Source organism: Mycobacterium sp. IDUB_36 (genome assembly GCF_055419225.1).
On sequence record NZ_JBVAXH010000002.1, the window covers coordinates 399,532 to 860,904 of the forward strand.

At 66.5% G+C, this 461,373-nt stretch carries 392 protein-coding genes, 5 tRNA genes, 1 other RNA gene, 3 pseudogenes and 4 riboswitches (1 of these 405 only partly in view); of the genes and pseudogenes, 171 read left to right on the top strand and 230 right to left on the bottom strand.

Annotated features, from left to right (window positions below; translation table 11 throughout):
* From ACZYW1_RS20260 to ACZYW1_RS20270, 3 genes are all read right to left on the bottom strand, one after another.
* On the bottom strand, positions 1-720 hold the 5' portion of the coding sequence (locus ACZYW1_RS20260; protein WP_463788813.1) for an ArsA family ATPase. It extends 534 nt beyond the left edge of the window; 720 of the gene's 1,254 nt are visible here — the first part of the coding sequence; its start codon is at positions 718-720; its stop codon lies beyond the left edge, outside the window.
* Positions 713-1,150 carry an SRPBCC family protein gene (locus tag ACZYW1_RS20265; protein WP_463788256.1) on the bottom strand — a complete coding sequence of 146 codons (438 nt, stop codon included), beginning with the start codon at positions 1,148-1,150 and terminating at the stop codon, positions 713-715. The genes ACZYW1_RS20260 and ACZYW1_RS20265 overlap by 8 nt, the downstream gene beginning before the upstream one ends.
* A 111-nt stretch (positions 1,151-1,261) precedes the next feature.
* On the bottom strand, positions 1,262-1,660 hold the full coding sequence (locus tag ACZYW1_RS20270; RefSeq protein ID WP_463788257.1) for a polyketide cyclase / dehydrase and lipid transport: 399 nt from the start codon (positions 1,658-1,660) through the stop codon (positions 1,262-1,264).
* A 145-nt stretch (positions 1,661-1,805) separates the two neighbouring features.
* Here ACZYW1_RS20270 and ACZYW1_RS20275 point away from each other — a divergent pair, with 145 nt between their 5' ends.
* Positions 1,806-3,608: an AMP-dependent synthetase/ligase gene (locus ACZYW1_RS20275; RefSeq protein WP_463788258.1), complete on the top strand. Its 1,803-nt coding sequence runs from the start codon at positions 1,806-1,808 to the stop codon at positions 3,606-3,608.
* Here the strand turns inward: ACZYW1_RS20275 and ACZYW1_RS20280 are convergent.
* From ACZYW1_RS20280 to ACZYW1_RS20295, 4 genes are all read right to left on the bottom strand, one after another.
* Complete coding sequence (locus ACZYW1_RS20280; protein ID WP_463788259.1) at positions 3,605-4,741, bottom strand: glycosyltransferase family 4 protein; 1,137 nt, start codon at positions 4,739-4,741, stop codon at positions 3,605-3,607. The genes ACZYW1_RS20275 and ACZYW1_RS20280 overlap by 4 nt on opposite strands.
* 21 nt (positions 4,742-4,762) lie before the next feature.
* The gene (locus ACZYW1_RS20285; RefSeq protein ID WP_463788260.1) at positions 4,763-5,569 is read right to left on the bottom strand and encodes a hypothetical protein; all 807 of its coding nucleotides are present in this window, start codon (positions 5,567-5,569) and stop codon (positions 4,763-4,765) included.
* A 40-nt stretch (positions 5,570-5,609) separates the two neighbouring features.
* Complete coding sequence (gene ripC, locus ACZYW1_RS20290; RefSeq protein ID WP_463788261.1) at positions 5,610-6,713, bottom strand: peptidoglycan hydrolase RipC; 1,104 nt, start codon at positions 6,711-6,713, stop codon at positions 5,610-5,612.
* A 130-nt stretch (positions 6,714-6,843) separates the two neighbouring features.
* Complete coding sequence (locus ACZYW1_RS20295; protein WP_463788262.1) at positions 6,844-7,095, bottom strand: hypothetical protein; 252 nt, start codon at positions 7,093-7,095, stop codon at positions 6,844-6,846.
* Between the two features lie 164 nt (positions 7,096-7,259).
* Between ACZYW1_RS20295 and ACZYW1_RS20300 the strand changes: the two are divergent.
* A pseudogene (locus ACZYW1_RS20300) lies at positions 7,260-9,077 on the top strand (DEDD exonuclease domain-containing protein); the annotation flags it as partial.
* On the opposite strand, the gene trpD reads toward ACZYW1_RS20300, so the two are convergent.
* A complete protein-coding gene (gene trpD, locus ACZYW1_RS20305) occupies positions 9,015-10,103 on the bottom strand; it encodes an anthranilate phosphoribosyltransferase (protein ID WP_463788263.1) in 1,089 nt (362 codons plus the stop codon). The pseudogene ACZYW1_RS20300 and the gene trpD sit on opposite strands and share 63 nt — an antisense overlap.
* A 132-nt stretch (positions 10,104-10,235) precedes the next feature.
* On the opposite strand from trpD, the gene ctaE reads away from it, so the two are divergent.
* The 4 genes from ctaE to qcrB are packed head-to-tail and all read left to right on the top strand — an operon-like array spanning position 10,236 to position 14,615.
* Entirely contained in the window at positions 10,236-10,847 is a 612-nt protein-coding gene (gene ctaE, locus ACZYW1_RS20310) for an aa3-type cytochrome oxidase subunit III (protein ID WP_292991123.1), read from the top strand.
* 5 nt (positions 10,848-10,852) lie between these two features.
* Positions 10,853-11,710 (top strand): cytochrome bc1 complex diheme cytochrome c subunit, encoded by an 858-nt coding sequence (qcrC, locus tag ACZYW1_RS20315; protein WP_463788814.1) that lies wholly within the window; start codon positions 10,853-10,855, stop codon positions 11,708-11,710.
* Positions 11,689-12,879 carry a cytochrome bc1 complex Rieske iron-sulfur subunit gene (qcrA, locus tag ACZYW1_RS20320; RefSeq protein ID WP_463788264.1) on the top strand — a complete coding sequence of 397 codons (1,191 nt, stop codon included), beginning with the start codon at positions 11,689-11,691 and terminating at the stop codon, positions 12,877-12,879. The genes qcrC and qcrA overlap by 22 nt, the downstream gene beginning before the upstream one ends.
* Positions 12,876-14,615, top strand: a complete 1,740-nt coding sequence (qcrB, locus tag ACZYW1_RS20325; RefSeq protein WP_463788265.1) for a cytochrome bc1 complex cytochrome b subunit — start codon at positions 12,876-12,878, stop codon at positions 14,613-14,615. Before qcrA ends, qcrB begins: the two co-directional genes overlap by 4 nt.
* 81 nt (positions 14,616-14,696) lie before the next feature.
* Here the strand turns inward: qcrB and ACZYW1_RS20330 are convergent, their stop codons facing one another.
* The 4 genes from ACZYW1_RS20330 to ctaC all read right to left on the bottom strand — a co-directional run bounded on the left by ACZYW1_RS20330 (position 14,697) and on the right by ctaC (position 17,913).
* Positions 14,697-15,323, bottom strand: a complete 627-nt coding sequence (locus tag ACZYW1_RS20330) for a DUF2561 family protein (RefSeq protein WP_463788266.1) — start codon at positions 15,321-15,323, stop codon at positions 14,697-14,699.
* The gene (locus ACZYW1_RS20335; protein WP_463788267.1) at positions 15,323-16,222 is read right to left on the bottom strand and encodes an MmpS family transport accessory protein; all 900 of its coding nucleotides are present in this window, start codon (positions 16,220-16,222) and stop codon (positions 15,323-15,325) included. Before ACZYW1_RS20335 ends, ACZYW1_RS20330 begins: the two co-directional genes overlap by 1 nt.
* Before the next feature lie 186 nt (positions 16,223-16,408).
* Positions 16,409-16,828, bottom strand: coding sequence for a cytochrome c oxidase subunit 4 (locus ACZYW1_RS20340; RefSeq protein ID WP_292991134.1), 420 nt, complete (start codon positions 16,826-16,828; stop codon positions 16,409-16,411).
* An 8-nt stretch (positions 16,829-16,836) separates the two neighbouring features.
* On the bottom strand, positions 16,837-17,913 hold the full coding sequence (gene ctaC / locus ACZYW1_RS20345) for an aa3-type cytochrome oxidase subunit II (RefSeq protein ID WP_463788268.1): 1,077 nt from the start codon (positions 17,911-17,913) through the stop codon (positions 16,837-16,839).
* Between the two features lie 214 nt (positions 17,914-18,127).
* On the opposite strand from ctaC, the gene asnB reads away from it, so the two are divergent.
* Positions 18,128-20,077: an asparagine synthase (glutamine-hydrolyzing) gene (gene asnB, locus ACZYW1_RS20350; protein ID WP_463788269.1), complete on the top strand. Its 1,950-nt coding sequence runs from the start codon at positions 18,128-18,130 to the stop codon at positions 20,075-20,077.
* On the opposite strand, the gene ACZYW1_RS20355 is transcribed toward asnB, so the two are convergent.
* A complete protein-coding gene (locus tag ACZYW1_RS20355; RefSeq protein ID WP_463788270.1) occupies positions 20,074-21,051 on the bottom strand; it encodes a carbohydrate kinase family protein in 978 nt (325 codons plus the stop codon). The two genes, asnB and ACZYW1_RS20355, sit on opposite strands and share 4 nt — an antisense overlap.
* 163 nt (positions 21,052-21,214) lie before the next feature.
* Between ACZYW1_RS20355 and ACZYW1_RS20360 the strand changes: the two genes are divergently transcribed.
* Positions 21,215-21,850, top strand: a complete 636-nt coding sequence (locus ACZYW1_RS20360; protein WP_463788271.1) for an Rv0361 family membrane protein — start codon at positions 21,215-21,217, stop codon at positions 21,848-21,850.
* 17 nt (positions 21,851-21,867) lie between these two features.
* Here ACZYW1_RS20360 and ACZYW1_RS20365 read toward each other — a convergent pair whose 3' ends face one another.
* Together ACZYW1_RS20365 and ACZYW1_RS20370 are read right to left on the bottom strand one after the other, a co-directional pair.
* Complete coding sequence (locus ACZYW1_RS20365) at positions 21,868-22,227, bottom strand: HesB/IscA family protein (protein WP_463788272.1); 360 nt, start codon at positions 22,225-22,227, stop codon at positions 21,868-21,870.
* A 61-nt stretch (positions 22,228-22,288) separates the two neighbouring features.
* Entirely contained in the window at positions 22,289-23,395 is a 1,107-nt protein-coding gene (locus tag ACZYW1_RS20370) for a glycerate kinase family protein (RefSeq protein WP_463788273.1), read from the bottom strand.
* 138 nt (positions 23,396-23,533) lie between these two features.
* On the opposite strand from ACZYW1_RS20370, the gene ACZYW1_RS20375 reads away from it, so the two are divergent.
* From ACZYW1_RS20375 to ACZYW1_RS20390, 4 genes are all read left to right on the top strand, one after another.
* Positions 23,534-24,139 carry a DUF3043 domain-containing protein gene (locus tag ACZYW1_RS20375; RefSeq protein ID WP_463788815.1) on the top strand — a complete coding sequence of 202 codons (606 nt, stop codon included), beginning with the start codon at positions 23,534-23,536 and terminating at the stop codon, positions 24,137-24,139.
* A gap of 79 nt (positions 24,140-24,218) precedes the next feature.
* The gene (locus tag ACZYW1_RS20380; protein WP_463788275.1) at positions 24,219-24,755 is read left to right on the top strand and encodes a bifunctional adenosylcobinamide kinase/adenosylcobinamide-phosphate guanylyltransferase; all 537 of its coding nucleotides are present in this window, start codon (positions 24,219-24,221) and stop codon (positions 24,753-24,755) included.
* The gene (cobT, locus tag ACZYW1_RS20385; RefSeq protein ID WP_463788276.1) at positions 24,752-25,804 is read left to right on the top strand and encodes a nicotinate-nucleotide--dimethylbenzimidazole phosphoribosyltransferase; all 1,053 of its coding nucleotides are present in this window, start codon (positions 24,752-24,754) and stop codon (positions 25,802-25,804) included. The genes ACZYW1_RS20380 and cobT overlap by 4 nt, the downstream gene beginning before the upstream one ends.
* Positions 25,801-26,529 carry an adenosylcobinamide-GDP ribazoletransferase gene (locus ACZYW1_RS20390; RefSeq protein WP_463788277.1) on the top strand — a complete coding sequence of 243 codons (729 nt, stop codon included), beginning with the start codon at positions 25,801-25,803 and terminating at the stop codon, positions 26,527-26,529. Before cobT ends, ACZYW1_RS20390 begins: the two co-directional genes overlap by 4 nt.
* 1 nt (position 26,530) lies before the next feature.
* Here ACZYW1_RS20390 and ACZYW1_RS20395 read toward each other — a convergent pair whose 3' ends face one another.
* Positions 26,531-27,637: a branched-chain amino acid aminotransferase gene (locus ACZYW1_RS20395; protein WP_463788278.1), complete on the bottom strand. Its 1,107-nt coding sequence runs from the start codon at positions 27,635-27,637 to the stop codon at positions 26,531-26,533.
* A gap of 87 nt (positions 27,638-27,724) precedes the next feature.
* Positions 27,725-28,819, bottom strand: coding sequence for a glycine cleavage system aminomethyltransferase GcvT (gene gcvT / locus ACZYW1_RS20400; protein WP_463788279.1), 1,095 nt, complete (start codon positions 28,817-28,819; stop codon positions 27,725-27,727).
* A gap of 98 nt (positions 28,820-28,917) precedes the next feature.
* Between gcvT and ACZYW1_RS20405 the strand changes: the two genes are divergently transcribed.
* A complete protein-coding gene (locus ACZYW1_RS20405; RefSeq protein ID WP_463788280.1) occupies positions 28,918-30,015 on the top strand; it encodes an adenylate/guanylate cyclase domain-containing protein in 1,098 nt (365 codons plus the stop codon).
* Here the strand turns inward: ACZYW1_RS20405 and ACZYW1_RS20410 are convergent.
* The gene (locus tag ACZYW1_RS20410) at positions 29,988-30,881 is read right to left on the bottom strand and encodes a hypothetical protein (RefSeq protein WP_463788281.1); all 894 of its coding nucleotides are present in this window, start codon (positions 30,879-30,881) and stop codon (positions 29,988-29,990) included. The two genes, ACZYW1_RS20405 and ACZYW1_RS20410, sit on opposite strands and share 28 nt — an antisense overlap.
* 89 nt (positions 30,882-30,970) lie before the next feature.
* Here ACZYW1_RS20410 and ACZYW1_RS20415 point away from each other — a divergent pair, with 89 nt between their 5' ends.
* On the top strand, positions 30,971-32,527 hold the full coding sequence (locus ACZYW1_RS20415) for a leucyl aminopeptidase (RefSeq protein WP_463788282.1): 1,557 nt from the start codon (positions 30,971-30,973) through the stop codon (positions 32,525-32,527).
* Here the strand turns inward: ACZYW1_RS20415 and ACZYW1_RS20420 are convergent.
* On the bottom strand, positions 32,524-33,264 hold the full coding sequence (locus tag ACZYW1_RS20420) for a hypothetical protein (RefSeq protein ID WP_463788283.1): 741 nt from the start codon (positions 33,262-33,264) through the stop codon (positions 32,524-32,526). The genes ACZYW1_RS20415 and ACZYW1_RS20420 overlap by 4 nt on opposite strands.
* A gap of 27 nt (positions 33,265-33,291) precedes the next feature.
* A complete protein-coding gene (locus tag ACZYW1_RS20425) occupies positions 33,292-33,660 on the bottom strand; it encodes a hypothetical protein (protein ID WP_463788284.1) in 369 nt (122 codons plus the stop codon).
* A 382-nt stretch (positions 33,661-34,042) separates the two neighbouring features.
* Between ACZYW1_RS20425 and sucB the strand changes: the two genes are divergently transcribed.
* From sucB to ACZYW1_RS20450, 5 genes are read left to right on the top strand one after another with little or no spacing between them, the layout of a single operon-like run.
* The gene (sucB, locus tag ACZYW1_RS20430; RefSeq protein WP_463788285.1) at positions 34,043-35,860 is read left to right on the top strand and encodes a 2-oxoglutarate dehydrogenase, E2 component, dihydrolipoamide succinyltransferase; all 1,818 of its coding nucleotides are present in this window, start codon (positions 34,043-34,045) and stop codon (positions 35,858-35,860) included.
* 13 nt (positions 35,861-35,873) lie between these two features.
* Positions 35,874-36,782 (top strand): TIGR01777 family oxidoreductase, encoded by a 909-nt coding sequence (locus tag ACZYW1_RS20435; RefSeq protein ID WP_463788286.1) that lies wholly within the window; start codon positions 35,874-35,876, stop codon positions 36,780-36,782.
* Positions 36,783-36,826: 44 nt separating this feature from the next.
* Entirely contained in the window at positions 36,827-37,546 is a 720-nt protein-coding gene (lipB, locus tag ACZYW1_RS20440; protein ID WP_463788287.1) for a lipoyl(octanoyl) transferase LipB, read from the top strand.
* Between the two features lie 29 nt (positions 37,547-37,575).
* A complete protein-coding gene (lipA, locus tag ACZYW1_RS20445; protein WP_463788288.1) occupies positions 37,576-38,523 on the top strand; it encodes a lipoyl synthase in 948 nt (315 codons plus the stop codon).
* Between the two features lie 28 nt (positions 38,524-38,551).
* Positions 38,552-39,304, top strand: a complete 753-nt coding sequence (locus ACZYW1_RS20450; protein WP_463788289.1) for a DUF4191 domain-containing protein — start codon at positions 38,552-38,554, stop codon at positions 39,302-39,304.
* Between the two features lie 2 nt (positions 39,305-39,306).
* On the opposite strand, the gene ACZYW1_RS20455 is transcribed toward ACZYW1_RS20450, so the two are convergent.
* Entirely contained in the window at positions 39,307-39,759 is a 453-nt protein-coding gene (locus ACZYW1_RS20455) for an RDD family protein (protein ID WP_463788290.1), read from the bottom strand.
* A 195-nt stretch (positions 39,760-39,954) separates the two neighbouring features.
* Between ACZYW1_RS20455 and glnA (ACZYW1_RS20460) the strand changes: the two genes are divergently transcribed.
* Positions 39,955-41,391, top strand: a complete 1,437-nt coding sequence (glnA, locus tag ACZYW1_RS20460; RefSeq protein ID WP_463788291.1) for a type I glutamate--ammonia ligase — start codon at positions 39,955-39,957, stop codon at positions 41,389-41,391.
* Between the two features lie 80 nt (positions 41,392-41,471).
* On the opposite strand, the gene ACZYW1_RS20465 is transcribed toward glnA (ACZYW1_RS20460), so the two are convergent.
* Complete coding sequence (locus ACZYW1_RS20465; protein ID WP_463788292.1) at positions 41,472-42,404, bottom strand: quinone oxidoreductase family protein; 933 nt, start codon at positions 42,402-42,404, stop codon at positions 41,472-41,474.
* Positions 42,405-42,561: 157 nt separating this feature from the next.
* Between ACZYW1_RS20465 and ACZYW1_RS20470 the strand changes: the two genes are divergently transcribed.
* The 3 genes from ACZYW1_RS20470 (at position 42,562) to ACZYW1_RS20480 (ending at position 44,893) form a co-directional block, all read left to right on the top strand.
* Positions 42,562-42,918, top strand: coding sequence for a MarR family winged helix-turn-helix transcriptional regulator (locus ACZYW1_RS20470; protein WP_463788293.1), 357 nt, complete (start codon positions 42,562-42,564; stop codon positions 42,916-42,918).
* A gap of 90 nt (positions 42,919-43,008) precedes the next feature.
* Positions 43,009-44,463 (top strand): aldehyde dehydrogenase family protein, encoded by a 1,455-nt coding sequence (locus tag ACZYW1_RS20475; RefSeq protein WP_463788294.1) that lies wholly within the window; start codon positions 43,009-43,011, stop codon positions 44,461-44,463.
* A gap of 16 nt (positions 44,464-44,479) precedes the next feature.
* Positions 44,480-44,893, top strand: a complete 414-nt coding sequence (locus ACZYW1_RS20480; protein ID WP_463788295.1) for a DoxX family protein — start codon at positions 44,480-44,482, stop codon at positions 44,891-44,893.
* Between the two features lie 3 nt (positions 44,894-44,896).
* On the opposite strand, the gene ACZYW1_RS20485 is transcribed toward ACZYW1_RS20480, so the two are convergent.
* The 8 genes from ACZYW1_RS20485 to ACZYW1_RS20520 form a co-directional block, all read right to left on the bottom strand.
* The gene (locus ACZYW1_RS20485) at positions 44,897-46,012 is read right to left on the bottom strand and encodes an epoxide hydrolase family protein (RefSeq protein WP_463788816.1); all 1,116 of its coding nucleotides are present in this window, start codon (positions 46,010-46,012) and stop codon (positions 44,897-44,899) included.
* Between the two features lie 33 nt (positions 46,013-46,045).
* Positions 46,046-46,906 carry a TIGR03619 family F420-dependent LLM class oxidoreductase gene (locus ACZYW1_RS20490; protein WP_463788296.1) on the bottom strand — a complete coding sequence of 287 codons (861 nt, stop codon included), beginning with the start codon at positions 46,904-46,906 and terminating at the stop codon, positions 46,046-46,048.
* Positions 46,903-47,514: a PaaI family thioesterase gene (locus ACZYW1_RS20495; RefSeq protein ID WP_463788817.1), complete on the bottom strand. Its 612-nt coding sequence runs from the start codon at positions 47,512-47,514 to the stop codon at positions 46,903-46,905. Before ACZYW1_RS20495 ends, ACZYW1_RS20490 begins: the two co-directional genes overlap by 4 nt.
* 124 nt (positions 47,515-47,638) lie before the next feature.
* On the bottom strand, positions 47,639-50,611 hold the full coding sequence (locus ACZYW1_RS20500) for a bifunctional [glutamine synthetase] adenylyltransferase/[glutamine synthetase]-adenylyl-L-tyrosine phosphorylase (RefSeq protein ID WP_463788297.1): 2,973 nt from the start codon (positions 50,609-50,611) through the stop codon (positions 47,639-47,641).
* Between the two features lie 59 nt (positions 50,612-50,670).
* A complete protein-coding gene (gene glnA / locus ACZYW1_RS20505; RefSeq protein WP_463788298.1) occupies positions 50,671-52,008 on the bottom strand; it encodes a type I glutamate--ammonia ligase in 1,338 nt (445 codons plus the stop codon).
* Positions 52,009-52,056: 48 nt separating this feature from the next.
* Positions 52,057-53,610, bottom strand: a complete 1,554-nt coding sequence (locus ACZYW1_RS20510) for an alpha/beta hydrolase (protein ID WP_463788299.1) — start codon at positions 53,608-53,610, stop codon at positions 52,057-52,059.
* Between the two features lie 119 nt (positions 53,611-53,729).
* Positions 53,730-55,295 carry an alpha/beta hydrolase gene (locus tag ACZYW1_RS20515; RefSeq protein ID WP_463788300.1) on the bottom strand — a complete coding sequence of 522 codons (1,566 nt, stop codon included), beginning with the start codon at positions 55,293-55,295 and terminating at the stop codon, positions 53,730-53,732.
* 49 nt (positions 55,296-55,344) lie between these two features.
* A complete protein-coding gene (locus ACZYW1_RS20520; protein ID WP_463788301.1) occupies positions 55,345-56,736 on the bottom strand; it encodes a WS/DGAT/MGAT family O-acyltransferase in 1,392 nt (463 codons plus the stop codon).
* A 183-nt stretch (positions 56,737-56,919) separates the two neighbouring features.
* Here ACZYW1_RS20520 and panB point away from each other — a divergent pair, with 183 nt between their 5' ends.
* The 4 genes from panB to ACZYW1_RS20540 all read left to right on the top strand — a co-directional run bounded on the left by panB (position 56,920) and on the right by ACZYW1_RS20540 (position 61,928).
* Positions 56,920-57,765 carry a 3-methyl-2-oxobutanoate hydroxymethyltransferase gene (panB, locus tag ACZYW1_RS20525; protein ID WP_463788302.1) on the top strand — a complete coding sequence of 282 codons (846 nt, stop codon included), beginning with the start codon at positions 56,920-56,922 and terminating at the stop codon, positions 57,763-57,765.
* Positions 57,766-57,808: 43 nt separating this feature from the next.
* Positions 57,809-59,269 carry a CYTH and CHAD domain-containing protein gene (locus ACZYW1_RS20530; RefSeq protein WP_463788303.1) on the top strand — a complete coding sequence of 487 codons (1,461 nt, stop codon included), beginning with the start codon at positions 57,809-57,811 and terminating at the stop codon, positions 59,267-59,269.
* Positions 59,270-60,093: 824 nt separating this feature from the next.
* The gene (locus ACZYW1_RS20535; RefSeq protein WP_463788304.1) at positions 60,094-60,447 is read left to right on the top strand and encodes a hypothetical protein; all 354 of its coding nucleotides are present in this window, start codon (positions 60,094-60,096) and stop codon (positions 60,445-60,447) included.
* Positions 60,448-60,482: 35 nt separating this feature from the next.
* Complete coding sequence (locus ACZYW1_RS20540) at positions 60,483-61,928, top strand: EcsC family protein (RefSeq protein WP_463788305.1); 1,446 nt, start codon at positions 60,483-60,485, stop codon at positions 61,926-61,928.
* Between the two features lie 410 nt (positions 61,929-62,338).
* On the opposite strand, the gene ACZYW1_RS20545 is transcribed toward ACZYW1_RS20540, so the two are convergent.
* The gene (locus tag ACZYW1_RS20545; protein ID WP_463788306.1) at positions 62,339-63,019 is read right to left on the bottom strand and encodes a hypothetical protein; all 681 of its coding nucleotides are present in this window, start codon (positions 63,017-63,019) and stop codon (positions 62,339-62,341) included.
* 361 nt (positions 63,020-63,380) lie between these two features.
* Here ACZYW1_RS20545 and ACZYW1_RS20550 point away from each other — a divergent pair, with 361 nt between their 5' ends.
* Complete coding sequence (locus ACZYW1_RS20550) at positions 63,381-63,815, top strand: hypothetical protein (protein ID WP_463788307.1); 435 nt, start codon at positions 63,381-63,383, stop codon at positions 63,813-63,815.
* A gap of 20 nt (positions 63,816-63,835) precedes the next feature.
* Here ACZYW1_RS20550 and ACZYW1_RS20555 read toward each other — a convergent pair whose 3' ends face one another.
* Complete coding sequence (locus tag ACZYW1_RS20555) at positions 63,836-64,033, bottom strand: hypothetical protein (RefSeq protein ID WP_463788308.1); 198 nt, start codon at positions 64,031-64,033, stop codon at positions 63,836-63,838.
* A gap of 19 nt (positions 64,034-64,052) precedes the next feature.
* Here ACZYW1_RS20555 and ACZYW1_RS20560 point away from each other — a divergent pair, with 19 nt between their 5' ends.
* The 3 genes from ACZYW1_RS20560 to ACZYW1_RS20570 all read left to right on the top strand — a co-directional run bounded on the left by ACZYW1_RS20560 (position 64,053) and on the right by ACZYW1_RS20570 (position 66,758).
* Positions 64,053-65,150 (top strand): DUF2971 domain-containing protein, encoded by a 1,098-nt coding sequence (locus ACZYW1_RS20560; protein ID WP_463788309.1) that lies wholly within the window; start codon positions 64,053-64,055, stop codon positions 65,148-65,150.
* A gap of 510 nt (positions 65,151-65,660) precedes the next feature.
* Positions 65,661-66,170 carry a hypothetical protein gene (locus tag ACZYW1_RS20565; RefSeq protein WP_463788310.1) on the top strand — a complete coding sequence of 170 codons (510 nt, stop codon included), beginning with the start codon at positions 65,661-65,663 and terminating at the stop codon, positions 66,168-66,170.
* 180 nt (positions 66,171-66,350) lie between these two features.
* Positions 66,351-66,758 (top strand): hypothetical protein, encoded by a 408-nt coding sequence (locus ACZYW1_RS20570; RefSeq protein ID WP_463788311.1) that lies wholly within the window; start codon positions 66,351-66,353, stop codon positions 66,756-66,758.
* A 738-nt stretch (positions 66,759-67,496) separates the two neighbouring features.
* Here the strand turns inward: ACZYW1_RS20570 and ACZYW1_RS20575 are convergent.
* Together ACZYW1_RS20575 and ACZYW1_RS20580 are read right to left on the bottom strand one after the other, a co-directional pair.
* Positions 67,497-68,129 carry an 8-oxoguanine DNA glycosylase OGG fold protein gene (locus ACZYW1_RS20575; protein ID WP_463788313.1) on the bottom strand — a complete coding sequence of 211 codons (633 nt, stop codon included), beginning with the start codon at positions 68,127-68,129 and terminating at the stop codon, positions 67,497-67,499.
* A 1,341-nt stretch (positions 68,130-69,470) separates the two neighbouring features.
* On the bottom strand, positions 69,471-69,788 hold the full coding sequence (locus ACZYW1_RS20580) for a hypothetical protein (protein WP_463788314.1): 318 nt from the start codon (positions 69,786-69,788) through the stop codon (positions 69,471-69,473).
* Positions 69,789-69,862: 74 nt separating this feature from the next.
* Here ACZYW1_RS20580 and ACZYW1_RS20585 point away from each other — a divergent pair, with 74 nt between their 5' ends.
* Positions 69,863-70,978, top strand: coding sequence for a hypothetical protein (locus ACZYW1_RS20585; RefSeq protein ID WP_463788315.1), 1,116 nt, complete (start codon positions 69,863-69,865; stop codon positions 70,976-70,978).
* 255 nt (positions 70,979-71,233) lie between these two features.
* Here the strand turns inward: ACZYW1_RS20585 and ACZYW1_RS20590 are convergent, their stop codons facing one another.
* The 3 genes from ACZYW1_RS20590 to ACZYW1_RS20600 all read right to left on the bottom strand — a co-directional run bounded on the left by ACZYW1_RS20590 (position 71,234) and on the right by ACZYW1_RS20600 (position 73,461).
* Positions 71,234-71,758 carry a hypothetical protein gene (locus ACZYW1_RS20590; RefSeq protein WP_463788316.1) on the bottom strand — a complete coding sequence of 175 codons (525 nt, stop codon included), beginning with the start codon at positions 71,756-71,758 and terminating at the stop codon, positions 71,234-71,236.
* Positions 71,759-71,978: 220 nt separating this feature from the next.
* Positions 71,979-72,500: a DUF4189 domain-containing protein gene (locus ACZYW1_RS20595; RefSeq protein ID WP_463788317.1), complete on the bottom strand. Its 522-nt coding sequence runs from the start codon at positions 72,498-72,500 to the stop codon at positions 71,979-71,981.
* A gap of 544 nt (positions 72,501-73,044) precedes the next feature.
* A complete protein-coding gene (locus tag ACZYW1_RS20600; protein WP_463788318.1) occupies positions 73,045-73,461 on the bottom strand; it encodes a hypothetical protein in 417 nt (138 codons plus the stop codon).
* A gap of 30 nt (positions 73,462-73,491) precedes the next feature.
* A riboswitch (SAM riboswitch) is annotated at positions 73,492-73,602 on the bottom strand.
* A 194-nt stretch (positions 73,603-73,796) separates the two neighbouring features.
* Here ACZYW1_RS20600 and ACZYW1_RS20605 point away from each other — a divergent pair.
* Positions 73,797-73,967, top strand: a complete 171-nt coding sequence (locus ACZYW1_RS20605; protein WP_463788319.1) for a hypothetical protein — start codon at positions 73,797-73,799, stop codon at positions 73,965-73,967.
* Between the two features lie 9 nt (positions 73,968-73,976).
* Here the strand turns inward: ACZYW1_RS20605 and ACZYW1_RS20610 are convergent, their stop codons facing one another.
* Together ACZYW1_RS20610 and ACZYW1_RS20615 are read right to left on the bottom strand one after the other, a co-directional pair.
* A complete protein-coding gene (locus ACZYW1_RS20610; protein WP_463788320.1) occupies positions 73,977-75,227 on the bottom strand; it encodes a restriction endonuclease in 1,251 nt (416 codons plus the stop codon).
* A 77-nt stretch (positions 75,228-75,304) separates the two neighbouring features.
* Entirely contained in the window at positions 75,305-76,384 is a 1,080-nt protein-coding gene (locus ACZYW1_RS20615) for a DNA cytosine methyltransferase (RefSeq protein ID WP_463788321.1), read from the bottom strand.
* Positions 76,385-77,313: 929 nt separating this feature from the next.
* On the opposite strand from ACZYW1_RS20615, the gene ACZYW1_RS20620 reads away from it, so the two are divergent.
* The 6 genes from ACZYW1_RS20620 (at position 77,314) to ACZYW1_RS20645 (ending at position 85,762) form a co-directional block, all read left to right on the top strand.
* A complete protein-coding gene (locus ACZYW1_RS20620) occupies positions 77,314-77,742 on the top strand; it encodes a DUF6308 family protein (protein ID WP_463788322.1) in 429 nt (142 codons plus the stop codon).
* Positions 77,743-78,283: 541 nt separating this feature from the next.
* A riboswitch (SAM riboswitch) is annotated at positions 78,284-78,403 on the bottom strand.
* Between the two features lie 95 nt (positions 78,404-78,498).
* Positions 78,499-79,272 carry a hypothetical protein gene (locus ACZYW1_RS20625; protein ID WP_463788323.1) on the top strand — a complete coding sequence of 258 codons (774 nt, stop codon included), beginning with the start codon at positions 78,499-78,501 and terminating at the stop codon, positions 79,270-79,272.
* A gap of 575 nt (positions 79,273-79,847) precedes the next feature.
* Complete coding sequence (locus ACZYW1_RS20630) at positions 79,848-80,033, top strand: zf-HC2 domain-containing protein (RefSeq protein WP_463788818.1); 186 nt, start codon at positions 79,848-79,850, stop codon at positions 80,031-80,033.
* Positions 80,034-80,308: 275 nt separating this feature from the next.
* On the top strand, positions 80,309-81,823 hold the full coding sequence (locus tag ACZYW1_RS20635) for an ATP-binding protein (RefSeq protein ID WP_463788324.1): 1,515 nt from the start codon (positions 80,309-80,311) through the stop codon (positions 81,821-81,823).
* 1 nt (position 81,824) lies between these two features.
* Positions 81,825-82,802 (top strand): PD-(D/E)XK motif protein, encoded by a 978-nt coding sequence (locus ACZYW1_RS20640; protein ID WP_463788325.1) that lies wholly within the window; start codon positions 81,825-81,827, stop codon positions 82,800-82,802.
* On the top strand, positions 82,799-85,762 hold the full coding sequence (locus ACZYW1_RS20645) for a Z1 domain-containing protein (protein ID WP_463788326.1): 2,964 nt from the start codon (positions 82,799-82,801) through the stop codon (positions 85,760-85,762). Before ACZYW1_RS20640 ends, ACZYW1_RS20645 begins: the two co-directional genes overlap by 4 nt.
* 423 nt (positions 85,763-86,185) lie before the next feature.
* Here ACZYW1_RS20645 and ACZYW1_RS20650 read toward each other — a convergent pair whose 3' ends face one another.
* Complete coding sequence (locus ACZYW1_RS20650) at positions 86,186-87,460, bottom strand: DEAD/DEAH box helicase family protein (protein WP_463788327.1); 1,275 nt, start codon at positions 87,458-87,460, stop codon at positions 86,186-86,188.
* Between the two features lie 259 nt (positions 87,461-87,719).
* Positions 87,720-88,388 (bottom strand): NUDIX hydrolase, encoded by a 669-nt coding sequence (locus tag ACZYW1_RS20655; RefSeq protein ID WP_463788328.1) that lies wholly within the window; start codon positions 88,386-88,388, stop codon positions 87,720-87,722.
* 187 nt (positions 88,389-88,575) lie between these two features.
* On the opposite strand from ACZYW1_RS20655, the gene ACZYW1_RS20660 reads away from it, so the two are divergent.
* The 3 genes from ACZYW1_RS20660 to ACZYW1_RS20670 all read left to right on the top strand — a co-directional run bounded on the left by ACZYW1_RS20660 (position 88,576) and on the right by ACZYW1_RS20670 (position 91,625).
* Complete coding sequence (locus ACZYW1_RS20660; protein WP_463788329.1) at positions 88,576-90,018, top strand: ADP-ribosylglycohydrolase family protein; 1,443 nt, start codon at positions 88,576-88,578, stop codon at positions 90,016-90,018.
* A 58-nt stretch (positions 90,019-90,076) separates the two neighbouring features.
* Positions 90,077-90,811, top strand: coding sequence for an ankyrin repeat domain-containing protein (locus tag ACZYW1_RS20665; RefSeq protein ID WP_463788330.1), 735 nt, complete (start codon positions 90,077-90,079; stop codon positions 90,809-90,811).
* Positions 90,812-91,109: 298 nt separating this feature from the next.
* Positions 91,110-91,625: a hypothetical protein gene (locus ACZYW1_RS20670; protein WP_463788331.1), complete on the top strand. Its 516-nt coding sequence runs from the start codon at positions 91,110-91,112 to the stop codon at positions 91,623-91,625.
* Between the two features lie 137 nt (positions 91,626-91,762).
* Here ACZYW1_RS20670 and recD read toward each other — a convergent pair whose 3' ends face one another.
* The 4 genes from recD to ACZYW1_RS20690 form a co-directional block, all read right to left on the bottom strand.
* Positions 91,763-93,592, bottom strand: a complete 1,830-nt coding sequence (recD, locus tag ACZYW1_RS20675) for an exodeoxyribonuclease V subunit alpha (RefSeq protein ID WP_463788332.1) — start codon at positions 93,590-93,592, stop codon at positions 91,763-91,765.
* Positions 93,589-96,867: a UvrD-helicase domain-containing protein gene (locus ACZYW1_RS20680; RefSeq protein ID WP_463788333.1), complete on the bottom strand. Its 3,279-nt coding sequence runs from the start codon at positions 96,865-96,867 to the stop codon at positions 93,589-93,591. The genes recD and ACZYW1_RS20680 overlap by 4 nt, the downstream gene beginning before the upstream one ends.
* On the bottom strand, positions 96,864-100,175 hold the full coding sequence (recC, locus tag ACZYW1_RS20685; RefSeq protein ID WP_463788334.1) for an exodeoxyribonuclease V subunit gamma: 3,312 nt from the start codon (positions 100,173-100,175) through the stop codon (positions 96,864-96,866). The genes ACZYW1_RS20680 and recC overlap by 4 nt, the downstream gene beginning before the upstream one ends.
* Before the next feature lie 126 nt (positions 100,176-100,301).
* Positions 100,302-100,502, bottom strand: coding sequence for a hypothetical protein (locus ACZYW1_RS20690; protein WP_463788335.1), 201 nt, complete (start codon positions 100,500-100,502; stop codon positions 100,302-100,304).
* A 125-nt stretch (positions 100,503-100,627) separates the two neighbouring features.
* Here ACZYW1_RS20690 and ACZYW1_RS20695 point away from each other — a divergent pair, with 125 nt between their 5' ends.
* From ACZYW1_RS20695 to ACZYW1_RS20715, 5 genes are all read left to right on the top strand, one after another.
* Complete coding sequence (locus tag ACZYW1_RS20695) at positions 100,628-103,345, top strand: AAA family ATPase (protein ID WP_463788336.1); 2,718 nt, start codon at positions 100,628-100,630, stop codon at positions 103,343-103,345.
* A complete protein-coding gene (locus ACZYW1_RS20700) occupies positions 103,342-104,565 on the top strand; it encodes a hypothetical protein (RefSeq protein ID WP_463788337.1) in 1,224 nt (407 codons plus the stop codon). The genes ACZYW1_RS20695 and ACZYW1_RS20700 overlap by 4 nt, the downstream gene beginning before the upstream one ends.
* 102 nt (positions 104,566-104,667) lie before the next feature.
* Entirely contained in the window at positions 104,668-107,124 is a 2,457-nt protein-coding gene (locus ACZYW1_RS20705) for an AAA family ATPase (RefSeq protein WP_463788338.1), read from the top strand.
* Positions 107,121-107,471 (top strand): hypothetical protein, encoded by a 351-nt coding sequence (locus ACZYW1_RS20710; protein WP_463788339.1) that lies wholly within the window; start codon positions 107,121-107,123, stop codon positions 107,469-107,471. Before ACZYW1_RS20705 ends, ACZYW1_RS20710 begins: the two co-directional genes overlap by 4 nt.
* Before the next feature lie 46 nt (positions 107,472-107,517).
* Positions 107,518-108,252 (top strand): hypothetical protein, encoded by a 735-nt coding sequence (locus tag ACZYW1_RS20715; protein ID WP_463788340.1) that lies wholly within the window; start codon positions 107,518-107,520, stop codon positions 108,250-108,252.
* A gap of 76 nt (positions 108,253-108,328) precedes the next feature.
* On the opposite strand, the gene ACZYW1_RS20720 is transcribed toward ACZYW1_RS20715, so the two are convergent.
* Positions 108,329-108,742: a hypothetical protein gene (locus tag ACZYW1_RS20720; protein ID WP_463788341.1), complete on the bottom strand. Its 414-nt coding sequence runs from the start codon at positions 108,740-108,742 to the stop codon at positions 108,329-108,331.
* A gap of 874 nt (positions 108,743-109,616) precedes the next feature.
* Between ACZYW1_RS20720 and ACZYW1_RS20725 the strand changes: the two genes are divergently transcribed.
* Together ACZYW1_RS20725 and ACZYW1_RS20730 are read left to right on the top strand one after the other, a co-directional pair.
* Positions 109,617-110,516 carry a hypothetical protein gene (locus tag ACZYW1_RS20725; RefSeq protein ID WP_463788342.1) on the top strand — a complete coding sequence of 300 codons (900 nt, stop codon included), beginning with the start codon at positions 109,617-109,619 and terminating at the stop codon, positions 110,514-110,516.
* Positions 110,513-112,333 carry a sacsin N-terminal ATP-binding-like domain-containing protein gene (locus tag ACZYW1_RS20730; protein WP_463788343.1) on the top strand — a complete coding sequence of 607 codons (1,821 nt, stop codon included), beginning with the start codon at positions 110,513-110,515 and terminating at the stop codon, positions 112,331-112,333. Before ACZYW1_RS20725 ends, ACZYW1_RS20730 begins: the two co-directional genes overlap by 4 nt.
* Before the next feature lie 410 nt (positions 112,334-112,743).
* Here ACZYW1_RS20730 and ACZYW1_RS20735 read toward each other — a convergent pair whose 3' ends face one another.
* Entirely contained in the window at positions 112,744-114,027 is a 1,284-nt protein-coding gene (locus ACZYW1_RS20735; protein ID WP_463788344.1) for an AAA family ATPase, read from the bottom strand.
* A 555-nt stretch (positions 114,028-114,582) separates the two neighbouring features.
* On the opposite strand from ACZYW1_RS20735, the gene ACZYW1_RS20740 reads away from it, so the two are divergent.
* Complete coding sequence (locus ACZYW1_RS20740) at positions 114,583-115,347, top strand: hypothetical protein (RefSeq protein WP_463788345.1); 765 nt, start codon at positions 114,583-114,585, stop codon at positions 115,345-115,347.
* Positions 115,344-116,525: a tyrosine-type recombinase/integrase gene (locus ACZYW1_RS20745; protein ID WP_463788346.1), complete on the top strand. Its 1,182-nt coding sequence runs from the start codon at positions 115,344-115,346 to the stop codon at positions 116,523-116,525. Before ACZYW1_RS20740 ends, ACZYW1_RS20745 begins: the two co-directional genes overlap by 4 nt.
* A gap of 23 nt (positions 116,526-116,548) precedes the next feature.
* On the opposite strand, the gene rnpB is transcribed toward ACZYW1_RS20745, so the two are convergent.
* An RNA gene (gene rnpB / locus ACZYW1_RS20750) (RNase P RNA component class A) lies at positions 116,549-116,937 on the bottom strand.
* A 113-nt stretch (positions 116,938-117,050) separates the two neighbouring features.
* Between rnpB and ACZYW1_RS20755 the strand changes: the two genes are divergently transcribed.
* On the top strand, positions 117,051-117,767 hold the full coding sequence (locus ACZYW1_RS20755; protein WP_463788347.1) for a 2OG-Fe(II) oxygenase: 717 nt from the start codon (positions 117,051-117,053) through the stop codon (positions 117,765-117,767).
* Here ACZYW1_RS20755 and ACZYW1_RS20760 read toward each other — a convergent pair.
* From ACZYW1_RS20760 to cobC, 6 genes are all read right to left on the bottom strand, one after another.
* Positions 117,764-118,531 (bottom strand): STAS domain-containing protein, encoded by a 768-nt coding sequence (locus ACZYW1_RS20760; RefSeq protein ID WP_463788348.1) that lies wholly within the window; start codon positions 118,529-118,531, stop codon positions 117,764-117,766. The two genes, ACZYW1_RS20755 and ACZYW1_RS20760, sit on opposite strands and share 4 nt — an antisense overlap.
* A 70-nt stretch (positions 118,532-118,601) precedes the next feature.
* A complete protein-coding gene (locus ACZYW1_RS20765; protein WP_463788349.1) occupies positions 118,602-119,507 on the bottom strand; it encodes a DMT family transporter in 906 nt (301 codons plus the stop codon).
* 30 nt (positions 119,508-119,537) lie between these two features.
* Positions 119,538-120,638, bottom strand: a complete 1,101-nt coding sequence (locus tag ACZYW1_RS20770; protein WP_463788350.1) for a bifunctional RNase H/acid phosphatase — start codon at positions 120,636-120,638, stop codon at positions 119,538-119,540.
* Entirely contained in the window at positions 120,635-121,369 is a 735-nt protein-coding gene (locus tag ACZYW1_RS20775) for a zinc ribbon domain-containing protein (protein ID WP_463788351.1), read from the bottom strand. The genes ACZYW1_RS20770 and ACZYW1_RS20775 overlap by 4 nt, the downstream gene beginning before the upstream one ends.
* Positions 121,366-122,505: a Nif3-like dinuclear metal center hexameric protein gene (locus ACZYW1_RS20780; protein ID WP_463788352.1), complete on the bottom strand. Its 1,140-nt coding sequence runs from the start codon at positions 122,503-122,505 to the stop codon at positions 121,366-121,368. The genes ACZYW1_RS20775 and ACZYW1_RS20780 overlap by 4 nt, the downstream gene beginning before the upstream one ends.
* Complete coding sequence (gene cobC / locus ACZYW1_RS20785; protein WP_463788354.1) at positions 122,502-123,548, bottom strand: Rv2231c family pyridoxal phosphate-dependent protein CobC; 1,047 nt, start codon at positions 123,546-123,548, stop codon at positions 122,502-122,504. The genes ACZYW1_RS20780 and cobC overlap by 4 nt, the downstream gene beginning before the upstream one ends.
* Before the next feature lie 84 nt (positions 123,549-123,632).
* On the opposite strand from cobC, the gene ACZYW1_RS20790 reads away from it, so the two are divergent.
* The 3 genes from ACZYW1_RS20790 to ACZYW1_RS20800 are packed head-to-tail and all read left to right on the top strand — an operon-like array spanning position 123,633 to position 125,594.
* Complete coding sequence (locus ACZYW1_RS20790; RefSeq protein WP_463788355.1) at positions 123,633-124,286, top strand: HAD-IA family hydrolase; 654 nt, start codon at positions 123,633-123,635, stop codon at positions 124,284-124,286.
* Positions 124,279-124,770, top strand: coding sequence for a low molecular weight protein-tyrosine-phosphatase (locus ACZYW1_RS20795; protein ID WP_463788356.1), 492 nt, complete (start codon positions 124,279-124,281; stop codon positions 124,768-124,770). The genes ACZYW1_RS20790 and ACZYW1_RS20795 overlap by 8 nt, the downstream gene beginning before the upstream one ends.
* Positions 124,770-125,594, top strand: a complete 825-nt coding sequence (locus ACZYW1_RS20800) for an SURF1 family cytochrome oxidase biogenesis protein (RefSeq protein ID WP_463788357.1) — start codon at positions 124,770-124,772, stop codon at positions 125,592-125,594. Before ACZYW1_RS20795 ends, ACZYW1_RS20800 begins: the two co-directional genes overlap by 1 nt.
* Here ACZYW1_RS20800 and ACZYW1_RS20805 read toward each other — a convergent pair.
* Positions 125,566-126,525, bottom strand: a complete 960-nt coding sequence (locus ACZYW1_RS20805) for a cobalamin biosynthesis protein (RefSeq protein ID WP_463788358.1) — start codon at positions 126,523-126,525, stop codon at positions 125,566-125,568. The genes ACZYW1_RS20800 and ACZYW1_RS20805 overlap by 29 nt on opposite strands.
* 64 nt (positions 126,526-126,589) lie before the next feature.
* Between ACZYW1_RS20805 and ACZYW1_RS20810 the strand changes: the two genes are divergently transcribed.
* Entirely contained in the window at positions 126,590-127,405 is an 816-nt protein-coding gene (locus tag ACZYW1_RS20810; protein WP_463788359.1) for an oxygenase MpaB family protein, read from the top strand.
* Between the two features lie 3 nt (positions 127,406-127,408).
* Here the strand turns inward: ACZYW1_RS20810 and ACZYW1_RS20815 are convergent, their stop codons facing one another.
* Positions 127,409-127,558 (bottom strand): hypothetical protein, encoded by a 150-nt coding sequence (locus ACZYW1_RS20815; protein ID WP_463788360.1) that lies wholly within the window; start codon positions 127,556-127,558, stop codon positions 127,409-127,411.
* A gap of 114 nt (positions 127,559-127,672) precedes the next feature.
* Between ACZYW1_RS20815 and ACZYW1_RS20820 the strand changes: the two genes are divergently transcribed.
* On the top strand, positions 127,673-128,074 hold the full coding sequence (locus ACZYW1_RS20820) for a VOC family protein (RefSeq protein WP_463788361.1): 402 nt from the start codon (positions 127,673-127,675) through the stop codon (positions 128,072-128,074).
* Position 128,075: 1 nt separating this feature from the next.
* Positions 128,076-129,080, top strand: a complete 1,005-nt coding sequence (locus tag ACZYW1_RS20825) for a zinc-binding dehydrogenase (RefSeq protein WP_463788362.1) — start codon at positions 128,076-128,078, stop codon at positions 129,078-129,080.
* Between the two features lie 24 nt (positions 129,081-129,104).
* On the opposite strand, the gene ACZYW1_RS20830 is transcribed toward ACZYW1_RS20825, so the two are convergent.
* Entirely contained in the window at positions 129,105-129,896 is a 792-nt protein-coding gene (locus tag ACZYW1_RS20830) for a bestrophin-like domain (protein WP_463788363.1), read from the bottom strand.
* 130 nt (positions 129,897-130,026) lie between these two features.
* Positions 130,027-130,314, bottom strand: a complete 288-nt coding sequence (locus tag ACZYW1_RS20835; protein WP_463788364.1) for a hypothetical protein — start codon at positions 130,312-130,314, stop codon at positions 130,027-130,029.
* A gap of 113 nt (positions 130,315-130,427) precedes the next feature.
* Between ACZYW1_RS20835 and ACZYW1_RS20840 the strand changes: the two genes are divergently transcribed.
* Positions 130,428-130,823 (top strand): lipocalin-like domain-containing protein, encoded by a 396-nt coding sequence (locus tag ACZYW1_RS20840; protein ID WP_463788365.1) that lies wholly within the window; start codon positions 130,428-130,430, stop codon positions 130,821-130,823.
* On the opposite strand, the gene ACZYW1_RS20845 is transcribed toward ACZYW1_RS20840, so the two are convergent.
* The 5 genes from ACZYW1_RS20845 to ACZYW1_RS20865 form a co-directional block, all read right to left on the bottom strand.
* On the bottom strand, positions 130,820-131,620 hold the full coding sequence (locus ACZYW1_RS20845; RefSeq protein WP_463788366.1) for a thioesterase family protein: 801 nt from the start codon (positions 131,618-131,620) through the stop codon (positions 130,820-130,822). The two genes, ACZYW1_RS20840 and ACZYW1_RS20845, sit on opposite strands and share 4 nt — an antisense overlap.
* 19 nt (positions 131,621-131,639) lie before the next feature.
* Positions 131,640-131,714: transfer RNA gene (locus ACZYW1_RS20850), tRNA-Val, on the bottom strand.
* 55 nt (positions 131,715-131,769) lie between these two features.
* Positions 131,770-132,231, bottom strand: coding sequence for a peroxiredoxin (locus tag ACZYW1_RS20855; protein WP_463788367.1), 462 nt, complete (start codon positions 132,229-132,231; stop codon positions 131,770-131,772).
* Positions 132,231-132,656: a DUF3052 domain-containing protein gene (locus ACZYW1_RS20860; RefSeq protein ID WP_463788368.1), complete on the bottom strand. Its 426-nt coding sequence runs from the start codon at positions 132,654-132,656 to the stop codon at positions 132,231-132,233. Before ACZYW1_RS20860 ends, ACZYW1_RS20855 begins: the two co-directional genes overlap by 1 nt.
* A 95-nt stretch (positions 132,657-132,751) precedes the next feature.
* Complete coding sequence (locus tag ACZYW1_RS20865) at positions 132,752-133,324, bottom strand: hypothetical protein (RefSeq protein ID WP_463788369.1); 573 nt, start codon at positions 133,322-133,324, stop codon at positions 132,752-132,754.
* 220 nt (positions 133,325-133,544) lie between these two features.
* Between ACZYW1_RS20865 and aceE the strand changes: the two genes are divergently transcribed.
* The 7 genes from aceE (at position 133,545) to ACZYW1_RS20900 (ending at position 143,202) form a co-directional block, all read left to right on the top strand.
* On the top strand, positions 133,545-136,337 hold the full coding sequence (aceE, locus tag ACZYW1_RS20870; RefSeq protein ID WP_463788370.1) for a pyruvate dehydrogenase (acetyl-transferring), homodimeric type: 2,793 nt from the start codon (positions 133,545-133,547) through the stop codon (positions 136,335-136,337).
* Between the two features lie 97 nt (positions 136,338-136,434).
* Positions 136,435-137,733: a PucR family transcriptional regulator gene (locus ACZYW1_RS20875; protein ID WP_463788371.1), complete on the top strand. Its 1,299-nt coding sequence runs from the start codon at positions 136,435-136,437 to the stop codon at positions 137,731-137,733.
* A 128-nt stretch (positions 137,734-137,861) separates the two neighbouring features.
* Positions 137,862-138,770, top strand: a complete 909-nt coding sequence (locus ACZYW1_RS20880) for an ACP S-malonyltransferase (RefSeq protein WP_463788372.1) — start codon at positions 137,862-137,864, stop codon at positions 138,768-138,770.
* An 81-nt stretch (positions 138,771-138,851) separates the two neighbouring features.
* Positions 138,852-139,160 carry a meromycolate extension acyl carrier protein AcpM gene (gene acpM / locus ACZYW1_RS20885; protein ID WP_292991251.1) on the top strand — a complete coding sequence of 103 codons (309 nt, stop codon included), beginning with the start codon at positions 138,852-138,854 and terminating at the stop codon, positions 139,158-139,160.
* Positions 139,157-140,407, top strand: a complete 1,251-nt coding sequence (gene kasA, locus ACZYW1_RS20890; RefSeq protein WP_463788373.1) for a 3-oxoacyl-ACP synthase KasA — start codon at positions 139,157-139,159, stop codon at positions 140,405-140,407. Before acpM ends, kasA begins: the two co-directional genes overlap by 4 nt.
* 64 nt (positions 140,408-140,471) lie before the next feature.
* The gene (kasB, locus tag ACZYW1_RS20895; protein ID WP_463788374.1) at positions 140,472-141,740 is read left to right on the top strand and encodes a 3-oxoacyl-ACP synthase KasB; all 1,269 of its coding nucleotides are present in this window, start codon (positions 140,472-140,474) and stop codon (positions 141,738-141,740) included.
* Between the two features lie 40 nt (positions 141,741-141,780).
* Positions 141,781-143,202, top strand: a complete 1,422-nt coding sequence (locus ACZYW1_RS20900) for an acyl-CoA carboxylase subunit beta (RefSeq protein ID WP_463788375.1) — start codon at positions 141,781-141,783, stop codon at positions 143,200-143,202.
* 68 nt (positions 143,203-143,270) lie between these two features.
* Here the strand turns inward: ACZYW1_RS20900 and ACZYW1_RS20905 are convergent, their stop codons facing one another.
* Positions 143,271-144,797: a glycerol-3-phosphate dehydrogenase/oxidase gene (locus tag ACZYW1_RS20905; RefSeq protein ID WP_463788376.1), complete on the bottom strand. Its 1,527-nt coding sequence runs from the start codon at positions 144,795-144,797 to the stop codon at positions 143,271-143,273.
* Complete coding sequence (locus tag ACZYW1_RS20910) at positions 144,797-145,360, bottom strand: TetR/AcrR family transcriptional regulator (RefSeq protein WP_463788377.1); 564 nt, start codon at positions 145,358-145,360, stop codon at positions 144,797-144,799. Before ACZYW1_RS20910 ends, ACZYW1_RS20905 begins: the two co-directional genes overlap by 1 nt.
* Positions 145,361-145,401: 41 nt before the next feature.
* Here ACZYW1_RS20910 and ACZYW1_RS20915 point away from each other — a divergent pair, with 41 nt between their 5' ends.
* Both ACZYW1_RS20915 and ACZYW1_RS20920 read left to right on the top strand, forming a co-directional pair.
* The gene (locus tag ACZYW1_RS20915; RefSeq protein ID WP_463788819.1) at positions 145,402-146,982 is read left to right on the top strand and encodes an FAD-binding oxidoreductase; all 1,581 of its coding nucleotides are present in this window, start codon (positions 145,402-145,404) and stop codon (positions 146,980-146,982) included.
* Positions 146,983-146,992: 10 nt separating this feature from the next.
* Positions 146,993-147,916: a diacylglycerol kinase gene (locus ACZYW1_RS20920; RefSeq protein ID WP_463788378.1), complete on the top strand. Its 924-nt coding sequence runs from the start codon at positions 146,993-146,995 to the stop codon at positions 147,914-147,916.
* Here the strand turns inward: ACZYW1_RS20920 and ACZYW1_RS20925 are convergent.
* Both ACZYW1_RS20925 and ACZYW1_RS20930 read right to left on the bottom strand, forming a co-directional pair.
* A complete protein-coding gene (locus ACZYW1_RS20925; protein ID WP_463788379.1) occupies positions 147,897-148,409 on the bottom strand; it encodes a DUF3145 domain-containing protein in 513 nt (170 codons plus the stop codon). The genes ACZYW1_RS20920 and ACZYW1_RS20925 overlap by 20 nt on opposite strands.
* Before the next feature lie 120 nt (positions 148,410-148,529).
* On the bottom strand, positions 148,530-149,363 hold the full coding sequence (locus tag ACZYW1_RS20930; protein WP_463788380.1) for a serine hydrolase domain-containing protein: 834 nt from the start codon (positions 149,361-149,363) through the stop codon (positions 148,530-148,532).
* Positions 149,364-149,415: 52 nt separating this feature from the next.
* Here ACZYW1_RS20930 and ACZYW1_RS20935 point away from each other — a divergent pair, with 52 nt between their 5' ends.
* Together ACZYW1_RS20935 and ACZYW1_RS20940 are read left to right on the top strand one after the other, a co-directional pair.
* A complete protein-coding gene (locus ACZYW1_RS20935) occupies positions 149,416-150,510 on the top strand; it encodes an S-(hydroxymethyl)mycothiol dehydrogenase (RefSeq protein ID WP_463788381.1) in 1,095 nt (364 codons plus the stop codon).
* Positions 150,510-151,133, top strand: coding sequence for an MBL fold metallo-hydrolase (locus tag ACZYW1_RS20940; RefSeq protein WP_463788382.1), 624 nt, complete (start codon positions 150,510-150,512; stop codon positions 151,131-151,133). Before ACZYW1_RS20935 ends, ACZYW1_RS20940 begins: the two co-directional genes overlap by 1 nt.
* Here the strand turns inward: ACZYW1_RS20940 and ACZYW1_RS20945 are convergent.
* Entirely contained in the window at positions 151,130-151,846 is a 717-nt protein-coding gene (locus ACZYW1_RS20945; RefSeq protein ID WP_463788383.1) for an SHOCT domain-containing protein, read from the bottom strand. The genes ACZYW1_RS20940 and ACZYW1_RS20945 overlap by 4 nt on opposite strands.
* 105 nt (positions 151,847-151,951) lie before the next feature.
* Here ACZYW1_RS20945 and ACZYW1_RS20950 point away from each other — a divergent pair, with 105 nt between their 5' ends.
* On the top strand, positions 151,952-152,320 hold the full coding sequence (locus tag ACZYW1_RS20950; RefSeq protein ID WP_463788384.1) for a hypothetical protein: 369 nt from the start codon (positions 151,952-151,954) through the stop codon (positions 152,318-152,320).
* Here ACZYW1_RS20950 and ACZYW1_RS20955 read toward each other — a convergent pair.
* The 4 genes from ACZYW1_RS20955 to ACZYW1_RS20970 all read right to left on the bottom strand — a co-directional run bounded on the left by ACZYW1_RS20955 (position 152,317) and on the right by ACZYW1_RS20970 (position 156,775).
* Positions 152,317-154,023 carry an Hsp70 family protein gene (locus ACZYW1_RS20955; protein WP_463788385.1) on the bottom strand — a complete coding sequence of 569 codons (1,707 nt, stop codon included), beginning with the start codon at positions 154,021-154,023 and terminating at the stop codon, positions 152,317-152,319. The two genes, ACZYW1_RS20950 and ACZYW1_RS20955, sit on opposite strands and share 4 nt — an antisense overlap.
* A 67-nt stretch (positions 154,024-154,090) precedes the next feature.
* The gene (locus tag ACZYW1_RS20960) at positions 154,091-155,164 is read right to left on the bottom strand and encodes an NAD(P)H-dependent amine dehydrogenase family protein (protein ID WP_463788386.1); all 1,074 of its coding nucleotides are present in this window, start codon (positions 155,162-155,164) and stop codon (positions 154,091-154,093) included.
* Positions 155,165-155,198: 34 nt separating this feature from the next.
* Positions 155,199-155,756, bottom strand: a complete 558-nt coding sequence (locus tag ACZYW1_RS20965) for a cytochrome b (protein ID WP_463788387.1) — start codon at positions 155,754-155,756, stop codon at positions 155,199-155,201.
* Positions 155,753-156,775, bottom strand: coding sequence for a catalase family peroxidase (locus ACZYW1_RS20970; RefSeq protein WP_463788388.1), 1,023 nt, complete (start codon positions 156,773-156,775; stop codon positions 155,753-155,755). Before ACZYW1_RS20970 ends, ACZYW1_RS20965 begins: the two co-directional genes overlap by 4 nt.
* Before the next feature lie 131 nt (positions 156,776-156,906).
* On the opposite strand from ACZYW1_RS20970, the gene ACZYW1_RS20975 reads away from it, so the two are divergent.
* The 3 genes from ACZYW1_RS20975 to ACZYW1_RS20985 all read left to right on the top strand — a co-directional run bounded on the left by ACZYW1_RS20975 (position 156,907) and on the right by ACZYW1_RS20985 (position 160,371).
* Positions 156,907-157,248 (top strand): MmpS family transport accessory protein, encoded by a 342-nt coding sequence (locus tag ACZYW1_RS20975; RefSeq protein ID WP_463788389.1) that lies wholly within the window; start codon positions 156,907-156,909, stop codon positions 157,246-157,248.
* 147 nt (positions 157,249-157,395) lie between these two features.
* Complete coding sequence (locus tag ACZYW1_RS20980; protein ID WP_463788390.1) at positions 157,396-158,679, top strand: cytochrome P450; 1,284 nt, start codon at positions 157,396-157,398, stop codon at positions 158,677-158,679.
* A 99-nt stretch (positions 158,680-158,778) separates the two neighbouring features.
* Positions 158,779-160,371, top strand: a complete 1,593-nt coding sequence (locus tag ACZYW1_RS20985) for a Na+/H+ antiporter (RefSeq protein WP_463788391.1) — start codon at positions 158,779-158,781, stop codon at positions 160,369-160,371.
* 9 nt (positions 160,372-160,380) lie between these two features.
* On the opposite strand, the gene ACZYW1_RS20990 is transcribed toward ACZYW1_RS20985, so the two are convergent.
* Positions 160,381-161,064: a sensor domain-containing protein gene (locus ACZYW1_RS20990; RefSeq protein ID WP_463788392.1), complete on the bottom strand. Its 684-nt coding sequence runs from the start codon at positions 161,062-161,064 to the stop codon at positions 160,381-160,383.
* Positions 161,065-161,308: 244 nt separating this feature from the next.
* Between ACZYW1_RS20990 and ACZYW1_RS20995 the strand changes: the two genes are divergently transcribed.
* Positions 161,309-161,821: a nitroreductase family deazaflavin-dependent oxidoreductase gene (locus tag ACZYW1_RS20995; protein ID WP_463788393.1), complete on the top strand. Its 513-nt coding sequence runs from the start codon at positions 161,309-161,311 to the stop codon at positions 161,819-161,821.
* A gap of 99 nt (positions 161,822-161,920) precedes the next feature.
* Positions 161,921-163,066, top strand: coding sequence for a glycosyltransferase (locus tag ACZYW1_RS21000; protein WP_463788394.1), 1,146 nt, complete (start codon positions 161,921-161,923; stop codon positions 163,064-163,066).
* Between the two features lie 12 nt (positions 163,067-163,078).
* On the opposite strand, the gene ACZYW1_RS21005 is transcribed toward ACZYW1_RS21000, so the two are convergent.
* Entirely contained in the window at positions 163,079-163,474 is a 396-nt protein-coding gene (locus ACZYW1_RS21005) for a hypothetical protein (RefSeq protein ID WP_463788395.1), read from the bottom strand.
* 83 nt (positions 163,475-163,557) lie between these two features.
* Entirely contained in the window at positions 163,558-164,319 is a 762-nt protein-coding gene (locus ACZYW1_RS21010; protein WP_463788820.1) for an SDR family oxidoreductase, read from the bottom strand.
* Positions 164,320-164,543: 224 nt separating this feature from the next.
* Between ACZYW1_RS21010 and ACZYW1_RS21015 the strand changes: the two genes are divergently transcribed.
* Entirely contained in the window at positions 164,544-164,744 is a 201-nt protein-coding gene (locus ACZYW1_RS21015) for a hypothetical protein (RefSeq protein WP_463788396.1), read from the top strand.
* Positions 164,745-164,778: 34 nt separating this feature from the next.
* Positions 164,779-165,750, top strand: coding sequence for an aldo/keto reductase (locus ACZYW1_RS21020; protein WP_463788397.1), 972 nt, complete (start codon positions 164,779-164,781; stop codon positions 165,748-165,750).
* Here the strand turns inward: ACZYW1_RS21020 and ACZYW1_RS21025 are convergent.
* The 4 genes from ACZYW1_RS21025 to ACZYW1_RS21040 all read right to left on the bottom strand — a co-directional run bounded on the left by ACZYW1_RS21025 (position 165,747) and on the right by ACZYW1_RS21040 (position 171,193).
* Positions 165,747-166,604, bottom strand: a complete 858-nt coding sequence (locus tag ACZYW1_RS21025; RefSeq protein ID WP_463788398.1) for a transglutaminase-like domain-containing protein — start codon at positions 166,602-166,604, stop codon at positions 165,747-165,749. The two genes, ACZYW1_RS21020 and ACZYW1_RS21025, sit on opposite strands and share 4 nt — an antisense overlap.
* Before the next feature lie 161 nt (positions 166,605-166,765).
* Entirely contained in the window at positions 166,766-168,943 is a 2,178-nt protein-coding gene (locus ACZYW1_RS21030; protein ID WP_463788821.1) for a glutamine synthetase III family protein, read from the bottom strand.
* A gap of 138 nt (positions 168,944-169,081) precedes the next feature.
* Positions 169,082-170,161, bottom strand: a complete 1,080-nt coding sequence (locus tag ACZYW1_RS21035) for an NAD(P)H-dependent amine dehydrogenase family protein (protein WP_463788399.1) — start codon at positions 170,159-170,161, stop codon at positions 169,082-169,084.
* Positions 170,162-170,167: 6 nt separating this feature from the next.
* Positions 170,168-171,193, bottom strand: a complete 1,026-nt coding sequence (locus ACZYW1_RS21040) for a Rieske 2Fe-2S domain-containing protein (protein ID WP_463788400.1) — start codon at positions 171,191-171,193, stop codon at positions 170,168-170,170.
* A 143-nt stretch (positions 171,194-171,336) separates the two neighbouring features.
* On the opposite strand from ACZYW1_RS21040, the gene ACZYW1_RS21045 reads away from it, so the two are divergent.
* A complete protein-coding gene (locus ACZYW1_RS21045; protein WP_463788822.1) occupies positions 171,337-171,912 on the top strand; it encodes a TetR/AcrR family transcriptional regulator in 576 nt (191 codons plus the stop codon).
* Here the strand turns inward: ACZYW1_RS21045 and ACZYW1_RS21050 are convergent.
* Positions 171,905-172,687 (bottom strand): glucose 1-dehydrogenase, encoded by a 783-nt coding sequence (locus tag ACZYW1_RS21050; protein WP_463788401.1) that lies wholly within the window; start codon positions 172,685-172,687, stop codon positions 171,905-171,907. The two genes, ACZYW1_RS21045 and ACZYW1_RS21050, sit on opposite strands and share 8 nt — an antisense overlap.
* A gap of 107 nt (positions 172,688-172,794) precedes the next feature.
* Here ACZYW1_RS21050 and ACZYW1_RS21055 point away from each other — a divergent pair, with 107 nt between their 5' ends.
* Positions 172,795-173,574, top strand: a complete 780-nt coding sequence (locus ACZYW1_RS21055) for a PE-PPE domain-containing protein (RefSeq protein ID WP_463788402.1) — start codon at positions 172,795-172,797, stop codon at positions 173,572-173,574.
* A gap of 43 nt (positions 173,575-173,617) precedes the next feature.
* Here the strand turns inward: ACZYW1_RS21055 and ACZYW1_RS21060 are convergent, their stop codons facing one another.
* Entirely contained in the window at positions 173,618-175,060 is a 1,443-nt protein-coding gene (locus ACZYW1_RS21060; protein WP_463788404.1) for a catalase, read from the bottom strand.
* Positions 175,061-175,202: 142 nt separating this feature from the next.
* Positions 175,203-176,087, bottom strand: a complete 885-nt coding sequence (locus ACZYW1_RS21065; protein ID WP_463788405.1) for an alpha/beta fold hydrolase — start codon at positions 176,085-176,087, stop codon at positions 175,203-175,205.
* A gap of 103 nt (positions 176,088-176,190) precedes the next feature.
* Between ACZYW1_RS21065 and ACZYW1_RS21070 the strand changes: the two genes are divergently transcribed.
* From ACZYW1_RS21070 to ACZYW1_RS21100, 7 genes are all read left to right on the top strand, one after another.
* The gene (locus tag ACZYW1_RS21070) at positions 176,191-176,748 is read left to right on the top strand and encodes a TetR/AcrR family transcriptional regulator (RefSeq protein WP_463788406.1); all 558 of its coding nucleotides are present in this window, start codon (positions 176,191-176,193) and stop codon (positions 176,746-176,748) included.
* Positions 176,749-176,819: 71 nt separating this feature from the next.
* On the top strand, positions 176,820-177,629 hold the full coding sequence (locus tag ACZYW1_RS21075) for a DNA-formamidopyrimidine glycosylase family protein (protein WP_463788407.1): 810 nt from the start codon (positions 176,820-176,822) through the stop codon (positions 177,627-177,629).
* Between the two features lie 90 nt (positions 177,630-177,719).
* Entirely contained in the window at positions 177,720-178,421 is a 702-nt protein-coding gene (locus ACZYW1_RS21080; protein ID WP_463788408.1) for a sensor domain-containing protein, read from the top strand.
* Positions 178,422-178,615: 194 nt separating this feature from the next.
* On the top strand, positions 178,616-179,065 hold the full coding sequence (locus ACZYW1_RS21085) for a DUF6319 family protein (RefSeq protein WP_463788409.1): 450 nt from the start codon (positions 178,616-178,618) through the stop codon (positions 179,063-179,065).
* 184 nt (positions 179,066-179,249) lie between these two features.
* A complete protein-coding gene (locus ACZYW1_RS21090) occupies positions 179,250-179,678 on the top strand; it encodes a MarR family winged helix-turn-helix transcriptional regulator (RefSeq protein ID WP_463788823.1) in 429 nt (142 codons plus the stop codon).
* 31 nt (positions 179,679-179,709) lie between these two features.
* Entirely contained in the window at positions 179,710-180,069 is a 360-nt protein-coding gene (locus ACZYW1_RS21095; RefSeq protein WP_463788410.1) for a nuclear transport factor 2 family protein, read from the top strand.
* Positions 180,070-180,133: 64 nt separating this feature from the next.
* On the top strand, positions 180,134-180,874 hold the full coding sequence (locus ACZYW1_RS21100) for an SDR family NAD(P)-dependent oxidoreductase (RefSeq protein WP_463788411.1): 741 nt from the start codon (positions 180,134-180,136) through the stop codon (positions 180,872-180,874).
* 117 nt (positions 180,875-180,991) lie between these two features.
* Here ACZYW1_RS21100 and ACZYW1_RS21105 read toward each other — a convergent pair whose 3' ends face one another.
* On the bottom strand, positions 180,992-182,506 hold the full coding sequence (locus tag ACZYW1_RS21105) for an adenylate/guanylate cyclase domain-containing protein (protein ID WP_463788412.1): 1,515 nt from the start codon (positions 182,504-182,506) through the stop codon (positions 180,992-180,994).
* Between the two features lie 154 nt (positions 182,507-182,660).
* Here ACZYW1_RS21105 and ACZYW1_RS21110 point away from each other — a divergent pair, with 154 nt between their 5' ends.
* A complete protein-coding gene (locus ACZYW1_RS21110) occupies positions 182,661-183,785 on the top strand; it encodes a glycoside hydrolase 5 family protein (protein WP_463788413.1) in 1,125 nt (374 codons plus the stop codon).
* Between the two features lie 64 nt (positions 183,786-183,849).
* Here the strand turns inward: ACZYW1_RS21110 and ACZYW1_RS21115 are convergent.
* From ACZYW1_RS21115 to ACZYW1_RS21135, 5 genes are all read right to left on the bottom strand, one after another.
* Positions 183,850-183,923 (bottom strand) — tRNA-Ile (locus ACZYW1_RS21115).
* Between the two features lie 25 nt (positions 183,924-183,948).
* Entirely contained in the window at positions 183,949-184,776 is an 828-nt protein-coding gene (locus ACZYW1_RS21120) for a carboxymuconolactone decarboxylase family protein (protein ID WP_463788414.1), read from the bottom strand.
* Between the two features lie 41 nt (positions 184,777-184,817).
* Positions 184,818-185,708, bottom strand: coding sequence for a PE-PPE domain-containing protein (locus ACZYW1_RS21125; protein WP_463788415.1), 891 nt, complete (start codon positions 185,706-185,708; stop codon positions 184,818-184,820).
* 85 nt (positions 185,709-185,793) lie between these two features.
* Entirely contained in the window at positions 185,794-187,167 is a 1,374-nt protein-coding gene (locus ACZYW1_RS21130; protein ID WP_463788416.1) for a metallopeptidase TldD-related protein, read from the bottom strand.
* The gene (locus ACZYW1_RS21135; protein ID WP_463788417.1) at positions 187,164-188,681 is read right to left on the bottom strand and encodes a TldD/PmbA family protein; all 1,518 of its coding nucleotides are present in this window, start codon (positions 188,679-188,681) and stop codon (positions 187,164-187,166) included. Before ACZYW1_RS21135 ends, ACZYW1_RS21130 begins: the two co-directional genes overlap by 4 nt.
* Before the next feature lie 33 nt (positions 188,682-188,714).
* On the opposite strand from ACZYW1_RS21135, the gene ACZYW1_RS21140 reads away from it, so the two are divergent.
* From ACZYW1_RS21140 to ACZYW1_RS21150, 3 genes are read left to right on the top strand one after another with little or no spacing between them, the layout of a single operon-like run.
* The gene (locus tag ACZYW1_RS21140) at positions 188,715-189,593 is read left to right on the top strand and encodes a carbohydrate ABC transporter permease (RefSeq protein WP_463788418.1); all 879 of its coding nucleotides are present in this window, start codon (positions 188,715-188,717) and stop codon (positions 189,591-189,593) included.
* On the top strand, positions 189,580-190,404 hold the full coding sequence (locus tag ACZYW1_RS21145) for a carbohydrate ABC transporter permease (protein ID WP_463788419.1): 825 nt from the start codon (positions 189,580-189,582) through the stop codon (positions 190,402-190,404). The genes ACZYW1_RS21140 and ACZYW1_RS21145 overlap by 14 nt, the downstream gene beginning before the upstream one ends.
* The gene (locus ACZYW1_RS21150; protein ID WP_463788420.1) at positions 190,401-191,738 is read left to right on the top strand and encodes an ABC transporter substrate-binding protein; all 1,338 of its coding nucleotides are present in this window, start codon (positions 190,401-190,403) and stop codon (positions 191,736-191,738) included. The genes ACZYW1_RS21145 and ACZYW1_RS21150 overlap by 4 nt, the downstream gene beginning before the upstream one ends.
* Before the next feature lie 4 nt (positions 191,739-191,742).
* Here ACZYW1_RS21150 and ACZYW1_RS21155 read toward each other — a convergent pair whose 3' ends face one another.
* Positions 191,743-192,537 (bottom strand): CbiQ family ECF transporter T component, encoded by a 795-nt coding sequence (locus tag ACZYW1_RS21155; RefSeq protein ID WP_463788824.1) that lies wholly within the window; start codon positions 192,535-192,537, stop codon positions 191,743-191,745.
* A gap of 47 nt (positions 192,538-192,584) precedes the next feature.
* Positions 192,585-194,672: an ATP-binding cassette domain-containing protein gene (locus ACZYW1_RS21160; RefSeq protein WP_463788421.1), complete on the bottom strand. Its 2,088-nt coding sequence runs from the start codon at positions 194,670-194,672 to the stop codon at positions 192,585-192,587.
* Between the two features lie 126 nt (positions 194,673-194,798).
* On the opposite strand from ACZYW1_RS21160, the gene ACZYW1_RS21165 reads away from it, so the two are divergent.
* Together ACZYW1_RS21165 and ACZYW1_RS21170 are read left to right on the top strand one after the other, a co-directional pair.
* Positions 194,799-195,287 carry a MarR family winged helix-turn-helix transcriptional regulator gene (locus ACZYW1_RS21165; RefSeq protein WP_463788422.1) on the top strand — a complete coding sequence of 163 codons (489 nt, stop codon included), beginning with the start codon at positions 194,799-194,801 and terminating at the stop codon, positions 195,285-195,287.
* 100 nt (positions 195,288-195,387) lie between these two features.
* The gene (locus ACZYW1_RS21170) at positions 195,388-197,958 is read left to right on the top strand and encodes an ATP-binding cassette domain-containing protein (protein ID WP_463788423.1); all 2,571 of its coding nucleotides are present in this window, start codon (positions 195,388-195,390) and stop codon (positions 197,956-197,958) included.
* Here the strand turns inward: ACZYW1_RS21170 and ACZYW1_RS21175 are convergent.
* Both ACZYW1_RS21175 and ACZYW1_RS21180 read right to left on the bottom strand, forming a co-directional pair.
* Positions 197,951-198,697, bottom strand: coding sequence for a ParA family protein (locus ACZYW1_RS21175; protein ID WP_463788424.1), 747 nt, complete (start codon positions 198,695-198,697; stop codon positions 197,951-197,953). The two genes, ACZYW1_RS21170 and ACZYW1_RS21175, sit on opposite strands and share 8 nt — an antisense overlap.
* Positions 198,694-200,196 (bottom strand): CHAD domain-containing protein, encoded by a 1,503-nt coding sequence (locus ACZYW1_RS21180; protein ID WP_463788425.1) that lies wholly within the window; start codon positions 200,194-200,196, stop codon positions 198,694-198,696. Before ACZYW1_RS21180 ends, ACZYW1_RS21175 begins: the two co-directional genes overlap by 4 nt.
* 123 nt (positions 200,197-200,319) lie before the next feature.
* Here ACZYW1_RS21180 and ACZYW1_RS21185 point away from each other — a divergent pair, with 123 nt between their 5' ends.
* The 3 genes and pseudogenes from ACZYW1_RS21185 to ACZYW1_RS21195 all read left to right on the top strand — a co-directional run.
* A complete protein-coding gene (locus ACZYW1_RS21185) occupies positions 200,320-202,296 on the top strand; it encodes an acyl-CoA dehydrogenase family protein (RefSeq protein ID WP_463788426.1) in 1,977 nt (658 codons plus the stop codon).
* Between the two features lie 81 nt (positions 202,297-202,377).
* Positions 202,378-202,962, top strand: coding sequence for a rhodanese-like domain-containing protein (locus tag ACZYW1_RS21190; protein WP_463788427.1), 585 nt, complete (start codon positions 202,378-202,380; stop codon positions 202,960-202,962).
* An 81-nt stretch (positions 202,963-203,043) separates the two neighbouring features.
* Positions 203,044-203,178, top strand: a pseudogene (locus tag ACZYW1_RS21195) (hypothetical protein); the annotation flags it as partial.
* Positions 203,179-203,182: 4 nt separating this feature from the next.
* On the opposite strand, the gene ACZYW1_RS21200 reads toward ACZYW1_RS21195, so the two are convergent.
* The 15 genes from ACZYW1_RS21200 to ACZYW1_RS21270 all read right to left on the bottom strand — a co-directional run bounded on the left by ACZYW1_RS21200 (position 203,183) and on the right by ACZYW1_RS21270 (position 219,023).
* Positions 203,183-203,521 carry a DUF732 domain-containing protein gene (locus ACZYW1_RS21200; protein WP_463788429.1) on the bottom strand — a complete coding sequence of 113 codons (339 nt, stop codon included), beginning with the start codon at positions 203,519-203,521 and terminating at the stop codon, positions 203,183-203,185.
* Positions 203,522-203,529: 8 nt separating this feature from the next.
* Positions 203,530-204,042 (bottom strand): CAP domain-containing protein, encoded by a 513-nt coding sequence (locus ACZYW1_RS21205; RefSeq protein ID WP_463788430.1) that lies wholly within the window; start codon positions 204,040-204,042, stop codon positions 203,530-203,532.
* 20 nt (positions 204,043-204,062) lie between these two features.
* Complete coding sequence (locus tag ACZYW1_RS21210) at positions 204,063-204,965, bottom strand: alpha/beta hydrolase-fold protein (protein WP_463788431.1); 903 nt, start codon at positions 204,963-204,965, stop codon at positions 204,063-204,065.
* A 22-nt stretch (positions 204,966-204,987) separates the two neighbouring features.
* Positions 204,988-205,626, bottom strand: a complete 639-nt coding sequence (locus ACZYW1_RS21215; RefSeq protein ID WP_463788432.1) for a hypothetical protein — start codon at positions 205,624-205,626, stop codon at positions 204,988-204,990.
* 41 nt (positions 205,627-205,667) lie between these two features.
* A complete protein-coding gene (locus tag ACZYW1_RS21220) occupies positions 205,668-206,330 on the bottom strand; it encodes a hypothetical protein (protein WP_463788433.1) in 663 nt (220 codons plus the stop codon).
* The gene (locus ACZYW1_RS21225; protein ID WP_463788434.1) at positions 206,288-207,796 is read right to left on the bottom strand and encodes an MCE family protein; all 1,509 of its coding nucleotides are present in this window, start codon (positions 207,794-207,796) and stop codon (positions 206,288-206,290) included. The genes ACZYW1_RS21220 and ACZYW1_RS21225 overlap by 43 nt, the downstream gene beginning before the upstream one ends.
* A gap of 1 nt (position 207,797) precedes the next feature.
* Complete coding sequence (locus ACZYW1_RS21230) at positions 207,798-208,922, bottom strand: MCE family protein (RefSeq protein ID WP_463788435.1); 1,125 nt, start codon at positions 208,920-208,922, stop codon at positions 207,798-207,800.
* Positions 208,919-210,313 (bottom strand): MCE family protein, encoded by a 1,395-nt coding sequence (locus ACZYW1_RS21235; protein WP_463788436.1) that lies wholly within the window; start codon positions 210,311-210,313, stop codon positions 208,919-208,921. The genes ACZYW1_RS21230 and ACZYW1_RS21235 overlap by 4 nt, the downstream gene beginning before the upstream one ends.
* Positions 210,313-211,686 carry an MCE family protein gene (locus tag ACZYW1_RS21240; RefSeq protein WP_463788437.1) on the bottom strand — a complete coding sequence of 458 codons (1,374 nt, stop codon included), beginning with the start codon at positions 211,684-211,686 and terminating at the stop codon, positions 210,313-210,315. Before ACZYW1_RS21240 ends, ACZYW1_RS21235 begins: the two co-directional genes overlap by 1 nt.
* Positions 211,683-212,711: an MCE family protein gene (locus tag ACZYW1_RS21245; RefSeq protein WP_463788438.1), complete on the bottom strand. Its 1,029-nt coding sequence runs from the start codon at positions 212,709-212,711 to the stop codon at positions 211,683-211,685. The genes ACZYW1_RS21240 and ACZYW1_RS21245 overlap by 4 nt, the downstream gene beginning before the upstream one ends.
* Before the next feature lie 32 nt (positions 212,712-212,743).
* Positions 212,744-214,096, bottom strand: a complete 1,353-nt coding sequence (locus tag ACZYW1_RS21250; RefSeq protein WP_463788439.1) for an MCE family protein — start codon at positions 214,094-214,096, stop codon at positions 212,744-212,746.
* Between the two features lie 4 nt (positions 214,097-214,100).
* Positions 214,101-214,925 (bottom strand): ABC transporter permease, encoded by an 825-nt coding sequence (locus ACZYW1_RS21255; RefSeq protein WP_463788825.1) that lies wholly within the window; start codon positions 214,923-214,925, stop codon positions 214,101-214,103.
* Between the two features lie 26 nt (positions 214,926-214,951).
* On the bottom strand, positions 214,952-215,662 hold the full coding sequence (locus ACZYW1_RS21260) for an MlaE family ABC transporter permease (RefSeq protein ID WP_292990226.1): 711 nt from the start codon (positions 215,660-215,662) through the stop codon (positions 214,952-214,954).
* A 570-nt stretch (positions 215,663-216,232) separates the two neighbouring features.
* Positions 216,233-218,113 carry a family 2A encapsulin nanocompartment cargo protein cysteine desulfurase gene (locus ACZYW1_RS21265; protein ID WP_463788440.1) on the bottom strand — a complete coding sequence of 627 codons (1,881 nt, stop codon included), beginning with the start codon at positions 218,111-218,113 and terminating at the stop codon, positions 216,233-216,235.
* The gene (locus ACZYW1_RS21270) at positions 218,100-219,023 is read right to left on the bottom strand and encodes a family 2A encapsulin nanocompartment shell protein (protein ID WP_463788441.1); all 924 of its coding nucleotides are present in this window, start codon (positions 219,021-219,023) and stop codon (positions 218,100-218,102) included. The genes ACZYW1_RS21265 and ACZYW1_RS21270 overlap by 14 nt, the downstream gene beginning before the upstream one ends.
* 380 nt (positions 219,024-219,403) lie before the next feature.
* Here ACZYW1_RS21270 and ACZYW1_RS21275 point away from each other — a divergent pair, with 380 nt between their 5' ends.
* Genes ACZYW1_RS21275 through cysE form a run of 3 tightly spaced genes read left to right on the top strand, consistent with a single transcriptional unit; the run spans position 219,404 to position 222,307 of the window.
* Positions 219,404-220,666 carry a thioester domain-containing protein gene (locus ACZYW1_RS21275; protein ID WP_463788442.1) on the top strand — a complete coding sequence of 421 codons (1,263 nt, stop codon included), beginning with the start codon at positions 219,404-219,406 and terminating at the stop codon, positions 220,664-220,666.
* 25 nt (positions 220,667-220,691) lie between these two features.
* Positions 220,692-221,624 (top strand): cysteine synthase A, encoded by a 933-nt coding sequence (gene cysK, locus ACZYW1_RS21280; protein WP_463788443.1) that lies wholly within the window; start codon positions 220,692-220,694, stop codon positions 221,622-221,624.
* A gap of 2 nt (positions 221,625-221,626) precedes the next feature.
* Positions 221,627-222,307, top strand: coding sequence for a serine O-acetyltransferase (gene cysE / locus ACZYW1_RS21285; protein WP_463788444.1), 681 nt, complete (start codon positions 221,627-221,629; stop codon positions 222,305-222,307).
* Here the strand turns inward: cysE and ACZYW1_RS21290 are convergent.
* On the bottom strand, positions 222,300-223,679 hold the full coding sequence (locus ACZYW1_RS21290) for a rhodanese-like domain-containing protein (protein ID WP_463788445.1): 1,380 nt from the start codon (positions 223,677-223,679) through the stop codon (positions 222,300-222,302). The two genes, cysE and ACZYW1_RS21290, sit on opposite strands and share 8 nt — an antisense overlap.
* 196 nt (positions 223,680-223,875) lie before the next feature.
* Here ACZYW1_RS21290 and ACZYW1_RS21295 point away from each other — a divergent pair, with 196 nt between their 5' ends.
* From ACZYW1_RS21295 to ACZYW1_RS21340, 10 genes are all read left to right on the top strand, one after another.
* Positions 223,876-224,271 carry a DUF732 domain-containing protein gene (locus ACZYW1_RS21295; protein ID WP_463788446.1) on the top strand — a complete coding sequence of 132 codons (396 nt, stop codon included), beginning with the start codon at positions 223,876-223,878 and terminating at the stop codon, positions 224,269-224,271.
* Between the two features lie 195 nt (positions 224,272-224,466).
* Entirely contained in the window at positions 224,467-225,654 is a 1,188-nt protein-coding gene (locus ACZYW1_RS21300) for a tyrosine-type recombinase/integrase (protein WP_463788826.1), read from the top strand.
* A 182-nt stretch (positions 225,655-225,836) separates the two neighbouring features.
* On the top strand, positions 225,837-226,073 hold the full coding sequence (locus ACZYW1_RS21305; RefSeq protein ID WP_463788447.1) for a DNA-binding protein: 237 nt from the start codon (positions 225,837-225,839) through the stop codon (positions 226,071-226,073).
* 182 nt (positions 226,074-226,255) lie between these two features.
* Positions 226,256-226,420, top strand: coding sequence for a helix-turn-helix transcriptional regulator (locus ACZYW1_RS21310; RefSeq protein ID WP_463788827.1), 165 nt, complete (start codon positions 226,256-226,258; stop codon positions 226,418-226,420).
* Entirely contained in the window at positions 226,417-228,075 is a 1,659-nt protein-coding gene (locus tag ACZYW1_RS21315; protein WP_463788448.1) for an AAA family ATPase, read from the top strand. Before ACZYW1_RS21310 ends, ACZYW1_RS21315 begins: the two co-directional genes overlap by 4 nt.
* A 645-nt stretch (positions 228,076-228,720) precedes the next feature.
* On the top strand, positions 228,721-229,182 hold the full coding sequence (locus tag ACZYW1_RS21320; RefSeq protein WP_463788449.1) for a hypothetical protein: 462 nt from the start codon (positions 228,721-228,723) through the stop codon (positions 229,180-229,182).
* The gene (locus ACZYW1_RS21325; protein WP_463788450.1) at positions 229,179-229,709 is read left to right on the top strand and encodes a flagellar hook-length control protein; all 531 of its coding nucleotides are present in this window, start codon (positions 229,179-229,181) and stop codon (positions 229,707-229,709) included. Before ACZYW1_RS21320 ends, ACZYW1_RS21325 begins: the two co-directional genes overlap by 4 nt.
* Positions 229,710-229,858: 149 nt before the next feature.
* Positions 229,859-233,863, top strand: coding sequence for a DEAD/DEAH box helicase (locus ACZYW1_RS21330; protein ID WP_463788451.1), 4,005 nt, complete (start codon positions 229,859-229,861; stop codon positions 233,861-233,863).
* A gap of 211 nt (positions 233,864-234,074) precedes the next feature.
* Positions 234,075-234,635 (top strand): recombinase family protein, encoded by a 561-nt coding sequence (locus ACZYW1_RS21335; protein WP_463788828.1) that lies wholly within the window; start codon positions 234,075-234,077, stop codon positions 234,633-234,635.
* A gap of 94 nt (positions 234,636-234,729) precedes the next feature.
* A complete protein-coding gene (locus ACZYW1_RS21340; RefSeq protein ID WP_463788452.1) occupies positions 234,730-235,131 on the top strand; it encodes a YybH family protein in 402 nt (133 codons plus the stop codon).
* A gap of 76 nt (positions 235,132-235,207) precedes the next feature.
* Here ACZYW1_RS21340 and ACZYW1_RS21345 read toward each other — a convergent pair.
* Together ACZYW1_RS21345 and ACZYW1_RS21350 are read right to left on the bottom strand one after the other, a co-directional pair.
* Positions 235,208-235,306: pseudogene (locus ACZYW1_RS21345) on the bottom strand (Rv2640c family ArsR-like transcriptional regulator); the annotation flags it as partial.
* A complete protein-coding gene (locus tag ACZYW1_RS21350; protein WP_463788854.1) occupies positions 235,260-235,634 on the bottom strand; it encodes a hypothetical protein in 375 nt (124 codons plus the stop codon). The pseudogene ACZYW1_RS21345 and the gene ACZYW1_RS21350, both read right to left, overlap by 47 nt.
* Before the next feature lie 76 nt (positions 235,635-235,710).
* Between ACZYW1_RS21350 and ACZYW1_RS21355 the strand changes: the two genes are divergently transcribed.
* From ACZYW1_RS21355 to ACZYW1_RS21375, 5 genes are all read left to right on the top strand, one after another.
* Positions 235,711-236,265, top strand: a complete 555-nt coding sequence (locus ACZYW1_RS21355) for a hypothetical protein (protein WP_463788453.1) — start codon at positions 235,711-235,713, stop codon at positions 236,263-236,265.
* 20 nt (positions 236,266-236,285) lie between these two features.
* Positions 236,286-237,611, top strand: coding sequence for a Dyp-type peroxidase (locus tag ACZYW1_RS21360; protein ID WP_463788829.1), 1,326 nt, complete (start codon positions 236,286-236,288; stop codon positions 237,609-237,611).
* A 9-nt stretch (positions 237,612-237,620) separates the two neighbouring features.
* Positions 237,621-238,637, top strand: coding sequence for a hypothetical protein (locus ACZYW1_RS21365; RefSeq protein ID WP_463788454.1), 1,017 nt, complete (start codon positions 237,621-237,623; stop codon positions 238,635-238,637).
* Positions 238,638-238,674: 37 nt separating this feature from the next.
* On the top strand, positions 238,675-239,130 hold the full coding sequence (locus ACZYW1_RS21370; RefSeq protein WP_463788455.1) for a hypothetical protein: 456 nt from the start codon (positions 238,675-238,677) through the stop codon (positions 239,128-239,130).
* Between the two features lie 1,605 nt (positions 239,131-240,735).
* Entirely contained in the window at positions 240,736-242,355 is a 1,620-nt protein-coding gene (locus tag ACZYW1_RS21375; protein WP_463788456.1) for a terminase large subunit domain-containing protein, read from the top strand.
* A gap of 29 nt (positions 242,356-242,384) precedes the next feature.
* Here ACZYW1_RS21375 and ACZYW1_RS21380 read toward each other — a convergent pair whose 3' ends face one another.
* The 3 genes from ACZYW1_RS21380 to ACZYW1_RS21390 all read right to left on the bottom strand — a co-directional run bounded on the left by ACZYW1_RS21380 (position 242,385) and on the right by ACZYW1_RS21390 (position 245,238).
* Positions 242,385-243,593 (bottom strand): hypothetical protein, encoded by a 1,209-nt coding sequence (locus ACZYW1_RS21380; protein WP_463788457.1) that lies wholly within the window; start codon positions 243,591-243,593, stop codon positions 242,385-242,387.
* A gap of 199 nt (positions 243,594-243,792) precedes the next feature.
* On the bottom strand, positions 243,793-244,947 hold the full coding sequence (locus ACZYW1_RS21385; protein ID WP_463788458.1) for a hypothetical protein: 1,155 nt from the start codon (positions 244,945-244,947) through the stop codon (positions 243,793-243,795).
* A gap of 215 nt (positions 244,948-245,162) precedes the next feature.
* Positions 245,163-245,238 (bottom strand) — tRNA-Asn (locus ACZYW1_RS21390).
* A 160-nt stretch (positions 245,239-245,398) separates the two neighbouring features.
* On the opposite strand from ACZYW1_RS21390, the gene ACZYW1_RS21395 reads away from it, so the two are divergent.
* A complete protein-coding gene (locus tag ACZYW1_RS21395; protein WP_463788830.1) occupies positions 245,399-245,650 on the top strand; it encodes a hypothetical protein in 252 nt (83 codons plus the stop codon).
* On the opposite strand, the gene dnaG is transcribed toward ACZYW1_RS21395, so the two are convergent.
* The 3 genes from dnaG to ACZYW1_RS21410 are packed head-to-tail and all read right to left on the bottom strand — an operon-like array spanning position 245,647 to position 249,422.
* Positions 245,647-247,548, bottom strand: coding sequence for a DNA primase (gene dnaG / locus ACZYW1_RS21400; protein WP_463788459.1), 1,902 nt, complete (start codon positions 247,546-247,548; stop codon positions 245,647-245,649). The two genes, ACZYW1_RS21395 and dnaG, sit on opposite strands and share 4 nt — an antisense overlap.
* A 39-nt stretch (positions 247,549-247,587) precedes the next feature.
* Entirely contained in the window at positions 247,588-248,145 is a 558-nt protein-coding gene (locus tag ACZYW1_RS21405; protein ID WP_463788460.1) for a superoxide dismutase family protein, read from the bottom strand.
* 23 nt (positions 248,146-248,168) lie between these two features.
* A complete protein-coding gene (locus ACZYW1_RS21410; RefSeq protein WP_463788461.1) occupies positions 248,169-249,422 on the bottom strand; it encodes a deoxyguanosinetriphosphate triphosphohydrolase in 1,254 nt (417 codons plus the stop codon).
* A 69-nt stretch (positions 249,423-249,491) separates the two neighbouring features.
* On the opposite strand from ACZYW1_RS21410, the gene ACZYW1_RS21415 reads away from it, so the two are divergent.
* Complete coding sequence (locus ACZYW1_RS21415; protein WP_463788462.1) at positions 249,492-251,486, top strand: TPM domain-containing protein; 1,995 nt, start codon at positions 249,492-249,494, stop codon at positions 251,484-251,486.
* 157 nt (positions 251,487-251,643) lie between these two features.
* On the opposite strand, the gene ACZYW1_RS21420 is transcribed toward ACZYW1_RS21415, so the two are convergent.
* Positions 251,644-253,071 carry a glycine--tRNA ligase gene (locus ACZYW1_RS21420; RefSeq protein ID WP_463788463.1) on the bottom strand — a complete coding sequence of 476 codons (1,428 nt, stop codon included), beginning with the start codon at positions 253,069-253,071 and terminating at the stop codon, positions 251,644-251,646.
* 61 nt (positions 253,072-253,132) lie between these two features.
* On the opposite strand from ACZYW1_RS21420, the gene ACZYW1_RS21425 reads away from it, so the two are divergent.
* Both ACZYW1_RS21425 and ACZYW1_RS21430 read left to right on the top strand, forming a co-directional pair.
* Positions 253,133-253,507, top strand: coding sequence for an ArsR/SmtB family transcription factor (locus ACZYW1_RS21425; protein ID WP_463788464.1), 375 nt, complete (start codon positions 253,133-253,135; stop codon positions 253,505-253,507).
* Complete coding sequence (locus tag ACZYW1_RS21430; RefSeq protein WP_463788465.1) at positions 253,504-253,902, top strand: Fur family transcriptional regulator; 399 nt, start codon at positions 253,504-253,506, stop codon at positions 253,900-253,902. The genes ACZYW1_RS21425 and ACZYW1_RS21430 overlap by 4 nt, the downstream gene beginning before the upstream one ends.
* On the opposite strand, the gene ACZYW1_RS21435 is transcribed toward ACZYW1_RS21430, so the two are convergent.
* The 3 genes from ACZYW1_RS21435 to recO are packed head-to-tail and all read right to left on the bottom strand — an operon-like array spanning position 253,899 to position 256,001.
* The gene (locus ACZYW1_RS21435; RefSeq protein ID WP_463788466.1) at positions 253,899-254,288 is read right to left on the bottom strand and encodes a hypothetical protein; all 390 of its coding nucleotides are present in this window, start codon (positions 254,286-254,288) and stop codon (positions 253,899-253,901) included. The two genes, ACZYW1_RS21430 and ACZYW1_RS21435, sit on opposite strands and share 4 nt — an antisense overlap.
* Complete coding sequence (locus tag ACZYW1_RS21440; RefSeq protein WP_463788467.1) at positions 254,288-255,202, bottom strand: decaprenyl diphosphate synthase; 915 nt, start codon at positions 255,200-255,202, stop codon at positions 254,288-254,290. The genes ACZYW1_RS21435 and ACZYW1_RS21440 overlap by 1 nt, the downstream gene beginning before the upstream one ends.
* Positions 255,162-256,001 carry a DNA repair protein RecO gene (recO, locus tag ACZYW1_RS21445; protein ID WP_463788468.1) on the bottom strand — a complete coding sequence of 280 codons (840 nt, stop codon included), beginning with the start codon at positions 255,999-256,001 and terminating at the stop codon, positions 255,162-255,164. Before recO ends, ACZYW1_RS21440 begins: the two co-directional genes overlap by 41 nt.
* Positions 256,002-256,064: 63 nt before the next feature.
* On the opposite strand from recO, the gene ACZYW1_RS21450 reads away from it, so the two are divergent.
* On the top strand, positions 256,065-257,504 hold the full coding sequence (locus ACZYW1_RS21450) for an amidase (protein WP_463788469.1): 1,440 nt from the start codon (positions 256,065-256,067) through the stop codon (positions 257,502-257,504).
* Positions 257,505-257,509: 5 nt separating this feature from the next.
* Here ACZYW1_RS21450 and era read toward each other — a convergent pair whose 3' ends face one another.
* From era to hrcA, 7 genes are all read right to left on the bottom strand, one after another.
* On the bottom strand, positions 257,510-258,409 hold the full coding sequence (era, locus tag ACZYW1_RS21455; protein ID WP_463788470.1) for a GTPase Era: 900 nt from the start codon (positions 258,407-258,409) through the stop codon (positions 257,510-257,512).
* A complete protein-coding gene (locus tag ACZYW1_RS21460; protein ID WP_463788471.1) occupies positions 258,406-259,689 on the bottom strand; it encodes a hemolysin family protein in 1,284 nt (427 codons plus the stop codon). Before ACZYW1_RS21460 ends, era begins: the two co-directional genes overlap by 4 nt.
* On the bottom strand, positions 259,686-260,219 hold the full coding sequence (gene ybeY / locus ACZYW1_RS21465; protein ID WP_463788472.1) for an rRNA maturation RNase YbeY: 534 nt from the start codon (positions 260,217-260,219) through the stop codon (positions 259,686-259,688). Before ybeY ends, ACZYW1_RS21460 begins: the two co-directional genes overlap by 4 nt.
* A 4-nt stretch (positions 260,220-260,223) precedes the next feature.
* Positions 260,224-261,258, bottom strand: a complete 1,035-nt coding sequence (locus tag ACZYW1_RS21470; protein ID WP_463788473.1) for a PhoH family protein — start codon at positions 261,256-261,258, stop codon at positions 260,224-260,226.
* A gap of 85 nt (positions 261,259-261,343) precedes the next feature.
* Positions 261,344-262,102 (bottom strand): 16S rRNA (uracil(1498)-N(3))-methyltransferase, encoded by a 759-nt coding sequence (locus ACZYW1_RS21475; protein ID WP_463788474.1) that lies wholly within the window; start codon positions 262,100-262,102, stop codon positions 261,344-261,346.
* Entirely contained in the window at positions 262,103-263,248 is a 1,146-nt protein-coding gene (gene dnaJ / locus ACZYW1_RS21480; protein ID WP_463788475.1) for a molecular chaperone DnaJ, read from the bottom strand. It abuts the gene before it with no gap.
* An 89-nt stretch (positions 263,249-263,337) separates the two neighbouring features.
* Complete coding sequence (hrcA, locus tag ACZYW1_RS21485; RefSeq protein WP_463788476.1) at positions 263,338-264,381, bottom strand: heat-inducible transcriptional repressor HrcA; 1,044 nt, start codon at positions 264,379-264,381, stop codon at positions 263,338-263,340.
* 105 nt (positions 264,382-264,486) lie between these two features.
* Here hrcA and ACZYW1_RS21490 point away from each other — a divergent pair, with 105 nt between their 5' ends.
* Complete coding sequence (locus ACZYW1_RS21490) at positions 264,487-264,807, top strand: type II toxin-antitoxin system VapB family antitoxin (RefSeq protein WP_463788477.1); 321 nt, start codon at positions 264,487-264,489, stop codon at positions 264,805-264,807.
* A gap of 3 nt (positions 264,808-264,810) precedes the next feature.
* On the opposite strand, the gene ACZYW1_RS21495 is transcribed toward ACZYW1_RS21490, so the two are convergent.
* From ACZYW1_RS21495 to ACZYW1_RS21545, 11 genes are all read right to left on the bottom strand, one after another.
* Positions 264,811-265,323, bottom strand: coding sequence for an MTB12 family secreted protein (locus ACZYW1_RS21495; protein WP_463788478.1), 513 nt, complete (start codon positions 265,321-265,323; stop codon positions 264,811-264,813).
* Between the two features lie 124 nt (positions 265,324-265,447).
* The gene (locus ACZYW1_RS21500; protein WP_463788479.1) at positions 265,448-267,187 is read right to left on the bottom strand and encodes an ABC transporter ATP-binding protein; all 1,740 of its coding nucleotides are present in this window, start codon (positions 267,185-267,187) and stop codon (positions 265,448-265,450) included.
* The gene (locus ACZYW1_RS21505) at positions 267,184-269,796 is read right to left on the bottom strand and encodes an ABC transporter ATP-binding protein/permease (RefSeq protein WP_463788480.1); all 2,613 of its coding nucleotides are present in this window, start codon (positions 269,794-269,796) and stop codon (positions 267,184-267,186) included. Before ACZYW1_RS21505 ends, ACZYW1_RS21500 begins: the two co-directional genes overlap by 4 nt.
* On the bottom strand, positions 269,796-270,008 hold the full coding sequence (locus ACZYW1_RS21510) for an MbtH family protein (RefSeq protein ID WP_463788481.1): 213 nt from the start codon (positions 270,006-270,008) through the stop codon (positions 269,796-269,798). Before ACZYW1_RS21510 ends, ACZYW1_RS21505 begins: the two co-directional genes overlap by 1 nt.
* On the bottom strand, positions 269,986-271,290 hold the full coding sequence (gene mbtG, locus ACZYW1_RS21515) for an NADPH-dependent L-lysine N(6)-monooxygenase MbtG (protein ID WP_463788482.1): 1,305 nt from the start codon (positions 271,288-271,290) through the stop codon (positions 269,986-269,988). The genes ACZYW1_RS21510 and mbtG overlap by 23 nt, the downstream gene beginning before the upstream one ends.
* Before the next feature lie 19 nt (positions 271,291-271,309).
* Positions 271,310-275,878: an amino acid adenylation domain-containing protein gene (locus ACZYW1_RS21520; RefSeq protein ID WP_463788483.1), complete on the bottom strand. Its 4,569-nt coding sequence runs from the start codon at positions 275,876-275,878 to the stop codon at positions 271,310-271,312.
* Positions 275,875-282,417, bottom strand: a complete 6,543-nt coding sequence (locus tag ACZYW1_RS21525) for an amino acid adenylation domain-containing protein (protein WP_463788484.1) — start codon at positions 282,415-282,417, stop codon at positions 275,875-275,877. The genes ACZYW1_RS21520 and ACZYW1_RS21525 overlap by 4 nt, the downstream gene beginning before the upstream one ends.
* Positions 282,414-285,422, bottom strand: a complete 3,009-nt coding sequence (gene mbtD / locus ACZYW1_RS21530; RefSeq protein ID WP_463788485.1) for a mycobactin polyketide synthase MbtD — start codon at positions 285,420-285,422, stop codon at positions 282,414-282,416. The genes ACZYW1_RS21525 and mbtD overlap by 4 nt, the downstream gene beginning before the upstream one ends.
* Entirely contained in the window at positions 285,422-286,732 is a 1,311-nt protein-coding gene (locus ACZYW1_RS21535) for a beta-ketoacyl [acyl carrier protein] synthase domain-containing protein (protein ID WP_463788486.1), read from the bottom strand. Before ACZYW1_RS21535 ends, mbtD begins: the two co-directional genes overlap by 1 nt.
* Entirely contained in the window at positions 286,725-287,492 is a 768-nt protein-coding gene (locus ACZYW1_RS21540) for a thioesterase II family protein (protein ID WP_463788487.1), read from the bottom strand. The genes ACZYW1_RS21535 and ACZYW1_RS21540 overlap by 8 nt, the downstream gene beginning before the upstream one ends.
* Positions 287,489-290,992: a non-ribosomal peptide synthetase gene (locus ACZYW1_RS21545; RefSeq protein WP_463788488.1), complete on the bottom strand. Its 3,504-nt coding sequence runs from the start codon at positions 290,990-290,992 to the stop codon at positions 287,489-287,491. The genes ACZYW1_RS21540 and ACZYW1_RS21545 overlap by 4 nt, the downstream gene beginning before the upstream one ends.
* Before the next feature lie 327 nt (positions 290,993-291,319).
* Between ACZYW1_RS21545 and ACZYW1_RS21550 the strand changes: the two genes are divergently transcribed.
* The 3 genes from ACZYW1_RS21550 to ACZYW1_RS21560 all read left to right on the top strand — a co-directional run bounded on the left by ACZYW1_RS21550 (position 291,320) and on the right by ACZYW1_RS21560 (position 294,308).
* Positions 291,320-292,348: a hypothetical protein gene (locus ACZYW1_RS21550; RefSeq protein WP_463788489.1), complete on the top strand. Its 1,029-nt coding sequence runs from the start codon at positions 291,320-291,322 to the stop codon at positions 292,346-292,348.
* Positions 292,349-292,436: 88 nt separating this feature from the next.
* Positions 292,437-294,056 carry a (2,3-dihydroxybenzoyl)adenylate synthase gene (locus tag ACZYW1_RS21555; RefSeq protein WP_463788490.1) on the top strand — a complete coding sequence of 540 codons (1,620 nt, stop codon included), beginning with the start codon at positions 292,437-292,439 and terminating at the stop codon, positions 294,054-294,056.
* A gap of 66 nt (positions 294,057-294,122) precedes the next feature.
* Positions 294,123-294,308, top strand: a complete 186-nt coding sequence (locus tag ACZYW1_RS21560; RefSeq protein WP_463788491.1) for a hypothetical protein — start codon at positions 294,123-294,125, stop codon at positions 294,306-294,308.
* Positions 294,309-294,317: 9 nt separating this feature from the next.
* Here the strand turns inward: ACZYW1_RS21560 and ACZYW1_RS21565 are convergent, their stop codons facing one another.
* Genes ACZYW1_RS21565 through ACZYW1_RS21580 form a run of 4 tightly spaced genes read right to left on the bottom strand, consistent with a single transcriptional unit; the run spans position 294,318 to position 297,900 of the window.
* Positions 294,318-295,235 (bottom strand): LLM class F420-dependent oxidoreductase, encoded by a 918-nt coding sequence (locus ACZYW1_RS21565; protein WP_463788492.1) that lies wholly within the window; start codon positions 295,233-295,235, stop codon positions 294,318-294,320.
* A 24-nt stretch (positions 295,236-295,259) separates the two neighbouring features.
* On the bottom strand, positions 295,260-295,997 hold the full coding sequence (locus ACZYW1_RS21570; RefSeq protein ID WP_463788493.1) for an SDR family NAD(P)-dependent oxidoreductase: 738 nt from the start codon (positions 295,995-295,997) through the stop codon (positions 295,260-295,262).
* A complete protein-coding gene (locus ACZYW1_RS21575) occupies positions 295,994-296,434 on the bottom strand; it encodes a VOC family protein (protein WP_463788494.1) in 441 nt (146 codons plus the stop codon). The genes ACZYW1_RS21570 and ACZYW1_RS21575 overlap by 4 nt, the downstream gene beginning before the upstream one ends.
* Positions 296,431-297,900 (bottom strand): flavin-containing monooxygenase, encoded by a 1,470-nt coding sequence (locus ACZYW1_RS21580; RefSeq protein ID WP_463788495.1) that lies wholly within the window; start codon positions 297,898-297,900, stop codon positions 296,431-296,433. The genes ACZYW1_RS21575 and ACZYW1_RS21580 overlap by 4 nt, the downstream gene beginning before the upstream one ends.
* Positions 297,901-297,975: 75 nt before the next feature.
* Between ACZYW1_RS21580 and ACZYW1_RS21585 the strand changes: the two genes are divergently transcribed.
* Positions 297,976-298,593, top strand: coding sequence for a cysteine hydrolase family protein (locus tag ACZYW1_RS21585; protein ID WP_463788496.1), 618 nt, complete (start codon positions 297,976-297,978; stop codon positions 298,591-298,593).
* On the opposite strand, the gene ACZYW1_RS21590 is transcribed toward ACZYW1_RS21585, so the two are convergent.
* The 5 genes from ACZYW1_RS21590 to ACZYW1_RS21610 form a co-directional block, all read right to left on the bottom strand.
* The gene (locus tag ACZYW1_RS21590; RefSeq protein WP_463788497.1) at positions 298,580-299,659 is read right to left on the bottom strand and encodes a hypothetical protein; all 1,080 of its coding nucleotides are present in this window, start codon (positions 299,657-299,659) and stop codon (positions 298,580-298,582) included. The two genes, ACZYW1_RS21585 and ACZYW1_RS21590, sit on opposite strands and share 14 nt — an antisense overlap.
* The gene (locus ACZYW1_RS21595) at positions 299,656-300,504 is read right to left on the bottom strand and encodes an ABC transporter permease (protein ID WP_463788498.1); all 849 of its coding nucleotides are present in this window, start codon (positions 300,502-300,504) and stop codon (positions 299,656-299,658) included. Before ACZYW1_RS21595 ends, ACZYW1_RS21590 begins: the two co-directional genes overlap by 4 nt.
* The gene (locus tag ACZYW1_RS21600; protein WP_463788499.1) at positions 300,494-301,270 is read right to left on the bottom strand and encodes an ABC transporter ATP-binding protein; all 777 of its coding nucleotides are present in this window, start codon (positions 301,268-301,270) and stop codon (positions 300,494-300,496) included. Before ACZYW1_RS21600 ends, ACZYW1_RS21595 begins: the two co-directional genes overlap by 11 nt.
* Positions 301,267-302,286 carry an ABC transporter substrate-binding protein gene (locus ACZYW1_RS21605; RefSeq protein ID WP_463788500.1) on the bottom strand — a complete coding sequence of 340 codons (1,020 nt, stop codon included), beginning with the start codon at positions 302,284-302,286 and terminating at the stop codon, positions 301,267-301,269. The genes ACZYW1_RS21600 and ACZYW1_RS21605 overlap by 4 nt, the downstream gene beginning before the upstream one ends.
* A 156-nt stretch (positions 302,287-302,442) precedes the next feature.
* Positions 302,443-304,773: a PHP domain-containing protein gene (locus ACZYW1_RS21610; protein ID WP_463788501.1), complete on the bottom strand. Its 2,331-nt coding sequence runs from the start codon at positions 304,771-304,773 to the stop codon at positions 302,443-302,445.
* 76 nt (positions 304,774-304,849) lie between these two features.
* On the opposite strand from ACZYW1_RS21610, the gene ACZYW1_RS21615 reads away from it, so the two are divergent.
* The 6 genes from ACZYW1_RS21615 to ACZYW1_RS21640 all read left to right on the top strand — a co-directional run bounded on the left by ACZYW1_RS21615 (position 304,850) and on the right by ACZYW1_RS21640 (position 311,029).
* Positions 304,850-305,761, top strand: a complete 912-nt coding sequence (locus tag ACZYW1_RS21615; protein ID WP_463788502.1) for a LysR family transcriptional regulator — start codon at positions 304,850-304,852, stop codon at positions 305,759-305,761.
* 69 nt (positions 305,762-305,830) lie between these two features.
* Entirely contained in the window at positions 305,831-306,814 is a 984-nt protein-coding gene (locus ACZYW1_RS21620) for an alpha/beta hydrolase (RefSeq protein WP_463788503.1), read from the top strand.
* Between the two features lie 2 nt (positions 306,815-306,816).
* Positions 306,817-307,662 carry an SDR family NAD(P)-dependent oxidoreductase gene (locus ACZYW1_RS21625; protein ID WP_463788504.1) on the top strand — a complete coding sequence of 282 codons (846 nt, stop codon included), beginning with the start codon at positions 306,817-306,819 and terminating at the stop codon, positions 307,660-307,662.
* A 31-nt stretch (positions 307,663-307,693) separates the two neighbouring features.
* The gene (locus tag ACZYW1_RS21630) at positions 307,694-308,614 is read left to right on the top strand and encodes a ferritin-like domain-containing protein (RefSeq protein ID WP_463788505.1); all 921 of its coding nucleotides are present in this window, start codon (positions 307,694-307,696) and stop codon (positions 308,612-308,614) included.
* A complete protein-coding gene (locus ACZYW1_RS21635; RefSeq protein WP_463788506.1) occupies positions 308,611-310,110 on the top strand; it encodes a flavin-containing monooxygenase in 1,500 nt (499 codons plus the stop codon). Before ACZYW1_RS21630 ends, ACZYW1_RS21635 begins: the two co-directional genes overlap by 4 nt.
* Before the next feature lie 4 nt (positions 310,111-310,114).
* Complete coding sequence (locus ACZYW1_RS21640; protein ID WP_463788507.1) at positions 310,115-311,029, top strand: MerR family transcriptional regulator; 915 nt, start codon at positions 310,115-310,117, stop codon at positions 311,027-311,029.
* Here ACZYW1_RS21640 and ACZYW1_RS21645 read toward each other — a convergent pair.
* Positions 311,026-312,384 (bottom strand): salicylate synthase, encoded by a 1,359-nt coding sequence (locus ACZYW1_RS21645; RefSeq protein WP_463788508.1) that lies wholly within the window; start codon positions 312,382-312,384, stop codon positions 311,026-311,028. The two genes, ACZYW1_RS21640 and ACZYW1_RS21645, sit on opposite strands and share 4 nt — an antisense overlap.
* Before the next feature lie 238 nt (positions 312,385-312,622).
* Here ACZYW1_RS21645 and ACZYW1_RS21650 point away from each other — a divergent pair, with 238 nt between their 5' ends.
* Positions 312,623-312,838, top strand: a complete 216-nt coding sequence (locus tag ACZYW1_RS21650; protein WP_292990090.1) for a hypothetical protein — start codon at positions 312,623-312,625, stop codon at positions 312,836-312,838.
* 7 nt (positions 312,839-312,845) lie between these two features.
* On the opposite strand, the gene ACZYW1_RS21655 is transcribed toward ACZYW1_RS21650, so the two are convergent.
* Positions 312,846-313,940: a methyltransferase gene (locus ACZYW1_RS21655; RefSeq protein WP_463788509.1), complete on the bottom strand. Its 1,095-nt coding sequence runs from the start codon at positions 313,938-313,940 to the stop codon at positions 312,846-312,848.
* A 63-nt stretch (positions 313,941-314,003) separates the two neighbouring features.
* Between ACZYW1_RS21655 and ACZYW1_RS21660 the strand changes: the two genes are divergently transcribed.
* Entirely contained in the window at positions 314,004-315,278 is a 1,275-nt protein-coding gene (locus tag ACZYW1_RS21660) for an HNH endonuclease (RefSeq protein ID WP_463788510.1), read from the top strand.
* Between the two features lies 1 nt (position 315,279).
* Here ACZYW1_RS21660 and hemW read toward each other — a convergent pair whose 3' ends face one another.
* The gene (hemW, locus tag ACZYW1_RS21665) at positions 315,280-316,452 is read right to left on the bottom strand and encodes a radical SAM family heme chaperone HemW (protein ID WP_463788511.1); all 1,173 of its coding nucleotides are present in this window, start codon (positions 316,450-316,452) and stop codon (positions 315,280-315,282) included.
* Positions 316,453-316,589: 137 nt separating this feature from the next.
* On the opposite strand from hemW, the gene ACZYW1_RS21670 reads away from it, so the two are divergent.
* The 5 genes from ACZYW1_RS21670 (at position 316,590) to ACZYW1_RS21690 (ending at position 320,616) form a co-directional block, all read left to right on the top strand.
* Positions 316,590-316,685: an Ms4527A family Cys-rich leader peptide gene (locus tag ACZYW1_RS21670; protein WP_463788512.1), complete on the top strand. Its 96-nt coding sequence runs from the start codon at positions 316,590-316,592 to the stop codon at positions 316,683-316,685.
* A 114-nt stretch (positions 316,686-316,799) separates the two neighbouring features.
* Positions 316,800-318,461: a nitrite/sulfite reductase gene (locus tag ACZYW1_RS21675; RefSeq protein WP_463788513.1), complete on the top strand. Its 1,662-nt coding sequence runs from the start codon at positions 316,800-316,802 to the stop codon at positions 318,459-318,461.
* A 49-nt stretch (positions 318,462-318,510) separates the two neighbouring features.
* Entirely contained in the window at positions 318,511-319,242 is a 732-nt protein-coding gene (locus ACZYW1_RS21680) for a phosphoadenylyl-sulfate reductase (RefSeq protein ID WP_463788514.1), read from the top strand.
* Positions 319,239-319,937: a sirohydrochlorin chelatase gene (locus ACZYW1_RS21685; protein ID WP_463788515.1), complete on the top strand. Its 699-nt coding sequence runs from the start codon at positions 319,239-319,241 to the stop codon at positions 319,935-319,937. The genes ACZYW1_RS21680 and ACZYW1_RS21685 overlap by 4 nt, the downstream gene beginning before the upstream one ends.
* A gap of 70 nt (positions 319,938-320,007) precedes the next feature.
* On the top strand, positions 320,008-320,616 hold the full coding sequence (locus tag ACZYW1_RS21690) for a DUF4190 domain-containing protein (protein WP_463788516.1): 609 nt from the start codon (positions 320,008-320,010) through the stop codon (positions 320,614-320,616).
* On the opposite strand, the gene ACZYW1_RS21695 is transcribed toward ACZYW1_RS21690, so the two are convergent.
* The 6 genes from ACZYW1_RS21695 to ACZYW1_RS21720 form a co-directional block, all read right to left on the bottom strand.
* Positions 320,597-321,664, bottom strand: coding sequence for a sulfate/molybdate ABC transporter ATP-binding protein (locus tag ACZYW1_RS21695; protein ID WP_463788517.1), 1,068 nt, complete (start codon positions 321,662-321,664; stop codon positions 320,597-320,599). The two genes, ACZYW1_RS21690 and ACZYW1_RS21695, sit on opposite strands and share 20 nt — an antisense overlap.
* Positions 321,665-321,682: 18 nt before the next feature.
* Complete coding sequence (gene cysW, locus ACZYW1_RS21700; protein WP_463788518.1) at positions 321,683-322,501, bottom strand: sulfate ABC transporter permease subunit CysW; 819 nt, start codon at positions 322,499-322,501, stop codon at positions 321,683-321,685.
* Entirely contained in the window at positions 322,501-323,361 is an 861-nt protein-coding gene (gene cysT / locus ACZYW1_RS21705; protein WP_463788519.1) for a sulfate ABC transporter permease subunit CysT, read from the bottom strand. The genes cysW and cysT overlap by 1 nt, the downstream gene beginning before the upstream one ends.
* Positions 323,358-324,425, bottom strand: coding sequence for a sulfate ABC transporter substrate-binding protein (locus ACZYW1_RS21710; RefSeq protein WP_463788520.1), 1,068 nt, complete (start codon positions 324,423-324,425; stop codon positions 323,358-323,360). The genes cysT and ACZYW1_RS21710 overlap by 4 nt, the downstream gene beginning before the upstream one ends.
* A gap of 53 nt (positions 324,426-324,478) precedes the next feature.
* On the bottom strand, positions 324,479-324,571 hold the full coding sequence (locus tag ACZYW1_RS21715) for an Ms4533A family Cys-rich leader peptide (protein WP_363114511.1): 93 nt from the start codon (positions 324,569-324,571) through the stop codon (positions 324,479-324,481).
* 143 nt (positions 324,572-324,714) lie between these two features.
* Positions 324,715-324,909 carry a hypothetical protein gene (locus ACZYW1_RS21720; RefSeq protein WP_463788521.1) on the bottom strand — a complete coding sequence of 65 codons (195 nt, stop codon included), beginning with the start codon at positions 324,907-324,909 and terminating at the stop codon, positions 324,715-324,717.
* A 20-nt stretch (positions 324,910-324,929) separates the two neighbouring features.
* A riboswitch (cobalamin riboswitch) is annotated at positions 324,930-325,052 on the top strand.
* 29 nt (positions 325,053-325,081) lie between these two features.
* Between ACZYW1_RS21720 and cobN the strand changes: the two genes are divergently transcribed.
* Genes cobN through ACZYW1_RS21735 form a run of 3 tightly spaced genes read left to right on the top strand, consistent with a single transcriptional unit; the run spans position 325,082 to position 330,157 of the window.
* Positions 325,082-328,675, top strand: coding sequence for a cobaltochelatase subunit CobN (cobN, locus tag ACZYW1_RS21725; RefSeq protein WP_463788522.1), 3,594 nt, complete (start codon positions 325,082-325,084; stop codon positions 328,673-328,675).
* Positions 328,668-329,426, top strand: coding sequence for a precorrin-6A synthase (deacetylating) (cobF, locus tag ACZYW1_RS21730; protein WP_463788523.1), 759 nt, complete (start codon positions 328,668-328,670; stop codon positions 329,424-329,426). The genes cobN and cobF overlap by 8 nt, the downstream gene beginning before the upstream one ends.
* Complete coding sequence (locus ACZYW1_RS21735; protein WP_463788831.1) at positions 329,426-330,157, top strand: cobalt-precorrin-6A reductase; 732 nt, start codon at positions 329,426-329,428, stop codon at positions 330,155-330,157. Before cobF ends, ACZYW1_RS21735 begins: the two co-directional genes overlap by 1 nt.
* On the opposite strand, the gene ACZYW1_RS21740 is transcribed toward ACZYW1_RS21735, so the two are convergent.
* Genes ACZYW1_RS21740 through ACZYW1_RS21750 form a run of 3 tightly spaced genes read right to left on the bottom strand, consistent with a single transcriptional unit; the run spans position 330,146 to position 334,088 of the window.
* Positions 330,146-331,498 (bottom strand): cobyrinate a,c-diamide synthase, encoded by a 1,353-nt coding sequence (locus ACZYW1_RS21740; RefSeq protein WP_463788524.1) that lies wholly within the window; start codon positions 331,496-331,498, stop codon positions 330,146-330,148. The two genes, ACZYW1_RS21735 and ACZYW1_RS21740, sit on opposite strands and share 12 nt — an antisense overlap.
* Positions 331,492-332,106 carry a cob(I)yrinic acid a,c-diamide adenosyltransferase gene (gene cobO / locus ACZYW1_RS21745; protein ID WP_463788525.1) on the bottom strand — a complete coding sequence of 205 codons (615 nt, stop codon included), beginning with the start codon at positions 332,104-332,106 and terminating at the stop codon, positions 331,492-331,494. The genes ACZYW1_RS21740 and cobO overlap by 7 nt, the downstream gene beginning before the upstream one ends.
* Positions 332,106-334,088: a VWA domain-containing protein gene (locus ACZYW1_RS21750; protein WP_463788526.1), complete on the bottom strand. Its 1,983-nt coding sequence runs from the start codon at positions 334,086-334,088 to the stop codon at positions 332,106-332,108. Before ACZYW1_RS21750 ends, cobO begins: the two co-directional genes overlap by 1 nt.
* Positions 334,089-334,097: 9 nt before the next feature.
* A riboswitch (cobalamin riboswitch) is annotated at positions 334,098-334,267 on the bottom strand.
* A 10-nt stretch (positions 334,268-334,277) separates the two neighbouring features.
* Here ACZYW1_RS21750 and cbiE point away from each other — a divergent pair.
* On the top strand, positions 334,278-335,492 hold the full coding sequence (gene cbiE, locus ACZYW1_RS21755; protein WP_463788527.1) for a precorrin-6y C5,15-methyltransferase (decarboxylating) subunit CbiE: 1,215 nt from the start codon (positions 334,278-334,280) through the stop codon (positions 335,490-335,492).
* Between the two features lie 2 nt (positions 335,493-335,494).
* Here cbiE and cobM read toward each other — a convergent pair whose 3' ends face one another.
* The 9 genes from cobM to ACZYW1_RS21800 form a co-directional block, all read right to left on the bottom strand.
* Complete coding sequence (gene cobM, locus ACZYW1_RS21760) at positions 335,495-336,268, bottom strand: precorrin-4 C(11)-methyltransferase (protein ID WP_463788528.1); 774 nt, start codon at positions 336,266-336,268, stop codon at positions 335,495-335,497.
* Entirely contained in the window at positions 336,256-337,773 is a 1,518-nt protein-coding gene (cobJ, locus tag ACZYW1_RS21765; RefSeq protein WP_463788529.1) for a precorrin-3B C(17)-methyltransferase, read from the bottom strand. The genes cobM and cobJ overlap by 13 nt, the downstream gene beginning before the upstream one ends.
* On the bottom strand, positions 337,770-338,435 hold the full coding sequence (locus ACZYW1_RS21770; RefSeq protein WP_463788530.1) for a precorrin-8X methylmutase: 666 nt from the start codon (positions 338,433-338,435) through the stop codon (positions 337,770-337,772). The genes cobJ and ACZYW1_RS21770 overlap by 4 nt, the downstream gene beginning before the upstream one ends.
* Complete coding sequence (locus ACZYW1_RS21775) at positions 338,432-339,277, bottom strand: nitrite reductase (RefSeq protein ID WP_463788531.1); 846 nt, start codon at positions 339,275-339,277, stop codon at positions 338,432-338,434. Before ACZYW1_RS21775 ends, ACZYW1_RS21770 begins: the two co-directional genes overlap by 4 nt.
* Positions 339,278-339,333: 56 nt before the next feature.
* Positions 339,334-340,092, bottom strand: coding sequence for a sensor domain-containing protein (locus tag ACZYW1_RS21780; protein ID WP_463788532.1), 759 nt, complete (start codon positions 340,090-340,092; stop codon positions 339,334-339,336).
* 2 nt (positions 340,093-340,094) lie between these two features.
* On the bottom strand, positions 340,095-341,945 hold the full coding sequence (gene lepA, locus ACZYW1_RS21785; protein ID WP_463788832.1) for a translation elongation factor 4: 1,851 nt from the start codon (positions 341,943-341,945) through the stop codon (positions 340,095-340,097).
* A gap of 129 nt (positions 341,946-342,074) precedes the next feature.
* Positions 342,075-343,166: a hypothetical protein gene (locus ACZYW1_RS21790; RefSeq protein WP_463788533.1), complete on the bottom strand. Its 1,092-nt coding sequence runs from the start codon at positions 343,164-343,166 to the stop codon at positions 342,075-342,077.
* Positions 343,167-343,504: 338 nt separating this feature from the next.
* Positions 343,505-344,500, bottom strand: coding sequence for a hypothetical protein (locus tag ACZYW1_RS21795; RefSeq protein ID WP_463788534.1), 996 nt, complete (start codon positions 344,498-344,500; stop codon positions 343,505-343,507).
* A 349-nt stretch (positions 344,501-344,849) separates the two neighbouring features.
* Positions 344,850-346,439, bottom strand: a complete 1,590-nt coding sequence (locus ACZYW1_RS21800) for an autotransporter outer membrane beta-barrel domain-containing protein (protein ID WP_463788535.1) — start codon at positions 346,437-346,439, stop codon at positions 344,850-344,852.
* A 464-nt stretch (positions 346,440-346,903) separates the two neighbouring features.
* Between ACZYW1_RS21800 and ACZYW1_RS21805 the strand changes: the two genes are divergently transcribed.
* On the top strand, positions 346,904-347,482 hold the full coding sequence (locus ACZYW1_RS21805; RefSeq protein WP_463788536.1) for a type II toxin-antitoxin system PemK/MazF family toxin: 579 nt from the start codon (positions 346,904-346,906) through the stop codon (positions 347,480-347,482).
* Between the two features lies 1 nt (position 347,483).
* Here ACZYW1_RS21805 and ACZYW1_RS21810 read toward each other — a convergent pair whose 3' ends face one another.
* From ACZYW1_RS21810 to ACZYW1_RS21825, 4 genes are all read right to left on the bottom strand, one after another.
* Entirely contained in the window at positions 347,484-347,912 is a 429-nt protein-coding gene (locus ACZYW1_RS21810; RefSeq protein WP_463788537.1) for a CBS domain-containing protein, read from the bottom strand.
* A 131-nt stretch (positions 347,913-348,043) separates the two neighbouring features.
* Entirely contained in the window at positions 348,044-348,883 is an 840-nt protein-coding gene (locus ACZYW1_RS21815) for a transglutaminase family protein (RefSeq protein WP_463788538.1), read from the bottom strand.
* On the bottom strand, positions 348,883-349,863 hold the full coding sequence (locus tag ACZYW1_RS21820; RefSeq protein ID WP_463788539.1) for an alpha-E domain-containing protein: 981 nt from the start codon (positions 349,861-349,863) through the stop codon (positions 348,883-348,885). The genes ACZYW1_RS21815 and ACZYW1_RS21820 overlap by 1 nt, the downstream gene beginning before the upstream one ends.
* Positions 349,863-351,440 carry a circularly permuted type 2 ATP-grasp protein gene (locus ACZYW1_RS21825; protein ID WP_463788833.1) on the bottom strand — a complete coding sequence of 526 codons (1,578 nt, stop codon included), beginning with the start codon at positions 351,438-351,440 and terminating at the stop codon, positions 349,863-349,865. Before ACZYW1_RS21825 ends, ACZYW1_RS21820 begins: the two co-directional genes overlap by 1 nt.
* A gap of 294 nt (positions 351,441-351,734) precedes the next feature.
* Here ACZYW1_RS21825 and rpsT point away from each other — a divergent pair, with 294 nt between their 5' ends.
* A complete protein-coding gene (rpsT, locus tag ACZYW1_RS21830) occupies positions 351,735-352,001 on the top strand; it encodes a 30S ribosomal protein S20 (protein ID WP_463788540.1) in 267 nt (88 codons plus the stop codon).
* 4 nt (positions 352,002-352,005) lie between these two features.
* Here rpsT and holA read toward each other — a convergent pair whose 3' ends face one another.
* Genes holA through ACZYW1_RS21845 form a run of 3 tightly spaced genes read right to left on the bottom strand, consistent with a single transcriptional unit; the run spans position 352,006 to position 355,376 of the window.
* A complete protein-coding gene (holA, locus tag ACZYW1_RS21835) occupies positions 352,006-352,968 on the bottom strand; it encodes a DNA polymerase III subunit delta (protein WP_463788541.1) in 963 nt (320 codons plus the stop codon).
* 12 nt (positions 352,969-352,980) lie between these two features.
* A complete protein-coding gene (locus ACZYW1_RS21840) occupies positions 352,981-354,495 on the bottom strand; it encodes a ComEC/Rec2 family competence protein (protein ID WP_463788834.1) in 1,515 nt (504 codons plus the stop codon).
* A gap of 50 nt (positions 354,496-354,545) precedes the next feature.
* The gene (locus ACZYW1_RS21845) at positions 354,546-355,376 is read right to left on the bottom strand and encodes a helix-hairpin-helix domain-containing protein (protein WP_463788542.1); all 831 of its coding nucleotides are present in this window, start codon (positions 355,374-355,376) and stop codon (positions 354,546-354,548) included.
* A 179-nt stretch (positions 355,377-355,555) separates the two neighbouring features.
* Here ACZYW1_RS21845 and ACZYW1_RS21850 point away from each other — a divergent pair, with 179 nt between their 5' ends.
* Genes ACZYW1_RS21850 through ACZYW1_RS21860 form a run of 3 tightly spaced genes read left to right on the top strand, consistent with a single transcriptional unit; the run spans position 355,556 to position 358,270 of the window.
* Positions 355,556-356,716, top strand: coding sequence for an acyl-CoA dehydrogenase family protein (locus ACZYW1_RS21850; protein WP_463788543.1), 1,161 nt, complete (start codon positions 355,556-355,558; stop codon positions 356,714-356,716).
* 13 nt (positions 356,717-356,729) lie between these two features.
* Positions 356,730-357,839, top strand: coding sequence for an acyl-CoA dehydrogenase family protein (locus ACZYW1_RS21855; RefSeq protein WP_463788544.1), 1,110 nt, complete (start codon positions 356,730-356,732; stop codon positions 357,837-357,839).
* Positions 357,840-357,847: 8 nt separating this feature from the next.
* Entirely contained in the window at positions 357,848-358,270 is a 423-nt protein-coding gene (locus ACZYW1_RS21860; protein ID WP_463788545.1) for a PPOX class F420-dependent oxidoreductase, read from the top strand.
* Between the two features lie 12 nt (positions 358,271-358,282).
* On the opposite strand, the gene ACZYW1_RS21865 is transcribed toward ACZYW1_RS21860, so the two are convergent.
* Entirely contained in the window at positions 358,283-369,430 is an 11,148-nt protein-coding gene (locus ACZYW1_RS21865; RefSeq protein WP_463788546.1) for a type I polyketide synthase, read from the bottom strand.
* Positions 369,431-369,769: 339 nt separating this feature from the next.
* On the opposite strand from ACZYW1_RS21865, the gene ACZYW1_RS21870 reads away from it, so the two are divergent.
* The 5 genes from ACZYW1_RS21870 to ACZYW1_RS21890 all read left to right on the top strand — a co-directional run bounded on the left by ACZYW1_RS21870 (position 369,770) and on the right by ACZYW1_RS21890 (position 377,959).
* The gene (locus tag ACZYW1_RS21870) at positions 369,770-371,191 is read left to right on the top strand and encodes a condensation domain-containing protein (RefSeq protein WP_463788547.1); all 1,422 of its coding nucleotides are present in this window, start codon (positions 369,770-369,772) and stop codon (positions 371,189-371,191) included.
* A gap of 100 nt (positions 371,192-371,291) precedes the next feature.
* Positions 371,292-374,291 (top strand): MMPL/RND family transporter, encoded by a 3,000-nt coding sequence (locus ACZYW1_RS21875; RefSeq protein WP_463788548.1) that lies wholly within the window; start codon positions 371,292-371,294, stop codon positions 374,289-374,291.
* 57 nt (positions 374,292-374,348) lie between these two features.
* Positions 374,349-375,491 (top strand): PE-PPE domain-containing protein, encoded by a 1,143-nt coding sequence (locus tag ACZYW1_RS21880; RefSeq protein ID WP_463788550.1) that lies wholly within the window; start codon positions 374,349-374,351, stop codon positions 375,489-375,491.
* 46 nt (positions 375,492-375,537) lie between these two features.
* Positions 375,538-377,274: an AMP-binding protein gene (locus tag ACZYW1_RS21885; RefSeq protein WP_463788551.1), complete on the top strand. Its 1,737-nt coding sequence runs from the start codon at positions 375,538-375,540 to the stop codon at positions 377,272-377,274.
* Between the two features lie 34 nt (positions 377,275-377,308).
* On the top strand, positions 377,309-377,959 hold the full coding sequence (locus ACZYW1_RS21890) for a GAP family protein (RefSeq protein ID WP_463788552.1): 651 nt from the start codon (positions 377,309-377,311) through the stop codon (positions 377,957-377,959).
* 41 nt (positions 377,960-378,000) lie between these two features.
* Here ACZYW1_RS21890 and ACZYW1_RS21895 read toward each other — a convergent pair whose 3' ends face one another.
* On the bottom strand, positions 378,001-379,116 hold the full coding sequence (locus tag ACZYW1_RS21895) for a transcriptional regulator (RefSeq protein WP_463788553.1): 1,116 nt from the start codon (positions 379,114-379,116) through the stop codon (positions 378,001-378,003).
* A 479-nt stretch (positions 379,117-379,595) separates the two neighbouring features.
* On the opposite strand from ACZYW1_RS21895, the gene ACZYW1_RS21900 reads away from it, so the two are divergent.
* From ACZYW1_RS21900 to ACZYW1_RS21915, 4 genes are all read left to right on the top strand, one after another.
* The gene (locus tag ACZYW1_RS21900; RefSeq protein ID WP_463788554.1) at positions 379,596-380,657 is read left to right on the top strand and encodes an NAD(P)H-dependent amine dehydrogenase family protein; all 1,062 of its coding nucleotides are present in this window, start codon (positions 379,596-379,598) and stop codon (positions 380,655-380,657) included.
* 127 nt (positions 380,658-380,784) lie between these two features.
* Entirely contained in the window at positions 380,785-381,099 is a 315-nt protein-coding gene (locus ACZYW1_RS21905; protein WP_463788555.1) for a DUF732 domain-containing protein, read from the top strand.
* Positions 381,100-381,322: 223 nt separating this feature from the next.
* Positions 381,323-384,100 carry a helix-turn-helix transcriptional regulator gene (locus ACZYW1_RS21910; RefSeq protein WP_463788556.1) on the top strand — a complete coding sequence of 926 codons (2,778 nt, stop codon included), beginning with the start codon at positions 381,323-381,325 and terminating at the stop codon, positions 384,098-384,100.
* Between the two features lie 47 nt (positions 384,101-384,147).
* Positions 384,148-384,453, top strand: coding sequence for a hypothetical protein (locus tag ACZYW1_RS21915; protein ID WP_463788557.1), 306 nt, complete (start codon positions 384,148-384,150; stop codon positions 384,451-384,453).
* Between the two features lie 54 nt (positions 384,454-384,507).
* On the opposite strand, the gene ACZYW1_RS21920 is transcribed toward ACZYW1_RS21915, so the two are convergent.
* Positions 384,508-385,404 carry a hypothetical protein gene (locus ACZYW1_RS21920; RefSeq protein WP_463788558.1) on the bottom strand — a complete coding sequence of 299 codons (897 nt, stop codon included), beginning with the start codon at positions 385,402-385,404 and terminating at the stop codon, positions 384,508-384,510.
* 494 nt (positions 385,405-385,898) lie between these two features.
* Between ACZYW1_RS21920 and ACZYW1_RS21925 the strand changes: the two genes are divergently transcribed.
* Positions 385,899-386,333: an MmpS family transport accessory protein gene (locus tag ACZYW1_RS21925; RefSeq protein ID WP_463788835.1), complete on the top strand. Its 435-nt coding sequence runs from the start codon at positions 385,899-385,901 to the stop codon at positions 386,331-386,333.
* Positions 386,330-389,236 (top strand): MMPL/RND family transporter, encoded by a 2,907-nt coding sequence (locus ACZYW1_RS21930; RefSeq protein ID WP_463788559.1) that lies wholly within the window; start codon positions 386,330-386,332, stop codon positions 389,234-389,236. The genes ACZYW1_RS21925 and ACZYW1_RS21930 overlap by 4 nt, the downstream gene beginning before the upstream one ends.
* Here ACZYW1_RS21930 and ACZYW1_RS21935 read toward each other — a convergent pair.
* The 11 genes from ACZYW1_RS21935 to ACZYW1_RS21985 form a co-directional block, all read right to left on the bottom strand.
* Positions 389,233-390,090 (bottom strand): DegV family protein, encoded by an 858-nt coding sequence (locus ACZYW1_RS21935; RefSeq protein ID WP_463788561.1) that lies wholly within the window; start codon positions 390,088-390,090, stop codon positions 389,233-389,235. The genes ACZYW1_RS21930 and ACZYW1_RS21935 overlap by 4 nt on opposite strands.
* The gene (octT, locus tag ACZYW1_RS21940) at positions 390,071-390,856 is read right to left on the bottom strand and encodes a diglucosylglycerate octanoyltransferase (protein ID WP_463788562.1); all 786 of its coding nucleotides are present in this window, start codon (positions 390,854-390,856) and stop codon (positions 390,071-390,073) included. Before octT ends, ACZYW1_RS21935 begins: the two co-directional genes overlap by 20 nt.
* Complete coding sequence (gpgP, locus tag ACZYW1_RS21945) at positions 390,846-391,520, bottom strand: glucosyl-3-phosphoglycerate phosphatase (RefSeq protein ID WP_463788563.1); 675 nt, start codon at positions 391,518-391,520, stop codon at positions 390,846-390,848. Before gpgP ends, octT begins: the two co-directional genes overlap by 11 nt.
* Positions 391,517-391,876, bottom strand: a complete 360-nt coding sequence (gene rsfS, locus ACZYW1_RS21950; RefSeq protein WP_292989974.1) for a ribosome silencing factor — start codon at positions 391,874-391,876, stop codon at positions 391,517-391,519. The genes gpgP and rsfS overlap by 4 nt, the downstream gene beginning before the upstream one ends.
* A complete protein-coding gene (gene nadD / locus ACZYW1_RS21955; RefSeq protein ID WP_463788836.1) occupies positions 391,873-392,487 on the bottom strand; it encodes a nicotinate-nucleotide adenylyltransferase in 615 nt (204 codons plus the stop codon). Before nadD ends, rsfS begins: the two co-directional genes overlap by 4 nt.
* A 203-nt stretch (positions 392,488-392,690) precedes the next feature.
* A complete protein-coding gene (locus tag ACZYW1_RS21960; RefSeq protein WP_463788564.1) occupies positions 392,691-393,710 on the bottom strand; it encodes a PE-PPE domain-containing protein in 1,020 nt (339 codons plus the stop codon).
* Positions 393,711-393,866: 156 nt separating this feature from the next.
* Positions 393,867-395,309 (bottom strand): vWA domain-containing protein, encoded by a 1,443-nt coding sequence (locus tag ACZYW1_RS21965; protein ID WP_463788565.1) that lies wholly within the window; start codon positions 395,307-395,309, stop codon positions 393,867-393,869.
* Between the two features lie 9 nt (positions 395,310-395,318).
* Entirely contained in the window at positions 395,319-396,194 is an 876-nt protein-coding gene (locus ACZYW1_RS21970) for an AAA family ATPase (RefSeq protein ID WP_463788566.1), read from the bottom strand.
* Positions 396,195-396,217: 23 nt separating this feature from the next.
* Positions 396,218-397,465 (bottom strand): glutamate-5-semialdehyde dehydrogenase, encoded by a 1,248-nt coding sequence (locus ACZYW1_RS21975; RefSeq protein ID WP_463788567.1) that lies wholly within the window; start codon positions 397,463-397,465, stop codon positions 396,218-396,220.
* Between the two features lie 21 nt (positions 397,466-397,486).
* Positions 397,487-398,890 (bottom strand): mechanosensitive ion channel domain-containing protein, encoded by a 1,404-nt coding sequence (locus ACZYW1_RS21980; protein ID WP_463788568.1) that lies wholly within the window; start codon positions 398,888-398,890, stop codon positions 397,487-397,489.
* Complete coding sequence (locus tag ACZYW1_RS21985) at positions 398,887-401,067, bottom strand: adenylate/guanylate cyclase domain-containing protein (protein WP_463788569.1); 2,181 nt, start codon at positions 401,065-401,067, stop codon at positions 398,887-398,889. Before ACZYW1_RS21985 ends, ACZYW1_RS21980 begins: the two co-directional genes overlap by 4 nt.
* A 141-nt stretch (positions 401,068-401,208) precedes the next feature.
* On the opposite strand from ACZYW1_RS21985, the gene ACZYW1_RS21990 reads away from it, so the two are divergent.
* Positions 401,209-402,069 (top strand): PfkB family carbohydrate kinase, encoded by an 861-nt coding sequence (locus ACZYW1_RS21990; RefSeq protein ID WP_463788570.1) that lies wholly within the window; start codon positions 401,209-401,211, stop codon positions 402,067-402,069.
* Here the strand turns inward: ACZYW1_RS21990 and ACZYW1_RS21995 are convergent.
* Genes ACZYW1_RS21995 through ACZYW1_RS22010 form a run of 4 tightly spaced genes read right to left on the bottom strand, consistent with a single transcriptional unit; the run spans position 402,066 to position 405,539 of the window.
* The gene (locus ACZYW1_RS21995) at positions 402,066-402,728 is read right to left on the bottom strand and encodes a TIGR04282 family arsenosugar biosynthesis glycosyltransferase (RefSeq protein WP_463788571.1); all 663 of its coding nucleotides are present in this window, start codon (positions 402,726-402,728) and stop codon (positions 402,066-402,068) included. The genes ACZYW1_RS21990 and ACZYW1_RS21995 overlap by 4 nt on opposite strands.
* Positions 402,725-403,399 carry a glycosyltransferase family 2 protein gene (locus tag ACZYW1_RS22000; protein WP_463788572.1) on the bottom strand — a complete coding sequence of 225 codons (675 nt, stop codon included), beginning with the start codon at positions 403,397-403,399 and terminating at the stop codon, positions 402,725-402,727. The genes ACZYW1_RS21995 and ACZYW1_RS22000 overlap by 4 nt, the downstream gene beginning before the upstream one ends.
* Before the next feature lie 12 nt (positions 403,400-403,411).
* Complete coding sequence (locus ACZYW1_RS22005) at positions 403,412-404,440, bottom strand: NAD-dependent epimerase/dehydratase family protein (protein WP_463788573.1); 1,029 nt, start codon at positions 404,438-404,440, stop codon at positions 403,412-403,414.
* A gap of 49 nt (positions 404,441-404,489) precedes the next feature.
* Complete coding sequence (locus ACZYW1_RS22010) at positions 404,490-405,539, bottom strand: NHL repeat-containing protein (protein ID WP_463788574.1); 1,050 nt, start codon at positions 405,537-405,539, stop codon at positions 404,490-404,492.
* Between the two features lie 293 nt (positions 405,540-405,832).
* Here ACZYW1_RS22010 and ACZYW1_RS22015 point away from each other — a divergent pair, with 293 nt between their 5' ends.
* From ACZYW1_RS22015 to ACZYW1_RS22030, 4 genes are all read left to right on the top strand, one after another.
* On the top strand, positions 405,833-406,528 hold the full coding sequence (locus ACZYW1_RS22015) for a methyltransferase domain-containing protein (protein ID WP_463788575.1): 696 nt from the start codon (positions 405,833-405,835) through the stop codon (positions 406,526-406,528).
* Positions 406,529-406,634: 106 nt separating this feature from the next.
* On the top strand, positions 406,635-407,867 hold the full coding sequence (locus ACZYW1_RS22020; protein WP_463788576.1) for a molybdopterin-dependent oxidoreductase: 1,233 nt from the start codon (positions 406,635-406,637) through the stop codon (positions 407,865-407,867).
* Position 407,868: 1 nt separating this feature from the next.
* Positions 407,869-408,423 (top strand): hypothetical protein, encoded by a 555-nt coding sequence (locus ACZYW1_RS22025; RefSeq protein ID WP_463788837.1) that lies wholly within the window; start codon positions 407,869-407,871, stop codon positions 408,421-408,423.
* Positions 408,424-408,477: 54 nt separating this feature from the next.
* The gene (locus ACZYW1_RS22030) at positions 408,478-409,833 is read left to right on the top strand and encodes a hypothetical protein (RefSeq protein ID WP_463788838.1); all 1,356 of its coding nucleotides are present in this window, start codon (positions 408,478-408,480) and stop codon (positions 409,831-409,833) included.
* A gap of 12 nt (positions 409,834-409,845) precedes the next feature.
* Here the strand turns inward: ACZYW1_RS22030 and ACZYW1_RS22035 are convergent, their stop codons facing one another.
* Genes ACZYW1_RS22035 through ACZYW1_RS22045 form a run of 3 tightly spaced genes read right to left on the bottom strand, consistent with a single transcriptional unit; the run spans position 409,846 to position 414,383 of the window.
* Entirely contained in the window at positions 409,846-411,888 is a 2,043-nt protein-coding gene (locus ACZYW1_RS22035; RefSeq protein WP_463788577.1) for an NAD(+) synthase, read from the bottom strand.
* A 49-nt stretch (positions 411,889-411,937) separates the two neighbouring features.
* A complete protein-coding gene (locus ACZYW1_RS22040) occupies positions 411,938-413,125 on the bottom strand; it encodes a PPE family protein (protein ID WP_463788578.1) in 1,188 nt (395 codons plus the stop codon).
* A 49-nt stretch (positions 413,126-413,174) separates the two neighbouring features.
* Complete coding sequence (locus ACZYW1_RS22045; RefSeq protein ID WP_463788579.1) at positions 413,175-414,383, bottom strand: PPE family protein; 1,209 nt, start codon at positions 414,381-414,383, stop codon at positions 413,175-413,177.
* 386 nt (positions 414,384-414,769) lie between these two features.
* Between ACZYW1_RS22045 and ACZYW1_RS22050 the strand changes: the two genes are divergently transcribed.
* Complete coding sequence (locus ACZYW1_RS22050; protein WP_463788580.1) at positions 414,770-415,618, top strand: NAD-dependent protein deacetylase; 849 nt, start codon at positions 414,770-414,772, stop codon at positions 415,616-415,618.
* On the opposite strand, the gene ACZYW1_RS22055 is transcribed toward ACZYW1_RS22050, so the two are convergent.
* Positions 415,615-416,874 carry a cytochrome P450 gene (locus ACZYW1_RS22055; RefSeq protein ID WP_463788581.1) on the bottom strand — a complete coding sequence of 420 codons (1,260 nt, stop codon included), beginning with the start codon at positions 416,872-416,874 and terminating at the stop codon, positions 415,615-415,617. The genes ACZYW1_RS22050 and ACZYW1_RS22055 overlap by 4 nt on opposite strands.
* A gap of 100 nt (positions 416,875-416,974) precedes the next feature.
* On the opposite strand from ACZYW1_RS22055, the gene ACZYW1_RS22060 reads away from it, so the two are divergent.
* Entirely contained in the window at positions 416,975-417,613 is a 639-nt protein-coding gene (locus tag ACZYW1_RS22060; protein WP_463788582.1) for a TetR/AcrR family transcriptional regulator, read from the top strand.
* On the opposite strand, the gene proB is transcribed toward ACZYW1_RS22060, so the two are convergent.
* From proB to ACZYW1_RS22170, 22 genes are all read right to left on the bottom strand, one after another.
* A complete protein-coding gene (gene proB, locus ACZYW1_RS22065) occupies positions 417,610-418,716 on the bottom strand; it encodes a glutamate 5-kinase (protein ID WP_463788583.1) in 1,107 nt (368 codons plus the stop codon). The two genes, ACZYW1_RS22060 and proB, sit on opposite strands and share 4 nt — an antisense overlap.
* The gene (gene obgE / locus ACZYW1_RS22070; RefSeq protein ID WP_463788584.1) at positions 418,709-420,190 is read right to left on the bottom strand and encodes a GTPase ObgE; all 1,482 of its coding nucleotides are present in this window, start codon (positions 420,188-420,190) and stop codon (positions 418,709-418,711) included. Before obgE ends, proB begins: the two co-directional genes overlap by 8 nt.
* Before the next feature lie 57 nt (positions 420,191-420,247).
* Positions 420,248-420,514, bottom strand: coding sequence for a 50S ribosomal protein L27 (rpmA, locus tag ACZYW1_RS22075; protein WP_463788585.1), 267 nt, complete (start codon positions 420,512-420,514; stop codon positions 420,248-420,250).
* 12 nt (positions 420,515-420,526) lie between these two features.
* Positions 420,527-420,838 carry a 50S ribosomal protein L21 gene (rplU, locus tag ACZYW1_RS22080; RefSeq protein ID WP_463788586.1) on the bottom strand — a complete coding sequence of 104 codons (312 nt, stop codon included), beginning with the start codon at positions 420,836-420,838 and terminating at the stop codon, positions 420,527-420,529.
* A gap of 178 nt (positions 420,839-421,016) precedes the next feature.
* The gene (gene rne, locus ACZYW1_RS22085) at positions 421,017-423,815 is read right to left on the bottom strand and encodes a ribonuclease E (RefSeq protein WP_463788587.1); all 2,799 of its coding nucleotides are present in this window, start codon (positions 423,813-423,815) and stop codon (positions 421,017-421,019) included.
* Between the two features lie 300 nt (positions 423,816-424,115).
* Positions 424,116-424,532 carry a nucleoside-diphosphate kinase gene (gene ndk / locus ACZYW1_RS22090; RefSeq protein ID WP_463788588.1) on the bottom strand — a complete coding sequence of 139 codons (417 nt, stop codon included), beginning with the start codon at positions 424,530-424,532 and terminating at the stop codon, positions 424,116-424,118.
* Positions 424,533-424,550: 18 nt separating this feature from the next.
* Entirely contained in the window at positions 424,551-424,964 is a 414-nt protein-coding gene (locus ACZYW1_RS22095; RefSeq protein WP_463788589.1) for a DUF4233 domain-containing protein, read from the bottom strand.
* The gene (folC, locus tag ACZYW1_RS22100; RefSeq protein ID WP_463788590.1) at positions 424,961-426,400 is read right to left on the bottom strand and encodes a bifunctional tetrahydrofolate synthase/dihydrofolate synthase; all 1,440 of its coding nucleotides are present in this window, start codon (positions 426,398-426,400) and stop codon (positions 424,961-424,963) included. The genes ACZYW1_RS22095 and folC overlap by 4 nt, the downstream gene beginning before the upstream one ends.
* On the bottom strand, positions 426,397-429,063 hold the full coding sequence (locus ACZYW1_RS22105) for a valine--tRNA ligase (protein ID WP_463788591.1): 2,667 nt from the start codon (positions 429,061-429,063) through the stop codon (positions 426,397-426,399). The genes folC and ACZYW1_RS22105 overlap by 4 nt, the downstream gene beginning before the upstream one ends.
* 72 nt (positions 429,064-429,135) lie before the next feature.
* Positions 429,136-429,711: a DUF937 domain-containing protein gene (locus tag ACZYW1_RS22110; protein WP_463788592.1), complete on the bottom strand. Its 576-nt coding sequence runs from the start codon at positions 429,709-429,711 to the stop codon at positions 429,136-429,138.
* A 101-nt stretch (positions 429,712-429,812) separates the two neighbouring features.
* Positions 429,813-431,072 carry a saccharopine dehydrogenase family protein gene (locus ACZYW1_RS22115; RefSeq protein ID WP_463788593.1) on the bottom strand — a complete coding sequence of 420 codons (1,260 nt, stop codon included), beginning with the start codon at positions 431,070-431,072 and terminating at the stop codon, positions 429,813-429,815.
* Positions 431,069-433,063, bottom strand: coding sequence for a S9 family peptidase (locus tag ACZYW1_RS22120; protein WP_463788594.1), 1,995 nt, complete (start codon positions 433,061-433,063; stop codon positions 431,069-431,071). Before ACZYW1_RS22120 ends, ACZYW1_RS22115 begins: the two co-directional genes overlap by 4 nt.
* Positions 433,064-433,150: 87 nt before the next feature.
* Positions 433,151-433,777 carry a transglycosylase family protein gene (locus ACZYW1_RS22125; protein WP_463788595.1) on the bottom strand — a complete coding sequence of 209 codons (627 nt, stop codon included), beginning with the start codon at positions 433,775-433,777 and terminating at the stop codon, positions 433,151-433,153.
* Between the two features lie 772 nt (positions 433,778-434,549).
* Complete coding sequence (gene mobA / locus ACZYW1_RS22130; protein ID WP_463788596.1) at positions 434,550-435,110, bottom strand: molybdenum cofactor guanylyltransferase; 561 nt, start codon at positions 435,108-435,110, stop codon at positions 434,550-434,552.
* A 1-nt stretch (position 435,111) separates the two neighbouring features.
* Positions 435,112-436,191, bottom strand: coding sequence for a 2-oxoacid:ferredoxin oxidoreductase subunit beta (locus ACZYW1_RS22135; protein ID WP_463788597.1), 1,080 nt, complete (start codon positions 436,189-436,191; stop codon positions 435,112-435,114).
* Positions 436,192-436,195: 4 nt separating this feature from the next.
* Positions 436,196-438,136, bottom strand: a complete 1,941-nt coding sequence (locus tag ACZYW1_RS22140) for a 2-oxoacid:acceptor oxidoreductase subunit alpha (protein WP_463788598.1) — start codon at positions 438,134-438,136, stop codon at positions 436,196-436,198.
* A 326-nt stretch (positions 438,137-438,462) separates the two neighbouring features.
* Positions 438,463-439,701, bottom strand: a complete 1,239-nt coding sequence (locus ACZYW1_RS22145) for an MFS transporter (protein WP_463788599.1) — start codon at positions 439,699-439,701, stop codon at positions 438,463-438,465.
* A 24-nt stretch (positions 439,702-439,725) separates the two neighbouring features.
* Positions 439,726-441,009, bottom strand: a complete 1,284-nt coding sequence (gene clpX / locus ACZYW1_RS22150) for an ATP-dependent Clp protease ATP-binding subunit ClpX (protein ID WP_463788600.1) — start codon at positions 441,007-441,009, stop codon at positions 439,726-439,728.
* Positions 441,010-441,340: 331 nt separating this feature from the next.
* Complete coding sequence (locus ACZYW1_RS22155; protein ID WP_463788601.1) at positions 441,341-441,976, bottom strand: ATP-dependent Clp protease proteolytic subunit; 636 nt, start codon at positions 441,974-441,976, stop codon at positions 441,341-441,343.
* Entirely contained in the window at positions 441,973-442,578 is a 606-nt protein-coding gene (locus ACZYW1_RS22160; protein WP_463788602.1) for an ATP-dependent Clp protease proteolytic subunit, read from the bottom strand. Before ACZYW1_RS22160 ends, ACZYW1_RS22155 begins: the two co-directional genes overlap by 4 nt.
* A gap of 95 nt (positions 442,579-442,673) precedes the next feature.
* Complete coding sequence (tig, locus tag ACZYW1_RS22165) at positions 442,674-444,080, bottom strand: trigger factor (RefSeq protein WP_463788603.1); 1,407 nt, start codon at positions 444,078-444,080, stop codon at positions 442,674-442,676.
* 66 nt (positions 444,081-444,146) lie between these two features.
* Positions 444,147-444,220 (bottom strand) — tRNA-Pro (locus ACZYW1_RS22170).
* 129 nt (positions 444,221-444,349) lie between these two features.
* On the opposite strand from ACZYW1_RS22170, the gene ACZYW1_RS22175 reads away from it, so the two are divergent.
* Positions 444,350-444,423 (top strand) — tRNA-Gly (locus ACZYW1_RS22175).
* A 55-nt stretch (positions 444,424-444,478) separates the two neighbouring features.
* Here the strand turns inward: ACZYW1_RS22175 and ACZYW1_RS22180 are convergent.
* Positions 444,479-445,861, bottom strand: a complete 1,383-nt coding sequence (locus ACZYW1_RS22180; protein WP_463788604.1) for a PPE family protein, SVP subgroup — start codon at positions 445,859-445,861, stop codon at positions 444,479-444,481.
* Positions 445,862-445,901: 40 nt separating this feature from the next.
* A complete protein-coding gene (locus ACZYW1_RS22185; protein WP_463788605.1) occupies positions 445,902-447,266 on the bottom strand; it encodes a PPE family protein, SVP subgroup in 1,365 nt (454 codons plus the stop codon).
* 730 nt (positions 447,267-447,996) lie between these two features.
* On the opposite strand from ACZYW1_RS22185, the gene ACZYW1_RS22190 reads away from it, so the two are divergent.
* Complete coding sequence (locus ACZYW1_RS22190; RefSeq protein ID WP_463788606.1) at positions 447,997-448,590, top strand: hypothetical protein; 594 nt, start codon at positions 447,997-447,999, stop codon at positions 448,588-448,590.
* Positions 448,591-448,807: 217 nt separating this feature from the next.
* Positions 448,808-449,983 carry a serine hydrolase domain-containing protein gene (locus ACZYW1_RS22195; RefSeq protein ID WP_463788839.1) on the top strand — a complete coding sequence of 392 codons (1,176 nt, stop codon included), beginning with the start codon at positions 448,808-448,810 and terminating at the stop codon, positions 449,981-449,983.
* A 34-nt stretch (positions 449,984-450,017) separates the two neighbouring features.
* On the opposite strand, the gene ACZYW1_RS22200 is transcribed toward ACZYW1_RS22195, so the two are convergent.
* From ACZYW1_RS22200 to ACZYW1_RS22210, 3 genes are read right to left on the bottom strand one after another with little or no spacing between them, the layout of a single operon-like run.
* Positions 450,018-450,830 (bottom strand): Fpg/Nei family DNA glycosylase, encoded by an 813-nt coding sequence (locus ACZYW1_RS22200; protein WP_463788607.1) that lies wholly within the window; start codon positions 450,828-450,830, stop codon positions 450,018-450,020.
* A gap of 6 nt (positions 450,831-450,836) precedes the next feature.
* On the bottom strand, positions 450,837-451,319 hold the full coding sequence (locus ACZYW1_RS22205; RefSeq protein ID WP_463788608.1) for a ribose-5-phosphate isomerase: 483 nt from the start codon (positions 451,317-451,319) through the stop codon (positions 450,837-450,839).
* 29 nt (positions 451,320-451,348) lie between these two features.
* Positions 451,349-451,960, bottom strand: coding sequence for a mycothiol-dependent nitroreductase Rv2466c family protein (locus tag ACZYW1_RS22210; protein WP_463788609.1), 612 nt, complete (start codon positions 451,958-451,960; stop codon positions 451,349-451,351).
* A gap of 268 nt (positions 451,961-452,228) precedes the next feature.
* Between ACZYW1_RS22210 and pepN the strand changes: the two genes are divergently transcribed.
* The gene (gene pepN, locus ACZYW1_RS22215; protein ID WP_463788610.1) at positions 452,229-454,811 is read left to right on the top strand and encodes an aminopeptidase N; all 2,583 of its coding nucleotides are present in this window, start codon (positions 452,229-452,231) and stop codon (positions 454,809-454,811) included.
* A gap of 9 nt (positions 454,812-454,820) precedes the next feature.
* On the opposite strand, the gene ACZYW1_RS22220 is transcribed toward pepN, so the two are convergent.
* The 3 genes from ACZYW1_RS22220 to ACZYW1_RS22230 form a co-directional block, all read right to left on the bottom strand.
* Positions 454,821-455,288 carry a DUF5130 domain-containing protein gene (locus tag ACZYW1_RS22220; RefSeq protein ID WP_463788611.1) on the bottom strand — a complete coding sequence of 156 codons (468 nt, stop codon included), beginning with the start codon at positions 455,286-455,288 and terminating at the stop codon, positions 454,821-454,823.
* Positions 455,275-455,499, bottom strand: a complete 225-nt coding sequence (gene ctaJ / locus ACZYW1_RS22225) for an aa3-type cytochrome oxidase subunit CtaJ (RefSeq protein WP_463788840.1) — start codon at positions 455,497-455,499, stop codon at positions 455,275-455,277. The genes ACZYW1_RS22220 and ctaJ overlap by 14 nt, the downstream gene beginning before the upstream one ends.
* A 64-nt stretch (positions 455,500-455,563) precedes the next feature.
* Entirely contained in the window at positions 455,564-456,220 is a 657-nt protein-coding gene (locus ACZYW1_RS22230) for an HNH endonuclease (protein ID WP_463788612.1), read from the bottom strand.
* 151 nt (positions 456,221-456,371) lie between these two features.
* On the opposite strand from ACZYW1_RS22230, the gene ACZYW1_RS22235 reads away from it, so the two are divergent.
* The 3 genes from ACZYW1_RS22235 to ACZYW1_RS22245 are packed head-to-tail and all read left to right on the top strand — an operon-like array spanning position 456,372 to position 459,441.
* A complete protein-coding gene (locus ACZYW1_RS22235) occupies positions 456,372-456,776 on the top strand; it encodes a globin (RefSeq protein ID WP_463788841.1) in 405 nt (134 codons plus the stop codon).
* Positions 456,776-458,371, top strand: a complete 1,596-nt coding sequence (locus tag ACZYW1_RS22240; RefSeq protein WP_463788613.1) for a glycoside hydrolase family 13 protein — start codon at positions 456,776-456,778, stop codon at positions 458,369-458,371. The genes ACZYW1_RS22235 and ACZYW1_RS22240 overlap by 1 nt, the downstream gene beginning before the upstream one ends.
* A 32-nt stretch (positions 458,372-458,403) precedes the next feature.
* A complete protein-coding gene (locus tag ACZYW1_RS22245; RefSeq protein ID WP_463788614.1) occupies positions 458,404-459,441 on the top strand; it encodes an FAD/NAD(P)-binding protein in 1,038 nt (345 codons plus the stop codon).
* Positions 459,442-459,463: 22 nt separating this feature from the next.
* Here the strand turns inward: ACZYW1_RS22245 and ACZYW1_RS22250 are convergent, their stop codons facing one another.
* Genes ACZYW1_RS22250 through ACZYW1_RS22260 form a run of 3 tightly spaced genes read right to left on the bottom strand, consistent with a single transcriptional unit; the run spans position 459,464 to position 461,353 of the window.
* On the bottom strand, positions 459,464-460,219 hold the full coding sequence (locus tag ACZYW1_RS22250; RefSeq protein ID WP_463788615.1) for an LLM class F420-dependent oxidoreductase: 756 nt from the start codon (positions 460,217-460,219) through the stop codon (positions 459,464-459,466).
* 49 nt (positions 460,220-460,268) lie between these two features.
* Entirely contained in the window at positions 460,269-460,940 is a 672-nt protein-coding gene (locus ACZYW1_RS22255; protein WP_463788842.1) for a DUF8185 domain-containing protein, read from the bottom strand.
* Complete coding sequence (locus tag ACZYW1_RS22260; RefSeq protein ID WP_463788616.1) at positions 460,937-461,353, bottom strand: acyl-CoA thioesterase; 417 nt, start codon at positions 461,351-461,353, stop codon at positions 460,937-460,939. Before ACZYW1_RS22260 ends, ACZYW1_RS22255 begins: the two co-directional genes overlap by 4 nt.
* Between the last annotated feature and the right edge of the window lie 20 nt (positions 461,354-461,373).

A 461,373-nucleotide genomic window follows, 5' to 3' on the forward strand; every position in this document is an offset into this window, starting at 1 on the left:
GGCCAGCGAACCGAGGGTCCGCAGCGCTTCGGCCGCCACCACGCGCTCGGCCGTCAGCACCAGATGTGCGCCCACTCGCGTCCCGTCGGTCAGCAGCGCGCTGAGCTTCTCGACGTGGGAGCTGATGCGCTCCAACAGTTCCACCACCGCGATGGAACGCGGATCGTCGGAGCCGGCCGACAACCTGCGGTGACGTGGCCACGCGCGCTCGACGTACAGCGCGAAGGTGGCGGGCAGCGTCAACATCCGCAGCGCGTCTGCGGTCGATGCGCAATCCACCACCAGGTGGTCCCACTGCCCGCAGCCGGCGAGCTCGCCCACCTCGGACAGACCGAGCACTTCCTGAACGCCCGGCAGTGCCGAAAGTTCCTCGGGCGCAATATCTTCCAGTTCGGACTCGGGAAAGCGACCGCCCAACGTCTCGGCGACGGCGTGCCATCGGGTCTCGAGCAGCGCCAAAGTGTCCAGCGCCAGTGTGTCGAGTGAGCCGGTCTCGAGATCGGCCATCACCCGCACCGTGTCGCGATTGCCGTTCGGCGTGACCGTCACACCGAGCACGTCGCCCAGCGAGTGCGCCTGGTCGGTGGAGACCAGCAGCACACGCTGGCCCGCGCGCGCTTCATGCACGGCCGTTGCAGCCGCCAAGGTGGACTTTCCTACCCCACCCTTGCCGACGAAAAGACTGATGCGGGCGAGGGCGGGCGCTGCCGACTCACTCAGCCTCTACTCGTTTCTTCAGATCCTTCAGTGCGGTGTCGGTCAACCTGCGTTCGGCCTTGCGCTTGAGCAAACCGATCATGGGAATCGCCAGATCGACCGTGAGTTCGTAGGTCACTTCGGTGCCGGAACCCTTGGGCGCCAACCGATATACGCCGTCGAGGGACTTCAGCAGTGAGCTGGACACCAGCGACCAGCTGACCGACTTGCGGTCTTTGGGCCACTTGTAGGACAACACCAGGGTGTCTTTGAGCACGCTGGTGTCGAGCACCAGCCGGGCCACCTTAGGGTTGCCGGCCGGGTCGGATTCCAGGACGTCGGCCTCTTTGTATTCCGACACCCAGGTGGGATAAGAGCTGATGTCGGCGATCACGTCCATGACCGTGCCCGGGTCCGCGTCGATATAAATCGTCTGGGCCGTCTTTTCCGCCACCTGGTCGCTTCCTTCTCCGCGCTGCGCGGGTTGAGCACTCCTGCCCGCCGGTATCCACATGGTCAGCGGCCGTAGCCTGCGCCCACTGCAGAAACGGTACTCCCGACGGACTCAGGGCTGGCCGAGCACCGGAGAAACCCCGACCGGGCGGGAGCTCTCCAGCGTCGTCTTCACTTCGAAAGCCATTTTCTTGCCCGCGACCCGGCGGCGATGCGTCAGTTTCGCGAAGTTCTGCTTGGCCAGCCGCGCGGGCGCCATTCCGTTCGGCTCGGCGTGCAGAAAATAGTGCAACAACGCACCACCCAGCATCGGTTCGAGCCAGATCTCCATGGTACCGGTCAGCGGGCCGGCCACTTTCCACCGAACACCCTGCGGGCCGCGGTCTTCGGTGACCTCCAGCCGCAGGTCGGGCCACCATCGCCGCCAGTTGGAGGGATCACCCACGGCCGCACCGATGCGCGCCGGATCAGCGGCGACATAGGTCTCGTCGGCAATCTGAACGCTGTGCACGGGCACTAGCTTCACATACGGCTGTCCCGGCCCCGTATCACCGTCGGGAAACGTCCGGTCCGCCGCGGGCACCCGGTGAGCCGCGCGGTCGGACTAGGCTGGCTGTCGCTTATTCGCAGGAAATCACTGAAGCGAGGTCAGACGAGTGCGCGAATTGACTGTCCCCGCCGACTTCACGGTCGGCGAGCACGACAACATCGTCTCGACGGTGTTCGAGCACGAGCGCGACGACCCCGACGCGGTGATCTATCAGCGACTGGTCGACGGAACCTGGACCGACGTGACGTGCGCGCAGGCCGCCGCCCAAATCCGTTCGACGGCACTGGGTTTGATCGCGGAAGGGGTCCGGCCCGGCGACCGGGTGGCGATCTTCTCGGCCACCCGCTACGAGTGGGCGATCCTCGATCAGGCGATCCTCGCGGCCGGAGCGGTCACCGTCCCGATCTACGAGACCTCGTCGGCCGAGCAGGTGCGCTGGGTCCTCAGCGACTCGGCGGCCGTCGTCGCATTCGCCGAGACCGATGCCCACGCGACGATCATCTCCGAATTGGCCGGCGAGCTGCCCGAACTGCGGCGGGTGCTGCACATCGACGGAGCGGGCCCGAAGGCACTCGAGCAACTCGAGCAGCAGGGCGCTGGGGTCGACCCGGCCGAGCTCACCGCCCGCGTCGAGGCGCTGCGCAGCAGCGATCCGGCGACCTTGATCTACACCTCGGGTACCACCGGCCGCCCGAAGGGTTGCCAGCTGACGCACGCGAACCTGGTCTACGAGACGCGCGGCACCAAGGAGGTGCTGCCGACGCTGCTGAAGAAGGGTGAGCGGCTGCTGATCTTCTTGCCGCTGGCGCATGTGCTCGCCCGGGCGTTGACGCTGTGCGCCTTCCACAACAAGGTCATCGTCGGATTCACCAGTGACATCAAGAATCTCGTGCCGATGTTCGGGGTGTTCAAGCCGACGGTCGTGGTGTCGGTGCCCCGGGTGTTCGAAAAGGTATACAACACCGCCGCGCAGAACGCCGCCAGCGACGGCAAGGGCCGGATCTTCGAGATCGCCGCGCAGACCGCGGTCGACTGGAGCGAAGCGTCCGACCGCGGCGGCCCGGGTCTGCTGCTGCGGGCCAAGCACGCGCTGTTCGACAGGCTGGTGTACCACAAGCTGCGGGCCGCTCTGGGCGGCGACTGCCGTGCATCGGTGTCCGGGGGTGCACCGCTGGGCGCCCGGCTGGGCCACTTCTACCGCGGCGTCGGCCTGACGGTGTACGAGGGCTACGGGCTGACCGAGACCAGCGCCGCGATCACGGTGAACCAGGTGGGCGCCTGCAGAATCGGCACGGTCGGAAAGTTGGTGCCGGGCAACAGCTTACGGATTGCCGACGACGGCGAACTGTTGCTGCGCGGTGGCGTGGTGTTCCACGGCTACTGGCACAACGACCAGGCCACCGCCGAGTCCTTCGAGGACGGCTGGTTCAAGACCGGCGATCTGGGCGCGGTCGACGAAGACGGGTATCTGAAGATCACCGGCCGCAAGAAGGAGATCATCGTCACCGCGGGCGGGAAGAACGTCGCCCCAGCCGTTTTGGAGGATCAGCTGCGAGCCAACCCGTTGATCAGCCAGGCGATGGTGGTCGGTGACGCCAAGCCGTTCGTCGGGGCGTTGATCACGATCGACCCCGAGGCGATCGAGGGCTGGAAGCAGCGCAACGGCAAGGCCGCCGGCGCGTCGGTGGGCGATCTGGCCGACGACCCCGACCTGCTGGCCGAGGTGGACGCGGCGGTCAAGCAGGCCAATCTGTCTGTGTCGCATGCGGAGTCGATCCGCAAATTCCGCATCCTGCCGGTCGACTTCACCGAGGACACCGGGGAGCTGACGCCCACGATGAAGGTCAAGCGCAAGGTCGTCGCCGAGAAATTCGCCGGCGACATCGAGGCGATCTACGCCAAGGACTAGCCGCGGATCAATTCGGAAAGTCGTCCGGCCAGGTCATCCCAGCGCCACTGAGTGGTGATCCACTGCCGGCCGGCGGCGCCCATCGCGGCGGCGCGAGCCGGGTCGGCCAGTAGTCCGCCGACCGCGTCGGCGATCTGCTCGACCGACCGGCCGTCCACCACGAGCCCAGTCTTGTTGTGCTGCACCGTTTCCGGAGCCCCGCCGGAGGACCCGGCGACGACCGGGACGCCGGTGGCCGACGCCTCCAGGAAGACGATGCCGAGGCCCTCGACGTCCAGCCCGGCGCCGCGGGTGCGGCACGGCATGGCGAACACGTCCGCCATCGCGTGGTAGGCGGGCAACTCGGCGGACGGAACGCCGCCGGTGAACGTGATGTGCTCGGCGACACCCGCTTGCTCAGCCAGCCCGCGCAGCGTGTCGGAGTAGGGGCCGCCGCCCGCGATGACCAGCGCCGCGCCGTCGACCCGCCGCCGGATGGCGGGCAGTGCCTTGATCAGCATGTCCTGCCCCTTGCGCGGCACCAGACGCGACAGGCACACCACGGTCGGCCGCTCGCCGAGGCCGTGGCGGGCCCGCAGCTCGGCGCGACTGGCCGGGTCCGGCCGGAACCGCTCGGTGTCGACGCCGGGCGGCAGATGCTCCAGGGCGGCTTTGGGTCCGAAGGCCGACGCGAACCGCCCGCGGGTGTAGCGGCTGACGTAGGTGACGACGTCACTGTCGTCGCCGATGCGGCGCAGCACCGACCGGGCACCCGGCAGCATCGACCACCCCACCTCGTGGCCGTGCGTGCTGGCCAGCACCCGCTTCGCGCCGGCGTGACGGGCCCGCGCCGCCAGCAGCCCCAGTGGCGCCGCGGCGCCGAACCAGACGGTGTCGATGTCGTGCTCGCCGATCAGCCGCCGCATCCGGGCGTCCACACCGGGCACCGGCAGCATCAGCGTTCCCGGATGGCGCACCACCTGATAGCCGGCGGTCCGGGCATCGAAGGTGTCGGCGTCCTTCCACTGCGGCGCATACACGGTCAGCGTGTGCTCCCCCGCGGCGGCGAGCCGGGACACCAAGTCGACCAGATACGACTGGATACCGCCGCGCCGCGGCGGAAAGTCGTTGGTTACCAGCAGGACCCGGGACACCTAGGAAGGCTAGCTTGGCGGTCAGCGGGTGGGCTGACGGGCCAACCACTGCCGCCAGTCCGCGAGCAATGCCGCATCGTCGGTGCCGAGCACCTGTCGGACGGCAACCGGCAGGGCGGGGTGCCGATCGCCGCAGGCGGCGGCGTAGAACGCGCGTAGCGTCGGCGCGCCACGGGTGTCGGCGACGTAGAGCGCGAACACCCAGGCCCGGTCGTAGGCCTGTGACCGCTGCGGACCCGGATCGTCGAGATCAGCGTCGGAGGGCAGCGCCGTCGGCGGCCCGATGTCGGGCAGCGGGCGCTGCGGTCGTGCGACATAGTCGGCCACGCCCTCGGTCAGCCATCGCGGCGCGTCCAGCGCGGTGCCGGCGCGGGCGGCATAGTGAAAAAGCTCGTGGGTCAACACAATTCGCAATGCGCCCGGACTCATGTCCGCCGCCCCGGGCGCGAAGACGATGCGCTGGCCGAGCGCGGTCCGGCGGGCCGGATCGACCTGGTCGGCGACGGCGATCGCCGCGATATCTGCCCACTGCGCCGCCGGTCCCCCGCCCGCCCTCGCCTCGAACTGCTGCGGCGAGCCGGTGGCCACCACGTCGATGTCGTGGGGCCAGTCGGTGCCCCAGAATGCCTCCACGGCTTCGATGGCCGGGCCGATGTCCTCGGCGATCCGGGACAACAGGGTTTGTCCGCGCTGACCGCCGAGGTTGGTCGTTCGCAACGCCCGATCGCCGATCTCGAGACGCGGCGAACTTGCAGGTAGCGCCTGGGTCGGCGGCGTGAGCCGAGTATTCACGGCCGGCCGCGCCGCGATCAGCGCGGCGAAAGCCAACTCGGCGAGCAGAACGCAGGCCAGTAGCCCGCGCCGGCCGTCAGTAGCGCCGGGCGTCGTAGATCGGGCCGGAGGAGTTCATCGGCACCACCCGTACCGGCACACCGTAGGTGGACGAGTGGATCATCATGCCGTCGCCGATGTAGAGGCCGGCGTGCGAGGCGTCGGAATAGAAGGTCAGCACGTCGCCGGGCTGCAGGTCGGACAGCGAGACCGGCTGTCCACCGTGCGCCATCGCCTGGCTGGAGTGCGGCAACGCGATACCGGCCTGCTGGAATGCCCACATCACCAGGCCCGAACAGTCGAATCCGCCTGGCGCGGCGCCACCCCACGAGTAGGGGTCGCCGACCCGCGTCAATGCAGCCTGCACCGCGATCGCACCCTGGCCGCTACCTGGACCGGCGGGACCTGCACCGGGCTGTCCACCGCCCGGCGGCAGTGCGTCCGGAGCGGGTGCCGCTGCGGGCGGGGGCGGCGGACCCGGAGCGGCCAGCGCGGTGCGCTCGTGCGGGTTGAGTGCGAGGTATTGCGACTTGACGATGCCGATCTGGAGCTGCAGCCGGCTCTGCTTGGACTGCAGGTCGGCCCGCACCGAGGCGGCTTGCTCGGCCGCGGTCTTGGCGTCGGCGGCTGACTTCGCGGACTCCGCCTCGGCCTTGGCGGCCTCTTCACGGGTGGCGCGGTAGGTCGCCATCTGCGTCAGCATCGCCGTGGAGATGACACGCGAGACCGCGAGTTTGCCGATCAGCTGCTGCGGCGACTCGGCGGTCATGATGGCGTTCATACCGTCGGTACGACCGCCCATGTACATCGCGGCGGCAAACTTGTCGACACCGGCCTGAAAGGTAGCCAACCGGGCTTTCGCGGCGTCCGCCGCGGCGATGGCATCGGTGTGCTTCTTGTCAGCGGCCCGCTGCGCGGCCAGCTTGTTGTTGAGGTCCAGCTGTGCGCTGTGCATCGCCTCGGTGGTCTGTTCGGCTTGCCGCGACAGCTCGCTGAGCTTTGCCGTTGCATCGTTGGCCGGATCGGCCAGCACACCGCTGGCTGCCACTCCGGAGAGAGCGACGAATCCGGCTAGCGCTGCGGTAGCCAAGCGCCGAGCGACCCGCAAAGAAACGCGGTCACCATTTAGCCTTTTTCGCAAAAGCTTGCATCCTTAAAACGCGTCGGCACAGAGCCTGATCTGCTTTAGGTCTCAGATAGGTTACGAAACGCCTCCGGGCTTGTCCAACTGTGAGTTATTAAGAAAACAACAAAATTTCAGGCTAACGGCGTTAGGCAACGCCGGGCTGCCGGCGATGGACGGGTACCAACCGAAGCCGTGGCGCCATGCCCGCATCGGCAAGCACTTCGAGGGCGGCGCGCTCGTCCCCCAGCAAAGTTTCCGGTACCCCGAGTATCACGCTGACGACGCAATCCCGACACCCCGGACCGCGAACCGCGCAGTCCTCACAGTCGATGACCACGGGTTCCGTCGGGTCGGGCGGAGCTATCGCCGCCTTGTCAGGCTCGCTGCTGAGCGCCATGAGGCTGCCCCTTCCGTCGTGTCGGTTGGCTACTGATTCGTGACGCTAACCGCGGGCACCGACAAGTTTTCTGCGCGCGCCGACCACCGGGCGCAGCAACACCGGGGGCGACGCGCCGCGGCAGAGTCGGTGTCCTGTCGGTGCGGGTGGTTAACGTCGCCGCCATGGGCGCGCCCGTTGCCGAGCAGCTGAGCCTCCCCGACCTGGACGGGGCTACCGAAACATCGCTGCGTGAAACAACTTTCGTGGTCGTCGACCTCGAGACCACCGGCGGCCGGATGAACGGCCGCGACGGCAAGACCGCCGACGCGATCACCGAGATCGGCGCGGTGAAGGTCCGTGGCGGCGTGGTGCTGGGTGAGTTCGCCACCCTGGTCGACCCGCAGCGCAGCATCCCGCCGCAGATCGTCCAACTGACCGGCATCACCACGGCGATGGTGTGCGACGCACCGGCCATCGCCGCGGTGCTGCCGATGTTCCTGGAGTTCGCCCGCGGTGCGGTGCTGGTCGCCCACAACGCCCGCTTCGACATGGGGTTTCTGCGGGCGGCCGCCGATCAGTGCGGAATCCGCTGGGCGCGGCCACAGACGCTGTGCACGGTCCAGTTGGCCCGCCGGGTGCTCAGCCGGGAGGAGGCGCCCAGCGTCCGACTGGCCGAACTGGCCCGGTTGTTCGCCGTCGCCAACCGGCCCACCCACCGGGCCCTCGACGACGCCCGGGCCACCGTCGAGGTATTGCACGCTTTGATCGAGCGCGTCGGCAATCAAGGTATCCACAGCTACGCCGAGCTGCGGACCTATCTTCCGAATGTGCCACCGGCACAACGCCGGAAACGCGTACTCGCCGAGGGGTTGCCGCGCCGGCCCGGCATCTACCTGTTCCACGGACCGTCCGACGAAGTGCTCTACGTCGGAACCGCAATAAACCTGCGGCGCAGGGTGAGTCAGTATTTCAACGGCTCAGATCAGCGCACCCGGATGAAAGAGATGGTTGCGCTGGCCACCCGGGTCGAACACATCGAGTGCGCCCACGCGCTCGAGGCCGGCGTGCGGGAGCTGCGGATGTTGAGCGCGCACGCGCCGCCGTACAACCGCCGGTCCAAGTTCCCGCAACGCTGGTGGTGGCTGGTGCTCAGCGACGAGGCGTTCCCGCGGTTGTCGGTGGTGCGCACACCGCGTCATGACCGGGCGGTCGGCCCGTTCCGCCTCCGCGCCGACGCCGCCGACGCCGCCGACCTGCTGGCCCGCTTCACCGGAGTACGCACCTGCACCAAGCGGCTGGGCCGAACGGCGACCCACGGGCCGGCCTGCCCGCAGCGCGAGGTGTCGCCCTGCCCGGCCCAGCGTGACGCCACGGCGGCGGACTACCGGCCCGCGGCAGAGCGTGCCGTCGCGTTGATCGACGGTCTGGACAACTCCGCGCTCGCGGCGGCCGCCGACCGGATCTCCGAGCTGGCCGGACGTCAGCGCTACGAGACCGCGGCCCGGCTGCGCGACCACACCGTCGAGGCCGCCGACGTGCTGTGGCGTGGACAGCGCCTGCGTTCGCTGGCCGCGCTTCCCGAGCTGGTGGCGGCCGCACCGGACGGCGACGGCGGTTGGCAGCTCGCCGTCATCCGGCACGGTCAGCTCGCGGCGGCCGGCTGCGCCCGTCGCGGCGTTCCACCGATGCCCGTCGTCGAGGCGATCGAGGCCGGTGCTCAGGTGGTCCTGCCCCAGCCCGCCCCACTGGGCGGCGCATTGGTCGAGGAGACAGCCCTGATCGTGCGCTGGCTCGCCGCCCCGGGCGTCCGGATCGTCAGCACCAGCGGGGAGCAGGGTTGGTGCTCGCCGGTGCGGTCGGCGGGCCCGTGGGCGGAGTGGGCCGCGGCGGCGCGTTCGGCGCGGGTGGCGGCCGAACAGGCCGTCACCCGTCGCGACTCAGAGCTGCTGACTGAACCGCACCCAACGCGCGAGCAGGTGTTCGGCCGCGCCGCTGTCGATCGCCTCAGCGGCGCGTCGCAGCCCGTCTTCCCACGCCGGCAGCCACTCGGCGCGGCTGGATAGCCCGGCGTGGGCGACGATCGCGCCCGCTGCGTTCAGCACGACAGCGTCGCGGACCGGGCCGTTGGTGCCGGCCAGCACCGAGCGGGCCTCCTCGGCATTGGCGGCCGCGTCGCCGCCGAGTAGCTCCGCGAGGTCGGCGCGGGCGAATCCGAACCCGGCGGGGTCGAAGGTGAGCTTGTCCACCGTCCCGGCCTGCACCCGCCAGATCGTGCTGGTCGTGGTGGTCGTCAGCTCGTCGAGCCCGTCGTCGCCGTGCACCACCAGCACGCTGGACCTGCGCGCGGCGAAGACCCCGGCCAGCACCTCGGCCAGGTCGGCGAACGCGCAGCCGATCAACCCGGCCCGCGGTTGCCCCGGATTGGTCAGCGGCCCAAGCAGATTGAAGACAGTCGGCACGCCGATCTCGCGCCGCACCGCCGATGCATGCCGGTAGGACGGATGGAACTGGGGTGCAAAGCAGAACCCGATCCCCACTTCGACGACGCTGCGCACGACGTCGTCGGGGTCCAGGTCGATACGTACGCCGAGCGCTTCCAGCGTGTCCGCTCCGCCGGCCAGCGACGAGGCCGCGCGGTTGCCGTGTTTGACCACGGGGACGCCGCTGGCAGCCACCACGATCGCCGCCATGGTGGACAGGTTGACCGTGCTGACCCCGTCGCCTCCGGTGCCGACCACGTCGACGGTGTCGGTTCCGATCTTGTCGGTGGGCAACCGGCGGCCGTGCCGCAGCATCACGTCGGCCAACTCGCCCACTTCGGCGGACGTCGGCGACTTCATCTTGATCGCGACGGCGAACGCGGCGAGCTGCGCCGGCGTCGCGGCGCCGGTCATGATCTGCTCCATGGCCCAGCCGGCCTGCCCACGCGGCAGGTCCCGGCCCTCGGTCAGTGATTCCAGGACTCGCGGCCACGACAGCGACCCCTCCGAGGGCTGCTCAGCGGGCCCGGACAATGAGGTCACCACGCCGTAGATGGTCCCATGATGTGCCTGTCGCGACGGCGGACAGGGGTGCAGCCGGACGCGCGTGTGAAGATCACACACCGAATTGCCGCCCCGGGTAGAGCTCGACAACTACAAAGCGTCATACTTGCGGATGTGACGAGTGCGGTTGGGACCTCGGGTACAGCAATCACGGCGCGAGTGCATTCGCTGAACCGCCCGAACATGGTCAGTGTCGGCACCATTGTGTGGCTTTCCAGCGAGTTGATGTTCTTTGCTGGACTGTTCGCGTTCTACTTCACTGCGCGGGCGCAGGCGGCAGGCGACTGGCCGCCGCATCCGACCGAGTTGAACCTCTACCAAGCGGTGCCGGTGACGCTGGTGCTCATCGCGTCGTCGTTCACCTGCCAGATGGGTGTGTTCGCGGCCGAGCGCGGTGACGTGTTCGGGCTGCGCCGCTGGTATCTGCTCACTTTCGGGATGGGGCTGTTCTTCGTCCTGGGCCAGGCCTACGAGTACTTCCACCTGGTGAGCCACGGAACCACCATCCCCGGCAGCGCCTACGGCAGCGTGTTCTACCTGGCCACCGGATTCCACGGACTGCACGTCATCGGCGGTCTGATCGCCTTCATCTTCCTGTTGGCGCGCACCACGATGAGCAAGTTCACGCCTGCGCAGGCCACCGCGTCGATCGTCGTCTCGTACTACTGGCACTTCGTCGACATCGTCTGGATCGCGCTGTTCGCCACGATCTATTTCATCCGATGACCAGCATGCTCAAGAACAGGAGTGCTCGGTTGAAGAAACTGGCGTTGAACCGATCGCTGAGCGACCGGGCGCGCCGTCGCCTGCGTCGCCGGTTGTCGGCCGGACTGCTGCTGGTGCTGGCCCTGGTGGTCGCCGGCGGCCTGGCCGCCGTTTTGACCCCCAGCCCGCAGGTGGCGGTGGCCGACGAATCGTCCTCGGCGCTGTTGCGAACGGGCAAGCAGCTTTTCGACACCTCGTGCGTGACGTGCCACGGCGCCAACCTGCAGGGCGTCCCGGACCGTGGGCCCAGCCTGATCGGTGTGGGCGAGGCCGCGGTCTACTTCCAGGTGGGCTCCGGCCGGATGCCCGCGATGCGCGGCGAGGCCCAGGCGATGCGTAAGGACCCCATCTTCGACGAGGCACAGGTCGACGCGCTGGGCGCCTATGTGCAGGCCAATGGCGGCGGGCCGATCGTGGAGCGCAATGCCGACGGCAGCATCGAGATGAAGTCGCTGCGCGGCGACGACCTCGGCCGCGGTGGCGACCTGTTCCGGCTGAACTGCGCGTCGTGCCACAACTTCACCGGCAAGGGCGGCGCGCTGTCCTCGGGTAAGTTCGCCCCCGACCTGCAGCCGGCCAACGAGCAGCAGATTCTCGCCGCGATGCGCACCGGGCCGCAGAACATGCCCAAGTTCTCCGACCGTCAGCTGTCGTTCGACGCCAAGAAGGACATCATCGCGTACGTGAAGAACGCGACCACGGAACGCAGTCAGGGCGGCAACGGTCTGGGCGGCTTCGGCCCCGCGCCCGAGGGCATGGTGGCGTGGATCGTCGGAATGGTCGCGTGCATCGGCGCGGCACTGTGGATTGGGGCGCGATCGTGACAGACGACAGCGGACGGCCCACCGAGGCTGAACTCAACGCGATGTCGCGCGAGGAGCTCGTCGAACTCGGCGGCCGCCTCGACGGCGTGACGACCGTCTTCAAAGAACCGCGCTGGCCGGTCGAGGGCACCAAAGCCGAAAAGCGCGCCGAGCGTTCGGTGGCCGTCTGGCTGCTGCTGGGCGGTTTGCTGGGCCTGGCGCTGCTGCTGGTGTTCCTGTTCTGGCCGTGGGAGTACCAGCCTGAGGGCGCGTCGGGCAACCTGGCGTACTCACTTGCCACCCCGCTCTACGGGTTGACGTTCGGTGGATCCGTTCTGTGCATCGCGATCGGCACGGTGCTCTATCAGAAAAAGTTCATCCCGGAAGAGATTTCGATCCAGGACCGCCACTACGGCGAAGCCGGATCCGACGAGATCGACCGCAAGACCGCCGCGGCGAACCTCGACGACGCGTTCCAGGGTTCGACCCTGCGTCGCCGCAAACTGATCGGCCTGTCGCTCGGTGCGAGCCTCGGCGCGTTCGGGCTCGGGACGCTGGTGGCGTTTGCCGGCGGCCTGATCAAGAATCCCTGGAAGCCGGTCGTGGACACCGCCGATGGCAAGAAGGCCGTGCTGTGGACCTCCGGCTGGACGCCGCGGTTCCACGGCGAGACCATCTTCCTGGCGCGGGCCACCGGTGAGGGCAAGAGCGCGCCGTTCACCAAGATGCGCCCCGAGGACCTGGACGCCGGCGGCATGGAGACGGTCTTCCCGTGGCGGGAGTCCGACGGCGACGGCACCACGGTGGAATCGCACGAGAAGCTGTCCCTGATCTTGTCCGCCGTCCGCAACCCGGTGATGCTGATCCGCATCAAATCCACCGACCTGCAGAAGGTGGTCAAGCGCAAAGGCCAGGAAAGCTTCAACTTCGGTGAGCTCTTCGCCTACACGAAGGTGTGTTCGCACCTGGGCTGCCCCGCGTCCCTGTACGAGCAGCAGGACTACCGCATCCTCTGCCCGTGCCACCAGTCACAGTTCGACGCCTTGCACTACGCGAAGCCGATTTTCGGCCCGGCTGCGCGCGCTTTGGCCCAACTACCCATAACAATCGACGCCGATGGGTATCTAGTTGCCAACGGTGACTTCATCGAGCCCGTCGGACCGGCATTTTGGGAGCGCACAACGATATGAGTCCAAAACTGAGTCCCCCCAAGATCGGCGACGTATTGGCCGGCCAAGGCAACGCCGTCGACTCGCGTTATCACCTCTCGGCCGCAACGCGCCGCCAGCTGAACAAGGTCTTCCCGACGCACTGGTCGTTCCTGCTCGGCGAGGTCGCGATGTACAGCTTCATCGTGCTGTTGCTGACCGGTGTGTACCTGACGCTGTTCTTCGACCCGTCCATGCAGGAAGTCACCTACAACGGCGTCTACCAACCGTTGCGTGGTGTGGAGATGTCCAAGGCGTTCGCGTCAGCGCTCGACATCAGCTTCGAGGTGCGCGGCGGGTTGTTCGTCCGCCAGGTCCACCACTGGGCGGCACTGCTGTTCGCCGCGTCGATCATGGTGCACCTGGCCCGCGTCTTCTTCACCGGCGCGTTCCGCCGGCCCCGTGAGGCCAACTGGGTGATCGGGTCGCTGCTGCTGATCCTGGCCATGTTCGAGGGGTACTTCGGCTACTCGCTGCCCGACGACCTGCTGTCCGGCATCGGCCTGCGCGCCGCACTGTCCTCGATCACCTTGGGAATGCCGGTGGTCGGCACCTGGCTGCACTGGGCGCTGTTCGGCGGTGACTTCCCCTGTGGTGGCGCCGGAAACGACTGCACCGCAGCCGGTTACATCGTCCCGCGGATGTACGGTCTGCACATCCTGCTGCTGCCGGGCATCATCCTGGCGTTGATCGGAGCCCACCTCGCGTTCGTCTGGTTCCAGAAGCACACCCAATTCCCCGGGCCCGGTCGCACCGAGAACAACGTCGTCGGCGTCCGCGTGATGCCGGTGTTCGCCGTCAAGTCCGGTGCGTTCTTCGCACTGACCACCGGCATCCTCGGCCTGATGGGTGGTCTGCTGCAGATCAACCCGATCTGGAATCTTGGTCCCTACAAGCCATCTCAGGTCTCGGCGGGCTCGCAGCCGGACTTCTACATGATGTGGCCCGACGGCCTGGCCCGACTCTGGCCGGCCTGGGAGTTCTACTTCTTCCACCACACCATCCCCGCGACGGTGGCGGTCGGGACTCTGATGCTGGGAATCTTCGCCCTGCTGATCGTGTATCCGTTCCTGGAGAAGCGGTTCAGCGGCGACACCGCGCACCACAATCTGCTGCAACGCCCCCGCGACGTGCCGGTACGGACGTCGATCGGCGCCATGGCGATCGCGTTCTACATGGTGCTGACGTATTCGTCGATCAACGACATCATCGCCTACAAGTTCCACATCTCGCTGAATGCGACCACCTGGATGGGACGCATCGGCATGGTGGTGCTGCCGCCGTTGATCTACTTCATCACCTACCGGTGGTGTGTCGCATTGCAGCGCAGTGACCGTGCCGTGCTCGAGCACGGCGTCGAGACGGGCATCATCAAGCGGCTGCCCCACGGCGCCTACATCGAGCTGCATCAGCCGCTGGGACCCGTCGACGAGCACGGCCACCCTCTGCCGCTCGAATACCAGGGCGCTCCGGTGCCGGTGAAGATGAACAAGCTCGGCTCGGCCGGCTCCCCCGGCTCCGGCAGTTTCCTCTACGCCGACCCGCCGTCGGAGGCCGCCGCGCTCTCGGAGGCCCACCACGCCTCCGAGTCCCGTGCCCTCACCGCGCTGCGCGAGCACCAGGGCGACAGCAACGGCAACGGGTCGAGCAATGGCAACGGGTCGAGTAACGGCAACGGGTCGAGTAACGGCCACGGCGCCACGAACGGCCACCACTAGAACGTCACGCACAGAGCCCGGCTTCGGCAACGAAGCCGGGCTCTTCTGCGTTGACGACCGACCGGCTCGATCCCGCGTCGGTCAGCGCGTGAGCTTGCCGCGCAATTGCCGTACCTGCTGCCAGGGCACCAGCGGCATGACGAGCGTGATGGCGCCGGCGATCGCGTATCCGGTCCAGGAGACGCCGTCGTGGCCGATCGCCATCGCATAGGTGGCAGCGGCCACCGCAAGCAGGGCGCCGCCCATGGCGCCCATCAGCGCGGCTGTGCCACGCAGCCAGAACCGGTCCACCTCCGGGCCGGCCAGCGCCGGGCGTCGGGCGCTGACCCGCTCGGGACCAGCCTCGGCTACTCCGGCCGGCTGCCCGGCCCTGATCGACCGAGCGCTGACAGTTCGCGCCGGCGAGCCCGCCGACCGAGCCACCGGAGCGTCCTTGGTGATCCGGCGGGCGCGCAGCAGCATCGGGATGGCGGCCAGGATGATCAGCGCGGAAATGATGATGATCGCGTACAGCACCGACGAGGCGTGCGGGTTGCCCTTGGCGGCGTGGAAGCCACGGCCCAGATCCATCAGCGCGACGAGCGCCGCCACACTCATCCCGACCAGGGCCAGCCAGACGGCAGCGCATGATCCGACCAGCACCCGGTCCGAGGTGACCGCGGTGAGCTTGCCGCCGCCACCCCAGGCTGGCGAGTTCTTGTCGGGCATCAGCAGTTGACCTGTGGCTGGTTGTTCTCGTTGGCCGACAGCACCGTTCCGTCGCTGGCCGTGACCTTGCAGTTGAGCTTGCTCAGCCGCAACAGGCTGGACGCCTCGATCGACCCGACGTCGGATGCCGAAATCGGTGTGAGGGTAATGGTCCACGGAATGTAGACGTTAGACAGCGTCCGTCGCATCCCTGACTGATCGGTGTAGGTGATCGTGATCTGATCGAACGGAGCCTTGGTGCCGGTCACCGAGTAGGTGTACTGCTTGGGCCCGGCCGGAGCAGGCGCCGGGGCAGGCGCGGGTGCGGGTGCGGGTGCCGGCTCAGGAGCCGGCGCAGGGGGCGGCACGGACTCCGGGGACGATGCCGGCGGTGGTGGCTGTTGCTCACTCGACTGCGGTGGAGGGGCCGGTGGCGCGGACTCCTTGGACGTCGGCGGCGCCGGACGCTCCTTGGACGACGGGAAGGTGTCCTGGATCGGCGGTGTCGATATGGGCGCACTGCTGGGGGCGGCGGTGTTGGTGTTGTCGGACCGTGTGAACAGCAACGACACCGATACGACGAGGGCTATCGCCGCGACGATCGCGGCGACGCCGACAATCCACGGCCACCGCGCGGTCTTCTCGTCTTCGTCGTGCGGCGCCGGCTCGTCGTAGTGGTCGTAGTCGTAGAGGTCGAGGTTGGCGGGCACATAGGGCCCACTGCTGATGTGCTCGGACTCCGGAGCCGAGTAGGCGCGCGAGTAGACATCGGTCTGGCCGGTCTGGATATCGGCGTCGGGCTCCCCCGCGCCGCCTCCGAGATCACTGTCGGCACCGTCGAATTCGCCGCCGCTGCGGGCGGTCTCGACGCCGGGTTCCAGTTCTTCGGACTCCGGTCCTGGTGGATTCGGCCCGCTCATGATCGTCTGTCCTGTTCGACTACTTCATCGGCGTACGCAGCACCGCGACGGTGTTGTGGGGTGCGCGCTCCGATGTTGCCCAAATGTGCCTCGGAAAACCCTACCCAACCGGATCTCGCACGACAGTCCGGGCGACCGGGTCTCGGATGAACTGACGCCCGGATTGTGACCTTCACCGACGCCGGGTCAGTGCTTCTCCGGGCCCACGTAGTACTCGAAGACCAGTCCGGCGGCCGAGCTGAGGATGAACACCACGCCGGCCCCGATCAACCACGGAAGCCACAGTGCGATTCCGACCGCCGCCACCGAGCCGGACAGCGCGATCAGAATCGGCCACCAGCTGTGCGGGCTGAAGAAGCCCAGTTCGCCTGCGCCGTCGCTGATCTCAGCACCCTCGTAGTCCTCGGGGCGGGTGTCGAGCCGACGGGCGACGAAGCGGAAGAAGGTGGCGATGATCAGCGCCAGGCCACTGGTCAGCGCCAGCGCCGTGGTGCCGGCCCACTCGATGCCGCCGGTGGCGAACAGGCTGGTCAGCACGCCGTAAAGCACCGTGCAGAAGACGAAGAACGCCGCGATGAACTCGAACAACCTGGCTTCGATGTGCATGGTTATCCCTACTTGCTCGCCTGCGGCGCCATCTCGCCGCGGCGGGTGTCGAACGGATGAGTGGTGACCGCGACCGGGTCCTGCGCGATGGCCTGCAACGCCTGGGCGTTGGTCTTGCCCGCGCTCCGCTGCTGCAGATAGGCCTTGAAGTCGTTGGGCTGAACCACCCGGACCTCGAAGTTCATCATCGAGTGGTAGGTGCCGCACATTTCGGTGCAACGACCGACGAAGGCACCGGTCCGGTCGATCTTGGCCACCTGGAAGCGGTTGACCGAGTGGTTGGCCGCCGGGTCCGGCATCACGTCACGCTTGAACAGGAACTCCGGCACCCAGAAGCCGTGGATCACGTCGGCCGAGGCCAGGGTGAATTCGATTCGCTTACCGGCGGGCAGTACCAGTACCGGGATCTCGGTGCTGGTGCCGATGGTCTCGACCTTGTCGAAGTTGAGGTAGGTGCGGTCCTCGGTGTTGAGTCCGCGCACCGGGCCCACCAGCTCTTCGCCGTGCTTGTCCTTGCCTTCGGGCTTGGACACCATCGCGGCCTTCTTCGCCGCGTCGGCGCCGTCGTACTTGAGCGTGCCGTCCTTGAACTGCACCTTCTGGTAGCCGAACTTCCAGTTCCACTGGAACGAGGTGACGTCGATGACGACCTCGGGGTCGGCCTCCAGGTGCAGCATTTTCTCCTGCACCACCACGGTGAAGTAGAACAGCACCGAGATGATCAGGAACGGCGTCACGGTCAGCACGAGCTCGAGCGGCATGTTGTAGCCGAACTGACGGGGCAGCTCGGTGTCGGTGGCCTTCTTGCGGTGGAACACCGACGACCAGAACATCAGCGCGAAGACGACGGCGCCGACCACCAGAGCGGCGATCACCGAACCGATCCACAGCTGGCGGTTCCAGGCACCTTCCTCGGTGATCCCGGTCGGCCAACCCAGGCCTAGCGCCTGCGACCAACTGCAGCCACTCAGACTCATCGCCAACACACCGAGCATGCCGATGACAGCGGGCCGGCGGAGCCGGCGCACAGCTGAAGTACGGCTCTTCAACAAGCCCTGCGAACAGCCTGGCCTGCGAGATGTCACGGTCGCGCCTCCCTGATTCACAAGCTGAACCGACCTCGCATCCCCACTCAGAGGACTGTCGGCTGACTCGCACGTCGAATACTACGCAGCGTAGACCACCCCCGCAGCGGACCCGTGTGCAGGCCCGCCGCTTTTTGCGCTGCCGGATCGCGTCGCCGTCAACGGCCGCCGCCTCGCCGTGATCGGCCGTCGCCTTGCGGCATACTGAGCGACGATGTGTGGACTGCTGGCCTTTGTGGCTGCCCCGGCCGGCGCCGACCGCTCCGACGACGGACGGGCCGCCGCCGAGGCCATCGCGCAGGCATCGCATCTGATGCGCCACCGCGGACCCGACGAGCCGGGAACGTGGGCCGGCCCCGGGGGCACCGTCGTGTTCGGCTTCAACCGGCTGTCCATCATCGACATCGCCCACTCGCATCAGCCGCTGCGCTGGGGGCCGGCGGACAGCCCCGACCGTTACGAGTTGGTGTTCAACGGCGAGATCTACAACTACCTGGAGTTGCGCGCCGAACTCGCCGAGCAGCACGGCGCGGTGTTCAGTACCGACGGCGACGGCGAGGCGATCGTCGCGGCCTTCCACTACTGGGGCCCGGACGCGCTGCTGCGGCTGCGGGGCATGTTCGCATTCGCCATCTGGGACACCTCGACCGACGAATTGTTCTGCGCCCGAGACCCTTTCGGAATCAAGCCGCTCTTCATGGCGACCGGCACCGGGGGCACCGCGGTGGCCAGCGAGAAGAAGTGTCTGTTGGACCTCGCGGAGCTGGTGGGGTTCGACACCGCGATCGACGAGCGCGCCGTGCAGCACTACACGGTGCTGCAGTACGTCCCCGAGCCCGAGACGTTGCATCGCGGCGTGCGCCGTCTGGAATCGGGCTGCTACGCCCGCATCAGTCCCGGCCAGCAGCCGTTGACCACCCGTTACTTCGTGCCGCGGTTCCAATCGGTGCCGCTGTCGCGCGGCACCGAGCAGGACCGCTACGACGAGATCACCGCGGTCCTGGAGGACTCAGTGGCCAAGCACATGCGGGCCGACGTCACGGTCGGGGCGTTTCTGTCCGGGGGTATCGACTCCACGGCGATCGCGGCGCTGGCCATCCGGCACAATCCGCGGCTGATCACCTTCACCACCGGCTTCGAGCGGGAGGGCTTCTCGGAGGTCGACGTCGCGGTGGCGTCGGCCGAGGCCATCGGAGCCCGGCACATCGCGAAAGTGGTCGCCCCCGAGGAGTTCGTCGAGGCCTTGCCCGAAATCGTCTGGTATCTGGACGAACCCGTGGCCGACCCGGCGCTGGTCCCGCTGTTCTTCGTCGCCCGTGAAGCGCGCAAGCACGTCAAGGTGGTGCTCTCCGGCGAGGGCGCCGACGAGCTGTTCGGCGGCTACACAATCTATCGGGAACCGTTGTCGCTCAAGCCTTTCGATTACCTACCCCGGTCACTGAGGCGTTCGATGGGCAAGGTGTCCAAACCGCTCCCGGAAGGCATGCGCGGCAAGAGCCTGCTGCACCGCGGATCGCTGACGCTCGAAGAGCGGTACTACGGCAACGCGCGCAGCTTCTCCGACGCGCAACTGCGCGACGTGCTGACGGCATTCCGTCCGGAATGGACCCACATCGACGTCACAGCACCGGTGTACGCCGAGTCCGGCGAGTGGGACCCGGTCGCGCGGATGCAGCACATCGACCTGTTCACCTGGTTGCGCGGCGACATCCTGGTCAAAGCCGACAAGATGACGATGGCCAACTCGCTGGAACTGCGAGTGCCGTTCCTCGATCCTGAGGTGTTCGCCGTCGCGTCCAAGCTCCCGGTGGAAGCCAAGATCACCCGCACCACCACCAAGTACGCTCTGCGCCGCGCACTGGAGTCGGTGGTCCCGGCCCATGTGCTCAACCGGCCGAAACTTGGCTTCCCGGTGCCGATTCGGCATTGGCTACGGGCCGGACCGCTGCTGGAATGGGCACACGAGACGGTGAACGCGTCGGCCACCGACTACTTGATCGACCGGGCTGCCGTGCTACGGATGCTCGACGAACACCGTTGCGGCACAGCAGATCACAGTCGCCGACTATGGACGGTGCTGATCTTCATGCTGTGGCACGCGATCTTCGTCGAGCACCGGGTGGTACCGCGGATCAGCGAACCGCAGTACCCCGTCGAGCTCTAGCGCAGGATCGCGGCGATCTCCGCGGCGGCCTCGTCGCCGTAGGCGCCGGCCAGGCGGGTCTTGGCGGCCGCGGCGTCCCAGGTCCACTCCTGGGTGCCGGTCGACTCCAGCACCAGCACCGCGACCAGCGAGCCCAGCTGCGCCGAGCGCTCCAGGCTCAGGCCGGCGCTGCGACCGGTAAGGAAGCCGGCCCGGAAAACGTCGCCGCCGCCGGTCGGGTCGACCGGGTTGGCGTCGGGGATGACGTCGACGTGCAGCGTGCCGCCGTCCTTGTCGACGATGTCGACGCCCTTGGCGCCCAGCGTGGTGACTCGCAGGCCGACCTTCTTCGCCACGTCGGCCTCGGTCCAGCCGGTCTTGGACTGCAGCAGTTCCCACTCGTAGTCATTGGTGAACAGGTATTCCGCGCCGTCGACGAGCTTGTCGATCTCCTCGCCGGACAGCCGGGGCAGCTGCTGCGACGGGTCGGCGGCGAACGGCAGGCCGAGCGTGCGGCACTCCTCGGTGTGCACCACCATCGCCTCGGGGTCGTTGGCCCCGATGATCACCAGGTCCGGTTTGCCGAGCGAGGACACCAGGTCGGCGAGCTTGATGTTGCGGGCCTCCGACATGGCGCCCGGGTAGAACGAGGCGATCTGAGCCAGGTCCTCGTCGGTGGTGCAGACAAAACGCGCAGTGTGAGCGGATTTCGAGATCAGCACATGGTCGGTGTTGACGCCGTGCGACTGCAGCCACTTGCCGTAGTCCCCGGTGAAGTCCTCACCGGCAGCCCCGACCAGGGCCACGTCACCGCCGAGTACGCCGATCGCGAAGGCGATGTTGCCGGCGACGCCACCGCGGTGGATCACCAGGTCGTCGACCAGGAAGCTCAGCGACACCTTCTCCAGGTGCTCGGCCAGCAGGTGCTCGGAGAACCGGCCCGGGAACCGCATCAAATTGTCAGTGGCAATAGAACCGGTTACCGCGATCGTCACGAAATCCCACCCCTTCAAGTCCAAAGTTCGGCTAGCTAAGGGTACCTGGGGCTATGGTCGCCTCTGCACCGCGGGCTGAGGGCCGCTAGCCTCCGTGACAGAACCTCGCGGTGGTCTGACCCGTTCCAGGCCCTGCGGACTTGCTATCCGAGGAGACGCAGTTATGCCCGGTCCGTACTCGTCGGACCATGGCATGGGCGCTGACGGACCGCCGGTCGCCGACACTCCTCCCAGCCAACCCATCCCCGCGCCGACGGGGTTCGCACCGCCACCGGGTTACCCGGCTGCGCCGCCGCCGCTGCCCTACCCGAAGCCCCGTCGTCGGCGGCTGCTGGTCGGCAGCGCGGTCGCATTGCTTGTGGTTGCCGCAGCGGCCGCGGCGATCGTGTTTGCCTCGCACCACACTCCGGCCCCGACGGCCGGCGCGTTCTCCGACCAGACGGCCACGGCTGCGATCCAGGGCTACCTGGACGCCCTCCAGCAACGCGACTCCGAGACGATCTCGCGGCATGCGCTGTGCGGCATCTACGACGCCGTGCGCGACCGCCGATCCGACCAGGCGGTGGCCAAACTGAGCAGCGACGCGTTCCGCAAGCAGTTCTCCGATGCGCGGGTGACGTCGATCGACAAGATCGTCTACTGGTCGAACTATCAGGCCCAGGTGCTGTTCAGCATGCAGGTTCAGCCGGCCACCGGCAGCGGGGCACACAGTGAGGTGCAGGGCGTCGCGCAATTACTCAGCCAGCACAACCAGATTCTGGTGTGCTCGTATGTGTTGCGGACCGCCGGTTTGTACTGAGACGCGCTAGGTGCGCGTCAGTTGAAGGAGTCGCCGCAGGCGCACGACCCGGTGGCGTTCGGGTTGTCGATGGTGAAACCCTGCTTCTCGATGGTGTCGACGAAGTCGATCGAGGCGCCCTGGATGTAGGGCGCACTCATCCGGTCCACGGTGAGCTTGACGCCACCGAAGTCGGAGGTGAGGTCGCCGTCGAGGGTGCGGTCGTCGAAGAACAGGTTGTAGCGCAGACCGGCGCATCCGCCGGGCTGGACGGCGATGCGCAGCGACAGGTCGTCGCGGCCCTCTTGGTCAAGCAGCGATTTGGCCTTGGCTGCCGCGGCATCGGTCAAGATCGCGCCGTGGGTGGTGGCGGTTGCTGACTCGTCCTGAACAGTCATTGCTTCTCCCTGTAAGTACTGGTCTCTGGGTGGGCTCGCGGTAGCGAGTTGGCCCACCTCCTCAAAGGTACCTTGTCGCGCCGCTATTCCCGAGTCGTGCCGCGACCTCGGAGGCCAGTCCGATCAGCTGATTGGCGGCGTCAGCCAGGGCCAGCCGCACCGAACCGGCGTGATCGGAAACCGAGGCCGCCCCCAGAACGCCGGCGGACTGGAACGTCGCCTCGTCCAGCATGACCTGACCGGCCAGCACCACCACCGGCACCTGCGCGGACCGTGCCGCTGCGGCGAGCGCGCCGACCACCTTCCCGCGCAGCGACTGCTCGTCGAACTTGCCCTCCCCGGTGATCACGAGGTCGGCCGCGGCGAGGTCGCTGACCAGGCCGGTCCGCTCGGCGATGATCGCCGCGCCCGACTCGCTCCGGCCACCGAGGGCCAGCATCGCCGCACCGAGCCCGCCGGCGGCGCCGGCGCCCGATTCCGCGCTGACCGGCCGCTCCGCCGCGGCGTCGAGCTCGACGGCCCACTGTTCGAGGCGGTCCTCGAGTACGGACACGGTGGCCGGATCGGCACCCTTCTGCGGTCCGAACACCCGGGCCGCGCCCCACGGCCCCAGCAGCGGGTGCTCGACGTCACACGCCGCTGTCAGCTCGACTCCGGCCAGTCGAGCCCGGGCCGCCGGGAGGCCACCGAGCTCCTCGACCAGCCCTCGGCCACCGTCGGTGCAGGCCGAGCCGCCCAGTCCGACCACGATGCGGGCGGCACCCGCGTCCAGCGCCGCGGCAATGAGCTGACCGACTCCGCGGCTGTGCGCCGCGAGCGCGGTCCGCGGTGTCGGCGGCCCGCCCAGTAACGCCAGGCCGCAGACCTGCGCACATTCCAGGTAGGCGGTTCGTGACGGGGCATCCCAGACCCACACCGCAGTCACGTCGTCGTCCAACGGGCCGTGTGCGCGGGCGTGTCGGCGTTCTCCCACACGGCCGGCCACGACGTCGGCAAACCCCGGGCCGCCGTCGGACTGCGGCGCGACGACGATGTGGTCACCGGGGCGCACCCGGTTCCAGCCCGCCGCGATGGCGGCGGCCGCCTGCACCGCGGTCAGCGATTCGCCGAAACTGTCCGGGGCGATGAGCAGCCGCAGGGCCGGCGCGGGGTGTGCCGGCCCACTCATCCCAGCAACAGTAGGGCCGGTCGACGACTTCGCCGCGAACCCGGCCGTTTTCCAGACGATCAGCCGCGAAGTAATCTGGCGGTCGTGAAACTGCTGGGCCGGAAGAACAATGACGAACCGGGCGACGCGTCGCCGAAGGTGGTTGCCGTCGAGGTACCCGACTCCCGGACACCGCAGACCACCGCGCCCAAGGGCCGGCCCACGCCACGGCGTGACGCCGGACGCCGGGGCCCGGTCGCGCCGGCACCGATGACCTCCTCGGAGGCGCGGGCCCGCCGGAAATCGATGGCCGGACCCAAGCTCAGCCGCGAGGAGCGCAAACTGCAGAGCGCTGCGCGCCGCGCTCAGACGAACGAGCGGCGCGAGCGCATGATGGACGGCGACGAGCGGTATCTGCTGTCACGCGACCAGGGACCGGTGCGACGCTACGTCCGCGACATCGTCGACGCCCGCCGCAACGTGCTCGGGTTGTTCATGCCGTCGGCGCTGGGGTTGATGTTCTTCATGTTCGCCGTCCCCCAGCTCCAGTTCTACGTGTCACCGGCGATGCTGCTGCTGATGGCGGTCATGGCGCTCGATGGACTGCTCCTGGGCCGCAAAGTCGCCCGGCGGGTGGACGAGAAGTTCCCTGAAGACACCGAAAGTCGTTTGAAACTGGCGCTTTACGCGACCAGCAGAGCGTCCCAGTTGCGCCGGATGCGGGCGCCGCGACCTCAAGTCAAGCACGGCGCCAGTGTCGATTAGGCCGCGCCGGGCAACGCCCTGCTACGGCGACCCGGTCTGCCCGGCTACGCCGCGATCGCCTCAGGGCAACTGATCCACGGTGCGGACGCTGGTGCTCGGCGGAGTCAAGTCGGGAAAGTCGCGCTGGGCGGAAGCGGCCATCGCCGAGTCCGTGCAGACCGATCAGCAGGTGCGCTACCTGGCGACCGGAAACGCCACCGACTCCGATCCGGCGTGGCGGCGCCGGGTCGACGAGCACCGCGACCGCCGGCCACGGCATTGGTCCACCGTCGAAACCGACGACGTGGCACAACAATTGCGGCGATCACCGACTACACCCACACTGGTCGACGACATCGGCGGCTGGTTGACGGCCGCCCTGGATCGGCGCCGGGCCTGGGAAGGCGGCTCCATCTCGGCTGACCTCGACGAGCTGGTGACCTCGGTCGCCGGGTTCCGGGCCACGCTGGTGCTGGTCAGCCCCGAGGTCGGGCTGACAGTCCACGCCGCCACCGCGTCCGCCCGCCGGTTCATCGACGAGACGGGTGCGCTCAACCAGCGGCTCGCCGTGCTGTGCGACCGGGTGGTGCTGGTGGTGGCCGGCCAGCCGATCGCCATCAAGGCGCCTGGGGCATGACGATTTTCGCGCCGGTCACGCCACCTGACACCACAGCCGCGGCCGCCGCCCGGGCCCGTCAGGACGCCCTGGCCAAACCACGCGGCGCGCTCGGCCGCCTGGAGGATTTGTCGGTCTGGGTATCGTCCTGCCAAGGGCATTGTCCACCAAGCCAATTCGAGCGCGCCCGGATCGTGGTGTTCGCCGGCGACCATGGAATCGCACGGTCCGGGGTGTCGGCCTATCCCCCAGAGGTCACCGCTCAGATGGTCGCCGCCATCGACGCCGGCGGCGCGGCGATCAACGTGCTGGCCGGCATCGCCGGGGCCACCGTGCGCGTCGTCGACCTCGCCGTGGACGCCGAGCCGTTGTCGCCGGAGATCGGCGCCCATAAGGTTCGGCGCAGCAGCGGCGACATCGCCGTCGAGGACGCGCTCACCGAGCAGGAGGCCCGCGCCGCGATCGACGCCGGCCGGCAGATCGCCGACCAGGAAGTCGACGCTGGCGCCGACCTGCTGATCGCCGGCGACATGGGCATCGGAAACACCACTGCGGCAACGGTTCTGGTTGCGGCGCTGACGGGCGTCGAGCCGGTTGCCGCGGTCGGCTACGGGACCGGGATCGACGACGCGGGGTGGGTCCGCAAGACCGCCGCGGTCCGCGACGCGTTGTTCCGCGCCGAGCACGTACTCGCCAGCCCGGTGGCTACCCTGCAGTGTTGCGGTGGAGCCGATTTGGCGGGCATCGCCGGCTTCTGTGCGCAGGCCGCGGTGCGGCGTACCCCGGTATTGCTCGACGGCATGGTCGTGACGGCCGCCGCGCTGATCGCCGAGCAACTCGCGCCGGGCGCCCGACTGTGGTGGCAGGCCGGCCACAAGTCGACCGAGCCCGCGCACGCGCTCGCACTGGCCCGCCTCGGCCTGGATCCGATTGTCGACCTCAAGATGCGGCTGGGCGAGGGCAGCGGTGCCGCGGTGGCTCTGCCGGTGCTGCGGGCCGCGGTGGCGACGCTGGCATCGATGGCGACCTTCACCGAGGCCAACGTGACCGACCGCCCGACGCCGTCGTGATCGGTTCGCTGACAGCGGCTTTCGCATTCGAGACGGTGATCCCGGTGCCCGGGCGCCGACCGTTCGGGCGCGGAGCCATGGCCGCCCTGCCGGTGGTCGGGGTCGCGCTCGGAGCGCTGGCCGCCGCGGTCACCTGGGTGGGCTGGTGGGCTTTCGGTCCGGTCAGTCCGCTGTCCGGATTGCTCGGCGTGGCCGCTGTCCTGCTGCTGACCCGCGGGTTGCACATCGACGGGGTGGCCGACACCGCCGACGGGCTGGGCTGCTACGGGTCGCCCGAGCGCGCCCGTGAGGTGATGCGTGACGGGTCGACCGGGCCGTTCGGTGTGGCCGCCGTGGTGGTGGCGATTGCCGTTCAGGCACTGGCGTTTTCGGCTCTGACGGCGGCCGGGATCGTGGTGGCCGTCGGCGCCGGCCGGGTGGCGGCTGTGCTGGCCTGTCGACGGGGGTTACCGGCCGCCCCCGGAAGTGCGTTGGGCGCAGTCGTCGTCGGCAGTCAACCGCTGCCGGTGGTCGCGGCCTGGGTCGCCGTGTTGCTGACGGCGTCGGTGGCATTGGGCCACCGGCTGTGGCAGGGGCCGGTCGCCGTGCTGGTCGCGTTGGCGGTGTCCGTGCTGCTGGTGCGCCACTGTGTGCGTCGCTTCGGTGGCGTCAGCGGCGACGTGCTCGGTGCCGCAATCGAATTGACGACGACGGTCGCCGCGGTCCTGCTGGCGGTCCGGGCCTGAGTCAGCCCAGCCGTGACATCCAGCCGTGGGTGTCGGCGAAGGTGCCGCGCTGAATCCCGGTGAGCGTGTCGCGCAGCGCCATCGTCACCTCGCCCGATTCGCCGTCGCCGATCGTGAATTCGTCCTCGCCGTACTTCACCTGCGCCACCGGCGTGATGACCGCGGCGGTGCCGCAGGCGAACACTTCGGTGATCTCGCCGTCGGCAGCCTTTTTCTGCCACTCCTCCATGTCGATCTTGCGCTCTTCGATCGCGAACCCCGCATCAGTGGCCAACTGCAGCAACGAGTCTCGTGTGATGCCCGGAAGAAGTGAGCCGGAAAGCTCCGGTGTGACCAGGCGGGCCGACCCGCCGCTGCCGAACACGAAGAACAGGTTCATTCCGCCCATCTCCTCGATGTAGCGGCGCTCGACGGCGTCCAGCCAGACCACCTGCTCGCAGCCCTTCTCCGCGGCCTCGGCCTGGGCGACCAGCGAGGCGGCGTAGTTGCCGCCGAACTTCGCCGCGCCGGTGCCACCCGGGCTGGCCCGCACGTAATCCGCTGACACCCACACCGTCACCGGCTTGATGCCGTTCTTGAAGTACGCCCCCGCCGGTGAACCGATCACCATGTAGCGATACTGCTTTGCCGGGCGGACGCCCAAACCGGGCTCGGTGGCGAACACGAACGGCCGCAGGTACAGCGACTCCTCGCCACCGGCCGGCGGCACCCACTCGTTGTCCACGGCGATCAGTTGCCGCAGCGACTCCAGGAACAATTCGTCCGGCAGCTCGGGAATCGCGATCCGGTGCGCCGAGGTCCGCAGCCGCGCCGCGTTGGCGTCCGCGCGAAACGACACGATCGACCCGTCCGCCCAGCGGTAGGCCTTCAGACCCTCGAAGATCTCCTGCGCGTAGTGCAGGACGATCGCCGAGGGGTCCAACTCGATCGGCCCGTACGCCGTCACCCGCGCGTCGTGCCAGCCCCGGTCCTCGGTGTAGTCGATCGAGACCATGTGATCGGTGTGGTACTTGCCGAACCCCGGGTCGGCGAGGATCGCGTGCCGCTCCTCCTCGGTGGCCGGAGCGGCGGCCGGAGACACCGTGAACTCGAGGACTCCGCTGCTCATCGGCGCCGCTCCTGCGGGCCGTTCCGGATCGCACGGCCCTGTCGATCGTCGTCGGCGCTGGTCATCAGGTGATTGTATAGCCGGGCGCTAGCGAGTTTTCGCGTCGACGAAGGGCGGCTTCACGACCTCGCACTCGATGCCGCGGCCGCGGACGTCGACCGTGACGTGCTGTCCGTCCTCGATCCCGGCATCGACGTCGACGAGCGCCAGCGCGATACCGATCTTCAGCGTCGGGGAGAACGTGCCGGATGTGGTGACGCCGACGACCGCGTCGCCGTCGAGGACATTCAGATCGGGCCGCAGCACACCGCGACCGACCGCGCGCAGGCCGCGCAGCAGCCGTGGCGGCCCGGCTTCCTTCTCGGCCAGCAGCGCGTCCCGGCCGAAGAAGGCGTCCTTCTTCCAGCCGATCGCCCAGCCGCAGCGGGCTTGCAGCGGCGAGATGTCCGCCGAAAGTTCGTGACCGTGCAGCGGATAACCCATCTCGGTACGCAGCGTGTCACGCGCCCCGAGACCGGCCAACTGCCCGCCGGCCTTCTGCACGGCGGCCAGCAACGCGTCGAAGACCACCCCGGCGGAGTCCCAGGGCGGCAGCAGCTCGTAGCCGTGCTCACCGGTGTAGCCGGTGCGGCACACCCGCACCGGCACGCCCTCCAGGCTCGCGTCGGCGTAGCCCATGTAGTCCATCGCGGTGGGCAGCCCCAGGCTTTCGAGCACGTCCGTCGAGCGGGGCCCCTGCACGGCCAGCACGGCGAATGAGCGGTGCTCGTCGGTGATGGTCAGCTCCGCGGGGGCAGCGCTCTGCAACGCGGCGACGACGGCCGCGGTGTTGGCCGCGTTGGGCACCAGAAAAATTTCGTCGGCGTCGACGTAGTACGCGATCAGGTCATCGATGACGCCGCCGGATTCGTTGCAGCACAACGTGTATTGCGCCTTGCCCGGCTGGATGCGATTCAGGTCGTTGGTCAGCGCGGCGTTGACGAACGCGGCGGCGCCGGGACCTTTGATCAACGCCTTGCCCAGGTGGCTGACGTCGAACAGCCCGACGGCATCGCGGGTGGCGGTGTGTTCGGCCACGGTGCCGGCGTAGGAGACCGGCATCAGCCATCCACCGAATTCGGCGAAACTTGCACCGTGTTCGCGGTGACGCTCGGCCAGTGGTCCGTGCAACAGATCGCTCACGAGATTTCACCCTAATGCGAGCCATCTCGGGCTGCCCGCCTCCTCCCCCCTCCGCCAAGCGGAGGGCATCGTCGCCGGGCGGGTGGCACACTGGGCCGGTGGTCGATTCGCTGGACTTCGAGGCCATCGAGGCCGCTGGAATCGCCGAGCCACGCGAGCGGGCCGGCCTGCTCGAATACCTGGCCGGCCTGGGCTACTCGGTGGACGAGATGGCCGCGGCCGAGCGCAACGGGCGCCTGTTCGGGCTGGCCGGTGACATGTTGCTGCGGTCTGGTCCGCCGGCCTACACGTTGCGTAGCGCCGCGCAGGCGATCGGCGTCAGCGTGCAGGACGTCGAGTACGGCTGGTCCATGCTCGGCCTGACCGTGGCCGACGCGGACGCACCGATCTTGAGCCAGGCCGACGTCGACGGCCTCGCGACCTGGGTCGCGATGCGCGGCGAGATGGGTGACGACGCCGCCGACGGGTTCCTGCGGGTGCTCGGCGCGTCCGTCGCCCGGCTCGCCGAGGCCGCGTCGTCGATGATCCGAACGAGCACCCCGCAGATGTGGCTCGGCTACACCGGCGACGAGCGGGCCACCGCGCAGGCTTACCATCAGGCCGCCGCGTTCATCCCCCGCATCGGGGCGATGATCGACGCGATCCACCGCCACCATCTCGTCAGCACCCGAACCTTCATCGAAGGGATGGCCCGCGGCCCGACGGCCGGTTTGGAATGCGGTGTCGGGTTTGCCGACCTTTCCGGCTTCACCGCGCTGACGCAGGCGCTCACACCCGCCGAATTGTCGGCTCTTCTCAACGAATTCGGCGCCACGGTCAGCGACATCGTGCACGCGGACGGTGGCCGGATCGTGAAGTTCATCGGCGACGCGGTGATGTGGGTCAGCGCGGAGCCGGAACGGCTGGCGCGAGCGGCACTGGACCTCGTCGACCACCCGCGCGCCCGCGAAGAGGGTCTGCAGGTTCGCGCCGGGCTCGGCTTCGGCGAAGTCCTGACGCTGAGCGGCGACTACTTCGGCAACGCGGTCAACTTGGCGGCGCGCCTCGTGGCCGCCGCGGAGCCCGGCCAGATCCTCATCACCGAAGACGTCTACAAACGCATTCCAGACTGGCCGGTGGTGGAGCAGGAGCCGTTGCAGCTCAAGGGTTTCGACGCGCCCGTCGTTGCCTACGAGCTGGGCCGCTCGGCGGGCTGAGGCTCCACGTAGGCGACCTCGACTCCGGTCTGCAACGACAGTGCCGAGCTCTGGGTCACCAGCAGGGCCGCGAAAATCCCCACCCACAGCCAGGCTTGGGCGGGCGCGAGATGGGCGGACGGGTTCCGCACCGGCAGCACCGTCAAGGCGCACACCACGTCCCCGACCACCACCGCGACGGTGACATACGGCAGAGCGGTCCGGAACTTCTGCACGCGCGCGCTCGACCCCGCCGCCGAGCCTCGTCGGGCACGTCCGATCCACCAGATCGTCGCGCACACCACCAGCACCGTCAGCGCGATCGGCAACCCGAGGTTGTTGGCGTCACTCCACAACGGCTCCAGGGGCTCCCGGGTCTTCTTGTCGGCCAACGCCAGCGCCAGATCCGACAGCGCCGCCTCGATGAAGAACACCGCGATCGGCGGAACCAGCACCGCGACAATGAAAACGCAGTGTCTGGCGAGCGTCTCCGCCGAACCCGACACGAATTGCACGACGGCGTACAGCAGCATGTAGACCGACGCGACAAAAGAAATGGCGCCCAGCAGTTCCGCCGACGACGCCCGGCCGCCGGTGAGCGAGCAGCCGTTCTCACCGGCCAGCAAGCTGTACTGAATCGCCGACAGAAACAGTCCGAGGAAGGCACTCATCAGCGCGACGCCGGTCAACGACTCGTGCTCGACCTCGGCGGCTCCGCGCGGTTTGCCATCGCCCCGGCGCCGATAACCGCGGTCGAGCACCAGGTTGATGACCACGAACGCGAACCCGGCCAGCACCCCGGCCAGCTGCGCGTAGTTGCGCGCCACAATCGATATGTCAAAGCCGGTCCACAGCACGCAGGAGTCGGCCATCTGTCCCGTCGGCATCGCCGAAATGGTAGTCGCACCAACGCCTTGAGCAGGGATGAAACACGGGCGGCGGGCGGCCGAATACGACGGTCGTTAGGGTTGCAATGGTGAGCACCCAACCCGGTTACCTTGCCCCCGCTGTCTCCGTCGCCGCCTCGCTACCGCGCCGCGGCGCAAAGTCGGCGGTGCTGGTCATACCGGTGGTGTCGTCGGGCCCGGAGGACGTCAACAACGAACCCGGCGCCGCGGTCGCCGCTGCGGATCCCTTCCTGCCGAAAGACGCGGTCGCCGAAATCGTGGACGGGCTGCGGGCGCTCAACGCCACCGGCGCCGCCGAACAGGTGCACCGTCTGGTGGTGAAGTCGTTGCCGGTCGCGAGCGTGCTCACGGTCGGGCTCGGCAAGCAGCGCGACGAGTTCCCGGCGGAGCTGATCCGGCGGGCGGCGGGATCGGCGGCGCGGGCGCTGGGCGGCGCCGAAGCCGCGATCACCACGCTGGGCGCACTGCCGGGTGACGGTGTCCTGGAGGCGGCGGTCGAAGGGCTGGTCCTGGGCGGCTACCGCTTCACCACCTTCCGCACCGACAAGACCGCACCGAAAGACCCGGGCCTGCGCAGCATCACGGCGCTGTCCACCGACAAGGCCGCCAAGGCTCAGGCCGTTCATGGCGCTGCCGTCGCCACCGCCGTTGCCACCGCGCGCGACTTCGTCAACACCCCGCCCAGCCACCTCTTCCCGGCCGAATTCGCCAGCCGGGCAAAGGCTTTGGGCGAGTCCGTCGGACTCGAGGTGGAGATCCTCGACGACAAAGCGCTGCAGAAGAACGGTTACGGCGGCATTGTCGGCGTCGGACAGGGGTCGTCGCGGCTGCCACGTCTGGTGCGGCTGTCGCACCGCGGGTCACGGCTGGCCAAAAAGCCCAAGCAGGCCAAGCGGGTCGCGCTGGTCGGCAAGGGCGTCACCTTCGACACCGGCGGCATCTCGATCAAGCCGGCCGCCTCGATGCATCACATGACGTCCGACATGGGCGGGGCCGCGGCGGTGGTCGCCACCGTGACGCTGGCCGCGCAACTGAATCTCCCGATCGACGTGATCGCCACCGTGCCGATGGCCGAGAACATGCCGTCGTCGACCGCGCAGCGTCCGGGTGACGTGCTGACCCAGTACGGCGGTACAACCGTCGAGGTGCTCAACACCGACGCCGAAGGCCGGCTGATCCTTGCCGATGCGATCGTCCGGGCCTGCGAGGACGATCCCGACTATCTGATCGAGACGTCAACACTCACCGGCGCGCAGACAGTCGCGCTCGGCGCGCGCACGCCCGGCGTGATGGGCAGCAACGAGTTCCGCGACCGGGTGGCCGCGATCTCCCAGCGGATCGGCGAGAACGGCTGGCCGATGCCACTGCCCGACGAATTGAAAGACGACCTGAAGTCGACGGTGGCCGACCTGGCCAACATCAGCGGCCAGCGGTTCGCCGGAATGCTGGTGGCCGGTGTGTTCCTGCGGGAGTTCGTCGCCGATGGCGTCGACTGGGCGCACATCGACGTGGCCGCGCCTGCCTACAACTCCGGCAGCCCGTGGGGTTACACGCCCAAGGGTGGTACGGGTGTGCCGACCCGAACGATGTTCGCGGTGCTGGAAGACATCGCGGCGAACGGCTAGCCGCCGACGGCCGGCTTGCTGAACCAGCGGACTTTCTGCTGCCAGGAGTAGGCCGAGACGACCGCGAAACCGGCACCGCAGCCGCAGGCGAAGAACCAGACCAACGCCGCGTCCATCGGGCCTTGGATGGCCGGCACCAGCGCGGTGATGATGCGCACCGAGCAGGCGGCCATGCCGCTGCCGCAGGCAAGCAGGTAGAGCGTGGCGATGTTGGTCGACCGCGGGTCTTTACGCAGAACCAGCATGGCGCGGAAGCCGAAGCCGAGCAGGTAGACGAGGGTGCCGCACAACAGGATCCAGTAGACGCTCAACCAGAAGTCGGTCGGCAGGGCGAAGAAGTCGCGGGCGTAGGTCTTGCTGCCGCGGCTGAGCGTGAATGTGGCCAACAGCAGCGGAATGCACAGCGTGGCAGGGCGTTCCACGTACTGCTTGAACGACCTCTGCAGCAGATGGTCGTCGGTGATTCGGCCGAGCGCGTTGTAGACGATCGCCGACGCCGCGACGATGTAGCAGTCGTGGCCGAGATAATTCTGCAGATTCCACACACCGGTGAGGTCGTGCAAGCCGACGCCCAGGGTGTTGGCGGCCAACGGCGACATCAGCAGGACGGCGGCCCCTTGCAGAGCGATGTTCGCCGTCGCCGCTACCTCCCAGCGGCAGTGCCAGGTGACCCTGCGGATCCACAGGCTCCAGCCGATGCACGCCAGGGTGATGAAGATGAGAGCGGTGAGTGCCACAGCAATACCTCGTACGAGATTGGAGACTTACAGCGGAGGCGCGTCGGAGCGGGGGCGCCACTCGGCGATCTTGGTCGGCTGCTGGAGCGTCTTGACGCTCCCGCCGCCCGAGACCGCGTGCATCTGTGTGCTGCCGCGGATCTCCTCGGCCAACGCGGTGACCTCGTCGGGCTCGATGAACCGGTAGCGGGTCAACAGCTCGGCGCGGTTGATGCCGAGGTTGGCCGCCGCGACCCGCAGATTATCGGCCGTGATCAAGGTGCCCTTGTCCAACTGGTCGTAATAAGTGGACCGCGGCAGTTCCATCGCAGTCCAGATCTCTTCTCTGCTCAGGGAGCGTCCTGCCAGATAGGAGAGCACGGTGGCCAATTCTTTGCCGCTGTCATCGGGATACACGCGAAACAAGATATCCAAGTTTTCGGCTTTAAGGAATGCCAAACGCGTTAAAAGCCGGTAATTTCGGGCGCCCGTCAGGGCATCTGTCCGTTTGGTAGGTGATTAAGTCCAATAAGTTGGACATCGCGCAGAGCAATTCGCGCGTGAATTATCGAACAAAACCTTCGAATGAGATGTGGCTCACAATGCGCTCACCGCGACATTTCGTCGCTGACGGCCACCGCCGAATACCGGTGCCACCAGCGTGCCCTGGTTGTGTGTCGGCGTCGCCGCAGTGACAGGATGGTTTCGATAATCACGGGTGCAGCTTGGGTACACCGCGCTGTGGTAAGCCGGAAGTCGACCCGCGCCCACCGACCGATCTATCGAGGAGTCGACGTCCATGGCCTTCTCAGTGCAGATGCCGGCACTCGGTGAGAGCGTGACCGAGGGAACCGTAACCCGCTGGCTGAAGCAAGAAGGCGACACCGTCGAGCGCGACGAGCCGCTGCTGGAAGTCTCCACCGACAAGGTCGACACCGAGATCCCTTCGCCCGCAGCGGGAGTGCTGACCAAGATCGTCGCCCACGAGGACGACACCGTCGAGGTCGGCGGCGAACTGGCCGTGATCGGCGACGCGTCGGAAGGCTCGCCGAGCGGCGAGCAACCCGCCGAACAGCCTGCGGCGCAACCGGAACCGCAGCCAGAGCCCGAGCCCGAGCCACAGGCCGCCGCCGAGGCCGCGCCTCAGACCGACGCCCAGCCGCCCGCCCCGGCCGCTGACGACCAGAGCGGGGGCGGCGACTCCCAGCCGGTGTTGATGCCCGAACTCGGTGAGTCCGTCACCGAGGGCACCGTGACCCGCTGGCTGAAGAAGGTCGGCGACACCGTCGATGTCGACGAGCCGCTGGTCGAGGTGTCCACCGACAAAGTCGACACCGAGATCCCGTCGCCGGTGGCGGGCACGCTGATCAGCATCACCGCCGAAGAGGACGTCACGGTCGAGGTCGGCGGCGAGCTGGCCCGCATCGGCTCCGGCGCCGCCGCAGCCCCCGCACCGGAAGCGGCCGCCCCGGCGCCGCAAGCCGCACCGCCCGCACCCGCGCCCCAAGCCGCACCCGAGCCACCGCCCGCACCGGCTCCGGCTCCCGAACCACCGCCCGCACCGGCTGCGCCCGCGCCCGCCGCGAAGCCCGCCGCCGAGCCGGCACCACAACCGGCCGCCGAGCCCGCACCGCAACCGTCCGGCGACGGCGCCGGCACTCCGTACGTCACTCCCCTGGTGCGAAAGCTGGCCACCGAGAACAACATCGACCTCGGCTCGCTGACCGGAACCGGTGTCGGCGGACGCATCCGTAAGCAGGATGTGCTGGCCGCCGCGGAGCAGAACAAAGCCCAGACCGCCAAGGCTCCGGAAGCCGCACCACCCACACCGCCCGCCGCCGCCCCGGCGACTGCCCGGCCCAGCGCTCCGGCCGCCCCGGCGGCACTGGCGCATCTGCGCGGAACCACGCAGAAGGCCAGCCGGATCCGGCAGATCACCGCCAAGAAGACGCGGGAGTCGCTGCAGCAGACCGCGCAGCTCACCCAAACTCACGAAGTCGACATGACCCGCATCGTCGCGCTGCGCAACCGGGCGAAGAACGCGTTCGCGGAGCGCGAAGGGGTCAACCTGACCTTCCTTCCCTTCATCGCCCGCGCCGCGATCGACGCGCTCAAGGCGCATCCGAACATCAACGCCAGCTACAACGAGGACTCCAAGGAGATCACCTACTACGACGCCGAGCATCTCGGCTTCGCCGTGGACACCGAGCAGGGTCTGCTCTCCCCCGTCGTGCACAACGCGGGCGACCTGTCGCTTGCCGGTCTGGCTCGCGCCGTCGCCGACATCGCCGCACGCGCCCGCTCCGGCGATCTGCGACCCGACGAGCTGTCCGGCGGCACCTTCACCATCACCAACATCGGTAGTCAGGGCGCATTGTTCGACACGCCCATCCTGGTGCCACCGCAGGCCGCGATGCTCGGCACCGGCGCGATCGTCAAGCGGCCCCGCGTGGTGGTCGACGAGACCGGCAACGAGTCGATCGGCGTCCGGTCGATCTGCTACCTGCCGCTGACCTACGACCATCGCTTGATCGACGGTGCCGACGCCGGGCGCTTCCTCACCACCATCAGGCACCGCCTCGAAGAAGGCGCGTTCGAGGCCGACCTGGGTCTCTAGGGAGGCTTGACCCGTGGCCGTCACCGTCGCGATCGCCGGTTCCTCCGGCCTGATCGGCTCGGCTCTGGTCGCTGCCCTGCGCGCCGCCGACCACCAGGTGTTGCGCATCGTGCGGCGGACGCCGGCCAACGCCGGCGAACTGCACTGGGATCCCGAAAGCGGTGAACTCGACGCCGGCGTGCTGACCGGCGTCGACGCCGTGGTGAACATGTGCGGCATCAACGTCGGCAGCCGCCGCTGGTCCGGGGCGTTCAAACAGACCCTGCGCGACAGCCGGATCACCCCGACCGAAGTGTTGTCCACCGCCGTCGCCGATGCCGGTGTCGGCGTGTTCGTCAACGCCAGCGCCGTCGGTTACTACGGCGACACCAAAGACCACATTGTCGACGAAACAGGCTCGGCGGGAACAGGTTTCCTGGCCCAACTCTGCACGGACTGGGAGGCGGTCACCGCACCGGCCCGGGATGCCGGCGCACGGGTGGTGCTGGCCCGCACCGGTGTCGTGCTCGCCGCGGCGGGCGGCGCGTTGCGCCGGCTTCGGCCGCTGTTCTCGGTCGGCCTGGGCGCCCGGCTGGGCAGCGGACGGCAGTACATGTCGTGGATCAGCCTGGAGGACACCGTCCGGGCACTGCAGTTGGCGATCTCGGATGAACGGATCTCCGGACCGGTGAACCTCACCGGCCCGGCACCGGTCACCAACGCAGAGTTCACCGCAGCGCTGGGCCGTACGGTCGGCCGGGCCACTCCGCTGATGGTGCCGGGCTTCGCGGTGCGCGCCGCGCTCGGCGAGTTCGCCGACGAGGCGTTGCTGAGCGGTCAGCGGGCCATCCCGGGTGTCCTCGAAGCGGTCGGCTTCGAGTTCCACCACAACACCGTCGGCGAGGCGCTGCGCCATGCCACCGCCTCCCGCGACATCGGCTAGCGCCTGTCAGGGTGCGGCCAGGTTCGAGTTGTAGCGTCGACGGGGTGAGTTCGATCCGCTCCAGCGACGCCGCCATCGACATCCGGCAGATGCCGAGAGTCGACTACCGGACCGCCTGGGACGTGCAGCAGGAGTTGGCCGGCGCCCGGGCCGACGGCGGCGCCGACACCCTGCTGTTGCTCGAACACGACTCGGTCTACACCGCGGGACGCCGCACCACCGCCGAGGAACGCCCGACCGATGGCACCCCGGTCGTCGACACCGACCGTGGCGGCAAGATCACCTGGCACGGGCCGGGCCAACTGGTCGGCTACCCGATCATCGGGCTGGCCGAGCCGCTCGACGTGGTCAACTACGTGCGGCGGATCGAGGAAGCGCTGATCAAGGTGTGTACCGACATCGGCCTTCAGGTCGAGCGCGTCGACGGGCGTTCCGGAGTGTGGGTGCCGTCCGGCGGCGGGCGACCGGCACGCAAGGTCGCGGCGATCGGCGTGCGGGTGGCGCGAGCGACCACGCTGCACGGCTTCGCACTCAACTGTGACTGCGACCTCGAGGCGTTCACCTCGATCGTCCCGTGCGGCATCCGCGACGCCGGCGTGACGTCGATCTCCGCCGAACTGGGCCACCGGGTCGGCGTCGAGGACGTCCGGAACTCGGTCGCCGACGCGGTCTGCGACGCCCTCGACGGACGGCTGGCGGTCCGGTTGGCTTCCGGTCCGGCTCCCGCGGCCGCCGCTGCGCAGGCCTCGTCGCCGAACAGGTGAGCGCGCCGCCGCCCGCGTAGAATCTGCTTATGACCGTTACCCCCGAAGGTCGCAAACTGCTGCGCCTCGAAGTGCGTAACGCGGAAACCCCGATCGAACGCAAACCGCCGTGGATCAAGACGCGGCTGCGAATGGGGCCGGAGTACACCGAACTGAAAAAGCTGGTCCGCCGCGAGGGCCTGCACACGGTGTGCGAGGAGGCCGGTTGCCCCAACATCTACGAGTGCTGGGAAGACCGCGAGGCGACATTCCTGATCGGCGGTGAGGTATGCAGCCGTCGCTGCGACTTCTGCCAGATCGACACCGGCAAGCCCGCCCCGCTGGACCGCGACGAACCGCGCCGGGTCGCCGAGAGCGTGCAGGCGATGGGTCTGCGCTACTCCACGGTCACCGGGGTGGCCCGCGACGACCTGCCTGACGGCGGCGCGTGGCTGTACGCCGAGACCGTGCGGGCCATCAAGCAGCTCAACCCGTCCACCGGCGTGGAGTTGTTGATCCCCGACTTCAACGGCGACGCCGTGCAGCTGCGCGAGGTGTTCGAAGCCCGCCCAGAAGTGTTGGCGCACAACGTGGAGACCGTGCCGCGCATCTTCAAACGAATCCGTCCGGCGTTCACGTATCAGCGCAGCCTCGACGTGCTGACCGCGGCGCGCGATTTCGGGCTGGTCACCAAGAGCAACCTCATCCTGGGCATGGGCGAGACGCCCGACGAGGTGCGCGCCGCGCTGGCCGACCTGCATGCCGCCGGCTGCGACATCGTCACCATCACCCAGTACCTGCGCCCCACGACGCGGCATCATCCGGTCGACCGCTGGGTCCATCCCGACGAATTCGTCTCCTACGAGCAGTACGCCGATCAACTCGGGTTCGCCGGGGTACTGGCCGGTCCGTTGGTGCGTTCGTCGTACCGGGCGGGGCGGCTCTACCAGCAGGCCAATCAGCGCCGGCAGCAGACGCCCACCGCGCAGCCAAGCTGAGGCGGGCTTTTCAGTATTCTTGGCGATTATGGCCAAGACACGTACCGCCAAGCCGAGCAAGGCCGCCCGAGCAGAGGCGAAAGCCGCCCGCAAGGCCGCCAGTAAAGAACGCCGTAGCCAGCTCTGGCAGGCATTCAACATCCAGCGCCAAGAGGACAAGCGGCTGCTGCCCTACATGATCGGCGCGTTCGTGCTGATCGTCGCCGTCGCCGTAGCGTTCGGCGTGTGGTCGGGCGGATTCGCGATGATCTCGGTGCCACTGTTCGGTGTCGTGTTGGGCGCGCTGGTGGCATTCATCATCTTCGGTCGCCGCGCGCAGAAGTCGGTGTACGGCAAGGCCGAGGGTCAGGCCGGAGCCGCCGCGTGGGCGCTGGACAACCTGCGGGGTAAGTGGCGCGTCACCCCCGGAGTGGCCGCGACCGGGCACCTCGACGCCGTCCACCGGGTACTCGGCCGGCCGGGCGTGATCCTGGTCGGCGAGGGCTCGGCCGGACGCGTCAAACCCTTACTGGCCCAGGAGAAGAAGCGCACCGCCCGACTTGTCGGCGACGTGCCGATCTACGACATCATCGTCGGCAACGGCGACGGCGAGGTTCCGCTGTCCAAGCTGGAGCGGCACCTCACCAAGCTGCCGACCAACATCACCGTCAAGCAGATGGACGCACTGGAGTCGCGGCTGGCCGCGTTGGGCTCACGGGCCGGCACCGCCGCGATGCCCAAGGGCCCGATGCCGGCGGGCGCCAAAGTGCGCGGCGTACAGCGGTCTGTCCGCCGGCGGTAGCTCTAGCGCCGGACGACGGCTGTTCCGGTGACCCGGTCCTGAATACCGCGTCCGTCGGAGTCGACGAACAACGCCGGTACGACGAGCGCGATCAACGCGCCGCGCGCGCCGGCCCGGCCCAGCCCGACCAGTTGACGTTGGTCGATCGACGCGACTCGTAGCCCCAGCGCGAATTGACCTGGGGTGAACTGGAACAACCGCACGGCAACAATTCCGAGCAACAGCCATATCACCAGCACTGCCGTCGAGAGCGCCTGCAGTGGGATCACCCCCAGCCGCATAACGAGCGCGGCCAGGCCGTAGGCAAGCAGCCAGTCCAGGATCAACGCCCCCAACCGGCGACCCATGCCGACCAGAGAGCCCGGGCCGTGCTCGGGCAGACCGAGCGGCTGTCCCGGATAGCCCTGCGACGGCCCCGCACCGCCGGATTGCGGGGGCTGGTTGCTGCCGGTCATCACCCCACAATAGGGTCACATCTGGCCAGACTCCGGGGCGCGGCGGTCGCATCACGTAACACGGATGTAACACGGGGTTTGACGCAGGCAACATTGCGTCCATAGCGTCTGACCGGGCAGTCCGTTACATCTGCGTAACGGGAGGCTCATCAACGACCACAGTGTTCGAAGCTCGCAGCAAAGGAGAGCGCTTCGGTGTCTGAAAAATCGGCCGACGACATCATCAAACTGGCCAAGGACGAGCACGTCGAATTTGTCGACGTACGGTTCTGTGACCTGCCAGGCATCATGCAGCACTTCACAATTCCGATCTCGTTCTTCGACGAGAGCGTGTTCGAGGAAGGCCTCGCATTCGACGGCTCCTCGATTCGTGGATTCCAGTCCATCCACGAGTCCGACATGCTGCTCCTGCCCGATACCGGCACGGCACACATCGACCTGTTCACCCAGGCCAAGACGCTGAACCTGAACTTCTTCGTGCACGACCCGTTCACCCTCGAGCCGTACTCGCGCGACCCGCGCAACGTCGCCCGCAAGGCGGAGAACTACCTGAAGAGCACGGGTATCGCGGACACCGCCTACTTCGGCGCCGAGGCCGAGTTCTACATCTTCGACTCGGTCAGCTTCGACTCGAAGATCAACGGCACGTTCTACGAGGTCGACGCGATCTCCGGCGTCTGGAACACCGGCGCGGCGACCGAGCTCGACGGCAGCCCGAACCGCGGTTACAAGGTGCGCCAGAAGGGTGGCTACTTTCCCGTCGCTCCGGTCGACCATTACGTCGACCTGCGCGCCAAGATGCTGCAGAACCTGATCACGGCGGGCTTCAGCCTGGAGAAGGGCCACCACGAGGTCGGCACCGGCGGCCAGGCCGAGATCAACTACAAGTTCAACACGCTGCTGCACGCGGCCGACGACATGCAGCTGTACAAGTACATCGTCAAGCAGACCGCGTGGCAGGCGGGCAAGACCGTCACGTTCATGCCGAAGCCGCTGTTCGGTGACAACGGCTCGGGTATGCACACCCACCAGTCGCTGTGGAAAGACGGCAATCCGTTGATGTACGACGAGACCGGTTACGCCGGGCTGTCCGACACCGCACGCCACTACATCGGCGGCCTGCTGCACCACGCGCCGTCGCTGCTGGCGTTCACCAACCCGACGGTGAACTCCTACAAGCGTCTGGTCCCCGGGTTCGAGGCTCCGATCAACCTGGTTTACAGCCAGCGCAACCGCTCGGCGGCCGTGCGTATCCCGATCACCGGTACCAACCCGAAGGCCAAGCGCCTCGAGTTCCGCGCACCGGACAGCTCGGGCAACCCGTACCTGGCGTTCGCGGCGATGCTGATGGCCGGCCTGGACGGCATCAAGAACAAGATCGAACCGCAGACACCGGTCGACAAAGACCTCTACGAGTTGCCGCCGGAGGAAGCTGCAAACATCCCGCAGGCTCCCACCCAGCTGTCGGCCGTGATCGACCGCTTGGAGGACGACCACGAATACCTCACCGAGGGAGGCGTTTTCACGCCCGACTTGATAGAGACGTGGATCAGCTACAAGCGCGAGAACGAGATCCTGCCGGTGCAGATCCGTCCCCACCCGTACGAGTTCGCGCTCTACTACGACGTGTAACCGACGACTACGAAAAACGCGGGCGCTCACACGAGCGTCCGCGTTTTTCGTTTGGGCGCGGATTCCCGGCACCGTAGTATTTACGGAATGAAAACCAGTCGATGGGTTGAACTAGCCGGCTGAGTCCAAGCGGCTGCGACGTCGCTCAACGGGACCGTCTGCGTGCGAATTTCGAAAGCCCCCGTCGCCACGGACCTGGCGATCTCGGGAACTTCTCGGCGGAAATCGCGACCATCCACTGAGCCGATGCCGCTGCCGACGATTTGGATGCGGGCGGATCGCAATGCCGCAGAGGAGATCTCGGCGTCGGCGCCGGCCATGGCGCCGATCTGGATCCAGCTGAGACCTCTGCTGCGGTCGCGACGATGACTGAGCAGGTCGGTCATTCCCCGGGCGCTGGGCCGACCCCAGATGTAATCGATGACTACGTCGACGTGGCTGGCCCGTTCGAGTTGGTCCAGCGTGAGCACGCGGTCCGCACCCAGCGCAAGGAGTTCGTCAAGCCGTTGCGGGTTTCGGCCGGCGGCGATGACCTCGGCGGCACCGAACTGTTTGGCAACCTGAATGGCCATCCGTCCAGCGCTTCCGGTGGCCCCCAAGATCAACACACTCGATCCGCGGGTGAAGTGGATACGGTGCCGCAGCGCGACCCACGAGGACATCACCGCGTTGGTCGCCGCGGCCACCGCCACCGGATCAACACCGGTCGGCAGCGGCACGCTGCGATCGTTCTCGACGATGGTGCGCTGAGCCATCGTGCCCAGCGTGGTGTCGTCCAACAGGGCGTAGTAAAGCGAGCCCTCGGCATCGCGGACTACTGCATCGACGCCCGGCACGAACGGAAGTTCACCGGTGCTGGTGTAGTGCGATCCGTTCGCCTGCGAACGCACGCGCGGGTGCAGTGCGGCGGCGACGACGTCGGCAACGAACTCGCCGGCCCGGGCCGGCACCGGGTCGGGGAAGTCCTCGTAGTGCGGCGCCTCATCGAATCTCTTGACAACTGCGGCTTTCACGACCGACCTCCTTTTATTTTAGATGGTAATACGATCTAAAATAGATCGCAATACGATACTTATCTGCTAGGCTTCTGCCGTGCCGTCGAGAGCGAGCGACCAAGTCAGTCAGCTGGATGAGCTCCGAGACGCGTTGGTGCAAACGTCTTTTGCGTTGATGGCCGTTCTCACCGAAGTCGCCGCTGAACACGACCTCTCACTCACTCAGCTACGGGTATTGGGCATCCTGCGCGATCGTCAGCCCACCTTGGCCGACCTCTCGTCCTTCACGGGCCTGGAGCGCTCCACGATCAGCGGCCTCATCGACCGAGCGACCCAGCGGGGCCTGGTCACCAAGACCACGGATCCCGAAGACGGTCGCGCGGTACGGGTAACACTGACCGAGGCGGCCCGTCGTCTGGTGCCGGAGCTCACCGCCGCGATCAGCGCTCGAATCCGGCCGCTGACCGACCCGTTGACCACCGCCGAGCAGCAGCGACTCACCGCTCTGCTCGCAAAATCGCTCGAGTCGTGAGTCCGTCGTTGGACTCGACCTCGACCGGGTAACATCCCTCTTGCTAAGCAGGTGCTCAGCATTCGATGTGCACGGCATGGAAGGGATCAGATGGCGCTGCAGACAGTTTTGGACGACATCCGTAAGCGACCCGGCTCGGGTGACGTCATCGCCGTCATCAACCCCGCGACCGAAGAGACCATTACCGAATTCACCGACTGCGGCGAAGCGGCGGTCAACGAGGCCGTCGCGCGGGCGAAGGCGGCCTTCGAGTCCGGCGTCTGGTCCCAGCTGCCCGGCCGCGAGCGGGCCAAGGTGCTGTGGAAGATCGCCGACCTGATCGACGAGCACGCCGACGAGTTCGCCCAGCTCGACTCGCTGAACACCGGGATGCCGCTGCTGCAGGCCACCCTGCAGATGTCGACGTGTGCGGAGTTCTTCCGCTACTACGCGGGCTGGTGTTCGAAGATCAACGGCGTCGCCTACGACGTGCGGACCGACGGCATCGCGACCGATGCCTACGTCAACATGCACGCCTACACCCTGAAAGAGCCCTACGGGGTGGTCGGCCTGATCTTCCCGTGGAACGGCCCGATCTTCAACGCCAGCGCCAAGCTCGCCCCTGCGCTGGCGGCCGGCTGTAGCCTGCTCGTCAAACCGGCTGAGGAGACCCCACTTTCGGCTCTGCTGCTGGACCGGTTGATTCATCAGGCCGGTGTTCCCGAGGGCGTCGTCAATCTGCTGACCGGCTACGGCCACACCGCGGGTGCCGCGATCACCGCGCACCCGGACGTGGAGAAGGTCGCCTTCACCGGCTCGACGGAGGTCGGCAAGGAGATCGTGCGGGCCTCAGCCGACAACCTCAAGAAGGTCACCCTCGAACTCGGTGGCAAGTCGCCGGTGCTGATCTTCGACGACGCCGACATGGACAAGACCATCCTGATGGCGTCGCTGGGAATCTTCGTGCACTCCGGCCAGGGCTGTGTGTGCGGGTCGCGGATCTTTGCCCAGCGCGGCGTGTATGACCGTGTCGTGGAGGGCATCTCGATGATGGCCAACACGTTCAAGCTGGGCGGCCCCAGCGAGGAGGGCTGCGTCAGCGGCCCGCTGATCAGCCAGAAGCAGCTGACCCGCGTCATGGGATTCATCGACGAAGGCAAGACCGAGGGCGTCGAGGTGGTCACCGGTGGCCACCGCCTGGACCGCAAGGGCTACTTCGTCCACCCGACCGTCCTGACCAACGTCGACACCTCGATGCGGCTCTACCGGCAGGAGATCTTCGGCCCCGTGGTCAGCATCCTGCCGTTCGACGACGAGGACGAGGCCATCGCGCTGGCCAACGACACCACCTACGGGCTGGCGGCCACCGCCTACACCGAGAACCTCGGCCGGGCGCACCGGCTGGTCAGGCGCATGCAGGCCGGCAGCGTGCAGGTCAACTGCCAGTTGGTCTTTGACCATGACGTGCCGTTCGGCGGTCACAAGCAGTCCGGTTGGGGCCATGAGTTCGGCAAAGAGGGCATCGACATGTACATGAAGACGAAGTCGGTCTGGATGCAGCTTTAGGAAGTATCGTCTGCGCATGGCGCAAAATCTCGAGGCCCGGCTGAACTCCTACCTGCCGATCGCCTTGTCCGTATTTCGAGTGATCTTCGGACTGTTGTTCCTCTGCCACGGCTTGTCCGGGGTGCTCGGCTGGCCGGCGGCGGGTCACGTTGCGTCCGTTGGCGAGTGGCCCGCCTTCTACGCCGCTTGGATCGAGCTCATCACCGGCGTGCTGATCACGCTCGGGCTGTTCACCCGGCCCGCGGCGTTCCTGGCATCCGGGGAGATGGCGTTCGCTTACTTCAGCGTCCACTTCCCGGACGGCTTCTTCCCGATCAACAACCACGGCGAGGAGTCGGTGATGTACTGCTTCGCGTTCCTGCTGCTGGTGTTCGCCGGTGGTGGCCCCTACGCTCTCGAGGCCCGGCGGCGAGGCCGGTTGCGGGGCTGAGGTTTAACGCAGCGTCGCGAAGAAAGCACGGACGTCGTCGACGAACAACTCCGGCTGCTCGAAGGCGGCGAAGTGTCCGCCGCGAGGCATCGTCGTCCAGCGGGTGATGTTGTACGCCGCCTCGCACCAGGCTCGCGGCGTACGCAGGATCTCCTTCGGGAATGACGCCACACCGGTGGGCAGTTCGACCCGGCCGTCGCTGACGAACCGGTTGAAGCTCTCCCAGTACAGTCGGGCCGACGACGCGCCACTTCCGGTGACCCAGTACATCATCACGTTGTCGAGCAATTCGTCACGGCTGAACACTTTTTCGGGATGCCCGTCGCAGTCCGCCCACGCCCAGAACTTCTCGACGACCCACGCCAGCTGGCCCACCGGCGAGTCCACCAGCCCGTAACCCAGCGTCTGCGGCCGGGTGGATTGCTGCTTGGAGTAGCCGGTGCCCCACTTGCGGTGTTCGACGTACGCCGCGAGCGCCTTCTGGTCGTCTTCGGAGTATTCGTCCGACCCGGCTGCGGGTTTCGCGATCGGCATGTTCAGGTGGATGCCCGCACACCGGCCACCGTTGCGGCCGATCTGCGTGGTGACCGCCGCACCCCAATCGCCGCCCTGGGCGCCGTAGCGGTCGTAGCCGAGCCGTTCGACCAGTTTCTCCCACGTCGCCGCGATCTTTTCCACGCCCCAACCGGTCCCGGTCGGCTTGCCGGAGAACCCGTATCCGGGCAGCGACGGGCAGATCACGTGAAAAGCGTCCTCGGCGCGGCCCGACGGCGGATCGACCAGCGGCTGGATCACCTTGTGGAACTCCACCACCGAACCCGGCCAGCCGTGCGTCAGCACCAGCGGTAGCGCGTTGTCGTGCGGCGACCGTTGATGGATGAAATGAAGGTCCAGGCCGTCGATTTCGGTGATGTACTGGTCGAACTCGTTCAAAGCGGCTTCGCGTGAGCGCCAGTCGTAGCCGTCGGCCCAATAGGCGGCCAGCTCACGGGTGTAGGCGAGCGGGATGCCCTGCGTCCAGTCGTCGACGGTCTCGGACTCCGGCCAACGGGTGCGCGCCAGGCGCTCGTGCAAGTCGTCGAGAACGGCGGCGGGGACGTCGATGCGATACGGCCTGATTTCCGACATAGCCTTCATCATGCAGGCCGACGTTCAGACGTCGAGGGCGAGGTCCTTGCGGAACCTCTTCATGCCGTCGATCTTCTGCCCCAGCGTGGCGTCCGGCCCGGAGTAGAACATCCACGGCATGGTCAGGATCCCACTGATGCCGGCGTCTTCCGCGCGCTGGTAGTGCTCGGTCGTGAAGGCGTCGGTCAGCGGCGTCAGAATGGTGAAATCATCCATCCCCAAGCTCTTTTCGGCCCGCAACTCGCGGATTCTGTTCGCGGCCCCGATCGCCTGCCCGGTGTCGATCAGGTCGCCGATCCAGCCGTCGTATCGCGCCGCGCGGCGTAGCGCGATGTCGCTGAGCCCGCCGACGTAGATCGGTATCGGCGGCGGTGTGGGCTGCATTTCCAGCCGGGGCGTCTGATAGAACTCGCCGTCGAATTCCGTCCAGTCCGGCGACCACAGAGTCCGCATCAGTTCGAGCATCTCGTCGGTGCGTCTGCCCCGCTTGGCAAAGGGCTGCTCCATCAGGTCGAACTCTTCTTCACACCAGCCGACGCCGATGCCCAGTTCGACCCGTCCGTCGGCCAAATATGCCGCGGTGCCAATGGATTTGGCCGCCGAATACGCGTTGCGCATCGCCGGGATGTAGACGGTGGTGACGAATCGCAGCTGAGTGGTGACCTGAGCGAGCGCGCCGACCAGCACCCACGGGTCGGGCCACTCGGTGAACGGCTGCCAGCGCCGCCGGCCGTCTTTGGTGTAGGGGTACGGGGTGTTCAGCGTCTCGAGGTTGACGATGTGATCGGGGATCGCCATCCCGTCGTAGCCGAGATCATCGGCCACCTTCGCGATCTCGACGATCTCCTTGGTGTCCAGAAACGCGCTGCTGACGTAGAACTTCATTCGACGGCCCGCGCCCACGCCGGCGTGATGAAGATCCCCTCAGCCTCTACAGTTACTCCTTCGGAATCCGAAAGCTTCCCGGAGACAAAGGTTTTGACGCCTTCGCTGCGCTCGACCGCAGCGTCGGCGCGCAGTCTGCCCAGTGGAGTTCCGCGGACGAAGCGCAGCGTGAGGGTGCCGGTGAACAGCGGTTTGGTCAGACCCGCGCTGGCGGCCTCGCCGAGCACGTGGTCGAGCACCAGCGCGCACACCCCGCCGTGCACCCAGCCGGGCGGTCCTTCGTAGGCAGAGCTGAGGGTGAACTCGCTCCAGCAGGACGACGCGTCGTCGCCACGCTGGACGGTCAGCGGCGGCGCGATCGCGTTGCGCAGACCGATGACCGCGTTGCCCCACACCACCGGGCGTCCCCCGACGGCGTACCGCACCACCCGCGCCTCGTCGCGCTGTCTGCTGCGCAATACCTCAGTGGCCGACCGGATCGTGGTCCGGGCTGACTCGATGGCGTCCGGCTCGACTTCGGTGCTCAGCACGGCCTGGATCAGGTCGCGGACGTCGTCGGTCAGCGGGCTGTAGAGGGCAGCGAGCCGGTCGTGTTCGTCGGCGCTCATCACCTGATAAGGGACCTTCGCGTCCAACCCCGCCTCCTGGCGTCAGTGGCGGGCCTCCGTCGGCATCCGACCGTTACGTCCTTACTAACACCGTGGCATCCGACGCCCCGCTACCGGGGCGTGCTCACTCGTCAAAAACCTTGTGCACGACAGCTTTTGCACGCCGGGTGATGCGAAGGTAGTTGTCCAGGAATTCGCCGCCGTCGCCGTTCTTGGCCCAGCCGGCGGCCACCGCGACGGTGTTGAGCAGGCGCCCGGGACCAGGCAGCTGGTCGGTGGGCTTGCCGCGAACCAGCACCAGCGCGTTGCGGGCCCGCGTCGCGGTCAGCCAGGCGTCGCGCAGCAGGTCGGCGTCCTCGGTGCTGATCAGTCCGGCCTCGGCGGCGACGTCCAGGCTCGCCAGCGTCGAGGTGTTGTGCAGCGCCTGAATCTCACTGGCGTAGCGCAATTGCAGCAGTTGCACGGTCCACTCGATGTCGGCCAGTCCGCCGCGTCCCAGCTTGGTGTGCGTCTTCGGGTCGGCGCCGCGCGGCAGCCGCTCGGAGTCCACCCGCGCCTTCATCCGCCGGATTTCGAGGACAGTCTCGTCGGACACCCCGCCGGCGGGGTAGCGGGTGGTGTCGGCCATGTGCAGGAACCGTCGTCCCAGCTCCGCGTCACCGGCAACCGCGTCGGCCCGCAGCAGAGCCTGGATCTCCCACGGCTGCGCCCACTGCTCGTAATAGGCCGCGTAGGACGCCAGCGTGCGGACCAGCGGCCCGCTGCGGCCCTCGGGCCGCAGATTGGCGTCGACCTCCAGCGGAGGGTCGGCGCTCGGCGTTCCCAGCAGCGCGCGGATCTGCTCGGCCACGGTCACCGACCACTTCACCGCGTTCGAGTCCTGCACACCGTCGGCCGGCTCGCAGACGAACAACACGTCGGCGTCGGATCCGTAGCCGAGTTCGCGGCCGCCGAGCCGGCCCATCCCGATGACTGCGATCGCGGCGGGCGCCTCGCCACCCTCGGGCAGGTTGGCCCGGATCACGGCATTGAGGGCGGCCTGCAGCACCGCGACCCACACCGCGGTCAGCGCCGCGCACACGTCGGTGACGTCGAGCATGCCGAGCAGGTCGGCCGACGCGATGCGGGCCAACTCACGGCGGCGCAGCGAGCGGGCGATCGCGATCGCGCGCACCGGATCGCTCTGCCGGCCGGCCGAAGCCACCAACGCACCGGCGACTGCGTCGGGATCGACGTCGAGCAGCTTGGGCCCGGACGGCCCGTCGCTGTAGTTCTGCACCACCTCCGGCGCGCGCATCAGCAACTCCGGAACGTAGGCCGAGGTGCCCAGCACATGCATCAATCTCTTTGCCACCGAAGGCTTGTCACGCAACGTGGAGAGATACCAGCGCTGGCTGACCATCACCTCGCTGAGCCGGCGGTAGGCCAGCAGCCCGCCGTCGGGGTCGGGGGTGTCGGAAAGCCAGTCCAGCAGGCGGGGCAGCAGCACCGACTGCACCCGGCCCCGACGACCGCTTTGATTGATCAACGCGGACAGATGGGTCAGCGCGCTCTGCGGCGCCTCGTAGCCGAGTGCGGCCAGCTGGCGCTCGGCGGCGGCCGGCGTCATGCCCTGCGAGAACTCCAGCCCCTCCGGCGCAAGGGATTCCAGCAGCGGCTGGTAGAACAACTTCGCGTGCAACTTCGACACCCGCATGTGGTGTCGCTTGAGCTCGTCGCGCAACACCCCGAGCCGGTCGCGGCTGCCGTCAGGCCGCACATGGGCCGCCCGCGCCAGCCAGCGCAGCGCCTCGTCGTCGTCCTGCGGCGGCAGCATGTGCGTGCGCTTGAGCCGCTGCAACTGCAACCGGTGTTCGAGCAGCCGGAGGAATTCGTAGGAGGCGGTCAAGTTCGCCGAGTCGTCGCGACCGACGTAGCCGCCGGCCCCCAGCGCGGCCAGCGCATCGACCGTCGACGCCACATGCAGCGACTCGTCGGTGCGGCCGTGCACGAGTTGCAGCAGCTGCACCGCGAACTCGACGTCACGCAGCCCGCCACTGCCGAGTTTGAGCTCGCGTGCGCGGACGTCGGCGGGCACCAACTGCTCGACCCGCCGGCGCATCGCTTGGACTTCCCGCACGAAATCCTCACGCTCGCAGGCATTCCACACCATCGGCATGAGTGAGTCGATGTACTGCTTACCCAGCTCGGCGTCACCGGCGGCCGGGCGCGCCTTGAGCAGCGCCTGGAACTCCCAGGTCTTGGCCCACTGTTGGTAGTAGGCGATGTGCGAGTCGAGGGTGCGGACCAGCTCACCGTGGCGACCTTCTGGGCGCAGCCCGGCATCGACCTGGAAGAAGGCGTCCGAGGCCAGCCGCATCAGCTCTCCGGCGATGCGCGCCGACACCGGATCGGCCGACTCGGCGACGAAGATGACGTCGACGTCGCTGACGTAATTCAGTTCGCGCGCACCGCATTTGCCCATCGCGATAATCGCCAGCCGCGGTGGCGGCTCGTCACCGCAGACAGTGGCCTCGGCGACCGAGAGCGCCGCGCCCAGCGCGGCGTCGGCGAGGTCGGCCAGGTGCGCGCCCACCTCGCGGAACTCCAGCACCGGCTCGTTCTCCACGATCGGTGCCAGGTCCATCGCCGCCAGCATCAGCAACCGGTTGCGGTACAACGCGCGCAGCCGCCACACCACCGACCCGGCGGCGGTGGGGGGCTCGGCCACACACTCGGCGAAATCGGCCCGCAGCTTCTCCAGCGACGGCAGGCGGACGTTGCCCTGCAACAGATGCCACGCCTGCGGGTTGGCCACCAGATGATCGCCCAATGCCAGCGACGATCCGAGCACACCGAACAACCGTCCGCGCAGACAACGATCGGCCAGCAGCGCCTCGTTGAGCTCGCCCCATTGGTCGCCCAGCGCCTCGGCCAGTCGGACCGTTGTGGACAGCGCTGCGTCGGCGTCCGGCGCCCGCGACAGCGACCACAGCACCTCGACGCGTTCTTCGGTGTTCCAGCCCAGCTGAGCCAGGTTGGCGCTGGCGCGGCCGTCGACCAACCCGAGGCGGCCGAGGCCGGGCACTTTCGACCGTGCCGTCACTGGTTGGTTCACGTCCTCGACGGTAGCGCAGATGGCATTGGATCTGGATGCGTCCTAATCACCGCCATCGGCTAGAGCGAGATGTACGTCTTCAGCTCGTAGGGCGTCACGTGGCGGCGGTAGTTCGCCCACTCCGTGCGCTTGTTGCGCAGGAAGAAGTCGAAGACGTGCTCCCCCAGCGCTTCTGCGACCAACTCCGAACCCTCCATCGCCCGCAGCGCCTCGTCGAGGCTGGACGGCAGTTCCCGGTAGCCCATGGCGCGGCGCTCGGTGGGGGTGAGATCCCAGACGTTGTCCTCGGCCTGCGGGCCCAGCACGTAACCCTTCTCGACTCCGCGCAACCCGGCCGCGAGCAGCACGGCGAACGCCAGATACGGGTTGCAGGCGGAGTCGGGGCTGCGCACCTCGATGCGCCGCGACGAGGTCTTGTGCGGGCTGTACATCGGGATGCGGACCAGCGCCGAGCGGTTGGCCGCGCCCCAGGAGGCCGCGGTGGGGGCCTCGCCGCCGAGCACCAGCCGCTTGTAGGAGTTGACCCACTGGTTGGTGACGGCACTGATTTCGCTGGCGTGCTCGAGTATCCCGGCGATGAACGCCTTGGCGACGTCGGAGAGTTGCAGCGGGTCGTCGGGGCTGTGGAACGCGTTGACCTCACCCTCGAACAGGCTCATGTGGGTGTGCATCGCCGAGCCGGGGTATTGGCCGAATGGCTTGGGCATGAAGGTCGCCCGCGAACCCTCGTTCAGCGCGACCTCCTTGATGAGGTAGCGGAAGGTCATCACGTTGTCGGCCATCGAGAGCGCGTCGGCGAAGCGCAGATCGATCTCCTGCTGACCGGGGGCGCCTTCGTGGTGGCTGAATTCCACCGAGATGCCCATGGATTCGAGCGCATCGATGGCGTGCCGGCGGAAGTTCGACGCGGTGTGCACCGCCTGGTCGAAGTAACCGGCGTTGTCGGCGGGAACCGGCACCGACCCGTCCTCGGGGCCCGATTCCAGGAGAAAGAATTCGATTTCGGGATGCACGTAGCAGGAGAAGCCCAGATCGTTGGCTTTGCCCAGCTGACGGCGCAGGACGTGGCGGGGGTCGGCCCACGACGGCGAGCCGTCGGGCATCTTGATGTCGCAGAACATCCGGGCTGAATGGTGGTGGCCCGTCCGGGTTGTCCAGGGCAGCACCTGGAATGTCGACGGGTCGGGGTGCGCCACCGTGTCGCTTTCGGAGACGCGGGCGAAACCTTCGATCGACGACCCGTCGAAGCCGATGCCTTCTTCGAACGCGCCCTCAAGCTCCGCAGGCGCGATCGCAACCGACTTCAGGAAACCGAGCACGTCGGTAAACCACAACCGGACGAATCGGATGTCCCGTTCTTCCAGCGTGCGGAGCACGAATTCCTTTTGTCGATCCATACCGAGAACAGTATGCATTCAGCGTTAACTTTGTGTTACCAGCGCTGGCTAGCACCGTAAGTTTCCGGGCGCAGTGCCGTCGACCAGGTAGCGGGTCACCGCCGAGTCGACGCACTCGTTTCCGTTGAACGTCACGGTGTGTTGGGTGCCTTCGAAGGTGATCAGGTTGGCGCCGAGCTGGCGGGCCAGATCGACGCCGGCCTGGTACGGCGTGGCCGGATCGTGCGTAGTGGACACGACGACGGTTTTGCCCGGCCCGGCCGGGGCCGCCGCGTGCGGCGATGATGTCGGCGGCACCGGCCACAACGCGCACAGGTCGCGCGGCGCGTGACCGGTGAACTGGCCGTACGACGAGAAGGGTGCGACTTGGCGGATCCGCCGATCGGCGTCGGCCCAGGCGGCCGGGTCGGTCGGCTCGGGCGCGTCGACGCAGCGGATCGCGTTGAACGCGTCCTGCGAGCTGTTGTAGTGGCCCTTGTCGTCGCGCCCGTAGTACTCGTCGGCCAACGTCAGCAGATCACCTGGATCGGCGCCGCGTCGCAGACCGAGCAGCCCGCTGGTCAGGTACTTCCAGAACTGGGGGGTGTACAGCGCGTTGATCGTGCCGGTGATGGCGTCGGCGTAGCCGAGGCTGCGCCGATCCGAGGTCATCGCGGGCTTGGTCACCAACGGGTCGATCAGCTGGTGATAGCGCGCGACCCACTGGTTCGGGTCGGTGCCCAGCGGGCAGTCGGTCGAGCGGGCGCAGTCCGCGGCGTAGTCGTTGAACGCGGTCTGGAAACCAGCTTGCTGGTTGATCAGTTCGTCGATCGGGCCGATGGTCGGGTCGATGGCGCCGTCGAGCACCATCGCCCGGACGTGGTCGCCGAAGCGCTCGATGTAAGCGGTTCCGAGCTCGGTGCCGTAGCTGTAGCCCAGGTAATTGATCTGGTCGTCGCCGAGTGCCTGGCGCACCGCATCCATGTCACGCGCGGTGGACGCGGTTCCGACGTTCGCCAGGAATGCCGTCCCGTTGCGGGCGACGCACCGCTGCGCGATCTGCCGGTAGATCTGCTCGATGTGGGCCACACCCTGCGGGCTGTAGTCGACCATCGGTTCGCGACGGAAGGCGTCGAAGTCGGCGTCGGTCTGGCAGCGCACGCCCGGCGTCGAGTGGCCGACGCCGCGCGGGTCGAAGCCGACCAGGTCGAAGCGGCGGCTCACCTCGGAGTCTGCGAGCGCGGGCCCCATGGCGGCCACCATGTCGACCGCTGAGGCACCCGGCCCGCCGGGGTTGACCAGCAGCGCGCCGATCCGGGGACCGGTAGCCGGAATCCTGATCACCGCGATCTGCACTTGTGCGCCGGTCGGATTCGCATAGTCGACGGGCACCTCGACGACGCCGCATTGCGCGGTCGGGATGTCACCGGGGGCTTTGACGACCTGGCTGCAACTCCCCCAGTTCAATTGCGGCACCGAGGACGGCTGCGGCGCGGCCGGGCTGGGCGTCGGGCCCGCGCCGTAGCCGGGCGTGGCGCCGGACAGCGGTGTTGCGACGACGGCGGCCGATGCGGCGAGCAGGAGGGAGAGCAGCGCAGAACTCATCGGTCTCATGCGCCACATGGTGGTCAATCGTGGCATGCGTCGGCCACGGGCCGTGTTCCCATTGGTCACACCTTGGTCTCGTTATCGAGCGCGCCGTCGTGAAACTCCGTATCCGAAGCCGACCGCGGGCGGCGGCGCTAGCACTTAGCCCCCTTGGACGGCACAGTACCGCTGAGGAGGTAGGCGGTCGCATAATCGTCGATGCAGCTGTTCCCCTGGAACACCACCGTGTGCTGGGTGCCGTCGAAAGTGAGCAACCCGCCCTCGAGTTGCTTCGAGAGGTCGACGCCGGCCTGATACGGCGTCGCCGGGTCGTGGGTGGTGGAGACCACCAGCGTGGGCGTCAGGTTGGACACCGAAATGGAATGCGGCTTGCTCGTCGGTGGCACCGGCCAGAACGCGCACGTCCCCAGCGGGGCGTTGCCGGTGAACTTGCCGTAGTTCATGAACGGGGCGACCTCGCGCGAACGGCGGTCCTCGTCGATGACCCTGGCGCGGTCTTTGACCGGCGGCTGGTCCACGCAGTTCACCGCGACGCGGGCGTCGGTGGAGTTGTTGTAGTGGCCGCGCTTGTCGCGACGCATGTAGAGGTCGGCCAACTCGAGCATCACGTCGCCCCGACCGCGCGACAGCTCGGTCAGCCCGCTGGTCAGGTGGTGCCAGAACGTCGGCGAGTACAGCGCCATGATCGTGCCGATGATGGAATCGCTGTAGCTCAGCCCGCGGGGGTCTTTGGTGCGGGCCGGTTTGCTGCGCATCGGGTTGCTCTTGTCGACCAGCGGATAGACCAGATCGTGATAGACGTCAACGGCTTTGGCCGGGTCGGTGCCCAGCGGGCAGGTGGGCGACTTGGCGCAATCTTTCGCGTAGTCGTTGAAGGCGTCCTGGAAACCCTTGGCCTGCCTGAGGTCCGACTCGACGGGATCGGCGTTGGGGTCGATGGCGCCGTCGAGGATCATCGCCCTGATGTTCTTCGGGAACGCCTCGGCATACGCGGCGCCCATCCGGGTGCCGTAGGAGTAGCCCAGAAACGTCAGCTTGCTGTCGCCCAACGCTTCCCGGATGACGTCCAGATCCTTTGCGACGTTGTCGGTTCCGACGTTCGCCAAAAACTTCTTGCCCATCTTGGCGACGCAGCGGTCGATGTACTCCTTGGTCTCCTGCTCGATGTGCGCGATGCCCGCCGGGCTGTAGTCGACCTGGGTCTCGGTGCGCAGCCGGTCGTTGTCGGCGTCGGAGTTGCACCAGATCGCCGGCCGCGACGACGCCACCCCGCGCGGGTCGAAGCCGACCAGGTCGAAGCGTTCCCGGATCTGCGGCGGCAACGACTGCACCAGCCCGACCGCCGCCTCGATGCCGGACTCCCCCGGACCACCGGGGTTGATGACCAGCGAGCCGATCTTGTCCCGGGTCGCCGGGAAGCGGACCAGCCCGAGTGTCGTCGCGTCGCCGTTGCGGTGGCGGTAGTCGACGGGCACCGCGAGCTTGCCGCACTGCACGCCGCCGGGCAGCTTCGCCGGCAGACCGCCGCCTCCCGCGAGCCGGCACGGTCCCCACTCCACCGGTTGTCCGACCTTGGGGCCGTACATGACCGCACGCCCCTTGACGACCTGCGTGCAGCTGGACGCCGTCACCGCGACAACGGCGATCGCGGTCCAGAGCAGCATCGTGCGCGCGAACTTGCCGCGGCGAGGGGTCCCCATGGCACACATGCTGCCATGCGCGGATGTGACGCCCCGGTCACTGGGGCGTCTACTGCGTCGCGAGCAGCAGTTCTTCCATGCCGACCGCGAAATCGTCGGCCAGCTCCCACAGGTCAGGCAGCAGCTCCGGGCAGGCGATGATTCCGACGTCGAGTTTGCCGGTCAGCGACATCACGGTGATATTGAGGCCGGAGCCCTGGAAGATCGGCCCCAGCGGATACATCGCCTTGACCTCACCGCCCAGGAAGTACAGCGGCACCTGGGGCCCGGGCACGTTGGACACCACCAGGTTGTGCACCGGGATCCGCTTGGTGAGGCTGGTCCGCGCGTAGGCCCGCATCGCCACGCCGAAGACCGCGGGTGCGGCGAACTGCGACCAGTCCTGTAGCAGCGTGGCCTTGATCGCCGAACTATGTTGCTTGGCAACCGAGTTCGCATCAGCGATGGCTTTGATCCGCTCGACCGGGTCGGCGATGTGTGTCTGCAGGCTGGCGAACATGCCCGAAACCTGGTTGCGGCCCGGCCGATCCGACTTGCCGTGCACGGACACCGGCACCATCGCCACCAGCGACGAGTCGGGAAGTTCGCCGCGGTCCATCAGGAACTGGCGCAGCACACCGGAGACCAACGCCATCACCACGTCATTGACCTTGACGTCGAAATGGTCCTTGACCTTCTTGATGTCCCCGAGGTCGAGCTGCGCGAAGGCGATATTGCGGTTGGCGGTGATGCTGTCGTTGAACGCGGTCTGCGGCGCCGCGAACGGCGGTGCCATCGTCTGGCCGCTGCGGGCCCGCAATACCGTCTTGACCACCGTCGATGCGGTGTCGGTCAGCGCGTTGGCGAAGCGCATCGGCCGGGCCGCGAATTTCAGCGCACCCGTCACCGCAATCTCGAGGTCGTTGGCGCCACCGACGCCGTCGACCGGGTCCGGTGCGGGCGCGTCCGCCTCGGTGCTGCACAGCTGCGACATCAGGTTGGCGCCCGTGACGCCGTCCACCGCCGCGTGGTGCACCTTGGTCATCACCGCCAGCCGGCCGCCCTCCTGGGCGTCGGTGCCCGCCACCCCTTCGATGACCCACATCTCCCAGAGCGGACGGGTGCGGTCCAATGGCAGCGAGGCGATGTGACCGCAGATCTCGGCCAGCTCGTTGCGCCCACCCGGTGGCGGCAAGCCGATCCGGTGCAGATGCCGGGCGACGTCGAAGTTGTCGTCGTCCACCCACACCGGGTGGTCCAGGTTGAACACGCTGTCGGCCAGCTTCTCCCGGAACTGCGGCATCGCCTTGACCCGTAACGCCAACTCGTCGCGCAGCCGGTCGAAGGTGTAACCCCCGGGCATCGTCGAGGTGTCGACCTCCAGGATCGAGCAGACATGCAACGGCTGCGAAGGCGTTTCGAGGTACAGGAAGCTGGCGTCGAGTCCGCTGAGGCGCTGCATGCGCCGATGGTATGTCCGCTGCTGAGGGGCGGCACCGGAATCGCGCGATGGGCAGCGGTGTGAGGAAGTCCACTGGGCCGGCTGTCCACCCGCTGGGTCCGAAGTGGCACACTGGTCGGGTCAGACGAACCCGGGGACCCCGATGGGCCTCGAGGATCGAACCGACCACCACTAGGGACAATGATGTCTGAACAGACTGTTTATGGCGCCCACTCTTCCTCGAACACCGCTCCGCGGACCAAGACCCGCATTCACCATCTGCAGAAGATGAAAGCCGAAGGCCACAAGTGGGCCATGCTCACGGCCTACGACTACTCCACCGCCCGCGTCTTCGATGACGCCGGCATTCCGGTGCTGCTGGTCGGCGACTCAGCGGCCAACGTCGTCTACGGCTACGACACGACCGTGCCCGTATCGGTCGACGAACTCATTCCCCTGGTCCGCGGGGTCGTCCGCGGGGCGCCGCACGCGCTGGTCGTCGCGGACCTGCCGTTCGGCAGCTACGAAGCCGGCCCCGCCGCCGCGCTGGATGCCGCGATCCGCTTCATGAAGGAAGCCGGCGCGCACGCGGTCAAGCTGGAGGGCGGCGAGCGGGTCGCCCCGCAGATCGCCGCGCTGTCCGCGGCCGGTATTCCGGTGATGGCCCACATCGGCTTCACCCCGCAGAGCGTCAACTCGCTGGGCGGTTTCCGGGTACAGGGCCGCGGCGACGCCGCCGAGCAGACCATTCACGACGCGATCGCGGTCGCCGAGGCCGGTGCCTTCGCCGTCGTCATGGAGATGGTGCCGGCCGAGCTGGCCACTCAGATCACCGGCAAGCTGACCATCCCCACCGTCGGCATCGGCGCGGGCCGCAACTGCGACGCCCAGGTCCTGGTGTGGCAGGACATGGCCGGACTCACCAACGGCAAGACGGCCAAATTCGTCAAGCGGTTCGGCGATGTCGGCGGCGAATTGCACCGCGCGGCAGCGCAATACGCCAACGAGGTAGCGTCCGGAGAGTTTCCCGACGACGAGCACAGCTTCTGACCCGCTGGTTTGGCGGACGCCGTCGCGTGGCACATTGACGGCAATGTCTGCCGACGGCGCGTCCCGCCACCTCGAAGTCGAGCGCAAGTACGACGTCGACGCGTCGGCGCGGCCGCCCTCGTTCGACGGGATCGCCGCAGTCAGCCGGGTGTCCCGCTCGGAGACCCAGACGCTGGACGCCGTCTACTTCGACACGGCCGGGCGCGATCTGGCGTCCAACCGGATCACGCTGCGCCGCCGCACCGGCGGTCTCGACGCGGGCTGGCACCTGAAACTGCCGGCGGACGCCGGAGCCCGGACCGAGGTACGGATGCCTCTGGACGGCGACGAACCACCGGGCGCGCTCCTCGACGTCGTGCTGGCGGTCGTACGGGATCGCCCGGTGCAGCCGGTGGCCCGGATCAGCACCATCCGTCAGGTGCACCTGCTGCACGGCGCCGATGACGCCGTCATCGCCGAATTCTGCGACGACCGGGTCACCGCCGGGCGCGGACCCGACGGTGAACTCGCCCAGCAGCGTTGGCGCGAATGGGAAGTCGAACTCGTCGGCGACGGGTCGGACACCGATCTGCTGGAGCGGGTGGGTGAGCTTCTGTTCGACGTCGGCGCGAAACCGGCCGGTCACGGCTCCAAGCTCGCGCGCGTGCTGGACAAGGCGGTGGCGAAGCCGCCGGCCGATCCCCTGCACCGGGCGTTGGGGGAACAGATCGGCGAGTTGCTGGTGTGGGACCGCGCGGTACGCGCGGATGCCGACGACGCCGTCCACCAGATGCGGGTGACGGCCCGCAAGATCCGCAGCCTGCTGCAGGCGTCGCCGGAGTCGTTCGCGCTCGCCAAGGATGCGCCGGTGATCGACGAGCTGCGCGAGTTGGGCAACGTGCTGGGGGTCGCCCGCGACGCCGAGGTGCTGGCCGACCGCTACCGCGATGCCCTCGGCGACCTGCCGCCCGAGCTGGTCCGCGGGCCGATCCGCGACCGGCTGGTCGGCGGCGCGGAACAGCGCTACCGCACCGGCCTGCGACATGCGTTGGCCGCCATGCGCTTACCGCGCTATTTCCGACTGCTCGACGCGCTCGACGCGCTGGTTGCGCAGCCTCCGTCGGCCCGCCGGAAGTCGGCGCCGGCGACCGTTGCCGGCGCGGGTAGAAAAGTCCGCAAGGCGGCGAAAGCGGCCCGGCGGGCGCATGGCGCCGCCGACCGTGACGACGCCATCCACCGAATTCGCAAGCGGGCCAAGCGCCTTCGCTACACGGCGGATGCCACCGGCGCCGACAAGGTGTCCGCGCAGGCCAAGAAGCTGCAGTCGTTGCTCGGGGATCACCAGGACAGCGTGGTCAGCCGCGAGCATCTCCGCGAGCAGTCGGACGCCGCGCACGCCGCCGGCGAGGACACCTTCACCTATGGGCTGCTCTATCAGCGCGAGGCCGACGCCGCGGTCGACAGCCGGCGGCTGAAGCCGAGGCTGAGCAAGCTCCTCAAAGCGGTGGGCAAGCTGTCGAGCTGACGGGGCGGACGAGTTGGCCTGTAAGCCGGATTCTGTTTGCTGGGCGTTTGCGGGGTCAAGCTGCGCTGACATTGTTGCAGAGCCGCAGCTCAAAGCGTTGGGACTGTTGACTGTTCGAAGCTGCGCCTAATTTTGCTGCGTACTAACTGCGTACTGCCGCATCACCCAGCAGGCCGCCAGGCCGCCTTCCCTGGGCCGACGCCAGGGGTCGCTGCCGCCGCGTGATCTGACGGTGCGGTGCTGGGGCGTTCATCAGTGGAATGAGAGTCGTCACCGAAGAGGACGGTCCCCCATTGCCACGGAGTCGCAAGTTGAATAGTCCACCCCGGAAGCCGCCGTCCTCACGGCCTGCCGCGTTCCCAGCGCCGACAGACCTGACCGCCTCGACGGGGCGACCTGGCACCGCCATGTCAGTCACATCCGGATAACCGAGTCATGAGGGAAGCAACAGCATCAACAGACCAGACCGACGGCCGGAAAAGTTAAGCGAGGCGATCAGGCGCACCACCGAGCAACGCTGGAACGACGACGACTACACCGCAGACGGCCCAAGTGGTGAATGCTGGGATCACGACGACCATCACCCACACGACGACTGACAACAGGGAGAAACCCCGGCTTGAACGGAAGGTTGGGTCGTGTGATGTTGCGCTCCAACAACCACTTTCATGGTTAGCGCCACGGCGTGGGGCTAACCCCTACGTGGGTTTCGCGGTGGCGGATGATTAGGTACTGGAATCAGCATAATCCCCTAATCGGCCGGCGCAGGCCATGTTCTACTGACGCCCACACCCCCACCGCGGTCACAGTCGAAGGACCACACCATGGGATACGGACGCCCCTACAACCCCCGCACTGACAAACTCAGCTGGAGCCGAGAAAACTGGCTGCACCGACCCTCACAAACCGTCGTCGGCGACAGCGATCCCCGCACACCACGAACCGTCGACCAAGCAAAAAAACAGCACCACACCTGGCTGCTCATCGGCAGCCAAGCCCACACTCCGTTGGGCTATTACCGCCGCGACATGGACATGACCACCGCCACACACACCCAACCCACCTACACCGCCACCTGGCACCCCAACAACGGCCCCACCTGCACACTCACCCGCACCGCCGGCAACGACGCCTACTACACCTGCGTCCATCACCACCAAGCCCAATTCGACACCTAAACCCACCACCAGGCCGCCGTAAGTAGCCTCGTGGCATGACAGGTGACGATCATCCCGCGATGTCGGACTACGAGCGAAAGGCATGGCAGGCACTCACCGCTCAACCGGAAAGCACGCAAGAAGACAGTCGTTACCACGATCTCGTCAAACGGGGTCGGACGCGCGTCCGCGAGGCCACCAGCAGGGTCACGACCACAGTGCGCCGCATCCCGGGAACCGAGCAGGCCTTCGACGCCGTCGACGTCGTGATTCGTAAAGCTGTAGAAGGCCTCCACACGGTGTTCGTCGAGCGCGGACTGCACTCGGTCAGCCCGCTGACGGTCTATCAAGCTTTCGCTGCCGAAGGCGTCGCGGTCACCTCCTACGAAGGCATCCGCGCACTGGACCTGAAGGTCTGCGACAGAACCGTTCCTCGACGCAAAGAGCGGTACATCGGGCTGGCAGCGGTTGAAGGAGCGGCCACCTCACTGGCCGTGACTGGAGCCACCGTCTCGTCCACGGTGACCGGCGGAATCACCGTCGGTGTCGCGCTAGCAGCAGTGACCGTTGATGTCACCGCAGTACTTACCGGCATGGGCCGGATCGTTGCCTTGGTGGCCGCCCACTACGGATACGACGTCCGAGAACCTGAAGAACAGGTATTTGCCTCCGGCGTGCTGGCCTATTCCACAGCAGGCAGCGCCGCTGAGAAAGCGACCGCACTGGCAGCGCTGTCCCGCCTGACCCAGGACATGATGCGCCGAGCAACATGGAGACAACTCCAGCAACACCAAATCGTCTCAATCATCCAAAAAGTGGTGTCATCGCTGGGATTCAAACTGACCCATCGCAAACTCGCCCAAGCCGTGCCGATCGCTGGAACCGTCCTCAACAGCGGCCTCAACGCACACATCACCTACCGGACTTTCGACCGGACACAACGCGCCTACCGGCTTCGCTTCCTCACCGAGAAATACAATCTCGACCCCCGGGCCTGGACACCAAACTTTATCGATGCCGAGGTTACCGACATACCCCGCGTCGACGAACTACTCGAAGAACAACTGCAACCCGATCCCGGCGAGGAGCCAAAAACCGAACAGCGTTCGGCACCCGGCGTCGGCGAAGAAACGACGACCGACCCCGACCACCAGGCCCACAACGACTCCCCTGAACCCGCTACCAATATCCTTCTACACCAGGAACTTTCGGACTGTCCTAGCGGGAACGAGCATAGGCTCACCGTCTGGGGGACCTACACACCGGCCGACGGACTCACCATCGAGGGATCCGATTCCACCGACTGGCCATGCACCGACCTCACCTACACCTATCACGTCGCACCAGAACACATCACGCAACTGCGATCCGCACTAGGCGCCGCCGGCAACGACGACCTACTCGAACTCGTCAAACACCGCATGCCTTCACTCGGAGTCAACGACTGGCTCGACAACCACGGCGTCACGTACACCGGATCAGAAACACAACACCCCAACTAACGCCATCATTCAACTCGCAGCTCAAGGCATGTTTTCGCGCTGATCCGGACCCTGAACCGGCCTACGCCATCAGGCATGCGAAAGCGGTGTGCGAGTACCTGGCGAGCCATGGTGGCCTTGGTGTGAATGCCGACGACTACGTTGCGCGCACCACGGAGGCGTGGCGGTGCTGTTGCGGCGCAACACTTTGCGAGTCTCAGCCGGGCCCGCTCTGCCGACTCCGCGACCGCGGCTCAGTCTCGATGTACGAGGACGAACAACGCCGAGTTACGGATGCTTGACAAGTAGTTTGGCCAGCGTCCAAGCGACCGCGCGGACTACGAGATGGCAGATTCACAGGCGCCGCACGACGCGGGACCCGCCTCCGGTTTGAGTTCCCTAGCAGGACGGCTTGGAATTTGACCCGCAGGTCAGCGTTTCCTCAGCCCCGGCAGCCCGCCTCTGAGGAACTGCACGCTTTTGGTTGTTCTGGTTAGCCGTCCCGTAGTCGGCACGTTCGCCGCCTCCAGTCCAGTCGGGTCGGGCCGCTCTACGGCGAACCTGGGCCTCTTCCCCTTGTTCTTCCCCTTCTTCGCCATTGATGACTTTTGCTTAAGGTCCTGCTTTTGCCTGCGCTTGCGCTTCGGGTCCTTGCTGTGCAGTTCACTTAGTGCCTTGGCTGCCAGACGAGACAGGTCATTCGTTGAAATCCCGTACAACTCTGTGTACTTGGTATAGAACTCGTCGATCTTGGTGGTTGGATTCTCAGCCGTGTAGGCGTCGCGGTATGCCGCGCGGATTTTGGCCGCGTCCTCATCTGTAAGCCCCTTATTCTTCGGGACTCGGGTTTTTGGCGGCCGCCGCGGTCGGACCTTGCGTTTTGCTGGCAAGGCACCTTTGGCCTGGTGTCGTTTCCGGATCGCTTCGTACAGTTCGCGGTTGCGGTCCCGGTCAACGTCGACTATCTCGCGTAATGTATCGCGCGAAACCCCGTACAACGCTTCGAATTTCAGCCAAAAGTCGCTGATTGCGGCCCCGCAGTCCTCGGCCGCGTAGGCTTCGCGATAGCCCTTGCGGACGCGGGCCGCTTGGGCAACGGTAAGACGTTCCATCACGCAACCCTCGCTCCCCTAACCTAGCCGGCATGAATCGCTGGCAGCATATCGACGGACTGCGGCGGATATCGGCGATTGCAGACACCAAACTGCCCGCGGCGCGGCGGCGGAACATTCAATTCTGGAGCCAGCGGATAGCGTCGCTGCGAAACTTGAGTCATGCCTGAACGGAGGGAGCATACGCAGCACTAGCGGGCCAACTCTGACACTTCTACGCGGATAGCTGTCGAGATTTCGCGGCAGTGCCCAAGCCCTTGAGTGACTAATCATCGCGTATGCCAGAAGATTCGGGATCGACATGTTAGAGACCTATAGAGCGGCTAAGACTGCCTGTTACACATTACAACTGGGGGTTTCAATGAGCCTTGATTCACACCGTTTTGGTCGTACTGAGGAAGACTGGGATGATCTGCTGTCCGAAGCGACCGACTTCCTCAAGGAGCAGGCCCGATTAGGCCGCCTCACCTCTTACAGCGAGGTCAATTGGGCGATCGCCCGCCGTTCGCGCCTACAGGTCTTCGACTTCGCACTGGATCGGGACCGAGATGCGATGGGTGCAATCCTAGGCGATATCTCGAAAAAGAACCTAAGCGATTGTGGCGCAATGCTTTCCGCGATTGTCGTCTACATCGACCGCAACGATGCCGGCGGCGGCTTTTACAAGCTTGCACAATATCTTGGACTGCTCCCTACGGACGCGACAGCTGACCAGAAGTTAGCCTTCTGGACCACACAGGTCAGTAAGGTCCATGCGCGTTACGCACGGCCTCGCCGGCGTCGCCCCGAATCGTAGCCTGTCATCCACGCCGGATGTCAGACCTCTTCGTCGAGCACTGCTCTGAACTCCGGGGGCAGAACTACGTTGTCAGGCTTGTCGGCGAAAAGTGGGGCGATCTGGTCGACGCGCCGAGCCAGGCTGCGGTGACCGCGTAGAGAAGCGACCAGACCGCGCAGCGTGCGCCGGTATCCGAGCAGTACCGCGGATGCCGCCATTCCGGCCGGCAGGACCACCAACCACTACGCACCGTTCATGGCTCCCATCATCGCACCGAGCACCGGCCTGGCGCGGCTCATTCCTAGCACTGAGCGGCACGCTGGCGTGCGATCACTGGGTACCGCGTGTCGTGGCAACAATCTGTCCGGTGACCGTGGCAGCGTCGAAGCCGTGACCGATGAACCATTGGTGACCGATGCCCTGTTCCACTACACCGACGTTGGCGGCCTGAAGGGAATTCTTGAGAGTCGCAAGCTGTGGGCAACCCACGTCGGTTATCTCAACGACTCGCAAGAGTGGCACTTGGGAATGAGGCTGATCAAGCAACAGGTCGACCTAATTCCCCCACCCGAGCAGACCAGCGGTATCGGCCAACCTCTCACCCCCCTTGGGTCGGCCATGCTCCGTTCGAACTTCGACATGCTGTGGACCGAAGTTCCGAAAGTTGCAGGACCGTACGTCACCTGCCTATCGGCGGTCGGGAATCAATTGAGCCAGTGGCGCGGCTATGCCGCAGGTGGCGGCGGTTACTCGCTCCACTTCGATGCGAAACTACTGAAAGAGCAATTAGATTCGTGGGAATCCGGCATAGCGCTTGCTCGCGAGCACGTCTACACCTTGCCAATCCGGAAACGCGAGCTACACCGGGTTATCTACTACGTGAAGGAGCCTGACAAACCCGTCGAGATCGATGCGCTTCCAATGATTGACGCGCGAGTTAAGGTATTAGCCAACACATTTGAAACTTTCACGAAGAACATGGTTGATGATCTGTTTCTCCGACAGACCCCGCCGCCGCCTGATCTCGACATCAGAATCCAGCGGGCGCTCGGACCCGATATGGCGTACCTCTTGAATCTGGCGACGCGCATTAAGGACGACGGCTTTGACGAGGAACAGGAATACCGAATCATAACCTTCGGCGAACCAACCCTGTTCCACCCGAACGCAACTGGATTGATTCCGCGAATTGCGATGGATTTCAAACCAGCGTGCCTACTCGGTATCACGGTCGGACCAGGACAGCACATGGACAAACGTGAGTCGTCGGTGCGGATTTACCTGAAGCACCTAGGGGAAGATTTCGACCACGTCGAGGTTTCGCAATCAGATATTCCATTCACTGGCCTGTGAACGCTGTTGCAGCCCCAACGTGAGTCATATGACTCACCTAAAAATAGTCAAGTGCGGCAGCGAGTCTCAGTTGGGGGTAGACCGAGACTCACTGCCACCTCCCTCGTGCCTGCTGCGTTGACACGAAGCGAAGCGCCATCGCACCAAGCTCTAATCCGCCGTGGCGTAACACTGCATCCGTTCCGAGATTCACAGCGAGCTGCCTCACTATTGGCAGCCGCAGCGCGTGACTCGCGTCCGCGACCAGGCAGGCCGCCGACGAGAGCCACCGCCGGCGGCCTGAGCTGGGCACCGCCTGGTGGCTGAGATCAAGCTCCCAGAACCGGCAGCCACCGCCTCGACTGGTGCCTCATGGTGGCGCTCGCCATCTCTACTGATGATTTCTTCTAACCGCACCATCGCGGAAACCGCCCTCGGCCAAACCACGGTCGGAAGCGGTTTTCTGTGCGAATCGCGACGGTTCTGCGGAGCCGGCAGATGTGTCGGATCAAAGAGATAGCCTGCCCAACTATGACCGGAAATGAGGCAATTCGGGACATTTGGCGAGCCATCAGCCAACAGGTCTCGTCTGACCAGCCAAGCTACGTAGCGCATGCCTTGAATGCACTTACCGAGGGGTTGCCAGATGTGCTCTTCGCTCACGCACCCGACGGTGACAAGCTTCGCACGCTGTACTGGATCGAAGGGTCGACGTTCGGCAAGCTCAACGTCGGCGACTCCGATCAAGGGCACCCCGGCGTACCGTTCACAGACGGATGGGTGCGCCCACTGTCCGAACTATCACGCGTTGATCTCCGCGTAGTTGTAGTGCCCGACCGCGCAGTCCCAAGTGAGGTCGAAATCTATTACGACGCAACGTTCATCTGGCAAGACGGGCAGACATCGGAACGACTCGACGGCACGTTCTCTGGCAACCACTACGCGCGGAAAGCCGCCAACTCTTTGATAGAGACCGCCCTAGACTACGTCCGTTCTGAAAAGGTTGCGCAAGGGGTGTCGAGCAGCGAAAGAGGGTCATAGGTCCGCGTGGTCCCGCGACGCCCGCTCGTAAAGCGACTTTAACGTCCACGCACCAATAAGCGCTGCCGCGCACCATATTTGAGAACTGCAGAATCCAGCTGAAGCTGCGCGGGCCTCACGAGGACTGCTTAGAGTCGGCATCGCAGTGCTGCTGAGCAAGAAGGAAGATTGCGACACGCCATGAGCCGAACGCACCCGACCCACGCGCTGTTCGCGGTCGGCGCAATCGCGATGTCTTTCTACATGGCGGCAGTCGCGGACGCGGACCCCGACCCACACATTCCCAAGGGCGGATCGCTGTTGCGCCAAGGCGGACTAGGCAACGTGGCGGTGATCCCGTATTGCGACGGTGAACACTTCCCGGACAGCTCCTTCTGGCACCAGACCGCGGCCAGCCCGTTCGGGGTTGGCGGTCCGGCATCTGTGCCGTGGAATCCCCCGTTCTCGTCAAGCCGTGAGCGGACGCCCATCCATCACCAAATGACGACTTCGGCGCTGTTGTTCTCTCCCCCAACACACCGTGTCGCGACCCGTTGGGAACCGTCGTTGAAGTGCGCCCGGTATCCGGCGGTGCACCCCATCTCGTAACGCTCGCCTGTCACCGGCGAGTAGGCCACGATATCGGCTCCGTCATCGGCGGCATAGAACGCGCGTCGCTCGTTCTCGGCGAACAGCAAGTGGTATGACCACCAACAACACCCCCGCGACCGTCACCGCATATGACGAACGTCTGCGATTCCGATTCAGCCGGTGCCGGAGGCGGCGCCGCAGCAACCGTCTTCGTCTCAGTCACCGTGGAGGCCGCAGCCAGCTCCGGGGCCGACTCGGCTACGGAGGCCGAAGAAACCGCGGCGGAGGGTGTTCTGGCTCCCGTGCCGCCGGTGTAGTGGCGCTCCGCCCGTGAAACACGGACAGCAGCAAGCCAATCAGCCCAGCGACGGATACCGCAGTCAACGCGACGCACACCCGTAGCCACATCGTTGTCCGTTGCCGCATATCCAGATAGGGCACTGTGTTGTCGGCCCAGTTGTCGAGCGACCATGCGCGGGCGTGCTCGGTCGGGCTTTCAGAGGATGCCAGTTCCGTTTCGTCTCCGCTCATCGCGGCAGCACCCCCTATTCCTCAACTCAACGGTGAGTCGTGTTCGCGCGCCCGGCATGGCGTTCGGCCAAATACAACTGTTCGGCGCACCGCAATCAGGTCCGGCGGCACGGCGGTGCCCGGGTCGGCCAGCACCGCGGCCTGCACCGGCTGCGGCAGTGCGGCGAACTAGTCGAGGTCGTCGCTCATCGGCCGAAGGTAGCACCGGTGTCTGACAGCTGCTGGTTAGCCGATTTCCCGACCGTGATTGAAGTACGCCATTTCCACTGCGTCGGGTCGGACGCCTTGCGCGCTCGCGATTGCGTTCGCGTGTTCGAGCCAGCGGTTATAAGTGGAGGACTCCCACGGCCCGGTACGCGAAATATCCCAGCCATCCACGTCTTTCAATGCAACTGCGACAAATTGGTCGAGAATAAGGGCCCTCCCCGACTGGTCACCGTCCGCGCCGGCAGCGTATAGAAATTTCGTGAAGAACGAGGGTCCGAGATGCTTGAGATTGTTCGGTTGACCACGGAGCATCGAGTAGTACGCGTCCACGATGTTGCCGCGACTGAGTTCGTCAGCGACCGCCTGCAGGCAATCAGTAATCCGGGCGGCATCGTTGTCACGGAACACGCGTGCACGACGACCCACAAGAAACGCCGAACCCCCGGTACCCCACACGTAGCAGGCGACAAGGGTTTGAGGTAGACCATCGACCGTGAGCAGGTCGCGTCGCTTGACCCTGTGATACCCGCGCTCCAGGGGCGGGAGTTCGTCTAAGAACCTGCCCCAACCGTCTGGCACTCGGGGTGTCCACCAGATTGGGCGAAATCGGAAGCCGTGTTCAAGCACTGTGTCGTCGTCGGGGAACTCCACTCGCTCAACGCTACTGGCCCCACCGGCAAATTTAACCTCAGAGCCTTATTTCGCCGAACAAGGTGCGACCGTGTGCCGCCGAGGGCTAAATTCGATCCGCCACGGATATGTCATCTGCGATGATCTGCGGGGCGGCTACAGCCGAGGGTGGGTGACCGCTCGCGCCGCCGGATTGCCCGGCCTCTCCAACCTCGGAGCGGGGGCGCTACCACCGCTTCCGCGGCAACTGCTCGTCAATACCGCCTGGGTCGCCTTTGCCCCGAACTTTCCCACACAGAGTGAAAACACCATTGGAGGAGTAGACAGGTCGTTGCTTGCGGTGCTCTGCTTTCAATCCCATCGATAGCCTTGCAGCGCAACAGTACTGACGGGCCCGCCTTTGTGTCATTCCGCGAGCGTATTTACACGGCCGCACAGCTAAGCGTAGTCACAATCGCCGACCACGCGGCCTGCAGCTTGGTGTGACCCTGATGCGGCTATAGCGTCCTACTTGAAGTAGCCCTGGTGCCAGAGGTCGTAACAGGTCTGGCTGGCCGCCAACCTGCTGGCTCGGCTTTGTCTATGACAATCAGTTGATTCGCCAGCGCGTCAGCGTGATTGGGGTCCAGCCCGTGAGGGCGCTCCAGTTCCCTGAATCGCCTGCTTGAGGCCGTCGAAGAAAGCTTGAGGCTGGTTCAGGAGCGCCTGGACAAGCATGTTCGGTGTTGGGGTCAGCGTGAGCGACCCAGCTGGTCCGAATAGGGCGGCAGTGCCCCGTCAACAGCGCGGTGTCAAAGGCCTTCATAATCGTTCTGTCCTTCAGTAACAGCGCTGCAACCGGCTACCAAGATCGCCGGCCGGCCAGAGTTTCAACGCTGACTTTGCCATCGATGCACGGACCACGAAGTCGGAGCCAATTATTGCGTGCCGTCACGTTTTTCCTTCCCACCCTAGACACCGCCAGCATCATCCCGAGCCCGCCGATGATTGTGGAGGCGAGCAGCACCCCGGTCCTCACCGCACTACGCAGTCAGCGCCAACTCTGAGATTGAGGCAGTCAACCCCCATCGCGCCGTCCATGGCCTGATCGGTCACATACATGGTGGTACCCAAGTGATGCGCAGTGGGCTGGGTCGGGATGAAATAGAGGAGCCAGCCCTGGGCCGGCCAACAAGCTTGCGCCCAGTACCCGAATTCATGGCCTCATTGCGGACACGGTTGTTTAAAATCTGATGCACGCAGGCGGGAAGGGGTTGGTTTGGTCCGTAGCCATCGGCGCTGCTGGGATCGAAGGTCGGCGGCGGATCGTACTGCCACGAACCGCCGTGGCATTCAGTGACTTGCGCCGGACATTGACATCCGTTATGCCAGAGTCAGGATTTCTCGTTTGGGGGTGGTGACGATGGCGAACAGCGGACGACCATGTGTTGACCTGGAGGCCCTGGCGTCGTCGGAGGCGCACGTCACCGGACGGGGTGAAGGCCTGGCGACGACCCACCTCTCGTCGGACAACCAGCTCACGGCAGCGCAGTCATGCTGGGTGGGCAATTCGGCGCTGGCATTAGGCGCGAAGACGGCGAAGTGGTTGGAGACCTCGCGCGGGCTGGTGATAAGCGTCGGGACCACGCGACAGATCTCAACCACGATGGCCATAGTTTTGCCGAGATGAAGCGCGACCACGTCGAGAAGCTACAGGGGCTGCACCCTGCCCCTGAGGGCCTCACCGGTTCGGTCTGACCCTGATGGTGTTGACGGTGGCCGACATTGAGCGGTGGAGCGCCGGGGCGGTGCGCGATGTATTCCATGTCGCCACTGCCCGAGGCAATGCCACCCTGGACGCCTCCCGTCAGCTCAGCACGCTCGCCGTCTTCGACACCTGGGAAGGCGCGACGGCAGAAGCCAGAAAGCACACCAACGCATCGATCCGCCAAGACCTCGATGCGCACGGCAACGAGTCCCTGGCCGTAGCCCGGGCGGCAGGCAAGGCTGCCAACGACATCGAGCATGTGCAGTCCGAACTACGGACGCTGCGCGCCGACGCCACCGCGTTGCACATGACGATTGACGCGGTAAGCAACAAGATCGTTCCAGCGGAGAAGATGCCGCCGATGGAAGCAGAAATTGCGGAGATGCAGCTGCAACCACGCCTGGACAAGATCCTGACCGAAGCTAATGCAGTCGACGCCGAGCTGGCCGCCGCCATCAATATGGCTGACGGTGACACACCAATTCCTGCTGGCCCCAGGGCGCAATTCGACCCTCGGAATCCATTCGTCGACGATCCACGGTTTGGCCACTGGGTCAACGTCACGCCACCGCCGTATACCGGCGAGACCCCACCGGCACCGTGGACAGGTCACAAATCGCTGGAAGGGTATCCCGGCAAAGGCCCGGGCGGGCCCTCGGGCTTCTATGTTCCGGGCGGCAAAACCTGGGCCGACGACAGCGCCGCGCCGATGGCCTTCCTCACTGAGCAATACCGCTTCCGCATTTCGGGCGAGGATTACACCGGCTACACGCGCATGGTGGGGGGCCGGCAACAGCAGTGGGTGCAGTACACCTACGACGCCCAGCGGTACACGCAGGTCAATCTTGGGGCGCAGGCATGGGCGTCGAAAGGGTCCAACGAGACTACCGGCGAATTGGGCGGTGTAGCGACCGGCGGGCTCGGAGGGATAACGCCGCCACCGAAGATAGAAGCGTGGCAGCCGATCTCGCTGCCGCAAGTTGCATCATTGTCGGGTACCAACCCGGCAGCCACGTTCTACATACCTGACGGGTGCGGCGGCCAATTCACGTTCAGCGGCGGCGTCCCGGTAGGTGGGATGGCACCTCCGCCAACCATTCCGAGCATGATCGCCGGCTCGTAAGCGGCGGCCGCGCTTCTCGATAGTTACCCGTCATTCTCGGTGTCCCAGTGCACCCAGTCCGGGAGCGGAGTTCGTGGCATCGCGCCGTGCGCTGAGGCTTCGTTGCTTGGTTGACCGCGATGCTCTTTCCACCTCGGGTCCTCTCTGTTAGCCCGACTTCGGCGGATACCACGGATCACGATGGTTGCTGCTCCTCCGATGACGAACACCAACAAGGCGAGCTTTGCTACGGCCACCGCGATAGTGATCAGCATGTCAGCGCTGCGGGGCCTGAGTCAGCTGCAGATGCGGACACGCCTTTTTCAGGGCGGTCGTCGCGCTGTACACCAGGGTGGTTGCGCGCATGCTGTCATTGTCCACGGCGGGCGCTGGTGAGGGTGATGGCGAATTAACGGATAGGGTAGCGGCGGCGCGCTGTCCTTTCGCCGTCAAGGCGGTGCCTTCGGCCCAATTGTCCAGTTGGGTCTTGAAGTCGGGAGCTAAGACCGTTACCTGCGCAGCCCGGATATCGTTGGCCATAGCGGATTCCGCGTCGGCGACGGCTAGAAGATCGCTCGTCTCCCCGGCACCGCTTTGCAATGCGGCAACTGACTGCTCCATCTTATTCCATTTCGGCCCGAGCTGTTCTACGACGCCGCAGTCATCGTGGGAGGCGGCGCGTTGGTTGACCCGGGTTGTCCAGACCGTGGCGGCGGCGGCAGCGATGACCAGCGCGACAATTCCAACCCACAGCAACATCCGACGTCGGCGGCCGCTGACTGGAGACTCACCGTCTGCCATGTATGCGAACTTACCTCGCGTCGACGCCTCCCGTAAGCGACGGGCGCAAGAATCGTCAGGCGGGTCACGAGGTGTCGGCAAGCATCGGAGGCCGCCCCTAAAACTGGGTGCCGTTGCTACCCACTAATCCTGGTGTCCGTCTGCGCGACAGCGCAACTCGTCAAATCGTGGAAAGGCCTCTCGTCGCTGCTCCTGGACGAATCAACGAAAGCTCCGGGTCTTAGCAGCGGGTAACCATGATTCGTCCCCCCGGTCGATCGGCCAAGGCCGCGCTTTCCGCAGCCGCGCGCGTCGTACGAGTAGCACCGCTCCAGCCCTTGTCATTGCGCGCCGCTGACACACAGCCCTGCCCGGAAGCAATCACGTGACAGACCGCAGCGCCCGTGCGTTGACAGTCATCGGCGGCGGCATTATCGGCGGCCGCCTTCGACGGATAATTATCCGACGCTCCCCATCTAGTCCCGTTATGTTCCACAGAAATTGCGGACCATGTGGTGTCCGCGCGGGCCGCCGGTTGATCTGTAGATACATTGACAGCCGCAACCACGATGGCCATGACCACAACTTGGATGATTTTATGCATAACCTGCCTAAACGTCAGTACCTTGCGAAGAATTCTCTTTGCTGAGAGCGTCGCAGCGAACTTTAAGGCGCTCACAGGTGTCTGGCAAGCGTTCGGCAGCAGATCTACAGGTTGCTGGTTCAATGGTTGCGGACAACACCGACACGGCCCCAGTCCCATCGACCTCGGTCAGGCTGACTTTCCGGTGCGGCGCAAGCGAGCGCGTGCAAACTTGATGCCTTCGAAGCGGGCCTGCGTCCCTCATACGATGGAGCACCATCGATCGACACCGTCTCCTGGCATGGCGACTGGTACACCATGGTGGGGGCAGCGGATGCCCAGCCCAGCGCTAACGCCCCCAGCCAGGCGTCTCTGGTAGCACTCGGAGAGCAATTTGCCTAATTGTGCTCCGCATCGGCCCCCAGATCATGGCGAGAGATCCCGTGACCGGTCCGCCGACGTTGAAGGCCGACTCACCGTGCTTTTCAGCTAATCTTCCCGGCAACCGGACGCCGTTTCCAATCGTGATGGGTGGTAATAGCTGAACTGGGGGCCGTCGACGAAAAGGCGTACGTGACTCGCGTCGGTCAGTTCATAGCCGAGGGCGGGTGAAGGTACTGAAATGCCTTGCGCGCGATGACGCCTAGCTGGCGGGGTCGCTCGGGCTGGGGTTCGCCGATCCAGCCCTTCTCTGCGGCCTTTTTGCGGGCCTCTACGTCGTCACTCACCTTTCAGCGTGCTCCGCATCGAGGTCGGTCGAAATCCAAAGGCAGCTGAGGCACACCTTCACCGTCCGCCACCGGACCGGTGAGGCGTGGTGGGTCACCACCGCAGTCACATGGGATTCTTCGCGGCCACCACGGGGACCCCTGGCGATCCACTCGTGGCGGGCCCGCTGCCTCTCGCCGAAGAGACCCATGGACATCTCGGCTGTCTTAAATTTGGCCAGCCAAAAAGCTCCCGCATCAGGATCGGCGGTTTTGGGGTACAAGACTCTCCAGTAATGGCGGTACGGCTCGTCATCAAGTCGCCATACGGCAGGCCAGTAGGCCCCGGAGTCATGTCCGAGTTCCTCCGCCTGATCGTTTTTCTCGGCGTCGTCGGGCTGTTGGATGCTTTGGGACGCTTGATGTTCAGTCATTGGCGGTCCTCGTTTAGGCCCCGGCACATTGGGGCGCTCTTGCCAGGCACCGGCTGGTGTCGGCCACTTCGTCACCCGGACCACCCACGAGCGTGGGGTTGGTGTGCGCCGAGCCGGGGCTTAGTGGCGCATCTCGTGAAGCGATTGAATTCTATCGGGAACCTATCGTTCAGTCGACAATCACCAGTTCGGCTTGCTGACGCTCGTCGGCGGACCATCCAATAACTGAAGTCCTTGCAACACTGAGATTCCAGCAACGTGATGACATGCGGCGATTTAGAGGTGGGTGACACCCGAAAGCAACTGTTCGAAGCAGGTTTCGAAATCTTAAACGGATGGCGGAACGCCTCGGCGGACCGGTGCCGAGGGGCAGCGAAGAATGGATATGCCTTCGCACCGACGGCTCGTCGCGAAAGCGCTGGGAAGCGAGAAAGGCTGCCCTTCAGCGGGCCGCGGCGTTGGGTCTCAGCGACTACGACGAGCCGTCACTCTTCGATGACGTGTAGTCGCCGCGCTCACATCGAGAGTATTTCTTCCGGCCGGCGCGGGCTGATCAGTGACTCATAGTTGGCTACCGTCTCGATAAGGAACGCGTCTAGTTCCCCGCCGTGGCTCTCCATCGCCATCCGTCGCACAGAGTCGGCGAGGAGGCCACCGTCGATGAGGATGATCGGGTACTGATCGTCCAGCATCTCTTTCTGCGCGGGCGTTGTATACCAGCCTGTCGTGACGTAGACGCCGATCCATCCACGCCGAAGTCGCGCAACGACTCTCGCGAGTTGTTCGGCGCTGATCCCGGTTAACGGTTGAACGCACTTAGCCTGTCCCAGTACGACCAGCGATGTCATCGCACGTTCAGTTCCGACGTCGAGCCGGCCAACGAAATCGGTTCCACCATCGCCGCTTCCTCGGGTAATCCATCCCTGCTGAAACTGGCCTGCGCCGCCTCCCAGCACCTCTGCAGCGACTTTTAGCGCGAGCACCTCGAATGAATGTTTCTTCCCGTCGAAGTGTCTGTAGATCTTCTGAAGCGTCTTGTCTTCTGCGGGACCACCCGGCTTCTGGCCCGCCCGCGGCACCACTCGCGAACTAAGGACACGCTGGCGGATGTCCGGCAGCGCGGGCGACCCACCAGACACCCAGTCTCTCCATGCTTTTGGCGCGTATCGCAGTGTGTTTGGTGATGCCAAGCCCGGGTCACGCCGATCATCGATCCAGCGCCAATCGACAACCTCACTCTCGGTTGCTATCTGAAGCAGGGCAAGGTCAAACACGTAGTTCGGGAAGGTCATTCCACTCGTCGGGTCGCGCTGCACGACCGTTTCGATCCGCTTGACCACAGCCACTCCGCAGAACTCGACGTGCCCTTTCGGCTTGCCGCGGTAGGTGACGCTCCGAAACACCATGATGGGCGGGGCAATCGCGCGCTGCGCGCGTGTCGTTGCCTGGTGAAGAAGCGCCGCCGCGTGAAGTGGGCCGTTGCCGAGTGTGCTTCCCACTCGACCGATCGAAGACACCTTATGGTCGCCGAAATACCGGACATGACCGTGATCGAGATCGAAGGTGTCGTGCCATGGAGTATCCTCGCCGCCGGCCTTCCAGGGGCTGGAGCGCACCGCAATGACGGGGCGCCTCTTCCCGTCAGCCGCCGTCACCTCGCCGGGGTAGTTGATGCCACGTTCGAGTTGAAGCCTGGTCCCGTTTGTCGCTACGGTCGTGAAGTAGAAATTCGGCAAGCCATCGACGACAGCATCCGTATCGGGCACACCCCGTGGATATCGGAGGATCGACGACACGCGCATGGGACGCGAAGGCATCGGCCCTTGCGATACTTCCGGATCTGTCACCGGAGATACTGGCGCACGTGGCGAGCCACTGCTGAGGCCAGTCCAACGGGCACCGCGTTGCCGATCTGCTTTGCGATGTCGATCTTCGAGCCGCACCAAAGATAGTTCTCTGGGAAATCCTGTAGGAGTGCGGCTTCCAAGTGTGTGATGGGTCGGTTTACCCGACGGGACGGCTTGGCGCGATCCCATTGCGGGTGAAGGTACTGGCCCTTCTCCGGCTTGAAGAACTCCGTGCGGATTGTCAATGACGGTGCATCCCAACGCATGCGGCCCATCACATCGTTTGTGCCGGTCGGCTTGTTGCGCCAGCAGTCGGGCAGCAGCTCGTCGGGAAGGTCGAACCGGCCACCGCCCGGCGGGATGCAGTCGTACCTTCGCATCGATTGTTCGCGCGGCGTACGCCCGACATGGAGGTCGAGCCACTTGAATGGGCCGGGCAGATCCTCCCCGAAAAAGGCCGTCCGCGCTTCCGGAAGGAATGTGGTGGAGGGCTTCTCGGGCAGGCGCGCGATCCGATCCCGAACCGTGGCCCACGGCTGGCGGGCAAGTCGGCCGTGGGTCGGTTCCAGCAGGTCGATGCGACCGATCCGAGATCCGATGACGATCGTCCGGGTTCGTCGTTGGGCTACGCCGAAGTCAGCGGCGTTGAGATGTCCGAAGCTCAACTCGTACTTCGAGAGGCTGCCGTCTTCGACTTCTGCCCTCAGCAACTCGAACTCGCTGGTCTGCATGAAGCGAGCCACGTTCTCGATAACGAAGACCTGAGGGCAGGCGTGCCGGACGACCCGCAGATACTCACGCCAGAGCGAGTTACGAGGGTCATTGACGTCCTTCGATCCCAGGTTGGAGAAGCCTTGGCAGGGAGGTCCCCCGATGACGACATCTACCTTCGGGATGCTCTTGGAGTCGACCGACGCGATGTCCCGCCACCACATGTGGTCCTCGCCGAAGTTCGCGGCGTAGGTCGCGGCAGCGCTCAGGTCCCACTCAACCGCCATGGCGGGCTCGAAGCCAGCACCGACGAAACCGGTTGTCATACCGCCGCAGCCTGCGAACAGGTCGATCAGGGTCGGCATACGAAGATGGTAGTGCCGCGGTCGGACACGTCGTGTGATCGCCATGCCGGAGATCACGCCGTGGTGTCGCCTTCAACATCCGGCCGGCGAGTAGAAAGCGACCGACTGCCCGTTTGGGGTCTATTCGGTACGGTGCAATGGTGCGACTAGTCCTAATGGGCAGCATTCACCGACCTCGACAGCAACACCGTCGAGATCTACCGCGGCCCAGCCAACTCCGCGGCATGGAACGAATACAGACGTAAATACATCGTGATCAGACTGCTTGGACTCGACATTCCGCCCACCGATCCATCGAGCGGGCGTAGCCGCTGTCGGCCCGCTGCCCCGTCGCCGCGAATCCCGTGAAAGCATTCTCAGACATGACGAAAGAGTCGCCTTCAGCCGAAGATCGGACCGCGGAAAACGCGATCGGGGACGATGCCAACGCCCGGGCAGCCTACGCCGCGATCGCGGCCCGCTCCTTGAGTCACAACAGCCTCCAATGGCAGACCCCGTCCCTCGCGCTCGCCGCCGAGGCCTTTCTCCTCCAAATCGCGCTTGGACACGACTCAACGGGGCCAGCACGCCTAGTGGCATCAGCCCTGAACGTGATGCTTTCTCTGCTATGCATTCAACTGATGGTCAAGCACCGCTTGACTCAGATCGACGACCGTCAGACCTTGATCCGACTCGAGAAGCGATTGGGGTTGCCGCCCTACCACCAGAAACCCGTCGTCTTAAACGCTCCGTGGTGGGAGAGACGGGTACGCACGAGTAGCACAAAGATTTGGGCTGCCGGATTCGGAACACTAGGCACCGTCGCGCTCGGCATCTTTTTCGTAACCCTTCACAGGTTCCTCTGCTAGTGCGGTCGGCCTTGAAGCATGGACACTTAGCAGCTCCGCGCGCGAATTCGCGCCATCGCCGCCCCGCCTGCTTAACAGCTGGTGGTCGCGTTCTTTGACCCGAACAACACTTTCGACGCCGGCACATTCGACACGCTCCCTAGCAATCCTCGTGACGCATTCTCGACCAGCGACCTGCTCGCGCTCGCGATGCTCGACGTAGCGCCGAGACCACTAGCCGTTCGCGCACTCCTCAAGTCCGACTTCTCCAAGCACCTCACCGCTGTAAGAGACGACCTGGATCTGTGGGCGGCCACAGACGAAGACCTGAAACCCGCATACCGCCTGTGGGACGAGTTGATCGCTTTGCCTGACGTCGGCCCGACGAGGGCGAGCAAGCTGCTGGCCCGTAAGCGACCCCGGCTGATTCCCATCATTGACTCGGTAGTCAGAACGAGCTACGGGCTGACGAGTCAAGACAATTCGTGGATTGCACTGCGTGGGGCATTGCAAAAGCGACACTTGCGGTAGGAGATCGACGCAATACGACCCGAGCACTTGTCGTCGAAGATTACGACATTGCGACTACTGGATGTAGCTGCATGGATGCGCGGCAGCCGCTCGAAGGCTGCCGAGAGAGAGCGTCGAAAATTGCGCCTTTGACTCTTCCATGCCCAGCATCGACTGGGGTGCCGAATGTGCTATACAGCGAATGATTTAGCGTAAGAACCGATTTCACTAAATCGATACACTCGACTCAACTATCAAGCTCGGGATGTTCTTCGTTCAGATCCCAGGAAATCCACAAACAACTCAGGCACACGTTGACCGTTGAGGATCGCACTGGTGACGCGTGATGGGTGATGACCGCCGTCTGTTGGGCGACCGCACGGCCGCGTCTGGGGCCACGCGCGATCCACTCGTGTCGCAGCCGTTGTCTCTCGCCGAATAATCCCGTGCACATTTCTGCGGTCTTCCACTTGGCATACGAGTGTGCCGTGGATTTCGGGTCCCCGCACTGGGGGTACAGAACGCGCCAAAGTGCCGATACGGCTCGTGATACATCTCAAATGCTCCCGCCTTGACCTAAACCGTTCGGCTAAAGGTCCCGGCCTTCTCCGAAAAGCACCGTGCCGGGCAGCGGGGTTGCCGTTCGCTCACGTTCGGAGGCGTGCGAGCGAATCTCTGGGCCTTGATTCCACGGTACCTGCCCGTGACGACAGTACGGCTGTTAGTTTCGGTCGCCGGGAGCTTCAGCGCATTGTTTTCCTGGAGAGTGAGGCGACGGTGGTATATGTCTCGCCTGCACAAAGCTTTAGTGTGCGCTGCGCGACGGTCTGGGAACGCATCACCACCCAAGGCGGCCTCGACGCCACGCTTCAATCGCGCGCCGCACTCGAACTCGAACGCCGTCTCCAGCACTGGCGAGGCGACTACCTTCCCCGCCCCACGCGGTTCAAGAACAAAGTACCGGTTGACCGCGGTTCTCACTGCGTCGTCCCGGCCGATCCTATTGAGCTGGTCATCGTTCGAGCAGTCGCGATGACCAGCGGTGCAGCACAGTTCGGCGTCTCCCCCAACGGCGCGATCTTCACCGCACATGGTGACGGCTGGACGATCCGGGGTCCACGAGTGGACGTCACACGCTTGTCATGGCTGCTCGATGAAGCAGCCGACATCCTCCAAACAATGCGACACGGCCGAGGGGGACGCTTCTACGAGCGCGGCGGAAAATTCTTCCTAGCCGATGGCAGAACAATCATTCTCGAAGTCTTCGATCAACCCCTTGCCTCACCCGATGAACCGACAACACGTACGGAAACCAGCCAATCGTGGTGGCAACACATCATTTCCACCGTGACGGCGCTGTGGAACGACTCTCCGCCTATTGAACCGGGCGGGACGGCGGGCGGAGCGCGACTGGATGAGGCGATTCGGCTGGCGAACCAGGCGCCGGTGCGACGCAGACCGGCCAAGTACTTCCCCCCGCAAGATGTCTGCCCTGTCCATCACATCGAAATTCCCCGAAACGGCCAATGCGATGAATGTTCCGCAGATTAAGCCGACCGTCAGAACGGGCTCACGCCCTGCCGCTGTGACGCACGTCGACTTCATCTTTTCTCGGCATCCGCGCTGCCCGCAGTGCGGCGGTTGCACTCCAGAATCGCCTCGTTCGGAATCACGATGGGACCGATTGAAGGACCGTGGATCGCGTCGATGGGATGCACGGTCACCGAACCGCGCCTCCGATGGCTCTGTGGCGACTGAAATACGAGTGGTAAGTCTCTGGGCAAGCGGATGCCAGACCGGGTCGTTCTGATAGTCAGTGTCGGCGGTGTCATCCGATCGTATGAATTTGCCCGGCAGGCGCATGGCGCTGCCGCAACAGCGATCAGTCGACCAGTGCTCCCTCACCACTCGGGGAGCGACGCGGCCATTTCGCCTTAATTCCCCGAATTTTGCACCCAATGGCGGGCTTCAACGCTGTGACCTTTCACGATTTTTGTTCACTCACCGCGAGCGGGATCCGCCGCGCACGCGTCTCGCCGACCGGACCAAACAACATCAGCACTACGCCGAGTACGTCCTCCGCGGACTCGCATCGTCAAACCGACCATGCGCGATGCCGTTTCACCATGAGCGAGCTGACAACGTATCTCGACGGCGAATGTTGCGACCGAACCAGCGCAGCGCTTCGCGAGCATATATCCATCTGTACGGGTGGCCGAGAACAGTGCGAACTCGAATCGCGAATCAAACGATTGCTCGCGACGAAGGCAGGCGGTAAAGCCGCTCCTGCATGGCTGCGTTTTCTTCTGTGAGCACCGCGCTCACCGTCAGCCGCATACTCAGCGCCCGCGGACGCGGACAGACGCGATCGCGACGGGCTACCGTTCTTCGCGGCGGCAAGATTCTCGTCTAGCTCACCGGAAACGGTCAAAGTTTCGCGCCATGTCTGCTCCGCTGCCGCTATGTTGGCACGGTAGTCGCAGGGTTGCTCGTCGTGGGTCGAGGCACGATCGATTAGGTTGCGCACTCGCGACCGCAGGAGTTCCGATCTTTGCGATGGTGGACAGAAATGAGGTCAGCGATTTAAATGGACGGGTTGCAAGCGACGCCGATCGAAGCGGTTCGCCGAATTCACGTGCCCCCTGATCCCGGCATTCTCAAAGCACTGGGCATGAACCAAAGCTTCGAATCCGCTGTCGCCGACCTCATCGACAACAGTCTGGACGCCGAGGCGAGCTGCGTGCTCGTCCGATTCGTTCTCAGGCGTGGACGCGCCGAGCAGTTGCAGATCATCGACAACGGCAAGGGGATGAACGAGGCAGGGATCGATGCCGCGATGACCCTGGGTAAGCCCAAGGCTCACGGCAAGGTCAGTTACGGCTACTACGGCATGGGCCTGAAGTCCGCGTCTTTCGGGCAGGCATCCACATTGACGGTGATGTCGCGGAGCACCCGTGCCGGCGCCGAAGCGCGACGTATGCATCGGGAGAGGCCGGGCGCCGACTTTGACGTCGACGTGCTCAACTCCGACGCAGCGGACGAGCATCTCGACGAACTGCTGGCACTGGTCAGGTCGGTCAAACGAGGAACCGTCGTGCAGTGGGACAAGGTCAAGGATTTCCCCCGCTCGCGAGATACGTCTCAAAACGGCGCCTACTTAGACAGACGGATCACCGACCTGCACCGACACCTCGGTATGATCTACCATCGACTAATCGAGCGTAGCGAGGTCGAAATCACCATCGACACCTACGACATCGGCGAAAATGCCGAAGGCATAACCACTTTGGTTGAACCAGTCAATCCGTTCGGCTACCAAAGATCCGGAGATCCCAACTATCCCAAAGACCTGATCGCCGATTTGGGCGATCAGCGGGTGATGCTGCATTGCTGCATCTGGCCCGCGAAATCCCAGGCCCCGCAATACCGTCTCTACGGCCGACCAGTCGAGAGTTTCCAGGGGTTCTATCTATATCGCAAAGATCGCCTGCTCAAGGCGGGCGGCTGGGGCGGAGTCATCCAGGAGAATAAGGCCTACAAGCTTGCGCGCATCGCAGTGGACATCGATGACCATCTCAACGTCTTCAAGATGAGCGTCGAGAAGTCCGGCGTGGAATTCTCATCCAAACTCGTCCATGCGATCGAGAACGCCGATGACGGCGAAGAATTCACACTCCACCAGTACCTGGACGCTGCTGCCGCAACGGTCAAAAAGGGCAATGCCTGGCAACCGCAGCGGACCAAATTACTGCCACCCGGCCCAGGCATCGACCCTGACGTCAAAAAGGCCATCACCTACGGGACTCCGATCCTTGAAGGCAAGGACCCCGTTGCGGTCAAGTGGGGGAAAGTCGCCGGCGATACTTTCGTAAAAATCGATCGCAAACGAAACGCCTTGTTGCTCAACGACAAGTACAGGAAATCACTCCTGCACGGAGATGGCGGAAGGTTCAACGACGCACCCCTGGTGAAAGCCCTAATGTTCCTCCTTTACGAGGACATCCTGCGCGGCCAAGCGATGGGACCGAGAGATAAACAGAACAGCCAATTTTGGGGAGATGTGCTGACCGCCGCTGCACAAGCCGAGAAGAAATATCAGTAGAGTGCCTGACATCCCTGAGCGGCACATACCGTACGCGACTATCGAAGCCTACGCACTCGAAGGCAACAACGGAAGCTTCCAGATCAGTGGAAACCCGTTGGGCCGCATACAGATATCACCATCACTCCACCAAATAACCTTGCTCGTCCAGGTCATCGATAACACGCCAGGGCCCGACCTGAACGCAATGGCCAACCTGGACTACAACCTCGAAGACCTGTCTGGAAAGATGTGGCACCGACTCGATGTGGCTTATACCGATAACCTCAGCGAGGTCTACTCCCTACTATGCGCAATCCTCGACCGCGTGCAAATCAACAGCGAGAGTTTCGCCCATGCCGTTGGTCAGGTACTAAGCGGGTTGAACGAGATTCTCGCCGGCCGCGGCGAGCTGTCGCTCGAAAAACAGATCGGGCTATTCGGCGAGCTAGTAGTGCTACTCTCACTGGCTCGCCACTCCGACGCCCAAGAAGCCGTGCAGGCATGGCGCGGGCCCGGCCGTGAAGAGCATGACTTCGGTTTGGCCACAGAAGATTTGGAAGTGAAGACCACAGCCTCTGAGAAGAGGTCACACTGGATCAGCGGGCTGAGCCAACTCGCACCCACGCCAGACCGCGACCTGTACGTCGTGTCGATACAGCTCACCGCCCCAGGCGCAGGACCAGGGTCGAGCCTTATCGAACTCGTCGCGGCAGCCTACGCCCTGCCGCACGCACCGACGTCGCAACTCACCACCGCGCTGGAAGACGCTGGCTACCACAGTTGGCATGAGGACCTCTACGAAACCCGATGGCGATTGCGAACCAAGCCAGAATTCTTTCTCGTCGATGACGAATTCCCAGCGATGACAACTAAACACCTACTCGGCGGCGTCCCCAATCTCGAACGGATCGACGATGTCCGCTACCGAATCAGCCTCGATGGGCTGAACCCGAGCCACGCCCTATTCGCCATCAATCTTCCAGGATTAACACAATGACAGCCGACTGGCTACGCCTCGCATTCCTACAGATCATCACCGGGATCAGCGGCGGACCCCCGAAAAACCTTGTTACTCGGGCACAAGCCGACGCTGTCGATCACGACACGCAAGTCACAGCCGATGACCTGACAGAGCTAATCATGCAAGCATCGCCGTCAGACCCCTTCCTCACAGCATTAGGAATGGAGGTGCACAAGTGGGACGCAAAGCCCCTGCCCGTCGACTGGGCCGACGGCACCGAACCTTCGACGATCGCTCGACGCGATGTGATCTGCAAAAGGCTCGGTCTAAATGACGCTGGTGCCGCCGCACTGCTCGGGCAAAGATCGATCTACGTCGACCCCACGATCGTGATCACTGGCGAATGGGAGAAGTGGTACACGCCAGAGCGTGCCGCCACCAACACCTTCTACTGGAAGCATTACTCGCGATATCTGTTAAAGGTGCGCAAGTGGCCGGAGAACAACGTCACGTCACTTGACCTGGCCACAACCAAAGTCGTTGAACGCCTTGCAGATCCCACATGGATCGAGGCTCACCAATCGAAGGGCCTGGTAGTCGGCTACGTGCAAAGCGGTAAGACCGCCAACTTCACCGGCGTGATCGCGAAGGCGATCGACGCCGGTTACCGACTTATCATCGTAATGACCGGCACCATCGAAATGCTGCGCAGCCAAACCCAACGCCGCATCGACATGGAGTTGGTGGGAAAAAAGAACATCGTGGGCGATCGCACGCCTGAAGAGGCTGTCGCTCAAAATGTCGATTATCACGACGACCCCGACTGGACGGACCGCTTCCAAGACTTCGGCGGAGACGCAGTCCATCCCGGCATCAGACGACTAACCCATCACAAAATCGACTACCAGGACGAGTTCACCCACCTCAGTTTCGAGCGCGCCCACCACAACAAACCCCTGTATGACCCGGAGAACATCGCGAATTCCGATGCGCGCCTGGTCATCACGAAGAAAAACGCGAAAGTTCTCGCGAAACTGGTTGACAACGTCAAAGCCAACAAAAAAGCCTTCGCCGAAGTTCCCGTATTAATCATCGACGATGAGTCAGATCAGGCCTCTGTCAACACGATTGATCCCGACAAGAAGAAGCCAGGAGATCCTGAGCGGCGAGCCATCAATCAACACATCGCAGATCTGCTCGACCTGATGCCGCGAGCCCAGTATGTGGGTTACACCGCCACACCGTTTGCCAACGTGTTCGTCGATCCTCGCGACCCGCTCGGCATTTATCCAAAGGACTTTTTGATTAGCTTGCCCAGGCCGGATGGGTATATGGGAGTAGAGGCCTTCCACGACCTCGAGCCAGTTGATAAGCCCCTTACGGCCGCGAACAGCAACTTCAACGCTTTCGTCCGTGACCTCTGCGCGTCTGAGGCCGCACCTGATGCGAAGAAACGGCGTGCAGAACTTCAAAGGGCGCTGGACATGTTCGTGCTGACCGGCGCGTGCAAGCTCTACCGCGCGACTCAGCCAGGGATCGACGAATTCAAGCACCACACCATGCTCGTGCACGAGTCAGTAAAGAACGATGACCAGAGGGAGCTCGCCCGCACTGTTCGAAAGGTTTGGGCCGAGTCCGGTTTCACGTTGCCAGCTGGCTTGAAGCGGCTGCGGGATCTCTATGACAACGACGTGCTTCGCGTGTCGCAGGCTCGTCGCGAGGAGAATGCCCCTGAGCTGCCCGATTTCGAGACTGTCAAGAAGTTCATCGGCCAGGCCGTCAGCCGCATCACCGAGCACGACAACAATCCCGTGCTTATCGTCAACAGCGACCAGAGCATTCGACAGCAGCAACAGCAACTGGATTTCGACCGCAACCGCACTTGGCGGGTTCTCGTCGGAGGCGCGAAGCTTAGCCGCGGCTTCACGGTGGAAGGCCTTACGGTCACGTACTTTCGGCGGACAGTCAAATTGGCCGACGCGCTAACCCAGATGGGCCGGTGGTTCGGCTTCAGGCAAGGGTACCGCGATCTCGTGCGCCTCTACATCGACCGGAAAGCGAAGTTCAGTGCGACACAACGAGTTGACCTCTATAAGGCGTTCGAGGCCGTCGCACTCGACGAGGGAGCCTTCCGAAAGCAGCTTGAGATGTACGCAGATTGGGACGGCGACAAGCCGCGCGTACTTCCCTCTCAAATACCGCCCCTGGTATCACAACACCTGCCATGGCTGAAACCAACATCGAATCACAAGATGTTCAACGCGGTGCTCGATGAGCAGAGCGACTCCGTGCTGAGCCCGTCCGGCTACCCATTCGTACTGAAGGACCAGCAATCCAATCTCGATTTGTGGCGCCCGCTGATAAGTCAGTGTGACAACTACACAGGGTTTCCCGCCGGCGGCCAGAAGGAATTGCGTGCTTACACAGGGGTATTGAACGCGAAACTCGTCGTCGATGTCATCGATCAGATGCACTGGATGTACAACTACCAGTCGCGCTGGGTCCGACCAAGATTGGCCTACTTCAGGCGTTTGCTCGCAATGACACCATCGCCGCTAGACGAGCTACTTCTGGTGCTCCCCCAGCCCGGCATTCAGGAAGTCGAGCTCACAAACATCGGGTCGCGCAAGCTGGTCAACCGCGACCGCAGGAAACGGGGTAGCGATCCGATCAAGATTTTTGGCGAGATCACCGACCCCAAGCATCGTCAGTTTATCGACCCGTTGCTCGCACCAACAGCGCTGGCTGGCCATCCTCTCGAGGATTTCTGGTCACCGACCCGGGGGGTCGGGCTCGTCTATCTGGTCAAGGAGCAAGATCCTCAATTCGAACCCAACGCATCTCCTGATCCGCCTGCAGGCGGATCACCCGAACGCGGCCTAATTCTTGCTTTCGCTCTGTATCTGCCCAGGAGTGCCGCGATACAAACAGGCATCCTGACGTTCCATGTCCAGGTACCGGAACTCTCGGATGCAGCAACGGTCGACACCCCATAAGCAGTTGCAGGGCAACCAGTTTCCTGATGAGCGTGATCGCGGCAAGGAGTCCCTCAATAGACCGGTGGCGTCTGCCGAGTATTGCGTCAGCTCGTTCGCCACCGCTCTAATCGCATGATCTTCATCTCAATTTCGGCCAAGTCGGACAGGCGCCGTGACGAACTCAACTTCGTCTCGGCGGCGTGCAGATGTGCTGCCTTTTGACCTCACTCGCGGCACATGGCGGGGTGAGGTCAGAGTTCAGCGCTGTGGTATCTCGAACGGCTCGGAGGGACAGGAGATTTCGGTGCCTGCTCCTTTTCGCCGCAGTCGTGTCGGCTAGACAATTGAATGTCCCTCGGCGATAGGACGGCGCGCCGCGGCCACGCCACCCGAATGGCGAGGCGGCCCGCTCGATGTCGCAAGCCGACGCTCGTTAACGAGCTACGCCCCGGCCAAATCAAGAAGCTTTCGCAACCGCCCCATCTCGTCGCGATCAGCCCGGTAGGCCCCCCACGTGTCGTATCGATCGATGTCGGCAAGATCGGACTCCAGTTTGACGGCGCGTCGGCGTGCGTCGGAGACCGACCATCGCCGGCTCGAGTCGTCCCAGAATCGCCAGGGGTCGCGGAACACTCCCCCGGGTTGGTGATCAATACGATCGAGAGTCGTCGCGATGTCAGCCTGATCGATCGGCCGGTAGTGGGTGCCTGTGGAGGCGCTCCGCGCCCAGTCTGTGCAGCCGTGGCTGGCGGCGATCCAGCCAGCGCTGTGGCCCCAGTAGCGCTGTCCGTGATGGTCTGGGCCATCGGCAGCAGAGACGCGGATGGCACTATGGCCGTCGGCGAAGTATTGCCAGCGCATAGCTGTTTCGTTGTCCTCAGACGCCCCCTTTCGGTTTTCATTGTCGCGCGTTACTTGGTTTGCGGTGTCACTTTGCTGGTCTGCCGCGCGTTCGATCGCCGTGAATATGTCATCAGTCTGCTCGCGGGTGAGGGTGCCGGTGTCTTCGGCCACGCTGATCCATATCAAGTCGTCCGCGTCGGGTACTTGCTCGGCACGGCGGTACACCTCGCCCCAGTCGGCGGGTGTGACCGTCTTGGCGGGGCGGTCGCGCCAGCGCGCGACCAGTTCATCTCTCAATGCTTGAAAGTCGTTGCCCTGCTGATGATATCGATCGATCGACGATCGGATCGTATCCTCGGCTTTCGGTGGGACGTAGTTGTCATCGGCTCCGCGATCTGCTCCGAAGAGCACCCAGAGCACATTGCACTTCTGCGGATACGCCTTCTGGGCCAGTCTTTCAGCGAGTTGCCATGCTTCTTCGTGAACCAGCGCGCTCGCCTCCATCGGAGACAGACCGTCGATGTGCGGGATCATTCCGCGTACGGCCATCTTCTCTGTGATCCGAAACGCGTCGATCACAAGGTACTGCTCGGGGTTGATGTCGGAGGCGGGGTCAGCCAGTAGCGCGGTCTTGGCGCCGCTGTCGTTGCCGCCCATAAAGAACGCTTCGCCCTCCCGGGGCACATAGGGCATCTGTTCATCCCAGAGGTCGTGGAGTAGTTGTCGGTGCTGGGCGCGGCGATCGGCTGGCCAGCGGATCCATCCGCGGTCGACGCGGCCGCACAGCGTTCGAGAGTCGACGTCTTGCAGGCGGAGATCGTTCATCCGCTGCTCGACCATCTCGCGGTGGCGACGCCATTCCTCGTCATCCATCTGCGTACCCTTCCAGAATTATCGTCTCACAACCACTTACGCGGCGATATTGTGAAGCTGGGGTCGTCGGAGGTTCTATGGCGTAAATCCTGCGGCCGCCGCGCACGGCAGCTGCTGGTCCTGATGTGCAGTCAACCATCGTTGCGCACGGCACTGGTCCCGGTTTCGCGATCCTGTCTGTTGGGATTCCTTTGCCGCACGTCAACGTCGGTAGACAAGCGGGTCGGACCCGGTATCGATTGCCGGGGGGTGTCCGCGTCTAGCCCTGCGCGTCGGTCGTTCGCCGGCGAAACAGCTCTGCAGGTCGGCCTCTGGCCGCGCCGAGGGCTGTGCCGGTCGCGAGTAGCTGTGGCTCCATGGCGCGCCGGAAAGCATCGCGCTGCAGGGGTTTTCCGGCTACGGCTTCGTGCGCGAGTCGCAGCTGACGCAGGGTGAATTCGTCGCCGAGCAGCCGGTCGGGGTCGGGGGCGGCGTGGTAGCGGGAGCGCAGGTGCTCAACCGCGCGCTCGACGATATGGGTGTGGTCGTACGTGAGGCGCCCGGGCCTTGACACCGGCATCAGCCTGGTGATCTCGGCGAAACGGGTTGTCAGTCGTTCGGGTTGGACGATGTCGACGTGGGCGACCGAGAGTACCCAACCGCGGTCGTCGCGCTGGGGGTCGTCGAAGACGTGGAGTTGGCGGGGGTGCAAGCCGTTGATGTTGGTTTTGTCCGTCAGCGAACGCTCGACGGCGGTGGCCAGCGTTTCTCCTTCGTGCAGGAAGGTTCCCGGCAGCGCCCAGCCGCGGCCGGTGGGTCGCCGTACCTGCAGAACCACCAGGCCGAGGTCGTCGTCGAGGGACAGCACCGCGGTGTCGACGGCAACCGAGGGGCGCACGAAGTCGGCGAGGGCACGTCCGTGATCGTCGCGCCAAGCGCGCTGATTCATCTGCTGTCCTGACTGTGGCTGGATATCTTTTGCGCAATCCTACGCAATACGGGTACTCGAGCTGGCCGAGCGGCGCGTCTCCGGGCAGCTGCGGACAATGATTCGTGCCTTTTGTCGGACCGCCGACGTATCCTGAACTCAATTAGCGCGAAAACGCGCAAACTGTCCTCGAGAGAAGGTGGTCACTATGGGTTCTTACTACGATCGTGTCGAAGGGGTCCTACTCGCCGGTGCGGCGGGCGACGCTTTGGGCGCACCTTATGAGTTCGGCCCGCCCCGCGGACCCGAACTTGAAGTCGCCATGGTCGGCGGCGGGATCTGGGAGCGCGGCGAATGGACCGATGACACGGCCATGGCTGTCGCGATCGCCGAAATCGCTGCCACCGGTGCCGATCTGCGCGATGCGGCGGCCCAGGACGCCGTCGTGACCCGCTGGCGCGCGTGGTCGCTTGACGCGAAGGACGTCGGCATCCAGACCGGATCGGTGTTGCGCGCCGCTACACGCCGGGGTGAGATCACCGCCGAAACGGCCCGAGCCGAATCCGCCAAACTGCATGAGCGATCGGGCCGCACCGCCGGTAACGGCTCGCTGATGCGGACCGCGCCGGTGGCCTTGGCCTGTCTCGACGATGAGCACGCGATGGTGGCGGCGGCCCGCGCGATCAGCGAGCTCACCCACTACGACCCCGAGGCCGCCGACGCATGCGTGTTGTGGTGCTGCGCCATCCGGCACGCGGTGCTGACCGGTCGGCTCGACGTGCGAATCGGTTTGCACCACATCGCACCTGGCCGCCGTGAGCTGTGGTCAGCACGGGTGAGGGAGGCTGAGTCCGCGCGGCCGGCGGACTTCCCCAACAACGGTTGGGTGGTTGCAGCGTTGCAGGCCGCGTGGTCGGCGATCGCCACCACACCGGTGCCCGACGACGATCCCGCCGCGGGAGTGTTCGCCGCCGACCATCTGCGGCTGGCGCTGGACGCGGCGGTGCGGTGCGGCAACGACACGGACACCGTCGCCGCGATCGCCGGCGCGCTGCTCGGCGCGGCCTACGGGGCGTCGGCGGTGCCGCTGCAGTGGCGCATCCTGCTGCACGGCTGGCCCGGCATCAACGCGCACGATCTGACATCACTGGCATCGGTGATCGAGCGAAAAGGCGCACCCGACGGGTTCGATTTCGGCTATCCCGGCTCCCCCATCGAGACATTCGCCTACCACCCCTATGACCGCGCGGTCCTGCTGGGCGGCATCGGGGTCCTGCGCCGGTTACCTTTCCGAGTGGACGCGGTTGTGTCGCTGTGCCGACTGGCCGACACCGACATCCGTCACGACATGCCGCACGCCGAGGTGCGGTTGATCGACCGGCCCGAACGCGACGAGAACCCGCATCTGGAGTACGTGCTCGACGACACTGTGCGATTGATCGAGGCGTTACGCGCGCAGGGCCGTACCGTGCTGGTGCACTGCGTCGCCGCCTATAGCCGCACCCCCACGGTGGCAGCGCTTTACGGGGCGCGGCTGCGCGGCGTCACCACAGCGCAGGCGTTGGACGACGTGGAGGCGGCTCTACCGGGCGCGCACCCCAATCCCGCATTTCGTGTGGCGCTGGGCCATCTCAGTCCCCCGGCGTCGTGAATCTTCGATGCACATCCCCGATCTCATCAACCATCAATGTCTACGCAAGGAGAACGTTATGACCGATATTCCCGACCGTGAGCCCTTCGTGTGGCGCGGCATTCTCGACCCAACGGTGGTCCGCGACGATGTCGTCGCGGCCAGCCACCGACTGGCTGACGCCGCCAAGGCAGGTGACTGGTCAACGGTTTTCGACATTCTCGACGATTCCGACGGGATGGTCGACATCAACTGGTGGCGACCCGGTGGACCGGCCTGGTTCACCCCGCTGCATCAGGCGGCCTGGCACGGCGCGCCCCTCGATGTCGCCGCCGAACTGATCCGGCGCGGAGCCCTGCGCTCGCTGCGCACCGCGAAGGGCTTGACCGCCCACGACATCCGCTACGAGCGTGATCTCACCGCGAAAGGCCCGGACAACGTTGTCGCACAGCAGAAAAAATCGTTGGTGTTGCGCGAGCGCTACCTGAAGCCGCCGCCGTGTCCGCTGGCACCGGCGACGGTCCAGGCCTTGGACCGTTATCTGGCGCAGGTGATCGACGGGCGCATCCGGGGCGTGCTCTATGAGGGCGGTGGCCCGCAGCAGGTACTGCGCTATCCGCCGGTGGAGATCCTGCACGAGCTGCCCGGGCAACGCTTGTGGTTCCCGGTGCCGGGTATGTACGGCGGCTTCGATATCACGCTCAACGACGATTTCCTGAGCGTGAAAAGTTGGTGTCGCATCGTGGGCGTTTCGGGACAGCAACATTTGATCACCACCGAGGGTGTGATCCTGGTGGAGGAGGGCTTTCGTTGAGCGTTCTGGATCAGGTGTGGTCCGTCGCGATGTGAAAGGTGGACCGTCTCCGTTTGCCGGTAGGCCCGGCGCAGCCCGCGCGTTGTCGCGGCGCTGTCACGAAATTCCCGGTGCCGGAACGTGAATCTTTCCACCGGGATGCGTATCTCGGTGGCGCGTCGGGTCGGTTGCCGGCACCGGCCGGGGGGCTCGTAGCGCCCGCGGTGACCGGGCCAACGATCCGAATTTCAGATTTGTTGTCGGTGCTCGCCGCTATTCTCGGTGAGCCCTAGAAGGTCTGGTGATGCGAGGAGATGCTGTGAACGACGCACTGCGCCCCCGATTGGAGGCGGCCATCACCGGTTATCTGCAGATCCTCGCCGACCACGGCTTCATCCTGGACGCCGAGTGCGATGACTTCATCCGGGAACCGGTGCACGGCGTCTACGCGCTGCTGTTTTATGCGATGGAAACCATTGATCCGGACTTTGCGCGGGTGGAGCGACTGCAAAGTACGTTGGGTCCGGGCGAGGACCTGGATCGATTGGAGACCCAGCTGGTCGACTTCATCACTGTCTTGGATGCGTTGTGCACCGATTACCAGCAGTGGACCGGGGTGGATCCGATCCAGGAGATGAGTGATCCCACCGGTGGCCGCGTCGCGGTGGCACTGATGGGTGCAGAGATCGCGGTCGAACGGCTCGCCGCCGACGGCGAGGCCTGTCGTGACGGGTCGTCGGAACAGGCACGTGCGGCGCTGGAATGGCTGCGTGCCGAAGGAACTTCGGCGGCCATCGAGCGGCATCGTCGGTCCCGACTCGCGGCGCGCTCGTAACGCTGCACCCCGCCGCGTCACAACAGACTCGGATTACGGACTAGTTGCCGCGTTAGGTGCGGCGACGAGAAATCCTTTGTGGCGACAGCGGCACCTGGGTCCGCGCGGCCGATCAGCACCTGTGTTTGTCGTGCAGGTTAGTGCAGTGTTCTGCGTAGGCCGGATGCCCGCTGTACCTGCCGCTCGACGGCCGCGGTGATGACCTCGGGTGTGGCGACGACGCGAACCTGCTGTTGTGCGCGGGTGATCGCGGTGTAAAGTAATTCTCTTGTCAGCAGCGGTGATTCACGATCGGGAAGGATCACCGAGACGCCCGCGTATTGGCTGCCTTGGCTGCGGTGGATGGTGGTGGCGTAGGCGGTTTGCACGTCGGCCAGCACGCTGGGTTCGACGATCAGCGGCGGGCCGCCTCGTTCGATGACCGCGGCCAGGACGCCGTCGCGTTCGATGACCACGCCGATGTCGCCGTTGAAGACGTTGAGGTCGTAGTCGTTGGCGGTGACCAGAAGTGGCTGACCGGGGTAGAAGTCGTCGAAGAAGCGCTGCCCGCCGGTGATCCAGTCTCGGGCTTGGCGCGCCCACCGTTCGCGATCGGCGCGGTGCGCGCAGAGCACTCGGTGGCGGCCCAGTGCGGCCAGTGCGGCGTCGGCGTCGCCGCGGCGGGCCGCGGCGACCATGTCGGTTCCGGCAGCGACGATTTCGTGGTGGATCGTCGCCGTGTCGTCGGGGGTCACCAAGGTGACCGCACCGCCAGCTGCCAGCAGATTGAGGGCGGTGTCGACTTCGCCGTCGCGTACTGCGTCGGCGAGTTCGGAGATCTCGGAATCGAAGCGTCGCCCGCGGGACAGGTGCGCGACGCCTCGCCGCAACGCCGCCCGCTCGGCGTCGTTGAGTGGGGACTCCTCGCCGCGGGCCGCGTTGTCCAGATCGGGGGCCGAGATCTGCTGCAGCATCGTGTTTTCCGGGCGTTCGGTAGGCTGGTTGACCAGGTCGGCCAGCACGGCGCCGGCGTCGGCCGAGGTGAGCTGGTCTGGGTCGCCGATCAGGATCAACCGGGCGTGGGTGGGCAGTGCGTCCATCAGGTGAGCCATCAGCGTCAACGACACCATCGAGGTCTCATCGACGACCACCAGGTCATAGGGCAGCGGGTTGGCGGCGTGGAATCGGAAGGCGCCGCCGCGGCGCGCACCCAGCAGGCGGTGCAGGGTGGCCGCGGCCGGTGGATGACTCAGGCCCAGCGCCGCGGCCTGGGCGCCAACCGCCTCGGTCAGCGTCGCGGCGGCTTTGCCGGTCGGGGCGCACAGTGCCACGCGCAGCCCGGGTCCGTGTAACCGGTTCAGCAGGGCCAAGATCCGTGCCACGGTGTAGGTTTTGCCGGTGCCGGGCCCGCCAGTCACGATGGTGGTCCATTCGGTGGCCGCCAGCGCGGCGGCCAGCCGCTGGCGGTCGGGTGCCGCGGTCGGTGCCCCGGTGTCGGTGACGAACAGCTCGTTGAGCAACACACTCACCTGGCTGGGGTCGACTTGGGGGCGGGTGTGGTCGCGGCCGGCCAGCCAGTCCCGGATCAGGGTCTCTTGGCGGAAGTAGCGCTGCAAGTACAGCAGCGCGCCACCGTCGCTGTCGCGCAGGGTCAGTGGGCGCAGCGGGCCCCGGGTCGAGCCGATCACCAGGGGGCTGGCGCGTAGCGCGGACAGTATCGCGGTCGCACTGGGCCAGGGCAGTTCGGCTGCGGCCGGGTCCGCGGCGGCGATGTCGGCGATGAGTTCGTCATAGTCGTTAAATGCCAGGCACACCGAGCCCTGGCGCAGGGCTCGCACGGTCAGCGCGGCGGCCAGCAGCACCCGTTCGTCGTTGTCTGCGCCCAGGCGGCACAGCGCCGCTGCGGTGTGGATGTCGGCCGGGGTGAACACGCCGGCGGCGTGATAGGCGTGAAGCTCGGGCCGCGAGCTGACGAGCGGCGCGCTCATGGCTGGGCCATCATGTTCGACAGGGCGACGATTAACGCCGGGGGTGGTGACCAGTTGAATACCCCGCAGCCCGGGGGTGTGCGGGGGCCGATCATGGCGCGCACGAAGAGATATAGCACCCCGCCCAGGTGTGTCTCGGGGGTATAGCCGGGTTGGCGCCAGCGCAGGTAGCGGTGCAGCGCAACCGAATAAAGCAGGGCTTGCAGCGGATAGTGCTTGCGGATCATCTCTGCGGCCATGGCGTCGCGGTCGAGTTGTGAGGCGTCGATATCGCCGGTGAACAGTTGGTTGGTTTTGTAGTCGACCACGACATAGCGTGGGCCGTCGATGCGCAGCACGGCGTCCAGGCTTCCGGTCAGGTAGCCGCGCAACTCGGCGTCGGGAAGGGTGCGTAGCGCCGGCGGGTAGCCGTGGAGCGGGTCGTCGTGGGGCAGGTGACGCTCGAGCAGCTCGGCGATGGTGCTCACCGAGGCGGCGGGGCCGCTGTCGGTGGCGCCGGCCAGGGGGAGCTCGAAGGTGACTTCGGTGAGGCGGTCGCGGGGGTGGATGGCGGCCAGTGTGCCGGCCGGGGTCGGAGTGTGCAGTACCGCGGTGAGCGCGGTGCTCAAGGTGGCGGGGTCGACGTCGCTGAACAGCCGCCCCACCCACGTGCGGCATTGGTGGGTGACCTCGGCGGACAGATCGGCGGCGGCGGTGTCGACGTGCTCGAGCACCGTGTGCACCAGGGTGCCGAATGCCGCCCCTGCGGTCAGACCGTTCATCAGCGACGGGGTGGCGGCGGGGGCGCCGCTGCGGATGTCGTCGGCGGGTTTGTCGGTAGGTTCGTCGGTGGTGCCGGGGTCCTCGGTCTCGCTCGACGGATTTGATAGCGCCGGGTGCGCCGTTTTGCTCAGCGCGGTGAACGAGGTCCGTTTCCAGCTATCGATTAGGACCCGACGAAAGCGTGCGACCGCGAGTTCGTGGTGAGCGTGTGGTGGCGGGGTGTGGTGGGCGTGGGCGGATTGGGCGCCTACAGCTTCGGCGTCGATCAGGTTGCCGCCCTCGTGTGCCCACGCCGAGAGTTGCTCGGTGGCATCACTATCGGTGGGCACCGCGGGGTCGGGATGAGGTTCGGGCTCGCCTGGGGTGCGCCCGAACAACAGTCGGTGCAGCGGCGAGCCGGGTGTGGTGGTGGCCGGTGCCCAACACAGCACCAACCGGCACTGTGCGCGGGTCGCGGCCACGTAGAGCAGCCGCAGTTCCTCGCCGGCCGCTTCGCGCTCCGATTGTGTTTGGTGGGCGGCGAATTCGTCTCCGTCGCGGCCGCCGACGTCGAGGATCCGTTGGCCGTCGATGTGCAGCAGCAGGGTTTCGGGTTTGTCGAATTTGGTGCGGTCCCAGCCGTAGGGGACGTAGACGATCGGGAATTGCAGCCCTTTGGCGGAGTGGACGGTCACGATCCGGGTGGCGGCGGCTTCGCGGTCCAAGAGTCGACTGCGATCACCGGCGTCGGCTGCGGTGTCGCGTTCGATGCGCGCGGCCAGCCAGCGACCCAGCTCGCCGACGCCGAGATGCTCAGTGGTGGCGGCACGATCAAGCAGAGCAACCAGGTGCCGCAGGTCGGTCAGGGATCGTTCCCCACCCTGCGCCGCGACCAGTCTGGCGGCCAGATCAGTTTGTGAGCAGAGGGTTTCAAACATCGACGCCGGCCCGGCGGTGGCGCAGATCTGCGCCCAGCGGCGCATCCGCGCGCTCAGTGCGGCCAGCACGGCGTCGGGGTCGGCGGCGAGCTCCGCGGCGCTGTGTCCGATCAGCGGGGTCAACGCCGCCAGCCGCAGTCGGGTGGCGCGGCGGGGTTGTTCGAGGGCCGCCAACAGCCGCTGCCAGTCGTGCGCTTCGGAAGTGGCGAACACGCTGGCGCCGCCGGTGACGACACAGGGCACCCCGGCGGCGGTCAGCGCATCGCGCACCAGCGTTCCCTGATCGGCGGTGCGCACCAGGACCGCGATATCGCTGGGTTGCACGGTGCGCCAATGGTTGTCGTCGCAGAACTGCTCCCCGGAGCCCAAAGTAGCGACGATGTCGTCGGCGACGTCCTGGGCGATCCGCGGGCGCGCCACGCCCACCCGCAACGGCTTGCCCGGGGTGGCTCCGGTGTGGTCTAGATAGCGCAGCCGCAGCGGCGCTCGAGCCGATCCGCGCAGCCGGCTGTGCTGGTGGGCGGCTTGCACCGGGAGGACCGTGATCACCGAATCCCCCAGTGCCGCACCGCCATACAGGTGTTGCAGGGCGGTGAGTAGCCCGGCGTCGCTGCGCCGGTTGGTGTCCAGTCGGCGGGTTTCATCGGCGGCCGACACCGCGGTCAGGTACGTTGTGACATCGGCGCCGCGAAACGCATAGATCGCCTGTTTGGGGTCACCGACGAGCACGAGGGGTCCGGCGCCGTGGAAGCTGCGCTGCAGAATCTCCCATTGCACGGGATCGGTGTCTTGGAATTCATCGACGAGCACCACGCGATAGCGGTCGCGGATGCGTTGGGTGGCCAGAGGCCCGAATGTCGGATCCCCGAGTGCGTCGCACAGCAGTCCCAGCAGGTCGTTAAAGTCGCGGCGGCGAGTGGCACGTTTGCGGCGGGTCAGCTCGGCGCGCACCGCGGCGGCGAAGCGGACCCGTTGTGCGACCGCGGATCGTGGGTCGGTGTCGGTGTCGGTGGGGGCAAGCGCGGCGAACGGGATATTGGTGACGGCGGTGGCGATCCGCCCGGCTGCTTGCCGACTCAAGGGTGCCGCGGATTCCGCACAGTACTGGGCGGTATAGACATCGTCGGTGACCTCGCCGAGAAGGGCTGCGGTGTTTTCCAATAACCGCGCCTGGGGTTGGTAGTCGCCGGCCATGCCGATGCCGTCGAGCATCCGCTCACAGAACGCGTGGGTGGTCACAATGCTGGCGGCGTCGAAATTCGATAGCGCCTGAACCAGCCTGGTGCGCCGCGCCGCCACCTCGGCGTCGGTGCCGATGGCCAACTGAGCGATCACCACATCTTCGCTGTCGCGGGCGGTGGCCGGGTGGGCCAAGGCGGCCGCGCAGGCGACGAAGCGCTCGCGGGCGCGTTCGCGGAGCTCCTGCGTGGCGGCGCGGCTGAAGGTCACCAGCATCAGCTGGTCGAGATTGGTGATGTCCTCGGCGACGTAACGCACCGCCAAACCGACGATGGCGTAGGTCTTTCCGGTGCCGGCGCTGGCGTCGATCACCATCGTGGATGTCGGCAGGGCGGCCCTCAGATCAAAAGTGGTCATCGCATCCGCGTCACGCTTTCCTGGGCCAGCAGTGGTTCCCACACTCGCAGGGCGAGTTGGGCGAACCAGGTCGGCTCGTCGTCATACCAGTGGTGTCCGGGCGGGCCGGGCTGGTCCCACACCGCGGTGAAGGGGGCGTTGGGCCCGTAGATGCAGACCAGTGCCGGGTCGGTGTTCTCGTCGGTGTTGTTGTAGGAACCTCCTGGCACGCACCAGGTGTCGGCCGCAGCTGGGTAGCCGTGGTCCGGTGGGGTGCGCAGCCGCCGCTCGGCGTAGACGAACGAGCTTTCGGTTGCCATCGGCAGCGGGTAGCGCAGCCCGGCGGCGCGCAGCTCGAGCAGCTGGGTCAGCAGCGCGTCGGGGTGCTCGGGGATGGTCAGCACCGAGCGCCGCACCGCGGGTTCGTTGCCGCCGATGCGGCCCAGCGTCACCGCCTCGTGCACGGGGTATCCGGCGGCGGCGAGCGCCAGCAGCCGCACCCAGGCGGTGAGTCGGTGCTCGACTTTGAGCCGGGAGTACGACAGGCTGACCAGTCGCGGCCCACAGACGGCTGAGATGGTACCCGTGAGTCGCACCGACCCGATATCCAGTGAAATCCGTTGTGTCTGAGGCGCCTCGGCACCGAGGATGCCAGCTGCGCTGTGGACAACGACGGCGGCTCCGGCGTCGATGTCGGCCATGGTGGCGGCCCCGAGTGGGCCGGGCGCTAGGGTGCCGCGGCGCTGTTCGGCGGCGCTGAATCGGGTCGCTGCCTGTCCGTCGGCATGGGTCAACGTCCATCCCAGCAGCCGGTCGCCGATTTTCCATTTCTCCAGATCATTCAGGGCCAGCGGGAGGGCGTCGTGCAGGTCTTTGTCGGCCTGCCACACGCTGATGTCGAGGCGTTGACGCAGAAAAGCTTTCGCCGGATGCACCACGAACGCGATCAAGTCCTCGAGGCTCACCTCGCTGGTGGGCGGCGCTGGCAGCGGCCCGGGCAGAAACGGGGGACGCAACCGCAGCGCGTGCGTCATCTCGAGGGCAGCGGTGAAGTTGTGACGGTCGTAGCTAAAAGGTTGTGGAGCAACAAAGTTCGACGGGTCGTGCGGTTGCAGAGGCTGGCGGTCTACGACGGTGGCGCCCTCCTCGACGGTGGCGGTGACGGTGTCGATGATGTCGGCCAGTGGCGCCACCGGTGGTAGCCGTACGCCGGTGACGGGGTCGGCGCCGCTGAAGCAGATCAGCATGCGGTCACTGGCCGACATTAGTGCATCGAGCAGGAGCTGGCGGTCTTCACTTCGCGGGTCTCGTTCTCCCACAAATGGATTCGTACCGAGGATGTCGTCGCCGTTGATGTGTGTGACCCGCGGGAAGTGACCGTCGTCGAGGCCGATCACCGCCACTATCCGGTGCGGTACGAACCGCATCGGCACCAGGGTGGCGACGGTGAGATCCCCGGTGCGAAACGACGCCCGGCTCGGTCGCGGGGCCACTACCGCGGCGAGCACGTCGCGCAGCTCAGTCAACGCGATGTCACACTCGCCAGCGCCGGTGAGGGCCTCGGTGATGCGGCGTGCAGCTTGGGTGCGCTGCCACACGTGGGTGTCGGCGCAGGCGGTCAGGGTGTCCAGCGCGTCGTGCAGGACGTGCTGCCAGCGTTGCGGGCTGTGCGGGCCGGCCAGCGCGCTGAGCGCGGCATCGAGGCGTTCGAGGAATTCGGCGAAGCGACCGGCGAGTGCGACATCGGCGCTGTCGACGCCTGCCAGCGGGAGCGCATCGCCGAGCCAGTCGAGCTCGGATCCATCGGCGGCGATTCCCAGCAGCAGCCGGTCGAGGGCCGCGGCGAAGGTGTTCTGGGTGATGTGTCCGAGCCCGACCTGGCGGCGCTCGCGTTGCCACAACCCCCATCGCGCGCCGCCGTCAACGATCCACTGGCGCAACATATCCTGGTCGGCGTCGCTGAAAGCGAACCGGCGTGCGATCGGGTCGGTGGCGATCAGGTCGGCGATCTCGCTGGCAGTGACCCGGCCGTCGGCCAGCGCCAGCAAGGTGGTGATGGTGTCGAGCAGCGGGTTGAGCTGGGTCAGGCCCCGATCGGCCATCCGCACTCGAATTTGGTGGCCGGGGTGATCGGCGTCGGGGGCGGCGAAGGCGGCGGTGATCAGCGGCGCGAAGGTCTCCACATCGGGGCACAGCACGATCATGTCGCGCGGCTGCAAGGTGTCGTCGTCGGCGAGCATGTGCAGTAGCTCTTCACGCAGCACCTCCACCTGGCGAATCGGGCCGTGGCAGGCGTGGATCTGCACGCTGCGATCGGCGGCGCGGCGCGGGCTGTCACCGGGTGCGCGGTTATGGGCGATGTCGAGTTGTATACGGGCTAGCACGGTGTCGGGCGAGTCGGTGTCGGCGAGATGGTGGTGGTCGACGAACTCCGGCGGCAGGCGGTGTTGGAGTTCGCGTATGTCTCGGGATAGGTTGGCCAGCAGGGGATTCGACAGTTGCATTGCGGTGGTGTCGTCGGCCCGGCGTGCGGGCGGGGAGATCTCGGCCAGGCGGTCCCACATCGTCGGGCTGGGGTGGGTCAGCCACAGGTGCAGATCGCGGCGCGCGGCCAGCGCGTCGAGCACGTCGAGTTGGCTCCGGCTGAGCCGGGTCGGTCCGAACAGCGACAGCCGGTCGGGCAGCTGCGCTAATTGCGGCTCATCGCGCAGTCGGGTGCACGCCTGCGATAGGCGCTCGGCCGGGCTGGGCACCTGGAGGTGGGCGCGCAGCCGCCGCCACAGCGCCGGCTGCCAGCGCAGATCGGCAGCTAATTCGTCTCCGGCGCCGTCGGTGTCGCGTTCGCGCGCCCAATCGAGCAGCATCGCGGGGCGGTTGTCGTCGTAGGACGAGTAGAGCTGTGCCAACAGCGCGGCGGTGGCGTAGCGGCGTCCGGCACGATGCTCGGGCATGGCGCCGTCGAGGCCGAGATGGTGGGCCAGTACCGCGGTCCAGGGTTCGGCGATGCTGGCGTCGATCACCTCGAGCAGATTCCACACCAGTCGCGGGCCGATCCAGGGGTCTTGTTCAAGGGTGAGGTCGGCTGCGCGGGCCAACACCTCAGCGACTAGGCGGGCGGGGCGGGGGTAGTCGATGTTGGCGGCCACCCCGTCACGGGCCCCGGCCGCGCCCAGAGTCAGCGCCAGCTGCTGTGACACCCACCGTTCCACCCCGGGAGATGGGACGGCGATGACCTCTGCGGCCAGCGGATCGTCCGGGACGGCCGACAGCACCTCGCACAGCGGGTCGATCAGCCAGTCCGCGCGCTGGGCGCGGTGCACGGTCAGCATCGGCGCCCACCTCCCTGCCGGCCGCTGTGATGGTGGATGCGGAATGACGGTGTCGGGCGGGCTGCGGTCGTCCCTAGGGGGGCGACGTCGCCGGCTGTTCCTGGTTGCGGGGTTTTCGGCACGCTGCTACAGGTCGTCAGACTCGTCGTCGATGGTGGTGATGGTGCCGGTCTGCAACGACTCGATCAGGTAATCGTCGAAGTTGAAGACACCGTCGCGCCACGTCTCGGGGGGCAGGTCGGCGACTTGTTCTTCGGTCGCGGCTTGGAGTTCGTCGCGGGTATAAGTCTGTCCTGCGTCCAGGTATTTCGTGGTGTCCTCGCCCACCCGATTCACCCTCCCTTGTTTCGAACTGTGTCGCCGCCGACCGATTCTGCCGCAGATCGCCGTATGGGGTCCTCCGATTCGCAAGGCCGTGCCGGCAGAAGGTGACCTGCGATACGTTCGGACACGTGATCGACGGCACTGAGGCGATGTCGCAGCATCCTCGCGATTGGCGGCGCAGTTCGGTCTCACGCGATGGCGTGCTCGCCGCGATTGACCTGCTCAAAGGGGGCGATCGCGAGAAAGCCCTGAAAGAACACGGCTTTCGGGAAGCTTTGGACTACGTCGTCGTGTATGACGGTCAGACTTATCCGTCGAAAGCGCTGTACGGCATCGCCTACAGCATCGAGCATCCCGACGAGGTTCCTCTGCGCCTGCGCGGGCTCTCCGGCGGTGACGAGGTGGTGCGTCGGCTAAGCGACCTGGGCTTCGAGGTGCGCAGCACCAAATCGGGCGCGGAAGCGACCACTCTGAGCACGGGGGGCCGCGTCTGGCTCGTGCGTGAGGGCAGGGACGGCGAGCACGAGCAGCTCGCACTCGAGCAGGGCGTGACCGCGATCGGTTGGAGCGAGATCGGTCCGCTCGACGACCTCGACAAAGACACACTGAGCGCAAAGATCGCCGAGAGCCGAGATGAGCATCGCCCGCAAAGCTTGATTCTGCAGACCGCGCAGTTATTGAAGTTTCGCGACGACGTCCATCAGGGCGACCTCATCGTCCTTCCACTAAAAACCAACCCCGGACATGTCGCCGTCGGGAAAGTCACCGGCAACTACGCGTTTCGCACCGACGGCGCGTTCGCACAGGCACATACCAAAAACACCAGAGCCGTGGACTGGCTAGCTCCAGCGTTGGCCTACGAACGGTTCGATCCCGACCTGCGCGAGGCGTTCACCCAACGCAGCACAGTCAGCGAGATCACTAAACCCAATGCCGCACAGCGCATCATCGACGTCCTGGGCGGTGCCGACGCCTCGGCGATCCACTTGGTCTTGAAGTGGAGCTTCGATCTGCGCTCAGACACCATCGAGCGCCATCGGGAAGTGGTCGGCGAGCGCGGCTCGGTGTGGTGGGGGCGGCGCAGCAAAGATGCCGGCGCCACCGGCTTGGGTGCGGACTGGATCGCCAAAATGCGCAACCAGCTTTCCGCCGGCAGCGAGACCCATGTGTTTCTGCACAGCGCCAAAGGCGGAACCTGGCGGACCCGGTTATCGGCCATCACCACCGACGCACACGACGTCGACCAGACCTTGGTTCCCGCCTATTACAACCCGGCCGATCACCACACCCTCTGGGTCGAACTTCACGACTTCGAACAGATTGAGCCACAAGAGATCACCGAGGGCTACGTGTTGGCCCGCACCGGGGATCCCGTGACCCTCGGTGGTCTGAACAACCAGGGGCCGATGATCGTGCGCGCCCAAAGCGGCACCTCTGAAGGCCGGTTCTTCATCTTGAACCAGAGCGAAACCTCGACCTACTCCAACGTCGAGGGTCAGGAGTATCACTGGACGTCGGAATCCAGCGGGGCACCCAAGCTGTTGACCAACTCCCCGGGCGCCAAAGTGGTGTTCTACCGGCCCGGAACAGCATCGGACAACACCTCGAAAAGCTACTTCGCCAGCGGTCGGATCACTACCATCGCCGAGACGGCGCCGGGTGAATACAACGCAGCCATCGACGATTTCACCGTCTTCGAGCACCCGGTCCCCTTCAGCGACGGGCCGCCCCGCAACCCGCAGCGATCGATACAACAAATCCCCCGACAACAATACGAAAGACTCGTCAAAAGCGGAGGCCGCACCAGCGCACGCGAGCTGACATTGGAAGACATCCGCGATGCCGCGGTCAGCGCGAATCTGACTCTGCACCAGGACATCTACGCGCAGCTACTGTCGGCTTTGACCAGCGGCAAACACGTGATCTTAACCGGGCCGCCCGGCACCGCCAAAACGACGCTGGCCCAGGCCGTCGCCACAGCAGCCCGCGACGCCGGTCTCTGCGATGGATACACCCCCACCACCGCGACCGCGGACTGGACGACCTACGACACCATCGGCGGACTGCGCCCCACCGGACGCGACACCCTGGAGTTCACCGAAGGCCAGTTCCTGCAAGCCATCCGCAACAACCACTGGCTGCTCATCGACGAACTCAACCGATCGCACTTCGACCGCGCGTTCGGCCAACTGTTCACCGTGCTGTCCGGGCAGCCGGTCACCCTTCCCCACAGCCGTCCGCAGGCCAACGGCGCACCACTGGTTCTGCTGCCCGAAGGCACCGAAAACCCCACTCCTGGGGGGGATGTCCTCGAAATCCCGCAGCCCTGGCGCATCATCGCCACGATGAATGTCTTCGACAAAACACTGCTGTTCGAGATGTCGTTCGCCTTGATGCGACGCTTTGCGTTCATCGAGGTCGCCTCCCCCAGCCAGGAGGTCTTTGAGGCGTTGATCGACCAAGCGGTGGCCGCCGAACCGGCCCCGGCCGAACTGGCCAAAAAGCTGCTGGCGGTGCGCGCGATCAAAGATCTCGGCCCGGCGGTCTTCATGGATCTCGCGAGATTTCTTCGCCAGCGGCTGACCATCGCCGACGCCGATCCAGGCCAAGTGCTCTTCGAGGCGTTCTACAGCTACCTGCTGCCGCAGTTCGAAGGCATCGACGCAGCCCACGGTGAGGATCTCTATCAATGCCTCAAACCCCTGATGGGCAGCGCAGCCCGAACTACAAAATTGAAGAGCACCCTCAATACCGTTCTGGGGCTGCAACTTCACGAACCGCCCCCCGCCGCACAACCCGACGACTACGACGATTACGACGACGGGGCCGAGCCCCCAGCGTCATGAAATCAAAGCCCTTCCAACGCGCCGAGATCATCTCTGCACTTCGCCGCGACATCTGGCGCTACATCAGCCACGCCTCCCGCACAGAAGACGACATCCTGCTGTGGGCGGGCACCCTGATGCAGATGTCACCGGCAGAGCTGCGCTATCTGGCCCAACTTCATTTCATCCTCAGCGATCCCGTCGGCCGACTGCTCGAGCAGATGCCCACCCTCATCCGCCGACTGACCACCACCTCGACCGTCGACACCGAGACCAGCAGCCACCGCATCCGAGGCGCGATCCGATGGGGCGACACCTACGCACAACGCGCGGCCACCGGCGTGCCGCACGCGTTCGTCACCGCACCCACCCACCGCGCCTTCGAAACGCCGGAAAATCAGCTGCTGGCCTTCGCGCTGCACGCCATCGCCGAATTCGGCCACCGCACCGGCTGGCAGCGCAGTACCGACAACGGCGAAGCAGCCGTTGTGCGCCAGCGCATTACCGATGCCACCCGTTGGCGTCAGGCCCGCGCACTGACCGATATACCCACTCATCCGCCCAGCCCGACCACCATCAGCCGGGTCCGCGCGGGCCGCAACCGCACGCGCTACCGCGCAGCCCTCGACGTCGTCGAGCTCTACGAGCGCTACATCGCCCGACTCGACGCCACCGCCATCCGAGACGCCGTGGAGCAGCGCGCCCTGATCACCCGCCGTGACCCCGTCCTGCTCGAACTGTATTGCGTGTTCGACACCATGCGTGCCCTACGGCGACTCGGCTGGAAAACCCCACCCCCCAATCTGATTGGCCCCGCACTGGGATCAGCCGTCATATTCCGCGGCACCAAAGACGGCGCCAGCCTGCAGCTGCGATATCAACGCACCCCGGCCGAGCTGTCGGCCGGCTCGCTGTATCGCGCCATCCAAGCGCACCACGGGTTCGCCCACACCGGCGGCCTGATCCCCGACTTGGTCCTCTCGGTCACCGAAGACGGCCTCCGCCGCTGGCTGCTCATCGAAGTCAAAGGCCTGGAACGAAAGGTGGAATCATCGGCGCGCGCAGCCGCGCTCGACCTGCTCGGCTATCGCCGAGCGTTCAGCCCGGTGCTGGACAAGCAGAGCGCTACCTACGGTCTGGGCTACGTGTGGGGCAGCGAGCTGATACCGGCCACCGGATCCGACGTCACGCTGTGTACACCCGACACCTTGACCGATGCCCTCGATGCACTCCTGCCATGACCACAGGATCATCGTGAACCACGCCGCTGAACACCGCCCGGCCGATCCCTTCGTGCCGTCACAAGTTAAGCAGTACAACACTTTTGGGGAAGGATCTAGACGATGGACGGTGCAGGACTGGGAAGTTCCGTCGAGGCCGAAGTGTGGGACCTCTTCGATGCCGACACTACTGTCACCGACGAGACCGTCTACCTCGTCGCCGCCGCCCTGCACGGTGACGCCGAGCTGGCCGGGCAGCTGGGCGATGACGCCCCCGCACCACTGCGGCCCAACAGCGAGACACCCGACGGCCCGGCCCCGCTGCACGCCTTCATCCGGTCGATCACCGTGCAGGGATTCCGCGGGATCGGGCCCCGCGCGGTCCTCGAGCTCAACCCCTTCTGCGGGATCACCGTGGTCAGCGGACGCAACGGCTCCGGGAAATCCAGCTTCGCCGAAGCGCTCGAATATGCACTCACCGGGGCCAGCTACCGCTGGCTGAAAAAGAAAGGCCAGCACTGGGAAGCATCATGGCGCAACCTGCACGCCGGCGACCCCGCGAGCATCGAAGTCGACTTCGCTATGGAACCCGACTTCGACCGCGGCGGAACCAACGCCGCCCTTGGCGTGACATGGGCGCCCGGGGCAGACGTGAGCAGTGCCGAACGATGGTCGCAGATCACAGGACAACGCCGCGGACCCGCCGACGCGCTGGGCTGGAAACAAGCACTCATCACCCACCGACCACTAATGTCTTACGACGAACTCGGCGGTCTGCTCGAAGAAGGCCCGTCCGCGCTCTATGACGCGTTGAACCGCTTGCTCGGCCTCGACGAGATCGCCGACGCCGACAACCGCCTCAAAGAGGCCGAACGACACCTCAGCAGCCCCCGAAAAACTTCTAACGACACCCGCATTCAGCTGCGCCGCACACTCGACGGTATCGCCGACGCGCGCGCCGCCCAGGTCAAGAAGCTGACCGCCAAAGCGCCCTATGACCTTGCCGCGATCACCACCACCACGCTCGGCACCAACACCGCCCAAGCCGGAGTCGTAACCCGGCTGCGCGCCATCGCCACACTCGAGGTTGGCGACCCCGCGCAAGCGGCCGCACTCGCCGAAGACCTGCGCACCGCGATCGACGCCCACGCCGACATCGCCGGATCAGCCGAGGACGCCATCGCCGCACAAGCCGCTCTACTACGCGACGCCCTGGAATTGCACACCCATTTCGGCGATGGCCCCTGCCCGGTGTGCCAGAGCGCAACCCTGGACACCGCGTGGCGGGGCGCCGCCCAGACGCGCCTCGAACAGGCCGAAGCGCAAGCCGCCCGCCACCACGCGATCACGTTGCAACTCAAGCAAACACGCGCCGCAGCCGAACGATTCGCCCGCGCGCTGCCCACCGTGGCGCCGATCGACGGCGTCTCGTTAAAAGCGCTGCCCGCCTTCGAGGCCGCACGCACCCAAGCCGTCGCCATCCCCGCCAGCCTCGCCGACCTCCCGGCGCACCTGCAGGCGACGGCGACCTCGATCGCCGCGGCCGCCGACACCCTGCGTGCCGAGGCCACGCAACGCGCCGACGAACTCGAAGACGCCTGGGCACCCACTGCGGCCGCAATCTCTGCATGGGTCGAAGCGGAGACCATTGCACGCACCAACGACGACCGGCTCCGCAAGGTGCAGAAGGCCCTGAAATGGTTGCGCACCAACGCCATCACACTGCGGGAACGACGCATGGCCCCGATGGTGGACCAGGCCCGCGCCATCTGGAGCTGCATGCGCCACGAAAGCAATGTCGACCTCGGCGGCATCACGCTGGAGGGGGCCGCGACCCGCCGCCGGGCCGTCGTCGAGGGCACCGTCGACGGTGTACCCGCCGGGGCGCTGGGCGTGATGAGCCAAGGCGAGCTGCATGCCCTGGCGTTGGCGTTGTTCATCCCGCGGGCCACCACCCCGGCCAGTCCGTTTCGATTCCTGGTACTCGATGACCCGATCCAGGCGATGGATCCCGCCAAGATCGGCGGGTTCCTCGATGTCCTCATCGAATTGGCCAAAACCCGTCAGGTGGTGGTGTTCTCCCATGACGACCGGCTGCCCGCCGCGATTCGTGCGCGCTCGGTGCCCGCACAGCTGCTCGACGTCACCCGCGAGGAGGGCTCGATCGTCGTGGTCAAACCAAACGACCTGCCGGCCGATCGCTACATCGCCGATGCCAAAGCTGTCATCCTCGATGAGAACCTCGACGACCTCGTCAAACGCAAGGCAACACCGGGACTGTTCCGGATGGCCGTCGAATCCGCTGCCCACCAACGATTCTTCACCGATCGCGCCCGTGCTGGCACCTCCTACTACGACTCCGACGCGCAGTGGGAAGACGCCAAAACCACCCAACAACGTGTGGCGCTGGCAGTCATCGGAGCCGCCACCGTTGACCTCACGGCGTGGAAAAGCCGTCGCCAACATAGGTTTCCGATCATGGCGATCTGCGCCTCCGGTGTCCACCGCGGTGCCACCCTGGACCGCACCACCCTGGGAGACCTTGCCAAGACCGTGCACGACATCATGGAGGACCGGTGACCGGCGATGCCGAAACCCTCCTGGCGCGCGCCCGCGAACTGCTCGACGTCCCGGGGCACGCTGCCGCCGGCAACTCCGCGCGACTAGCGGCGTTTCTTGCGCGACAAGCGGTTGAAGACCTGATCGACGCACGCTGTGCCACGCTGTGCGGAGCCTCCGTCGTCGGCGCGAGCGCCAAAGCCAAACTCGCCCTACTCAAGTCACTCGACACCTCCGCGGCTGCGGCCGCCTTAATCAGCGCATGGCATCAGCTCACCGGCTTTTGCCACCAGCACGCTTACCAATTGTCGCCGACTGTCGCCGAGGTTCGCGCCGAATGCTGCAAAATCGAAGAGGCTTGTCTATAGCTGTCGTCGGCCATGAAGTCGTCGGCGGGATGAAGCCAACTAGGGTATGGCTGTGCGTTGGTATGCCCGTCCTGACGGTGACAGACATGAGCTAGACGTCGCACCCGAGTTAGCCTCCTGGTACAGCGCCAGTCACCCCAGCCAGTTGCGCCTACAGCCGTTCCTTAACGGCGCCGAGACCCTGTTGGCTGGATTCCGTATTGATGGTCCCTGGGCTCTACGACTCGATGTCGGTCGCCCAGCCGGTGAGAACCTCTTGCGCGGGGGCGATCTCGACAATTACCTGCAGCCGCTCGCCGAGCGCATCGACGACACCGGCTTGATGTCGGTGTGGTGCACCAAGCAACATTGCGCGAAATCGTATGTAAGACTTGAAGAGGCCCTAGAGGTCCCGCCGCCTACGTGCGATGTCGTTGTCGCCAGGCCGACGGCTTCCTACGACACACCTGCTTATAAAGAGCAAGTCAAGGCCGCTGTAGCTGGCAAGCCGGAGCTGCCGCCCGGACCCCTCAGGCTTCAGCTCGCCTTTCACGTCGGGCCGCGAGCCGTTAGGAACTGGCTCAACCTGTGGAAACCCACTATCGATGCGCTTGAGCCACTTTTGGGACGCGACCCGGCCGAGGCGCGCACGTGGCACATCCTTGATGACAGAATCACCGAGCTCGGGCTCCACCTGTCGATCAACCCGGCCTTCCGCTACGAGGTCGAGATCGGCGTCATCGCGAGTACTGAGTCCTCGGCGGATCCGGGCCGTCCTGAACTCGATGCTCGCGGGTATTAGTAAGGCGGAAAGCGGACTCTCGACCGACTGAACCCAGAATGGTATTTGGCTAAGTCATGTTGGCCTCTGCCACTCTTCAAAGCCCGGCACGCGCTGCGCGCAGCCTGGCAAGCTCATCCATGTCGGGCTCGACCTCCACCACCCCATTCGAGGTCCCAGCAGCCAACGCCGCCTGCTGGGCCAACCCATAGACCTGGGCCTGCTGACCTAATAACTTGCGGCACAACTCCGCTGAACGGTAATTGCCCTCCAACGCGGGACTCCAATGCGCTTGAAACAGCTGCTCACTGCGCTCCTGCCAAACAGCGAACGCCTCATCCGTCAACAGGTCACGCCGATCCGTGGTGGACCCCAGAGTCGCCGCGACGATGTTGGCGACGCTGCGGTGGGACCGCAGCCCCACAGCCTTCGCAATGGTCCGGTGGCTAGCACCGCCCAGGAACAACTCGAGCACATGGGCGTTACGCCGCTCCCGCTCAGCAGCCTTCATGGTGGGCATTTTCCCTGAGCCCACCGACACAACGCTGAGTCCGGTATTGCCGCATGTCACCGGTGTCGGAAACCGTGCTGCAGCAACGATGCCGCCAGAGGTCAATCGGGCAATTTGTTCGGGGGGAGATATACCTAGCGGGTAGGGAGTGTTTCTGCCGTGCGGTTCACGCGGGCACCCCTACCCCCTGGTGATGCGTTGGTTGACCGTGGGTGGAGTACACCGCGGTGCCGTGACCGTGGTGTAGTTAGTGGTGCTCGGCGCGCTGGTGGCGCCACGTTGGGTGTAGTCACCGACAACTACGTCCGATCCGGCCTCGCGCGATGGCCGGCGCGCTCCCCGCTTTTCGTTGGCCGCGGCGGCGAGTGCATCACCCACAGAGCCCGGCAGTCACGTATCAAGCCGGCGTCAAAACGCGCTGAGTCAGCGCAGCCGGTGCCGGGCGCGCTGGTAAACGGACTGCGGCACACCTACGCACCGATCTTGCCGCGTCCGATGTCAGCGTTTACACCTTTATGAAGCTCCATGGGCACGAGTCAATGACCACCTCCCAGCGCTACGTCACGGCCGCAGGAACCGAAAGAAGCGCGGCGGTAGCGCAAAGTCCTTTGTATGCGCTCATTGCGCATCGACCGACTCTTCGAGACCCGGAAGATTCAGGAGCGTCAGCCCCGCGACCGCCCGCTCTGTAGCCCGTCGACCCGGCGGCAACAAGACCGGGGAGCGAGGCAAGAGCACGACGGGCAGCCTGAAGGCATCAGTCGACCTTTAGGCGCTTTCGTCACCAGATCTAGCGCGTTCCGACAATTGTCGCGAGTGGGCGATAGAGTCGCGGAGCTTCGCCGGTTTCTCACCCCGCATCGAAAGGCATTGGATGGGCAGCAAGAGGGCTGAGGTCATCGAGATTGGTGTCGACGAACTGGCACTGTCGCTCGTGGGATGGCAGGTCGAAGATGCTCAGGCGCGTCTCGTCACCGAATCTCATGACAGCACTGACCACCAGCAGCAGGTGGCTTTCTCGGGAACCTTTCGCTTTCTTTCGGAGGATTGGACCGACCGGTTCAAGCGCAGTGATGGCGACAGATTTGCCGCGGAGGTATTCCTCACTCTGAACCGGACCGATGCCCCCGCACCCGCCGGTAACTACCAATGGGTCGTCCTCCAGAAGATCCAAAAGGCTCAGAAGGGCCTCATCCGCGTTGCTGCCAAGAGCGACACCTGGACGTGCCGGGCGCCATTCACCGCGGCCGACATCGATCTCCGCCTCACGGCACACGACCTGGCCGATGTCTCGGGTGTGTATATCAACTCGAAGCTCAACCTTCCCGGTCCGACGAGAGCGCTCGACATCGCGGTGGTAGACGAGGTTAGCGTCGCAGGACCGCGTGCGAGGGTCACCGCCGCCCATGCCTACGTGACGAGCGACGAAGCGACTCTCACCATGCACACCGAAGGCACCTTCGAATTCGGAAGCGCGGAAGATCTGCTCCGGGTGTACGTCGAGCAATGCGAATGGGCAGACCGCGGATCCACATTGCAGGAAGCGGCGCCCTTCGAGGTGGCGGCGCCGGATGTCAAATTCGAGATCGAGGACGAGACCGGGTTCCTGCTCCACCATCGAACCTGCAGGTTCTACGGGCGGATCCCAGTCAACGATCAGGGGGCAGCCCCCAGTCGCCAGCCGCGGTGGGTCGCACGAGATGTCATCAAAATTAGCAACCTGCCCGGCGATCCGCACCGGGTTGTTGCGCGCCTAATCGACGGCGACTGGTGAACGAGCTCACCGAGCACCTGGCTGCGTTGCAGGTACAGCTGATCGACGAACACACGCAGGCCCCAGGACTGTTCGGGGAGATCGCCCGGATGGAAGACCTCTTGGCTGACACCTATCGCAACCGTGTGCCGTACGAGCTGCTGCAGAACTCGGACGACGCCGAATCAACGGTCGTCACCATCACCGCGCTGCCCGACGGGACCTGGTGCTGGTCGAACAATGGAAGACCGCTGAGCTCAGCAGATGCGGAAGCGCTCTGCAGAAGCGCCAGCTCGACCAAGCGCCGAGGTGATTCCATTGGGTATCGCGGCATCGGATTCAAGTCCCTCGCCGCAATCGCTTCCCGAATCGACATCAGGTCCTCGGACGTGGCCTTCGCCTTCGATCGAACGGTCGCTGCCCAGTTGCTGGGCGAGCAGTCACCGTCGGCGGTCCCATTAATCCGGATCCCGTGCGCGATTCGCACTGCTGAGCGGATCGATGGGGCGAGTTTCACGATCAGCGGACACGACGGCGGTGAGGTTCCGCTGGACGCGATCGACCCCATAAGCCTGCTGTTCCTGCGCCACGTCGAACGCGTCGGCATTGCTAGCGCAGAACGCGTCGACACGGTCAGCGTGAACCGCGAGGATTCGCGAGTGACTCTTCACAATCAGGCTGGCCCCGCGACCTTCGGGCTGCTGAAGCTAGGGGCTGCGACGATCGCCGTACCGCTTGATGCACGTGCCCAGTCACTCACCGGGCTTCGCGGCCGCCTAGCGTGTGGCCTGCCGCTAGACGATGAACTGGGACTGCCCGTCGCGATATCGGGAGACTTGCTGACCGATCCGTCGCGTACGCACGCCGTCGTCGGGGATGAATCTACTCAGCGGGTGCTCGCAGACGCCGCGTCAGCTATCGCATACGAGTTGACCGTGCCAGAGGCGCCGTTTTTCCAGCGGCTCTGGGAACTTGTCCTGGAGGGCGAAGACCTTCGCTCGCTATTGGTGTCGTCGCGTCCCACCACGGGCACCGCACTACTCACTGAGCTCCAACGAGTGATGAAGTCCGAGCCAAAGCCCTTCGCCTACTCACCATTGCCCTTGACTGCGGACGACGTCTCTCGCATCTTTCCCTTAGGTGCACCGGTGGCGCTGTACACGAAGCAGAACCAGCCGGGCGCCCGCGCCCTGAAAGCCGTTTTGGGGCTAGATACCCTTGATGTAAAGCAACTCGCCAACGAACCCGTGGTTGGGCAGCTGTCCGAGGATCTGGTCGCGCACCTGGGCGCGCACCTCAGCGAGATGGCCCGAAGCTACGGCCGGCAGCTGACCTCCGCTGAGCAACGGGTCGTTGACCGGGGGCTGGCCGCATCGCCGCCCCCACGGACGGTAATAGCCGAGCCCGCAGCACATGATGCGCGCCGAGGCGAGATTCTCGAGGCGGCGGAGCCTCTGGCCGCCGTTGTTTCCCGTTGGCGCACAGCTGAAGTCGCCACGATGGAATACCTCAACAGCCGCGGCTGGCGCCTCGAAGACGTCAGCGGACAGAACGTCGGCTACGACCTCTCCGGGAGTAATCCGTCCGGAGCGCCTGTGCGAATTGAGGTCAAGAAGGTCGACCACCCAGACGCGCGGTTTGCCATGACCAACAACGAGATGTCGCTAATGCTCGCTTCGCCAGGCGGCTACCTGCTTGCGATTCTCGTTGGGGACGGCCGCTACGTCAGGCTCATGGTGGTGGACCCCAGTGACGATGGCCTGCCTAAGGAGCGGGTCTGCCGTAGATGGGACTGGGAGTTTACCGACTGGGCACGCTTCGCAACGGTTATCGACTGACTAAGCGGCCGGACCAACGTCCGGCTGCACGCTCCGTCTCGAACACGCTGCAGGTATCGAGTAAAGGCCTACGTGCCGATCGCGGACCGCGGATCGCTCGGGTCAGGCAGCCGTTGCGCTTCTGCGCCCTCCCAGTACTGCTGGCCCTCGGTACCGATTCGGAAACACTCGTGTTGTGATTTCGAGCAGTTCGCCCGCCAATCCGTCTGGCGCTTCCTCGAGCCGTTGGCGAATTGCGGCGAACTGGCGAATAGGACCAGTTAACGAGCAACACCACCCGCGCTGCGTGACTGCTGCGGACTGCTGCGCGCAGCACCCGCCGCAGTCGCGTGAGTGGAGTGCGGCGAGTGCTGCGCCCCCTATAGGGCGCAGCACTCGCCGCAGCACTGCCGCAGCGCTCAAAACCGGGCTCACGGCCGGTTCGCCGCCGCGGCACTTGAAACGGCTTGGTAACCCTGTGCCCCACCCTTGCCGGCAACTTCGGCCAAGCGCTTTTCGGTAACCAGGTCGTCCACGGCATCGCGCGCCGCGCCTTCCGTGAACTGCTGGCCCGCTTTCCGCATCTGTGCGTACAGCTCGCGCAGCGACCTCACGGTGCGGTTGGGTTGGGCGGCAATAACCTCCCACACGGCTACCGTCAACTGGTCCTCGGGTCCGTCTGGGTCAGGTTCAACGGCGGGCCTGGGCGCGTACAGCATCAACGAGAACGGGTCGAACGGATCGCTGTCGTCACCCACCAGCGTGCCCATGTAGGTCTTGCCGTGCACCTTGGTGGCCCTGCCCTTACCGCGCAGGTGGCCCGGACGGTCCTTAGTCACATAGACATCGGACACCCCTCGCAGTCCGCGCCCGAACGGGCTGCGGTTCTCCAGCGCGATGCGCGCACCGTCCAACGCGTTGCCTTTATGCACCGACCCATAGGCGTCACGGCGGCTGCTGTCACGCGACATGGGCATGTGGTCACAGGCAATGGTTGCGGCCCCCTCCCGCAGGAACGGAGTCACCAGGCGTCGCCGAAAGCTAGACGCACCATCGACTGCCACCGCGTCGGACCCGTGCAGTGACATTGCTTCATTGACGCCATCGTGAACAACCAGGTCCGGTGGCAGCTTCAACAGCTCCCGGATCAGGTCTTTGGTTGAGGCCTGCAGTGGCGCGACGAACCGAAACAGCGGAGGTAGCAACAGGTCATCGGACACACCGAGTAGCCGTAGCCGCTCAATCGTGCTTTCCGGGTTGCTTTCCTCGTAATGGATGTAGATCACGCGGCGGCCACGCGCCAGCTCGGCCGCAACACATGCCAGCGCCAACCACGTCTTGCCGCATTCCGTTTCACCCACCAGGGCATGTTCTCGCCCCTGGTAGATCAGCTGCATTCCATCGGATCGGGCAACACCAGCTGACGGTGGCTGTGGTGGCTCCACCTCCCCGCGCAAGTACGGCCCAAGGTCCATGGGTTCCCAGCTGTTCGGCTCGTCATCGCTGGCCTTGGTTTGGGAAGTTTGGTTGTCGTCCGGTCGTGTCCAGTCGGACGGCCCGTTGTCCAGGTCCGCCGGCGGCTCTGGTGGGTCCAGCCCTGGCTCGGGGACTGCATACAACGGCAGGTTGCCGTTCCTGCTGCCGTTCCTGCGCGCTTCTGCTCTGGCGCATTCTTCCGCGAGGCGGCTGTCTTTGGCCGCTAAATCATCGGTCATGAGATGGAGGCCCCCACGGGTCGCGTCTGCCAAACTTCAGCGGCGGCAACCGATATGAGGCTTCACGGCGCCGCCGCAGCTGAGCAGCAATCGATTCGTGACACACCTGGCTGTTACTGTCTGCTTCATCAGCTTCTTGGTGGTTGCTGATGGCGTTGGTTGAGGGTCGATCCTGGTGGTTTGGGGTTCGGCACACTTCCTTTCCGGGCGGCTCGGTGCGGGTGATCATGCACTTGCCTCGGCGTACTCATGGGCTTCGGCGGTCATGCTGAGGTCCGCTCTTGCTCGGCGATCCACGCTAACGCAGTTGACCGCTTCCACACTCGGCGGCGACCGAGCTTGAATGACGGTGGTCCGGAGCCGATATGTGCCCAATAGCGCCAAGTCGACGCCGGCGTGCCCGTCATCTGCTCGAGTTGCGGGGCTGACAGATATTCGGCAGCCGCAAGGGCAGCCTTCCCGTCGGCCTCCCACTGCTCGCGTTCCGCCTCTGCGATTCCTTCTACGAACGGTTTTGCTCTGTTTGTCGTCATGATTGACACAGTGCAGAGTTAAGTGCACAGTTACAACATCGCACCGACGTACGGCGATGGAGGTTTCGGGTTGGCTGGGAAGTATCACCACATCGGTGACGGACCCAGAACAATCAGGACGGGCGACGGCCGCATGCGGTTCGTGGTCTCTGGCGACTATATGGCGTTCGGCATAGACGGGGCACCCTTGTTCGGCACCGACGGCGGTGCGCCGGGCTGGATCGCCGAGCGATTCCCCGACGCGACAAGGACGCCGTTGGCTGACGGCGAGTGGAGTCCGTCGGTGAGGCTCTTACCGGCGTGGGTTGAGTTTGAACTCGACGGGCGCAATGAGCCAGACTTTCATTGCCGGATTGAGCTACGCGACGGCGTCCCTCGGCTTGTCGAATTAGGTTACCGCGCAAGAGAAAACCAAACCGAGATACGCCAAAAGCACCTTCGTGCAACCGAGATCGCAGAGATCGCGAACACTGTGTATAGGCAGTGGATTGTCGAGATCCGTGACGTGTGGCGCGACAAGCCCGGAATCGCTATCCCGGCGATCGAGGAAGATCAGCATCGAATTGTCCGCAGTCTCGTGTACGACCTTCGCGCGGGTCGGCGTCAAGTCAACAGCGAGTTGCTGCGCCAGGTCGCCGAGGTCTACCGCGCCAATTTTGACAAGGCGCCGGCTGAGGCGGTCGCGCGGACATTCGGGGTCAAGCCACGGATGGCGCACGAGTACGTGCGACGAGCACGTGAGCGCGGTTTCTTGCCTCCCACCACTCAGGGAAAGAAGAAGATATGAGCGGCAAACGTAACCGTCGGGCCGGCGTAACGGACCTGTGGACCAAGACGGTCCGTGACTCAGACGGCACCACCCGCACAGCGCCCAGCGCCCGGCATGGCGTCGGACTGCGTTGGCGAGCAACATATGTCGACAACAGCAGCCGCGAGCACTCCAAGTCATTCGGCCGCAAAACCGACGCCCAGAGCTGGCTCAATGAAGTCACGGCCTCGGTCGTCACCGGCCAGTACGTCGACCCGAAAGCCGGTCAGGTCACGTTCCGCGACTACGCCGAACGCTGGCGGCAGATGCAGGTCCAGCGGCCCAGCAGCCGCGCACACATCGAGACGATGTTGCGCCGACACACCTACCCGACGCTGGGCGACCGCCAACTCACCTCGATCTTGCCCAGCGACATACAGGCCTGGGTCAAGGGGCTGGTGTTGGCCCCGGCCACGGTCGGCGTGGTCCACGGGATCGCGTCCACCATCTTCAAGTCCGCGATCCGGGACCGGCGGCTTGCTGCAAACCCTTGCGACGGTACGAAATTGCCGAAGGTGCAGCGTCCGCAGATTGTGCCGCTGACGACAGAGCAGGTGGAGGCCGTCCGCGGCGAGCTACCCGTAGAGCTACAGGCGCTTATCACACTGGCGGCGGGAACCGGTATGCGGCAGGGAGAATGCTTTGGCCTCACCGTGGATCGGGTGAGGTTCCTTGAGCGTGCGATCACCGTAGACCGGCAGCTGGTGACCGTCGCCGGCCAAGCACCCACGTTTGGGCCACCGAAGACTCGCGCCAGCCACCGGACGATCCCGCTCCCCCAGGTCGTGGCCGACGCTCTGGCCGCGCACCTGGCGGCGTTCCCCGCCGAGCCGGACGGCCTGGTGTTCACCCAGTCAGGCAAGCCGATCACCCGCTCCACGTTTGGATATAGATGGCGTGCGGCGGTCAAGGAGGCCAAGCTGCCGCACGGGACCGGATTCCACGCGCTGCGCCACTACTACGCGAGTTTGCTGATCCGTCACGGCGAGAGCGTCAAGACGGTCCAGGCGCGGCTAGGCCACGCAAGCGCGGTCGAGACCCTGGACACATACAGCCACCTCTGGCCAGACAGCGACGACCGGACCCGCGATGCCATCGACTCGGTGCTGGGATCTACTGCGTACCGGCTGCGTACTGGCCAGCCTGTGACCAGCTGAACACGCTGCTCAAAGGGCAGGGGCGGGCGAGTTGGCCTGTAAGCCGGATTCTGTTCCGCGTCAATGACACGGCGGCGACCATCCATCTGGACACACCGTTGCCGGGTGCCTCGAGCGGTCTACCCGCAGGCTCGGGCGAGCAGCCCTCAGGCACCTGCGCAGCCACACCGTAGTGCGGCCTTCTTGACCTTGCTCCGGGTGGGGTTTGCCTAGCCACTCCGGTCACCCGGAATGCTGGTGCGCTCTTACCGCACCGTTTCACCCTTACCACCGCGTAGGTGGCGGTCTGTTTTCTGTGGCACTTTCCCGCGAGTCACCTCGGATTGCCGTTAGCAATCACCCTGCTCTGTGAAGTCCGGACTTTCCTCGACCAGGTGCTGTGAGCCCCAGCCGCGGCCGCCCGGCCAACTCGTCCGCGCTAACACCGTACTCGCTGCGGAATTCGCAGGCCAACGGCTTTCGCCGGCCCTCACATCCCGGGTGTCCCTATCGTCTACAGGTTGAGGGAGAAGGAGGACGCAGCTGATGCCGACGGATCGATGGTCGAAGCGCGTCGACAGTGGCGACTGGGACGCGATCACCGCATCCGTCGACGACTTCGGCGGAGCGTTGCTGCCGCGGTTGCTGACCGTCGCCGAGGCGCGACGAATCCGATCCCTGTTCGGCTCCGACGCGTTGTTCCGGTCCACCGTCGACATGGCTCCGCGCCGCTACGGCTCCGGTCGATACCGCTACTTCCACTCCCCGTACCCGGAGCCGATCGAGCAGCTCAAGCAGGCGCTGTATCCGCGACTGCTGCCGATCGCGCGGGACTGGTGGGGCAAGCTGGGCCGCGAGGCGCCGTGGCCCGACACCCTCGACGAGTGGCTGGAGATGTGTCACACCGCCGGCCAGACCCGTTCGACGGCGCTGATGCTGCGATACCAGACCGGCGACTGGAACGCGCTTCATCGAGACCTCTACGGCGACTTGGTGTTTCCGCTGCAGGTGGTGATCGACCTGAGCGATCCGGACACCGAGTTCACCGGCGGGGAATTCATGCTGGTCGAGCAGCGGGCCCGGGCCCAGTCACGCGGCACCGCAACACACTTGCCGCAGGGCCACGGCTACCTGTTCACCACCCGGGACCGGCCGGTGCGCTCAGCGCGGGGCTGGTCGGCCGCGGCCGTGCGGCACGGCCTGTCCGTCGTCCGGTCCGGCGAGCGCTACGCGCTCGGGCTGATCTTCCACGACGCCGCCTAGAGCGCCGACTGGCGCGAGCGACCGCTGCTTTCGGCGACGGTGTCTGCGGGACCGATGCGCGCCCACACCGTCTTGCCACGGGGCGCCGGCGTGTTGCCCCAGCGTCCACAGAGCGACGAGACGATGTCCAGACCACCCGGGCAGCTGCCGACCGGGCGTTCCCGTCGGACCGCTGCGGCGCGGCTGGAATCGGAGACCGCGACGACGACCTCGTCGGCGGTGCCTTCGAGCCGAAGGTCGAATCCGCCGCCGGCGTGGCTCAACGCATTCTCGGCGAAAACCGTTGTCACCGTGCTGGCGACCGGAATCTTGTCGCGCATCGACCAGGCCACCAGGTGCTCGTGGACGGAGATCAGGGCGGCGTTCACGCTGGAGGGGTGCGCGTCGAACGACTCGCGGGCGCGGTGGCGATAGCGGCGCGTACCGTCTCCGATCGCGGCGGCCGCCGCAGCGACATCGACGTAGACGGGGACACGGCCCGCGATCGACAGATCGGCGAGTCGGGTGCGCACGGCAGGGTCACCGGCCACCAGGGCAATCGGTACCTCGGGCCATTGCTTGACGTACCAACGGGCGCTGGCGAACACCGCCCAGGCGCCGTCATCGCCGCCGTCCAGTCCGTTGATGTCGACGATCACCGGCGCGGCGGCCTCGACGGCAACCTCGATCACCGCGTCCCGGACCTGCTGACAGGTCCGGTCATTCAGCGTTCCGGCCAGGCGCAGAACGACGACGCCGCGGCGTACCTCTGTCGTACTTCTCAACATCATCCTTCGTCACTTTCTTGACGCAAAGGAGGACTTCGGGGCCCCAGCGTACCCACGGCATGTGGTTTTACTCGGGCATTTCTGGCGGGATAGACGTGTCGGCTGCCCCACCGGAAGTAGCCGAGTCTCGGCCGAGTGCGATCGTCGACGCGGTCATCGCGGCGACCGCGACCGCCAGGACCGCGGCGCCGGCACCCCGCACCGCCAGGTGCTCGCCCAGGATCACCACACCCAACAACACCGCCACCACGGGCTCGCCGACCAGCATGATCGGCACCGATGCCTGCAGTGCGCCGGCATGAAACGCCGACTGCTGCAAGACAGTTACCGTCACGGCGAGCGCCACCAACAGATACGGGGCGGGCACCGTGAGCAACCCGTGCCAACCGTGCACGGCGAGCCGGTGCGTGCTGACCTTCGTCAACACCGCGACCATGCCCAGCAGCACGGCGACCGCGCTGGCCAACAAGGTGGCCCGCCGCCGCCCGGCCGCGCGGCGGGCGGCCAGCACGCAGACGAGCACCACCGGCACCGAGGTGCCGAGCGCAACGCTCCACGCCGGCACCGGCGACCGATAGTGGCCCTCGCGGGGCTGCCCGACCAGGACAAAGATCGTGAGCGCCGCCGTCAGCAGCAGCGCCCAGCCCCAATCACGCAGCCGCACGTGTTGATTGGAGAACCGCGCGCTCAGCGGCAACACGAACAGCAGGGACGACACCAGGAGTGGTTGCACCAGCAGCAGCGACCCGTGGGCCAGGGCGAGCGCCTGGAACACGTAACCGCCGATCGCGCCGACGGTTCCCAACCACCACGCCGGCTGCCGCACCCACGACGTGACGATCGGGCCCCCGACCGCTTCGGCGTCGGCTCCCGTCTGGATGGCCCGTTGCCGGACGACGATCCCGACGGCGGCGAAAAGCGCTGCCAGCAATGCGGATACGATGGCCAGGGCGTGCGACTCTAACCACTCCACGATGGGCCCACTACCCGGACGACGGCGATCTCAACCCAGATACCCGGTCTGGTTGACCAGCCGAACCGACGATGCGCCGTCGGGGTAGAACTCGGCGATGCTCAACGACGCGAGGTCCAGATGCAGCCGATAGAGGATGCCCGGCCCGGCGTCCAGCGCTGCGCGCAGCAGCATCTTGATCGGCGTCACGTGCGACACCAGCAACACCGTGCTGCCGCCGTGTTCGCCGACGATGCGGTCCCGCGCGGCCATGACCCGTCGGTTGACGTCGTCGAAGCTCTCGCCGTCGGGGGGCTCGGTGGTGGTGTCGCGCAACCACCGTCGATGCAGCTCGGGATCACGCTCGGCCGCCTCGGAAAACGTCAGACCATCCCACTGGCCGAAATCGGTTTCGACCAGATCGTCATCGACCGCCACGTCCAGGCCCAACCGTTTGGCGGCCGCCGCCGCGGTGTCCTGGCAGCGCTGCAGGGGTGAGCTGACCACCGCCGCGATTCCGCCGCGCGACCCGAGGTAGGCGGCGGCCGCCTCGGCCTGCTGCCGGCCCAATGCTGTCAGCGGCGGGTTGCCGCGGCCCGAATAGCGGCGCTGCACCGACAATTCGGTCTGGCCGTGGCGCAGCAACAGCAGCCGGGTGGCAGACCCGGTCGCACCGGTCCACCCGGGCGGAGAGGCCGTCCCACCGGCGGTGGCGGTCGTCGGGGTTGCCTTCGAGGCCGACGGGATTTCGGCCGCGGCGTCCATCGCCTCGTTCGCCAGCCGATCGGCGTGCGCGTTCTCGGCCCGCGGAATCCACTGGTAGGTAATCCGATCGAATGCCGAGGCCAGTTCGCGAGCCTGGGCGTGCAACTCGGCCAGGTCGGGATGCTTGACCTTCCAGCGACCGGACATCTGCTCGACCACCAGCTTGGAGTCCATCGCCACCGCGACCTCGCTGGCGTGCAGCTTTGCGGCTTCTTCCAAACCCGCCAGCAGGCCCCGGTATTCGGCGACGTTGTTGGTGGCCACCCCGATCGCCTGCTTGCTCTCGGCCAGCACCACGGACCGGTCTGCGCTCCACACCACCGACCCGTAACCGGCCGGCCCGGGGTTGCCCCGCGATCCCCCGTCGGCCTCGACAACAACCTTCACCGGTTGATGCCCTTGATCCGCAACAGAATTGCGCTGCATTCGGGGCAGCGCAGCACCTCGTCGTCGGCGGCCGCCGAGATCCGGGCCAGCTCGCCGCGGTCGATCTCGATGCGGCACGCCCCGCAGCGCCCGCCCTGCAGCAGCCCCGCCCCGGGGCCACCGCCGGAGCGTTGCCGCTCGTACAGCGCCAGCAGGTCCGGAGCCAGTTCGGCGGTGATCTCCTCGCGCCGCGACAGGTGCACTCGACGATGGTGATCGATGTCGGCGATGGTGGTGTCCAAAGCCTGCTGCGTTGCGGCCAGCTCGCTCTTCAGACCGTCGATGACGGCCACCTCGGCGTCGCGCTGATTCTGCAGCTGCTCGCGGTGTTCCATCACTTCGATCAGGGAGTCCTCCAGGCTGGATTGGCGGCGCTCCAATGTCTCCAGCTCGTGCTGCAGTTCCGACAGTTGCTTGGAATCGGCCACAGTCTGCAGCAGTGACCGGTCCCGGTCCTCGCGCTGGCGTACCCCGTCGATTTCCGCCTCGAAGCGCGAGACCTGAGTATCCAAGTCTTCCAACGCAATCTGCAGTGCACCCAACCGATCATTGGCGGCGATCTGCTCGGTGTGAATCCGCTCGATGTCGGCGCGCTCGGGTAGGTGACCGGCGCGGTGGTCCATCTTGGCCAGTTCCGCGTCGAGCTCTACGACCTCGAACAGCGAGCGCTGCTGTGCTACTTCGGCTTTCATGCGTCCTTTCGCCCGTCGGCGTGGTCGACGTTCCAGGGGTCGGTGCGGATCTGGCAGGTTTCCACCGAGAGCGCGGCGCCGAACGCCGACCGCAGCACGTCGGCAGCCTGTTCGCACCAGGGGAATTCGCTGGCCCAGTGCGCGACGTCGATCAGCGCGACATCGGAGGCACGGCGGTGCTCGTCGGCGGGGTGGTGACGCAGATCCGCCGTCACATAGGCCTGCACGTCGGCGGCCGCTGCAGCATCCAGCAGCGAATCACCGGCTCCGCCGCACACCGCCACGCGCGAGACGGTCGCCTCCGGATCGCCCGCCGCACGTACTCCCCACGAGGTCTGCGGCAGGCCCCTTTTGACCCGGGCGACGAATGCGCTCAAGGGTTCCGGTCGCGCCAGCGCGCCGACCCGGCCGAGCCCGGCGCCGCTGGGTAACGGCTCGAGTGCGACGACGTCGAAGGCCGGCTCCTCGTACGGGTGTGCCGTCCGCATCGCCGCCAGTACCTGTGGCCGCACCCCGGTGGATGCAACGAACTCGACCCGGTCCTCGATCACTCGTTCCACTGCGCCGACACTGCCGATCGCCGGTTGCGCGCCGGCCTCTGGCAGGAACTGGCCGGTGCCGGTCACGCTCCAGTCGCAGTGCGAGTAGTCGCCGATGCGTCCGGCGCCGGCCGCAAAGACCGCTGACCGCAACGCATCCGCGTTTTCCGGTGGTACGAAAACGACCCACTTGTCCAGGTGCCGGGTCGGTGGTGCGGGCTCCAAGACCCCGTCGACGGTCAACCCGAGCGCGTGCGCCAGCGCGTCGGAGACGCCCGGTGACGCCGAGTCGGCATTGGTGTGCGCGGTGAACAGCGAACGCCCAGAACGGATCAGCCGGTGGATCAGAGCCCCCTTGGCGGTGTCGGCGGCCACCGTGTCGACCCCGCGCAACAGCAACGGGTGGTGTGCCAGCAACAGACCCCCGTCTGGAACGGCGTCCACCACCGCGGCGGTCGCGTCCACCGCGATGGTGACCGAGCTCAGTGCGTCGTCGGGATCACCGCAGACCAGGCCGACCGAATCCCACGACTGCGCCAGCCCGGGCGGATAGGCCGCGTCGAGCGCCTCGATAACCGTGCCCAACCGAACCGTCATCGACCCACCCCACTCTCGGCGATCGCGGCCACCAGTTCCGGCCACTCCGGTCGCACCGCGGCGCGCAGATACTCCCCGTCCAGGCCGACGAAGGTGTCACATCGGCGCACGGCAATTCCCTTGCTGTGCAGGTGCTTTCGGAGCAGTGCCGCGTCGTCGACGGCGAACAGCACAAACGGTGCGTCGCCGTCGACGGTGTCGACCCCGGCCGATCGCAGGCCGGCCACCATCTCGGCGCGCATCGCCGCCAGCACCCGGGCGCCGGCTTCGGCTTCGGCGATCGCCGCCGGCGCGCAGCACGCGGCGACGGCGGTCAGCTGCAATGTGCCGACCGGCCAGTGCGGACGGGTGGCGGTCAGCCGGGCCAGCACCTCCGGCGCGCCCAGCGCGTAACCCACCCGCAGCCCGGCCAGCGACCACGTCTTGGTCAGGCTCCGCAGCACCACGACGTCGGGCAGGCGCATGGCGGCCAGCGATTCCGGCTCGCCGGGTACGGCGTCGGCGAACGCCTCGTCCACCACCACGATGCGACCGGGCCGCCGCAGCGCCAGGATCTGCTCGCGGCGGTGCAGAACCGCGGTCGGGTTGGTCGGGTTGCCGACCACCACGAGGTCCGTCGCGTCGGGCACCCGGACGCCGTCCAGCCGGAACGGCGGAGCCAGCACCACGTGCCGCACCGGCACCCCGGCCGCCAGCAGGGCCGCGTCCGGTTCGGTGAACGACGGAGCGATCAACGCGGCCAGTGCGGGCCGCAGGTTCGGCAGCAGCGCGAATCCCTCGGCGGCGCCGGCGAGTAACGCGACCTCGTCGACGGCACGCCCGTGCCGGGCTGCGACGGCCTCACGCGCCACCCGCTCGTCACCCGCGCTCGGGTATCGCCCCAGGTCGCCGAGCCGAGCCGCCAACCGATCGGTGAGCCAGCCGGGCGGTTGGGAGTGGCGGACGTTGACCGCGAAGTCGAGCAGGCCGGGTTCGGCGGCCTGGTCGCCGTGATAGCGCGCCGCCGCGAGCGGAATCGACGCGCTCGAATCCAGACTCGCCACATCTGAAACAGTAACGACCGCGCCGCGCAGCCGGGTATCGGGACACGATCGCCGCTGCGCGCCGGCATCGAGGACAATGGCCACGTGACAGGCGCGGCCCCGGCGGCTTTGGTGATCTTCGATCTCGACGGCACGCTCACCGACTCCGCGGACGGCATCGTCTCCAGCTTCCGCCACGCGCTCGGTGAGATCGGGGCCGATGTCCCCGAGGGCGACCTGGCCAGCAAGATCGTCGGGCCGCCGATGCACCACACCTTCGAGGCCATGGGGCTGGGCGGGCAGGCGGCCGCCGCCATCGCCGCGTACCGCGCCGACTACATCACCCGTGGCTGGGCCATCAACAGCCTCTTCGACGGGATCGCACCGCTGTTGGCCGATCTGCGCGCCGCCGGGGTGCGCCTCGCGGTCGCCACCTCCAAGGCCGAGCCCACCGCCCAGCGCATCCTGGAACACTTCGGCCTCGACGGGCACTTCGACGTGATCGCCGGCGCCAGCGTCGACGGCACCCGAGCCGCCAAGGCCGATGTGTTGGCGCACGCGCTGGCGCAACTGCAACCGCTGCCCGAACGCGTTTTCATGGTCGGCGACCGTCGCCATGATGTCGAGGGCGCGGCCGTCCACGGTATCGACGCGGTGGTGGTCGGCTGGGGTTACGGCCGGGCCGACTTCGCCGACGCCCCCAGCGGCGCAGTCCATGTCGAGACGGTCGACGAACTGCGGAGGGCCTTGGGTGTCTGAACAGCTGCACGTCACGTTCGTCTGCACCGGCAACATCTGCCGGTCGCCGATGGCGGAGAAGATGTTCGCCCATCAGATCGGCGAACGCGGCCTGGCCGACGCGGTGCGGGTCAGCAGCGCCGGAACGGCCGGCTGGCACATCGGCAGCCCCGCCGACGAGCGGGCCAATCGGGTGCTGCGCGCGCACGGTTACCCGACCGACCACAGCGCCGCGCAGGTGGACGTCGAACACATCAACGCCGACCTGGTGATCGCGTTGGCCCGCAACCACGTTCCGCTGCTGCAGCAGGTGGGTGTCGACCCCGACCGGATCCGGATGCTGCGGTCGTTCGATCCACGCTCTGGCGCTTATGTACTCGACGTCGATGACCCCTACTACGGCGACAACCGTGATTTCGAGATCACCTTCGCCTCGATCGAAGCAGCGCTGCCCGGGCTGCACACCTGGGTCGACGAACAGCTGGCCCCGGACGGCAACGGCTGATGCGCCGTCTGACCTTTCTGCTGCGGCCGGGCTGGATAGCGCTGGCCGTGGTGGTGATCGCGTTCACCTACCTGTGCTTCAGCGTGCTGGCACCCTGGCAACTCGGGAAGAACACCAAGACGTCGCGGGCGAACGACCAGATCCAGCATTCCCTGACGACCGACCCGGTTCCATTGACAACAATCCTGCCGCAACAGGATTCGACCGCGGTCGACAGTGAGTGGCGCCGGGTGACGGCGATCGGACACTACCTGGCGGACAAGCAGGTGGTGGCCCGGCTGCGGGTCGCCGAGGGCGATCAGGCGATGGAGGTGCTGCTGCCGTTCGTCGTCGACGGCGGGCCCACCGTGTTGGTCGACCGCGGTTATGTTCGGCCATTACCCGGTTCACGGGTACCGCCGGTCGCCACACCACCGCGCGGGACGGTGAGCATCACGGCTCGCCTGCGCGACTCCGAGGGTCCGCTGGCGGACAAGAAGTCCTTTGTCAGTGACGGTGTGCGACAAGTGTATTCGATTGACACCAGCGAGATCGCCACGCTGACCGACACCCCGCTGGCCGGGCCTTACCTGCAACTCGTCGACGGCCAACCCGGCGGGCTCGGCGTCGTCGCCCTGCCCCACCTGGACTCGGGACCGTTCCTGTCCTACGGCATCCAGTGGATCACGTTCGGCGTGATCGCACCGATTCTGCTGGGCTACTTCGTCTATGCCGAAGTCCAGGCCCGCCGCGCCGACAAGGTGCGCGCCGCGGAGGCCACCGAGAAGCCGGCACCGCAAACCGTCGAGGACAAACTCACCGACCGTTACGGCCGGCGACGCTGAGACCGACGCAGGCAGCGATCAACGCGGCGGTCTGCACCGCACGCGAAAGCCGTACGGCGCGATCCACATCGACGACCGTCGGGGCCCGACCCGAACCGAGAGCGGGCCGAATCTGAAGCTGGTAGTGATACTGGGTGGGCCCACCGAGTCGCACGCCCAGCGCTCCGGCGAAGGCGGCCTCGACCGCGCCGGCGTTCGGGCTGGGATGGCGCCCCGCGTCGCGGCGCCACGCCGTGACCGCACCCCGGGGCGAACCGCCGACCACCGGCGCGCACACCACCGTCAGTGCTGCCGTCGCACGCGCGGCGACGTAGTTGGCCGCGTCGTCCAATCGTGCTGCCGCCCAACCGAACCGGGTATAGCGCGGCGAGCGGTGGCCGATCATCGCATCCAGGGTGTTGACCGCCCGGTACCCCAGCACCCCGGGCACTCCGGCGGCGGCGGCCCACAGCAGCGGCGCCACCTGCGCGTCCGAGGTGTTCTCGGCCACCGACTCGACCGTCGCCCGCGCCAAGCCCGCGGCGTCCAGCGTCGCCGGATCCCGCCCGCACAGAGACGGCAGCAACCGGCGGGCGCCGTCGAGGTCCTCATGGCGGAGCAAGGTGCCCATCGCCGATCCGACGCGCGCCAACGAGGTTCCGCCCAGCGCCACCCAGGTCGCCACCGCGGTGGCTGCGACGGCTCCGGCGCCGCCGGCCCGGCCGAGTAACCGTTGCAGCGCGGCGCCGGAAAGAACCACCCCGGCGATCAGCGTGGCGGCGTGAGCGGCGCCGACGAACCTGTTGTCGCGATAGGTGAGCCGCTCCAGTGAGCCTGCCGCAGCACCGAATCCCGCTACCGGGTGACCCACCCGCGGGTCGGCCAGGACGACGTCGGCCAGATACCCCGACAGCACGCCCAAGAGCCGGTGACGCTGCGTGGTGCCAAACACTCCGGCAGCGTCTCACAACGTGGTCTACTCGGCTGATGCAGCCTCGCGGCGAGGAACACCACCGATGAAGCGAACCGTCACCCGGGTTGCTGACCTGCTCAACCCTGCTGCGGCACTGCTGCCGGCCGCGAATGTGATCATGCAACTGTCGCTGCCCGGGGTCGGCTACGGCGTCCTGGAGAGCCCGGTCGACAGCGGCAACGTCTACAAGCATCCGTTCAAGCGGGCCCGAACCACCGGAACCTACCTGGCCGTCGCGACCATCGGGACCGACTCTGATCGTGCGCTGATCCGCGCCGCCGTCGACACGGCGCACCGCCAGGTGCGCTCGAGCGCATCAAGCCCGGTGTCCTACAACGCATTCGACCCCGTGCTGCAGCTGTGGGTGGCGGCCTGCCTCTACCGTTACTTCGTCGACCAGCACGAGTTCCTGTACGGGCCGCTCGACGAGCAGGCCGCGGACGCGGTGTGTCAGGACGCCAAAAAGTTGGGCACCACGTTGCAGGTGCGCGAATCGATGTGGCCGCCGGACCGGGTGGCCTTCGAGGACTACTGGAAACGGTCGCTGGAGGACCTGAGCATTGAACCCCCGGTTCGTGAGCACCTGCGCGGGGTCGCGGCGATGGCATTTCTGCCCTGGCCGCTCCGCGCGCCCGCCGGACCGTTCAACCTCTTCGCGACGACGGGCTTTCTGCCTCCGGAATTCCGCGACATGATGCGGTTCGGGTGGTCAGAATCCCAGCAGCGGCGATTCGAGTGGTTGTTGGCGGCGCTACGGCTGGCCGACCGGGTGATTCCACATCAGGCGTGGATAGTCGGCTACCGGCTCTACCTGTGCGACATGCGCGTGCGTGCCCGCTTGGGTTGGCGGGTGGTGTGAGCCCTAGATTGCGATGGTGAGCGCCACCATGCCGATGACACCCACGATGGCCAGCCAGAACCACGGCTGCGACCAGATGGGTCCGGTGTTGGCGTCAAAATCCTTGGGCAGAACGTCCGAGTTGGTGCGGTCGGGAGTCAGCTGCGAAGTCATGTACCAAGCATGACTAATTAGGCAGACGAAGTAAATGTGGCGCTCGCCACTTCGGGATTTACGGTGAGACGTACGTCACACCCCATGCGCAGCTTCGAGAGATTGGAGAGCACGATGGCGTTTCCGGCCCTCAACCACGTCGCACTGACCGTCCGCGACATGGCCGTCAGCGGTCCCTGGTACCGCCGCCTGTTCGACGCGGATCCGGTGATCGACGAACGTACGGCGGCCGGATTCCGGCACCAGGTGTGGATCCTCGACGGCGGCACGTTGCTCGGTCTCCATCAACACGAACATCCGGCGCCCGACGGACGCTTCAGCGAATTCCGTCTCGGACTCGACCACGTCGGTTTCGGCTGCGCCAGCCGGGCCGAACTCGAGACCTGGATGGAACGACTCGGCGAACTCCGCATCCAGCACGGTGGAATCGTCGACGCCCCCTACGGCTCCGGTTTGAGCTTCCGCGATCCCGACGGCATCGCGTTGGAGTTCTTCGCACCTCCGGGGAGTGAGTGAGGTGCGCGCGGTCGTCATCACCAAGCACGGTCCCCCGTCGGTGCTCCAGGTGCAGGACCGACCGGATCCGCCGCCGCCTGCTGCCGGTCAGGTGCAGATCGCGGTGCGCGCATCGGGCGTGAACTTCGCCGACCACCTGGCGCGGGTCGGCCTGTATCCCGATGCGCCCAAGCTGCCGTGCGTCGTCGGCTACGAGGTCGCCGGGACCATCGAGGCGGTCGGTGACGGCGTCGACGCGACCCGGGTGGGCCAGCGGGTGCTGGCCGGGACACGCTTCGGCGGATACGCCGAGATCGTCAACGCCGATGCCAATGACACTGTCCCGCTGCCGGATCCGATGAGTTTCGAACAGGGCGCCGCGGTCCCGGTCAACTACGCCACCGCGTGGGCGGCGCTGCTCGGCTACGGCTCGCTGCGCGCCGGCGAGCAGGTGCTGGTGCACGCCGCGGCCGGCGGGGTCGGCATCGCCGCGATCCAGCTGGCCAAGGCGTCCGGCGCGATCGTGCACGGCACGGCGTCGCCCGGCAAGCACACTCGGCTCCTCGCCCTGGGCGTCGACAAGGCCATCGACTATCGGCGAGACGGCTGGTGGAACGGCCTCGGTCCCTACGACATGGTGCTCGACGGACTCGGCGGTACCTCGCTGAAGCGGTCCTTCGGGCTGCTGCGCCCGGGCGGACGGCTTGTCGCGTACGGCCTTTCGGCGCTGCAGCAGGGCGAGAAGCGCTCGCTGCTGCGCGCGGCGCCGCAGGCGCTGGCGATGTTGCGTGGGCTCAGCCTGATCTCACAGATCAGCGACTCCAAGACCGTCGTCGGCATCAACATGCTGCGGCTGTGGGACGACCGCGGCACGCTGGAACCCTGGATCGGACCGCTGTCGGCGGCGCTGTCCGACGGCACCGCGTCGCCGGTCGTCCATGCCGCGGTGCCGTTCGCCGATGCGCCTGAGGCACACCGCATCCTGGCCGCGCGGGAGAACGTCGGCAAGGTCGTGTTGGTGCCCTGACGCTGTTCCCGGGCCCGCCGGATCTCACGGAACAGGTTGGGACAGCACAGCGACGACCTGTTGCAGTGGGTCCGAGGTCGTCGACACCTCACCCTCGTACGGCTGCGCCAACTGAAGGATCAGGAAGAGGTTGGTGGCGATGATGACGGCGACGATCGCCACCATCGGGTAGTGCAGGATCGGCTTTTCGACGCCGTAGATGATCGCGATGCCGAGGACCATCGTGCTGGTCAGGAAGATCACGGCCCAGAGCGACCACGGCACTCCGGCGTCCTCGCGGGCGGTGAGCAGTCGCACGGTGCGGGCCTGGCTGATCTTGTCGAGGTTGGAGAACGACGTCGAGAGCAGGGTCTTCTGGGCGTCGGTCGTGGCCGCTATCCCGTCGTAGGCTTTGCCGAGGCGCGCCAGGGCGGCGTCGGCATCCGTCGAATGCCCGCTCTCGGCGTGTGGCCACTCGGCAATCGCGGCACGTTCGTACGTCAGCAGACTCTGCCGGATGCGGTCTCGATCGGGCGCTTCGAATATGACGGCGTCTCTTGCCATTTGGACCGCCGCAGCACCTTCGGCGCGTGCGTAGCCGTCTGCGGCGTTGTTCTGACCCCACAGCGAGTTGACCACGAATCCAATGAAGAACGCGTAGAAGAACCCGATGAAGCCGTACATGAACTTGGTTCCCTCGTTGTGCGCGTCACCGGTGAGCGCCGGGAAGCGCCGACGGACGTAGCGCTGAATCGACGCCGCCCCGCCCGCGATGACCACGATCAGCCCGATAAGCAATGCCGCGGAGGGGATCTGGCTCACTATCCATGAACTCATGAGCAGCACTCCCTAGACGGTTCGGCGGCCACGCGAATGTGCGCCGTTCGACCTTAGGTCGTGCCGACCAGGCGGCGCAGCTCATCCGTTGGTACTGCCGAATGGCCGGAAAACCAGCCGGTGCCACGCCCTAGCCAGAACCGAGGCGCTGGGCCACCCGGGCCAGCGCCTCGTCGATGATCTCGACTTTCTCCCCGCGCCGCTCATTGGCCGGCTGTGCTGCGCCGCGCGAACCTTCGGCCGCTACCCGGACCGCGCCTTGGCGCCGCAACAGGCTGAAGTTCTTCTCGCGCGCGGTCCGGAGCCGGTGCTGCAAATCCCCGAGCTGTTTGTCGTCCATGCGGTCGAGAGCGTCGGGATGGCTCTCGTCGATCAACGAACGTTCCTGCGGGGTCAGATTCACGTGGTTGTTGCTCACCGTAGATTCATAACCCGCGCCGGGCACGCCGGCCCGGGCGCACGCTGAACCGTCACGAAGGGGCCATCTCGGGTTCACGTCGCCCGACGCCGTGACGCTCGCCGATGGGAAGGATGGACCTCGTGACGCTACGAGAGGCGGTGCTCGGCGCCTGGGAATTGGTGTCGTTCGTCGCCCGCAACACGGCCACCGGCGAGGACCGTCATCCCCTCGGCACAGCGCCGCGCGGCCTGATTCTCTACACCGCCGACGGTCACATGTCGGCTCAGCTCGCCGCCTCGGACATGAGCGGCTACATCGCCTACGGTGGACGCTTCTCGGTCGACGAGGAAACCTCGACGCTGCATCACGACGTCACCATCTCGATGATGCCGGACCTGTTGACGCAGCCGCAGTTTCGCTCCGCCGAGGTGGACGGAGACACCCTCACCCTGTCGGCGACCAGGACCGACGACGCCGGCGTGACCACGCACAGTCGGCTGCGGTGGCAGCGGCCGTCGCGCCGTTAGTCGCTCGCCCCGAGGAAGTGCGGGTTGGCCGCGGCCGTCGTCACGCCGGTACCGATCGGCCCGCGGGAGTCGAACAGGCTGGCGCTGCCCGTCGCGATTCCGGCATCGCTGTAATGCGTCAACGCCGCCAGACCGATGAACGGGCCGTCGGGCAGCCGGCACAGCGTCATCGTGTAGTCGGCGTTGATGAATCCCAGTCCCGCCTCGGAAAAGCCGGTCATCGAAGCCGTCACGTCGACCGCCATCGCCGCGCACACGAAGGGCGTCGGTTCCTCGTCGTCGACCAATGCGTGGATGTGCCGGATCCAGGCGAAGCGCGGGCCCATCCACTGCCAGGGATTGGCGCTGTCGTCCGCCTCGCGACCGTACGGTGTGATGAAAAGTGGTGCCGCATCATCGAACTCGGCGGGTTCCATAGGCATCGGCGGCATGGCGATCGCCGTCGTCCACGGGAGCGCCGCGGGCTGCGCGCTACGGCGGAGGAACAGCGTCGAAGCCCGCGCGACCACCTCGCCGTGCTGGGTCATGGTCGCGTCGACCGACTGGTTCCGCCGACCGGTCCGCAGCACCTGCGCTCGGACCTCGACGGGCTCGGCGGCCACGCGGCGCAGGATGTCGACGGTCAAGCGGGCGGGCACCAAGTCCGCATCGGCCCGCTGGGCCTCCACACTTCGGGCCAGCAGTCCGCCCACCACATGCCCGCCCAGGGTCGGGCCCCACCCGCCGTGGGCGACCGGGTTGGGGACGAAGGAATCGCCGTCGGAGGTGAAGAAGGGGGTCGGCGCAAGAGACGGCATTGCGACTTCTCCTCGCAGTTGGTGGGCGCGGACGGTATCGAACCGCCGACCGCTGGTGTGTAAAACCAGAGCTCTACCACTGAGCTACGCGCCCGTGCCGGGCAAAGATACCGTTCTGACCACTCGGCGCCCAAACCGCCGGAAAACGCTCAGGCGTTCAGCGCCGCCAGCGCGTCTACCCACAGCCGCTGGTCACGGGCCTCACCGGGCTGCTTCATCTCGGCGAACCGGACCGTGCCAGACCGGTCGATGACGAAGGTGCCGCGATTGGACACGCCGGCATCGTCGTTGAAGACGCCGTAGGCCTGACTGACGGCCCCGTGTGGCCAGAAATCCGACAGCACCGGGAACAGGAAGCCACTCTGGTTGGCCCACACCTTGTGGGTGGGCGCCGGACCGACCGAGATCGCCAGCACGGCGCGGGCGTCGTTCTCGAAATCGGGCAGACGATCGCGAATCTGGTCGAGTTCACCTTGGCAGATGCCGGTGAAGGCCAGCGGAAAAAAGACCAGCAGCACGTCCCTGGCGCCGCGAAAGTCGCTGAGCGTGACCGGCTGTCGGTTCTGGTCGGGCAGGGTGAAGTCCGGCGCGGAGCTACCGGCCGCCAGCATCAGCGACGTCCGGCCGCTCGCGACTTCGGTTGCACCAGACGGCTCGCGGCCCAGTCGCCGAGGTTCACCGACGAGGTCGGCACCAGACCGGCGGTGGGCGCCGACTCCGCGATCTCGGCGGGCTGCACATGGCCGGGCTTACCGGTCTTGGGTGTGAGCACCCAGATCACACCGTCGTCGGCCAGCGACGTGATCGCGTCCATCAGGGTGTCCACCAGGTCGCCGTCGACGTCGCGCCACCACAGCAAGACGACGTCGACGATCTCGTCGGTGTCCTCGTCGAGCAACTCGCCGCCGCAGGCATCTTCGACGTCGGCACGGATGTCGTCGTCGACGTCCTCGTCCCAACCCCACTCCTGGACAGCCTGCCCTGGTTGGATGCCTAGTTTGCCGGCAAAGCTCGGGGCGTCATCCGCGGCCACCACCGTGCGACCTCCTTGTCAGTGTCGAGCGAGCGTCAAAGTACGCCGCGCGATGCGATTTATCGTCGCATAGCACGAAGCGTTGCACATCAGTCGAGTCAAAGGGACGCCCGGCAACGCTTCACTGCTTCGGTCTTGGCGTCGTTGAGGCGATTGACCCGCTGATTGAATTGGTCGGTCCCGAAATGCGAGCGGATCGCGTTGGCGACGTCGCGGGCGGCGTCGTTGTAGGAGTTGAGCGCCTCGCGAAGCTGCTGGGACAGCGGGCCGTTGCTGTCGCCCTCGACGGTGTCGGCGCTGCGCGTCAGTGCGTCGATCGCGGGCTGCTCGGCGCCGGAGGTGTCGCCGCCGCGGTTGTAGGCCGCGACGAAGTCGTTGACCCGGTCGACGGCCTCTTTGCTACTGGTGACGAAGCCTTCGCAGACCTTGACGACGGCCTGGGTGGTCAGCGACTGCTGATGCCGCGACTCCTTGATGCTCGAGGTGACCGCCGAGGCCGAGACCGACGCGGACACCGACGCCCGGTACGCCGGGGCAATCGCGACGTCAGCGCCCGGGGAGCCGTCCGTGACGGTGGTGCACCCGACGACGGCGATCAGGACCGCCGCGACGCATCCCGCCGCCCGCGCAGCAGCGGGCCATCCGGGCCAGCCGAGCCATCCGATCCGCACAGGTTCTGACGTTACCGGGTGGCGTCGACGGGCGTCGTCCGCCGCCGCCATCGTGGCCTTCGGTACCCGCGTGGCCAGGCACTGCGCGGCGCGCCACCGGGTGCGGCACGATAGGAGCATCCCCCACAGGGGCCGCAGCACCGAGACACAACCGAAGACGTCAATCCGCGACGGCTCGATCAGCCACAAGCCGGTCAGCCGCCTACAAAGGAGTAGTGCGTTGACCACCGAGTTCGTCCGCCACGATCTGGCGAAAAATCCAACCGGCACAAGCGAACCCGATCGCGTCCGGGTGATCCGCGAGGGCGTCGCGTCCTATCTGCCCGACATCGACCCCGAAGAGACCGGCGAGTGGCTGGAATCCTTCGACGAGCTCTTGGAGCGCCAGGGTCCGGCACGAGCGCGCTACCTGATGCTGCGACTGCTGGAGCGGGCCGGCGAGCAGCGGGTGGCGCTGCCCTCGCTGACGTCGACCGATTACGTCAACACGATCCCGACCGAGCTGGAACCCTGGTTCCCGGGCGACGAGGACGTCGAGCGGCGCTTCCGGGCCTGGATCCGGTGGAACGCCGCGATCATGGTGCACCGCGCCCAGCGTCCGGGAGTCGGTGTGGGCGGCCACATTTCGACGTACGCGTCGTCGGCGGCGCTCTACGAGGTCGGGTTCAACCACTTCTTCCGGGGCAAGGCCCACCCCGGCGGCGGTGACCAGGTCTTCATCCAGGGTCACGCCTCCCCCGGCATCTACGCCCGGGCGTTTCTCGAGGGCCGGCTCAGCGCCGACCAGCTCGACGGCTTCCGGCAGGAACACAGCCATCCCGGCGGCGGCCTGCCGTCCTACCCGCACCCGCGGCTGATGCCCGACTTCTGGGAATTCCCGACGGTGTCGATGGGCCTGGGCCCGATGAACGCCATCTACCAGGCCCGGTTCAACCACTACCTGCATGACCGCGGCATCAAGGACACCTCCGACCAGCACGTGTGGGCGTTCCTCGGCGACGGCGAGATGGACGAGCCGGAGAGCCGTGGGTTGATCCAGGTGGCCGCCAACGAGGCCCTGGACAACCTGACGTTCGTGATCAACTGCAACCTGCAGCGCCTCGACGGGCCGGTGCGCGGCAACGGCAAGATCATCCAGGAGCTGGAGTCGTTCTTCCGCGGCGCCGGCTGGAACGTCATCAAGGTGGTGTGGGGCCGCGAGTGGGATGCGCTGCTGCACGCCGACCGCGACGGCGCGCTGGTGAACCTGATGAACACCACGCCCGACGGCGACTACCAGACCTACAAGGCCAACGACGGCGCTTACGTCCGCGACCACTTCTTCGGCCGCGACCCGCGCACCAAGGCTCTCGTCGAACCGATGTCCGACGCCGAGATCTGGAACCTCAAACGCGGCGGCCATGACTACCGCAAGGTCTACGCCGCCTACCGGGCCGCCGTCGACCACCACGGCCAGCCGACGGTGATCCTGGCCAAGACCATCAAGGGCTACTCGCTGGGCGCCCACTTCCAGGGCCGCAACGCCACCCATCAGATGAAAAAGCTTGCGCTGCAAGACCTCAAGGACTTTCGCGACGCGATTCGCATCCCGATCAGCGACGAGCAACTCGAGCAGGACCCCTACCTGCCGCCGTACTACCACCCCGGCGCCGAAGCCCCGGAGATCCGCTACCTGCTCGAGCGCAGGCACGCGCTGGGCGGTTTCGTGCCCGAGCGTCGCATCAAGACCAAGAGACTGCGGCTGCCCGGCTGCGAGATCTACGCACCGCTGAAGAAGGGTTCGGGGCACCAGGAAGTCGCGACCACCATGGCGACGGTCCGGACATTCAAAGAACTGTTGCGCGACAAGGAGATCGGACCGCGCATCGTCCCGATCATCCCCGACGAGGCTCGCACGTTCGGGATGGACTCGTGGTTCCCGTCGCTGAAGATCTACAACCGCAACGGGCAGCTGTACACGGCCGTCGACGCCGAACTCATGCTGGCCTACAAGGAAAGTGAACGAGGCCAGATCCTGCACGAGGGCATCAACGAAGCCGGATCGGTCGCGTCGTTCACCGCCGCGGGCACGTCGTATTCGACGCACAACGAGCCGATGATCCCGATCTACATCTTCTACTCGATGTTCGGTTTCCAGCGCACCGGCGACGGGCTGTGGGCGGCAGCCGACCAGATGACCCGCGGATTCCTGTTGGGCGCCACCGCGGGTCGCACCACCCTGACCGGCGAAGGCCTGCAGCACGCCGACGGGCAGTCACTGCTGCTGGCCGCCACCAACCCCGCGGTGCTGTCCTACGACCCGGCGTTCGCCTTCGAGATCGCGCACATCATCGAGGGCGGGCTGGCCCGGATGTACGGCGAGAACGCCGACAACGTCTTCTACTACCTGACCATCTACAACGAGCCCTACGTGCAGCCGCCGGAGCCGGAGCACTTCGACCCCGACGGGGTGCTGCGTGGCATCTACCGGTACCAACCGGCCGCCGAGAGCCGCACCAACGCCGCCAACATCTTGGCGTCCGGCGTCGCGATGCCCGCGGCGCTGCATGCCGCCGAGATGCTGGCCGCCGACTGGGATGTGGCCGCCGACGTGTGGTCGGTGACCAGTTGGAGTGAGCTCAATCGCGACGGCGTCGCGATCCAGAAGGAGCGGCTGCGGCACCCTGACCGGCCTGCCGGCGAGGCATACGTGACCCGGGCGCTGGCCAAGGCGAGCGGGCCGTTCATCGCCGTGTCGGACTGGATGCGCGCGGTTCCCGAGCAGATCAGGCCGTGGGTCCCGGGCACCTACGTCACGCTGGGCACCGACGGCTTCGGCTTCTCCGACACCAGGCCCGCCGCCCGCCGCTACTTCAACACCGATGCCGAGTCCCAGGTCGTCGCGGTGCTGGAGGCGCTGGCCCGCGATGGCGAGATCGATCCATCGGTGCCGGTCGCGGCCGCGCGGCAGTACCGGATCGATGACGTCCAGGCGGCCCCGGCGCAGACGTCGGACCCAGGGCCGGGGGCCTGAGACTCCCGTCGCCGAGCAGGCGGCGAGCCACGGTCTCGTGACGCCGATCCCAGCGCGTTTGGCAGAACCATCCATAAAACGGGGGTAGCTTTTAGGAATGCCCGACAAGCAGTTCCCCACCCCCCGGACGACGCTGGACCTGCTGGACACCGTCCCGGACTCGCTGCTGCGCCGGTTGAAGCAGTATTCCGGCCGGTTTTCCACCGAAGCAGTCACCGCGATGCAGGACCGGCTGCCGTTCTTCGCCGAGCTCGAAGCCTCGCAGCGGGCCAGCCTGTCGCTGGTCGTGCAGACCGCCGTGGCGAACTTCGTCGAGTGGATGACCGACCCGAGCAGCAACGTCAACTACACCGCCCGGGCCTTCGAGCTGATGCCGCAGGACCTGACCCAGCGGATGCCGTTGCGGCATTCGGTGGACATGATCCGGGTGACCCTGGAGTTCTTCGAAGAGGTCGCGCCGCTGCTGGCCCGGTCTGACGAGCAACTGACCGCGTTGACGGTCGGGATCCTCAAGTACAGCCGAGACCTCGCCTTCAGCGCCGCCACCGCCTACGCCGATGCGGCCGAGGCGCGCGGGAACTGGGACAGCCGGATGGAGGCCACCGTGGTCGACGCGGTGGTGCGCGGTGACACCGGCCCGGAGCTGCTGTCCCGGGCCGCAACGCTGAACTGGGACACCACCGCTCCGGCGACCGTAGTGGTGGGGACGCCGGCACCGGGCCGGGAAAACCGTGCCAGCCAGGACGTTCGGGACATCGCGGCCCGTCATGGCCGCGCCGCGCTCACCGACGTGCACGGCACCTATCTGGTCGCGATCGTCTCCGGCCAGCTGACACCGACCGAGAAGGTATTCGGCGCTCTGCTGGACGCCTTCTCCGACGGACCGGTGGTGATCGGGCCGACAGCGCCGATGTTGACGGCGGCTTACCACAGCGCCAGTGAGGCCATCTCCGGCATGAACGCGGTGACCGGCTGGCGTGGTGCGCCGCGGCCCGTGCTGGCGCGCGAACTGCTGCCTGAGCGGGCGCTGATGGGTGACGCGGCGGCCGTCGCGGCGTTGCACACCGACGTGATGCGGCCGCTCGCCGACGCGGGTCCGACGCTGACCGAGACCCTGGACGCCTACCTGGACTGCGGCGGCGCGATCGAGGCCTGCGCCCGCAAGTTGTTCGTTCATCCAAACACCGTGCGGTACCGCCTCCGCCGGATCGCCGACTTCACCGGCCGCGATCCGACCCTGCCGCGCGACGCGTATGTGCTCCGGGTGGCCGCGACGGTCGGCCAGCTCGCCTACCAGGCGCAGCAGTCCAGCGCCTCCAGCAACATCGTGACGCCCATCACGCGGGTGATCGAGAAGGACCTGGTTGCGCCGTCGAGCAGCGCCGACGTCGGCTGACAGATTGCGGCTAGATATCGAACACGTCGCATCACGGGCGTTTTTGTCGGGTCTCCACAAAAACATAAGACAAGGTTCATAATCCTTTACACGGCACAAAGTCCGCTTCACAGTGTTCCCTTAATAACGTGATTGCGTTGCTCGCGCCCGGACAAGGGTCGCAGACCGAGGGGATGCTGTCGCCGTGGCTGGAACTGCCCGGCGCCGCGGACCGTCTCTCGTCGTGGTCGACGGCCAGCGGCCTCGATCTGGCCCGGCTGGGCACCACCGCCTCGACGGAGGAAATCACCAACACCGCGATCGCGCAGCCGCTGATCGTCGCGGCGACGCTGCTCGCCCACCAGGAGCTGACCAGCCGCGGGCTGCTGGCTGACAAGGACTTCGTGGTGGCCGGCCACTCGGTCGGCGAGATCGCCGCCTATGCGATCGCCGGGGTGCTCTCCGCGGACGATGCCGTCGCGCTGGCCGCCACCCGCGGCGCCGAGATGGCCAAGGCCTGCGCCAACGAGCCCACCGGGATGTCGGCGGTGCTCGGCGGCGACGAAACCGCTGTGCTCGCCCGCCTCGAACAACTCGACCTGGTCGCGGCCAACCGCAACGCCGCCGGCCAGATCGTGGCCGCCGGCCGACTGAGCGCGCTGGACAAGCTCGCCGAAGACCCGCCGGAGAAGGCCCGGGTCCGCGCACTCGGCGTGGCCGGCGCGTTCCACACCGAGTTCATGGCCTCGGCGCTCGAGGGCTACGCCGAAGCGGCGCAGTCCGTTGCGACCGCCGAGCCGACGGCCGTACTGCTGTCCAACCGCGACGGCCAGCCGGTGAGCTCGGCCGCCGACGCGATGGAAAAGCTTGTCGCGCAACTGACCCGGCCGGTGCGCTGGGATCTGTGCTCCGAGACGTTGCGCCAGCGCAACGTGACGGCGATTGTCGAGTTCCCACCGGCGGGGGCTCTGTCCGGCATCGCCAAACGTGAACTACGCGGGACACCGACACACGCCGTCAAAACCCCCGCAGACCTGGACGGTTTGGCAGAACTCTAAGCCTCCCGATCTGTTCGTTTCTACAACCGCACGAATCACGTAAATCAGCAGTACACAACACATTACGAAGGGAATCACAACGTGTCCGTCAGCCAGGAAGAAATCATCGCCGGTATCGCCGAGATCATCGAAGAGGTCACCGGTATCGAGCCCTCGGAGATCACCCCGGAGAAGTCGTTCGTCGACGACCTGGACATCGACTCGCTGTCGATGGTGGAGATCGCCGTGCAGACCGAAGACAAGTACGGCGTGAAGATCCCCGACGAGGACCTCGCCGGTCTGCGCACCGTCGGCGACGTCGTGAACTACATCCAGAAGCTGGAAGAAGAGAACCCCGAAGCCGCCCAGGCCCTGCGCGCCAAGTTCGAGACCGAGGCTGAGAGCAAGTGACCAAACCTTCCACTGCTAACGGCGGTTACCCCAATGTTGTGGTAACCGCCGTCGAGGCGACGACGTCGATCGCGCCGGACATCGAAGGCACGTGGAAGGGTTTGTTGGCCGGGGAATCCGGCATCCGCGTGCTCGAGGACGAGTTCGTCACGAAATGGGATCTGCCGGTGCGGATCGGCGGCCACCTCAAAGAGGCCGTCGACGACCACATGGGGCGGCTGGACCTGCGACGGATGTCGTATGTCCAGCGCCTTGCCAAGCACCTCAGCGCGCAGCTGTGGGAGTCGGCCGGTAGCCCCGAAGTCGATCCCGACCGGTTCGCGGTCGTGGTCGGCACCGGTCTGGGTGGCGCGGAGAAGATCGTCGAGACCTACGACCTGATGAACGAGGGCGGGCCCCGCAAGGTGTCCCCGCTCGCCGTGCAGATGATCATGCCCAACGGCGCTGCGGCGGTCGTCGGTCTCCAGCTCGGCGCCCGCGCCGGGGTGGTGACCCCGGTGTCGGCCTGTTCGTCGGGCTCGGAGGCCATCGCCCACGCATGGCGGCAGATCGTCATGGGCGACGCGGATTTCGCGGTCTGCGGTGGTGTCGAGGGCAACATCGAGGCACTCCCGATCGCGGCCTTCTCGATGATGCGTGCGATGTCGACCAAGAACGACGATCCCGAGGGAGCGTCGCGTCCGTTCGACAAGAACCGCGACGGGTTCGTCTTCGGCGAAGCCGGCGCGATGATGATCATCGAAACCGAAGAGCACGCCAAGGCCCGCGGCGCCAAGCCGCTGGCCCGGTTGATGGGTGCGGGCATCACGTCGGACGCGTTCCACATGGTGGCCCCGGCCGCCGACGGGGTGCGCGCCGGACGCGCGATGGCACGTTCGTTGGAGTTGGCGGGCCTGTCCCCCAAGGACGTCGACCACATCAACGCGCACGCGACAGCCACACCGATCGGTGACACCGCCGAGGCCAACGCCATCCGGGTCGCCGGTTGCCCGGAAGCCGCGGTCTACGCACCCAAGGGGGCGCTGGGTCACTCCATCGGTGCCGTGGGTGCGCTGGAGTCGATTCTCACCGTGCTTGCACTGCGCGACGGAGTCATTCCGCCGACACTTAACTACACGACGCCCGACCCCGAGATCGACCTCGACGTCGTCGCGGGCGAGCCCCGTTACGGCGAGTACCAATACGCCATCAACAACTCGTTCGGATTCGGCGGACACAATGTCGCCTTGGCGTTCGGACGGTACTGAGCACGACGTCTGGCGACGGTGCCGGACCAGTGCACCAGCAGGGAAGGATGCGTAGGTAGCTCGCATGACATCATCGTCGACTTTGACTACCGGGAACGGTTTCCCCAACGTGGTCGTCACCGGGTTCGCCATGACGACTGCGCTCGCATCTGACGCGGAGACCACCTGGAAAATGCTGCTGGACGGGCAGAGTGGGATTCGCAAGCTCGACGACCCGTTCGTGGAGCAGTTCGACCTGCCGGTCCGCATCGGCGGGCACCTCGTCGAAGAATTCGAGAGCCAGCTGGGCCGCGTCGAACAACGCCGGATGGGTTACCTGCAGAGGATGGCCACCGTCCTCAACCGGCGGTTGTGGGAAAACGCCGGTTCGCCGGAGGTCGACACCGACCGGTTGATGGTGTCCATCGGCACCGGGATGGGCTCGAGCGAAGAGTTGATTTTCGGGTACGACAAGATGCGCGAACACGGTATGCGGGGTGTCAACCCGCTGGGCGTGCAGATGTACATGCCCAACGGCGCGTCCGCGGCCGTGGGTCTGCAGCGCGAGGCAAAAGCAGGGGTGATGACCCCGGTATCGGCCTGCGCGTCCGGGTCGGAGGGCATCGCCCGCGCTTGGCAACAGATCGTGCTCGGTGAGGCCGACATCGCGATCTGCGGTGGCGTCGAGACCAAGATCGAGGCGGTGCCGATCGCCTCTTTCGCGGCGATGCGCATCGTGCTGTCGAAGAACAACGACGACCCCGCCGGCGCCTGCCGCCCGTTCGACAAGGACCGCAGCGGCTTCGTGTTCGGCGAGGCCGGCGCGCTGATGATCATCGAGACCGAAGAGCACGCCAAGGCCCGCGGTGCCAGCATCTTGGCCCGCCTGATGGGCGCTAGCGTCACCTCAGACGGCTTCCACATGGTCGCGCCGGACCCCAACGGCGAACGCGCCGGACACGCCATCACCCGGTCGATTCAACTGGCCGGGCTCCAACCGAGCGATATCGACCACGTCAACGCCCACGCCACCGGCACCTCGGTGGGCGACGTGGCCGAGGGCAAGGCCATCAACCGGGCGCTGGGCGCGGGCGGCGGCAACGCGGCGGTGTACGCGCCCAAGGGTGCACTCGGCCACTCGGTCGGCGCCGTCGGTGCCGTGGAGTCGATCCTGACCGTGCAGGCCCTGCGCGACCAGGTCATCCCGCCGACCCTGAACCTGGAGAACCTCGACCCGGAGATCGATCTCGATGTGGTTGCGGGCGAGCCACGAAGCGGCGACTTCAAGTATGCCGTCAACAATTCGTTCGGCTTCGGCGGACACAATGTGGCGTTGACCTTTGGCCGCTACTGATCCCGGATCCGCGAACGGCAACGAGACGAGGAGACCTGCGATGACGACCCTGGCCCCTGAGGCAATCGACGAGTCGCTCGACCCGCGCGACCCGTTGCTGCGGCTGCGCAGGTTCTTCGACGACGGCAGCCTCCAGCTGCTGCACGAGCGTGACCGGTCCGGCGTGCTCGCCGCGGGCGGCACCGTCAACGGCGTGCGCACCATCGCATTCGCCACCGACGGCACCGTGATGGGCGGCGCGATGGGGCTCGAGGGCTGCACGCACATCGTCAACGCCTACGACACCGCGATCGAGGAGCAGAGCCCGATCGTCGGCATCTGGCACTCCGGCGGAGCGCGTCTCGCCGAGGGCGTAAAAGCCCTGCACGCAGTCGGATTGGTGTTCGAAGCGATGATTCGCGCGTCCGGCTACGTCCCGCAGATCTCGGTCGTGGTCGGCTTCGCCGCCGGCGGGGCCGCCTACGGACCGGCACTGACCGATGTCGTGATCATGGCGCCTGAGGGCCGGGTGTTCGTCACCGGACCCGACGTCGTCCGCAGCGTCACCGGTGAAGACGTCGACATGGCTTCGCTCGGCGGTCCGGACACCCACCACAAGAAGTCCGGTGTGTGCCACATCGTCGCCGACGACGAGGCCGACGCCTACAAGCGCGGTCGCCGGCTGGTCGGATTGTTCTGCCAGCAGGGGCATTTCGACCGCAGCAAGGCCGAAGCCAACGAGACCGACCTGCACGCGCTGCTGCCGGAGTCGCCGCGACGCGCGTACGACGTGCACCCGCTCGTCACCTCGCTGCTCGACGGCGACGCGCCCTTCGAGGAGTTCCAGGCCAAGTGGGCGCCGTCGATGGTGGTCGGCCTGGGCCGGTTGTCCGGACGCTCGGTCGGCGTGCTGGCCAACAACCCGCTCCGGTTGGGTGGCTGCCTGAACTCCGAAAGTGCCGAGAAGGCAGCGCGTTTCGTGCGGCTGTGCGATGCGTTCGGCATCCCGCTGATCGTGATCGTCGACGTGCCGGGCTACCTGCCGGGTGTCGATCAGGAATGGGGTGGCGTCGTTCGGCGTGGCGCCAAGCTGCTGCACGCGTTCGGTGAGGCCACCGTTCCGCGCGTCACGCTGGTCACCCGAAAGATCTATGGCGGGGCCTACATTGCGATGAACTCGCGCTCACTGGGTGCCACCAAGGTGTTCGCCTGGCCGGATGCCGAAGTCGCCGTGATGGGCGCCAAGGCTGCCGTCGGCATCCTGCACAAGAAGAAGCTGGCCGCCGCCGCCGAGCACGAGCGCGACGCGCTGCACGAGGAACTGGCCGCCGAGCACGAGCGGATCGCCGGTGGTGTGGACAACGCTATCGAGATCGGCGTGGTCGACGAGAAGATCGACCCCGCCCACACCCGCAGCCGGATCACCGAGGCGCTGGCCCAGGCACCGGCCCGGCGCGGACGGCACAAGAACATCCCGCTGTAATCGTCGGCTGAGGTAGCCGCGCGAGCGGAACGCCACGGTGAATTTTCTCGTGGATTCACGCCGTGGCGTTACGCTTGCAGCATTTCTTCGGCCGCGCTGACGACACGCTCGCGATCCGCGGCCACCAATCCGATCCGGGTGCGGCGATCGACGATGTCGTCGACGGTCAACGCGCCCTCGTGAGTGACGGCGTACTCGAATTCGGCTCGTGTCACATCGATGTCGTCGCCCACCGGATCGGCGGGCCGCTCGCAGGTCGCCGTGGCCATCACGTTCGCGGCCTCGGCTCCGTACCGCAGGACCAGCGACTCGGGCAGCCCGGCCATCGGCGCGGTCGCGGATCCGGGATTTCGCGAAGCGCCCACCAATGGTAGGTCTCGGGTCCGGCACTCGGTCGCCTCGAGATTGCGCGATTCGATGGCGCGGTCGAGCACATCTTGGGCCATGTGCCGGTATTCGGTGAGCTTGCCGCCGATCACGCTGAGCACGCCGGAGGCCGACTCGACGACGGCGTGGTCACGTGACACGTCGGCGGTGTGACCGGCGCCCGTGTCGATCAACGGCCGCAGACCGGCGTAAGACCCGATGATGTCGTCGTTGGTCAGCGTGATGTCCAGCGCGGTGTTCACCACGTCGAGCAGAAAGCTGACCTCCCCCGAGGTCGGTTGCGGCACATCGGGAATGGGCCCGGGCGACTCCTCGTCGGTCAGCCCGAGGTAGATCCGTCCGAGTTGTTCAGGCATCGCGAAGACGAACCGGTTGAGCTCACCGGGTATCGGAATGGTGAGCGCGGCGGTGGGATTTCCGAAGGTCGCGGCGTCGAAGACGAGGTGGGTGCCGCGACTCGGCCGCAGCTTCAGCGCCGCATCCACCTCTCCCGCCCACACACCGGTGGCATTGATGACGGCGCGCGCGGCGATGTCGAACGATTCGCCGGTCCGTTCATCGGTCAGGTGCACCGACGAGCCGGTGGCCTGAGATGCCGTGACGTAAGTCAAGATTCGAGCGCCGAACTGTGCCGCGGTTCGTGCGACGGCGGTCACCAGCCGGGCGTCGTCGATCAGCTGACCGTCGTAGGCCAGCAGGCCGCCGTCCAACCCGTCGCGCCGCACCGCCGGCGCCAGGTCGATGGCGCGCCGAGCCGAAACGCGTTGTGAGCCGGGTAGAACGGATCCGGGCGTGCCGGCGGACCTGCGCAGCACATCACCGGCCAGGAACCCGACGCGGACCAGCGCCCGGTTAGCCCGACTCATCGACGGCAGCAGAGGCACCAGCTGCGGCATCGCCCGGACCAGGTGAGGAGCGTTGCGGGTCATCAGAATTCCGCGTTCGACCGCGCTGCGCCGGGCGATGCCGACATTGCCGGTGGCCAGGTAGCGCAAGCCGCCGTGTACCAGCTTGGAACTCCATCGACTGGTCCCGAAGGCGAGGTCGTGCTTTTCCACCAGGGTCACCCGCAGGCCGCGCGACGCCGCGTCCAGCGCGATGCCGACGCCGGTGATCCCGCCGCCGATCACGACGACGTCGGTGGGAGCACCGTCGGCCAGCGCGGACAGGTCGGCGTTGCGCCGCGCGGCGTTCAAGGCAGTCGACATCAGGCCAGGTATCCATTCAGCGAGTGGGCGAGTTCTTCGGCCAGCGCGTCGGCATCCAGGATCGGCTCGACGATCTGCGCCGACTGGATGGTGGACTGGGTGATCAGCAGCACCATCGCGGCCATTCGGCGCGGATCACCCGCGCGCACACCGCCGTCGTATTGCGCCGTCCGCAGATCTTTGGCCAGTGCGTCGATCAGCATGTGCTGGCTGCTGCCCAGCCGTTGCGCGATGTAGACCAACGCCAACTCCGAGCGCAGCACCGCCATCACGAGGTGGTCGCCGCGTAATCGTTCGGCCACCCCGACCACCCGCTCTACGATCGCCGCACGTCCGCGGCCCCGCACCGGAACTTCGGCGACCGCCTCGGTGATGTGGCTGGTCAGCAACGCGGCCAGCACCGAGCGGGTGTCTGGCCACCGGCGGTACACCGTAGGGCGACTCACCCCGGCGCGGCGGGCGATCTCGGCCAGCGTCACACGCTCGACGCCGAAGTCGACGACGCAGCTGGCAGCGGACGCAAGGATGCGATCATCCACCGACTCATTACTGATTGACAGCATGTGTAATACTGTAACGCATGTCAGCCGACTTGCTACCCCCGATGAAGTGGAATGCCTGGGGCGATCCCGGCCACGCCAAACCGCTGTCGGACGGAATCCGCACCCTGTTGGCCCAGGCGCTGGGCGTGACCGGGTCCTCCGAGGACGAGCTCGACGTCGACCAGGTGCGGCTGCGGCCGTCGGCGTTGACGCCGGGGGACCACGAGGCGCTGGCGGCGATCGTCGGCGCGGATCACTGCCGCGTCGGCAATCGGGACCGCCTGCTGCGCGCGGGTGGAAAGTCGACGCTGGACTTGTTGCGGCGCAAGGACTCCGGTGTTCAAGACGCTCCCGATGCGGTTCTGCTGCCTGGCTCTGAGGACGAGGTCGCCGCAATCCTGCGGTATTGCTCGCAGCACGGCATTGCAGTGGTCCCGTTCGGCGGCGGAACCAGTGTGGTCGGCGGACTCGACCCGATCCGCGGTGATTTCGCCGCGGCATTGTCGCTGGATCTGCGCCGCTTCGACCAACTGGTGTCCTTCGACGAGGTATCCGGCGAGGCGGAGTTCGGCGCCGGAGTCACCGGGCCGCAGGCCGAGAAACTGCTTGATGCACATGGCTTTTCGCTGGGGCATTTCCCGCAGAGTTTCGAATTCGCCAGCCTCGGCGGCTTCGCTGCGACCCGCTCCTCAGGACAGGACTCGGCGGGCTACGGCCGATTCGACGACATGATCCGCGGGTTGCGGGTGATCACGCCCGCCGGGGTGCTCGATCTCGGACGCGCTCCGCAGTCGGCGGCAGGCCCGGATCTGCGTCAACTGGTCATCGGCTCGGAAGGCGTGTTCGGCGTCATCACCCGGGTGCGGGTGGCCGTCCACCCGGCGCCGCAGGCCACCCGCTACGAAGCCTGGTCGTTTCCCGACTTCGCCACCGGCACAGCGGCTTTGCGCTCGGTCACGCAGACCGGCGCCGGCCCCACGGTGATCCGGCTGTCCGACGAGGCTGAGACCGGGGTCAACCTGGCCACCACCGAAACCATCGGCGACACAAAGGTCACCGGCGGTTGCCTGGCGATCACCGTCTTCGAGGGCACCGAGGCGCACGCCGACAGCCGGCACGCCGAAACCCGCGCCCTGATGGCCGCCGAAGGTGGCACCTCGCTCGGCGAGGAGCCCGCCAAGGCCTGGGAGCGTGGCCGGTTCGGCGCGCCCTATCTGCGCGACGCCCTGCTGGCCAACAGCGCACTCTGCGAGACCCTCGAGACAGCCACCGATTGGTCCAACGTGCCCACTCTGAAAGCCGCTGTCACCGAGGCGCTGACGACTGCGCTGGCCGAAACCGGCACGCCCGCACTGGTGCTGTGCCACATTTCGCATGTGTATGCCACCGGCGCCTCGCTGTACTTCACCGTTGTCGCCGGGCAACGCGGCAACCCGATCGATCAGTGGCGGGCGGCCAAGGCAGCCGCGAGCAATGCGATCGTGGCGGCCGGCGCGACCATCACCCACCATCACGCTGTCGGCGCCGACCACCGCCCGTGGATGGCCGACGAGGTCGGCGACCTCGGTGTCCAGGTGTTACGTGCGGTCAAGGCGACACTCGACCCGGCGGGAATCCTCAATCCGGGCAAGCTGATCCCGTGAGTAGCCCAGCGTGACGGGCCGCCAGATCGGTCGAGTGACGGTACTGACCAATCCGGCATCCGGCCACGGCAACGCGCCGCACGCCGCCGAGAAGGCCGTCGCACGACTGCAACAGCGGGGTGTCGACGTGGTGGCCATCGTCGGCAGCGACGCCGACCACGCTCGCCGCCTGTTGCACACCGCGGTCGACGACGGGCCCGACGCAGTGGTGGTCGTCGGCGGCGACGGGGTGATCGCCGACGCGCTGCAAGTGCTTGCGCACACCGACATTCCGCTGGGCATCGTCCCGGCCGGCACCGGCAACGACCATGCCCGCGAATTCGGCCTGCCGACAAAGGATCCGGTGGCCGCCGCGGACATCGTCGCCGACGGCTGGACCGAAACCACCGACCTGGGCAAGATTCGAGACCGCGGCGGTCACACCAAGTATTTCGGCACCGTGGCCGCGGCCGGGTTCGATTCGCTGGTCACCGATCGGGCCAACCGGATGCGGTGGCCGCGTGGCCGGATGCGCTACAACCTCGCCATGCTTGCCGAGTTGTCGCAGTTGCGGTTGCTGCCTTTCCGGCTGGTCCTCGACGGCCGCGATGAGATCAACACCGACCTGACGCTGGCCGCGTTCGGCAACACCCGCAGCTACGGCGGCGGAATGCTGGTGTGCCCCAACGCCGATCCGACCGACGGGCTACTCGACATCACCATGGTCAATTCCGCTTCGCGGACCAGGCTGATCCGCCTCTTCCCCACCGTCTACAAGGGCACCCATGTCGATCTGGACGAGGTGACCACCGCGCGGGTGACCACCGTGGACGTCGAGTCACCGGGCATCAATGCTTATGCCGACGGTGATTTCGCGTGTGCGCTGCCGGCTCAGATCGCCGCGGATCCGGGCGCGCTGCAGGTCTTGCGGCGGCCTAGCCGACCCCACGGTTGAGCCACGACACTTCTGCGCCGTCGCCGCCGTCGCGGTAGGCCTCGAGCGCCTCGTCCCATGCGGTGCCGAGCGCCGAATCCAGCTCGGCGGCGAGTGCGTCGGCGCCGGCCGCCATCATCGTGCGCAACCGCATCTCGCCGATCATCACGTCGCCGTTGGCACTCATCGGCCCGTTCCACAGACCCAGCTGCGGGGTGTGGCAATACCGGTGCCCGTCGACACCGGCGCTCGGGTCCTCGGTGATCTCGAATCGCAGCACCGACCAGGATCGAAGGGCACTGGCCAACCGGGCGCCGGTGCCTACCGGCCCGACCCAATTGGTGACCGCGCGCAATTGTCCCGGCATCGCGGGTTGCGCCGTCCACTTGAGGTTGGCCTTGGATCCCAGAGTCGACGACAACGCCCACTCGACATGCGGACATACCGCGGCGGGCGAGGCGTGGACGTACACCACACCGGTGGTCACGTCGGCGAACTGGTTCGACGCACGCATCTTGTTGCTCCTTCGGCTCCACGAGGGACGTCTTCCCCAACGACCTGGTGTTTCCGAACGAGCGTTATAACAATTGATGTGCCTTGCGTGTCTATTGTGCCTTGTGAGGCCTGTGTTGCGCTAGTCCGAGTTGTAGGTGCTCAGCACACTGTCAGAAATGGCCGGCCACAGCGGCAGCGCCCAATCGCCGAAATCGCGGTCGGTGAGCACCACCAGGGCCAGCCCTGCTGCGGGATCTGCCCAGATCAGGGTGCCTGATTGGCCGAAGTGACCGTAACTTCCCGGCGAGTTGTGGGCACCCGTCCAATGCGGTGATTTCGAGTCACGGATCTCGAAGCCGAGTCCCCAATCGTTGGGTCGCTGCACCCCGTAACCGGGCAGGACGCCGCCGAGACCGGGAAACTGCACGCTGGTCGCCTGGGCGTGCATGTCCGGTGACACGGTGGTCGGTGACAGCAGGTCGGCGGCGAAGGCCGCGAGATCGGCGACCGTCGACGTCGCGCCGTAGCCAGCGGTCGGTGCGCCGCCGGGCAGCCGGGTCGCGGTCATTCCCAGCGGTTGCAGCACAGCCTCGTCGAGGTAGCGGCCGAACTCGATACCCGACGCATGCTGGACGGTCTCGGCCAGCACCGCGAAGCCATAGTTCGAGTAGATCCGGCGGGCGCCGGGCCGGGCGAGTGTCTTGTCGTCGAGCATCGCCAGCCCGGACGCGTGGGCCAGCAGGTGCCGCACAGTCGATCCGGGTGGCCCGGCCGCGGTGTCCAACTCCACCGCGCCCTCTTCGACGGCGACCTGCACGGCGCGCGCAACCAGCGGCTTGGTCACCGATGCGAGTACGAATTCCCGCGCGGTGTCGCCGTAGGTGGCCAGCACTGCCGACCGACCGATCACCGCGGCGGCCGCGTTCGACACCGGCCAGTCGTCGAGTGCGTGGAGTGCGGGAAGTCCGGCCATCGCGCAGAGCCTAGCCCGATGCGGCCACCGACCAAGCGATAGGTTGAAGCCCATGAGCCAGACAGTGCGTGGAGTGATCTCACGGAAAAAAGGCGAGCCGGTTGAAGTGGTCGACATCGTCATCCCCGACCCTGGCCCGGGCGAGGTCGTCGTCGACATCACCGCGTGCGGGGTGTGCCACACCGACCTGACCTATCGCGAGGGCGGCATCAACGACGAGTTCCCGTTCCTGCTGGGCCATGAGGCCGCGGGCACCGTCGAAGCGATCGGGGACGGCGTAACCGCGGTCGAGCCAGGCGATTTCGTGGTGCTGAACTGGCGTGCGGTGTGCGGCCAGTGCCGGGCCTGCAAGCGCGGGCGCCCACACCTGTGCTTCGACACCTTCAATGCCGAGCAGAAGATGACGCTCACCGACGGCACCGAACTAACCCCGGCACTGGGTATCGGCGCGTTCGCCGACAAGACACTGGTGGCCGCCGGACAGTGCACCAAGGTCAACCCCGACGCCGATCCTGCCGTCGTGGGACTGCTGGGGTGCGGCGTGATGGCCGGCCTCGGTGCGGCGATCAACACCGCAGCGCTCACCCGCGACGACACCGTGGCGGTGATCGGCTGCGGCGGCGTCGGTGATGCGGCGATCGCCGGCGCGGCGCTGGTCGGTGCGCGGCGGATCATTGCGATCGACACCGACGACTCCAAGCTGGAGTGGGCCCGCGAATTCGGCGCCACCGACACGGTCAACAGTGCCGACCTCGCCGAAGACGATCTCGTCGAGGCCGTCCAAGATCTCACCGACGGATTCGGCGCCAACGTGGTCATCGACGCGGTGGGACGGCCGGAAACCTGGAAGCAGGCGTTCTACGCTCGCGACCTGGCCGGAACCGTTGTGCTGGTGGGAGTTCCGACACCCGACATGAAACTCGAGATGCCGCTGATCGATTTCTTCTCCCACGGCGGCTCATTGAAGTCGTCGTGGTACGGCGACTGCCTGCCCGAACGCGACTTCCCCACCCTGGTCGATCTCTATCTGCAAGGCCGACTTCCGCTGGAGAAATTCGTCTCCGAACGCATCGGCCTCGACGACGTCGAGGAGGCCTTCCACAAGATGCACGGCGGCAAGGTGCTGCGCTCGGTGGTGATCCTGTAATGGGCAGCATCGAACGCATCGTCACCCACGGCACCTTCGAACTCGACGGCGGCAGTTGGGAAGTCGACAACAACATCTGGCTGGTCGGCGACGACTCCGACGTGGTGGTGTTCGACGCCGCACACACTGCCCAGCCGATCCTCGACGCGGTCCGCGGCCGCAACGTGGTCGCGGTGGTCTGCACCCACGGCCACAACGATCATGTGACCGTCGCACCCGAGCTCGGTGAGGCACTCGATGCGCCGGTACTGCTGCATCCCGCCGACGACGTGTTGTGGCAGATGACGCATCCGGACAAGAGCTTTCGCACAGTGTCCGACGAGGAGAAGCTGACCGTCGCCGGACTCGAGCTGCACGCGCTGCACACACCGGGACACTCACCCGGATCGGTCTGCTGGTACGCCCCCGAGTTGAGCGCGGTGTTCAGCGGTGACACGCTGTTCTCCGGCGGGCCCGGCGCCACCGGGCGGTCGTTCTCCGACTTCCCGACGATCCTGCAATCGATCTCCGGCCGGCTGGGCAGCCTTCCCGGTGACACCGTCGTCTACACCGGCCACGGTGACACCACCAGCATCGGCGACGAGATCGTGCACTACGACGAATGGGTCGCCCGCGGCCACTAGCCGTCGAGTACCCGGCGTTTTTCGGCCTGGAATTCCTTCTCCGTCAGAGCCCCCGAATCGCGCAGCGCGGCAAGCGTTTTCAGCTGCTCGATCTTCACTCCCTGGTCGGAGTGGACGACGACGGGCCCGTCGACAGCCGGCGCTGTCACCTGCCAGGGCGTCGGGTCCGCCCGTCTGGCGCGGGACAGCCACACCGAGGAGCTGACGGTGCCGGCGAGGCCGACGACGAACAACCCGGCGGCGATACCCAGCCACGCGCCGTCGGAGTCGCTGTCGTAGCCGAAAGCCATCCGCGGATTGATGTATCCGTTGATGTCCCCGCTGGTGGTGATGATGTAGTCGCCGTCGACCGGGATCTGCACCATCCAGACCCGGCGGTGAATATCGTTGTTGACCGAGGTTGATCCGCCGACGTTCTCGGTGACTTTCGGATCGGCGACGCCCGCGGGCGGGTCGACGTCCAGGATGAGATGGGGCACCGGCAGCCCGCCGCCGGACGAACTGCCGAGCGTCACCGTATGGAAGCTGACGGTGGCCTCACCCGCGGGCAGATGCACCTTGCCGGTGCCCGGGATCGGCACCTCGCCGTAAGCGTTGTATTTGTCCAGGACGAATGCGCCCAGGACGAGGGTCGCAATGAATCCGACGCCCGATGCGATCATCAGCGCGATGCCGGCGGCGAGCGACACCTTGGCGACCCTCCTGCTGCTCACCCACGCAGCCTGGCAGAGCCCGATGCCACCTCGCGCAGTTTGGGCAGCGCCGCATCGGGTAGTCGTCGCGAAGCGCCAAAGGGTCGCAACGAGGGACGGAGAGTCATGAGCGCGGAAAAAACAGATCAGGAATCCAGCGACGACCAAGACCAGAAATCGGCCGACGACCACGATCAGACATCGGGCGACGATCAGCAGGAAGCCCCCGACCCCGACGATTTGAGCGACGAGGGCAAGAAGCAGGTCGAGGAGATGCAGGAGGCCTACAACGACGACCGTGAGACCGCGGTGCTACCCGGCACCGACGGCACGATCACCGGCGTGGCGGTCAACGAATGGCTCGACGACGACGGAAACCCCAAGTTCGGCCAAGACGAGAACAAAGACGAAAACAAGGACGCCGATAAGGACGCTGACGGGGCCTCCGACAGCGACAGCAAGGCCGAAACCGACGAGAAGCAGGACGCCGGCTAGCGCCCTCCCCCTGGTCCGGGCTCCGGAAACAGCCGGTCGCCGGGACGCCTGGGGAATCGAGGGCGATCCGGCCGCTCCGGCCCCTGTGACGGGGTGGTGGTCGTCGTTGTGGTCGTTGTTGTCGTCGCGGTCGAACTCTCGGTTGTCGTCGTCGGCGGTTGGCTCGACGTGGACGTACTGGTGTCGGGCTGCGAAGGCGGCGGTGCGACGGACGTCGGCCCTTCGGTGGCGGTGCTCTCCGACGGTGACTGCACCGATGAAGCGGGTGTCGTGCTCACGCTCGGCGACGGAGTCGACGGGGTTGTGCTGGTGGAATGGCGCAGCGTGATCATTACCCCGGCCCCGATGGCAAGCACGGCCAGCGCGGTGCCGATGGCCACCACCAGCGGACGTCGGTACCACGGGTCGGGGCTGGCGTCGTAAACATCGGGGGCCTCGGCCGGTTCCGGCCTTATTCGTGCGCGTAGCGATGCCCGTCCGCCGTCGCGAGGTTCGTCATCGTATTCGCCGGGACGAATCGGCATGATCCCGGAATCGTCGTCGGCCTCCGACCAGGCCAACGCCGGCGCGGCCGCGGGCTCCACCGGCAGCTCGGAAATCATCGTCGCGTCGCTGACCGATCCCAGAGCTGTCGGCGCCAGCGAGGTGGACTCGTCGCTCGCGCCGTGCGCCGCGCGTAGTGCCGCGCCCACGGCGGCGGTCAGGTGCGGCCGCGGTGCGGATATCACCAGCGCACCCGACTGTTCCGACAGCGTTCTGGTCACCAGCGGAATGCTGGCGCCACCGCCCACCGATGCCACCGCGGCCAGGTCGCCCAAGCCAATTCCGTTGCGCTCCAACACCTCATGGAAGAAACCGACGAATCCGTCCAACGGCTGGCGGATGGTGTCCTCGAGTTCGTCTCGGGTCAGCCGAATCTCGCCGTGATAGCCCGGCACCTCAGCGTTCAACTCGGCGTCATTCGCCGACGAGAGTCGTTCTTTGGCGTACCGGCACGCGCTCCGCAATTGCTGCAGCGAGCCGATCGCCGAGGTGGCCGATGTGTCGAATGAGCCTGCGGCCGAGAGATCGTCGACGACGTGGGTCAGCAGGGCCTGGTCCAGCCGGTCCCCGGAGAACTCGGTGTACCGGACGGCCGGCGCGATGGCCTGGTAGCCGTCCGCGGCATCCAGGAGGCTCAGCGTGGTGCCGGAACCACCGAAGTCGCACACCGCGACAATCCCGGAGCTGGGGATTCCCGGGTTGGCGTGCAGCGCGAACAATGCGGCCGCGGAATCGGGCATCAGTACGAGTCGGCCGCGTGACCACTCCGATACCCGGCTCAACGCCACCCGCACCGCGTTCACCGTGGCCGCGTCCCAGTGCGCGGGATGGGTGACAGCGACGGCGTCCGGCACTTCGCGTCCGTCGGTCGCGGTGTACGCCAGCGCGCGCAGGGCGTCGGCGATCAACGTCTCGCTGCGATGGGTGGTGTTGTCGGCGGCGGCGATTCCGGCCGGGTCGCCCACCCGGTCGACGAAGTCGGTGATGACCAGGCCGGGCTCGTTGAGCTTCGGATTCTCCGAGGGCACCCCGACCTCGGGCGGACGCTGCCGATAGAGGGTGAGTACCGGTTTTCGGGTCACCGCCCGGTCAGCGGTGACCGCCGCCAGGTTGGTGGCCCCCACCGAAAGGCCTAGTGCCGAACGTTCACCGTCAGCCATGTCGTCTCTTTGCGCGCATCAGCACCAACTTATCGGCTATTCCGGGCCGAGTCGGCAGCCGCGTCGTTCAGCGGATGGTGCCGACACCCGCAATCAGCGGCAGATCCAGGGCCGTGACCCACCCCGGCGGGAGGTCGTTGACAGCCGGAACCGCGTTGAGTGCCCGCATCCCGGTGGCCAGGCAGCCGGCCGCGGCCGCGTCTCGGCCAGATCCGTCGGTGAACCGGAACGCGGTTTCCTGCGAGATGCTGGGGGTGCCGTCGATGTCGACGCGATAGACATCGTCCTTGGTGCCTGCCGGCCAGTCCGGCGCCGCGTCGAGCCCGATGCGGTTGACGTGTTCGAGCTGAATCCGGGTCTGGCCCTGGTACACACCATTGATGGTGAACCGCACCGCGGCCACGTGACCCGCAGGGATGACGCCTTTGGCGGTCTTGCGCTCGTTGGGGGTCACCCATTTGTCCCAGGTCGTGGTGATCTCGTCGAGCATGATGCCGGCGGCGTGGGCGATCATCGGGACGGTGCCGCCCCACGCGAAGATCAGCACCTCCCGGTTCTCCAGCATGGGGCGGAAGTCGGGCTCGCGACCGATGCCCATCTCGACTTCGTAGTCGCCCTCGTAGTTGGTGTAGTCGAGCAACTCGGACGCCCGGACCGTCCGGACCTCCGAACACAGACCCATCAGCGTCATCGGGAACAGGTCGTTGGCGAACCCCGGGTCGATGCCGGTGGTGAAGCACGACGACTCGCCGAGCTCGCACGCCTCGGTGATCGGCTGGATCCAGTTCGGCGGGTTGAGATGCATCGTCGGCCACACCCAGGGCGTCATGGACGTCGAGACGACGTCGATGCCCGCCCGAAGGAACCGGGTCATCACTGCGATGTTGGTGTCGGCGTGCGCGGCGGTCGGGCCGTAATGCACCAGGGCGTCGGGCTTCAGCGCGATCAGCGCGTCGATGTCGTCGGTGGCGGTCACGCCGATCGGCCCGGCGAGGCCGCAGATCTCGCCGACGTCGTGGCCGACTTTCTTCGGGTTGCTGACACCGACACCGACGAGGTCGAACTCCGGGTGTTTGACGATTTCGGCGATCACCATCTTGCCGACGAAGCCGGTACCCCACACCACCACGCGCTTAGCCATCCGTCACCTTTCGATCGACGAGCCCCGGTTCACCCTAGGCGCGGCTGCGGTCGGCCTTCCTCCGAAACCGGAAAGTCATTCGCTCGAGCAGTCGGTCGCGCACCGTGAGCGTGTGCAGCAGCACTGCGGAGATGTGCGCGGCGATCACCGCTGTCAGCGTGTAAGCGATCAGCGAATGCGCTTGTCGCAGAATCCAATAGAGCTGCGCATCGAACGGCGCGATCCTGGGCAGGTACAGCGCCCCGAAGACGGCGACCGGTCCCCCGGCTGCCGAGATCATCGCCCGACCGACCAGTGGCTGCAGCAACAGCAACGCGTACAGCAGCTTCTCGGAAAGCCCCACGAGTCTGCCCTCCAACGCCCCGATCGTCGGTGGCCAGGCCGGCGGGTGATGGGTCACCCGATTGACCACCCGCACGACCATGACCACCAGGATCAGCACGCCCAGCGTCTTGTGCACCAGGATCAGCTGGGCGCGCGAGCCCACCGAGTTCACCATCACGAAACCGATGAACAGTGCGGCGAACACCAGAGCCGCGGTCAGCCAATGCAGGACCCTGCTCAGTCGAGTGAATTGGTTGGGTTCGGTCATATCGTGTTCTCCCCGGTTCGGCGGCGGTAGGAGGCGGCGTACACCGCGGACCGTGCGCTCAGCAGCGGATCGTCGGACGCCTCGATGCCCGGCGGCAGCACCAGCGGATCGAAATTGATGTCGCGGGCGTTGCCCCTGGCTTCGGGGTGGACGGAGTCGAGCGTCAGCACTCCGGCGTCGACCGTGCGTCGGTCGGCGGGCCACGCGACGGTCGCGTCGTGAGTCGGATCGTCGGGCCCGCCGAGTGTGAGGATCAAACGCCAGCGCAGCGGCCCGGAGCGCAGTTGACGGGTCAGCGGATCGAACCACCCGTCCGGCCCGGACGCCGGCGGCAGAGCGGATTGCAGCGGGTCCAGCGACCAGCGGACCGGAACCCGCGTGCCGGACTCGTTCACGAGGTAGAAGGCGTTCAGCCCGTTGAAGACGCTGTCGGCGAAGCCGACGGTCGGGGGATGCTGGCGAACAATTGCCATGGCCCGCACGGTTTCCGGGTGATCCGCGAGGAACGTCGACATCGCCTGGGGGTCGGGCTTGCCGGTACCGGGTACCGTGGCCGAGGCGATCAGCCGGTCGTAGAAACCCTGCGGCGAATTGTCCAGAAAGACAGGCATGTTGATGGTCGCGATCCGCCACTGCCGGCTGCCCGGAAAACCAAAGGCCAGCCCGAGGCCGCGGACCGCAGTGCCGGTGTCGGCGATGTGTGGATTGCCGCCGGCGAGCGAGAACCGACCGACCACCGGCGTCCGCCCCGGCGCGAAGACCGCCGCGACCGACAGCGCGCCGGCGTTGCCGTTGCTGTCGAACCACCCGGTCACGGTCACGCCCTTCGCGTGGTTCTTGCGGAAACCGGGTTGGCGGCCGAAGACCTTCGCGAATCCGTCCAGGAAGGTCTGCGGACTCAACCGCACCGGCCCCAGCCGGTTGTTCGCGGCCAGCAACGCGGCGAGGTCGAGTGCCAGGAAGGCGCCCACCGCCGCGGCGCCGCGCAGTACGTCACGCCGCGCGGGTGATTCGGCCATCGCATAGCTCCTCTCAGTTGCTTCACGACGATTCTTGGGCATCGGTTCGACCGCGGCACATCGGAACTCGATTTGAGAAAAGAACCCCGAAAACCGACCCATCCGGTCGGCGTGAATGACACGATCCCGGGATGACCAGCAAGGCGTTCTTTGTCGCGGCCCTGACCGCGTTCGGGGCCACGGTGGGCGTCGGGGCACCGGCGCAGGCCGACCCGCCGACCAAGGTGACCTACGAGTTGAGCGGCAGCGCTCCGATCGCCGACTACGTCTCCTACGAGGTCGAGAGCCGCCAGACGCAGCAGGCCCACGTGCCGCTGCCGTGGAAGACGGAGTTCACCGTCGTCGGCAGCAGGGTGTTCGTGATCAGCGCGCAGGGCCCCGGCTCGATCACCTGCACGATCCGCGTCGACGGCAAGGTGGTCAACCAGGCGACCGCCAACGGGGCGCCCGCCCGCACTGTCTGCACGACCTGACCGGCGTCACCGGCACACACCCGACGCAGGTGCGGGAGTAGCTGCGCGGCAAACGAATTCGCTCGTACTCATCGGATCGGATCCCGAATCGATCGCAACCGGTTTAAGCTCGCGCCTACAGCCCACTCAACGACGAGGACGGCCGAGATGAGTCTGGCGATCCGGAAGAACGGCGCAGCGCCGCCCGACCTTGCCCTGGCCGATGTCCACCTCGGCGATTGGCACTTCTGGGCGCTCGACGACGATCAGCGCGACGCCGCATTCGCCACGCTTCGCCGGGAAGCCCCGATCTCGTTCTGGCCGGAGCCGGTCCAGGAAGGGTTTCAGCAGGGGGCCGGGCACTGGGCGCTGACCGAGCTCGACGACGTCTTCTTCGCCAGCCGGCACCCCGAGATCTTCAGCTCCAGCCCCAACATCACGATCAACGACCAAACGCCGGAAGTCTCCGAGTACTTCGGCTCGATGATCGTGCTCGACGATCCGCGACACCAGCGTCTGCGCTCGATCGTCAGCAGGGCGTTCACCCCGAAAGTGGTGTCGCGCATCGAGACCTCGGTGCGTGAGCGGGCCCGCCGGCTGGTTGCCGACCTGATCGCCAACCATCCCGACGGCAACGGCGAGGCCGTCACCGAACTCGCCGGACCGCTGCCGCTGCAGGTCATCTGCGACATGATGGGCGTCCCCGAGGAGGACCATCAGAAAATCTTCCACTGGACCAACGTCATCCTCGGTTTCGGCGACCCCGATCTGACCACCGAGTTCGATGACTTCCTGCACGTCTCGATGGACATCGGCGCCTACGCCACCGCGCTGGCCGAGGACCGCCGGGTCAACCACCACGACGACCTGACCACCAGCCTGGTCGAAGCCGAGGTCGACGGCGAGCGGCTGACGTCGGCTGAGGTGGCGTCCTTCTTCATCCTGTTGGCGGTGGCCGGCAACGAGACCACCCGCAACGCGATCAGCCACGGACTGGTCGCGCTGACCCGCTATCCCGAGCAGCGCCAGAGGTGGTGGTCCGACTTCGACGCGCTGTCGCACACGGCCGTCGAGGAGATCGTGCGATGGGCCTCGCCGGTGGTGTACATGCGGCGCACGCTCACGCGCGATTTCGAGATGCACGGGACGACGATGGCCGCCGGTGACAAGGCCACGCTGTGGTACTGCTCGGCCAACCGCGACGAGTCGAAGTTCGCCGACCCGTGGACGTTCGACGTGACGCGGGACCCGAATCCGCATGTCGGCTTCGGCGGTGGCGGCGCACATTTCTGTCTGGGTGCCAACCTGGCCCGCCGCGAAATCAGGGTGATGTTCGAGGAGCTGCGGCGCCAGATCCCGGACGTCGTAGCGACCGAGGAGCCGGCGCGCTTGCTGTCACCGTTCATTCACGGCATCAAGACGCTGCCGATCGCATGGACGCCGCCGCGCTGAGCCGGCTCGTCGCGTACGGCGATTGAATGTGGTTGGCGCACCGCCTGATCACGCACCCGGCTCCGACGCCGCATGCACATGGGCGAATACCATGTCCTGATGTTCGGGCTCGTCGTCATCGTGACGCTCTTCGCCACCGTGATCGTCGGCACGGTGCTGGGCCGGCGCTACCGGGTGGGCCCTCCGCTGTTGCTGATCGGCCTCGGCGCGCTGTTGGGCCTGATGCCGCGGTTCGGCCACGTTCGGCTCGACGGCGAAATCGTCCTTCTGCTCTTCCTGCCTGCGATTTTGTACTGGGAAAGCCTGAACACGAGCTTTCGGGAGATACGCGCGAACATGCGCGTCATCGTCCTGCTCAGCGTCGGTCTGGTGATCGCCAACGCGATCGCGGTGGCATGGACCGCGCGCGCTTTCGGGATGGAGTCGCATGCCGCCTCGGTCCTCGGCGCGGTGCTCTCCCCGACTGACGCCGCCGCCGTCGCCGGTCTGGCCAAGCGGCTGCCGCGCCGCACGCTGACGGTGCTGAAAGCCGAGAGCACCATCAACGACGGTACGGCGCTCGTCTTGTTCGGCGTCGCCGTGTCGGTCGCGGTGGGTGGCGCGCCGGTCGGTCCGCTGGACCTGACCGTGCGCTTCATTGTGTCCTATCTCGGCGGGATCGCGGCCGGCCTGTTCGTCGGTGGCGTGGTGACGCTGGCCCGGCAGCGTCTCGATGCGCCGCAGGAGGAGGCGGCACTGAGCCTGTTGACGCCGTTCGCCGCATTCCTGCTCGCCAACGAATTCGACTGCAGTGGTGTCGTCGCCGTGCTGGTGTCTGCGCTGGTGCTGGCGTACGTCTCCCCGCGGGTCATCCGGGCGCGCTCGCGACTGGTCAGCTTCGCGTTCTGGGACATCGTGACGTTCCTGATCAACGGCTCGCTCTGGGTGTTCGTCGGAGTGCAGCTACCCAGTGCGGTGCGCGGTGTCTCGCGCATCGACGGCGGCGTTGATCGAGCCGTCGTGATGGCCGCGGCGGTAACGCTGGTCGTCGTCGCCACCCGGATCGTCTGGGGCGAAGCCACGACGCTGTTCATCCGGACGGTGGATCGCCGTCAGGTGCAACGCGAGCGCCGGATCGACTGGCGACAACGGGTGGTGTCCGGCTGGGCGGGTTTCCGCGGCGCGGTTTCCCTCGCCGCCGCCCTGGCCGTCCCGCTGACCACCCACAGCGGCGCGCCGTTCCCCGACCGCAACCTGATCATCTTCGTGGTGTCGTTCGTGATCCTGACCACCGTGCTGGTCCAGGGCAGCACGTTGCCTGCAATCGTGCGCTGGGCCAAAATTCCCGAAGACGTTGCCCACGCCGAAGAGCTGCGGCTCGCGCGGTGCGCCGGAGCGCAGGCCGCGCTCGACGCGCTGCCGCTGGTCGCCCAGGAGTTCGGGGTCAGCGACGCGCTGCAGGACCGCCTGCACGCCGAATTCGAACAGCACGCCGCGCTGGTCAGGGCCAGCGACGACGGCTCGACGCGGGATGATGCCGAAGCAAAAAGCGACCTGATCCGTCAGGTGCGCCTGGGCGTCCTCGAACACAAACGTCGTGCCATCACCGAGCTTCGCGACCAGCGCCGCATCGACGACATCGTCCTGCTCGAACTGCAGGCCTCGATGGACCTCGAAGAAGCGCGACTGCTGGGACCGTCCGGCCCGGACTAGCCAGAGCCGTTACCGCGAACCGACTTTCGCCACGATCTGATTGGCGATGTCGACGGCCGAGCCTGCCGGGTTCGCACTGCAGGTGTTGACGTCGACCACGACGTTGTTCCTGACCGCCAACGCCCGGCCGCAGGCCCACCCGCCGGTTTTGGCTTCTTGCTGCGTGGACGTCGCGCTCAGCACGTCGTTGTCGTCCGAGATCGGTCCGACGTCCCACTGCGTCCGGGTCTGGGTGTGGGTGTAGTGCCGGCAGGACGGCCACCGCAGCGCCGAACCGACGAAGAACACCTGGGCCTGTTTGACGGTCGGGAACAGCACCACCGCCTGCTCGGCGTAGTGGGTGAAGCTGTCGCCGTCGTTGAGCTCCACATCGCGCACACCGGTGAATCCGCTGGTGGCGTATACCTGGGTCTGCGCCGAGCCGTCGATGGCCAGGCACTCGGCGGGCTGCATCGTGGTGCTGTCGTCGGACATCGCGTCGTGCCGGCGGATCACCGCCATCCCCGTCGCACCCATCAGCGGGTTGACCTGGGCAGGGGCCAGCAGCAACGACTCGAGTTCGCGCTCGACCACCGGCCGCGGGATCAGCGACGTGATCGTCGTCGAGGTTTGGCTGGCGTGCTCACTGCCACCGCACCCGGCGACGAGCACCCCGACACCGGCCACACCGACCGTGGCCGCCAAATGGCGCATCTGCTCTGTTCCCATCCCCTCGTAGCCCCGACCTGCCCCGCGGTATGACACTTGGTGGGCGTTGCCGGTCAGAACCCGCGCGACAACTCTACCGTGCGTTGTGGCCAGTGATTCCAGGGAAATTGGCCATTTTTGAGCTCCACTCAATGAATCCAAATACCCCCTGAACGATTTGCGGAATCCCCGATCGGCGCCCGATCGCAAAAGGCAGACGGCCACGGCGCGAACTGAGTACGGTCGACCGATGGCATTACGCCGCGAAAGCCCCTACCGCGGGCGCCGGTTGCGGCTACACGAGGTGGCGCTCGAGCGCGCCCTGATGAGCCCGGTGGGCTATCAATTCATAGCTCACCTCGCACCGCGGATCGACAAGGTCCTGATCCCCCGGACCAACGGCCGCCTGAGTTCGGCCGGGATCGACCGCGTGGGACTGGTCACGACGACCGGTGCGAAATCCGGTCTGCCGCGAACTCAGCCGCTGGTGCTGATCGAGGACGGCGGCGGACTTCTCGCGATCGGGTCGAACTACGGTCGGCCCTCGCACCCGTCCTGGAGCACCAACCTGAAGGCGCACCCCGAGTGCACGGTCGAATTCAAATCGTCGCCCGCGCAATACCGAGCGGAGTTGCTCACCGGCGCCGACCGTGCGTCGGCGTGGGCCACGGCGACGGACTTCTACGCCGGTTACGAGCGTTACAGCGCCAGGTGCGCTCCCCGGGAGATCAGGATCTTCCGGCTTCTCCCCGCCGCAGTCTGAGCGCGCGTCGACGTGCGACCTGCGGTGTTCACGGCGTGTTCAGCGAAAAGTCGGTGTCAGATCGTTGACCGCACACGAGGGCCGGTTGTGCTGGGAGCCATGCGTGTCGTTCAGGTCGCCAACTTCTACGGGCCTCGTTCCGGCGGTCTGCGTACGGCCGTCGATCGGCTGGGCGCGGAGTACTGCGCCGCCGGCCACGACGTCGTCCTGGTCGTTCCGGGCCGCGACGCCGGACACACGCTGCTGCCCACCGGTGTCGAGCGGATCACCGTGCCCGCCAAGCTGATTCCACTCACCGGGGGGTACCGGGCCGTCCTGCCCGGACCGGTGCGCACGCTGCTCGAGTCGCTGCGGCCGGATACCTTGGAGGTGTCTGATCGGCTCACGCTGAGATCCCTGGGGCGGTGGGGCCGCGAACACCACGCCACGACGGTGATGATCTCTCACGAACGTCTGGATCGGCTTGCCGGACAACTGCTTCCGCGTCGCGCCGCACGCCGATTCGCCGACTTCGCCAACCGGCGCACGGCTGCCGATTACGACACCGTCGTGTGCACGACCGGATTTGCCCGCGAGGAGTTCGACCGCATCGGCGCGAAGAACACCGTCACCATTCCACTCGGAGTCGATCTCGAAACCTTCCACCCGTCGCGCCGCTCGGCGCTGTTGCGGCAACGTTGGGCCGCCCCCGGCGAGATCCTGCTGGTGCACTGCGGCCGGCTGTCGGTGGAGAAGCGGGCCGACCGCAGCATCGACGCGGTGGCCGCACTCCGCGACGCCGGTGTCGCGGCGCGCCTGGTCGTCGTGGGTGACGGACCGCTGCGGGCACGGCTACAGCGTCAAGCCGCCCGGCTGCCGGTCGATTTCACCGGTTTCGTCTCCGACCGGCACAGTGTCGCCGAGTTGCTGGCGACAGCCGATGTCGCGCTCGCGCCCGGGCCGCACGAGACGTTCGGTCTGGCCGCCCTGGAGTCGTTGGCGTGCGGCACGCCGGCGGTGGTGTCCCGCACCTCGGCGTTGGGCGAGATCATCACCGCCGACAGCGGCGCTCTGGCGGACAACAACCCGTCGGCCATCGCCGACGCGGTCAGCGCCGTGGTCAGCCGCCCCGAGGGGCATCGTCGTGCGTGCGCGCGTCAGCGCGCCGAGATGTTCACCTGGAAACGAGCCGCGGTCGGCATGCTGAGCACGCTCGGTGCGCCCGTGATGGACGACGGTCCCGGCGGTTCGCAGCACACCGCCTGAGGGCCGCCGCCCCTAGACGGCGGGGCCGACCTGGCCGGTCAGCGGGTTGACCTGGACGGTCATCGGCCCGCCGGGCGCCTGTTTGCCCTGCGCCGCCGCACGCTGCTGCGCCGCCTGGGCGAGGGCGTTGACCACCGGGTTGTTCTTCGCCAGCTCGCGGCGATCCTCTTCGGACAGCTCGTAGAAAGACCACAGGCCCCAGGCGGATGGGCGGACGTAGACCGTCACCTTCTGGTGCCGGCGCTTGTTGGCCGTCAGTACCGCGGGCACCGCCACCACCCGGTCCAGAGTCGCCGAGCTGACCAGCTCCTGGGCGATCTTGTCCACGTCCACCCCATCCTGGAGTTCGTAGACCAACGACTGGTGGGGCGTGTGGTGTGGGCCTTGGAGGGCCATGTACCACGCCATCCGCGTCTCCTTCGCTTGTGATTGTCAGCGCAACTGTAGAGGACGCGCGATGGCAGCAGTGCCGATTGGCATTGCGGCTTGGGCTAATTGGTGTCCGGGAAGGCCACCTGCGCCGCCGGCGCACCGCGCGCGACCACCACCGGCATCGACGTCGAGGAGTTCGTCTGCAGGATCGTCTGCACCACCTCGATGAGGTCTTCGACGGGCATCAACTTGCCCGGCATGCAGCCACCCGACACCCACAACGGATACGCCTTCATCGCCAAGTCCATGTCCCAGCCGGCGTTCATTCCGGTCGCGGCGTCACCCTCGCCGCCGGCGCACTCCCCAACGATGAGCGAGGTGAATCCGACGTCCGGGTGTTCGGCCCGCCACGCTTCGACGAGTCGCTCCAGCGCAGCCTTGCTGACGCCGTAGGCGCCGAGCCCGGGCCACGGCGGCCCGAAGCTGCCGGCGTCTGAGGAGAGGTACACCGCCTTGCCCGCCGAGGCGGTCAGGTGCGGGATCGCCGCCGCGGTAGCCAGCGACGCCCCGATGACGTTGGTGTCGAAAATGCGGCGCCAGGTGTCGGCGCCGGTGTCGACCATGCGGACGAGGGGGCTGATCGCCGGCGTGTAGATGAGGTTGTCGATGCCGCCCATCGACTCGGCCGCCTGGTCGAACGCCGATCGACAGGATTGCTCGTCGGTGACGTCGCACTCGATCGCAATCGCGCCCGAGCCCGCCTCCTCGGCGGCCGTTTCGATGCGCGCCCGACGCCGCGCCAGCAGGGCGATCTGCCCGCCGCGCTGCGCCAGTCCGATACCGATGCAACGCCCGAGCCCACTTGACGCCCCGACAACCACCGTCCGTGACATTTTTGCCCTCTCTTGTAACGTGCCCGCTGCAGCCACAGCGTATCGACCGGCGCCCGACCGTTGTGCATTCGTGCCCGATTCGAGGCCGAGCCATGGCCGTCCGGATAGTTGGACGCGCGTAGAGTGTGAGTTTAGACACGTTCAGGTAGGGCTAAGTAACACTCAATCACTAGCGTGGCGCCTGGCGCGCACGCGGAAGTTGGGGCAGCGACATGACCACTTTGACGGTTTCCGAAATCACCAAGGACGAACGCGACTACGACAGCTGGCTTGCCACGTTGTCGCAGGCGTCGGAGCGCCTCGACGACCTGCAGACCGTGGTCGACGAGTTGCGCGAATTGTGCGCGCACGACGAGGTCGTCCGCAGCAGCGACGTCATGGCCGTATTGCAGAAGCACCACGCCGTCGCCTGAGCGCTCGCCGCCCGCGGTCCGTACCGTGAGGTAGATGAAATACCTTGACGTCGACGGAGTCGGCAAAGTCAGCCGGATCGGGCTGGGCACTTGGCAGTTCGGGTCCCGTGAGTGGGGCTACGGCGACGGCTACGCTTCCGGGCCCGCAGGCGATATCGTCCGTCGCGCAAGGGCTTTGGGTGTCACGTTCTTCGACACCGCCGAGGTGTACGGGCTCGGGAAAAGCGAGCGGATCCTCGGCGAGGCACTCGGCGACGAGCGCGATCAGGTCGCGGTGGCCAGCAAGATCTTCCCGGTCGCACCTTTCCCCGCGGTGGTGAAGCAGCGCGAGCGCGCCAGCGCTCGTCGACTGCAGTTGGAACGCATCCCGCTGTATCAGATCCATCAGCCCAACCCGGTGGTCCCCGACTCGGTGATCATGCCGGGCATGCGCGATCTGCTGGACAGTGGTGCCATCGGCGCGGCAGGTGTCTCGAACTATTCGCTGTCCCGGTGGAAGCAGGCCGACGCCGCGCTAGGTCGCCCGGTGATCAGCAACCAGGTGCATTTCTCCTTGGCTCACCCGCAGGCACTCGAAGGTCTGGTGCCGTTCGCTGAGCAGCAGAACCGCGTCGTGATCGCCTACAGCCCGCTGGCGCAGGGACTGTTGGGCGGCAAGTACGGCGTCGACAACCGTCCCGGCGGAGTGCGCGCGGCCAACCGGCTGTTCGGCACCGAGAACCTGCGCCGCATCGAGCCGCTCCTGCAAACCCTGCGCGAGGTCGCCGACGAGGTCGATGCCAAGCCGGCACAGGTCGCACTGGCCTGGTTGATCAATCTGCCCGGCGTGGTCGCGATCCCGGGGGCATCGAGCGTCGAGCAGCTCGAATTCAACGTCGCCGCAGCCGAAATCGAGCTCGGTGCAGACGCCAACGCGGCGTTGACCGATGCGGCCCGAAACTTCCGGCCGGTGTCCGCGAAGCGCTTTCTCGCCGACAAGATTCGCGAACGACTCGGCTTCGGCTAGCCGAGGCTCACCAGGTGGTCGATCGAATCGATCGGCAGTTCGCCGTCCACGTACGCCGTCACCATCATGCTGCTCAAGTTGATCGAGCCCGAGTGGTTGTCCAGGAACGCGGTGTCGGCGGCGTCGCGCCCGGTCGCGATGCGCACCATCGACTGTCGCGGTGCCAGGCAGGTCGCGTCGACCACCCGCCACTCGCCTTCGACCAATGCCTCGGCCACGGCGTGGAAGTCCATCGGATCACATCCCGGCGCGTACACCGCCACCAGGCGGGCCGGCACGTTCACCGCCCGCAGCAAGGCGATGACGAGGTGGGCGTAATCGCGGCAGACTCCCGCGCCGGCAAGCAGCGTGTCGGCTGCCCCGTCGATCGGATCGCTTGATCCCGGTACGTAATCCAGCCGAGCACCCACCCAGGCCGCTACCTTTTCCAGCAGCGTCGCCGAGTCGGTGTACTGGCCGAACTCGGTGGCGGCGAAGCCGTAGAACTTGTCGGCCTCGGCGTACCGGCTCGGCCGCAGATAGGTGATCACGTCGATGTCGCGAACCGGGACGGGCGCCGCTTCGCCGGACACCGTCGCTTGGTACGACAGTGTGACTGTGCCCTCGCTGACGTCGATCGCATGGATCCGGGTGTCGTGCGGCCCGATGATCTCGCGGGGCTGAAGTTGCTTGCCGTTGAACGTGATGACGAGCTGTTCACGGACATCGAGCCCGGGCAGCCGGGCGACGGCCACCTGGAATTCCAGGGTCGTGGGAGCAGTGACCTCGACGTCGATCTGCGCACCGACTTCACGGTTGGCGACGGTCGTCGCCGTCGAGTCACCGCTGTCGTTGTGGTCCTGCCATGAGGGCATGGTTGTTCCGCCCTTTCTTTGTCGCAACATGGGCGCGCCGAGACAAGGGGTTGCCGTCGACCGATGTCCCGCGAACTGCTTCGCAATACGCCATCGGCTGCGGACTCAACCAGGGCACAGACTTCGAGTCCAGAGTATAGGGCGACCCGATTCTGACTGCCTCAGAGGATGTACAGCATTTCCTGGTAGGTGGGCAGCGGCCACAGGTCGTCGGCCACAACGGCTTCCAGCGCGTCGGCAGCGGTGCGGATCGCCGCCATCGCGGGCAGCAGCTGATCCTGAGCGTGCTTGGCCTCGTCCAGTGCTGATTCCGCCGAGTGGTCACCCAGCGCCGCCTTCAGCGTCGACAGGCCGACCTCCAGTTCACTGATCGGTCCCGTCACCGCCTCGAGAGCAGCGGTGCTCGGCTCGATGCCGACTGCCTTCAACGCCGCGACGTTCTGCGCGAGCTCGGTCTGGTAGCGGATCGCGGCGGGCAGGATGACCGTGGAGCCCATCTCCAACACCAGCTTGGCCTCCACGCCGACGGTCAGCGCGTACTGCTCCAGTCGGACCTCGTAGCGGCTGTGCAACTCGCGGTCGTTGAACACGCCGTATTTCTCGAACAGCTCAACGGCTTCCGGCTTGATCAATTCGGGAATGGCATCCAGGGTGGTCTTGAGATTCGGCAGTCCCCGCTCGGCCGCTTCGATCTGCCAGTTGTCGGAGTAACCGTCTCCGTTGAACACCACCGCTCCGTGCTCGGTGATGACTTCGGTGAGCAATGTCTGCACAGCGGCGTCGAAGTCCGTGCCGTCGGCAACAGCCTTCTCCAGCTCGGTGGCGAGGTAGTCCAGCGAGTCGGCCATGATCGTGTTCAGCACGATCAGCGGCACCGCAACCGTCTGACCGGAGCCAGGCGCGCGGAATTCAAACCTGTTGCCGGTGAACGCAAACGGGCTGGTGCGGTTGCGGTCGCCCGGGTCGGTCGGCAGCGGGGGCAGGGTGTCGACACCAATGATCATGGTGCCCTTGCCCTTTGACGACGTCGCCGCGCCCTTCGCGATCTGCTCGAAGACGTCGGCGAGTTGTTCACCGAGGAAGATCGAGATGATCGCGGGCGGTGCCTCGTTGGCGCCGAGCCGGTGGTCGTTGGTGGCCGAGGCGACAGATACGCGGAGCAGTCCGGCGAACTTGTGGACGGCCCGGATCACCGCCGCGCAGAACACCAGGAACTGCGCGTTCTCATGCGGGGTGTCGCCGGGCACCAGCAGCGAGCCGAGCTCGGAGTTGCCCAACGAGAAGTTGACGTGCTTACCCGACCCGTTGACACCGGCGAACGGCTTCTCGTGGAAGAGGCACTCCATACCGTGCTTCTTGGCGATGTTCTTGAACACCGTCATCAGCAGCTGCTGGTGGTCGGAGGCGATGTTGGCTCGCTCGAACATCGGCGCGATCTCGAACTGACCCGGCGCGACCTCGTTGTGCCGGGTCTTGGCCGGGATGCCGAGCTTGAACAGCTCGCGCTCGGTGTCCATCATGAAGCCCAGCACCCGCTCGGGCACGGCGCCGAAGTAGTGGTCGTCGAACTCCTGGCCCTTGGGCGGCTTGGCGCCGAACAGGGTGCGGCCGGCGTTGACCAGGTCCGGGCGAGCCAGGAAGAAGTGCCGGTCGACCAGGAAGTACTCCTGCTCGGGTCCGCAGAACGACACGACGTGGTTGAGCTCCTTGTGCCCGAACATCTTCAGGATGCGCTCGGCGTGCACGCCCATCGCCTGCTGGCTGCGCAGCAACGGCGTCTTGTAGTCCAGCGCCTCACCGGTCATCGAGACGAAAACCGTTGGGATGCACAGAGTATTGCCGTTCGGGTTCTCCAAGATGTACGCCGGGCTGGTGGCGTCCCAGCCGGTGTAACCGCGCGCCTCGAAGGTGCTGCGCAGCCCGCCGGACGGGAAGCTCGATGCGTCGGGCTCACCCTGGATCAAGGTCTTGCCGGCGAACTCGGCGAGCGTGGTGCCGTCGCCCACCGGATCGAGGAAGCTGTCGTGCTTTTCGGCGGTGAATCCGGTCATCGGGTAGAAGACGTGCGCGTAGTGGGTGGCACCCTTCTCCAACGCCCAGTCCTTCATGGCCACCGCGACCGCGTCGGCCACCGCGGGGTCGAGCTTGGCGCCCTTGTCGATGGTCGCGATCACGGACTTGTAGGTGGCCTTGGGCAGCCGTGCCTGCATCTCCGCCTTGGTGAAGACGTTCGCCCCGAAGATCTCACCGGGCTCCTCACCCGGGTCGAAGCTGATCGCAGGAGGCACGTACGCCTCGACATTGGTAATTGCCTGCAGGCGCACAGCATTGCCGCTCAATTGATTCCCTATCGCCACGTGTGTCAGCTTTCTGTGCGGCTGACATTAGGGACGGTTGGTTCCGGGAATGTTACGTCGCTGTCAAACTCTCGTGCCGGCAACGACGTTCCGGGTCCGCGGCGCGCGGGCGCCGAGGGCCTACCGGGTGAACCGGCCGGCGAACCCGCGTAGCGGCAGGTCAGCGCTGGTCATCAGGCCTGGCGGGGCGGCAACCACACCCGCGATAGCGGCCAGTGCGGGCATCCCGGTGACCGTCATCCCGATGGACGCGAAGTTTGCCGGATCGGACAGATCGACGCCGGGCTTGGGAAAGATCATGTGCTTGTTGTAAACACACGGGTCACCCATGATCTGGGTGATGTAGCACCCCTTGATGTGCCAACTCGGGTCGGTGTGCGGGGTCATCTGCCATTCCAGGTGTGTCTCGACGCGGGGCACGCCGTCGACCATGCCCTGGTACTTGATGTAGTTGCCGCCGAGTGACCCCTTGGGCAAGGTGTACCAGCCGAGATCGACGTCTTTGGTGCAGGCACCCAGCTCGTAACTGAACTTGACTTCGTCGAGAGTCAGGTCGAAGCAGTCCGCCATCATCAGCACACTGTCGGCGAACACCCGCGTGTATTTCTCTAGCTTGGACGGGATTTCGGGGTCGTCGACGGGCAGCCCGTAGCCGACCTCGATCCAGGTGTCCTTGGAATGGTGACACGACACGTCCACCGACTCGATGGTGGTGACATTCTCGATCTCGGCGACGTCAGCCGAACACACCACTCCCAGAATCTGATTCAGTCCGGGATTCATGCCGGTGCCGTAGAACGTCGCGCCGCCCTTCTCGCACGCCTCGGCCAGCAGCGCGCTGACCGGTTTGCCGGAGGGATGCGGATGATTGGTATCGCGGTGCCAGCCGGTGATCCAGTCGGCGGTGGTGACGATGTTGATGCCCGCCTCGAGGACGCGGACGTAGAGGTCCTCGTCGGGAAACACGCCGTGAAAGGTCAGCACGTCCGGCTTGGCGGCGATGATCTCGTCGATGCTGCCGGTGGCTATCACTCCATTCGGCGCGACGCCGGCCAGCTCGCCGCTGTCCTTGCCGACTTTGTCCGGCGAATAACAGTGCACACCAACAAGTTCGAGATCCGGCCGCACAGCGATCCGTCTGATCATCTCCGAACCGACGTTGCCGGTGGCTACCTGGAACACGCGCAGCGGAGCAGTCATTCGGGTTCAGCCTTTCTGGGATGCGGCGTAGACCTCGGCGGCGCTGCCACCGACGCCGTCGGGATAGAACTGTTTGGCCCAGCCACGGATCGCCGTGAAGCCCTCGTACTCGGCGGTCGCCAAGGCCGGCGGATCTGAATAGCGTTGATGCCGCCAGATTTCGACGTCCTGCTCGAACTGCCGGATCACTTCCTGACCGAACTCGCGGGCCCTGGTTTCGGCGCGCTCGGATGTCTTTCCGGGGGTTCTCCCGATGTGGACCATGAACCGGATGTCGGAGGTGGAGTCGTCGACCGGGGTGATCGCCGAGATTGTGCGGTTGTCGATCATGCCGTAGCTCTTGGTCACCGCGATGCCCAATCCGCCGTTGATGGCTTCCACCCGGCTCTCGACGTCCTCGATCTTCTGGTTGTCGTCGCCTTCGAAGGTGATGGTGAAGTCGACGAACGACACTGGTTGGGCGAAGTCGTGGCGGGTGAACACCGGCACGATCGGGGTCTTGTGCACGTATTTGAAATGCGCGAAGTCCACCCCGTTTTCGAGCACGTACTGCGGATGCATCTCCAGGCGCTGCCGGTAGAGCCGCTGCTGCGGGTAATAGTCTCCCGCGTCGCTGCCGTCCTTGAAATCGGCGAAGATGTCCGGCGCATCGAAGTAGGGCTCGCGGCCCGCGACGTCGTGCCAGATGTACACCGACTCGTTGCGTTCGACCACCGGATAGGTCTTGATGCGCCGGCCGCGGTTGGGCCGGTCCTGATAGGGAATGCGGGCGTTGCGGCCCAACTGATTCCACTGCCAACCGTGAAACGGACACTGCAGGACTTCGCCCACCACCGTTCCGCCGAAGCCCAAGTGCGCGCCGAGGTGTTCGCAGTAGGCGTTCATCACGGTGAGCGCGCCCGATTCGGCCCGCCAGGCGACCATCTCCTGGCCGAAGTAGGTCATCTTGTGGACGTCGCCTATTTCGATCTCGTCGGACCAGGCAACCTGAAACCAGCCGGTTGGCTTCATCGACAGTGGCGGTTTGGCCATGTCAGGAGACTATAACCACTCTCCCCAAGAATTCATAGTGGGTACTATGAAAATCTTTTGCAGCGGCTACTATCCAAGGCATGGCTCCGGCGGACGTGCAGCAGCGGCGCAGTAACAAGCGCGGCCTGGCAACCCGCGAAACGATGCTGGACGCGGCGGTTCGATCGCTGGCCTCCGGCGATCCAGGTGCCGTCTCGGCCAGTCGTATCGCCAAGGAGAGCGGCGCCACCTGGGGTGCGGTGCAGTATCAGTTCGGCGACGTCGACGGGTTCTGGGCCGCGGTCCTGCATCGCACCGCCGAGCGGCGGGACGCGACGATGTCGGCGTTCACCAGCGCCGAGCCCGAGGCCCCGCTGCGCGAACGAGTCGCCGCGATCATCGACACGCTGTATCACGGCCTGGCGTCCGATGATTCGCGCGCGATCGAGAATCTGCGAGCCGCGCTGCCTCGTGAGCCCGACGAGCTGGAGCGGCTCTTCCCGCGTACCGCAGCCGAATTGTTCTCGTGGGGCAAGAGCTGGCAGGAAACCTGTCAGCGGGCGTTTGCGGATCTCGGCGTCGACCCACAGCGCGTCCGCGAGGTCGCGGCGCTGATTCCGGGTGCGATGCGCGGCCTGGTGTCCGAACGGCAGCTCGGCTCCTACGCCGATCTCGACGAGGCCCGCCGCGGGTTGACCAATGCGCTGGCGACCTATTTGGAGCAGTCGCGCCCTAGGTGACCCAGGCTGGTTGCTGCTCGGTGTCGACGGCGGCGAAGTCTTTGTGCCCCAGGCCTGCTGTACACCCGCCGTCGACGACGAATTCCGACCCCGTCGAATAGCTCGACTCGTCGCTGGCCAAATAGACCACCAGGCTGGACACCTCTCTTGGCTCGGCGGCCCGGCCGAGCGCGGTCTGGAAGATGTCCTCGGGCACCCATTCGGTCATCGGCGTCTTGATCAGCCCTGGATGAATCGAGTTGACCCGAATTCCACTGGGCCCCAACTCTAATGCGGTGGACTTGGTCAGCCCCCGCACGGCGAACTTGGTGGCGGTGTAGCCGTGGCAGGCGATGGTGCCGGCCATGCCTTCGATGGACGAGATGTTGATGATCGAACCGCGCGCCGCCGCTTTCATCGTCGGGACGACCGCCTGGATGCCGAGGAAGACTCCGGTCAGGTTGATGTCGATGATGCGCTGCCACTCCGAGAGCTCGTAGTCTTCGATCATGCCCACGTTGATGATGCCGGCGTTGTTCACCAAAATGTCGACGCCGCCGAAGTCGTCGACCGCCGTGGCGATCACACGCTGCCAGTCGTCGGGTCGAGTGACGTCGAGGTGAACGTAACGCGCCGCGGCGCCAACGTCTTTGGCGACCGCTTCGCCCTCGGCGTCGAGGATGTCACCGAGCACCACCTTGGCGCCCTCGTCGACCAGGGCGCGGACGTGGGATGCGCCCATCCCGCGCGCACCACCACTGACGACGGCGACCTTGCCCGCCAACCGAGCTGCCATGAATCCTCCTACGTCGGGTCCGAGTCCCTTCGTGTTACCACGCTCGCCGGGCGGCAAAGGTATTTTGCCCTCACAGTGGTCATTTTTCTCGGGGCAGGTCGAGACCGGTGCGGGGCTTAGTCACGCGCCTGGCGGCGCTTGCGAGTGTCCTGGCGACGGCGATGGCCGGCGTCGCCGTCGCCCACGCCGACGGCATGACGTACACGGTCGAACCGTTCGATTACGACTCGATCGGTGCCCTGAAGATGTCGGTCACGCAGAAGCAGTTGGGCGGCGGCATGTGCCCGTGCGCCAAGGTGCCTTACCCCGCCGACGGTCTCCACAATGATGCGGGCGTCTCGGCGCTGGCCGGAACCGCCCTCCATTCCGGTGACACCGTCATGGGCTTCAGCCTTGGCGCACAGGTCATCTCGCTCTATCTGGCGCAGAACACGCCGCCGCCCGGTGTGCGGTTCGTGTTGCTGGGGGACACCTTTGCGCGCAACGACGAGTTGGTGGCCAAGGGTGAGGGCATTCCGGCGAACATCGCCAACCCGGTCACACTGGTCGCGCGTCAATACGACGGCTGGAGCGACTCGCCGACCCTCAAAGACTCCCCCAACTTCGCACTGGCAACGCAGAACGCCCAAATGGGAGCGGCCACCATTCACGACTACGTCAAAGCACATCTGAACGATTCCGCCAACGTCGTGACGAAACGCGGCAACATCACCGCGATCCTCATCCCGACGCAACACCTGCCGCTCAACCGGATGAAGCGAATGCTCGGATCCGATCCGGCCGCCGACGAACTCGACGCCCAACAGCGCCCACTGATCGACAGTGCCTACGACCGCCCGAGTCCGACTCCGGAACAACTGGCTGCAGCCACCAGCCAACAGCGCTGACCTCGCGACGGTCGCCGGCGGTCGGCCGGCGCCATCCGCCGGGCTAACCCGCCCGGAACTCTTCCTCGACCTTTTTGCCGAGGTCGGCATCCACATTGCTCCAGTATTCGAACGCGCGCGACAGCACCGGCTCTTTGACGCCCTTGGACAGGTGACCGACGATGTTGTGCACCAACCGGTCTCGGGCTTCGTCGTCGAGAACCTCTCGCACCAGTATTCCCGCCTGACCCCAGTCGTCATCCTCTGGGCGCAAAGTGTATGCGGCACGGATCATTTCGCCATCGGCCTGCCAGCGCACTTCGGCGGCGCGGGCCGGATCCGCATGAGGACCCCCATAGGAGTTCGGCGCATACACCGGATCGGTGACGTTCTTGATCCGCATCGCGCCGTCTTTGGAGTAGCTGTTGACCTCGACCTGCGGCGAATTCACCGGGATCTGTTTGTAGTTGGTGCCCAGCCGGGCACGGTGTGCGTCGGCGTAGGAGAAGCCGCGGGCCAGCAGCATCTTGTCCGGGCTGAGACCGGTGCCCGGCACGATGTTGTTCGGCTCGAAGGCGGCCTGCTCGATCTCGGTGTGGTAGTCGGTCACGTTGCGGTCCAACGTCAGCTTGCCGACGTCGATCAGCGGATAGTCGCTGTGCGGCCACACCTTGGTCAGGTCAAAGGGGTTGTACCGATAGGTCTTGGCCTCTTCGAACGGCATGATCTGCATTTTCAGCGACCAGCTCGGGAAGTTGCCGCCCTCGATTGCATCGTAGAGATCGCGTTGGTGGTAATCGCCGTCTTCTCCTGCGAGCTGGTCCCCCTGCTCCTGGGTCAGGAAGTCGATGCCCTGATCGCTGATGAAGTGGTACTTCACCCAGAAGATCTCGTCGGCGGCGTTGATCCAGCTGTAGGTGTGGCTGGAGTAGCCGTTCATCTGTCGCCAGCTCTTCGGGATACCGCGGTCCCCCATCAACCAGGTCACCTGGTGTGCGGACTCCGGTGTCAGAGTCCAGAAGTCCCACTGCATGTTGTTGTCACGCAAATTCGTTGCCTGCATCCGCTTTTGGGAGCGGATGAAATGCTGGAATTTCATCGGGTCGCGCATGAAGAACACCGGCGTGTTGTTGCCGACCATGTCGAAGTTGCCTTCTGACGTGTAGAACTTCAGCGAGAACCCGCGCGGGTCACGCCAGGTGTCTGGGCTGCCGCGCTCACCGGCGACGCTGGAAAACCGGATGAGAGTGTCGGTCTTGGTGCCGGGCTGGAACACCGCGGCCCGGGTGAACTTGCTGACGTCGTGGGTCACCTCGAAATGTCCGAACGCGCCACCGCCTTTGGCGTGCGGTTGCCGCTCGGGGATGCGCTCCCGGTTGAACTGGGCCATCTGCTCGATCAAGTAGTGATCCTGCAGCAGGATCGGTCCGTCGGGGCCGACCGACAGCGACTGCTTGTCACTGGGCGCGGGTGCGCCCCCGTCGGTGGTCGTATAACGCTCTGTCATGTTTCGTCCCTCCTACTCAGGACCACGTCGAGGGGTAGGGCTGATCGACGAGTCGCGTGGACGAGTACCCAAAAGGATGGAGAAGTAATGACGTGCGCGACAGCAGGTGCACGCCGGCGAAGCGCGACCACCGCAAGTGCGATCAGCCGAGTTTCCGCGCGAGAAAGTCGTGAATCAGCGGAAAGACTTCTTCAGGCCGGTCTTCGAGCAGAAAGTGTCCGCTCTCGAAGAGGTGGAACTCGGTGTCCGGCAGATCGCGCTTGTACGGATGAGCACCCTCGGCGGGAAAGATCACGTCGTTGGCGCCCCAGACGACCAGCGTGGGCGGTTGCTTCTCGCGGAACCATTGCTGCACCGCCGGATAGAGCGCGGGATTGGTGCCGTAGTCCAGGAAGTAGTCGAGTTGGATCTCGTCGTTGCCCGGCCGGTCCAGCAACGTCTGATCGATGACCCAGTTGTCGGGGGCGATACGGGACCGATTGGCCATGCCGTCGGTGTATTGGAACTTCGTCAAATCCGCGGTGACGAGGTGGCGCAGTGCGTCCCGATTCTGCGAGCTCTGATCAGCCCAATACTTTTTGATCGGCGCCCAGAATTCGTTGTCCAGGCCCTCGTCGTAGGCATTTCCGTTCTGCACGATCAGGGCTGTGATCGCGTCGGGGTTGGCCAGCGCGAGCCGCCAGGCAATCGGGGCTCCGTAGTCAAAGACGTTGACGGCATACGTGACGACGTCGAGTTTCGTCAGCAATTTCTGCACGAGTTCAGCGGCCGCATCGAAGGTGTAGGAGAACTCGGTGTGATCGGGGGCAGAGCTCTGCCCGAAGCCGGGGAGGTCCGGAGCGATGACGTGGAAGCGATCGGCCAGATACGGGATCAGATTTCGGAACATGTGCGACGACGTCGGAAATCCGTGCAACAGCAGCACGATCGGAGCGTCGACCGGCCCGGCCTCGCGATAGAACACCTCGAATCCGTCGATGTCTTCGACCTTGTAGTGCACAACGGGGACGGCTGGCGGGTTGGTCACGATGGTTCTCCTGGTTTGGCGGCTCCGAGTGACTTGAACATACCTACCTCAAGGTAGGTTGGCAACCCTTGAGGTAGGTATGGTCGCTGGTAATCTGTCTCAGGTGGACAGCAGGCAGAAGATCGTCGACTCAGCGAAGCGGATGTTCTGGCATCACGGGTATTCGACGACCAGTCCGCGACAAGTGATGGCCGACTCTGGGGTGAGCCAGGGCAGCTTCTACCACCACTTCCCCACCAAGCCTGAGCTCGGCCGTGAAGTAGTCGAGGCGAATGGCCGCGAGGTGCTGGATTCGGTGCAAGCCGCCATGGCCGATCAGGCGACCGGACGGGACCGATTGGCCGCCTTCCTGCAATCGGCGAACGCGGCGCTCGACGGTTGCCGGGTCGGTGGATTCGCTTACGACGCAGGTATTTTGGCGGAGGCAGACCTTCGAGAGAGCCTCGGATCCGTTTTCACGAAGTTGGAAGCGATGGTCGAGGAGGCGGTTCAGACCGGTCAGCGAGACGGGTCTTTACCGCCTCGGTTGGACCCCAGGAAGACGGCGGCCGCCCTGGTCGCCGTCGTCGAAGGTGCGTTCGTCACTGCGCGAGCGACCGGACAGCAGAGCGCCGCGGATGACGCGACGAGCGGCGCGCTCGCATTGCTCTCCGCGACCTAGGGTCCGCGTGCGGCTCGTGAAAAAGACCACGCCTCCAGCTCTTACGCCTGTCGTCGTGGACGATGGAAGGCATGCCCGAAGGTGACACCGTGTATGCGTTGGCTCGTCGCCTCAGGAAGGCGCTCGATGGTCGTGTCCTGACACTCGGTGAGCTTCGGGTTCCCGCGCACGCGACGGCGGACCTCGCCGGTCGGACCGTGCTCGAGCACGTCACGCACGGGAAGCACCTTTTGACAAGGTTTTCGGATGACTTGACGTTGCACACCCATCTGCTCATGTCGGGCTCCTGGACCGTCTCCGACGCCGGGCGCTGGCTACCGAGAAACCTGATGCCCGACGTCCGCGTGGTGCTGCGCACCGAAGGCCCGGCAGCCTACGGCGTCAGCATTCCGGTGGTCGAACTGCTGCGCACCCAGGACGAAACCGATGCCGTCGGGTACCTGGGCCCTGACCCGCTGCGAGACGACTGGGACCTGACCGAGGCCGGCCGGCGGCTGACCGATGATCCAGACCGAACGCTGGTGGCCGCACTCTTGGATCAGCGCTGCGTGGCGGGATTCGGCAATCTGTGGGTCAACGAGCTGTGCTTTCTGCGGGGCCTCAACCCGTGGACACCGGTCGGTTCGGTCGACGTGACCGCGTTGCTCGAACTCGGGGCGCGAGCCCTGCGGCATTCGGCCACCGTGCCGGGCGCGATGCAGGTGACCACCGGAAACAAACGCAAAGGCGAGCAGCATTGGGTGTCCGGACGGGCGAATCGGCCGTGTTTGCGTTGCGGCACAACGGTTCAGGTGGTGGCCGAAGTATCCAATGATCCGGAACGTCGGCGCACCTGGTGGTGTCCGACCTGTCAGCCGGGTCCGGACGGCCCGCCGGAGTGACCCAAGGTCAGCCGACGCATTTCTTTCCGTACCGGCGGCGTGCTCATCGGGCTGACGGCGGCCTGGCAAGGATCGAACTACCATGCGGGGATGCGCCGTCCACTGCTGTTCGCTGCGATCGCGCTGGTTGGTCTGCTGGGCGGCTGCACCAACTCCGTCTCGGGCCGACCGGCGAGGCCGGTCGATGTGGTGGAACGCGCACTGCCCACAGCGGGCGAGATCGCGCGAATCCTCGGGTCGCCGGTTGAGGCGGACACCGCGCCACAGGTGGGCGGGCTGGATAGTTTGCGTGACGCCAAAGACACTGTGACACCGCACGAATGCATCGGCATCACCCACGCCGGTTACCGGCAGTCGTATGAGGGCGCGACTGTCCGCGACACCGGCCGACGGTTGTGGGTCACGCCGTACCGCAGCACAGCACACCTCAGTGCGGCCGTTGCGATCGTCGAGCTCGATTCGGCTCAGAATGCCCGGGCTTGGTACGCGAAGAGCGTCAAGCAGTGGCACAAGTGTCAGGGCATGACCGTGACCGAGCGCATCGCGAGACTGTCCTTCATTCAAACCATCGATCGGGTAACCGATTCGAACGCGACGCTGGCCGCGAAGATCGGCCTGAGCACGGATGCCCAACTGATTTCGCCGGGCATGAATTGGCGCGCACTGACCGCGACCTCTCGCTACCTCGTCGACGTCGAGGTGTTCCGGATCGGCAAAGACTCCGGATCCGCGGACCCCGATCCGACGGCGATCGCGCGCCTCGTCGTCGACAAGATCGCGGATCTGCGCTAGAGGGAGAGTAACGAGTATCTTCGAACGCGCTGCGGCACAACCACATTCGTCGCCGAGGCGTTGGGCATCCGGGGCGCAGATCGTCGACCGCGACCGGCGGAGCGCTTGCCCGTCAGTCGAACGTATGTTCTAATCACTTCGGCCACACCAGCCCGATCACCGCGGGCGATATCAGGAGGGGAGCGCCACCTACGATGACCGTCAACACTCTGACCGCAGACGCACCATACGCCGACCCCGAAACCCGCGACGCGTGGGTTCCTCCGACCGAGGATGCCTCACGTGCTACCGGGCCGGCACCGGGCGCCGGTGTCACTGCCGAGCCGGCGGAGCAGACGCCGCGGAAAATCTCCACCAAGAAGACGGGCGGAAAGAAGGCCAAGACTCTCGAGCTGACCCTCACCGTCACCGGCACCGCCGACGGCGAGTGGCGCGCGGAACTCAAGCAGGGCACCAGTTATCTGGCCAGAAACCTCGTTGTCGCAGCGGCCGCGGTCTCCCGGGCGGCAAAGGAACTCCACGAGGACCTTTCCGTCCCGATCGACGAGGTCATCGAAGAGGCGCGCTCCCAACAGGCCGCCAAGGTGGCCGCTCTCGAAGCCGAATTAGACGCCGCCCGTAAGGCCCTCGCCGACCTGGACTGAGCGACGCGTTAGTTGCACAGACGCAGGTTTTGGATTCACGCATGCTGCGATAGCGCCGCGCCGTTGCCACCATTTCCCGGATGCGGCGCTGAGGGTTCATACTCACTCCGTGCCGAGACAACGTGACACATCACCCAAGCAGAGATGGCTGTCGCCCAAGCAGCAACGCGCCTGGGTCGCTTATATGCGAGTGCAGTTGCGGTTGAACTACGAGATCAACCGCCAGCTCCAGGCCGATTCAGGACTGTCACTGGCCGACTACGACGTGCTCGTAGCGCTCAGCGGCCTTCGGGACCAGGGCATGCGGGTCAGCGATTTGGCCGCACAGATCGGCTGGGAACGCAGCCGGCTGTCACATCAACTGCGGCGCATGGACAAACGCGGCCTGACCGAGCGCCGGCCGGGCACCGACGACGGCCGCACCGCCAACGTGTTGCTCACTCCGCGCGGCCAACAGTCGATCGACGAGGCCGCGCCCGGTCACGTCGAACTGGTGCGCAACCTGTTCTTCGATCCCCTGCCCGACAACCTACTCGGCCCGTTCACCGCCGCGCTCGAACACATCCACGTCAGCCTCAACCACAACAGCACGCTCCCGCCCTCGCCGGCGTAGTATTTAGGTGATAAATCACCTAAGGAGTGCAATGAGCGACGTGATCCAACGCCTCATGGAGGCCAACCTGCTCGCCGTGTTCGACGAGCGCGACCCCCAGCGTCGCGCCGAGAGTATCTCCACGACCTACGCACCCGACGTGCAGTGGATCGACGACGAGGGCATCGCCGTCGGCCACGACGAATTGAACGCCAAAGCCGCTGAACTCCAAGAAAAGCTGCCAGGATTACATTTTGCGAAGGCCGGGCCGGTGCGGCGGACCCGCGGCCTGGGCTTCCTGGCGTGGGAGGTTCGCACTCCGGACGACGTCGCCGTCGCATCCGGCTTCGACGTCGCCGAGATCGCCGATGACCGCATCGTCAAGATGTGGACAGTACTCACACCGGAATAGGTGACACCTCACCTATGTTGCAGCACCCGGATCGCACGCTCGACACTTGGAACGGAGACTGATCATGGGACAGCTCGACGGCAAGACAGCACTGGTCACCGGCGGAACCTCAGGCATCGGGCTGGCCACCGCGAAGCGACTCGTCGATGAAGGCGCATACGTGTTCATCACCGGACGCGATCGCAATCGACTCGACGAGGCCGTCACGACAACCGGGGCCCACGGCGTCCAGAGCGATATCAGCAAGCCGGAAGAACTCGACCGCCTGGCTGCCGAAATCGCCGAGCACAGAACGGGACTAGACGTGGTCTTCGCGAATGCCGGCGGAGGCGATTTCGCCACCCTCGCCGACGTCACTCCACAGCACTACCGCGACAACTTCGATCGCAACGTCGCCGGCACGGTCTTCACCGTGCAGAAAACGCTGCCGCTGCTCAACGAGGGCGCGTCGATCATCCTGGCCGGCTCCACCGCCGCCTCCGAAGGTGTGCCGTCCTTCGGCCTGTACGCGGCCTCCAAAGCGGCCATCCGCTCGCTCGGCCGAACCTGGGCCGCGGAGTTGGCCGACCGCAACATCCGGGTCAACACCATCGTTCCCGGACCGATCGAAACTCCCGGACTCACCGGCCTGGCACCGGCCGACCAACAGCAGGAGCTTCTGGACGGCATGGCCGCCCAGGTTCCGATGAAGCGCGTCGGGCGTCCCGAAGAAATCGCCGCCGCCGTCTTGTTCCTGGCCTCCGATCAGAGCAGTTTCATGACCGGTGCTGAGCTTGCCGTCGATGGCGGACAGATCCAGGTCTGATCCGTCACCGGTGAGCAGCCCTATCAGTGCCGAGACCAGATACGCCCCGTGCTGGATTGCCAATGGAAATCGTGCACCGTCCTGCACCCGTTTCGTCATCAAGTGCTAGACGAGGCGTCACGTCGTAGTTGCCGGGTCGATGCTGAATACCTGCACATGAGCCGACTTTCCCTTCAGGGCATGGGATCCCCGGTCGGTGAGTCCGGACGGTCGCGCGGCCAAAGCGTCGACGGTGTGCTGGGTAACCAGGATTGCGTCACCGGTGGTTTTTGTGAGCTGCTCGACACGGGCTGCGACATTGACGGTGTCGCCGATCAAAGTGAACTCGAGTTTGCCTGCGCCACCGATGGTTCCGGCGATCACCATACCGGTGTTGATCCCGGTGCCGATCCGAAGTTCCCCATCGAATCGTTCGTCGACGAGGCGGTGGATCGCGACCGCAGAACGCACCGCGGCCGCGGCGTGATTCGTAAGGTCGTTGGGTGCGCCGAAGACTGCCAGCGCGCCGTCGCCGAGGAATTTGTTGACATGCCCGCCGGCATCCACGACGGCAGGCACGACGATCTCGAACAGGGCGTTGAGTCGGGCGACGGTGTCTTCGGCGCTGTTGGCCTCGGCGAACGGGGTGAAGTCGCGGATGTCGACGAACATCACGCTCACTTCACGGCGCTCGCCGGTGAAGATGTCGTCACCCTGCTCGAGTAGCCGCGCTGCCAGGGCGGGGTCGACGTAGGTGCCGAATGCGACCTGAAGTCGTTGTCGCTCAGCCAATCCCGCCTGCATCCGGTTGAACGACGCCGACAGCGCGCCGAGGTCGTCATCCTGTACCACCGGCAGGCGCTGGCTGTAGTCGCCGGCGACAACTCGTTCAGTCCCTTCGGCGAGGTCGCGAACGGGTCGCAGGGACGGCGCGAACGCAACGCCGACCGTTAACGGCACCCCGTAGCCAAGCGTCACCGCAGCGCCGATCACGGCTGCGAGCACGGGCATTTCCCTGGCCCGGTCGAATACCGCGGCCAGCATCGCGCCCGCGACGGCATACGTGAACGCGACCGCCAGGATGGACATGTTCGACCACGTGGCGAAGCTCGGGCGCGAGCGGGGTAACGAATCGCCGATGGCTGTGTCACCGGCGATCGCGACTCGGGCCGGCCGCATCGATGCTTCCACGATGCTGTGCACCCCGATCAAAGGAACGCCGGCTACGAATGCGGCGCCCAAGATCGAGTACTGAATCAACCGCGACCCGGGAGCCCCGGCGATTGCACCAACAATGGCGAAGGTTGCGGCGGCCCACACGGCGCTAACCGTCACAGCGCGAAGCAGCGCTCCCCGGACCCAGGTGTACGTGGCGGCCATCGCGCTCGTCGGATCGATCCCGCCGCCTGCCGCCCACCGTTCGACAACACGCGCACGCCCCATGCCTGGCAGCACCACCATGCATCCCACCATCGGAAGGGTGACGAGGGTGAACGCGACCGCCTCGACGTAGTGGCTTGACCGCTCGAACGCGACGACGAGAGCCACTGGCAGCAGGTAGATCGGCGCCGATGCGAGAAAAACGACCGCGCACATCGCCCACGAGTATCTCGACCCATGCCGGTCCCACGCCCATTGCCAAATACGATCCATGCCTGAGACTAGGCGCTTTGCTCACGTTTGATCAGCGCTTATGTACCCCGGGTCTTGGAGGATTGACGGAAAGCGCAGCCCGGATCGCACCGCGATAAGGACGTCTGCCCGAGTTTCTCGTCTCGTACCTCACTCGGCGAACTATCGTCACTGCGTGAGGCGTCGAACGGTTCTGAGGCTCCCCGTGCTGCTGGCGGCGGGAGCGACGCTGACCCCAGTCCCCCGCGCTGCCGCCGACCAAAGCCCCTGGTCGCCTGATCGGGCCAACCGCTGGTATCAGGCGCAAGGGTGGCGCGTCGGCGTCAACTACATCACCTCGAACGCCATCAACCAGCTCGAGATGTTTCAGGCCGACACTTTCGACCCCCGGCGCATCGATACCGAGCTCGGTTGGGCCCAGTCCCACGGACTCAACACTGTGCGGGTATTCCTCCACGATCAACTCTGGGCCCAAGACCATCGAGGTTTCCAAAGCCGTCTCGCGCAGTTTGTCGGCATTGCGGCCCGCCACCGGATCAAACCACTTTTTGTCTTCTTCGACTCTTGTTGGGATCCATTTCCCAAACTGGGGCGCCAGCGTGCTCCGAAGCCCGGGGTCCACAACTCTGGTTGGGTGCAAAGCCCCGGCGCCAAACACCTCGACGACCTCGACTACCGTCGCACTCTGCTCGACTACGTCACGGGCGTGCTGACCCAATTCCGCACGGACGACCGGGTTTTGGGTTGGGACATCTGGAATGAGCCCGACAACCCCGCCGACGTGTATCGCAAGGTCGAAAGGAAAGACAAGCTGGAGCGCGTCGCCGACCTGCTCTCGCTGGCGTTCGGGTGGGCGCGTTCGGTCGATCCGAGTCAACCGTTGACAAGCGCCGTGTGGGACGGTGTATGGGGAGATCCCTTGAGGCGTAGCGAAATCGCCGACATCCAACTGAACAACTCCGACGTGATCACCTTCCACTGCTACGACAAGCCGGCAGGCTTCGAAGCCCGGATCGCCGAACTGACCCCAATCGGACGGCCGATCATCTGCACCGAATATCTGGCGCGGTCCCTGGGCAGTACCGTCGACGGGGTGCTGCCAGTTGCGAAGCGGCACAACGTTGGTGCGATCAATTGGGGACTGGTCGCTGGAAAGACGCAAACCTACTTACCGTGGGACTCCTGGGATCACCCCTATAAAACAGCTCCGAAGCTGTGGTTTGCCGACCTACTCCAACCCGATGGACGGCCGTACCGCGACACCGAGATTCAAACGATCAGCAAGTTGAGCCGGCTCTGACGCCGCCAACGTTCTGGTCGCAGCCTTGCACAGCTGGCTCATCACCCGACGTCATACGCACCGGTAGGGCGGGCGGGGCTCGAACCCGCGACCAACGGATTATGAGTCCGCGGCTCTAACCAACTGAGCTACCGCCCCTGGATCACGTAGAGACTAACGGACCTCAGCTGAACACCGTCTGACCGTCGACATCAAGCAGGTAGCGCTCGGTTCCGTGTTCGACCCGCGGCGCGTCACCGGCCAGCGCCACCGCCACCTTGTTGCTGGCGTTGCGCATCACGTCGAGCGTCAGCTCGACCGCCTCGGCGTCGGAGAAATGCGCCCGCACGCCGTCGGCGATACCGGCCCCGATCGACGCCGGCGACCAGATCAGCGCGTCGACGTAACGCAGAGCCGCCTTGTGCCGGTCGCTCAACTGGCTCGACGCCTCGAAGTGCTCGATGTCGTCGTAGAGCGTCTCCGACCCACCGGCATCCAGTGCCGTCGTCTCCCGCAGCGACTTACACAGCCGACAATTGTGTTGGGTCGCGCCGCGCAGGCGCACCACCTCGGCCGTCACTGCGTCGAGCTCGCGCAGCCGGGCGACCGTCGGCAGGAAGGTGTTGAACACCAGATCGGACGGATCGGTGGCGTGATCCCACGTCAACGGCCCGGCGACCCAGCCGAGGTACTCAGTACCGACGCCCAATGCCTCCAGGCCGGCCCGCACCCGTGGCACGAAGTCCGCGATGTACATCTGCACCACCGCGCTGAAAGTGCTGTCGCCCAGCACTTTCCACAGCGCGGAGCGCTGTTCGCCGCTGATCGTCGACACGTCGGTGCTGAACTGCTCGGCGAAGTCGGCGACCACATCGTCAGCAGGTGGGTCCGCCTCACTCGGAAGCGCCGGCAGGCCGAGCGTGTGCGCGCACACCTCGCGGACCACAGCGGTCAGCCGTCCGTCACCGGGAGACAGGGCTACCAGTCGGGTCAGATCGTCGCGCTCCACCACACGCCGATTATGTCGCGTGGCTCAGCGGTGACAGGGGGAATTCACGGGACCGTGATGCCGAAACTTCCCAGTGTGACGTCCCACAACGATTGGAAAAGGTTCACCGGATCCGCAAGGGAGAAGTAGGTCGTCGCGCCGTCCATGACACCACCTCCGTCGATGGCGGCCAGGATCTCCGACTCGGCCAGGCCGCCCAGGTAGACACCGTGCTGGAAGAATCCGACAAAGTCCTGCCACAGGGCACCGAACGGGTCGGCCGCGAAGTCCGCCGGCGTGGCCGTGTCGGCAAAGTAATCGTTGGCCACGGTGAACACGTCGGTGGGATACAAGTCGTTAGGCGTCGTGACGTCGTTCAGGTTCGACCATCCGAACAGCTCGTTGATGGCGTGTCCAAACGGGGTGGCACCCCAGGTATCCAGAAGGCCGGTCGGACCCGACGGCGGGTTGGCGGCGGGATCGCCGAGCAGGACAAAACGGAGATCCTGAAGCGGGATGTGGTCGGCGGCGAGTTGCTGCTGCGCTACGGAAGCGATGATTGCCGATTGGCTGTAGCCGAACACCGTGAGCGGGTTGGCCTCTGAGAAGGCGCCGGCGCTGTAATCGGCTTCGATGGTTTGTACCAGCTTGTCGACACCGGTGGCCACCGACGGACCAAAGTCGAGCGTCTCCGGCGTGATCAACGGAAACACCGTTCCGGTATCGGAGAAGCCAAGCGGCTGAAGGTATTCAGTGACCGCGCCGGGGATGTATCCCGGGAAGAAAGTCGGATCAGGAATTCCCGTGGGCCCCATGATGATCGCAAGAGTTGAACCGTCGAGGAAGCCTGCGCCGGGAGCGATATCGGCGCGAGCTTCGAACGTCGAATTCCATGCACACGCCGCCGCGACGGCCAAGCCGATGGTGATGGCGCGCGAAAAGCGACACTTCGACATTGGGACCCCCCGGTCGGATATATGACCTTCGTAACCTACCCAGGTTTCGCGTCGAACAAATGCAAATTAGGCACAAAAAGTTAAGCTATGTCGCCTGGCTCACCGACGACATGTGGAAGTCGGGGATCCGCAGTGCGGGCATCGCCGCGCGGGTGACCCAGTCGCCCCATTCACGCGGCAGCGTCTGCTCACTCACGCCGGCCTGGGTGGCCCGCCGGAGCAGATCCAGCGGACTCTCGTTGAACCGGAAGTTGTTGACCGCGCCGGTCACCTCGCCGTCTTCGATCAGGTAGACGCCGTCGCGGGTGAGTCCGGTGAGCAGCATCGTGGTGGGGTCGACCTCGCGCATGTACCACAGTGTGCTCAGCAGCAGCCCGCGCTCGGTCTGGGCGATCATGTCGGCGAGCTCGGTGCCGTCGCCGGTCATCAGGATGTTCTCCGCGGCGACGGCGACCGGGGCGCCGAACTCGTCAGCCGCGGCCCGCGAGTAAGCCAGCGCGTTGATCACCCCGTCCCGGATCCAGTCGACCCGGCCGATGTTCAGCCCGTTGTCGAAGACCGACAACGTCTCCGACGAACTCGTCGCCGTCACAAATGGGGCGCAGCTCAAACCGGGCGCCGCCGGATCCGAATACAACGTCAGCGGCAGGTCGGTCAGCTTCTCCCCCACCCGCGTCCCACCGTCGTTGGCGGCCAGCGCATTACGGCCTTCCTGCGCACCGCGGCCGGTCATCGACCAGCCGAGGTAGACCATCATGTCCGCGACCGCCGACGGCGGCAGGATGGTCTCGTAACGACCGGCCGGCAACTCGACGCGCCGCGCGGCCCACCCCAGCCGCAATGACAGCTCCTCGAGCAGCGAATCTGTGGACACCCCAACAAAATCCGGACTCCCGACGCCCGCCCACGCGCTCGCACCGTCGCGCTTGGCGTTGATCTCGACCGACCCCGCCGGCTGGGTGTAACGCCGCCGCAGACCGGTCGACGTCGCGAGAAACGTCGTCTCGACAGAATGCTGCGCGAACCCGTAGAGCTGGTCGGCCCCGCGGAACGCGCGCGCCAACGGGTCTGCGATGCCGGCGAACACCTCAGGACCCGTCGACGCGATCGCAGCATCCCAGTCCTCCGGCGCGGTGTTGCCACTCAGCAGCGGCGCGGCGTCCCGGGCCTCGGGCGCGGCGGCGGCGACCGCCTGCGACTCGGCCACCAACTCCTCGATCGCCGACACCTCGACCTCGGCTGTGGTCACCGAGCCCACCCGGGCCGTATCACCTGAGCGCGCAATCGAAATGACCGTCGTCTGCCGCGCCGTCGAGGCCCCGTTGGTGGTCATCGAGTTGTTGGCCCAGCGCAGCGAGGCTGCGGAGCGCTCGTTGACCAGCACGATGGTGTCGGCGGCGCCGCCCAACCGAGACGCCGTCTGGAGGGCGATGTCGATCACCTGCTGCGGGTTGATCACAGGCCGCCCTCCGTCCGCGTGTTGAGCACGTTGACCCCGCGGAACACCGCCGACGGACAGCCATGACTGACCGCCGCCACCTGACCGGGCTGAGCCTTGCCGCAGTTGAACGCTCCCCCGAGCCGCCATGTCGACGGGCCGCCGACGGCTTCCATCGAGTTCCAGAAGTCGGTCGTGGTGGCCTGATAGGCGACGTCACGCAACTGACCATCGAGGCGGCCGTCCCGGATCCGGTAGAACCGCTGGCCGGTGAACTGAAAGTTGTAGCGCTGCATATCGATTGACCATGATCGGTCGCCGACGACGTAGATGCCGTCGTCCACCCGCGCGATCAGGTCGTCGGTGCTGAGGTCCCGCTCCCCGGGTTGCAGCGACACGTTGGCCATCCGCTGGATCGGTACGTGATGCGGGGAATCGGCGTACGAGCAGCCGTTGGACCGGCCCTGACCCAGCCGCGGCGCGAAGACCCGGTCGAGTTGGTAGCCGACGAAAATCCCGTCGCGCACCAGATCCCAACTCTGCGCCGCCACCCCCTCGTCGTCGTAACCGATGCTGGCCAAACCGAATTCGACGGTGCGATCGGCGGTCACGTTCATGATCGGCGAACCGTAGCGCAGCGTCCCGAGCTTGTCCGGGGTGGCGAACGACGTGCCGGCGTAGGCGGCCTCGTAGCCGATGGCGCGGTCGTATTCGGTGGCGTGACCGATGGATTCGTGAATCGTCAGCCACAGGTTGGTCGGGTCGATCACCAGATCAGTCGGCCCGGGGGTGACGCTGGGCGCCTTGACCTTCTCGGCCAGCTGCGTCGGCAGCTGTGCGAGCTCCTCGGCCCAGTTCCACACGTCGTTGCCGGCGAGGAACTCCCAGCCGCGGCCCATCGGGGGCGCCAAGGTGCGCATCGATTCGAAGCCACCGCCGCCCGCGTCGACGGTGACCGCCTCGAACCGGGGTTGCACCCGCACCCGCTGCTGGGTGATCGACGAGCCGGCGGTATCGGCGTAGAAGGTCTGCTCCTTCACCGACATCAGGCTGGCCGAGACGTGGTCGACCCCGTCGGCCGACAGCAGCCGGCCCGAGTATTCGTCCAGCACACCGATCTTGTCGGCGAGCGGCACGGTGAACGGATCGATCCGATAGCTCGACACCCAGGTCGCATCGGCGTACACCGGCTCAGACGCCAATTCGACCCGGTCGGTGTTCAGCGCGGCCAAGGTCCGGGCCACCTGCACCGCCCGTCGCGCCGTCGCCGCGGCGACCTCGGGCGACAGCTCGGCGTGCGAGGCGAAACCCCAGGTGCCGTCGACCACCACGCGCACGGCCAAGCCGATGTCGCGGTGGAGCACCGCGGTCTCCAGTTCGCCATCGCGCAGTTGGACGACCTCGTTGACCAGCCGGTGAATTCGCAGGTCGGCGTGGCCGGCGCCGGCTGCGGTGGCGGCGGACAGCGCCGCGTCGGCCAGTTCGTGGCGCGGCAGGCTGAGGAAGTCGGCATCGATCACCCGGTTCGGTGTCACGACTCCACCGTATCGAGACGCTTTAATACCCCTATGGACACCGGTGTGGCGGCGCGTCGATCGACCGCACTCGGCTACGCCCTGCTCGCGCCCAGCCTGTTCGGGGTCGTCGTGTTCCTGCTGCTGCCGATCCTGGTGGTGATCTGGCTGAGCCTGCACCGGTGGGATCTGCTCGGGCCGATCGAGTATGTCGGAGGCCAGAATTGGCGTTCGGTGCTCACCGACCGAACGTTCGGCAACTCGCTGCTCGTGACATGCGCCTTCGTGGCGATCGTGGTGCCGATCCAGACCGTGCTCGGGCTGGCCGTCGGCGCGCTGCTGGCCCGTGACCTGCCGGGCAGTGGGGTGTTCCGGACGCTGTTCGTGCTGCCGTGGATCTGCGTCCCGCTGGCGATCGCGGTGTTGTGGCGCTGGATTCTGGCACCGACCAACGGCGCGGTCAGCACAGTGCTGGGGCATCGCATCGAATGGCTCACCGACCCAGGGCTGGCGCTACCGGTGGTGTCGGCGGTCGTGGTGTGGAGCAATGTCGGCTATGTCGCGCTGTTCTTTCTGGCCGGCATCCTGGCCATCCCCGAGGAGATCCACTCCGCGGCGCGCACCGACGGCGCGACGTCGTGGCAGCGGTTCAGGCGCATCACGCTGCCGATGCTGCGGCCGACGACGTTTTTCGTCCTGGTCACCGGAGTCATCAGTGCGGCACAGGTTTTCGACACCGTCTACGCGTTGACCGGGGGTGGACCGCAGGACCGCACCGATCTGGTCGCACATCGTATCTACGCCGAGGCGTTCGGAGCGGCCTCCATCGGCCGGGCTTCGGTGATGGCGGTGGTGTTGTTCGTCATCCTGGTCGGCATCACCGTGTTCCAGCACCTCTACCTCGGTCGGCGGGTCAACTATGACCTCACCTAGAAGGCCTGCGGCTGTTCTGGTTTACGCCGGCCTGCTGACCGGCGCGGTGATCACGGTGGCGCCATTCGCGTTGGGCCTGCTGACCTCGTTCACCTCGGCCCACCAATTCGCGACGGGCACGCCGCTGTCGCTGCCGCGGCCACCCACGCTGTCGAATTACGCCGACCTCGGCGGCGCCGGTTTCGGCCGGGCGCTCGCGGTGACAACCTTGATGACCGCGGTGATCCTGCTCGGCCAGGTCAGCTCGTCGGTGCTGGCCGCCTACGCCTTCGCGCGGCTGCGCTTCCCGGGCCGCGACGCGCTGTTCTGGGTCTATTTGGCGACGTTGATGGTGCCGGGCAGTGTGACCGTGGTGCCGCTGTATCTGATGATGGCGCAACTCGGCATGCGGAATACGTTCTGGGCGTTGGTACTACCGTTCGTCTTCGGTTCGCCGTACGCGATTTTCCTGCTGCGCCAGTACTTCCGCGCGATACCCGACGACCTGGTCAACGCCGCGTACCTCGACGGCGCCAACACCCTCGACGTGATCGTGCACGTGGTGATCCCATCGAGCCGGCCGGTGCTGGTGACGCTGATGTTGATCACCGTGGTGTCGCAGTGGCACCACTTCATGTGGCCACTGGTGATCACCAGCGGCACCAAGTGGCAGGTGCTGACGGTGGCCACGTCGGCGTTGCAGTCGCGCTACAACTCGCAGTGGACCCTGGTGATGGCCGCGACCGCGGTGGCGATCGTGCCACTGCTGGTGCTGTTCGTGATCTTCCAGCGGCACATCGTCCGCTCGATCGTCGTAACGGGGCTGAAGTGAGGCGGCCTCGCTTCTCCACGCTGTTCGCGCTGGGCTTCGTCACGCTGGCGGCGCTGTTGGCCGTTGCCGCGGTGGTCCTGGACGTCTCGGCGCGGCCGGTCGGTGGCAGGACGGTGGTCACTGTCCGACTCTGGGACGATCAGGTCGCCGCGGCGTATCGAAAGTCGTTCGCGGCGTTCAGTCGAACGCATCCTGATATCGAGGTGAGGACCAACGTCGTCTCCTACTCGACGTACTTCACCACGCTGCGCACCGACGTCGCCGGGGGAAGCGCCGACGACATCTTCTGGGTCTCCAACGCCTACCTCGCCGGCTACGCCGACAGCGGTCGACTCCTCGACATCGGCGAGACACTCGGCCCGCAGGCCGCTACCGCGTGGGAGCCATCGGTCGTACAACAGTTCACCCGTGGTGAAAAGCTCTGGGCGGTGCCGCAACTCACCGATGCGGGTATCGCCGTGTACTACAACGCGGACCTGCTGGCCGCCGCGGGGGTCGACGTCGCCGACCTGGCGACGCTGCACTGGAGCCCGTCGGGCGACGACACGTTGCGACCACTGCTGAGACGGCTCACCGTCGACGCGGACGGGCACACCGCGGCCACACCGGGTTTCGAACCCGGGCGGGTGCGGCAGTGGGCCTACAACGCAGCGAACGACGCGCAGGGGATCTACCTGAACTACATCGGCTCGGCGGGCGGTGTCTACCAGTCCGGCGACCGCTTCGCCTTCGACAATCCCGCCGCGGTGCAGGCATTCGGCTATCTCGTCGACTTGATCAACGGCGACCACGTCGCACCGCCTGCCTCGGAGACCAACGACAACGGGGACTTCTCCCGCAACCAGTTCCTGGCCGGCACGATGGCGCTTTTCCAGTCCGGCACCTACAACCTGGCCCCGATCGCCGCCCAGGCCAACTTCCACTGGGGCGTGGCGCTGCTGCCCGCCGGCCCGCAAGGTCGGGTCAGCGTCACCAATGGCATTGCTGCGGCGGGCAATTCCGCATCGGCTCACCCGGACGCGGTGCGCCAGGTACTGAGCTGGCTGGGCAGCGCCGAGGGCAACGCCTACATCGGTCGCCAGGGCAGCGCGATTCCCGCGGTCACCGCCGCGCAGCGCGGGTATTTCGACTACTGGCTCAGCAAAGGCATCGACGTCCGGCCGTTCTTCACCGTCCTCGACGGTCCACGCATCGCCGCGCCCGGCGGCGCCGGGTTCGCCGCCGGAAATCAGGTGATCAAACCCTATTTCGACGAGATGTTCCTGGGCCGCGGCGATATCGCGGCAACCCTGCACCGTGCTCAGGACGCCGCCAACGCGGCGGCGACCCGCTAGCAGATCAGCGCGGCCCGGGCGGGACGTCGAACCAGATCGCCGCGGCACACACCACGACCGTCAACGACATCGCGATCCAGTCGGCCGATTTCGGCCGGGCCGGCATCGCCGAGATCATGCCGATGCCACCCCGGGCGGTAATCGCGTCACCCATCTCGTCGGCCCGCCGCAATGTCACCGTCAGCGCCGCGGTGAGCAGGTCGACGAGTTCCGCCGCCAGCCGTCGGCGGCGCCCACGGCGACTGGTCGCGACCCGCTTGGGCCGCAGACTGCGTGCGGCATAGAGCACCCGGAACTCATCGATGAGCATCGGGAATGCCCGCAACGCCAGCGCGATGGTGACCGCCCACTCGTCGACCGGGATCCGCACCCACCGCAGCGGTCGGCACAACGAGGCCACCGCAGGGGCTATTTCGGCGACATTGGTGGTCCACGACACCATCGCACCGAGCCCCAGCAGGACGATCGACAACGCCGTGATCCGCAGGAAGTTCAACAACCCGCCGAGCCCGATCGGTGTTCCGGCCAACTCGACCACCGGAGCGCCGCCGGCGAACGCGGCCGATATACCGCCCAGTGCCAGCAGGATCCACAGCCAGCGCGGAATGGTGGGCAGAGCGCCGCGCGGAATGTGCGCGAGCTTGGCGGCGGTCAGTACCAGCGCCGCGACCAGTCCGATCGCGATCCATCCCGGGAAGAACGTCAGCAGTACCGAGATGGCAGCCACGGCAAGTAGTTTGGTGCCGGCCCACAGGTCGTGCACCGCGGAGGTGCCGGGCACTGGACGCAGCAGAACCATCGAACGCGACGGCCGGCGTTCGGCTGGTTCCTTCGATGTCGGGGTGGTCACGAGAGTCCCCCCGCGGTGGTCGAGACCGCGTGCAGCACGCCGTCGCGAAGGTCCACGGTGCGGGGGCACAGATCCTCCAGGCCGACGAAGTCGTGCGAGATGACCACCACGGTCAAGCCCTGCTCGCGGCGCAGATCTTCGATCAATCGCACCAAGCCGCTTTGCGTTTCGGCATCCAAGCCGGCTAACGGCTCGTCGAGAATGAGCGCGCGCGGCGAACGGGCCAGCAGACCGGCCAACACCACCCGGCGCATCTGACCGCCGCTGAGTTGGTCGATGCGCCGTGTGCTCAGCTCGCTGTCCAGGCCCACCACGGCCAGCGCATTGTCGATGCGGTCCCGGTCCTTCGGCGAAAACCCGGCCGCCGAAGCCACTTCCCGATCGACCCGGCTGCGCATCAGCTGCAATCTGGCCGCCTGGAAGGACAGCGCCACCGCGCCGACCTGCTCGTGGGTCGGCCGGCCGTCGAGCAGGCAGTCGCCGATGGTCGGCACCGTCAGCCCAGCCAGAATCCAGGCCAGCGTCGACTTTCCCGATCCATTGCCGCCGTGGATCAGCAACCCGTCGCCGTGGTGGACGGTGAAGCTGACGTCGCGCAGGGCAGTCTTGGCCCACGGTGTGCCGCTGTTGTATTCGTGGCTGACGCCGGAGACTTCGAGGATCGCCGGACCGGACTCGTGCCCCATCGGCGGCGTCGTCGTCACCGGCGCGGCGATCGACTCGACCATGCTGGTGTTGTCCCCGGACTCGCTGAGATTGATTGTACTGTCGGCGATTTCAGCCTCGGTGCTGTAGTGGGTGATGTGCACCAGCGCCGTGCTGTGCTGCCCTTTCAGGCCGGACAGCACGCCCAGCAGGCTGTCGCGGCCCTCCTGGTCGACCATGCTGGTTACCTCGTCGGCGATGAGCAACGCCGGCTCGCGTGCCAGCGCGGCCGCGACCGCCAGCCGCTGCAGCTCACCGCCGGACAGACTGCCGGTGTCGCGTTCAGCGTGCTGTTCCAGGCCGACTTCGCTGAGCAGCCGGGCCACATCGGTCTTGGTGCCCGGCGGCAGGCCCCACACCACGTCGTCGGCGACCCGGGTGCCCAGCACCTGACTTTCCGGGTGCTGCATGACCACCGCGGTGCCGCCCATCCGGCCCAACCCGACCGACCCGGGACGTTCGATGGTGCCCGAGGTCGGTTCGCGGCCGGCCAACACCAGCATCAGCGTGGTTTTGCCGGAGCCGTTGGCGCCGGTGATGGCCAGATGTTCGCCGGCGTCGACCTGCAGGTCGACCGGCCGCAGCGCGTCATGGGAGGTGTTGGGATAGCGGAAACGAACCTGGTTCAGCCGCACCGGGACTGGGCCCACGGGTGCAGTCTCGAGTGAGGCGTCCAGCTTGTGCACGTCGGGAATGCCGCGCATCCGGTCCAGCACCCGCGACAACGCCCACCACCCGATCAGCGACACCACCATCAGCGAGACGACACCGTTGGCGAAGATCAGCAGCTGCCAGTAGCGCAGCGCGTGGGCGATGAACCACTGGAGGCCGTGAGCGCCGGCCTGGAATCCATTCCCGATCGGGGTGCTCAGCGGAAACGGGTGCTCGACGGCGAAATGGCCGATGGCGGTCAGAACGGCCGCGATCCCGTCGATGTTGGCGGTGACAGTGTCGAAGATCAGGGTTCGTAGTCGGCTGAGCAGCATCAGCGCGCCGACCGCGAACACGTTGAACACCGCACCGGCGATGAGCGAGACGACGAGCACCGTCCCGGTGCCACGCCCCCGGCGTTTGATGACACCGGTCAGCCCGCCGACGTAGGCGCTGTTGCCGACCGTCAGGAGTCCACCGAGACCGGCGATCAGGAAGGCGATCACCCCGGCGGCGACCGTGGCCGCGACCAACACCCGGAATCGGTACCGATAGGCCAGCAGCCCCATCGGAACAGTGCCGAGCAATGACAGCGCCCCGGCGAAGGGGACGACGATCGAAATGATCGCGGTGGCCGCACACAGCGCGGCCATCACCGCGGACTGCGCGAGCTCGCCGGGACGCAGCGAACGTGGCGAAGTCCCGGCCGCACGGCGGGTCGCGTTCATTTCACCAATTCTGCCAGCACCCACGGGGTGTACCCGTAGGCAAACCAAGGGGATTCGATTCGAGTTAACACGACTGAAATTGCACGGTTCGCGCCCTAGATAGCCTAGCTATGCAACTATAGACGCATGACTCCATCCGCTACCACCGAGCGCGACGCCGCCAAGGAGGCTGTCGCCGGCCTGGGCGCGGATCTGCTCGCCGTCGTCGCGCGGCTCAACCGCTATGCCACCCAGCGGATCCAGATGCAGTTGCCGGCCGCCCAGGCGCGCCTGCTGTCGACGATCGACGCCCACGGCGAAGCGCGCATCTGCGACCTGGCCGCAGTCGACCACTGCTCGCAGCCGACGATGACGACCCAGGTCCGACGGCTCGAAGACGCCGGTCTGGTGACCCGAGCCGTCGACCCCGGTGACGCCCGGGCCGTCCGGATCAAGATCACGGCGGCGGGTATGCAGACCCTCAACCGGGTCCGGGCCGATCGCGCCAGCGCGATCGAGCCTCAACTCGCCGGGCTCAACACCGCCGACCGGCAGATCCTCGAGGAAGCGGTGACCGTGCTGCGACGCCTTCTCGACGAGTCGGCAACCGTTCCGCGGCCCGGCGCATCCCGCTAGTCATCCCCTTGCGCCGAGTCTGTCCAGCGCGGACGGCCTACGGCCGATTCCCGCCGCACAGCAATGACTGGATAATGGACCCTGGATTCAACTATTTCGGGTGACCAAGGGGGCGGATGTGTCGACGGCGACGTTCGGCCCGCCGCTGATCGTCTGGCTCGGCCCGCACAGATACGTCTTCCCACCTGTCCGCGACATCACCGTCGGTGTCGACACCGGGGCGGACGTCCGTCTGGAAGGGCTGCGCGAATCCGCCGCGGCGCCGCGGGTGGTGCTGCACTTCAACGGCGGACAGTGGATCGCCGTCGACCGCAGCGAAGCCGGGATGTACGTCGACGGGGTCCGGATGTCGACGGTCTTCATCCATCACGGTCGGGCCATCACGCTCGGCGACCCGCAGCACGGCCCACGGTTGGTCTTCGAACTCAGCGCCCCGCCCGCACCGCCGCCACCGCCGCGGGTCCCGCCGCCTCCGGTGCGCCGGCCGCCCGCACCCCCACCGCCGCCGCGGCCTGTTGCGCGATTCCAGCCGCCGGTTCCGCCGCCCGCGCCCGTTCCGCCGCCGCCGCGCGTCGCACCGCCGCCACCACCACCGCCACCCCCGCGCCAATGGGTCGCGCCACCACCCCCGTCGCCGCCGCCCCGGTTGCAGCCGCCTCCGCCGCCACCGCAGCCGCGAGTGCCGTCACCTCCGCCGCAGTCGCTGCCGCCGTTTCCAGTGCCGCCACCGGCGGTGCCGCAGCAGAGTCCCCCGACCGCTGCGGCGCAATTTCCGCCACCGGCACCCAAGCAGACGGTCAGTGCCCGGCTCACGAGTGCGATTCACAAGCTCAAGCCACGCCGCACCGAAGCCGGGCCGCACGAGGCCGTCCCGACCGCTGAGGTAAACCAGCCCAGCCAAACCCGGACCGAAGCGGCGGTGCCGACCGAAGCCCGGTCAGACGCAACGCCGCCGGTCGACGTCCAACCCGACTCTCCGGCACCGACGACCATCACCGGTCCGCTGGAGGCCCGCCGGGTGCGGCTGAGCGTCGACGGCGAGCAGGCACTGGCCGACCTGTCCTTCACCGCGTCCCCGGGCACGATCACGTCGGTCATCGGCCTCTCCGAAGCCAGCACGTCCGCTCTGGTCGATGTGCTGGCCGGCACGGTGCAGCCCAGCGCGGGAGAAGTCGATTTCGACGGCCACGACGTGGCGGCCGACGACGTGCGGCCGCATGTGGGCGTGGTGCCGCGCCATGATCTGCTCCGGCCGCAGTTGACCGTCGAGCAGGCGCTGAACTTTGCCGTCGAATTGCGGCTGGCACCAGGCACTTCCAAAGACCAGCGCCGACAGGCCGTTCATACGGTGCTGGAGAAGCTGGAACTCGGCCCGCTGCGCACCGCACGGGCGGGCACCCTGACCGCTGTGCAGCGCAAGCGCGCGTCGCTGGCGATGGAGTTGCTGACCGACCCGTCACTGGTCGTTTTGGATGAGCCGACCGCCGGACTCGAACCCGAAGCGGCACAGCAGATCACCACATCGCTGCGGCGTCTCGCCGACGAGGGACGTGTCATCCTCGTGGCGACGACGGCGCCGACCGGACTCGACGTATGCGATCAGGTGGTGGTGCTGACCCCGACCGGCATCCCGGTGTTCGCCGGTGCACCTGCGGAGATCGGGCCACAGCTGGGCACCACCGACTGGGACGCCATCGTGACGCGGGCCCGAACGGACCCCTACGGCGCCCACGACGAATACCTCGCCCGCCAGCAGGTGCCGCCGCCGCCGGAGCCACCGCCACCGTCGGAGAGCCCGACCGCTCCCGCGTTGCAGCGAAATCTGTTGCAGCAGATCGCGGTTTCCACCCGCCGCCAAGCCTGGCTGATGGTCGCCGATCAGCGGTACTTGGTGTTTCTCGCCATCCTCCCGATGGTGTTCGGGGCGATCTCGTTGTTGATCCCCGGCAGCGCCGGCCTGGGCCCGGCAAGTCGCTACGGCAACAATCCCGACCAGGCCGTCGCCATTCTGACCGTGCTCACCCTCGGAGCCGTGGTCATGGGCACGGCCCTGGGCATCCGCGACCTGTTCGGCGAGCAGCGCATCTTCCGCCGCGAACAGGCACACGGCCTCTCCGCATCTGCCTTTCTGACCGCCAAGCTGATCGTCTTCAGCGCCGTCGCCGTCGTTCAGACCGCGACGATCACCGCCGTCGCCACCGTCGGCCACAAGCCACCCGCCCGAGGCGGGGTCCTGCTCGGCCACAACACCCTCGCGGCCAGCACCGAACTGTTCCTCGCGCTGGCCGCCACCGCCATCGTGTCGGCGATGGTCGCGCTCGCGTCGTCCTCTCTGGCACGGCACTTCGAGCAGATTCTGTTGACCGCCGTGCTGATCGTCTTGGCCTCGTTGGTGTTCGCCGGGGCGTTGTTCCCGATCTCCGGACGATTCCCGTTGGAGCAGATCGCCGCCCTGGTGCCGTCCCGGTGGGGTTTCGCCGCCGCCGCGTCCACCGTCGACGTGCACGCGGTCAATCCCCTTGCCGAGGCCGACGACTCGTGGAAACACTCGTCCGGACAATGGCTTCTGGACATGGGCCTGTTGATCGGATTCGGTGTCATCGCCACCGCTGCGCTGCGCTGGCGGCTACGACGGCCGTCGCGCCGGCATCACCAGGAGCCGATCACCTGAGTTCGTCGCGCCCGATCTCCGTCCACAGGGCGCGGTAGCAGTGCGACGCCGCGCTGTGCGGCGCGGACGCGGTCACCGGTGCACGATGCTCGGCCATCTGCTCGATGATCGACAGTGCCGGGATGGTCGTGGTCAAGATCCCGGCTCGCTCGGTCGACAAGCGCTGCACCAGCTCGCAGTGCAGGCGCTTGCGCTTGTCCACCATCGAGAAGAAGGCGCGCACCCGCGGCCGCCGTCCTTCGAAATCACCGACGAAATCCGTCAATTGATCGAATGTGCGAACCGACAACGTGGCCGGGATCATCGGGACCAACAGAGTGTCGACCGCGTGTAGCACGTTCTCCGAGAGCAACGAGATGCTCGGCGGGCAGTCCAGGAAGACGGCGTCGTACTGACTTTCCAACGGCTGCAACAGTTCTCGAATCCGGCGCGTCGGCCGCTTCATGTCGTCGAGCTGCACGTCCAGATTCCGGTAACGGAAGTCTGCGGGCACCAGATCCAGTCCGTCGAAATCGGTGGCCTTGATCGCGTCGTCCAGCGACCGCGACCCCTCGACCAGCGCCCGGCCACCGCCTTTGACCTTGGGCCGCACCCGGAACATGTACGTCGCCGCGCCCTGCGGGTCGAGATCCCACAGCAGCACGTTGAGTCCGTCCAGCGCCGCCAGATGCGCCAGGTTCACCGCGGCCGACGTCTTGCCGACGCCGCCCTTGATGTTGTAGGTGGCATAGACCTTCATCGGCGCACCAACGCCTTGACGCGGGCCCGATTCTCGTCGGACAGGAAGGGTTGCAGCCGCCCGGCCAATGCGGCCCGCGCACCGAGCTGATGCGCGTCGAGCTGCGCGGCCATCTCCCCCATCGCCAACAGCGTCTTGGGTGGCGCGGCGCCCTGTTCCATCATCGCGGCGGCGAACTCGTGCACGGCTTCGCGCTGCACCTCGCCGTCCTGGAAGTCACCGAGGGTGTCCTGCAGCGACTTGAGCTCCTTGAGCAGAGCCCGGTGGGGTGCGCTCTCGCACACCGGCTTGAATACCTCCAGCAGGTAACGCAACTCCTTGCACCGCTTGCGCAGCGCGTGGACGTCGTCGCTGGGCGAGTCCTCGGTGATTCGCATCCCGCGCCGTGCGGCGTTGCGGTAGGCCCGGGTGAGTCGCTGATGTGCCAGCGCCGCTACCGTCGGGCCGGCCTCGGCGTCGGCGCTCGTCTCCGCCAGCTCGGCGCGCCAGTCGCCGAGCAGGTTGTGAAAACGTTTGGAGCGCAGGCCGCGCACCAGACGACGCCGTTCCGCAGCGCGATGCGAGACCAGAAAAGACCGGAACGGTTCGAGATCGCCGGGGTCGGCGGAGGTGAGCCGGGCCGTCATCGAATCGAGCTCGAACAGGTAGACGTCCAGGTCGCGGACCGGGGTGGTCAGATCGCCGAGCCACTTGAAATCAGGCGTGTAACGCTCGGCCAGCTGATCGGGCAGCACGTCGCCGACCAGCTTGAGAATCGACCGGGTGCGACGGATCGCGACTCGCAGGTCGTGCAGGAATTCGATGTCGATCGAGGCGATGGTTCCCGGCACGTTCTCCTCGATCACCGCCGCGAACCCGTCCAGGATCCCCGTGATAGCCACGGCTGCAGAGGTTTTCGGCCGCAGCGGCGTTACCGGGCCGGACCCGTTGGTGGGCCCGCGGGCCGCGTCGGTCAGCGCGAGGTCATATGGCGTGGTCGAGACGGCACTGAATCCGTCGATCTTCGCCAGCAGCCGCGCGATGCGATCACCGTCGGCGTCGTAGCCACGCAGCGGCTGGATGCGCAGCTGGCTGGTGCCGTCGTGGACGCTTTCGGTGAGCAACCGCGCCACCGTTTTCTGGTCGGCGTCGAGCACCCGACTTTCCTGGGACGCCGCGCGCACCGTGACGACGGGCACCAACGCCCGCGGGGAGATCAGGGGTGCCAGGGCGTCACGGACCGGCCCGGCCGGCAGCTCGTGCGCCTGCGCCGGCCACTTGGCGGCCCGCGGTGCCTGCAGCCGGACACCGTCGGGAAGGTGCAGTACCAGCGGACCGTCGTCGGCGTAGTGCAGCGAGATCCCGGCCGAGTGCAGCCGCCAGTCGAACGTGTCCAGCCAGGTGCGTGACACCGTCGTGTGCGCGCCGGCAGCCACGGTGAACCTCGGATGCAAGGCAGCGGCAACGGTGTCGACGTCGACGGCGCCCTCCTTGCTGAATGCGCGGGGTTTCCCGCTCATGGCTCACCTCTCTGGGGAACGCGCGACCGCGACTGCGCGACGAACTATAAACACCGATGGTTAACGGAGCGGCCAGTTCGGTGCAGATCCCGGCGTCTCGATTCTCATCGGTTACCGTCGGGTATGACCACCATTGCGGAACATTTGCGCAACTCTCTCGACGGACGCTTTCGTGACGTGAAGAACCAGATGCGTGAGCGGCTCTCCGAAGACCTCTTCCGTCCGCACTACACACCGAACACGGTGATCGCCCGCACCAAGGTGGCCGAGCAGATGAGCATCATGGCCGCCTCGGGTGAGGCCGACGACGGCTTCCGCAAAGAACACGGTGGCAACGGCAACGTCGGCGCCGCGGTGACGATGATCGAGATGCTGGCGATGTCGGATCTGTCGCTGATGGTCAAGGCGGGTGTGCAGTGGGGCCTGTTCGGCGGGGCCGTGGAGAACCTGGGCACCGAACGCCACCACGAGGCGTACGTGAAGAAAATCATCAGCCTCGAGCTGCCCGGCTGTTTCGCGATGACCGAGACCGGCCACGGCAGCGACGTCCAGGCACTGGAGACGACGGCGACCTACGACGCCGAGACCGAAGAGTTCGTCATCCACTCCGAAACCCCGAGCGCGCGCAAGGACTACATCGGCGGCGCAGCCCAAACCGCCGTTATCGCCGCGGTTTTCGCGCAACTCATCACCACCGAGAACGGTGAGCAGGTCAACCACGGCGTGCACTGCGTGCTGGTGCCGATCCGCGACGCCGAGGGCAACGACCTGCCGGGCGTGACGACGTCGGACTGTCAGTACAAGGGCGGCCTCCCCGGCGTCGACAACGGTCGGATCGTGTTCGACCACGTCCGGGTGCCGAGGGTGAACCTGCTCAACAAATACGGCGACGTCGAACCCGACGGTACGTACACCTCCCCGATCGAGAACCCCAACCGGCGGTTCTTCACCATGATCGGGACCCTGATCCGCGGACGGGTCACCGTCGGGGGTAGCGCCGGCGCCGCGGCCCGGGTAGCGCTGGACATCGCGACGCGATATGCCTTGCAGCGCAAGCAGTTCAGCGCACCCGACGACGACGGCGAGGTGCTGATCATGGACTACCTGGTGCATCAGCGCCGGCTGTTCCCGCTGATCGCCAAGTCCTACGCCCTGCAATTCGCGCAGAACGAACTGGTCTCCAAATGCCACGATCTGCAAACCGCCGACTCCCCCGACGCCGAGGAGCAACGGGAACTCGAGTCGCGGGCCGCGGGCCTGAAGGCGGCCAACACCTGGCATGCGTCCACCGCCATCCAGGAGTCCCGCGAGGCGTGCGGCGGCGCCGGGTACATGGCCGACAACCGGTTGATCGCCCTGCGCGCGGACACCGACGTGTTCACCACCTTCGAAGGTGACAACCACGTGCTGACCCAGTTGGTCGCCAAGGAGTTGCTCACCGCCTACGCCGACGACATCAAGGGCATGAGCCCGGTGGAGTGGGTGCGGTTCGCCGCCAACTTCGCCGGCGAGCGGGTGTTGAAGCGCACTGCGGCCGAGACGATCATCCAGACCGTCATCGACTCCCGGCAGGACAACGAGGAAGAGGGCAGCCTGTTCAACCGGGGCACCCAGGTCAAGATGTTCGAGGACCGCGAGGAGTACATCATCGCCTCGGTGGCGCGCCGGCTGCAGGCCAAGTCGAAGGAGATGTCGGCGTTCGACGCGTTCAACTCGGTGCAGGATCACGTGCTGCACGCCGCGCGGGCGCACATCGACCGCGTGGTGCTGGAGGCTTTCGTCGCCGGGATCGACGCCTGCGAGAACGACGAGGCGCGTGAGGTTCTCGAGCTGGTCTGCGACCTCTACGCGCTGACGGTGATCGAGGATGACAAGGCCTGGTACGTCGAGCACCGGTTCCTGTCGACCGAGCGCGCCAAAGCGGTCACCCGCGGCATCAACGACCGGTGCCGACTGCTGCGCCCGCACGCGGAACTTCTCGTCGACGGGTTCGGCATCCCCGAGTCGCTGCGCTACGCGGACATGCTGCACCCGGAGCAGCCGACCGCGGCTGAGTCGGACGAGACCGGCGCCTCGGATTCGGCCCTGCTCCAGGCCTGAGCCGCGCGCGGGGGGTCCGAGACAAAACTCACCGCGAGCGAAACCTTCTTTCCAGCCGGCCCGCGGGGTATGCGTTCGCGCATGACCACTGCCATCACCTCGAATGAACTGCGTGAACGGATCGCCTCGGACGCACCGCCACGGATCCTCGACGTGCGGACACCTGCGGAGTTCGAGACCTCTCACATCGACGGCTCCCTCAACGTGCCGCTGGATGTGCTGAACGAACACGGCCCCAAGGTCGCCGAACGGCTCGACCAAAGCGACGACATCGTGCTGGTGTGCCGCTCCGGCCAGCGTGCGACCCAGGCGCAGCAGCTTCTGCAGCGCGCGGGCATCGACGGCGGCAGCGTCCTGGAAAACGGGATCAGCGACTGGGAAGGCCAAGGGTATGAGGTCAACCGCGGCGTTCAGCGGTGGGATCTGGAGCGCCAGGTCCGCTTGGTTGCCGGATCCATCGTGCTGTCCTCGGTGCTGGGCAGCATCGCGATTCCCCGGCTCAAGTGGCTGGCCGCGGGGATCGGTGGCGGCCTGACGTATGCCGCCGTCTCCAACACCTGCGCGATGGGAACCGCGCTGTCGAAGTTGCCGTACAACCGTGGCGCGTCGACGGACACCGAGACGGTTCTGTCACAGCTCGCGTCCGGTCCCGACGGCAATCGATAAAATCACCGCAAATTTTGACCAGACCTCCAGGTAACCGGCGTCGAACGACATTCGGCGCCCCAGCGCGATAGGCTCGAGAACATGAATCCGAACCCGGACTACGACGCCAGCGACGAGCTCGAATACGGCATTGCATCGTTCGCGTGGCTGCTGCGGGGCAACTACCCGCCGCCGTCGTACGGTCCCGATCTGGGCAACGCCAGCACCGGCAACTGATTCGCTACGGCGGCGGGACGTAACCGCCCGCCGTGTTGCGTAACTGCCATACCTGCGCGGGGCAGTAGATGTTCACCGCGTTCGAGATCAGGTAATTGGCCGAGTATTCGTCGTTGGGCAGCACATCGCGTTTCACGTCGCCGATGATCTGGCCGTAGCCGGCCCCGCCGGTGATCTTGTCGCAGATTCCGTGGGCATAGGCGATCGCCTCGGTGGTGTTGGCGAAGTTGTACTGCTTGCGGACCGTCGTGTCGTAGATGAACTCGATGTCAGGCGCTGGAACGGCGTGCGCGGGTGGTGCCGGCAACGCACCGGCAGCGACGACCAAGCAGGCCAGCAGCATCGCGCGCCTCATTGGTCAGGCTGCCCGTAGACGGCGACCAGCACGCTGCGGTCGAAGCTGTTCTCCGACCACACCCCGATCTGGGTGTTGGCGCAATTCGACATGATCGCCATGTAATCGGGCCGGTAGTACCAGTTCCCGATCACGTCGAGGTCGTTGATCGCCAGCGAATTGTTGATCGCCACCGTTTCGGCCACCCGGCCGTGGTAGCCCGCGTCCCGGGCCCGGTCGGCCACCGACGACCCGTCGGATCCGACGTCGGCATCGAGACCTCGATTGTTGAGCACGTCGACGGTGTGGCGCTGCGCGGCGGCCTCCAGCTGCGGATTCTTCTTCAGTTTGGTGGTGCAGCCGTGCTGGAACTTGATCGTGTCGACGTTGGTCACGATGCCGTTGTTGAGCCGGTCGTTGTTACCGGGCACTCCGGGAGCGCCCGACGCAACGGCGGCCGGAGCGACGAGCCCGAGCGCCAACGGTATCGAGATGACCCGTGCGAGTTCACGAATGCGCTTGTCAGTCATGGCATCTCATTTCTCAGGTGTTAGCGAATGTTCGCCGCGAGATCACCGGACATGGCGCTCAGTTGCCGGCTCCAGGTCGGCCAGTCATTGCCGCCACCACGACCCAGATCGAAGTGCGCGTTGGTGCCGCCGACGTCCCGGAAATGCGAGTAGAACGTTGCGTTGGTGCCCTGGGCGATGTCGGCGTTGCCGGCCATCGCACCCTGGTCGGTCGGGGCGCCGCTGCCGGGGCTGTAGACCCACAGCCGAGTGTTGTTGTCCACCAACTGCTGAACGTTCTGATTCGGCGAATGCCACTTCCAGCGACCCAGCTGGGGCGCGCCCCACATGGCACCGCTGTCGGCGCCGCCTTGCAGAAGGCAATTCCTGATCGCCCCGTCCACCGCGGTCCGTTCGGGGGCAAGATATCCCGACAGCGATCCGGCATAACGGAACCGGTCGGGGTGGAAGGTGGCCAGCGCCGCGGCCGCGTACCCGCCTTGCGAGACACCGACAACGCCGTGCCCACCGGGCGCCAGACCCTTGTTGGCGGCCAGCCAGTCCGGCAGCTCGGTGGACAGGAACGTCTCCCACTGCTTGCTGCCGTCCTGCTCCCAGTTGGTGTACATGCTGTACGCCCCACCGGCCGGCGCGACCACCGAAATGCCTTTACCGGCAAGCGTGTTGAATCCGTTGCCCGCGGTCGCCCAGTTGCTCACGTCCGGACCGGCGTTGAACCCGTCGAGCAGATATGCCGCGTGCGGTCCCCCGGCCAGGAACTGCACCGGGATATCGCGGCCCATCGACGCCGACGGCACCCGCAGGGTCTCGAAGCCGGCCGCTCTCGTCACACAGGTCGACCCCGAAACCACCGTCGCCGCACACCATCCGACAACCAGCGTGACCACCGACAGCCGCCGGAGCGTCCTTGCCAAACGTGTCATCTTCGCCTCACCTGTCCCTCGGTCACACCGGGTCGAACTGTGAAATCAGCCAGCGGCCATGGACTTTGTCCAGCGTGACGCGAACGCTCGACGTACTCTGCGTCGGCGCATCGTTGCCAATCGTGGTGGTCTGATCGACGAAAACCAGTACCACAGCGTGCTTTCCGGTCGCCGACACCGACGCCGCGGTGGGCACCGTGGCCACCGCCGTGATGTGCTGCTGCTTGGCTCCCGGCGCCACGACATCGGAGACCAGCTGGGTGTACTGCTGCCGGAACGGTTCCGCGAGCCGGTCGGACGCGGCCTTCAATTCCTGGTCCACCGTCTCCGGCTTGTACGACAGGATCGCGATCGTACTTTCCGACGCGGCCTGCACCGATTGCTCCACCGCCAAGCGTGATTCGCGGGCAGCATGATCAAGCCACGTCAGGTAACCGGCGCCCGCTCCGATCAGCACCGCCAACGCGGGAAGCAGCACCGTCAACAGACGACTCCAGGAGAACTCGCGGTTCCGCGGCGCGGATTCCTTCTCCTCGACGTCCTCGGCTGCGTCGTCACCGTCGGCCGAGTCCGCCTCGGCGCCGTCCTCGACGGCGTCAGCCTTGTCGTCGCGCTCTTCCACCGACGGGTCGTCACCGGATGGATCCACGGCGTCAGACATCGCGGACTCCTCCTCCCGTGCCGTCACAGCGGTTCGGCCGCTCACGGCACGAACTCGACTTTCGACACCTTGGCACTATCCCCGGTCCTGTCGACCGTCAACCGCATCCGCCACCGACGAGGTTCCTGGTCCGGCGGCGCTCCGGCCATCGACGTCTTCACCGCCACCGCCACCAACACCTGAGCCTGGTCGGCTGTAGCGGACACTATCCCCGCCTCGGCGATACTGCCCTCGGTTTTCGACTGGACCTTCTTCACGACTTCGATGAACGGCTTGGACCGGTTCTGGTACTCCTCATGGAACGCGCCGGTCACCGAATCCAGCACGCGCTTGATGTCGGCGTCGACCTCCGCGTGGTCGATCGTGGTGAGGTTGATCGCGGTCTGCCGTGCGACCTGCACGAACAGAGCGCGTCGCTCCTGGGTCTGCTGGTCGCCGTAGTACCGGTATCCCAACCAGCCGGCCAGCCCGCCCAGCGTGACAACCGCGGCCAGACTCACCGCTATCAGACCGCGGGTGCCCGAAAGCGCCTGACGGATCGACCTTTTCGGCTTCGCCTCGACATCCTCGTCGAGTTCGGAGCCCTTGACGTCCTCGGCGGCTGCCGCGTCCTCGGCGTCCGGCTCTTCGGCGGTGGCCTCGGCATCGACCTCGACGTCGGTTACGGATTCGGTTTCTTCGGCGGCACCATCATGCTTTGCCATGTCTTGCCTTTCATTCCGGCGGCCAAGTCGGAATCGCTGAAGTGACGACCGTCCGGCCCGACGTAATTCCCGGTCAGGGGATCGTAGGGAATCGCGATCACCGGTTTCGGCGCCGCTGGGTCAACGGGCGGGTGCCAGTGCTCGCCCGGCGAATATGGCGCCCCGCCCTTCGGGTACTGCGGCACACCCTGGCCGCTCAACGTCGCGTTCGGATCGCCCTTCCAGAACAAGCCGTCGTTCAGCGGGACGTACTGCTCGTCGCTCTCGCACATCTCGACCGTGGGTGCGCGCTTGCCGGGCTTCGTCTCGCACGGCACGTTGCGAACGCCGCGGACGTTCATGTCGGAGTTCTGCGGGATGCGGCAGTACAACTCGCCGTTGGTGCGGTCGGGATAGTCCTCGCGGACCGGGATGCGCTGCTGTTGCACCGGCAAGAAACCGGCGTTGCACGGTGGCGGCGAGTTGAGATTCAGGTTGAAGTCGAGATAGATGCCCTTGTAGTCCATTTTCGCGACCCGGTCCGGCACGATGATCGACGACATCACCGCTGTCCCCTGCGGGAACATCACCAACAGCTGTTCGAGGTCGTTGCGGTAGTTCACCGTGATGGTGCCCAGACTGACCAGATTCGACAACAGCACCGGCAACGTCGGTGCCAGCCGGTCGAATAGCGCGGTGCCCTCGTCGAGTGCCGGTCCGGCGGTGTTGAGCAAGTCCGCGAGCCTGCTGTCCTGTTCCTTCACCTGACTGGTGATGGCATTCACTCGCCGCGCCCACGTCGCGATCGAATCCGAGGTTCGCACTTGCGAACTGGCTACCGGCGGGAACTCGTCGATCAGGCGGGAGAACGAGTCGGTGGTCTTGCCGGCGTCGATCGCCAAGGTGGTGCCGCCGTCGATGAGACGGGACAATTCCGGCCCGAGACCCGCGACCGCTTTGGACGCTTCTTCGACGACGGTGTGCAAGTTGTCCTGCGGGATCGCGACGAGCGCCTTATTGGTGATGTCCAGCAGCTTGCCGATGTCGACCGGAACCTGTGTTCTGCCCACCGCGATCACGTCGCCGTCGCGCAGTTTCGGGCCGGTGTCCTGCACTGTCCCGGACTGCGGGGTCAGCTCCAGGAACTGCTCCCCGACCGCCGAGCGGCTGTGCACCGCGGCGGTCAGGTCACGGGGAATCGCGATGTCGGACTTCAGCGAGAGAACGGCCTGGACCCCGGTCTGGGTGACGTCGACCGACTTGACTATCCCGATCTCGCTGCCGCGGTAGTTCACCACCGATGTCGGGTACAAACCGCCCGATGCGGGCAGGTCCACCTTCACCGTGTACCGGCCGACCCCAAGCAGCGCAGGCACTTTGATGAAGCCGAAGGCCATCACGCCGATCGACAGAACCGTCACCGACGCCAAGATCGCCAGCTGGGTCCACACCCCGCGAGACAGCCGCAGCTTGCTCGAACTCGCCATCTCAGTAGCCTCCCCAGTGATACGGCGCGATCAACGGATTGACCGCCGTATACGGGCTCGGCATCTGGCCGATGGTTCGCCCCCACTGCATCTCGAGTTCGGTGAGGTTTCCCTCCCACCGTGACCCCGTGAAGAAGCCGCTGTCCAGGCGGCTCAACGTCAGGTCGACGACCAGCGAGATGTTGGCGAAGTCACCCCTGAACCAGTTCGGCACAGTGCTTTTCACCCACGGCAGGGTGGACAGGAAGTCCAGTCCCCGGGTGAGCGCGGGCCCGGCGTTGGCCAGTTCACGCAGGGCGGGTGCCAGATTGCGGAAGTTGTCGACGAGCGATTTCTTCGACTGTTGGATCGTGGAGGCGGCTACGGCGCTGAATTGGCCGACCCTGTCGATGGCGTCCACCAACAGCTTCCGGGTGTCGGACAGCACACCCAGCGCCTGCGGGATCGTCGTGAGCGCCTTGTCGACCGTCGCGTCTTTGTCCGCCACTTGACCGGCCAGTTCGTTGACATTCTCGATAGCCGTGATGATGTCGTCGGTCTGCTTCTTGGTCTCGGTGACGAAAACGTCCAGCTGGGTCAGCAGGCTGCGCATCTCCTGCTCCCGACCGGTCAACGCCGTCGCGAAAGTCCTTGTGAGCTCTTGAATGTGACCGAGCCCGCCCCCGTTGAGCAGGATCGCCACCGAAGCCAGGGTCTGCTCGGTGGTCGGGTAGGTCGCCGCCTTGGACAGCGGAATCACCGAGCCGTTCTTCAGCTGACCCCTCGGCGCCTCGTTGCTGGGCGGCGCCAGCTCGATGTGCATCGACCCGAGGAGGCTGGTCTGGCCGACCTTGGCCGTGCTGTTCTCGGGCAGATGGACACTGCCGTCGATCCGCATGGTCACCAGCGCGTGCCAGTCCTGGACTTCGATCTTGGTGACGTTGCCGATGTTGACGTCGGCGACCCGCACCCGGGTGTTCGGCTGGATGACAACCACATCCGGCAGCTGAGCCTGAATGGTGTACGAGCCTTTGCCCTTACCCGCGGTTCCCGGCAGGGGCAGCGAGTTAAGCCCCCGCCAACCGCCACAGCCCGACAGCGCCAGCATCGACGAGATCGCCAGCGCCGCAATCACGATGCGCCTCATGGCGTACCTCCAGGTGGTGCCGGGACCATGAGCCCCGTCAGCCCCGCGTGCGGGTCGGTGGACCGGACCGCGACCGGTGGAGGTGGCACCGCGCCGCCCGGCAACGCTTGCGGCGACACCGGCGGTGGCGCGTCGGGGGCCGGTCCGGCCGGCGCTCCCGGCGGCGGGATGTGCGGGTTGAGCTTGTCCTCGCTGTAGGTGATCTCGTTGGGACGCGCCGCAGCGCCCACAAACGGGTTGAGGCCGATCGGCAGGAAGTTGTACTGGCGGTTCTTGATGATCGGCGAGAGGTACTGCTCGCACAGCCGCGCCGACTGCTTCGCGCCCACCCGGCCGTCGGATTCGATGGAGCCGCAGATGGATTGGACGGTGTCGGCGAAGTTCGACAGCGCCAGAATGCCGGTCACCGCGCTCTGCGCCGGCTGGTAGATGTTCAGGAAGTTCTGGAACACGTTCGGCGCGACGTGCAGCGTCTGCTTGATGTCGCGGCGGCTGTCGTTCAACGCCGTGGTGATCTCGTTGAGGTGGTCGAACGTGGTGCCGATGGCCTCGCGGTTCTCGGCGACGAAGGGACGCAGGTCGTTGACGGCGGCGTCCAGTCCGGCGATGGCTTGGCCCCACTCGTTGGGGGTGTTGGACATCACCGTGGTGATCGTGGCCAGGTTCTTGTTGAACGATGCCAACAGCTCACTGCTCGACGTCAGCGCCGAAACGAACACCTCCAGGTTGCGCAGCGTGCTGAAGATGTCCGTGCTGTGGTCGCCGAGCGCCGAAACCGCTTGGGAGAGCTTGATGACGGTGTCGCGCGCGGTGTCACCTTCGCCGCGCAGGTTCGCGGCAGAGGTGTTGACGAACTGACCGAGCGCGCTGGTACCACCCTCGGTCGTCGGCTGCAGCGAGTCGGTCAGCTTCTCCAACTGCTTACGCAGGTCGTCCCATTCGACGGGGACCGCGGTGCGCTCCTGCGGAATGGTCGCACCGTCAGCCAGTTTCGGGCCACCGGAGTAGACCGGGACGAGTTGGATGGCGCGCGAGGTGACCAGTGACGGGGACAGGATCGCCGCCTTGACGTCGGCCGGCACCGCGTACTGCGACTCGACGGTGAACGTCACCTTCGCCGCGTTGGGCTGCGGTTCGATCTTCTCGATGGTCCCGACGGCGACGCCCAGAATGCGGATCTCGTCACCGGTGTAGACACCGTTGGTGTTCGGGAAGTAGGCGATGTAGGTGTTGCGGGTCACCTGCTTCCACCACGGGGTGACCATCATGCTGATCCCGACGGCCAGGATCAACAGCAGGCTGATTCCCGTTCCGATCTTGGTGACCCGTCGATGGTTCTCGACCCAGGCAGCGCCTTTGTCAAGGCGTGCACGGACTTTCGCGAAGGCCATCAGCGACCCCCGTTCGACGGCACTTCATTGGGCGCCGGCTGGTAGACCGGCGTCTGCTTGGGCGGCGGCTGCAGATCGGCCGGCGGACCGGGTGGCGGGCCTCCCGGCGGCGGCGCCGGAATCGGCGGCCGGTACGGGTAGCAACCGGGCGCTCCCGGCCTGCCGGGCACACTGCACGGTTGATCGCCGGGGTTGCCGGTGATGGCGTCCGGGATATTCCGTCGCGGCTCGCCGCCCTGCCCGGTGCGCGGGTACGGCAACGGCAGCAACGGCAGGCCGGGTTGGCCGGTGCCCGGATCGACGAGTTGGGACGGCAGCAGCACATTGGGATCGAGACCCAGATCGGAGAAGGCCGCGTCGGTGAAGGGCTGCGCGAATTGCCCCAGCGTCAGGTTCGGTAGCGAAGCCTTGAAGAAGGGCCCCGACCCCAGCACTTCACCGAAGGACATCGCGTACTTCGGAATCAGGTACAGGGTGCGCTGCAATTCCTTCTTGCGGTCGTCCAGAATCCCCAGCACGCTGTTGAGCTTGTCGAGCGCGGGCTTGAGCTGCGTGCGGTTGTCGCCGATGACGGCGGAGATCTCTCGCGACGCGGCCCCGACATTGGTCATCAGCGCGTCCACCGCATTGCGCTGCGTCAACAGCTCGGCCAGCAACGCATTGGCGTTGGTGATCAGGCCGGCGATCTGATCGCTGCGTTTACCGAGGACCCCGACGACCTTGTTCGCGTTGGTCAGCAGGCTGCGCAGTTTCGCGTCACGGTTGTCCAGCGTGCTGGAGAACTGCGCCACGGCCTCCAGTGCGGCCTTGAGATCCGGCGGGGTGTCTTTGAAGGTGTTGGCCAACGTGGTCAGCGCCGAGGAGAGCTTCGCGGTGTCCAAGGCGCTGACGGTGCTGGTCAAGTCGCCCAAGGCATCTGGCAGGTCATAGGGCGAGCGGGTGCGCTCGACCGGGATGGCGCCCTCGAGTTTGCCGTCACCGCGCGGGGTGATCTCGAGCATCTTCGTGCCCAGCACGGTCTCGGTCTTGATCGAGGCTTCGGTGCGGTTGCCCAGCGCGACGTCGTCGTCGACGGTGAAACTGACCAGCACCTTGGTCCCGTCGAGCTTGACGCTGGACACCCGGCCTACCGACATTCCCGACACCCGCACGTCACTGTCCGGCTTGATACCGCCGGCTTCACTGAAATACGCGGAATAGCCGGACTTTCCGGTGAGGAATGGGATCTTCTCGTAGGAGAAGACGGCGGCGACCAGGGCGACGACGATGCCGATGCCGACCAGACCGACGGTGACCCGGTTGCGGTCGGCGAGCGGCTTGATGTTGCGCCGCTTGTCGTTGAGGGCTGCGAGGCGTTCTTTGATCGAGGTCATTTTTTCGGTAAGCACCGCCCGGTTACCTGGCTCACCAGCTTGACGAATGTGGGTTGTCCGTTGCGGCCGTTGAGCTTGATGATCACGTCGCAGATGTAGAAGCCGAAGTAGTCACCGTAGAGACCCTGCCGGGACAGCACCTGGTACACCTCGGGAAGAGTCCGGACCAGGTCGTCGAAGTAGCTGTGGTCGGACTCGATCTGCCCTGACACCCGATCCGTCTGCACCACAGTGTCTTTGATGGGTTGGCGCGCCTGGGTCAGCAGATCGGCGACCGAACCGGTCGCGGCGTTGATGTAGGCCACATCCTTGGTGATGTCGGTCTTGCGCTCGGAGAGCGCCCCGACGAGCTGGGACAACTTGTCCAGGCCATCCGAGAACTGCTTGTCGCGTGTGCCGAACGTATGCAGCACGACGTTCAGGTTGCTGATCACGTCACCGATCAGCTTGTCCCGGTTGGCCAATGTGGTTGTCAGCGCGCTGGTTTCGCCGAGCACCGACGAAATGGTTGCACCCTCGCCCTGGAACACCCGCAGCAACTGGCCGGACAGCGCGTTCACCTGGTCGGGGTCCAGCGCCCGGAACAGCGGCCGGAAACCACCGATCAGCGCGTCGACGTCGAGCGCGGGCGAGGTCCGCGCCAACGGAATCGTGGCTTTCTCCGGTAGTCGCCGAGGCGGGCCGGGCCCGTCCTCGAGCGCGAGATACCGGTCGCCGATCAGGTTTTCGTAACGCACCGACGCTTTGGTGCCCTCGGTGAGCCGCAATCCCCTGTCGATGGCGAAGTCGACGTGGACCGTGCCGTCCTTCTCCAGCTTGAGGTCGCTGACCTTGCCGACCTCGACACCGGCGATACGGACGAAGTTGCCGCCCTTCAGCCCGGAGACGTTCGAGAAGACCGCGCTGTAGGACGTGCGGGAGTCGAACCGGAACTGCCCGAACACCGTCACCAGAATGAAGACGAAGGCAAGCGAGACAACGGTGAACGCCACCACGCGCGCGATCGCGCCGGCGTCGGTTCTCATTGCAGCTCCTTACTTTTCGTATTCACGGACACTCAGGGGGCCGGCGGTGGACCGGGCGGGAGCGGCGGCGTCGCGGCCCCGGCATAGTCAGGTGCACCGTACGGCGGCTGTCCCGGATAGGCCGGCGGCAGGCCCGGCGCCGGCCCGCCGGGGTAACGGATCAGCGGCGGCTGAGGCGTTCCCTTGGTGACCGGCAGGTAGTTGACGTAACCGGGGAAGCCGATGCCGGTGTTGGGCCGGACGTCCAGCCCGGTCCCGAATCCGGTGTCGGTCACCAGGTACTTGACCGGGAAGTTCGCGCTCGCGTCGGGCAGCGATCCACAGCTGGGCCTGCCCCCGGGGCCCCCCTTGGCCTGCACGCGTGGCAGGTTGTCGGGATAGCGGTAGGGGTCATCACCGAACAGCAGTCCACCGTCGATGTTGAGCGATTTGCCGTTGCCGCCCATGGCCGCTCGGCCGCCGTTCTCCAAGTACCAGACCGCGCCCTCGAACGTGCATTTGTAGGTCGGCGAGTACTTGTTCAGCAACTCGAAGGTCGGCGCGATCAGGTTGATCGAACTGACCAGGTTCTGCTCGTTGCGCCCGATCGTGTTGATCCCGGCGTTGGAGAAGCCGATCGCGTCGAGCAGTACGTCGTTGAGCGCCTTCTTGTTCTTGGTGATCGTGACGCTGGTCGTCGAGAAGGAATCGAGGGTCGACAAGATGTCCTGCGCTGCAACGGAATAGGCCGCAGCGGTCTTGCCGAACAGCTGCCAGTCCTTCCGGATGGTCGCCTGCTTCGGGTTCACCGCGACCAGGAATTGATTGCCGCCACTGATGGCCTGACCGATGCGTTCACCTTTGCCGCGGAAGCCTTCGGCCAACGCCGACAGCACGCCGTTCAGCTTCGCCGGATCGATCGCGTGGACGATCGACTCCAGGTTTTCGAAGACGGTGTTCACCTCGACGGTCACATTGCGGCTGTGCAGCACAGCGCCGCTGGCCAGGTCGCGGTGGCTGGGTCCAGAATCCGGGACGATGAGGTCGACGTACTTGGCCCCGAACGCGGTGCTGGACTTGATCTCCGCCTCGACATTGCTCGGCAGGTAACGGAATTCGTCGGGATAGATCTTCAGTTTGAGCTTCGAGAGGTTCGTACCCGCCGGATCGGCGTAGGACTCGACCTTGGACACCTCACCGATCTGGACCCCGCGCAGCTTGACCTTCGCGTCGTCTTCCATGACCAAACCGGCACGGTCGGAAATGACGGTCAGCGGCACTGTCGTCTTGAGCGTTCCTTCGAACGCCAGCCCGGTCAGCGTGCTGACCGCGAGGATCACCGCGACCAGCAGCGGTGCCCACCAGATAGGGTCGATCCCCCGGCGCCGCCGGGTGTGCTGGCTCATCCGGTCACCCCGACAGGTGGAAGTTGCCGGACTGCCCGTACACCGACAGTGTGATGGTCAAGAGAATGAAAACCCCCGCTGTGATCGACGAACGCACGGCACGCCCCACCGCCTCGCCGACTCCCGCCGGCCCGCCCGTCGCGTTGTAGCCGTAGTAGGTGTGGATCGCCATCACCGCGGCCGCCATCGTCAGCGCCTCGGTGAACGACCAGAGCAGGTCGGTCGGATGCAGGAACGACGAGAAGTAATGGTCGTAGACGCCGCGCGACTGCCCGTAGACGATCGTCGTGCCGAACCGGGTCGCCAGGAAACCCATCAGCATCGCGAGGGTGTAGATCGGGATGACGGCCACCACCCCGGCGACGATGCGGGTGGACGCCAGATACGTGATCGGCCGGATGGCCATCGCCTCCAGCGCGTCGATTTCCTCGTTGATGCGCATGGCCCCGAGCTGCGCGGTCGCGCCGGCACCGATGGTGGCGGCCAGCGCCACGCCCGCGGTGGCCGGGACGATGAACCGGACATTGAGGAATGCCCCCAAAAAACCTGTGAGGGCTTCGATTCCGACGTTGGACAGGGTGTTGTAGCCCTGGACAGCGATCAGCGCGCCGGTGGTCAGCGTCAGGAATCCGACGATGACAACGGTGCCGCCGATGACCGCGAGCGCTCCGGTCCCCATCCCCAGGACCGCGATCAGTCGCAGGACCTCGCCCGGATAGCGGCGGACGGCGTCGACGGTGTAACCGAGTGAGCTGCCGATGAATGCCGTCTGCTCACCCAGGGTCCGGACAGCGCCGACCACTCCGTTCAGGAAGTCCCGGCCCGGTATGTACCTCTCGTCCTCGTCAGTGCTGGTCACGGTGACACCTTCACACCGAAAGCGGTGGCCAGGATGTTGATCAGGAACAGCGCCATGAACGCGAACACCACGGTCTCGTTCACCGCGTTGCCCACCCCGGTTGCGCCACCACCGACGGACAGCCCTTTGTAGCAGGCGATCAGACCCGCCGAGAGACCGAAGAGCAGTGCCTTGACCAACGACACGATCACCTGCGGGAGGCCGGTCAGGATGGTCATACCGAAAATGAACGCTCCCGGCGTGACGTGCTGGACGTAGACCACGAAGAAATAACTACCAGTGAGCCCGACCACCGCGACCGCCGAATACAACAACAGCGCAACGAATGTCGCGGCGATCACCCGCGGTACCACCAGGGCTTGGATCGGGTTGATGCCGATCACTTTCATCGCGTCGATCTCTTCGCGGATCGTCCGCGCGCCCAGATCCGCGCATATCGCGGTGGCACCCGCGCCGGACACCACGATCGCGGTGACGACCGGTCCGACCTGGGTGATCGACGCCAGCGCAGCGCCGGCGCCGGACAGGTCGCCGGCGCCCACTTCGATCAGGACGATGTTGAGCGTGAAGACGATCAGGACGGTGTACGGCACCGACAGCACGAGCGTCGGCACGATCGAGACCCTCGCGACGAACCAGATCTGGTCGATCAGTTCCCGCAGAGCGAAAGGCCGGCGGAAGGCTGCGGAGAACGTCTCTCCGGACATGACGACGAAATCGCCGATCGCCGTCGCCGGCTTAGACCAATCGACCCGCGACAGGGCCGATCCCCCCGAGTTCTGCGACACCCCGCTTACCCGATCCGCCGTCGGTGTGACAAAGGCCACGAGAGAGTTTGCCCGACGCACCCCTGCCGGCGCCCTGGCCGCTTCGTCCAGCTGACCGGAATACAGCTGTTGAGCAGCAGTGATTCGCGATCGTCAAGGATTGGACTTGCCGTGATTGCGGTGTTCATCGAGTTTGCTCGCTTTGCCGACTCTCGATGCAACTCATCGCGCTCCTCTGGCTACGGGTTGTTTTCGGTCACCCGACTGTCAGTGGGTGCGCGCGCGTGCAGACGCACGACATCAATGCCGTGGGCCGATTGCACGCATAGACCACGACGGAAACTTACGGACTTACGCGCGCGGGCGGGAGGTTTGGAATCAATCAGAGAAAATATGAGACCGGGGGGCTCGAAAGCCGCGCGCATCGCGCTGACCTGGTCAATTGACCGCACAACGCCGACGGGCCCGGCACTCGGTTACACACCGTGTGCCGGGCCCGAAGGAACAGATTCAGCCGACGTTCGTCCCACCCTCGGCGATGCGCCGCACCGCCCGCAGGAAGACGTCGATCTCCTCGTGGGTGTTGTAGAAGGAGAACGACGGCCGCACCGTCGCCTCCAACCCCAACCGCCGCAGGGCCGGCTGTGCGCAGTGATGCCCCGCGCGGACTGCGATCCCCTCGGCATTCAGGGCCTTGCCGACCTCGAGTGGCTCGTGGCCGGCCAGCACGAACGACAGCACGCTGGCCTTCTCTTCGGCGGTGCCGACCAGGCGAACCCCGGGGATGTCCGCCAACCGCGGCGTCGCGTACTCGAGCAGGGTCTGCTCGTACGCTGCGATGCGTTCGATGCCCAACCGCTGCACGTAGCGCAACGCCTCGGTGAGCCCGACCGCGTCGGCGATGTTGCCGGTGCCGGCTTCGAACTTGATCGGCGGCCCCTGATACAGCGACCGTTCCAGGGTGACGTCGGCGATCATGTGGCCGCCGCCCTGCCACGGCGGTGTCTCGGTCAGGGCTTCCTCGGTCCCGTAGAGCGCGCCGATTCCGGTGGGCCCGTAGATCTTGTGGCCCGAGAACACGTAGAAGTCAGCACCGAGGGCGGCGACGTCGGTCGGGATGTGCTGGATCGACTGTGCGCCGTCGATCAGCACCCGAGCGCCGTAACGGTGACCGAGTTCGACGATCTTGTCGACCGGCACCACCGTCCCCAGCGCATTCGAGACCTGGCTGGCCGCAACCAGTTTGGTTCGCGGACCGAGCAGCTGCTCGAACTCGCTCAGAAGCAGATTGCCCGCGTCGTCGATCGGAGCGACCTTCAGGATCGCGCCGGTCTTCTGCGAAATCAACTGCCAGGGAACGATGTTCGCGTGGTGTTCCAGATGGGTGATGACGATCTCGTCACCCGGCTGCAGGTGCTTGCCGCCCCACGCGTGCGCCACCAGGTTGATCGCCTCGGTGGTACCTCGGGTGAACACGATGTTGTCCGAGCTCGGCGCGCCGATGAATTCGGCGACGGTGTCCCGCGCCTCCTCGTAGGCGTCGGTGGCCCGAGCCGCCAACTCGTGCGCGGCGCGGTGGATGTTGGAGTTCTCGTGTGAGTAGAACTTCACCAGCCGGTCGATCACCACCTGCGGCTTCTGCGTGGTGGCCGCGTTGTCGAACCAGATCAGCGGCTTTCCGTTGATGACCTCCTTGAGAATCGGGAAGTCCTCCCGTACCGCGTTGACGTCGAAGATCTCGTGATCGTCGGTCAGTTGCGGCACCGGATCGTTGGCCGTGAGGAAGTGGTAGTCCCCCTCGTTACCGGCCGGCGCATCCGGAGCGGTCCGCACCGTGTCGCTCCACGCCAGGTCGGGAACCGATGGCGCACCCGTCGGCCATGACGGCGCCGAGCCGCGTGGCGCGACCGGAACCGCCGGCACTCCGCCGGCCAGCACCCCCGGCACCGTCGGGACGATGCCATGGGTCGGAACCGCGAAGGCGCTGAGGTCGCTCGGCACGAACGGGTCCGCGACACCGCCGGAGGTGGCCGCATAGGACGGCCCCGCCGTCGCATCCGGCACGTTGCCCCGCGGAGCCACCGGAACCGCCTGGGGCGGCGGCTCCGGTTCCGGGGAAGTTGGCGCGGGAAGGTAGACGTCGGAGACACCGAGCAACGGAACCGGCACCGGGTGCTGATCCGCGGCACCGAATGCCGTCTGGCCTGCCGAGGCAGCCGTCGTGGTGTCGGGCGCATTGCCCCGGGGAGCGACCGGCGCCGACTGCGGCGGACTGTCGAAACCGGGCCGGATGCTGGCCGCGTAAAGCTGGCTGGCCAGCGCCGAGAGTTCCGCAGAGCTCAGCGGCAAGTCGCTTTCGGCGTCGACAGCTCGGTGCTCACTTGTACTCATGGAATCGGTCCACGGCAACGCCATCGAGAACGGCGAGCGCGTCGTCGGTGAGCACGGCCAGAGAGTTGTACAGCGTCACCAGGTAGCGGGCGATCGCCGACTCGTTGATGCCGGTGAACCGGACCGACAGGCCCGGTGCCTGCTCGCCGACCAGGCCGGGCTGGAACAGCCCCACCACACCCTGACGCTCTTCGCCGGTGCGTACCAGGATGATCTTGGTCTTGCTCTTCTCCACCGGCACCTTGTCCGACGGGATGATCGGGATGCCGCGCCAGGTGATGAACTGCGCGCCGAACAGGCTCACGACCACCGGCGGCACGCCGCGACGCGTTGCTTCGCGACCGAACGCGGCGACGCCGAGCGGGTGGGTCAGGAAGAAGCTGGGCGTCTTCCACACCTTGGTGATCAGCGCGTCGAGGTCGTCCGGGGTGGGCGGACCGGTCAGGGTCTGAAGGGTCTGCTCGGGCGTTGCCTGGGCGAGCAGTCCGTAATCCGGGCTGTTGACCAGCTCGGCCTCCTGGCGCTCCTTGATCGTTTCGATGGTCAGGCGCAGCTGCTGGGTGACCTGGTCGTGCGGGCTGGAGTAGAGGTCGGAGACCCGGGTGTGGACGTCCAGCAGGGTGGCGATGGTGCGCAAGGTGTACTCGCGCGGCGCGGTCTCGTAATCGACGAACGTCTCGGGCAGCGGACCCTCGGCACCCGCTCCGTCCTCGGCGTGGATCGCGACCCGCTCCGGGTTGACCACGCGGTTGACGCGGTAGATACCCGCCTCCACCGGCACCCAACTGAGCAGGTGCAACAACCAGCGCGGAGTGATGGTGGAGAGTTGGGGAACAGTCTTGGTCGCGTTCGCTAGCTGCCTGGCTCCGAGGTCGCCAAGTGCCTGTGACTCGTTTTGAGCCGAGGTCATCGTGTTCCTTCCGTCGTCGAGTGCTGATCGGGGTCGAGCCGTGCTGGCCAGCCGATCATGGGAGGGCTCCGCGCCGAACCCCGGCAAGTGTAAAACTCACCATGATTTTTTTCCCGGCGGGGGTGCGGGTCCGGCGGTCTCAAAGCCCGCGTCAAATCATGCCTTATAGTGGCGCTATGCAACACGTTGTACAGCCGCGCCTCGCCCCCTCGCGCTGCCTCGACGTGATCTGTTGTTGCTGTTGTTGTCGTTGATTTCCTGACGCCCTTCTGACGCTGTAGAAATCTTCGCGCTTCCCCGCCTCAGGGCGACTATCCCCGCATGGCCGGTGGAGTCGAATTGCGCACCGCAACAAAGTCTTTCAGGAAGCTCAAGCAACAATGACCATTCTGTTCTCCAGCAACGGCACGACCGCACCGGTGGCTACCGACACCCGGGTGTCGGTTCGTCCGGCCACCGAACTGTCACGGATGACCCGCTATCGCGGCGGCACTTATTCGCACACGGTGGAGAAAGTCTTTTTCACCGACGGCAGCGCGGCGCGCACCGATCTGATCCGGATCAACCCGAACGTGCCGGCCTACTCGCTGGATTTCACGGGCGTGTCGCCGAGCCACCCGTCGCGCTATCAGCCGGGTACGTGGTCGGAGCTCCCCCAGCTGCGTGCGTCGGGCAACGAGGCCGGGGTCGACTGGATCCTGCGTAACTCCTACCCGCTGCTGTCCGCCGCGGAGCTGAGCCGGCGGGTGAGAGCGGCGGGCTACCCGATCGGCACGGGCAACATCCGCGAGCACGAGGCGATTGCCGCCACGCAGGCCGCGATCTGGTATCTGACGAACGGCCTGGCCCTGGAAACCCGGCCGCTGAACGTGCCGATCGCGGTGCATCGCAGCCGGGGGGCGATCACCACCTTCGAGTTCGACGGCGAGCCCCAGCTGGGCGGCTACGCGGTGTGGTCGCGTTCCAGCGCCGAGCTACGGCTGCAGAAATCATCGAATGGGCTTGTCTGGCACGATGTTTCGGGATCGCTACTGACCACGGGCCACGACGCGGGCCGCTATCAGCGCACGCTGGGTGTGGGTAGCACGCTGTCGGCAAGCAGTCACGGCCGGGGCGGGCGGGGGTATCGCTTCTACCGGCTGATCGCCACGGCCGAGACCGGCTCGCCGCGGATCGAGCACGTCAGCTTCTGGCTGACCGGCGCCCCGCACTACCGCAACTCCGACAGGGTCGTGCACCTGTACAACTATCTGCTCGGCGGCGCGGCGGCGGTTCCGGCAACTCAGAAGGGTGTCGCCGCGCCCACGCTCATCGATACCGATGCCGTCGTCGATTCCGAACTGGTCGGCCCCTTCCGGGTGACGGCACCGCTGACCGTCGCCGCCACCGACGGGCACCACCTTGTCGACGCGGATGGTTTTCCACTGGCTTCGGTACGGCCGGGAACTGATTTCTACCTTCGCCGCACACCGGGCTCGACCACCGCGACGTTGACCGCAAAACCTCAGGCCGAGCTGCACGGACAGGTGCTGACCGGGATCGCCCTGGACCCCGCCGCCCGACGGTTGACCCCGGTCGCGCTGGCCATCCCCACCGAGACAGCCATAGAGTTCGAACTAAGCTGGGAGGCCGACGAACTTTGATCCGCGACCGTGGGAGCGAATCTAAATGAGCATTGCCGAAGACGTCACACAACTGGTCGGAAACACGCCGCTGGTGCGGCTGCGCCGGGTGACGGAGGGCGTCGGGGCCGACGTGGTCGCGAAGCTGGAGTACTTCAATCCCGGCGGCAGCGTCAAGGACCGTATCGGGGTCGCGATGCTCGATGCCGCCGAGGAGGCGGGATTGCTCAAGCCCGACACCATCATCCTCGAGCCGACCAGTGGGAACACCGGTATCGCGCTGGCGATGGTGGCGGCCGCCCGGGGTTACAAGCTCGTACTGACCATGCCCGACACCATGAGCAACGAGCGACGAGTGTTGTTGCGCGCCTACGGCGCCGAGCTCGTGCTGACTCCCGGTAAAGAGGGCATGCCGGGCGCGATCGCCAAGGCCGAGGAACTGGCCAAGAGCGACCAGCGCTACTTCGTCCCCCAGCAGTTCGAGAACCCGGCCAACCCGGCCGTCCACCGCGCCACCACCGCCGAAGAGGTGTGGAAGCAAACCGACGGCAACGTCGACATCTTCATCGCCGGGGTCGGCACCGGCGGCACCATCACCGGCGTCGGCCAGGTGCTGAAGGACCGCAAGCCGGACATCAAAATCATCGCCGTCGAGCCGTCTGCATCGCCCGTGCTGTCGGGTGGACAGAAGGGCCCGCACCCGATCCAGGGCATCGGCGCCGGTTTCGTCCCGCCGGTCTATGACGAAGACGTGGTCGACGAGGTCATCACCGTCGGCAACGACGACGCGCTCGAGCTGGCCCGCCGACTCGCCACCGAAGAAGGTCTGCTGGTCGGAATCTCTTCGGGCGCTGCGGTTGTCGCGGCGCTCGAGGTCGCTCGCCGGCCCGAGAACAAGGGCAAGCAGATAGTCGTGGTCCTTCCCTCGTCCGGTGAACGGTATCTGAGCACGGTGCTGTTCTCCGATCTGGCGGACTAGCCATGCTCGCCGCGTTTCGGGGCGACATCAAGGCGGCCAAAGACCGTGATCCCGCCGTGCCCAGCACGTTGCAAGTGGTGTTCGCCTACCCCGGCGTGCACGCCATCTGGGGACACCGCGTGAGCCACTGGCTGTGGCAGCGCGGCGCGAAGGTGACCGCTCGCACGCTCGGCGAGATCACCCGCATCCTGACCGGAGTCGACATCCACCCCGGCGCGATCATCGGAACCGGAGTTTTCATCGACCACGCGACCGGCGTGGTGATCGGCGAGACCGCCGAAGTGGGCGACGACGTCACGATCTACCACGGTGTGACGCTCGGCGGAACGGGCTCAGAGACCGGCAAACGCCATCCCACCATCGGAGACCGCGTGATCATCGGCGCGGGCGCGAAGATCCTGGGCGCCATCAAGATCGGCGACGACAGCCGGATCGGGGCCAATTCCGTTGTCGTGAAAGAAGTTCCGAACAGCGCTGTCGTCGTCGGCGTGCCCGGGCAGGCGATCAGCCATCATGGCTCGAGCGGCAGCGACGCTTTGGTTCCCGACCTGGTCGGGATCAGTCTGCAGTCCCTGCTCAGTAGGGTGGCCAAGCTCGAGGAGCAGGGACACACGCCGCAGACCGGAAGGGTCATCCGCCCGCCCGAGGCCGGCGTGTGGCACGGCGAGGACTTCTCTATCTGACGGCCAGCCCGGCGTCATCCCAGGCTTGGTAGCCGCCCCGCAGGTCGCCGACGCTGTGGAAGCCCGCCGCCCGGAGCAGGCTGGCGGCGATCAGTGAGCGATACCCGCTGGCGCAGTAGGTGACCACCGGCGCGGTGGGATCGAGCTGTTCCAGTGAGTCGGTGAGCGTCGGCAGCGGGATCTCCTGCGCCCCGGGAATGATCCCGTCCTCGGTCTCGCCCGGATTGCGTACGTCGACCACCTGCAGACCGGGTTCGTCGTTCAGCAGCTCGGCCAACTGCGCGGCGTCGAAGCGCGCGGCGGTCTCCACCAGGTGCGGCGACCGAGCGAAAACGCTTGCCAGGTCGTCCAATTGGCCGATGACCCGATCGAAGCCGACCCGGGCGAGGCGAATCCTGGACTCCTGCGCGAGCGAGGTGTCGCCCACCAGGACGATATCGCGGTCGGGCGGAAAGACCTGACCGGCGCCCTCGGCGAAGCGACCGTCCAACCCGATGTTGACCGCACCGGTCACGTGGCCGCGGGTGTACTCGGCCGCATCGCGGGTGTCCAGCAGAACCGCGCCGGCCGCGGCGTGCCGTTGCACCTCGTCGAGAGTCAGCGAGGGTGGGGTGTTGTCATCGAGCAGCGGACGCTGTTCGCGGTTGCGCACCGAGTCGTACTCGAAGTAGCGCGGCTGCGGTGACTGCCCCTCGGTGATCGAGGCAACGAACTCGTCGACATCGGAGAACTGCAGCGCGTAGTTGTCGCGCCGCTGGTCGCCGATCGTGGAGCTGGTCTCGCTGGACATCTGCTTGCCGCACGCCGACCCGGCTCCGTGTGCCGGAAAGACGCGGGTGGCGTCGGGCAACTTCAGCAGTTTGTCGTACAGCGAGTCATAGAGCGACCGCGCCAGTTCCTCCGACGACAGCCCTTCACCGGAGAGCAGATCCGGTCGCCCCACGTCACCGACGAACAGCGTGTCACCGGTGAGCACGCCGTAGGGCACGTCATCGTTGGGGTGTTCGTAGACCACCACCGAGATCGATTCCGGCGTATGACCCGGTGTCGCGATGATCTCCAAGGTGACCTCGCCCAGCGAGATCCGCTGCCCGTCTTTGAGCGGATCGACCGGAAACTCGAGTTCGGCGTCCTCGCTGTAACTGATCTGCGCGCCGGTGGCGGCGGCGAGTTCCAGATGACCGGTCAGGAAGTCGGCGTGGATGTGAGTTTCGATGACCCGCTCGATCTGCAGGCCGTTCTCGGCGGCCTCGGTCAGATAGACCCCGATGTCCCGGCGCGGGTCGACGACCACGGCACGTCCGGTGCTCTCATCCCCGATCAGATACGAGCCTTGCGACAGGCAGTCCAGGTAGTGCTGCGTGAAGATCATGGTTACAAGCTTCCCGTTGCTGCCGGTCACCAGCAATTTGGAATCAAGGTGAATTCAACAAATGCCTGCTCAGAGGCAATAGATGCGGTGCGGTCAGGCTGATTCCATCGGACGCGCGACGCCTCTCGGGCCATCCGCACCCGTCTGCTGGATCACCCGACAGGACAACGGTGTCCGTTTAGCAGAGAATGAATCGATGCGATCGCTTCTCGTTCTGGCCAGCGCCGCCGTCGCCATCGGACTCGCCGCGCCCGCGGTCGCCGACCCGGGCGACTCGTCCAACACCACGGTCCCGCCGGACCCTGCTGCCGATGCGCGATTCGTCGACTCGCTCTCCAAAGCGGGCATGACCTTTCGGGACGGCTCGGCTGCCGTCGCCGCCGGCCGACTGGCCTGCGACCTGATGAATTCAGGGACGTCCGAGCAGGACGTCGTCAGCAAGCTGAGCATGCTCAACCCGGGCTTGAATTCCGGTGGAGCGATGAAGTTCGCCGCGCTGGCGTCGAGTGCCTACTGTCCGGATTACCTGACCAGGTCGAGCGCGCAGGACAAGTCGAAAAGCCAGGGACCGTTCGGCGGCATGGGCCGCTAGGAATACTGGCTCCCCCGGGTGGACTCGAACCACCTGGACCACACCATTCGCGCATCGCCGCTATCAGCCACTATGGCGCTAAAATCGCAGCTAAGCGGCAATAAATCCACCCGGTGCCTGTGAGGTTCTGTTAGCTTCTGTTGGGTTGGTTATAGCCCGCTTATAGCCCGGAACTAGCCCACAGAGAGGCCGATGATGGCCCAAATTCTCAAGCCAAAGACCACCTTGCCCCGCACCCGTCGATCCTTTGGGCGACTCCGCCAGCGTGGCTCGGGGCGGTGGCAGGCGTCCTACATTCATCGCGGTGAGTTGCACTACGCCCCGGCGACGTTTCCAACCAAGGACTCCGGGGTGTCGTGGCTTCTGGGTGAACAAGACTTGATCGACCTCGACCGCCGCCAGCCCGGGGCGTGGACGCCGCCGGTTGAACGGGCAGCCAAGGCGGCGGCCAAGAGGCTGACCTTGCGCGAGTACGCAAAGGGGTGGCGCGCGCAGCGGCCTCTAGCCCCGGCTACGCAACGCAGCTACGAGCAGTCGCTGCGGGTGTCGATCCTGCCGGTACTCGGCGACATGGCGCTCTCCGAGATCACACCCGAGGACGTGCGGGTTTGGTTCGCCGGTCTGGATAGTGATTACCGGACCCGCAATGCGCGGGCCTACGGCGTGCTGACGGCGATCTTCAACACCGCCGTGGACGATGACCTACTCACCCGCAGCCCCGCTCGGATCAAAGGCGGCACCGGCGTAAAGCGCACCAAACGTGAGGTGGTGCTGCTGCAACCGGCACAGTTGGCCACCTTGGCCGACGAGATGCCCGAGCAACTACGGCTAACGGTTCTCCTGGCCGGGTGGTGCGGGTTGCGGCGCGGCGAGCTGTTTGCGCTGACGCGGGCCGACGTGGCGGCTGACGGTTCTACGGTCAAGATCAACAAGGCAGTCGACACCTATGGCACTCACGGCAAGGTCGGCCCAACCAAGACCGACGAGTCCAACCGGACGGTGACCGTCCCGACGCACATTCGCCCGGCGGTGGTGACACACCTGGCAAAGCACGTCGCTAAGCTCAAGTCCGCGTTGTTGTTTGTCGATCCTGAGCGCGGAGGACACATCACCGAGGGCCGCTACCGCCCGCAATTCTTCGCCGCGCGTGAAGCGATTAATCAGCCCGAGCTGCATTTTCACGATCTTCGCCATTTCGGCGGCACGATGGCCGCGTACACCGGGGCTACCCTGCGCGAAATACAGGCCCGGTTGGGTCACACGACGGTCAGCGCAGCGATGCGGTATCAGGCCGTGGCCAAAATCCGCGAGGACGAAATGGCCGCCAGGTTGTCGGCACTCGCCATGCCGGCGGTCTTGGGCGACGCGCCGAAGGCTGGATGAAACCGTCACGCCTGCAACAGTTCTGTTGTCGACATGCCAGAACATACCGCAACCCTACGTCCCATTAGCTAAACTAGCCGCTAGGTCATAGCCCCAGACCTCTTCCCGCTCACGCTCACGCTCCCGCTCTCACGCTCCCGCACCTGCACCTGGGGAAGCACCACACCGGAGAGCGAAATCCAGTGAGCACCAAAGTCGACCCCACCGCTGAGTGGGAGTCCCTGCAAGACGCCGCCGCCCGCACCGGGTTCTCGGTATTCACCTTCCGTGAGAAGGTCGCCAGCGGCGAGCTCCGCGCCTACCGCATCAGCGATAGGCCCGGCGCAGCGATTCGCGTTCGTGTCGCCGACGTGAACGCGCTTATGCGGCCGGTCATACCGACCGAGGTCTACGCCGATCGCTCTGGCGGTGCCGCGTGAGCGCGCTCAACCTGCCACGAAACCCGCACGCGCACAACGCCTCCTAGTTCGCTGTTATCACTCCAGCGTGAGGCGGCGCGTGCAGCCCTACCACGTACCTTGCGACCTTCCTGGATAACCCGAGAGGAACAGCCATGACCGCCAAAGCTGAGGCTTCGGTCGAATCAAACGTGGCCGCGCCGATGATCGGTGTCAACGCTGCGACCTTGAAGGCGTGGAGGCGCAGGGGAATCGGGCCGCCCTACGTGCGATTTGGCAACCGCGTGCGCTACCGCGTATGCGACGTCGAAGCGTGGTTGGCAGCTCACACCGTCACGCCCGAACCGTCAGCAGCGCAACGCGATTGACCTTAGAGACGGCGACGCCGCCCGGTACTTGGCCTCGACCGAGCGGCATCTCCCAGAACCAACCACCAGACCTGACAGGAAAAGCAGTGACTCACGAACAGAATAACCCCCAGGCGGGCAGCCGTGCCGCGTCGGCGGACGCCAACGGGCAGCACCCCGCGCGGGATCCGAAAGGCCGCACGCCGGACGATCCCAAGTACAACCCGTTCGACACCCCCGAGGTCCGCGAGAAGCACCGGAAGCGGCAGGAGGCCGAAAAGACGACGCAGGCTGTCACCGAGGAACGTCTCAAGAGGTTCGGGTCTCGCCGGTACGCCCTGGCCATTCTCGACGAGCGCAAGGAGCAGTGGGCGCGCAAGATCGCCGCCAGTATCGACCGCTCGAACGCCGGGCGTGATCCGACGAAGGACATGCCGGACTTTATCTTCAGCGGCGATAAGGCCGTGAACGCTGGCGCGACCGACGCGCAGCTTGCCGCGCTGACGGAGCTGACGCCCGACCAGATCGCGGCCTTGAAGATCGAGGCGTCCGCCACATTAGAGGCGACCAGGATGCGGGTGCGGGAGCGCGGTCGTCAGATCGCCGCCGCTGCCGAGGTCGCCGGGTACGCGAACCTCACTACACGGGTGGACCTAGCGACCTATACGCCGCCCGACGATCCGTGGACGGTGGACGGCCTGATTCCGTTGGGCAAGAGCATGGGCCTGTTCTCGGAGCGTAAGGCGGGCAAGACCACCACCATCGTGGACCTGGTGGGTTCGCTGGTGACCGGCGGGAAGTTCCTCGGCAGACTCGCCACCCGCCTGCCTGCCGACGCGGACGTGGTGCTCCTGGACACGGAAATGGGAGCCGACATGATGCAGTACGAGTTCTCGACGGCAGGGGTGAGCGATCCGGCTCTGCTGCGCCGGATCAACTACCACGACCTGTTCGGACGCAGCGCGATGCTGGACGTGCGCGACGCCGCCACGCGAGCCTACTGGCGGGATCAGATCAGGCCGGGGTCGTTCATCATGCTCGATTGCCTTTACACCGTGTTCTCCGCGCTGGGTGTCGATGAGAGTTCATCGCAGGTAGCCGACGTCATCGAAGGCTTCAAGGCCCTGGCGGTCGAGTGCGCCGCCGCCGGGCTCGTGATCGTTCATCACCTCGGCAAAGACCCCGACAAGGGTGCGCGTGGGCACAGCTCGATCGAGGGCAGCGTGGACACGCTGGCGACCATCCGGTTGGAAGGCCCGCCCGCCGCCGATACGCCGCGCACGTTCGAGGCGTTCGGTCGGCGCGGCGTGAACGTGCCCACGGCGCGACTGGTACGCGGTGAGGACTACCGGCTCACGCTGAGCGCCAGCGCCCCCAGCGCCGACCGTGCCAAGGCGGCTGACCGTAAGGACGACGACGTCGTTTGGAAGCTGATCAACGATCACCCCGGTAAGTCGGTCAGGGCGTTGGAAGACCTGCCGACCGAGACGCGCCACAACGTCTCGCGGAGCCGGTTGCGTCGGTCGGTGAGCCGGCTGGCGGGTTGGGGCTATGTCGTCAACAAGGGCACCGACACGCGCCCCGAGTGGCACTCCGCCAACCGCGACGGCGACCCGTTCGGTGACCTTCAGGCGCACGCCGCTGAGTGCGCCGACAGCGCCGACGGCACCGATTAGCGCCTGGCGCACTGTGAACAAAAGCCCAGGTCAAGCGTGCCTGGCTGACCCCGCGCACTGACTATAAAAGCCCAGGTCAGCGAATGGTTGCGCCGCCCGTAAACCGGCGCGGTCAAAAACACGTCTTGACCAGCATAAACGCCCGCTACCCCGCCGACGTCAGGATTGAACGCGCCGAACTGCGCCGGTGACTGACCGGCGCAGTAATAACCGCAGTTCAGAGTGTATTTCTACTGTTAACTGCGCCGAAGTGCGCCGGTTCACCGACAGGAACCGCGCCGACCGCGCCGGGTCCTTAAGGGACCGGCGCGGTCGGCCGGGGCCGTGGGCGCGTTAGGTCCAACTGTCATTTGAAAGTTAGCTGTGCGAGGGTCGGCAATTACGGGTCGGAGGCTGTGTCACGGGTCGGTCGTGTGAGCGGTGTCTACGGGCTGTGTCATCCAACGCACAGCCCACCCGACCCTGGCAGCTGACAGGGACTGAGGCTGTGGAGGCTGCGATCAAACTAGGCCCGCCACAACGACATTCCCGACCTCTGTCGGTGTTGTGACCCGTCGGTATCCGCCCGAACCCGCGCCCGGCCGACGTCCGCAGTGCCGGACGTTTTGCAGCCGTGTCAGGTAAGCATCAGGTATGCCGCACGTCATGCCGCTCGCTGAGAGCCGAGCACGCGCCGAGAACGTCGCCTACCTTCGCGCTGTCGTCGGGCTGTCATGGAGCAAGATCCGCGATCAGGTCGGCTTCCAGTCGATCGGAGCAGCGCAGCAGGCGTACAAGGCGCATCGCAGGCGTTACCCGCCTCCCAGCGGTGAGGTCGTGCTGGCCGAGCTGCTGGACCGGCAGCAGTACCGCAACCAGCAGGGCACGCTCGCGATGGCGAAAGCGCAAGCCGCCGGAGACTTCTCGGGTGTCGCGTCGCTGATCCGCGCACTGGAAGCCAACGATGCCGACTTAGCGAAGTGGTTCGGGATCGGCGCGGAGACGACCGTGAACCTCAACGTCAATACCTCGGCGTCGCAGATCATCGCCGACACCCGCGAGCGATTGCGGGCGGTGGTCGACGCCGAGGTAGTCGATATGCCGACAGATAAGGAGATCGAGCAGTGAGCGCAACAACCAAACGCGACGCGGTGGACGCGGCAATGTCAGTGGCCGAGGACGTGGCTGAGGGCAAGATCGACCCGGGAGCGTTGGACCAGGCCGTCGCCGACGAGTGCCGCGAACTCTTCGGCACGGTCGTCGGCGACGGCGATCCGTTGTGGCCGTTGCACATCGATGTCGCGCGCCAGGTGCTCGCCGACGGTGGCCTATCGGCCGACGAATTGTCTGAATGGCTGGCCGTGGCACGCTCGCGGGCCGGAGAGCCCGTCAGCAATCCGCAGCCGGCAATCGACTCGTCGGCCGGTGCGGCGCCCGCGAGCGGGCCACTCGAATTCGAAAGCGATCTCTCAGAGCCTGAATACGACAACAGGTCGGAACTGGCGCTTCAAGTTGCTTCGGCGGCTGATACCGAATGCCGCTCCGGTGATGCCAAATCCACGATGGTCGAGCTTCCCGACGGCCGCCGCATCCCATCGCGACTAATTGCGGCGCGTGGCCGTGGCCTGCCCGACCGTGGCTACGGACCGATGTAGCGCCGCACGGGTGCTCCGCACTTGCCTGCCGGCCAAAAGCGAGGCAAAAGCGCAACTATTGGTTTCGGTTCCTCACTGGCACAGGGCCCGACAACATGTGCAGGCGAAGTTCCCGAATGCGTCGGCCGCAATATTTAGACTCCACCCCCATGGGGGACTTCGACACACTCTTCGCCCGTCTCGAGCCTGACCCGAGGATTCGAGGCAAACAGTTCGAGCATGTCTGTAAGTGGTTTCTGACCAACGACCCGATGTACAAAACCACGCTGCGGAAGGTGTGGCTTTGGAAGGAGTGGACGGGTCGCTGGGGCATTGACGCGGGCATCGACTTGGTTGCAGAAGACCGCGACGGACGGCTCTGGGCGATCCAGTGCAAGGCGTACAAACCGGAGAGTTCCATCACCAAAGCCGATGTTGACACCTTCCTGTCGGAGTCGTCGCGGGCGTTGTTCTCCTACCGACTTCTGATCGCCACAACGGACAAGCGACACCACGTCGCGCGTCGCACGATGGACGACCAGGAGAAGAAAGTAGGTTTCGTCGGCCTGAGCGACCTTCTCACCGCCGAGGTGGACTGGAGCAGCAATCCACTCGACATGCGTCCGTCCCTACCGAGGAAGCCCGCCACGCCGAGAAAGCACCAGCGCGAGGCGATCCGCGATGTGGTCAAGGAGTTTACGAAGTCGGATCGCGGTCAGCTCATCATGGCTTGTGGAACAGGGAAGACGCTGACTTCTCTGTTTATCAAGGAGAAGCTGGACGCCCAGCGCGTCTTGGTGCTCGTCCCATCCCTGTCCTTATTGAAGCAGACCACGCAGGTCTGGCGGGTCAACGCCACGGCGACATTCGACGCGCTGCCCGTCTGTTCCGACGAGACGGCAGGAAGGACTGAGGAGGACGCGGCGGTTGCCCACACCAGCGAGCTGGGAGTTCCGGTTACCACCGAACCTGTAGAAATAGCCGCCTTTCTCCGGCGGCCGGGTCCGCTTGTGGTGTTCTGTACCTACCAGTCCTCCCCGCAGATCGCCGCCACGTTCGCTCTCGGGCGGGTGCCCGCGTTCGACCTAATGGTCGCCGATGAGGCGCACAGGGTCGCTGGAATCGCATCGTCCGAGTTCTCAACGGTTCTCGATGGGAACGCGATCAAGGCACAACGGCGGCTATTCATGACAGCGACCCCACGCTACTTCACAGGTCGAGTGCTGAAGGCGGCGCAGGACGCCGACCTAGAAGTGGCGTCAATGAACGACGAAGCCAAGTTCGGCAAGGTCTTTCACCGCCTGACCTTCAGCGAAGCAATCAAAAATAACCTGCTGACCGACTACCGCGTCGCCGTGGTCGGCGTGGACAACGCGACGTACAAGGAGTGGGCGGAGAGGGGGGAGCTTGTCACTCTCGACGGGAAGAAGAAAACAGACGCCCGAACCCTAGCGGGACAGGTCGGTCTCGCGAAGGCGATCCGGAAGTACGACCTCCACCGAACCATCAGTTTTCACTCCCGCGTCGACCGTGCCCGCGAGTTCGCCGCCGAGATGCCAAATGTCATCGCGTGGATGCCAGCACGGCAGCGCCCGAGCGGTGAGCTGTGGGCGCGGCACGCCTCGGGTGAGATGTCCGCCGGTGCGCGGCATGTGTTGCTCCAGCACCTGGGCCGCCTTGAGGACGGCGAGCGAGGCCTGTTGACCAACGCAAGGTGCCTGGCGGAAGGAGTGGACGTACCGACTCTCGACGGGGTGGCGTTCATCGACCCGCGTTCCTCGGAGGTCGACATCGTCCAGGCGGTCGGGCGCGCAATCCGCAAGTCCGACGCTAAGAACGTAGGGACCATCGTCATCCCGGTGTTGATCGACACCGAAACCGATCCAGCAGAAGCTCTCAAAAGCTCGGTGTTCAAACCAGTTTGGGATGTGATCCAGGCTCTCCGCGCCCACGACGAGGAACTCGGCAAGCAGCTCGACACGCTGCGGCGGAGTATGGGCAAGCGGGGTGGTCGGGTGCGGCTACCTGAAAAGATCCACCTCGACCTGCCGACAAAAGTAGGCACGGACTTCGCTGATGCCTTCGACGTTCGTCTAGTCGAACAGACGACCCCTCCGTGGGAGTTCTGGTACGGGTTGCTGGAGAAGTATGTCGCGGAGAACGGCACATCTCGGGTCCCGCAGAGCCGCGTCTTTGACGGATTCAAGTTGGGTCAATGGGTAAGCATTCAACGCTACACGTGGGAATCCCTCAGCGATGACCGGAAACAACGACTCCAGCAGCTGCCAGGTTGGACACTCGATACCCGCGCCGAGCAGTGGGAGGAGGGTTTCCGCCATCTTCACAACTACGTGGCGGAGCAGGGTGGCGCGCAGGTCCGCGACGACTATGTTGCCCAGGACGGATACAACCTGGGCAAGTGGGTCGGAAAGCAAAGGACGAAGTGGAAGTCCCTCACACACGAACAAAGAGAGCGCCTTCAAGCACTGCCAGGTTGGACACTCGATGCACGTGTAGCTCTATGGGAGAACGGATTTCGTCTACTCGCGAAATACGCCCAGGAACACGGAAACGCTAACCCACCGCGAGATGACGTCTTCGAGGGTGTGCAGTTGGAGTCTTGGGTACGGAGGCAGCGGAGAACCTGGGACTCGTTGAGCCACGACCGTCAGCGACGGCTCCAGCAGCTTCCAGGTTGGACATTGGATGTCCTTGCTGACAAATGGGAAACGGGATTCCGCCGGCTTTTGGAGTATGTCCAGGAGCACGGCGACGCTAAGGTTCCACAGTCCTACATCGTCGGAGGATACGCACTGGGTAAATGGGTCGGTGTACAACGGCGGACCTGGCAAAAGCTCACTGACGAACGCCGCCAACGACTTCAGCAGCTCCCAGGTTGGACACTAAACGCCCGCGCTGCCTGGTGGGAAGAAGGGTTCGGTCACCTTCAGCGGTATGTCGAGGAACACGGGAACGCCAGGGTTTCTCAGAGCTGTGTGGTCGACGGGTTCAGCCTCGGCTCGTGGGTGGCCAACCAGAAGAGTAAGTGGAACACCCTCAGCGACGAGAGGCGTCAGCGACTGCAAACCCTGCCTGGCTGGACGCTGGATGCCAAAGCGGCTTTCTGGGAAGAGGGTTTTCACCACCTCCAGACGTACGCCGAGCAGAACGGAGATACGAAGGTGCCGCAGAGGTACATCGTCGGCGCGTTCAAGCTCGGGGTGTGGGTTGCCAACCAGAGGGCTAATTGGTCATCACTGGACGAAGAACGGAAGCAGCGCCTGCAACAACTTCCGGGCTGGACTGACAACACGCGAACCGCCCTGTGGGAGGAGGGATTCGACCACCTTCTGAGGTATATGAAGGAGAACGGCGACGCGTTGGTCCCCAGCGACTGCGTCTTTGACGGATACCGGCTAGGTCAATGGGTCGCTGTCCAGCGGAGCAATTGGCGAGCAATTAGTGACGGGCGGCGGCAGCGACTGTCACAACTTCCAGGATGGTCGGTGTCAGCTCGCGCCGCTTGGTGGGAGAAAGGGTTCCGTCGCCTCGAGGACTACGTCAGGGAAAGCGGTCACGCCTGCCCACCGCAGTCATACTGCGATGCCGACGGCTATCGCCTGGGTGCCTGGGTCGCCAAACAGAGGCAGACCAACGCAAAGGGGACACTCGCCTCTGACCTCCGCGCAAGGCTCCAAAAGCTACCAGGGTGGGAGTGGACTCCGAACGACACCCGATGGGACGACAGCTTCCGTCGACTACAGAAGTACGTCAAAGAAGAAGGGCACGCTCGCCCACCGCAGGCATACGAAGATGCCGACGGCTATCGGCTCGGAACCTGGGTCGCCCTCCAGAGGCAGCTCGAAGCGAAGGGCACACTCAGCCCCGACCTTCGAGATCGCCTCCAGACGTTGCCCGGGTGGGAGTGGACGCCTAAGGCTGCCTTGTGGGAGGACGCCTTTCGCCGACTTCAGGAATACGTCAGGACGAACGGAAACGCCTTCCCAACCCAAAGCTACGTGCACGACGACGGCTACTTGTTGGGTACCTGGGTCAGCCAGCAGAGGCAGAAAAATGCCCAAGGGTTACTCAGTCCCGACCGACGTGAACGGCTGTCGACGCTTCCTGGCTGGCAGTGGACACCGCCCCGTGGCGCGGCGGCCCGGCGAAACTAATCCCGTTTTTGCATCGCCATCGGTTGGCGTGGTGTCTTAAAACTTTAGTTTCGAGACGGCGCGAACAACATGTTGCAGCGCACAACATGACCCAGGTCGCGAGTCTTGAAAGTTGTCTCGTATCGAAATAGCGATGCGCTGACTTTTGAGATAGGTTAAGGGCGTGAACGCCGCCAACGTAAATGCATCCACGCCCGCGCCGACTGGCGTACTGCTCGGCTACGCCCGCGTTAGCACGGGCCACCAGTCGCTCGACGCACAGGCTGACGCGCTCACTACCGCCGGGGTGGATACCGCCCGCATCTACTCTGACAAGCTGACTGGCACATCGACCCGCGAGCAGCGGCCCGGCCTGGCCGCTGTGCTCGACTACGCACGACCAGGCGACACCATCGTTGTCATCGGCATTGATCGTTTGGGCCGCAACGCCGCCGAGGTCATGACCACGATTCGCGACCTCGGCGAGCGTGGCATCGTTCTGCGGTCGCTGCGTGAGGGCATTGACACGTCGAACGCGACCGGCCGCATGGTCGCCGGGGTGCTGGCGTCGCTGGCCGAGCTTGAGCTTGAGCTAGGTCGTGAGCGCCGGGCGGCATCGCGTGCCGCGCGCAAGGCCCGCGACATGCCGATCGGCAGGCCCAAGAAACTTGACGCCAGCAAGGCCGCGCTCGCGCGCCGGATGCGCGATAGCGGCGAGCCGGTGCCACTGATCGCTGATCAGCTCAATGTCAGCCGGGCGACGCTGTATCGATATCTGGCGGAGGCCGAGTGACCGGCCAGGCGCACCGACCAACCAACCTCGAACGTGGCCTGCCCATCTGCCGGGCGACTAGGGTACGAGTGCGCCCCCGAGAGCGGAGTCCAACGTGCCTGACTCAGACGATCCGATGGCCGCGGTGCTGCGGTATGTCGAGGCGTTCAACAACGGCGACTCGACCGCGATGAAAGCCGCGTGCGCTGACCCCATGCAGATCCTGGATGGGATGTCGCCCCATGTCTGGCAAGGGCCGACAGCCGCTCAAGACTGGTGGAGAGACGTGCTCGCAGAGGGTGAGCACTTAGGGGCTTCGCGATACCAGATTGCGCTTGGCGAGCCAAAGCACGTCGATGTCGCCGGTGACTACGCCTATGTCGTCGCTCCGGGAACGATGACGTTCGATCTTCGCGGTCAACAGGTCACCCAAAATGGCTCGGTGTACACGGTCGCGCTTCGTAAGGTCGGCGCGGGCTGGCGCCTCACGGCCTGGGCGTGGTCAAAAGGGGGTTGACCTCAAGGTCCTACGGCTGAGCGCAACAACAGAGCAGCCCGGCGACTTCTCCTCCCTTCTCGGGAGTGCGCTCCGCGGGGTCGGCGAGGGCTTGGAGCCGCATTGTCACGTCGAGCGCCGACGCATCGTTAGCTGGTCCAGCGGCGACGGGTGCACAGCAGATCGGCTTCGACATGTCGATCACTGGCCGATTCCGGCAACCTGATTACGACTGAGACACCTTGCGCCACCGACAATCTCGCCTTTGTCGGGGTAGTCACTTTGACGGCTTTAAATCGGAGTTCTAAGTCGACCACGGTCGGGTCGGAGTGTTCACCGGCGGTCACGTCGCGTGGCAACATCAGCATGTGGATCACGATGGCGTTCCCCGTCTGGGTGTTGAGGTCAGCGGCTTGCTGTTGGCCCGCGCAGGGTTGTTCGAGGAACTGAGAACTGACGGGGATAGACCGACGGAGCCTGCCCGAGGAACACCGAAGCAACGCGGTCGCGCGGTCGAATGGCACCGACGAAATGGTCCAAGGGGCGTGACTGGGGCGTAGGGTTCGCACGGATAGCACAGACGGAAGTCCGAGGATGCCGATGAGCGTTCATGACTGGAGTAAGCCGGCGGCGATCGCCATTCCCGGAGAGGGATACTTCGAGCTCGAACGAGGCAGGTACGGTCCCGTCTATCCGAGAACTCCCGCCTGTTATGGCTTTTCGATCATTGCGAAGGTCAAGGAGGGGCGCGAAGAGGCTGTCCGCGCGTACGGCAAGCAGATCGAGGAAGCGATTGCCGGGAGTCCCGACGTGCTCGCGCCGCTGCGGCTGCACTACTTGCGGTGGGTATTGTTCGACGTCGGTTCGGGGCTACATTTTCAGTACCAGGGCATCTTCGACACCGATTTCGACAAGTACACCGAGGATGCGGTGGCGCTGTTCAGCGCGACGGGGATCACCACGGTGTTCACCAATCTCGAGGGATTCCCGGAGGACTGGAAAGAGAATCCGGACGCCTTCGTGAAGTTCGTTCGCGAGCACCAGTGCCCTAGTTTCCTGGAGTACGGGGAGTACCCCTACGTCACCGCCGACGAGATCAAGAAGGCTTTGCGGCTCAAGGCGGCGTTCTCCGACATGCTCGACCAGATGCAGTGACCGCACCGGGCGGCGCGCTCATGCTCGAGTTCGACGATATCCAGCACCTCCTGCTGACCCGTACACCCGCGATCACCGGGCGCTACGAGTTCCTGACGTTCGGGAACCCCGCGGGGGCCCGGGCGTGGCTGTCCGAGTTGATCCCCGTGGTCGAATCCGCCGCGGCGGCGCAAGCTTCGATGGACAGCACCAAGCGGTGGGTCACGCTGGCGTTCACCTGGAACGGCTTACGCGCGCTAGGGGTACCCGAAGAATCGCTGGCGACTTTCCCGGAGGCGTTCCGGCAGGGCATGGCGGCCCGCGCCGACATCTTGGGCGATACCGGGGCCGCCCATCCGAACCACTGGGTGGGCGGACTGGCGAGCGCCGACCTGCACGCGGTCGCGATTCTGTTCGCTCGCGACGACGCCGAGCACACGCGTGCGACCGGGGTGCACGACGAGCTGGTGGCCCGCTGCGACGGTGTGCGACGGTTGTCGTTTCTGGACCTGAATGCGACGCCGCCGTTCAATTACGCGCACGATCACTTCGGATTCCGGGACCGCTTGTCGCAGCCGGTGATCGAGGGATCTGGAGACGAGCCCACGCCGGGGTCGGGTGCGCCGCTCAAGCCGGGCGAGTTCATCCTCGGCTATCCCGACGAGAATGGGCCAGTCGCGGATCTGCCGCAGCCGAAAGTGTTGTCCCGCAATGGAACCTACATGGCCTACCGGCGGCTGCAGGAGCACGTCGGGCTGTTCCGCGACTACATCCGGGAACAAGCACAGACACCGGACGACGAGGAGCTGCTCGCGGCGAAGTTCATGGGACGCTGGCGCAGCGGCGCGCCACTGGTCCTGGCACCGGACAAGGACGATCCGGAATTGGGCGCGGACCCGATGCGCAACAACGACTTCAACTACAAGGAGATGGATCCGTTCGGGTATGCGTGCCCGCTCGGATCGCACGCGCGACGCCTCAACCCGCGCGACACCGCGCACAACATGAACCGGCACAGGATAATTCGTCGCGGCGCTACCTACGGTCCCGCCCTGCCCGAGGGCGCACCCGACGACGGAGTCGACCGCGGTATCGCCGCATTCATCATCGGCGCCAGCTTGACCAGACAGTTCGAGTTCGCACAGAACGTCTGGATCAACGACCGCGCCTTCCACGAACTCGGCAACGAGCATGATCCGATAGCCGGAAGCCAAGACGGCACACTGGAATTCAAGATCCCCAAGCGGCCGATCCGCAAAATTTTTAAAGGGTTGCCCGCGTTCACCACCCTGACGGGTGGAGCGTACTTCTTCCTGCCCGGGATCAACGCCATGCGATACCTCGCGGCGCTCGACGGATCACGTTAAGGATCCACCATGGGCGCACTTTCCACTGCACGCACCTACAACCAAACGCATGTCCCACGCAAGCACACCCCAGGTCAGCGGCGCATCAGCATCTACTGGACCTGGAGCTACCCGTGGGAAGCCCAGCGCGACCCGGCGGAGATGTACAACCGCTTCTCCACCATGACCGAAGTCCGTAACGCGGTGTGGCCGAGCTACGAGGCACCGGAATACCAAGAGGCGCAATTCCTCCAGGGCATCGCCGGCACCCTGGAACTTTTCCACCGCTCGGCGCTGGCCTTCCAGGAAGTGGCCGGCGAGGCCACCGGCCACCCGGTCGCGGTGTTCCAGCGCATCGACCAGGCCGGCTACAAGCTTCCGATCGACGAAAGGATCCTCGCCGACACCGACACCCTGATGGTGTTCGGGCTTGACCACCTCCTATCCGAGCAAGAAGCCGCACCGGAGGAGATCAGCGCAATCCGGGAATGGCTGCGGCGCGACGGCACCTGCTTGGTGTTGGCGCCGCACCATGACGTCGGCTTCGCCGAGGACTTCGCCCAGCGCAAGGTCGAATACGACCATCACGGCGACCCCTTGGTGCCGCGCCAGCAGCGGTTCAGTCAATACACCCGCTCGCTGATGAAAGCCCTCGATGTTCCGGTGCACAACAGGTGGGGCCTGCGCCCCGCCGTGGTTGAGGGAACGAAGGAGATCGCACCCCTGACCGCGGTCCGCGACCTGGACGCAGCCAGACTGCTGGACAACGTCACCACGTTCAACTTCCATCCGCACCTGCCGCACTACGAACTCACCGCTCCGGAGGGCGACTCTCTGCGGGTGCTGGGTCGTCAACGGATCGATCCCAACAGGCCGCATCCCTTCACCGCCGCGGGCAACACCGAATTCAACGCGCTGATCTGGATGCCGCCGTGCGACTGGCGTGCGGGCGACATCGTCCTCGTCGACTCCACGAACTTCACCACGCTTTTCGGCGGCACCGACAGCCTCAAGAATTTCTGGCACAACCTCGCCACCATGAAGTGATGTTCCAGCAAGAACGGTAGGGGTCACAATGCCCGGTATGGCAGCGATGGCGATGGGCGCAGCCCCCGTCCTCGGTGGTGCGCTGCTCGGTGCTGCTGTGGGGCAATTCAGGGGTCCCGATATGCGAGCGGGGATTAAACAAGACCTGGAGCTGCTCGAGCAGATACCTGAGACGGAGGCGGTGCGGCGAGAGGCGCTGCGGCGCAGCATCAACGAGCGCATCGACGAATTGATCGTGGCGGAGGATAAGGCACGCCGGCTGCGCGCCACCGCCAGTTCCTATGAAGGAAATTGGCGCGACATCGTCCTTTTTGCCTGCGCGGTGCTCTTCTCGATTGTCTGGTGGTCTGTCAACCACGACCGGGACAGCTGGCTGCCCGTGTTCATCACCACCATTGCGGCGTCGGTCGTGGCGGCAGGCTACGCAGTCCAGGGTATCCGCCGAAGCGCGCGCAGGGTGCGTCGTCGCGCCGGTCGTGGTCAGCAGGCGTAAGCGGCGTCCGCCCGGTCGCACGCGCGTGGCAACACAGATTGCGGGCATCGTCGGTGGCTTCGCGCCACGCGGCTCGGCTGGCCCGTCGGGCAACCGGGGTATGCATCGACTGGGGGCGCCGCCACGTGCCAACTGCGGCACGCTCGCCTGGCCGGGCCCGCGACGCGCACCGGCGCATTACCGGACGGCCGAAAGCCGACGCATGAGTGACTGCACCGAATCCCTACCTTCCGCGCAAGTTTCACCGCCGACCAGATCGACACGATCTACAACGACCTGTGGTCGGGGGGGTTCGTCCTGCATTGCACGATCATTAAGGACGGGGAGGTTGTGGTTCCCACGGTCGACCCGTTGCGCGAGATTAGCGACGTGCTGCACTACATCTGCGACGGGCTGTTCGAACTCGACGAGCCGACGCGCGTCCGCGCCGGTGAGCCCCTTCGCAGGGCCACGCTTTCACATCCCGGTACCCCGAGTTGAGCATTCGTTCATTCAGCAAGCTGGATCAAACGGACCACATTGGGCGAAAGGACGGAGCAGAATCCGAATGCGTAGGGGGCCCAAACTTGGAGTACAAGAGTCGCATGAAAAGAATGAAGAAAGTCATAACGTGCGCTTCATTGGTATTTTTCGGCTTCTGTGCGTCAATAGTTCTTCCGGCTGGATCGGCTCACGCCGACCTCTGCCCGTATCCCGGCGTTGGATCCGGTGGCGGGGCATTATTCGGGCAAGGTGGCTTCTGCGACTACCCGACCGAGATCAACGGCTCGCATATGCATTGTGAGGCAGGTGGTTTCGGCGTCAACGGCATTCTCGGGGCCGCTAACGGCGGCGGTAGCTTCGCATTCGGTGGCGCAGGTATCGGCGCTCTTAGTTGTACGTGGCGCTGTCCAGACGGCGTTACATCACCGGCACCCAACCCGCCAGGCTTGTGGAGGGAATACATGGTGGTGATGAACTCTACTAACTTCTGCAAGGATCACATGAATCCCAACGGATTCACCAGCGATCCCGTTCTAGCCACCGAGGGACTACCGCCAGATGAGCGACCACCGGAAGCACCGGAAATACCGGGACGACCGATCCCCAAACCGGGACCACCAGCACCCGCTATGCAAGTAACACCGGGGATACCGGGAGCGTTAACACCAGGGATACCGAATCCGTAATGGACCGGCAAGCTGCGTGGATTGTCGGTTATGGACTGTGTGCCGGTTTATTCTCGCGCGCTCACCTTGGCCATACCGCCCGGCGTGGACCCCGGCAGTGTGCCGAGTGCTGCGCGGGCCGGTTCTGGGCTGTCTTTGATGGCGGCAACTAACCCCCAGCAAACACCCGTTTCCACTTCAGCGAGCGTTGCACCCCAGCCAGATAACGTCCGATTCATGAATTCGACTATTGCCCCCAACGCAACTGCCACGAGGGTTCCAGCGCCAACGTGTGCGGACCGCCTGTGCGAGGTCGCTGGCCGCGATCGCGCCGTTGCTGCCCGGCTGCGCGAACAGGCGGCGCAGCTGCTGAAGCTAGCCGACGGGTTGGAGACAAATGCGTCGATCGCCGTCGCCACTGCAGCGGCGACGCTTACCGAGTGACCTTGAGTGATTAATGACCGATGCGGTGTTCGGCCCGTCTGACCGCACGGTGCCGCCCGACTTGGCTCGACCACTGCAACACGACCCGGTGCAGACCCTCGTCGCGGCTCGGGCCGGGCGGGCTGTGCGTGCGAGTCGGCGGCCCAAGACACCGGCCGAGTTGGCGGCGCGCATCGTTCCCGGCTACCGAGTCACCCCGACCATCGCGCTCATCTCCGACGCGCTGGCCGATGCGGTGGCTAAGCCCGATCAGCGGGTGATCATCTCCACCCCGCCGCGTACCGGCAAGTCGGTGCTGGCGTCGCAGGTTTGCGTTCTGTTCGCGCTGGCTGACAACCCTGACGCGCGAGTAATCCTGGCGTCGTATGCCGACTCCCTAGCGCAGGAGCATTCGCACGCCGCGCGTGCTCTGATTGCTGAGCACACCGACCTGCTGGGCTTCGGGCTGCGTGCTGACAAGGCGGCCGTGGGCCGGTGGCGGGTCGGCGGCGGTCATGACGGCGGTCTGCTCGCAGCCGGAATCCTCTCCGGTATCACGGGTTTCGGTGCCGACCTACTGCTGATCGACGACCCAATCAAGAACGCTCAAGAGGCCGACTCTGCCGCGCACCGCCGCCGGGTGCTCTATGAGTTCCGATCGACACTGATGACTCGGCTACACCCTGGCGGCAGCGTCGTCGTCATCGGCACCCGCTGGCATGAGGCCGACCTGATCGGCACGCTGCTGGCCGAAGAACCGGATCGGTGGCGGCACATCAACATTCCCGCAATCGCTGAGGCCGGCATCCCTGATGCGCTGGGCCGTGAGCCAGGAGTCGCGATGACCAGTGCCCTCGGTCGCACAGCTGAGCAGTTCGATGACCTACGCCGCTCGGTTGGCTCGCGGTCGTGGTACGCGCTCTTTCAAGGCGTGCCCGCAGCGCCCGAAGGCGGACTCATCAAACGCCAATGGCTCGATGACTGGCGGTTGCCCGCTGCCCCACAGCGCCCGCTGCTGACCGTCGTCGGCGTTGACCCGGCCGACTCCGGCGAGGGTGACGCCTGCGGCCTCGTCGCGGCGTCGATGACGGCCGACGGCGTGGTGGCGATGATCGCCGACCAGAGCGCACCCATGACGAGCGACCAGTGGGCGCGGGCTGCAGTCGAATTGGCGAACGACGTCGGCGCGAGCGAGATCGCCGTCGAAGGCTTCGCCGCACGTGAGACCTACGTCCGCGTCGTCAACGACGCCCTCAGGCGCTATCGCATCGACCGGCCCGTGCGCGTGGCGAGCTGGCCGCCGAGGGGGTCGGGACGTGGTGGCGGCGACGCGCTAGCCCGGTCGTCGGCGCTGCTGCAAGGGCTTGAGGTTGGCACCTGCCGGCTCGCCGGCCACTTTCCGGCCTTCGAAGAGACTGCGGTGACCTGGCAGGCGGGTCAGCGCCAGCCCGACGCCCTGGCCGCACTCGTCGTCGCCCATGACGTGCTGGTGCACGCGGCTGGACGGCAGTGGTCGTTCGCCTCGCCGTTGGACCTCGAGCAGCGCCTAGCCGAGCGGCGGTCGGCTGAGTCGGGCCTAGCGCGGAAGGTCACCGATCGTCCCGCTATCGCGTCGCTGACCGGACACGTTTCTCGCCGGACAGGATCGCGATAGGAGACCCACGCACGGCCCGAATTCGTGGGTCACAGTGGCGGGCGGCGATTCGCATTCCTCGCCGCAATCGCCCGTCGCGCGGCCGCAAGTTCACATTCTTCGAACTCGTCGTTCGCATATTCGATCGCCTCGGCCACTAGCCCGCTGACGCGCACCTCCATTTCGGCCGGACACCGAAGTGTATGTGTCTCAGTTCGTCCGTCGGCGCGTCCAGTCGTGAAGCGAAAACCGTTCTCGAGAACGCTTTTTCGAAAATGGTCTTTCCAGAAGGGAGGTCCAGCCGGTGCGTACGTCACCGTTACCTCTAGCTCACCGGGAGTGTCGTCGCTCTTCGTGGCGAAAGGCTCTCCGACGAGCTCAATCCGTCTCCACATAACAACGGTCGGTATCTGGAGGACCTCGAGGAATTCCTCGTCTGATTCGGGCGGTGGGACGTTCGCCGTGAACGGACCGCCCGCCCGCCACGCTTCAACCGTCGACAAACGCCTGATCTGCTGCCGAGGCTGAAACCTGTCGGCCTCCCTGACGGGGATGGCCTCAGTCGTGTAGATCGGCTCGATCCCGCCGCCCAGTTGTTGACGCCATCGCCGACCGCCTGCGTCTGTGTACTCGACGGCGAATTTGACCTCTCGCCAGTTGGCGGTGTGCACAGTGACGAGTGTGAACCAAGCCTCGTGGGCAGTGGGATTCCGGTACGGCATCAACAATTCCGCAGTGGGGATGAATTCATGCAGTCTGTTCTGAGACTCAACTAGATCGGGGGTCCGACGTTCGTACCCGCCACTCGGGCCATAGGGCGAATCCACGAAGGGGACCGATACGTCGAAAAACACATCCTTGCTGCGGTTCTCGATCCGGAAAGTCGCCAGAGACTCAATGCCACCCGGCATGTCGATTTTGTAAATAACCAGCAGTCGGGCCTGTGCCATGTCGTTGTTTTCCCTGATGCGGGCGGCCTCCTGACGGTCCGTGCGAGCCTGCCCACTCGCGACCAAGATGGTGAACGCTGCGATGAGGAAAGCCGCCGCCGTGCCCAGCCCACCCGCCCACGTGCCCCACGCTGAGAACCAGTTGGCTGTGATGTCATTGGGCGAGAAGCGCGCCTTGCACACGGTCAACACGATGAACAGGGAGAGGAACAGCAGCGCAGCGAGGCACGTGCCCCAGAGCACCGCCGAGAACTGTCGTTCCTCGGGAAGCTTCCCCTTGTTGGAGTTGCGTTTTGCGGGATGTGCCACCTGCACAGAATGTCAGCAAGCGCCGACGACAAACGAACGCGTATACGGCGTGTCCTAGCGGCGTCCTAGCACTCTCGAACACGCGCCAATACGCACTAGACGGAGCCACAAAGCGACCCTGAGTGCGACCTGCACGGATCCGACCGCAGTAGACAGCGCGTTACCGCCGGCACATACGGTTTCGCACTGGCAGTGGGGGTCAGGGGTTCGAATCCCCTTCGCTGGGCGCGATGGCGGGGTGACCGATCAAGCTGGTCCGGGGAGATTCGATGTAGCGGAGGATCGCCCATTCCGCGAACCACGACGCTAACATCCGTCGTTGGCCTGCCAAGCCGGAAAATGACATGCCCTCGTAGGCCATGGCGAGACCCTCGTGGACAGGCTCGGACCGGAAGTTGTACAGCCTGCCAACCAACTTGCGCCGCAGCGTCCGCGGCAACTTGGTTCCGCGAAGGATGTTGAATGCCTGCTCAAAGTTGCCGTGTTGCACCATCTCGTCGAGGAAATCAGGCATCAACTCGTCGAAGAACTCGATGAATCGCGCCGTCAGACGCTCTGTCTTCCACGGTTGAAACGGGTTGGTCAGGCACTCTGCGGCAACGACAAACAGGATCATCGCGACTTGCTCGCGCTGCTGACGAAGAGCCGAATCGAAAGTCAGTAATGCACCCCGGAAGCGGTCCCAACTTTGCCTGTCCTCGACAGCCAAATGGAGCCTATCGAGAGCTATGCCGTGCCGCGCTAACGTTCCAAGGTTGTCGTCCGCGTCGCGGGTATCTAGTTCTGAGAGCATCTCGGGTTGGGTGGCCTGGACAGGCCAAACGGTAGGCGGCAGGTTCACCGGGCGGCCGAGCGCGAAGGTGCAAATCGCTGCGACAACCTCGGCGATAGCGTGCGCAGCGGGACTGGTGAACGGACCGTGGATCGGGCCCGGGATCGCGACATAGACATCCACTATGGGCGCCGGAAGATTTAGGGCCATCAGTTGCTCAGGCATCCCGCCCTCTGGCACATCTTCGCTGAAGTTGAGCAGAACACCCAAGCCGAGACGCCGCCAACCCAGGATGCGGGTCGCCAGGTGCAATCTCTCCTGTATTCGTGACTGCAACATCGGGTCTGCAAGCCCGAACGGTTCACCTACGAGCCGACACTGATACCAGACGCGACCACCGAAATCGTCTTCAGATTTCAATTCGCGGGAAGCGAGCTCGCCGCTTCGCTCAACGAGCTTGTCGATGTCGTCCTGGCGGCCAGGGTCGCTTGCGACGGCGGTGATCCACGGGGCGGAGTCCAACGGCGTCACAGTGATGTTGAAATTGACGCCATCTTGCGGGCCAATGATGAGCGGGTTCATGGACAGACTCATCTGCGAAACGTCGTATCCGGCCTCGCCTGCAAGGCGAAGCAGCCACGATGCGGTTAACGATTGGCGCTGATCAACGCGGAGCTGCGCGGGCTCTGGGATCGGAGCGCCTGCCGGTGACATCTGTAAACCCTCAATTCATATGCCGCCGCATGAGGGATAGTAGCCCGGATATAGCCCGACCACCTACGAAATACGCTCTGAACTGGCTCCCCCGGGTGGACTCGAACCACCAACCCTCCGGTTAACAGCCGAATGCTCTGCCAATTGAGCTACAGGGGACTGCTTGGTGCCCGCGAGCACAACGGCGCGGACCGAGTGATGACTTTAGCGTACCGGCGCACCCGTGCCCAACCAGACCGATCGCCCGCCGGGGGGCGCCTGCCCGCCGCGATGGGGCAGGATGGTTGTGAACCCATCGAAGTTCGAAGAAGGGACCGTGTTGATCCGCTACGTCGTCGCGCTGGGACTGGGCTATGTGTTGGGTACCAAGGCCGGTCGGCGTCGCTACGAGCAGATCGTCGGCACCTACCGGGCCGTGACCAGTAGCCCCGCCGCCAAATCGGTGATCGACGGGGGCCGCCGCAAAATCGCGAACCGGGTGTCACCCGACGACGGGCGGCTGGTGACGTTGACCGAGATCGACGACAAGACCAGCGTGATCGAGCGGCACGCCCCCAACAACGGGCGCTAAGCGGTGAGGTCGTCGCCGCTGGCCTGTTCGAGCAGACTGCGGCGATAGGCCTCCATCGCCACCAGATCGCCGAACAGCGCGTGATATTCGTCGCTGTGGTCCACCGGTGACATGCGCTGCAGCTTGGACTTCACCTCCGCGATCTGCCGGCCGACCCACACCTCCTGCAGTCGGGCCAGCACCCCGGCGATGTAGCGCGGAAGCTTCTCGTCGTCCTCGATCCGGATGGCCTCGACACCGAGTTCGTTGATCAGTCCGGCGGCTGCGGGCGACAGCGCCTTCTGGCGCACCGCGTCGAGCCACTCGGATCCCCCGACACCCGTCGCGGCACCGCCGGCCGCGTCGATCGCCGTGCACACCGCGGCGTAACCGGGATGGGTGAAGCTCTCGACGGTGAGCGCGTCGAACACCGGCCCGGCCAGGGCGGGATACTGCAGCGCCGATTTCAGCGCCTCGCGCTGCGGCCACAGGGTCGGATCGGTGGGGTTGGGACGGGGAACGACGGGCTTGTCCCCGCCGTCGGTGTTGGGACGACGAAGTTTGTTGCGCCCTTGCGCGGTCGGGTTTTTCGCCTCCTGGCGCACCCGGCCGATGACCTGCGCGACGTCGGGCCAGCCGACCCAGCCGGCCAGTTGGCGGGCGTACTCGTCGCGCAGGGTCGGGTCTTTGATCTGAGCGACGATCGGCACACACAGGCGCAGCGCGGACACCCGGCCCTCGGCGTTGTCGAGGTCGATGTCGTTGAGCGTGGTGCGAATCGCGAACTCGAACAGCGGGGTTCGCCGGGCCACCAGATCGCGCAATGCGCCGTCGCCGGAGGCGAGCCGCAGATCGCAGGGGTCCATGCCGTCGGCCGCGACTGCGACGAACGACTGACCGGCCAGCTGCTGCTCGCCGGAGAAAGCCTTGAGCGCCGCGGCCCGGCCCGCCGCGTCACCGTCGAACACGTAGATCAGCTCGCCGCGAAAGAAGTTGTCGTCCATCATGAGTCGGCGCAGCATCGACAGGTGTTCCTCGCCGAACGCGGTCCCGCAGGACGCCACCGCGGTGGTGACACCGGCCAGATGCATCGCCATCACGTCGGTGTAGCCCTCGACGACGACAGCCTGGTGCCCCTTGGCGATGTTCCGCTTGGCCAGGTCGAGACCGAACAACACCGACGACTTCTTGTACAGCAACGTCTCCGGCGTGTTGACGTACTTGGCTTCCATCGGGTCGTCGTCGAACAACCGCCGCGCACCGAACCCGATCACCTCTCCGGCCGAGGACCGGATCGGCCACAGCAACCGGCGGTGGAACCGGTCCATCGGGCCGCGGCGGCCCTCCCGCGACAGGCCGGCCGCCTCGAGCTCCTTGAACTCGAATCCCTTGCGCAACAGATGCTTTGTCAGCGTGTCCCACCCCGACGGGGCAAAGCCGCAGCCGAAATGATGGGCGACGTCACCGTCGAAATTGCGTTCGGTCAGATACTTGCGGGCCGGCTGGGCCTCCGGTGTCTCCAGCGCCGCCGCGTAGAACACCTGGGCCTCGGCGTTGGCGGCGATGAGCCGGCTGCGACTCCCCCGGTCGCGCTGCACGTTGGTGGCGGCGCCGCCGGTATAGGTGATGGTGTGGCCGACCCGATCGGCCAGCACCTCGACCGCCTCGACGAAGCTGACGTGCTCGATCTTGCGGACGAAGTCATAGACGTCGCCGCCTTCGCCGCAGCCAAAGCAGTGGAACAGACCGTGATTGGGCCGAACATGGAACGACGGCGACTTCTCGTCGTGGAAGGGGCAGAGGCCCTTCATCGAGTCCGCGCCGGCCCGGCGCAGTTGGACGTAGTCGCCGACCACATCCTCGATGCGAACGCGTTCACGGATGGCGGTGACATCGCGATCAGAGATGCGGCCGGCCATCGGGCCAGTGTAGGGCCAGCCCGAAACGGCCCCGCCGGTTTAGCCGGTACCGATGACGCCGCAGGCCAATCGCTTCTCGGCGTCGGGAGCGTGCTCGGCGCCGTGTAGCAGGATCGCCGTCTTGCTACCGGCCAGCAGATCATCTCGGGTGAACGCGTCGGTGGTGGTGACCAGGTAGGCCGCGCCGTCCTGCCGTACCTCCAGTGGGTCGAGATCGCCACTCATCGGCTCGCCGGTGTGCCCGGGCGCCTGAAAGTGCATGCCGGCCGACAGGAAGTCACCCGACTTGCCCGGCTCCATCGGGTCGACCGAGTTCGGCTCGCATTTGCCGACGCCGTGGATGTGCATCTTGTGAAAGCCCGGCGCCAGGATGTGGTCCGCCGTGGTCTTCACGGTGACGGTCGCATACCCGCCGCTGAATTCGAATGTCGCGGTGGCCACCGCACGGCCGTCGGCGGCGTGCAGTTGCGCGGTGAGGGTTTGGCCGCTCGGCGCAGGGGTGCTCGACGAGGTCGCGGTGGACGCGTCCTGGTGCGGGCTACACCCGCTCAACGTGGCGACGGACAGTGCGGCGACGAGAAGGGAGGACTTGACCATGGGCTCCGACAGTAGTCGGGGGCTCACGCCTGGGTGGCGGCGATCCGTTCGAGGCGTCCCTCGGTGCAGGACGCGATCTGGTCGACGATCACCCGCAGCCGCGCGCTGTCGTCGGTGGCGGCGTGGAAGGCCGGCACGAAGATCGGGTCGAGGCTGCTGGGCGCCCCGGCAAGCAGGGCCTGGGCCACCCGGTGAATGCTCTCCCGTTGCCGCTTCTGGATTTCCTGGTGCCGCGGGTCGGACATGATGAATTGCAGCGCAAGCGTTTTGAGCAAGGCGACCTCGGCGCGCACCACCTCCGGAACCGACAGCACGGCCTGATAGCGGGCCAGCGGCCCGGGGCCGGCGTCGGCGCGGGTCGCCGCGATCGCCGCGGACGCGAACCGCCCCACCAACTCACTTGTCATGCGCTTGAGTGACACCGCGGCCGCCAGCGTCGCGTCGTACTTGCCGACCGCGGCGACCGCCGGCAGGGTCGCCAGCCGATGTGCGGCCGCGATCAGATCGTCGGCACGAACTCCGGCGAAGTCCCGCTCGCCGAGCGTGGCCAGTGCGGCTGCTTCGTCGTCGTCGGCGAGGACCCGGAGATCGATCCGGCCGGAGACGACGCCGTCCTCGACGTCGTGCACCGAGTAGGCGACATCGTCGGCCCAGTCCATCACCTGGGCCTCCAGGCAGGGCTGACCCGAGGGCGCGCCGTCGCGCATCCAGCCCGCGGCGGCGCGGTCGACGTCATAGAAGCCGAACTTGCGCCGATGCGGTTCACGCGCCCAGGGATATTTGGTGACGGCGTCCAGCGCCGCTCGGGTCAAATTGAGCCCGACGCTGTGTCCTTGTCCGTCAAGAACTTTGGGCTCCAGCTTGGTCAGGATGCGGAAGTTCTGCGCGTTCCCCTCGAAACCGCCGTGCGCGGCCGCGACCTCGTCGAGCGCCTGCTCGCCGTTGTGCCCGTAGGGCGGATGCCCGATGTCGTGGGCCAGGCCGGCCATGTCGACCAGGTCGGGATCGCAGCCCAGCCCGATCGCCATCCCCCGCCCGATCTGAGCGACCTCCAGCGAGTGCGTCAACCGGGTGCGTGGGGTGTCTCCCTCCCGCGGGCCGACGACCTGGGTCTTGTCCGCCAGCCGGCGCAGTGCCGCGCAGTGCAGAACCCTGGCGCGGTCGCGGGCGAAATCGGTGCGACGCTGACCCTCGGTACCCGGCAGGCCGGCGGTCTTGGGAGCCTCCGGCACCACCCGCTGGCGGTCGAGATCGTCGTAGGGGTCTTGCGGCGTCATCGACGCACAGTCTGCCAGTGAGATCGATCGCGCTGGGAGCCGAATCCCCACGGGGCTAGATTGGCGGACATGAGCACCCTCCGCCGCTTGGTCGCCGTGTTCATGGCGATGCTGATCACCGCGCTCACCATCGCGCCCTCGGCCACCGCCCAGCCACCCTTCCGACTGTCCGGTTACATCACCGACACCGTCGGGGCCCTGAGCCCGGATGGCCGCTCCGCCGTCGAATCCGCCAGCGGAAAGTTGTACTCCGACCGTCGTATTCAGCTGTGGGTGGTGTACGTCGACACCTTCTTCGGGCGGTCGGCGGTCGACTGGGCGGACAGCACCCGAAGCGTGAGCGACCTCGGCGACTTCGACGCGGTTCTGGCCGTGGCGACCGTTGACCACTCCTACGCGTTCCGGATTCCGAACCGGGTGAAGACGATCGACGCGGGCCAGGTCGACGAGCTGCGGCGCAACCAGATCGAGCCCGCGCTGCGCCGTGGCGACTGGAGCGGGGCCGCGGTCGCGGCGGCCAACGGCCTGGACCGCGACCAGAAGTCGGGAAGCTCGGCACCGCTGCTGATCGGCCTGGGCGTCATCCTGGTCGCGGTGGCGGCGTTGTACGTGGTCACCCGCTGGCGCCGTCGTCGACGCCGGACCGCCGAATTGGCCGCGGCCAAGCGGGTCGACGCCACCGACCCCGACGCGCTGGCGAGCCTGTCGCTGGGCGCACTCGACGACCTGTCCCGGTGGAAGGTGGTCGACGTCGACAACGCGGTGCGCACCAGCGCCAACGAGCTGGCACTGACGATCGAGGAGTTCGGCGAGCAGCGGACCCAGCCGTTCACCCGCGCGGTCGACGCCGCCAAAGCGGCGTTGGCCCAGGCATTCAGCGTGCGCCAGCAACTCGACGACGCGATCCCCGAGACCCGGCAACGCCGGCGCGAACTGCTGACCGAGGTGATCGTGGCCGCCGCGCGCGCCGATCGCGAGCTGGAGTCGCAACGGGAGGACTTCGAGGAGATGCGCGACCTGGTGGTCAACGCGCCGTCGCGGCTGGACGCGCTCACCCAGCAGGTCGTCGACCTCACCGCGCGGCTCGACCCGGCCGACCAGCGGATGACCGAGCTGCACAACGAATTCGACGCCGCCGCGCTGGCCTCGGTGGCCACCAACGTCACGACCGCCAGGGATCGCCTGACGTTCGCCGAACAGAATCTAGGCCACGCCCGCGAGAAAGCGGCCAAGCCGGTCAGCGGTGAGCAGAGTGCCCTCGTCGACGCCGTGCGTGCCGCGGAATCATCGCTGGGACAAGCACGTTCACTGCTCGACGCGGTCGACAGCGCCGCCAACGACATCCGGCACGCCGTCGCGGCGCTGCCGTCGCTGACCGCCGACGTCACGTCCGGCATCGAACACGCCGACACCACCCTGCGGAGCGCGCAGAAGACCAAAACCCCGCACCTGCGCGAGCTGTCCGGGGCCCGCGACGCCGCCGCCCGGGCTCTCGACGCCGCCCGCACCAGCGGCTCCGGGGACCCTCTCGCGTCGTTCACCGCACTGACCAAGGCCGACGCCGACCTGAATCGGCTGCTGGCCACGGTTGCCGAGGAGCAGGCGACCGCGCAGCGGCTCGGCCGAACCCTGGAGCAGACGCTGTTCACCGCGCAGTCGCGGGTGCACGCGGTCTCGGAGTACATCGACAACCGGCGGGGCAGCATCGGGCCCGAAGCGCGGACTCGACTCTCGGAGGCGAGTCGGGAGATCGACGCCGCACACGACACCGAGTCCGCCGATCTGAACGTAGCGATCGCCCACGCCAACAAGGCGGCATCGCTGGCCGCCCAAGCGCAATCGCTGGCCGAGACCGACGTGCAATCCGCGCAGCAGGCCTACACGTCGCGCTACGGCGGCGGCGACCACACCGGTGCGGTGCTCGGCGGCATCATCATCGGCGACATGCTCGGCGGCGGCGGTTTCGGTGGCGGTGGCTTCGGTGGCGGCGGCTGGGGCCCGACGTCATTCGGCGGTTCGGGCTCGTCCGACGGCGGCTTCATGGGCGGCGGCGGGCGGTTCTGAGCCGGGCCACTGCCCTGAGCATGGTGGACGCGGCAGCTCACCACGCCCTAGTGAGCCGCCGCGTCGACTTACCGATGATATTAAACGGGTGACCAATAGGGTAGGGGTTTGCGAAATTTAGTCCGCCCCGGTTCGGCCCGGGTTCCGGGCCGAGGATTTAGCAGCCTCGCAACCGCGAACTGAGATAGTCGAGCACCCCGTCGATCGCCACCCGCTCCTGCGTCATCGCATCGCGTTCGCGGATCGTGACGGCATGGTCGTCGAGGGAGTCGAAGTCCAGCGTCACGCAGTAGGGCGTACCGATCTCGTCCTGGCGCCGGTAGCGGCGACCGATCGCGCCGGCGTCGTCGAAGTCGACGTTCCAGCACGTGCGCAATTCGGCGGCCAGGTCGCGGGCCTTCGGGCTCAGGTCGGCATGCCGCGACAGCGGCAGCACCGCGGCCTTCACCGGCGCCAGCCGCGGGTCGAGCCGCAACACGGTTCGTTTGTCCACCCCGCCTTTGGCATTCGGCGCTTCGTCCTCGTGATACGCGTCGATCAGGAAGGCCATGAACGAGCGGGTGAGCCCGGCCGCCGGCTCGATCACGTACGGCGTGTAGCGGGTGTCGTTGGCCTGGTCGTAGTACGACAGGTCGACGCCAGAATGCTTTGAGTGCGTGGACAAGTCGAAGTCGGTGCGGTTCGCGATGCCTTCGAGCTCACCCCACGGGTTGCCGGAGAAGCCGAACTTGTACTCGATGTCGACGGTGCGGTCGGAGTAGTGCGAGAGCTTTTCGGGCGCGTGCTCGTAGAGCCGCAGATTCTCCGGGTTGATGCCGAGATCGACGTACCACTGCTGACGGGTGTCGATCCAGTACTGATGCCATTCCTTGGCGGTCGACGGCTCGACGAAGAACTCCATCTCCATCTGCTCGAACTCACGGGTGCGGAAGATGAAGTTGCCGGGCGTGATCTCGTTGCGAAAGCTCTTGCCGATCTGGCCGATGCCGAACGGCGGCTTGCGCCGCGACGTGGTGACCACGTTGGCGAAGTTCACGAAGATGCCCTGCGCGGTCTCGGGCCGCAGGTAGTGCAACCCCTCCTCGGTCTCGATCGGACCGAGGTAGGTCTTGAGCATCATGTTGAAGTCGCGCGGCTCGGTCCACTGGCCCTTGGTACCGCAGTCCGGGCAGACGATCTCGCTCATCGGCACCGAGTCCGGATCGCCACCCTTCTTCAGGGCGTAAGCCTCCTGCATGTGGTCCTGGCGGTGCCGCTTGTGGCAGTTCAGGCACTCCACCAGCGGGTCGTTGAACACCTCGACATGGCCCGAGGCCACCCACACCGCGCGCGGCAGGATGATCGACGAGTCCAGGCCCACGACGTCGTCGCGGCCGGTGACGACCGAGCGCCACCACTGCCGCTTGACGTTCTCCTTGAGTTCCACGCCCAGCGGACCGTAGTCCCACGCCGATTTGGTGCCGCCGTAGATCTCACCGGCGGGATAGACCAGGCCACGCCGTTTGGCGAGGTTGACGACGGTGTCGATGACGGACGCCACGAGGTGCGGTCTCCTGAATGTCGTTGTGCATGGACGATCCGTCATCGTAGCGATCCCCGCCGCGCTCTTTGACATGCGTGGTTATGCATGTGACAGTGGAGGCAGCATGCCTCTCTCATCCCCCACCGCAGCTGACGGCGACGAACTGGTCAGCGAGCACCAGCACAGCGACGCCGCGGAACTGCCGTCGCCGCCACCGCGGGACATCCTCGACGCCGCCGGCGAGCTGTTGCGCGCGCTGGCCGCGCCGGTGCGGATCGCGATCGTGCTTCAGCTGAACGTGTCCCAGCGTTGCGTGCACGAGTTGGTCGACGCACTCGGCGTCCCGCAGCCGCTGGTGAGCCAGCACCTGAAGATCCTCAAGGCCGCGGGCGTGGTCGCCGGGGAGCGGTCCGGACGCGAGGTGCTCTACCGACTGGCCGACCACCACCTGGCGCACATCGTGGTCGACGCCGTCGCGCACGCCGGGGAGGACAAATGACCACCGGCACCGGGGCCGGCGTCCGCGCCACGCGACAGCGAGCCGCGATCGCGGAGCTGCTCGACACCCTCGACGAGTTCCGCTCGGCCCAGGAATTGCACGACGAACTACGCCAGCGTGGCGAGAACATCGGGCTGACCACCGTCTACCGGACCCTGCAGTCGATGGCCTCAGCGGGCCTGCTCGACACGCTGCGCAACGACACCGGCGAGTCGGTCTATCGCCGTTGTTCCGATCACCACCACCACCACTTGGTGTGCCGCAACTGCGGATCCACCGTCGAGGTGGGCGATCACGAGGTCGAAGCGTGGGCCGCCGAAGTCGCCACCAAGCACGGTTTCTCCGACGTCAGTCACACCATCGAGATCTACGGCACCTGCTCGGACTGCGGCTAACCCGTCAGTGCGCGGCGTATTTCGGCGCCTTTGTCGAGCACCATCAGGACGAGCGTACGTAGCGCATCGTCGTTGAGGCCGTTTCCGGGAAAGTTGTAGCGCAGCACCACATCCGCGGCCTTGCCCGGCTTCTCCGCCAGCGTCACCGATCCCAGCAGCGTAGTACGCGACTGGTCGGCGACGACGTCGCGAATCTTCTTGCGCAGCGCCAGATCCCACGCCACCATCTGGGTCAACGAGACCAGGTCGAGGTCTTCGTTGATCGGCACCACCCGCAACGAGGCGATGGTGCCGCCGTGATGCACGGTCAGCGCGCCGTCCGGTTCGGCATCGGTCGGCAGCACCTCGGAGAGCACGGCGAGCAGCCGTTCCGGCAGAGACGCCATCACGCCGTCCCGAATCGTCGATGCCGCAACGCATACTCCTCGCAGGCCGCCCACAAGTTGCGGCGATCGTAATCGGGCCAGAGCGTGTCCTGGAAGATGTACTCCGCGTAGGCGGCTTGCCACAGCATGAAGTTGCTGGTCCGCTGCTCCCCCGACGTGCGCAACAGCAGATCGACGTCGGGGATGTCCGGGCGGTGCAGGTGCCGGGCGATGGTCGCCTCGTTGACCCGGTCCGGGTTCAGCCTGCCCGCTGCCGCCTCACGCGCGATATCCCTTGCCGCTTCGGCGATTTCGGTGCGGCCACCGTAGTTGACGCAGTAGTTGACCGTGATCACGTCGTTCTTCAGGGTCAGTTCCTCGGCGACCGCCAGCTCGTTGATGACGCTGCGCCACAACCTCGGCCGCGAGCCCACCCACCGGATCTTGACGCCCATTTCGTTGAGGTTCACCCGGCGCCGTCGCACCACGTCGCGGTTGAAGCCCATCAGGAAGCGGACCTCGTCGGCCGAACGCTTCCAGTTCTCGGTGGAGAAGGCATACAGGCTGAGCCACTTGATGCCCATTTCGATTGCCCCGCAGACGATGTCGATGACGACGGCCTCGCCCATCTTGTGGCCTTCCACCCGGGGCAGACCGCGCTGGGTGGCCCAGCGGCCGTTGCCGTCCATCACGATCGCGACGTGATTGGGTAACTGCTCCAGGGGTATCGCCGGGGCCGACGCTTTGGAGATGTGCTGCGGCGGCCGGAGCGGCCCACCGTCGGGCGCGGGCGGCAACTCCGGAAAGACCACCGGCCACGTCGAGGTGTCCGGGAACACCGGGTAGTCATCGGGGGCCGGGGCGAGCTGGGGGAAGTCGGACTTCCGCTTGCGCTCAGCCCTCCGCTCTGAGCGGCTCACCCGGCTCGTCTCCATGCGCCACATCCTGCCTGACCAGAGCGACCCGGCGGTCGAGCAGGCTCTGATCGATCACCTCGACGCGCCGGATCCGCTCGACCAGCGGCAGGGTGCGCAACTGCCGCTCCAGATGCCACTGCAGGTGAGCGGCCACCAATCCGCTGACGTGGCTGCGAGCTGATTGTGGTGCGCCCTCGGTGGCCTCCCAGTCGCCGTCGCGCAGGGCGGCCATCAGGTCCAGCACGCCCAGCGGCGGTGTCGTCGCGCCGGGTGGGCGGCAGAAGCCGCACACGCTGCCGCCCGCGGCGACGTGAAATGCCCGGTGCGGGCCGGGCGTGGCGCAACGCGCGCATTCGGTCAGCGCCGGGGCCCACCCGGCAATGCCCATGGCCCGCAGCAGATACGCGTCCAACACCAACTCGCGGGGCCGGCTGCCGTCGGCGACCGCGCGCAGCGCGCTGACCGTGAGCCGGTGCAGCTCCGGCGCCGGTGCCCGCTCCTCGCCGGCGAGTCGCTCGGCGGTTTCCAGCATCGCGCACGCGCTGGTGTAGCGGCCGTAGTCGCTGACGATGTCGGTGGCGAACGCGTCGAGTGAGACCACCTGCGTGACGATGTCGAGGTTGCGGCCCGGATGCAGCTGGACGTCGATGTGCGCGAACGGCTCCAATCGCGCGCCGAACTTGCTGCGGGTACGGCGAACACCCTTGGCCACCGCGCGAACCAGCCCGTGGTCGCGGGTGAGCAAAGTGACGATCCGGTCGGCTTCGCCGAGCTTGTGCTGGCGCAGCACGACCGCCCGGTCCCGGTACAGCCGCATAGGTATCAGTTTGGCACCAGGTTGCGACGGGGCCCCGGACGCGCGCCGATAATGTCGGTACCGATGAGTAACTCCGCCGATCGCCGTTTCCCCACGCTGACCGACCAGCTGTATCAGCTGGCCAGTGGTGAGGTCACCTCCGACGAGCTGGTCCGTCGCTCTCTGCACGCCATCGAGTCCAGCCAGCCGACGCTGAACGCGTTCCGCGTGGTGCTCACCGAGTCGGCGCTGGCCGCCGCCGCCAGGGCCGATCGGCGCCGCGCCGACGGTGACCAGGCGCCGCTGCTCGGTGTGCCGATCGCGGTCAAGGACGACGTCGACGTCGCCGGCCAGCCGACCTACTTCGGCACGTCCGGCCACGTCCAGCCGGCCACCCAGGACGCCGAGGTGGTGCGCCGGCTGAAGGCCGCCGGCGCGGTGATCGTCGGCAAGACCAACACCTGCGAACTGGGCCAGTGGCCGTTCACCAGCGGCCCCGCATTCGGCCACACCCGCAACCCGTGGTCGCGCCGGCACACTCCGGGCGGTTCATCCGGCGGCAGCGCGGCCGCGGTGTCCGCCGGGCTGGTCACCGCGGCGATCGGCTCCGACGGGGCGGGCAGCGTGCGCATTCCCGCGGCGTGGACCCATCTGGTCGGCATCAAGCCTCAGCGTGGCCGCATCTCGACGTGGCCGCTGCGCGAGGCGTTCAACGGGATCACCGTCAACGGGGTGCTGGCCCGCACGGTCGCCGACGCGGCGCTGGTGCTCGACGCGGCGTCCGGCAACGTCGACGGCGATCTGCACAAGCCGCCGCCGGTGACGGTCTCCGATCACGTCGGCATCGCGCCCGGCTCGCTGCGCATCGCGTTGTCGACCCGGTTCCCGTTCACCGCTTTTCCGGCCCGCCTAAATCCCGAGATCGAGGCGGCGCTGGAATCGGTGGGCGATCAGCTCCGGCTACTCGGCCACACCGTGGTCGACGGAAACCCCGACTACGGGCTGCGGCTGTCGTGGAACTTCCTGTCGCGGTCCACATCCGGACTGCTGGATTGGGCCGAGCGATTGGGCGACGGTGTCGAATTCGATCGCCGGACGCTGTCCAACATGCGGATGGGCCGGCTTCTCTCGCAGCAGATCCTGCGCGCCGCCCGGGCCGGCGAGGCCGCCAACCAGCGGCGGGTGGGCTCGATTTTCCGCATCGTCGACGTGGTGCTGGCACCGACGACCGCGCTGCCGCCCCCGCTCGCCGAGTCCTTCGACAAGCTGGGCGGACTGGGCACCGACCGCGCGATGATCGCGGCCTGCCCGGTGACCTGGCCGTGGAATGTGCTGGGGTGGCCGTCGATCAACGTGCCGGCCGGTTTCACGTCCGAGGGCCTGCCGATCGGTGTGCAGCTGATGGGGCCGGCCAACAGCGAGCCGTTGCTGGTGTCGCTGGCGGCCGAACTGGAGGCGCTGGGCGGCTGGGCGGCCAAACAGCCGACGGTCTGGTGGGACGCCGAGACCGAGGCGGTGCGGTAGCCGCGTCAGAAGCCCAGTCGACCAAGCTGTTTCGGGTCGCGCTGCCAGTTCTTGGCCACCTTGACCCGCAGCTCGAGGTAGACCTTGGTGCCCAGCAGCTTCTCGATCTGACCGCGCGCGACCGTGCCCACTTCACGCAACCTCGCCCCGCCCTTGCCGATCACGATGCCCTTCTGGCTGTCACGCTCGACGTAGAGCAGCGCATGCACGTCGATCAGGTCGTCGCGGCCGTCGCGCGGATTGATCTCGTCGATCACCACCGCCAACGAGTGCGGCAGTTCGTCGCGGACACCTTCGAGTGCGGCCTCCCGGATGAACTCGGCCATCAGGACTTCTTCGGGCTCGTCGGTCAGCTCACCGTCGGGGTAGTACGGCGGACCGGGCGGCAACGCGGCAGCCAGCACACCGATCAACAGGTCGACCTGTTCACCGGTGGTCGCCGACACCGGAACGACCTCGGCGTCGGGGCCCACCAATTCGCTGACCGCGAACAGTTGCGCGGCCAGCTTGTCCTTGGACACCCGGTCGATCTTGGTGACGATGGCCACCAAAGTCGTTCGGGGAGCGGTGGATCGGACCTGCTCGACGATCCACCTGTCCCCCGGACCGATCGCCTCGTCCGCTGGGATGCAGAGACCGATCGCGTCGACCTCGCTGTAGGTGTCGCGAACCAGATCGTTGAGCCGCTTGCCGAGCAGGGTGCGCGGTCGATGCAGACCCGGCGTGTCGACCAGGATGATCTGGAAGTCGTCGCGGTGCACGATGCCCCGGATGGTGTGCCGGGTGGTCTGCGGGCGGTTCGACGTGATCGCGACCTTCGAGCCGACCAGCGCATTGGTCAGCGTCGACTTGCCGGTGTTGGGCCGGCCGATGAAACAGACGAAACCGGAACGGAATTCGGTCATCGGACACCGTTGGTGTCGACGCGGCGGAGCAGAACGGTACCGATCCGGACCCGGCCGCGGTGGTCGGGCCCACCCTCGGCGTGCAGCAGCAGGCCGTGCGACTCCACCTCGGAACCCGGCAGCGGCACCCGTCCCAGCTCCAGAGCCAGCAGGCCACCGACGGTGTCCACGTCGAGATCCTCCTCGAACTCCAGCCCGTACAGTTCACCGACGTCTTCGATCGGCAACCGGGCCGACACCCGGAACTGGTTGTCGCCCAACTCTTCTACAGGAGCCACCTCGGCGGCGTCGTACTCGTCGGCGATCTCGCCCACGATCTCCTCGAGCACATCCTCGATGGTCACCAGGCCCGCGATCGCGCCGTATTCGTCCACCAGCAATGTCATGTGGTTGCGGTCGCGCTGCATCTCCCGCAGCAACTGATCGAGCGGCTTGGAGTCCGGGACGAACACCGCCGGGCGCATCACCTCCGTCACGGCGGTCTCGCGTCCGCTCGCCGACGAGTAATACGCTTGCTGCACACAGTCTTTCAGGTACACCACGCCGACGATGTCGTCGACGTTCTCGCCGATCACCGGAATGCGGGAGTGCCCACTGCGGACCGCCACGGACGTCGCCTCGGCGGCGGACTTGTCGTGCTCGATCCAGATCATCTCGGTGCGCGGCACCATCACCTCACGGGCCGGCGTATCGCCGAGTTCGAACACCGACTCGATCATCCGGCGCTCGTCGGCGGCGACCACGCCGCGTTGCTGCGCGAGGTCCACGACTTCGCGCAACTCGATCTCCGAGGAGAACGGACCGTTGCGGAAGCCGCGACCGGGCGTCAACATGTTTCCCAACACCACCAGCACCCGGCTGATCGGGGTCAGCAGAACCGAAATCGCCTGCAGCGGAAGGGCGGAAACCAGAGCGATGGAGTAGGCGTTCTGGCGTCCCAGCGTCCTGGGCCCGACACCGATGACGACGAAGCTGACCACCACCATCACCACCGCGGCGATGAACAGACCCCAGTCGCGGCTCACCTGTCGATAGCAGAACTGCGCCAGCAGCACGGTCGCGCTGATCTCGCAGACGATCCGCAGCAGCACCACCAGGTTGATGTAACGGGGCCGGTCGGTCATCACCCCGGCCAGTCGGACCGCGCCCGGCCGCTCGTCGCGGACCATCTCCTGCACCCGCGCCATCGACACCGTGCTGATCGCCGCGTCGATGGCCGCGAACACGCTACCCAGAGAGATCAGCAGGATCGCGCCGAACAGCGAAGCGAAACTGTTCAATGGTCGAAATACCTTGATTTGTCCAGCAATCGCTGGTCTCGCTCGTGCTGGCGTTGCTGGCGGTAGAACTCGACCTGGTCGGCGACCCACTCCTCCAACAAGCGGCGCTGCAGGCCGAACATCTCTTTTTCTTCGTCCGGCTCGCCGTGGTCGTAGCCGAGCAGATGCAGCACGCCGTGAATGGTCAACAGCGCCAACTCATGTCCCAGCGAATGACCGGCCGTCGCGGCCTGTTCGGCGGCGAACTCGGGACACAATACGATGTCGCCGAGCATGGCCGGGCCGGGTTCCGGCGCATCGGGGCGCCCGCCGGGTTCGAGCTCGTCCATCGGAAAGCTCATCACATCGGTTGGCCCGGGCAAGTCCATCCAGCGCATGTGCAGGTCGGCCATCGCCGCGGTGTCCAGCAGCACCATCGACAGCTCGGCGGCCGGATTGACGTCCATCTGGGCGATGACAAACTTTGCGACGCTGATCAATTCGGATTCGGAGACGTCGATCCCGGATTCGTTGGCGACCTCGATCGTCATACAGTCACCGGCGACCCGTGCCGCGACGCCCGGCGCGGTTCATCGTCAGCCCGGGCTGTTCGTGTCGGGCATAGGCGTCCACGATTTCGGAGACCAGCCGGTGGCGCACCACGTCGGCGCTGGTGAGCTCCGAGATGTGGATGTCGTCGATCCCATCCAGGATGTCGACGGCCGCCCGCAGCCCCGACCGGTGGTTGCCGGGTAGATCGATCTGCGTGACATCGCCGGTGACAACGACTTTGGAACCGAACCCCAGGCGGGTGAGGAACATCTTCATCTGCTCGGCGGTGGTGTTCTGCGCCTCGTCGAGAATGATGAACGCGTCGTTGAGGGTTCTACCCCGCATGTAAGCCAGCGGCGCGACCTCGATCACGCCCGACGACATCAGCTTCGGGATGAGCTCGGGGTCCATCATGTCGTGCAGCGCATCGTAGAGCGGACGCAGATAGGGATCGATCTTCTCACTCAGCGTGCCGGGCAGAAAGCCAAGGCGCTCACCGGCTTCCACCGCCGGGCGGGTCAAGATGATCCGGCCGACCTGCTTGGTCTGCAGTGCGTTGACCGCCTTGGCCATGGCCAGGTAGGTCTTGCCGGTGCCGGCCGGTCCGATCCCGAACACGATGGTGTGGTTGTCGATCGCGTCGACGTAGCGTTTCTGGTTGAGCGTCTTGGGCCGGATCGTCTTACCGCGACGCGACAGAATGTCCAGCGTGAGCACTTCGGCCGGCGACTCGTTGCCGGTACCCACGATCATCGCGACGCTGCGCCGCACGCCGTCCGGGGTGAGCGCCTGGCCACCCGCGACGATCGCGATCAGTTCGGAGAGCACCCGTTCGGCGAGCGCGACGTCGGCCGGCTGACCGGACAGCGTCACAGCGTTGCCGCGGACATGTAGGTCGGCGGTCAGAAGTCGTTCGAGGGCGCGCAGGTTCTCGTCGGCGGAGCCAAGCAGGCCCATGACGAGGTCGGGCGGAACATCGATACTGCTGCGAACCGACGATGCGGACGGACCAGCAGTGTTGGTCTCGCGGGGCGACACGATGGGTTCTTAAGCCTGCTTTCTGTGGTCTGTCCAGCGGGTTAGCGACTCGAGTCTACCGCCGGTGGGTTGGCCAAACCACTGGTTAGCCGTCGTCGCCCAGCGACCATCGCGACGTCAGCGCACCCAGCGCGCCCAGCGCCACGGCGGCCGCGGTCGACGTGCGCAACACCGTCGGGCCCAGCCGCACGGCGCGTGCACCCGCGGCGACGAGCGCGGCCAGCTCGTCAGGTGCGATGCCGCCCTCGGGGCCGACCAGCAGCATCACCGACGTCGCCTGCGCCAGGCTCACCGCCGTCAGCGGCGCCTCGGCCGATTCGTGCAACGCCAGCACGACGCCGCCGGACGCCGTCGTCTCGCCGACCCGGGTGGCCAGGGCGGCGGTCGACAGCACACCGTCGACGGTCGGAATGTAGGCGCGGCGCGACTGCTGGGCAGCCGCGCGGGCGACCGCCCGCCAGCGCCGAAGCCCCTTCTCGGCGCGGGCCCCGTCCCAGCGGGCCACGCACCGCGCCGCCTGCCAGGCCAGCAGCGCGTCGGTGCCGGCCTCGGTGGCCAGCTCGACGGCCAGCTCGGAACGCTCGGATTTGGGCAGCGCCTGGACCACCGTGACCGGCGGGAGTGCCGGCGCGACCTGACTGCGCTCGATCACCCGGGCCCGCAGACCGTCGCGGGTCGCCTCTTCGACGGTGCAGCGGGCCACCCCGCCGGCGCCGTCGCCGAGAATCAGTTCCTCGCCGACCCGGATGCGCCGCACGGTGGCGGCGTGGAACCCCTCGTCGCCGTCGAGGACAACCGGCTCACCGCTGCCGGGCAGCGCGTCGACGTAGAACAGGCCGGGCAATTAGCGCCCGGTGAAGGTTTCGCGCAGCCGGCTGAACAGTCCGCCACCGTTGCTGGCGGCGGTGTGCGTCGAGCGGACCTCGGTGACATCGCGGCTGCGCCGGCTCTTGAACTCGCGCAGCAGGTCCGCGTCTTGATGGTCGAGCCGCTCCGGGACCACCACGTCGACGTGGACGTGCAGGTCGCCGCGCACACCCGAGCGCAGATGCGGCATGCCGTGGCCACGCCGCGTCGTCACCGAGCCGGGCTGGGTTCCGGCTGGGATGGTGATCTCGGTCAGGCCGTCGATGATCGCGTCGACGGTCACCGTGGTGCCCAGGGCCGCATCGACCATCGGCACCGAGATCGTGCAGTGCAGGTCGTCGCCGTCACGCACGAAGATGTCATGCGGCTGCTCGTGGATCTCGACGTACAGGTCGCCGGCCGGTCCCCCGCCGGGCCCCACTTCGCCCTGCGCCGCCAGGCGAACCCGCATGCCGTCACCCACGCCGGCGGGGATCTTCACCGCGATCTCCCGGCGGGCCTGCACCCGTCCGTCGCCACCGCACTGATGGCAGGGGTCGGGAATGACCTCCCCGACGCCGCGGCAGGTGGGGCACGGTCGGGCCGTCATGACCTGGCCGAGCAGGGAACGCTGGACGGTCTGCACCTCGCCGCGGCCGCCACAGGTGTCGCAGGACACCGGCTTCGAGTCGCCGTTGGTGCCTTTGCCCTGGCAGCGATCGCACAGCACCGCGGTGTCGACGGTGACCTGCTTGCTGACGCCGGTGGCGCATTCGGTCAGGTCGAGCCGCATCCGCAGCAGCGAGTCCGAACCCGGCCGAACCCGTCCGACCGGACCCCGCGACGTCGTGCCGCCGCCGAAGAATGCCTCGAAAACGTCACCCAGACCGCCGAACCCGCCGAATCCGCCGCCACCCGCCGCGGCATTCTCCAGCGGATCGCCGCCCAGGTCGACGATGCGTCGCTTCTCGGGGTCGGACAGCACCTCGTAGGCGACGCTGATCTCCTTGAACTTCGCCTGCGCGGCCTCGTCGGGGTTGACGTCGGGATGCAGTTCGCGCGCCAGCTTTCGATACGCCCGCTTGAGCTCCGAGTCGCTGGCGTTCTTGCCCACGCCGAGCAGACCGTAATAGTCGCGTGCCACGCTCCGACCTTCCTGAAGTTTCCTGGGTTCTCAGACCCAGATCGACCGCGAGAAAACGGTCATTACTGAATTGTGCCTGGAATGCCGGCTCATCGTGTGCCCAGCACTTCGCCGATGTAGAGAGCAACCGCAGCGACACTAGCCATAGTTCCCGGATAGTCCATCCGGGTGGGCCCCAGTACGCCCATGCCGCCGTAGACGGTGTCCAGGGTGCCGTAGGTGGTGGACACCACCGACGTGCCCATCATCTGCTCGGCCTCGGTCTCGTGTCCGATGCGGACTGTGACTTTGCCGGCCTCCTGCTGCGCGGCCAGCAGCTTGAGGACGACGACCTGTTCCTCGAGTGCCTCCAGGATCGAACGCAACGACCCGCCGAAGTCGGCGGTGTTGCGGGTCAGGTTGGCGGTGCCGCCCAACAGCAACCGCTCCTCGGTGTGCTCGACCAAGGACTCGAGCAGCACGGTAGCCGAGCGGCCCACCGCGTCGCTGAGGCTCTTCGACTGGCCTCCGCGACCGTCGAGCTGGGCGGCCAGGTCGGCGACAGCCACCGATGCCGCCGAGAGTTTCTGGCCGTCCAGTGCTTGGCCGAGTATCTCCCGCAGCTGCGAGAGCTGGTGTTCGTCGATGACGTCGCCGAGTTCGACGACGCGCTGGTCCACCCGTCCGGTGTCGGTGATCACCACCATCAGCAGCCGGGCCGGGGTCAGCGCGATCACCTCCAGGTGCCGCACTCTCGACGTCGACAGCGTCGGGTACTGCACGACCGCGACCTGCCGAGTCAGCTGGGCCAACAGCCGCACGGCGCGGCGCAGCACGTCGTCGAGGTCGACCCCGGACTCCAGGAAGCTCTGGATGGCCCGCCGCTCGGCGATCGACATCGGTTTGACGTCGTCGAGGCGGTCGACGAATTCGCGGTAGCCCTTCTCCGTGGGCACCCGCCCGGAGCTGGTGTGTGGCTGGGTGATGTAACCCTCGGCCTCCAGCACGGCCATGTCGTTGCGCACCGTCGCCGAGGACACCCCGAGGTTGTGCCGATCGACGAGCGACTTCGAACCGATCGGTTCCTTGGTGGCTACGAAGTCGGCGACGATCGCGCGCAGCACCTGGAATCGGCGCTCATCGGCACTTCCCATCGGCGATCGTTCCTCCTAACCTCCGACCAGTTTACGGGGATCACCAGCAAGTACCCTGTGCTGCATGGCCGCATCGGAGAGCATCACACCGAAAACGAGCCTCAGGTGATCTTCAAGGGCGTGCGCGACGGCAAGCCGTACCCCGACCACGGCCTGTCCTACCGGGACTGGTCGCGGATTCCGCCACGGCAGATCCGGCTCGACGAACTGGTCACCACCACCACGGTGCTGGCCCTGGATCGCCTGCTCTCAGAGGACTCGACCTTCTACGGCGATCTCTTCCCGCACGCGGTGAAGTGGAAGGGCGTGTGCTACCTCGAGGAAGGCGTGCACCACGCGGTGCGTTCGGCGTTGCGGAACCGCACCGTGCTGCACGCGCGGCTGCTCGACCTGGACGCCGTCACCCAGCGCCCCGACCAGGCCTAGGGCTTAGTCGTTGGTGATGGCCGTTGCGGCCTGCACCAGGGCCAGCGCAGCGTCGTGCTGCAGCACCCAGGTACCACCCTGGTCGATGAACACAAGGTTCTTCTCGACCGGGCCGGCGAACCTGGGACCGGTGATGGCGACGTCGGCCTTCACCGTGTTGGGCGCCACCGACTCGATGTTGCTGACCGCGAACTGCTCCGGAAAGTTGCCGTGCCGGTAGGCCTGGCGTAGGTCGTGGTCGGCGACGTGACCCTCGTTGGGCGGGATTCCGTTTTCGACCAGTCCGACCTTCGTCTCATAACCCACGCCGGGGTCGGTGACCCGATTGCACAGGTCCGACAGCTGCTGCGGGCTGGGCAGCGCCTGCTGGCCGGGCGGGTCGAGTGGCACGTCGAACACGACGGGCGCGACCTGCGGCGCCGGGGCGCCAGCTACGGCCAGCGACGTCGCACCCGCTGTGGCGGCTCCCACGGCGGCGACGGCGGCCACCCCGGTGGCGAACATTTTCAGAGTCATCGTTGTCCCTTCGATTTGGACCTGAGCATCAGTGTCATTCTGCTGCTCACCGCGCGACCGGCGGCGAGCGGGCCTGCCTGGCGTGTCGGATAGCCCGATATCGGTCGTCAAAACCACCGCCCGATCAGCCGGCGTGGATGCGCCATTCGGCGGCGTCGCGTTGCTGGCGCCAGAAATCGTCGAAACGTCCACCGGCGGTGAGCAACTCGTCGACGGTGCCGTCTTCGACGATGGTGCCCGCGTCGAGGAAAAGCACCCGGTCGGCATGTCGGATGCTGGCCAGCCGGTGGGCGACGATCACCCGGGTCCGCGGTTGCGGATCCGCGGTCAACGCATCGACGACCGCGGCCTCGTTCTCGGTGTCCAGCGCGCTGGTGGCCTCGTCGACCAGCAGAATCGGCGCCGGCTTCAGCAGGGCGCGCGCGATGCTGACGCGTTGCCGTTCCCCGCCGGACAACGCCGAGCCGGCTTCGCCGACGACCGTCTCGGCGCCGGCCGGCAGCCTGCCGGTCAGTTCGTCCACCCGGGCCAGCGCGACCGCGCGGCTGAACTGCGCGTCGGTGGCGGCCGGGTCCCCTGCCGAGATGTTCTCGCGGATGGTGCCGTGGAACAGGTAGGGATGCTGGAACACCACGCTGCTCGCCGCGCGACGGGCTTCCGCGTCGAGGGTCGCGACGTCGACGCCGTCGATCAGGACGCGGCCACGGACGGGTTGATACAGGCCGGCGATCAGCGCCAGCACCGTGCTCTTCCCGGAGCCCGACGGCCCGACGATCGCCGTGGTGGTCCCCGGTCGCAACGCGAAACTCACCCCGTCGAGCACCGGCGTGCTCGCGCCGTCGTAGCCGAACGCGACGTCCTCGAACTCGATGAGCGGCGCATCGTGGTACCCACGGCGAGTTTCCGGGCCGGCCGCGATCACCGGTGCACCGAGCACCGAGCGGATGCGGTCCAGGGTGGCGCGGGTGCTCTCCAGCGCCGGGCCGAGTTCGCTGATCGACGTGAACGGCTCCAGGTAACGGGCGATCACCACGATCAGCGCGATCGCCTCGGGAACCGAAAGCTGGTGCGTGATGGTCAAAACGGTGGTCGCGCCGGCGAACAGGATCAGCGCGAGCTGGCTGGCCAGGCTGAACAGCAGCTGACCCGGAACCTGCATGGTGAGCAGGCGCATCATCGCACCGTGTTGCGCGGACAGCGCATCGCCGACCATGCTGCGGGCCGGCTCGACGCGCCGGGCGGCGCGCAATGCCTGCTGGGTCCGGGCGAATTCGATGATCCGCTCGGTCAGTGACGTATTCGCTTCGGCGGCAGCCTGATCCGCGCGACGGGCCAGTCGGGCCGACGCCCACAGCGCCCCCAGCAGCAGCGGCACACCCCCCATCGCCGCGGCCGCGAGCTGCCAGGACACCGGCAACAACGCCACCGCGATCGCGGCCGGCAGCAGCACCGCCGTGACCAACGGGGTGAGCAGGTTCACCGCGAGACCGACCAGCTCGGGTCCGGTCGCCGCGATCGCCTGCCGGGCCGTGGCGGTGTGCTCCGCACTGAACCATTCCAGCCGCACATCCGGCAGCTGGTCCGCGACGTCGTGCTGGGTGTGGTCGAGCACCGCGAAGCCCAGGTCGAAACCGATTCGCGCAGTGGCGGTGTCGATGGCCCACCCAGCCGCCGTCGCCGCGGTCAGCCAGCCCAGCCAGACCAGTGCGTGCTGCGGGGTGCTGCTGAACAACGCACCCACCAACGGGACCAGCAGGACGGTGCCGACCGCCCGCACGATCACCGAAATCATGGCCAGCAGGGCGTAGACCGCGACCTTGCCGCGACGCTCCGCCGGGACCAGGCCGATCCAGGTGCGGATCATCGGGTGGCCTCCTGGGTGCTGGTGGCGGTCACCGGGTCGCGCCGGCCGCTGTCCCACAACCGTCGGTAGCGGCCGTCCGCGGCGAGCAGGTCGTCATGCGTGCCCTGCTCGGCGATCCGGCCGTGATCGAGCACGACAATCTGGTCGGCACCGACAATCGTGTGCAGCCGGTGCGCGATCACCAGTACCGTGCGCTCTCGCGTCAAGCGGTTCAGCGCCTGCTGCACAAGGTATTCCGACTCGGGATCGGCAAACGCGGTGGCCTCGTCGAGGATGAGGACGCCGGTGTCGGCGAGAATCGCACGGGCGATCGTCAGCCGCTGCCGCTCACCTCCGGACAGTCCGCTCGCCGCACCGAGCATGGTGTCGTAGCCGTTCGGCAGTCGGACGATGCGGTCGTGGATCTGCGCGTCCCGGGCCGCCGCCTCGACCTGCGCGCGGGTGGCGTCGGGCACGGCGAGCGCGATGTTGTCGGCGACGGTGCCGTGGACCAGCTGGGTTTCCTGCAGCACGAACCCGACCCGGGTGTACAGCTCGTCGGCGGTCAGCGTCCGGATGTCCTGCCCGGCAACGGTGATCGCGCCGTGCTGCACGTCGTAGAAGCGGGCCAGCAGTGCCGCCAGGGTCGACTTGCCGGACCCGCTCGGGCCCACCAGCGCCGTGACCGTACCGGGCCGCAGCGTCAGCGACACGTCGTGGATCACCGGGACACCGGGCCGGTAACCGAAGGTGACGTGGTCGAACACCACCGTGGCCGAGGCGTCGCCGGCCGCGTCGCGGGATTCGTCGTGCACCGAGAGCTCGGGCTCGTCCAGGGTGATCTGCAGACGGCGGGCGGCCAGCAGGCCGGCGCGGATACCGCCGAGGCCGTAGGCGATGTTGAGCAGCCGGGCGCCGAACGTGGTACCCAGCAACAGGAACGGCAGTAGATCGACCGGGTTCATCCCGTCGAAGACGACCAGCAGGGTGCCGGTGCCGACGATCAGCCACAGGAAGGTCGTAGGTCGGGTGACCAGGTCCATGGTGGTCTTCTTGCCGGCCAGCGGGCGCTGCCAGTCGGTGAGGAAGCCGACGTATTCGTCGAGCCGGCGCCGGAAGCTCGACGCGGCGGCTCCACCGAACACCCGGATCACCGGTTGGCCTTCCAGATACGCGCCGGCCTCGCCGCTCATCCGCTCGGCCCAGCGTTGCGACTGCGGAATGCGCGGCCCGGACTGGATCGTCATGGACGACGTCAGGATCAGGTAGAACAGCACCGGGATCAGCAGCACCAGCGCCACCCGCCAGTCGACGACGAACAGGTAGACCAGCACCGCGAGCGGCGCGACCACCGCCGCGACGGCGTCCGGAATCGCGTGGGTGACCAGATAATGCAATGACAGCGTGTCGTCGGCGACCAGTTGTTTGATCGAGCCGGAACCGCGAGCTGTGAACCAGCCCAACGGCAATCGTGACAGTTTGCTCAGCAACCGCGAGCGCAGATCGCTGGAGAACCGCGCATCGACGACGTGCAGCCACAGCGTCAGCGCGGCACCCAGCAGGGTGCCGAACCCGAGCAGCGCGACGGCCGCGAAGCCGACCTCACGCAGTCGCGCGGAGTCGGCGCCGGCGGCCAGCAGCCGGGCCAGTTCGACCAACAGCAGAAACGGGGCCAGCTGCACCAGCGTGGTGATCGCCTGCAGCACACCAGAGGCGATCAGCGCGGTGCGCAGCGGCGCGAGCAATCGGCCCGCGGCCTGCGCCCGCCAGCTTCCTTGCGCGGCCGGGGCGGTCGTCGGCTCCTGCTGCACCACAACGGTTTCCGGGGCGCCGGTCACCGGTTCGCTGCTCAGCGCGACGGTGGCCACGTCGGCCGGCTCGTCGCCTCGGCGGGTGCCCATCGCCCGGCCCGCACTCCAGTAGGCCTGGGCGTGGATGACAGATTTGGGGAAACCGAAGTCGTCGCGCAGCCGGGTCCGGACATGCTTGAGCGTGGTGGCCTCCGGTGTCGCCCAGGCGTACCAGTCCGACCAGTCCCGGTGTTCGAGCGCGGCGGCAAGCGACTTCTCGTCGCGCCGGGCGACCCAGTGCAGCCGCAACCGCGGATGCTGCGCGACCGGGATCTGCCGGTCGTTGTCGTCGTGCTGCTCCAGGTACACCTCGACCGGCACGTCGTCCGGGACGATGCCGATGATCCCGTTGATTCCGGGGATCGACGCGGCGTCACCGATCAACAGGTAGCCGGCCGGGTGCTCGTCGGGTGTGTCGAAACGCGACGAGCCCATCAGCGACATCACCGCGATGGTCGCGCCGGACTCGACCGTGCGGGCCCACGATGACGCCGGGCCGGCCGGATCGTGCAGCACGACGTCGACGGCGAAACGGCCGGCGGCCGGGTCGGCTTCGGAGATCGTGTAGGCGCGCTGGAATTCGGTGGTCGACCCGTCGGGATCGGGGAACCAGAACCTCAGCCATGCCGCGGGTTCGGCGGCGGCGTCCTGGAACACGGTGGGCGATTCCATCCGGATCCGGATGAAATGCGGTGCGATATGCACCGTTTCGAGAACCGTCGCGGTGTGGTCACGGGCGCCGAAGCCCCGCAGCATCGCCCCCTGTATGCCGCGAGCCATCAGCGATCCATCGCCTCGCGGAGGCTACGGGGCCGCATGTCGGTCCAGTTCTCCTCGACGTAGGCCAGGCATTCCGCGCGCCCGGACGCACCGAAAACCTGGCGCCAGCCGGCCGGGACGTCGGCGAAGGTCGGCCACAGGCTGTGCTGGTCTTCGTCGTTGACGAGGACTACGAAGGTGCCGTTCTCGTCATCGAAGGGATTGGTGCTCATCGTCTCTCCTGGTCGAGGCTCTGTTGGCGGGGCACAGGGCGCCGGCGCCCAGATCGGCGCCCAGCACCCGATCGGACAGCAGCCCCAGACAACTGAGGTTGGGAAAACCGGGTCCCTGGTTGAGCCCGGCGAGGTTGGGCAGGAACAGCTTCGGTGCCACGTCGCTGACGGCGAGGTCGTAGCCGATGGACTCCTGGACGCGATCTCCGGTCAACGGGCCGCCCAGGCCCAGCTCCAGCAGATCGAGCGCATCCTGGCTGAACAGCGAGGTGAACCACAGCGCGTCGGCACCCGATCCGTCGATGACGAGGTCGAATCCGTGGACGGTTTCCAGGTTTTCGCTGCCGCGATTGGTGGACAGCGTCAGACGGATCTGCTCGTCGCGGCCGACCGCATGGGCCACCCGCCCGCGCAGGTGACGGATACGGTCGTCTGCCAGCAACGCGTCCTGGACATTGGACGAGAACACCCCGCGGTCGGTGCGGGCGATCGCGTCCCGGCGCTCGCCCACCGTCAGCGCCGTCCAGTCACTGGGATCGGAGAACAGCGCGTTCTCGAAGAAGCTCTCCCCGCGGGTGAACAGCGTTACCTGGGGCGAGATCACGGTGATCGTCGAAACCCGGTGCCGGAAAAGCTCGTTCAGCATCGCCGCCGCGGTCTCGCCACCGCCGATGACCGCGACGCGCTCGGCGTCGATCCGCTCGTGCTGACCGGCGCGGTGCCAGAACTGTGCGATCGACAGCACCCGGGGATTGCCGGGCAGCAGCGAGCGCTCGGCCTGGCCCGGCCCGGTGATCATCAAACCGTCTGCGTAGACGGTGGTTTCGTCGGTGTGCAGCGCCCACCGGTCACCGTCGACCGCGAGTCGGTCGACCTCGCCGTAGACCACGTTCATGTTGATCTCGTCGGCCACCCAGCGCAGGTACTGGCTCCACCGCCGGTGGGTCGGCGCCGGCCGGCCGCGGTCGATCCACTGGGCGAACTGGCTGGTGGCGATCAGGTACGCCTGCCAGCTGTGCCGGGTCATCCGCTCGTCGAGCTCGCCGTTGCGGCGTGGCACCAGCGAGGAGCGGTAGGGGAAACCGACGTCTTTCTCGGGGCTGGTTCCGAGCCGCTGGGCGCCGTCGGTCCAGCCGCCGCTGGCCTGCCAGTTGGCGCCCACCCCGGTCCGCTCGAGGGCCACCACGTTCGGTGCGTCGACACCCATCTCGCGCAGCACGTGCGCCTTGGCAGCGACAGCCACTGCCTTCACACCCGCGCCGAGCACTGCAAGCGTGGTCATGACACCACCGCCTTCCGCCTCATAAAGCATCTCCGAGAGCCGCGATCGCGTCCCGCCATAGTGCGCCCACCTCTGCGGCTTCCTGCTCGGTGGTGAGCAGTTCGCTGTAAATCCAATTGGTCAAGAGCTCGGGGCCCGCGGGAGTTGCCTGCACCACGGCAATCACGTCGAACGTATACCGCAGCGGCAATTCCGGTTCGGTGGCCAGCGGTACCGCCAGCGTCAACTCGGGGTCCGACACCAGGGTCCACGCGTTGCCGTGATCGAACCTCGGCGTCATGTCCAGGCGACCGAGGTAGTTGAACTCGACTTGCGGCTGGCGGGCGGCGACCAGAGCCGGATCCTGACGCGTGTAGCGCAGCAGCCCGTAGTCCAGGCCGCCGTTCGGCACCGCCGTCACATGGTCGACCACCTCGCGCAGCAGTTCTACGGCCACAGCGGGATCGGCGCGGGCGGTCTCGATGGTCGCGCGGTCCGGCCTGGCGCCGAACCGGACCGGGAACACGTTGGTGAACCAACCCACCGTGGCCGAGGTGTCCACCACGTCGTGGCCGGGGTCCGCGCCGTCGAACAGTGCGTCTTCTCGGCCGTGGCCTTCCAGCGCGATGAGGATGCCGTCGTCGGTCGGGTCGCCGCGGCGCGCCCGCCAGGAGTTCAGCGTCAACGTCAATGCGGCCAAGAGGAATTCGCGAACACCGATGCCCGACCCCGCGGAGGCGATCTTGTCCAGCATCACCTGGGTCTCCGCAACGCCGCTTCGGGTCTCGCTGGTCCGCAAGGACGCCCAGGTGTCCCGAGTCGGGTCTGGCAACCGCGACCCGAGTGCCGGGTCGGGTCCAACCAGCTGCTCCAGCCAATAGTCCCGCTGGCCCGACACTTCCGATGTGCGCGAGCGGTCCTCGAGCAACTGCGACCAGTCGCGGTACGCGGTGTACTCCGGCGTCAACGCGACCTCGCCGCCGCCGTCCAGCGCCGTCCAGGCTTCTGCCAATGCCGCCAACAGCACGTACCACGACACGGCGTCGGTGGCCAGATGGTGCACGACCAGCAACAGACAACTGGCCCCGTCGTCCGCGGCGTCACACCACAACGCTTGAACCATCACGCCCGCAGAGGGATTCACTTTGTCGATCACCACGGTGGCGTGCGCGGCCAACGTACCAGCGGGCGAGCCCGGAACACGGGTGAGGATGTCGCCGGCACGAACCGCGCCCGGCGGACGGGTGGTGAGTCGGTAACCGTCGCCCTCCACCTCCAGCACGCCGCGCAGCATGTCGTGCCGATCCAGCACCGCCTGCAGAGTCGCCTCCAAGCGCCCGGGCGCGACGTCGCGGGGCAACGCGACGACAACAGCCTGGCTGAAGCGCCGGAAGTCTCCGTGCTCGTACAGCCACGACACGATCGGCACCGGCGAGATGGCCTCGGTCGAATGCGGTTTGGACGGCGCCTGCCGCGACAACTCGGCACCGGAGTCGATCAAGGCCGCAAGTTCGCGGAGCGATCCCGCCTCCAGAATGAGCCTCGGTCGCAACGGAATTCCGCGGGATCGGGCCGCGTGGACGACGGACAGCGCCACGATGCTGTCCACCCCGAGCTCGAAGAAGTCGGCGTCGAGGTTGACGTGCTCGACGCGCAGGATCTCGGTGAGGACGGCGGCAAGGGTCGATTCGGTGGGCGTTTCCGGTGCGGAGCGGTCCGACTCGGTAGGTTCGGAATCCATTGCGGCCAATGCGGTTTCATCTAGCTTGCCGTTGGCGGTCAACGGGATCCGGTCGACGACGACGATGCGCTGCGGGACCATGTACCGCGGCAGCCGCTGCACCAGGGCGCGGCGCAGCTCGTTGACCGTCGGGGTCCGGCCCGCCGACTCGTCGGCCACCACATAGCCGAACAGCCGCGGGACACCGTGCCGTTGGCGCACCACCACACCGGCTTGGCGGACGCCGGGTTGAGATTCCAGTGCGACGGCGATCTCACCGGGCTCCACCCGGTGACCGCGAATCTTCACCTGGGCGTCGGCGCGTCCCACATAGCGCAGCGAGCCGTCGGGTTGGCGGCGCACCAGGTCACCGGTGCGGTACATGCGCTCGCCGCTGACGAACGGATCGGCGATGAAGCGCTGCACGGTCTCCGGAGCGCGGCCCAGGTATCCGCGGGCCAGTTGCGCTCCGCCGAGGTACAGCTCCCCCGCCACCCCGGGAGGCACCCTGCGCAACCCGGAGTCCAGCACGTAGCCGCGGGTGTGGCCGGTCGGGCGCCCGATCGACGGCTCGTCGTGTTCGTCGATGGCGGCCACCACTGCCTCGACGGTCGTCTCGGTGGGGCCGTAGCAGTTGAACGCGGTCATCCCGGTGCGGTCGCACTGACTGCGGATGAACGCCCACGAGCCGGCGCCGAGCGCTTCACCGCCGAGGGCGAGCACCGCCAGCGGCACCCGCGTCAGCAGTCCGGCCGAGCGCAGCTGGGCGAACATCGACGGGGTGGTGTCGATCATGTCGACACCGTGATCGGCGATCGCGGCGACCAACGCCTCGGCGTCGGTCTGGGTGCGTTCGTCGACGAGATGCACCACGTGCCCGTCGAGCAGCGCGACCAGCGGTTGCCAGGCCGCGTCGAAAGCGAAGGACCAGGCGTGGGCGATGCGCAGCGGACGGCCCAGCCGCGCGGCCGCCGGCCGTAACACGTGATCCAGGTGGTCGTCAGCGTAGGCGCCCACCGCCGCGTGAGTTCCGATCACGCCCTTGGGTTCACCGGTTGTCCCCGAGGTGAAGACCACGTAGGCGGCGCGCTCGGCCTCGACGTCGACGGGTGAGAAGTCGCCGGGACCGTCGTCCGGGAAGTCCTCGTCGACGACGATGCCGGCGCCGCTCTGACGCAGGATCGAATTCACCCGTTCCGCAGGCATTCCCGGCTCCAACGGCACATACGTCGCACCGGCTTTGAGTGTCGCGAGGATCGCGACGATGTAGCGCGGATCGCGGGGAAGCTTGATCGCCACCGGGGTTTCGGGGCCGGCTCCCCGCGCTGCGAGCGCACCGGCGAGCCGGTTGGCCGCGGCATCGAGCTCGCCATAGCTCAGCACTCCGTCGGCCCAGGTGACGGCCGGACTGTCGGGCGTCCGGGCAGCGACCGCGGCGAACCTGCGGTGAATACCGTCGGCGGTGGCGGGTTCCGCCGCGCCGGCACCGAGCGCAACCGCTTCGTCGGCCAGCAGCACGCTGACCTCGCCCAGCGGGCGGTCCCAGTGCTGCAGCAAGCGCTCCGCAGTGGACAGCAGCCGTTGGCCCAGTGTCGTTGCGGCGGTGTCACCGATCGCGCCGTCGAGCACTTCGACCATCAGGACCAGGCCCTCATCGGTCATGTGCGCGGCGAGCACGATCGGGAAATGGGTGAGGCTCTCCACGGCCGCGGGCCGGAAGGTCACGCCGGTGCCGGCCAGTTGATCGCCGGCGGCCATGGCACCGATCGGGAAATTCTCGTAGACCAGCAGTGAGTCGTACATCTCGCCGACGCCACCGATCGCCCGCAGCTGCGCATGCCCCAGATAGCTGTGCTCGCGCAGGATCGCCGAATCACGTTGCACGACAAGGCACTGCCGGCCGACCGGGACCGAGTCGTCGAGGCGCACCCGCAGCGGGACGGTGTTGATGAACAGGCCCACCATCGTCTCGACGCCGGCCAGCTCGGCGGGCCTGCCGGACACCGTGACCCCGAACACGACGTCGTCGCGATCGGTCAGGCGTGCCACGATGGTCGCCCACGACATCTGAAGCAGGGTGTTCAGCGTGATGCCGCGGGATCGCGCACCGGCGACCAGCCGCTCGGTGGCCTCCCCGTCCCATTGCAGTTCGGTACTCTGCGGCAGGCGCGTGGAGGTGTGGGCGGCGTCCTCACCGCCGAACGCGGCCGCCAGCAGCGTCGGGCCGGCCAGCCCGTCGAGATGCTCGCGCCAGATGTCCTGGCTGACTTCCTGATCGCGGCCGGCGAGCCAGCCGATGTAATCGCGGTAGGGCCGCGGTGCGACCGGCAACGCATCGAGGCTGCCGCCGGACTGGTACAGGATCATCATCTCGGCGACGAAGACCGGCAGCGACCAGCCGTCGATCACGATGTGATGGGCGGTGATCACCAAACGCCAATGCGCATCCGGCAGTTCGATGAGCAGGAACCGGAGCGCAGGCAGTCGCTCCAGATCGAAGGGACGTCGCCGCTCGTCGAGCTCGATCGCAGCGATGTCCGCCTCGGTTGCGGTGACATCCCGCCACGGCAGCTCCACCCGCGACGGCACGATCTGCACCGGCCGCGGAATGCCGCGGCTGAAGAAGCTGGCCCGCAGGTTGGGATGCCGGATCAACATCGCGGCCGCGCAGTCGCGGAGCAACTCGACGTCGAGGGAGCCGGAGATGTCGGCGGCCATCCCGATCACGTAGGGGTCGTCGACCGGCTGCCCGTCATCCGGGTCCCCCAGCTCGGAAAGCATGGTCAGCGAATAGAGGCCCTCCTGAAGAGGACTCAGCGCCATCACGTCCTCGATGTCGGGCGGTGCGGCTTCGCGTTCACCGGTCTCGGTTGCGCCGGTGGCTGTCATGGCGTGCCGTCTCGCGACTTGGACCACAGCTGCGTCACCGCGGCCAGGTCGGTCTCCGACAATCCCGAGGCGGTCATCGGCTCGAACCGGGCCGTACCGGAATCGGCGTCGCCGGCTGACCCATCGGCTCCGATCGCGCCGAGCGCATCCACCGCCGCAGCGAGCTGCTCGACGGTCGGATTCTCGAACACCATCCGCGGGTTGACGGCCAATCCGACCGCCCTTGCCCGCGAGGCCAATTGGACCGAGAGAATGCTGTCGCCACCGAGCGCGAAGAAGTCGTCGAACCGTCCGACCTCGGAGGTGGAGAGCAGCTCGGCGAACACCGCGGCCAGGGCGTGTTCGGTCGTGGTGCGGGTCGGCTCGGTGATTCCGCTGGTGCTGACCGCCGGACGCGGCAGGCCCGGCCGATTCAGCTTGCCCGACTCCGTCTTCGGCAGCGCGTCGAGCACGGTCAGCGACGACGGCATCATGTATCCGGGCAGGGTGGTGCCGATCGAGGCCCGCACCGCGGCGGCGAAGGCGGCCTTTTCCGCGTCATCGACGGGGTGTTGCGGCACAACGTATCCGGCGAGGCTGGTGCCGTCGTGCACCTCCCAGGTTCGGGCGGCGGCGGCGGCAACTCCGTCGGCGGCGGCCAGCGCCGCCTCGACTTCGGCGAGCTCCACCCGGAACCCGCGCACCTGCACCTGGTGATCGGCGCGGCCGGCGAACTCGAGCCGGCCGTCCTCGGTCCAGCGGGCCAGATCACCGCTGCGATACAACCGGCTGCCGGGTTCGGTCGCGAACGGGTCGGCGATGAACCGCGTCGACGTCAGCGCGGACCGCTTCCAGTAGCCGCGGGCCAGTTGGTCACCGCCGTAGTACAACTCACCCACCACGCCGACCGGCACCGGCCGCAGGCCATCGTCGAGCAGGTAGGCCTGCGCCCCGGCAACGGGTGAGCCCACCAACGGGCTGGGCAGAGCGAGCGGGCCACGGGACACGGCGCCGGAGGTCTCGGTCGAACCGATGTTGTTCAACAGCTCCGGGCCGGCGTCGGCGCAGACCGACGTCAGTCGCTGCAGCAGCGACGCGCTCACCGGCTCGCCACCGCAGACCAGCCGGGCCAGCGATCGCACCGCATCCGGGGAACTGTCCACCAGCGCGGACACCAGGCTGGGCACAGCGGTGATCTGGGCGACCGACTCGCGGGCCATCAGCGCGCCGAGCGCTTCGGCGTCGCGGTGCTCGACGTCGTCGGCCAGGATCATGGTGGCGCCCGCGGCCAGCCCGGCCAGCAATTCCATCCCGCCCTCGAGGAACGTCATCGACGCCTGCGACAACCGGATGTCGTCGCCATGCGGCGGGTAGTGGCGCAACTGCCAATCCAGCCGGGCCGCCATGGCGCGCTGAGTACCCAAGGCGCCTTTCGGTTTTCCGGTCGAGCCGGACGTGAACACCAGATACATCGCATCGTCGGGATGCGGCGGGCGCGGCGCGGCCGCCACGAGAGCCGGCCAGTCGACCGCGGCCCGCACCTCCGCGTCGTCGAGCAGCAGGACCGACGCCCCGGAATCGGCCGGCATGGTGTCGAGCGCCTCGACCGTCGCGATCACAACAGGTGGGCGCACGTCGTCGAGCATCAACTGCTTGCGGGCCGACGGGTAACCGGGATCGATCGGGAAGTACGCCGCGCCGGCTTTGACGATGGCCACCAGCGCCACCACCATGTCGATGCCGCGCCGAACCGACAGCCCGACGAAGTCCCCGGGGCGAACCCCGCGCTGGGCGAGCAGCGCCGCCAGGTTATCCGAACGGCGGTGCAGCGCAGCATAATCCAGGTCTTGACCGGCGCAACGCACCGCAACCCGATCCCCGTCACCCGGCCGGCCGGCCGCGAGCAGCTCCGTGACCGTCCGCGGCCGGTCGGCGGGCGGTTGGTCACCGCGGCTCCACTGCGTCAGGATGCGCTGCTGCTCGTGGTGGTCGGCCAGCACCACGTCGCGCAGACCCTGGTCGATGTCGTCGGCGAACTCGGCGACCACCCGGGTCAGCCAACCGGCCAGCCGCTCGATGGTGTGCCGTTGGTAGAGCTCGGTGCGGAAGATCAGGTTGCCGTTGTAGCCCACGTCGCCGGAGCCGTCGGTGCCGAAGAAGTTGACGCTCAGGTCGGCATGCGCCATGTCGAACACCGGGTCCAGTGACGTGCACACGGTGTCCTGCCCGCCGTCGGGCGCCGTCTCGATCACCCGGGTGGCCGGCAGGTGGTCGCGGACGTGGACGATGACCTGGAACAGCGGATTGCGGGACAGCGATCGCACCGGGCTGACGCTGTCGACCACCCGGTCGAACGGCAGGTCCTGGTGTGCATAGGCGGCCAGCGCGGTCTCCCGCGCCCGGACCAGCACGTCGCGCAGGGTGGGGTTGCCACGTAAGTCGTTGCGCAGCACCAGAATATTGACGAAGAACCCGATCAGCTGATCGAGCTCGGCCTCGGTGCGCCCGGCGACCGGTGTGCCGAGCGGGATGTCGATGCCGCTGCCCGCCTTGTGCAACACCACCGCGACGGCGGCTTGCAGCGCCATGAATTCCGTGACGCCCAGTTCGCGGCACCGGTCGGCGAGCTTGGCGCGGGTGGCCGCGTCGATGCTGAACGTCACCGACTCTCCGTCGCCACTGGGTAGCGGCGGGCGCGGGAAGTCGGGCCGCAGACCACTGTCCTCCGGGAGGCCGGCCAGCTGGCTCGTCCAGTAGTCCCGTTGTTCGGCGGCGACCGCGGTCTCCTGACCGCCCGGCTCACCCAGGAAATCACGTTGCCAGGCAGCGTAATCGGCGTACTGGATACGCAGCGGGGCCCACGACGGGGACTCGCCGTCGCGGCGGGCGCGGTACGCGGTCATCACGTCGGCGAAGAGCACCCCGGCCGACCAGTGGTCGGACGCGATGTGATGCACCACCAGCGACAAGACGTGCTCGCCGCCGTTGTCGAGTACGGCGACCCGGATCGGCCATTCCCGGTCCAGCTCGAAGCAGTGCCGGCGTTCGACCTCCAGCTGTTCCTGAAGCCACAGTTCGCCGCTGCCGGTCGCGCGGCGCACCGGCGGGTCGGCCACCTGACCGACGACCTGATACGGGACACCGTCGTCGTCAACGTATGTGGTGCGCAGGATTTCGTGACGAGCGACCACGTCGCCCACCGCGGCGATCAGCGCGTCGATGTCCCACGGCCCGGTCAGTCGCGCGGCGAACGGAATGTTGTTCACCGGGCTCGGACCGTCGACGCGGAAGGCGAACCAGCTCCGCAGTTGGGATGCCGACAGCGGCAGTGGTTCGTCGTGGACGGTGGCTATCAGCTTGGGCCGCGTCTGTCCGCGCGCACCGGATCGCAGATCGTCGATCCGTTCCGCCAGCGACCCGACGGTGCCCAGTTCGAAGATGTCGCGGATGCCGAGCTCGACCCCGCACTCCGAGCGGATGGCGGTCACCAGTTTGGTCGCCACCAGCGAGTGTCCACCCAGGTCGAAGAATGAATCGTCGACACCGACCTTGTCGTGGCCGAGCAGTTCGGAGAACAGTGCGGCGACCCGTCTTTCGGTGACGGTCGACGGATCCCGGTATTGCGCCTTGGCGATGATCTCCGGTTCCGGCAACGCGGTCCGGTCGATCTTTCCGTGCGCGGTGATCGGGATCTCGTCGATCACCACGTAGGCCGCCGGGGTCATGTATTCGGGGAGTGCCGCGGCCACCCGGGCCCGGATCCGCTCGAGGTCCACGCTGTCGCGCTCGCTGCCGTCGACCGGAGTCACGTAGCCCACCAAGCTCTTCCCCAGTCCGGGCAGATCGCTCGCCAGCACGACGGCCTGGCCGACGCTGGGGTCGACCGAGATCGCCGCACCGACTTCACCGAGCTCGATGCGGAATCCGCGGATCTTGACCTGCTCGTCGGCGCGGCCGACGAACTCGATGTCGCCGTCGGCGTTGCGGCGGGCCAGATCGCCCGACCGGTAGAGCCGGGCGCCGGCGATGAACGGGTCGGCGACGAAGCGTTCGGCGGTCAGACCGGGTCGACGATGGTAGCCACGTGCCACATGCGTTCCGCCGATGTAGATCTCGCCGATCACACCGACCGGCACCGGCTGCAGCGCGTCGTCGAGCAGGTGGATCTGGGTGTTGATCTTCGGGCGTCCGATCGGCACCACGCGGGTGCCCTGGGTACCTTCCACCGGGTAGCTGGTGGCGTTGACGATCGTCTCGGTGGGGCCGTAGAAGTTGTAGAGCAGCGCGTCGAAGGTGGCATGGAATTTGTCGGCGATCTCGCCGGGCAGCGGTTCACCACCGATCGGCACCCGGCGCAGCGTGCGCCACTGGTTGACGCCCGGCAGTGAGAGAAAGAGCCCGAGCAAGGACGGGACGAAGTGCATCGAGGTGATGCCTTCACGGCGCAGTAGTTCGGTCAGGTATCCGATGTCGCGAAGACCGTCCGGCCGCGGAATGACCAGTCGTGCACCACAGATCAGCGTTCCGAAGATCTCGCCGATCGACACGTCGAAGCTCGGCGAGGCGACCTGCAGCAGACGGTCGGTTTCGTCGACCGAATATTCATCGCCGAACCAGACGAAGTATTCGGCGATCGGCGCGTGCGGCACCGGGACACCCTTGGGCAGTCCGGTCGAGCCGGAGGTATAGATCAGGTATGCGGTGTTGGTGGGGCCGAGCGGCCGGATCAGCGCGCTCGGCTCGGTGGCCGGATAGTCTTCCAGCCCGGTGACCGCTTCGCGCAGAACCAGTTTCGCCTGGGCGTCGTCGAGGATGAAGGCCAGCCGGTCGTCCGGATAGGTCGGGTCGACGGGTAGGTAGACTCCCCCGGCCTTGAGAACGCCCAGTGCTGTGATGACCAGTTCCGGTGACTTGTCCAGTAGCACCGCCACCCGGTCCTCAGTGCCGATGCCCTGCTCGATGAGCCAGTGCGCCAGCCGATTCGCCTCGTCGTCGATCTCGCGGTAGCTGTACTGCCGCCCTTCGTAAACGACAGCGACGGCATCCGGGGTCAGGGCGGCCCGCCGCGCGACCATCTCCGGCAGCGTGCTGGCCGGAGTGCTGAAGTCTTCCCCGGACGAGACGGCGCGGAGCCACTCCTCGTCGGCCTCGCTCATCAGTCCGCACGCCGAGAGCGCGGTATCCGGTTGCGCCAGAGCATGATCCAGCAGGACGCCGTAGTGACGCAGCAGCTGGTCCACCAGTGGGCGGTCGAGTACTTCGACCAGATATTCGGCTTCGACGATTGCGCCGCGGCCCGAGCCGTCGAGTTCGACCATCACGCTCAGCGGCAACTGGCTGAAATGGCCCCGCAGATCGGCGCGTTCACACCGGACGCCGGGCGGGCTGAAGCCGCCACCGTCGGGCTCGCGCAATCCGAAGCTGACCCGCGTCATTCGCTCGGCCCCGTGCCGGCGGTCCGGGTTGGAGGCACGCACCAGCCATTCCAGGTCGACCCGCGAATGCGCCAGCGCGCCGACCGCGTTGTCTCTGGTCTGGGCGAGCAGTTCCCGGAACGTCTGACGCGGCTCGGGGCGCATCCGCATCACCAGGGTGTTGCCGAAGTAGCCGATCGCATTCTCGGTTCCGGCGCCACGGTTGAGCACCGGTGTCGCCACCAGAAAGTCCGAGGCGTGGGTGTAACGGTGTACCAGCGCGCCGAACGCGGCCATCAACACCATGTAGGGGGTCGCGCCGATTTCCCGGGCCAGCGCGGACGCACGCTCGACCGTGTCGGCCGACAGCTGCACGGTGGCGCGCTGAGCCCGCAAAGTACTGGGTACCACCGAGCCGTTGGGACCCGGAAGTTCCAGCGGCTCAGGCAGATCCGTCATCAGCGAGCGCCAGTAGGCCAGGTCCTCCTCGCTGCTGCGGACCGCGTCCGCCGTGACCCGCACCGCGGGTGCTGTCGCGGCGAAGTCGTCCTCGGTGTACGCGCGCATCAGGTCGGTGAAGAACGGCGCCCACGAGCCGTCGTCCCAGGCGATGTGGTGGGCGGTGAACAGCAGCATCAGCTCGCCGGCCCCGACCCGCACGGCCTCGATGCGTAGCGGCGACTCCTGCGTCAGGTCGAACGGCTGCCGAAACTGCCGTTGGGCAAGCACTTCCAGCCTCAGCCGGCGAGCCTGCTCCGCGAGGCCGGACAGATCGTGCTCGGCCCAACTCGGCCGCAGATCGTCGCTGACCACCGGATGCGGATCGCCGTCGCCGTCGGTCTGGTACGTCGTGCGCAGCACCGGGTGACGCACCGCCACCGCGTCGACCGCCCGGTGCAACCGGGCGAGGTCGACATCGCCGGTGACGCGGTAGGACACGCAGATGTTGAGCAGCGCACCGTCCGGGTCGACCGACTGCACGAACCACATCCGGCGCTGGCCGTCGGACATCTCCGAGCCCGGTCCGCCATCCTCGGCGACGTCGGTGTCGGCTGCGGGTCGCGCGAGGCCACGCTCAGCGATCCTGCGCCGCAACAATTCCAGACGTTGGGCGTCCAGTGTGTCCAGACCGGTGGTGTCAGTCACGCGCGAGTTCCAGCCTTCCCCGTGTCCCGGCCGTCAGGTGCGGCGGCACCCAGGACGTCGATCAGTTCGTTGACGGTGATCCCGCCGAGCATCCGCGCCACCGGCGCCGAATGGCCGACCGCCCGGCGCAGCCGGCGCCGCAGGTCGAGTGCCAGCAGCGAGTCCAACCCGAGGTCGATCAGCGACGCGGTCGCGTCGATCGACACTGAGTTGCCCAGATGCAGCGTCGCGGCGAGTTCGGCGCACACCACATCGACCAGCGGCCGGGTGTCGTCGTCGCGGTGCCGCTCGGTGTTCTCGACGTCCGCCGACAGATGGAAACTCATCGGAATCCCCTGGCTTTCGAAGAAGACCCGTAGCCGGTCGAAGTCCGCGTCGAAGATCAGCGGGTCGTCGCTGAATCGGCCGAGGCTGGCGGTCACCGCCGCCTCGGGGCGCATCGCGGTGAGTCCCGAGCGCTCGGTGCGGGCGATCTCGGCCGCCGCGACCACGCCGGCGTCTTGCCACAGACCCCAGCGAATAGCCGTGCAATCCAATCCGGTCGAGCGCAGTTGCGCCGCCAGCACGTCCAGAATGCGATTCGACGCCGAGTAGGCGGCGTGGCCGTGGCCGCCCCAGACACCGAATACCGACGAGCACGCCAATATGCGGCACTCCGGTTGCAGGGGCCACCCGTCGGCCATCGTGGCCAGGCCCACGACCTTCGCGGCGCACACGGCGGCGACGTCCGCCCCGGTGAGTTCGGCCCGCCGGGCCGCCGAGGCGATTCCGGCGGTGTGGATCAGCAACGACGCGCCGGCCCCGGCGTATCGGCCCGCCACCCCGGCGACCGCGGTCGCGTCGGTGATGTCGCACAACGGAGCATGCACCTCGACGTGATGGCGCCCGATCAACTGTTCGATCACGTCGGGCGCTACCCCGTTGCGGCTCAACAGAATCACCCGCTGCGCGCCACGCTCGATGCAGTACTGCGCGTACCGCAGGCCGATGGCGCCACTTCCACCGGTGATCACCACGTTTTCCAGGGCGGCCGCATCGAGCTGCCGCGCGGTGACCTGCTCGCGGTGCTCGCGCAGGGTACGGGTGTACCGCCGTGGCCCGGCGTCGTCGCCGTGCGGGCGCAGTGCCATCACACCGGCGTCGTCGAGCAACACGTCGAGAGCGGCCGCTGCGACCGTCTCGTCGATTTCGCCGGCCGGCAGGTCGAGACTCCCGAACGCCTGGTCACCGAATTCGAAGCCGGCACTACGGTGCATCGCGGCCAACGCCGCCTGGGCGGGACGGGTGGCGGCATCACCGGGCGCGACCCGTTCACCACCCGCCGTGAGCAGCCACACCGCGCGGCAGCGTGAGCCGATGACCGCGTCGTAGTCCGGCAGGCCGACATCGTCGCGACCGGCGATCTGCGCAATCGCTTCGGTCACGTCCAGCGCGTCGAGCGGAGGCGCCACCACCGCAACGATTTCCGCTTCGTGCGGTGACACCACGTCGTAACCGCGGTGCGATGACGCGGCAGCGGTCAACACCTGCGCCACCGCGGTGTCGCCGACGATCGCGATACCGCATCGCGTCGCGGCGGCGGGCGTCGGCACGTCCACGTGCTGCCAATCCTCGACGGCGACGGTCAAGGGTGCGCCGGTCTCGGCGACGCGGGTGCTCACCGGATCCGGTGCCGCCCAGAGGTGTACCGACCGCATCGGGGCATTGGGGAACCCGCGCAGCGGTGACACCGCCGCAGTGGGCAGGGCGTCGGCCCACGGATAGTGCGGATCGGCGACGGCCGCGGCGGCGATGTTGGCCGACAACACCTCGACGATCGACTGGTCGCGGTGCCCCGATCCGAGGATCAGCGCCGAGTCGTCGCCGACCAGGTCGTTGAGCGGGTACAGCAGCGACGGATGCGCGGACATCTCGATGAAGGCATCGGCGCCGCATTTCTGGGCGGCGACCACGGCGCGGTCGAATCTGACCGTGCTGCAGAGACTTTCGTACCAGTACCGGGAGAAGTCGACATCGCCGCCGACTTCGGCGCCGACCGCCGAGCCGATGAAGGCCATCGGTCCGTCACGGAAAGCCGACCGCGGCTGCAGCGCGGCCAATTCGGCACCCAGCGGCCGCAGCGCGCTGGTGTGGCCCGGGTAGTCGACGACGAGTTTCTGGGCGAACACACCGCTCGTCTGCGCGAGCTCGGACACCGCGACGACCGCGTCGTGGTCACCCGACACCACCGTCGCCGAAGGGCCGTTGACCGCCGAGATCTCCAGCCAGCCCGGCGTTGCGTCGATCATGGCCTGCGCGTCGTCGAGGCTGAGGCCGAGCACCACCATGGCGTAGTGCCCGGTCAGTCGGCCGACCACGGTGGCACGCGCACCGACCAGGGTGACGGCATCGCTCAACGAAATCTTCTCGGCCACATACGCCGCCGCCACCTCACCGAGGCTGTGCCCGACGGTGATGGCCGGCAGCATGCCGCAGAACCGCCACTGCGCGGCCAGCCCGACCGCATGGGTGAACTGTGCCCCCTGGATCTCGACCCGCGTCCAATCCTGGTGGCGATCGCCTTGGAGATACGGCAGCGGTGACGGGAACCCGGCCGCGACGAAGGCGTCCGCGCATCGGTGGGCCTCGGCGCGATAGGCCACGAGTTGGCGGTAGGCGTCCGAGCCCATCGACTGCCATTGATTGCCCTGGCCCGGGAACACGAACGCCACGGACGGCGTCACGCTTTTCGACGATCGCGCGACCAGAGGATGCTCTTCGTCGTGGGCCAGCGCGGACAGCGCCGCCACCAGCTCGCCGCGGTCGGCGGCCCGGATCACGGCGCGGTGCCGTCGGATCCGGCGCAGGCGCAGCACGGTGGACGCAACATCGACGGTCGGATCACGATCGTCGCCGAGCCGGTCGAGATGATCGAGGATCGCCCACGCGTCCCGGCCGATCAACTCCTGGTGGTGCGCCGAGAGCACCACCGGAACGCGGCCGTCGGGCAAGGGTTGCGCAAGCATCACGCGACCTCGGGAAGCGAGACGATGAGGTGGGCGTTGGTGCCGGCGATACCGAAAGCCGAGGTGGCTGCCACCCGGTGGCCGTCGACGGCCGGCCACGGCGTCAGCGTGGTGGCGAGCCGCAAACCCTGCTTCTCCCAGTCGATTTCGGGACTCGCCTCGGCCACGTGCAGGGTTGCCGGTATCGCGCCGCGTTCGGCCGAGACCAAGATCTTGGCCAGCCCGAGTGCGCCGCTGGCGGCCAGGGCGTGACCCAGATTCGACTTCACCGACCCCAGCAGGGCCCCGCGCTCAGTGTCGCCGTAGGTCTGCGCCAGCGACTGCAGCTCGGTGCGGTCGCCGAGCCGGGTGCCGGTACCGTGCCCCTCGATCATGCCGACCTCGTCGGGACGGATCCCGGCCTCCGCAATCGCGCGACGGAACAGGCTGACCTGCGCCGTGCCGCTGGGAGCGCTGAGGCCCGCGCTCCGGCCGTCGTGATTGATGGCGCTGCCGAGAATCTCGGCGACGATGTGCCGACCGTCGCGCAGCGCCGCCGACTTTCGCTGCAGCACAAAGACCGCCGCTCCTTCCGCCCAGACCGTCCCGCTGGCCTGTGCGCTGTAGGCGCGGCAGTGGCCGTCGTCCGACAGGGCGTGTTGTTTGGAGAATTCGACGAAGAAGCCGGGCGACCCCAGCACATTGACACCCCCGGCCAAAGCCAGGTCGCAGTCGCCGTTCTGCACGGCGCGCACCGCCGCGTGGAACGCCACCAGCGCCGAGGCGCAGGACGAGTCGATCGTGACCGCCGGCCCCGTCGACCCCAGCGTGTAGGCGATCCGCCCGGAGATCACGCTGAGCGCCGTACCCGCCAGCAAATGACCGCTGTACTCCGAGAATTCGGCCATCTGTGGCCCGTACCCGGTGGCGGACGCGCCGAGGTAGCAGCCCATCTCGTGGCCGGCCATGTCGTCGGGATTGATGCCGCTGTTCTCCAGGGCCCGCCAGGACACCCGCAGCGCGATTCGTTGCTGAGGATCCATCGCGACAGCCTCGCGCGGCGAGATCCCGAAGAACTCCGGATCGAACATCGTTGCACCACTGAGGAATCCACCACGATCATGGATTTCCTTGAACCCACTGCGCCGGGAGCCGGCGAACAGTTCACGAACCGACCAGCCACGATCGACCGGGAACGGTGTCAAGGCCTCACGGCCCTGGGACAGCAATTCCCAGAACCCGTCGGCGGTGTCGATTCCACCGGGCGCTTCCAGTGCCATACCGACCACGACAACCGGATCATGGTCGAGCGCGCGCTCGCGGTCAGTCATCGGCATTCACTCGCGCAGCGATGTCGTCGAGGTGGTCGTCGAGGTAGAAATGCCCGCCGTCGTACCAGTCGAGATCGAAGGCGCCGGCGGTATGCCGTTCCCAGAGTTGGAGTTCGGCGGCGTCAACGCGAAGGTCGTTGTGTGCTCCCAGCGCGGAGATGTCGGCCGATATTTGGATGTCAGCGCCGCAGGAGTAGCGGTTGATCGCCGCGTAATCGGCACGCATCGCCGCGATCAACAGTTCGGCGAATTCTGGGTCGGCGAGCAACTCGGCGTCGGTCCCGCCGAATTCGGTCATGTCGACCAGCAGGTCGTCGTGACTGGTCGGCAGTTCGGGCTTGGCTTCGACGGCGCACGGCGCCGGGGCCGCCGAAGCCCACAGCTTGTGCACCGCTGCGCCACGGGATTCCGCGATCCTGGCGAATTCGAAGGCCACGACGGCGCCCATGCTGTGACCGAAGAGTCGCAGCGGTGCCACCTGACGCCAGGGGCCGGCCACGAAGAGACTGCGGGCCAGCGCCTGCACCGTCTCGGCCGCCGGCTCGCTGAGCCGTTCGGCGCGTTGCGGGTATTGGACGATGTAGGTGTCACCGCCGCCGGCCGCCAATGCCGCCGCGAGCTTGCGGTAACCCGTCGCGGCGCCACCCGCATGCGGGAACACCACGGTGGCACCGCGCGCCGCCGGGTTCTGTCCGGGCACCCGCTTGATCCAGGACGGGAAGTCTTTCTTCTGTACCGAAGTCAAGTTGTCGAAGATCATTGCGCCACTTCGTTTCCGGCGATAGCCGCCACCACGTGACCGGCGTCCATGCCGACGACTTCCAGGTAGATCTCGGCGACCTGTTCGAGCCGGCCGGGGTCGGATTCGCGGCGGACCAGCAAATCGGCCAGCGCGGACACCGTTCGGGTGGCGAAGATGTCGGCGACGATGATGTCGGGGGTGTCCAGCCACGCCCGGATGCGGGCAACACTCTGGGTGGCCAGCACAGAGTCACCACCGAGGGCGAAGAAGTCGTCGTCCACGCCGACCACGTCGGCGCTGAGCACATCGCCGAAAATCGCCGCGACCGCGGACTCCACCGGTGTCGACGGCGCTCGGCGGTCGGGCGTCGCCGAACCTTCCCTGGCTGCCGCCAGCTGACCGGCGACGGCACGACGGTCGATCTTGCCGCCGAGCGTGTAGGGAACGCGTTCCACGAACGACAGCTGACGCGGAATCATGTGCGTAGGAACGAGATCGGACATCGCCGCACGAATTGTGTCGGGCGCGAGCGCCGGGTTGTCGGCATGGATGGCGGCGGCCAGCACCTCGCCGTCACCCACGGCGGGCAGCACGGCGGCCACCGCTGTCGCGACGCCCGGTATCTGCCGCAACGCCGCCTCCACTTCACCGATCTCGACCCGATAGCCGCTGATCTTGATGCGGTGGTCGGCGCGCCCGACGAACTCCACGACGCCGTCCGGCCAGTAGCGAGCCAGATCGCCGGTCCGGTACCAGGTTCGGCCGTCATGCTCGACGAAACGCTCGGCGGTGAGATCCGGGCGCCCGCGGTATCCCCGTGCAATGCCCCGGCCCGAGATCCACAGTTCACCGGCCACCCAGTCGGGGCAGTCGCTACCCCGGTCGTTCACCACCCGGCAGACGTTGTTGGCCAGCGGTGTGCCGAACGGCAGCGCCGTCAGCTCCGGCGACAGTTCGTCCAGCTCGCCAACCTCGAAAATGGTGTTGTGCGTTGCGGTTTCGGTCGCGCCGCCCAACCCGGCGAACCGGAGCCCGGGCGCATCGGCGCGCAACCGGCGGACGACCTCGGGTCGTACCCAGTCGCCACCGGTCGGCACCACCCGCACCGACGACAGTCGTCCCGCACCGACCTCGGTCAGCATCTCCAGCCAGCCGGGCATGAAGTGCAGCACGGTCACCTGGTGGGCCTCGATGAGTCCGGCCCACGCGTCGGGATCGCGGCGCTGCGCTTCGTCCACCACGACGATCGAACCACCGGTACGCAACGTGACGAAGATGTCCATCACCGAGATGTCGCCTTCGAGCGTCGACAGCGCCAGGCAACGATCCGCGGGTCCGATCTCGAAATGCTGCCCGATGAATTCGACGGTGTTCATCGAGGCGTCGTGCGTCACCTCGACGCCTTTGGGCTCACCGGTCGAACCGGAGGTGAACAGCACATAGGCAAGCGCCGCGGGATCGACCGGCACGGAGGTGAACTGCGGGTCGGCTGTCGCCGCGCTGAGGACGTCCGCGATGGTCAACGCGGGCACCGGCAGTGAAACCGGGCGTCCACCGCACACCAGCGCCAGCTTGACCTCACCCGCGGACAGGATCCGTTCGGCGCGATCACGGGGCTGATCGACGCTGATCGGCAGGTAGACACCACCGGCCGCGAGGATCGCCAACAGGGCCGGGATTTGTTCGGCGGTCTTGGGCCCGACAATGGCCACCGTGTCGCCGGTTCCGATCCCGTTGTCGCGCAACGCCGCCGCCAGGAGCAATGCCTGACGCCGCAGCTGGCCGTAGGTCAGGTCACCGGAGCCGGACAGGACGGCGAGTGCGTCCGGCCGGCTTTCGGCACGTCGAAAGAAGCCGTCGTGCAACGCCTCCCCACTGGGGGTGGCGCGACGGCTATTGACTGTGTCGCGCACCGCGCGCTGATCCGGCGGCAACGCCGGCGGGTCCTGCTGCGTCCACGCGTCGCAGGAGACGGCCATCCGCCGCAGCTCGTCGATGTGGTGGGCGAACATCGCGTCGATCACGCCCGCCGGGAAAACGTCCTCTCGCACATCCCAATTCACCATGACACCGCCGTCGAACTCGGTGACCTGAGCGTCGAGCGAAACCTGCGGCCCCTGCGAGATGATCCAGCTGGGCGTGCCGAACGCGTCGGTGACATCGCCGGCGAACAACTCGCCGAGTCCCAGCGCACTGGTGAACACGACCGGGGCGAGCACCGGAGTCCCGCGGTGGCGGGCCAGATCCCGAAGTACCGACAGCCCCGGGTAATTCGCGTGTGCGGCGGCGGTTCGCATGGCGTCTTGCACGGCGTGTGCCCGCGATGCGGCGTCGGTGGTGCCGGTCAGGTCGACGTCGAGCAGCAGCGAGGAGGTGAAATCGCCGACCAGCTTGTCGACGTCGGGGTGCAGCGCCTCCCGTCCGAACAGCGGGACGTTCAGCAGGAACCGCGAGGTACTCGACCAGCACGCCAGGGTGTGCGAGAAGGCCGCGGCGAACATCATCGCGGGCGTCACTCCACGGGAGCGGGCGTGCGCGAAGAGTTGGTCGCGGGTTTCGGGATTCAGCCATTGCCAACGTCGGGTGCTGTTGCGCGATAACAGTGTTCGGTTCGTGGCGGGCAGCGCGGGCGGGTCCGGGAATTCCGGTAGACGTTGCGACCACCAGTCCCGATCGGCGTCGTGGTCCGGGCGGGGCTGCGCCTCGCGTCGCACGATCTCCTGGCGGTACTCCTGGTAGGTGAAACCCAGCTCCGGCAGCTGCCGACCCTGATACAGGGTGGCCAAATCGGTCATCAGGGTGCGGTAACTCATCGCATCGGCAGCCTGCATGTCCAGATCGACATGGAGCCGAGACCGCCCGCCCGCCAGCACCGACAGCGTCAGCTCGAACACCTGTCCGTCGAGCTGCTGGTGCGACTTGGCCTCCCGGATGCCGCGCAGCCGCTCGGCGGCATCGTCTTCGCGGAGGCCACCGAAATCGTGAACGGTGACGGGAAACGCGGCGGGCGGCTCGATTCGTTGCGTTCCGTCGGACAGAAATCGAACCCGCAACATCGGATGCCGCGCCGCCAGCGCGGCCGCTGCCCGGCGCAGACGGTCGGGATCGATTGTCCCACCGTCGAATTCGACGTAGAGGTGGCCGGCCACACCGCCGAGCGGCTGACTGTCGTGGCGTCCCACCCACATGGCGTGCTGCATGGGCGCCAGCGGGAAGGCGCCGTCAGAGGTGACCGTCTGCGCTGCCGGCGCATCGGGTTCCACCGCATCCGGGCCGTCCCCGACGAGCAGCGACCACGCCTCGATGGTCGGATCGGCGGACAGCGCGGCGAAGTCCACATCGATACCTCGACGGCGCCACTTACCCGCGAGCGACATCATCCGGATGGAGTCCAGACCCTGGCTGATCAGGTTGCCACCGGGGTCGACGTCATCGACGCTGACGCCGAGCAATTCGGCCACCTCAGCACGCACGTCACTTGGGCTACCTGCAACGGAAGCCCCGACCCCGCCAGTCATGACTCAACCCTCCTACTGGTTAGTTGAGGCTAGCCTAAATTGCTGGTCACTTTAGTGGTCGGGGTACCTACGACGCTACCGCCCTCAGATTGCGCTAAGGATCTCCGGATGCCGGGGGCACGGATGGCAGCCACTCAACGTCGAACCGTCGGGGTTTCGCATCGGAGGATCGCATCAGAGCAGCATCTATGTGACAAACATGTGTGTTGATTAGGCATTTAACAATTAGGTTAGGTTTACCTATTGTGGCTCAGAAAATTCTTAGGTAGCGTGCCGTTCCGCCTGTTCAAGGCGTTGAAATCACTGCTGTCGATCTGAGGAGATGCCGTGCATCCAGCTGTCCTGTCCCCCTCCCACCCGGCTCGGCGGAGCGTGCTCGTGATCGCCGGTCTGGCAGTCGCGGGCGCGGGCCTGTTCGCGACGAACACTCCCCTGGTCGCCGGACCGCTGCCCGCACACCGAGACGTGAAACTCGTCTCCGGCGAGGTGGACTGGACGACCTTCCTGGCCAACGTGGGCGACAACCTCGGGACGCTGCAAGACGAAGGTGCCGCCTCGAGCGCGGCGCTCTCCGAGGCGCTCGGAAACGTGTCAGACCACTTCAGCACCCAGATCGGCACGGCGCTGACGGGCTTCGAGACGGGTATCAACAACGCCCTCTTCGGCGGTTGGTACGGCGGCGACGACGGCTACGTCTTCGGGCTGTTCGGCGGAGAGCCGGTGCTCGGCGGCCCCGACGCCGTCGCGCCCACCGGCAGCCTGCTCGCGACGCTCGCCGACGATCTGCAAGACGGCAAGCTGCAGCTGCTGTACAGCGACTTCAACGCCTACTCCCTGGAACTGCTGGACCACACGCTGAAGCCGTTGCTGGCACCGCTGCTCGACGAAACCACCAAGGGCGTCACGACGTTGTCGATTCCGGTCGAGCTGTCGCAGGTTCAAACGAATCTGCTCGAGTCGTTCGGCAGCTACAACGAGCTCAAGGGGCTTGCCGAGACCGTGCTGTCCCCGGAGATCAGCGGCTTCTTCGCGCTCAGCGGCGACCTGCAGAACATCGGCACCGAACTCGCCGATCCCGATACCGCGACGCAGGGGCTGGCCGACCTGAACAATCTCGGGTCCGACGTGCTCAATGCCATCGTCAACGGCTACGACGCCGGCACCAACCCGTTCAACGGAGCGGCCGAGCTGTTCCCGGGTCTGCTCAACGCGGGCAGCTTCCTCGACGAGCTATACACGACCTGGACCACCCAGTTCATCGATGCGTTCGGCACACTGGCAGCGGAATCGGCGACGACCGGCACCGCCGAGGCCGTGACGGCAACGCTGCCCGACCTGTTCGGAGGGTTGTTCTAGCCTCGAGGCGAGCATGCGCCAGGGCGGGACGGACGCGCGTCGTCCCTCCCGCCCTGTGCATTCAGATCACCGCAATCGGAGGCAAGCGATGGCTTCGTCCCACCTGGACGGCTTTGTGCCGTTTCCGCCCGACCGAGCGGCGCGCTACCGGGCCGCGGGGTATTGGAGCGGCAGACCGGTCGACTCGCTGCTGTCCGAGGCGGCGCACCGCCGGCCCACCCACGCGGCCGTGGTGGACGCCGACGGAGCGAACCGGCTCACGTTCGCCGAGCTCGACGAGCGTGCCAGTCGTGCCGCCGCGGGGCTGGCCACGCTGGGTATCGCTGCCGGCGACCGGGTGTTGCTGCAATTCCCCAACAGTTGCCAGTTCGCGGTGGCGTTGTTCGGATTGCTCCGCGCGGGCGCGATCCCGGTGATGTGCCTGACCGGACACCGGGCGGCCGAGTTGGGACATTTCGCCGCGGTCAGCGAAGCAACAGCACTGTTGATCCCGGACACCGCAAGCGGTTTCGACTACCGTCCGATGGCCCAGCAACTGACGCAGGACCATCCCGGGTTGCGTCATGTCATCGTCGACGGCGACCCGGGTCCGTTCACCGCCTGGACACAAATCGGTACCGGTGACACCGAAAGGCCGGTCCATCAACCAGATCCGGCGACCCCCGCGCTGCTGTTGGTGTCCGGCGGTACCACCGGCACCCCCAAGCTGATCCCACGCACCCACAACGACTACGTCTACAACGCCACCGCCAGCGCCGAACTCTGCAAGCTCACCGCCGATGACGTCTACCTGGCGGCTTTGCCTGCCGCACACAACTTTCCGCTGGCCTGCCCCGGCCTTCTCGGCGCCATCACGGCCGGCGCGACCACGGTGTTCCTCACCAACCCGAGCCCGGAGTCGGCGTTCGGTGCGATCGCCCGGCATGGCGTCACCGTCACCGCGTTGGTGCCGGCGCTGGCCAACCTGTGGGCGCAGGCCACCGAATGGGAGCCGGAGGCGCCAACCACGTTGCGGCTGTTGCAGGTTGGCGGCGCCAAGCTGGAAGCCGTTGATGCGCAACGGGTCCGCGATACGCTGACACCGGGCCTGCAGCAGGTCTTCGGCATGGCCGAGGGACTGCTGAACTACACCCGACCCGGCGACCCCCCCGAAGTCGTCGACAACACCCAGGGCCGGCCGCTGTGCTCGGACGACGAAATACGCGTCGTCGACGACGCCGGCCTACCCGTTACCGCCGGTACCGAAGGCGAATTGCTGGTCCGGGGGCCGTACACCTTCAACGGGTATTTCCGCGCCGAGGAGGCCAATGCGACCTCCTTCGACCCCGAGGGCTTCTACCGCAGCGGCGACCTGGTCCGCCTGCACGACAACGGAAACTTAGAGGTCACCGGCCGGGTGAAAGACGTCATCCATCGCGGCGGCGAGACTGTTCCGGCGGCAGATCTGGAGGAACATCTGCGCAGTCATCCGGCGATCTCGGCAGCCGCGGCGGTCCCACTGCCGGACTCGTATCTGGGTGAAAAGATCTGCGCGGCAGTTGTTTTCTCGGGAAAACCGGTGACTTTGGCCGAGTTGAACGCCTATCTCGACCAGCGCGGCGTGGCCCGGCATGCGAGGCCGGACGTACTGAATGCGTTGGTCGCCTTGCCCACCACACCGGTCGGGAAGGTCGACAAGAAGGCCATTGCGCGGCAATTACAGTCTTAGAATTCGCCGGCGAATTCACCGAGTTCGGACAGAGATCCTTTATCTTTGAGCACTACCGTCAGAGACATGAAAACACAGGTTGACAGCAGTTCGTCGGCGGCTAACGGCCGCATCGAGACGAAGCGGTCAGTCGTGTCGCTCGCCTTCTCTGTGCTGGCCACAGGCGCGGCGCTCTTCGGAGCGGGCGCGGCGATGGCCTCGCCGTCCAGCATGGTTCCCGGGGACGCGCTGCTCGCGTTCCACGTCAAGTAATTCGGCTGCTTACAGCGCAGCAGCCAGCCTCCACAGCGCTTCGCGGTCTGCCGAGTCGGCTCGCTCCAGCGGGCTGAGCGTCAACTCGGTGGCACCTGCATCGAGATACGAATTCAAGCGCCGTACAACAGTGTTCTCCGGTCCGATCGCAGCCAATTCGGTGATGCTGTCGACACCCTCCCGAGCAATCACGTTGCGGTACGACGGTATTGCCTCATAAAAGCCGAGCTGCTCGGCAGCCGCTGCGCGGGCACCTTCGACATCGTCTGACACCAGTACCGGCACGGCGGTGATCACCTGGGGTGTCGGACGCCCGACGTCCGCTGCGGCTTTGTTGATGGTCGGCACGATGAATTCTCCGGTGGTCCGCGGACCCGCCAAATAGGGAATGGTCCCGTCCGCCAACTCGCCGGTGACCCGCAACGCCTTCGGGCCCATGGCCGCGACGTAGACCGGAAGCGGAGTGCCGCCCGCGACCTGCACCGGCCAGGTCGGGCTGGCGCTGATTTCGCTGCCGTGAAAGTCGACGCTTGCGGTGTCGAACACCGAACGCAGGATCGTCAGATGCTCGCGAAGTCGGGTGATGACGTTGGTCCATTCGCTGCCGAAAGCCGGACGTTCGACGATGCGCGCGCCCAGTCCGAGCCCGAGACTGAAGTTGCCGTGGGTGGCGGCCTGCGCTGTCTGCGCCAGCTGGGCGACGATCAGGGGGTGTCGCGGGTTGATCGGGACCACCGAGGTTCCGACCCCCAACCCCGGTACAGCAGCGCCGACGACCGCCGCCAACGAGATCGCGTCATAGCTGAGCTGCTGCGCCAGCCACACCTTCGTGACACCGAGCTCGTGAGCCCGTCTGGCTTGGTCGAGGACATCGTCGACGAGATTGGCGGCACCGGGGCGCGGGATCAGCAGTACTCCAGCAGGCATGCTGCGCCCAACGCCCTCTCGCGGTCAGCTATTCCTGTGCTTGGCGCGCAGCCGCTGCACCTGCCCGTAGGTGTCGATCGGACTCTGCAACGCCAAGCCGCCGTCGGCCAGCACGGTTTGCCCTGTCACCCAACTCATCTCGAGCACCGCGACGACCGTCTCGGCGACGTCATCGGCCTCACCGACCCGGCCGAGAGCGGTCCGTTCGCTCAGCGCATCCAGCCAGCCGGGAAGTTGTTCGGCCCCGGCCAGCATCGGTGTCCGGGTGACGCCCGGCCCCACTGCGTTGACCCTGATGGCGTGCGGCCCCCATTCGCTGGCCGCCACCCGTACCAGCATGTCGACCCCGGCTTTGGACACGCAGTACGCACCCATGTCGCGGTCGGCCACGGTGCCGCTGATACTCGACACCGCGACGATGGATCCGCCACCGCCGTTGTCGATCATCGCCTGGGCCACCGCCCGCATGGTCAGCCAGGTTCCGGTGAGGTTGACGTCGATGACCCGCCTCCACTCGTCGGGATCCTGCGCCAGCAGCAAGCCGGATGCGCCCATGCCCGCGCAGGCGATCAGCCGATCCGGTGCTCCGGCCGTCGTCAGCGTGTGCTCCAGTGCCGCAGCCACCTGGCTGGGATCGCTGATGTCGCAGTCGATGTCGCCGCCGCGCAGATCCCAGGTGACAACGTGATGTCCGGCTTTGCGCAGCCGGTCAGCGGCGGCCTGACCGATGCCCGACGCCCCGCCGGTCACGATCGCACTCATCGCGCCGGGCCGATCAACTCGACGCGGACCCCGTCCGGCGCTACCACCACGGCCATCTCCACCTGCTTTCCCTTCGGCGCCGGGACCTCGATCCGCCTGACTCCCTCGGTGAATCCGAGCTCTGCCAGTCGGTCCAGCGCCGGTCCGACGTCACGGTTCAACGAGACCAGGAAGAACCCGGGCGCCGGCCCCGCAATCGGTTCGGGCGCCGGCGCGGACTCTTCGAAGGTGACCAGTTCGACCAGACCGCCGTCCAGCGCCGCCGGGTCGCCGAGGAAGATCGAGCGCAGCGTGTCGTTCTTCGCATCGAAAAGGGTGGGCCAATCGCCACGGAACGCATGGTCGAAAATGATCTCGAGCCCCAGCCCATCGCGCCAGAAGCGCAGTGCGCGTTCGACATCGGTGGTCACGATGGCCGTATGGTGGATACCGTTCATGCGCTCTCCCCCGGTGTAGAAGTATCGAAGACGTCCAGGGTCACCGCGGCGAGACGCTGCGCGAACATGGCCCCGCTGTACGGGTACTGAGTCACCATCTTGCCGCTGGGATGACGAAAGTAGTTGCTGCAGTTGGCCGCCCAGACTGTGGTGTCGAGCGCAGTCTGGATCTCGGCGTTGAACTCGTCGTGCGGCCCACGCTTGACGTCCACCGCCGCAATATCCTCCCGGCCCATCGTGTCGAGCAACCGGCGCACGAATTCGGCCTGCGCCTCGAGGATGTAGATCATCGACGTGATCCCGTTGGTGTTCGGTCCGTACAGGGTGAACAGGTTCGGGTAGCCGGGCACCACGGTGCCCAAATATGCCTCGGCGCCGTCGGACCATTCGTCGTGGAGTCGTCGACCGCCACGGCCGTACACCTCGAGACTGCTCAGGTAATCCGCCGCCTTGAAGCCGGTTCCGAAGATCACCGTGTCGACGAGATGCTCGACACCGTCCGCGGTGCGCAGACCCCGTTCGGTGAACGCCACGATGGGCGAGGTCTCCAAGGCGACGTTCGGCAGTGCGAACACCGGAAACCACGTCTTGGACTGCAGCGGTCGCTTACACCCAACGGGGTAGTCGGGCAACAACTTCGACCGCAATGCCGGGTCCTGCACCTTCTTCATCAGGTAGCCGTAGGACATGTCGGTCAGCATCTTGGTCATGTCGGACTCGAGGTCGAAGTCGGCCGCCTCGTACTGCTGGAAGGCGGCGTCGCGAACCTTGAGCGCCTCAGCCGGATCGCTCGCGAACAACGCCTGCTGATCCGGGGTGAACGGATCGTCGAACCGGGGCGCCACCCAGATCGGCGTGCGCTGGAACACGGTGAGATGCTCGGTCTGCGCGGCGATCGCCGGAACGTACTGCACCGCGCTGGCTCCGGTACCGATCGACGCAACCCGTTCCCCTGCGGTCGATTTCGAGTGATCCCACCGAGAAGAATGAAACACCCTGCCGCCGTAAGACTCCCGGCCCGGGATGGCAGGGATGTTGGGTATGTCGAGCATGCCGACGGCGCTGACGACGATGTCAACCTCGTGCCGCTCCCCCTGTTCGGTGTCGATCGTCCACCGGGCGTCGGCATCCGACCACCGCAATGACGTGACGGTGGCCTCGGGCCGCAGATGCCTGGCGAGTCCGTGGTCGTGGGCGACCTTTTCCAGGTAGGCCAGGATCTCGGGCTGGTTCGCGTAGGTCTTGCTCCAGTACGGGTTGAGCGCGAACGAAAACGAGTAGAAGTGCGACGGCACATCGCAGGCCGCGCCCGGATAGGTGTTGTTGCGCCAGGTTCCGCCGAACCCGTCGCCGCGCTCGAAGATGGTGAAGTCGTAGCCGCCCCGCGCCAATTGAATGCCCATCGCGATGCCGCCGGGACCGGCGCCGATGACGCCGACCCGTAGCTTCCTCGCCGACGCGACCATACTGAGCAATGTTACATACGCACCCCGATATGTAAACAGTGGTGCTCTGGGCGGCGGTGGAGCAGAGTCGAATGGGTGACATACCGCAGCGGCACCACCGGTCTCATCGTCATCGATCCGTACAACGACTTCATCTCCGAGGGCGGCAAGGTGTGGGACCGCTTGAAAGGGATCGCTGAGGCCAACGGATGCGTTCAGCACATGAGCCAGGTGCTGGAGGCGGCCCGAGCGGCCGACATTCAGGTCTTCTACGCCCTCCATCATCGATACCGGCCCGGTGACTACGAGAACTGGAGATCCATCGCGCCGATTCAGAAAGCGGCGTGGGACCGCAAGACCTTCGAGGAGGGAACGTGGGGCGGTCGGCTGCGCAGCGAGTTCGAACCCGGGCCACGGGACGTTGTCGCGCAGGAGCATTGGTGCTCAAGCGGTTTCGCGAACACCGATTTGGATGTCTTGCTGAAGAGGCACGGAATCCACCAGCTCATCATGATCGGGCTGATCGCACACACCTGCCTGGAGGCGACCGTTCGCTTCGGCGCGGAGCTGGGCTACGAGGTCACCGTCGTCAAAGACGCGACGGCCAGCTATTCCGAGGCCGAAATGCATGCGGCACTCGAAATCAACATTCCGAACTACGCGACTGCCGTCGTCTCCACCGACGAAATCCTGGCCGACATCAGGTCCAGCTGAAGGGTCGATTCAGCGTCAGCGTCTGCTCGGACTTCTCATACCAGCCCTGCGGCGCGAACTGGCTGGTGTGCAGATAGCACTGCACCCGCACCCGGGTGCTGCCCGGCTCGAACGTCAGCAGCCGACTGATCGGGAGTGTGGTGATCGGCATGTGGTGGCGACTCAGCGAGGCGACATTGAGAAACCATGTCCCCCAACGCTGTTCGATGTGAGTCTTGCCCCCGAAGGAGTCTTCCGGATGGGTGTGCGTATGGCCGGCGAGCCACAGGGCCACCCGCCCGGGCCGCGCGGCGAGGAACGATTCGAACGCGGCCGAGTCCGGTTTACTGTCCACCCAGTACAGGTATGAGGCGCCGTTCGGGGTGCCCTGCTCGAACGGCCGGTGATAGTGCTCGGACAATTCGCCGCTGGCAGAACGCCGGACACCTTCCCATTCCCCCGAGGCGACGGTGGTGTCCTTCAGCACGTAGTGGTGCACCGACACGATGACCGCATCGGGATTGTCGTCGACCATCGACGCCCACCAGTCGAACGTCTCACCGCTGACCACGCCGCCGGGATTCCCGCCGAGCGTGCCCCGGCCGACGTGCTGGCTGGGTTCGTTGCGGTCGCTCATCATCAGGAACAGCAGATTGCCCACCCGGAAGCTGTACCGCTCCCAGCTGCCCTGCACCCGATAGGGACGGGCGGCCGCGTCGACACCGGAGAACTCGGTGTGCTCGCCGAAGGGATCGACCCATTTCTGCCACCACCACGCCTCGGATTCGTCGAGACCGCTGCGGTCGTGGTTGCCGCAGACACTGTAAATGTCCTCGCGACGGTGGCTGCGCAGTGCGGCCAATTGGCGCACCACCTCCTCGCCCTCGGCGTCGTCCGGCACGCTGTGGTGCGCGCCCGACATGTCACCGACGTCGACCGCGATGTCCCATGCGAAAGGGGGCCCTCCCTCGGTCCCACCGACCTCCGATTGCGAAATCGCCTCGGCCAGGCTGCTTCTGCCGTACTCCTTGTCGGTACCGACGTGAGCGTCTCCGAACGCCCACAACCGCAACGGCCGGGGTGTCACGATTCGTCGGCCCCGAGCAGGCCACGCCGACGGCGAATCACGTTGTCCAGCAGGGTGAACAGTCCGTCGATGACGATCCCGAGCGCCAAGATGACGATCATGATCGCGATCGCGGACGGCATGTCGGAGAGGTTCTGCGCGTTTTCCAGCAGCACGCCGATGGACGCCGTGTTGGCCACGATCACGACCAACTCGCCGGACATCAGGCTCCGCCAGGCAAACGCCCAGCCCTGTTTCAGACCGGTCACGAAAACGGGCAGCGAAGCCGGCAGGATCAGATGCCGGTACAGCGCGAAACCCCTGAGCCCCATCATCTTCGCCGCGCGGCGCAGCAACACCGGAATGTGGTCGCTGCCGGCAATCACCGCCACGGCAATCGCCGGTGCCGTACCGATCACGATGACGAACAAGATGGCCGATGTGGTGAGCCCGAAGAAAATGATCGCAAAGGGAAACCACGCGATCGCCGGCATCGTCTGCATACCGGTGATGATCGGTCCGAACATCGCCCGCACGATCCTGCTGCGCGAGATGGCAATTCCCACTGCGACGCCGATCGCCACCGCCAGGCCGAACCCGTAGACAGCCCGGCCCATGGTGGTCGCGATGGCCTGCCACAACACCGGCTGGTGAGCTTGTGTCCAGAGGCTGGCCAGCGTCGCCGCCGGGCTGGGCAGGACGAAAGACGGCTTCCACCCGGTCAGGTACACGATCTGCCACAGCGCGAGCACCACGAGCAATCCCACCCCCGGGGCCCACAGCGACCGCGCTCGTCGCCGCACCGCCGACTCGCCGGGCCGGCGTGACTGCTCCGCGGCCGTGCCCGTCACCTCGCTAAGCACCATCGGAAACTCCCTGGAGGCCGGCGGTGATTGCCGCTGTCACAGCGGTGAACTGCGAGCTCTCCGTGCGTCGTGGTCGTGGCAGATCGACGGTGTGTTCGGCGACGATCCGGCCCGGGCGGTCGCTGAGCACGATCACCCGATCACCGAGTCGCACCGCTTCACCGACGTTGTGCGTCACGAAGAGAACCGTCAAACCCGTTTCAGCCACGATGCGTTCGAGTTCACCGTGCAGCAGATTGCGGGTGATCGCGTCGAGCGCGCCGAACGGTTCGTCCATCAACAGCACGTCGGCGTCCTGCGCCAGAGCCCGCGCCAGGGCGACCCGCTGCCGCATTCCGCCCGAAAGCTGGTGGGGCCGAGCGGTGGCGAAGCTCGCGAGGCCCACCATGTTCAGCAGTTCGGCCACCCGGATGCGTCGCTGGGCCTTCGGGGTCTTGCGGGCCCGCAGTGCCAGCTCGACGTTGGCGGCCGCCGTCAGCCAGGGAAACAGAGCCGGCTCCTGGAACATGAACGCCACCTGTTGATCTGGGGTACGGACCTCGCCCGCGGTGGGCTGGTCCAGTCCGGCGACCAGCGACAGCAGCGAGCTCTTGCCGCAACCCGACGGCCCGACGAAACAGACGAATTCGCCCTTCGCCACGGCGATCGACACGTCGGTCAGCGCCGCGACGGCCGCGCCGCCGCGACCGTAGGACTTCGATACCGAGTCGAGTGTGACAACGCCGTCCGCCAACACTTTCCGATCGGTGGTCGTCGCCGGGCTCACGAGTTGACCTGAGGACGACCGGTCGACTTGAGCACGCGGTTGAGCGGCTCGAGGTCGAACAGGCCCTTCAACTCGATCGGGTCCAGCAAACCGACCGACACCGACTTCCGGGCCAGGTCGTCGAGCGAGGCGGCATCGGGATCGTTGGTGAATGTCGTCTCCCGGAACGAGGCATCGAGCACATCGGCGTCGAGGCCCTTACCCACGTTCTTGGTCAGTGCATTGTTCGCCGATTGCTGCGCCGCAACGGGGTTGGAGTGGATCAGCTCGTCGGCTTCGACCTGACCGCGCAGCAATGCCGCCACCGCCTCCGGATGTGCGGCCAGGAATTCCTGGCGCACCACCAGGATGGTGATCGTCCCGAGGTCTGGCCACAGCCGGACACCACCGTCCTTGACCATCTGCACGTCGTAGGGAGCGGACTCCACCGCGCCGGCGATCTGGTTGGCGGTGAACTCCTGCAGGATGGCCGATTCCGGCTTGGTGGGTTTGACGAAGACGTCACCGCCGCCCTGCGGGTTGGTGTGTAAACCGTGGTCTTTCAACCAACTTCGCAGCAAGACATCGTGATTGCCACCCAGCGCCGGGTCGGCCACGGTCTTACCGCGAAGATCCTGCGCGGACGTGATCTCGGGCTTGACGACGAACGACGTTCCGCCTTTGGCCGATCCGGAGATGATCTTGATCGCCGTCCCGCCGGATTTCTGCCACGCATTGAACGCCGGGTTGGGCCCGACGTAGGCGGCGTCGATCTTGCCGGACAGCAGTGCGGTCGCCTCGGCGGTTCCCTGCCCGAAGGGCTGGGCGTCCAGCGTTGTCCCCGGACCGAGATTTTTGGCGAACAGACCTCTGTCGATACCGACCAGCGCCGAGGCGTGCGTGATCCGGGTCAGATAGCCGAGTCGCAGGGTGAGGTGGGCGTCGCGACCGGTCGACGCGGAGTGCCCGCAACCGGTCAGCGTGGCGGCGACGAGCGCGACCGCCAGCACCGAGCGAGCGAAAGGACGAGGCGCCATGGTTCTCCTTGAGGCGAGAGGGATGATCGGTCTGCGGCCGTTCGCCGTGCTCGTGAGACGCGGCGAGACCATCCGGTCAGCGACAGGAGGCTGAGGTGACGCGATGCAGGTCGACGTGCAGACGCCGGGTCAGGTAGCAGGCCCTGTAGCCCAGCATTATTCGACCCGGCCGCGATTGAGGAAAAGCGGACTGGTCCATACCTGATGCCCGTCGAATTGGCGTGCGCGCAGGTAGACCGCACTGTCGGTGGCTGGCAGGTCGATCGCCAGCTTTCCGTTCACGGTGATGGGAAGGGCGGCCGGTTCGGCGATGCGCTCTGCCCGCAGGGTCAGGTTGAGTCCGCCGACGACGACCTCCCGCGCACCGGTGGCCAGCAGTTCGGCGCCGGTGACCGCCAATTCGGCGCGTAAGCCGTCCTCGTCCACTCCGGTGTCGATCCGCAGCCGGGCGCCGGCCAGATCGGCGAGCCGGACGATGACGCCGATGTCGCTGCCGAATGTCTGGGTGCGCCAGCTGACGCCGTCCCGGTCGGGGACGATCATCTGCTCGGGATGCGTTGCCGCCCAATGTGTGACGTCGTCGACAGAACTACCGTCGATGCTGAGCCGTCCCGTCCAGGTCGCCCAGCGGTAGCGGTCCTTGTGCCGGGCACCGCCCCACCGGATGCGCACCAACGAATCGGACAGCCCGGTCTCGGCGTGCAGGTCTCGGCGATACACGAGTCCTGCGGCATCCCAGACCTGGAGTTCTTCCCACCCCGCCGTGCCGTAGAGCGCGTAGTCGGCCGCCAGTTCGTCCGCGGTGCAGTCGATCTCGTCACCCATCCAGTGCTTGCCGCTCCGCAGCAGCGCCACGGCGCGCGCACCGGTGGTCGCCCAGGTCCGTCTGGCCCGCAGCGAAGTGCCGACGTCCTCACGGGTGAGTTCGGCCGCCAGCACGCCGGTGAGTCCGCCGTTGCCGCCGAAGATGTTGGCGCCCGGCGCACCGCCGCCCGGTCGGCCGCGATGCTCGTCGCTGGCAGCGCTGGCACCCAGGCGCAACCCGCGCGCCATGGCGTCCTCGAAGAACCACGGGCTGGTGCCCCACGCCGAGTGCACCTCGATCAATCGTTCCAATTGCGGGTGATGCCAGTCCAGAATCGCCCGCCGTCCGCCGACGTGCGGAATCAGCAGATACGAGTCCGGGTCTTTGTCGTAGGCGGCGTAGAGCTGGGTGATCGGCCACGTCTGCGGCACCGGCGATGACGAGGCCATGCCAGCGTGCCATTCCAGCGATCGTGCCAAAGTGGTGTCTTCGCCCAGGAATACGACGTTGTGGTCGCCCCCGACACCGGCCGTGCCGCACCATTCGACACCCGGGTAGCAGACCAGCCGTCCGGGGTTGTTGACGTCGCGGCAGGCGGCGACCACATCGGCCCAGACGTCGTCGGTGATCTGAAAGTCGTTGGCGGTATAGCCGATCACGTCGAGTGCGCCGACGTCGCGACCGTAGGCCAGGTTCCACGGGGTGTCCTGGGTGCCGACGGTGTCGTTGGAGTGCACGTGCAGGTCCGCGAAAAGCGCCCGCGGCGAGGGAAAGTCGTCGATCCGGTCCAGGTAGCACGTCGCTTCGCCGACGGTGTCGGCTGCGGTCCGGGCGACGACGTCGACGCGATGCGAATCGGCCGGGACCGTCAGCGTGACGGCGGCCCATCCCTCGGTCGGGAATTCCGCTGAAGCAACGGTCTTTTCGTCCACCCGTGCCGAGGCGGCCGCGGTGATGTCGCGGCAGGCGTTGCCCCAGCGGTCCTGCAGGTGCAGCCGCAGATCGGCCGTGTCGGAATCCGACCGCACCACTCGCGGACCGTGTACCGCAAGGTGTGCCGGCGGGCCCGGGACGATCGCGAGCACCGAGCGCGCGGCGCGGGCCATTCGCGATGTCCCCAGCGGATCGACGAAGAGATGGAACTCGAACTCGTCCTCGACGAAAGTCTGAACCCGGGTACCCGGGCCGCCGAAACCGCGATCCCCGAGCCTGATTTCGATCACATCGCCGGGTCGCAGATACCCGTCGACGACGTGCATCACCAACGCCTTCTGGAACGGACGTTCGCCGCCCTTGACGTCATAGCGAATCTTGAGCTGCCGAGCCGTCGCCGCCGACTCCTCGGATGCGCGGCCACTCAACGAACGACTGAGCAGGCGCGCCGACGCGAAGTCCCGTCCCTGCGGATCCTCGGTTTGAAGATCCCAGTCCGAGTAAAACCGGAAACACAGCTTGAGCCACCCGCTGTCGGCGATCCCGGACTGGCCGACGGTATAGGTGAAGACCAATTCCTGCGTGGATCCCGCGACGACAGTCGAGGTCGGGCAGCTGAGCTCCCCCAGGAACGGCAGGGCCGTCAGCTCGGCGGTGACGGCCTCACGCACTGTCAGGTCGGAGCAGTCGTTGGTGTCCGGGCCGGCGGCGGCGCGTGCCGAGATGCGGGCCGGCAGCGAGGTGGACATTGCACAATTCTGGCGTCGAACCACTCCTCAGTCCAACGCATAGATATGATGCGATTAATCACTGAGAGTGAAAGAAATGAACCTTCAGCAGTTGCGTTACGCGGTGGCCCTGGCTGACACCCAGAGCTTCACAAAAGCCGCGGCCGCCCAATACGTGGTGCAGTCGGCGCTCAGCCAGCAACTACGCAAACTCGAAGATGAGCTGGGCGTTCGTCTCTTCGAGCGCACCACCCGAAAGGTCACCCCGACGCCGGCCGGTGAGACGCTGCTGCCTCTGATGCGGCAGGTGCTGGCCGGTATCGACCAGATCGAATCCGGCGCGCAGGCGATCAGCGGCACCATCGCCGGCCGGCTCACCGTCGGAATGATGGAGGTTCCGTCGGAAAGCCTCGACGTCGCGGCGCTGATGGCCACCTTCCACACCCGCTATCCCGAGGTCAGCGTGACGCTGCGCAGTGGCGGCAGCGACCTCTTGATCGGCGCGGTTCGCGATCGCAAGCTCGATGTCGCGATCGTCGGGTCGAACCTCCCGCCCACCGCCGGCCGGCTGACCTTCACCGGGTTGTTCATCGAGCCACTGGTAGCAGTGCTGCCCGCCGGCCACCCGCTGGCCGCCGCCGATGATGTACGCCTCGACCAGTTGGCGCGCCTTCCGTTCATCGACTTTCCAACGGGGTACGGCTTGCGTCACGAGACCGACCGCGGGTTCGCCGACGTGCACCGGCGGGTGGCGTTCGAGGTGACTCGCGTCGACGAGGTAATCCATTTCGTCAGAAGGGATCTCGGCGTCGCCCTGCTACCGGAGTCGGTCGCCGTCTCGCGCGTCGGTGACGATCCGACACTCGTGCTGCGCCCGGTGGCCGGCGCAGATCTGCATCGTCAGGTCAATCTCGTCGCACCGGGCGAGGCGCAGCGTTCCGCGGCGTCACAGGCCTTCATCGGCTGCGTCCTCGACCACGTCGAGGCGGTCGGGGCGGCCCCCAGATAACCGCACAGACGACACGCCGCGACAACGTTGCCATTGACGAATGTCACCATTTTGTGTTGACTCTCTCGCATGACGGAGTCAATGCCGACTCGCGGATCGCTGCGATCACGTTCCGCGGCTCTGGTGAGCATGGCGACATTGCGGCAGCTCAGCGCGGTACTTCCGCCCGAACAGGCCTGGGGCTTGTGGGCGTCCCGACGCATCGTCGCCGGCGTCATGGATGCCTTCGGACCTTCACTGGCCGGGACGCGCATCGAGCACATCGACGTGCACCACGATGGGCGTCGCGTCGTCGGTGAGTGGGTGCGCGCGCCCGGCGTCTCAACGAGCCGGGGCGCCATCTACTTCGTCCACGGCAGCGGCTTCGCGCTGTGTTCGCCGAGAACCCACCGTCGACTGACGGCGTGGCTGTCCCGATTGACCGGGCTGCCGGTGTTCACCGTCGACTACCGGCTGGCACCGCGCCACCGCTTCCCCGCCGCAGCCGAGGACGTGCGGGCGGGGTGGGATTGGCTCACCGCCCAGGTCCCCGCGGAACGCGTTGTGATCGCCGGCGATTCGGCCGGCGGCCACCTGTCGGTGGATCTGCTGCTGCAGCCCGAGGTGGCCGCGCACGGCCCAGCCGGACTGGTGCTGTTCTCCCCGCTGATCGACCTCACCCTCGAACTTGCCCGTGCGCGTGAGGTTTTGCGGCGCGACCCGGCGATCCGGGCCACCGACGCCGCCCGGTTGGTCCGGTTGTACAGCAACGGAATCGATCCCAACCATCCGCGACTACGACTCGACGTCGCGGCTGGTCCGCCGATGCCGCCTACGCTCATTCAGGCCGGCGGCGCCGAATTCCTGCTGGCCGACTCCCGACATCTGGCCGCCGACATCCGCACCGCCGGTGGTCGTTGCACACTCCAGGTCTGGCCTGACCAGGTCCACGTGTTCCAGGCGCTTCCCCGGCTGACACCCGAAGCCGCCAAGGCCATGGCGCACGTCGCCTCGTTCGTCGAGAACGCCCTGCACGAGCACGACATCGAGAACGTCACGGGAAAGGCCGGCTGAGCATGATCGGACCGTTCGGCAGATCGCCCAAGGTGAGCCACCACGCGCGTGCGGTGGTGACCGGCGCGGGCAGTGGGATCGGCGCGGCGTTCGCCGTCGAATTGGCCAAACGCGGCGGTCGTGTCGTCTGCAGTGACATCGACGAGGTCGCGGCAAAGCGAACCGTCACCTCGATCATCGACCGCGGCGGTGAGGCGATCGCAATCGCCTGCGACGTCACCCAATTCGACGCCGTCCAGGATCTGGCCACGCAGTCCCAGTCGTGGTTCGGCGCCGCACCCACTTTGGTGATCAACAACGCCGGCGTCGGCTCAGGTGGCGCCCCGGTCGGCGAACTGCCGCTGGAAGACTGGCATTGGGCGCTCGGCATCAACCTGTGGGGACCCATCCACGGCTCGCACGTCTTCGCTCCCATTCTGCGGACTGGCGAGCCGGATGTGCCACGCGGCATCATCAACGTCGCCTCTGCCGCGGCCTTCGGTGCGGCACCCGGGATGGCCGCCTACAACGTCAGCAAGGCCGGGGTGCTGATGCTGTCGGAGACCATGGCGGCCGAATTGTCCGGCACCGGAGTCAAAGTCACTGTGTTGTGCCCCACCTTCGTCAAGACCAATATCGTCGAATCCGGCCGCATCTCCACCGGCGCGACTCGGCTGGCGAACCAGGTCATGCGATTGACCGGATTGACCGCGGAGAAGGTCGCGAAGACCTGCCTGGACGCTCACGACCGGGGCGATCTCTACTGCATGCCGCAGTTCGAGGCCAAGATCGGCTGGAACATCAAGCGATTGGCGCCCGGTACCTACACGCGCGTGGCCGGCCTGCTGGGCCGCATCTCTGGGCTCTGACCAAGACCGATTCAACGAAGGAGTGGCACTGATGGCTATCGACATGGACGTGATGTTGGCCAAAATCAAAGACCGCCAGTGGGCGCTGGCCGACATCGACTGGGACGCACCGGGTGCCGAGATGATCACCGACGAGCAGCGACCGCAGCTCAAGGCGTTCATGGCCGACCTGTGCTGGATCGAGAACATCGGCGCCCGGGGCTTCGCGGCGCTAGCGAAGAAGGCGCCGACGCCGACCATCGGTGAGATCTACCGTTACTTCCACGCCGAGGAGCAGCGGCACGCCAACGCCGAGCTGGCCCTGATGAAGCGCTGGGGCATGCTCGAGGACGGCGAGGTCCCCGAGCCGAACGTGAACATCCGGCTGGCCATCGACTGGCTGGACCGCTGGGCCGACGACATGCCGCTGTCCCTGCTGGGCACGGTGATCCCGATGCTCGAAGTCGCACTGGACGGCGCCCTGCTGAAATTCCTCCTCGACGAGGTGCACGACCCGGTCTGTCACAAGGTGTTCGAGAAGATCAACAACGACGAGTCGCGGCACCTGGTGGTCGATTTCGAAGTCCTCGACATGATCGGGCACGCGAAGATCCGGCGGCTGCTGATCGACTTCGTCGGCCGCAACGCCACTCCGGGTCTGATCATCGGCGCGGTGATGGGTGCACCGCTGATCAACCGGATCGCCAACGAGATCACCGCAATGGGCATGGAGCCCGAGCGGCTCTACAAGGCCGTGAAGCGCTTCAAAGAACTCGGCGACCGCGGCGAAAAGACAAGCCGGGTACCGACGTATCGGTTCCTGCGGCGCTATGCCGGGATGGTCACGAACCCGAACCACCCCTACCACCTGCTGGCCAACTCGATGGTCTGGTTGTCCGACCGCTATCCGCGGCCACTGCTGCCGTCGGTGCCGACCTGGGTCCGGGAAGTCACTCACGAGCCGGCGGCATGACCATGGCCAAGACGCACACCTACGCAACCCTGATCGTCGGAGCCGGATTCACCGGTCTCGGAGCAGCCATCAGGCTGGCCCAATCCGGCGTCGACGACGTCGTCATCCTCGAGCGCGGCGACCGGGTCGGCGGAACCTGGCGCGACACCGGCTATCCCGGTGCCAGCTGCGACATCCCGTCGCTGCTGTACTCGTTCTCGTTCGTCAAGAACCCGACCTGGTCGCGCACCTACTCACCCGCCGACGAGATCTGCGACCACATCGAAGACATGGCCGACCGGTTCGACGTCCGCCGCCACATCCAGTTCGGCCAGGAAGTGACGGGGTTGTCCTTCGACGAGAACGCGGGCGTCTGGACCGCAACCACGGCCGGCCGCAAGCGTTTTCGTGCCCGCACGGTGGTCCTGGCGTCGGGGCCGCTGCCCGATTCCAGCTTCCCCGACATCCGCGGCCTGGACACCTACCAGGGCCACAAGATCCACAGCGCCCGGTGGGACAAGGACTACGACTTCACCGGGAAGCGGGTCGGCGTGATCGGCACCGGCGCCAGCGCCGTCCAGATCATTCCCGAACTGGTCAAGCAGGCCGAATTCGTCAAGGTGTTCCAGCGCACCCCCGGTTGGGTGCTACCCCGCCTGGACTTCGCGACGCCGCCGGCCGTCCAATCGGTGTTCGCCAAGGTGCCGGCCGTGCAACAGCTTGCACGCCAAGCCTTGTACTGGGGCCACGAGGCGAGCGCGACCGCGTTGGTGTGGAACACGCCGCTGACATCGGTGGTGGCCCGGCTCGGCAAGATGCACCTGCGCAGCCAAGTCAAAGACCCCTGGCTGCGTCGCCAGCTGACGCCCGACTTCACCCCGGGCTGCAAGCGGATGCTGGTGTCGAGCGACTACTACCCGGCCCTGCAACGCGACAACTGCAAGCTGATCGACTGGCCCATCGCGACGTTGAGCCCGGTGGGCATGCGCACCAGCGACGGCATCGAGCACCACCTGGACTGCATCGTGTTCGCTACCGGTTACGACGTGCACCTGACCGGTCCGCCCTTCCCGGTCACCGGCCTGGGCGGTCGCTCGCTGAGCGCCGAATGGGCCGACGGCGCACAGGCTTACAAGAGCGCCAGCGCACACGGATACCCGAATCTGTTCTTCATGACCGGCCCGAACTCGGGGCCCGGGCACAACTCGCTGCTGGTCTACATCGAGGGCCAGCTTGACTACGCGGTGCGTGGCATCACCACGATTCTGGACAGCGACCTGCGCTACCTCGACGTCCGGCAGGAGGTGCAGCAGCGCTACAACCAACGCATCCAGAAGCGGCTCACCAAGACGACCTGGATGTCAGGGTGCAGTAGTTGGTACCTGACCAAGGACGGTCGCAACGTCTCGATGTACCCGGGATTCGCGACCCAGTATCTTCGACAGATGCGCGATTTCCACTACGCCGACTACGAAGCGGTCGAACATGCCGCCGTCCGCGTGAGCTCGTCTGCCTGAATCGATGTCGCCCGACCGACCGCACCGCACGGAAACCGGCACCATCGCCGGCGTCCTGGCGAACCTGCGGCGCGCGCCCAAGCGCGTGCGGCGCCAGTCGCGGGAGGTCGTCGAGAACGCGGTCTCGCAATTGTTCGACGCCGCCGTCCGCTACCCCCACGGGGCGTTGGGCTCGGGTGAATACCGGATCGAGGATCTGGCCCGGCTGGCTGGCACCACCACCCGCAACATCCGGGTCTACCGCGACCGAGGTCTGCTGCCGCCACCGCTGCGAGTCGGACGGATTGCGCTGTTCAACGACACCCACCTGACCCGGCTGCGACTGATCACCTCGATGCTCGACCGGGGTTACAACATCGCCCACGTCCGGGAAATGCTCAGCGCGTGGGAGGAGGGCAAAGACCTCGGCGACGTGCTCGGCCTCGAGACCGCCATCGTCGGCACCTGGACCAGCGAGAAATCCCAGAGCATGCCGGTGGCCGAGGCACAGCGACTCATCAACGACCCCAAGGCTTTCGACCGCCTGGTCGATCTGCACGTGATCCACGTCGACGACGGGCAAGCTACCATCACCCGGCCGAAACTGATCGAGGCGTTCAACGAGGTGCGCGGCTACGGAATGAGCATGGACACGCTCGTCGACCTGCACGAGAACATCACCCCGCTGATCGACCAGATCAGCGAAATGCTGGTGCGCGCCGGAGCCGAACACGTCGCCGACCGGATCAAACCCGGGGAGGCGCTGCCCGCCGACACCGAAATCGCCGAGCTGATAACGATGTTGGTGCGCTTTCGCACCCAGGCCGTGTCGTCGGTGACCGCGACCTTGGCATCGTCGATCGAGACGACCATCGAGTCGTTGGTCAGTAAGATCCTGGCCGAATACCTCGAACGTTCACCCGAAGCCGACGCCGGCTAAGACGTTTCGCGTCGCGCGACCAGGTACGGCGCCAGCGTCGTCAGCTTCTCGCAGGTCTCTTCGAACTCCCGGTCGGGATCGGACGCGGCGATGATTCCCGCGCCGGCGCGCAGCCAGGTACGCCCGTCGCGCTCGTAGACGGTACGTAACGTCAACGCCGCATCGAGTGCCCCGTCGGCGGAAAAGCGAACTACCGCACCGGAATACAACTCACGGGGGCTTTCGTCGAGCCGGAGGATGGCATCCACGCTGGGCGCCTTCGGAATCCCCGAGGCGGTGACTGCCGGAAACAACGTCTCCAACGCATCCATCCGGTCCTTGGACGCGTCGAGCCGCCCGGTGACCGTCGAGCCGAGATGCTGCACGCTCCCGCGCTCCCGCACCGTCATGAAGTCGACGACGGCGGAGCTGCCGGGCTCGGAAACCTCGTCGATCTCCTGCACCGAGCTGCGTACCGACATCGCATGCTCGACAATCTCTTTGGTGTTGGACTCGAGGTCCTCGCGGGCGGCACGGTCGTTCGCGGCGCCGCGACCCAGCGCGCGGGTGCCGGCCAGCGGCTCGGTCACCACCACGCCGTCGTCGTGCACCGCTGCCACCAATTCCGGGCTGTAGCCGAGCGCGCGAAAACCCCCGAGGTGCAGGAGAAATGAACGCGCCGGGGTGTTGTGCCTGCGCCCCACCCGGTAGGTGGCCGGGAAGTCCAGTGCGAAAGGCACATCGACGCATCGGGACAGAATCACTTTGTGGTAGTCACCGGCAACGATCTCGCCGATCGCGGTGGCGACGCGAGCCCGGTAGTTCGAGTCGTCGGCCGAGACGTCCACTCCGGAGGGCGTCGGCGCGGGTGGCACGCCGGCGCTGAGTATCCGGCTCACCGCCGCGATGTGATGATCGTCGGCATCGAACACTGTGACCGCGTCGGCGACGACGACGCGGGTGCGCGGCCAAAACACCCGCGCGAGTGGGGTCTTCGGCGCCAAGCGCTCCTGCAGTCCGAAGCGGTACGCGCCGAATTCGAAGGCGATCCAGCCGAACGCCTCGCCGGTTTCCAGCAGCAATCGATCGACGGCCTCACCCAGCACCGGTCCTGGACGGCCCGACCAGGTCTGCCGTTGCGTGACGCCATCCTGGATGATGCGGAGCTCGTCGCGGTCCAGCTCGACGACCGCGAGCGCGCCCAGGGCCAGCACCCATTCGCCGTCGTGCTCGTAGAGCAGGTATTCCTCGCCGCCGGCTTCGGCCAAGACGGCCACGAGCTCGGCAGCCAGATCCGCGGGCGCGACGCCGGTCGGCAGCGGAAACGACAATGACGCGGCACCTGCCGGACTGGTTTCGACGCCAACTTGGGTCACGATTAGTAAATTTAGCCTAACCTATTAACGGACGGGTAACTCCCGTCCGTCGCGGGCCACCAGCAACCGCTTATGCGCTGCTCGATCAGCCTTTTCCGCAGTGTGGCGCTAATCACCGACACCCTTGTCACGTCGCGTTTGCGCCCCGTTCACACCCCGGCTCCACAATGAGCCCAGCCCTGCGGTGGTCCGGGCCCGAGGCTCGTGTGACGCCGCGCTCCGACGAGAGGACAGCACTGTGTTCGTGATCCGACTGCTCGACGGCGAAGAGATCCGCGCGTCCGAGAACGACAAGCTGACCGTCAACGAGAACACCGGCGTGCTCACCGTCCATCGGGTGGACGGCTTCGAGGAAGTCACCACCCACTACTCGCCGTCGGCGTGGGCCTCGGTGACGCATCGCGTCAAGGAGCCGGTCGTGCGGCGGCCGCTGGCCGGGGCCAACAACAGGTAGCGACGCCTTACGCCGGCACGGCCTCGATGACGCAGAGCGGCCCTGCCGTCTGCACCACGCGTTGCAGCCGAAAACCGGCCCGCCGCAACAGGTCGGTCCACTGCCCGAGGCCGCGTTCCAACGCGCCCGCCAGCACCAGCATCTCCAAATCGACGTAGTGGCCCAGGAATTCACGGTCATGGTCGGGTACGACCATCTCCAGCAGCAGCAATTTCGCGCCCGGCGGGGCCGCGGCTTTGATGGTGCCGAGAATGGCGATGGCTTTGTCGTCGGCCCAGTCGTGGATGACGTTCTTCAGCACATAGGCGTCGGCGGATGGCACGCTCTCGAAGAATGACCCACCGGTCACCGCGACCCGATCGGCGACACCGTGCGCGGACAACACGGGCGGAGCTCCCTCGACCGCCTCGGGAAGATCGAACAGAATGCCGCGGGCATCGGGCGCAGCATTCAGTATCGCCGACAGCAGCAGGCCGTGCCCACCTCCGATATCGGCAATGACCTCGAATGTGCGGAAGTCGTACGCCGCGATCACGGCGGCCTCCAACACCGACGACGTCGAAGTCATCGCGTTGTTGAAGATCTCCGCGAACTCGGGGTCTTCGGGAAGGTACTCGAAGAACTCCTTGCCGAACACTTTCGGCGGGTTCGGCTCGCCGGTGCGCACCGCATCGGCCAACAGCGTCCAGTTGGCCCGGTGCTGCGGAGATCCGTAGAAGAGGGCGGCCGCCCGCATCGAGGTCGGCGAATCGGTCCGCAAGGTGTCGGCCGCCGCATTGAGCTCGAAACGCCCGTCGCGACGCCGGCGAAACACGCCACGGCTGACGAGTAGGCGCATCAGCCGCGCCAGGCTGTCGGGATCGGCCCCAACGCGATGCGCCAGTTCCTCCTTGGCCAACGGCCCGCAAGCGAGCGCATCGGCGATGCCGAGTTGCGCGGCCGCCGAGACGGCCTGCGACAGGAAAGCTCCGAAGATGATGTCCAGGACTGTGATCGGCGGAGGCGCCAGCCGCTGGTACAGCCGTCCCACGTGATGACGGACCCGTTCGATCGCACGGGCCACCCGGACCGGTGGCAGCTTCGGGGTTGGGGTCGGTGGCATCGTTCTCCTTCCAGCGATGCCCTATTGATCTACCTGTCGGTGACTCCCGCTACAATCGAATGTATGTTCGATGAACTCGAGGACGTCGATCCCGCGGCCGGGGAGTCGGCGTTGCTGGACCGCATCGCCGAGCTGGAACGGGTGAAGTCCGCCGCGGCCGCCGGCCAGGCTCGCGCGGCGGCCGCTCTCGATGCCGCCCGTCGGGCCGCGGAAGCCGCGGCTGGCATGCCGGCCGCCCGACGCGGTCGCGGAGTCGGCAGTGAGATCGCTCTGGCGCGTCGCGACTCACCGGCCAGAGGCGGTCGGCACCTGGGCTTTGCCAAGGCGCTGGTGTACGAGATGCCGCACACTCTGGCAGCACTGGCGACGGGTGTCTTGACGGAATGGCGGGCCACTCTCATCGTGCGGGAAAGTGCGTGCCTGGACGTCGAGGACAGGCGAAAACTCGATGCCGAATTATGCTCCGATCCAACCACTTTGGACGGTCTGGGCGATGCGCGGATCGCTGGCGCGGCAAAGTCCATCGCCTACCGACTCGATCCGCACGCGGTTGTCGACCGGGCCGCCAGAGCCGAAACCGAACGCACGGTGACCATTCGGCCCGCTCCCGACACGATGACGTATCTGACGGCGTTGTTGCCTGTCGCTCAGGGTGTCTCGGTGTACGCGGCACTGCGTCGCGTGGCAGACACCACGTCGGGCAACCGATCGCGCGGGCAGCTCATGGCCGACACTCTGGTCGAGAGGGTCACCGGCCGCAGCGCCGCGACGCCGACGCCGATCGCCGTGAACGTGGTCCTCACGGACAGCACACTTCTCGGCGACGACACGACCCCGGCGAATGTCACTGGCTACGGGCCGATTCCGGCCGACGTCGCTCGTGGACTGGTGTCCGGCGCCGCCACCGATCCGCGGTCAGTTGCGACGCTGCGACGGCTGTACGCCCATCCCCGCTCCGGCGCTCTGGTCGCAATGGAGTCGCGGGCCCGGACTTTTCCTAACGGTCTCGCTACCTTCATCGGTTTGCGTGACGAGCGGTGTCGCACGCCGTACTGCGACGCACCGATCCGGCATCGCGACCATGCGACGCCACACTCCCGCGGTGGGCTGACAACGGTGGCCAACGGACTGGGACTCTGCGAACGCTGCAACTACGTCAAGGAAGCCGCCGGCTGGTCTGTCAGCACGCACCTCGACGAAACCGGCAGGCACACCGCCGAATACATCACTCCGACCGGTGGGCGCCACCGATCGACAGCGCCGCCGCGCGCCCCGACAGTCGCGGTCAGCGAACTCGAAGTCAGGGTCGGTATCGCGCTGGTCCAGCACGCCGCCTAGCTCACTCCAACAGGCTGCGGACCACACCATCGGCCAGCAGCCTGCCTCGACCGGTGAGCACCAGTCGCTCGCCCTCGCGAGTCAGCAGGCCATCTGCGATCGCCGTGCCGGCGCGCTCCCGCTCGGCCTCGTCCAGCAGGGCCATGGGCAGACCCTGCCGTAACCTGATTCGCAGCAACACGTCCTCGGTGTGCCGGGTGGCCGGGTCCAGTTGCTCGAAGCCCGCGACCGGCAGCGTCGATGCCTCCAGCAGCTCGGCATACGCGTTGGGATGCTTGACATTCCACCATCGGGTATCGCCGACAAAGCTGTGTGCGCCCGGGCCCGCGCCCCACCACTGTCCGCCATCCCAGTAGCCCAGATTGTGTCGGCACTGTCCGCCGGGGCGGCTCCAGTTGGACACCTCGTACCAGTCCAGGCCCGCCTGCGACAGTCGGCTGTCCAGCAACTCGTAGCGGTGTGCGAGCACGTCGTCGTCCGGTGCTGCCAATTCGCCGCTGCGGACTCGGCGCGCCATCGCAGTGCCGTCTTCGACTACGAGGGCGTAGGCGGACACGTGGTCGACACCGGTCTCGATCGCCGTCTCGACCGACCACAGCAGGTCGTCGTCGGACTCCCCCGGTGTGCCGTAGATGAGGTCGAGGCTGACGTGCTCGAAGCCCTCGGCGAGCGCCTCGCGAGCCGCCGCCGCAGAACGGTTGGGCGTGTGGATCCGGTCCAGGACGCCCAGGACATGCGGGGCCACCGACTGCATGCCCAGCGACACCCGGGTGCAGCCCGCCTCGCGGGCGGCGGCGAAGAAATCCGGCCACGCGGATTCGGGATTGGCCTCGGTGGTCACCTCGGCGTCGTCGGCCAACTCGAAGCTGTCGTGCACCGCCCGCAGCAGGGCGGCCAGCCGTTCACCTCCGAGCAGCGAGGGGGTGCCGCCGCCGATGAAGACCGTCTGCACGGTCGGTCCGCCGAGCCTGGCCGCGGCCAACTCGAGCTCGGCCGCGACATTCTGCAGCCACGCGTCGGGGTTCACGCCGCCCAGCTCGGCCGGCGTATAGGTGTTGAAGTCGCAGTAGCCGCAGCGGGTGAAGCAGAACGGCACGTGCACGTAGATGCCGAAGGGCGCGTCGGGGCTGACCTGCACGTCGGGCAGGGCGGCCGGCGCCGAGGATGCCGTCACGTCAGCTCAATATTCCGCAGTGCGCGCTCTACCACCACAGCAGGGCTCACCTGCACCGCGTCTCCGGGTTTGGCTCACGGTGAGCGAAAGTCCCCCCTGGTAGCAGAGTCAGGCGATATTCGTGGCACAATGGTCAGGTGACCATCGCCCACCACAGCCAAGTTCGTATCCCGTTGGTGGCGCGTCGTCATATCGATTTCAAGCGTGTTTGCAGCTGTCGCTGTCCGGCTTGATGTCGTAGACCCCGCCTACCTGCACCTTCAGCTGGCTTCCGGATCTGCGCCGCCGGGACAGCCTCCGGTGGTTGCGCGCCCCACGCCGGCTGCTCCACTAGAGGAGATTGCCGAATGACGTCACCCCGCCCCACGAAGAGCCAAGGCCAGTGGGCGCTCGGTGAGCGCGAACCGCTCAATCCCAACGAGCAGTTCAAGCAGGATGATGACGCGCTCAACGTGCGCGACCGCATCCTCAACCACTACTCCACCGCGGGCTTCGACAGCATCGAGAAGAACGACCTGCGTGGTCGGATGCGGTGGGCCGGCCTCTACACCCAGCGCGAGCAGGGGTACGACGGCAGCTACACCGGCGACGAGAACATCGACCTGCTCGAGGCCAAGTACTTCATGATGCGAGTGCGTTGCGACGGCGGCGCGATCAGCACCGCGGCACTGCGCACCCTCGGTGAGATCTCGATCGAGTTCGCCCGGGACACCGCGGACATCTCGGACCGGGAAAACGTTCAGTACCACTGGATCCGGATCGAGGACGTTCCGCAGATCTGGGAACGGCTGGCTACGGTGGGGCTGCAGACCACCGAGGCGTGCGGCGACTGCCCGCGCGTCGTGCTCGGTTCGCCGCTGGCCGGTCTGTCCGTCGACGAGGTTCTCGATCCCACGCCGGCTGTCGAGGAGATCGTCCGGCGCTACGTCGGCAACCCGGATTTCTCGAACCTGCCGCGCAAGTACAAGACGGCGATCTCGGGATTGCAGGATGTCGCCCACGAGATCAACGACATCGCTTTCATCGGCGTGAACCATCCCGAACACGGTCCCGGTTTGGACCTGTGGGTCGGCGGCGGCTTGTCCACGAATCCGATGCTGGCGCAACGAGTTGGCGCGTGGGTGCCGCTCGACGAGGTCCCCGAGGTTTGGGAGGCCGTCACCTCGCTGTTCCGCGACTACGGTTACCGCCGGCTGCGGGCCAAGGCCCGGCTCAAGTTCCTGGTCAAGGACTGGGGCATCGAGAAGTTTCGCGAGGTGCTCGAAACCGAGTACCTCCAGCGCAAACTCATCGACGGCCCGGCTCCTGAGCCGCTCACCCGCCCGATCGATCACGTCGGCGTGCAGAAACTGAAGAACGGCCTCAACGCCGTCGGGGTTGCGCCGATCGCGGGCCGGGTGTCGGGCACCATCCTGGCTGCCGTCGCCGACCTCGCCGAGCAGGCGGGGTCGCAGAAGGTCAGCTTCACCCCGTACCAGAAGTTGATCATCCTCGACGTCGCCGACGACAAACTCGACGCGTTGACCGCCGGCCTGGATGCACTGGGCCTGCAGTCGAGGCCGTCGCATTGGCGTCGAAACCTGATGGCCTGCACCGGAATCGAATATTGCAAGCTGTCGTTCGCCGAAACCCGGGTGCGTTCGCAGACGCTGGTGCCCGAGCTGGAGAGCCGGCTCGAGGACCTCAACACTCAGCTGGACGTCCCGGTCACGGTGAACATCAACGGCTGCCCCAACTCGTGTGCCCGTATCCAGGTGGCCGACATCGGGTTCAAGGGTCAGATGGTCGACGACGGCGACGGGAATTCCGTAGAGGGATTCCAGGTTCACCTGGGAGGCAGCCTTGGGCTCGACAGTGGATTCGGGCGAAAGCTGCGTCAGCACAAGGTCACCAGCGACGAGCTCGGGGACTACATCGATCGGGTAGTGCGCAACTTCGTGAAGCAGCGAGACGGCGACGAGCGTTTCGCGAACTGGGCACTGCGTGCCGAGGAGGCGGATCTGCGATGAACCGCGCCGGCGACGATGCAGAGCGAAGCGATGAGAAGGAGCGGCGCCGATGAGTGGGCTGACAGAGGCCGAACTGCGCGAGCTGGCCGACAAGGGCGCCGCGGAACTCGAGGGTGCCAGCGCCAACGACCTGCTGCGCTGGACTGACGAGAACTTCGGCGGTGTCGGAGGGCCGCGGTCCTCGGCGACGTGCAACTACGTGGTGGCCTCCAACATGCAGGACGCCGTACTGGTCGACCTGGCTGCCAAGGTCCGCCCGGGAGTGCCAGTGCTGTTCCTGGACACCGGATATCACTTCGTGGAGACCATCGGCACCCGGGACGCGGTCGAGGCCGTCTACGACGTGCGGGTGCTCAACGTGACGCCCGAACAGACGGTCGCCGAGCAGGACGCGTTGCTGGGCAAGGATCTGTTCGCCAGCACGCCCAGCGAATGCTGCCGGCTCCGTAAGGTGGCGCCGCTGTCCAAGGCGCTGCGCGGATACTCGGCGTGGGTCACCGGTCTGCGGCGGGTCGAAGCGCCGACGCGCGCCAAGGCACCGGTGGTCAGCTTCGACGAGGCGTTCGGCCTGGTGAAGATCAACCCGTTGGCCACCTGGTCCGACGAAGAGATGCAGACCTACATCGACGAAAACGATGTACTGGTCAATCCTCTTGTCTACGAGGGATATCCGTCGATCGGCTGCGCACCGTGCACGGCCAAACCGGTCGAAGGCGCCGACCCGCGCAGCGGCCGCTGGCAAGGCCTGTCGAAGACGGAATGCGGGCTGCACGCGTCGTGACGTCACTCGTCCTCGCGGCGCACGGAAGTCGAGATCCGCGGTCGGCCGCCAATGCCCGCGCCGTGGCCAATCAGATCCGATTCATGCGTCCCGGCCTTCGGGTCCGCGTCGCGTTCTGCGATCTGAACTCGCCGCGCATACCGGATGTGCTGACCCCGGACTCGGTGGTGACACCGTTTCTGCTGGCCGACGCGCACCACGCACAGGTCGACATTCCGCATCAGATCGCGAGCTCCGGCGTCCCGGCGCGGCAAGCCGCGGTACTCGGTGAAGACGACCGGCTGGTGGCGGTCATGCGGCAGCGCTTGGCCGAATCGGGTGTCGGCGTGCATGACCCGGAACGTGGCGTGATCGTGGTCGCGATCGGCTCCACGCACGCCGCGGCCAACGCCCGCACCGAGCAGGTCGCCGACAAGCTGAGCGCGGGATCGCAGTGGGCCGCTACAACGATGGCGTTCGCCACCGGTGGCGGGCAGTCGCCCGCCGAGGCCGTGCTCCAGCTGCGCCGGCGGGGCGCGCGGAGCCTGGTCATTGTGCCCTGGTTTCTGGCACCCGGCCTGTTGACCGATCGCGTCGCGAAATACGCCGCCGCGGAGTCTATTCCGATGGCGGCGCCGCTCGGCGCCCATCGCTTGGTCGCCGAGACGGTGCTGGACCGATTCGACACCGCGATAGCGCGGCGCGTTGCGGCCTAGCCGAACACGCTCGCCAAGGGTTGCGATTCCGTTGATGCAGCCTTAACGGAGGGTTACGGTAGCCCTCATCATGACATCGCCAGCAGCATCAGAACCCGAGAAACTCGGCCCGCCCAGTCCCGAGCGCCCCGTCAACCGGTGGGCGATCGCGACGTTCGCACTCGGCTTGGTCAGCCTCGTCCCGCTGAGCCTGTTCTCCGGGGTCGTCGCGCTGGTCAAGACCCGGGATGGCAAGGAGTCCGGACGAGGCCTCGCGGTTGCCGGCCTGATGATCTGCGTGCTGTGGGCGGCGGTGTGGGCCTACAGCCTCTGGCCGAAGAATGGTCTGATCACCGGAACGCTGCAGTCCGATCGGGTCGGCATGTGCTTCCGCGGCGACGTCAATTCACCGGTCAGTTGCGACAAGCCGCACACTGACGAGGTTTTCGCGATGCTGCGGCTGTCGCGCTTTCCGGACAGCGACGCCGAACAGCGAGAGATCGACAACCGATGTAAGACCGAGCTGCCCAAATATTCGCCGATCGCCAGCCGCGACCCGGGCATCCAGGTGGACGCGTGGTCGCCGGGTGCGGAGTGGAAGCAACTCGACACCCACGCGGCCGGCTGTGTCGCCCATTCCAGTCACGACCGGGCCCAGTCGATCAAGCTCGGACCAGCATTCAGCTGGAACTCACCCTGAGCCCCTCCGCGTCGGCATCGACGTCATCGCCGCCCGGCACCGTCGTCGCCGGCAGAGTAGGCACCCGGGTCGCACGGACATAGACCGTGTCGCCTTGCTTCAAGCCGAGAGCTTCGGCGTCACCGCGGGTGATCTGGGCAATGAACGGCCGGCCGGTGGCGGCGTTGGTGAGTTCGACACGAACCTCGAAACCCAGCACGACGACCCGGTCGATGGTGGCCCGGATCACGCCGGTGGCCTCGGCGGATCCGTCGCCGGCCGCGATCGCCATATCGGGGTTGCGACCCACCCGGATGTCATGCGGGCGAACAAGAGTCCCGTTCAGCGACGAGACCGCACCCAGGAACGACATCACGAACGGGTTGGCCGGGGTGTCGTAGACCTCGCTCGGCGATCCCACCTGTTCGATGCGCCCGTCTTTGAGCACCGCAATCCGATCCGCGACGTCCAGCGCCTCGGCCTGGTCGTGGGTGACCAGCACGGTCGTGACGTGCACCTCGTCGTGCAACCGGCGCAGCCAGGCCCGTAGATCGTCGCGGACTTTGGCGTCGAGGGCGCCGAACGGTTCGTCGAGCAGCAGCACCTGCGGGTCGACCGCCAGCGCCCGCGCCAATGCCATCCGCTGGCGCTGCCCGCCGGAAAGTTGGCTGGGGTAACGGGTTTGGAAGCCGCTGAGGCCCACCACCCCCAGCAGATGGTCGACCTTCTCGGCGATCTCGGCTTTGGGCTTGCGCCGGATCTTGAGGCCGAAGCCGACGTTGTCGCGCACGGTCAGGTGCTTGAACGCCGCGTAATGCTGGAATACGAAGCCGATGCCACGACGTTGCGGCGCGACGGTGGTGACATCGCGGCCGTTGATCGTGATCGTCCCGGTGTCGGGTTGGTCGAGCCCGGCGATGGCGCGCAAGAGAGTTGACTTGCCCGATCCGCTGGGGCCCAGCAATGCCGTCAAAGACCCGGTGGGAACGTCGAAGTCGACGTTGTCCAATGCGATGAAGTCGCCGTAGCGCTTGTTGGCGCCGCGTACGGTGATGGCGTTCTCAGTCATTGCGCCGGTCCTCCCCTGTCATGCCTGCTTGGCTGCCCGGTTGCGGCGAGCATCCAGAATCACCTGAACGATCAGAACCAGAACCGACACCGCCATCAGCAGCGTCGAAAGTGCGTATGCGCCGTACTCGGCGCCGCGGTTGTAGCGGTCGGACACCAGCAGCGTCAGGGTCTGCGACTGCCCCGGGAGATTGGACGACACGATGATGACCGCGCCGTACTCGCCGAGGGTGCGGGCGATGGTCAACACGACGCCGTAGGTCAATCCCCAGCGAATCGACGGCAGGGTGATCCGCCAAAACGTCTGCCACCAATTCGAACCCAGCGTTGCGGCCGCCTGCTCCTGATCGGTGCCAATCTCGTACAGCACCGGCTCGACCTCGCGCACCACGAAGGGCAGCGTTGCGAAAATGCTGGCCAGCACGATGCCCGGCAAACCGAAGATGATCTTGAAGCCGAAGTCCTTCTCGACGAACCCGAGTAGCCCGGCCGATCCCCACAGCACAATCAACGCGACACCGACCACCACCGGCGACACCGCGAAGGGCAGATCGATGATCGCCTGCAGCACACCCTTGCCGCGAAAACGGTTGCGCGCCAACATCAGCGCGGTCGGGATACCGAAGACCACGTTGAGCGGCACCACGATCGCCACCACCAGCACCGACAAGTTCAGCGCGGAGATCGCCGCCGGAGTGCTGACCCAGTCGATGAATTGACCGATGCCGGGCTGGAACGTCCGCCACAGGATCAACCCCACCGGGACGACAAGCAGGACCGAGACATAAGCCAGGGCCAGAAACCGAAGCAGATAACGAACCGCCGGAGAGAGCGTCATCAGGCCAGCTCCTCCCGCTTGGCGGCGCGCGATCCCACCGTGCGCAGCACGAAGAGCACGACGAACGAAATGGCGAGCAGGACAATCGAGATGGCCGCGGCGCCGGTGCGGTCATCGTTCTCGATCAAGGTGCGGATCCACTGCGAGGACACCTCGGTCTTGCCCGGCACCGCGCCACCGATCAGCACCACGGAGCCGAATTCGCCGATCGCCCGCGCGAACGTCAGGCCCGCACCCGTCAACAACACCGGTGTCAGCGAGGGCAACACCACGGTGGTGAAGATCGTTGCGTTGTTGGCCCCCAACGACGCCGCCGCTTCCTCGGTCTCGTGATCGATCTCGAGCAGAACCGGCTGCACGGCCCGCACCACAAAGGGCAGCGTGACGAACGCCAGCGCCACGCCCACACCCCACGCGGTGTGCTGCAAGTGCAGACCGACCGGAGAATGCTTGCCGTAGAGGGCCAGCATGACCAGGCTGGCCACGATGGTGGGCAGGGCGAACGGCAGGTCGATCAGAACGTCGACCAACCGCTTACCCGGGAAGTCGTCGCGGACCAGCACCCAGGCGATCAACAACCCGAACACCATGTTGAGCACGGTCACGCCCGCCGAGATGGTCAACGTCACGCGGAACGACTCGATTGCCGCGTTCGAGGTGATCGCGAGCCAGAACGCGTCCCAGCCGCCACCGATCGACTGCCACAGGATTGCCGCCAGCGGCAACAGCACGATGACCGACAGCCACACCACCGACACGCCCACCCGCAGCGATGTGCCGTTGTTGATCAACTTGTTGCGGCCCAGGGGTTTACCGCCACCGGTGCCGCCGGACAATTCCCGGGTGATCGCCGTCGTCATCCGGTCGCCTGCGTGTAGATCTTGGTGATGCTGCCCGACTTCTTGTCGAACAGCTGCGAGTCGACAGTGGGCCAGCCGCCGAGATCGGCCAGCGTCCACAATTTCTGCGGCGCCGGGAACTGATCACGGACCTGCGCGGCGACCGCCGGGTCGACCGGGCGGAATCCGGCTGCCGCCCAGACCTTTTGGGCCGCCGCGGTGTACTGGAAGTTCTTGAAGGCGACGGCGGCGTTCAGATGGGGGCTGCTGGTCACCACGGCCACCGGGTTCTCGATCTTGATGGTCTGCGGCGGGTTGACGTGGATGATCGGCTTTCCCTGTCGCTCGGTGGCCAATGCCTCGTTTTCGTAGCTGATCAGAACGTCGCCACTGCCCTGGACGAACACGTCGGTGGCTTCGCGTCCGGACCCGGGCCGGAGTTTGACGTGCTGACCGACGAGTTTGCGGATGTAGTCCAGGCCGGCCTGCGGGTCGCGGCCACCGTTGCTCTTGACCACATACGGCGCGAGCAGATTCCACTTCGCCGAACCCGAGCTCAACGGACTCGGCGTGACGACGTCGACGTCGGGCCGGAGCAGGTCGTCCCAATCCTTGATGTTCTTCGGGTTGCCGGGCCGCACCACCAGGGTCACGACCGATCCGAACGGGATCCCCTTGGTGGCGTCGGAGTCCCAGTCCTTGGCGACCTTGCCGGCTTTGACCAGCCGGGTGACGTCCGGCTCGACCGAGAAGTTGACGATGTCGGCGGGCTTGCCGTCGACGACGCCGCGCGACTGGTCCCCCGATGCGCCGTAGGAGGCGATCACCTGGATGCCCTTGCCCTCCGGCGATGCGTTGAACGCCGGGATCACCTTGCTCCAACCGGGCTCGGGAACCGAGTAGGCGACCAGCGTGATGCTGGTGTTCGCACCGCTCGGTCCTCCCCCTCCGACGACATCGCTGGCGCCGCCGTGGCATCCGGCGATCAGGCCCGCGGCGAGGCTCAACGCGACAACGTGGCGCCACCCGACGGGTTTCTTGTCGTCGTCGAACAATGGTCGACCTTTCGGAAGTGAACCTGACATCTGACGGATCCCAGTGCGAAGGAAAGCGAGTTTCGGCGCGCGTGGGCAGAAGGTCAGCGACAACAATGCACGTCAGCGACGGCGCAATTTCCCACGGCAATAAGCGCCAAGATGTGGCACTCGGTACTGCCGGAGACTGCGTGCATGGGCGAAGCGTAACAGAATCTTTTCGGCCCGCAGCTCAAGCCCGGTGCAGGTCAGCGGGTCAACAGCCAGGCGACGATGACCAGCACGATCAGCGCGACCAGCACCAGCGTGACCCGCGATCGCGGCATTCCGGTATTTCCGCTCATCCGGCATCTTCGTCGCTGTGCCGGATCCCGCGCATCACCCGAAGACCGCGGCCCAGCGCGCCGTCGAGGGCTGCCGCGATCACGTAGGCCAGCACCAGCACGACCGGCATGACCACGATCGTCTGGAAGACAAACCCCAGGCCAGAAAGCCACAGCTCGACGCCGTCCCACCAGTTCAGGATCGCGTTCATCGCGCTCACCCTACTAAGCTGATTCCCGCACGTCTCGTGGCAACAGGAATCCGGTGAAAGCCCGGGGCGGTTCCGCCACTGTGAGGGCCTCGGCGTCCAGCCGGCGGTCCGAGCCAGACACTGGTCACGGGGCGCTCCATCACACGGGGCGAGAACCCCGGGGAGGACCTGAGTGAACACCGTCGATACGTCGACCCACCGCATCGCGTTGCTGTCCACATCGGACACCGACCTGCTCTCGGCGCGCGCGTCACTGGCGCCGTACCGCCTGGGCAACCCGGCGCGCCAACCCGTCGAGGACGCACTCGACGGCGTCGACCTGGTCGTGCTCCGGGTGCTCGGCTCGTCGGCGGAGGTCGCCGCGGAGATCAGCACACTGCGGGCCACCGGGCTGCCGCTGATCGTGCTCGGCGGCGAACGAACACCCAGTGCCGAGCTGATGGAATGCTCGACGGTGCCGATCGGGCTTGCGGCGCAAGCACACTCGTATCTCGCCGAGGGTGGGCCGGCGAATCTCGCTCAGCTGCATGCCTTTCTGTGCGACACGGTGCTGCTGACCGGTCAGGGCTTCGACGAGCCGGTGGTGATCCCCGAGTGGGGTTACGCCTCCCGGCCCGCCGACGTGGACGCACCGGCCCGGATCGGGGTGCTGTACTACCGGGCACATGAGGTCAGCGGCAACTCGGGTTTCGCGCACGCCCTGGCCGACGCCGTCGACGCGACCGGCAGTGCGGTCGGCGTTCCGATCTTCGCGTCCTCGTTGCGCAGCGCACCCGACGAATTGTTCGACGCGCTCGGCTCATTGGATGCCGTGGTGGTCAGCATGCTGGCGGCCGGGGGGTCGAAGGCGGCTGCCGCCGGCGCGGGTGAAGACGATGCTTCGTGGGACATCGAGCGAATCGCCGCGATGAACATTCCCGTGCTGCAAGGGCTTTGCCTGACATCCTCACGCGAGGAGTGGGAGTCCAACGACGACGGCGTCACCCCCCTCGACTCCGCGACGCAGATCGCGATTCCCGAGTTCGACGGCCGCATCATCACCGCGCCGTACTCCTTCAAAGAGGTCGACGACGACGGTCTGCCCCACTACGTCGCCGACCCCGAACGCTGCGCGCGGGTGGCCGCGATCGCGGTCAACCATGCGCTGCTGCGCCACATCCCCAACGCCGACAAGAAGCTCGCGCTGGTGCTCTCGGCCTACCCCACCAAGCATTCCCGCGTCGGCAACGCCGTCGGTCTCGACACCCCGGCGTCCGCGGTACGGCTGTTGCACCGGCTGGCCCGGGAGGGCTACCAGGTCGGCGACGGGTTCGGCGTACTCGGCATCGAGGACGAGACCAAGGCCGGCGACATCCTGATGCACACGCTGATCGACGCCGGCGGCCAGGACGAGCAATGGCTCACCACCGCGCAGGTCGCCGGCGCGCAAGTGACGGTGACACCGGCGCAATACGCCGAGTGGACCGCGGACCTGCCCGCCGAACTGCGCGACGCGATAGCGCAGGCGTGGGGCCCGGCGCCGGGGCGATTATTCGTCAACGACGACGGCGATCTGGTGATCGCGGCGTTGCGGTCGGGCAACGTCGTGCTGATGATCCAGCCGCCGCGCGGATTCGGGGAGAACCCGGTGGCGATCTACCACGACCCGGACCTGTCGGTCACCCACCACTATCTCGCGGCCTACCGCTGGCTGGAGCACGGTTTCGGCGCCCACGCGGTGGTGCACCTCGGCAAGCACGGCTCGATGGAGTGGCTGCCGGGCAAGAACGCCGCGCTGTCGGCGGCCTGCGCCACCGATGCCGTGCTGGGAAACCTGCCGCTGATCTACCCGTTCCTGGTCAACGATCCCGGCGAGGGGGCGCAGGCGAAACGGCGTGCCCACGCGACGATCGTCGACCACCTGATTCCCCCGATGGCCCGCGCCGAGAGTTACGGCGACATCGCACGCCTCGAACAGCTTCTCGACGAATACGGCAACATCGCGGCGATGGACCCGGCCAAGTTGCCGGCGATCCGCGGTGAGATCTGGAACCTGATGAGGGCCGCGGAGATGCACCGTGACCTCGGCCTCGACGACCGGCCGGACGACGAGGAATTCGACGACTTCCTGTTGCACGTCGACGGCTGGCTGTGCGAGATCAAAGACGCTCAAATCCGCGACGGCCTACACGTGCTGGGCGAGGCGCCCGCCGGAACGGCCCGGGTCAACCTGGTGCTGGCGATCCTGCGTGCCGCCCAGGTGTGGGGCGGTCAGGATCACGCCGTCCCGGGATTGCGCACCGCTCTCGGGCTGAAGGACGGCGCCGAAGTCAGGGCCGTCGACGACATCGAAGGCCAGGCGCGCGCATTGGTCGAGGCGATGGAGGCCGCCGGTTGGGACGCCGCAGCCGTCGACGCCCTGCACGAGGCGCCGGACGTTCGTGCGTCGCTGCGCTTCGCCGCCACCGAGGTGGTACCGCGATTGTCCGGTACGGCGGGTGAGCTCGACGCTGTGATGCAAGCCCTGTCAGGCGGTTTCGTGCGGCCCGGCCCATCGGGTTCGCCGCTGCGCGGGCTGGTCAACGTGTTGCCCACCGGACGCAACTTCTACACCGTCGACCCCCGGGCGGTGCCGTCGCGGCTCGCGTGGCAGACCGGGCAGGCGATGGCCGAGTCGCTGCTGCGGCGCTACCTCGACGACACCGGCTCCTACCCCGGGTCGGTCGGGTTGTCGGTGTGGGGCACCAGCGCCATGCGCACATCCGGTGACGACATCGCCGAAGTGCTTGCCCTGCTGGGCGTTCGGCCCGAGTGGGACGAGGCGTCACGGCGGGTGAGCCGGCTCGAAGTGATTCCGCTCGAGGAGCTCGGACGCCCACGCATCGACGTGACGATCCGCATCTCGGGATTCTTCCGCGATGCCTTCCCGCACGTGGTGACGATGCTCGACGACGCGGTGCGGATGGTGGCGCTGCTCGACGAGCCGGACGACGACAACTACGTGGCCGCCCACGCGCGCGCCGATCTCGCCGACCACGGCAACGAGCGACGCGCGACCACAAGGGTTTTCGGCTCCAAACCGGGATCCTACGGTGCGGGCATCCTGCAGGTCGTCGAAGCGGGCACCTGGCGCGACGACAAAGACCTGGCCGAGGTCTACACCGCGTGGGGTGGATTCGCCTACGGTCGCGGACTGGACGGCGTCTCGGCGGCGGACGACATGCGCACCAACTACGCGCGAATCAAGGTGGCGGCCAAGAACATCGACACCCGCGAGCACGATATCGCCGACAGCGACGACTATTTCCAGTACCACGGCGGCATGATCGCGACCGTGCGCGCGCTGACCGGGTCAGATCCCAAGGCCTACGTCGGCGATTCGACCACGCCCGACGCGGTGCGCACCCGAACGCTGGGTGAGGAGACTGCGCGGGTGTTCCGCGCTCGGGTGGTCAACCCGCGCTGGATCTCGGCGATGCGCCGGCACGGCTACAAGGGCGCTTTCGAACTCGCCGCCACCGTCGACTACCTGTTCGGCTTCGACGCCACCGCGGGCGTCGTCCACGACTGGATGTACGAAAAGCTGGCGCAGTCTTACGTTCTGGACCCGGAGACCCGCGAGTTCCTCGACCGGTCCAACCCGTGGGCGCTGCACGGGATGGTCGAGCGTCTGCAGGAAGCCGCCGACCGCGGGCTGTGGGCCGATCCGTCGCCGGCGACGCTGGCCGCGCTGCGGCAGGCTTACCTGGAGGTGGAAGGCGACATCGAGGGCCGCGCCGGTGCCTGACCCGATCCGGGTCCGCATCCTCGGGGTCGGGATGGGCCCCCAGCACGTCACGCCGGAAGTGGCGGACGCGTTGCGCTCGGTCGACTACGTGCTGGCCGCTTTCAAGGGCCCCGATGACGAGCTGCTGGCACTGCGTTGGGACATCGTCGACACCTTCACCGACGGCTCCGTCGATGTGGTGGCGGTCCATGATCCGGAACGGGACCGGTCGACCGGCCTCACCGGCGAGGGCTATCAGCGCGCGGTGGCGGACTGGCACGACGCCAGGGCTGCCGCCTACGCCGATGTGCTGCGCGAGCGGGGTGGCAGCGCGGCATTCCTGGTGCTGGGTGATCCGTCGCTGTACGACTCGACGATCCGCGTGCTCGAGAAGATCCAGAAGCTGGGCGTGACAATTGAATTCGACGTGCTGCCCGGAATCAGCGCTCCGCAGCTGCTGGCCGCCCGCCATCGGATCGTCTTGCACGAGGTCGGCCGCTCGGTTCACGTCACCACCGGTCGCCTGCTCCAGGAGGCCGTCGCCGCCGGGCAGGACAACATCGTCGCGATGCTCAACCCCCCTCCTGAACGGCTCGACCTGACCGGGCTGGACGACTGGTCGGTGTGGTGGGCGGCCAATCTCGGGGCACCCGGCGAGCGGCTGGTCTGCGGGCGACTCGGCGATGTCGCGGGGCAGATCGCCGAGGCGCGGTCGCAGGCTCGCGCCGACACTGGGTGGGTGATGGACATCTACCTGTTGCGGCGACGCTGATGGCGCGGCGGGTGCTGCTGCTGGGCGGGACGTCGGAAGCCCGCGCGCTCGCCGCACGTCTGGTCGCCGACGGGCTGGACGTGACGAGTTCGCTGGCCGGCCGGGTCGCACGTCCTCGACTGCCCGAGGGTGCGGTGCGGATCGGCGGGTTCGGTGGCGTCGACGGGCTGCGAAAAGCGTTGCGGGGCTTCGACATCGTGGTCGACGCGACGCATCCGTTCTCGGCGACGATCTCCGCCAACGCGGTTCGGGCCTGCGCGGACGAGACGGTTCCCCTACTGCGGCTGCAGCGTCCCGGCTGGGGCGATCGTACGACACCGTCCTGGCACTGGGTGAGCTCACACGGCGAAGCGGCCGCCGAGGCGGCACGGCTGGGCGGCAGGCCATTGCTGACAGTCGGCCGTCAGCAGCTGCCGGAGTTCGTCCGGCCACTCGGCGAGTCGGCGGTGCTGGCGCGCGTCGTCGACGACCCGGAATTCACGTTGCCTCCGCAGTGGCGGTTCATTCGCGATCGCGGGCCCTATGCACTGGCCGGCGAGCTGACGTTGTTGCGTGAACACCGCGCAGATGTGTTGGTCACCAAGGACTCCGGTGGCGAGTACACCTGGCCGAAGATGCAGGCCGCCGGCGAGCTGGGCATCCCTGTTGTGGTGGTGCGGCGTCCCGCGGTACCAGACGGTGTGCCCGTGGTGTCCGACGTCGACGACGCCGTCGACTGGCTACGCCGATAACCCGTGGACGGCGTTCGCGAAGCGTTGCGCCATGCCCGGGTGGCCGGCCCAATGCGTGTGCAGATAGGCGGCGTGCAGCGAGGCGGTGGCGAACCCCTCGCGGGTCCCGTCGAGATCCCACGCCGGCTCGCCACCGAGGGCAGTCGTTGTGGTGCGGTGGAATTCGTGACCGGTGACCTCGGTGCCCTTGGCGGTCAGCAGGGAATCTGACGGGCTGATCGCGGTCCGATAACCGAGGGTGAGCCGCGACGTCATCGCCGCATCGGCGGGTACCGCACCGACCATAGGTGTGCCGTCCAGCGATCGGCACAGGTAGAGCAACCCGGCGCATTCGGCGGCCGTCGGAACGCTTGCGGCGATAGCGGTACGTAATTCGGTTGTCAGGCAACGGTTCTCGGCGAGGTCGGCAGCATGGACCTCGGGAAAGCCGCCGCCGAGGTAGATGCCGGCCGTCCCGGGCGGCAACGACGCGTCGACCAACGGGTCGAATTCGACGACATCGCATCCGGCTGCGCGCAGCAGCTCCTCGGTCTCGGCGTAGCGGAAGGTGAAGGCGCGGCCGCCGGCGATCGCGACGACCGGCCGGGCTGCACTCGGCGCCTGCACTTCGTGCGCCGGATCCCACGCCGTGCCGGTCAACGCTTCGGCACGGCGGGCCAGTCGCAGGATCGCATCGATATCGACATGGGCCGCAACCACTTCCGCCATTCGCCTGACAGTGAGCTCGGATCCGGGGCGCTCGGCCGCGGGCACCAGGCCGAGGTGGCGCGACGGTGTCTCGATGCCCGCATCGCGTGGGATGACACCGAGCACCGGAATCCCGGTCGGCTGCAGGGCTTCGCGGACCTCGTCGGAGTGCCGAACGCTGCCCGCCTTGTTCAGGATCACTCCCCCGATCCGCACCGACGGATCGAAGGCCGCCAGCCCGGCAATGACGGCGGCGTGCGTTCGTGAGGCGTGCGAGATGTCGACCACCAGCACCACCGGTGTCGTCGTCAGCGCGGCGACGTGTGCGGTCGAGGCGTGCCCGCCGGTGCCCAACCGGCCGTCGAAAAGCCCCATCACGCCCTCGATCACCGCGACATCGGCCGAGCGGGCACCATGCAGCAGCAGCGGAACGATGCGGTGTTCGCCGACCAGAAACGGGTCCAGATTGCGGCCCGGCCGCCCGGTGGCCAGGGCGTGATAACCGGGGTCGATGAAGTCGGGACCGACCTTGTGACCGGAGACCGCCATCCTCTGCGCAGCGAGAGCGGCCATCAAACCGGTTGCCACGGTGGTCTTTCCGTGCCCCGATCCGGGCGCGGCGACGACGATGCGGGCAAGCTCGACGGCTACCACTCGATACCCCGCTGGCCCTTCTGACCGGCGTCCATCGGGTGCTTCACTTTGGTCATCTCGGTGACCAGGTCGGCGATGTCGGTCAGCCGCTGGTGTGCGGCGCGGCCGGTGATCACGACGTGTTGACGCCCGGGCCTCGTGGCGAGCGTGTCGACCACGTCGTCGATGTCAACCCAACCCCAGGTGATCGGGTAGGTGAACTCGTCGAGCACATACAGGTCGTGGGTCTCGGCGGCCAGGCGCCGTTTGATCTCGGCCCAGCCCTCCGCGGCCTCCTGCGCATGGTCGAGCTCGGTGCCCGCCTTGCGGCTCCACGACCAACCCGACCCCATCTTGTGCCATTCGACCGGCCCGCCCTCACCCGTTTCGGTGTGCAGCGCGCCCAACCGCTCGAGCACGGTCTGCTCACCGATGCGCCATTTGGCCGATTTGACGAACTGGAACACCCCGATGCGGAAGCCCTGGTTCCATCCGCGCAGCGCCAATCCGAAGGCGGCCGTAGACTTTCCCTTGCCTTCGCCGGTGTGCACCAGCAGCAGCGGCCGGTTGCGGCGCTGCCGGGTAGTCAGTTGGTCATTGGGCACGATCGAGACCTGGCCCTGCGGCATCAGGCCGCCCCGGGTGTGGTGGCGCCGCGGACGATGTCGGCCAGCGCCTGGGCGTTCACCTGAGCCAGCGGCACGTGCTCGGCATTGAGGTGCTCGGCGAGGGTGACTGCCAAACCCATTCGCATCCGGCCGCTTTCACAGTCGACGACGATGCTGTCGATGCCGTCGTGCAGCAGCACAGCCGCAGCCTGATGAGCCCGGGCAACGGGATCGGGGCCCGCGGTCGCCCTGCCGTCGGTCACGATGACGAGCAACGGCCGTCGACTCGGATCTCGCAACCGCTCACGCCGGACCACCTCGGCGGCCTTCATCAGCCCTTCCGCGAGCGGCGTCCGCCCGCCGGCCGGTAAGTCGTCCAGTCGCTTGGCCGCGATGTCGATCGATCCGGTTGGTGGCAGGGCGATCTCGGCCGCGCGGTCGCGGAAGGTGATGACCCCCACCCGGTCGCGGCGTCGGTAGGCGTCGAGCAGCAGCGACAGGATTGCGGTCTTGACCTGCTGCATGCGTTCGCGTGCCGCCATCGATCCCGAGGTGTCGACGACGAACACCACCAGGTTCGCTTCCCGTCCCTCGCGGACCGCCCGACGAAGATCGGTGGGCCGGAGCAGCAGGCGGCCGGTGCTGCGCCCGCGAGCGACCTGATGTGGCGCGGCGGCGCGGACGGTCTCGACGAGGTGGATGCCCGCATCCGACAGCGGGCTGGCCCCGGTCCGTCGGCCCGTCGTCGTCCGCGCGCGGCTGCGACGGCCGGCGTGCCCGTCTCCCACGCCGCGGACTGTGAAGAGTTTTGTCCGATAGGGCTCTCCGGCACCGACCGGCGGTGCGGATGCCGGATTCTGCTGTCCGCCGCCCGAATTGGGCGGTGCGGTGTCGGGAGCGTCCTGGCCACCGCCGGGGTCGTCGGGGTCGAGGTCAGGGTCGGGCTCGGGCGCCTGATCGGTTTCGGGCGGCAAGAGCTCGTCGAGTTGGTCGTCGTCGAGCCCGGGAGCGTCGAACGGGTTGCGCCGACGACGATGTGGCAGCGCGAGTTTGGCGGCCGCGCGCAGATCGTCGATGTTGGGATGGTCGCGGTCGTGCCACGCGGCGTGGGCCGCGGCGGTCCGGGCCATGACGATGTCGGCCCGCATTCCGTCGACACCGGCCGCGGCGCAGACTTCGGCGATTCTGAGCAGTGCGGCGTCGGTGAGCTGGATTCGACCCAGCAGCGACTGGGCGTGCTGGATCCGATTGACAAGCCGCTCTTCGGCGTTCGCGTACCTCGCGCGAAACGCCTCCGGGTCGGCGTCGAACTGCAGCCGCCGGCGCACCACCTCGGCCCGCTGCACCGGGTCTTTCGGCGCGGCGACCTCGACCGTGAGACCGAAGCGGTCGAGCAATTGCGGACGCAGTTCGCCCTCTTCGGGATTCATCGTCCCGACCAGGACGAACTTCGCGGCGTGGGTGACCGAGATGCCGTCGCGTTCCACGGTGACGGTGCCCATTGCGGCCGCGTCGAGCAGGAGATCGACCAGGTGGTCGTGCAGCAGATTGACTTCGTCGACGTAGAGGATTCCGCGGTGCGCCTTGGCCAGCAGCCCGGGTTCGAAATGCACCGCGCCGTCGCTCAGCGCCTGCTTGAGGTCGATCGATCCCGCGACGCGATCCTCGGTGGCACCGACCGGGAGTTCGACCAGTCGCACGGGTCGGGTTTCGACCAGCGCTCCGGGGCCGAAGGTCCCGTCCGGAGAGGCCGGGTCCGGGTCCGCCGGGTCGGTAGAAAATCGGTCGCCGGCGACCACGTCGATCGGCGGCAGCACCCGGGTGAGGGCGCGCACCAGCGTCGATTTCGCGGTGCCTTTTTCGCCGCGCACCAGCACGCCACCGATGCCCGGATCGATGACGCTGAGCACCAGCGCGAGTGCCATGTCGTCGAGCCCACCGGGCGCGTCGGGATCGCCACCGACCACGGCGGGGAACGGGTACAGCTGATCAGTTCTGGTCATGGTGAGGCTCCGCTCGTTTCATGCGAGGCCGGCAGTCGGACTGACCGCTCGTGCGCCCATGGACCGGGCGGCGCGACGGATCACCGTAGCGGGCCTGTGCCGGAATCTCACCGGCTTCCCTCGTTCCCCCACGAAACCATTACGCCTGTTCGCAGGGTGCCTCGCGGGCCTTACGCTAGCATCGCCGCCGTGCCGACCTCCGACCTGCGGGTAACTGTCATCGGCGTCGGCGCCGACGGTTGGGACGGGCTGTCGCCGCTCGCGCGGGCCACCATCGCGGCAGCGGAAATCGTGCTCGGTGGCCCGCGTCAGCTGGCGCTGCTGCCCGCCGTCGACGGCCGGGTCCATCAGCCCTGGCCGTCCCCGCTGAGCGCTGCGCTGCCAGACCTGTTGACGCAGTACGCGGGCCGCCGGGTGGTCGCGTTGGCCTCCGGCGACCCGATGCTGAGCGGAATCGGCACCACGCTCGTCGACATCCTGGGCACCGACCGGGTCACCGTCATCCCGCATCTGTCGTCGGTGACCATCGCCCGGGCCCGGCTCGGCTGGTCCGCCGAATCCACCGCGGTGGTCAGCGTCGTCGGCCGCGACGTCCACGCCGCCCTGCGGGAGCTCGCTCCCGGTCGCCGGGTCTTGGTGCTGTCCTCTGACGAGAAAACCCCGGCGGCTCTTGCCGATCTGCTCGCCGCGCGCGGGTACGGGGCGAGCCGCTTCGTCGTGCTGGGTGGCCTCGGCAGCGACCAGGAGACGATTCGGGAGTCGACGGCCGGAGAGTTCGACGGTCAGGCACCACGGCTGAATATCATTGCGTTGCAATTGAATGGTCCGCTGCTCGCCGGGTGGGCAAGCGGCCTGCCGGACGAATTGTTCGAACACGACGGCCAACTCACCAAGCGGGATCTGCGGGCTGCCGCGCTCGCCCGCCTGCTGCCGGCGCCCGGTCAGCTGCTCTGGGACGTCGGCGCCGGTGCCGGTTCGGTGGGCATCGAGTGGATGCGCGCACACCCGAGCTGCCGGGCCGTTGCCGTGGAGGCGGACTCCGTTCGCGCCGAACGGATCGGCCGCAATGCCCGCTCGCTGGGTGTACCCGCTCTGCAGGTGGTCCACGGGTCCGCCCCAGAGTCGTTGAGCGACTTGGCCGCTCCCGATGCGGTCTTCGTCGGCGGCGGCGCGAGCCGACCCGGGGTGTTGGCGCGCTGTCTGGACGCACTGTCGGCCGGCGGCCGGATCGTGGTGCACGGCGTGACGGTGGAGACCGAAGCCGTCCTGGCCGCCGCGTACTCCGAGCACGGCGGTGAGCTCACCCGAATCCACGTCGAGCACGCTGCGCCGGTCGGGTCGTTCACCGGCTTCGCGCCGGCCCGCGCGGTGACGCAGTGGGCGTTCACCAGGCCGGCCGGCTGAGGTCACCGAAAAGCCGATCGGTCGCGCTGCGGGTCGTAGAGGTGGCTCTCCCCCGCCCGCGGATCGGTGCGCTCGCCGAGTGCGTCACCCACCAGGATCACCGCTGCTTGGCGAAGATCCGCCGCCTCGACCTGCTCGGCGATGTCGGAGATCGTCCCGCGGAGAACGACCTCCTCCGGCTGCGACGCCCGGTAGACCACCACGACCGGGCAGTCCGGGCCGTGTGTCGGCCGCAGATCGTCCATCAATCCCCGGATCGAGGTGATGGCCAGATGCAGCACGAGAGTCGCACGGGTCGCGGCGAACGCGGCCAGCGACTCGGTCTCGGGCATCGCGGTGGAGCGCGCCTGGACGCGGGTCAACACAACGGATTGCGCGACGAGCGGGACGGTGAGTTCGCGACCGACCCGCGCCGCGGCCGCGGCGTAAGCCGGCACCCCCGGCGTGATGGCCCACGGCACGCCGGCCGCGTCGAGCCGCCGAGCCTGCTCCGACACGGCGCTGTACAGCGAAGGGTCACCCGACACCAGTCGCACGACTCGTCGGCCGGCGCCGTGCGCCTCGACCATCGCGGCGACGATCTCGTCCAGGTCCAGCTTCTGAGTGTCGATCAATTCAGCTGTCGTAGAACAGGTTTGCAGCACACCGGGATCCAGATAGCTGCCTGGATAGAGCACGGTGTCGGCCGCTGCCAGCAACCGGGTAGCCCGCACAGTCAGCAGGTCGGCGGCACCCGGTCCGGCGCCGACGAACTGGACGGCGGTCACCGCACCCACCGCGGCGTCCACACCCGGCCGGAGGCAGTGGTCCGAGTGCTCGATGCGCCCACCAGGACAAGGCTTTTCATGTCGATGGTGTCGGCGTCGAGGTCGCCGAGCGTGGTCACGGTCAACGATTCCCCGGTCCGGCCGACGTCACGACCGACCACGACGACCGTTTCGGGGCGACGGTGTTCGAGCAGAATGTCCCGGGCCAGCTTGATCTGGTCGGGGCGAGACCGCGAAGCCGGGTTGTAGATCGCCACTACCAGGTCGGCGTCGGCGACCGCGCGCAACCTCTTCTCGATCACCGGCCACGGCTTGAGCCGGTCCGACAGGCTCATCACCGCGAAGTCCGCGCCCAGCGGCGCTCCGGCCAGCGCGGCGACGGCGTTGACGGCCGACACCGCGGGCAGGACCCGGATGGGAACCTCGGCGAACCGCTCGTCGTCGGCTGCCTCGAACACGGCCGACGCCATGCCGAACACGCCTGCGTCGCCGCCGGAGACGACGGCAACGGACTCACCGCTCAGGGCCAGGTCGAGCGCGAAGCGGGCGCGGTCGACCTCGACGGTATTGCCGGATGCGTGCCGCTGCAGACCTTCTCGCTGCGGCACTCGCGCCACGTACGGCGCGTACCCGACGACGTGCCGCACATCGGACAGCGCCGTCGCCGCCTCGGGCGTCAGCCAGTCGTCCGGTCCGGGGCCGAGCCCGACCACCAGGAGTTCGGCGATACCTGCGGCACTGGAAACCGTTGCCGGACTGGGCTCTTCGGCCATCACACGGGATCGCGGCCCATTGATCGAATCACCGTTGACCACGATCAGCGACAGGTACGGCACACTCGATTCGTCGACCTCGGCCACCGGCATCCAACGCTGCTGAGGGTGACTGGCGCGCTCGACGTACATCGCGTGTTCAAGACGCCCGGCGGCGGCGAGCGCCCGGCGGACCGCCGGAAAGGTGCGGCCGAGTTTCATGATGATCGCGCCGTCGGTGTCGGCCAGGCGCCGGGCAAGCTCCGGCTCGGGCAGGGTCCCGGGCAGGACGGTCAGCACATCGGTCTGCCGGACCAGGGGCCAGGCGACCGCTGCCGTCGCCGCGGCGAAGGCCGGAATTCCCGGTATGACTTCGGTGGCAAAACGGGCGCTGAGCCGGTCGTGCATGTACATGAAGGAGCCGTAGAACAGCGGATCCCCTTCGGCGAGAAGGGCGACCGTGCGCCCGGCCTCCAGATGCGCGGCCAGCCGGGCCGCCGACTCCTCGTAGAACTCGGCCAGCGCTCCGGCGTACCCGCCGGGATGGTCGGTTGTTCCAGTGGTCAGCGGGTAGCGCAGTTCTTCTTCGATCGCATCCGTAGGAATGAGATCCGCGGCGATGGTCCGCGCGTAGGACTGTTTGTTGACGCCGGCGTGGTAGGCGATGACGTCGGATTCGCCGATGATTCGCGCCGCTTTGCGGGTGATCAGCTCGGGATCGCCTGGACCAAGTCCGATTCCGTAGAAGCGCGCCAACGTCATTCGGCCTCCGAGGCCAGCGCGTTGATGGCCGACGAGGTGATCGCCGAGCCGCCGCGCCGTCCGCGCACCGTCACGAACGGGATGTCGATGCCGTGGTCGCGTGACAATGCGGCAAGGGCCGACTTGGATTCCGCGGCCCCGATGAATCCGACCGGACAGCCCACGATGGCCGCAGGCCGAGGCCCACCGTCGATCAGCATCTCCAGCAGGTGGAACAGCGCGGTCGGTGCGTTGCCGATGGCGACGACCGCACCGGCCAGGAGGGGTTCCCACATCGACACGGCGGCGGCGGTACGGGTGGTGTTCCACTTCTTCGCCAGTTCCGGCACACCGGGCTCGTTCAAGAAGCAGTGCACCTCGTTGTGCGCGGGCAGCCGGCCGGCCGTGATGCCGGTCGCGACCATCCGTGCATCGCAGAGGATCGGGGCTCCCGTTTGCAGCGCGGAACGCGCGGCCGACACCAGTGACGGGTGAATCACCAAGTCGTCGACCAGGTTCGGCTGACCGGTGCCGTGGATCATTCGGACGGCGAGTTTCTCGGCGTCGGCTGGGACCCGGGACAGGTCGGCTTCGCGGCGGATGGTGGCGAACGAGTCCACGTAGATGGCGGGGCCGTCGGCGATGTAGTCGTAGCGCCGGGTCGGCTTGCGGCTCTGGGTCACCCAGTCACCTCGTGCGCGTTCGGGACGAGGATGCCGCGCCACGGCGTGACGATGACATCCGCGCTGTCCGTTGCCTGTTCGAGCAGTGACTGCACACTCTGGGGTGTGAGCGCACCGTCCGCGACGGCTGCATGGTTGCCGCCCGGCACAACGCCGTACGGCAGGGGCGGCGCTGGAGCCGGGATGCGCGGGTCGGCGGCGACCGGCGGTCGCAGCGGCCGACTGAGCTCGCGAATGTGCCACGGCGCGTCGGCGCCGGTACCTCGTGCCGTAAAGAACTGCGACGCCAAATCGGCCAACCCGTCGGCGATCTCGTCGAGGGCCACCACGTCACCCCACTGGTTGCCGATGCGCAACTGGGCCGCGCCGTCACCGAGCGCTACGCATCCCAGGTCGGTGCCGTGCTTGCCGGCTCCGGTCAACCGATACAGCAGATCGCCGCGGCCGTCGTCGAGGGTGAACAGAAACCGCCCGGGTAGCAGAGCGAGGTTCGGGTCGGCACACAGCAGCGTGTCGAGTCGTTCGATCGTCGGGCGTAAATCGGCGAGGCCGCCGGCCAGGCCTGTCTGCGGTGAGGCGAGCACATTGCGTACGAGTTCATGTGTGCGCGTGGGGATCAGCCCAGTCGATTCGAGCGCCGTCGTGGCGTCAGCCGTGAGTTGTAGCCCGTCGGCGGTGAAGCCGCGCAGTTGCAGGTTGGCGCGGCGAGTGAGGTAGATGCGACCGTCGCCGTGGCGTCGGCTCACTTCCGCCAGCCGTCGCAGGGCCGCCGTGGGCAGCAAGCCGCCCATCAGTCGGATCCGGACCAGCAGCCCGTCCTCGGCCTGCCACGGTCGCCACACACCGGGACACATGTCTGTCCGAGTGCGGGTGTGGGTCCTCATCAACATGTTCCGGGTCAGCTCAGCTCGCTGACCTTCTCCATCATCGCGTGGGCGACATCGACCGCACTGGTGTCCGGTTTGGCTGATCCCGGGTCCGAGGGCCGTCGCTCGCCGAAGAAGACGATTTCGACCTCGACGATGCAGTTCAGTCGGACGCCGACGGCGCGCGCCTGCGGGGTGGGCGTCAGCGCCGGCATATTGGGAAGCGTGGATGTTGCGGTATTGGTCACTGCGACAACGGAATCCATGGTGTGGACGTCACCGATCACAGTCGTGGTGTTGATCGGTCCGGCGTCTTCGGTCGTGGTCTGACCTTGGCATCGTTGCCATTGCTCGGGGAACTTGGCGAACAACGCCTGCGCCTGCTCGGCGGACGGCAGTGCGACCACGCCCTCCATCACACTGATCACCTGGGCGGGGTCGCCGTTGTTCCACCACGACACCGATGCCACATCCTCGACGTCGGCGGAGCCGTACACGCTCTTCTGCAACATCGCCGCGACGGCCAGGCAGTCGGCCGATTCCGGAGACGCATCTCGCTGGTCGAGCACGTCCGCGCCACCGAATTTCGCGGGTTGACGAGCAACGAAGGGTTGGCCGAGCATCCGCGACAGCACCTTGCCGTTGCGCAGAACGCGTTCGACGACCCTGCCGGACAACGGCTTTGGTTTGAGGTTCGGCGCCGGCTTCGCCGTGCCGGCAACGACAGGACCGCAGCCGACTACGACAGCGGCAATCACCGCACATACCGTCACCAACCGGAGGCCGCGCATGGCTACTTCTTGCTGCCTTTGTCGCCCGCGGCGTCCGTGGACAGCGCGGCGACGAACGCTTCCTGCGGCACCTCGACCCGGCCGATGGTCTTCATCCGCTTCTTGCCTTCTTTTTGCTTCTCGAGCAGTTTGCGCTTACGGGTGATGTCACCGCCGTAGCACTTGGACAGCACGTCCTTGCGGATGGCGCGAATGTTCTCGCGGGCAATGATTTTGGATCCGATGGCCGCCTGCACCGGCACCTCGAACTGCTGACGCGGGATGAGCTCCTTCAGCCGGACGGTCATCCTGTTGCCGTAGGCCGCGGCGCCGTCCTTGTGCACGATCGCGCTGAACGCATCGACGGCCTCGCCCTGCAACAGGATGTCAACCTTGACCAGCGCCGCCTCCTGTTCGCCGGACTCTTCGTAGTCGAGGCTGGCGTAGCCGCGGGTGCGTGACTTCAGCGAGTCGAAGAAGTCGAAGATGATCTCCCCCATCGGCATCGTGTAGCGCAGCTCGACGCGTTCGGGCGACAGGTAGTCCATGCCGCCGAGTTCACCGCGCCGAGATTGGCAGAGCTCCATGATGGTGCCGATGAATTCACTGGGCGTGATGATCGTGGTCTTGGTGATGGGTTCGTAGACGGCACGGACCTTGCCTTCCGGCCAGTCCGACGGGTTGGTGACGACGAGTTCGGAATTGTCTTCCTTGACAACGCGATACACGACGTTCGGCGACGTCGAGATGAGGTCGAGGTTGAACTCCCGCTCCAAGCGCTCACGGGTGATTTCCATGTGCAGCAGTCCGAGGAAGCCGCAGCGGAAGCCAAAACCCAGCGCCACCGACGTCTCCGGCTCGTAGGTCAGCGCGGCATCGTTGAGTTGCAGCCGCTCGAGCGCGTCACGCAGATCGGGATAGTCGGACCCGTCGACCGGATACAAGCCGGAGTACACCATCGGCCGGGGTTCGCGGTATCCGGTGAGCGGTTCGGTGGCACCGTGTTTCGCCGTGGTGACGGTGTCGCCGACTTTGGATTGGCGAACATCTTTCACTCCGGTGATCAGGTAGCCGACCTCCCCGACGCCGAGGCCGACGGAGGCCTTTGGTTCTGGCGAGACGATGCCGACTTCCAGGAGCTCGTGGGTGGAACCGGTGGACATCATCGTGACCTTCTGGCGCGGAGTGATTTTGCCGTCCACGACGCGGACGTAGGTGACCACGCCCCGGTAGATGTCGTAGACGGAGTCGAAAATCATTGCGCGAGTGGGAGCGTCGGCGTCACCGGTCGGCGGCGGAACCTCGCGCACCACGTGGTTGAGAAGGTCGGCGACACCTTCGCCGGTCTTACCGGACACCCGCAGTACGTCGTCGGGTTCGCAACCGATGATGTGGGCGATCTCGGCGGCGTAGCGCTCCGGGTCGGCGGCGGGCAGGTCGATCTTGTTGAGCACCGGAATGATGTGCAGATCGCGATCCAGCGCCAGGTAGAGGTTGGCCAGCGTCTGAGCCTCGATGCCCTGGGCGGCGTCGACCAGCAGCACGGCACCCTCGCAGGCCTCCAGCGCGCGGGACACCTCGTAGGTGAAGTCGACGTGGCCGGGGGTATCGATCAGGTGCAGGACAAATTGCTCGCCGTCGACCTCCCACGGCAGCCGGACGTTTTGCGCCTTGATGGTGATGCCACGCTCACGCTCGATGTCCATCCGGTCGAGGTATTGGGCGCGCATCGAGCGCTCGTCGACGACGCCGGTGAGCTGCAGCATCCGGTCCGCCAGCGTGGACTTGCCATGGTCGATGTGGGCGATGATGCAGAAGTTCCGAATCTGCGCCGGCGCAGTGAACGTTTGGTCGGCGAAACTGCTGATGGGAATCTCCTGGTGAAGCCGGGCTTAGGCGCTACCAGCGTATCGAGGTATAGGCACCGCAGCACAATCGTGGTCCGGTGGCCCACAACGAAACCCCCGGAGTTGCCTCCGGGGGTTCGTTGTGGAGCGGACTTATTACATGGCGCCCAACAGTGCACTCGGGTCGAAGTAACCCAGCAGATCGTTGAAGCCATTGGTCAGGAAGTCCGTAATGGCACTGAAGACCGTGGCATCTTCGCCGCCGATGGCGTCGAGGATGGAGGCCTCTGCACCGAACAGGAAGTCGCCGTAGTTGGCCTCGGGCACCAGCTCACCGCCGCTGAGCAGTGCGTACAGCCCGACGTTGTAGGCGTCGGAGAACTGCGTGAGCGCACCGTTCAGCACGTGGTACGAACCGATGACGGCGTCGTCCGTCACGCTGCCCGGGTTCAATCCGAAGATCAGCGTGTTGAAGATTTCGGAGGAGTCAGCGGTGGGGATCGTGTCGAACGGGAGGTCACCCATGCCAGGTATGACGTTCTCGGATACGCCGGTGAGGTCGGCGGCCAAGTTGAAGATTCCGTTCAGACCCTGGACCTGCGAGTTGAGCAGGTCGCTGAAGTCGATCTCGCCGGCAGCCGCTGCACCGCCGACCTCTTCCACAGGGACCGGGATCTGCAGGAACGACAGATTTGTCTGGAAGTAGCCGGACAGGTCGCCGATCCCGAAGTTGTAGAAGTACACGGCCGCGTCATCGCTGGCCAACGCATTGGCGACGTTGGTGGCAGAGCCGAGGAAGATGTCGGCTGGGGCCACTTCATTCGGGTTGAAGAGCTGGAACAGCGACGCGTTGGACGCGTCGGCGAACTGAATCAGCGCGCCATTGAACACGTTGTACGCGCCCGAATCCATTGAAATTCCGGCCGCGATCGGATTGACGCCGTACAAGAAGTTCTCGAAGGCAGTGACGTCGCTCGCCTGCGACGGGTCCACGAGGTAAGGCGCATACTGAGTGATTCCCGCGTCCGTGAGACCCAAAAATCCACCGGGTTGAACTTCGAAGGCGCTGTTGGGGACACCTGTGAGTAAACCGCCGAACTGGAAAACCGAGTTCAGGCCAGCGATCTGGCTGGCGTTGATTGCGTCGAAGTCGATGAGATCGCCCGGGGCCGCGGAGGCCAGCGGGGCGAATGCGATGGCGGCACCGGTTGCGAGACCGGCGACCGTGGAAATCTGGCGAACTTTCATGGTGTTCCCCTCTCGGATTTACCACCGGCGGTTCGGGCGGACCGCCGGAGGTCCCCTCCCACCCAGGCTTGTGGAGCCCTGACCCCATGGCGGAAACCTGAGAGCAACCTAACAATTTCCCCAGGATTTTAGAAGGTTATTCACAGAAATATATCAGACTCCTATGCGGCGCCAGGAACTCTCGAAAGAATCACCAATTGTGCTCTGACATTTTTCACGACTGATTCACACATGACTGGGGCCCGATTGGGCGTGGCATGCGGTCGTTCAACAACCCCTCGGGCGCAAAGAAGCCCCCGGGTGGGATCCCGGGGGCTCCTTTGATGACGTGGCTTCGCTTACATTCCCATCGCCGGCAGGAAATAGCCCGCCAGGTCCTGGAAGCCGAGCTGCAGGAAACCGGAGATGGCTTCGGCGACGGTGCCGTTCAACAGATCGAAGTGCGTTCCGATCAAGTCGGCATCCGGGAGGATGTCGCCGGCATTCAGCAATGAGTACAGCCCGACGTTCGTGGCGTTGAAGAACTCGCCCACCGCGCCGTTGAGCACGTCGTACGATCCTGGATCGCCGCTCGCGCCGGCGGCTCCGAAGATCAGGGATTCGAACGAGTCGCTCACCTTGGTCGGATCGATGGTGTCGAAGCCCACGCCGAAAACACTGTCCCCATGAGGCGCGATGTCGCCGAAATCACCAGCGAGGCGACCGTCGAATTCGAACATCTGGTTCAGGTTGGCAATCTCACTACTGATGAACGGAGAGATGTCGCCGGGGCCGGCAGCCGTCGGCGTGAAGTCGCCTTCGAACCCCTTCAGGTCGCCGAGGCCGAAGTTGAAGAAGTACTGAGCGGCACTCGAAACGGTGGCATCTGGACCGCTGATCGCGTTTCCGATCGTGGTCGTCGAGCCGATGTAGTCGTTGACGTTGGTGTCCAGTTCACCGCCATTGGCAGCGGCAAAGGCATAGACGTTGTACGCGTCGTAAAACTGGGTCAACGCGCCGTTGTATTCGCTGAACGGACCCGAGCCACCGATTCCCGCCACGATCGGGTTGGTCCCGTAGAGAAGGGTTTCGAAATTTGTGACCTGACCGAACGTGGTCGCGTGAGGTATCACCGATGCCGCAATCGAGTCGTACACGCCAGTGGCACCTTTGGTGAGGTCAGCGGTGTTGCCAGTGAGCGCGGCGTAGAACTCGAACAGCTGGTTCTGCGCTCCGATCTCCGTGTTGAGTGTGCTGGTAACCGTGTCGCCGAGGTCCGCCTGCGCGAGCGGCGCAAATGCGAGCGCGGCTCCAGTCGCAAGACCAGCCGCTGCAGCAATTTTGCGAATGTGCATTTTATTTCCCCTTCAAGATTCCGCCGGCGGTTCGGGCGTACCGCCGGAGGTCCCCCAACACAGGCTGCCGAGGCCTGACCCCGCTGTGGAAACCTGAGACGAAGATAACAATTTTGTATGCGTTTCGAAAGAGTTTCGCTGAGAAAATTTCAGGTTGTCATCTGATTCTCGTGGGCGCCCGTGATGTGCCAGACCGGTGGACCTCCCAGCTGGGCGGAGGCGTCGCAACCCGGCTCTGCGAAAGTCACGCCGCGGTCCGGACAACGCGGCAGCACGCATGTCAGGACGGTGCCGCGGGCAGAACGAACCCCGAAGTCGCCTCCGGGGGTTCGTTCTAGAGCGGGTTTAGTCAGAGGCCGCCCAGCACTGCGCTCGGGTCGAAGTAACCGAGCAGGTCCTGAACGCCGAGCTGCAGGAAGTCGCTGATCGCTGACGTGGCACCACCAGTCAGGAAGTCCGCGTGCAGTCCGAAGATGTCAGCGGGGTCGAACGTTCCCGTTGGGTCCAGCAGCGAGAACAGCCCGACGTTGAAGGCGTTCGAGAACTCAGTCAAGGCGCCGTTGAACACGTCGTAGGAGCCCGGGATGCCGTCGGTGACGTTGTCGGGGTTCAATCCGAAGACCAGGGTGTTGAAGGTCTCGTTCGTGTTCGTCGCCAGGATGGTGTCGAACGGGAACGGGCCTTCACCCGTGATGATCTTGTCTGGGTCAATTCCGGCGGCCCCGATATCCAGGGAGAAAGTGCTGTTCAGCGCGTTGATTTCACTGGCCAGTGTGGCGCTGAACAAGCCGCCCAGCAGGTTGCCGGGGTCGTTGAATCCACCACCGGGAAGGTCGGCGACCGCGCCGGCAGGAAGTGCCGCCGAATGGGCGTTACCGAACAACGAGATGATGTCATACAGGTTGTTTCCACCCGTGGCGCTCGCGTTTCCATGGGTGAGCAGCACCTCGGCGAGGTCGCTGTTGCCAGACGTCGTGGCTGAGGAGCCGGCATTCGCGCTGTCGGCCGTGGCACCGAACGGGTCCGACACAATTCCGATGTTGCCGTTCCCGAGGTGATCTGCGTTGCCGCCGACGTCTGCGGTGCTATTGGCAGGGCCGTAGACGGACGCGTAGTTGTAGTTGCCGAAGGTGGCTGAGACGCCGGAGCCACTGGTCGTGAAATTGGTGTCTGCGGTGGCAGAGTTGTAGTTGCCGAAGCCCGAGAACGCGCCTTCGTTGGTGCCGGTCTCGGTGCCGTTGGTGAAGGCGGAGTTGCCGGTGCCGCCGACCGCGGCGGAACCGTCACCGAAACCTTTGATGTCACCGGAGGTGTAGGCGGTGTTACCGCTGCCGGCGACGTGGTTGTAGCCGATCAGTCCGCTGTCGCCGGCGAAGGAACCCGAGTTCCCGCCGTTGAGCGCTTCCGTGCTCGTGCCGCCGTTGCCGATGAATTGGGCGGTGTTGTTGGAGCTTGCGACCGCGGCGTCGGTGTTGCCGATCAGGCTGCCGCCGCCCGCGTAGGCACCGTCCGGCGCGCCCGCGTAGGTCGAGGGGTCGGCGTTGTTGCCGATGTCGGTGGCTGAGTTGAAGTTGAAACCAGTGGCACCGGCAGTCTTTGATCCGGCGTCGGCCAGCGCGTAGGTGCCGATAGCCGATGCCGAGTTTCCGAAGCCGCCCGCGGCGTAGGCGCTCGCGTGGTCGCCGTAGGCGAGCGCGAAACCATACTGTCCAGCGACCGTCGTTGCGCTGGCGTCGCCGCTCGACAGCAAGCTGATGCCATCGAACGAAATGGCCAGGTTCAGTGCCGGGGTGTCGGCGGCGGGCAAGCCGGCCAGGATGCCGTCGATACCGGGCCAAAAGCTACTCGCGGCAGCGCTGTCCGCCGCACTGACTGGCGCGAACGCCACAGCCGCGCCGCAGGCGAGGCCTGCCGCTGCGGCGATTTTGCGGATGTACATCTGAATGACCTTTCACGGGCGTTCCGACGACTCGGGAGTAAACCGTCGGAGGGTCCCCCAGTACTCGCGGCCCGAAGCCGCAACCCCACTGCCGGAAACCTGAGAGGAAGATAACAACTTTGTATGAGTTTCAACAGTCTTTGAACTATTTTTCTCCGGAACCTGCCGTTCATCTCATGTGCCGCCACAACGAGCGTCTTATAGCCTCTTGAACTGCGGAGACAGGTGTGTGCCGGTGGCCGATTCTTGGCCTCAACGCGATCTGAGACCCGTGAATTGGACGGTCTGCGCTGGGCTACTCGCAGCTCTAACCTGAGAAAAAGATGATTGGCGTTGGACTGGTCGGCGGTGTCGGCTCATAGCGCGCGGATGGCCCCAGTGCATGCTCGTTGCGGGCTGGACCGTTGCCGTGGCGAGTCAGGCGTGCGCCGCGTCGTCCGGCCGTTCCGGCCTAAACTGCATAGATGCCGTCGCAATGGAGAACGTTTCAACGGCTAGCCGAGAATTTGGTGTTCAGTGAAGCGCCAAAACTGGTCCGGCAGCTTCAGAAATCGCCCACTGTGCGGCGCAGCATCAAGCTCGGCCTGGAGGTCCTCGCAGGCTCGGTGGCCGAACCGCCGGCCGAGATCACTGCCGGCCGGCCGGTGACGAAAAGGAGTGCGCCCACCGCACATCGGGCCCGCAGGATCGTCTACTCCCCCGACCTGGATGGCCGCGCAGACCCGGGTGAAGTCGTCTGGACCTGGGTCACTTACGAGGAAGACCCGACCCGTGGCAAGGACCGCCCGGTGCTGGTCGTCGGCCGCGATCACGCGACGCTGCTCGGCCTGATCATGTCGAGCCAGGAGCGGCACGCGACCGACCGCTCGTGGGTGGGCATCGGCAGCGGCAGCTGGGACGGCGAAGGCAGGCCCAGCTGGGTGCGCCTCGACCGGGTGCTCGATGTGCCCGAGGAGAGCATCAGGCGCGAAGGTGCGATCGTCGAACGCCCGATTTTCGATCGGGTCGCCGCGCGGCTGCGCCGCGATTACTCGTGGAGCTGAGCTAGCCCTGGGTGATGTAGGACTGCAGCTGCTCGTGCTCGCTTTCCAGCTCTTGCATCCGCGTCTTCACCACGTCGCCGATGCTGACGATGCCGATCAGCTTCCCATCCTCGAGCACCGGCACATGCCGTACCCGGTTCTCGGTCATCAGCAGCGTGAGGCTGTCGACCGTGTCTTCCTTGGTACAGGTCGAGACGACGGCCGTCATGATGTTCTCCACCGACCGCGACAGCACCGATGCGCCGTGGCTGTGTAGCTGCCGCACCACGTCACGCTCGGAGACAATGCCTTTGACGTCGTCGGCGGCGGCCACCACCATGGCGCCGATGTTGTGCTCGGCGAGACCTGCGAGCAATTCCGCGACCGTGGCATCGGGGTTGATCGTCACCACCGCGCCGCCTTTGCCGCGCAACACATCTGCTATCCGCATCGAGCCTCCCGTCAAGTGTGATCAGCTTCACACCCAGGCTACGGCGCAAACGGCCGACTCGTAAGTAGCTGGCGAAATTCGGGCAAACAGCCAGGTCACCCGCGCGCCGTCGGGACGACGGAACACAGGAGCTATGCCAATCGGGTGATTTCGACGACGACGTCCAGATCAGTGGCGCCCTGTCCGGAGTAAATACCCTTCAGCGGCGACACGTCCGCATAGTCACGTCCGGTGCCGACGGTGATGTACTGCTCGTTGATCTCGCTGTTGATGGTGGGATCGTGATCCCACCATCCTCCCGTCCACGCCTGCAGCCAGGCGTGGCTCTGCCCGTCGACGGTTTCGCCGAGCGCCGCATCGGCATCCGGATGGTAGTAACCCGAGACGTAGCGGGCGGGAATCCCCATGCTGCGCACCAGCATCAGCGACAAGTGAACGAAATCCTGGCAGACGCCCTTGCCCTCACGCAGCGCGTCCAGGCCGGACGAGTGCACGCTCGTCGTGCCCTTCACGTAGTCCAATTCGTTGCGCACCCACTCGGACGCGGCAAGCACGGCGTCGGCGGGACCGTGCTCTTTGGCGATCTTCTTGCCTACGGCCGCAATGCGTTTGCTTGCCGGGGCGTGATCGGTGGGGGTGAGGACCTCGTCGTAACGGTCGATGACAGTCTCGTGGGTCAGATCCGACCAGGTGAGCTCCTCGGCCACCGGGTCGGGTTTCTCGGTCTCGACCACCGACGCGGACGTCACGGTCAATTCCGTGTGCGGCGCATGCAGGTCGAACGCGGTGACCGCGGTGCCCCAGTAGTCGATGTACCGGTACGACCTGGTCGCGGGAACGGTCTCGACCCTGTTGAGGACGACGTTCTGTCGCGAGTCCGACCTCGGCGTCAGCCGCGCTTCGTTGAAGGAAGCGGTCGCCGGCGACGGGTACGCATAACCGGTCGCGTGCAACACGCGCTGACGCCACATCAGTTCTTCCCCTGCTTCGTCGTTGCTGGATCGCGGTAACCGGCGTCGGTCCAGGCAACCCACGGCACAGCGTGAAAGTACTGCACTGCCAACGCTTCTCCGACGTCGGAACACGATTTCTGAAGCCCGGCCAGACGTGTCTCGAGCGATTCGAGCAGTACCCCCGGCCGGACGAACTCGAGTTCACTACGGGCTCTGCCGAGCAATCGCTGCGCTTCGGAGATGGCGCCGATGCTGCCATTCGCGTTGCGCATCAATTCGTCGAGATTGTGCTCGGCCATCTTCAGCGAATAGAAAATCGACCGTGGGAAGCGCCGGTCGAGCAGAATGAACTCGACGACCCGATTGGCGTCCAGCACACCACGATAGGTGCGTAGATAGGTGTCGTGGGCGCCCGCGGAACGCAATACGGTCACCCACGCGGGCGACGCCGCGCTGTCGCCGACTCGGGAGAGCAACATGCGCACGGTCATGTCCACGCGCTCGATCGCGCGGCCGAGCGTCAGGAATCGGTACCCGTCGTCGCGGGACAGCGTCGAATCGGCCAACCCGGCGAACATCGCCGCGCGGCCTTCGATGAACGACAGAAACTCATGCGGCCCAAGACGTTTGGCGGCGCGCTCACGTTCGCCCAGCGCGTTGTAGGTGGTGTTGAGGCATTCCCAGACTTCAGTGGACGTCACCTCGCGGGCAGACCGGGCGTTCTCCCGAGCCGCCGTAATGGCGTCGACGATGGAGCTCCCACCGCCGAGTGTGTTGCGCCGAAATGCGACCACGTCGGTCAGCGACCACATGTCCAGCTGATCGTCCGGCTCCTCGATTCCCAACACCTGCAACAACACTCGCGAGGCGTGGTCGGAATCCACGCTGGAATCCTCCAGCAGCTGGTGCACCGTGACGTCGAGAATCCGGGCGGTGTCGTCGGCGCGTTCGACGTAGCGACCGATCCAGTACAGCGCTTCCGCGTTGCGCGCGAGCATCAGCGAATCACCGCCTGACGTTGTTGTTGCTGTTGGGTGAGTTGCGGTTTCGGCCCGGCTTTGTTCTGCGACTGTCGCTGTTTCTGCCTGGACGACGACGCCTTCTCGGTCTGGGCCTCGTCGTCGTCGGTGGCCGGGCTGGGAAGTGCCTTGACCACCTCGGCAGCGCCGAGTTCGCGTTCGGCGGCCGACGTCCGGGAGGCCAGCACCCAGGTGTCCTTGGAACCGCCACCCTGGCTGGAGTTGACCACCCGGGAACCCTCGACCAGCGCCACCCGGGTCAAACCGCCGGGCAGTGCCCAGATTTCGTGACCGTCGTTGACGATGAACGGCCGCAGGTCGACGTAGCGCGGAGTCAGCGTGTCGCCGATCTGCGTCGGCACCGTCGACAATTGCATCATCGGCTGAGCGATCCAACCCCGCGGGTCGTCGCGGATGCTCTTGCTGATCGCGTTGAGTTCCTTGGTGGAGGCTTCCGGACCGAAGACGATGCCGTAGCCGCCCGAGCCCTCGACAGGCTTGATCACCAGTTCGGCGACCCGGTCGAGTACCTCTTGACGCTCGTCGTCCAACCAACACCGGTAGGTGTCCACGTTGGCCAGTAGCGGCTTCTCGCCGAGGTAGTACTCGATGATCGTCGGCAGATAGGTGTAGACGAGTTTGTCGTCGCCGACCCCGTTGCCGATGGCACTGGAGATGACCACGTTGCCGGCCCGGGCGGCGTTGAGCAGTCCGGCGACGCCCAATACCGAGTCGGGCCGGAACTGCATCGGGTCCAGATAGATGTCATCGATGCGGCGGTAGATGACGTCGACCTGACGCTCACCCTCGGTGGTGCGCATGTAGACCTGGTTGTCGCGACAGAACAGATCGCGACCCTCGACCAGTTCGACGCCCATCTGGCGGGCCAGCAGCGAGTGCTCGAAATAGGCCGAGTTGTAGACACCCGGTGTCAGCACCACGACCGTCGGGTCGGCCTCGTTGGTGGCCGCCGAGTTGCGCAGCGCGCGAAGCAGGTGCGAGGCGTAGTCGTCGACGGCCCGCACCCGGTGGCTGGCGAACAAGTTCGGAAAGACCCGCGCCATCGTCCGCCGGTTCTCCATCACGTACGAGACCCCCGACGGCGAGCGCAGGTTGTCCTCGAGAACCCGCCAGATGCCCTTCTCGTCTTTGATCAGATCGATACCCGCGACGTGGATCCGCACGCCGTTCGGCGGCATGATGCCGACCGCCTGGCGGTGGAAGTGCTCGCAGGAGGTGATGAGACGCCGGGGGATCACACCGTCGCGCAGGATCTCCTGGTCGCCGTAGATGTCGTCGAGGTAAGCCTCGAGAGCTTTGACGCGCTGCACCAGGCCGCGTTCGAGCTTCGACCACTCGGCGGCCGAGATGACGCGGGGCACCTGGTCGAGCGGAAACGGACGCTCCTGACCGGACAACGAGAACGTGATGCCCTGGTCGACGAAGGCCCGGCTCAGCGCCTCGGCGCGGTCGTCGAGATCGTCAGCACTGGACGGCGCCAGCTCCTTGTAGATGCCCTTGTACGGGCCGCGGACATTGCCCTGCCCGTCGAACATCTCATCGAAGGCCTCTGAATAGCCGTTCGTGGCGTTATAGCCGTCGAAAATCTGCTCGAACGATTGCGACTGCTGCTGCGACTTACTCGGCTGCTGCCGCTTGGACTCGGCGGAAACGGTTCGGTTGGCCACGCTGCCATGCTGCATCAGATCTTCACGCTCCGCAGGGCCAGGTCCTTGACTTTGGGAGAATGCATCCGGGACTGATACCCTGAGCAGTCGCCGCTTAAGCGTCACCACGCTCCGGCAGACCCGTGACAGAACCAGCCGCTGATATTTGAAGAGGAATTACGCGTGGCCAACATCAAGTCGCAGCAAAAGCGCAACCGCACCAACGAGCGCGCCCGACTGCGCAACAAGTCGGTGAAGTCGTCGCTTCGCACGGCTGTCCGCGCATTCCGCGAAGCCGCCGAGGCCGGCGAGAAGGACAAGGCGACCGAGTTGCTGGTGTCGACGAGCCGCAAGCTGGACAAGGCTGCGAGCAAGGGCGTCATCCACAAGAACCAGGCGGCCAACAAGAAGTCGGCACTGGCCCAAGCACTGAACAAGCTCGCTCAGTAGAGCGTCAGTCCGCGACCAACTCCGCGACTTTTCGCACCGCTGCTTCCAACGCGTAATCCGCGTCCGCCGCTGCCCCTTTGACGTCGGCGTTCAAGGCCGCCACCAGCCGCATCGCGTCAGCCACCTGATCGCGGGACCAGCGCCGCGCCTGCTTCTGCGCCTTCTGCACTCGCCAGGGCGGCATCCCCAGCTCCGACGCCAACCGATAGGGATCGCCCGACAGCGACCCGACCCGGCCGATGCTGTGGACGGCTTCGGCGAGCGCATCGGCGAGGACGACGTGTGGCTCACCGCGCAGCATCGCCCAGCGCAGCGACTCGACCGCGCCCTCGACGTCACCCATCACCGCTTTGTCGGCGATGTCGAACCCCTTCACCTCGGCCTTGCCGTGGTGATAGCGCCGCACCGCGGCCACGTCGACGCTGCCACCGGTGTCGGCGACCAATTGCGAGCAGGCCGAAGCCAATTCGCGCACATCGGAGCCGACCGCATCGAGTAGTGCCGTGAGCGTGTCGTCGTCGACCTTGACTTTCAGCGCGCGGAATTCTTTGCGGACGAAGTCGAATCGCTCCCCGGCCTTGGTGATTCGCGCGCAGAGGAGGGTTTCTGCACCCAGCTTCTGCAGCTGCGAGGCCAACGCCTTGGCGCGGCCGCCGCCTGAATGCACGACGACCAATTCGGTGCCCGCCGGCACATCGGCGGCAGCCTTGGCGATCAGCTCCGCAGCCTCTTTGCCGGCCTCACCGGCGGACTCCAACACCACGACGCGCTCGTCGGCGAACAGCGATGGGCTCAGCAGTTCGGCGAGTTCGTAGACCCCGACATCGCCGGCCCGCACCCGGTCGACGGGCACGTCGTCGGTGCCGGCACGCTTGCGTGCCGTTCGCAGCACCTGCGCGACGGCGCGCTCGACCAGCAGCGCCTCGTCACCCAGGACGAGATGCACTGCCGACTCCTGCTGGCTCACGGGTCGATCGTGTCATGTTCGGCCGACATGTCCCCCGGCCCCCGCCAGCAGACCGGACAGCGACCATGCCAGCAGCACGCACCCCGCCACCGCTATGCCGGCCCGAAACCAGGTCCACCGCCACAGCAGTACGGTGAGCAGTCCCCCGGCCCCGACCGTCAACACTCCGGAAAGTCCCGACGGCACAGGGACACTCGCGCCAGGCACATTCGCGGCCCAGTGCGCGATCCGTAACAGCCACCACACCTCGGGCCCGGTGAACCGGATCAGCAACTGGGCCGCGGTAGGCCAGAACAGGCACAGCGCCGCTGCCGCGCTGCCCAGCACCGTGATCGGGGCGACCAGGGCCGCCACCGCGAGATTGGCCGCGGCGGACACCACGCTGAATCGGCCGGAGATGCCGGCGATCAGCGGAGCCGTCACCAACTGCGCCGCGCAGGCCACGCAGACGGCGTCCGCGACCGGCTTGGGCCAACCCGAGGCCACCAGCCGTCGCGACCAGACCGGCGCGATCACCACGAGCGCTGCCGTCGCCACCACCGACAGGGCCAGCCCTACATCCACTGCCAACTGCGGCGTGACCACCAGCAACACCAGTACGGTCGCCGCGAGCGCAGGGATCGCCTGGCGGCGGCGCGACGACAGCACACCGACCAACGCGATCGCACCCATCACCGCCGCCCGCAGCACACTGGCCGAGGGCTGCACCACGATGACGAACAGCACCAGCGCGAGGCCGGCCAGCCCGACCGCGGCCCGCGGGCCGACCAGTCGCGCCGAGAACAGCACCGCGCCGCAGACGATCGTCACGTTGGCCCCGGACACCGCGGTCAGATGGGTCAGACCCGCCGTGCGGAACTCTCGACCGGTCACCGGGGTGACCGTCGACATATCGCCGAGCACCAGCGCGGGCAGCATCGCCGCCTGGTCCGGGGGCAGCACGCGGTCGGCGGAGGCCGCAAATCCGGCACGGACCGCGTACGCGGCACGGTTCAACGGCCCGGCGCGGCCCATCGTCGGGGCGCCGATCGCGGTGATGACGGCGACGCTGAGGTCTCGGCGAGTGGGCGCGCCTATCCGCCCGCGAAACCGCATGGGCCGGCCGGTCATCACCGAGCCGAAGTCGCGCGCCTGCGCGAAAACGACTGTGCGCCCTGACATCTGGACCTGATCGAACTGCCGCAGGCTGGCCCGGAACAACAACCGACCCTGACCTACCGACATCGCGCTTTCCGTCGGTGTGACCGTCACCTCGCCACTGATGCCGAACGCGGCCGCGATCGGGTGATGCGCGACGGCGTTGGCACGCAGTGCAATCGCGAATCCGAAGCCCGCGCCGACCACTCCGGCGGCGACCATCCCAGCGCCGATGGCCCGCACCCGGCGACGTCGGGGTCCGAAACGCCAAAGCAGCGCTCCGAACGCGCCGGCCGCCAGGCAGAGCGACCCGAGGACAGCGCCGATCGGCCAGATGATCCCGGTGGCGGTGACGACCCAACCGGTCAGCGCCGCCGGCACCAGACGCACATCCACCGGCGTGACCGCCGGATCGGCGATCGCCGGCTGCGTCACCGGCGTCAGACACGAACCAGCGGGCGCAGCTTCTCCAACCGCCCCGGGCCGATACCGTCCACCTCACCCAATTGGTCGACGCTGGTGAACTTTCCGTGCGCCTGGCGCCAGGCCACGATCGCCTTCGCCATCACCGGCCCCACGCCGGGCAGGGTGTCCAGTTGCTCGGCGGTCGCGGTGTTGAGGTTGATCACCTGTGCCGGCCCACCTTTGGCGGGGCTGGACGCCGAACTGGTCGGACCGGGAGTGGCCGAGCCCGGACTCACCGAACTCCCCAGGACAGTGGGCTGACCTTTGACCGGGGCGATGCCGACCACGATCTGCTCGCCGTCGTCGACCTGACGGGCCATGTTGAGCCCGATCGTGTCGGCACCGTCTGTGGTGCCCCCTGCTGCCTTCAGCGCATCGGCGATCCGCGCCCCCGGCGCCAACGTGACCAGCCCCGGGGTGTGCACCAGGCCGACCACGCTGACCACGACCGGCTGGTTCGGGTGCGCGGCCGGGCTCGGGCTTCGGCTCGCCGTGGCCGCCATGTCGACGGGCGGCAGCTTGGCCGATGCCACCGGTGCACGATCTTCACGCATCAGGGTGAAGATGGTGACGAGGACGGCCACTGCCGCGACCGCAGCCAGCGCGATGGCGCCGGCGCGGCCGGGATCGGCGCGGACCTTGGCCAGCCAGCCGTCGTCTGCACTGTCCGGGACCCATCGCGGCAGCAGCGATTTCGGGTCACTGTCGGCGTCGTCACCCTCGGAATCGGATTCGGACAGCGCCTCGGCGCTCGGCTGGGCGCCGAGCCGCCGGTGCAGTCGTTCGGCAGGCAGTTCTGTTCGCATGAGCCGACGGTAGGGCCGCCCACCACCACCGCGGTGTGCCCGGAACACCCGGCACCGGTCCGTTGTGGATCGACGTGTGAGTGTGCATGAACGATTCAGCGTCGAGCCGCCTGACTGGTTGGTTGGGCAGCCGGATAACGTGCAATACAGGTACGACCGATCCAGCAGAGGAGACTGCCGTGCAACTGGCGCTCACGAAGGACGAAACAGCCTTCCGCGACGAGCTACGCGAGATTTTCAGGACGAAGATCCCGGCGGAGATCCGCGAGCGCACCCGCTCGGGTGAGGGGCTCGACCGCGACGACATCGCAACCAGTCACAAGATCCTCAACGAGCACGGGCTGGCGGTACCGAGTTGGCCGGTCGAATGGGGCGGCAAAGACTGGACCCCGGCCCAGCACCAGATCTGGCTCGACGAGCTGCAGCTGGCGTCGGTGCCGGAGCCGTTGAACTTCAACGCGAAGATGGTCGGCCCCGTCATCGCCGAGTTCGGCTCGCAAGAGATCAAGGAACGTTTCCTGCCGCCGACCGCCGCCCTGGACATCTGGTGGTGTCAGGGGTTCTCCGAGCCCGAAGCCGGCTCCGACCTGGCATCGCTGCGTACCACCGCGCTGCGTGACGGCGACAGCTATGTGGTCAATGGGCAGAAGACGTGGACCACGCTAGGCCAGTACGCCGACTGGATCTTCTGCCTGGTGCGCACCGACCCGCAGGCACCCAAGAAGCAAGCCGGAATCTCGTTCCTGCTCATAGATTTGGACACACCCGGCATCACGATGCGTCCGATCAAGTTGATCGACGGCAGCGTCGAGGTCAACGAGGTCTTCTTCGAAGACGTCCGGGTGCCCGCGGATCAGCTTGTCGGAGAAGAGAACCAGGGCTGGAGCTACGCGAAGTTCCTGCTGGGCAACGAGCGCACCGGCATCGCGCAGATCGGTCGCACCAAGGTCAAGCTGGCAGACGTCAAGAAGCGTGCCGCCGAGAACGGCCTACTCGACGATCCGCTGTTTGCGGCCCGCGTCGCCGAAGCCGAAAACGACTTGCTGGCACTGGAACTCACTCAGATGCGAGTCGCCTCCGGCTCCAAGGAGGGCAAGCCGAACCCGGCGTCGTCGGTGCTGAAGCTGCGAGGCAGCCAGTTGCAGCAGATCGCCACCGAGCTGCTCGTCGAGGTCGCAGGTCCCGACTCGCTGCCGTTCGAGGCCGGTAGCGACATCGCCTCGCCGTCCTGGGCGCAGGGCAGCGCACCGCACTACCTGAACTACCGCAAGACGTCGATCTACGGCGGCAGCAACGAAGTTCAGCGGACCATCATCGCGTCGACCATCCTCGGCTTGTAAGGCAGGAACTGACATGGACTTTCAACTGAGCGAAGAACAGACGCTGCTCCGCGACACCACCCGTGAACTGCTGTCGCGGAGCTACGACGTCGAGAGCCGCCTCAAAGCCGTCGACTCCGAGCTGGGCTGGAGCCGGGAGGTGTGGAAGCAACTGGCCGAAACCGGCATCCTCGGACTGGGATTCGACCCCGAGGAGGCCGGTCAGCTCGAGGTGATCACCGTGCTCACCGAGATCGGTCGGCGGCTCGCGCCCGAGCCGGTGGTGCACGCCGCGCTCGGACCCGGCGCGATCATCGCCGAGATCGGCAACGACGCCCAGCAGGAACTGCTTGGTGAGGTCGCCGAAGGAGAGCGGCTGCTGGCATTCGCACACCTGGAGCCCGGCGCCCGTGGAACCTCGCACGACACGGTCGCGACAACCGCTGTCCAGCAGGGTGATTCATGGGTTCTGTCCGGCCACAAGAACCCGGTACTCGCCGGTGACTCGGCCGACACACTGCTCGTCAGCGCGAAGCTGCCCGACGGCGGAGTGGGCCTGTTCCTGGTCGACGGTGATGCCGTCACCCGCCACCCGTACCGCACCTTCGACGGTCAGCGCGGCGCGCAGATCGACCTCGACAACGCCGCCGGCGAACCGCTCGGCGATGCCGTCGACGCTTCCGAGGCGATCAGCAACGGAGTCGTGCGCATCCAGTCCGCGCTGTGCGCTGAGGCGGTCGGTGCGATGGAAGAGGCTCTGCGGCTCACGACCGATTACCTCAAGCAGCGCAAGCAATTCGGCGTCACGCTGAACACCTTCCAGACGCTGACCCAACGCGCCGCCGACATGTACGTGTCGCTGGAGTTGGCGCGCAGCATGAACCTCTACGCCGGCCTGTCGGTCGCCAACGGGAACTTCGATCCGGTGATCGCCGCACGCGCCAAACTGCAGATCGGTCGATCGGGACGCCACATCAGCCAGGAGGCGATCCAACTGCACGGTGGCATCGGGATGACCAACGAGTACCCGGTCGGCCACTACGCGGCGCGACTGACGGCGATCGACCACACCCTGGGGTCGTCGCGGGACCATCTGCACGCATTGATCGACCAGGTCAACGAGTACGAAGTCGTCACGCTGTAAGCGTCGAAATGGCTGACCTCACACCGGAAGTGGTGGAGTTCCTCTCGGCAGGGACTCGCACCGGGATGCTGGGGTTCCTGGCGTCGGACGGTCGGCCACTGGTGGCTCCGGTGTGGTTCATCGTCGACAACGGACAGCTCGTGTTCAACACCGGCGCCGAGACCGCGAAAGGCCGTGCGCTGAGCCGAGATCCACGCGTCGTGATCTGCGTGGACGACCCGCATCCGCCGTTCTCGTTCGTGCAGGTGCAAGGCATCGCCACCACCTACGACGGCGCCGGGGACCTGCTCGACATCGCGACGCGCATCGGTGGCCGCTACATGGGCAGCGACCGCGCCGAGGAATTCGGGCGACGCAACGCGGTACCGGGCGAACTGGTGGTGCGGGTTCAGCCGACGAAGGTCAACGCGATGTTCCGCGTCGCCGACTGAACCCGCTCACCGTCAACTCTGCTCGGCGGCCGGCTCCGACTCCACGCTCGGCTCGGCAGATCCCGAACCGTTCGACGAGCCGTTCGATGTCGCAGCCGCCTCGGTCTGACCCTCGGCGGGTTCGGATTGCGCCTCGGACTCAGGCTCCGCGGCCGCCTCGGCCGGCGCCTCTTCGGAGGCCGGTTCGCCGTCCGCATCCGGCATCTGCGCCGCGAGGTACTCGCCCAGCCCGCCGATTGTCGGGTAGTCGAACACCGCGGTGGCGTTGATGGTGAATTTGCCACCGAACTGGCTGTGCAACCGGTTTCGGAGTTCCACCGCCATCAGCGAGTCGGTGCCCAGGTCCAAGAACCGGCTCGTCGCCGCGGGCGGCTGAGCCAGCCGCAGGAAGCCCTGCACCTCGCGCTGCAGGAATTCGGTGATGAACGTCGCCCGCTCGGACACCGGGAGCTCCTGCAGCTGCTTGAGCAGTTCGCTGTCGACGACCTCGGCCATCTCACTCGGCAGCACCAGATCCAGGATCGGCGGCCGCGAGCTGCCCATCACCTTCGCCGCCCGCGCCCAGTTGGCCTTCAGCACCGTCGCCTGCCCGGTGCCGTTGGCCACCACTTCGGCAAGGGCGCCGAGGGCACCCGAGGCGTCCAGCGGAAGCAGACCCTGCGCACTGATGTTGGAGCTGGCGGCTTCCGACGACGCCATGCCCGCCCCGCCCCAGGGACCGAAGTTGATTCCCGTTGCCGGCAAGCCGTGCGACTTGCGATCCGCGATCAGACCATCGAGCAGCGCGTTGGCCGTCGAGTAGTTGGCCTGTCCCGGCGGGCCCAGCAGGCTCGACACCGACGACGACACGATGAAGAAGTCCAGCTTGTCGTCCCTGGTCAATCTGTCCAGATAGAACGCGCCGAACGCCTTGGGCGCCAACGTGGTCCGGAACCGGTCCAGATCCTGCTGACCGAGCAGGGCGTCGTCGAGGACACCGGCCAGATGGGCGACACCCGCGAGTGGCGGCAGCTCACCTCGGATGCGCTCCAGCAACTTCTCGACATCCGACTCTTGGCCGACGTCGGCCGAGAAGGTGTGGATGCGGGTTTTGTAGCGGTCGGTGATCTCTTCGATCGTCTTCTGCGCCTGTGCATCCGGCTCACGCCGACTGGTCAGCACGATGTCGCCGGCTCCGCGCTGCGCCAGGTACGACGCGGTGCTGAGACCGATGGCACCGAGTCCACCGGTGACCAGATAGGTTCGATCCGGCCGCGGTGCGAGCGGAGTCGGCATCTGGCACACGATCTTTCCGATGTGCCGTGCCTGCTGCATGCGGCGGAACGCCGTCCTGGCCTCCGTCAACGGATAGACCTCGGCGGGCAGTGGCGTCCACTCCCCCTTGGCCAAGCCGTCGGACACCTCGGTGAGCAGGTCGCGGATACGGTCCGGCTCGGTGAACATCACCGTGTCCAACGCGACGATCTCGTAGGCGATGTCGGGTCGGGCCTCGGCCATCTGCTCGGGAGTCCAGATGTCGCGCTTGGCGATCTCGGCGAACCGGCCGTTCTTGGCGGTGGCCCGCACGGTCGCCTCGATGAACCCTTCGCTGGTGAGGCTGTTGAGCACCACATCGACGCCGGCACCGTCGGTGTCCGCGAGAATCTGGTCGGCGAAATCGGTTGTGCGCGAGTCATACACATGCTTGACACCGAGCTTGCGCAGCGTAGCCCGCTTGAAGGTGCTCGCCGTGGCGTAGACCTCCGCACCGTGCTGTTGCGCCATCTGGATGGCGGCCAGTCCGACACCACCACTGGCGGCGTGGATCAGCACCTTGTCGCCGGGGTTGAGCCCCGACCAGTCGAACGACAGCCGAACCGTCAGAGCGGCAGCCGGAATGGTCGCGGCCTCGACCGCACTCACCCCGTCCGGAATCGGCGCCAGGAACTGGGCCGGCACGTTGAACCGGCTGGCGAACGCGCCCTGCATGGAGCCGTACACCCGCTGACCGACCTCGACGTGGCTCACGCCCTCGCCCAATTGGGTGACCGTGCCGGCGAAGTCGCCACCGACCGGGCCCGGGTCACCCGGGTACAGACCCAGGACGTTGAGCACGTCGCGGAAGTTCAGACCCGCGGCCTCGACGCGCACCTGCACGTAGCCCTCGTCCGGCGGCAGTACTTCCTTCTCGGTCAGACGCAGGTTGTCGATCGCGCCGCGCTCGGTGGGGAGCAGGGCGTAATCGTCCGCGCGTGGCACGTTGAGGTGACCGCTACGCGACCACTGCAACAACCGCGATGCCAGCGCCTTACCTTGACGCAGCGCCAGTTCCGGCTCGTCGATCGGTGCGGCGAGCAGACCGGTCAGCAGTTTCACGCCCTCCGGTGAGCCGTCGACATCGACCAGCTTGCTGCGCAGACCGGGCTCCTCGTTGAGGATGGTGCGCCCGAGCCCCCACAGTGCGGCCTGTACCGCGTCGACCGGCTCGCCGGACTCCGTCGCCACTGCGCGCTCGGTGACGATCCACAGCCCGCCGGGTAGTTTCACCGAGTTGTCGGCCTGTGCGGCGTGCACCGCGCTGAGCACGTTTTTGACCTCGGCTTCCAGCCTCGAGATCTGCTCTGCGGTCGGCTCGTCGGCTTTCCGCCCGGAGCTGCGCCAGACGATGCCGGCGTACGGCATGCCCTTCTCATGGGCCTGCGTCAGCACCTGGCCCAGCAGTTCGGAGTCGCCGGACCGGTCGAACGGAATGCAACCGGGTAGCGCGGCGGCCAGTTCGCTGAACCCGGCGACCAGCCAGGTACCGCTGGGGGTGGCCACCTCCTCGGTGGGCGCAATCGGCACCTCGTGCCAGCCCAGGGTGTACAGCAGCCGGGTCGTGTCGCCACCGAGCCCACGCAGCAACGCCTCTCGGGGCGCCCGCTTGACGGTGAAGCCGCGAATCCCGCCCAGGTTGCGGCCGTCCCGATCGAGGTAGTCGAGGTCGAACACCTGGGTTTCGCTGTCGAGTTCATTGGTGTGCCACTTGGCCCGGCAGTAGAACCGGCGCGGCATCTTGTCTTTCAGTGTCACCTGCTCGTAGCGCAGCGGAAGAAACAGACCGTTGACGCCCTGTTCGGCGGCGCGCAACGCCGGGAACGCCGGGAAGGCGACACCGGTGCACAGGTCCATCAGGACCGGGTGCATCGGCTCGGTACCGAGGTTCTCGGTCAGTTCCTCGCCAACCGAGATGTCGCCGATCGCTTCACCGTCGCCGAGCCACAGGGACTTCAGCGATCCGGACCAGTTCGGACCCCAGTGCAGTTCCATGTCGTCGAAGGTCTCGAACAGCTCCTGCGGACGCATGCGCTCCATCCGCTCGATCGCGGCATCGATCGGCTCGTCCGGCACACCCTCCTCGTCGCCCTGCGGCGCCGAACCGACGCCTTCGACGGCGGTTCCGTCGGCGTTCAGCGACCACTCGGCGTCCTTGACGCCGTAGGGCCGGCTGTGGACCTGGAACTTCCAGCCCTCGTCGAGCGGACTCAGCGTCAGCTGTACCTCGCGAGAAGCCTTCTCCGGCAGGATGATCGGCTCGTAGAAGAAGACCTCTTTGACGTGTGCCGGCGTACCGACGGCGGCCAGTGCCATCGCGGCATAGGTGGCGCCGGGAACGACGACGGTGCCGTAGATGACGTGGTCGTTCAGCCACGGCTGCGACTTCACTGACAACCTGCTGGTGTACACGGAGTCGCCGGAGGCGAGATCCTTTCCGCTGCCCAGCAATCCGGACATCGCGGGACCGTCGACCGTGATCGCCGAGCTCTTCGGCCAGAAGCGCCGGCGCTGGAACGGGTACGTCGGCAGTTCCAGCCGGCGACCGTACTGCTGGTGCAGCGCTTCGAACTTCGGCCGGTGTCCGCTGACGTAGGCGTTGGCCAGCGCGTCAGCGATCTGGCCCCGGTCACCCACACCCTTGCGCAGCGAGACGATGGCGCGCGGTGCCGCCAGGTGCTCCGGCCAGACCTGCACCGCGGCGCCGGTCAGCACCGGCTGCGGGCCGATCTCCATCAGCACCGAGCAGCCCAGTGCTGCGACGGTACGTACACTTTCGGCGAACTGCACCGGCTGACGGGAATGCCGCCGCCAGTACGGGGCGTCCAACGGGCTCTCCGCGGTCAAGATGGCGCCGGTCCGGTTGCAGACCAACGGCAACGTCGGTGTCGCGAACTCGAATTGGCTCGCGAACGACTCGAATTCGTCCAGCACCGGCTCCAGCAGCTCGGAGTGGAAGGCGTGGCTGGTCTCCAGCCACGTGCAGCGCACCCCGTCCTCGCTGAACTTGTCGACGATCAGGGCGAGGTCGTCACCCGGTCCCGACAGGACGGTGTTGGGGCCGTTGTACGCCCCGACCGACACCTTCGGATATTCACCGGCGATCTGCTCAACCTGCTTAGGGTCGGCGAACACCGCCACCATCCGTCCGCCCGCGGGCAGGCTGCCGAACAGCCGACCGCGCTCGGCCATCAGCCGAACGCCGTCCTCGAGGCTGAACACCCCGGCGATGCAGGCCGCCGCGTACTGGCCCACGCTGTGCCCCAGCACCACGTCGGGCTCGATGCCCCACGACTGCCACAGCCGGGCCAGCCCCATTTCGACGGCGAACAGCGCGGGCTGCGCGTTCGACGTGTGCTTGAGCGTCTCGCCGGCCTTGCCGCCCGTCTCACGGTCGGTGGCGAAGATGACCTCCAGCAGCGGCTGCTCCAGGATCCCGTCGACAGCGTCGGCGCAACGCTTCACCGTCTCGGCGAAAACCGGCTCGGCATCGAACAATTCGCGTGCCATACCCGGATACTGGCTGCCCTGCCCGGTGAACAGCCATGCGGTCGTCGGGCGGTCGGTGCACTCGCCCCGGACCACCCCGGGACGCAACTGGCCGGCGGCCAAGTCGGCCAGACCAGCGCTCGCGGTGTGCACGGAGTCCACCACCAGGGCGGCCCGGTGCTCGAAATGGGAGCGTCCGACGCCGGCCGTCAACGACACCTGCGCGATGTCGGTGTCCGGGTTGGCCGACAACCAGGACCCGTACCGCTGCGCCAGCTCCACCAGCGCCTCGGCGGAGCGCGCTGACAGCGGCAACACGTTGACCGCACCGTCCGCGGCGCTCGAATGCGGCGCTGCCACAGCGTCATCGGCACCATCGGCGCCATCCGCCGGCTGCTCGTCGACGATAACCGGCTGGGTCGCCGGTGCCTCTTCGATCAGCACGTGCGCGTTGGTGCCGGTGAATCCGAACGAGCTCACACCGGCCCGACGCGGCCTGCCGTTGGCTTCCCACGGAGTCGACTTGTCGACGACCTTCACCGGCAGCGAGCCCCACGGGATGTGCGGCGACGGGTTGTCGAAGTGCAGGCTCTGCGGCAGCAGACCGTTCTGCAGCGACAGCACGACCTTGATCAGACCCGCTGCACCAGAGGCAGATTCGGTGTGACCGATGTTGGTCTTCACCGATCCCATCAGCAGCGGGCGGTTGGCGTCGCGGGAGCCGCCGTAGACCGCTCCGGCCGCCTGGACCTCGATCGGGTCGCCCAGCGGGGTTCCCGTGCCGTGCGCCTCGAGATAGTCGACGTCGCCGCCGGCCAGTCCGGCGCGGGCCAGGGCGGTGGCGATCAGCCGTTGCTGCGCACCACCGTTGGGCACGGTCAAACCGCTGGACGCGCCGTCCTGGTTGACGGCGCTGCCCGGGATCACCGCGGCGATCCGGTCGCCGTCACGCTCGGCGTCGCTGAGCCGCTTGAGCACCAGGATGCCGCAGCCCTCGCTGCGGACATAACCGTCGGCCGAGGCGTCGAAGGTCTTGCACTGACCGACCGGCGACAGCATCCGGGCGCGCGACGCGGCGACCACCGTCACCGGGCTGAGCAGGACGTTGACACCACCGGCGACCGCGAGATCGCAGTCACCCGAGTGCAACGCCTGGACGGCCTGGTGCACGGCCACCAGCGACGAGCTGCAGGCGGTGTCGACCGCGACGGCGGGCCCCTCGAATCCGAGCGCGAACGCCACCCGGCCGGAGATCGCGTTGAGCGCGTTACCGGTGATGAAGTAGGGCTCGATCTTGTCGATCGATTCCGCGGACAACAGGTGCGCGTATTCGTTGGCGGCGACACCGGCGAAGACACCGGTTCGGCTGCCGCGCAACGACGCCGGCGAATAACCGGCCCGCTCCAAACCTTCCCAGACGGTTTCCAGCATCAGCCGCTGCTGCGGCTCGATCCACACCGCCTCACGCGGGGAGATACCGAAGAACTCGGGGTCGAATCCGTCGATGCCCTCCAGGAATCCACCGAACCGGGTGTAGGTCTTGCCCGCGACGTCAGGGTCCGGGTCGTAGAACTCGTCGATGTCGAACCGGTCCTCGGGGACTTCGCGGATCGCGTTGACCCCGCCGGACAGCAACTCCCAGAACGCTTCCGGGTTCGGGGCTCCGGGGAAACGGCAGGACACGGCGATGATCGCGATCGGCTCGTCGGAACGCGCCGTCACCGCGGTCGCCAGCGCCGGACCGGCCTTCTGTTCGCCCAAATCGAGCACGTCGTTGAGCAGGTAGTCCACCGTGTCGGAAAGCCGCGGGTGGTCCATCGCCAGCGTCGCCGGGATCTCCTTGCCGACCCCCTGCTCGATGCGCCGCCGCAGCTCGACAGCCATCAGCGAGTCCATCCCGAGGTCGAAGAACCCGGCGTCTTCCCGGATCTCGGCGGAATCGACCCGGGTGACGTCGGCCACCGCGTCGCGCAGGAAGTCCAGCAGGAGCTTGCGACGTTGTTGCACAGGAGCATTGGTCAGACGCTCGACCAGCTCGGTCTTGCCGGACGGCAATGTCACCGGCGCCGCGCTGGGCACCTCACGCTCCAACTCGGCCAGGAACGCCCGCCGACCGCCCTGCTGGTAGAGCGGGAGGAACTTCGCCCAGTCGATCCGGGCCACCACGCCCTGGGCGGAGCCCTGTTCGCCAGCGACCGCGATCAGCTCGGCCAGACCCGCCAGCGCGTCGGCCGGCGCCAAGGTCTTGATGCCACGCTTGGCGAGCTTGGCCCGCGACTCCTCGTCGGCCATCCCGGCCGACCACGGACCGAAGTTCGCGCTGACACCGGCGACGCCGTGCTCGCGCAGTCGCCAGGTCAAGCCGTCCAGGTAGGCGTTGGCTGCGCCGTACGCGGTCTGGCCGTACCCGCCCCACACCGAGGCGATGGAGGAGGTTGTGACGAAGAAGTCCAGCTTCAGGCCCGCGGCGGCCTCACTCAGATGCCAAGCACCCCAGACCTTTCCGGCGAACACCCGGTCGACTTCGGCGTCGTCGAGATCGCTCAGCGGGGTGGTGCCGATTTCCCCGGCGGCGTGCACGATGCCGGCCAGCGGTGGCAGCTCGGACTCGACGGTGGCCAGCAGCCGTGACACGTCGTCCGCATCGGCGACATCGGCCGTGACGATCCGGATGTCGCTGCCGTGCTGTTCCTTCAACGCGTCGATACGCTGTTGCGCGGCCTCGCTCGCGGCGCGACGACTGGTCAGAACCAGGTGTTTGGCGCCGTTCGCGGCCAGGTAGCCGGCAATCTCGAGCCCGATCGAGCCCAATCCACCGGTCACCAAATACGTTGCGTCGTCCCGCAATGCCAGCGGCGCCGAACTCGGCGCGCCCGATCGCCGAACCAGCCGGGGTACGTAGACCGACCCGTCGCGAACGGCGAACTGCTCCTCGCGGCGCGCTTCGGCGGCCACCTGGTTGACCAGTCGCGTCCACTCGTCGGCGGTACCTTCGGCCACATCGGCCAAACCGCCCCACAGCTGAGGCAGCTCCAATGAGGCGGCCCGACCGAATCCCCACAGGGCGGTCTGCTCCGGTGAGACCGTGTCGGTGTCGGTGACGTGTTGTGCGCCACGGGTGACCACCCAGATCGGCGCACGTAGTTCGGCGGCTGCCGCGGCGCGGAACAGCCGACGGGTGCCGGCCAGCACCTGGTGTTGCACCCGCGACAGCGATCGCTGCGACGGGACGGTGTCGCCTTCGAGCGCGGCGACATTCACGATGCGGAGGTTCGGCGACTCCGCGGCGGCGGCGCGCAGCGCGGCCGTCAGCTCCTGCTCGTCGGCGTCCGACGCCGGCAACCCAAGGATCCGGTGCTGCTGGCCGGCGGCGGCCAGCGCTTCGATCAACGGAGCGATCGCGTCGCGATTTTCACCGATGAGCAGCCAGGTCGCCGCTTCGCTGAGGTCGGCGGGAGCCGCCGCGTTCACCTTGTCCCAGCGGAACTCGTAACGCGCATCGGAGATCGACTTGGTCTTGCGTTGCGCATTGTGTTGCGCCGCAAGCTTTGTCAGCACGCCGACGGTCTGGCCATTGTCGTCGGCGCCGCCGAGGAGTTTGGCCAGGTCTTCGAACTTGCCGTCCTCGAGCAGCCGGACTGTCTCACTGGTCGAGGTGACGTGTGACTGCTGCGTCGGCAGCTCGCGGTTCTCGCGGAACCAGTACTGACGGTGCTGGAAAGGATAGGTCGGCAGGTCGAGCTTGCGGGCCGGCCCGTGCTGCACAGCGCCGAAGTCGGGCAGGTGGCCCAAAACGTAGGCGTCGGCGAGTGCTTCGGTGATCTGACGGTGGTCGGCAGTGTTCTTCCGCAGCGACGCGATCGCCCGCGGCGAGGTCGCCGGGTCCGGCCAGGCGCGCAGTGCCGACGCGGTGAGCACCGGCTGCGGGCCGATCTCCAGCAACACCTTGCAGCCCAACTCGGACAACGTCTGCACGCTCTTGGCGAATTCGACCGGCTGACGCGCGTGGCGGCGCCAGTAGTTGCCGTCCAGCTTCTGGCTGCGACCGATCACTGCTCCGGTCCGGTTGTCGACCAGAATCCGTTGCGGCGAAGCGTATTTGAATCCGTCGGCGTACTTCTCGAACTCGTCGAGGATCGGGTCGAGCAGCGCCGAGTGGAACGCGTGACTGGTTTCGAGCCAGTCGCAGCGCACGCCGTCGGCGGTCAGGGTGGCGACGGCCTTGTCCAAATCGCCTGCGGGACCGGACAATACCGTGTTGGCACCGTTGTAGGCGGCGACCGACAGGCTCGGGAACTGGTCGGTCAGGCTCTCGACGCGCTCGGCGGCGGCAAACACAGCGACCATCCGGCCACCGGCAGGCAGGCTGCCGAAGAGGCGGCCGCGCTCGGCCATCAACTTCGCCCCGTCCTCCAGGCTGAACACACCGGCCACGCACGCCGCCGAATACTGGCCGACACTGTGACCCAGCACCACGGCCGGCTCGAAGCCCCAGGACTGCCACAGCCGGGCCAGCCCGAGCTCCACCGCGAACAACGCCGGCTGCGCATAGCTGGTCTGCTTCAGCGTCTCTTCGGCATCCGGGCCGTCGACGTCGAAAATAACGTCCAGCAAAGGCTTTTCGAGCACATCGGCGACCGCGGCCGCACAGCGGTCCACGGTCTCGGCGAACACCGGCTCGGTGTCGTAGAGCTCGCGCGCCATACCGGGGTACTGACTGCCCTGACCGGTGAACAACCACGCGGTCTTCGGCGTGGCATCAGACACCCCACGCACCAGTCCCGGTGCCGGGCGATCTTCGGCGACCGCGCCGAGCAGCTCGCCGGCAGCTTCCTTGGAGTTGACCACCAACGCCGCGCGATGCTCGAAGTGCGCACGGCCCACCCCGGTGGTCAGGCAGATGTCGGCCAGCGTCGCGTCCGGGTTGGCGCTCAACCAGTCGCGGTACTGCTCAGCGACCTGAACCAGCGCTTCCGGCGTACGCGCCGAGACCGGCAGGATGTGGAACCGCTTGTCCGCGCCCCCGTCGGTCGCGGCGTCGATCACCGGCGCCACCTGTGCGGGCGCTTCCTCCAAAATCACGTGCGCATTGGTGCCGGCGAACCCGAACGAGCTGATGCCGGCAATACGTGGCTTGTCGCCGCGCTCCCACGGGGTGGACTCTTTGACCACCTCGAGCGCCAGCCGTTCCCACGGAATGTGCGGCGAGGGGTTCTCGAAGTGCAGGTGCGCGGGGAGCAACTCGTTCTCGAGCGAGAGGATCACCTTGATCACGCCCGCGATGCCCGCAGCGGCCTCCAGGTGCCCGATGTTGGTCTTCGCCGAACCGATCAATAGCGGCTCGCCGTCCTTGCGGCCTTCCCCGAGCACCGCGCCGGCGGCCTGCGCTTCGATCGGGTCACCCAGCGACGTTCCGGTGCCGTGCGCCTCCAGGTAGGAGACATCGGCCGGGGTGAGGCCGGAGCGCTTCAGTGCGTCGGTGATAACCCGTTGCTGCGCAACACCATTGGGAACGGTCAGACCGCCCGATGCACCGTCCTGATTGATCGCGCTGCCGCGGATGACGGCGCGGATGTGGTCGCCGTCGTCGATCGCGTCTTCGAGTCGCTTGATGACGATGACGCCGCAACCCTCACCGCGCACGTAGCCGTCGGCGGCCGCGTCGAACGTCTTGCAACGACCGTCGGGCGAGAGCATGTGCGCGCTGGAGAAGGTGATCATCGTCGCCGGGGTGAGCAAGACGTTCGCGCCACCGGCCAGGGCCAGGTCACACTCGCCGAGCTGCAGCGCCTGGCAGGCCTGGTGGATCGCCACCAGCGAAGAACTGCACGCGGTGTCGACGGCGACGGCCGGACCCTGCAGACCCAGCCGGAAACTGATCCGGCCGGCCGCGGCGGCATTGGACGTCCCGATCGCCATATAGGCCTCGATCTCGGGGAACGTCAGCTCTCCCGAAGCCATGCCCAGGTAGTCGTGAGTGGCCAAACCGATGAACACGCCGGTGTTGGAATTCGCCAAAGATGTTGGCGCAGTTCCGGAATGCTCGACCGCCCGCCAAGCCGTCTCCAGCAGCAGCCGGTGCTGCGGGTCCAGCATCCTGACCTCACGGGTCGACATACCGAAGAACGGCGCGTCGAATCCTGTGACGTCATCGACGAAACCTGCCCGACGGGTCGCGACCTTGCCGGGGGTGTCGGGGTCGGGGTCGAAGAATTCGTCGACGTCCCACCGGTCGGCGGGGACTTCGGAGATCGCGTCCCGGCCTTCACGCAGCACATCCCAGAACTCGTTGGCGTTCGCGGCTCCAGGGAGGCGTGCCGCGTAACCGACGATCGCGAAACGGGGTGTTGACTGCTGCTGGCCTTCGACGGATGCCATGCGTTGTCCTCTCGACTTGGGGACGGTGAGAAAGATTCGGTCGCCGCGTGCGGCCCGGATTCGCAACAGAATTGCTGCCGCGGGCGACTATTGCAAGTGTGGCTCCGGCGACGGTGCCGGACTCCGCGAACCGTACCGCAGGGTATGGCTAAGGTCACCCTTAGGCACGCCGCATGGATCTATGTCAATAGGCGCAAGGCTTGACATCATTGACCCGCTCGGGCAATGCGTACAGGCGTCTGTTGCTGGGGCGACACTGACAGCCGGGCGGGCTATCTTGGTCTCGCCGCGAGCACCAGCGGCCGGCCCGGGAGCCGTTCAACTGAGGAGGAAGTTCTTTTGCGCATCGGGCAAATTACGGTCGGCTCACTGAGTGAGTGGACGCTGACCCCGGGCAATGTCACCTCCTGGCACCCGACACGCACCGCCGCGGACAAAGCGCGCCAGGCGCCGGTCAGCTCGGTGCCGGTCAGTTATATGCAGGGCCAGCACCTACGTAACTATTACGAGCGGGACGCCGCGGGACTGAACTTCTCCCGGCAGATCATTGCCAGCTGCGACGCCAAGGGCGAGTGCGACATCGCCGCCATGGACGTCGCGCTCAACGCCTACCTGCGCCGGCACGACACATTCCGCAGCTGGTTCGAGCGCACCGACGACGGCGGCTTCATCCGGCACACGATCACCGATCCCGCTGAGATCGAATTCGAGCCGGTCGACCAGGGCTATATGACCGTCGAACAGATCCACGAGCACACCACCGCGATCCCCAGTCCGTTGGAATGGGGCTGCTTCACCTTCGGGGTGGTCCAGCGCGAGGGTCAGTTCACCTTCTTTGTTGCGATGGACCACGTGCACGGCGACGCGACGCTGATCGGCACCACGATGATCGAGGCCAACGGCATGTATGCCGCACTGAGCAGCGGCGGCGAGGCACTCGAGCTCCCGGACGCCGGTAGCTTCGACGATTTCTGTGTGCGCGAGCGCGAATCCACCGCTCAGCTGACGCTGGACTCCCCCGGCGTCCAGGCCTGGATCGACTTCGCCGAGAACAACAACGGCGGCTTCCCCGAGTTCCCCCTCCCGCTGGGCGACCCGAACAAGACGATCAGCAGCGAGATGTCCTCCGAATTGCTGATGGACCCGGCTCAGGCCGAGCGGTTCGACGCGGCGTGCGGGACGGCCGGTGCCCGCTTCGTCGGCGGCATCTACGCATGTCTGGCCCTGGTGGAGCACGAGTTCACCGGCGCTCTGACCTACTACGGGCTCACACCGCGCGATTCGCGCACCGGCGCGGACAACTTCATGACCCAGGGCTGGTTCACCGGCCTGATTCCGGTCACCGTGCCGATCGCGGCGACGTCGTTCAACGAAGCGGCCTACGCGGCGCAGACCTCGTTCGACTCCGGCCTGGACATGGCGCGGGTGCCGTATTACCGGGTCCTGGAGCTGGCGCCGTGGCTGAAGTGGCCACAGCCGAACTTCCCGGTGTCGAACTTCCTGCATGGTGGCGCCGCTCCGCTCAACGCTATCCTCGCGGCGGGTGACCTGGGCCTGGCGGACAACATCGGGATCTATCCCGACGGCCGGTTCTCCTATCAGCTGACCATCTACATCTTCCGATACAAAGAGGGCACGGTGATGGCGATCATGCATCCCGACAACCCCATCGCCCTGAAGTCGGCCACCCGCTACATGGAGGCAATGAGGTCTGTGTGCGTGCGGGTCGCCGACAGCGGCCACTGGGGACGCGTCGCCTGACGTGGGCTCGTCGATGGCCGAGGCCAATCTGAAGTGCGCAATCGCCGGATGGGAACGGTGCGGAATTGTGCGGTGTAACTCATCCCGGGGGGAAAGCTAAATGCGACGGCTAGCTGATTTCGTAGTGCGATGGCCATGGGTGGTGATCGGGGTCTGGGTCGCGATCGCGGTAGCCCTGCCGCTGTCGTTCCCCTCCCTCAACGAGATGTCCGAGAAGCATCCGCTGTCGATCCTGCCCAGCGACGCGCCGTCGAACGTCACCGCGCGCAAGATGACCGAGGCCTTCCACGAAGCGGGCTCCGAGGATCTTCTGCTCGTCGTCCTCACCGACGAGAAGGGGCTCAGCCCCGCCGACGAGGCCACCTACCGCGCACTGGCGGACACGCTGCGCAAAGACACCGCCAATGTGGTGATGTTGCAGGACTTCATCAGCACGCCACCGCTGAAACCGATCGTGACCAGCAAGGACAACAAGGCCTGGGTGCTGCCGGTCGGGGTGGCCGGCGAGCTGGGCACGCCGCGGTCCTATGAGGCGTTCAACCACATCGCCGACGTCGTCAAACACACGGTCGCCGGAAGCTCGCTGAAGGCGAACCTCACCGGGCCCGCGGGGACCGTTGCCGACCTCACGGTCGCGGGTCAACACGACCGGATGCCGATCGAGCTGGCTATCGGTGTGCTCGTGCTCATCGTCTTGCTGATCGTCTACCGCAGCCTGATCACGATGCTGTTGCCGCTGATCTCGATCGGGTTGTCGCTGGTGATCGCCCAGTCGGTGGTCGCCGCCTACTCCTTTGTCACCGGCGCCGGAGTCTCGAACCAGTCCATCGTCTTCCTGAGCGCCATCATGGCCGGCGCCGGAACGGACTACGCCGTCTTCTTGATCAGCCGATATCACGACTATCTGCGCCTGGGCGAGAACCACGAAACGGCGCTCAAGAAGGCGTTGCTCTCGATCGGCAAGGTGATCGCCGCGTCTGCCAGCACCGTCGGCATCACCTTCCTGGTCATCAGCTTCGCGCGGATGGGCATCTTCCAAACGGTCGGTATCGCGTCGGCGATCGGCATCGGCGTGGCCTTCCTGGCCGCGATGACGTTGTTGCCCGCCATCATCGCGCTCGCGGGCCGACGCGGGTGGGTCAAGCCGCGACGTGAGCTGACCGCGCCCTTCTGGCGGCGTTCGGGTATCCGCATCGTGCGCCGGCCCCGGCTGCATCTGGTCGCCAGCTTGCTGGTGCTTGCGGCGCTGGCCAGCTGCGCCGGACTGGTCCGGTACAACTACGACGACCGAAAAGCCCTGGGTGCTGCGGCGCCCAGCTCGCTCGGCTACACCGCGCTGGACCACCACTTCCCGGTCAACCAGTCGATTCCGGAGTACCTCTTCATTCAGTCGCCGCGCGACCTGCGTAATCCGCAGGCGCTGGCCGACCTGGAGCAGATGGCGGACCGGGTCAGCCAGCTGCCGAACGTCGCGGCGATCAGCGGCATCACCCGACCCACCGGGAACGTGCCGGAACAATTCCGGGCCACCTACCAGGCGGGCGCCATCGGCTCGTTCCTGGCCGGCGGATCGACGCTGATCAACGATCACACCAACGACCTCAATCAGCTGTCGGAGGGTTCGGTCACGCTGGCCGACAAACTCGACCAGGTCCGCGGCCAGGTCACCGAGCTGGCGTCCAGCGTTCAGGAGTTGGAGAGCACCTTCAAGTCGTCGAAGGACCAGTACAGCGGCGAGACGCTGGTCCACGAGGTCGACCTGGCAGCGCAGCTCATCGACCACGTGAACGTGATCGGCAACGACATGGGCTGGAACTACACCGGGGCCAAGAACCTGTTCGGGTGGATCCTCCCGGTGGTGAAGGCGCTGGAGGGCAACCCCACCTGCGATCTCGACGAGTCCTGCGCCGACACCCGCGGCGCATTCGAGCAGTTGCTCGGCGGCCGCGACCAGGAACACCTCGACGCGATCAACGACCTGGCCCGCCAGATGCAGGACTACCCGGACAAAAACCAGCTCAAGGCATCGACTGACAAGATGCGGGCGTCGATCCAGAAGTTGACCGGCGTGCTGCAATCGCTGGGGATGGACCAGCCCGGCGGTCTGCAGGGCAACCTCGACCAGCTGCAAGGCGGCGCCAACCAGTTCGCCGGTGGCAGCCGCCAGATCGCCGATGCGGTCAACCAGTTGGTGGACCAGGTCAAGCAGTTGGGCGCCGGGCTCAGCGAGTCGGCGACGTTCCTGCTGTCGCTGAAAAAAGACGCCGCGCAGCCGTCGATGGGCGGATTCAACATCCCGGCGCAACTGCTTCACCTGAAGGAGTTCCAGGACGCCGCCAAGGTGTTCATCTCCGCCGACGGCCATTCGGTGCGGTACCTGGTGCAAACCAAGCTCAATCCGTTCAGCACCGAGGCCATGGATCAGGTGAATTCGATACTGGCGACCGCGAAGGGCGCCCAACCGAATACCACGCTGTCGGACGCCAAGATCTCGATGGCGGGCTACACCGTCGGCTTGAAGGACACCCGGGATTACTACCAGCACGACATCCGGTTCATCATCGCGGCGACCCTGCTGGTCGTGCTGCTGACGCTGATCGTGCTGCTGCGCGCGATTGTCGCGCCGCTGTATCTGGTCGCGTCCGTCGTCGTTTCGTACTTGTCCGCGGTGGGCATCGGTGCGGTGTTCTTCCAATTCATCCTCGGCCAGCAACTGCACTGGAGCGTGCCTCCATTGGCCTTCGTGGTGCTGGTCGCGGTCGGGGCCGACTACAACATGTTGCTTGTCTCGCGAATGCGCGATGAGTCCCCGCACAGCGCGCGTTACGGCATCATCCGCACGCTGAGTTCGACCGGCGGCGTGATCACCGCGGCGGGCCTGATCTTCGCCGCGTCGATGGCGGGCCTGCTGTTCTCCAGCATCGGCACCGTCGTCCAGGGCGGTGTCGTGATCGGCGTCGGCATTCTGCTCGACACGTTCTTGGTTCGAACCATCACGGTTCCCGCCATCGCGGCGCTGATGGGTCAGGCCAACTGGTGGCCGTCGCGGCCGGACAAACGCAGGCCGGCAACCGGCCTGAGCCAGGCGCAAACGAGTTAGCGCGCATCCGATATGTATGTGAAACTACGACACGCACCCACGTGGTCAGGGGTAGGAATGAAGAAACTTCTTGCAGGAGTATCGGCACTGGTAACTGTCGGTGCTACAGGGTGTTTCGGCGTCGGGACCGCTGGGGCCGACGGCCCGGAAATCAGCGGGCCGCCGTCGCCTGGCGCGCCCGGCGACCAGACCGCCTACGCCCTCGGGGGCGCGCACGTGCTGGGTGTCCCGTACGACAACTACATCCGCATGGAAGGCGCGGAGTGGTTCCCCGGCCAACAGCGGCAAATCGTCCGCTACCCCGCCGGCCAGGTCCAGGGCCACGTGCTCGCGCGACTGTTTCCGGGCCTCCGTAGCGAAATCAACAACATCGACAAGCAGTTCCCGGGCGTCGGCCTGGACGGCCAGAGCGTCGGCGAGTCAGTCGACGTCGGTGTCGACAACCTCGACGGGGCGATCCGCACCACCGGGCGGCCGGGTACAGCCATCGGCCTGTCCGAGGGTGGGTTTGTGGTCGACGGTGAACAGTCACGGCTGGCTTCGGCCCCGGACGCTCCTCCGCCGAACGCGCTGAACTTCGCCACCTTCGGTGACCCCATCGGCAGGCATGCCTTCGGGCAGAGCTTCCTCCGGGCGACTTTCCCGGTCGGCAGCGTCGTCCCGGCGCTCGACTACACCATGCCCCCGGAATACGTCAGCCAATACGACACCAACCGGTTCGTGGCCGCCTATGACTCGATTGCGGACTTCCCGGACCGACCGGACAACATGTTCGCTTTCGCCAACACCCTGTTGGGCCTGGCCACGGGTCACACGGCGGTGGCATTCACCAACGCGAGCATGGTGCCGGCGGGAAACATCCGCACCACGATCAACTCCCGTGGCGCCAAAGACACCACGATCATGGTCCCGGAGCAGCACCTTCCGCTGGTCATGCCGTTGAAGTACGTCGGCATTCCAGAAGACACGCTCAACAAGCTCGACGCGATACTTATCCCACGCGTCAACGCGGGCTACATTAGGAACGACGATCCGGCGACGGCGCCGGTTCAGGTGGATCCGGTACACGGTTTTGATCCGGCAGTGGTCACCGCTCCGACGAACCAAGCCACGTTTGGTGGCGGCGCCGATCCGTTGTCTCAGGCGATTAGCGGTGCCTTGTCAGTGCTGTCACACGGCGCAAGCGAATCGGGAAGCTGACTCCTTGAGTCCGAGCCCTTAAATCGACTACCAGTACGGACGAGATATGCCTCAATCGACGATTCTCTCGATGCTCCACGGGCGTGCCAGCATGCGTCCCAACGACATCGCTTTCACGTTCACCGACTACGAGAAGGACTACGCGGGTGTCGCCGAGAGTCTGACGTGGTCGCAGCTGTCGCGTCAGACGCTGAATGTGGCACGGGAGATCCGCGCCCATGGGGCGACCGGCGATCGGGCGGTGATTCTGGCGCCGCAGGGTATGGATTACATCCGGGCTTTTCTGGGTGCGATGCAGGCCGGGTTGATCGCGGTGCCGCTTCCATTGCCGCATCGTGGTTCGAGTTATGACCGGGTGGGTGCGGTGTTCGCCGACACCGCGCCGTCGGTGGTGTTGACGACATCGTCGGCAGCCGAGGACGTCGGTGACTACGTCGATCAGTCACGCATGGACACCGCACCGAAGATCGTGGCGATCGACTCGTTGAACGTCGACGCCAGCGACGGGCCCAACCTTGCCCTGGCCGAGGTTCCGGAGATCGCCTATCTGCAGTACAGCTCCGGATCGACGCGGTTACCCACCGGCGTGATGATGTCGCACCGCAATCTGACGGTGAATTTCGAGCAGCTCATGCAGAGTTTTTTCGCGAACTCCAAGGTTCCGCCGACTGCGACGATCGTGTCGTGGTTGCCGTTTTATCACGACATGGGGTTGGTGCTGGGGGTGTGTGCGCCGATCCTGGGTGGCTATCACGCGCAGTTGACCAGCCCGGTCGGCTTTTTGGAGCGCCCGGCCCGGTGGGTGCGCGCGCTGGCCGAGAACACCCACGCATGGTCCTCGGCGCCGAACTTCGCGTTCGATCTGGCCGCCCGTAAGACCACCGACGCCGACCTGGCCGGACTCGATCTGGGTGGGGTGCTGGGCATCATCAGCGGCGCCGAGCGTGTCGAACCGGCCACCCTGCAACGCTTCGTGGACCGCTTCTCCCACTTCAACTTCAAAGACCACATGATGCGCCCGTCCTACGGCCTGGCCGAGGCGACGGTCTTCGTGACGACGGGCACCTGGCACGAAGACGAGCCTGCGGTGAACTTCGACGTCGGCGAACTCGGTGTGGGCCGGGTGGAGAAATGCGCGGCCGGCGCCGGCTCCGCTCTGGTGGGCTACGAGATTCCCAAATCGCCCATCCTGCGGATCGTCGACACCGAGACCCAGCGGGAATGCCCGCCGGACCTGATCGGCGAGATCTGGGTGCACGGCGAGAACGTCGCCGAGGGCTACTGGAACAAGCCGCCGGAGGATCAGACCTGCTTCGGCGCCACCCTCAGCGAACCGTCGGCCGGTACCCCGGACGGGCCGTGGTTGCGCACCGGCGACCTGGGCTTCATCTACCGGGACAAGCTGTACATCGTCGGCCGGATCAAGGACCTGCTGATCATCCGCGGGCGCAACCACTACCCCGAGGACATCGAGGCGACGGTCCAGCAGATCGCGCAGGGCAGGGTCGCGGCGATCTCGGTACAAGTCGACAGCACCGAGCAACTCGTCACGGTCATCGAGGTGAAGAAGAAGCGCGGCGAGGCCAGCGACGACCTGCGGAGCCGCCTCAGCGGGGTCAGAAGCGACGTGACGTCGGCGATCTCGAACGCGCACGGCCTGAATGTCGGCGACGTCGTTCTCGTCCCGGCCGGCTCGATCCCGACCACGACGAGCGGCAAGATCCGTCGCCAAGCCTGCGTCGAGCAGTACCGACAGGACCAGTTCGCGCGGCTGGACGCCTAGCCCGACGGCGGGTCGCACCACCACAATCAAACTCATGCTGGCGACTGTCCTCATAATGGCTCTTGCCGTCAGCGTCGAACCATTTCGTATCGGCATGACGGTGGTGATGCTGAATAGGCCGCGACCCGCGCGTCAGCTATTCGCATTTTTGTGCGGCGGATTTGCGATGGGGACAACGGTCGGGCTGATTGTCCTTTTCGTGTTCCGGCGCATTCTGCTCGGAACGTCTTTCGTCACCGTGCCCAGAGTCCAAATTCTGGTCGGACTGGTGATCCTCGCGTTCGCCGCCGTTGTCGCCATCGATCTCTTCGGGCGACTGGGTTCGCGACCCGCCCAGTTGGCCAGTCCGGCGACCAGGCTGCTGAAGGGTGACTCGTTGTCGGTTGCCGGGATCGCCGGCCTCAGCATCGCTTTACCGTCGGTCGACTATCTGGCCGCGCTGGCGGTGATCCTGGCCTCCGGGGCGGCAGCGCTCACCCAAGTGGCCGTGCTGGTGGCGTTCAACGTGGTGGCCTTCGCGCTCGTCGAGATTCCGCTGCTGGCTTATCTCTTGGCGCCGAAGCCGACCGCCAAGGCGGTCGCGGCGCTGCACGAGTGGATCCGGTCGCGTCGGCGACGGGATGTGGCGACTCTGCTGGCGCTGGTCGGCGGCGCGTTCGTGGTAGCCGGAGTCGCTGGACTCTGATTTTCGGCGACAGTGCGAAAACTGTTCGTGCTCAAACTGATTCAGCTGGCGTTGCACTCGAACTTGTCGGCGATCTCCTGCCAGGCGCGAGCATTCTTCCGGGCGATCTCCGCGAAGGTGCCCGAGCAGTGACTCGGCACGGCTTCGGCGAACTCGTTGCAGGCGCTGATCGCGACGACAACCGTGGACAGCAGACGCAGCAGCGCCCGCCCCCGCTCGGACGATCGGACGGAGGGGTCGTTTCTCAGCCGCTGCAGCAGATCGCGACCGCGACCTTCCGGAACCATTCGCGACCCGGTGCGCGACGGACCACGCGCATCGGCGAGGTCCGGCACCACGGTTGCGTTGGCGGCTCCGACGGTCGGCGCCGCCGCTGCGGCCGCTGCCCTCTTGGCGAGATTGTCGGGTAGCGGACTCTCACCCTTGTCGATTCGCTGGCGAACGTCTCGCGCCGTCGTCACCGAGACACCGGCCTTGCGCGCAATTTCGCGCAGCGAGGCCCGAGGGTTCAGCGATAGGAATTCGGCGGCGCGACGACGGCCGTTCGCCGGACTCACCGGTCGCACCTTTCCGTCGCGACCCAACCGGGGGTTCAACTGGGTAATTTCCTCGGTTGTACACCCGCGCAGTTTTCCGACCGTCTTATTCGAGACTCCGGCAATCAGACCAATAGACCGGTCCGACCAATGCGGGTAAGATTGCAGCACTCTTTGTGCGGCCGCTTTGCGTTCCGACAGGGTCAGTGGCAGGCCGTGAGTGACATTCAAATGCACGGCGAGCGCGAAAGCCTCTGCGGCATTTCCTTCGAACAACCGTGCCGCAATTGTGCTGTGGCCGCGCAACTCGGTTGCGCGGAGTCGGTGCACGCCATCGATCACCCGCATCGAGTCCCGGTGGATCACGATCGGGGGCAACGGCAACGGCGACTGCGCCAACACCTGGACGTGGCTCTCGTTGGCCTTGGTCTTCCTGGGGGTATAGGAGTTGCGGATCGAAGCGACCGGGACGTCCTCCACCGGGAGCATGCTCCCTCGACGCACCCATTCCTCGACCGCGCAGGCTGACAGCGGGTCGAGTTGGCCGTAGGCAGGCAGCGAAACGGGAGTCATGTCGGCCTCGCCGATGATCAGTGCACTGCTCTCGTGTAATTGCGCCATCGATTGGATGCCTTGAGCTATCTTCTCGGCCGTCTTCCACTGCGAGTTTGCTGTGTGGTCATCTGATCGGACCCCTTCCGGCGGCTAGACCAACTTACCCGGGCGTAGGTTACTCAAGAGTAAGGACGGCGAAGGTGGCTTGTCAACTTGCTGAGCGAAATTCAGTAAACAATTGCTCACTGACGGCCGCAGCCCGGACCCAGCGCCCCCATCGCTTGCGGCAGTGCATTTTTCGCGGCAAATTCAACGCTTGTTTAATGCATACGACCACGTCCAGCGGACATTGACGGGTGTCGAATACGGTTGCTCGGTACGGCGGGCCGCACCCTCCCCGGACACGGTTGGCAGACCCGATGCGGCGGACGGCTCCGTAATTATCAGCAGCGGCAAAATTAACTCTGAGTGAGAGGTGCCCGACTCCCCCGCCGATCTGCCGGTTGCACATAATGATCTCAGTCACACCGGCAAAGGAGCCCCCGATGAGTGCCGACACCGCAGACCATCCGCTTCGCGTGATCCAGTGGACCACCGGCAACATCGGGCGGCGATCGCTGCACGCCATCATCGGCCGGCCGGACCTGGAACTGGTCGGCGTCTACGCCCACGGCAGGGACAAGATCGGAGTGGACGCCGCCGAGCTGTCCGGCTGGCCCGAGCCGACCGGAGTCACCGCCACCAACGACATCGACGCGTTGTTGGCACTCGAGCCCGATGCGTGTTGTTACAACCCGTTGTGGCCCGACATCGACGAGCTGGTCCGACTGCTGGAATCCGGCGTCAACGTCTGTTCCAGCGCGGCCTGGATCACCGGCGGCAAGCAGACACCGCAGGACCGGCAACGGATTCTCGATGCCTGCGAACGCGGCAACTCGACGATTTTCGGCAGCGGCGCGCATCCCGGGATGACCAATCTGGTCGCGATGGCGCTGAGTGGATCCTGTGAGCGCGTCGACGAAATCCGCATCACCGAATCGGTGGACTGCTCCACCTACGAATCGGCGGAGACCCAGACCGCGATGGGGTTCTCGCAGGACCCCGAGACGCCCGGGCTGGCCGAGAACGTCCGGCGGGAGAGCGAGGTGTTCGCCGAGTCGGCCGCCATGATGGCCGATGCGATCGGGGCGAAGCTGGACAAGATGACCTTCGACGTCACGTTCACCGCGGCCACCGGTGATTCCGACCTTGGCTTCATGCAGATTCCGGCCGGCACCGTCGGCAGCGTTTTCGGTTACCACCGCGGCTGGGTGGGCGACCGCAACGTGGTCAGCGTCGGATTCAACTGGACCATGGGCAGCCACGTGACGCCGCCCAAGGCCCTGGAGCACGGTCACGTCATCCAGGTGTTCGGTGTGCCCAACATGCGCACGGTGGTGCACTGCCTGCCGCCGAAGGACTGGACCGAGCCGGGATTCATGGGTCTGGGAATGATCTACACCGCAATGCCGGTGACCAACGCCGTGCCCGCCGTCGTGGCCGCGAAGCCGGGAATCGTCACACTGGCCGACCTTCCGCCCGTCACCGGGCGCGCCGCGGCGGTCTGAGCGACGACGAGCGCGCGGAAAAAATAGGGAAATCCCTGATTTCTTGGCACCTTCGTCGTTGATACTTTTCGACTCGCCACTCCGATCGCCACCGGACTGGAGCTGCCGAATACCGAGAGGACCCGTCGTGAAGAAGAGCATGATGTTCGCCGCCGTCGCGCCGATGGCGGCGACCGCGGTTGTCCTGATGTCCGCACCGAACGCCGGTGCGACCGGAGACGGCTCGTTTCTCGACGAGTTGAGCACCAACCACGTTTCGCTGCCCGGTAAGACCTCGGCGGAAGTGGTCGCGGCGGGCTACGCCACGTGCAATCACATCAGGAGCGGAACGTCCGTCCTCGACGAAATGGACGCCGTCGAGAAGGCCTATCACATGAACCAGGGCACGCTGTTCGTCAGCGCGGCAACCACCCATCTCTGCCCGGACGCCCCAGGGCATTAGCGGTCTCACAGCCGCCAGCGGCTCCTAAAACGGCGAAACTGCCTGTACAGAAGCCCGCGAAAAGGACTGGTCGGGCCGCATATCCTCGCGCCCCGACACTGCCGGTCCGGAGTTCAGCTAACATAACCCGGTTTACTTAGGTACCATTTCCGCTGTCCTGCTCTCGGTTGGAAAACGCGGATGTGGCGAACTCGATGGGCCGGCGCTGCCAGGCGTCGCCGCTATGGCTGACGGCCGCCGTCGCTCGGCGCGTGTCGTACGCCGTTCGGCGGAATTCGGTTCAGTCGCAACGTTTCTTGCCTCCGCGACGCACGAGCCGGCGGCACTACTGCTGGAGGGCGAGGCGGGTATCGGCAAGACGACCGTCTGGCTGGACGGCTTGGAACAGGCGCGCGCCCTCGGTTTCCAGATTCTGTCGACCCGGACCGCCGCCGTCGAATCCGGTTTGGCGTACGCGTCCCTCGCCGATCTGCTGCGCGGAGTCGAGACCGCCATACTCGATCGGCTGCCGCCGCCACAGAAGCTGGCCGTGGACCGGATCCTGCTACGCACCGGCGACGATGAGATCGCCACCGATCAACATGCGGCGTCAGCGGCGTTTCTGGCAATCATCGAAATGCTTCGCGAGGCGTCGCCTGTGCTGATCGCCATGGATGACCTCCAGTGGCTTGATCCCTCCAGCCGGCACGTCGTCGCATTCGCGGCACGCCGGCTCGCAACGGGCGTGGGCATGCTCATCACCCGCCGCACTGGCGCCGACAGTGACGCTGCGGCGCTGTTCGAATTCGCCAGGCCCGATGTGGCCCAGCGAATCACCCTGGGGCCGTTGAGTCTCGGCGCTTTGCACGCGGTGGTCACCGCACGCCTCGGTCGGTCGTTCCCCCGTCCGACGATGACGAAGATCCTCGAGGTATCCCGTGGCAACCCCTTCTACGCCGTCGAATTCGCCCGCGTGATCGACACTCGCTCGCCGGTCGGGGAAATACCTCTGCCTCAGACACTGTCTGAAATCGTCCAAACGCGGCTGGGCGGGCTGGACGGCAACCTCCGGAACGCGTTGCTCGCGCTGTCCTGTCTGACGTCGGCCACCACGGAACAGCTCGCCCGCGCCGCCGACGCTCCCCCGGAACACCTCGTGGACTTGTTGGAGCAGGCCGAAGCCAAGGGCATCGTCGAGATCGCTGGCAGCCGAATCGAATTCGCGCATCCGCTGTTGGCGCGAGGCTCCTACGACGCCGCCACACCGGCTCAACGGCGCGAGATGCATCGGCAGCTCGCCGACATCGTGGACCAGCCAGAGATTCGGGCCAGACATCTCGCGCTCGGCGCTACCCGGAAGGACGACAGCACCCTGCAAGCGCTCGACACCGCTGCCGAGTCAGCACGCATCCGCGGCGCGCCGGTCGCTGCCGCGGAGTTACTCGAACTGGCCCTGCAACGGGGCGGAGACACACCGGAGCGCCGCATCCGAACGGCCACACACCATTTCGCGGCAGGCGATACGGGACGGGCCCGGTCGCTGCTGGAGAACACGGTGTCGCAATTGCAGCGCGGCGATACTCGCGCCGAGGCACTGCACACACTTGCCATCGTGCGGCTGGAAGACGACAGCTTCTCCGAAGCGGTGAGTCTGCTCGAACAGGGCCTCGGCGATCCTATTCAGAACGACGAGCTTCGCACGCACATCTTGATCACGCTGTCCTACGCCCTGCTCAACTCCGGCAACGCCTCGGCCGCCCTGCGAACCATCGACGCTGCCGCCACTGAAGCCGACAAGATCGGCAGTCCGCGTTTGGCCAGCATGGCCCAAAGCATGCGAGTGGTACAGCTATTCATGAACGGCGACGGGTTCGACGAGACGGCGATCACTGAGGCCCTGTCGGCTGAGGATCGTGATGCGAACGTCCCCTTGGCTTTTCGCCCTCACGTGCAGAACGCCATGCTGCTCGGCCTGGTCGGAAAACTCGATCGCGCTCACCTCGAAATGCTGAGCATCCGCCGTGAATGCGTGGAGACCGGCGGTGAGAGTGAGCTGATGTTCGTTGGTTTCCATACTGTGCTGCAGGCGATTTGGCGTGGTGACATGAGCGAAGCGCTTCTGGTCACCGAAGACACCGTGGAACGCGCGAAGCAACTCGGCGGTGATTTTCCGGCATTCATCGCACTGACGCTGCGGGCTACAGTCGGTGCCTACGCCGGCCGTGAGGACGATGCGCGGGCCGACATCGGCGAAGCGCTCGCGGCCGGGCAACGCAGTAGCGCGTACGCGCTGCTCGGGTGGACCGTGAGCGTTCTGGGCTTCCTCGAGGTGTCGCTGGGAAACTACGCCGCCGCTGCCGCCGCTCTGGAGCCCTTGCTGGCCGCGCTTGAAGCGCAACCGCGGGCAACAGAGATCATTCCGGCTTCGTGTCTGCCGGATGCGATCGAAGCACTGATTCAACTCGGCCGCTTCGACGAGGCCGAGCGCCTACTCGACAACCTGGAACGCAACGGCCGGCGATTGAATCGTCCGTGGATCCTGGCCGTCGGTGCGCGCGCTCGCAGCACGCTGCTGGCCGCGCGTGGTGGTCTCGACGCCGCGGTCAGCGTGGCGCAGGAGGCGATGTCCCACCATGACCGGCTGCAGATGCCCTTCGAGCGAGCACGCACCCAGCTGCATCTCGGGCAACTGTTGCGCCGGCAGCGTCACCGCGAGGCCGCGACGGCGATCCAGCGCGAAGCGCTCGCAACCTTTGAGCAACTCGACGTGCCGTTGTGGACGGCGCGGGCGAAGGCCTCGCTGTCGCGCGACGACAAGAAAGCGCCCAGGGCCTCCGTGCTGACGGCCTCCGAACAGCGAGTCGCCGAGCTCGCGGCGTCCGGGTTGACCAATCGCGATGTCGCCGCCGCGTTGTTCATCAGCGTCAAGACGGTTGAAGTGAATCTCACCCGGATCTATCGGAAACTCGATATTCATTCTCGGGCGGAGCTGGGGCGTCGCATCGACCAAATCCTCAAATAGGGAATTCCCTGATTTGATCGCGCTCGTGGGCGGCTACCGTCGAGACGATGGGCACCGCTGCACGGCCGCCGACGTGCTACCTCGTCGAGTGGTATCGCCCTGGAGTCGATGGAGACGAACTCGGCGACATCTCGGCCGGCCTCGATCTTTCGTCGACGACGCTCACCGCGGAGGGCACGCCGGTGCGGTGCGTGTACGCACTCGCGGTGCCCGCCGACGAAGTGGTGTTCGGGATTTTCGAGGCCGACTCGGCGGACGCGGTCGCCCAGGTGTGCCAGCGTGCGGGTAGGCCGCCGACGCGGCTCAGCGCCGCTATCGCCGATCGCGATGGCGGACCGAAGACGCGGCAATAGGTTCACCCCGCTCGCCGAGGCGAGCGGGGTGAACCCGTCGTGACCGACCGCTCGTCAGCCGCTCACATTTTGGCTGGCCTGACCGATCGAGGTCTGCTTGCCGTCATAGGTGACCGTGCATTTGACCGTGGCGCTGTAGCTGGATCCCAGTGTCGGCCACAACAGGTCGGTGATCGTGCCGGTGCTGTTCGCGTCGACGTCGATGTTGCGGTCGACTTGCTGTGGCCCTACTCCGCTGTTTTTCGTGGCGGTGTAGGCACATTTCGCGGGCAGTGTGGATTTGTTGGTGATCGCCACCTTGGCGTTGAATCCATTCCGGGTAATGCTGACCGAGACGGCATTGGCCGGCGCCGCGCATTGCTGGTCGGCTGGAACGGTGCTAGTCGCCGATCCCGGCGGACAATTCTTCGGTTTCGCCGCCGCGCACTTGTCGAGGCTGGCCGCCTTCGGCGTCGGCGAACCCTTCGGGCAGTCCACCTGCGCCGCCGCCGGGCACTGCTGCCCCTGCGGAACGGACGCTACGGGTGACCCGGCCGGACACTTCACCTGCACCGGCGCCGGCGGACTGTATTTGAAGTCTGACCACGCACCGCAGTCGTCCGAGCCCAATGTGCTCTTCCGGCAACCCTGCACCCCGTAGTTGAACGACTGGGTCGCGACGTTGCGGCGGGTGTCGGTCGCGGTGTTGCCGCAGCTCTTCTTGATTTCTGACTGGCCCTGACCGTTGACCATCGTGTGGATCACATCTCCGGCGTACTCTCCCTTCACCCGCGGGCATCCGGAGATGTTGCAGATCACGTCGTTTCCGTTGGCCGCGCAGGTGACGACGTAGCCGTTGGGCAGATTGTCGGCGCTAGCGGTCGGCGCCAGCGCCGGCGTCGCAACGACGATCCCGAAAAGCAAGGCCACCGGGGCCAGAAGCGCGAGACATCGCGCTACTCGTGTTGTCATGACTTGTCCTCCAAAGTCTGAATGGCACATATCGAAAGCCGGACGGATTCGGTAACCACATCCCTCAAGCTGAGCGGAGCCTATGACCGCCGATGGGCCGAAGTAATTAGGGATTTCCCTATACTTTTCGCGGCTTCGCCCTGCCGGCGCGCATTTGCTGCAGTGGTCCAGATCCATTCGATCCAGCCGCCGCGCGCCTTGCATCGCTGTTTGCTGAATCGGCGACGACCCTGCCGGACTGTTCACGGGCACCGGGCCGGGCGACAGGTCACCCGGGCAAGCCCAGACGCGGTTGAGACCCTCACAGAACGCAGGCGTGCCCTATCGTCTAACATCCTTAGCCGAGCAAAGGTTCTAGCGGGCGTCGATGTCGATGACCGGCTGAGGCCAGTTCTTTGCGGCAATGCTGCCCCGAATGCGTCGTGGCGGACCGCGGAATGCACACGCAGCTTGGCGCGTTCGTGAACGGGGCGGGAGGACACCGAGTGAGGGCAATGTCTATCGGCGGAGTACTCAAGCGAGCCTGGATCCCGCTGCTGCTCATCGTCGTGCTGTCGGTGGCCGGCCTCGCCGTGACGCGCCTGCACAAGGTGTTCGCCTCGCAGGACCTCAACGCGAATTCAGGAGCCGGGATCAAGATCGTGCAGTTCAACCCGAAAGTCGTGAAGTACGAGATCTTCGGAAATCCGGGGAGCACCGCCAACATCAACTACTGGGATGCCGACGCCAACACCCACCAGATCAACGACGCGCCGCTGCCGTGGTCGTTCACGGTCTCGACGACGCTGCCCACGGTGAGCGCCAACATCATGGCCCAGACCGACGGGGGCTACATCGGCTGCCGGATCACCGTGGACGGTGAACTGCGCGAACACCAGAGTTCCGACGGGCACAATGCCCAGACCTTCTGCCTGGTGAAGTCCGCGTGAGCAACCACGAGGCGGCGACCACCGCCGAACCCGAGACCACGCACCCGCACCGGCCTTTCATCCCGCACGTCATCCGGCTCTTCGCAATCCCGATCATCATCGGCTGGGTCGTGCTGACCGTCATCGTCAACGTCGCCGTCCCCACCCTGGAGGTCGTCGGTGAGGCGCACTCCGCCCCGATGGCCCCGCTGGACGCGCCGTCGATGACGGCAATGATGCGGATGGGCCACAACTTCCAGGAGTTCGACTCCAACAGCACGGTGATGATCGTGGTGGAGAGCCAGAAGCCACTCGACGATGCCGCGCACCGCTACTACGACGACATCGTGCGCAAACTGCGCAAGGACACCGCGCACGTTCAGCACCTACAGGACTTCTGGGGTGACCGGTTCACCGCGGCGGGCGCGCAGAGCTCCGACGCCAAGGGCGCCTACGTCCAGGCGAACATCGCCGGTAACCAGGGCACCACTCAGGCCAATGACTCGGTCGACGCCGTGCGCAAGGTCGTCGACGAAGAAAAGGCGCCGCCCGGGGTGAAGGCGTACGTCACCGGACCCGCGGCGCTCTCCGACGACATGCACGTCATCGGCAACGACAGTCTGGCCAAGATCACGTTGTTCACCCTCGGTGCGATCGCGATCATGCTGTTGCTGGTCTACCGCTCGATCGTGACCACGCTGATTCAGCTGTTCATGACGTTCGTCGCACTGGCCTGCGCCCGCGGCGTCGTCGCGGTTTTGGGTTATAACAACGCTTTTGGGCTCACCACCTTCGCCGCCAACATTCTGACGATGCTGGCGATCGCGGCCGGCACGGATTACGGAATCTTCTTGGTCGGCCGTTATCAAGAAGCCCGCCGCGAAGGTGAAGATCGAGAAACCGCCTACTACACCACATTCAAAGGTGTCGCGCCGGTCGTGTTGGGTTCCGGACTCACGATCGCCGGTGCCACCTACTGCCTGAGCTTCTGCCGCCTGCCCTGGTTTTCCACCATGGGCGCCCCGGTGGCCATCGGCATGCTCGTCGTGGTGCTGGCCGGTCTGACGCTGGGGCCGGCGATCGTGTTCCTCGGCAGCAAGTTCGGTCTGTTCGAGAAGAAGAGTCAGGCTCGCGGCAAGCTGTGGCGACGGGTGGGGACCGCGGTTGTGCGTTGGCCCGCACCGATTTTCGCCGTCAGCACCGCGGTGGTTCTGGTCGGGATGGTGGCGCTGCCCGGCTTCAAGACGAGCTACAACGACCGCCACTATCTGCCCGAATCGGCGCCGTCCAACGTCGGCTACGCCGCGGCGGACCGACATTTCTCCGAAGCCCGGATGAATCCGGACCTGCTGATGATCGAGTCGGACCACGACATGCGCAACACCGCCGACATGCTGGTGTTGGACAAGGTCGCCAAGAACGAAATCCGAACCGTCGGGATCGCCATGATCCAGGACATCACCCGGCCGCTGGGAATTCCCATCCAGCACAGTTCGATTCCGTTCCAGAACAGCATCCAGAGCCAGACCACCATGCAGAACATGAAGTTCCTCAAGGACCGCATGGCTGACATTTTGAAGATGGCCGACGAGATGCAGATCATGATCGACGTGACCACGCGCCAGGCGAAAGTCACCCACGATCTGGCGACCGCCGCCCTCGACAGCGCGAAAACCACGCAGGAGACCTCTGAGATCACCGACACCCTGCGGGATCACATCGCCGACTTCGAAGACTTCTACCGGCCGATCCGTAGCTACTTCTACTGGGAGAAGCACTGCTACGACATCCCCGTCTGCATCTCGTTCCGGTCATTGTTCGACTCGATCGACGGATTCGACCAGCTGGCCGAGAAGTTCCACGAGCTCTCCGGCGACATCGGGCGCACCGCGGCGGCGTCGCACGAGTTGGAGCAGCTGATCCCGATCATGCTCGACACGTTGAAGACGACGCACGGGCTCACGCTGACGATGTACCAGACGTTCAAGGCGATGATCGACCAGATGGAGGCGATGAGTAACACCTCCATCGTGATGGGCCAGAGCTTCGACAAGTCGCAGAACGACGACTTCTTCTACCTGCCGCCCGAGGCGTTCTCCAACCCCGAGTTCATCCGAGGGGTGAAGATGTTCTTCTCCCCCGACGGAAAATCGGTGCGGTTCTTCATCACTCACCAGAGCGACCCGATGACGCCGGAAGGCATCGACCGGGTCGGCGCGGAGCGCACCGCCGCCCAGGAAGGCCTCAAGCAGTCTTCGCTGTCCGATGCCAAGGTCTATCTCGGAGGCACCGCCGCCACCTTCCGGGACATGGCCGACGGTGAGAAGTACGACCTGATGATCGCCGTGGTGTCGGCTTTGACGCTGATCTTCATGATCATGCTGCTGCTCACCCGGAGTGTGGTGGCGGCGTTGGTGATCGTGGGAACGGCCAGCAGCTCGATCGCCGCGTCGTTTGGGCTGTCGGTGTTGATCTGGCAGGACCTGTTGGGCATCCACATCCACTGGATCGTGATGGCGCTGTCGGTCATCATCCTGCTGGCCGTCGGCTCCGACTACAACCTGCTGCTGGTGTCCCGATTCAAAGAGGAGATACACGCGGGGCTCAAGACCGGGTATATCCGGTCGATGGCCGGCACCGGCGCGGTGGTGACGTCGGCGGGTCTGGTGTTCGCCTTCACGATGGCAGCCATGCTGGGTAGCGAGTTGACCGTGCTCGGCCAGTTCGGATCGACGGTCTGCATCGGTCTACTGCTCGACACTCTGGTTGTGCGAACACTTTTCATGCCGTCATTGGCAACCCTGCTGGGCCGCTGGTTCTGGTGGCCGCTGGTGGTCCATCCGCGCGGCGACTACGGCAAGCCGAAGCCGCCCGTTGTCACCGACGAGGCCAACACCGCGCCGCTGGCCGTGCAGAAGTCCTAGTCGGCGAGCTGGACGCAGACACCGAGCGCGCCGGCGCCGACGTGGAGGGCGAGCACCGGGCCCAGCCCGGTGACCAGCGCCGGTTCGCAGTCGGGCAACCGCTCGCCCAGGGCGGCCACCAGCTCTTGTGCACCGTCGGGGTTGGCGACGTGATGCACCGCGATCGAGGCACGTCGCTCGCCGACCGTCTCGACGACCCGGTCGATCATCGCTGCGACCGCCTTGGTCGCCGTCCGAACCCGTTGCGCCAGAACCAATTTGCCATCATCGATGCGCAGCAACGGCTTCAGCGACAGCTTGGTGCCCAGCCACGCACCGGCACCACCGATGCGGCCGCTGCGGCGCAGGTTGTCCAGCTGATGCACGACGATGAAGCCGTGGTTGCGGTCGATCGCGGCCGCGGCGGCTGCCGCCACGCCCTCGAGATCGGCGTGATCGGCGGCGGCCCGGGCAGCGGACACGGCGATGAAGCCGGTGTTCATCCCGGTGAATCTCGAGTCGAGAACCCTGATCCCCGAGCCGATTTCGGCGGCAGTGGACTCGGCGGCGGTCATGGTGCCCGACAACGCCTTCGAGAGGTGGACGGCCAGGACACCGTCGCCGTCGCTGTCGGCCAGCGCCTGCCGGTACACCTCGCCCAATTCGGCCGGCGTCGCGGCCGCGGTCGTGGCCTGGCCGTAGTCGTGGATATTGTCCGGAATCTCGTCGACGCCGTCGCGCAAATCGTGGTCGTCGAGCAGGATGTGCAGCGGAACCTCGCGAATTCCCCACTGCCGGCGCCATTCCGCGGGGAGGCGGGCCGACGAATCCGTGACGACGATGACGGGCACGAACTCAGCTACCGACCCTGACATCGTCATCACCGCGCGGCTTCTCCTCATCGCGCTGCGCGCTCTGCATCGTCGCCACGCCGGCCTCGGCCAGCGCCTTCAGCATCAGCTCCGCGACGGCCCGGTGCGCTTCGAAATTCCAGTGGATGCCGTCGGGATTACCACGACCGTTCATCACCTCGTCGGCGACGCCCGCCTTCAGATCGACCAGTGCCACGCCATGCTCATCGGCCCACTGGGTGATCGCCGCGACGGTGCCGTCGCGTCCGTGATGGGCCCGGCCGTACGCATCGGCGATGTGGACAGACGGCAGCGACGCCACCATCGGGATACCGGGGCGGTTGAAATCGATTGCGCCACGGGTTTCTTCGAGGTACTCGGCGGACAGGTGCGGCGGCAGCGCGGCACGGGCCAGCGGGGAGAACCGCGGCTGCACCCACCCGTAACCGTCGCGCACCCAGCGCCGCAACCAGGGCGGGCGCACGTAGCGGATCAGCTCACGCAGCGCGGTGGGCAGCGGTGACGGAAGCGAATCCATCCCGCTGGTCGCGAAGATCACCGCCCCCGCCCGGGGCAGCGCGGCCCAGGCCCGCGGGTCCTGGGTGGCTGCCCACCAGACGTCCCGGCACGTCCACCCGATGCGACCGATCAACTCGAGATCCCAACCGAGTTGCGTGGCAACGATATTCGGCCAGATCCGCGGATCGTCCGACGGGAGTCCACCGGTCGGCCCGTAATAGGCCAACGAGTCGGCGAAGACCAGCAGGGTCGGCCGCGCCTCAGAGGACATCGCCGGCAACCTCGGCCGAGGCGTTCCATACGTCGAGTCGCCAACGGATCGCGTCGAAGTCGTCCGTGCCGTCCGGGGAGTGCCCGGACAGCTGCGTCCAGCTGGCGTTGCCCATGCCGCCGAGCACCGGCCAGTTGCCGACCGGCAGCCGCAGCAATGCGGCGCTCAGCGCGGCGATCAGCCCGCCGTGGGCGACCAGCACCACCGGCCGCGCCGGCTCGCCTTCGGCGCCCCACTCGGTTTCGCCGGCGACCAGTTCAGCGACCAACGGCAGGCTGCGGGCGGCCACGTCGACCCGGTTCTCGCCGCCGTGCGGCGCCCAGGCCGCATCGTCGCGCCAGGCCAGCCGCGCGCCCGGGGCGATGGCGTCGATCTCGGTGTGCGTCTTGCCCTGCCAGTCGCCGAGGTGGGTTTCACGCAGCCGGTCGTCGGCCCGCACGTGTAGGCCGGTGCGCTCCTGCAGCGCGACCGCGGTCTCGAAGGCCCGGCGTAAGTCGGAGGACACGATCAGCAGCGGCTGGTGCTTGGCGAGCGCCTCCGCCGCAGCTACCGCCTGGGCACGGCCGAGGTCGGTCAGCTCGGTGTCCAGCTGACCTTGCATCCGGCTGCCGAAGTTGAACGCGGTCTGGCCATGCCGCAGCATCACCAGCCGTCGGATGGTCATGACAAATCCATCGCGACGATGGGGCAGTCGCGCCACAGCCGGTCGAGGGCATAGAAGTCGCGTTCGTCCTGGTGCTGGATGTGCACCACGATGTCGACGTAGTCGAGCAGAGTCCAGCGTCCCTCGCGGGTGCCCTCGCGGCGGGCGGGTTTGTGTCCCGCTTCGCGCATCTTGTCCTCGACCTCGTCGACGATCGCGTTGACCTGTCGCTCGTTGGACGCCGAGGCGATGACGAAGCAGTCGGTGATCACCAGTTGATCGGAGACGTCGATCACGACGACGTCGTCGGCGAGCTTGGACGCCGCCGCGCGGGCGGCGACGGTCGCCATGTCGATCGCCTCAGGTGCGGCGGTCACGTCTGCTCCCCCGGTTTGCGGTACAGGTCGCGTTTGGAGATGTACTGGACGACGCCGTCGGGCATCAGATACCACAGCGGGCGGCCTTCGGCGGAACGCCGGCGGCAGTCGGTGGAAGAGATTGCCAGCGCCGGGATTTCGACCAACGACAGGGCATCCGCAGGCAGTCCGTCGAGGACGCCGGCGAGATGCTCGCTGCCCAGTTCGTAGCCTGGTCGGCTGACGCCGACGAAGCGGGCCGCGGCGAACAACTCGTCGAGGTCTTGCCAGGACAGGATGGAGGCCAGCGCGTCGGCCCCGGTGATGAAGAAGAGCTCGGAGTCGGGATTGAGCGACTGCAGATCGCGCAAGGTGTCTTTGGTGTAGGTGGGCCCACCGCGGTCGATGTCGACGCGGCTGACCGAGAAGCGCGGGTTGGCAGCGGTGGCGACCACCGTCATCAGGTAGCGGTCTTCACCCGCGCTGACCTCGCGGCCTTTGAGCCAGGGCTGGCCGGTCGGGACGAACACCACCTCGTCGAGATGAAACCGGTCGGCGACCTCGCTGGCTGCGACCAGGTGTCCGTTGTGGATGGGATCGAACGTCCCGCCCATGACACCCAGCCGCCGCATTTGCACGGTTTGCCAGCTTACTGGAGCGCGATGCGGCCGGAATCCAATGTCACACGCGCCACACCAGCACCTGGGCCGGTCGATGTCCGAGTTGCCCACCTTCGAGCGACAACAGCGCTCGGGTTGTCGCTGTGAGGCGGGCACATCGTGTGCCCCCCGGCCGAGAGGGCCGTGCGGCAGACGGGACTCGCTCGCCCGGCGCCCTAGGAGTAGACGGGGTCGAACAGGGCCACGACGGTTCCCAGCAACGCATTGATCGCTCCGCTGTCGGCAAGGCCGTGCGAGAACGCGTTGATCAACGCCGCCGTGTCGTTGATGATCGCGCCGGAGTCCGTGAAATCCGGAATCTCGATGGTCGTGGTCAGTCCGTCGGTCGTTGCGACGCCGCTCGCGATCTCTTCCGGGGTCAATCCCAGGTACTCCACGTGGGTGGTGAAGAAGTGGAAGAGTCCATTTGCCAGGCCCAGCAGCGGGCTACCGCCCGGGGCGTTGACCCCGATGTCCCAATCTTCTTGCCAGTCGGACACTCCGTCGTAGTGGATGTCGTAGATGGTGGTCGGATACAGGTCGTTCGGTGTGTAGTCGGCGAGCAGGCCGCCGGGGGCGAACTGGTCCTCGTTGATGGCGTGCAGAACCTCGTCGGTGATCGTCGTCCCGGTGGTGCCGCCACCGAACAGCTGAACCAGGTCGGCGTAGATGTTGGTGGCAATGCCGTTCGCGTCGCTCGGGTCGCCGATGAACACGAAGTGCAGATCTTCCGAGGGAATGCCGTCTTGAGCGAGAATTTTCTCGGCCGCTGACACCGCAATCGCGCTCTGCGAGTAGGCGAACACCGTCAACGGATCATCGGAACTCATCAAGTCCGCGCGGTATGCGGCCTCGATCGCGTAGACGATGTTCGTCTCGTCCTGAAGACTGCTCGGGCCGAATTGGAACAGTTCCGGCGTCGACAACACCTGCAGCGAACCGTCGCACGGCAGGTTTCCGACCATGTTGCAGATCGATGTCGCGGCATCGGAGAATCCCAACGGCTTCAGAAACAGCTCATTTGCCGCCTCCACGTACGCCGTCGACGGCGTGGGCTGGGCGGTGCCGCCGAGGAAGATTGCGTTGGTGCTGCCCGCCAGCGGATCGTCCACGTCGGCATATGCGGTTGTGGACAAGGCGATCGACATGCCGAGCACCCCGACGATCGGTGCCAGGACGGAAACACCTCTGCGCATGACGGACCCCATTTCAGCTTCGCCGGCTGCCGTCGCCGGTTTCTGATACGAAGCTGATATTAACCTGAGATCGCCTTGTACAACTGACGAAAATTATGTGAGCGAGCCCGGAGGGCGGCGTGTGCCACCGGGAGGCGGCTCACCGAAGCCGGCGACTCAGACCGGCAGCAGCTGATCGATTACCGACGCCAGCTGCTTGGCCGAGCGGCATTCGTGCATCGTGATCACCTCTTGGTAGCGCGGCACCGCCGAATCACCGCTGCCCCACAGGTGCTTGGGCTCCGGATTGAGCCAATGCGCGTGCCGGCTGGCGGTCACCATGTGCGACAGCACGTCGGTGGCCGGGTCGCGGTAGTTCGTCCGCCCGTCGCCCAGCACCAACAGCGAGCTTCGCGGAGACAGCACGTTCGGGTGGTCCTGGATGAACGAGATGAAGGCGTTGCCGTAGTCGCTGTGGCCGTCGCGGGTGTAGACGCCGGCTTCGCGGGTGATCCGCTGGATCGCCACCGCCAGGTCGGCGTCGGGCCCGAACATGTGGGTGACCTCGTCGCTGGTGTCGATGAACGCGAAAACCCGCACCCGGGAGAACTGCTGGCGCAGCGCGTGCACCAGCAGCAGGGTGAAGTGGCTGAATCCGGCCACCGAGCCCGACACGTCGCACAGCACCACCAACTCGGGGCGGGCCGGACGCGGCTTACGCAACACCAGGTCGATCGGCACGCCGCCAGTGGACATGGACTTGCGCAGCGTCTTGCGCAGATCGATCGCACCCGCTCTCGCGCGACGCCGGCGGGCCGCCAGCCGGGTGGCCAACGTCCGGGCCAGTGGCTGCACGACGCGCCGCATGGACCGCAGCTGGTCTCCGGAAGCCCGCAGGAACTCGACGTTCTCGGATAGCTGTGGGATGCCGTACATCTGAACGTGGTCGCGGCCGAGTTGCTCGGCGGTGCGCCGTTTGGTTTCGGCGTCCACCATCTTTCGGAGCTGGGTGATCCGCTGTGCGGCAAGCGCTTTGGCGATCTGTTCCTGGGTCGGGGTGGGTTCGTCGCCGTACGGTGCCAGCAGGCCGGCCAGCAGCTTGCCTTCCAATTCGTCGAGCGCCATCGACTTGAGCGCCTGATACGACGAGTACGACGGCCCGCGGCTGGAGTTGTACTTTCCGTAGGCGTCCACGATCTGGGCGATCATCGCGACCAGCCGATCGTCCATGTCGGCGAGATCGGGATTGTCGGTGAGCAGGTCCAGCAACATCTGTCGCATCGCCTCGACGTCGTCGGGCGGTAACTGCACTTCGGGGTCGACGGCGTCCTCTTCGCTGACCGCCGCCCGCGTGCCGAGTGCGGCCGGCCACCACAGGTCGAACATCGCGTCGTAGGTCTCCCGATGCTCGGGCCGTCGCAGCACCGCGCAGGCCAGGCCTTCGCGCAGGATCTCGCGGTCACCGAGACCGAGGACCCCCATCACCTGTCCGGCGTCCACGGTTTCCGAAGGGCCGACCGAGATACCTTGTCCGCGAAGAGCTTCGACGAATCCGACCAGATGGCCCGGAATGCCATGCGGGGCCAGCGGCTGGCTGGGGCGAACGCGGCGGACGGCCATCAGCGTGCCTCAGTTCAGCCGTAGCTCGGAGGTGGCGCGGGTCTGGTCGGACTGGTGCTTGAGCACGACGCCCATCGTGGCCGCGATGGTCGCGTCGTCGATGGTGTCCAGGCCCAATGCCAACACGGTGCGACCCCAGTCGATGGTCTCGGCCACCGACGGCAGCTTCTTGAGTTGCATGCCGCGCAGCACGCCGATGATGCGGACCAGTTCTTCGGCGATGTGTGCCGGCAGTTCGGGCACCCGGGACAACAGGATTCGACGTTCCAGATCGGGGCTGGGAAAGTCGATGTGCAGGAACAGGCAGCGGCGTTTGAGCGCCTCGGACAGCTCGCGGGTGGCGTTGGAGGTCAGCACCGTGAACGGCCGCCGCTCGGCGGTGATGGTGCCCAGTTCCGGGACGGTGACCGCGAAATCGGACAGCACCTCGAGCAGCAGGCCCTCGATTTCGATGTCGGCTTTGTCGGTTTCGTCGATCAGGAGCACGGTGGGCTCGGTCTGCCGGATCGCGGTCAACAGCGGCCGCGACAGCAGGAACTCCTCGGTGAAGACGTCGGTCTTGGTCTGATCCCAGTCATCGGACCCGGCCTGGATGCGCAGAATCTGCTTGGCGTGGTTCCACTCGTAGAGTGCGCGGGCCTCGTCGACGCCTTCGTAGCACTGCAGACGGACCAAGCCCGACCCGGTGGCCTGGGCGACGGCGCGGGCCAGTTCGGTCTTTCCGACACCGGCCGGACCTTCGACCAGTAGCGGCTTGCCGAGCCGGTCAGCCAGGAAAACCGCTGTGGCGGTGGCGGTGTCGGGTAGGTAACCGGTTTCGGCAAGGCGTCGGCCGACGTCGTCGATGTCAGCGAACAGCGGCGCCGGCCGCGCGGGCACACTCACGTGGTCTTTTCTCCTCAGCTATGTCAGACCGGGCGGGTCTGGCCGTCTCCCCAACCGATCCACTTGGTCGAGGTCAGTTCGGCAAGCCCCATCGGGCCGCGGGCATGCAGCTTCTGGGTCGAGATCCCGATCTCGGCGCCGAATCCGAACTGCTCACCGTCGGTGAAGCTGGTCGAGGCGTTGACCATCACCGCGGCCGCATCGACACCTTCGGTAAAGCGTTGCGCCGCAGCCATATTCGATGTCACAATGGCCTCGGTGTGGCCGGTGCCGTACTCGTTGATGTGGGTGATGGCCGCGTCGACACCGTCGACGATCGCGACGGCGATCTCCATCTCCAGGTATTCCCGACGCAGGTGGTCGTCGTCGGGATCCAGGTGCACGGTCACACCGGCGTCCTGCAGCGCGTTGATCAGCCGCGGCATCGCCTGGTCGATGATCGCCCGGTCGACCAGCAACGTCTCGGCGGCGTTGCACACACTGGGGCGACGTGTCTTGGAGTTCAACAGGATTCGCTCGGCCATGTCGAGGTCGGTGGCGTCGTGCACATAGACGTGGCAGTTGCCGACCCCGGTTTCGATGGTCGGCACCTGCGAGTCGCGGACCACGGCGTCGATCAGGCCGGCTCCCCCGCGGGGGATCACCACGTCGACCAGTCCCCGGGCCTGGATCAGGTGTGTCACCGACGACCGGTCGGCGGACGGGAGCAGTTGCACGGCATCGACCGGCAGGTCTTCGCCGTGCAGCGCCTCGCGCAACACGGCGACCAGCGCCTCGTTGGACCGCACCGCGGAGGCGCTACCGCGCAGCAGCGCCGCGTTGCCGGATTTCAGCGTCAGGCCGAAAGCGTCGACGGTGACGTTGGGCCGGCCCTCGTAGACGATGCCGACGACACCGAGCGGCACGCGTTGCTGGCGCAGAGCCAGCCCGTTGGGCAGGGTGTAACCCCGTAGCACCTCGCCGACCGGGTCCGGCAGGCCGGCGACCTGGCGAAGGCCCGCTGCGATCCCCTCGACGCGTTTGGGGTCCAGTGCGAGGCGATCGATCATCGCGGTCGGCGTGTCAGCGGCGCGGGCCGAGCGCAGGTCCTCGGCGTTGGCTGCCAGGATGCGATCGGTGTTGGCCACCAACGCGTCGGCGGCGACTACCAGCGCTTGATCCTTGGCGACGGTCGGGAGGGAGGCCAGTATCCGAGCGGCCACCCGGGCGCGTCGTGCCGCGTTGTGCACCTGCCGGCGCACATCGCTCACCGACAAGGCGTGCACACTCATCGACCCAGGGTAGCGGGCAATCTAGCGCCGGGTTGAGACGCCCCCGATCGACGATGTCTCTTTGCGGCGGTCCTCGATGATCCGGCCCAATTCCTGCAACAGCAACGGTGCCCGCAGCACGAGATCCTCGATGTGCTCACGATCGATCTCGAGCACGGTCACTTCCTCGAGCGCGTAGGCACCGGACGAACTCGGTTGCCGGGTCAGCGTGCTCAACCCGAGGAATGACCCCTCCTCCAGCAGGCTCAGCAGAGTCACCGCACCGTCGTCGCCGGTCGAGGTGCGCCTGATGCTGCCTTTGATGACGAACGTCATGGCGGTGGGCACTTCGCCGGCGTACTGCACGATCTCGTCGGTGCCGTACCGGATCATCCTCGCGTGCGGGATCAGCAACTGTTGGTCGGCGAGGCTGAGCCGCAGCGCCGGTGCCACCACGTCTCGCATCGCCGTCTGCACCCGCGCCGGTGTGGAGTAGTTGTCGGCGGCACCGTCGAGATGCAGGCCCTCCCGCCGGGCCGCGTACCAAATCCAGCGCAGGAAGGTCGCTTTGGCGGCGCCGTCGTCGGCCGGGGACTTCAGGGCGATGCTCACTTGGTATTCGCCGGAGCCGGTTGCCGAGGATGTCGGCGCGACGTCGGCCCTGCGGTGCGGCAGGGCTTTCGCGACGCGGACCAGCAGTAGTCGTACGCGATCGGGCGGGTCGTCGACCGAAAAGATCGTGCTGATCGACAATGTGTGCGCGCCGGGCGGTCGGCTGAGGTTGGTGAACGATGTCGCGGCCAGCACCGAGTTGGGGGTGATCTGTAATCCGTGGCCGGTCTGGATGTGCACGGCGCGCCAGTTCGCTTCCACGATGCGGCCGCGCGCGGCGGGGGTGTCGAGCCAGTCGCCGATTCGGAACGGCTGCTCGAACAACATGAACAGCCCGGACACGATCTGGCCGACGGAGTTCTGCAGCATCAAGCCGATGACCACCGACGTCACGCCCAGCGCGGTGAACAAGCCACCGACGCGTACACCCCAGACGTAGGAGAAGATCATCGCCAACCCAGCGGCGATCAGCAAAAACCTTGTGACGTCCCGGAATATCGTCGGGACCCGTTGGCGCCAGGACTCCTCCGGCGCCCCGTCGAACACCGTCGCGTTGAGGCCCGAGAGAAGCAGAAGCAGCAGCACGAACCCGAATACCGTCGACAGCACCCGCACCGAGTCGATGTCGGCCGGTATTCCCGCCACCTTGACCAGTAGCAGCAGTAGCGCCGCCAGCGGCACCAGATAACTGCGCAGCAGATAGACCGGCCTGGCCAACGCGCTGGCCCGGCGCGACAGGAACTGTTGCCATTCGGTGAGACCCACCAGCAGCAGTGGTAAACCGACCGCCAGTCCGATGGCCCAATACAACCAGTAGGGGTCGAGGGCGGTCATTTCCGGTCCACCAATCGCCAGATCTGCTGCTCGGCGCCTGCGACGGTGACGGTTCCGGCGGCAGTGAACTGACGGATGTCACGCATCACGTCGTAGACGTCCGCGGTGACGAAGATTCCGGATTCTGTTGCACCGCTGCGTAACTGGTGGGCCAAATTCACTGCGGCACCCCACATGTCGTAGATGACGCTGGACCTGCCGACCAGCCCGCTGATCACGTTGCCGGTGTTGATGCCCACCCGGAGGCTGAGGTGGTAGCCCCGGCCGCTGTTGAAGCGCTCGATGATGCGCTGCATCTCGACGGCGAAGTCGATCGTGCGCGGCACACTGTCCAGTCGCGGGACATTCAATCCACAGCTGGCGAGGTAGCCGTTGTGCACCGTGCGAATCGGTTCGACGCCCAGGGTTTCGGCCGCGGAATCTAGTTCGCGGACCAGCTCGTCGACGATGCCGACCAATTCCTCCCCCGACAGGTCATGGGAATTCTCGTCGAGTCCGATGATGTCGGCGAAGATGACCGTCACGTCCTGATGTTCCTGGGCGATGGTCTGCTCGCCGTCGCGGTACCGCTGCACGACGGTTTCGGGCATCAACGACAGCAGCAGCCGGTCGTTCTCCTCGCGCTGCTCGGCGAGCAACCCTTCTTTGATCTCCAGATTCCGGCTCATGTCGTTGAAAGCGGTAGTGAGGTCGCCGATTTCGTCACGGGACGTCACCGGTATCGACAGGTCGTAGTTTCCGGCGCTGATCTCCTCGGCGCCGGCTTGCAGCCTGCGCAGCGGGCGGACGAACCGCTGGGCAATCAGCATCGCGAGTACGCACAGCACCACGACCATCGCCGCGGCTGTGACCACCAGCGTGCGGGTGAAGGCCACTATCCGCGCGTTGGCTTCTTCGCTGTCCCGGGTCGCCAGAATCGACCAGCGCAGATCGGAATTCGGAATGGTCACCGGCGCATAGGCCGCCAGTTCGCGCTCACCCAGGTAGCCGATATCGGTGACGGTTCCGGTTCGACCCTTCTGCGCTGCCCGGAAAGCCGGGGTCTCCACCGGTTGCACCAGGGTCGTGCCGTGCCATCGCATCGCCCTGGCGACGACGTCGGGCGGGGTACCCGCTGCGACGGCGTCGCGTTGATACCGCTGCGGGTCCTCGAGGAACAATCGGGAGTCAGACCGCATCAGCCCGTCCGGTCCGGCGAGGTAGGTCTCCGCGGTGCCACCCATGCCTGCGGACTTCCAGTGCTGATCGGCGGTCATGATCCGGTTGACCTTGGAGATCGGCAGCGGGAGCGCCAAGACGCCGTCGGTCTTGCCCGCCACGCCGATTGGTGAGACCAGCCAGGCGATCGGCATCCCGCCGGCGGCCTGAAATGTCTGGAAGTCGGTGATCCACACGAAGTCCACCGAGTCGGCGGCCATCGCCTTCTCGTAAGCACCGCGCAGGTTCGACGAGCGATACGGGCCGGTGAGGATGTTGGAGCCGAGCGTGGGTCCCTTGTTGACGTTGTAGACCACGTTGCCGCGGGTGTCGAGCAGCATGGCGTCGCGGTATTCGAATCGGTCGGCGATTTCGTGGAAGTAGCCGTTGAAGCGGGCATTCGCCGCCGACCAGGCGCTGCCGTCACCGGCATCTTCGGGCGCGGGCGAGGTGTCCGACGCCCGGATCGTGTATTGCGCTTGAAGATATCGCTGCGCGTTGCCGGTCGGCAGCAGCGCGGGCATGTCCAGTGTGACACCGCTGGCTTTCTGGATCGGCGTGATCAAGGTGTCCTGGTAGTAGTTCTCCAACGCCTGCTGCTGGCCGGGATCGGCTGGTGCGTCGGCCAATTGGTCGAATCCGGCGGTGAACGCCTGCACCGCTTCGTCGGCTGTGTAGCCGCGGCTGTAGATCGCCAGCGAGTTGGAAAGATCGCCGAACAGCATTTCGATGGCCCGTTTCTGGGCTTCTCGCAACTGCGTCATCCGCTCGGCGGCGACGGGCATCAGGGTGTTGCGTCCGGACACGTATTCGACCACGCCGATCACCGCCAGCGACGCCAGGCTGGAGACGAGCAGCATGACCATGATTTTCGACTGGATGCTCAATCCGGCCGGCCGCCGCGGGCGACGACGCCGGTCAGTTTTCGCCGGGACCGCGTCATCATGCGGTGCCGGTTCGGCTGAGCCTTGCGGCGTCACTCGGCGTCCTTTCGCAGCCGGGCCGATAAGCCCAGATCACGCAGCAGAATATCGTCTACCGAACGACGAAAACGGATTTGCCGAAAACCGTTATCAACACGACGTTTGTATATCCGAACGGTTCTCCATAGCGTCGGCGACATGACGCGGGTGTGTGTGGTGGGCAGCGTGAACATGGACACCGCGTTCGAGGTCGAGAAGCTGCCTCGCCCAGGCGAGACGATGCTGGCGGAGTCGATGCGCTCGGCACCCGGCGGCAAAGGCGCCAATCAAGCGGTGGCAGCGGCCCGCGCGGGGGCGGACGTGCGCTTCGTCGGCGCTGTCGGCGACGATCCGGCGGCCGCACAGCTGCGTGATCACCTCGACGCGAACGGCGTCGGCACCGGCGGTGTGATCACCGTCGCCGGGCGTAGCGGAAACGCGGTCGTCGTCGTCGAATCCAGTGGCGAGAACCTCATCGTCGTCGCACCGGAGGCCAACGGCCGGCTGGCGCTGGACGCGGCGGCGCTGCGCGACAGCGTCGCGGACATCGATGTGTTGTTGCTGCAGTTGGAGATTCCGGTCACGACCGCGACAGCGGCCGCCCGCGCGGCCAAGTCGGCCGGTGCCACGGTGATGCTCAACGCGTCGCCGTCCGGCGGCGACGACGACGAGTTGGCCCGGCTGGCCGAGCTGATCGACGTTCTGGTGGTCAACGAAGCCGAAGCCGCGCAGTGGAATTGGCCGGTCCCGCATCGCGTGACCACCCTCGGTGCGCGCGGCGCCGGTTACACCGGTGACGGCGTCGACTTCGAGGTGGCCGCGCCCACGGTGGATCCGGTCGATACCGCCGGTGCGGGCGACGTGTTCGCCGGTGTGCTGGCAGCCAATTGGGCCGCCGGACCGGACCGGGCTCTGCGCCGGGCCTGCGCAGCCGGGGCGCTCGCCACGCTGGTGCCCGGGGCCGGAGACTGCGCGCCGGACGCCGACGCGATCGACAAGGCCACGGTAATATCGGGCTAGAGCCCGGCTGCCCGGGTGACGCGCGCGAATCGGCTGTCGTGATCGCAGGCATCACGCACCGCGGCGACGTCGTCGACGACATCGACGTCCGTCAAGGTCTCGACCGTGGTGACATCGATACCGTTGTCGCGCAGTGCCTTTGCTGTGAGTTCGCCGGTGTCCGGCCGCGACATCGGCACGCCGCGGAGATTCTCGGCCGCCGTCGGGGCGTGGAGTCCGAGGATCCACCAACCGCCGTCGCGCGCCGGTCCCAGCACGGCCGGCACCTGCAGCAGCCGGTTTGCGCAGCTGGCCAGCAGCTCGGCATTCACCTGCGGAGTGTCCATCCCGATCTGCAGCACGGGATGTTCTCCGCCGGCGTCGGCATGTGCGTTGGCCAGCCGGTCGGCGAAATCGTCGCCACGCTGCCCGACGACAGTGAAAGACCTTAGCCGGCTGCGGATCTCGGCGCTGCAGGACGCGGCGTCCAGGTCACCGGTGAGCGCGACCACCCGCGCGGCCACCGGCGCGGCCGCCGCAGCGTCCAAGGTGTCGAGCAACGCCGCGGCGGCGATGTCGGCGGCGACCTGATCGCCGACGGTCGCAGCCAGCCGCGTCTTGGCTCTGCCCGGCTCGGGCGCCTTCGCCACGATCAGCAATGTCACCGGAAGCGTGCTCACGAAATCACCTTCCAGAAGTCGAAGATCGCCGTGATGCTGCCCCGCAGTGAGCCGCTGACCTTCGACTTCCCGCCGGTGCGTGGGCCGTAGCTGACGTCGAATTCGGCGACGCGCCAACCGGCCGCGGCGGCGCGAACCAGCAGTTCCAGCGGATAGCCCGAGCGGCGGTCCAGCACACCGAGATTCAGCAGGTCCTCGCGCCGTGCGACCCGCATCGGCGCGATGTCGTGCACCGGCAGCCCGTGCCGGGTTCGCAGTCGCCAACTCATCACCACGGTGCCCAACCGGGCGACCAACGGCCAGTGCAGACCGGGCACCGCGCGGCGCCGCCCGATCGCCAGATCGGCGCCACTTTCCACCGCGGCGACCAGCCGGGGAAGGTCGGCGGGATCCATCGACCCGTCGGCATCGATCACCGCGACGATCGGGGTCGTTGCGGCGACCACCCCGGCATGCACCGCGGCGCCGTAGCCCGCTTGTCGCTCGGCCACCACCGCGGCACCGTGCCGTCCGGCCACCCCGGCCGTGTCGTCGGTGCTGTTGTTGTCCACCACCAGTGGCCGGTAGCCGGCCGGGATGGCGGCCAGCACCGCCGGCAGGGACTCCTCCTCGTTGAGGCACGGGAGCACCACGGTGACTCGGTCGGCGGAGTCCGGCAGGTGTTCTGACATCGGCGAATACCGTTACCGGAGCGGCGCGAACGCGAACTGGCGCAGACCGTCGCGCGGGTCGATCGCGGCCCGGAAGTTCAGCACCTCCGCAGCACGGGCGGGGTCGGCGACGATGTGGCGCACGTCGCCGTTGCGGTACTGGCCGGTGACCTCCGGCGACAGCGCGGTGTCACGCGCCCCGCACAGCGCGACCGCCACCTCACGGATCGAGATCGGTTGGCCGGAACAGACGTTGACCGCGGTGAAACCATCCCGGTCAGCCGTCGCGGCGACATTCGCGGCGGCGACGTCGTCGACGTGAACGAAGTCACGCATCTGGCCGCCGTCCTCGAATACCTTTGGCGCATCGCCCTTTTCGAGTGACGAACGGAAAATCGCCGCAACCCCCGAGTACGGTGTGTCACGCGGCATCCCCGGACCATAGACGTTGTGATAGCGCAGTGCCACCACCGACCCGCCCGTCGACTCCGACCACGCCAGCGCGTAGTGCTCCTGGGCCGTCTTGCTCGCGGCGTAGAGGCTGCGCGGTCGTAACGGAGCGTCCTCGTCGACCAGCCGCCAATGCAGTTCTTCGCCCCCCACCGGACAGCGATGCTCGAAAATCCCGGCATCGAGGTCGGCGCGGCGTCGCGGTTGCGGGTCGACGGGACCGTGGTCGGGGCACGCGTAGCCGCCCTGGCCGTAGACCACCATCGACGAGGCCAGCACCAGCCGCTGGACACCGGCGGCGAACATCTCGGCCAGCAGCACCGTGGTGGCCAGGTCGTTGTGACCGCCGTAGGCGGGAGCGTCCGCGGCGTTCACCCCGGCCCCGACCATTGCGGCCTGATGGCAGACCAGGTCGACTCCGGCGAGCAGCGGCGCCAGCGCGGATCCGTCCCGGAGGTCGACGCGGTGGCAGCCGGCGGGCAGTTGCGCGCCGGGGGCGTGCGCGGCAGGCAGCAACACGTCGGCACCGATCACGTCGTGGCCGGCGTCCCGCAGCGCCGTGCCCACCCTCGAGCCGATGAAGCCGGCGGCCCCGGTCAACAGAATTCTCACTGCAGATCCGCATCCTTTCGCTGTTGCCGACCGTAGCCGGGTCGCTCCCTCATCCTGTCGGCAGTAGCTCGGGGCCGATGATCTGCAGCCCGCTGCCGCTGCCGGGTGAGCTGCCGGTCACCAGGACCGCCCCCTGCCGCGGGTCGACGGCCACCGAATTGGGCTGTCGGATGGTCGGCAGATCGGCGAGGGTCCGCGGCTTCGTCGCATCGGAGAGGTCGACCACCCGCAGCCGGTTGGAGGCCGTCAAGGTGACATACAGACGACGTCGCGTCGCGTCGTACGCGAGCCCGTAGGGCTTGCCCGGTGCGTCGACTGTCGCGACCCGGCTGAGCTGAGGGCCGATCCGCTCGATGACGACCGCGCCGCCGTCGGTGTCGGCGAAGGCCGCCATGTCATCGCCAACTGCGGCCGCGTGCGTCAGCTTGACCCCGACCGGCCCGTGGGTCAACAAGCGTCGCGTGGCACCGTCGTACACCCACACCCCGTTACCCTGCACGTCGGCCACGGCCGCGCGGCCACCCACCGCCGCGACCCCACCCGGTTGGACCGGGCCCGCGGGGAGCGAGCCCCGCACCGCGCCGTCGCGCACGAAGACCACCCCGCCGCCGTGCTCGTTGGTGACCACGATCGTGCCGTCGGCGGTCTGCGCCGCATCGTGCGGCTGACGACCGACGTTGGTCACGGTGAAGGTCACCCGGCCGTCCGTGAGGTTCAACCCGGTCAGCGTGTTGGAACTCTCCAACGGCACCAGCACCGGCCCGTCTGGTCCGGCCAGGCTCAGATGCCGCGCCGCCCCGGCCGTTCGGATGGTCTCGCGCACGGCACCGGTGGCGGCGTCGATCAACGCGACACCGTTCGGATTGCGCACGGCCACCGCCGCGATTCCCGATGTCCCGATGACGACGCCCTCGGGCGCGTCGCCGACCGGCACCACGCTGCCGAGTGGGGGCACCGTCGGGAGTCCGGCGGTCGCGGGCTCGGCAGGCGGTGTACTCGCGTGCGGTGGTGCGACAGCCGGCGGCGGCGAGGCGGCGCCGCATCCGGCGACCCACAGGCTGATTGTCAGCAGGCAGATCGACGCCGACCGTGGGCTCATCACTCCACTGTGCCCGACCGCGCCCCCGAGGAGCGGCGCGGATCGTACAACCCAACTCGTGGTGAGGCCAGCCCCCACCGGCATAGCGTGAGCTGCGGTGCACTGCCGGCGCCGTTGCGGAAGCAAACCGGCTGTCGACCGGCTACCGTTCATTTGGTGGAGGTTTCGAAAACCTGGCTCCGGCAATCCTCCGCTTCAGCAGCAACGAATCGGAATTAAAAGCACCCTGCACAAATCGGAGAACGGAGATGAATGTCGGCAAGAACTCCGAATTTGCACCGCGATGACACGCGATGACAACTGAAGCCGTCGCCGCGGCGGTGCGATCCGTGGACGTGATCTATCAATCGGCCGCGTCGGGCGGTACCTGCTGGTCCCGCAATCACCTGGGGCACCGTCGCGAGCTACCCATCTCCCGGTGGATGGGCGGGCTGGCGGCCACCGCTCACGACCGCCTGGCCGACGAACATGTCTTGCGGCAGTGCTCATCGCGTCCGACCTTGGACATGGGCTGCGGACCCGGGCGATTCACCGCCTTACTCCAAGAGCGGGGGCTGCCCGCGTTGGGAGTCGACAGCTCGGCGACCGCCGTCGAGATGACCCGGCAACGCGGCGGCACCGCGATTCATCGCGACGTGTTCTCGCCGCTGCCGGCCGAGGGGTGCTGGGCCCAAGTCCTGCTCACCGACGGCAACATCGGCATCGGCGGGAATCCGGTCGAGACGCTGCGCAGGACTGCGAGGCTGCTCGCCGACGGCGGCACCGTCATCGTCGAGATCGATTCCCCCACAACCGAATCCTGCTATGAATGGCAACGGTGGGAAACCGAAGACTATCTGGGTCAATGGTTTCCGTGGTCACGCGTCGGCGCTTTCGCGCTCGGCGACATCGCGCGGGCCGCGGGGTTCTGCGTCACTGAGGTCATCACCATCCACGACCGGGTGATCGCGGTGCTGACGTTGACGACTCGCCGCGGCGCGAACCATTAGCCGCTCGCCCGACCCGACGAAGCACGTCGACGTCCCTCGGCGTGACTACGGCTTTCCCCGGCCGCTCTGGCAGGCGCTGGACCGCCGCCGTCCACCCGGGGTCGCAATGCTGCAGCGATGGCGAAGTCCGCTTCGAGGACCGTGGCTGACCTCGGTGTTCGGATCGGTGCTGCTAGTCGGTCTGCCGATCGTCGGGCTGACCGGGCTGCTGTCGTACATCGCTTACGGCCCACAGTTCGGCCAGGCCATCCCCCGCGATGTCGGATGGCTCACGCTGCCGACCTTCGACTGGCCGAGCGAGCCGTCGTGGCTCTACCGATTGACTCAGGGTGTGCACGTCGGGCTGGGTCTGGTGCTCATCCCCGTGGTGCTGGCCAAACTCTGGTCGGTGATGCCGCGGCTGTTCGCCTGGCCGCCGCTGCGGTCGATCGCGCAGTTGGTGGAGCGGCTTTCGTTGCTGATGCTGGTCGGAGGCATCGTCTTCGAACTGGCCACCGGCGTGCTCAACATCCAGTACGACTACATTTTCGGCTTCAGCTTCTACACCGCGCACTACTACGGAGCCTGGATATTCTTCGCGGGCTTCGTGATTCACGTCGTGATCAAGATCCCGAAAATGGTCACCGCACTGCGTTCGACATCGCTTCGCACAGTCCTGCGCACCTCACGAGCCGATACCCGCCCCGAGCCGCTCGACGTCGACGGGTTGGTCGCCACTGATCCTGCGCCGCCGACAGTCAGCCGCCGCGGCGCACTGGCACTCGTCGGGGGTGGCGCGGTGTTCGTCGCGGTGCTCACCGCCGGTCAGACCATCGGCGGCGTCACGCGACGTGCCGCACTGCTGATACCGCGAGGACGCGTTCGGGGTTCGGGCCCCAACGATTTCGAGGTCAACCGGACCGCGACGGCCGCTGCCATCAGCCCCGGCGATGTCGGCCCCAACTGGCGGCTGGACGTGCGCGGCCCGGCCGGAAGCCGGCTGCTCGACCGGGCTGCCCTGCAGGCCATGCCGCAGCACACCGTCGACCTGCCCATCGCCTGCGTCGAGGGGTGGTCGACCACCCAGACGTGGAGCGGGGTACGTCTTCGCGACCTGGCCGCTCTGGCGGGACTCACCGACGCCCGCGCCACCGTTCGCTCGGTGGAGCGCCGCGGCGGATTCAACCGGGCCGTCTTGACGGCCGGCCAGGTCGGCAACGCCGACGCACTGCTCGCACTCCGGGTCAACGGCGCTGACCTGTCCATGGATCACGGGTATCCCGCGCGCATCATCGTGCCCGCACTGCCCGGCGTCCACAACACCAAGTGGGTGCGGCTCATCGAATTCGAGCATGCCTGAAATGCGTTCGCTGATAACAAGATTCACCGACAGCTACGGTAGCGATCCGCTGCATCTGCTCGGTACCGTCGCGGCGTGGGCGCTGGCCGGATATGTCATCATCAAGCTCGGCCCGCACGCCTTGTGGAACCACAACGTGTGGTGGCAGTCGATCGGCGTGTGGTTTCTCGGCGCCGTCGTCGCCCACGACCTGATCCTGTTTCCGCTGTACGCGCTGGCGGACCGGTCGATCGTCGGTGCGCTTGCGGCCATCCGGAAATTCCGGCCCATGCGCGCTGAGCGGCGGGCGGCGGTCTCGCCGCTGAACTATCTGCGCGTGCCCGCTCTGGCGACCGGCCTGTCCCTGCTGCTGTTCTTCCCCGGGATCATCGAGCAGGGACACGCCAGCTACGTGGCGGCCACCGGCCAGGATCAGCAGCCATTTCTCGGACGCTGGTTGCTGTTGGTCGCCGGACTGTTCGGCGCGAGCGCCCTCGCGTACGCCGCCCGACTCGGCATGGCGGGCCGCCGCGCGCCGACCCGGGTGGATGCCGACCCGGGCCCGCCGTCGCCGTAGCGGGCGCGTCAGATCCGGTGACCGACTGTGGTGGGAGAACATGGCGGAGTGGAAGTGAAACCAGGGCGCCGCGAAGCAGTGGCGGTATCGCTGGGAGTCGTCCTGGTGGCAGCGGCGTTCGCGGTGCCGCACCTGCACCTGGGAATCGTGACCCCGCTGATTCACGCCTCGCCGAAGACGATTCACGATCTGGCTGACGTCGCCCCGCTGTTCGGCTGGTGGCGCGCGCACGTCGGCTGGGGTACCGTCCCGGCGATCGGGCTCGGCGTCGCGGTCGTGCGCTGGGGCCCCAGCCTGGCTCAGCAATTGTCTTGGCGCACACTCACACTCGTCACCTGGCTGACGTCGTGCGCCTGGGCGTTCGCGCTCGCCATGGTCGACGGATGGCAACTCGGGTTTGCGGGCAGACTGGCCGCGCGCCACGAGTACCTGCGGCAGGTGCCGACGGTCACCGACATCCCGTCGATGCTGCGGACCTTTTCCAGCCGAATTCTGGACTACCAGCCGGATTCCTGGATCACCCATGTGTCGGGACACCCGCCCGGTGCATTGCTGACCTTCGTGTGGCTCGATCGCATCGGCTTGGGCGGTGGCGCGTGGGCGGGGGCGCTCTGTCTGCTGGTCGGATCTAGTGCGGCAACGGCAGTAATCGTCGCAGTACGCGCTGTCTGCGACGAGTCGCTCGCGCGGATGGCCGCGCCGTTCGTCGCGGCCGCACCGACGGCGATCTGGATTGCGGTCTCCGCCGACGGATACTTTGCCGGGGTTGCGGCGTGGGGCATCGCGCTGCTCGCGCTGTCGGCGAGCCGGACGGTGCGCCGGCCTATCGCGGTGGCGTTCGGGGCCGGGCTGCTGCTGGGCTGGGCGGTCTACCTGAACTACGGGTTGGTGTTGATCGGCTTGCCGGCGCTGGCCGTACTCCTCGCCATGCGCGATCGTCGAGCGGCGGTGACGACTTTGGCTGCGGCCGTCGCGGCGGCGTTGGTGGTGGCGGCGGTGTTCACCACGGCGGGCTTCTGCTGGTTCGATGGCTACAACCTTGTCAAGCAACGGTATTGGCAAGGGATCGCGATGATCAGGCCGTTCCAGTATTGGGGTTGGGCCAACCTTGCCTCGGTCGTCTGCGCGATCGGCCTGGGCAGCGTCGCGGGTGTGGGCAGGATCTTCGACATCGCCGCGATCCGCCGGCGCTCCGGTCTGCAGTTGTTGGCGGTGGCCGCCGCGGCCGCGATCCTGTGCGCCGACCTCAGCATGCTGAGCAAGGCCGAGACCGAGCGGATCTGGCTACCGTTCATGGTGTGGCTGACCGCGACTCCTGCTTTGCTGCCGCGTGCATCTCAGCGCTGGTGGCTGGCCGCGAATATCGTTAGCGCGCTGATCATCAACCACGTCATGCTGACCAACTGGTAACCGGCGGGCGGCTCAGTCCTCGGGGACGTCGCGCTCGATCGCGTCGAGCCAGGCCCGCGCCGACATGTCGGACGGGGCGCGCCAGTCGCCGCGCGGCGACAGTGCCCCACCCTGGGAAACTTTCGGCCCGTTGGGCAGCGCGGACCGCTTGAACTGACTGAACGAGTAGAACCGTTGCACGAAGACCTGCAGCCAGTGCCGAATCTCTTTGAGCGGGTAGGACGGACGCTTGTTCTCCGGGAATCCCGGCGGCCAGTTGCCGCTGTCCGGGTCGCTCCACGCGTGCCAGGCCAGAAAAGCGATCTTCGCCGGCCGGAATCCGTAGCGCAGTACCTGATAGAGCGAAAAGTCCTGCAGCGCATACGGTCCGACTTTGGCTTCGCTGCTCTGCAGTTCTTCGTCCTCGCCGGCGGGTACCAGTTCGGGGGTGATCTCGGTGTCGAGCACCGACTCGAGCACCGAGATGACGTCCGGCGGGAACTGTCCCGATACGATCACCCAACGAATCAGGTGCTGGATCAATGTCTTGGGTACACCGCCATTGACGTTGTAGTGCGACATCTGGTCGCCCACACCGTATGTCGACCAGCCCAAGCCCAGCTCGGACAGGTCCCCGGTGCCCATTACGATGCCGCCGTGCTGATTGGCCAGCCGGAACAGGTAGTCGGTGCGCAGTCCGGCTTGGACGTTCTCGAACGTGACGTCGTAGACCTTCTCGCCGCGGGAGAACGGGTGGTCCATTTCCTTGAGCATCAGCGCCGCGGTCTCGGTGATGTCGATCTCGGCGAAGGTCACCCCCAGCGCGCGGCACAACTCGACCGCGTTGCGTTTGGTGCGCTCACCGGTGGCGAAGCCCGGCAGGGTGAACGCCAGAATATCGCTGCGCGGCCGGTCTTCCCGATCCATCGCGCGCGCGGCGACGATCAGCGCGTGGGTCGAGTCGAGTCCGCCGGAGACACCGATGACCACCTTGGGGAAATTCAACGCCCGCAGCCGCTGCTCGAGCCCCGACACCTGGATGCTGTACGCCTCGTAGCAGTCCTGCTGCAGCCGGTTCACGTCGGCCGGCACGAACGGGAACCGCTCGACGTGACGGCGCAGCCCGATGTCACCGGCCGGCGGGTCCAGCTGAAAGTCGATCCGCCGGAACGCCTCTGCCGACGCCCGGTGGTGGCGCCGGTTGTCGTCGAAGGTGCCCATCCGCAACCGCTCGGCGCGCAGCAACTCGAGGTCGACGTCGGCGACGCTGCGCCGCTCCCCCTTGGGAAAGCGCTCCGACTCGGCCAGCAGCACACCGTTCTCCCAGACCATGGTCTGTCCGTCCCACGCCAGGTCGGTGGTCGATTCGCCTTCTCCGGCAGCCGCATACAGGTAGGCGGCCAGGCACCGCTGCGACGCCGAACGGGCCAGCAGCGACCGATCGTCGGCGCGACCGATCGTGATCGGACTGCCGGACAGGTTGGCCAGCACCGTCGCACCCGCCAGCGCCGCTTCGGCGCTCGGCGGGATGGGGACGAACATGTCCTCACAGATCTCGACGTGCAGGACGAACCCGGGCAGATCGGCTGCTTCGAAGAGTAGGTCCGGGCCGAATGGGGCCCGCGTCCCGGCGACCCGAATGGTCCCACGCTCGTCGTCGCCCGGCGCGACCTGACGGCGCTCGTAGAACTCGCGATAGGTGGGCAGGTACGACTTGGGGACCACACCCAGCACGACACCGCGGTGGATCACCACGGCGGTGTTGTAGATGCGGTGCCGGTGCCGAAGCGGCGCGCCGACCACCAGCACCGGCAGCAGGCCGCGGGATGCGGCGACGACGTCGAGCAGCGCTTCCTCGACGGAATCCAGCAGGACGTCTTGCAGCAGGATGTCCTCGATGGAATATCCGGACAGCGTCAGTTCCGGGAAGACCGCCAGTGCCACACCGTCGTCGTGGCATTGCCGGGCCAGCCGCAGCACCGAGTCGGCGTTGGCCGTGGGGTCGCCGATCGCGGCGTGGTGGGTGCAGGCAGCTACCCGGGCGTACCCCTGGCTGTAGACGTTGTAGAAGTCCATGGCAACTCTATTGTCGCCTTGCCGTCGAGTATCGGTAGCGGAACCCCGGTTACCCACCGGGCGCGGGCCGCGGCATCCGGTAGCGGCGATCCCTCATCCGGAACACTGTGTTGTCGCCGCGACGTGGGCCGGCGTTGTTCAGGGGCGCCATCGCCGGCACGCCGCTGTGGCCCGCTGACGCCGGCTCCTGTGCCCACGGCGGCAGCACCCGCAAACCCGGCCGGGCCGCCTCCGCCGGCTCGACCGCGGCGCTGTCGTGCGAGGCCAGCGTCCAGTTCGGCGGAGTGGACAAGCCACCGACGGAGACCGCGCGACCCGCGCTGGCAAGCACCGGCTGCACCGGCCCCGATGCCGACGCAGCCTGTGCCGCGGCGGCGCCGTCCAGGGGGGCTGCCAATTCGGGCAGCAGCTGATTCTCGACCTTGGTTTCGGTCAGCCCGGTGACGAAAAGTCCTGCCTGGAACGTCGCGAACGGTATCTGATACGCCGGCACCAGCGGCCCGGTCAGGATGTTGAAGGTCTCGAAGGCGGCGATGATCGGTGAGGTGGTGGCGTCGGCTGCCACGGCGTTCCCGGAGCCGGCCGCGGCCAGGCCCTGCAGTTGCTGCGGCACCGCGGCCAGCAGTTGGGCGAGTTGGGTCGCGGATTGCCCGGTCGACGATCCGACCGCGTCCGACGTCGCCGCGGCCTGCGCCGCCGGCCCGACCGGATTCGTGGTCTGCGGTGGCTGCTCGAAGGGGGACAGTGCGGTCGCGGACGAGGCCGTGGCGGCGTAGGTGTACATCGCTACCGCGTCCTGTGCCCACATCTCGGCGTAGGCGAGCTCGTTTGCGGCGATGGCCGGCGTGTTCTGCCCGAAGAAGTTGGTCGCCACCAGCAACGCCAGCTGAGCCCGATTCGCCGCGACGACGAACGGCGGGACGGTCGCTGTGAACGCCGCCTCGTAGGCGCCGGCCGCCGCGCGGGCCTGATCTGCGGACTGCCCGGCCTGCAGGGCGGTGGCGGTCACCCAGGCCACGTAGGGCGCGGCTGCCGCCACCATGGCCGCCGAGGATGCGCCGGACCAGCTCTGCCCGTGCAACTCCGACACCACGGCGGAGTAGCGGGCGGCGAACGTCTCCAGTTGCGCGGTCAACGCGTCCCACGCCGCTGCCGCAGCCATCATCGGGCCCGAACCCGGGCCGGTGTACATCCTGGCCGAGTTGATCTCGGGCGGCAGCGCCCCGAAATCAAACATCACGTCCCCTCTGAGAATTCGCTCGAGCGCTCAACGACGACCGTGGCGGCTAACCGCCCAGGAACGGACGCGGCATTTTGAAGCGACTCGTCGGCACCCGCAGGATGTTGCTCACGGTCGGACGCGACCACATGCCCGGCTGCTGGGCCATCCCCACCATCGGCGCCGCACCCGGCGCGCCGGCCATCTCCGAGGACGCCGGGACCGCTCCGAGGTCCATCTCCGACAGCCACTGCGGATTCTCCACAGCACTGGCGATCGGGGTCGCCGAGGCCCATGTCGGCGGGACCGAGAGGCCCCCAATGGGTTCCGCCTGACCGACACTCGCAAGCACGGACCGCTCGGCGGCCCCCACGCTCTGCGCTCCGGCACTGGCCGCGTTGGCGGCGCCGGCCGCACCCGCGCCCTCCTCGGCGATCTTGGGCAGGTCCTCGGCCTGGATCCCGGTCCGGTAGAGCGCGGTGAAGAAGCTGCCGGCGCTGGTGGCCGTACGACTGAGCGCCGCGGTGAGGTTCGTCGGACCCGACAGGGTGTTGAAGTTGCTGAACGCGGTCAGCAGCGGATCGGCGAGCGGGTCGGCCGGTGCGGCTGCCGGCGCGGCGGCCGCGAAGTTCTGCAGCTGCTGAGGCACGGCGGACATCAGCCGGGACAAGCTCGACTGTGCCTGCGTCGCAGCGGAATTGCCGGCGGCTTGGGCGACGGCCGCGCTTTGCGCCGATTGCCCTGTCAGCGTCGTCGTTTCGGGCGGACGGGTGAACGGCGTCAACGAGGTGGCCGCCGACGAAGATCCGGCGTAGGCGTACATGGCCTGGGCGTCCTGCGCCCACATCTCCGCATAAGCGGCCTCGTCAGCGGCGATTTGCGCGGTGTACTGCCCGAAGATGTTCGCCATCACCAGGGCCGCGTAGTGCGCACGGTTGGCGGCCACCAGGGCCGGCGGCACCGTCGCGCCGAAGGCTGATTCGTAGGCCGCCGCGGCCGCTCGCGCCTGCCCGGCCGTCTCTTCCGCCTGGGCTGCCGCGGCCGCGATCCACTCGACGTAGGGCGTCGCCGCTGCCGCCATGGCGGCCGAAGCGCCGCCGGCCCACGCCTCACCCAGCAGACCCGACACCACGGCGCTGTAACCCTGTGCGACAGCGTCTAATTGGCTTGCGACGGCTTGCCAGGCTGACGAGGCCGCCATGATCGGGCCAGAGCCCGGACCCGCATAGAGCCGGCCCGAATTCACCTCTGGCGGCAGTGCACCGAAGTCGAGCACGTGCGTTACCCCTTTCTCTCGGCCACAGCAACGGAGAGACCGCTGCCACCCGGCCGGATGTAGCTCGTGGGGGCGCTGCTGAGGGCCGGCATCAGGTTCGGAGAACTACCGAGCACCCGCTGGTAGTGGTCCAGGTGATCACCGCAATCCCCCGCAGCGTGAGCACTGCTCCGCTGACGTGATCGCCAACCCCTTCCGGCTACCGAGGCAGCCGGCAAACGCCACATTTTTCACAGTAGCCGCCAGAATGGGCTAACTAGCATCCACATATCGAATACATGTAAACGCTTAGAATCACCGTGATTCACACGCCGTGAGCACGGGCCGGCAACCCCGAGCGGACGACGGCGGCGGCTTGCCGGGCATGAATCCGTACCCTCGATGAGGTGACGGCAGTGCACGCGGAAGCTCCCGAGTTGGTCGCTGCCCTCACCGGTCGCCGCGTTGCCGTGCTGACCGGCGCGGGCATGTCGACCGACTCCGGCATCCCCGACTACCGCGGCCCCGATTCGCCGCCGAGCAACCCGATGACCATCCGGCAATTCACCTCGGACCCGGTGTTCCGCCAGCGGTATTGGGCCCGCAATCACGTCGGGTGGCGGCACATGGACGACACCCGACCCAACGCCGGTCACCGTGCGCTCGCCGAGCTCGAACGACTCGGTGTGGTGAGCGGCTTGATCACCCAGAACGTCGATCTGCTGCACACCAAAGCGGGCAGCGCGCACGTGATCAATCTGCACGGCACCTACGCGCAGGTGGTCTGCCTGAGCTGCGGCCACACCATGGGCCGCGCGGCGCTCGGCGAGGAATTGGATGCGCTGAATCCGGGGTTCACCGAGCGCGTCGAGGCGATCGGAGGCCTGGCCGTCGCACCCGATGCGGACGCCGTCGTCGACGACACCGCGTCGTTCCGCTATCTCGACTGCCCGGCCTGCGGCGGCATGCTCAAGCCCGACATCGTGTACTTCGGCGAGAGTGTCCCCAAAGACGTTGTCCAACGGGCGTTTTCACTGGTCGAGGATGCCGACGCGCTCCTGGTGGCCGGTTCGTCGCTGACGGTGTTCTCCGGCTACCGCTTCGTGCGGCACGCCGCGTCCCTCGGCATGCCGGTCGCGATCATCAATCGCGGGCCGACCCGCGGCGACGACCTGGCGACCGTCAAGGTCGACGGCGGCTGTTCGGAGCTGCTGACCCTGCTCACCGAGGAGCTGGCCCCCGCGGCCGTCGACTAGAAGGTGCAGGGCATGCTGCGGATGCCGTGGATGAAGTTGCCGGCCAGATAGGCCGGGTCGCCGGCCTCGATGTCCGGCAGCTGATGCAGCAGCTCGCCGAAGATGGCCCGCAGCTGCGCCCTGGCCAGGTTCGCGCCCAGGCAGAAGTGCACACCGCCGCCGCCGAAACCGACATGCGGGTTGGGGCTGCGGCTCAGGTCGAGACGCTCGGGGTGGGTGAACACCTCGGTGTCGAAGTTGCCCGAGGAATAGAACATCACCACCTTCTCGCCGGCGCGCACGCTCTGACCGCCGATCTCCACATCCTTTGCGGCCGTGCGGCGGAACGTCATCACCGGCGTCGCCCATCGGATGAACTCCTCGACGGCTCCGCCGATCCGGTCGTCGAAGTCCTCCAGCAGCCATGCCCGCTGGTCGGGGTAGTCGGTCAGGGCCCGCAGCGCATGGCTGGTGGTCTGGCGGGTGGTGTCGTTGCCGGCCACCGCGAGCAACACGAAGAAGGCGGCGATGTCGGCATCCGCCAGCCGATCTCCGTCCACCTCTGCGTTGACCAAAGCGCTGAGCAGGTCGTCACCGGGGTTCTCGCGCCGCTCGGCGGCCAGCCCGAAAGCCACCTGGTGGATGTACATCTGCGCTTCGAACAGCACCTCCAACGGCGGGCGGCCGTTGAGGTAGATCGGGTCGGCCCACGAGACCATCGCGTCGGCGGCATGCGCCACCTTCTGCCGCTCCGCCTCGGGGATCCCGACCATGTCGGACAGCGTGCGGATGGGCAGCTCCTTGGCGCACCGCTCGACGAAGTCGGCACCGGTGCCTGCGTCTTTCAGCTCTTCGACGATCGCTTTGGCGTTGGCCTGGATCGAGTCTTCGATTCGTCTGACCTGCCGAGGGGTGAAAGCCGCGCTGACGAGCTTGCGCAGAAAAGTGTGCCGGGGCGGATCCATCGCCAGGAAGGACTGCGACGCCTCGAGCAGCTCCTCGGGGACGTTCTCGAAGAGAACACCCTTTCCGGACAGGAACGTCTCGTTGTCGCGGCTCATCGCGACGATGTCGTCGCGGCGGGTGACCGCCCAGTATCCGGGGTCGTCGGGATCCGACATCAACGCGTCTTCGACCGGCGGGTGCCAGCTGACCGGCCGGTCGGCGCGCAGCTCGGCGAACACCTGCTCGCGCTCCTGCGCACTGGTCGACCAGAACGCCCGCGAGGACAGGTCGATGGGGTCGTAGGGGCGAGGGGTGGCAGCCGTCGCTGTCATGAGCGGATCCTCCATCGGATATGACGCCGGTCACAATCACGGAACACCGACGACCCTAGAAGTAGACACAGTGTCTAGTCAAGGTGTCATACTGTCGGCTATGCCATCAGTCACCCGAAAGCCGCAGGCCAAGCGGCAGGAGCGGCGCGAACAGATCGAGCGCCGGCTGCTCGACGCCACCGAGCGACTGATGTGCGACGGCGCCAGCTTCACCGAACTCAGCGTGGACCGGCTCTCCACCGAGGCCGGGATGTCGCGGGCCAACTTCTACATCTACTTCGAGGACAAGGGCGACCTGCTGCGACGGCTGGCCGGCCAGGTGTTCGGGGAGCTCTCCGACAGCGCCGAACTGTGGTGGGGTGTCGCCTGGCGACACGATCCCGGTGATGTCCGCGCCGCGATGGCCGGCATCATCGCCGGCTACCGCCGGCACCAACCCGTGCTGGTCGCGCTCAACGAGATGGCGGGCTACGACCCGCAGGTGGCGGCGACCTACCGCGAATTGCTCGACGGGATCTCGCGGCGACTGACGCAGGTGATCGAGGACGGCCAGGCCGACGGCTCGATCCGCCGGGAGCTGCCCGCGGCCACCACGGCCAGCGCACTCAGCTGGATGGTCGAGCGGGCGTGCCAGCAGAACCTGCCCAGCAGGCCGCCGGAATACGACGCGGAGCTGACGACAACGCTGACCGAGATAGCTTGGGGCGCGCTATATCTGGTGCCGATAGCAAAGGGCTAGACGGCGACCAGGTCGTCGGCGTGCACCGCGGGCCGACGTAGTTCGGCGGGAAGGTCGGACGTCGACCGGCCGATCATGGTGGCCAGCTCGGCCGCATCGTAGGCGACCACTCCGCGGGCCACCAGCGTCTGGTCCGGGCCGTTGAGGTCGACGACGTCGCCGCCGTAAAAACGCCCGTCCAGCGCGGTGATTCCCGCGGCTAACAGTGAACGGCGCTGGCCCAGAACGGCATTCACCGCTCCCTGGTCCAGGGCCAGTACACCGGCGGATTCCGCGGCGTAGCGCACCCAGAACCGGCGCGCCGACATCCGACTGGGCCGCGGCGCGAACACGGTACCCACCGAGGCGTCCGCCAGAGCGGCCTCGGCGTTGGCGGCGGCCGCCAACAGCACCGGAACGCCGGCGTCGGCGGCCAACAACGCCGACGACAACTTCGATGCCATGCCGCCGGTGCCGAGGTGGCTGCCCTGCCCGGCGATCACGCCGGCCAAGTCGTCGGGCCTGGAAACCTCTGCGATGAACCGACTTTCGGCGGACTTGCGCGGGTCGGAATCGTAGAGCCCGTCGATGTCGCTGAGCAGGATCAGGGCGTCGGCGCCGACCAGATGCGCCACCAGCGCCGACAACCGGTCGTTGTCGCCGAACCGGATTTCGTTGGTGGCCACCGTGTCGTTCTCGTTGACGATCGCCACCGCGTGCAGTACGCGCAACCGGTCGAGGGTGCGCTGAGCGTTGTTGTGCTGCACCCGCATCGAGACATCGTGTGCGGTCAGCAGCACTTGGCCGACACTGCGCTGGTAGCGGGCGAACGCGGTGCTCCACGCATTGACCAGGGCGACCTGCCCGACGCTGGCCGCGGCCTGCTTGGTGGCCAGGTCGGTGGGCCGCTTGTTCAGCCCGAGCGGCTCGATACCCGCGGCGATCGCACCCGACGACACGATCACGACGTCCGAGCCGGCTATCATCCGCGCCTCGATGGCATCGGCCAGCCCGGCCAGCCGGCTCGCGTCGAACATGCCGGACGGTGTGGTCAGCGCGGTGGTGCCGACCTTGACGACGACGCTGCGCGCAGTTCGAACAGCTTCCCGTGCAAGACTATTCATTGTTCTTGTGCCGGGCCTCGGAGCGCCACTCCTCCGCCTCGTCGCCGGCGCGGCGTTGTTTCCTGGCCGCCTTGCGTTCGTCGGCGCCGATGCGGTCGCTGGGGTCCAGACGCGTGTCGGTGCCGCGTCGAGTCATCAAGGTGTCGATGCCGGCCGGTGTCTGCGGCTCCCAGTCGAAGGTGACGTCGCCGATGGTGACCGCGCAACCCGGCTGTGCGCCGAGCTTCATCAGTTCGTCTTCCACACCGAGCCGGGCCAGCCGGTCGCCGAGATAGCCGACTGCCTCGTCGTTGTCGAAACTGGTTTGGGCGATCCACCGCTCGGGCCGCCGACCGCGGACCACGAATCCACCGTGCTTGTCGGACTCGACGGTGAAGCCGGACTCGTCGACCGGCACCGGACGAATCACCGGACGTCTCGGCACCACCACCGGCTGTGCGGCCTGATATTCGGCGACCATGTCGGCCAGTCCGAAGATCAACGGTTGCAAGCCTTCTCGTGCAACGGTCGACACCGCGAAAACCCGCCATCCGCGAGCGGCGATCTCGTCACGGACGAACTCCGCCATCTCGCGAGCTTCCGGTACGTCGATCTTGTTGAGCACAACCGCGCGGGGTCGGTCGATCAGGTCACCCAGTGTCGAATCCCCTTGCAGAGTGGGCGTATACGCGGCCAGCTCGGCTTCCAGGGCGTCGATGTCGGAGATCGGGTCGCGCCCCGGCTCCGCGGTCGCACAATCCACCACGTGGATGAGCACCGCGCAGCGCTCGATGTGCCGCAGGAAGTCCAGGCCCAGCCCGCGACCCTGCGATGCGCCCGGAATCAGGCCCGGCACGTCGGCGACTGTGAACGTCCGCTCCCCCGCCGACACCACACCGAGGTTGGGTGCCAGGGTGGTGAACGGGTAGTCGGCGATCTTCGGCTTGGCCGCCGAAATCGTGGACACCAGTGAGGATTTGCCGGCTGAGGGAAATCCGATCAAGCCGACGTCGGCGACGGTCTTGAGTTCGAGGGTGAAGTCCCGCTCTTCGCCCTTCTCGCCCAGTAGCGCGAATCCGGGAGCCTTGCGGGCCCGCGAGGCCAGCGCGGCGTTGCCCAGTCCGCCGCGACCGCCCGCGGCGGCCTCGAAGCGAGTGCCGATGCCGACCAGGTCGGCCAGCATCCGGCCGTCTTCGCCGACGACGACGGTGCCGTCGGGAACCTTGATCTCGAGGTCGGGAGCCGCGGCACCGGAACGGTTGCCGCCCATCCCCTGCTTGCCGGAGGCGGCCACCACGTGCGGGTGGAAGTGGAAGTCGAGCAGGGTGTGCACCTGCGGGTCGACGACCAGCACGATGCTGCCGCCGCGGCCACCGTTGCCGCCGTCGGGCCCGCCGAGGGGCTTGAATTTCTCCCGGTGAACCGAGGCGCACCCGTTGCCGCCGGACCCGGCGCGTGCGTGGATGACGACACGGTCGACAAACCGAGGAGCCATCGGAATTCCTCTAACTCGTCGAATGTGAAGCCGCAGACGGCCTCACACTCGCAGCGCTCAGTCGGTCGACGAGGCGGCCGAGACGATGTTGACCGTCTTGCGGCCGCGCTTGACGCCGAACAGGACGGCGCCCGCCGCCTTGGCGAACAGCGTGTCGTCGCCGCCACGGCCGACGTTGACGCCGGGGTGAAAGTGGGTGCCGCGCTGGCGGACGATGATCTCGCCGGCCTTGACGACCTGGCCGCCGAATCGCTTCACGCCCAGCCGCTGCGAGTTCGAATCGCGACCGTTACGTGAGCTGGAAGCGCCTTTTTTGTGTGCCATGTCTGTCGCCTCCTATTTGATTCCGGTGACCTTCAGGACCGTCAGCTGCTGACGGTGACCCTGACGCTTGTGGTAGCCGGTCTTGTTCTTGAACTTGTGGATGCGGATCTTGGGGCCCTTGGTGTGCTCGAGCACCTCACCGGTGACGGCAACCTTGGCCAACGCGGACGCGTCGGAGGTGACGTCGGCGCCGTCGACCACCAGGGCGACCGGAAGCGACACGCTGGCGCCGGGCTCTGAGTCGAGCTTCTCGACCTTGACCACGTCACCAACGGCAACTTTGTACTGCTTACCGCCGGTCTTGACGATTGCGTAGGTCGCCATGGTTACGTCTACCTCTTCTTCGTACTGGTCTCGCGCGCGCCACCCAGTGAAGCGTGCGCGGGCTTGTCGGGGGGTGTCGGCCAGCTACTTGTCCCACCTGGCAGGCCAGCGGGCCTGGCGACAACTGGTCAAGGGTACGTGACCAGCGGCTACAGGGTCAAACCGGCCGATCAGTCCATCAGTGCACGGGCGGGCCGGCGGGACGTGCCGCGGCACGGCGTCGGCGAGGCCGGCCCGCGGTCACCGCGGCGACCCGGTGCCCGTCGTCCGAGTCGTCGTCGTCCTCGTCGTCGTCATCCTCGTCCTCGTCGTCTTCGTCGTCCTCGTCTTCGAGGTCGTCGTCCTCATCGAGATCGTCGTCGTCGTCGAGATCGACCTGTTCGGTGTCGTCGTCGTCATCCGAGTCGTCTTCGTCGTCGTCCGCGTCGTCGTCGAAGTCGTCGTCTTCGAGGTCTTCCTCGGCCGTCTCCGTCGCGACCTGCTCGTCAACTCCGGCGTCGGTGAGCGCCTGATCGTCGGCCAGGTTCTCGGCGTCCTCGCCAGGCGCGGACTCGTCGCCCTCTTCGTGCCCGCCATTGGCGGCCGCCATCGCCTTGAACATCGGGTGCTCGCCGGGGGCGTGGGCCGGCACGGTGGCAACCGGGGCCTCTTCGCTCTTGCCCTTCTTGCCCCGCCGGCCGCGTCGACCACTCGACTCCGACTTGCGACTGGTCGCCGCAATCGAGTCGACCGGATCGGCGTGCAGCATGATGCCGCGGCCGCTGCAGTGCGGACACGTCGTCGAGAAGGCCTCGATCAGCCCGGTCCCCAGCTTCTTGCGGGTCAGCTGCACCAGGCCCAGCGAGGTCACCTCGGACACCTGGTGGCGGGTCCGGTCGCGGGCCAGAGCCTCGGTCAGCCGCCGCAACACCAGGTCCCGGTTGGATTCGAGGACCATGTCGATGAAGTCGATGACGATGATGCCGCCGATGTCGCGCAGCCGTAGCTGGCGCACGGTTTCTTCGGCCGCTTCGAGGTTGTTCTTGGTGACGGTCTGCTCGAGGTTGCCGCCCGAGCCGGTGAACTTGCCGGTGTTGACGTCGACGATGGTCATCGCCTCGGTCCGGTCGATGACCAAGGTGCCGCCGGAGGGCAGCCAGACCTTGCGGTCCATCGCCTTGGCCAACTGCTCGTCGATGCGGTGCACCGCGAACACGTCGGGACCGTCCTGGGCGGCCGGCTCGTACTTGTCCAGCTTCGGAACAAGCTCGGGTGCAACCGAATTCACGTAGTCGTTGATCGTGACCCAGGCGTCGTCGCCGGAGACGACGAGCTTGCCGAAGTCTTCGTTGAACAGATCGCGGATGACCTTGACCAGTACGTCGGGCTCCTCGTAGAGCGCGACGGCGGCACCAGCGGCCTTCTCCTTGGTCTGCTGCGCGCGCTCGGCGATCTCGTTCCACCGCTCCTGCAGGCGGTTGACGTCGGAGCGGATGTCGTCCTCTTTGACACCCTCGGACGCGGTCCGGATGATCACCCCGGCGTCGGACGGGACGACCTCGCGCAGGATCTCTTTGAGCCGCTGGCGTTCGGTGTCGGGAAGCTTGCGGCTGATGCCGGTCGAGGAAGCACCCGGCACGTAGACCAGGTAGCGGCCGGCCAGGGACACCTGGGTGGTGAGGCGGGCGCCCTTGTGACCGACCGGGTCCTTGCTGACCTGGACGACGACGTAGTCGCCGGGCTTGAGCGCCTGCTCGATCTTGCGGTTGGACCCGCCGAGACCGGCGGCCTCCCAGTTCACCTCGCCGGCGTAGAGCACGCCGTTGCGGCCGCGGCCGATGTCGACGAACGCTGCCTCCATCGACGGCAGCACGTTCTGCACGATGCCCAGGTAGATGTTGCCCACCAGGGACGCCGACGCCGCGCTGGTGACGAAGTGTTCGACGACGATGCCGTCTTCGAGCACCGCGATCTGGGTGTAGCGGCTGCCGGGGTGCGGCGGTTCGGTGCGGACCTTGTCGCGTACCACCATGACCCGGTCGACCGCCTCACGGCGGGCCAGGAATTCGGCTTCAGTCAGGACCGGGGGGCGGCGACGGCCGGCGTCGCGGCCGTCACGGCGGCGCTGCCGCTTGGCTTCGAGCCTGGTCGAGCCGTCGATGCCCTGGATCTCGTTGTTGCCGGAGTCGGGCTTGTTCTTGGCCCGGGGTGCCCGCTCGTGGACGACGGTGTTGGGCGGATCGTCGGGAGACGAGTTGTCGTCGGAGTCGTCCCCGGAACCGGACTTGCGCCGGCGCCGGCGGCGGCGCCGCTTGGTGGCTCCGTCACCGGAGCCGTTGTCGTCATCGCCGGAATCGTCCGAGTCGTCATCGGAGTCGTCGTCCGAGTCGTCGCCGGAGTCGGCCGACGGGTCCGATTTGCCGCCGTCACCGTTCTCGGCGCCGTTCTGTTCGCCACGACCGCGACCACGACCACGGCGTCCGCGACGGCGCCGGCGGTTGGCCGGACGGTCGGCCTGGTCGTCGTCCCCGTCCCCGTCGCCGTCGAAGTCGTCTTCGTCGTCATCGTCGTCGGTCTCGGCTTCGGCTTCGGCCTCGGCGGCGTCATCGGCCTTCTTGGGCGCCTCGACCCGCTCGACCGGCTGGGGCGCCACGAACAGCGGCATGTACTCGGGACGCTCGGCCGGCGCCGTCTCCAGCATCAGCCGAGACTCGGGCTCACCCGCCTCGCCGTTGGCGTCGGAGGCCTCGGTGGCGACCGACGCGGCGACCGTCGCCGGGGCTTTGGCCAGTAGGTCGCGTACGCGGACCGCGTCGACGCGTTCGACGGTCGAGTGCGCGCTGCGAACCCGCCCGTCGAGCTCGATCAGCGCATCGAGCACCTGCCGGCTGGTAGTTCCCAGCGCTCGCGCCAGGGAATGCACCCTCAACCGGTCTGGCAGGTCTTCAGCCTGCGACGACACTTCCGGGACTTCTGAGAATGGGCCACCGTCTGTCACGAATTCTCCTCAAGCCCCCGGGCGCGTCATGATGACGCGGCCACGCGAGGGCTTCGCTATGTACCCGGGTCACTTCCTCCCGGGCTTGTGATGGTCTTGCCCCGAGCAGTTCGGGTCGAACACACTCGGTGCCGGTCTGAATGATGGCTGGACAGCCGCGCCGCGAGTCGCGGTGGTCGCGCTTGTCGAAGTCTTCATCCGGGAGTCTGTCGACGTTCCTAAGCCGGCCCGGCGACGTTCACCCGTCAATCAGTATCCCATACCGATGTGCCGGGCCGGACCAGGTGCGCCGAGCTGTTATCAAACCTGGGAGAACCAGAGCGCGATTTCGCGCTTCGCGGACTCCGGCGAATCGGAGCCGTGCACCAGGTTGAACTGCGTCTCCAACCCGAAATCGCCCCGGATGGTGCCGGGCAGCGCCTTGTCCACCGGGTCGGTGCCGCCGGCGAGCTGCCGGATTGCGGCGATCGCCCGCGGGCCCTCGACGATGGCCGCGACCAGCGGCGATGAGGTGATGAATTCCACCAGCGAACCGAAGAACGGCTTGCCGTCGTGCTCGGCGTAGTGGTTTTTCGCCAGCTCGTCGCTGACGGTCCGCAGCTCCAGGGCCGCGATGGTCAGGCCCTTGCGCTCGACGCGACCGAGAATTTCGCCCACCAGGCGACGTTCGACACCATCGGGCTTGATCAACAACAGAGTCTGCTCAGCGCTCGTCACGGCGGTCAGCGTAACGGATCAACCGGGCGGTCCGTCCTGGCCGGGAAGCAGGCCGAGCCGCTCCCGTCGCAGGACCTCCGATCGGACGTAGGCGATCAGCGCCCACACCGCGGCGAAGATCAGCCCGATCACGCCCACACCGGGATAGACCACGAAGCCGGCGATCGGGATGACCTGCACGCCGAGGTCCGCCCAGATCGCCCAGGGCCGGCGCTGCAGCCCCGACAGGACGATCAGGATGGCCGTCAGCCCGAGCAGATAGGTCAGCGCGCCGGCATGCAGTCCGCCGCCGACCGCTCCGACCACCGGCAGGGCGAGCAGCACCACGATCGCCTCGAGGATCAGCGTGCCTGCCGTGACACCGCGAAAGCTCTTCCACGGATCGGGTTTCGGCGTCTCGGGCGGCTCGGCGGCCGGGTCGTCGACGGTCACGCGGGATCACGACCGAACAATGTGCGCGCGGCGCCGGCGGTGACCACCGAGCCGGTGATCACGATGCCGGTGCCCGAGAACGACTCGTCCTCGGCGTCGGCGTCGTCGACCAGCGCGGTCGCGTTGTCGATCGCGTCGCGCAGGTTTTCGGCGGTGAGCACCCGGTCGGGCCCGAAATACTGCTGCGCGGTCAGCGCCAGCGTCTCGACGTCCAAGGCGCGCGGTGATCCGTTGTGGGTCACCACGATCTGATCGAACACCGGCTCGAGTGCAGTCAGGATTCCACCGACGTCCTTGTCGCGCATCACGCTGACCACGCCGACCAGGTACCGGAAGTCGAATTCCTCGGTCAGCGTCTGGGCCAACGCCGCTGCGCCCGCCGGGTTGTGCGCGGCGTCGACGAACACCGTCGGCGCGCTGCGCATCCGCTCGAGTCGGCCGGGACTGACGGCGGCGGCGAAGCCGGCCCGCACCGCGTCGATGTCGAGCTGACGCTGTGGGCCGGCGCCGAAGAACGCCTCGACGGCGGCCAGGGCGAGCGCCGCGTTGTGTGCCTGGTGTTCGCCGTGCAGCGGCAGGAATATCTCCGAGTACACCCCGCCCAGACCCTGCAACTCCAGCAGCTGTCCACCGATCGCCACCTGGCGGTTGAGCACAGCGAACTCCGAATCTTGGCGTGCGACAGCGGCATCCGCGCGCACCGCCTGCGCGAGCACCACCTCCATGGCCGCCGGCACCTGACGACCGATGACCGCGACGGTGTCGGGAGCGCCGTCTTCGGCGCGGTGGATGATGCCGGCCTTCTCGGCGGCGATGCCCGCGATGTCGTCGCCGAGGAATTCGACGTGGTCGACGCTGATCGGGGTGATCACCGCGACCGGCGCGTCGATCACATTGGTGGCGTCCCAGCGTCCACCCAGGCCGACCTCGATGACGCCGACGTCGATCGGAGCGTCCGCGAAAGCCGCATACGCCATCGCGGTGAGCACCTCGAACTTGCTCATCGCCGGACCTCCGCCGGCCTGCGATTGCTGGTCGATCATCTGCACGAAGGGTTCGAGTTCGGTGTAGGTCTCGACGTAGGTCGCCGGGCTGACCGGCTTTCCGTCGATCGCGATGCGCTCGACCGCCGACTGGAGATGCGGACTGGTGGTGCGTCCGGTCCGCCGCTGAAGCGCGGTCAGCAAGGCGTCCACCATCCGTGCCACCGAGGTCTTGCCGTTGGTGCCGGCGATGTGGATCGACGGATAGCTGCGTTGCGGGGATCCCAGCAAATCCATCAGCGCCGAGATGCGGTCCAGGCTGGGCTCGATCTTGGTCTCCGGCCAGCGTTGGTCGAGCAGGTGCTCGACCTGGAGCAGCGCCGCGATCTCGTCCGGGGTCGGGACAGCCTCGACGGGCTCGGGATAGTCGTCGAACTCGGGTTCTTGGGTCACTTCAGCCCAGCCAACCTGGCGGTGATCCGCTCGGCTTCCTCGCGGGCCAACCGCTGCCGCTCACGCTGTTTCTCGACCACCGCTTCGGGCGCCTTCGCCATGAAGTCCGCGTTGCCCAATTTCGCTGTGGTGGAGGCTAACTCCTTCTCCGCGGCGGCCAGGTCCTTCTCCAGACGCCGACGTTCGGCAGCCACGTCGATGGTGCCCGAGGTGTCCAGTTCGACGACCACGATGCCGCCCTTGAGCCCGACCTCCAACGAGGCCGACGGGGTGAAGTCGGACGCGGGCTCGGTCAGCCAGGCCAGCGATGTCACCGCGCCGATCTGGGTGCTCAGATCCGCGGTGTCGACGCCGGACAGCCGGGCCGGCACCCGCTGCCGGTCGCCCAATCCCTGGTCGCTGCGGAATCGACGGATCTCGGTGACCAGCTTCTGCATGTCGGTGATCCGTTGCACTGCAGTGGAATCCAACGCAATGCCGGAGGCCGTCGGCCAGTCGGCGATAACAATGGATTCGCGGCCGGTCAGGTTCTTCCACAGCGTCTCGGTGACGAAGGGAATGACCGGGTGCAGCAGCCTGAGCAGTGTGTCGAGCACGGTCGCCAACACCCCGGTGGTGGATACGTCGTCGGGGTTCGACAACTGCACCTTGGCCAGCTCGAGGTACCAGTCGCACACTTCGTCCCAGGCGAAGTGGTAGAGCGACTCGCAGGCGCGGCTGAACTCATAGCTGTCGAACGCCGTGTCGACTTCGGCGCGAACCACGTCCAGACGGCCCAGAATCCAGCGGTCGGCGTCGGTGAGTTCGTCGAGATCCGGCAGTACAGCGGGCTCGGCACCGTTCATCATCGCGAAGCGGGTGGCGTTGAAGAGCTTGGTGGCGAAGTTGCGCGACGCGCGAGCGGCGTCCTCGCCGATGGACAGGTCGCCGCCGGGGCTTGCGCCGCGGGCGAGGGTGAACCGCAACGCGTCGGCCCCGAACGACTCGACCCATTCCAGCGGGTCGATCCCGTTGCCCTTGGACTTGCTCATCTTGCGGCCGAACTCGTCGCGAATCAGGCCGTGCAGGAAGACATTCCGGAACGGCACCTGCGCCCCGCGCGCACCGTCGAGGGTGATCACATCGTCGCCACCGACGAAGGTGCCGAACATCATCATCCGGGCCACCCAGAAGAAGATGATGTCGTAGCCGGTCACCAGAACCGTTGTCGGATAGAACTTCTCGATCTCAGGTGTGCGGTCGGGCCAGCCCAGTGTGGAGAACGGCCACAGCGCCGACGAGAACCAGGTGTCGAGCACGTCGGGGTCCTGCTCCCAGCCCTCCGGCGGGGTCTCGTCCGGGCCGACACAGACCTTCTGCCCGTCTGGACCGTGCCAGATCGGGATGCGATGGCCCCACCACAGCTGACGCGAGATGCACCAGTCGTGCATGTCGTCGACCCAGCCGAACCAGCGCGGCTCGAGGCTCTTGGGATGAATCACCGTGTCGCCGTTACGAACCGCGTCGCTCGCCGCCTTCGCCAGCGACTCGACCTTGACCCACCACTGCAGGGACAGCCGGGGTTCGATCGGCTCACCGCTGCGCTCGGAGTGCCCGACGCTGTGCAGGTAAGGACGCTTCTCGGCGACGATGCGCCCCTGGGCGGCCAGCTCCTCGCGGATTTTCACCCGCGCCTCGAAGCGGTCCTGGCCGTCGAACTTCGTGCCGGTGTCGGCGATCCGGCCCTTGCTGTCCAGCATCGTGGGCATCGGCAGCTGGTGCCGCATGCCGATCTCGAAGTCGTTGGGGTCGTGGGCCGGCGTCACTTTGACAGCGCCCGTTCCGAATTCGGGATCCACGTGCCCGTCGGCGACGATCACGATGTCGCGGTCGACGAAGGGATGCGGCAGCGTCTGCCCGACCAGGTGGCGGTACCGGTCGTCGTCGGGATGGACCGCGATCGCGGTGTCGCCCAGCATCGTCTCCAGCCGGGTGGTGGCGACCACGATGTGCGGCTCGCTGTCGTCCATCGAGCCGTACCGGAATGAGACCAGCTCGCCTTCGACGTCGGAGTAAGTGACCTCGATGTCGGAGATCGCGGTCTCGAGCACCGGCGACCAGTTGACCAGTCGCTCGGCTTGATAGATCAGCCCGGCGTCGTAGAGCTGCTTGAAGATGGTGCGGACGGCCCTCGACAGTCCGTCGTCCATGGTGAATCGGTCCCGGCTCCAGTCGACACCGTCGCCGAGCGCGCGCATCTGCCAGCCGATGTTGCCGCCGGTCTCGCGCTTCCAGTCCCAGACCTTCTCGATGAACGCTTCGCGGCCGAAGTCTTCCTTGCTCTTGCCGTCGACGGCGAGCTGCTTCTCCACGGCGATCTGCACCGCGATGCCCGCGTGATCCATGCCCGGCTGCCAGAGCACCTCGTAGCCCTGCATCCGCTTGCGGCGGGTCAGCGCGTCCATCAGGGTGTGGTCGAGCGCGTGGCCCATGTGCAAGCTGCCGTTGACGTTGGGCGGCGGCAGCACGATCGAGTACGGCGGCTTGCCGCTGGACGGATCCGCGGAGAAATAACCGGCATCGATCCAGCGCTGATAGATCTCGCTCTCTACTGCGCCCGGATCCCACGCCTTGGGCAGGTCGTCTGCCCGCGAGTCAGCGGCGCGTTCTGGGCTTGTGGTCACGCGTCAAGTCTAGAAAGCACCGACGCGTGCCACGAACACCGCCCGCCACGGGCGGCCCGGAGGCCGCGGGGCCTACTTCTTGTTGCCGAACAGTCCACCGAGGATGTCGCCCGCCTTGGCGCCCAGCGCATTGCCCAGCACGGTGCCCAACGACTTGTTGCCGCCGGCCATCCCGCCGAGGATGCTGCCCAGTACGTCGTTGAGCCCGCCGCCGGACGGGGACTCCTGTTTGGCGGGTTCGGTCTTCTGACCCAGTTGCTTGCCGATGTAGGCGAGCACGATGGGCGCCAGGATCGGCAGCAGTTGCTTGAGCAGGTCGCTGTTACCCCCGGCACCGCCGGCCAGCGCGGTGGCGACCTGCCCGGCGTCGTTGCCGCCGAAGATCTTCGCGATGGCCTGTGAGCCGTCGGCCTGGTTGACGTGATCGAGGCTCACCCCGCCGTCCAACAGACCGCTGGCCGCGTGGTTGTCGGCCGCCGACTGGATGCTGCTGGCGTGGTCGGGGTCCTGCGCGTTCTCCTGCAGTCCGCCGACGAGCACCGGCACCAGCAGTTGCACCGCCTGATTGACTTCGTTTTCGTCGACGCCGAGCTTGCTGGCGATGTCACTCGTGGGAATTTGAGACAGCAGATCTTCTAGGCCAGCCATGGACCCGTCCACCTAACGTCGCTGGAATGGTGAGGTTCTCAGCTGACCCTAGCCCAGCTGATCTTGTCCGACAGGGGTTCTTTCCAGAGCAGATCCGTAGGTCAGCGGTGCATCAGCCGAGCGGTTTCCAGCGAGACCTCGGCGGCCGGGAGTCGGGCCAGCAGTGCATCTCCCATCGCCGCGGCCGGGGTCAGGATACCGTGTAGCTCGGAGAGCGCGTTGCGGTCCAGCGCCAGCGCCAGCCCGCTCTCGCCGAGCAGCACCGCGGTCGCCTTGTAACCCGGGTCGCCGCGCTGGGCCATGGTGGCCACGTACCGGGCGCCGGAGGTGGTCTTGGTGTAGGTCTCCACCTTGTAGTGCCCACGCTCCTGGACGGCCTCGCTGGGCCCGGTGCCGGGTTTGGGCAGCGCCCGGTCGACCAGTGTGCGGGGCAGGTAGCGGAAGTAGCGGCTGCCGATCGCGGTCATCGCGTTGCCGATCCCGCTGATCGCCGCGGACACCACCGGCGCCGCAATCGACGAGCCCACGCTCATGTGCTCGCTGTACTGGAACCGGCGACCGTAGGCCCAGTCTTGTAAGGCGTTGCTGCGCCGCACAATTCGCGTGTTAGGGCCCGCCATCATGAAACCCGCGGTCCACAGACCGGTCAGTTCCGGCGCGATCTGGCGGCCGCGGCGCCAGGGCAGGTCGGGTTGGGCGCCGAGGTCGGGTTCGGCACCGCGGTCGGGGCTCAGCGTGTAAGGATCGGCGAATTGGCGACGGGCATCGCGATCCCGGGAGACGGTGTCCATCACTTCCACTCCAGACGCGATTGTCCCGCCGGAAATCCCACCAGACATCGAACGCACCACGAAGTTGGTGCCGACTAGTTCGCCCGCGCCGTCCTCGAGGGCCCGCCGGTACAGCGCGTAGACGGTGAGATCCGAAGGGATGGAATCGAATCCGCAGGCGTGCACGATCCGGGCGCCGGTGTCTTGAGCCTGCTTGTGATAGAGGTCGATGCTCTCGCGGATGAACGGCGGCTCACCGGTCAGGTCGGCGTAGTCGGTGCCCGCCGCGGCGCACGCCGCAACCAGCGGCAGACCGTACTTGCTGTAGGGGCCGACTGTCGTGATCACGACCTGCGTCTGGGCGGCCATCGCGTCCAGGGTCGCCGGCTTGGACGCATCGGCGGTCAGGATCGGCCACGACTGCGCCGACTCCCCCAACGTGTCCCGGATCGCCTTGATGCGGTCGGGCGAGCGTCCGGCCAGCGCGATCCGGGCGTTGCCGCCGGCCCGGGCCAGGTATTCGGCCGTCAACTTCCCGACGAAGCCGGTCGCCCCGTACAAGACGATGTCGTATTCCCGTGTTGAGCTCACTGGCGCGACGGTACTCCGAGCGCCTCCGGCCATTCAGCGCTCTCCCCCAGCACATGCTCGGCCAGGAAGGCGAACACCGTCTGATACCAGATCTTGGTGTGCTGCGGCGCGATGACCCAGTGGTCCTCGGTGGGGAAATACAGAAAGCGGTGCGGACTGCTGCCGTCGTCGCCGGCGGGCAGCGCCGAGTTGGCCAGCAGCTCGTACCACAGCCGCAGACCCTCACCGATCGGCACGCGGTAATCCTTGTCCCCGTGGATCACCAGCATCGGCGTACTGATGTTGCCGACGAAGTGGTGCGGCGAGTTCGCAGCGGTCATCTCCGGCGTCATCTCCCGGCGCCAGTAATAGGCCGTGTCGGTGGTCGGCCCGAACTGGTCGAGTGCCCACAAGCTGGCGTGCGTGACGATCGCGGCGAATCGGTTGGTGTGCCCCGCGATCCAGTTGGCCATGTAGCCACCGAACGATCCGCCCATCGCCGCGATCCGGGTCGCGTCGATCCGCGGATGCTCCAACACCGCGTCGGTCGCGGCCATCAGGTCGTCGAACGGGGGTCCACCCCAGGCGCCCCAGCCGCGCTGGATGAAGTCCTGGCCGTAACCGGTCGACAACGCCGGATCGGGCAGTAGCACCGCGTAGCCACGAGCGGCCATCAGCCAAGGATTCCAACGCCAGGTCCAGCTGTTCCAGCTGCCCAGGGGGCCGCCGTGGACCCACAGCAGCAACGGGGCCGGCGCCTCGCTTTCGGGCAACACCAACCAGGACCGCACGGTCGTCCCGTCCGGAGTCGTCGTCGCCACCTCGGTCAATGAGCCTGGCAGCGGCGGCAATTCGACACACGGCAGCGGTACCACCGCGCCGCCGGGATCGATGCGCACCGGATGTGGCGGCGCCGCATAGGAACTCCGCAGCGCATACAGTGCACCGTCGGGCGCGGAAACGAGATTCACGTAACCGAATTCGTCGTCGGTGATTTGGGTGACCGCCGACGTCGCCACGTCGACACTGAACACCGGCGCGCGCCCGTTCTGGTCGGCGGTGACGATCAGCGCGGTGCCGTCACCGGACCAGGTCAGCGAACTGGGTCGACGATCCCACCCCTCGGCAACCGGTCGATGCGCCTCACCGAAGCGCAAGTACTGCAACGTCATTCGCGGCGCTTGCAGTGGGGTCGAGATGGTGTCCCGGGTGAAGGCGACCGCCGATCCGTCCGGCGAGATCGCCGGTTGCTCGAAGCTGGCATCCGGATCGTCGGCAATCACCCGGCGTTCGCCGGACGCCAGCTCGATGCGCACCAGCACCGAGCGCTGGCTCGGCCCGGGACCACTGACTCGCCACGTCGTCACCACGAAACTTCCGTCGGGACTGACATCGAAGCCGGCTTCCAGGAGCGCGGTACCCGGACTCGGCGTCAGGTCACGCAACCCGCTGGTGTCCAGCAGATGGAGCTCATCCGGCCCAATGTCTTTGTTCCAGAATCGAACTGGGTAGTCGGTGTGCAGGATCGCCGTGACCTGACCGTCCTTGCGCAACTCACGCAGTCGCCGATCGTCGTCGACGCCTCGGGCCGCCGGCAGCATCGCGGTCCCGATGACAGTCGTATCGGCGCCGCGGGCGGTGCGCAGCGCGCTGATACCGCCCGGCGGGTGGGAGACCTCGATCGCCTCGCCGCCGCCTGCCGGCAGCCGCCACAGCGAGGCGGGAGGCTTGTCGTCAGAGAAGTCGGCGCCCGGGCGCGACGAGAGGAAGAGCAGGTCGCCGTCGGCGGTGAACGTCGGTGCCGACTCGCCCTTGGGGCTGCGGGTCAGCCGTTGCGCGGGGCGACGGCCGGCTGGATCGAGCGCCCAGATCGCGCTGACGTAATCGTTGCGCTTCTCGTTGAGCGCGGACACCGTCGCCACCACCCGCGATCCGTCTGCAGATACCGCCAGGGAGGAGACCCGTGGCAGCGCCAGGTAGTCGTCGAGGTTGTCGAATGCCGTCGCGGTCATGACTCGTTGTTAACACCTGTGGCCGCTACGACGCCAACGGCGGTGGCGGGCTGAGCCCGGCCACCGCCGTTGGTCGGTAATTCGTGATCAGCCGCGACGGCCGCAGACCGGCCACGCGCCGATGCCCTGCGAGTGCAGCACGTTCTCGGCCACCCGGATCTGCTCCTCACGGCTGGCACCGTTGGCCGAACCCGATCCGCCGTTGGCGTGCCAGGTGCTCGACGTGAACTGCAGACCGCCGGCGTAGCCGTTGCCGGTGCTGATGGCCCAGTTCCCACCCGACTCGCAGGAAGCGATCGCGTCCCAGTTGACGCTGTAGGCCTTCTTGGGAGCCGGCGCGTCCTCGGGCGCGGGGGCCTCCGGGGCCGGCGGAGCGTCAGGCGCGGGGGCCTCGGGCGCAGGCGGAGCCGGCGCTTCGGGAGCCGGAGCCGGGGCCTCAGGAGCCGGAGCCGGGGCCTCGGGAGCTGGAGCTGGTGCTTCGGGAGCCGGCGCGGGAGCCTCGGGAGCCGGAGCCGGGGCCTCGGGAGCCGGCGCGGGAGCCATTTCGGCGATCGGCGCAGCGTTGGGCGCGTCCGGGCCGGGCTGCGCGTCCGGGGCGTCCCCGGCGGGAGGCGCGGTCGGCGCCGGCGCGAAAGCGGCCTGCTCGACCGGAGCCGACGGCGCGTCCGGAGTGACCCGCTCGAAGTCAGCGGCGGCGATTGCGTTGGTCAGCATTAACGGGGTCGAAGCAAGCACTGCCGTGAGCGCGGCTTTGCGAAGCGTCTGGCGGACGTCCTTCAAGATCGTTCCTTTCGCGGGTGCGCACGCCGAAGTAAGCCCAGCGAACTGGGCTGTTGCCGGGTCTCGGCAGGTTGGATACTTCGAATCGCGCCGTCTCGTTCAGGCACGACAGCCGGGGCACCAGCCAACACCGGGCAGTTGCCCGGCGGCCGCACGGGGGCGTCGTCGCCGTCCGTAGCCCCCGCTCACACGCGGGTCCGTGGTTTCGATTTTTCTTCGCCTTTGCAGGCCGAGAGGGACCGTACGAGAAGTTCGCCGCACTCGTCACCTCGAGACACGCCGCCGGTCGCGCCGGGCCACACCGCGCTCGCGGCGGCCCAATCGAGTGATCTCGCTGGTCACCCACGACTTCGACGCAGGCGTCAGTACGTCGTCGCAGCCCCGTGGGGGTGAGTCAAAACACACAGTTTTTGTGAGCTGCGACACCGCTTTTCGCGGATGTAGACGGCCGCCGCGACCCACTTCTACGCGACACCTCGCACACCGGACGTTGCCAAGGTCACAGATTAGATACGGCGCGCCTCAAGCGATTTCGTCGATGTGCACTGCCTGTGAGTTTGGAGTGATTCGCCTGAAGATCACAATTTGCCGCAGGCTCAGCACTTTTCGCTCGATCTACAGCGCTATGCGAAAGTCATTGACGGACAACGTAACTGGATCAGCCTGGAGCAATGACGTTGCCCTACAGGCTGATTCACACCAGCGATCAAGCCTCGACGAGTGAGCCTGAATCGGCGATCACGACCCGTTGGGTATCAACCCGCGCCACCAGCGCGGAGATCGTCCGCTCGCCTGCGGCGACGAGATCGTCGACCACAGAAGCCAATTCAGTCTTGTACACCGCGGCCAGGTAGTGGTTCTCCCCGTCCCACGGCAAGACGATGCCGGCGTCTACTCGAGCCGCCTCCGCCGCGAGCACGTCGATCACGTCTGCCTTGAGAAGCGTTGCGTCGACCGAAGCCACAAAGGCGTACTTGGCTCCGGCGTCGGCGGCAGCCCGCAGCCCACGGCCGAGCGCGGACAGCAGCCCACCCCCGCGCAGGTCATCGCGCACCACTTCCGCAGAAAGCTCCGGTAACGACTGCCCGGGTGCGGTCACCACCAGCAGCGGTTGGCAGCGCTCACCGACAACACTCACGACGTGCTCGACTGTCGTGGTGTGACCGTCGCGAACCTGTTTCAGCGCCTTCGCGCGACCCTGCCAGGGCGATGCGCCCGCGGCCAACACCACACCGGCGAGCGAAACCGGCTTACCCGTCGCGGTCATCTCAGTTCACGGTCCAGGTGTCGCGGCCCTGCAGCAGCGATTGCAGGGCGGCCCGGTCGGACGGCTTCGCCTCCTGCGCGGCCTGGATCTGCGACCGCGCGGCGTCGTCGTAGGTGGGCCGGTTGACCTGCCGGAAGATGCCCATCACGGTGTGCTCGAGATTCTGTTGCGAGAGCCGGGAAAGCGCGTAGGCGTAGGCGGAATCGTCGGCCTGCGCGTCGTGCACCACGATCTCGCTGACACTGACGTCCGCGGTCTTGGCCACCTCCAGGCCGTAGCCGGAGCGCACCACGCAGTATTCACCGCCTGCCCCGAACACGATCGGCTCGCCGTGATGGACATTGATGACCCGTTCCTCGGCGCCCTCTTTACGCAGCGCATCGAACGAGCCGTCGTTGAAGATCGGGCAGTCCTGCAGAATCTCGACCAGCGCGGAGCCGCGGTGCTGAGCGGCCGCCCGCAGCACCTCCGACAGGCCTTTCCGATCTGAATCCAGCGCGCGCCCAACGAAACTCGCTTCAGCTCCCAGCGCCAGCGACACCGGGTTGAACGGCTGATCCAGCGAGCCCATCGGCGTCGACTTGGTGACCTTGCCGACCTCGGACGTCGGCGAGTACTGGCCCTTGGTGAGGCCGTAGATCCGGTTGTTGAACAGCAGAATGGTCAGGTTGATGTTGCGCCGCAGAGCGTGGATCAGGTGGTTACCACCGATCGACAACGCGTCGCCGTCACCGGTGACAACCCAGACCGAGAGATCTTCGCGCGACAGCGCCAAGCCGGTCGCAATGGCCGGCGCGCGACCGTGAATCGAGTGCAGACCATAGGTCTCCAGGTAGTACGGAAACCTGCTCGAACATCCGATACCGCTGACAAAGACGATGTTCTCGCGCCGCAATCCCAACTCGGGCAAGAAGTTTCGCATCGTGTTGAGGATGACGTAGTCGCCACACCCGGGGCACCAGCGGACCTCCTGGTCACTGGTGAAGTCCTTGGCCTTCTGCGGCTGGTCCGTGGTGGGGACTCGGCCGTGGCCGGACAGCAAGTCCGTAAGGCCCAAGTCCGCGCCAATCAGGTCTGTCATAAAGCTAGCTCCCTGCTCCCACCGTGGCCGCCGCCAATCTCGCGACCATTGTCTTGTCTTGCTCGATTTCGGCCAGCGTGCCGCTCTCCGCCGCGCGGATGACGCGCCCGATCTCGTCGGCCAGGAACGCGGTGCCCTGGACCTTCGTCACCGATTGCACGTCGACCAGGAACTTCCCGCGCAGCAGCATCGCCAACTGACCCAGATTCATCTCCGGGCACACCACCTGTGGGTAACGGCGCAGCACCTCGCCCAGGTTGGCCGGGAACGGGCGCAAGTGACGCAGATGGGCGTGAGCGACTTTGACGTCGTTGCGCCGCGCGCGCCGGCACGCTTCGCCGATCGGGCCGTAGGAACTGCCCCACCCGATCAGCAGCAACTCGGCATCGCCGGTCGGGTCGTCGACCTCGAGGTCGGGAACCGAGATTCCGTCGATCTTGGCTTCCCGCAACCGAACCATGAGGTCGTGGTTGGCCGGGTCGTAGGAGATGGCACCGGTGCCGTTCGCGGATTCCAGGCCACCGATCCGGTGTTCGAGACCGGGAGTGCCCGGGATGGCGAACAGGCGGGCCAACGTCTCCGGATCACGCGCGTAGGGCATGAACGGCTCGTCGGGGTCAGCGAACTTGTGCTGAATGGGTTGTAGCTGTTCGACGTTCGGGATGCGCCACGGCTCGGAACCGTTAGCGATCGCGCCGTCGGACAAGATCAGCACCGGCGTGTGATACCCGACCGCGATGCGCACGGCCTCCAGCGCGACGTCGAAGCAGTCCGACGGCGACCGCGGCGCCAGCACCGCCACCGGCGACTCACCGTTGCGGCCGTAGAGCGCCTGCAGCAGATCGGCCTGCTCGGTCTTGGTCGGCAGGCCGGTCGACGGGCCACCGCGCTGGACGTCGATGACGATCAGCGGCAGCTCGGTCATCACCGCGAGCCCGAGTGCCTCGGACTTCAGCGACAGGCCCGGGCCCGACGTACTGGTGACCCCGAGCGCGCCACCGTAGGAAGCGCCCAAAGCAGCGCAGATGCCGCTGATCTCATCCTCGGCCTGGAAGGTCAGGACATTGAAGTTCTTGTGCTTGGAGAGCTCGTGCAGGATGTCCGACGCCGGCGTGATCGGGTAGCTGCCCAGCATCACCTGCAGGTCGCCCAGCTGTCCGGCGGCCACGAGCCCGTAGGACAGCGCGGTGTTGCCCGAGATCTGGCGATACTCGCCGGGCGGCAGCTTCGCCGGCGCCACCTCGTAGGTGACGGCGAAAGCCTCCGTCGTCTCGCCGTAGTTCCAACCCGCTTTCAGCGCCAGGACATTCGCCTCGGCGACGTCGGGCTTGCGGCCGAACTTCTCCCGGATGAACCGCTCGCTGGCATCGAGCTCGCGTCCGTACATCCAGGACAGCAGACCGAGCGCGAACATGTTCTTGGCGCGCTGGCCGTCCTTCTTGGTGGCCCCGATGGCCTCGACGGCGCCGAGCGTCAGCGTGGTCATCGCGACGGCTTCGACCTTGTAGTCCGACAGCTCGCCGGTTTCCAGCGGGTTGCTGTCGTAGCCGACCTTGGCGAGGTTGCGCTTGGTGAACTCGTCGGAGTTCGCGATCACCAGACCGCCGATCGGCAGGTCGATGATGTTGGCTTTCAGGGCCGCCGGGTTCATCGCGACCAGCACGTCCGGCCTGTCGCCCGCGGTCAGGATGTCGTAGTCGGCAATTTGGATCTGAAACGACGAAACGCCGGGCAAGGTGCCCTGCGGAGCCCGGATCTCGGCCGGATAACTCGGCTGGGTGGCCAGGTCGTTGCCGAAAAGCGCTGCCTCCGAGGTGAATCGGTCACCGGTGAGCTGCATGCCGTCGCCGGAGTCGCCGGCGAAACGGATGACGATCTTTTCCAGTTTCTCCGGTTTTCTCCGCCCGGGGGACGCAGTGTCGGCTCCGTTTCCGTTCGGACCCACGTCGCCGCCTCCCGTAGCTGTTCACTGCCCCGGCATGTCGTCGAAACCGGGTCGCATCGCCCGAGTAGAGCCTCGACCGATTTTTATGTCACTCGCAGTACCGATTATTGCACTTCTCTTAGGGATTCATGGACACTCGTCCATACCCCCACGCTACCGCTTCCCCGCCAAAGCGCGAGGTCAGACACACGCGATCAATATCGAGAGAGAGTCGGTGTGGCGTTGGTCACTTTTTGCGGCCGTTCAAGTCTAAGAATCGAAGTTACGCACGGGTAACATTCGCCCACGATCCGCCTCCCCCATTTGGGGGAGGCCGCCTGCCTGGGCTAACCCGTTTTCACGGGCGGTTTCGGACCCGTTTCGGGCATGGCGATCGCGTAGAGAGCCAGACCCGCGGCGGCGACAATTCCCAGGGAAATGAACGCCGCGTCATAGCCTGCAATCACCACGATCCAGCCGGCGAAGATGTTCGAGGCGGCGGCGCCGACGCCCCAGATGGTTGTCAGGACGCCGAGGCTGACGTTGAAACGTCCGCTGCCATGGGTGAGGTCCTGAACCACGAGTGGGAACAACGCACCGAAGATGCCGGCACCCACCCCGTCGAGGACCTGGACGCCGACCAGCCAGTAGGGGTTGTCGGAGAGCGTGAAGAGGAATCCCCGCGCGGTCAGGAACGCGAAACCGATCAGGAAGATCGGCTTGCGACCCCAGCTGTCGGCCTTGGCGCCGGCCAGGTAGGCCATCGGCACCATCACGAGCTGCGCGGCCACCACACACGTCGCCATCAATGCGGTGCCGACGTCTTTGTTCTGCAGGGCCAGAACCTGCCCGACCAATGGCAGCATCGCCGCGTTGGCGAGATGGAACGCGAGCATGGCGGTCGCAAAGATCAGCAGACGGCGGTCGTGGAGCAGCGCGGCGAGCCCGGAGGGCCGCGGATGGTTCTCCCCCGGCGCATGGTCCATCCCGCGGGCGCGGTCATGGTCGATCGCGTCCCCTGGAATCCGCAGCGTCGCGACGACGCTCGAGGCGGCCATGACAGCCAGCACCCAGAACACCACCTCGGGCCCGAAACTGTAGGCCAGTCCTCCCGTGATGGCGCCGGCGGTCGCGTTCCCGGCATGGTTGAACGACTCGTTGCGTCCGATCCGGCGGGAGAAGCGACGCGCACCGACCAGGCCCAGTGTGATGGCGGCGAGCGCCGGCGCGAAGATCGATCCGGCGATCCCGGTCAGCACCTGCAAGGCCGCGATCGGCCCGAAGTACGGCAACAGCGGCATCGCCAGCGTCGCGGCGGTGACAGTCAGCGCAGCGACCACGATCAGTGCGCGTTTGGCTGAACTGCGGTCGACCAGCGCGCCGACCGGTGTCTGCGCAACGATCGCGGCGATGCCGCCGATCCCCATCACGAAGCCGATCGAGGCCTGATCCCAGTGATGGGTCAGCAGCAGATAGATCGACAGGTAAGGGCCGAGGCCGTCGCGCACGTCAGCCAGGAAGAAGTTCGACAGATCCAGCGCACGGGTGATCCGTGTGGATACCGCGTCAGCGGCATCGAGGCTCAACGTCTAGTTGATGAGCGGTAGAGACTAGGCGCTCTTGTCGCGGCGCTCGTTCCGCGACGGCTTGCGCGGCACGATCGTCGGCAGCACGTTGTCCTGCACGGTCTCCTTGGTCACGACGACCTTGGCGACGTCGTCGCGGCTGGGGATGTCGTACATCACCGGCAGCAGGACTTCTTCCATGATCGCTCGCAGTCCACGGGCACCGGTGCCACGGTGAATCGCCTGCTCGGCGATCGCCTCCAAGGCGTCCTGGCTGAACTCGAGCTCGACGTTGTCCATCTCGAACAGCCGGGTGTACTGCTTGACCAGCGCGTTCTTGGGCTCGGACAGGATCGTCACGAGTGACTCCATGTCCAGGTTGGTCACCGAGGCGACGACCGGCAGGCGTCCGATGAACTCGGGGATCAGGCCGTATTTGATCAGGTCCTCGGGCATGACCTCGGCGAAGTGGTCGGTGGTGTCGATCTCTGCCTTGGAGCGCACTTCGGCGCCGAAACCGAGACCGCGCTTGCCGACACGGTCGGAGACGATCTTCTCCAGACCGGCGAAGGCGCCCGCCACGATGAACAGCACATTGGTCGTGTCGATCTGGATGAACTCCTGATGCGGGTGCTTGCGGCCGCCCTGCGGGGGCACCGACGCCTGGGTGCCTTCCAGGATCTTCAGCAGGGCCTGCTGCACACCTTCACCGGAGACGTCGCGGGTGATCGACGGGTTCTCGCTCTTGCGCGCGATCTTGTCGACCTCGTCGATGTAGATGATGCCCGTCTCGGCGCGCTTGACGTCGTAGTCGGCGGCCTGGATCAGCTTGAGCAGGATGTTCTCGACATCCTCACCGACGTAGCCGGCTTCGGTCAGCGCGGTGGCGTCGGCGATGGCGAACGGCACGTTGAGCATCTTGGCCAGCGTCTGGGCCAGGTACGTCTTTCCGCAGCCGGTGGGCCCGAGCATCAAGATGTTGGACTTGGTCAGCTCGACCGACTCGCTGGACCGGGATTCGCGGCCCTTCTCACCGGCCTGGATCCGCTTGTAATGGTTGTAGACCGCGACGGCCAGCGTCCGCTTGGCAGTGTCCTGACCAATGACGTAGCCCTCCAGGAACTCGCGGATCTCCGCAGGCTTGGGGAGTTCGTCGAGTTTTACGTCGTCGGCGTCAGCGAGTTCCTCTTCGATGATCTCGTTGCACAGATCGATGCACTCATCGCAGATGTATACGCCAGGCCCTGCTATGAGCTTCTTGACCTGCTTTTGACTCTTCCCGCAGAACGAGCACTTCAGCAGGTCGCCGCCGTCTCCGATGCGCGCCATGGTGCTAGGGGCCTACTTCCTGTTCACCGTTAGATCGTGCCGTGTCGCGTGTATCACCCGACGCTACCCGCTTGCTCCACGGCGATGCGACCGTTAGAGGTGAATCGCGTCGGTGATATTCGTGTTGTGCGCAAGAACATATCGCTTGGGGCGCCCCTACGCTCGGCGGGCGCGCCGCCGTGTCGCGGACGTTATGCGACTGAGAGCAGGCGAGCCCGGCTGTCCCGCCGGGGTATCGGGTCGTGCGCCGGTGTGGGTGTCTGGGCCGATGGCGGCACCCGTCACGGCCACCGGTCGGACGGCTGGGTGAACCAGCCTGCGCGACAGCCGATTAGGACGTCGACGCCGACAGCTTGCGGTACTCCAGCACGGTGTCGATGATCCCGTACTCCTTGGCCTCCGGCGCGGTGAGGATCTTGTCGCGGTCGGTGTCCTTACGGACCACCGCGGCGTCCTTGTTGGTGTGGTGCGCCAGCGTCGTCTCCATCAGCGTGCGCATCCGCTCGATCTCGGCGGCCTGGATCTCCAGGTCGGAGAACTGACCCTGGATCACACCGGACAGCGACGGCTGATGAATAAGAATCCGGGCGTTCGGCAACGCCATCCGCTTACCCGGGGTGCCCGCGGCGAGCAGCACAGCCGCCGCCGAAGCAGCCTGACCCAGGCACACCGTCTGGATGTCGGCGCGGACGTACTGCATGGTGTCGTAGATCGCCATCAACGACGTGAAGCTGCCGCCGGGCGAGTTGATGTACATGGTGATGTCGCGGTCGGGGTCCAACGACTCGAGCACCAGCAGCTGCGCCATGATGTCGTTGGCCGACGCGTCATCGACCTGGACGCCGAGGAAGATGATCCGCTCCTCGAACAGCTTGTTGTACGGGTTCGACTCTTTGACACCCCAGCTGGAGTGCTCGACGAACGACGGCAGAATGTAGCGCGCCTGCGGTTGGATCTCGGGGTTCATTCTGCTTCTCCACTGATGTGCTCGGCGCGGGTGATGATGTGGTCGACGAATCCGTACTCCAGCGCTTCCTGAGCGGTGAACCACCGGTCGCGGTCGGAATCGGCTTCGATGCGTTCCATGGACTGTCCGGTGAACTCCGCGTTGAGCCGGAACATTTCCTTCTTGATCACCGTGAACTGCTCGGCCTGGATGGCGATGTCGGCCGCGCTACCGGTCACCCCGCCCAGCGGCTGGTGCATCAGGATGCGCGCGTGCGGCAGCGCGTAACGCTTGCCCTTGGTGCCTGCGGCCAACAGGAACTCACCCATCGACGCCGCCATGCCCATCGCGTAGGTGGCGATGTCGCACGGGGCCAGCACCATCGTGTCGTAGATCGCCATGCCGGCACTGATCGATCCGCCGGGTGAGTTGATGTAGAGGTGGATGTCTTTGGTGGCGTCCTCGGCTGCGAGTAGCAGGATCTGTGCGCACAACCGGTTGGCGATGTCGTCGTCGACCTGCGACCCCAGGAAGATGATGCGCTCGGAGAGCAATCGCTCATAGACCGAATCGGTGAGGTTCAGACCCAGCGCGCTGGCGCGCATTTCCGTCCCACGGCTCACAGTGGGTTACCTGCTTTCTCGAGTTCCTTAATCACCGACACTAACCAACCACGGCCGCCGAGGACTCCCCGAAGTCCCCGCGTTCGCTCACAGCGTCACTTCGTGTCGCCTGAGGGCTCCTCCGACGATGCGTCGTCCTCGTCGGTTTCTCCATCCTCTGAATCTTCTTCGGCCGCCAGCCGCTGGCCGCCGAAGAACTCCGAGGTGTCGATCACGTTTCCGTCGGTGTCGCTGACCGTGGCCGCCTCGACCGCTGCCGCGATGGTCTTGCCCCGGCGCACGTCGGCGAACATTGCGGGCAGCTGGTTCTGCTGCTGCAGGTAGCCCAACAGCTCCTGCGGCTGGATGCCGTACTGGCGCGAGGTCATCACCAGCCGCTCGGTCAAGTCGTCCTGGCCGACCTGGATGTCGAGGTCGTCGCCGAGCGCATCGAGCAGAAGCTGCGTCTTGATGGCCTTCTCGGCCTCGCTGCGGGCGTCGGCGTCGAACTTCTCGCGCGTCGTGCCCTGCTTCTCGAGAGCCTCGGCGAGCTTGGCGTCGTCGTGGTCGAGCCCGTGCAGCGCGTTGTGGATGGTGTTGTCCACCTGGGCCTGGACGATCGCTTCCGGCAACGGCATCTCGACGCCTTCGAGCAGCGCCTCCAGCGCGGCCGTGCGGATCTCCTCGGCCTGCTGGACCCGCTTGACGCGGCTGACCTGTTCGGAAAGGCTGGCCTTCAATTCGTCGATGGTGTCGAATTCGCTTGCCAGTTGCGCGAACTCGTCGTCGGGTTCGGGCAGCTCGCGTTCTTTGACCGAGCCGACGGTGACGGTGACTTCGGCTTGCTTGCCGGCGTGGGGCCCGGCGGCCAACTCGGTGGTGAAGACCTTCGTTTCGCCGGCCGACAGGCCCACGACGGCGTCGTCGAGGCCGTCGATCAGCTGACCAGATCCGACCTCGTGCGACAGGCCCTGGGTCGCGGCGTCCGGCACTTCTTCGCCGTCGATGGTGGCCGAGAGGTCGATGGAGACGAAGTCGCCGGTCGCAACGGGCCGCTCGACACCGCTCAGGGTGCCGAACCGGGCACGCAGGTTCTGCAACTCCTTGTCGACCTCCTCGTCGCTGACCTTGATCGGGTCCACGGTGATCTTGAGCGCGCTCAGGTCCGGGAGGGGGAAGTCGGGTCGCACATCGACCTCGGCGGTGAAGACGAGGTCGTCGCCGTACACCTTCTTGGTCACCTCGATCTCGGGCTGACCGAGCGGTCGAACCTCGGACTCCGTGACGGCCTGGCCGTAGCGGCTCGGCAACGCCTCGTTGACGACCTGATCGAGGATCGCCTCTTTGCCGACGCGGGCCTCCAGCAACTTGGCCGGGGCTTTGCCCGGACGGAAGCCAGGCAGCCGCACCTGCTTGGCGAGCTCTTTGTAGGCGCGGTCGAAGTCCGGCTTCAATTCGTTGAATGGCACCTCTACGTTGATGCGAACCCTGGTGGGGCTCAGCTGCTCGACGGTGCTCTTCACGGGTGTGCTCCTCCGTAGTTACTGACGGTCTTGTCGTGCTCAAGCCGATGGGGTGTGGCGTGCCAGTCGGGGTGACAGGATTTGAACCTGCGGCCTTCCGCTCCCAAAGCGGATGCGCTACCAAGCTGCGCTACACCCCGCGGTGACCACGCGATCCTACGGCCACGGCTCGCCGGGCCTGTATCGGCCTCACGACCAGATCACGGGACGGGGCAACATTTGGAATTGATGTCTGCCGCGCCGTAAAGTCGCGCTCGACTGACACACACGCGGGCGTAGCTCAATGGTAGAGCCCTAGTCTTCCAAACTAGCTACGCGGGTTCGATTCCCGTCGCCCGCTCCACCCGGACCAGCGTGGGAACGGCATCGCGCCGCCCAGCTGGTCCGCACGCCGGCTCTCAGATCAGCGTCGGATCCCCCGAAGCGCCCTCGAGTAGGACCTTCTTGCGCTCGTCGTATTCCTGGTCGGTGAGCAGTCCTTCGGCGCGCTGCCTGGCGATGTCACGGATCGCGGCCACCACACCGGTCACGACTTTGCGCGGCGGCGCGGGCGAGACTCCGACGCGGTCGGCGGTCGCATTGGCGGCGATCCGCCCGGAACGCCGCGCGTGGGTCACGGGTTTCGCGTTTCGTTCACTGTTCGACGGTGCCGATCCACCCATCGCCTGTCCGACCATGGCCTGCCCAGCCAAAGCCTGTCCGAACCCCGGCGCCCCGCCTTCCAACGCCGCCGCTGCGGGCGGCACCGCAGTGAGCGGGGTGCTGAACGCGACGGCGCGTACCTCGGGTGCGGCGACGGTCCATCCCGCCGGCACCGACAGTTTCCCGACCAGGTTCGCTTCGCCCAACGCCGCAGTCGTCGCCGGCGCGGAAAGTACGCCGGCGGGCGGGTTCGACAGCGGCGCCGGAAAAGCCCACAACGGTGCCGGTCCATCACCCGGCCAGGGTTGTTCGCCGTTGTAGTGGGAGAAGGTTTTGTCGTCGAGCAGACCCGACAGGGTGGTGAAACTAGCACCTGGGACTTCGGCGAATCCGGTCAGCACGTCAATCGGTGCCAGCACGATGACGCCTGCGAAGTCGCCTGGCGCAACCAGGAGCAGCGTGGCCAAGGCGGCGAGCAAGCCGAAATCGCCGCTCTCGGCCGGCGCCGCCAACACCGACAATGCCTGCGGCACAACCGATATGGCGTTCTGCGCTTGCCCGGCGACGTTGCCGGCGACCGCGGCGGCCTGGCCGGCGATCGCACCCGGGTCAACGGTTTGGCGCGGGGTGCTGAACGGCGTCAGCATGACCGCTGCCGCCGACGAGCCGGCGTAGGTGTACATCGCCAGGGCGTCCTGTGCCCACATCTCGGCATAAAGCCCCTCGGTGGCAGCGATAGCCGGCGTGTTCTGCCCCAGGAAGTTGGTGGCTACCAGCAGCGCGAGCAAGCTGCGGTTGGCGGCAACCACGGCTGGCGGCACTGTCGCCGCGAACGCGGCCTCGTATGCGGCAGCAGCCATCTGGGCCTGGAAGGTGGTGTGCTCGGCCTGCGCCGCGCTGGCGCTCAGCCACTGGACATGACGCTCGGCGGAGGCGCTCATGGCTTCGGAGGACGGGCCCGACCATGCCGTCTGGGTCAGGTCCGACACCACCGACTGGGACGCCGTCGCCGCCGCGTACAGCTCGTCGGCCAGGGCAGCCCAGGCCTGCGCAGCGGCCAGCATCGGTCCCGGCCCCGGGCCGGTGTACATCCGCAGGGAGTTGATCTCCGGCGGATAGATCGCGAAATCTGTTGGCACGCTTATTTCTTCCAGGAAATCGAGGAGTCCGGTGGGCGTTTCAGATGCCGAGCAACCGCTTCTTCTGGTGGAGGTATTCGTCTTTGGTCAACAGTCCCTCGTCGACGAGCTTGGCGAACTCACGGAGTTCGGCCGCTACACCGGTCACCACCGGGCGGGGAACTTCCTGCGCGGCGGACTCGTCGCCGGCCGCGGTCGTCCGCGCCTGACTCACCGCCCCTGCACCGGCCCGCACCGCGCCGCGCGCGCCCTGTGCCACCCGGTCCGCACCCGCGCTCACCGTTCCGGCCATGACCCGCCCGGCCATCCCGGCCAGGGCCATCTCGCTGAACGTGTTGTTGGAGTCGGCTCCGGCCTCTGGAACGGCGTTGGCAGCCGCGACGGTCCCGGGCAATGTGTAGGCGACTGGCTGCACCGCGGGGGTGGCAACGGCCCAGGTCGGCGGCACGGACAGGTTTCCCACGATCTTGGCCTCGCCTAGGCCGGCCGCCACGCGTGGCGGCGGCAGCGTGCCTTCCGGCAGGTTGAGCAGTGGCGCCGGGAACGGCTTCACCGGCGCGGGGTCAGTGCCCGGATAGGGCTCTTCGCCGTTCCAGCCGCTGATGATCTCGTCGGTGTGCAAGCCGGCCCCGACACCGATGAGGCTCACCGGAAACCCGACGACGCCGACCACGCTGGCGGGCACGGCGATGAACAGTGAAAAGAGGGCCGGCCCGGCCAACAGAATGGTCAAAATATCGGCCAGGAGGATGAGGAATTCCTCTTCGGGAGTGGCAGCCGCACTTTGCAGCCCGCCGGCGGCGGCGGAGACGGCTTGCTGAACCGTGCTCTCCACGACGCCGCCGCCCCGGCCGGCGGCCTGGTCGACCAAGCCGGCCGGGTTGGTGGTCTGCGGGGGTGGGTCGAACGGCGTCAGCGCCGTCGAAGAGGCCGACGAGGCGGCGTAGCCGTACATGGCCGCGAGATCCTGGGCCCACATTTCGCCGTACTCCGCCTCGGTGGCTGCGATCGCCTGGGTGTTGATTCCGAGCACGTTGGTGGCGACGAGGGTTGCCAGCTGAACACGGTTGGCCTCCACCATCATTGGTGGCACTGTCGCCGAAAACGCGGTCTGGTAGGCAACGGCCGCAGACTTGGCCTGAGCGCTACTCTCGTCGGCCTGTGTGGCGGTGACTCGCAACCACGCCGCATACGGCGCCGCCGCCGCGCTCATCGACGCCGACGCCGGGCCCAACCAGGGGCCGGTGGTCAGTTCCGATATGACCGATTGGTACGAATTCGCCGCCGAATGAAGTTCCTTGGCGAGTGCGTCCCACGCCTCGGCCGCGGCCAACATTGGTCCCGCCCCGGCGCCGGCATACATCCGGGCCGAGTTGACCTCCGGCGGATAGCTGACGAAATCCATGGATCGTTACTCCTTCACATCACCGCAGTGGGCGTCGTCGCCGCTAGCTGCCCTTGACAACCGACCAGGGAAGGGGGGTTTGTGCAGACGCGTGGAGTCGCAAGGGAAAACAGCGGAAGCCGCTCGGCCGTCCGCGTGACGTCGAGGCCGGCGCACTCGGTCGCCCTGATCTCGAACCGCTTCACCAGGGATGCTTGTCGGCAACGCACGCCTGGGCTTCCAAGAACGCGTTGTCCGTGGACTGCTGGGACCCCGGTGCCTGCAGCCGAATCAACTCGGCACGCTCGACAGGTCAAAGCGGTGCGGTGTCACCATGACCGGGTGATCGGCCGGCCTCAGCGGCCGGAGTCGGTGGCTGTTGCCAGCGGATTCACTTCTGCCAGCGGTCCTCGGGTCAATACCCCGGAGCAGACACTCCAGGGAACGCGGACATCGAGGACGAGACATATGAACAGCCTTGCAGGAGACCGCCATTCCTGGCCTATCTCATCCACAACTCTGGGAAACCTCATAAGTCATCGTGCGTAGAACAACCATGGACGACGCTGGGTGCGGTGTCGTGCGGGACGGCCGTCACGGACCCACACCCGGCTTGCTCCGGCGGCAAGCCGCCCGGATTTCTCTGCGCTGTGCTGCTTTTCGCCTGTCAGGGGCGGCACCCTGTAGAGGTGACCTCGGGACCCACGGCTGCGCGACAATCGGGGCGGCGTAATTGGGTACGTTGGAGCCAATGAACCTCCGCACGACGCTGCTGGCGACGCGAGCGACCGTAGGCGCAATCGTCGGACGAACTGGTGACCTGTTCACCGCCGAATCGGTGGTGCACCGGGGACTCTTTGCACTTGACGACGACGCCCGACTGCCTGGGTCGGCTCCGCTGTTCGCCGACCGGGAGACACGAGAGATCTACGTTCAGCTCGGAGTCGCCGAATCGGGGCACTCCGACATTCGTTCAGTCAGCCTGAAGTTCCCCGACGCCTACGGAGCAGGCCGCGATCAAGACTTTCTGCTCGCGTCGTCCGGCGACGGTGCTCCCCTGCACCACGTCACGATGCCGGTCGCGGCAGGCCAGCCGGCGCTGTATTCGTCGTTGTGGCTTTACCTGGTCGGCGTCGTCCCCACGCTGTTCGGCCTCCGCGCCGACGACGCCGAACTCGGGGAAGGCGATGTCGTCGAGTTCTGCGTCAGCGCACCCATCGGCAGATTTCGCCGCGTCGGAACCATCACACTGCAAGGCCGCGACGACGCTGTCGGCGGCCTGGACTTCGCAGCAGGTCACAGTGGCGGCAACATCCGCCCGCTGCCGCCCGTGTCGTTCTACTGATCGCGCCTGGTCCCGGTCGGGCGTGGCGATATTGCTCAGGGCCGCAGGGGCCTTACTGTGAGAGCGATAGTTCGCACGTCCCGCTCCATACCAGCGTCTGTGGCCCGGCGGGCTACGCTGAGGACGCTCACAGCGGCTGCGTCGGCCCGGTGGCCGACATTGCCGGACCGGCAAGCTGAGGAGGCTGACCATTCAGCACTCAGGCGCCACGGCCGACATCCAGATTCATGGCACCTGTGCGTCCCGTTTCCAGGGCGTGCAGGATGCGTTCGCCGAGAACTTCGTCCAGGGGAAGGAAGTCGGGGCCGCCGTTGCAGCCTGGGTGGACGGTGAATTGGTGGTCAACCTGTGGGCTGGTTCGGCTGACGAAGCCGGCGACCACCCCTGGAAAGAGGACACGCTGTCGACCGTGTTGTCCGGCACCAAAGGCCTGACCAGCACCTGCGTGCATCAACTCGTCGAGCGCGGCGAGCTCGACCTCGACGCCCCGGTGGCCCGTTACTGGCCCGAGTTCGGGCAGGCAGGCAAAGCAGACATCACCCTGGCCATGGTGATGAGCCACCGCTCGGGTGTGATCGGGCCGCGCGAGCGGATGGACTGGAAACAGGTCACCGACTGGGACTATGTATGCGAACGGCTGGCCGAGGCCGAACCGTGGTGGGAGCCGGGGACCGCGCAGGGCTATCACATGACGACCTTCGGCTTCATCCTCGGTGAGATATTCCGGCGGGTCAGCGGCCGCACGGTCGGTGAGTACCTGCGCACCGAGATCGCCGAGCCGCTCGGCGCCGAGATCCACATCGGCACACCCCGCGACGTGCAGCGACGCTGCGCCGACCGGATCGCCAAGCCGCACATCCGCGACATGCTGGCCGACGTCAACGCCCCCGGCTACCCGACCTCGCTTTCCGAGCACCCGAAAGCGGGCCTGTCCGTGTCGATGGGGTTCGCACCTGACGACGAGGTGAGTTCGAACGATCTGGACCTGTGGCGCGAACTCGAATTCCCCGGCACCAACGGTCAGGTGTCCGCTCTGGGCTTGGCGACGTTCTACAACGCGTTGGCCGAAGAGAAGCTGCTCAGCCGCGCGCACATGGATCTGATCCGGGTCTGCCAGGGCGGGCTCGACACCGACCTGGTCCTCGGTCCCCGCGTCGCCGACCACGGTTGGGGCCTGGGTTACATGCTCAATCAGCGCCGCGTCAACGGGCCGAACCCGTCGATATTCGGGCACGGCGGGCTCGGCGGGTCGTTCGGTTTCGTCGACCTGGAGAACCGGATCGGCTACGCCTACGTGATGAACCACTTCGACCCGACCAAGGCCAACGCCGATCCGCGCAGCGTCGTCATGAGCGACGAGATTTATCGGGTGCTGGGCGTCCAAACGCCTTGACCCACAAGCGCTTGGCCGAGACGGTGCCGACAGGTCAGGTCTGACAGGTCGGGCACCAGAACAAGTTGCGACCTTCCAATTCGGCTGTGCGGATCGGGGTTTGGCATATCCGGCAGGGGTCGCCGGTGCGGCGGTAGACGTATTTGCGCGCCCGCCCCTGTCCGCGGCCCCGCGGCGCCTCGCCGTGATCGTGCTCGGGTCGCACGGTAATGATCTTGCCGCGGCGCACCCCGACTTTCATCAAGTCCACCAGGTCGCTCCACGCTTCGGCGAATTCCGACTCGTCGATCTTCTGGCCGGGCCGGTAAGGGTCGATGCCGTGCCGGAAAAGCAGCTCACTGCGATAGACGTTGCCGACACCGGCGATGATGGTCTGGTCCATCAGTAGAGCGCCGATTGATCTGCGCGACTTCGTTATTCGCTTCCACGGCCAAGCCGGGTCCGCGTCACGACGCAGCGGGTCGGGCCCGAGCTTGGCGACGACGTCATCGACCTGGGCTTCGTCGATCACCTCGCACACGGTCGGGCCCCGGAGATCGGTGCCGTATTCGGCGCCGACCATCCGCATCCTGACCTGCCCCACCGCGGCGGGTATCTCCCCGTCGTCCGGGCGCTTCCATTCCCGGAAGGTGCCGTACAAGCCGAGGTGCACGTGCACGATTGCGCCGCCGGAGTAATGGTGAAACAGATGCTTGCCCCACGCGCTGGCACCTTGCAACACGCGACCGTCGACATTGGCCGCCTCGGTGGCGAATCGGCCCTGCGGACTCGACACCGCCACCGACTCACCGGCGTAACGCTTCTGATGCAACCGGGCCAGGCGGTGCAGGGTATGCCCTTCGGGCACGGTCGCTTACTCGCTGCCGGCGCCGGGCACCGGTGGCGCCTGATGGGTGCGTTCGTACTCCTCGAGAATGTCGATACGCCGTTGGTGGCGTTCGGCTTCCGACCACGGCGTGGTCAAGAACGCGTCGACGATGGCAAGGGCCTCGTCCGCGGTGTGCATGCGTCCGCCGATGCCGATCAGCTGAGCGTTGTTGTGCTGGCGGGCCAGCGACGCGGTCTCCACGCTCCACGCCAGTGCGCAGCGCGCTCCGGGGACCTTGTTGGCCGCGATCTGCTCGCCGTTGCCCGATCCGCCCAGCACGATGCCGAGACTCCCCGGGTCGGCGACGGTCTTGACCGCTGCCGCTATGCAGAAAGCCGGGTAGTCGTCCTCAGCGTCATAGGTGTAGGCGCCGCAGTCGATCGGCTCGTGACCGGTCGCCGTCAGGTGCTCGATGATCTGCTGTTTGAGTTCGTAACCGGCGTGGTCGGAGCCGAGGTAGACGCGCATGACGGTGATCCTTGCACCGCCGAACGGAACTAGTCGAACTCGGGGCCCTCGGTACGGCTGCGCTTGAGCTCGAAGAAGTGCGGGTAGGACGCGAACGTCACCGACGCGTCCCAGAGCTTGCCGGCCTCTTCGCCACGGGGAATCCGCGACAACACCGGACCGAAGAACGCGATGCCGTTGATGTGAATGGTGGGCGTGCCTACGTCGTCGCCGACGGCGTCCATACCGGCGTGGTGACTTTTACGCAGTGCTTCGTCGTAGGCGTCGGTGGTGGCGGCGTCGGCCAGGTCGGCCGGCAAGTCCAACGCCGCCAGCGACTGCTTGATCACGTCGTCGAAATCTTTGTTGCCTTCGTTGTGGATCCGGGTGCCCATCGCCTCGTACAGCGGGGCCAAGATCTCGGAGCCGCGCGCCTGCTCGGCCGCGATCGCAACCCGCACCGGGCCGAACGCCTTGGCCAGCTTCTCCTTGTATTCCGACGGCAGTCCTTCGCGGTTCTCGTTGAGCACCGCCAGGCTCATCACCTGGAAGTTCACCGTGATGTCGCGGACCTTTTCGACTTCCAGGATCCAGCGGGAGGTGATCCACGCCCACGGGCACAACGGGTCGAACCAAAAATCGGCGACTGACTTCTCGGACATACGGGATCCTCTCGTCAACGGACGGCTAGCCGTCCAGCACAACCCTAGCCGCGGCGGTCCAATTCCCTCCGCGGGCACCGAGACCTACTCGAGCCGGCCGGCTTCTCCTCAGGCCACTGCGCGGCCTGCATCGTCGCCGACCTACCCCAACCGGCCGGCTTCTCCTCAGGCCACTGCGCGGCCTGCATCGTCGCCGACCTACCCCAACCGGCCGGCTTCTCCTCAGGCCACTGCGCGGCCTGCATCGTCGCCGACCTAGATTGGACACGTGGCTCTCCCCAACCTCACCCGCGACCAGGCTGCCGAACGCGCCGCACTGGTGACCGTCGACAACTACCGAATCGCCCTGGACCTCACCGACGGTGACGGCCGGCCCGGCGACAACACCTTCCGCTCCACCACGACCGTCACCTTCGACGCCCTTGCCGGCGCCGACACCGTCGTCGACATCGCCGCTGCGACCGTGCGAGGCGCGACCCTCAACGGCAACGACCTCGACGTGTCCGGCTACAACGAGTCGACCGGCATCGCCCTGACCGGGCTGGCCGAACACAACGTCCTCGTGGTCGACGCCGACTGCCGCTACTCCAACACCGGCGAAGGCCTGCACCGGTTCGTCGACCCGGTCGACGACGAGGTCTACCTGTACTCGCAGTTCGAAACCGCCGACGCCAAGCGGATGTTCGCCTGCTTCGACCAGCCGGACCTCAAAGCCACCTTCGACATCTCGGTGACCGCTCCCCAGCACTGGCAGGTGGTGTCCAACGGGAGCACGGTGAGCGCCGTCGACGGTGTCCACACGTTCGCCACCACGCCGAAGATGAGCACCTATCTGGTCGCGCTGATCGCCGGGCCCTATGCCCGCTGGGACGACGTCTACCGCGACGAGCACGGCGAGATCGCGCTCGGCCTGTTCTGCCGGGCCACCCTCGCGGAATTCATGGATCCCGAACGGCTCTTCACCCAGACCAAGCAGGGATTTGGCTTCTACCACAACAACTTCGGGGTCCCCTACGCGTTCGGCAAATACGACCAGCTGTTCGTGCCGGAGTTCAACGCGGGCGCGATGGAGAACGCCGGCGCCGTCACGTTTTTGGAGGACTATGTCTTTCGCAGCAAGGTGACCCGGGCGTCCTACGAACGGCGCGCGGAGACCGTGCTGCACGAGATGGCGCACATGTGGTTCGGCGACCTGGTCACCATGCGGTGGTGGGATGACCTGTGGCTCAACGAGTCGTTCGCCACCTTCGCGTCGGTGCTGTGCCAAGCGGAGGCGACCGAGTTCACCACGGCCTGGACGACATTCGCCAACTCCGAGAAATCGTGGGCCTACCGCCAGGACCAGCTGCCGTCCACGCATCCGGTGGCCGCCGACATCCCGGACCTGGCCGCGGTCGAGGTCAACTTCGACGGCATCACCTACGCCAAGGGCGCCAGTGTGCTCAAGCAGCTGGTTGCCTACGTCGGGCTGGAGCACTTCCTGACCGGCCTGCGGGACTATTTCCGCTCGCACGCGTTCGACAACGCCACGTTCGACGACCTGCTCTCCGCGCTGGAGAAGGCTTCTGGCCGTGACCTGTCCGACTGGGGTCAGCAGTGGCTGAAAACGACTGGCCTCAACACACTTCGAGCGGACTTCGACGTCGACGCCGACGGTAAGTTCACCCGGTTCGCGTTGACCCAGAGCGGCGCCGCGCCCGGCGCCGGTGAGACGCGGGTGCACCGCCTGGCGATCGGCATCTACGACGACGACGGCAGCGGGAAGTTGACCCGCTCGCATCGCGAAGAACTCGACATCGACGGCCCGAGTACGGAAGTGGCTGCGCTGGTTGGGGTTTCGGCGGGCAGTCTGGTTCTGGTCAACGACGACGACCTGACGTACTGCTCGCTGCGACTGGATCCCGGTTCGCTGGACACCGCGCTGGGTCGCATCGCCGACATCGCCGAGCCGCTGCCGCGGACGTTGGTCTGGTCGGCGGCGTGGGAGATGACCCGCGACGCCGAGTTGAAGGCCCGCGACTTCGTGTCGCTGGTCTCCGGAGGCATTCAGGCCGAGACCGAAGTCGGTGTCGCGCAGCGGCTACTGCTGCAGGCGCAGACCGCACTCGGTTCCTACGCCGACCCCGAGTGGGCGCGCACCGAGGGCTGGCCGGCGTTCGCCGATCGGCTGCTGGAGTTGGCCCGCGGCGCGGCGGAGGGTTCGGATCACCAGTTGGCGTTCGTCAACGCCCTGTGCACGTCCCTGCTGTCGGCGCCGCACGTGTCGGTGCTGACCGACCTCCTCGACGGCGACCCCGCCGAGCTGGGTCTGGCCGGACTGACCGTCGACACCGATCTGCGCTGGCGAATCGTCACCGCGCTGGCAGCAGCCGGTGAGATCGATGCCGACGGGCCGGCGACGCCGTTCATCGACGCCGAGGTGAAGCGTGACCCGACAGCCGCGGGTAAACGGCACGGGGCGCAGGCCGCGGCCGCGCGGCCGCAGGCGGAGGTGAAGGAGACGGCGTGGACGTCGGCCACCGAAGACGACACGCTGGCCAACATCACCACCCGGTCGATCATCGCCGGCTTCGCCCAGCCCGGACAGGGTGAGGTGCTCAAGCCTTTCGCCGCCCGGTACTTCGCCGCGATCCCCGGCATCTGGGAGCGGCGGTCCAGCGAGGTCGCCCAGACGGTCGTCGTCGGGCTCTACCCGTCGTGGGACGTCAGCGACGAGGGCATCGAGGCCGCAGACGCCTTCCTGGCCGACTCCGACCTACCTCCGGCACTGCGACGACTGGTGCTCGAGGGCCGCGCCGGCATCGAGAGGTCGTTGCGGGCACGACGATTCGACGGCGGCGGCGAAGCCTGACCAGCGAGGTCAGGCGGGCGAGATGCCGGCGCTGGTCACCCGGACCGCGCTGACCAGACCGTCGATCAGGTTGCCGTCCTTGAAGGACGCCGCCGCGGCGGCGACACCCAGCGGTGCGGCCGACTCGGCTCCACGTCCGCGCACGGCCGAGCCGTAGACGACCTCGATTGCGCGCTGATTCGGTGAGACGGCGATCAGCACGGCGTCGTTCGGGTTCGGCACCTTCGCCAGGATCTCGCGTGCGCGCGCTCCGGTGTCGCCACCCAGGTCGCCGACGTAGACCGCGAAGCGGGCACCGGCGGCGCGCGACCCGTAGGTCAGCGCGTCGTCGAGGGTGACCAGGTCGTTGATCGGGAACGGATAGTGCACGGACAGTTCGCCGGGCTCGGTGACAGCGGAGATACGGCCGCTGGTGGTGATCGCCGAGCCGTGCGGCAGTTCGGCCGGAGCGAGCGTTGCCAACTCACCACTTGCCACTTGCGCCACCCCCCACGCTGAAGTCGTCGTGGCCGTGCCCGTGACCGTGGCCGACGACCTCGTCGGTGGCGGCCCACAGGATCGGCGTGTGTGTCCAGGAATCCGGCAGCTTGTAGGTCGCCGGGTGGGGCCCCTTGCGTGACCAGATCGCTGCGGCCAGCAGGATCGTCAGCACGAGCGGGACACCCAGGAAAAGTGCGTGAATTTCCATGGTGTTCACGACGCAAACCGTATCCCACCGGCGATCGAGGGGCCACACACGCCGGCCGGTCCGGTCAGGCCGCGCCTTCGCCGAGGTATCGCGCCCAGGCCGGGTCGAGCTCCTTGACGGTCGACAACAGCCGCCAGTGCTGACCTTTCGGCGGCGTCGGCGCCATTCGCAGCGACCAGCCCAGCTCGGCGAGCAATTTGTCACCCTTGCGGTGGTTGCAGGTCGAGCAGCAGGCGACGCAGTTCTCCCAGGAGTGCTCGCCGCCCCGGCTGCGCGGAACCACGTGATCGACGGTGTCGGCCTTGGCACCGCAGTAGGCGCAACAAAACCGATCGCGGTGCATCAGCGCCGCACGGGTCATCGGGACGCGGGCGCGATAGGGCACCCGGACGAAGGTGCGCAGCCGGATCACCGACGGCACCGCGATCGACCTGGTCGAGGAGTGAACGACCGGCCCGGTCGGGTCGTCATGCACAACCTCGGCCTTGCCGCAGATCAGCATCACGATCGCCCGCCGGACAGGCAAGGCTGTCAGGGGTTCGTAGGTGGAGTTCAGCAGCAGCACCCGCCGACGATTCCAGACCGATCCGCCGTCATGCGGCGCCGAGGCGTGCGGATCGACGGTAGGAACGCTGTGCAGGGTGGAGCCGTTTGCAGGCCCGGTGAGGCCGGCCGCGGCACCTGAACTGTGGTGGCTGCGGCGTTTTGTGCGCTGCGCCATGCGTCCTCCGCTGACCAGTCCACCACGATTCGCCGGCGAGCGCACGCCAATTTGACGAGTGTTCGCTGGTCAATCCGGTGAACAGCCGGTAGCGCGCCACTCGCCCAAGGTTCACATGTCGCTCGGCGGGCGGCTTCGGGTATGGCCCACAATGGAGGCGATGGAACAACCAGAAGAGACTTTCTACGACGCCGTCGGTGGGGCGGATACGTTCCATGCGATCGTGGCGCGCTTCTACGAGCTGGTCGCCGAGGACGAGATTCTGCGACCGCTCTACCCGGAGGACGACCTCGCGGGCGCCGAGGTACGGCTGCGGATGTTCCTCGAGCAGTACTGGGGTGGCCCGCGAACCTACTCCGAGCAACGCGGACATCCCCGGCTCCGAATGCGGCACGCACCGTTCCAGATCGGCCCGTTCGAACGCGACGCGTGGCTGCGATGCATGCACACCGCCGTCGGCTCTATCGACTCGACAACTCTCGACGACGCGCATCGCAAGGCGCTGCTCGACTACCTGGAAATGGCGGCACACTCAATGGTCAACTCGCCCTTCTGATGAGCACTCGACAACAGCGACCCTGGTGGGCGGACGCCCTGTTCTATCAGGTGTACCCACGGTCGTTCGCCGACAGCGACGGTGACGGTGTGGGCGACATCGACGGCGTGGCCGAGCGGCTGGATTACTTGGACCGCCTGGGCATCAACTCGATCTGGTTCAGCCCGATCATGGTGTCCCCGATGGCCGATCATGGCTACGACGTGTCGGACCCGCGCGACATCGATCCGCTGTTCGGCAGCCTGGCCGCGCTGGAGCGGCTGATCGCCGCCGCCCATCAACGCGGCATCAAGATCACGATGGACCTGGTGCCAAACCACACCAGCTCCGAGCATCCGTGGTTCCACGAGGCGCTGGCCGCCGAACCGGGGAGCGCCGCACGCGACCGCTACATTTTCCGCGACGGGCGCGGACCGGAAGGGGCTGAGCCGCCCAACAATTGGCAGTCCGTTTTCGGCGGACCGTCCTGGACGCGGGTCGTGGAGGCGGACGGCAACCCGGGCCAGTGGTACCTGCATCTCTTCGACGTCGAGCAGCCGGACCTCAATTGGGACAACCCCGAGGTTTTCGACGACCTCGAGAAGACACTACGGTTCTGGCTCGAACGCGGGGTCGACGGCTTCCGCATCGATGTCGCACACGGGATGGCCAAACCGCCGGGCTTGCCGGACACCGATGTCGAGATGCGCCCCCGGATGCTCAGCGACGGCGATCCGCGATTCAACCATCCGAATGTGCATGCGATCCATCGCAATATCCGTCGGGTGATGGACGACTTTCCCGAGGCGGTGACGATCGGTGAGGTGTGGGTCTTCGACAATGCCAGCTGGGCCGAATACGTCCGCGCCGACGAGTTGCACCTGGGGTTCAATTTCCGCCTGATACGAGCCGAGTTCGACCTGGTCGAGATTCACGATGCGATCGAGAACACGCTGGCTGCTGCGGCATTGGAAAACGCCACGCCCACATGGACGTTGGAAAACCACGACGTCGTTCGCTCGCCCACCCGTTACGGCGGGGGCGACGTCGGATTGGACCGGGCCCGCGCGGTCGCGCTGCTGACCCTCGCGCTGCCCGGCGCGATATTCCTCTACAACGGTCAGGAATTGGGCCTGCCCAACGTCGAACTGCCCGATGAGGCGCTGCGCGATCCGACCTGGGAGCGTTCGGGACACACCGTCCGCGGACGGGACGGCTGCCGCATTCCGCTCCCGTGGCGTGGTGACACTCCCCCATTCGGGTTCTCCGCCTCGGCCGACACCTGGCTGCCGATACCACCGGAATGGGAGTCGCTCACCGTCGAGAAGCAGCTACTCAACGCCGACTCGACGCTGTCGTTCTTCCAACGGGCTCTCGAATTGCGCCGTAGCCGAATCGAATTCAGCGGCGACGGATTCGAGTGGCTGGACGCGCCGGCCGACACGCTCGCTTTTGCGCGTGGCGCAGCCGGATTACGCTGCGTGCTCAACGCCGGCACGAAGCCGATACCACTGCCGGATGGCGAGCCGATTCTGACCAGCGCGCCACTGGTCGACGGTGAACTCCCACCCGACGCGGCCGCCTGGATCGTGCCGTCTTCCGGCCCCCGCGAGTAGCGCATGACTGCGCGAATCTCTATACATAACGCATGACTTATGCATGGGCGGTCATCGGCGCCGGGCCGGCGGGCATCGCGTCCGTAGGCAAGCTGCTCGATCACGGTGTTTCCGATCAGGACATCGCCTGGATCGACCCCGCGTTCGGTGCCGGCGACCTCGGCGCCAAGTGGCGGTCGGTGTCAAGCAATACGAAGGTGAGCGCCTTTCTGGAGTACCTGAATGGCGCCAAGGCTTTTCGCTTCTCCGAAGCGCCCCCGATGCCGTTGACCGAAATCGACCCGGAGGAGACGTGCGCCCTCGCTCTGGTCGCCGATCCCCTGCTGTGGATCACGGGGCACCTGCGAGAGCGGGTCGACACGTTCGAAACCACTGCGACGACGCTGGCCCTGGAGAACCGGCAGTGGCACATCGGGACGGAGCAGCAGGAGGCGATCACGTCAGCGAACGTGATACTGGCGGTGGGAGCAACCCCGAATACGCTCGATTACCCTCAGCTGCAAGAGATTCCGCTCGAGGTCGCACTAGATCCGGAGAAGCTGGCCGACGAACCGCTGGAGAACGCCACCGTCGCGGTCTTCGGGTCGTCACACTCGTCGATGATCGCGCTTCCGCATCTGCTCCGCCTTCCGGTGGCCAAGGTGGTCAACTTTTACCGCAGTCCGGTCAAATACGCTGTCTATCTCGATGATTGGATCTTCTACGACGACACCGGCCTCAAAGGGCGGGCAGCGGTGTGGGCCAGGGAGAACATCGACGGTGTGTTGCCGGAGCGCCTGGAACGCTGCCTGGTCGACGGACCCGACTTCGACCGGAAACTCGCCGAGTGCGATCTCGCGGTGTACACCGTCGGCCTCGACCGGAGAACGTCGCCGGAAACCCCACAATGGGGTCAGCTTGATTACAACCCGGCCAACGGCATCCTGGCCCCTGGACTCTTCGGCGTCGGGATAGCCTTTCCGCAGCGCGCGGTCGACCCGTACGGCTACGTCGAATACCGGGTCGGCCTGAAGAAGTTCATGGATTACCTCCACGAGGTACTGCCGCTGTGGACGCGCTACTCGACGTGACCGCTGCGAAACACGTTGCGGCTCAATCCCGCAGCTCGACGAGGCGGCGCACCATGCTCAGGTCGTAGGGCGCGGGTAAACCCAGGATGATGTGCGTTGCCCCGGCGCTCACGAAGTCCGCGATCTCCGCTTGATCGGCCCGGGGCACCCAGACCGTCCGCTCGACCGATTTCGGATCCCGCCCCAGCCGCTCGCACCAGCGATCCAGAACGGCGCTTTTGGCCGCGAAGGTGTCCGGATCACCGAAGCCGTTCCACATGTCGGCGTACTCGGCCACCAGCCGAAGCGTTCGCCGCTCGCCGTTGCCGCCGATCAAGATGGGAAGCGGCCCGAGCGGCCCCGGCTGCAACGCGCTGAGCCTGTGGCGAATTCGCTTGATGCCGAGTTCCAGGGCATCGAAGCTTTCCGCTACCGTCGGCACCGGATAGCCGTATTCCACGCAATCCCTTTTACTCCAGCCGGCACCGATGCCCAGGACACCGCGTCCGCCGGACAGGTGATCGAAGGTCCGCGCCATGTCGGCCAGCAGATCGGGGTTGCGGTAGCCGTTGCCGGTGACGAGCATCCCTATCTGGCTGACCCGCTGGGTCGTGACCGCCATCGCCGCGAGCAGCTGCCATCCCTCGAAATGACTGTCGTCCGGTTCGCCATACAGCGGCGGGAAGAAGTGATCCCAGGTCCACAACGAGTCGACGCCGAGTTCGTCGATGGCCTGCCATGCGGCCCGCAGGTCGGCCACCGAAGTGTTCTGCGGGTGAATCTGGACTCCGACCTTCATCGGCGGCCTCGCTCTCCTCTCGTCAACATCCGCACCCACGTGGGCCCGCTCAGCGCAGCACCACGGCCGGGTTGCCCCGGCGGCGGTACACCGAGCCGAACCGCGCGTCGACGCGCAGCCATGTCTTCGCCATGCGAACTCGGACAATCTCGTCGGAATCGACGGCATCGGCGTCCTGGGGAAGGAAACCCATTGCCGTCAAAGCGAATACGCACCGCATCGGCACGCCGACGGATTCGCTGCCCGCGCTGACTTGGATCACCTCTTGGTCCAGCAGCGACACCGGCGGACCCTGCGAACTGCCATGCTCTTTGGCCAGTTGCGACCCGCGCTGCGCCAGATCCAGCAGCAGCCGGGCGGGCACGTCGTCCAGATGGGTGAAGCCGGCGTCCGGGGGCAGCGCACCGCGCCACGCCGAGTCCATCGGGAAGCCCGGATCGACATAGCCGGAGCTGTCGGCGCTGTCCATGGCGGCCAAACCCCTGCCCAATTCGTCTGCACCGACCGACAAGTCGTCGGGTCGTACGACTCCGGCAACCACCCTGCTGGCCAGCACATCCAAACCCGTCGACGCCCAAGCGCCGAACTCGCCGGCCGATCGCACCCGTAGCCGGACGACGGTGGCGGCGTCGAGTCGCACCGCCCTCTCGGCGAAGGCGGCCAGGTCGGCACGGTGGGCGGCGATGGAGTCGGGGCCCAGCCACACTCCCCGGTCGGCTATCTCAGCCACCGCTGCAGGTACTCCCGATGATGGGGCGCCAGGCGCACCAGTCGCTGCTCGTCGATGTTGAATGCGGCCAGTTGTGACTCGCCGATCACAGCCGGCTTGGAGTCCGGGGCCGCATTGACCGAACGCACTTCGTAGCCGAGGGTGAAGTCGACCGCCCGCAGCCGCTTGGTCCACATCGTCACCTGCAGCGGCGAATCGATCAGCCGCAGTTGACCTTTGTAGGTGACCCGAACGTCGGCGATCAGGAGACCCACTTCGAGGATGTCGGCCTCGAACGCCGGCTTGAGGAACGGGACACGCGCCTCTTCCATGATCGTGATCATGATCGCGTGGTTGACGTGCTGATACATGTCGATGTCAGACCACCGGACCGGAACCGGCGCAACGAAACCCGGCTGGGTCATGCGCCGCTCCTCCTCATCCC

Bases quoted from the DNA above. Each gene is read 5' to 3' on its own strand.
- ACZYW1_RS20955 (WP_463788385.1), bottom strand. From the start codon at position 154,023: ATGGCTGACGGTGAACGTTCGGCACTAGGCCTTTCGGTGGGGGCCACC.
- ACZYW1_RS22035 (WP_463788577.1), bottom strand. From the start codon at position 411,888: ATGGACTTCTACAACGTCTACAGCCAGGGGTACGCCCGGGTAGCTGCC.
- ACZYW1_RS21125 (WP_463788415.1), bottom strand. From the start codon at position 185,708: ATGTCGAAGTGTCGCTTTTCGCGCGCCATCACCATCGGCTTGGCCGTC.
- ACZYW1_RS21015 (WP_463788396.1), top strand. From the start codon at position 164,544: ATGACCACTTTGACGGTTTCCGAAATCACCAAGGACGAACGCGACTAC.
- ACZYW1_RS21220 (WP_463788433.1), bottom strand. From the start codon at position 206,330: ATGGCAAAGCATGATGGTGCCGCCGAAGAAACCGAATCCGTAACCGAC.
- ACZYW1_RS21800 (WP_463788535.1), bottom strand. From the start codon at position 346,439: ATGTACATCCGCAAAATCGCCGCAGCGGCAGGCCTCGCCTGCGGCGCG.
- ACZYW1_RS21715 (WP_363114511.1), bottom strand. From the start codon at position 324,571: ATGCACGCAGTCTCCGGCAGTACCGAGTGCCACATCTTGGCGCTTATT.
- ACZYW1_RS21095 (WP_463788410.1), top strand. From the start codon at position 179,710: ATGAGCGACGTGATCCAACGCCTCATGGAGGCCAACCTGCTCGCCGTG.
- ACZYW1_RS20645 (WP_463788326.1), top strand. From the start codon at position 82,799: ATGACAGCCGACTGGCTACGCCTCGCATTCCTACAGATCATCACCGGG.
- ACZYW1_RS21540 (WP_463788487.1), bottom strand. From the start codon at position 287,492: ATGATCTTCGACAACTTGACTTCGGTACAGAAGAAAGACTTCCCGTCC.
- ACZYW1_RS21075 (WP_463788407.1), top strand. From the start codon at position 176,820: ATGCCCGAAGGTGACACCGTGTATGCGTTGGCTCGTCGCCTCAGGAAG.
- ACZYW1_RS21815 (WP_463788538.1), bottom strand. From the start codon at position 348,883: ATGTGGCGTCAGCGCGTGTTGCACGCGACCGGTTATGCGTACCCGTCG.
- ACZYW1_RS21720 (WP_463788521.1), bottom strand. From the start codon at position 324,909: ATGAACGCGATCCTGAACTGGTGGGACGGCGTCGAGCTGTGGCTTTCT.
- ACZYW1_RS20960 (WP_463788386.1), bottom strand. From the start codon at position 155,164: ATGGCTAAGCGCGTGGTGGTGTGGGGTACCGGCTTCGTCGGCAAGATG.
- ACZYW1_RS21790 (WP_463788533.1), bottom strand. From the start codon at position 343,166: ATGAAAGTTCGCCAGATTTCCACGGTCGCCGGTCTCGCAACCGGTGCC.
- ACZYW1_RS20665 (WP_463788330.1), top strand. From the start codon at position 90,077: ATGACCGATATTCCCGACCGTGAGCCCTTCGTGTGGCGCGGCATTCTC.
- ACZYW1_RS21420 (WP_463788463.1), bottom strand. From the start codon at position 253,071: ATGACGGATCGTCCATGCACAACGACATTCAGGAGACCGCACCTCGTG.
- nadD (WP_463788836.1), bottom strand. From the start codon at position 392,487: ATGCGGCGGCTGGGTGTCATGGGCGGGACGTTCGATCCCATCCACAAC.
- ACZYW1_RS21735 (WP_463788831.1), top strand. From the start codon at position 329,426: ATGGCGCGGCGGGTGCTGCTGCTGGGCGGGACGTCGGAAGCCCGCGCG.
- ACZYW1_RS21965 (WP_463788565.1), bottom strand. From the start codon at position 395,309: ATGGCCGTCCGCCGCGTTCGCCCCAGCCAGCCGCTGGCCCCGCATGGC.
- ACZYW1_RS20950 (WP_463788384.1), top strand. From the start codon at position 151,952: ATGAGCGCGGAAAAAACAGATCAGGAATCCAGCGACGACCAAGACCAG.
- ACZYW1_RS20360 (WP_463788271.1), top strand. From the start codon at position 21,215: ATGCCCGGTCCGTACTCGTCGGACCATGGCATGGGCGCTGACGGACCG.
- ACZYW1_RS21175 (WP_463788424.1), bottom strand. From the start codon at position 198,697: ATGAAGGTCTATGCCACCTACAACATCAAGGGCGGCGTCGGCAAGACG.
- ACZYW1_RS21140 (WP_463788418.1), top strand. From the start codon at position 188,715: ATGGACACCGGTGTGGCGGCGCGTCGATCGACCGCACTCGGCTACGCC.
- qcrB (WP_463788265.1), top strand. From the start codon at position 12,876: ATGAGTCCAAAACTGAGTCCCCCCAAGATCGGCGACGTATTGGCCGGC.
- ACZYW1_RS21025 (WP_463788398.1), bottom strand. From the start codon at position 166,604: ATGCCCTCATGGCAGGACCACAACGACAGCGGTGACTCGACGGCGACG.
- dnaG (WP_463788459.1), bottom strand. From the start codon at position 247,548: ATGGCCGGCCGCATCTCTGATCGCGATGTCACCGCCATCCGTGAACGC.
- ACZYW1_RS21430 (WP_463788465.1), top strand. From the start codon at position 253,504: ATGACCACCGGCACCGGGGCCGGCGTCCGCGCCACGCGACAGCGAGCC.
- ACZYW1_RS21635 (WP_463788506.1), top strand. From the start codon at position 308,611: ATGACCATGGCCAAGACGCACACCTACGCAACCCTGATCGTCGGAGCC.
- ACZYW1_RS21245 (WP_463788438.1), bottom strand. From the start codon at position 212,711: ATGAGAACCGACGCCGGCGCGATCGCGCGCGTGGTGGCGTTCACCGTT.
- ACZYW1_RS20560 (WP_463788309.1), top strand. From the start codon at position 64,053: ATGGCTCCCATCATCGCACCGAGCACCGGCCTGGCGCGGCTCATTCCT.
- panB (WP_463788302.1), top strand. From the start codon at position 56,920: ATGTCTGAACAGACTGTTTATGGCGCCCACTCTTCCTCGAACACCGCT.
- ACZYW1_RS21865 (WP_463788546.1), bottom strand. From the start codon at position 369,430: ATGGCATCCGTCGAAGGCCAGCAGCAGTCAACACCCCGTTTCGCGATC.
- recO (WP_463788468.1), bottom strand. From the start codon at position 256,001: ATGCGGCTGTACCGGGACCGGGCGGTCGTGCTGCGCCAGCACAAGCTC.
- ACZYW1_RS21295 (WP_463788446.1), top strand. From the start codon at position 223,876: ATGCGATCGCTTCTCGTTCTGGCCAGCGCCGCCGTCGCCATCGGACTC.
- ACZYW1_RS21215 (WP_463788432.1), bottom strand. From the start codon at position 205,626: ATGTCTGACGCCGTGGATCCATCCGGTGACGACCCGTCGGTGGAAGAG.
- ACZYW1_RS21020 (WP_463788397.1), top strand. From the start codon at position 164,779: ATGAAATACCTTGACGTCGACGGAGTCGGCAAAGTCAGCCGGATCGGG.
- ACZYW1_RS20990 (WP_463788392.1), bottom strand. From the start codon at position 161,064: ATGCGCCATTTGGCGGCCACGGTCGGTGTGGCCGGTGTCGGGGTGCTC.
- ACZYW1_RS20735 (WP_463788344.1), bottom strand. From the start codon at position 114,027: ATGACCGATGATTTAGCGGCCAAAGACAGCCGCCTCGCGGAAGAATGC.
- ACZYW1_RS22245 (WP_463788614.1), top strand. From the start codon at position 458,404: ATGACTTATGCATGGGCGGTCATCGGCGCCGGGCCGGCGGGCATCGCG.
- rplU (WP_463788586.1), bottom strand. From the start codon at position 420,838: ATGGCGACCTACGCAATCGTCAAGACCGGCGGTAAGCAGTACAAAGTT.
- ACZYW1_RS20395 (WP_463788278.1), bottom strand. From the start codon at position 27,637: ATGAGCAGCGGAGTCCTCGAGTTCACGGTGTCTCCGGCCGCCGCTCCG.
- ACZYW1_RS21045 (WP_463788822.1), top strand. From the start codon at position 171,337: ATGCTGGACGCGGCGGTTCGATCGCTGGCCTCCGGCGATCCAGGTGCC.
- mbtG (WP_463788482.1), bottom strand. From the start codon at position 271,290: ATGACCACGCTTGCAGTGCTCGGCGCGGGTGTGAAGGCAGTGGCTGTC.
- ACZYW1_RS21570 (WP_463788493.1), bottom strand. From the start codon at position 295,997: ATGAGTGCGATCGTGACCGGCGGGGCGTCGGGCATCGGTCAGGCCGCC.
- ACZYW1_RS20980 (WP_463788390.1), top strand. From the start codon at position 157,396: ATGAGTCTGGCGATCCGGAAGAACGGCGCAGCGCCGCCCGACCTTGCC.
- ACZYW1_RS21205 (WP_463788430.1), bottom strand. From the start codon at position 204,042: ATGACTGACAAGCGCATTCGTGAACTCGCACGGGTCATCTCGATACCG.
- ACZYW1_RS21630 (WP_463788505.1), top strand. From the start codon at position 307,694: ATGGCTATCGACATGGACGTGATGTTGGCCAAAATCAAAGACCGCCAG.
- ACZYW1_RS21880 (WP_463788550.1), top strand. From the start codon at position 374,349: ATGAAGAAACTTCTTGCAGGAGTATCGGCACTGGTAACTGTCGGTGCT.
- ACZYW1_RS22125 (WP_463788595.1), bottom strand. From the start codon at position 433,777: ATGCTGACCAACGCAATCGCCGCCGCTGACTTCGAGCGGGTCACTCCG.
- ACZYW1_RS22260 (WP_463788616.1), bottom strand. From the start codon at position 461,353: ATGACCCAGCCGGGTTTCGTTGCGCCGGTTCCGGTCCGGTGGTCTGAC.
- ACZYW1_RS21810 (WP_463788537.1), bottom strand. From the start codon at position 347,912: ATGCGGATAGCAGATGTGTTGCGCGGCAAAGGCGGCGCGGTGGTGACG.
- ACZYW1_RS20410 (WP_463788281.1), bottom strand. From the start codon at position 30,881: ATGCCGACGGGACAGATGGCCGACTCCTGCGTGCTGTGGACCGGCTTT.
- kasB (WP_463788374.1), top strand. From the start codon at position 140,472: ATGACATCATCGTCGACTTTGACTACCGGGAACGGTTTCCCCAACGTG.
- ACZYW1_RS20490 (WP_463788296.1), bottom strand. From the start codon at position 46,906: ATGAAGTTCTACGTCAGCAGCGCGTTTCTGGACACCAAGGAGATCGTC.
- ACZYW1_RS21960 (WP_463788564.1), bottom strand. From the start codon at position 393,710: ATGCGCAGAGGTGTTTCCGTCCTGGCACCGATCGTCGGGGTGCTCGGC.
- ACZYW1_RS20855 (WP_463788367.1), bottom strand. From the start codon at position 132,231: ATGCTGGCGGCCGGTAGCTCCGCGCCGGACTTCACCCTGCCCGACCAG.
- ACZYW1_RS21265 (WP_463788440.1), bottom strand. From the start codon at position 218,113: ATGAGTACAAGTGAGCACCGAGCTGTCGACGCCGAAAGCGACTTGCCG.
- ACZYW1_RS20800 (WP_463788357.1), top strand. From the start codon at position 124,770: ATGCGCCGTCTGACCTTTCTGCTGCGGCCGGGCTGGATAGCGCTGGCC.
- ACZYW1_RS20565 (WP_463788310.1), top strand. From the start codon at position 65,661: ATGACCGGAAATGAGGCAATTCGGGACATTTGGCGAGCCATCAGCCAA.
- gpgP (WP_463788563.1), bottom strand. From the start codon at position 391,520: ATGACCATCCGACGGCTGGTGATGCTGCGGCATGGCCAGACCGCGTTC.
- ACZYW1_RS20515 (WP_463788300.1), bottom strand. From the start codon at position 55,295: ATGGGGACCCCTCGCCGCGGCAAGTTCGCGCGCACGATGCTGCTCTGG.
- ACZYW1_RS22010 (WP_463788574.1), bottom strand. From the start codon at position 405,539: ATGAGCCCACGGTCGGCGTCGATCTGCCTGCTGACAATCAGCCTGTGG.
- ACZYW1_RS22205 (WP_463788608.1), bottom strand. From the start codon at position 451,319: ATGCGCGTCTACCTCGGCTCCGACCACGCCGGTTACGAACTCAAACAG.
- ACZYW1_RS21925 (WP_463788835.1), top strand. From the start codon at position 385,899: ATGTCTATCGGCGGAGTACTCAAGCGAGCCTGGATCCCGCTGCTGCTC.
- ACZYW1_RS20340 (WP_292991134.1), bottom strand. From the start codon at position 16,828: ATGCACATCGAAGCCAGGTTGTTCGAGTTCATCGCGGCGTTCTTCGTC.
- ACZYW1_RS20550 (WP_463788307.1), top strand. From the start codon at position 63,381: ATGAGCCTTGATTCACACCGTTTTGGTCGTACTGAGGAAGACTGGGAT.
- ACZYW1_RS21440 (WP_463788467.1), bottom strand. From the start codon at position 255,202: ATGGAGACGAGCCGGGTGAGCCGCTCAGAGCGGAGGGCTGAGCGCAAG.
- ACZYW1_RS21210 (WP_463788431.1), bottom strand. From the start codon at position 204,965: ATGACACGTTTGGCAAGGACGCTCCGGCGGCTGTCGGTGGTCACGCTG.
- ACZYW1_RS21085 (WP_463788409.1), top strand. From the start codon at position 178,616: ATGACCGTCAACACTCTGACCGCAGACGCACCATACGCCGACCCCGAA.
- ACZYW1_RS20845 (WP_463788366.1), bottom strand. From the start codon at position 131,620: ATGCCGTCTCTTGCGCCGACCCCCTTCTTCACCTCCGACGGCGATTCC.
- ACZYW1_RS22025 (WP_463788837.1), top strand. From the start codon at position 407,869: ATGCGTTCGCTGATAACAAGATTCACCGACAGCTACGGTAGCGATCCG.
- ACZYW1_RS21225 (WP_463788434.1), bottom strand. From the start codon at position 207,796: ATGGCGAGTTCGAGCAAGCTGCGGCTGTCTCGCGGGGTGTGGACCCAG.
- ACZYW1_RS21425 (WP_463788464.1), top strand. From the start codon at position 253,133: ATGCCTCTCTCATCCCCCACCGCAGCTGACGGCGACGAACTGGTCAGC.
- ACZYW1_RS21385 (WP_463788458.1), bottom strand. From the start codon at position 244,947: ATGAACCCGCTCATCATTGGCCCGCAAGATGGCGTCAATTTCAACATC.
- ACZYW1_RS21545 (WP_463788488.1), bottom strand. From the start codon at position 290,992: ATGACTGGCGGGGTCGGGGCTTCCGTTGCAGGTAGCCCAAGTGACGTG.
- ACZYW1_RS21690 (WP_463788516.1), top strand. From the start codon at position 320,008: ATGACATCGCCAGCAGCATCAGAACCCGAGAAACTCGGCCCGCCCAGT.
- ACZYW1_RS20540 (WP_463788305.1), top strand. From the start codon at position 60,483: ATGACAGGTGACGATCATCCCGCGATGTCGGACTACGAGCGAAAGGCA.
- ACZYW1_RS20520 (WP_463788301.1), bottom strand. From the start codon at position 56,736: ATGCAGCGCCTCAGCGGACTCGACGCCAGCTTCCTGTACCTCGAAACG.
- rpmA (WP_463788585.1), bottom strand. From the start codon at position 420,514: ATGGCACACAAAAAAGGCGCTTCCAGCTCACGTAACGGTCGCGATTCG.
- ACZYW1_RS22235 (WP_463788841.1), top strand. From the start codon at position 456,372: ATGGAGGCGATGGAACAACCAGAAGAGACTTTCTACGACGCCGTCGGT.
- ACZYW1_RS20370 (WP_463788273.1), bottom strand. From the start codon at position 23,395: ATGAGTGGGCCGGCACACCCCGCGCCGGCCCTGCGGCTGCTCATCGCC.
- ACZYW1_RS21990 (WP_463788570.1), top strand. From the start codon at position 401,209: ATGACGCGGGTGTGTGTGGTGGGCAGCGTGAACATGGACACCGCGTTC.
- hrcA (WP_463788476.1), bottom strand. From the start codon at position 264,381: ATGGGAAGTGCCGATGAGCGCCGATTCCAGGTGCTGCGCGCGATCGTC.
- ACZYW1_RS22155 (WP_463788601.1), bottom strand. From the start codon at position 441,976: ATGAACCCCGAGATCCAACCGCAGGCGCGCTACATTCTGCCGTCGTTC.
- ACZYW1_RS22110 (WP_463788592.1), bottom strand. From the start codon at position 429,711: ATGGCTGGCCTAGAAGATCTGCTGTCTCAAATTCCCACGAGTGACATC.
- ACZYW1_RS21185 (WP_463788426.1), top strand. From the start codon at position 200,320: ATGACCACCATTGCGGAACATTTGCGCAACTCTCTCGACGGACGCTTT.
- ACZYW1_RS21855 (WP_463788544.1), top strand. From the start codon at position 356,730: ATGGACTTTCAACTGAGCGAAGAACAGACGCTGCTCCGCGACACCACC.
- ACZYW1_RS21505 (WP_463788480.1), bottom strand. From the start codon at position 269,796: ATGGCTCGCGGCATACAGGGGGCGATGCTGCGGGGCTTCGGCGCCCGT.
- ybeY (WP_463788472.1), bottom strand. From the start codon at position 260,219: ATGACGATCGAGGTCGCCAACGAATCCGGGATCGACGTCTCCGAATCC.
- ACZYW1_RS21000 (WP_463788394.1), top strand. From the start codon at position 161,921: ATGCGTGTCGTTCAGGTCGCCAACTTCTACGGGCCTCGTTCCGGCGGT.
- ACZYW1_RS21885 (WP_463788551.1), top strand. From the start codon at position 375,538: ATGCCTCAATCGACGATTCTCTCGATGCTCCACGGGCGTGCCAGCATG.
- recC (WP_463788334.1), bottom strand. From the start codon at position 100,175: ATGCTGACCGTGCACCGCGCCCAGCGCGCGGACTGGCTGATCGACCCG.
- ACZYW1_RS21845 (WP_463788542.1), bottom strand. From the start codon at position 355,376: ATGCGAACAGAACTGCCTGCCGAACGACTGCACCGGCGGCTCGGCGCC.
- ACZYW1_RS21415 (WP_463788462.1), top strand. From the start codon at position 249,492: ATGAGCACCCTCCGCCGCTTGGTCGCCGTGTTCATGGCGATGCTGATC.
- asnB (WP_463788269.1), top strand. From the start codon at position 18,128: ATGTGTGGACTGCTGGCCTTTGTGGCTGCCCCGGCCGGCGCCGACCGC.
- ACZYW1_RS20535 (WP_463788304.1), top strand. From the start codon at position 60,094: ATGGGATACGGACGCCCCTACAACCCCCGCACTGACAAACTCAGCTGG.
- ACZYW1_RS20810 (WP_463788359.1), top strand. From the start codon at position 126,590: ATGAAGCGAACCGTCACCCGGGTTGCTGACCTGCTCAACCCTGCTGCG.
- ACZYW1_RS21610 (WP_463788501.1), bottom strand. From the start codon at position 304,773: ATGTCCACCTCGCTGCCGGCCCGCATCTCGGCACGCGCCGCCGCCGGC.
- ACZYW1_RS21410 (WP_463788461.1), bottom strand. From the start codon at position 249,422: ATGACGCCGCAAGACCCCTACGACGATCTCGACCGCCAGCGGGTGGTG.
- ACZYW1_RS21290 (WP_463788445.1), bottom strand. From the start codon at position 223,679: ATGATCTTCACGCAGCACTACCTGGACTGCCTGTCGCAAGGCTCGTAT.
- ACZYW1_RS22020 (WP_463788576.1), top strand. From the start codon at position 406,635: ATGCTGCAGCGATGGCGAAGTCCGCTTCGAGGACCGTGGCTGACCTCG.
- ACZYW1_RS20475 (WP_463788294.1), top strand. From the start codon at position 43,009: ATGGCGCTGCAGACAGTTTTGGACGACATCCGTAAGCGACCCGGCTCG.
- ACZYW1_RS20455 (WP_463788290.1), bottom strand. From the start codon at position 39,759: ATGACCGGCAGCAACCAGCCCCCGCAATCCGGCGGTGCGGGGCCGTCG.
- ACZYW1_RS21555 (WP_463788490.1), top strand. From the start codon at position 292,437: ATGGCTTCGTCCCACCTGGACGGCTTTGTGCCGTTTCCGCCCGACCGA.
- ACZYW1_RS21500 (WP_463788479.1), bottom strand. From the start codon at position 267,187: ATGATCCGCACCTGGATCGGCCTGGTCCCGGCGGAGCGTCGCGGCAAG.
- cobT (WP_463788276.1), top strand. From the start codon at position 24,752: ATGACGATTTTCGCGCCGGTCACGCCACCTGACACCACAGCCGCGGCC.
- ACZYW1_RS21320 (WP_463788449.1), top strand. From the start codon at position 228,721: ATGCCGCTCGCTGAGAGCCGAGCACGCGCCGAGAACGTCGCCTACCTT.
- ACZYW1_RS21975 (WP_463788567.1), bottom strand. From the start codon at position 397,465: ATGAGTGTGCACGCCTTGTCGGTGAGCGATGTGCGCCGGCAGGTGCAC.
- ACZYW1_RS21375 (WP_463788456.1), top strand. From the start codon at position 240,736: ATGACCGATGCGGTGTTCGGCCCGTCTGACCGCACGGTGCCGCCCGAC.
- ACZYW1_RS21050 (WP_463788401.1), bottom strand. From the start codon at position 172,687: ATGGCAGCTCGGTTGGCGGGCAAGGTCGCCGTCGTCAGTGGTGGTGCG.
- ACZYW1_RS22135 (WP_463788597.1), bottom strand. From the start codon at position 436,191: ATGACAGACCTGATTGGCGCGGACTTGGGCCTTACGGACTTGCTGTCC.
- ACZYW1_RS21680 (WP_463788514.1), top strand. From the start codon at position 318,511: ATGAGTGGGCTGACAGAGGCCGAACTGCGCGAGCTGGCCGACAAGGGC.
- ACZYW1_RS21710 (WP_463788520.1), bottom strand. From the start codon at position 324,425: ATGTCAGGTTCACTTCCGAAAGGTCGACCATTGTTCGACGACGACAAG.
- ACZYW1_RS21935 (WP_463788561.1), bottom strand. From the start codon at position 390,090: ATGTCAGGGTCGGTAGCTGAGTTCGTGCCCGTCATCGTCGTCACGGAT.
- ACZYW1_RS21230 (WP_463788435.1), bottom strand. From the start codon at position 208,922: ATGAGGCGCATCGTGATTGCGGCGCTGGCGATCTCGTCGATGCTGGCG.
- obgE (WP_463788584.1), bottom strand. From the start codon at position 420,190: ATGGCTCCTCGGTTTGTCGACCGTGTCGTCATCCACGCACGCGCCGGG.
- ACZYW1_RS21310 (WP_463788827.1), top strand. From the start codon at position 226,256: ATGATCGGTGTCAACGCTGCGACCTTGAAGGCGTGGAGGCGCAGGGGA.
- ACZYW1_RS21605 (WP_463788500.1), bottom strand. From the start codon at position 302,286: ATGGCGCCTCGTCCTTTCGCTCGCTCGGTGCTGGCGGTCGCGCTCGTC.
- ACZYW1_RS21620 (WP_463788503.1), top strand. From the start codon at position 305,831: ATGACGGAGTCAATGCCGACTCGCGGATCGCTGCGATCACGTTCCGCG.
- ACZYW1_RS20655 (WP_463788328.1), bottom strand. From the start codon at position 88,388: ATGAATCAGCGCGCTTGGCGCGACGATCACGGACGTGCCCTCGCCGAC.
- ACZYW1_RS20745 (WP_463788346.1), top strand. From the start codon at position 115,344: ATGAGCGGCAAACGTAACCGTCGGGCCGGCGTAACGGACCTGTGGACC.
- ACZYW1_RS20615 (WP_463788321.1), bottom strand. From the start codon at position 76,384: ATGCCGACCCTGATCGACCTGTTCGCAGGCTGCGGCGGTATGACAACC.
- ACZYW1_RS21510 (WP_463788481.1), bottom strand. From the start codon at position 270,008: ATGAGCACCAATCCCTTCGATGACGAGAACGGCACCTTCGTAGTCCTC.
- sucB (WP_463788285.1), top strand. From the start codon at position 34,043: ATGGCCTTCTCAGTGCAGATGCCGGCACTCGGTGAGAGCGTGACCGAG.
- ACZYW1_RS20925 (WP_463788379.1), bottom strand. From the start codon at position 148,409: ATGCGTGCGTCGAACCAGTTCGCCGACGTGACCACCGGTGTGGTGTAC.
- mobA (WP_463788596.1), bottom strand. From the start codon at position 435,110: ATGACCGCGACGGGTAAGCCGGTTTCGCTCGCCGGTGTGGTGTTGGCC.
- ACZYW1_RS21260 (WP_292990226.1), bottom strand. From the start codon at position 215,662: ATGTCCGGAGAGACGTTCTCCGCAGCCTTCCGCCGGCCTTTCGCTCTG.
- ACZYW1_RS20600 (WP_463788318.1), bottom strand. From the start codon at position 73,461: ATGACTGAACATCAAGCGTCCCAAAGCATCCAACAGCCCGACGACGCC.
- ACZYW1_RS20650 (WP_463788327.1), bottom strand. From the start codon at position 87,460: ATGGATGACGAGGAATGGCGTCGCCACCGCGAGATGGTCGAGCAGCGG.
- ACZYW1_RS20935 (WP_463788381.1), top strand. From the start codon at position 149,416: ATGAGCCAGACAGTGCGTGGAGTGATCTCACGGAAAAAAGGCGAGCCG.
- ACZYW1_RS20700 (WP_463788337.1), top strand. From the start codon at position 103,342: ATGAAATCAAAGCCCTTCCAACGCGCCGAGATCATCTCTGCACTTCGC.
- ACZYW1_RS20530 (WP_463788303.1), top strand. From the start codon at position 57,809: ATGTCTGCCGACGGCGCGTCCCGCCACCTCGAAGTCGAGCGCAAGTAC.
- ACZYW1_RS20590 (WP_463788316.1), bottom strand. From the start codon at position 71,758: ATGGCAGACGGTGAGTCTCCAGTCAGCGGCCGCCGACGTCGGATGTTG.
- ACZYW1_RS20965 (WP_463788387.1), bottom strand. From the start codon at position 155,756: ATGACCGAACCCAACCAATTCACTCGACTGAGCAGGGTCCTGCATTGG.
- cobO (WP_463788525.1), bottom strand. From the start codon at position 332,106: ATGCCGCAGGGCCAGGTCTCGATCGTGCCCAATGACCAACTGACTACC.
- ACZYW1_RS20605 (WP_463788319.1), top strand. From the start codon at position 73,797: ATGGCGGAACGCCTCGGCGGACCGGTGCCGAGGGGCAGCGAAGAATGG.
- ACZYW1_RS21330 (WP_463788451.1), top strand. From the start codon at position 229,859: ATGGGGGACTTCGACACACTCTTCGCCCGTCTCGAGCCTGACCCGAGG.
- ACZYW1_RS20705 (WP_463788338.1), top strand. From the start codon at position 104,668: ATGGACGGTGCAGGACTGGGAAGTTCCGTCGAGGCCGAAGTGTGGGAC.
- ACZYW1_RS21825 (WP_463788833.1), bottom strand. From the start codon at position 351,440: ATGTTCGACGGGCAGGGCAATGTCCGCGGCCCGTACAAGGGCATCTAC.
- ACZYW1_RS21660 (WP_463788510.1), top strand. From the start codon at position 314,004: ATGTTCGATGAACTCGAGGACGTCGATCCCGCGGCCGGGGAGTCGGCG.
- ACZYW1_RS20985 (WP_463788391.1), top strand. From the start codon at position 158,779: ATGTTCGGGCTCGTCGTCATCGTGACGCTCTTCGCCACCGTGATCGTC.
- ACZYW1_RS20815 (WP_463788360.1), bottom strand. From the start codon at position 127,558: ATGACTTCGCAGCTGACTCCCGACCGCACCAACTCGGACGTTCTGCCC.
- clpX (WP_463788600.1), bottom strand. From the start codon at position 441,009: ATGGCGCGCATCGGAGACGGCGGCGACCTGCTGAAGTGCTCGTTCTGC.
- proB (WP_463788583.1), bottom strand. From the start codon at position 418,716: ATGAATAGTCTTGCACGGGAAGCTGTTCGAACTGCGCGCAGCGTCGTC.
- ACZYW1_RS20905 (WP_463788376.1), bottom strand. From the start codon at position 144,797: ATGTCGACTGCCTTGAACGCCGCGCGGCGCAACGCCGACCTGTCCGCG.
- ACZYW1_RS20975 (WP_463788389.1), top strand. From the start codon at position 156,907: ATGACCAGCAAGGCGTTCTTTGTCGCGGCCCTGACCGCGTTCGGGGCC.
- ACZYW1_RS21355 (WP_463788453.1), top strand. From the start codon at position 235,711: ATGAGCGTTCATGACTGGAGTAAGCCGGCGGCGATCGCCATTCCCGGA.
- ACZYW1_RS20295 (WP_463788262.1), bottom strand. From the start codon at position 7,095: ATGGCGCTCAGCAGCGAGCCTGACAAGGCGGCGATAGCTCCGCCCGAC.
- ACZYW1_RS20630 (WP_463788818.1), top strand. From the start codon at position 79,848: ATGAGCGAGCTGACAACGTATCTCGACGGCGAATGTTGCGACCGAACC.
- ACZYW1_RS20970 (WP_463788388.1), bottom strand. From the start codon at position 156,775: ATGGCCGAATCACCCGCGCGGCGTGACGTACTGCGCGGCGCCGCGGCG.
- ACZYW1_RS21090 (WP_463788823.1), top strand. From the start codon at position 179,250: ATGCGAGTGCAGTTGCGGTTGAACTACGAGATCAACCGCCAGCTCCAG.
- ACZYW1_RS20915 (WP_463788819.1), top strand. From the start codon at position 145,402: ATGAAGTGGAATGCCTGGGGCGATCCCGGCCACGCCAAACCGCTGTCG.
- ACZYW1_RS20875 (WP_463788371.1), top strand. From the start codon at position 136,435: ATGCCCGACAAGCAGTTCCCCACCCCCCGGACGACGCTGGACCTGCTG.
- ACZYW1_RS20480 (WP_463788295.1), top strand. From the start codon at position 44,480: ATGGCGCAAAATCTCGAGGCCCGGCTGAACTCCTACCTGCCGATCGCC.
- ACZYW1_RS21915 (WP_463788557.1), top strand. From the start codon at position 384,148: ATGGGCACCGCTGCACGGCCGCCGACGTGCTACCTCGTCGAGTGGTAT.
- ACZYW1_RS21820 (WP_463788539.1), bottom strand. From the start codon at position 349,863: ATGCTCGCGCGCAACGCGGAAGCGCTGTACTGGATCGGTCGCTACGTC.
- ACZYW1_RS21360 (WP_463788829.1), top strand. From the start codon at position 236,286: ATGCTCGAGTTCGACGATATCCAGCACCTCCTGCTGACCCGTACACCC.
- ACZYW1_RS21495 (WP_463788478.1), bottom strand. From the start codon at position 265,323: ATGACTCTGAAAATGTTCGCCACCGGGGTGGCCGCCGTCGCCGCCGTG.
- cysE (WP_463788444.1), top strand. From the start codon at position 221,627: ATGCTCGCCGCGTTTCGGGGCGACATCAAGGCGGCCAAAGACCGTGAT.
- ACZYW1_RS21275 (WP_463788442.1), top strand. From the start codon at position 219,404: ATGACCATTCTGTTCTCCAGCAACGGCACGACCGCACCGGTGGCTACC.
- ACZYW1_RS20780 (WP_463788352.1), bottom strand. From the start codon at position 122,505: ATGACGGTTCGGTTGGGCACGGTTATCGAGGCGCTCGACGCGGCCTAT.
- ACZYW1_RS21980 (WP_463788568.1), bottom strand. From the start codon at position 398,890: ATGACCGCCCTCGACCCCTACTGGTTGTATTGGGCCATCGGACTGGCG.
- ACZYW1_RS20570 (WP_463788311.1), top strand. From the start codon at position 66,351: ATGAGCCGAACGCACCCGACCCACGCGCTGTTCGCGGTCGGCGCAATC.
- ACZYW1_RS21435 (WP_463788466.1), bottom strand. From the start codon at position 254,288: ATGGCGTCTCTGCCGGAACGGCTGCTCGCCGTGCTCTCCGAGGTGCTG.
- ACZYW1_RS22040 (WP_463788578.1), bottom strand. From the start codon at position 413,125: ATGTTTGATTTCGGGGCGCTGCCGCCCGAGATCAACTCGGCCAGGATG.
- ctaJ (WP_463788840.1), bottom strand. From the start codon at position 455,499: ATGGAAATTCACGCACTTTTCCTGGGTGTCCCGCTCGTGCTGACGATC.
- ACZYW1_RS21565 (WP_463788492.1), bottom strand. From the start codon at position 295,235: ATGCCTGCTGGAGTACTGCTGATCCCGCGCCCCGGTGCCGCCAATCTC.
- ACZYW1_RS20660 (WP_463788329.1), top strand. From the start codon at position 88,576: ATGGGTTCTTACTACGATCGTGTCGAAGGGGTCCTACTCGCCGGTGCG.
- ACZYW1_RS21035 (WP_463788399.1), bottom strand. From the start codon at position 170,161: ATGACTGCTCCGCTGCGCGTGTTCCAGGTAGCCACCGGCAACGTCGGT.
- ACZYW1_RS20725 (WP_463788342.1), top strand. From the start codon at position 109,617: ATGGGCAGCAAGAGGGCTGAGGTCATCGAGATTGGTGTCGACGAACTG.
- ACZYW1_RS22120 (WP_463788594.1), bottom strand. From the start codon at position 433,063: ATGACCGCGACGGCATTCGACAACCTCGACGACTACCTGGCGCTGCCA.
- ACZYW1_RS20820 (WP_463788361.1), top strand. From the start codon at position 127,673: ATGGCGTTTCCGGCCCTCAACCACGTCGCACTGACCGTCCGCGACATG.
- ACZYW1_RS21575 (WP_463788494.1), bottom strand. From the start codon at position 296,434: ATGAACGGTATCCACCATACGGCCATCGTGACCACCGATGTCGAACGC.
- cysT (WP_463788519.1), bottom strand. From the start codon at position 323,361: ATGACGACGGCGATCACCCGGGAATTGTCCGGCGGCACCGGTGGCGGT.
- ACZYW1_RS21240 (WP_463788437.1), bottom strand. From the start codon at position 211,686: ATGACCTCGATCAAAGAACGCCTCGCAGCCCTCAACGACAAGCGGCGC.
- ACZYW1_RS20840 (WP_463788365.1), top strand. From the start codon at position 130,428: ATGGACCTCGTGACGCTACGAGAGGCGGTGCTCGGCGCCTGGGAATTG.
- ACZYW1_RS21750 (WP_463788526.1), bottom strand. From the start codon at position 334,088: ATGACCAGAACTGATCAGCTGTACCCGTTCCCCGCCGTGGTCGGTGGC.
- ACZYW1_RS20595 (WP_463788317.1), bottom strand. From the start codon at position 72,500: ATGGGACTGGGGCCGTGTCGGTGTTGTCCGCAACCATTGAACCAGCAA.
- ACZYW1_RS22250 (WP_463788615.1), bottom strand. From the start codon at position 460,219: ATGAAGGTCGGAGTCCAGATTCACCCGCAGAACACTTCGGTGGCCGAC.
- ACZYW1_RS21695 (WP_463788517.1), bottom strand. From the start codon at position 321,664: ATGACTGAGAACGCCATCACCGTACGCGGCGCCAACAAGCGCTACGGC.
- ACZYW1_RS22190 (WP_463788606.1), top strand. From the start codon at position 447,997: ATGAACCTCCGCACGACGCTGCTGGCGACGCGAGCGACCGTAGGCGCA.
- ACZYW1_RS21890 (WP_463788552.1), top strand. From the start codon at position 377,309: ATGCTGGCGACTGTCCTCATAATGGCTCTTGCCGTCAGCGTCGAACCA.
- ACZYW1_RS21795 (WP_463788534.1), bottom strand. From the start codon at position 344,500: ATGCACATTCGCAAAATTGCTGCAGCGGCTGGTCTTGCGACTGGAGCC.
- ACZYW1_RS21155 (WP_463788824.1), bottom strand. From the start codon at position 192,537: ATGGTTCTGCTGCGTCCAGTGCCCGGCACCTCCGCGGTGCACGACCTG.
- ACZYW1_RS20720 (WP_463788341.1), bottom strand. From the start codon at position 108,742: ATGAAGGCTGCTGAGCGGGAGCGGCGTAACGCCCATGTGCTCGAGTTG.
- recD (WP_463788332.1), bottom strand. From the start codon at position 93,592: ATGAGCGCGCCGCTCGTCAGCTCGCGGCCCGAGCTTCACGCCTATCAC.
- ACZYW1_RS20930 (WP_463788380.1), bottom strand. From the start codon at position 149,363: ATGGCCGGACTTCCCGCACTCCACGCACTCGACGACTGGCCGGTGTCG.
- ACZYW1_RS21190 (WP_463788427.1), top strand. From the start codon at position 202,378: ATGACCACTGCCATCACCTCGAATGAACTGCGTGAACGGATCGCCTCG.
- ACZYW1_RS21405 (WP_463788460.1), bottom strand. From the start codon at position 248,145: ATGGTCAAGTCCTCCCTTCTCGTCGCCGCACTGTCCGTCGCCACGTTG.
- ACZYW1_RS20330 (WP_463788266.1), bottom strand. From the start codon at position 15,323: ATGCCCGACAAGAACTCGCCAGCCTGGGGTGGCGGCGGCAAGCTCACC.
- ACZYW1_RS22015 (WP_463788575.1), top strand. From the start codon at position 405,833: ATGACAACTGAAGCCGTCGCCGCGGCGGTGCGATCCGTGGACGTGATC.
- ACZYW1_RS21535 (WP_463788486.1), bottom strand. From the start codon at position 286,732: ATGACTGACCGCGAGCGCGCGCTCGACCATGATCCGGTTGTCGTGGTC.
- ACZYW1_RS21235 (WP_463788436.1), bottom strand. From the start codon at position 210,313: ATGGCCTTCGCGAAAGTCCGTGCACGCCTTGACAAAGGCGCTGCCTGG.
- mbtD (WP_463788485.1), bottom strand. From the start codon at position 285,422: ATGCTTGCGCAACCCTTGCCCGACGGCCGCGTTCCGGTGGTGCTCTCG.
- ACZYW1_RS20545 (WP_463788306.1), bottom strand. From the start codon at position 63,019: ATGGAACGTCTTACCGTTGCCCAAGCGGCCCGCGTCCGCAAGGGCTAT.
- ACZYW1_RS21060 (WP_463788404.1), bottom strand. From the start codon at position 175,060: ATGACAGAGCGTTATACGACCACCGACGGGGGCGCACCCGCGCCCAGT.
- ACZYW1_RS21365 (WP_463788454.1), top strand. From the start codon at position 237,621: ATGGGCGCACTTTCCACTGCACGCACCTACAACCAAACGCATGTCCCA.
- ACZYW1_RS21145 (WP_463788419.1), top strand. From the start codon at position 189,580: ATGACCTCACCTAGAAGGCCTGCGGCTGTTCTGGTTTACGCCGGCCTG.
- ACZYW1_RS20995 (WP_463788393.1), top strand. From the start codon at position 161,309: ATGGCATTACGCCGCGAAAGCCCCTACCGCGGGCGCCGGTTGCGGCTA.
- cobJ (WP_463788529.1), bottom strand. From the start codon at position 337,773: ATGACGTTGGCGCGCTTCTACGGAATCGGACTTGGTCCAGGCGATCCC.
- ACZYW1_RS21160 (WP_463788421.1), bottom strand. From the start codon at position 194,672: ATGAACGCGACCCGCCGTGCGGCCGGGACTTCGCCACGTTCGCTGCGT.
- ACZYW1_RS21900 (WP_463788554.1), top strand. From the start codon at position 379,596: ATGAGTGCCGACACCGCAGACCATCCGCTTCGCGTGATCCAGTGGACC.
- ACZYW1_RS20510 (WP_463788299.1), bottom strand. From the start codon at position 53,610: ATGTGGCGCATGAGACCGATGAGTTCTGCGCTGCTCTCCCTCCTGCTC.
- ACZYW1_RS20680 (WP_463788333.1), bottom strand. From the start codon at position 96,867: ATGACCACTTTTGATCTGAGGGCCGCCCTGCCGACATCCACGATGGTG.
- ACZYW1_RS21615 (WP_463788502.1), top strand. From the start codon at position 304,850: ATGAACCTTCAGCAGTTGCGTTACGCGGTGGCCCTGGCTGACACCCAG.
- ACZYW1_RS21450 (WP_463788469.1), top strand. From the start codon at position 256,065: ATGAGTAACTCCGCCGATCGCCGTTTCCCCACGCTGACCGACCAGCTG.
- ACZYW1_RS21875 (WP_463788548.1), top strand. From the start codon at position 371,292: ATGCGACGGCTAGCTGATTTCGTAGTGCGATGGCCATGGGTGGTGATC.
- ACZYW1_RS20495 (WP_463788817.1), bottom strand. From the start codon at position 47,514: ATGAGCGCCGACGAACACGACCGGCTCGCTGCCCTCTACAGCCCGCTG.
- ACZYW1_RS20755 (WP_463788347.1), top strand. From the start codon at position 117,051: ATGCCGACGGATCGATGGTCGAAGCGCGTCGACAGTGGCGACTGGGAC.
- ACZYW1_RS21300 (WP_463788826.1), top strand. From the start codon at position 224,467: ATGGCCCAAATTCTCAAGCCAAAGACCACCTTGCCCCGCACCCGTCGA.
- ACZYW1_RS21595 (WP_463788498.1), bottom strand. From the start codon at position 300,504: ATGGTGCTTAGCGAGGTGACGGGCACGGCCGCGGAGCAGTCACGCCGG.
- ACZYW1_RS21105 (WP_463788412.1), bottom strand. From the start codon at position 182,506: ATGGATCGTATTTGGCAATGGGCGTGGGACCGGCATGGGTCGAGATAC.
- ACZYW1_RS20910 (WP_463788377.1), bottom strand. From the start codon at position 145,360: ATGCTGTCAATCAGTAATGAGTCGGTGGATGATCGCATCCTTGCGTCC.
- octT (WP_463788562.1), bottom strand. From the start codon at position 390,856: ATGTCCTCTGAGGCGCGGCCGACCCTGCTGGTCTTCGCCGACTCGTTG.
- ACZYW1_RS21180 (WP_463788425.1), bottom strand. From the start codon at position 200,196: ATGAGCGGGAAACCCCGCGCATTCAGCAAGGAGGGCGCCGTCGACGTC.
- cysK (WP_463788443.1), top strand. From the start codon at position 220,692: ATGAGCATTGCCGAAGACGTCACACAACTGGTCGGAAACACGCCGCTG.
- ACZYW1_RS22060 (WP_463788582.1), top strand. From the start codon at position 416,975: ATGCCATCAGTCACCCGAAAGCCGCAGGCCAAGCGGCAGGAGCGGCGC.
- ACZYW1_RS22210 (WP_463788609.1), bottom strand. From the start codon at position 451,960: ATGTCCGAGAAGTCAGTCGCCGATTTTTGGTTCGACCCGTTGTGCCCG.
- ACZYW1_RS21625 (WP_463788504.1), top strand. From the start codon at position 306,817: ATGATCGGACCGTTCGGCAGATCGCCCAAGGTGAGCCACCACGCGCGT.
- glnA (WP_463788298.1), bottom strand. From the start codon at position 52,008: ATGGATCGACAAAAGGAATTCGTGCTCCGCACGCTGGAAGAACGGGAC.
- lipA (WP_463788288.1), top strand. From the start codon at position 37,576: ATGACCGTTACCCCCGAAGGTCGCAAACTGCTGCGCCTCGAAGTGCGT.
- ACZYW1_RS21200 (WP_463788429.1), bottom strand. From the start codon at position 203,521: ATGCTGCTGGCCTGCTTGGTCGTCGCTGCCGGTGCGTTGCCGGCACCA.
- ACZYW1_RS20635 (WP_463788324.1), top strand. From the start codon at position 80,309: ATGGACGGGTTGCAAGCGACGCCGATCGAAGCGGTTCGCCGAATTCAC.
- ACZYW1_RS21895 (WP_463788553.1), bottom strand. From the start codon at position 379,116: ATGGCGCAATTACACGAGAGCAGTGCACTGATCATCGGCGAGGCCGAC.
- ACZYW1_RS20450 (WP_463788289.1), top strand. From the start codon at position 38,552: ATGGCCAAGACACGTACCGCCAAGCCGAGCAAGGCCGCCCGAGCAGAG.
- ACZYW1_RS21100 (WP_463788411.1), top strand. From the start codon at position 180,134: ATGGGACAGCTCGACGGCAAGACAGCACTGGTCACCGGCGGAACCTCA.
- ACZYW1_RS21520 (WP_463788483.1), bottom strand. From the start codon at position 275,878: ATGACAGCCACCGGCGCAACCGAGACCGGTGAACGCGAAGCCGCACCG.
- ACZYW1_RS21560 (WP_463788491.1), top strand. From the start codon at position 294,123: ATGAAAACACAGGTTGACAGCAGTTCGTCGGCGGCTAACGGCCGCATC.
- ACZYW1_RS21780 (WP_463788532.1), bottom strand. From the start codon at position 340,092: ATGCGCGGCCTCCGGTTGGTGACGGTATGTGCGGTGATTGCCGCTGTC.
- ACZYW1_RS21080 (WP_463788408.1), top strand. From the start codon at position 177,720: ATGCGCCGTCCACTGCTGTTCGCTGCGATCGCGCTGGTTGGTCTGCTG.
- ACZYW1_RS21005 (WP_463788395.1), bottom strand. From the start codon at position 163,474: ATGGCGTGGTACATGGCCCTCCAAGGCCCACACCACACGCCCCACCAG.
- era (WP_463788470.1), bottom strand. From the start codon at position 258,409: ATGACCGAATTCCGTTCCGGTTTCGTCTGTTTCATCGGCCGGCCCAAC.
- ACZYW1_RS21920 (WP_463788558.1), bottom strand. From the start codon at position 385,404: ATGACAACACGAGTAGCGCGATGTCTCGCGCTTCTGGCCCCGGTGGCC.
- ACZYW1_RS21860 (WP_463788545.1), top strand. From the start codon at position 357,848: ATGGCTGACCTCACACCGGAAGTGGTGGAGTTCCTCTCGGCAGGGACT.
- ACZYW1_RS20470 (WP_463788293.1), top strand. From the start codon at position 42,562: ATGGCCGTTCTCACCGAAGTCGCCGCTGAACACGACCTCTCACTCACT.
- ACZYW1_RS21675 (WP_463788513.1), top strand. From the start codon at position 316,800: ATGACGTCACCCCGCCCCACGAAGAGCCAAGGCCAGTGGGCGCTCGGT.
- ACZYW1_RS20775 (WP_463788351.1), bottom strand. From the start codon at position 121,369: ATGAAAGCCGAAGTAGCACAGCAGCGCTCGCTGTTCGAGGTCGTAGAG.
- ACZYW1_RS21165 (WP_463788422.1), top strand. From the start codon at position 194,799: ATGACTCCATCCGCTACCACCGAGCGCGACGCCGCCAAGGAGGCTGTC.
- ACZYW1_RS20940 (WP_463788382.1), top strand. From the start codon at position 150,510: ATGGGCAGCATCGAACGCATCGTCACCCACGGCACCTTCGAACTCGAC.
- ACZYW1_RS20365 (WP_463788272.1), bottom strand. From the start codon at position 22,227: ATGACTGTTCAGGACGAGTCAGCAACCGCCACCACCCACGGCGCGATC.
- qcrC (WP_463788814.1), top strand. From the start codon at position 10,853: ATGCTCAAGAACAGGAGTGCTCGGTTGAAGAAACTGGCGTTGAACCGA.
- ACZYW1_RS21040 (WP_463788400.1), bottom strand. From the start codon at position 171,193: ATGGCCAAACCGCCACTGTCGATGAAGCCAACCGGCTGGTTTCAGGTT.
- ACZYW1_RS21370 (WP_463788455.1), top strand. From the start codon at position 238,675: ATGGCAGCGATGGCGATGGGCGCAGCCCCCGTCCTCGGTGGTGCGCTG.
- ACZYW1_RS22055 (WP_463788581.1), bottom strand. From the start codon at position 416,874: ATGACAGCGACGGCTGCCACCCCTCGCCCCTACGACCCCATCGACCTG.
- ACZYW1_RS21655 (WP_463788509.1), bottom strand. From the start codon at position 313,940: ATGCCACCGACCCCAACCCCGAAGCTGCCACCGGTCCGGGTGGCCCGT.
- ACZYW1_RS21250 (WP_463788439.1), bottom strand. From the start codon at position 214,096: ATGAGCCAGCACACCCGGCGGCGCCGGGGGATCGACCCTATCTGGTGG.
- cysW (WP_463788518.1), bottom strand. From the start codon at position 322,501: ATGACGCTCTCTCCGGCGGTTCGTTATCTGCTTCGGTTTCTGGCCCTG.
- ACZYW1_RS21270 (WP_463788441.1), bottom strand. From the start codon at position 219,023: ATGACCTCGGCTCAAAACGAGTCACAGGCACTTGGCGACCTCGGAGCC.
- ACZYW1_RS21580 (WP_463788495.1), bottom strand. From the start codon at position 297,900: ATGGTCGCGTCGGCGAGGAAGCTACGGGTCGGCGTCATCGGCGCCGGT.
- ACZYW1_RS20715 (WP_463788340.1), top strand. From the start codon at position 107,518: ATGGCTGTGCGTTGGTATGCCCGTCCTGACGGTGACAGACATGAGCTA.
- ACZYW1_RS20830 (WP_463788363.1), bottom strand. From the start codon at position 129,896: ATGAGTTCATGGATAGTGAGCCAGATCCCCTCCGCGGCATTGCTTATC.
- ACZYW1_RS22185 (WP_463788605.1), bottom strand. From the start codon at position 447,266: ATGGATTTCGTCAGCTATCCGCCGGAGGTCAACTCGGCCCGGATGTAT.
- ACZYW1_RS22230 (WP_463788612.1), bottom strand. From the start codon at position 456,220: ATGGCGCAGCGCACAAAACGCCGCAGCCACCACAGTTCAGGTGCCGCG.
- ACZYW1_RS22000 (WP_463788572.1), bottom strand. From the start codon at position 403,399: ATGTCAGAACACCTGCCGGACTCCGCCGACCGAGTCACCGTGGTGCTC.
- ACZYW1_RS21910 (WP_463788556.1), top strand. From the start codon at position 381,323: ATGGCTGACGGCCGCCGTCGCTCGGCGCGTGTCGTACGCCGTTCGGCG.
- ACZYW1_RS21640 (WP_463788507.1), top strand. From the start codon at position 310,115: ATGTCGCCCGACCGACCGCACCGCACGGAAACCGGCACCATCGCCGGC.
- ACZYW1_RS22240 (WP_463788613.1), top strand. From the start codon at position 456,776: ATGAGCACTCGACAACAGCGACCCTGGTGGGCGGACGCCCTGTTCTAT.
- ACZYW1_RS20900 (WP_463788375.1), top strand. From the start codon at position 141,781: ATGACGACCCTGGCCCCTGAGGCAATCGACGAGTCGCTCGACCCGCGC.
- ACZYW1_RS21805 (WP_463788536.1), top strand. From the start codon at position 346,904: ATGCCGTCGCAATGGAGAACGTTTCAACGGCTAGCCGAGAATTTGGTG.
- ACZYW1_RS20335 (WP_463788267.1), bottom strand. From the start codon at position 16,222: ATGAGCGGGCCGAATCCACCAGGACCGGAGTCCGAAGAACTGGAACCC.